Genomic DNA, 457,262 nt, shown 5'->3' with positions numbered 1-457,262 from the left:
CAGGCCAAGGGCGAGCAGGTCGATGCCCGCTCCGACCTGTACTCGACGGGCTGTCTGCTCTATGAGCTGCTGACCGTGCGGCCGCCGTTCGTCGGGGACTCCCCGGTCGCGGTGGCCTACCAGCACGTGCGGGAGGAGCCGCAGCCGCCGAGCACCTTCGATCCGGAGATCTCCCCGGAGATGGACGCGATCGTCCTGAAGGCGCTGGTCAAGGACCCGGACTACCGCTATCAGTCGGCGGACGAGATGCGGGCCGACATCGAGGCGGCGCTGGACGGCCAGCCGGTCGCGGCGACCACCGCGCTGGGTGCGGTGGGTTACGGCGAGCAGGACCAGCCGACGACGCTGCTGCGGGCACAGGACCCGGGCGGCCCGAAGACGTCGATGCTGCCGCCGATGAGCCCGGACGACGGGGGCTTCGGCTACGAGGAGCGCGGCGACCGGCGGCGGGGCGGCGGCAAGAAGAGCAACGTCTCCACGATCCTGCTGGCGCTGGCCGCGGTCCTGGTCCTGGTCGGTGCGATCTTCATCGGCAAGGCGATGTTCAGCGGGAACAAGAGCAACTCCATCACGGTGCCCAACCTTGAGGGCAAGTCGCTGGCGGAGGCGAAGTCCTACGGCGAGAACAGCTCCTTCAAGGTCGTCAAGGACGGCAGCAAGGAGTGCGACAACGCCCAGAAGGGCCAGATCACCTCGCAGGACCCGGCAGCCGACACCAAGATCGACAAGGGCGCCACGGTCCACGTGACGATGTGCTCGGGTGCGGTGAAGGTGGCCGTGCCGGACGTGCAGGGCATGCCGTTCGAGGACGCGCAGAAGGAGCTCAACAAGAAGGGCTTCAAGAACGTCACCAAGGCGGAGAAGGAGTCCGACCGGACGCAGGGCGTTGTCATGGACCAGGACCCCAAGGCGCAGTCCCAGGTGACCAAGGACACCCAGATCACGCTGACCGTGGCCAAGGCGGCGCCGAAGGCGACCGTGCCGGACGTCAAGGGCCAGGACTACGCCGCGGCGCAGAAGCAACTCCAGGACCAGGGTTTCATCGTCAGGCGGGGACCCGACCAGAACGTGACCGACCCGGCGCAGAACGGCAAGGTCGTCGGTGAGAGTCCGGACGGGAACCAGCAGGTGGCCCAGGGCTCGACGGTCACGCTGACGGTGGGCAAGGCCGCGCAGGCGCAGATGCCCATGGTGACGGGCAAGAAGGTGAAGGACGCCAAGCAGATGCTGCAGCAGGCGGGCTACACCAGCATCCAGTTCGCCAACAACAGTCCGCAGGACGACAACGCCGTGGTCACGGGCCAGGACCCGCAGCCGGGGACGCAGGGTGACCCCGCGTCGACCACCGTGAACCTGACCACCATGGGCGGCGACAACGGGAACAACAACGACGGCGGCATCTTCGGCGGACCGTTCGGCTGGGGGAAGAAGCACTAGCCCCCGCACGGCCCCGTACGACGGAGCCCCGGCTGCCCTTGGAGGGCGGCCGGGGCTCCGTCGTGTGCGGGGTGGTCGGTCAGCGGAGTTCCTCGGGGGGTGTGCGGTCCGCGTCGACCTTTTCGGTGCGTTCCAGTTCGCCCCAGACGATGTAGCGGTAGTCCGAGGTGTAGACCGGGGTGCAGGTGGTGAGGGTGATGTAGCGGCCGGCCTTGTGCTTGCCGGATTCGGCCGGGATCTTGTCGAGGACGTTCACGTTGTACTTGGAGGTCTGCGGGAGCGTCGCGTAGACCTTGTAGACGTACCAGGTGTCCTTGGTCTCGAAGACGATCGGGTCGCCGACCTTGAGCTTGTCGATGTTGTGGAACTTCGCGCCGTGGCCGTCGCGGTGCGCGGCGAGGGTGAAGTTGCCCTGCTTGTCCTGCGGCAGGGCGGACGTGACGGGCTTGGTGTAGTAGCCGGCGACTCCTTCGTTGAGGATGTCGTTGTCGGTGCCCTTCTTGACCAGCACCTCGCCGTTGTCCATCGCCGGTACGTGCAGGAAGCCGATGCCGTCCTTGGTGTCCAGCGCTCCCGGCCCCTTGGGGCCCGGTGGCGCGGCGGCCCAGTGCTTGCGGACCTGGTCGCTCTGCTTGTGGGATTCGCGGTCGGCGAGGACGTTGGTCCACCACAGCGAGTAGACGACGAACAGGCCCAGGATCAGCCCGGTCGTGATGAGGAGTTCACCAATGACGCTGACGACGGAGGCGAAGGTGCGCCACCCCCGGCGTGGCTCCGGTGACATCGCGGACCGGTCGCGGTCCTCGTCGATTCCGCTGGCAGTCACCGGTTAGCTCCCCTTCAGTTGTCCGCTCAGCCGGCGAGCGCTTCCGGTTTGCCCTTGCTCCGTGGCCGCTCGTCCACCATCTTGCCCCAGACGATCAACCGATAGGTACTGGTGAACTCCGGGGTGCACGTGGTCAGGGTGATGTACCGTCCCGGGCCGGTGAATCCCGAGCCGGGCGGGACCGGGCCGATCACGCTGGTGTTGCTGGGAGAGGTCTGTGGGAGGACGCTCTCCATCTCGTAGGTGTAGTAGGCGCTCTGCGTCTCGACGACGATCTTGTCGCCCTTGGTGAGGCGGTTGATGTAACGGAACGGCTCGCCATGGGTGTTGCGGTGGGCGGCGACGGCGAAGTTGCCGGCCTTGTCCCAGGGCATCGCGGTCTTGATGCCGCTGGCGGCGTCGTAGTGGCCGATCATGCCGTGGTCGAGAACGGAGTGCTTGTCGATGCCCTGGGCGATCGGGGCCTTCACGTCGAGCTTGGGGATGTACATGATGCCGAAGCGCTCGCCGTCCGCGAGGTTCTTCTTCTCGCCGCCGCCCTGCTCCCACTGGTGCTGAAGGTTGTTGGCGGCGCCGCCGGCCTCCTCGTCGGCCATCACGTTGGTCCACCACAGCTGGTAGGTGACGAACAGCAGCATCAACACGCCGAGGGTGATGAACACTTCGCCCAGTGCGCGGCTGGCGATCAGGCCGGGGCTGTCCTTGGCGGCGCGCTGTGCCCGGCGGGCCTCGACCCGGGTCATGGGGACCTTGGGCGCCTCGGCGTCCGTCGTGGCGGCCGAGGCGGAGGCGGTGCGGGCACTGCGACGGCCGTGGCGCCCACCGCGTTTGGCGGCGGCCTGGGCGGCCTTGCGGCGGGCCGCGCGGCCACCCGTCGCCAGGGCGGCGGTCGTGGTTTCACGTGAAACGGCGGTGTCGGCGTCGGTTTCACGTGAAACGGTCGCGCTGGTTTCACGTGAAACGGTGTCGTCGCCGGACTGCTCGGCCTGACGCAGCGCCATGGTCGCGTCGTCCGACTGTGAGGGAACCCCGGCCGGCGCCGGGCGCACGGGGCGGCCGGACCGGGAGGGAAGCAGTGGGGGGATCGTGGGGAGGGGCGCGGTGAGGGCCTCCGCGACGCCACGTGGATCGGGTATCGGCTCCGCGGGCGGGGCGTATCTGCCGTGGCCGAGGCCGCCGTTCACCTGACCGTAGGCGTCGGCTTCGGAGCCGTAGGTGCGCGAGGGCAGCGGGCCGGGCGTCGCGTCCTCGGGGCCGGGCTTGCGGTGCCGGGCCGGTCTGCGCGGCGGCGTCGGAGTCGGCGGCGGCTCGGGGCGGCCGGAGGCCGCGGGGTCCTGGCGGGGCCGGAACCAGGGGGAGCCCTCTGCCGCGGTGCCTCCGCCGGCGGGGGCGGTCGGTGCCTGCTGCCCGTAGGGGGCCGGGTGGGGTGCCGGGGAGCGGCCGGGCAGGGGGTCGTTCAGCGGGTCGTCGAGCCGCCCCACGGCCGTTTCGAACGCGTCGGACTGCCCGTACGGGTCGGATGGCGCGTACGGCTGCTCCTCGTACGGCTCGTAGGGCCGTCCTCCGTGCTCGGGGCGTAGCGCGGTCACGCGCCGGCCTTGCCGACCACCGGGGCAAGCCCCGCCGAACGCTCCACTGCTTCCTTGTCGCCGCACTCCACCAGCCAGTTGGCCAGCATCCGGTGTCCCCATTCCGTCAGTACCGACTCGGGGTGGAACTGCACGCCCTCCACGGGGAGTTCACGGTGCCGCAGCCCCATGATGATCCGGCCGCCGGGGGCGTCGTCGGCCTCCGTCCAGGCGGTGACGGCCAGTTCGTCGGGGACGGTGTCCGGTTCGACGGCCAGGGAGTGGTAGCGGGTGGCGGTGAAGGGCGAGGGCAGTCCGGCGAAGACGCCGGCGCCTTCGTGGAGGACGGGCGAGGTCTTGCCGTGCAGCAGTTCGGGGGCGCGGTCCACCACTCCGCCGTAGGCGACGGCCATCGACTGCAGGCCCAGGCAGACGCCGAACACCGGGACGCCGGTGTCGGCGCAGTGCCGGACCATGTCGACACAGACGCCGGCCTGCTCGGGGGTACCGGGTCCCGGGGACAGCAGCACGCCGTCGAAGCCGTCCTGGGCGTGGCGCGGGGCGACCTCGTCGTTGCGCAGTACCTCGCATTCGGCACCGAGCTGGTAGAGGTACTGGACGAGGTTGAAGACGAAGCTGTCGTAGTTGTCGACGACGAGAATCCGTGCGGTCATCGGGTGGCTGCCATCCCTTGGTCGACAGTGACGTCATTGAAGGGGAGCAGTGGCTCCGCCCACGGAAAGACCCACTGGAAGAGCACGAAGACCACCGCCAGGACGAGCACCACGGAAATCAGCGCCTTCACCCACGTGTTGCCCGGCAGATGCCGCCAGATCCAGCCGTACATGGTGTCGCTGTCCCCTTGCCGATGCCGTTGACGATGTCGATTGCGACACCAGAGTAAGGGGAGAGGCTGTGCGCACGTGGGTCAGCCGGTCAAAGCCGATGGCCTTCCTTGTGTGACGGGTTGGGTGGAATCGAGGTGTGCCCAGGCGATCAGCCGGTGGCTGTGGCCCCACTCCGGTTCGCAGGTGGTGAGGGTGAGATAGCGGCCGGGGCCGGTGAAGCCGGACTTCCGCGGCACCGGGTCGATGACGCCGATGTCGGTGGGCAGCGTCGTGTAGGGCTGGTTGTCGATGCGGTACGTGAACCAGGTGGTGCCGTCGGTGAGGACCACGGCGTCCCCGGGGCGCAGCCGGGGGAAGTCCTTGAAGGGGTCGCCGTAGGTGCGGCGGTGGCCGGCCACGGCGAAGTTGCCGGTGGCGCCGAGCCGGGCGGTGCGGTCGTAGTGGCCCAGGCCGCGTTGGAGGACGCCGGTTCCGGTGCCTTCCAGGACGGGCTTGGCCCAGTCCGGCCCGAAGCGGGGGATGTACATGACGGCGAAGGAGCGGCCGGGCTCGTAGCGGCGGGGCGGGGCGGTGGGTGTGGGGGCGGGGGCGCCGGCGGCGACCGGGCCGGTGGACCACTGGTCCTGGAGCCGGCCGATCTCGCTGTCCATCGCGCTGTCCGCCCGGACGCCGGTCCAGTAGAGGAGGTAGACGACGAAGAGGACGATCAGTGTGCCGGCGGTGAGGCAGATTTCGCTGGCCGTCCGTACGATCCAGCGCGTCGTCATCGGACCGCCCCTCCCCGCCGGCCCGCGGTCCGCGGGCTACGGCTTCACAGGCTGTGCGTAGTGGAGATCCACTGTGCCGGAGTAGCCGGGAAGAGTCACCGCCTCGTGCTGGTCGACTTTCCAGCCGAGCCCGTAGGCGTTGACGTACTGGAGGTAGTTCTGGATGGCGGGGGACGCGGTCAGCGCCTGGTTGAGAGCCTCCCGGTCGCCGACCGCGGTGATCTTGTAGGGCGGGGAGTAGACCCGGCCCTGGAGGATCAGGGTGTTGCCGACGCAGCGGACCGCGCTGGTGGAGATCAGCCGCTGGTCCATGACCTTGATGCCCTTGGCGCCGCCGTTCCACAGGGCGTTGACCACGGCCTGGAGGTCCTGTTGGTGGATGACCAGGTCGTTGGGCTGGGGTTCGGGGATGCCGGGGATCTTGGCGGTGGCGTTCGGCGGGGCGTCGGTGAGGGTGACGGTCAGGCCCTGGCCGGACAGCGGCTTGGTGCCGGCGCTCTGCTCCAGGCCCTTGAGCATGGCCTCTCCCGTGGCGGAGGGGCTGGTGTCGCGGCGGGCGAGGGCGTCGACCTCGGCGCGCAGGCCGGCGTTGCGCTCGTCCTGGGCGCCGTTCTTGTGGCTGCGTTCCTGGATGAGGTCGGACAGCCGCAGCATCGAGTCGTCCGAGCGGAGGTTGGTGCCGCGGGCGGTGTCGAAGCTCAGCCAGAACATCAGGCCGGCGAGCGCGAAGACGAGGAGGGTGAGGAGTCGGACGGGCCGCAGCCGGGGACGTGGAGGGCGCCCGGGGGAGCCGGCGGAAGTGCTCAACGTACCCTTACTCCTTACGACGCCGCGGAAGCACTACGCTAACGGACGCCTGGGAAGGAAATCCGTTCCCCTCGTGTCCGTACCCTGGCTCCCGACCCGTACCGCTCCCGTGCGGCGGGGAGACCACCCGCTCACCGTCGGGAGTGGGGGAGCAGCACATCGACAGGAGAGTTCCTCGTGCCGAAGTCACGGATCCGCAAGAAGGACGACTTCACGCCGCCGCCGGCGAAGACCACCAGCCTGAAGATGAATTCAGGTCGTGGCTGGGTCGCGCCGCTGATGTTGGCGATGTTCGTGATCGGGCTCGCCTGGATCGTGCTGTTCTACGTCTCCGAGGGCGATCTGCCGATCAAGGCGATGGGCAACTGGAACATCGTGTGCGGCTTCGGCTTCATCGCGGTGGGCTTCGGCGTCTCCACGCAGTGGAAGTAGCGCGCCCCTCCTGGAGATAGCGCAAGCCCTACCCAAGGCCATCCACACAGTTATCCACAGTCGGGGAAAACTTCAGAAGATCTGTGGATAACCCTCGGGAGGTTGACGCCGGTGTGACCGGCAGTACCCCCCGATGCCGGCCCCCGCCCCCGCCCCTTCCTGCGGAAACGCCGTTCTGCGGGGTGTCGGGGCCGGCTTCCGCACAGCATGCACAAGATCCTTCACGGACTGTGGACAACGTGACCCCGCGGGGCCTCAACCCACCAGCTGAAGGGCCCGTACCCACACCACCGCGACGATCGCGAGCAGGGCGACCACGCACGTCCCGACGTGCACCAGCGTCCGGCGGTCCCGCGGCGCGTGCACCATCCCGAACGCCACCGCGGCGCCCACGACCAGTCCGCCGACGTGCGCCTGCCAGGCGATGTTCGGCCACAGGAACGTGAAGGCCAGGTTGAGGGCGAGCAGGATCAGGACCGGCTTCATGTCGTACCGCAGCCGCCGCATCAGCACGGCGGTGGCGCCCAACAGCCCGAAGATCGCGCCGGACGCCCCCAGCGAGGGCTGGTTCTGGGCCGCCATGAGGAAGGACAGGGCGCTGCCGCCCAGGCCGGAGAGCAGGTAGAGCGCGGTGAAGCGGAGCCGGCCGAGGGCGGCCTCCAGCGGCGGGCCCAGCCACCACAGCGACAGCAGGTTGAAGGCGATGTGGGCGATCTGCTGGTGCAGGAAGACCGCGGTCAGCAGGCGGTACCACTCGCCGTGGGCGACGCCGACCAGCTGATAGCGGCTGGGGTCGATGGCCAGGCCGATCAGGTCGAGCCGGTTGACCAGGTCCGTACCGGCCTGTTGGGCCACGAGCACCGCGATGAAGACGGCGACGTTCAGGCCCAGGAGGATCTTGGTGATCAGCCGGGGGTCGGCGGTGAGGGTGCCGCCCGCTATCGTGCGCGGCGCGCTGGCCTGCGGCGCCGGGCCGCTGCCGCCGCCGGTGCGGACACACTCCGGGCACTGGAAGCCGACCGACGCGCTGATCATGCACTCGGGGCAGATCGGCCGCTCGCAGCGGGTGCAGCGGATGCCGGTCGGGCGGTCCGGGTGGCGGTGGCAGCCGGGCAGGCCGTCGTGGCCGTGCGCCTGCTGCGGCTCCTGCGGGCTGCCTGGCTGGTCCATCGGTCCCCTCAAGTCCTCGTTCTCGCCGGGACGCGGGCGCACCCCGCCCCCAGCCATCGCCCCACAACGAGCTTCGCGCCCCGCCCGCCCGTCGCCCGGCCACCGCCCCACAACGAGCTTCGCGCCCCGTCTCTATCATCTACGACCGGACGGGGCGCGATGGTTCCCCGGATCGGTCCGGGGCGCAAGACCCGGGTCAGCGGGTCTCGATCACCACCGACTCGATGACGACGTCCTGCACGGGACGGTCGGTGCGCGGGTTGGTCTGGGTCTCGGCGATGGCGTCGACGACCTTCTTGCTGGCCTCGTTGGTGACCTCGCCGAAGATGGTGTGCTTGCCGGTCAGCCAGGCCGTCGGGGCCACGGTGATGAAGAACTGCGAGCCGTTGGTGCCCGGGCCGGCGTTGGCCATGGCCAGCAGGTACGGCTTGTTGAACGCCAGGTCGGGGTGGAACTCGTCGGCGAACTTGTAGCCGGGGCCGCCGGTGCCGTTGCCCAGCGGGTCACCGCCCTGCAGCATGAAGCCGCTGATCACGCGGTGGAAGACGGTGCCGTCGTAGAGACGGGCGGTGGTCTTCTGACCGGTGTTCGGGTCGGTCCACTCCCGCTCGCCGTTGGCGAGCTCGACGAAGTTCTTGACCGTCTTGGGGGCGTGGTTCGGCAGAAGCCGGAGTTCGATGTCGCCCTGGTTCGTCTTCAGGGTGGCGTAGAGCTGCTCAGCCACGATCTACCTTCCATAAGTCTTCGCGGACGGTCACCGATCCTGTCATGAACCGTCGCCGGGCGCCGGGCCGCCACCACTTGACGGGGTTCGCACTGATTTCCCGCGCAGGACACAACGCCGCGTGGCATGGTCGTCACAAGACTCCGGAAAGTCCCCGATGACCCGGATGCCCGCTCGCACATGCCGTGCGGACAGCGAGCGGGCATGCTCGTCAATCGGGTGGACAGGCGACACAGCACAGGTGGGGGAGCAGCCCCCAGACCAGGAACCCCACCGAGGAGGAGGATCCCCGTGACCCGCAAGGACAGCGTGCGCGCCGCGACCCACACAGCCAAGGACAGCGTGCGGCACGCAGCGGAGGTGGTGGCTCCCTATGCCGGTACGGCCAAGGACGCCGCCGTCCACTACTCGCACGAGGCACGCACCCGGCTGGCTCCCAAGGTCGCCGAGGCGGCCCAGCAGGCCCGGTCCCAGTACGACGCCCACCTGCAGCCCCGGATCGAGCACGCCCGCGGCGCACTGCCGCCCAAGGTGGACGCGGTGGCGACCCGGGCCGCCGTCCGCACCCGTCAGGCGGCCCGCCAGGCCGCCGACTACACCGCCCCGCGTCTGGAGAACGCGATGGTCACCGCGCGGGCGGCGGCCGAGCCGGTGCGCGAGGAGGCGCTGGCCCGGGGTGCCGTGGCGCTGGCCGCGCTCCGCGGGGAGGTGACGGCGGCGGAGGTCGAGAAGCTGCACAGGAAGCAGTGCCGCCGGGCGGCCTGCGGCAAGGCCGCCCGGCGGCTGGCCCTGCTGGGCCTGGTGGTGGCCGGTGCGGTCGCCGCCTGGAAGTGGTGGGACAAACAGGCCAACCCGGACTGGCTGGTCGAGCCGCCGGCGCCCACCGAGGTCGGCGACCGCGGCCACCTGAGCGCCGTGGACGGCAGTCAGGGCACCTCACTCGACCCCGAGGTCCAGGCCAAGCAGGCCGAGTCCGACTCCGACGAACGGCGTGGCGGCAGCACCGCCTGACCCCCTTTCGCACCCGTCGACGGGCCGCGCACTGGTGCGGGGCGGGGCCCGTCGGCGGGTGCCGGCGCGGGCCCGGTGGGCGGCAGGTCAGGACACCTCGGCCCGGCTCCCCTGCCCGGCCAGCGGGTCGGCCCGCCGGGCCAGGTCGAGGAGGGCCCGCAGGGGCCGTTCGGCGAGGCCGAGGCGGGGGTGCCACTGGGCGATGATGCTGACCGGGCGGAGCGGCTCGACGAGCCGGAGGGTGACCAGGTCGCCCTGTTCCAGCTCCCGGGCGACCGCCAGCGCCGGCAGCAGCGAGACGCCCTGGCCGTGGGCGGTCAGCCGGAGCAGCGCGGACAGCGAGCCGGTGACCGTCGCGGTGTGCGCCCCGGCGAGCAGGTCCCGGCCCAGGTGGTCCACCAGCATCTCGCAGGTGCAGCCCCGCTCGGCGACGAGGAACGGGCAGTCCAGGAGGTGCTCCGGCGTCACCCGCTCCTGCCGGGCCAGCGGGTGGCCGGGCCCCGCCACCAGGACCGTGCGGTCATGGCCGACGACGGCGTGCGGGCCGACCGCCCGCCGCCCGTTGTCGTACTGGAACACCACGTCCACTTCGCCCGCGCCGAAGGCCCGTTGCAGCCGTTCGCGGCTGCCGACCGTCAGCTCGACCTCGGTGCTGGTGCCCGGCCCGGCCGCGCCGTACTCCAGGGCCGCCAGTACCTCCGGCATCCAGGCGTGCGCCAGCGACTCCTGGGCGCCGATGCGCAGTCGGGGGCGTTCGCCGCGGGCGGCCCGGCGCATCCGCTCGTCCAGTTCCAGCGCCTCGCGGGCGTGCGGCAGCAGGCGCCGGCCGGCGTCGGTGAGTGTGGCGCCCGTACCGGCCCGCACCAGGACCGTCGCGTCCAGCTCCGCCTCCAGGCGCTTGAGCTGGGCGCTCACGCTGGACTGGGCGTAGCCCAACTCCTGGGCGGCAGCGGAGATTCCGCCGTGCTCGACGACGGCGACGAAGGCGCGAAGGTAGCGGGAGTCCACCCCGCAAGGATGCCACCGGCCATCGAGGTTTCCGATGGGGACATCGGAAGTGCGGCGTCGCGGGCCGGGCCGGTCCGGGGCGACCGTGCTGCCATGACCACCGACACCCGCGCGCCGGCCACCGGCGCCCTCGCACCGGCACCCGCCCGATCCCGGCTCGCGTTCGCCGGCATCGCCGCCGGCAATCTGCTCGTCCTCCTCGACACCACCGTCCTCAACGTCGCCCTCCCCGACCTGCGGCGCGCGCTGCACCCGGCCGCCGCCGCGCTGCCCTGGGCGGTCGACGCCTACACCGTGGTCTTCGCCGGACTGCTGCTCGCCGCCGGGGTGTTCGCCGACCGGTGGGGCGCGCGCCGGATGTACGTCGGGGCGTTGAGCGGCTTCGCCGTGCTGTCCGTGCTCTGTGCCGCGGCGCCCGGTGCCGGCGCGCTGATCGCCGGGCGGGCGCTGCTGGGTGCGGCCGGCGCCGGGCTGGTGCCGGCCTCGCTGGCGCTGCTCATCGCGCTCTATCCCGACCCCGCGCGGCGCACCCGGGCGATCGGCGTCTGGACCGCGTTGAGCGGACTGGGCGCGGCGGCCGGCCCGGTGCTGGGCGGTGGTCTGGTCGAACTCGGCGGCTGGCGGCTGGTGTTCCTGGTGAACCCGCCGATCGCGCTGGCCGCGCTGCTGCTCGCCCGCCGGCTCCCGGCGCCGGCTCCGCGGGCCGCCGGCGCCGCGCCGCGCGCCCTGGACCGGTCCGGGCTGCTGCTGTCCACCGGCGCGCTCGGCGCGCTCACCTTCGGCCTGGTCCAGGCCGGAATCGAGGGCTGGTCCGCGCCGTCCGCCTGGGGGCCGCTCGCGGCCGCGGTGGTCGCCTTCGTCGCGCTGGCCACCGTGGAACGCCGGGTCGCGGCGCCCGTGCTGCCACCGGCGCTGCTCGCACTCCCCCGGGTCCGGACCGCCATGCTGGCCGCCGCGGTGTCCTGCTTCGCCTACTTCGGCGGGATGTACCTGCTCGCCCTGTGGCTGCAGCGGACCTACGCGCTCTCGCCGCCCGCCGCCGGGCTGGCCTGTCTGCCGCTCACCTTCCCGGTGTGCGTGATGCCGTTCTTCACCGGACGGCTGGTGGCCCGGCACGGCGCCCGTCCGGTGCTGCTGGCCGGGATGGCGGCCACCGCGCTGGCCGGCGGGCTGCTGCTGCTCGCCGGCGACCGGCCGCCGCTGCCCCTGCTGGTGGTGGCCGAGCTGGCGCTCGCCGCCGCGGGCACCCTCTCCATCCCGGGTGCCGCCGCCGCGATGGCCGTCGAGGCGCCGGCCGAGCTGGCCGCCACCGCGCAGGGCGCCCTGAACGGGATCCGGCAGGCCGGCTCGGCGTTGGGCGTGGCGGTCCTGGGCACCTTGGGCGGGCCGCGGGACGCGGGTGCGGTGCTCGTCGTCGCCGGGCTCGCGGCGGTCCTGCTGATCTTCCGCGCGGGCGCCACGGGCCGGCGGTGAGGGCCGGGCCGCCGCGACGGCCCGGCCCTCAGCGGCGCACAAAAAGACCCCTCCGGCTGCGTTCCCACAGGTCGGAGGGGTTTGGGGGTGGAGCCTAGGGGAGTCGAACCCCTGACATCTGCCATGCAAAGACAGCGCTCTACCAACTGAGCTAAGGCCCCTTCGCCGAACAGGGTACCCGGTGTCGGGGTGCTTTCCCGACCGGGTATCGCCGCGCACCGTCGCTCTCCGTAGGATGCTTCGCGAGATTCGCGGCAGCGAAGCGCGATCGGGGATACAGGGGAGACGGCATGGATGCAGCACAGCAGGAAGCCACCGCGCGGGCCCGGGAGCTCCAGCGCAGTTGGTACGGAGAACCTCTGGGCGCGCTGTTCCGCCGTCTCATCGACGACCTCGGGCTGAACCAGGCCCGGCTGGCCGCGGTGCTCGGTCTGTCCGCGCCGATGCTGTCCCAGCTGATGAGCGGGCAGCGCGCGAAGATAGGCAACCCGGCCGTGGTGCAGCGGGTCCAGGCGCTGCAGGAGTTGGCCGGTCAGGTCGCGGACGGTCGGGTCAGCGCCGCCGAGGCCACCGACCGGATGGAGGAGATCAAGAAGACGGCGGGCGGGTCGGTGCTGAACAACACCACCCAGAACACGTCGTCGACGGGCGCCACCACCGTGCGCCGGGTGGTGCGGGAGATCCAGTCGCTGCTGCGGTCGGTCTCCGACGCCGGCGAGATCATCGACGCGGCGAACAACCTCGCCGCCACCCACCCCGAACTGGCAGAGTTCCTCCGGGTCTACGGTGCCGGTCGCACCGCCGACGCGGTCGCCCACTACGAGTCGCACCAGAGCTAGGGCCAAGCGCGGTCGGCCGCAGGCGAGTTGGCCGCAGGGAGTCGGATCCAGCAGCGGACGGGGCGCAATGGGTGAGATCTTCGCCGGTCGGTACGAGCTCGTGGACCCGATCGGTCGGGGCGGGGTGGGCGCGGTCTGGCGCGCCTGGGACCACCGGCGCCGCCGTTATGTGGCGGCCAAAGTGCTGCAGCAGAGCGATGCGCACACGCTGCTGCGCTTCGTCCGCGAACAGGCGCTGCGGATCGACCATCCGCACGTACTGGCCCCGGCGAGCTGGGCGGCGGACGACGACAAGGTGCTGTTCACCATGGATCTGGTGCACGGCGGCTCGCTGGCCCATCTGATCGGTGACTACGGCCCGTTGCCGCCGCGGATGGTGTGTGCGCTGATGGACCAGCTGCTGGCCGGGCTGACCGCCGTGCACGCCGAGGGCGTGGTGCACCGGGACATCAAGCCGGCCAACATCCTGCTGGAGGCCACCGGCACCGGCCGTCCGCATCTGCGGCTGTCCGACTTCGGCATCGCGATGCGCAAGGGCGAGCCGCGACTGACCGAGACCAACTACGTGGTGGGGACGCCGGGTTACTTCGCGCCGGAGCAGATGCTGGGTTCCGAGCCGGACTTCCCCGCGGACCTGTTCGCGGCCGGGCTGGTCGCGCTGAGCCTGATCACCGGCGCCAAGCCGGACACCGAGGCGCTGGTCCGGCGGTTCATGGACCACGGCGGCATACCGAACGCGCCCGAGGACGTGCCGGAGCCGCTGTGGCAGGTGCTGGCGTCGCTGCTGCACCCGGATCCGGACGCCCGGTTCAGGACCGCGACGGGGGCCCGGAAGGCGCTGCTGGCGGCGGCCGACCTGCTGCCGGAGGTGACGCTGGAGGACGAGGTCGTCGAGGTCTTCGACCACATCGGGCCGCTGCCGTCGGGGTTCGGTCCGGACGGGCCGCTGCGCGGCGCGCCGGGCGGGGACACCACCGGGCGCACCGGCGTGGCCGCCGCCGGGGCCACGGGGACCGTCGGGACCACCGGGGGTCAGGGCACGGACGCCGTCCCGGCGCCCCTGTCGGACACCGGGAGCTTCCACCTCGCGCCGCCGGAGCCGTCCGTCCCGCCACTGCCGAGCACCCCGCCGCCCTTCGCCCCGCCGACCACCCCACCACCGACCGCCCCACCGCCGAGCACCCCGCCGCGCGGCACCGTCCCGGCCCCGCCGACCACCCCGCCCCGGACCCCGCCGCCGGCGCCGGCCGCCCCGGCCCCGATGCCGCGGTACGAGCCGACGGCCGCGGCACGCCCGGAGCCGTCCGCGACCCGCCCGTACACCGCCGGGCAGCCGCCGCTGCCGGGGCAGCATCCGCCGACCGGAGGCGTCGGGGTGCCGGCGGTGCCTCCCCCGGCCGGGCCGGTACGGAAACCGGGACCGCCCCCGAAGGTCGCGATCCCGATCCTGATCGTGGCGCTGCTGTGCATCGCGATCGGGGTGTGGTCACTGCTCGCCGGCTGACCCGCGCCCGGCCGGCTACCCGTCCCACGGGGGCACGGACCGGCGGGGCGCCGCCTGGGTGGTCTGCTGGACGGCGGACAGCACCGCACCCAGCGCTCCCGGCAGGAGGGCCGGCACGGTCAGCGCCGCCGGGACGGTGAGCGCCCGCCGTCCCGTTGGGCGTGCGCTCACCGTGCGTCGCCCGGCACCGGCTTCCGGCGGGCCCGGGCGTACGCCGTGCCCAGCCCGGCCAGCATCAGGACGCCCACCACGCCCACGGAGACCCCGGCGACCCGGAGCCCGGACCAGCCGCCGCCCGCCGCGCTGTCGGTGGTGGGGCCCGAATCGCCGTCGGGTGCCTGCCCCTTGATCGCCGCGGCACCGGCCTCAGGCCCGGCCTTGGCCCGTCCCAGGACGGCGACCCGCAGCACCACGCCGATCCGCGGGTCCTGTGCGACCTGGGCGGCCCTGGCGCCGAGCGTCACCGCGATGTAGAAGTCGCCCTTGGCGTGGACGGGGATGACGTTGGGGTGGGTCTCGTAGCGGTTGGTCCAGGAGACCGGCACCGTCCCCATGCTCAGCGAGGCCGGCCGCCCGTTGTAGGGCACCTGTGGATTGAAGACGCCGGTTCCGCTGCCGACCGGGGCCCGGAACGGCGTGTAGACCTGGGTGCTGCCGAACGAGGTGTGGGAGCTGCCCTCGGATCGTGGTTCACTGGCGAACTCCACGTCGTAGCGCAGCTGTTGGCCCCAGCTGACCGGCACCTTGTACCAGAGCGTCTGCGCCGGGAGGATCTGGTCCCGCCAGACGCCCGCGCTCAACGGGCGGGCGTCGTTGAATCCGGTGCCGCCGGTGACGTCCTTGGGCGCCGTGGTGGGCAGCTCGGCGTTCTTGCCGCCCGCACCGTACTCCGGGGACGACTGTGCGGGGGTGGTGCCCTTCGCCAGCGGATGTTCCACGTGAAACATCAGCTCCATCGGCCAGCGTGCGGCGTCTGATCCGGTGTCCGCATGGCGCTCGACGACCAGCCAGTACCGGCCCGCCTTGTCGCAGGTTCCGGTGCCGCTCTGCGTCGGGATGCGGCTGACGCCCGAGGTCAGCGGCGTGGCGCCCTCCCGCTGCCCGAACAGGGCGGTGGAGGACTCGCAACTGCCGTCCTTGTCCCGGACGATCTGGGTGCGCAGGGTGTCGAGGTAGTCGATCGCCGCGCCGGACGGTGGCACCACGGTGGCCGAGAAGTCGGCCGTCGAGGCGGCGTCCAGATCGACGGCGTAGTACCGCTTCTCGTTGGGCCCGATGCTGTCCAGGTACTGCCCGGCGGCGACGACCGGTGCGCCCGTCCGGTCGTCGGTGCCGCGGACCTGCTTGCCCTGGAACCGGTAGCCGTTCGCGGAGAGTTGGCCGGCGCGCTGGAGCTGGCGGGAGAGCGACCGGGCGTCGGGGGCGTCGTAGTACTGGCCGTTGCCGGACTTGGCGATGCACTCCAACTGGGCGCGGGCGCTGCCGGCCACCTGGAAGCCGACGACGTCGATGTGCAGATCGCCGCCGGACGTGGCGAGTTGGGAGGCGACCTGGCACGGCGACGGGGTGTGGCAGGTGTCCTCGCCGTCGGAGACCAGCACGATGGTGCGCTTGCCGACGCCACCGGCGGCCGGCTTGGGGAGGTCCTGGGCGGCCTTGGTCAGGGAGAGCCCGATGGGGGTGTCGCCCTGGGGACGCACGCCCGCCACGGCCTTTTTGAGGCCGTCCCGGTCCAACGGGGCGACGGGCTGGGCGAGCCGGGTGTCGTCACACCCCTTGGGCTTGTCCGCGCCGTAGACCCGCAGGCCGGTGGGATAGCCCTCGGGCAGGCCGTCCACGAGTGTGCCGACGGCCCGGCGGGCGGCGGCGATGCGGGTGCTGCCGGCCCCGTCGCTCCCGGCCATCGAGCCGGAGGAGTCGAGGACCATCACCAGTCCACTGCCGTCGGCGGCCGGCGCTGCCCTCGGGGCCCCCGTGGCCGGAAGCGCCGCCGCGACCGGGAGCACCGCCGCGGCCAGGGCCAGCAGCGCCCTCCCCCAGGCTCTCGCCCTGGTTCGGGCACGGGGTACCCCCACCGCCGGCGCCACCGCCCCCCTGCGTGGTGGTCGTGCCATGTCCTCGTCCCCTTCGCGTCTGCCGGCCACAGCCCGGACATCGACTTCAGGACCAGCGGCTTTGCCGCTGCAACCCATCAATGTGCGATAGCAAACTCAAAAGCCCGGTTCCCGCCCCGGTACGTACGAAACCCCGGTCGCCCATGGGCAACCGGGGTCCATACGAAATGTGCTGTGCGTGTGGTCTCACACACCCGAACCTGCGGGCACGGAGTCGGTCGCCTCCGTCCACAGATCCTGCTCGGCGCGATCCGCCTGGATCTGGCGGTACACGAGGAGCCCGCCGATGGCGGCCAGTGCGACCAGGAGAAGCTTCTTCACCGCGCGACCTCGTCTTTCGTTGACGTAGGGGACCCTATGTCGGCCGATGATACACACCGGTCGATACCGATCGGTTATCTAGCCCGCACTCGGCAACACCTCATCCGGAGGTGCTCGAAGGCCCCAACTCCCGCCCCCTCACAACGAATCACACCCGGGTCCGGTTCCCCCACCCCGAAAAGACCGCGCGGCGGGCAAAAGCATCGGCCCGGCCGGAGAAATCTCCGACCGGGCCGACTGTGCGGTGCGGCTACCAGGACTTGAACCTGGGGCCTCTTCCTTATCAGGGAAGCGCTCTAACCGTCTGAGCTATAGCCGCTCGCTCGCTGCACCAGAAGATTAGCGCACTTCAGAGGCGTTCCCAAAATCGGTTCCCGATGCCTTGGGAACGCCCGGCGCAGGCCCCCCTCCGGGAGCGCTCACTCGTCCTCCGCGAGCGTCAGCTCCACGCCGCCCACGAAGCCCGCTGACAGGTTGTAGATGAACGAGCCGAGGGTGGCCAGCGCGGTCGCCAGCACCACGTCGATCACCGCGATGATCGAGGTGAACAGCAGTACCCGCGGCAGCGAGAGGAACGACTGCAGATCGAAGCCACCGCCCTCGGCGGAGCCGGTCGCCTCGCTGATGGTCTTGCCGACCGTGGAGAAGACGCCCATCGCGTCCATCACCATCCACAGCACCGCCACCGCCACCACCGTGCAGACGCCCAGCGCGATGGACAGCAGGAAGCTCACCTTCATCACCGACCAGGGATCGGTGCGCGCGACCCGGAGGCGGGCCTTGCGCGTCCTCGGCGCCGTGCTGGCGCCCGTACGGGGCTTGCGCACGGCCTGGCCGGCTTCGCCCGGGTGGTACGCCTGGGGCGGCTGGTAGGGCTGTTGTACGCCGCCCTGCGGCTGTCCCTGGCCACCGACCCCCGCCGGTGGCTGGGGCTGGGGTTGCGGCTGTCGGGTATTCGTCACGGTTCCCCCCTCATGGGCGCCCTCGTCCCGGATGCCGTCGGACGCGACGGAGCCACGGGCGCTGCGTTCCCTTTCGGTTGCGGGTTCCGCCGCGGAGTCCGAAGTGACTCCCGCATCTCCCGTCGCAGCGCCCGTGGCTCCACTCACGACCTACTCCTCGTGTTACTCCGCCGCGGGCTGCCCGCCCTCGACTGCGGTGGCCCCGGACTCCTCGGCCGCGCCGGTCTCCTCGGGCCCGTCGGGCCCGTCGGGCCCGTCGACCTCCTCGGCCTCGCGGCCGGCCTCGGCGTTGCGCGCGATGCCGACGACGGCATCCCGCTTGCCCAGGTTGATCAGTTGGACGCCCATGGTGTCACGGCCGGTTTCCCGCACCTCGTTGACCCGCGTACGGATCACGCCACCGCCGAGCGTGATCGCGAGGATCTCGTCGGTCTGCTCGACGACCAGCGCCCCGACCAGCGAACCCCGGTCCTCGACGATCTTGGCGGCCTTGATGCCGAGGCCGCCACGGCCCTGGACGCGGTACTCGTCGACCGCGGTGCGCTTGGCGTAGCCGCCGTCGGTCGCGGTGAAGACGAAGGTGCCCTCCCGGACCACGTTCAGCGACAGCAGCTCGTCGCCCTCGCGGAAGCTCATGCCCTTCACGCCGGAGGTGGCCCGGCCCATCGGGCGCAGCGCCTCGTCGGTCGCGGTGAACCGGATCGACTGGGCCTTCTTGCTGATCAGCAGCAGGTCGTCGGTCTCCGAGACCAGCTCGGCGCCGATCAGCTCGTCATCCGTGCCGTCCTCCCGCTCACGGAGGTTGATCGCGATCACGCCGCCGGAGCGGGGCGAGTCGTAGTCCTTGAGCGGGGTCTTCTTCACCAGGCCGCCCTTGGTCGCGAGGACCAGGTACGGCGCCGCCTCGTAGTCGCGGATCGCCAGGATCTGCGCGATCTGCTCGTCCGGCTGGAAGGCCAGGAGGTTGGCCACGTGCTGGCCGCGGGCGTCCCGTCCGGCGTCCGGGAGTTCGTACGCCTTGGCGCGGTAGACCCGGCCCTTGTTGGTGAAGAACAGCAGCCAGTGGTGGGTGGTGGAGACGAAGAAGTGGTCGACGATGTCGTCTTCCTTGAGCTTGGTGCCCCGTACGCCCTTGCCGCCGCGCTTCTGCGAGCGGTAGTCGTCGGTCTTCGTCCGCTTCACATAGCCGCCACGGGTGATGGTGACGACGATGTCCTCTTCGGCGATCAGGTCCTCGATGGACATGTCGCCCTCGAAGGGCACCAGCTTGCTGCGCCGGTCGTCGCCGAACTTCTCGACGATCGCGGCCAGTTCCTCGCTGATGATCTGGCGCTGCCGCTCGGGGGAGGCCAGGATCGCGTTGTACTCGCTGATCTTGCGCTGGAGCTCGTCGTGCTCGGCGGTGATCTTCTGGCGCTCCAGGGCGGCCAGCCGGCGGAGCTGCATCTCCAGGATCGCGTTGGCCTGGATCTCGTCGATCCGCAGCAGGCCCATCAGGCCCTCGCGGGCCACCTCGACCGTCTCGCTGCGGCGGATCAGCGCGATGACCTCGTCGATGGCGTCCAGCGCCTTGAGCAGACCGCGCAGGATGTGGGCCCGCTCCTCGGCCTTGCGCAGCCGGAACTTCGTCCGGCGGACGATGACCTCGACCTGGTGGGTGACCCAGTTCCGGATGAAGGCGTCCAGGGAGAGGGTGCGCGGCACGCCGTCGACCAGCGCGAGCATGTTCGCGCCGAAGTTGGTCTGCAGATCGGTGTGCTTGTAAAGGTTGTTGAGGACGACCTTGGCGACCGCGTCCCGCTTGAGGACGATGACCAGCCGCTGGCCGGTGCGCGAGGAGGTCTCGTCGCGGACGTCCGCGATGCCGCCGATCCTGCCGTCCTTGACCAGGTCGGCGATCTTCTGCGCGAGGTTGTCCGGGTTGACCTGGTAGGGGAGTTCGGTGACCACCAGGCACTGGCGGTTCTGGATCTCCTCGACCTCGACGACCGCGCGCATCGTGATGGAGCCGCGACCGGTGCGGTACGCCTCCTCGATGCCCTTGCGGCCCACCACCAGCGCGCCGGTGGGGAAGTCGGGGCCCTTGATCCGCTCGATCAGCGCGTCCAGCAGCTCCTCGCTGGACGCCTCCGGGTGGGCCAGTGCCCACTGCGCGCCCTCCGCGACCTCGCGGAGGTTGTGCGGCGGGATGTTGGTGGCCATGCCGACCGCGATGCCGGCCGAGCCGTTGATCAACAGGTTGGGGAAGCGGGACGGCAGGACCGTCGGCTCCTGGTTGCGGCCGTCGTAGTTGTCCTGGAAGTCGACGGTCTCCTCGTCGATGTCCCGGAGCATCTCCATCGACAGCGGCGCCATCTTGCACTCGGTGTACCGCATGGCGGCGGCCGGGTCGTTGCCCGGGGAGCCGAAGTTGCCGTTGGAGTCGACCAGCGGCATCCGCATCGACCACGGCTGGGCCAGGCGGACCAGCGCGTCGTAGATGGAGGTGTCACCGTGCGGGTGGTACGTACCCATGACGTCGCCGACGACGCGGGCGCACTTGTAGAAGCCCTTCTCGGGGCGGTAGCCGCCGTCGTACATCGCGTAGAGCACGCGGCGGTGCACCGGCTTGAGGCCGTCGCGGACGTCGGGCAGCGCACGCGAGACGATGACGGACATCGCGTAGTCGAGGTAGGAGCGCTGCATCTCCGTTTCGAGCCCGACGGGCTCGACGCGCATTCCGACGCCTTCGATGGTGGCGGGCGCGCCCTCGGCGGTCACGCCGTCCGGGGTCACAGGGGGGTTCTCGTCGGCCATGGTGGTTCAAAGTCCTTTCGAGCTGCGGCTGGTGTGCGGGCCGACAGGGCTCAGATGTCGAGGAAGCGGACGTCCTTGGCGTTGCGCTGGATGAACGAGCGGCGTGCCTCGACGTCCTCGCCCATGAGGACGGAGAACAGGTCGTCCGCGCGGGCCGCGTCGTCCAGCGAGACCTGGCCGAGCACCCGGTGGTCGGCGTCCATGGTCGTCACGCGCAGCTCCTCGGCGTTCATCTCGCCGAGACCCTTGAACCGCTGGATGGAGTCCTCGCGGATCCGCTTGCCGTTCTGCTTGCCGCGCTCGATCAGCGTGTCCCGCTCCGGGTCGGAGTAGGCGTACTCGAAGTCGTCCCGGCCCCACTTGATCTTGTACAGCGGCGGGCGGGAGAGGTAGACGTGGCCGGCCTCGACCAGCGGGCGCATGAAGCGGAACAGGAAGGTCAGCAGCAGGGTGTTGATGTGCTGACCGTCGACGTCGGCGTCCGCCATCAAGATGATCTTGTGGTACCGGAGCTTCTCGATGTCGAAGTCCTCGTGCACGCCCGTGCCGAACGCCGAGATCAGCGCCTGGACCTCGTTGTTCTGCAGGATCTTGTCGACCCGGGCCTTCTCGACGTTGAGGATCTTGCCGCGGATCGGGAGGATCGCCTGGTACTCCGGGTTCCGGCCGGACTTGGCCGAACCACCGGCGGAGTCACCCTCGACGATGAAGATCTCGCACTTGGTCGGGTCGTTGGACTGGCAGTCGCTCAGCTTGCCGGGCAGCGACGCCGTCTCCAGCAGCCCCTTGCGGCGGGTCAGGTCGCGCGCCTTGCGGGCCGCGACCCGGGCGGTGGCCGCCTGGATGCCCTTGCGGATGATGTCCGCGGCCTCGTTGGGGTTGCGGTCCAGCCAGTCGTTGAGGTGCTCGTGGACGACCTTCTGGACGAAGGTCTTCACCTCGGTGTTGCCCAGCTTGGTCTTGGTCTGGCCCTCGAACTGCGGCTCGGCGAGCTTGACCGAGATGATCGCCGTCAGACCCTCGCGGATGTCCTCGCCCGTGAGGTTGTCGTCCTTCTCGCGGAGCAGCTTCTTGTCGCGCGCGTAGCGGTTGATCAGGCCGGTCAGCGCGGCGCGGAAGCCCTCTTCGTGGGTACCGCCCTCATGGGTGTGGATGATGTTCGCGAAGCTGTAGACACCCTCGCTGTACTGGGTGTTCCACTGCATCGCGAGGTCGACGGAGAGGTTCCGCTCCTTGTCCTCGGCCTCCACCGAGACCACCGTCGGGTGCACCAGCTCGCCCTTGCGGGAGTTGAGGTACTTCACGAAGTCGACGATGCCGCCCTCGTAGTGGTACCGCACCGAGAGCGGCTTGCCGTCCTCGTCGACGTGGTCGGGGCGCTCGTCCTTGAGCGAGATGGTCAGCCCCTTGTTGAGGAACGCCATCTCCTGGAAGCGCCGGGACAGCGTCTCGAAGCTGTAGGTGGTGGTCTCGAAGATCTCGGGGTCGGCCCAGAAGGTGACCGAGGTGCCGTGCCTGTCGGTGGCCTCGTGCTTGGCCAGCGGGGCGGTGGGCACGCCCTGCTTGTACTCCTGGGTCCAGCGGTAGCCGTCCGTGCAGATCTCGACCGCGACCCGGGTCGACAGGGCGTTCACCACGGAGACACCCACACCGTGCAGACCACCGGAGACCGCGTAGCCGCCGCCGCCGAACTTGCCGCCGGCGTGCAGGACCGTCAGCACGACCTCGACGGCCGGCTTGTTCTCGGACGGCACGATGCCGACGGGGATACCGCGGCCGTTGTCGTCGACCCGCACGCCACCGTCGGCGAGGATCGTCACCTCGATGGTGTCGGCGTAGCCGGCCAGCGCCTCGTCGACGGAGTTGTCGACGACCTCCTGCACGAGGTGGTGCAGGCCGCGCTCGCCCGTTGAGCCGATGTACATGCCGGGGCGCTTACGAACCGCGTCCAGGCCCTCAAGGACGGTGATCGCGCTGGCGTCGTACGACTTCTCCACCGAGGAGTCGCCCACGGCGCCGGCCGAACCCCCCTCTTCGGTAGAAGCCATGTTGATCTCGTTGAGGTCGCCGGAGTCGGCCACGAAGCGCCCTTTCTGGCACAGCACGAGCCCTTCCGCACCTGTTGCGATCTCCCCGCGAAGGACAGGTGGGAGCGGCTCGTCGTTCGACTTGTTCCGCGAGTGGGCGGGATTGCTACCAGTCTACCGGTAGCGCCGACACTCATGGGGGTTTGCAGGCACCTGAGTCGTCATGTGCCGCCCTGAACTGACGTCCGCCGACTCCCCATATGCGAGACGGGGCCTCAGGGCGCTCACACGGGCACTCAGCGCTTCGGGCTGTCAACCGCCGGCTACCGTGAGCGGAGTCTCATGCGTCACACGTGTTTACAAGGCCCGCACAAGAGTGCGTCGTTTCACGTGAAACAGCCCCTGACCAGCCGAGAAAGCGCGAGGGGGGCGGTGTTTCACGTGAAACACCGCCCCCCTCGGCACACGCGCCCGGCCATGCCGTCGCACTCAGCCATAGGTGTCGCCGGGGCCCCGACTGCCGGGTGCGCGCAGCGGTCCGTACCGGCGCGCGGGACCGCCCGGCCCCAGCACCTTGATCATCTTGACCGTGCCGTGGCCCAGGTCCTCGTTGAGGCGGGCGACCAGCGTCGGGGCCAGCAGCCGCAGCTGCGTCGCCCATGCCGTCGAGTCGCACTGGACCGTCAGCACACGGGCGTCCTCGTCGTACCGCTGCGGCTCGCAGTGCTGGGCCACCTCGGGCCCCACCAGCTGCGGCCAGCGCCCCATCACCCCGCCGACCGCCGCCGGGGTCTCCCAACCGCGCTCGGTGATCAGGCGGTTGATCGCGGCGCCCAGCGGCAGCGGGTCCCGGCCGTCCGCCCGCGCGCCCGAGCGCAGCCCACCGCGGCGGGCCTGCTTCTTCTGCTGGGCGGCGGCGCCCCGGGCGCGCGCCTGCTCCTTGGCGGCCACCAGCGCCTGGCGGGCGAGGTCCACACCGGACAGTTCCGGAGTCTTGGGCCGTTCCGGCTGCGGTTCGCTCACCGGTCGACCCTCTCCACCGTGCCGCCGGAGACCGCGTACCGCGCCCCCACCAGCACTCCCGGCACATCGTCGTCCACCGCCGCGGTCACCAGCACCTGTTCGCCCGGTGCCACCAGCTCCGCCAGCCGCTCCCGGCGCCGCGCGTCCAGCTCGGCGAAGACGTCGTCGAGCACGAGCACCGGCTCGTTGCCCTCCGCGCGCAGCAGCTCGTACGAGGCCAGCCGCAGCGCCAGCGCGTACGACCAGGACTCGCCGTGGCTGGCATAGCCCTTCGCCGGCAGCTGGCCGAGCTTCAGCAGCAGGTCGTCCCGGTGCGGCCCGACCAGCGTGACCCCGCGCTCGATCTCGCTCTTGCGGGCCTCGCCCAGCGCCGCCAACAGCGCGCCGTACAGCTCCTCGCGGTTCGTGGCGGCGGCCATCGCCTCGCCCGCGGAACCGCGGTACTCCAGCCCCAACGGTCCGCCGCCGGGCGCCAGTTGCTCGTACGCCTTGTCCGCCAGCGGCCGCAGCGTGGCGATCAGGTCGAGCCGCTGGGACAGGAGTTCGGCGCCGGCGCGGGCCAGATGCTGGTCCCAGACGTCCAGCGTCGACAGGTCCATCTGCCGCCCGCCGTGCCGACGGGCCAGCGCCGCCGTCTTCAACAGGGTGTTCCGCTGCTTCAGGACACGGTCGTAGTCCGCGCGCACGCCGGCCATCCGCGGCGCACGGGCGGTGATCAGCTCGTCGAGGAACCGCCGGCGCTCCCCGGGGTCGCCCTTGACCAGCGCCAGGTCCTCGGGCGCGAACAGCACCGTCCGTACGATCCCCAGCACGTCACGCGGCCTGACCTGCGACGATCTGTTGATCCGGGCGCGGTTGGCCTTGCCCGGGTTGAGTTCGAGCTCCACCAGCTGCTGGCGTTCGCCCTGGACGACCGCGGCCCGGATGATCGCCCGGTCCGCACCCATCCGCACCAGCGGCGCGTCCGAGGAGACCCGGTGGCTGCCGAGCGTGGCGAGATAGCCGACCGCCTCGACCAGGTTCGTCTTGCCCTGCCCGTTGGGGCCCACGAACGCCGTGACGCCCGGATCGAGCGCGACCTCGACCCGGGCGTACGAGCGGAAGTCGGCAAGCGACAGATGCGATACGTGCATGACTACGCGCCGACCTCCCCCGGCTGCTGAGCTGGTTGTGCCTACTTCTTGGTCTCGACCGCGTGGCCGCCGAACTGGTTGCGGAGCGCGGCGATCATCTTCATCTGCGGGGAGTCGTCCTGGCGGGACGAGAAACGGGCGAAGAGCGACGCCGTGATCGCCGGCAGCGGCACGGCGTTGTCGATCGCGGCCTCGACCGTCCAGCGGCCCTCGCCGGAGTCCTCGGCGTAACCGCGCAGCTTGTTCAGGTGCTCGTCCTCGTCGAGGGCGTTGACCGCGAGGTCCAGCAGCCAGGAGCGGATGACCGTGCCCTCCTGCCAGGAGCGGAAGACCTCGCGGACGTTCTCCACGGAGTCGACCTTCTCCAGCAGCTCCCAGCCCTCGGCGTACGCCTGCATCATCGCGTACTCGATGCCGTTGTGGACCATCTTCGCGAAGTGGCCCGCGCCCACCTTGCCGGCGTGCACGGAGCCGAACTCGCCCTCGGGCTTGAGGGCGTCGAAGACCGGCTGCACCTTGGCGACGTGCTCCTTGTCGCCGCCGTACATCAGGGCGTAGCCGTTCTCCAGGCCCCAGACGCCACCGGAGACGCCGCAGTCGACGAAGCCGATGCCCTTGGCGGCCAGTTCCTCGGCGTGCTTCTCGTCCTCGGTCCAGCGGGAGTTGCCGCCGTCCACGACGAGGTCACCGGGCGAGAGCAGCTCGGCCAGCTCGTCGATCGTCGACTGGGTGGCCGCACCGGCCGGAACCATGACCCAGACCACCCGCGGACCCTGGAGCCTGTCCACAAGCTCCTTCAGGCTGCCCACGTCGGCCAGGTCGGGGTTGCGGTCGTATCCGATGACGGTGTGGCCGGCGCGGCGAATGCGCTCGCGCATGTTGCCGCCCATCTTGCCGAGACCGACGAGACCGAGCTCCATCAGAGACCCTCTTTGCACATAGTGGTTGCTGTTCGTACCCGAGTCCGAGCCTACGCCCGAGACCCTGTGCACAGCTGTGGGCTCAGCCGCTCATCAGGGCCTGTCAGCCGGTCGCCGCAAGGGCCCCGGCGGAGAGCCGGGGCCCGGTCGGTACGAAAGCCGTCCGCCGCGTCAGCCCGAGAGGCGGACCGGCATGATCAGGTACTTGTAGGCGTCGTCGGCCTCGGCGTCCTTGGCCGGCCGGCCACTGAGCAGCGCGGGCTTGGTCGAGGTCGTGAACGACAGCTGGGCCACCGGGGAGTCGATCGCCGACAGGCCCTCCAGCAGGAAGCCCGGGTTGAAGGCGATCGAGATGTCGTCGCCGTCCAGGTCGGCGTCGACCCTTTCCACAGCCTGTGCGTCGTCGCTGGAGCCGGCCTCCAGGATCAGCACACCCTGCTCGAAGCTCAGCCGCACCGGGGTGTTCCGCTCGGCGACCAGCGCCACACGCTTGACGGCCTCGACGAAGGGGGCGGTCTCGATCACGGCGACGGAGTTGAACTCGGTCGGGAAGAGCGTCCGGTACTTCGGCAGGTCACCTTCGAGCAGACGGGTCGTGGTCCGCCGGCCGGCGCCCTCGAAACCGATCAGGCCCTCGCCCTGGCCGGAGCCGGACAGCGCCAGCGTCACGGTGTCGCCGCTGCTCAGCGACTTGGCGGTGTCCAGCAGCGTCTTGGCGGGCACCAGGGCGACCGCGGAGGTGTCCGGGCTCTCCGGCTTCCACAGGAACTCGCGGACCGCGAAGCGGTAGCGGTCGGTGGAGGCCAGGGTGACGGTGTCGCCCTCGATCTCGATCCGCACACCGGTGAGCACCGGCAGCGTGTCGTCGCGGCCGGCGGCGATGGCCACCTGGGCGGCGGCCGCCGCGAAGACCTCCGCGGCGACGGTGCCGGTGGCGGTGGGCATCGCCGGCAGGGACGGGTACTCCTCCACAGGCAGGGTGTGGAGGGTGAAGCGGGAGGAGCCGCACACCACGGTCACTCGTACACCGTCGGTGGAAATCTCCACCGGGCGGTTGGGGAGCGCCCGGCAGATGTCGGCGAGCAGCCGGCCGGAGACGAGGACGGTGCCCCCTTCCTCCACATCGGCTTCCACCGAGACCCGTGCGGAGACCTCGTAGTCGAAGCCGGAGAGGCTCAGTGCGCCGTCATCCGCCTTCAGCAGCAGGCCCGCGAGGACGGGCACCGGCGGACGGGCCGGGAGGCTCTTGGCCGCCCAGGCCACTGCCTCCGCGAGTACATCGCGCTCCACCCGGATCTTCACCGGAAACCGCCTCCTGCTGTTGCTGGCTCTCGCCCTGCTGGCTCTTCGTCGTCGGCTGGGTTGCCGGAGACCAGTCTGACGCACGCCGCCGACAGTCGGTGCGGCTCGGGGTCAAGTCGACTCGACCGGAGCGAAGCGCTCCCGAGCCGAGTTGTGCACAGGGCCCGATTCGAAGCGAATTCCCCGGTTGATATCCGTGGTCGTAGTAGTAGGCCCTGTGGAAACCGTGGACAACTTCCTTTGTGCAGGTCAGCGCCGACTTTTTGTCCACCGAGCCTGTGGGTGGCGGCCGTGGATAAGCGGCCTCAGCTGTGGACCACGCGAAGTTCTGCACACCCCATGCACAGGGCCGGGGCACTTCTCCCCAGTGCCATCCCCAGCTTTACCCACGTTCCCCACAGCCCAACCCACCACCTTGGTGTGACCGCTTTCACTCGGCGTGGTGAGTGGTGGTGTTGCGTTGCCGAACAGTGGACAGCGGTGTGGAGAAGCTGGGGATCACTGGGGACAACAGCCCCCAACCTGTGGGTGGCCGGTGGACAAGTCATCACCACCCCTGTGGATGAAGCCTCTGTCCACAGCCTGTGGATTACGGTTGGCCACAAATCCACACGCGGTTGACCTTGTCCGATGGTCCGTCAACACCCGGGCCTGTGGATCTCACAGGGATAACTTTCCTCTCCCCAGGCTGTGGACGGAAGATTCTTGCCCAATCTGTGGAGAGAGGCCGTGACCTCGCCGGGAATCGAACAGAACCGGCGCGCTCCACAGGTTTGAGAGGCCGGCGGACGGTGCTCAACCCTCGGCGACCGGCCGGCGAACCGCCCCGGAAACCCCGGAAGCCGGCCCACGACAGGCCCTCGCAGGCCGGCGGACGCGCCGCGGAGCGATTCCGAGAGCCCTCCCGGACCTGTACGACGAAGGGCGCCCCGGGAGCGGATCCCGGGGCGCCCTGGTGGCGGTCGCGGCCGGCGGCGGGCCGCCGTCAGCCGTTCTTGATGCGGTTGGTCAGCTCGGTGACCTGGTTGTAGATGGAGCGCCGCTCGGCCATCAGCGCGCGGATCTTGCGGTCGGCGTGCATCACGGTCGTGTGATCGCGCCCGCCGAACTGCGCGCCGATCTTCGGCAGCGAGAGGTCGGTGAGCTCCCGGCACAGGTACATCGCGATCTGGCGGGCCGTCACCAGCACCCGGCTGCGCGAGGAGCCGCACAGGTCGTCCACGGTCAGCCCGAAGTAGTCGGCGGTCGAGGCCATGATCGCGGTCGCGGTGATCTCCGGCGCGGTGTCCTCGCCGCCGGGGATCAGGTCCTTCAGCACGATCTCGGTGAGCCCCAGGTCCACCGGCTGCCGGTTGAGCGAAGCGAACGCGGTGACCCGGATGAGCGCGCCCTCCAGCTCGCGGATGTTGCGCGAGATCCGGGACGCGATGAACTCCAGCACCTCCGGCGGCGCGTTCAGCTGCTCCTGCACCGCCTTCTTGCGGAGGATCGCGATCCGGGTCTCCAGCTCAGGCGGCTGGACGTCCGTGATCAGGCCCCACTCGAAGCGGTTGCGCAGCCGGTCCTCCAGGGTGACCAGCTGCTTCGGCGGCCGGTCACTGGAGAGCACGATCTGCTTGTTGGCGTTGTGCAGGGTGTTGAAGGTGTGGAAGAACTCCTCCTGGGTCGACTCCTTGCTCGCCAGGAACTGGATGTCGTCGACGAGCAGGATGTCCATGTCCCGGTAGCGCTTGCGGAACGCGTCCGCCTTGCCGTCCCGGATGGAGTTGATGAACTCGTTGGTGAATTCCTCCGAGCTCACGTACCGCACCCGGGTGCCGGGATAGAGGCTGCGGGCGTAGTGCCCGATGGCGTGCAGCAGGTGGGTCTTGCCCAGACCCGACTCCCCGTAGATGAAGAGCGGGTTGTACGCCTTGGCCGGCGCCTCGGCGACCGCGACCGCCGCGGCGTGCGCGAAGCGGTTGGAGGCGCCGATGACGAAGGTGTCGAAGAGGTACTTCGGGTTCAGCCGCGCGGTCGGTTCGCCGGGGCCGGTCGCCGGCGCGGGCTGCGCGGCGAGCGGGCCGGGGGCGCCACTGGGCGCAGGCGGCGGGGACCCGGGACCGCCCGGCCGGCCGCCGGGACCGGGGGGCGGGAGCTCGGGGAGCTCGCGGTGCTGCTGCTCGTACGGGGAACGCGGGCCGTCCGAGGGGCGTGGCCCGCTGCGGTCGGGCCCCTGCGCCCGATAGTCGTTCTGGTGCTGCTGGAGGTGGGGCGGCGGCGAGGAGCCATAGGGCTCGCGCCACTGCTCCGTGGACGTCTCCCGGTCGGGGTAGCCGCCGAGTTGCTGTTGCTGCCAGCCGTACTCCTCGCGCGGGCCGACCAGGTCGGAGCGGGAGTGCTGCGGCCACGCCCCGGGCTCGTGCCGCGGCTGTGGGTAGTCGGGGTACGCGGGGCGAACGGTGGGCAGGTCGTCGCCCTGGTGCCCGTAGCCCTGGCGCGTGTCGTGCCGCCCGTCGTAGCCGTCGTACGCGTCGTGCTGCGCCGGCTGGTGCTGAGGGTGCTGGGGGTGTTGCGAGTGCTGTGAGTGCTGCGGGGTGTGCTGCTGGGGCGGCGCGGGCGGCTGGGGCGCGGGCTCCTCCGAGGAGTCGTCGACGGTGATCGCGATCCGGATCGGCCGTCCGCACTCGTGGCTGAGCGCCTCCCCGATCAACGGCGCCAGCCGGCCTTCGAGCACGCCCTTGGCGAACTCGTTGGGGACGGCGAGCAGTGCGGTGTCCGCAACCAGCGCCAGGGGCTGGGTCCGCTTGAGCCAGTCCTGGTCCTTGGGCTTGAGGCCGTCGGCCTCGGCCCGCAAGAGGTGATCGAGTACACGTGGCCACACTGCGGCAAGATCGGCAGGTACATCAGCCACAGGGCACGCTCTCTCACAGTCCCACGAATGTGTGATTCTCAGGACGGGCGGGAAGGAAATGGAGTTCAGCCACGGTAGTCAGGGCGGGCCTGGGGATTCAAGTTGTTGTCCACAGGCTGTGCATAGTGTGTCCTGGCGGGGGCTCTCCGCACCGTTCGGGAGCTGGTTTGACCGAATGGCGTAGCCCCGCGTACCGTGACCAGGTCGAGTTGTCGATGGCTGCTGCCGCCTGCCTCCGATGGGCAAAGATCGCGCCCTCGTGATCGTGAAGCGGTGCACTCGGGCGTGGCGAGCTACTCGTGGGCGCACGGTGACAGCCAGTCGACGCCCCACAAATCTGTCTCTCTGAGACAACAAGTTTCCTGGAGCCCCCGAGTGAGCAAGCGCACCTTCCAGCCGAACAACCGCCGCCGCGCGAAGACCCACGGTTTCCGTCTGCGCATGCGGACCCGTGCCGGCCGCGCGATCCTCGCGTCGCGCCGCAGCAAGGGTCGCGGCCGCCTGTCGGCCTGAGCAGCCTGAACCTAGGTCCATGACGTGCTGCCTACCGAACATCGGCTGAGGCGGCGCGAGGACTTCGCGACCGCGGTACGCAGGGGACGCAGGGCCGGGCGCCCGCTCCTCGTCGTGCATTGTCGTAGCGGCGCAACGGACCCGCACGCAGCTGGGGGAAGTGTTCCCCCAGCGCGTGCGGGTTTCGTCGTGAGCAAGGCCGTTGGCGGTGCTGTTGTCCGCACAAAGGTCAAGCGGAGACTCCGCCATCTCGTGCGCGACCGGCTGGACCGGCTGCCCGCCGGTAGCCTGGTTGTCGTACGGGCCCTGCCCGGCGCGGGCGCGGCGGAGTACGACCAACTGGCCCGCGACCTGGACGCCGCCTTGGAGCGGCTGCTGGGAGGGGCGCCGAAAGGCTGCAATCCCACCGGGGCGGTGACCGACGGCGGCCGCGCCGCTGGCCCCGGGAAGCCCGGACGGGACCCGGGAGGGAGTGCACAGTGAAGTACCCGCTGTTGCTTTTGATCAAGATCTACCAGTGGACCATCAGCCCGCTGTTGGGCCCGGTCTGCAAGTACTACCCGTCGTGTTCGCACTATGGCTACACAGCCATCGACCGGCACGGCGCGGTCAAGGGGACTGCGCTGACCGCCTGGCGCATTCTGCGGTGCAACCCGTGGTCGCTCGGTGGCGTCGACCACGTCCCTCCCCGGAAGCGTCCGGTTTGGCATCAGCGGCTGAGGAGCCGTCTGGGCGGGCCCACCGTCCCTGAGCCTGTCGCCCAGCCCGAGACTCAGCCCAACGCCCAAGGAGCCTGATTCGTGGACACGATCCTCAGTCCTCTTTATTACGCAGTTTCCTGGATCATCGTCCAGTTCCACTCGTTCTACAGTTTGATCTTCAATGCGAACAGTGGAGCTGCGTGGGGTCTGTCCATCGTCTCGCTGGTGGTGCTGATCCGTATCTGCCTGATCCCGCTCTTCGTGAAGCAGATCAAGTCGACGCGGAACATGCAGGCGCTCCAGCCGAAGATGAAGGCGATCCAGGAGCGCTACAAGAGCGACAAGCAGCGCCAGTCCGAAGAGATGATGAAGCTCTACAAGGAGTCGGGCACCAACCCGCTCTCGAGCTGTCTCCCGATCCTGGCGCAGTCTCCCTTCTTCATCTCCCTGTACCAGGTCCTCAGCCACATCGCGCAGAACAAGACCGTCGGCTTCATCGACCCGACGCTGCTGGCGAGCGCGCAGAAGGCGCACATCTTCGGTGCGCCGCTCGCGGCGAAGTTCATGGACACCCCCTCGAAGATCGAGGCCCTGGGTGCTTCGGTGACCGACGTCCGCGTGGTCACGGTCATCATGATCATCCTGATGTCGGCGTCGCAGTTCTACACCCAGCGCCAGCTGATGACGAAGAACGTCGACCTGACGGTGAAGACGCCGTTCATGCAGCAGCAGAAGATGCTGATGTACGTCTTCCCGGTCATGTTCGCCGTCTTCGGCATCAACTTCCCCGTCGGTGTCCTCGTCTACTGGCTGACCACCAACGTGTGGACCATGGGCCAGCAGATGTACGTCATCCGCCGCAACCCCACCCCGGGCAGCAAGGCGTTCACCGACCGCCAGGAGCGGCTGCGCGCCCAGGGCAAGCTGGTCGAGAGCCCCGCCGAGATCGCGGCGAAGAAGGCGGCCGAGGAGGCGCGCCAGAACCGCCAGCAGCCCAAGCGGCAGACCAAGGCCAAGCGTCAGACCGGCGCCACCGCACCGGCCGGTGCCGCGGGGAACCGCACGCGGGCGACCTCGTCGGCGGGTGCCGACGATGCGTCGGAGGAGAGCACCGCGCAGGACGACAAGGGGAAGGATGGTGCGTCGGCCAAGGGCGGCGCCGCCTCCGGATCCCGTAACACCAAGTCCGGGCAGCGCAAGGGCCAGCAGCGCCCCAAGCACCCGTCCAAGAAGTAAGAAGGAGTCCTTACGTGACGGACACGACCCCTGGCACCAAGGGCGCCGACACCCTGACCCGCCTGGAGCAGGAAGGCGAGATCGCGGCCGACTACCTCGAAGGTCTGCTGGACATCGCGGACCTCGACGGTGACATCGACATGGATGTCGAGGCGGACCGCGCCTCGGTGTCGATCATCGGTGAGACGAACAGCCGTGACCTGCAGAAGCTGGTCGGCCGGGACGGCGAGGTGCTGGAGGCGCTGCAGGAGCTGACGCGGCTCGCGGTGCATCGCGAGACCGGCGACCGCAGCCGACTGATGCTGGACATCGCCGGCTTCCGGGCGCAGAAGCGCGAGGAGCTCGCCAAGGTCGGCGCGAGCGCGGCGGAGGAAGCCAAGAGCACCGGTCAGCCGGTGAAGCTGGACCCCATGACGCCGTTCGAGCGCAAGGTCGTGCACGACGCGGTGGCCGCGGCCGGGCTGCGGAGCGAGTCCGAGGGCGAGGAGCCGCAGCGCCGCGTGGTGGTCCTCCCGGCCTGACGCTTCGCGTTCAGTCTTTCTTTGGCCCCGTCTGCTCGCAGGCGGGGCCAAAACTTCTCAGCCTTCTGTGTTATCCCCGGTCGTAACGCCGGGTTCTCGGCAGGAAAAGCAGTCCAGAGGAAGGGCGGTTCCCGTGACGGAGGCATCAGCGGAGCTCCCTCCCGCGCCGAAAGCGGCGCAGGAGGTATTCGGCGAGCGCTTTCCGGAGGCCGTACGGTACGGCGAGCTGCTCGCTGACGCGGGCGTGCGGCGCGGGCTGATCGGCCCGCGGGAGGTGCCCCGGCTGTGGGAGCGCCACCTGCTGAACTGTGCGGTGCTCTCCGAGGTGGTTCCGGAGGGCGTCTCGGTGTGCGACGTCGGTTCGGGAGCCGGGCTGCCCGGCATTCCGCTGGCGCTGGTGCGCCCGGATCTCAAGATCACGCTTCTTGAGCCGTTGTTGCGCCGGACGAACTTCCTTCAGGAGGTCGTCGAGCTGCTCGGGCTGGACCACGTCACGGTCGTGCGGGGCCGTGCGGAAGAAGTCATGGGCAAGCTTCCGCAGGTGCATGTGGTGACCGCGCGGGCCGTTGCGCCGCTCGACCGACTGGCCGGCTGGGGCGTGCCGCTGCTGCGTCCCTACGGCGAGATGCTGGCGCTCAAGGGCGACACCGCGGAAGAGGAGCTCAAGGCGGCCCGGGCCGCGCTGAGCAAGCTCGGAGTGGTGGATACGTCGATCGTGCACGTCGGCGAAGGCGTGGTGGATCCGCCGTCGACCGTGGTGCGCGTGGAGGTCGGCGAGAGCCCCGGTGGGGTGCGGTTCGCTGCGAAGCGGGCCAAGGCGGCGCGGACCAGCCGGGCGTCGAGGGGGCGGCGGCGCTGAGAATGCGCCGCGCGACGAATCCGGCCCGATTTCTCCGATACAGGAGAACCGTCCGCTGAAGAGCGGATAGGGCGAATTCCGCAGGCGCTACAAAAAGCCACAAGACGGAGTGTCGCGACTTAATCGGACGCGGCGCTGGCATCGTGTTTCACGTGAAACGTCGTTCTCTGCTGCAAGGGATCATCGGCCGTGGTCGTGCGGCTGCCGAGCCGCACGACCGGAAACCCACACGGGTCACGGAAGTATCCACAGAGGTGGGTTCATCCACAGGAGAACGGACCTCACTGGTTCGCGATACCGAAAGCATGGCAGGCTCTCACCATTGTGAGCCTGATGTCGAGGAGAGTGAATCCTTGCGGTCCGACGCCAACATCGCGGGACCGATGACCGATCCGGTCCCCGGTCCCCGCAACGAGTCGTTCGGGGATGACGTTTCACGTGAAACGCCGCCCCTGACGGACAACACACCGGTAGGTCGCGCAGCGCAGCTGGCGGTAGGAGCGATGGGCCGCGCAGGCGAGGGGCTGCCCCGCCCTGACGAGACCCGGGTCATCGTGGTCGCCAATCAAAAGGGCGGGGTCGGCAAGACCACCACCACCGTGAACCTTGCGGCTTCGCTGGCCCTGCACGGTGCCCGGGTGCTGGTGATCGACCTGGACCCGCAGGGAAATGCTTCGACGGCCCTGGGGATCGACCATCACGCCGAAGTGCCGTCGATCTATGACGTGCTGGTCGAGAGCAAGCCACTCTCCGACGTCGTGCAGCCGGTGGTGGAGGTGGAGGGGCTCTTCTGCGCCCCCGCGACCATCGACCTGGCCGGTGCCGAGATCGAGCTGGTCTCGCTGGTGGCACGCGAAAGCCGGCTGGACCGCGCCATCAAGGCGTACGAACAGCCGCTGGACTACATCCTCATCGACTGTCCGCCCTCCCTCGGTCTGCTGACCGTCAACGCACTGGTCGCCGGTGCCGAGGTGCTGATCCCCATCCAGTGTGAGTACTACGCGCTGGAGGGCCTGGGGCAGTTGCTGCGGAACGTGGAGCTGGTGCGAGGGCACCTCAACCCCAAGCTCCACGTCTCGACGATCCTGCTCACCATGTACGACGGACGTACCCGCCTGGCCTCGCAGGTCGCCGATGAGGTGCGTAGCCACTTCGGCAACGAGGTGCTTCGGACGAGCATCCCCCGCTCGGTCCGTATCTCGGAGGCGCCCAGCTATGGGCAGACGGTGCTCACCTATGACCCGGGATCCAGTGGTGCGCTCTCGTATCTCGAAGCGGCCCGAGAGATTGCGCTGCGGGGCGCTCCGCAGCCCGGGGAGCAGGGCCTGAGTGTGAACTACCAAGCACAGCACAGCATCTCGGAGGGGACTCAGTGAGTGAACGACGTAGAGGGCTGGGCCGCGGGCTCGGTGCGCTGATCCCCGCGGCACCGCAGAGCGCGGATTCGAACGGGCCGGCGGTGGGAAGGGGCACGACGTCGCCGTCGTCCGTACCGGTTCTGGATCCGGACCGAGGAGTGGCGGCCGCCAAGGTGGCCTCGCTGCCGACGCCCGGTGTTTCACGTGAAACGGAAGCACCGGCCGGGACGGAGAACACCGGCAATTTCGCAGAGGTGGCCGGCGCGCACTTCGCCGAGGTGCCGTTGGACGCGATCAGGCCGAACCCGCGCCAGCCTCGGGAGGTGTTCGACGAGGATGCGCTCGCCGAACTGGTCACCTCCATCAAGGAGGTGGGACTGCTCCAGCCGGTGGTGGTCCGCCAGACTGCGCCGGAGCGCTATGAGCTCATCATGGGTGAGCGGCGCTGGCGGGCCTGCCGCGAAGCCGGGCTGGAGAAGATCCCCGCGATTGTGCGGGCCACGGAAGACGAGCGGCTGCTGCTCGACGCGCTTCTGGAGAATCTGCACCGGGCACAGCTCAATCCGCTGGAAGAGGCCGCCGCCTACGACCAGTTGTTGCAGGACTTCAAGTGCACTCATGACGAGCTGGCTGATCGGATCGGGCGCTCGCGTCCGCAGGTCACCAACACGCTGAGGCTGTTGAAGCTCTCTCCGGCCGTGCAGAAGCGGCTCGCGGCGGGGGTGCTCTCCGCGGGGCACGCCCGGGCCCTGCTGTCGGTGGAGGACCCGGAGGAGCAGGACAACCTGGCGCGCCGGATCGTGGCGGAGGGGCTGTCGGTCCGTTCGGTCGAGGAGATCGTGACGCTCATGGGGGCGAATCCCAAGACCGCCGGCAAGGCGAAGAAGCCCCGGGCGGGTGCTCGGGTGTCCCCTGCGCTCACCGGTCTCGCCTCTCGGCTGTCCGACCGTTTCGAAACCCGGGTGAAGGTCGATCTTGGCCAGAAGAAGGGAAAGATCGTCGTCGAGTTCGCCTCGATGGAAGACCTGGAGCGCATCTTGGGAACGCTTGCTCCGGGGGAGGGTTCGGTACTGGGAAACACGCCGGCTGACGAGAGCGGCGAAGAAGAGTGAGCTGACGTCTGCGGCTTCTGGGCGAGCCGTGTTCCGGAACTGATACCGGAACACGGCTCGCCTTTTGCTTTCTGTCAGTACCAGCGCCCGTAAAGGGTGGATACGATGCGATCGGGTATGGCACGCATCCACATGGAGAAACCTCACATCGAGGAGAGGGCCATGCGATCAGTGAGCCGCACCGGACTGCTGGCAGTGGGCTTCGGGCTCGCAGCCCTCGGAGGGTTCGTTGGTGGTCTGCTCAGAGAGCAGGCGGCGCTGACAGCGCTGCGCGGTGTGGCAGGCGAGGGAAGCGAGGACCTGGTTCCATGGGCCGTCGGCTCGTACCGCTCACGCTGGACAACCTTCCGGATCTCCCCAAGCGCTGTCGCTCCTGTGTCTTCTGGGAGCTCGACCCCGTCAGCGGCGAAGCCGCGGTAAAAGCGGGGCGTCCAGAGCTGGAGAAGGAAGCCTGGATCTCAGCGGTCTTGCTGGAGTGGGGATCCTGCGGGCGCGTTGTCTATGTCGACGATGTGCCGGCCGGTTTCGTCATGTACGCCCCGCCGGCCTATGTCCCACGGTCGACGGCCTTTCCCACCAGCCCGGTGTCGCCGGATGCGGTGCAGCTGCTGACGGCGTGGCTGACTCCCGGTTATCAGGGCCAGGGGTTGGGCCGGGTGATGGTGCAGACGGTGGCCAAGGACCTCATCCAGCGTGGCTTCAAGGCCATCGAAGCGTTCGGCGATGCCCGCTGGACCGAGCCGGCGTGTGTGCTGCCCGCCGATCATCTTCTGGCGGTGGGCTTCAAGACCGTCCGCCAGCATCCACGGTTTCCGCGGTTGCGGCTCGAACTGCGGACCACGATCTCGTGGAAGGAAGATGTGGAACTTGCGCTGGACCGTCTGCTCGGAGCTGTTCAGAAGGAGCCCGCGCTCCGGCCGCTCTGAGCAGGACCGTCCGCGGTGTTTCACGTGAAACATCGTCGTGTGTTTCACGTGAAACATCGTCGTGTGTTTCACGTGAAACAGGCCCGCCCCTACGAAGGGAGCGGGCCTGTTTCACGTGAAACGTGAGGGCATGCCTCAGGCGAGGAAGTCCGCGAGGTCCTTCTCGATGGCAGCCTTCGGCTTGGCGCCGACGATGGTCTTCACGACCTCGCCGCCCTGGTAGACGTTCATGGTCGGGATCGACATGACGCCGTACTTGGCGGTGGTCGCCGGGTTCTCGTCGGTGTTCAGCTTGGCGATGACGATCTCGTCGTGCTCGGCGGCAATGGCCTCCAGGGACGGGGCAACCTGACGGCACGGGCCGCACCAGGTGGCCCAGAAGTCCACGAGAACGGGCTTGTCGCTCTTGAGGACGACCTCTTCGAAGTTGTCGTCCGTCACGGTCACCGTGGCGCCGGCCATGGCAATCTCCTTACTGGGTGGGTGGGGTGGGAAAGCTGGGGTGCGCGGGTCAGGCGGAAGCGGTCTTCTCCGGCTCGGCCGTGGCCTCGCCGTCCGAGAGGGCCGCGAGGAACCGCTCGGCGTCGAGGGCGGAGGAGCAGCCCGTGCCGGCAGCGGTGATCGCCTGGCGGTAGGTGTGGTCGACGACATCGCCGGCGGCGAAGACGCCCGCCAGGTTCGTCCGGGTGCTGGGCGCATCGACCTTGAGGTAACCCTCGTCGTCGAGGTTCAGCTGGCCCTTGAACAGCTCGGTCCGCGGGTCGTGGCCAATCGCGATGAAGAGGCCGGTGACCGGAAGCTCGGAGGCCTCGCCCGTCTTGACGTTGCGCAGCGTCAGACCGGAGAGCTTGTTCTCGCCGTGGACCTCGGCGACCTCGCTGTCCCACACAAACTTGATCTTCGGGTCGGCGAAGGCGCGCTCCTGCATCGCCTTGCTCGCGCGCAGGGCGTCGCGGCGGTGGACGACCGTGACGGACTTGGCGAAGCGCGAGAGGAAGGTGGCCTCCTCCATCGCGGTGTCGCCACCGCCGATGACGGCGATGTCCTGGTCCTTGAAGAAGAACCCGTCGCAGGTCGCGCACCAGGAAACGCCCCGGCCGGACAGCTCGTCCTCGCGCGGCAGACCGAGCTTGCGGTGCTGGGAGCCGGTGGCGACGATGACCGCCTTGGCACGGTGCACGTTGCCCGCGGTGTCGGTGACGGTCTTGATCTCCTCGGTGAGGTCGACCGAGACGATGTCGTCCGGCACCAGCTCGGCACCGAAGCGCTCGGCCTGGGCACGCATGTTGTCCATCAGGTCCGGACCCATGATGCCGTCGCGAAAGCCGGGGAAGTTCTCCACGTCGGTGGTGTTCATCAGAGCACCGCCAGCGGTGACGGCGCCTTCGAAGACGAGCGGCTTCAGGGACGCGCGGGCGGTGTAGAGCGCTGCGGTATAGCCCGCGGGCCCGGAGCCGATGATGATCACGTTGCGGACGTCGCTCACGGGTTTCTTCCTTGTCTCTGCCGACGGCTTGCTGGGGTCTCGGAACTCTCACCCCACCCAACGGATCCTAAGGGGCCAGCATTCCCGGAGCGCCACCGCGCACTTGCCGCGGTTCAGTCTCGCCGATACGAGTGGGTCAGCAGAACCTTCCCGGGAGCCGGCGGAGTGGCCGAGACACACGAGGCAGTGACGACGTAGGCAGAGACGCTCTTCGGGTCGGACGGGTGCGGCAGCACGACCAGGAATGCGTCCTTGCCCTCATAGGTGCTGCGACTCGACGCCAGCGGATTCTCGGTGCGGCCGATGCCCTGACGCACACACGACGGAACCGCGTCGGACTCGCTTCGGAAGGGCGTCTCGGGGGAACTGCGTGTGCCGATCTCCGGCGCCTGGTGCGCCTTTTTCGTGGCAAGCAACTTGTGGACGTCCGTCCCGAGCCTGGCGACGGTCAGGCCGGAGGGGGCTCCTCCTCCGCTCGCGGAGGAGCTGTCCTGCTTGGTGGCCTGGACGCCGCTGGTGCCGGCGCTCTGGACGAGCAGGCCTCCCACTCCGAGTACCGCCGCAGCGGCCGCGGTGCCCAGCAGTACCCGGGGCCACCGCCTAGCGCCGGACGTGCGGCGCCCCGGCGCTTGGTGGCCTGGCCCCGTAGCGCCTCGGCCGCGCCCGGCTGGCGGAGCGGACGTGGCTCCATGGGAAGGTGCCTGCACGCTGGTTTCACGTGAAACGGAGGCCGGTGCGGTCGATGTTTCACGTGAAACCGTGACAGCGCCCGACGATGTTTCACGTGAAACCGAGCTGAGAGAAGGCGATGTTTCACGTGAAACGAGGGGTACGCCCTCGGCTGTGGTGGAGTCCAACAGTGCCTCTGCGGCGAGGGCCGCATCGATGCGTTCGGCGACATCGGCCGGCATCCGCGCCGCACCCGGGAGCGTACCCAGGAGCCCGCGGATCTCCTCCAGGGATGCATAGACGTCCTCGCACAGGACGCAGCCGGCGAGATGATCCCGCAGATCCGCGGTGCGTGAGGGAGGGAGCAGCCCGTCCGTGAGATCGGAGATCTCGGATACCTCCGGGTGCTCGCCTGCGCCGGTCGTCGACGTCACGCTCGCCCACCTCCGCCCTTCACGGCACCTGTGCCCTTCGGTCCTGCCGTCGGTGGGACGGATGTCCCCTGCGCCCGGTTCCTTCCCCCGCTCGCGGGATTGCTACCCCTGTCATCGCCGCGCAGATGGGTGACCAACGGCAGGAGCCGAGCTCTGCCGCGTGAACAGCGGCTTTTCACCGTTCCGGTCGGGACGTCGAGAATCTGCGCGGCCTCCGCGACGGAGTACCCCTGCATATCGACGAGCACGAGAGCGGCACGCTGCTCCTCGGGGAGCGTGCGCAGCGCGCTGAGCAGTTCACGGTGCAGGTCCTGGCGCTCTGCCGGGAGTGCTGCGGATTCCTCGGGCTCGAGAAGCTGCTCGAGGCGTTCGGTCTCGGCGACCGGGGAAGTGCGTCGTGAGGCGGCCTTACGGGCCCGGTCCAGGCAGGCATTGACCGTGATGCGGTGCAGCCAGGTCGTCACGGCCGACTGGCCGCGGAAGGAGTGCGCAGCGCGATAGGCGGAGACCAGCGCGTCCTGCACGGCATCGGCGGCCTCTTCGCGATCACCGAGGGTCCGTAAGGCCACGGCCCACAGCCGGTCTCGGTGGCGTCGGACGAGCTCCCCGAACGCATCGGGGTCGCCTTTTACGTGCAGCGCGAGGAGATCGGCGTCGGTTGGTGTCGAAGCCTTGTCGCTGTCGGTGGACACGGGCCCCCCGGCCGTAGCTGCCTGATCTCGGTCCCATTGAAGCCCGCCGGGTGGCGAAAGTAAATGCTGGGAAAGGCACCTCGCCGGTCGGAAACGATCTCAATGGATCGAGGGGCGTGGGTACGGGCAATCGGCCTTGCGGTCGATCACTCTCGTACCCATGCCCCTCGTGGGCTGTGCGCCTGCTCAGCTGGTGAAGGAGACCTCGGTCACGCCCTGCTTGAAGCCGGCGCCGCTGTAGGTGTCCGCCGGCGAATCGGGCATCGCGGTGATCCACACGACGACATAGCGCGCCTTCGCCGGTTTCTTCAGCGTGACCTTGGCGGTGCTGCCCGAGGTCTTGGCCGTACCGAGCTCGCGCATGGAACTCAGCGGCTCGGACGGTGAGAAGGAATCGGCGGCGTAGAGCGTCAGCGTGGTGTGGTCACCGATGTAGTGCAGCCCGATGGAAGCGCTGCTTATCTGCTGCTCGGAGCCGAGGTCGTAGATAAGCCCGACGCCCTTTTTGAAGGCCGGGTTCAGATCGGGGCCTTCGCGGTAGCTCTTGCTGCGCCAGTACGTCGAGGGGTCCCCGTCGTAGGTGGCCCGCGCCTGGTCGGGGTGCTGCGGCTGGCCGTCGGGGTAGTACTCGGTGCCGTCCACGATCTTGATCGGCTTGCCGTCGGGCTTCTTGGCGCCCCCGCCGGTGGTCTGCGAGTTCCCTGGCGTGTCGTGGTCGTTCTCCCACTTCAGCAGGGTGTCCGCCAGCTGCCAGCTGCCCAGACCCAGCGCCGCGATCAGCAGTGCGGAGACGGACCACTTCAGCGCCTTGCCGGTGCGGCTCTGGAGCGGGGGCGGCGGTGTGGCGACGGGCTGCGTTGTCTGGGCCGCCTGGCCGTAGGAACCCTGTGGGAAGCCCGCGCGCTGATATGGCGGCGGGGTCGAGAACGCCGTCTCCGGAGGACGGATGCGCGGCATCGCGGCAACCGCTTTGGTCAGCTCCTCCGGCGTGGTGCACGGCGGCTCCTGGCGGGACGCGGTGGCCCCGTCGTTGACCAGGGCCCGCATCGCGAGCTCGGACAGGCCCCGGTGCACGCCGGCTCGGACCTGGTCGGGTGCGATCAGGCCGACGCCCTTGGGCAGGCCGGTGAGGCCGTAGGCGTCGTTCTCGTACGGCCAGCGCTGGGTGAGGGCGGCGTACAGCAGTGCGCCGATCGCCTCGGTGTCCGTGCGCTGCGGGTGTTCGCAGGTGATGCCGCGCAGCGCCGCCATGACCGCGAGGCCGCGGATGCGGTACTGCCCGGACTCCGTGCGCAGCACCGAGCTCGGAGTGAGCCGCAGGTGGGACAGGCCCTCGCGGTGGGCGGCGGCCATGGCCTGGGAGACCTGGTTGACGAGTTGGTAGGCGTCGTGGGGCTCGAGCGGGCCGTTGGCGAGGACCGTGGCCAGCTCGGTGGCGTCCGGCAGCCACTCATGGACGACATAGACGAGGTCGTTGTCCTCGACGGCGTCGAGGACCTGGACGAAGCGGGGATCCCCGAGAAGCGCGGAAGCCCGGGCAGCCGAGAGCACCGGACGGGCCCGCGGGTGGTCCGCGGGGAGGACGTGCACCCCTACGGCCCGGCGGAGCTTTTCGTCGACGGCGCGCCAGCTGCTGAATCCGTCCAGCCGGGTGACGCACTCTTCGAGCCGGTATCGTCTGGCGAGTTTGTGGCCGCTGTGGAGTTCCGGTGGCTTGGGATCGGTTGCCTCGGCGCCCTTTCCTTCGGTGCGCGCGGCGTCCTTTTCCTTGCCGGATACCTTCTCGGCCTGCGCACCGTCGTCCGTGGCCCGACCCGCCTTGGCGGTCAGCGACTCCTCGCCGCTGGTGTCGGCCACGTCGACGGCAGCCGTGCTCCGTTCCGCCACCGTCGTTCCTGCCTCCCCATCCGTTGCAGGCTCAATGAGCCAAGACAATTGTGCCCACAGTCCGCCACTATGCACGACACACGGTGGCAGCCGATGGTTGTGCCCGATCAGCGTCCCAGCTTGGACCTGACCATGCCCACCAGGGCGTTCAGCTCCTCGATCCGCATTTTTCGGGCGGCGAGGTAGAAGACGGCCAGAAGTGCGGTGGCCCCGCCGATGAGCGCGGCGAGCGAGCCGACGAATCCGGTGCCGAGCGCCTGCATCAGCACGTACACCAGGGCGCCGGAGACGATCGTGGCCGGGATGCTGGCGCCGGCCAGTCGTGCGTAGGTCCGCACCACGTGCGCGGTGTCCAGGTCGCCGTCCATCCGCTTGCTGAGCCGTCGCCAGGCGACGCCGACGCCGATGACGTAGGCGAGGCCGTAGGACGCCGCCATGCCCACCACGGCCCAGCGGGCGGGCAGGACCAGGAAGCAGAGGGCGGAGGCCGCGGCGTTGACGCCGGCGACGATCACCGTGTTGTAGAAGGGGGTGCGGGTGTCCTCGTACGCGTAGAAGGCGCGCAGGACGACGTACTGCACCGAGAACGGGATCAGGCCCACACCGAAGGCCATCAGCATGTAGCCCATCGGGATACCGGCGCCGGACGAGCCGTAGACCAGCGTGCACAGCGGGATGCCGAGGGAGAGGAACCCGAACGAGATCGGGACGATGGCGACGGCCGAGGTGCGCAGCCCCTGGGACATGTCGTCCCGGACCGCTCCGGTGTCGCCGTCGTGGGCGGAGCGCGCCAGCCGCGGCAGCAGCGCGGCCATCACGGAGACGGTGATGATCGCCTGCGGCATGTTCCAGATCAGCTGGGCGCTGGCGTAGGAGATGAACCCGGTGCCCGGGTGGCCCTGCCGGTCCGCGGTGTTGCCGGCCCAGGTCGAGAGCTGGGTGACGACCAGGACGCCCGCCTGGTTGGCGAGGACGAACAGCACCGTCCACTTGGCGAGCTTGGCGGCCTTGCCCAGGCCGTGGCCGCGCCAGTCGAACCGGAGCCGCAGCTTGAAGTCGGCGTCGCGCAGATACGGGATCATCGCCAGCGCCTGGACCACCAGGCCCAGCAGGGTGCCGATGCCGAGCAGCCTGATGCCGTCGTCCGGGATCGTGGTGACGCCGATGTGCGAGGTCTTCGCCGTGCCGTAGACCCAGATGAACAGGCCGAAGGTGGCGATCATGACGATGTTGTTGAGGACCGGGGTCCACATCATCGCGCCGAAGCGGCCGCGGGCGTTGAGGATCTGGCCCATGACGACGTGCAGGCCCATGAAGAAGATCGTGGGCACGCAGTAGCGGGTGAAGGCGACCGCGACTTCGTTGGCCGCCGGGTTGCGGGAGATGTCGAACGAGACCAGTTTCACCAGCAGTGGCGCTGCGAACACCGCGAGTATCGTCAGGATGCCCAGCACGACGATGACGAGGGTGAGCAGCCGGTTGGCGTATGCCTCGCCGCCGTCCTCGTCCTCCTTCATCGCGCGGACGAGCTGGGGGACGAAGACGGAGTTCAGACCGCCGCCGATGGTCAGGATGAAGATCATCGTCGGCAGCTGGTAGGCCACCTGCCAGGAGTCACCGAGCACCGCGCCGCCGAGCGCCGCGACGATCAACGCCGAGCGGACGAAGCCGGTGAGCCGGGACACCATCGTGCCGGCGGCCATCACGGCGCTGGACTTCAGCAGCCCCGAGGCGCGGCCTCCGGACTGCTTGCCGGCCGCCGCCACCGGGGCGGGCTCCGACTCGGGCTCCTCGGTGAGCTGCTGTGCCACCGGCTCCGGGCCGGGGGCCACCGCGGGCGCCTGCTGGGCCATGGGGGACGGCGCGGGGTGCGGTGGTTGGTAGGGCTGCTGCTGGTCGCGGTAGAGGTGCGCGAAGGCGTCCCGCTCGGAGCGGTCCTCGGCGCCCTGGGCCATCAGCGCCTCGCCGCCGGCGAACTGCACCGTCGCGTCAGCATCGCCGTGCGCAAGATCGTGTGCCGGTGCCGGTGCTGGTGCCTGCGGCTCCGCGGGCGCGGGCCACTGCTGTGGGCCGGGCGGCTGCTGGTAGAGGGGGTGCGCGGGCTGCCCCGGGGCAGGCGGGGGCGCGGCGTGGTCGTAGAAGGGCTCGGTGGTCTGGCCCTGGGCCGGCGGGGCCGGTTCCTGGTGAGGATCGTTGCGGTAGGCGTCCTGGACGTAGTGGTCCTGGTCCGTGGGCAACGGCGGCGTCGGAGGGACCGCCCCCGAGGGATCGCCATGGGCGCCCCGGCCGCGGCCACCGTCATACGGCGCATTCATCGCTGCCCCACCTCATCCGTCGCCGGCCCTCCGGCCCCGTCGTCTATCAACGGTCCACTTTCTCACCTGAGCCGGACGGCCCGGACTTCTCCGATCCGGTGTCCGGCGTCGGGTCACTCGGCTGCTCGGGGCCCTCACCGCCTGTGCCGCCGTTGTCGCCGTCCTGGTCTTCGGCGGGGGAACCGCCGTTGTCCTCGCCGTTTTCCTCGTCCTCGGTGTCCTCTGCCGCCGCCCGCTTGCGCTGGAGGTAGATCCGGACGCCGGCGAGCACGAGCAGCAGGACGCCGCCCGCGATGACGAGCATCACAGTCGCGGTGATCTCGGTGACGTTCACCCGGAACGTCATCGGCTCACCGTAGGGCTTGCCGTCCGAGGTGTAGAGCTGGGCGGTCACCCAGGCGAGACCGTTGGCGTTCGCCGTGGTCTCGAACTTGAACGACTGGCTGTGTCCGCCGTCCACCTTGATCTGCTGGGACTTCCCCACGTCCAGGCGGTTTGGCTGCGACGAGGTCAGCCGCAGGGTCAGGCCCTGGACGCCCTGCAGGAGGTTGTTCTGGACCGTCACCGGAATCGTGGCGCTGCGCCCGGAGAGCGTCGCCTCCGACTTCGGGATCAGGTGGACCTTCTTGGTCAGGCCGTCGAGGTAGCTGCGGACCGAGGCACGGAAGGCGGCCGCGCCCTTGGGGTCGCCCCGCCACGACGTGGACATCTCGCGCATTATGGCGCTGCCGAACGGGGTGACCACACGTTCCGGCTGGGCCAGGACCACTCGGAAGTCGTCCAGCGCGGCCTGGGTGTCCTCGATTTGTCGGAAGGCGTCGGTGGGGAGCTCCTGCTGGCGCAGCAGCGACGGGTACGCGGCCCGGCCGGGGATCTGGCGGTTGGCGTCCGGGTCGGGCTTGGCCTTGGCGGCGTCGCCGAGCTTCGTCGGCTGGGCCCAGCCGGCCGACTCCAGGTTCCGCAGCGCGCCGGCCATCGCCTGCGCCTGGCTGACCGAGGGCATCCGCTGCGGCGCGACCACGATGCTGCGCTGCTGCTCGGGGTTCTCCAGGCCGATCATCTGGGCCTCGGCGAGGAACTCCTGGATCGCCAGGCTGGCGTTCCCGGACTTCGACATGTCGCCTTCGAAGGCCCGGGACAGCTGGGTGTCGGTGACGATGGCGGTGTTGCCGCCGCCGATGGGCCGAGCCGCGGTCGGGGTGTACGACAGGCTGTTGTCCCGGAGGCTGTCGCTGCGGGTGATGACGTTGTGGGCGCCGGCCGAGGTGGCGACATCGACGATCGAGGAATCGATCGCGCCGTTGACCGGCCACGTGAAGTCGGTTCGCGGCTTCACGCTGAGGATGGTGTCCACGGTCTTCGAGGCGAGTTCGGTGGCCGGGCCGAGGTGGCTGAGCGCGCTGGGCACGCTCTTGCCGTGGTGCGCCAGCGAGGCCAGGTCCGGGTCGCCGAACGGCAGGGCGACGACCTCATGGCCCTTCACGGCGTTCTCGAGGTCGTTGAGCCACTGCTTGGCGACGGCCTGGTTCTTGCCCATCGGGCCGTCCGGGCCGTGCACGCGGTACGGCTTGGTCATCGCGTCGACGGTCGCGAGCAGGTCGGGGTCGATGACGAAGGTCACCGGGAGGTTCTTGCCGAGCTCGACCATCTTCTGGAGCCGGCCGCCGTCGGCGATCTCCGCGGCGAGGTCGTCGTTCCGGAAGACTGGCGTCTGCTGGGCGTCGGCACCGGTCTCGGCCGTGAGGTGGGTGCTGGAGATCAGTGGCCACAGGTACGTGAGCTGGGTCTTCTTCGCCGGGGCGGCGTCCTGCCAGGGCAGGAAGGTCCGGTCGATGCCGAGGACCTGGTCGTAGGACGAGCCGGAGGTGTGGCCGGACAGAGTGACCCCGAGCGGATAGACACCGTCGTCGCTGAGGCCGAGGTCCTTGACCGGGACGTTCACGGTGAAGGTCCGGCTGGTGCCCGGGTCCAGCTTGTCGATCTTCTCGGTGTGGTCGCCGATTTCCTTGCCGTCGGCTCCCGGCAGATAGCCGGTGCGCTTGGTCACAGCCTCGATGGAGCTGCGGTCGTTGAGCGCGGCGCCGCGGTGCAGTCCGACGTGGGCGTTGGTGATCGCGCTCTTGCTGTCGTTGGTCAGCGTCCCGGAGACGGTGACGGTGTCGTCCTTGCCGGGAGCGGCCGGCGACATCGCGTTGATCGTCACGTTGACCGGGTGCGAGGTGTCCGAGGCCGCGTCGGCGGCGGAGGCGTGCGGGACCTGCAGCGTTCCTACGAGCAGGGGTACACCGGTGAGCAGCGTCACGGTCCTTCGCAGCCACCGGCCACGCGGCCGTTCAGTCGCCTGGAACCCTGCCGCATCGGCCACGCGCTCGCCCGTCCCTCGTCGTCGTCAGTGGTCGTCGGAATGTGCGTCCACGAATGGTAACGAGACCCGGCGCGCCGTAGTGCCGGGGACTGCGCCACATGATCATTGCGTTGGGGGTCCGTGCACCCTTGTCCCCTTTAATAACGTGACGTCGGGGTGGTGCGCGGCCACGTACCCTTTTCTGTTGTGCCGAACGCCAACAATGACTTCCCCACCCCGCAGCCCGAGCGGACTCCGCAGCCGACGGACGCGCTGAACCACGTCCAGCGCCGTGCCGTGAGCGAGCTGCTGCGGGTGTCCCCCGTCGCTGACGACCTGGCCCGTCGCTTCCAGGAGGCCGGGTTCACGCTTGCCCTGGTCGGCGGGTCGGTCCGGGACGCGCTGCTCGGCCGGCTCGGGAACGACCTGGACTTCACCACGGATGCCCGGCCGGAGGACGTGCTGAAGATCGTCCGGCCGTGGGCGGACGCGGTCTGGGAGGTCGGGATCGCCTTCGGGACGGTCGGCTGCAAGAAGGACTCGTTCGACATCGAGATCACGACCTACCGCTCCGAGGCGTACGACCGGACCTCGCGCAAGCCCGAGGTGTCCTACGGCGAATCGATCGAGGACGATCTGATCCGCCGGGACTTCACGGTCAACGCCATGGCGGTGCTGCTGCCGCAGAAGGAGTTCGTCGACCCGCACAACGGTCTGGAGGACCTGGCGGCCCGCGTGCTGCGGACCCCGGGGACGCCCCAGGAGTCGTTCTCCGACGATCCGCTGCGGATGATGCGGGCGGCCCGCTTCGCCGCCCAGCTGGACTTCGAGGTGGCGCCCGAGGTCATCGCGGCGATGAAGGAGATGGCGGAGCGCATCGAGATCGTCTCCGCGGAGCGGGTCCGTGACGAGCTGAACAAGCTGATCCTCGCCCCGAACCCGCGCAAGGGCCTGCGGCTGCTGGTCGAATCCGGTCTCGCCGACCAGGTGCTGCCGGAGCTGCCCGCGCTGCGTCTGGAGAGCGATGAGCACCACCGCCACAAGGACGTCTACGAGCACACGCTGACGGTGTTGGAGCAGGCCATCGACCTGGAGGACGGTAGGCCCGACCTGGTGCTCCGGCTGGCGGCGCTGCTGCACGACATCGGCAAGCCCAGGACGCGGCGCTTCGAGAAGGACGGTCGGGTCTCCTTCCACCACCACGAGGTGGTCGGGGCAAAGATGACCAAGAAGCGCATGACCGCCCTGAAGTACTCCAACGACCTGATCAAGGACGTTTCGCACCTGGTGGAGCTGCATCTGCGGTTCCACGGCTACGGCACGGGCGAGTGGACGGACTCCGCGGTCCGCCGCTATGTCCGGGACGCCGGCCCGCAGCTTGAGCGCCTGCACAAGCTGACCCGCTCGGACTGCACCACCCGCAACAAGCGCAAGGCGTCTGCCCTGTCGCGGGCCTATGACGGCCTGGAGGACCGCATCGCGCTGCTCCAGGAGCAGGAGGAGCTGGACGCGATCCGTCCGGACCTGGACGGCAACGCGATCATGGGAATCCTGGGCATCGGGCCCGGCCCGCAGGTCGGCAAGGCGTACAAGCACATGCTGGAGCTGCGGCTGGAGCACGGCCCGATGGAGCATGAGTCCGCGGTGGCCGCCCTCAAGGAGTGGTGGGCCGCCCAGAGTTGAGGACGTCGAAGCTCGCGCGACCGTGAAACCGGCGATGTTTCACGTGAAACCGGGCTGAGCACGACGGGGCGGTGTTTCACGTGAAACACGGCGGCACATGACCGGCCGTTTCACGTGAAACACCGCCCCGCGGCGTTCGAGGGTCGGGACCGGGCTCTACTTCAGCGTCTCAAGGCAGAGCACGAACCGGGTGGTGGACCGGCGATGGTGCTGGCTCTCGGCGTAGGCCGTGGTGTTCTTGGGGCAGAGCTCCATGTTCGTGGTGTTGGAGTGGACGGCCGTCACCTTGTACTTGGCCTCTGCCGTACCGCAGTCCACCACCTTGAGATCGGGCTTGATCTCATTGCCCTCGTTCTTCATGCAGTTGCCGACCTCGGCGTTGTCGGCGTCGCTCCAGCTGCTGACCCAGATCACCCCGATCCCGATCAGCGCGACGACCGCGACGATGCCCTTCAGGACGGCCTTGGGCGACCGGGACGGGCGGCTGGGCTGCGGAGGCACCGGGACCCCGCCCTGCACGTAGGGCGGGGTCAGGTCCTGTGGGTAACCCGGCTGCGGCTGCTGCCCGTACGGCGGTTGGGGCTGCTGGGGGTAGGCGTACCCGCCCTGGGGCGGCGGCCCGCCCTGCGGCTGCCCGACCGGGGGCGGACCGTACGGAGCCTGGGGCGGCTGAGGAGCCTGCGGATAGGGAGCTTGGCCGTATGGCTGCTGTCCGTATGGCTGCTGCCCGTATGGGTTCTGGCCGTATGGGTTGTGCCCGTGCGGCGGTGTGGTCATGCGAGTTCCCCCGATAGCGGTGTGTCCGGAAACGATGTGTCCGAACGTCTGAATGACGCCCGTAACGTATCCGCTCCGGTGTTGTGCCGCACGGGCGAGGCGGCCGTCTACCGGGAAGCGGCGCGCAACGGGCGTCCGAAGCGGAGCAGGGCCGCGGCCACCACGGCGTAGAGGGCGGCCACCACGACGATCAGTACCGTGGACCGTCCGTCGGGCGGCAGCATCAGGGCGGCGACCGCGGCGGCGCCGACGAAGGCGACGTTGAACAGCACGTCGTAGATGGCGAAGATGCGGCCGCGGAAGGCGTCATCGACCGAGGACTGGACCACCGTGTCCGTAGTGATCTTGGTTCCCTGGGTGCCCAGGCCGAGGAGGAACGCGGCCACCAGCATCGGTGCCGGGTGGAAGAACAGCCCGAGCGCGGGAGCGAGCACCGCGCCCGCCGCCGTGCAACTGGCCATCCAGCCGAAGGCGGTGAGCCGTGCGACGGCCCAGGGAGTGACCACCGCGGCGGCGAAGAAGCCGGCTCCTGACACCGCGACGGTCATCCCGAGCAGGGCCAGGCCCTGGGACGTGCTGCTGGACCAGGCGTACCGGCACAGCATCAGCACCATGACCGTCAGCGCGCCGTAGCAGAAGCGCACCAGCGTCATCACGGCGAGCGCGCCGGCCGGGGTGGGACGCGCGGCGAGATGGCGCAACCCCTCCATCAGTCCCCGCGCGGTGCTCAACACGGCTTCTTTCACGTGGGGTTGGAGGACCGAGGTGTCCGGCCCGAGCAGCTGTGGTGCCATCCGCAGTGCGGTGAGGGCGGAGCAGAGGTACAGCAGCGCGGCCAGTATCACCACGTACGTGTCCACGTTCGCGCCGGCCAGTCGGATGCCGAAGGCGAGTCCGCCGCCGGCGGTCATGGCGATCGTCCCGGCCGTGGGGGCAAGGGAGTTGGCCATCACCAGCTGTTGTCCGCCGTCGACCACGCGCGGCAGCGCGGCGGAAAGGCCCGCCAGGACGAAGCGATTCACGGCGGTCACGAACAGTGCGGAGACGTAGAAGAGCCAATCCGGTACCTGTGCCGCGATCAGCACCGCGGTGATCACCGCGAGCAGGGTGCGCAGCAGGTTGCCGTACAGCAGGACCTGCCGCCGGCGCCAGCGGTCCAGCAGGACACCGGTGAACGGCCCGAGGAGGGAGTACGGCAGCAGCAGGATCGCCATGGCGGAGGCGATCGCCTCGGGGGACGCCTGTTTCTCGGGCGAGAAGATGACGAAGGTGGCGAGTGCTGCCTGGAACACGCCGTCGGCGGCCTGGGAGAGGAGCCGTGCGGCCAGGAGCGAGCGGAAGTCGCGTAGCCGGAGTAATACGCGGAGATCGCGCACAGCATGCATGAGGCACAGCCTCACACAGCCCGCCGGCCTCCGGGTAGGAATACCCGGAGGCCGGCGGAGGGAGGGTGCGGGGAGCGGGTCAGCGCTCGACCTCGCCGCGGATGAACTTCTCGACGTTCTCCCGCGCCTCGTCGTCGAAGTACTGGACCGGCGGGGACTTCATGAAGTACGAGGACGCCGAGAGGATCGGGCCACCGATGCCGCGGTCCTTGGCGATCTTGGCGGCGCGCAGCGCGTCGATGATGACGCCCGCGGAGTTCGGGGAGTCCCAGACCTCGAGCTTGTACTCCAGGTTCAGCGGGACGTCACCGAAGGCGCGGCCTTCGAGGCGGACGTAGGCCCACTTGCGGTCGTCCAGCCAGGCCACGTAGTCGGACGGGCCGATGTGGACGTTCTTCTCGCCCAGCTCGCGGTCGGGGATCTGGGAGGTGACCGCCTGCGTCTTGGAGATCTTCTTGGACTCCAGGCGCTCGCGCTCGAGCATGTTCTTGAAGTCCATGTTGCCGCCGACGTTCAGCTGCATCGTGCGGTCGAGGATGACGCCGCGGTCCTCGAAGAGCTTGGCCATCACACGGTGCGTGATGGTGGCGCCGACCTGCGACTTGATGTCGTCACCGACGATCGGCACGCCGGCCTCGGTGAACTTGTCCGCCCACTCCTTGGTGCCGGCGATGAAGACCGGGAGGGCGTTGACGAACGCGACCTTGGCGTCGATGGCGCACTGGGCGTAGTACTTCGCCGCGTCCTCGGAGCCGACGGGGAGGTAGCAGACCAGGACGTCGACCTGCTTGTCCTTCAGGACCTGGACGACGTCGACCGGGGCCTCCGAGGACTCCTCGATCGTTTCCCGGTAGTACTTGCCCAGCCCGTCGAGGGTGTGGCCGCGCTGGACCTGGACACCGGTGTTCGGCACGTCGCAGATCTTGATGGTGTTGTTCTCGCTGGCGCCGATGGCGTCCGCGAGGTCCAGGCCGACCTTCTTGGCGTCGACGTCGAAGGCGGCCACGAACTCCACGTCACGGACGTGGTAGTCGCCGAACTGCACGTGCATGAGGCCGGGCACGCGGTTGTCCGGGTCGGCGTCCTTGTAGTACTCGACGCCCTGTACCAGCGAGGCGGCGCAGTTGCCCACGCCGACAATGGCTACGCGAACCGAACCCATTCCGGTTGCTCCCTGTGATCTCGATGAGGGCCTGCACGGCAGGGCCTCATGTGGTGGTGTCATTCGGACGGATCCAGCCGGGAACCGCCCCGGTGCCGGGGCGGGCCGCCCGTGTCTCCTGACTGGTTGTGCTCGTCCTGCGCTGCAGCTTCCGGTGCGCGCTGATCGCGCCCGGCGCGCTCACTCTCGATGAGCTCGTTCAGCCAACGGACTTCGCGCTCCACGGACTCCATGCCGTGCCGCTGCAGTTCGAGGGTGTAGTCGTCCAGCCGCTCGCGGGTCCTGGTCAGGGAGGTGCGCATTTTTTCCAGGCGCTCCTCCAGTCGACTGCGGCGGCCTTCCAGCACGCGCATCCGCACGTCCCGCGACGTCTGGCCGAAGAACGCGAAGCGGACACCGAAGTGTTCGTCCTCCCAGGCATCGGGACCGGAGAGGCTGAGCAGCTCTTCGAAGTGCTCTTTGCCCGCCGGGGTCAGCCGGTAGACGATCTTGGCTCGGCGTCCGGTCAACGCCGTGGCGGGAACATCCTCCGGGGCGCCGCTCGTTTCCTCCACCAACCAGCCGTTGGCGACCAGCGCCTTGAGGCAGGGATAGAGGGTGCCGTAGCTGAACGCGCGGAAGACCCCGAGCGAGGTGTTGAGCCGCTTCCGCAACTCGTAACCGTGCATCGGGGATTCCCGGAGGAGACCGAGGACGGCGAATTCGAGGATCCCCGAACGCCTGCTCATCCTCCGCCTCCTAGGCTCTGTGCGGTCTTTATCTCGTGCCGATGTATCGACTCGATACATCCAGACGATAGAACGGGGCCTTGGGCGGAACAAGTAGTCGGACGGTGAACGGCGTCACATCACTTATTCGTGCGATCCAACCTGACTGATTTGGAGTGAATTTCAACACTGGGCAGGTTTTGGCCGTGCGTAGTCTGTGCGGCATGCAGACTGCCGGGAACCGTGGGCCTATACGTGACGTCCCTGACCTCGGTGTAATGCGGCCCGCGCGTCAGGAGCGGGTCGTGCATCGGGGGGACCTGAAGAGAACTGCCGCCTTCAGGCGACGAGAGAGCGCGCCTGCCCAAGGAGTATTCGTTCCATGAGCGAGCACCGTCGCAAACCACCCCAGCCGCAAGGTGGCGGGCGTGCCGCTGCCAGACGCGCCGGACAACCTTCCGGACGTCGCGCTGCCCCTTCGCCGGGTGTTGGTGCCACGCCCCCGCCGCCGCAGCCGCGGCCGGGCGGGCGTGCCGAGGCCCGTCGGGCTGCCCAGCGAGGCGGTCGCCGGCGGGCTCCCGATGCTGCGGAGATGGCTTCCGGTGGCGGCGTCGGCCATGGCGGCGGGGGCCACCGTGGCGGAGGCGGTGGTGGTGGAGAAGGCGGCCGGGGCCGCGGTCGTGGCGGTGGCAATCCGCCCAAGAAGCGCTTCATCGACTACCCGCGCTCCAACCGCACCGGCTGGCGACGGTGGATGCCGTCCTGGAAACAGGTGGCCAGCATGTGCGTCGCGGTCGCCGGTCTGGTCGTCGGCGTGGCCGGCGTCGGTCTCGCGTTGGTGCAGGTGCCCGACGTGAACAAGGCCGCCATGTCGCAGAACAACGTCTACCTCTGGGCCGACGGCAAGGTCATGGCCCGTGACGGCGAGACCAACCGCCAGGTGGTCGGTATCAGCGAAATCCCGATGTCCATGCAGGAAGCGGTGATTTCGGCAGAGAACGCGTCTTTCCGGCAGGACCACGGCGTCGACCCCATGGGTATCCTCCGGGCCCTGCTCAACATGGCCCGGGGCGGCGACACCCAGGGTGGCTCGACCATCACTCAGCAGTACGTGAAGAACGCCATGCTGAGCCAGGAACAGACCGTGTCCCGGAAGTTCAAGGAACTCTTCATCTCGATCAAGGTCGGCTGGAAGCAGACGAAGCCCGAGATCCTCGCGGGCTACCTGAACACCAGCTACTTCGGTCGTGGTGCCTACGGGATCCAGGCCGCGGCCCAGGCGTACTACGGCAAGGACGCCTCGAAGTTGAACGCGAGCGAGTCGGCCTTCCTGGCCGCCACGCTCAAGGGCGCGAACCTTTACGACCCGGCGGGCGGCATAGGGGGGAACGCCACCCCGGCCCTGAACACCTCACGTGCCAAGGACCGTTGGGCGTGGATCCTCGACCGCATGGTGGAGAACCACCACCTGTCGTCGGCGGAGGCAGCCAAGTGGAAGGCCAAGGGCTTCCCGATGCCGCAGAAGCCCAAGGCGGGGGCCAGTAAGGGCGGCCAGATCGGCTATCTGATCGACGTCGCCAAGAAGTACGTCCTCAAGCACCGTTCGGACATCAGCGAGGCGCGCTTCGACAAGGGCGGCTACACGATCCGGACGACCTTCGACGAGAAGAAGACCAAGGAACTCGCCGCCGCGGTCAAGCAGGTCAACGACCGCTACATCAACCCGAAGTTGCGTCCGGAAAAGGACAAGTACGTCCAGTTCGGCGGTGCTTCGGTGGTGCCCGGAGACGGCAAGATCGTGGCTCTGTACGGCGGTGACGGCTACGACCAGGGGCACTTCAGCAACAACGCCGACACCTACGGCGTGCCGGTCGGCTCGACCTGGAAGCCGTTCGTCCTCGCCGCGGCGATGAAGTACGGGAAGGTCGGCGACGGTCAGGCGCTCTCGCCGGACAGCAAGTACAACGGCGACGACCACCTCAAGGTGAGGAAGCCGGACGGCACCTATGTCCTCAAGAAGGACAACACGCCCTTCTACCAGGTGAACGAGAGCGACCATCCCTGGGGCTACATCACCTTGCGGAAGGCGATGGAGCAGTCGGTCAACACCCCGTTCGTCCAGCTCGGCATGGACGTCGGGATGAACAAGGTGCGGGACATGGCGCAGACCGCGGGCATCGCGCCGAGCAGCTTCGACAGGAACCTCAACCCGTCCTTCGCACTGGGCACGTCCACGCCGAGCGCGATCCGGATGGCCGACGCCTACGCCACCTTCGCCGCCTCCGGCATGCAGGCGGAGCCCTACTCGGTGACCAAGGTGATCTCCGAGGGCAAGGAACTGGACGGCTTCGACAAGCCCTCGCCGCACTCGGCGATCGACCCGAACATCGCCAACAACGTCACCGACGTGCTGGAGAACGTGATCCAGAACGGTACGGGCAAGGCGGCCAAGAAGCTGGGGAAGCCGGCCGCGGGCAAGACGGGTACCACGGACGAGAACAAGTCGGCCTGGTTCGTCGGCTACACCAAGCAGCTGTCGACGGCCATCACCATGTTCCGTGAGGACGCGCAGAACCCGCGCCAGCTGTCCATGAACGGTGTCGGTGGTTTCGACTCGATCCACGGTGGTGCACTGCCGACCGAGGTGTGGACGCAGTACATGCTGCAGGCGATGGACGGTCTTCCCGCGACGGACTTCCCCGCGGCCCAGCCGATCGGGCAGGTCATCAACGAGACCGGTATGCCGTCGCCCACGCCGACGCCCACCCCGACCTTGGCGCCGCCGACCCCGTCGAGTACGCCCAGCACCTCGGCCTCCCCGACGCAGTCCCCGACTGCGACTCCGACCGAGACCTGCTCTCCCTGGGACGTCCGCTGCAAGAACCACGGCGGGCACAATGGTGGGGGCACCGGCGGTGGCCCCGGCGGACCCGGTGGTGACACCGGAGGGACGCCGCCGACCTCGCCCGACCCGACCAGCGGTGGGAGCACTGGCGGAGGAGGCATCTTCGGCGGGCCCACGGGCGGCTGATATCCGCTGAGCGTTTCACGTGAAACGACCGCCGTTTCACGTGAAACACGGCTCCACGAAGCCCCCGACCCGGTGCGACCGGGCGGGGGCTTCGTCGCGTTCGTCCCCGTCGCGTACGGCAGGATGGGGCCATGACGAGCCTGCGACAGGACGAGCCCGTGCGGCCGACGAGACGGGATGAGGTGGCCGCGGCCGGCAGCGAGCTGATCGGCGGGCCGATCGGCCGGCGCGCGCTGCTCGGGACGTACTGGCTGACGCCGGTGCGGGTCGTCGCGCTCGTCGCCATCGGCATGTTCGCGCTCGGCATGGTGCAGAAGCTGCCCTGCTACAACGGGGGTTGGTTCTTCGGTGCCACCAGCCAGTACATCCATGCCTGCTACTCGGACATTCCCCACCTCTACGCGGGCCGGGGCTTCGCCGACGGGCTGATTCCGTACTTCGACAAGCTCCCTGGCGATATGCAGTACCTGGAGTACCCGGTGCTGACCGGGTTCTTCATGGAGATCGCCTCCTGGGTGACGCCGCACGGCGGGGCGATCCAGGACCGGGAGCAGATCTACTGGCTGGTCAACGCCGGCATGCTGATGGTCTGCGCGGCCGTCATCGCGGTGTGCGTGGCCCGTACCCACCGCCGGCGCCCCTGGGACGGGCTGCTCGTGGCCCTGGCACCGGCCTTCGCCCTGACCGCGACCATCAACTGGGACCTGCTGGCGGTCGCGCTGACGGCCGCCGGGATGCTGCTGTGGTCACGCAGCCGACCGCTGGCGGCCGGCGTCCTGATCGGGCTGGCGACCGCGGCAAAGCTGTACCCGGTGCTGTTGCTGGGCCCGCTGCTGGTGCTGTGCTGGCGTGCGGGCACGTGGCGCGCGTACGGGCGGGCCGTCCTCGGTGCGGTGGTGTCCTGGCTGGTGGTGAACCTGCCGGTGATGCTCGTCCACGACGGGTCCGGGTTCCACATCCGGGAGGGCTGGGCGAAGTTCTACACCTTCAGCCAGGAGCGGCCCATCGACTTCGGTTCGATCTGGTTGCTGATCTCGCAACGCACCGGCAACCCGCTGGAGAATGCCAACCTCTACGCGTCGCTGCTGATGATCCTGGGCTGTGGCGGTCTCGCGCTGCTGACTCTCTACGCACCGCGCCGGCCCCGCTTCGCGCAACTCGCCTTCCTCGTCGTGGCGCTGTTCATCCTCACCAACAAGGTCTACTCGCCGCAGTACGTCCTCTGGCTGGTCCCGCTGGCGGCGTTGGCCCGCCCGCGCTGGCGGGACTTCTTGATCTGGCAGGGGTGCGAGGTCATGTACTTCCTGGGGATCTGGATGTACCTGGCCTACACCGGCAACGGCGACAAGCATCAGGGGCTGCCGCCCGAGGGCTATCAACTGGCCATCGCGCTGCACCTGCTCGGCACGCTCTACCTGTGCGCCGTGGTCGTCCGGGACATCCTGCTGCCGGAGCGCGATGTGGTCCGCAGGGACGGCGACGACGACCCGTCGGGGGGCGTCTTGGACCGGAGGCCCGACGCGTTCGTGCTCGGGCAGACGCACCGCGCGCCGCAGCACGCGGTGCACTTCGAAGGGGCGCCACGGGTGAGCTGGGGCGCCGTACGGGACTGAGCGGGACGCCAAAAAGCGCCGGGGCCCGGTGCAGCGGATCGTTCCGCTGCACCGGGCCCCGGACGTTGGTGGGCGCCGGCCGGTCGGCTCAGCGTTCCACGACGCGGTCGTACTGCGTGGTGGTGTGCCGCAGGTGGGCCACCAACTCCTCGCCCACCTTGGGCTCGGGGGCGTCCCCCGGGACGAACAGGATCGACACCTGCATGTGCGGGGGCTCGGCGAACCAGCGCTGCTTGCCGGCCCAGACGTACGGTGCGAGGTTGCGGTTGACGGTCGCCAGGCCGGCACGAGCCACGCCCTTGGCGCGCGGCATCACACCGTGCAGCGCCTTGGGCGACTCCAGGCCGACGCCGTGCGAGGTGCCACCGGCCACCACGACGAGGTAGCCGTCGGCGGTCGCCTTCTGCTGGCGGTAGCCGAACCGCTCGCCCTTGGCGACGCGGGTGACGTCGAGCACCGAGCCGCGGTACTCGGTGGCCTCGTGGTCGCCGAGCCACAGCCGCGTGCCGATCCGCGCGCGGAAGCGGGTCTGCGGGAACTGCTGCTGGAGGCGGGCGAACTCGTCGGGCTTGAGGTGGCTGACGAACATGGTGTGGAGCGGCAGGCGGTTGGCGCGCAGCGCGTCCATCCACCCGATGACCTCGTCGACCGAGTCGGAGCCGTCGGTGCGGTCCAGCGGGAGGTGGATCGCGAACCCCTCCAGCCGGACGTCCTCGATGGCCGCGGCGAGCTTCGGCAGGTCCTCCGGCTTGACGCCGTGCCGCTTCATGCTGCTCATGACCTCGATGACGACCCGGGCGCCGACCAGCCCGCCCACGCCTTCGACCGAGGAGACCGAGCGGATCGCCCGGTCGGGCAGCGGCACCGGCTCCTCGCCGTGCCGGAACGGGGTCAGGACCAGCAGATCGCCGCTGAAGAAGTCCTTGATCTGGGCTGCTTCGTAGGTCGTGCCGACCGCGAGGATGTCGGAGCCGAGCCGGGTGGCCTCCTCGGCGAGGCGCTCGTGGCCGAAGCCGTAGCCGTTGCCTTTGCAGACCGGGACCAGCCCGGGGAACTGCTGGAGAACGCTCTGTTGATGCGCCCGCCAGCGTGCGGTGTCGACGTAGAGGGTGAGCGCCATGGCCGGCCCGGAACCTTTCTCGTGGCTGGGGTGTGTCAGGAGTGCGGACGGTGCGGTGAAGCGGTCAGCGACGCGACATGTAGATGTCGAGCGCCTTGTGCAGGAGCTTGTTGAGTGGGAAGTCCCACTCACCGAGGTACTCCGCCGCCTGCCCGCCGGTGCCGACCTTGAACTGGATCAGACCGAAGAGGTGGTCGTTCTCGTCCAGCGAGTCGCTGATGCCGCGGAGGTCGTAGACGGAGGCGCCGGCCGCGTAGGAGTCCTGCAGCATGCGCCACTGCATCGCGTTGGAGGGCCGGACCTCGCGGCCGATGTTGTCCGAGGCGCCGTACGAGTACCAGACGTGCCCGCCGACGATGAGCATGGTCGCGGCGGAGAGGTTCACCCCGTTGTGGCGGGCGAAGTAGAGCCGCATGCGGTCGGGGTCCTCGGTGTTGAGGGCGGACCACATGCGCTGGAAGTAGCTGAGCGGACGCGGCCGGAACTGGTCGCGCTTCGCGGTGATCTCGTAGAGCCGCTGCCATTCGGCCAGGTCCTCGTAGCCGCCCTGGACGACCTCGACGCCGGCCTTCTCGGCCTTCTTGATGTTGCGGCGCCACAGCTGGTTGAAGCCCTTGTGGATCTCCTCCAGCGGGCGGTCGGCCAGCGGCACCTGGAAGACGTAGCGGGGCTGCACATCGCCGAAGCCGGCGCCGCCGTCCTCGCCCTGCTGCCAGCCCATGCGGCGCAGGCGGTCGGCGACCTCGAAGGCGCGCGGTTCGATGTGGCTGGCCTCGACGTCCCGCAGCCGCTTGACGTCGGGGTTCTGGATGCCGGCCTTGATCGCGGTGGAGTCCCAGCGGCGGATGATGACCGGCGGGCCCATCTTCACGGAGAAGGCGCCCTGCTGCTTGAGGTGGGCGAGCATCGGCCGCAGCCATTCCTCGAGATTCGGCGCGAACCAGTTGATGACCGGGCCCTCGGGGAGATAGGCCAGGTATCGCTTGATCTTGGGCAGCTGGCGGTACAGGACCAGCCCGGCGCCGACCAGCTCGCCGGACGCGTCGAACCAGCCCAGGCTCTCGGACCGCCACTCGGCCTTCACGTCCGCCCAGGCCGGGACCTGCATGTGGCTCGCCGCGGGCAGGCTCTGGATGTATGCCAGATGCTGCTCTCGACTGATGGTCCTCAGGGTCAGGCTCATGCGGGGCGCTCCTCGGCTGGTGTGTCCCCTTGGTCGGGGCTCCGGCTCTCGCGCCGAAGCCTACTGTGACCGGGGAGCGCCCCGTCTGGGCCGTACGGGACCGGGCCCCGTATGCCGTGGCGTGCGGGTTAGCCGAGGACGCCGCCGAAGAGCCCGCCGTGCGCCAGGCCGATGTAGAAGCCGACGCCCGATGCGCCGAGCCCGATGATCAACAGGAAGCGTTCCGCCGTCGTCGAGGAGATGTACTGGCCCCACAGGCCCGTGCCGATGCCGATCAGGCCCACCCATGAGCTGACCAGGTGCAGGCCGGGAGAGAGCGCGGTGAGGGCGGCAATCGCGCCGAACACCAAGGTCACGACCGCGAGGGTGTTCTCTACGGGATGGGGTTGGCCGTCGCTGTTGAGAATCGCGAGCAGATTCCGTTGGGTCCGTGCTGCCTGTGCCATGCGGCACCTCCACTGACAGGGCGGCGCACTGTAACGCCGCTCACACCCGTTGTGTTCCAGATTGGGGGGTCTGGTGGGCGGATTTCAACCGGAAGCGCGGAGGCAGGTAGTCTGTACGGTCTGCGCCCATGTCTGCCCGGACGCTCCGGCGGGCCGGGCGCGGAACGCATCACGACCCTCCTGCCACGGAACGACCGTGGCCGCTGAGTCCAAAGGAGGTGGGTTCACCATGCGTCACTACGAGGTGATGGTCATCCTCGACCCCGATCTGGAGGAGCGCGCTGTCGCCCCCCTGATCGAGAACTTCCTCTCCGTCGTCCGTGAGGGCAACGGAAAGGTGGAGAAGGTCGACACCTGGGGCCGTCGTCGTCTCTCGTACGAGATCAACAAGAAGCCCGAGGGCATCTACTCCGTCATCGACCTGCAGGCCGAGCCTGCGGTCGTCAAGGAGCTCGACCGTCAGATGAACCTGAACGAGTCGGTTCTTCGGACCAAGGTCCTCCGTCCCGAGACCCACTGAGCGCGTACGCGTCCAGCGGTAACCGGGTTCGAGTAGCAGCAACACCAGGCAGCCAGCAGCACACCCGCCGAGAGGTTCCCCTAATGGCAGGCGAGACCGTCATCACGGTCGTCGGCAATCTTGTCGACGACCCCGAGCTGCGCTTCACCCCGTCCGGTGCGGCGGTCGCGAAGTTCCGCGTCGCGTCCACTCCCCGCACCTTCGACCGCCAGACCAATGAGTGGAAGGACGGCGAGAGCCTGTTCCTGACCTGCTCGGTGTGGCGTCAGGCGGCGGAGAACGTCGCCGAGTCCCTTACGCGGGGCACCCGCGTGATCGTCCAGGGCCGCCTCAAGCAGCGGTCCTACGAGGATCGCGAGGGCGTGAAGCGCACGGTGTACGAGCTCGACGTCGAGGAAGTGGGCGCGAGCCTGCGGAACGCCACGGCGAAGGTCACCAAGACCGGCGGTCGTGGTGGCCAGGGCGGTGGCGGCTTCGGCGGCGGTCAGGGCGGCGGCCAGCAGGGCGGCGGCTGGGGCGGTGGCCCCGGCGGCGGTCAGCAGGGCGGCGGCGCTCCGGCCGACGACCCGTGGGCGACCGGCGGTCCTTCCGGCGGTGGCCAGGGTGGCGGCGGTGGCTGGGGCGGCGGCTCCGGCGGCTCCGGCGGCGGCTACTCGGACGAGCCGCCCTTCTAGGTCCGGGCGACGGGTTCTTCCACCGAGGTTTCACGTGAAACGGCACGTTTCACGTGAAACGAGGTCGGGGAGCCGCCTGGGGCCTGAGGGCGTCAGCACATACTTCTTGAACTCACTGGAGAGAGACAATGGCGAAGCCGCCTGCTCGCAAGCCTAAGAAGAAGGTTTGCGTGTTCTGCAAGGAGAAGATCTCCTACGTCGACTACAAGGACACGAACCTGCTGCGGAAGTTCATCTCCGACCGCGGCAAGATCCGTGCCCGTCGTGTCACCGGCAACTGCACTCAGCACCAGCGTGACGTCGCCACGGCCGTGAAGAACAGCCGTGAGATGGCGCTGCTGCCCTACACGTCCACCGCGCGATAAGGGAAGGGTGACCGACCAATGAAGATCATCCTCACCCACGAGGTCTCCGGCCTCGGCACCGCCGGCGACGTCGTTGACGTCAAGGACGGGTACGCCCGCAACTACCTGGTTCCGCGCGGTTTCGCGATCCGCTGGACCAAGGGTGGCGAGAAGGACGTCGCGCAGATCCGCCGCGGTCGCAAGATCCGCGAGATCGCCACGATCGAGCAGGCCAACGAGGTCAAGGCTCAGCTCGAGGGCGTCAACGTGAAGCTGGCCGTTCGTGCCGGCGACGCGGGCCGTCTGTTCGGCTCCGTCACCCCGGCCGACGTCGCCTCGGCGATCAAGGCCGCCGGTGGTCCGGACGTCGACAAGCGTCGCGTTGAGCTCGGCACGCCGATCAAGACCCTGGGCGCGCACCAGGTCTCGGTGCGTCTGCACGCCGAGGTCGTTGCGAAGCTCGGCGTCGAGGTCATCGCCGCCTGAGCGTAGCTCGCAGCCGAACGCCGAAGGGCCGTACTCCCTCGTGGGGTACGGCCCTTCGCGTTGGGCGGGTGGCCAGGGGCGGGGGTCAGTCCTCGTCCTGGGCGCGCTTGTAGAGATTGGCGATGTCCTCGTCGAAGTAGGCGGCATAGGAGACGTCGTCCTCGTCGCCGCCGCCCTCGTGGCCGCCGAGGACGCCGATGACCGTGCCGGTGTGGCTCTTGGGGTCGTAGTCGGCCAGCCAGGGGCTGCCGCTGGTGCCGCCCTCGAAGTCGGTGCACTGGATGCGCATCTGGGTGTCGCTGAACTTCGTACTGCGGTTCTGGCAGGAGATCGGGGTGTCCCGGCTGGTGGGATAGCCGGTGATCTTGACTTCGTTGTCGAAGCCGCGGTCGATGCCTAGGGTGTTGCCGCCGAGGATGTCCTGGATCTCCTTGCCGTCCTTGGAGTCGAGGCTGAGGAAGGCGACGTCGAGGTCCTCGTCCTGAGACTTGGCCCAGCGGTCGTCGACCACGACCTTGTTGACCTTCCACAGGCCGGTGGGTTCGTCGCCGTTGCGGTAGTCGGGGGCGAAGACCAAGTCGTCCACCGGCTTGCCGGTGTCCGGGTCGAAGGCGCAGTGGGCCGCGGTGATCAGCATGTTCCGGCTCGGGCTCTGCACCACACTGGCGGTGCAGAAGTGGGCGCCGTGGTCGTCCTTCTCGAAGACGGTGCCGATCCGGGCGTTCTCCTCGGTCCTGCGCGGGGTGTAGGCGTTGCCGTCCTGAGGCACGGCGGTGGCCGAGGGCTCCTGGTCCTGGGGGGCGTGGCCGGACTCGCCGGACTTGCCGTAGCCGGTGTGGCCGCCGGTGGTTCTGCTCGGGTGAGTTTCCTCCGCTGCGTAGCCCACCACTGCGGCTGCCCCCACGATGACGAGCGTCAGGGGCAGGATCGATTTCCTGGCAAGCGAGCGCACAAGGTCATTATCTGCACGGGGGCCGGGTTCGGTAGGTGCTTCAGCGGGAGGCTCCGGTCACAATCCACCGTCCGGAGCGAGCGCGCAGCCAAAGCGTCAGCATCCGCACGGTCATCATCAGGGCCATGGCCCACCACAGCGCGACCAGACCGCCGCCCAGCGCCGGTACGGCGAGGGCCGCGGGGGCGAACACGGCCAGGGTCACCACCATGGCCCCGGCGAGGTACGGCCCGTCCCCCGCGCCCATGAGGACCCCGTCGAGGATGAAGACGATGCCGGCGACCGGCTGGGTGACCGCGACGACCAGAAGTGTGAGGAGCAGCGGGTGCCGGACATCGGGATCGGTGGTGAAGAGGGGGATGAACAGTGGCCGGGCGAGCACCACCAGCGCGCCGAGGACGATGCCGGAGACGATGCCCCACTGGACCATCCGGCGACAGGCTGCGCGGGCGCCGCCCCGGTCCCCGGCGCCGAGGTAGCGCCCGATGATGGCCTGGCCGGCGATGGCGATGGCGTCCAGGGCGAAGGACAGGAGCTGCCACAGGGACAGGACGATCTGGTGGGCGGCGACCTCGGCGTCGCCGAGCCGGGCGGCGACCGCGGTGGCGATCATCAGCACCGCACGCAGCGAGAGCGTACGGATCAGCAGGGGGACGCCGGCCTGGGCGCAGGCGCAGATCCCGGCGGCGTCCGGGCGGAGCGAGGCGCCGTGGCGACGGGCGCCGCGGATCACCACGGTGAGGTAGACGGCAGCCATGCCGCACTGGGCGATGACGGTGCCCCAGGCGGAGCCGGCGATGCCGAGTCCGGCGAGGTAGACCAGTCCGGCGTTGAGGGCGGCGTTGGCGGTGAAGCCGCCGATCGCGACGTACAGCGGGGTTCTGGTGTCCTGGAGGCCGCGGAGCACTCCGGTGGCGGCGAGGACGACCAGCATCGCGGGGATGCCGAGCGCGCTGATCCGCAGGTAGGTCGCGGCGTACGGGGCGGCGGCCGGGGAGGCGCCGAAGACGTCGACGAGCCAGGGGGCGGTGGGCAGGACGACGACGATGACGGCTGCGCCGAGCAGCAGGGCGAGCCAGATGCCGTCCATGCCCTGGCGTATCGCCGCGGGGAGGTCACCGGCGCCGACCCGGCGGGCGACCGCCGCGGTGGTGGCGTAGGCGAGGAAGACGAAGACGGAGACGGCGGTTGTGAGGAGGGCGGCGGCGACGCCGAGACCGGCGAGCTGGCGGGTGCCGAGGTGGCCGATGACGGCGCTGTCGACCATGACGAAGAGCGGCTCCGCGACGAGGGAGCCGAAGGCGGGCAGAGCCAGCGCGACGATCTCGCGGTCATGGCGGCGGAGAGCGCGCCGTGGTGTCGCGGGGGCCTGTGTCATGAGGGGCAATCTAATCGTCCACAGGTAATAGATGCAACTGTGTTGTGATCCTTACTTTGCGCTGCGTGGGGGTGTCTTCCGTGTGGCGTTCGCGGCGATCATGAACAGGTTGCCGAAGTTTTTCTCCCCCACAGCCTATGGATGAGAAAAGTGCAGGTCAGAGGGGTGTGGATGGCGTGATTGTGTGCTTGTCCACAGAGGTTTCCCCCAGGCCGTGCACAGGATCCGGGGACTTCTCCACAGCTATGGGCCAGTCATCCACATGGCCTGTGGATAACCAGATTGGCGGACGGTGCGCGCGGGCCTACCGTGGACCGGCGCCCGCCGCCCCGTTCCGGCCATGAGACCTGTCCGAACTCGACGCGCCGTAACCGGAGTCGGGCGTCTCGAATGTCAGGGCTGTGCCGTAGAAAGAACCGCACAGCAAGGTCCGCGTCGCGGACGGGAGGAGGAGCCGGGGTGAGTATTCCCGAGCCCATGGACGACCCCTGGGCGGACTCCGGTCCCAGCGACCTGCTGCCGGCCGCCCGCTCCCGTCGGGGCGATGGAAAGGGCCGGAGCCGGGGGGGCGACCGCCCGGACCGCGACGACGACGGCGGTGGTTCCTGGGCCGGTGGCTTCGAGCGGGTCCCGCCGCAGGATCTCGACGCCGAGCAGTCCGTGCTCGGCGGCATGCTGCTGTCCAAGGACGCCATCGCGGACGTCGTCGAGGTCCTCAAGGGCGAGGACTTCTACCGTCCCGCCCACGAGCTGGTCTTCCAGGCGATCCTCGACCTCTACGCCAAGGGCGAGCCGGCCGACCCGATCACCATCGCGGCCGAGCTCACCAAGCGCGGTGAGATCGCCCGGGTCGGCGGCGCCTCGTATCTGCACACCCTTGTTCAGTCCGTACCGACGGCCGCCAACGCCGAGTACTACGCCGAGATCGTCCACGAGCGGGCCGTGCTCCGCCGCCTCGTCGAGGCCGGCACCCGGATCACGCAGATGGGATACGCCGCCGACGGCGACGTCGACGAGATCGTCAACAAGGCCCAGGCGGAGATCTACGCCGTCACCGAGCAGCGGACCAGCGAGGACTATCTGCCGCTCGGCGACATCATGGAGGGCGCGCTCGACGAGATCGAGGCGATCGGCTCGCGGCAGGGCCAGATGACGGGCGTGCCGACCGGGTTCACCGATCTCGACGCGCTGACCAATGGTCTGCATCCGGGCCAGATGATCGTGATCGCGGCCCGTCCGGCCATGGGTAAGTCGACGCTCGCGCTGGACTTCGCGCGGGCCTGCTCGATCAAGAACAACCTGCCGAGCGTGATCTTCTCGCTCGAAATGGGGCGCAACGAGATCGCGATGCGTCTGCTGTCCGCGGAGGCGCGGGTGGCGCTGCACCACATGCGTTCCGGCAGCATGACCGACGACGACTGGACGCGGCTGGCGCGCCGCATGCCGGACGTCTCGGCGGCCCCGCTCTACATCGACGATTCGCCGAACCTCTCGATGATGGAGATCCGCGCCAAGTGCCGGCGGCTGAAGCAGCGGAACGAGCTGAAGCTGGTCGTCATCGACTACCTCCAGCTGATGCAGTCCGGCGGCTCCAAGCGCGCCGAGAGCCGTCAGCAGGAGGTCTCGGACATGTCCCGTAACCTCAAGCTGCTCGCCAAGGAGCTGGAGCTTCCGGTGATCGCGCTCTCGCAGCTGAACCGTGGTCCCGAGCAGCGTACGGACAAGAAGCCGATGGTCTCCGACCTGCGTGAATCCGGTTCCATCGAGCAGGACGCCGACATGGTCATCCTGTTGCACCGCGAGGACGCCTACGAGAAGGAGTCGCCGCGGGCCGGTGAGGCCGACCTGATCGTGGCGAAGCACCGTAACGGCCCCACGGCGACGATCACCGTGGCGTTCCAGGGCCACTACTCGCGCTTCGTGGACATGGCGCAGACCTGAGCCGAGCGGGGAGCTCCTCGTGGGGAGTACGGGCCTGATCTATTTTTGACCTCGGGGTCAAGAATGGTGCTACTGTGCTGCACATGGGAAGGCCGAAGCAGTTCGATCCGGACGCCGCCGTCGAGCAGGCCATGCAGGTGTTCTGGCGCAAGGGGTACGCCGCCACGACGCCGCAGGACCTCGTCGACGCGCTCGGTATCGGCAAGGGCAGTCTCTACAACGCGTTCGGCAGCAAACACGCGCTGTTCGAGCGGGCGTTGGTGCGCTACCGGGACGGCCAGGCGCAGGCCCTGATCGACCTGCTGGAGCGGTCCGGGCCGGTGAAGGACCGGCTGCGCGACGCGTTGCGCCTTCTCGTGGAGCTGGACCTCGGTGATCCGGACCGACGTGGCTGTCTGGCCGTCAACACCGCGGCGGAGCGCGCGATGACCGACGAGGCCGCGACCGAGCTGGTCCGCCGGATGTTCGACCGGACCGAGGGTGCGTTCCGTGCGCTGATCGAGGAGGGGCAACGGGCGGGTGAGGTCGCGTCCGACCGCGACGCCCGGGCGATCGGGAGCCAGTTGTTGGCGACCGCCGTCGGCCTCCGGCTGCTGGCCCGGGTCGCCGAGGGGCCGGACCGGCTCTCCAGGGTGATCGAAGCGACCATCGACTCCCTCTGACCCGTTGGGACCTCCGGGTTTCCGCGGGTCCCGCGCTGCCCAAATTTTGTACCTACAGTTCAAGAATTGATGTCAGGATCGGAGTGTCATGCAGCTCAACCTCACCGACAAGACCGCCGTCGTCACCGGTGCCAGCCGCGGCATCGGACTGGCCACCGTCCGGGCGCTGATCGACGAGGGGGTGCGGGTCGTCGGAGCGGCCCGCACCCTCACCCCGGAGCTCAAGGAGAGCGGCGCCTTCGCGGTCTCCGCCGACCTGAGCACCGCCGACGGCGTCGCGACCCTGATGGACAGCGCCTTCGCGGAGCTGGGCGGGATCGACCTGCTGGTGAACAACGTCGGCGCCGGGGACGCCGTGGAGCCCGTCGGATTCATGGACACCGACGACGCCCAGTGGGGTGCCGTCTTCGACCTCAATCTGCTGAGCGCGGTCCGCGCCGCCCGCGCCGCGCTGCCCAGCCTGATCGAGCGCCGTGGTGCGATCGTCAACGTCTCCTCCATCAACTCCCGGCTGCCCGCCGCCGGTCCGGTCGCCTACAGCGCGGCCAAGGCGGCCCTGGCCGCGGTCGGGAAGTCGCTGGCCGAGGAGTTCGGGCCGCAGGGCGTGCGCGTCAACACCGTCTCGCCGGGCGTCGTGCGGACGGCCATCTGGGAGGACCCGGAGAGCTTCGGCGGCAAGGTGGCGGCGAACGTCGGCGCGGAACACGCGGCGTTCCTCCGGCAGCTCCCGGAGGCGTTCGGGATCACCAGCGGGCGGATCACCGAACCGCGGGAGGTGGCGGCGCTGATCACCTTCCTGCTCTCCGACGTGGCCGGGAACATCACGGGCGCGGACTACGTCATCGACGGTGGCACGATCAAGACGCTCTGACGCGGAGGCGAGAGGGACGGACCAGGCGGCGCTCGACCGGCTGCTGGCGCGGCCGGGGCGGGCCAGGACGGCGCGCCGGGACGCGGCCGGCCGCAGACCGCGGCCGGTTTGACCTTCAGGTTGGTCGAAGCCCCAGAATCGCCGCCATGGACGACGACGGGGAACTCCTGGGCATCGGCGCGTTCGCCCGGCGGGTGGGGCTGACGCCGAGCGCGCTGCGCTTCTACGACGACTGCGGGGTGCTGCGGCCGGACCGGGTGGACGCCGCCACGGGGTACCGGCGCTATGCGGCCCGGCAGATGGCGCGGGCGGCACGGCTGCGGCAACTGCGGGCGGCGGGGCTGCCGTTGGTGGACGTCGAGACCGTGCTCGACGGTCCCGAGGACGCGGCCCGGAACGTGCTGCGGGCCCACCTGGAGCGGACCCGCCGGGCGGCAGACGAGGCGCGGGCCGTGGTGGAGGGCTTTCTGAGCGGGACGCCCGGGGAGCCGGCGTCTCGCGGCGGCGCGGCGCGGGCTCGGGTGGACGGGCCGGAACTCGCCAGCGCGGTGCGGCAGGTGGCGCCCGCGGCGGCGGTCGGCACGGCGGCGGAGGAGTTCCCGGTGTTGGGGTCCGTTCTGCTCGAACTCGCCGAGGGAGAGGTGCGGTTGGTGGCCACCGACCGCTATCGGCTGGCGGTGCGCGGGCTGCGGCCGGAGGTCTTCGAGGGCGGACCGTGGCGGGTGCTGATCGCGGTGGATGCCGCGCGCCGGATGGCGGAGTGGGCGGTGCGGCAGCGGGCGGTCGAGGTGGAGTGCCCGGCCGTGGTGGACGCTTCCGGTATCGCGCGGGTGCGGCTGTGGAGCGGGGCGGAGCCCTGGGAGCCGGGGGCCCCGGGCACGGGGGCCGCCGGAGTGGGCGAGCCGGGGGAGTTCCCGGACTACCGGCTGATGTTGACGGGGCTGGCCGATGCGCGGCACCGGGTGATCGTGGACCGGGCAGGACTGCGGGACGCGGTGGCGGACCGGGGTGGGGCGGTGGTGTCGCTGGCGTTCGGGGCGGTCATGGTGCCGGATGCGGAGGGCGCCACGCACGGGGCGCTGGAGGTGTCGGGTGGGGAGTCCGACGCGGTCCGGCTGCCCGCGGTCCGTACCGGGTCCGGGCTGCGGATCTCCTTCGACCCGGCGGTCCTGGTGCCGGTGCTGGAGGCCGGGGTGGGGCCCGATGTGTTGCTGGAGATCGCGTCGGAGGACCAACCCGTCGTCGTCCGGTCCGCGGACCAGGGGAGTTTCACAGCGATGGTGATGCCGGTGCGGGGCCGTTGAGGGAGGGCGGCCGAGGGGCGGCGGTCGGAGCGGGACGGTGCGGAAACGGAGACGGTACGGGCCCGGGACGGCGGGTGCGACCCGGGGTCGAGGGAGGAAGTGGGCGGATGGATCCGGAACTGCCGGTGGTGCGGCTGTGTGTGGCGGGCATGCAGGCCGAGGCGGAGGGGCGGGCGGAGGTGGCGCGGGCTCTCTTCCAACAGGCGTGGGACGGTGCCCGCGACGACTACGAGGCATGCATCGCCGCGCACTATCTCGCGCGGCATCAGGGCTCGCCCGCGGAGACGCTGCGCTGGAACCAGGAGTGCCTGGACCGTGCCGACCGGGTCGGCGACGCGCGGGTACGGGACTTCTATCCGTCGCTGTACGTGAACATGGGGAACGCGCATCGGGAACTCGGTCGACTCGCCGTGGCCCACTGGTACTTCGTGCGGGCGGCGGAGCGGGCGGCCGATGCGCCCGAGGGGCAGTACGGCGACTGGAACCGCTTCGCGATCGCGGAGGGACTGCGGGACACCGCGGACGCGGTGGCTGCCGAAGGGGACGAGGAGGCCGGTGCGCGAGGGGGCGTCGCGGAGGGCGTCGAGCGGCCGGTCCGGGAGCTGTTCTTGCGGTGGTGCGAGCGAGGCGACCTGAAGGCGCTGGGGCTGACGCTCCCGGCGTATCTGGGATATCTGGGGACGGACGAGGACCGGGTACGTCTGCGGAGTGCGCTGCACATGGTGCACGCGGCGCGCTGGCTTCCCGCGGACGAACAGAGCCTGCTGGAGGAGGCGATGGGGGCCTTCGCCGTGCGATGACGCGTGGAGGTTTCACGTGAAACGGCGGGGCCGCGGCGTGCCGATGTTTCACGTGAAACGGCGGCCCGGTGACGCGTGGCTGTTTCACGTGAAACGGAGAGGTGCCGGGGGCGGCGGTCAGGGCAGGATGGCGGCGCGGTGGGTAGTAGCTCGCCGCCGGCGCGGGCCCGCTGAGCCGGTCCTGCTGGGTGAGAAGTCTTGTTGAGGAGCGTCATGACGGTGGTGGAATCCGCGCAGTCGCAGGAGCCCGAGTCGCGTGAGGGAGAGGCGCGTGAGGTGGTCCCGCGCGGCGGTGCCATCGTCGATTCGGCCGAGGCGTATGCGGAGTTGATGCCGCAGACGCGGCGGGCGTTGCTGCGACGGCTGGCGATCGCGCAGGCCGAGGGGCGGGCGCCGTCGATGATGGGTGCGGTGGTCCGTGGCGGCCAGGTGGTCTGGACGGGTGCCCGGAGTGCGGTGGACGGTGAGGTGCCGCACGGCGATGTGCAGTACCGGATCGGCTCGCTGACCAAGAACTTCGTGGCTGTGCTCGTGCTCCGGCTGGGGGACGAGGGACTGTTGCGGCTGGACGACACCATCGGGACCCATCTGAAGGACGTCCCGGTGCCCGAGGCAACGATCGCCCAACTCCTGTCGCACAGCGCGGGATTGGCGGCCGAATCCCGTGGTCCGTGGTGGGAGCGGACCGCCGGAGAACTGCGGCCCGAGCCCGCCGATCTGTTCGGCGAGCGGCCGCGGCTGCATCCGGCGGGGCGGCGGCACCACTACTCCAACCCCGGCTACGCCGTGCTCGGGGCGCTGGTCGAGCGGCTGCGGGACGGGACGCCGTGGGGCGAGGTGCTGCGCCGTGAGGTGCTGGAGCCGCTGGGGATGGCCCGTACGACGCTCCGGCCGGAGATGCCGCATGCGGGCGGCTGGGCGGTCCACCCCTGGGCCGATGTGATGCTGCCGGAGCCGGCGCACGACACCGGGCTGATGGGCCCGGCCGGGCAGTTGTGGTCGACGGCCGAGGACCTGTGCCGGTGGGCGGCGTTCCTGTTGCGGGGCGACGAGCGGGTGCTGAGCGCGGCGAGCCTGGCCGAGATGCGGACCCCCGCGGTGCCGCCGGAGGGCGACGACTGGGACGCGGGCTACGGCCTGGGTACCCAGCTCGTCCGGCGGAGCGGGCGCCGGTTGGCCGGGCACACCGGGTCGATGCCGGGGTTCCTGGCGGTGCTGTGGGTCGATCCGGAAGAGGACACCGCGGCGCTCGCGCTGGCGAACTGCACCTCGGGCATCCCGATCGGCACGGTGGCGGCCGACCTCCTGAAGATCGTCGCGCACCACGAACCGCGGATCCCGGAGCCGTGGCGCCCGCTGCCGGGCGCGGTGGACGAGGACCTGCTGGCCCTGACCGGGCCCTGGTACTGGGGCGCGAACCCGTTCGCGCTGCGGCTGACGGGTTCCCACGGACTGGAGTTGGTCACGCTCTCCGGTGTGGGGCGCACCTCGCGCTTCCGCGCCGAGGCCGACGGCGCCTGGACCGGACTGGACGGCTACTACGCGGGCGAGACGCTGCGGGCGGTGCGGGCACCGGACGGTACGGTCACCCACCTCGACCTGGGGACCTTCGTCTTCACGCGTGGACCCTACGAGCCCGCCGGGCCGGTGCCGGGTGGCGTGGACCCCGAAGGCTGGCGGGGCGTCTGACCCGGCGAGGAGTGCGGAGCGGGTGCGGGGCCGGGCGGCCGGTTCCGCGCCGCGGGTGAGCCGAGGGTCCCGGGCTGCGGCCCGGGCCCGTACGGCGGGCACTCTCCGGGCGGACGTACAGTCGAGCGAGATGTCAGGAGCCGCCGCAGTGCGCGGCTCGCTACCGCTGGAAGGCCACTGTGACTGCCGTGACTGCGAATGTCGACGCCCCGGTCCTGCTCGATCTGCCTCCGCTCGACGCCGCCCGTTTCGCGCGGATCGAGGACAAGGTCGCGGCGCTGATGCGCACCCGCTGCGATGTCGTCGCGACACAGGGCGAGGCGCTGCTGCCCCTGGAGGCGTGCATCCGCTCGGCCGTGCGGCCCGGCAGCACCGCCCTCAACATCATCACCGGCCCCTACGGCGAGACCTTCGGCGGCTGGCTGCGCTCCTGTGGCGCCGAGGTGGTCACCCTCAGCGCGCCCTTCACCGGCGCGGTCACCGCCGAGCAGGTGGCGGACGCCCTGCGGGAGCGCCCCGAGATCGACTTCGTGAGCCTGGTGCACGCCGAGGCGGCGACCGGCAACACCAACCCCGTCGCCGAGATCGGTGCGGTGGTGCGTGAGCACGGGGCCCTGCTGATGCTCGACGCGGTCGCCTCGGTGGGTGCCGAGCCGCTGCTCACCGACGAGTGGGGAGTGGATCTGTGTGTGATCGGTGGTCAGAAGGCGCTGGCCGGGCCGGCCGGGGTCTCCGCGGTGTCGGTCAGCGCCCGCGCCTGGGAGCGCATCGCGGCCAATGAGCAGGCGCCGCGCCGTTCGTACCTCTCGCTGCTGGACTGGAAGGAGCGCTGGATCGACGCCGGGCGCACCGCCCTTCCGCACGCCCCGGCGCAGCTGGAGATGCTGGCGCTGGAGCAGGCCGTGGACCGGATCGAGGCGGAAGGGCTGGACCGTGTCATCGCCCGTCACCGGGCCGCTGCCGCGGCCGTCCGGGCGGGTGTCGCGGTGCTCGGCGGGCCGGTGCCCTATGTGATCCGGGACGAGCACGCGGCGCCGGCCGCCACCACGCTCCGCACGCCGGCAGGGGTGGACGCCCGTGAGGTGGTCGCCGCCGCGGTCGCCGCCGACGGCGCGGTTCCGGTGCAGGCCGCCGCCGGTGCCCTGGCGGCGGAGATGATCCGGGTGAACCACTACGGGCAGGCCGCGGACCGCGCGGTGGTGCTTGCCTCGTTGGCGGCGCTGGCGGCCGGCCTGCGGGCGCTGGGGCTGGAGGTCGACGAGGACGCGGCGGCCGGCGCGGCCGGCGTGGCATGGGACGAGGTCATCGCCGCGGCCTGAGCCGTACTGACTGCTGACTGCTGACTCGTCGGGCGTCTTCTCGGCCGTCGGACGCGCCCTCGACAGGAGGGCCCCGGGTGTGGTCTGTTTCACGTGAAACAGACCACACCCTTTTTGCTGCCCGTGCCCGTGCCCGTGCCCACCGCTCGTGCTCCGCGCCCCGTGCTCCGCGCCCAGCTCCAGGCCCCCAGCCCAGCTCTCGGCCACCAGCTCGTCGTCTCCGGTCTCGTCGTCTCCGTCTCGTCATCCCGCGCCGCTGCCTCCGCTGCCTCCGCCGACTCCGCAGCCTTCACCTCGTCTCCGCGTCGCGGCAGCTGCCTCCTCTTCCCTCGCCCCAAGCCCGGTCCCGGCCCGGTCGTCCTTCCTCCGCGTGCCGATCCGCACGCATGTTTTAACGCCCTCGTAGAATCGGAACGCTCAGCCCGGTTGTCCCTCCGGGTGTGGAATGCGGAGGAGCAGGGTGGTTTCAGGAGGCGTGCGGAGTGCGGACGGCCGACCGGTGGTCGCTCGCGCGGATGCGCGGCGGAATCGTGCGCTGGTGCTCCAGGCGGCCCGATCCGCCTTCGAGGAACGGGGGTTGGCGGTCCCGCTCGACGAGATCGCCCGACGTGCCGGGGTCGGTGCGGGGACCGTCTACCGCCACTTCCCCTCCAAGGAAGCCCTGTTCAGGGAAGCGGTCAGGGACCGGATGTGGCTGTTCGCCGATGCCGCGGGGGACTTGGTCGACGCGGACGACCCCGGCGGGGTGTTCTTCCGCTTCCTGGCGTCGGTGGTGCGGCTGGCCGCCCCGAACCGGGCGCTGTGCGAGGTGCTGGAGGCGGCCGGAGAGGGCGGCCCGGCACCGGCGGACGAGGGGCCGGCGGGTCCGGATCTGGAGTTCCTGGTGGCCCTCGGCGTGCTGCTGTCCAGGGCCCAACAGGCGGGCGCGGTACGTGCGGACGTCGATCTGGACGACGTCCGCACGCTGCTGGCCGGGTGTCTGGCGATGGAGCGCCGGCGGTCGGTCGGGCGGGGCCCGGCGGGGCGGGACCCAGCGCCCGGCGCGGCGCCGATGGGCCGGATGACGGCGCTGATGCTCGACGGGCTGCGCGCCGACCGGTCCGTAACGGAACTGCCGGTCGCCGCGCCGATTCGTCACGAAACCCGGTGTCCGGTGTGTGGTGCGCCGCTCGTGGCGGCGCGCACCGGGCGGCCCGCGCGGTACTGCGGCGGGGCCTGTCGGCAGAAGGCCCACCGGGCGCGGGCGCGTCGTACCGCTCCCCCGGACCGCGGCTGACCGCCTTCCGGCCGGTCAGAGCTGGCGCTTGAAGCCCAGGTGGGACGCCTCGAAGCCGAGGCGCTCGTAGAAGCGGTGCGCGTCGAGGCGGGTGGCGTCGGAGGTGAGCTGGACGAGCTGGCAGCCGAGGCGGCGGGACTCCGCGACCGCCCACTCGACGAGCTCGGTGCCCAGGCCGGAGCCGCGCTCGTCGGCGTGGATCCGTACCGCTTCGATGATCGTGCGGGTGGCGCCGCGCCGGGAGAGGCCGGGGATCACGGTGAGCTGGAGCGTGCCGATCACGCGACCGTCCCGCTCGGCGACGACCAGGTGCTGTTTCGGGTCGGCGTCCAGCGTGGCGAACGCGGTGCGGTAGGGCGCGAGGTCGTCGGGGGACTCGCGGCTGGCGCCCAGGGGGTCGTCGGCGAGCATCGCGACGATGGCCGGCAGGTCGGCTTCGGTGGCGCGTCGTATCTCAAGATCGCTCATGAACGTGACCCTATGCCGCGGCTCCGGGCCGGCCCAGGGTGTCGGCGGGTGCTGCCCGACATCCTGGCGGGTTTGGAGTGTTCTGCCCCGTTACGCGGAGGCGCCCAGCGTCTCGACCGCCGTCACCAGAGGCGCCAGCTCGGGGCGCTGCGCGGCGTCCTGGAGGGACTCGCGCAGGGCGGTGTCGTGGGTGGGGCGGGCCTCTTCGAGGAGGCGCAGCCCGTCGGGCGTGACGTTGGTGTAGATGCCGCGCCGGTCGTCGGGGCACAGGTAGCGGGAGAGCAGCCCGCGCTCCTCCAGCCGGGTGACCAGTCGGGTGGTGGCGCTCTGGCTGAGCACGACCGAGTCGGCGACCTGGTGCATCCGCAGGTGGCCGCCCGGTCCGTCGTGCTGCTCGCTGAGGACGTTGAGGACCGAGAACTCCCGGACGCTGAGGCCGTGCCGGGCCTGGAGGGCCCGCTCGATGTGCGACTCGATGCGGCCGTGCAGGGCGGAGAGCGCGCACCAGCCCTGGGCGAGGCCCCCGGAGGCCGTGCCCTGCGTCGTCGTGGCCGTCTCCCGTGTCCGCTGCGCCATCGCAGACCTCCTCATCCGTCGTGGGACCAGGATATGGCACATCTGAAATATCAGGCGCTTGCAAGTAAAGTCGTCTGCAATTATTGTGAACGCTGGTTTGAGATGGGTGCAATCAATTGGAAGGATCCGTCATGCCTCTCGCTCTCCTGGCGCTCGCCATCGGCGCCTTCGGGATCGGCACGACCGAGTTCGCGGTCATGGGCCTGCTGCCCGACATGGCGGCCGACTTCGGCGTCTCCATCCCGCTCGCCGGCTACGCGACCACCGTCTACGCCCTCGGGGTGGTGGTCGGCGCGCCCCTGATGACCGTGCTCGGCACCCGCTTCACCCGGAAGCAGATGCTGATGCTGCTGATGGGCCTGTTCGTCGTGGGCAACCTGCTCACCGGTCTCGCGCCCACCTTCGGGCTGGTGCTCGCCGGCCGGGTCGTCGCGGCGTTCACGCACGGCGCGTTCTTCGGCATCGGCTCGCTGGTGGCCGCCGACCTCGTCGCCCCCGAGAAGCGGGCCGCCGCGATCTCGCTGATGTTCAGCGGCCTGACCGTGGCCAACGTCGTGGGCGTGCCCGCCGGCACCCTGCTCAGCCAGCAGTTCGGCTGGCGCACCACCTTCTACGCGATCGCCGCGTTCGGGGTGCTGGGGCTGCTGGGCATCGTCAAGCTGGTCCCGGCGCAGGGGGTCAGGGCGGCCGCCCGGATCGGCAGCGAGCTGGCGGTCTTCCGCAACCCGCAGGTCGGCCTGGCGATGCTGATGACCGTGCTCGGTTTCGGCGGGGTCTTCGCGGCCATCACCTACCTCGCCTCGATGATGACCGAGGTCACCGGCTTCGCACCGTCCTCCGTGATCTGGCTGATCGCGGTCTTCGGCCTCGGGATGGTCGGGGGCAACCTCGTCTCCGGCCGGTTCACCGACCGCGCCATGATGCCGATGCTGTACGCGTCCCTGACCGGGCTGGCGGTGGTGCTGGCCGGGTTCACCTACACCGCGCACTACAAGATCGCTGCGCTCGTCACCGTCGGGCTGATCGGTTTCTTCGGCTTCGCGACCGTGCCGCCGCTCCAGAAGCGGGTGCTCGACCACGCGGCCGCCGCCCCCACCCTGGCCTCGGCCGGCAACATCGCGGCCTTCAACTTCGGCAACGCGCTGGCCGCGTGGCTCGGTGGCCTGGTGATCTCGGCCGGGCTGGGCCTGACCGCGACCAACTGGGTGGGCGCGCTGATGGCCGTCGCGGCGCTGGGCGTGGCGGTGCTGGCCTCCTCCCTGGAGCGCCGGCAGCGGGGCGGTGGACGGGTGGTGGCCGGGGGCGGCCCGGCCGTGACCGTCGACGAGACCGTTCCGGCGGCGCGGAGCTGAGGGTTCCGGTCGCCCGACCCGGTGGGCCGCACCGCAGCGGCCCGCCACCAGGGCCGCTCAGGACGGGGCGCCCGCCCGCTCCCGGTTCCCGGCCGACCGTGCCCCGCGCGGTCGGCCGCCGCGTCGGGTGCGTCCCCACGGCTTGAGGACGGAGACCGCGGTGAGGAAGAGGTAGAGCGCGGAGGCGACCGCCGGTGCGACCAGGACGCCGGGATCGGGCGCCGGACGGCCGGTGGCGGCCGCCGCGGCGAGGCCGGCGATGCCGGGACGGAGCGCGAGCAGCGTCAGCCCGACGGCCAGCAGCGTCGACCAGAACTTGGTGAGGACCCAGCGGTACCGGGCCAGTCCCCAGTGGGTACCGAGGGAGAGCGCGACACCGCTGGCCAGTGAGGCCGCCGCCACCGGGAGCACCAGGAAGTCCGTGAGGACCCCCATCGCCCGGTAGGCGGCCACGGCGGTCTCCGCGGAGCCGGCCGTGAAGCCGGCGAGGCCGAGGGTGAGGAGTCCGGTGGTGAGCCCCAGCCAGCTGACGGACACGGCGACGTGGACGACGAGGAGGGCCCGGCGGACGGGCCGGCTGAGCTGCATGCCTCCACAGTGGCGGGCGGCGCCCGGCCGGGCATCTGACGACGGGAGTATCCGCGCGTACGCGGCGGCGAGTACGGGCCGCGGAGAACCGCCGCCCACTTGTTTCCCGCCCGCCCCACCGGGCCCAGGGGACAGGCCCTAGGCTCCGCTCATGAGCAAGCTGCATCTGTTCGACATGGACGGAACCCTGCTCCATGGCTCCGCGGCCGCCGTCGAGATCTCCCGGCAGCTGGGGCTGGACCGGGAGATCGCCGAGTTGGAACGGGCCTTCGCGGCCGGAGAGCTGACCCCGGCCGGCTTCGCGCAGCGGGCCTGCGTGCTCTGGGCCGCCGCCGACCTGACCGACGATCAGGTGCAGGCGGCCTTCGAGGGCGCGCCGTGGATGGACGGCATCCGGGACGTGTGGGTCGACATCCGGGCGCGCGGCGAGAGATGTGCCGTGATTTCTCTCTCGCCGGGATTCTTCGTCGAACGGCTGCTGGCGTGGGGTGTCGACACCGCGCACGGCTCCCGATGGCCCGCGGTGCCGCTCCGCAAACCGCTGGAACCGTCCGGCATCCTCTCGTCGTCGGCGAAGGTGCGGATCACGGACGACCTCTGTGCGCGGTACGGGCTGACCCGGGGCGACTGCGTGGCGTACGGCGACTCCATGTCGGACGCCGAACTCTTCGCGGTGGTAACGGAGTCGGTGGCGGTGAATGCGGATCACCATGTCAGTGACCTGGCCACATATGCGTACACGGGACGTGATCTGCGTGAGGCTTACGAACTGGTGCGTACCGGCGAGTAATTCGGTGGACCACGTGCTTTCCCCGGTGGATTCGTCCGCTGTGGGCACGGAAATTGCGGTCTGTGGGGAGGATCACCGCTATTGGCGGGGCCGCGCCGAGTGTTCCCAGATCGAGGCTTGTGGTTTCAACTACTGCCGGTATGGTCGAGTCCGGCTTGGCGGGGGTGAGGATCTCCGTGGGCTCGTGGACAGCCGGGCAAAGCGCGTCAGCCTAGCGGGGAAGCGGCCCGTGGTACCCGGACTTCCCGCTGTTCGTCCGGTGTCGTGGGGCTGGGTGGCATGCTGACGGGATGGCATCTGCACCACTTGTCGCAAGGAAGTGAGACGTGTCCGCTTTAAGGGATGTTGCCGGAATCGCTTGAGTCGATTAAGAATTCCGGGCAGGACGGGGGAATTGCGGGCAGTTCCGGTCAGTGGAACGGCAAAGACAACCGAAAGACGTTCGAGGCGAGGCAGACCATGGACGCTCCGACCACCACGTCGGCCGATAGCGGCTCTTCTGGCGGCAGCAGTGGCGATTGGGGTTGGTTCACTCCGCCGGCGAAAAAATCTTCCGGAGATCAACAGGCCCGGAACGACAACCAGGACGGGCGGCAAGCGTCACGGGGCGACCATGACGAGCCGGGCGAACGCGCCGAAAGGGAACGGATACCCAGCCGTCCAGTCAACCCGATACGGCCGGTGGGCACCGCCGCCGAGCGGGAGACCGAGCCGGAGCCGCAGTGGGTGCCGCGACAGGGTCCGCAGCCGGGGTGGGATACGGGACAGCAGCCCGGCCCCGCCGCCACCGCCGCTCCCGTCGAGCGGCCCGAGCCCGCCGCCCCGCGCCCCGCGGCCGAGCCGGAACCGGTGCACGAGCCCGCCGCGCGGACCCCGTTCGACGCCTTCGGCTTCGTCGACCCGCGCACCTCGGCGGCCGGCTCCGCTGCTCCTGCTCCGGTGGCCCCTCCGGCCTACGCGGCTCCTGCGGCCCCTCTGGCCCACGCGGCTCCGGTGGCCCCTCCGGCCCCGTCTGCCCCCGCTGCTCCTTCCGGGCCCCCTGCTCCCCCCGCGCCCTCGGTCCCTGAGGGCTCTGCGGCCCCCGCCGCTTCGTCCGCCCCCGCGGCCTCCCCCGCGCCGTCCGCACCTCCGGCACCCCCCGCCGCGGAACCCTCCCTGGCCACGTTGCAGGCCACCGGCTCGTCCGACGCGGGGGCCTCTCCCGACGCGGTCCTCATCCGCCGCACCATGGCCGAGATCGAGCCCGTGGCCGACAAGGTCACCTCGTACTTCTACGCGCTGTTGTTCGTCCAGCACCCCGATCTGCGGGCGCTGTTCCCCGCCTCGATGGACGCCCAGCGCGACCGGCTCTTCAAGGCGCTGCTCACCGCCGCCCAGCACGTCGACAACGCCGAGGTGCTCACCCAGTACCTCTCGCAACTCGGCCGCGGGCACCGCAAGTACGGCACCCAGCCCGACCACTACCCGGCGGTCGGCGAGTGCCTGTTGAGCGCGCTGTCCCGTTATGCCACGGCCAGCTGGAGCCGGGAGACCGAGGACGCGTGGGTGCGCGCGTACACCGCGATCTCCCAGATCATGATCGACGCGGCGGCCGAGAACGAGGCCGTCGCCCCGGCCTGGTGGCAGGCCGAGGTCGTCGCGCACGAGCTGCGCACCCCCGACACCGCGGTGGTGACGGTCCGCCCGGACCAGCCGTACCCGTTCCGCGCCGGGCAGTACACCAGCCTGGAGACCCCCTGGTGGCCGCGGGTCTGGCGGCACTACTCCTTCGCCTCGGCGCCGCGCTCCGACGGCCTGCTCTCGTTCCATGTGAAGGCGGTGCCGGCCGGCTGGGTCTCCAACGCGCTGGTGCACCGCGCCCGGCCCGGCGACGTCCTGCGGCTCGGCGGGCCGGCCGGCTCGATGACCGTGGACCACTCCACCGGCAACGGCCTGCTGTGCGTCGGCGGTGGCACCGGCATCGCACCCATCAAGGCACTGATCGAGGACATCGCGGGCCACGGTTCCCGGCGCACGGTGGACGTCTTCTACGGGGCGCGCAGCGACCACGAGCTCTACGACATCGACACCATGCTGCGGCTGGAGCAGACCCACCCCTGGCTGACCGTCCGCCCGGTCGTCGCCATCGGGCCGGGCACCCGGGGCGGCCCCGCCACGGTCACCGGCCAACTCCCCGACGCGGTCCGGAAGTACGGCCCGTACCGGGAATACGACGCGTACCTTTCGGGTCCGCCGGGACTGATCCGCAGCGGTGTGGAGGCACTGGTGGGGGTCGGCGTCCGGGCCGAGCGGATACGGCACGACTCCATCGAAGAGCTGGTATCGACGGGAGACTGAGATCTTGGCAGTTGACGGGGAACACGGCCGGGCGAAGGAGGGACGGGGTCTTCGCCTGCCGGTGGAGCGGCCCGGGAGCGATGGTGAGCACCTGGTGCAGCAGAGACTCGGGACGACCGCGCGTGCCGACCGCTTCTACGCGGACCAGGTCCTGGACCACCTCAACGTGCGGATGCGGGAGTTCATCGCCCGCCAGGAGATGTTCTTCCTGGCCACGGCGGATCGGCACGGCGAGTGCGACTCCACCTTCCGCGCCGGGCCGCCCGGGTTCGTGCAGGTGCTGGACGACCGGCTGCTGGCGTACCCGGAGTACCGCGGCAACGGCGTGATGGCCTCCATCGGCAACATCTCGGAGAACCCGAGACTGGCCATCCTCATGATCGACTTCACCCGCGACCGGATCGGGCTGCACGTCAACGGCCGGGCCCGGGTCGTGCTCGACGAGGAGATGCGGGCCTGCTACCCGGGCCTGCCGGTGGACCCGGTCCCCGGGCGGCGGGCGCAGCTGTGGGTGACGGTCGAGGTCGAGGAGGCGTACATCCACTGCGCCAAGCACATTCCGCATCTGCAGAAGGTCCCGGCGAAGGAGCGCGGCGCCCGGGCCTGGGGCACCGACGACGTCAGGCGCAAGGGTGGCGACTTCTTCGGGGCCGCCGCCGAGGCGGAGCGGCGGCCGCTGTTCCGGCGTCCGCAGCGCGTCAACGAGCATCTGCGCGGCGGGCTGCACGAGGACGCACCGGAGCACGGGTACGGGGCCGAACCGGCGGCCCTGCCCGGCCCGCGGAGCCCCCTGCGGGACGGCCTGGCCGCGGAGCTGAACGGGGAGTTCCTCGACCGGGTCGAGCAGGTGCTGGCGCGCGCCCAGCCGCGCCGCCCCGCCGAGGACGCCCCGGAGTTCCGCGGCTGGTTCGACCGGCGCGACGGCTGACCCATCGGACAGGCCCTAGCCCAGATCGGGGGCGTGCATCGCGCGCACGCCCTCGATGTTGCCGTCCAGGTAGTGCCGCAGGGACAGCGGGACGACCTCGACCGAGGCGATCCCGACCCGGGTGAAGGGCACCCGCACGATCTCGTACTCGCCACACGGCTCCTCGACCTCGGGGCCGTGCCGGCGGGACGGATCCATCGAGTCCAGCCGGCAGACGAAGAAGTGCTGCACCTTGACGCCGTCCACGCCGCCGTCGGTGATGTGCTCGACGGTGTCGACGAAGACCGGCACCACATCGGTGACCTTGGCGCCCAGCTCCTCGTCCAGTTCGCGGTGGAGGGCCTCGATGACCGTGGCGTCCCCGGGCTCCACGCCGCCGCCCGGAGTGATCCAGTACGGGGCTCGACCCGGCTTGGTGCGCTTGATCAGTACGAGATCCGCTCCGTCGAGCAGAATCGCGCGGGCGGTGCGTTTGACGACTGGCCGTACGGTCATAGGGGACAGATGCCGCAGTCGCAGCCTGGTGAAACCCCTGTCCCAGCGCTTACGTCACCAGTCCGCCGCGGTGCGCAGCAGCCACTCGTGCGCCCGCGCGATGTGCGGTAGCCCCAGCGTCCCGGTCCGTACGGCCAGGAAGTAGGTGCGCAGCGGGGGCACCGGCGGGTCGAGGAGGGCGACCACCGCGCCGCTGGCCAGCGCCTCGGTGCACAGATAGCGGGGCAGGACGGCCAGTCCCGCGCCCGCCGTGACGCAGGACAGCACCGCCCGCAGGTCGCCGGCGACGACCGCGGCAGAGGCGGTGGGCTTGGCGTCGAAGACGGCGGCCCAGTAGCGGGCGATCAGCGGCAGACTCTCGTGGACCTCGACCAGCGGGACCGGGTCCAGTGCACGGACGCCGCGGGTCTCCAGGACGCCAGGGTCGCCCAGCCGGGCCGCCCAGTGGGGCGCGGCGACCAGCACGTGTTCCTCGTCGCACAGCGGGGTGGCGGTGAGCAGCCCGCCGCGCGGCCGGGTGGTGGTGACCGTCAGGTCGTGGTGGCCGGCGGCCAGGCCGTTCAGCAGCTCGTCGGCGTCGCCGAAGGCTGTGCGTATGGACAGGCCCTGGGTGATGAGCGGGCTCAGGGCGGGTAACGCGCGCTCGGCAGTGAACTCCGGTGGTCCGCCGAGGTGGAGCGTGCGGGTGGGGGAGTCCTGGTCCAGCCCGGCCTCGGTGATCTCGGTGAGGGCGTCGAGGTGCGGCGCGGCCTTGTGGGCGAGTTCGTCGCCGAAGGTGGTGGCGGTGACGCCACGGGCGCAGCGGACGAAGAGCGGGCGGCCCAACCGGCGTTCCAGCGTACGTATTTGGCTGGTCACCGCGGGCTGGGAGAGTCCGAGCAGCGCGGCGGCCCGGGTGAACGAGCCGGCCCGGTGGACCGTCACGAAGGTACGCAGCAGTGCCAGATCCATCGCGTACCTCCTGCGCCCCTCGGAAGCCTGGTCGCGGGCCAACTATAAATTTGTCGATAGGGCTGTGTCGCTAGCGTGATTGGACACTGACGCTCAGTCAACTAGCCTTGTTGAAGCGGTTCGTTTCACGTGAAACATCGGTCTGTGAGACGTCCGGACCGGGCTCACGGAACCGCCGGCCGGCAGGGTGACGAGGGGGGATACCCTGCCGGCCGTTCTAAGTGGGGTGCTGACCTGCACTTTCGTCTTCTCCAGTGACTTCCAGATCAGCGCTGGGGAGTCTGTGGGGAGTATCAGCACGCGGGGAGCGCCCGGCTTTGTCGCGCCGAGCAGGGCGTCGATGGCGGCCACGCCCTTGCTGCCAGCATCGGGGATGAAGTGGGCGTAGTACTCCAGCGTGATCGTTGAGGTCTCGTGGCCGAGCCAAACGGAGAGGGTGACGATCGACTCGCCGGCGTGGAGCACCTTGGAGGCGTAGGTGTGCCGCAAAGCGTGGAAGCCGTACTTGCGGGTGTGGGGGAACTGCCGCCGCTTGGTGCCGGGCGGCGGCGTGGAGATCACTCCCGCGGCCACGAGCGCGGGCTTCCAGACGTAGCTGTTCCAGTCCTTGTAGTTGATCGCCTTGCCCGCGGTGGTGGTCATCAGGAGCCGATGCTTCTGTGTCTCCGTGGCGTCCTCGGCGCCCCAGGGCAGCTCCACTTCGGCCGGGGCGAACTCCCGTATGTACGACCGAACTTCTTGGGCTACTGACCGCGGCAACTTCGCGGCGCGGGTCTTCTCGCCCTTCGGCAGCTTGAAGTAGCGTTTCGCCCCGTTGTCGATGCGCACCTGTCGGCGCACGTGGACGACCATGTTGTCGAAGTCGAAGTCTTCGATGGACAGACCGAAGACCTCCCCCTGGCGCAAGCCGCACCCGACGCCGATGATCACGGCAATCCTGTGCCGGCGGTCGATGCACTCGCGCACTCGGTGGACGACAGCGTCCGACCACGCTTCCCGCTTCTCCTTGGTCTTCTTCGAAGGGAAGACCACCGAGCTGGAGCGGGCAGGATTGGACGGGATGCGCTTGTCCTCGACCGCGACGTCGAGGATGTTGGCCAGGAGCGAGCAGATGCTGTGCGCGTAGCTGCCGGCGAGAGCAGCCTGCTTGGTGTCCGTCAGGTACGCGATGAACTTGCGGATACCAGCGGAAGCGATCAGGTTGAGCGGTACCGCGCCGAAGGCGGCACGTATGTAGTTGAGCCGAGCGTCGGTGAACTTGCTGCTGCCGGCTGTCCCGGCACGGCCTGGCAGCCAGTACTCGTCGACGTACTCGTCCATCGTGATGGAGCCGTCGCGGGGGTCGGTGAAGGTTCCCCGGCTGGTGTCCGTCTGAGAGTTGGCGAGCCAGGTCTTGGCGTCTTCGTGGACGTCGAAGGAGTGGTCACGAACGCCGGGTATGCCGCCGACTCTGTAGCGCTTGCCCTTGCCGTAGCGGGCGGTTCTCTTGCGCTTGCCGGTCTTGGGGTCCTTCCTTTTGGTCAGCCAGCGATCCTCGATGTATCCAGGCATTCCAGTTCTCTTTGGCGTATGCGAAGCCGGACGCGGAGCATGTGCTCGGTGACGTTCAGTTCCTGGGCGGCTTCCTCATGTGAGGCGGCCCAAGGAAGTACAGCTTCGAGTTCAACAGCGGGGATGAGTCTGCGGGCCGCGGCCTCGTCGGCGTAGATCTCCTGACGTCGCGCCCACAGGCGCCCCAGGGGTGTCCTGTCGCTGCATTCGTCGTCGTTGCGCCGGGCGTGCTCGACCTCATGGGCGAGCCCGCAGCGCTCTTGAACCGCTGTCAGCTGGTCGGCGATGACGATCAGGCGGCGTGAGGGAACCCACCAGGCCCAGGAGTGGCGCAGCGGCGCGTACCGGATGTGCAGGCCCATTGCCTCGGCTTCGTCCCATGGGGAGTAGGGGGCGGCAAGGGCGTCGATGGGACGACGTTGGGCAGGCACGGTCTCGCGGCGCGATGTGGCGCGCGCGTCGTCGAAGGCATGGGAAGGCATGCGTCCCCGTTCCAACTGTTGCAAGACGGATGTTGATCTTGTCGGGATTCATCCATTGTGCGCAAGTCGAAACTTTGGGTCACAGTTTGCTACTTCTTGGCCTGCTCCTCATCAAATGAGCGGACGACTTCGTCGACGATGGCGCGGTCTGATTCGGGGCCGCCCTCGCCACCAGGGGAGTGGGCGACAGCTGCGAAGTGTTCCTGGGTCAGGCGATCCTTCGCCTTCCGCGCGGAAACGGTGGCTGCCAGCAGTGCTTCCGCGGCGGCTTCGAATTCGACCACTACTTCCGGAGGAGCGCCCAACTCCTCGCATACGCGGCTGAATTCCATGGCGCCTGCCAGTGCTCGCAGCGCTTGGCCGGCCTGCATGGCGTCCCCCGTGGTCCGAACGCGCGGTAGCTCTGGGGCGGGTGTGATGACTTCCCCTCTCAGGAAGTCGTCCACCGTGCCCGGCTGCCATCCGAGGGCCGATTCGATGTGGGTGAGGGTGTAAGGCTTCCGCCGCTTCGGCGCGGTCCCGGATTCGGCGTTCTTCACGCTCCCTACGGATACGCCTGCCCGCTCCGCCAATTCCGCCTGGCTCAGGCCCTGACGTTCCCTCTCTCGCCGGATGGCGACCGCCAGTCGCTTCCAGCCTGATGGCTCGTTCAAGATCCTTGCCCATTCGTTGGCCTGCCTGATTGGGCAACGCTAATTCCTTTCCTGTTACGTCTGCAACGCGTGGAAACGCACTGAAACGCAGCCTGCCATGGATGGCCAACGAATGTCCATCGTTTGCTTGCTTCGTTGTCTTTCGTTGGCTAACTTCGTGCGTGTTCAAGATCGCCATCTATTCGGTGACCAGGAGCTACGCATGTCTCTCGCTGTCCTCTCGACTTCGCAGCCGCAGGGCGGTGTCCCGGAAGCCGCAGTCATGACCACCAAGCAGGCCGCCGCTTACCTCGGCGTCGCCATACCGACGATGCGCAGTTGGCGCCACCGCCGGCGGGGCCCGAAGTCCTTCCGTATGGAGGGGCACGTCGTGTACCGCCGTGCCGCGCTCGATGCCTTCCTCGACGCCTGCGAAGCGGCCGACTCCCGGTCCAACCCGGAGCTGGACCCGCTCAATCAGGCCCGGCAGGCGATTGCCGGGGCAATCCGATGACGCCGCCTCCGATCTCGGCCGCCCGGCTGTTGGGAGCCTTCGAGCCGGGAAGTCCGGAGTGGGAGGAGGCGCGATCGGGTGCCGTGGTGACGGCCACCGACGTGGCCGCGATCGTCGGGCTGTCTCCCTGGATGTCGCCGTTCTCCCTGTGGCACCACAAGGCCGGGACGGTTCGGGCCGACTCGGCGCCGAACGCGGCGATGTCCTGGGGAAGCCGGCTGGAGCCGGTGATCGCGGACGCCTTCGCCGAGGCACACCCCGACCTCGTTGTCCACGCGACTGGGACTTGGGAGAACGGAGCGCGGCCGTGGCAGCGGGCGACGCCCGACCGCATCCTCGCTCCGGCGGCTGGCGGCCTGCCCTCCGTGCTGGAGATCAAGACGTCGCGCTACGGCGAAGGCTTCGGTGAGCCGGGAACCGGCGCGGTGCCCGTTTACTACCGGTGCCAGGTGCTGTGGCAGCTGGACACGCTCGGCCTGGAGACCGCGCACGTCGCGGTGCTGATCGCCGGGCAGGACTATCGCGAGTACGTCGTCCGGTACGACGAGGACGAGGCCGCGTTCCTGCGGGAGCAGGCCGCCGCCTTCCTGGCCGGCGTCGCGTCCGGTACCCCGCCGCCCTTGGACGGCCATGCGGCCACCTACCGCACGGCGCAGCGGCTGCCGGGCGGCGTTGAGGAAGTCGTCGCCGACATCTCCCCGGCGATCGCCGAGGCGTACCGCGCTGCGCTGCTGGACCACCGCCGCGCCGAGGAGGCCAAGCGCGCGGCGTCCGCGGCCGTTCTGGCAGCCATGGGGCCGGCGAAGAAGTGCCAGGCCGGCGGGCTCCTGGTCGCCACTCGCACCGTCCGCGAGGACGGCACCACCCGCTCTCTCATCCCCCACCCCAGCTACGTGAAGGCGGCTGCCGCATGACTTCCCCGATACGGGCCGCCGTGGCCCGCCGCGCCGGCGACCCGGCCGCGCTCATCAGCCAGTACACCGCGGACTTCGCGGCCGTTCTGCCTTCCCACATCAAGCCCGCCACCTTCGTGCGGCTCGCCCAGGGCATCCTGCGCCGGGACGAGAAGCTGGCCCAGGCCGCCGCGAACGACCCCGGTCAGTTCATGTCCGTGCTGCTGGACGCCGCCCGCCTCGGCCTCGAACCCGGCACCGAGGCGTACTACCTGGTGCCGTTCAAGGGCAGGGTGCAGGGCATCGTCGGCTGGCAGGGCGAGATCGAGCTGATGTACCGGGCTGGTGCCATCTCGTCCGTGATCGTCGAGACGGTCCGCGAGGACGACGTGTTCGTCTGGACCCCGGGCCTGGTGGACCGCGAGACTCCGCCGCGGTGGGAGGGGCCGATGTCCTACCCGTTCCACGAGGTGGAGTGGGCCGGCGACCGAGGGCCGCTCCGGCTCGTGTACGCCTACGCCGTCATGAAGGGCGGGGCGACCAGCAAGGTCGTGGTCCTGAACGCGCAGGACATCGAGCGTGCGAAGAAGACAAGCCAGGGCGCCGACAGCCCCTCCTCACCGTGGCGGCAGCACGAGGCGGCCATGTGGTCCAAGACCGCGGTGCACCGGCTGGCCAAGTACGTACCGACCAGCGCCGAGTACATCACCGCGCAGGTTCGTGCCGTGCGCCAGGCCGATGCACTTTCCGCGCCGCCCGTCGAGGAAGTCGTCGACGTCGAGCTGGTCGGTGACGGCCAGGAGCAGGAGGCACGTCGATGAGTGCCGCAGTACGCGCGGAAGCCCGCGCCGAGCAGAAGGCCAACGCCCTACTGGAGCGCATCCGGAAGGCCGCTGATGCCGAACAGCTCGGGCTCGTCCAGGGCATCGTGCTCGATCACGCCCTCGGCGGTGTCGAGTTTTCCGCCAACGACTTCCGCGACCGTCTTCCCGATGGCGTCCGGCACGGGCTCCTGGGCGCGGCGATCCGCGGCCTGGCCGCCTCCCGCACCATCACCAACACCGGACGCACGGTCCCGAGTACCGCCCCGGCCACCCACGGCCACCGCATCGCCGTCTACCGGCTCACTGCGCCTGATCACGGGGAGGCTGCAGCCTGATGCCGGAGACGACGTACACCGTGGAACTTCCGGCCGGCATGGAGCTGTTGAACTCCAACCGTCGTGAGCACCACTACCGTCGCGCCCGGATCGTCAAGGCGCTGCGGGCCGCGGCCAAGGAAGCCGCCGCCGACCTGCCCGCCCTCGACGACCTCGGCCCGGTACGGATCATCGCCGTCGTGCACCCGCGCGACCGCCGACGCCGCGACCCGGCGAACTGGTACCCCTCGGTCAAGGCCGCGGTCGACGGCCTGGTCGACGCCGGTGTGCTCAAGGACGACGACCACACCCGCGTGATCGGTCCCGACATGCGCCTGGGTGAGGTCGTGCACGGCAGCCAACTCGCTCTGCATCTCTACCTGTTGGCGCATGACAGCTGATCTGCAACAGCCCGATAGGCCACACCTCGCCCTGGAAGGAGCCAGCACGCTATGTGGGCGAAGCTCGACGACGGCTTCCACTCGCACCCCAAGGTCCGCAAGGCGGGGAACGCGGCCGTAGGGCTGTTCGCGCGCCTCCTGTCCTACGCGGGGCAGCACATGACCAACGGCGTCGTCGTCGGCGCCGTGGCGCGCGACTACGGCACCGCGCCGCAGCTGCGCAAGCTGACCGCCGTCGGCCTCCTCCACGAACACGGTCACGTCTGCGGGACCTGCGCCCAGCCGGACCCGGGCGACTACGTCGTGCACGACTTCCTGGACTCCAACCCCAGCCGTGCCCAGGTCCGGCAGGCCCGCGACAGGGACGCACGGCGTAAGCGCAGCGAACGCAAACGGGATCCCATCCGTCCCCGAAACGCTGGCGAATCGATGGCCAATGGCGACCGAAACGCACGCCATCCGGACGGCGATCCGCACCCCGATTTCGGAACGGAACCCCAGGTCAGCGAGGGGCGTCACGCTGGACGCCTCGCGGGCGCGCGCGTAGACCCGTCCCGACCCGACCCGGGTTCTCTCCCTGACGGGAGAGAACCATCCCCCCAACACCCCCCTCGCGCCACGTCTGCGGCCGGCGTTCCCGACTTCGCCCGCGGGCTCGCCGACCAGCTCGCCAGCGCCGGCGTCCACGTGGCCTGGGGGACCGACAGCCAAGATCGCCAGGACCTGCGCCAGCTCCTCGACCGCGTGCCAGTCGAGCACCTGGTCCAGCACGCCGTGCGCGCCTGGAACCCGAACAACCCGCCCCGCACGATCCGCTACCTGATCAAAGTCTGGGCTGGCCTGCCCGCGGTGCCCGCCGACGCACCGCTGCACCCGACAGCCGGCGGCACAGCAGGGCCGCCGGTGCTGTCCACGGGCGAACAGCGCGCCGCCCAGGGCCTCGCCCTCGCCGCCCGACTCCGCGCCCAAGAGACCACCACCACCCTGCCCCTGGAGGCCCTGCCATGACCCAGGCCGAACTCGCCGAAGTCCTCGGCTTCGCCGCCTTCTACGACAACCGCACCCTCGGAGAAGGCGATGTCCGCGCCTGGCATCTGATCGTCGGCCACCTGGACGCCGCCGATGCCAAGCAGGCCGTCGTCACCCACTACGGCACTACGCGTGACCGCATGATGCCCGCCGACATGCTCCGCCTGGCCACGGGCACCCGAGAGGACCAGGCCGCCCACATCCAGGGCCCCGGTCTCCCGCCGGAGATTCCCGACGCCGACCCCGACGACATCCCCGGCTACCTGGCCGCGGTGCGCGAACAACGCCACCGCGCCGCCGTGCCCGGCACCCGCCGCCCTGTCCGGGAACTACTGGCTGGTGTCGGCCGCGCAATCCCCCGTCCCACGCGCGGGTCCGGCCCGCGCAGCGTGCCCTGCGCCACCTGCGGCGCCGAGGTCGGCCGCGCGTGCACCCGCCCCAGCGGAGCGCGCCGAGCCACCTACCACTCCGCCCGCATCGATGCCGCTCCACCCCGCGCCCACCTTCAGGAGGTCTCGTAATGGCCCTGCCCACCATCACCGCCACCGGCAACCTGGCCGCCGACCCCGAACTCCGCTCGACCGCGAATGGCACCGCCGTCGCCACCTTCACCGTCGCGTGCAACGACAACCGCAAGAACGACCGGGGCGAATGGGAGCAGGTCGGCACCACCTGGCTGCGCTGCACTGCCTGGCAGCAGCGCGCCGAACTCGTCGCCGAACAGCTGACCAAGGGCGACACCGTCACCATCACCGGGCGCCTCAAGCAAGACGACTACGAGAAGGACGGCGCCAAGCACACCGCCTACCAGGTCGACGTGATCGAAGTCGCCCGCCCCATCCGCCCCGGAGGCAGCCGCCGAAGCGGCGCGGCCGGCCGAACCGGCTTGAGCACGAGTAGCGAGCCATGGGGTGGGCCGAGCGCCCCGCATACGCAGCAGCCCCCGTTCTGACGCCATCCGATACCGCTTGTCGCAGGAGACCGCCGTGCACCCCCTGGCCATCAAGCCGCCGCCCTTCGTCCCGCGTACCGAGGAGACGCCCCTGCCCTGTACTACCTGCCCTGACGTGTACTTCGCCCCGGACAACCGCGAATCGCACAAGGAGAGGCTCGACCGCATCGCCGCCGCCCAGCTCCTGTGCGCCGGCTGCGACGAGGACCGGCGCGCCGCCTGCGCCGACTGGGCACGTACCAACCGGGAATGGGGCGTCTGGGGCGGCCGAACCGAACGGCAGAACGGCTACAAACCCCGTAACCACAGCGCCGGCCCGGGGACCGGCCACGGCACGGCCAAGTGCGGCACCGAAGCCGGGGCCCGCGCCCACTATCGCCGCGGCGAACGTCCCTGCGCTGCCTGTGGCGCGGCGGCACGCCGGAGAGCCGCGGAACGCAAGCACACGTCCCCCTGACCGGTCCACCTTCCGCACCCCGAGGTAGCCACCGCCGTGACCGAATCCAACTGCCGCGCCTGTGCCGCATGCCACCGCGTTCTCTGGGCGGACGAGCAGCACCGGCTCGCCTGCCGCCCCTGCGAGCGACGCACCGCCGACGTCCTCTCCGGACTCCCGGAAATGGTTCATGAGCTGCACGGCCACCTCGCCCCCGGCACCCGGCCTGCCGGCCCGCGCGTCACCACGAGCGCAGAACTCCCGGCGCCGATCAACCTTCACGTCCTGGACCAGATCGCCCACACCATCGCCACCCTCGACAGCTGGTTGGCCGACTGGCACAACCACCTCGGATGGGCTCCGCCGTCGTACCGGACCGACCCGCTTACGGAGGCCGCCACCGCCCTGCGCACCAACCTCTCGTGGGCCGTGGAGCACCACCCCGCTATCGGCGATTTCGGGAACGAGATCAACGAGCTGCACCGATCGGTCACCGGCCTCCTTGATCCGGCTGCGCGCCCTCGCCGCATCGGCACCTGTCCTACGTCGCTCGACGGCGGCAGCGCATGCGGTGCCGCCCTGCGCTACGTCCCGGGGGCAGCGACCGTTGGCTGCCGCTGGTGCGGGACCGAATGGGACCCCCTCGATCTGGCTGCCCTGGTCCAAGCCATGTGAGCCGGAATGACACTTCCTGGCGTCCGGCCGATCGTGTGCAACACTCAACAACAGCACCACCCGTGTACCCACGCACTGGTGCACCCCATCCCGATGGCCCCGCCCACTCCCCCCCCCGGCGGGGCCATCGTCATACGAGGGCGGAGGAGCAAACAGGTGCCCCAGATCATTACCGACACCGCAGCCGCCGCCCTCCACTTCGACGTTGCTCCTGCCACAGTCCGATCGTGGCTGCGGCGGGGGCACGTCGAACATCACGGACACGACCGGCAAGGGCGCGCTCTCGTCGATCTCCACGAGATCCGTGACTACCTGCGCAACCCGAAGGCTGCGCAGCGGCAACCCGAAAGGACTGGATGACCTCCCCGAGCTGGCAGCTTCACCGCGGCGACGCGCTTACCGTTCTCCACACCCTGGCCACCGGATCAGCCGATGCGGTGATCACGGACCCGCCCTACTGCTCCGGCGGCCTCACCACCGCCCAGCGCACAGGTCAGTCCACCCGCGGTAAGTACGTCAGCAGCACTGCCCAGCACCAGCTCGCGGACTTCGACGGCGACACCCGAGACCAACGCGGTTACTTCGCATGGATGAGCCTCGTACTCGGCCAGTGCTACCGCATCAGCCGGACCAGCGCGCCGCTACTTCTCTTCACCGACTGGCGCCAACTCCCTGTCAACTCAGATGCGTTGCAGGCGGCTGGCTGGACTTGGCGCGGGATCGTTCCCTGGCACAAGCCCATCGCCCGCCCCAGCAAGGGCGGATTCAAGAGGGCCTGCGAGTACGTCCTTTGGGCCACCAAGGGCCCCGTCGACGCGGCCCGCAATCCGGTCTACCTGCCCGGCCTCTACAGCGCGTCCCAGCCGCGCGGTTCCAAGCGCTTCCACATCACGCAGAAGCCCGACGAGCTGATGCGCGAGCTGGTCAAGGTCTGCGTGCCGGACGGGACCGTCCTGGATCCGTTCGCCGGCTCCGGATCCACTGGGGTGGCTGCACTGACCGCAGGCCGCTCATTCGTCGGCGTGGAGCTGTCGGAGCGATACGCGGAGACCGCACGGGAGCGATTGGCTCTCGCTGCCTAGGTTGAAATGATCAAGGACTTGCGGCCCTGGTTTCCCGTGCGGCCCTCGCTTACCGTGCTTCCCGCCGAGTCGTCGACCACAGCAGGGAAGCAAGATGCGCCGCGCCACCGCCGTCTTACTCACCACCATCACCGCCGCTTTCGCGCTCACTGCGTGCGGCAACAGTTCCGGGACGGAAGGCAAACCCGCAGCTCCGGTGGAGTCGTCGGCCCAGCGGGTCCACGAAGCCCTCGTTGCTGCTGACTGCCGGGTCTACGGTCCCCCGGACCAACCGTACGATGCAGTGCTGTTGACGGACTCGGACGACCGCCTGCGCGAAGGTGTGCAGAAGGCGATACGGGAGCAGGGTGCCTTCGCCAAAGCCGAGTTGGAAGTTCGCAAGATCATTGGGGAAAGGAAAGCTGATCCCGCGAGCATGGAATCCCTCGCGGTCAACTACCTCACCCGCGCTAAGGACAACGCCAAACAGGACCAGGACATGTTCCAGGCGAAGCTCGACGGCAATGACGAACTGGCCAACCTCAAGCTCATGATGCGCGCCACGGGCAAGAGCCCGAAGCTGAATGACTTCCGAGAGCAGTACGAGAAGGTTGCTGCCCAACGTGGGTACACCTACAGCCTGGACGGCTGCAAGAAGCCCTGAAGCGGGTAACCGGGGCCCGGCGTGCGCAGCTCCGCCCAGGGGCCCGACCTGGGTGGGGAAAGAGCCGGACACTGTTGTCCCGCCCACTTGCCCCTAGCGGGCCCGTGGGAGCGCACAGATGAATGTGAATGTTTAGCTGAACTCAAGAGCGTGGACTGCGCCAAGATTCTCCAGTGAAATGTTTCTTGGCGCATAAGCGTCGGGGCGCACGGTCAGAGCCCTTATACGCATGCTGTCGGGGTCGATATACAGCGCAGCCCACGATCCTATACGTCCCGGTGCTTCCGCCGGGACCGGCAATTCGAAATTCCCTTCCAGGGTTACGAAATAGCACGGTTCGTCATCTGCGCCTACGCCCGGTTGAAGCAACTCGGTGGCTTCTCTGAGGGTCGTGTATACGGCTCGAACGTTCTTGGGCTGGCTTTCCCCGCACTGGCTCGCCCAGACCTTTACGGCCCCCCGCAGGGAGCCCATGTCGCCTGGCGTTATATCCCTACTCTCCATGGGGTGAGTCTAGCCAGGTGTTGACGGGGAGGTAAGTGATGAGCTAGGTCGGAATCCGGCCCGGGGCGGCGTTAACTAGCCAACTTTCACTGTCTCGACTGCACTGCGCGGCAGAGGTGCAGGTGCAGGTGCACCGGCCGCCGCTCAACACATTGAGAGAACGACGGCCGGCGATGCATCAAGGTCCGACGCGGCTACCGCGTCGCGGCGTGCATTTCCTGATGTCTAGCAGTGTCCTACAGCACCCACTTCGAGGATTGCGGGATGCTGGAATGCCTCGGGGATTTTGGTAACCCACGCCTGGTCCACGGGAGGAACACACAAGGGCGTGTCCGACCTGTCGATTTCCCTGTGAAGCCACACGCGCCGATTGCAGTCGGTTGCAATCGAGGCTATGGGCCAGTTAGGGAAGTTCCAGTCGTGCCCCACGCAAGGGTAGTTGCCGATGTTTTCCTGAGTTCGATTGTAAATCGAAATCCCGTTGTCGTCGGCTACGCCGAGCTTTCCTTGCGGGTGGGTCGTGTGCCCGGCAGCTGCCTGTGAGGGCGTGGCGAGCGCTACCGAGGCGGCGGCTAACGCGAGCGAGATACGGAATATCCTCTTCAGTCTTGCCATGGGATCCCCCCTGAGCGTTCAACAGAAGAAGCACAAGTGGGTTCGTGCAGCAGAAGCAGCACTGGCCCCCTGTGACACAAGAAAGTAATCAATCACCAAGCGAGTATTCGTAGAACACACTTTTGAGCCATCTGGCACCCTAGGGCTTGGTGTTGTCGCATTGAACGGTGATCTTCTGGTTGATCGTCTTGAGAGGGGGGCTGTCCGTGGTGCACCGAGACCAAAGCGAGGTCGGGCTACACGATGCCCCGCAGGGCCATGACGATCTGCCCCACGCCCGGCTGTCCCGCCCCCACTTCCGGTGGCCGTTGTCCATCCTGCCGGCGGGCCGCCGAGCAGCGGCGCGGCAGTGCCCGCCAACGCGGGTACGGACGGGAGCACGAGACACGGTTCCGCCGGCCGGTCCTCGCCCGCGATCCGATCTGCGTGCTGTGTAGCACCAGGCCGTCCGTCCACGCCGACCATTGGCCGCTGTCACGACGTGAGTTGCTGGCGCAAGGCCGCGACCCGAACGACCCGAGCAACGGCCGTGGGCTGTGCGCCTCGTGCCACGCCAAGCACACAGCAGCAGCGCAGCCAGGCGGCTGGAACGCCACGAACAACTGAGCTGCCGCGCAACACGTGGCACGCGACCGCGGCCCTTGGCCGTTCCTCGTGCCTTTCCCGCGGCGGCTGGCAGCTGTCACGCTCCGTGATTGAAACCCCCGGGGGATGACCCCTTGGGCCCCAGGCTGAGGGACCGCCGGGGAGGGCGCGCGCAAGTCCGTCAGGTTCAAAACGTTGGGCCGTCACCGAGGGTCACGAGCGCCGGGAGGTGGCATGGCGAGCGGAGGTGCGCGTGCGCGCTCCGGACCGGCGCCGGACCCGGCGGCGCTGCGGCGGGACCGGGACGGAGACCAGTGGGCGGTGCTGCCTGCGGCCGGCCGACCCGGACCGGCACCCGCTTGGCCGCTGACCGAGCCGAACGGACGCGAATTGCAGCTGTGGGACGTGCTCTGGAAGCGCCCGCAGGCGGTGATGTGGGAGCGGCTGGGCCTGGAGCTGGAGGTGGCGATGTACGCGCGCCGGTTCGCCGAGGCCGAGCAGCCCGAATCCCGGGTGAACTTGTCCACTCTGGTAAGGCAGTTGGCCGACTCGCTCGGCCTGACCGTTCCCGGGATGCGCGCCAACCGCTGGCGTGTCGAAGCCACGGCCGACGAGGGACCTGCCGCGCCGCGGCCGGCGGCGCGCTCCTCGGCGCGGTCCCGGTTGAAGGTCGTCGCGGATGGCGATGACGGATGAGTACGTCGTCGACTTCCCGACGCTGTGGGTCGTACCGGAGTGGATCGAGCAGCACTGTGTCGTCCCGGACGGCTTCCGCAAGGGTGAGCCGTTCACGCTCTACGACTGGCAGCTGTGGTGCACGGTCAATCACTACCGGATTCGACCGGGCGCCCAGGTCGGGCAGTTGGCGACGGCGTTCCACCATCGGCGCTCCCAGGTGGTGGCGCCCCAGAAGACCGGCAAGGGCCCGTGGACGGCGGGTCTGGCCGCGGCCGAGGGCGTCGGCCCGGTGGTGTTCGCCGGGTGGGCCCGCGGCGGTGAGGTCTACGACTGCCGCGACTGGGAGTGCGGCTGTGGCTGGGTCTACGAGTACGAGCGGGGCGAGCCGATGGGCCGGCCCTGGCCGACGCCGCTGATCCAGATCACGGCGTTCTCCGAGGACCAGACGGACAACATCTTCCGTCCGCTCCAGTCGATGATCCGCAACGGCCCGTTGGGCGAGCTGATGCGGGTGGGCGAGCAGTTCATCCGGCTTCCGGGGGAGGGCCGCATCGACGTCGTCACGTCCTCGGCACAGTCGCGCCTCGGAAACCCCGTGACGTGCTGCTTCCAGGACGAGGTCGGCCTGTGGACGGCGGAGAACAAGATGACGCGCGTCGCCGACACCCAGCGCCGCGGCCTGGCCGGCATGGGCGGCCGGGCCATCGAGACGACGAACGCCTGGGACCCGTCGGAGAACTCTGTAGCCCAACGGACGGCGGAGTCGAAGGCCAAGGATATCTTCCGCTTCCATCGCAAGGCCCCGGGCTCCTGGTCGTATGCCAACAAGGCGGACCGGCGGAAGATCCACCGCCACGTGTACGCCGGCTCCTCGCACGTGGACCTGGACGCCATCGAGGCGGAGGCCGCGGAGCTACTGGAAACCGACCCGGCGCAGGCGGAACGGTTCTTCGGCAACCGCGTGGTGGCCGGCACCGGGGCCTGGCTCAACCGGGACACCTGGGACGCCCGCTGTGAACGCAGAGTCGTCCCGGCCGGCGCCGCCGTCGTCCTCGGCTTCGACGGCAGCGACGTGGACGACTGGACCGCCATTCGGGCCGAGACCCTGTACGGCTACCAGTTCACCCCCACCTACGGGCCGGACGATCAACCCACCGTCTGGAACCCGGACGACCACGGCGGGCAGGTGCCGCGCCTGGAGGTCGATGCGGCAGTCGACCACCTCATGAGCCGGTACCGCGTGGTGCGGATGTACTGCGACCCGCCCTACTGGGAGTCCGAGGTAGACGCGTGGGCGGACCGGTACGGCGACAAGGTCGTCGTCCGCTGGTACACCCAGCGCGTGGCGCAGATGCACGCCGCGGCGGAGCGGCTGGTGACCGACGTGACCAAGAAGGACAGCCCTTTCCGCCACGACGGCTGCGCGATCACCGGCGTGCACGTCGCCAACGCACGCAAGGCCGCACGGCCCAGTGACCGGTACGTGCTGAGGAAGGCCGCGCCGGCACAGAAGATCGACGCCGCTGTCACCTCGATCCTCGCCCACGAAGCGGCTGGCGACGCGATCGCGGCCGGTGCCGCCCGCGAGAACGATCACTACGTCTGGACCGACTGAAGGGGAGGCCGCGGGCATGGAGTTGTGGCAGGCGCAGGCCCTGGCCGACCGGCTGATCGACGAGCTGAACGCGCGGGCCCCGGAGGTCCAGAAGCACGTCGACTACTACCGCGGCAAACACCCGCTGAGGTTCGCCTCGGCGGAGTTCCGCAAGTACTTCGAGCAGCAGTACAGCGACTTCGCTGACAACTGGGTTCAGCCGGTGGCCGACTCCCCGGTGGAGCGGCTGACCGTGACCGGGGTCAAGCCCGCCGGTGAGACCTCGGCGGACGCCGACCTGTGGTCGGTGTGGCAGCGCAACGGCCTGGATGCCGACTCCCAGCTCGGCTTCGTCGGCGCCGCCTACGGGGCGCGCACCTTTGTCCTGGTGTGGGGCAACCCAGCCGACCCGGACCTGCCGCAGGTGACCTTCGAGGATGCCCGCCAGGCGATCGTCGCCTACGAACCCGGATCCCGCCGCAGGCGCCGGGCCGCGCTGAAGACCTGGCAGGACGGTTCCCGCGAGTACGCGACGCTCTACCTGCCGGACGAGGTCTGGAAGCTGGAGCGGCCGAAGGTCAGTGCACAAACGCGCAAGACTCTCGCACTACGCGAGGTCGACGACCTGCTGCACGTCTGGTTGCCCCGGGAGGTGTCCGGGGAGCCGAACCCCCAGCCCAACCCCATGGGCACGGTGCCGATGATCGAGCTGCCCAACCGGCCGCTGCTGGCCGACGACCCGATCTCGGACGTGTCCGGTGTGGTCGCGATGCAGGACGCGATCAACTTGCTGTGGTCCCAACTGTTCACCGCCTCGGACTTCTCCAGCTTCCCGGCCCGGGTCGTGCTCGGCAACGACGTGCCCAAGACTCCGATCCTGGACAAGAACGGTCAGAAGGTCGGCGAACGGCCGGTGCCGCTGGAGAAGTTCGCCACCAACCGCGTGCTGTGGCTCTCCAATCCGGACGCCAAGATCGATTCCTGGCCGCCGGCGAACCTGACGGCGTACACCGAGGTCATCGAGGTTGCCGTCGGTCACATCGCCGCGCAGACCCGCACCCCGCAGCACTACCTGATCGGCCGCATGGCCAACCTCTCGGGGGACGCCCTGATCGCCGCGGAGACCGGCCTGGTCAAGAAGGTCAAGGAGAAACAGCTCTGGTACGGCCAGGCTCTGCGTGAGGTCTTCCAGCTGATTGCCCTGGCCCGGGGCGAGTCGGGCCGGGCGGACGCAGTGGCGGGCGGGCACCTGCTGTGGGCCGACGCCGAGTCCCGGAATCAGGCACAACTCTCCGACTCACTACTGAAGTTGAAGCAGATCGGATTCCCCTTCGAGTGGCTGGCTCTGCGTTACGGGCTCTCCCCGACCGAGGTCGTCGACCTGTTGGCGATGCGTGAACGGGAGGCCGCCGCCGACCCGGTGGCCGCGCTGATGCTGCCCAAGGACGGACCCGCCCACGATGAGCCGACGGAGGCCGCAGCGTGACCCGGTCCCCGATGGGGATCGAGGCGCGGGAGCGCGCCCAGGTGGAGACGCTGGCCGCGGCCTACTACCGGCGGCAGACCCACCTGGCAGCCACCGCGGCCCGTCTCGCGGCCCGATGGTGGCGGGCGATGCCTCGGGCGGACGTGGACTTCTACTGGCGTCTGAACGCCGCGGCCCTGATCGCCGTGTTCGCGCAGATGCAGGAGAAGGCCGCAGCGGATGCGGACGCCTACGTGTCAGCGTGTCTCCTCGCCCAGGAGATCGACCCCGCACCGGCCGGACGCCTGGATCCCACCGCGTTCGCCGGGCGCGCGGCTGACGGCCGGCCGCTGGAGTCCCTGCTGTACCGCCCCGTGATCACCACGAAGGCTCTGATCGGCCGGGGAGCGGCGGAATCGACCGCGTTCGAGCGCGGGCTGGCTGAGCTGCTGGCGATCACGAACAGCGAGATCGCGGACGCCGGACGCTCGGCGACCGGTGCCCGGATCGCCTCCGATCGGGCCTGCGCCGGATACGTGCGGATGGCCTCGGCGAAGGCGTGCGCACGGTGCGCGGTCCTGGCCGGACGCGTCTACGCCTTCAACCGCGGATTCAAGCGGCACCGGCGCTGCCACTGCTACCACGTCCCCATGGGCCGCAAGGACCGCTGGAAGCAGCGCGCCCAGACCTACGTCGAGGATCCGCGCGAGCACTTCAACCGTCTGAACAGGGCCGAACAGGACCGGCTGTACACCGCGGCCGGCGCCAGGGCGATCCGGGATGGCGCGGACGTCACCCAGGTCGTCAACGCGCGCCGTGGCCTGTACACCGCCGACGCCTTCGGTCGCCGAATGCAGGCCACCCGTGAGGGGACCCGGCGCCGCTCGTCACCGTTCGTCCGTCACGAGCTGGCCCGCGCCGTCGAACGCGGACAGCTGCCGCGCGGCCACACCGGCCGCGGCTGGCGCCCGCAGACACCGCGGCTCATGCCGGAGGCCATCTACAAGATTGCCGACAGCCGCGACGAGGTGATCCGGATGCTCAAGCACCACGGCTACCTCTTCTGATCTCTCCGACCGTCCACCTGGGCCTGCGCAACGCGGGCCCCTTCGCCATGGAAGGGCCGCAATGGACATCCCCGCCCCGACGCCGGACAGCAACGACGACCAGCCACTGGTCGACCCTGCGCCGGACACAGCCCAGCATGACCAGGACGACCGCGGCGACGTGGCCGACCCTGCCGGTGCCGACCAGCTCGGCGACGCCGGGAAGCGCGCGCTCGACGCGATGAAGGCGCGCTTCAAGGCGGAACGGGAGGCCCGGTGCAAGGCCGAGGTCGCCTTGGAGGCCGCGCGGCGAACTGACGATGCGTCCGACCGGCAGCGCGAGCTGGAACAGGCCGCGGCGGAAAAGGCGAACGCCCGCATCCTGCGGGCCGAGATCCGGGCCGCAGCAAAGGGCCAGCTCACCGACCCCGCCGACGCCCTGACCTTCCTGGACCTGGACCGGTTCGAGGTCGGACCGGACGGCACGGTCGACGCCGACGAGATCGCCGAGGCCATCGGCGAACTCCTGAAGACCAAGCCCTACCTCGGCACCGGGGCGAGCCGGGCGCCGCGGTTCGAGGGGACGGGCGACGGCGGCGCCCGCGCCGGCCAGAGCCCCAAGCCCCAGCTGACCCGCGAAGAACTGGCGAAGCTCTCGCCGGCCGAGCGGCTGACGGCCTTCAACGAGGGCCGCTGCAAGAACCTGACCGGCTGAGCGGCCGGCGCCCCTGAACCGAGAAAGGCCAAACCCCCATGGCGATAACCAAGTTCGTACCCGAACTGTGGTCCGCAGCCGTCCAGATGCCCTTCGAGCGGGCCCTCGTCTATGCCCAGCCCAGCGTCGTGAACCGCAAGTACGAGGGCATGATCCGGCAGATGGGCGACACCGTGCACGTGGGCACCATCGCGGACCCCACCGTGCGCAAGTACGACAAGGACACCGACCTCCAGGTCGAGGACCTGACCGACGACCAGCTCGACCTGAAGATCGACCAGGGCGACTACTTCAACTTCCGCGTCAACGACGTTGACAAGGTCCAGGCCGCGGGCGACTTCCAGGGGCCGGCCACCCAGCGGGCCGCATTCAAGATGAAGGACCAGCTGGACCGGTACATCGCCGGTCTTTACACCCAGGCCCTGTCCGCCAACCAGCTCGGCGCGCTGGAGATCGCCAAGGACAAGCCGGGCCAGGCATACGACACCCTCGTCGAGCTGTCCGTCGCCCTGGACAGCGCGGACTGCCCCACCGACGGCCGCTACGTGATCGTGCCGCCGGAGTTCCACGGGGTCCTGCTGCGCGACGAGAGGTTCGTGCGCGTGGACGCCGCCGGCACCGACCAGGGGCTGCGCAACGGCATCGTCGGCCGCGCCGCCGGATTCGACGTCCTGAAGTCCAACAACTCTCCCGCCCCGAAGGCCGGCGAGCGCGTCGTTCAGGCCGGCATCCCGGACGCCATCAGCGTTGCCCAGCAGATCATCGAGACTGAGGCCCTGCGCTCCCAGAACCGCTTCGCCGACCTGGTGCGCGGCCTGAACGTCTACGGCGCCAAGGTCTTCCACCCCGAGGGTCTCGCCACCGCCACCGTGAAGGTCGTCGACACCACCCCGGCACCGGCTACCAAGACCGCGAAGTAGTTGTCGAGCGCGATCGTCTTGTGGACATTACTAACCGGTCCACGCGTGTAGGAATCGGGCCGCGGGGTGCTGGCCTCAATCTGGAGACGGACCTGAAGGGGTATCGCTTTGATCAGGTGACCGAAGTTGTTCGGGAGGAGCGACGGTGTCCCGCTCAAAGAGCTGCATCAACTCGAGCCGTCGTTCCGGGTCGGGGATCAGCCCGAGGGTGTAGTTGATCAGCTTCTGGCGGTCTCTGCTGGGCTTACCAGCCAGCCAAGTCGTCACCCGATCAACCAAAGGAAGGGCGAGGAGGACCAAGCCCAAGGCGCTGGCAGTACAGACGATCCACGTGGGTGCGCCAGTGAGAAGGGCAGCGATGCCGGGGGCCGTCGCGGTCGCGGCATTAGACAGTATGCGCATGACCTTGAGACCGGGGTAAGCGCGGTCCATTACGCGGGTTTTCGACGCTGCCTCTTCTTAACACCTGATTCAGGACATGCGGCTGTGCGTTTGAGGACCTCTTGATAGTAGGTCGTACCAGGGAAATCGCACGCTGACGCCGAGGGACGCAAGGGCCAAGTGGGCAGCAGGTGCAAGCGGATCTGGCTCAAAGCAGCCCACGGTTTCGGTCTGCCGTCATGTGTGCCGTGGGGTCTTGCCTCCCCGGTGGCCGCACTGACGCTGGGTGGTTCAGGCTCAAGCTTCAGATGGCGGAAACGTAGTCCCGTTGGTCGTAAGGAGGCTGCTGTGCCTGACCCCGCCCTGGCGACGCCGGCCGACGCCGCGCGATACGGCTACGACCTGCCCGAGCAGGACGCGCACGCCCTGCTGGAGCGTGCCTCGGTGCGGATCCGGCGGGCCGCCGGACAGACGATCACTGTGGCTGAGGTAGCGGTGCGGCTTCCCGTTGACCACGGGGCCGTGCAGCTGCCCGCGCTGCCGGTCCGCGTGGTGCACGCGGTCCGGGGCGTCGCCGCGGACGGCAGTTCCCGCAGCGTCGAGGGTTGGGGATGGGACGGCGTGCGGCTGACCGGGTTGGGCAGCGCGCTCCTGGTCGAGGTCACCTACAGCCGCGGCTACGACCCCGTGCCGGCCGGCATCGTCGAGCTGACCTGTCAGGTCGCCCACCGTCTCGCCAACACCTCGGCCGGCATGGAGTGGGGAATCCGGCAGCAGTCCATCGACAACTACTCCGTCACCTACGCCGTCGAGCAACTGGACGCCGCTGGGGATCTTCTTCCCGGCGAACTACGCGCCCTGGCAAGCGTCTTGGGTGTCAGAGACGTCTGGATGGTGGAAACACGGTGACCAGTGCACTGGACAGGCTCCTCGCGCAGGGGCAGATGGCAGCGCGGCAGCTGATGACCGACCGGTGCAGGATCGAGCACAGTGCCGGGACGGACACGACCGACGACGGCCAGGACATCGAACAGATCACGACGATGTACGAGGGCCGGTGCCGCGTGCGTCCCGCCGCGCAGGCCGCGACCACCGACAGGTCCGGAACCGTGATCGTCGAGACCTGGTCGTACACCGTCTCCGTACCGCTGTCCGTCGCAGGCGTCCGTACCGGCGACGCCGTTCAGATCCTGGCATCCGACGACCCGGCCCTCGTCGGCCGCCGCCTGCGCGTGAAGTCCATCGACCGCGGCACACAGATCACCGCCCGCCGCCTGGCCTGCGAGGAGGTTGCCCGATGAACATCACTGTCATCGGCGCCCGGGAAACCGCGGCCTCGTTTATCGCCTCGGCCCTGGCCCTGCAATACAAGTCCCGGCAGGCAGTGGAGATCACGGCCCGCAAGGTGAAGGACTCCGCCAAGCAGCGTGCATCCGGCTTCAAGCACCTGCCGCACTACCCGCGGTCCATCGGCTACGACCTCCACGGCGGTCCGGGCGCGGTGTGGGCGGAGATCGGGCCGGACAACCGTGCGGCCCAGTGGGGCCTCGGCCGCTTCATCGAGTTCGGTACTCCTACCAGCGGCCCACACCCGCACATGGGGCCAGCCCTAGTGGAGAACGAGGCCGACTTCACGCGTGGCATGCTGATCGCCGTCACCGAGGCCATCCGGTGAGGCTCACGTGAACGTCACCGATCGCCTCGTCGCCGCGCTGCGCGCCGCCGGGATGCCCACTGGAGACGCCGAGGCCCGGCAGGACGGCCACGAACTGACCGGCCGCTACGCCGTCGTGTGGCCCGTGGCCGAGTACGCCCCGGCCGGCACGGCCTGGGACCCCAACCAGGACCGCACGCTGGACGTACAGATCACCAGCTGCGGCCCCACTCGCCGCGCCGCCGATCAGGTCGCCGAACAGGCCCGCCGCATCGCCCTGGGCGCCTTCGCACCGCCCGACGGCTACGGCTGGCTCGCCCCGGCCACCTATGTCACCGGCAACCCGACCACACGGGAGAACCCGACCGACCCCGCGCGCCCGGAACTACGCACCTACTACCGCGCGGACGTCTACCGCTACACCATCACCCCCACCCCATAAGGAAGTTGCACCGTGGCTCGCAGGAGCTTTACCGGCCTGGGCCGGATCTACTGGGTACCCACCCTCGCCGACCCGGCCGCGCCCACCGTCGCCGAGATCAAGGCCGGCACTGAGATCACCACCAGCGTGAAGCGCGACGGCCTGGACATCCCGCGCAGCGTGGAGACGATCGACATCTCCGACGCTTCCTCGCGCGTCAACAAGACCGGCCCGGGCACCATGGGCGGTGACGCTGTGACGATCAACGCCTGGCGCGACTCCGACCGGACCTTCGACACCGCCTGGAACACCTTGATCGAGGACGAGGTCGGCTACCTGGTCGTCAACCGCTGGGGCAATGCCCAGGACACCCGTACTGGTCTGGGTGCCGGCGCCGACAAGCCCGCCGACCCGGCCAAGGGCGACCGCGTCGAGGTCTACCAGTGCACGGTCATGTCCCGCGCCATGGACACCATCGGCGCCGACGCCAACGCGTGCACCATCACACTGACCCAGGGCGGCATCCCCCAGCTCGACGCCGTCGTCACCGACACCACGCCCACCCGGACGAAGGAGAACGCGTGACGAACGCCGCCCCGCGCACCCTGGCCCAGGTCCGTAAGGCCGTGCGCCGGCCGACCCAGAGCGTGGAACTTCTCCTCGACGGCGAACTGGCTGAACGCGTCGAGCGCCTGGAGCGCGAACTGGAACGGGCCAGGCGCACGGACGAGCTGTCCAACGCCCCCGACCGTGCCCCGACCCTCCAGGCCGAGATCGACGAGCTGTACGAGCAGGCCGAGGGCGCCCGGCAGACCTTCACCTTCCAGGCCCTCCCGCACCGCGTCTACCAGCGGCTGCGCACCGAGCATCCGCCCACCCCCGAGCAACTGGCCCAGGTACGCGAGAAGGACGGCGACGAGCCGGCCTTCGACCCGGACACCTTCGCCCCGGCCCTGGTGGCCGCCATGTGCACCGACCCGGCCGGCACCGCCGACGAGTGGGCCGAACTGTGGGACACCCTCTCTGACGGGCACGTGACCACGCTGTTCACCACCGCACTCGCGGCCCAGTTCCAGGTCCCCGACCTGGCCCCAAAAGCCACGACCGGCTGACCCGCTCGCCCGAGCTGCGGGCACAGATGGCGTACTGCGCGCCCCGCGGCATCCCGTATTCGGTGTTCATGGGGCGCGACGTCGCACCGGGTGAGCCGGCGTGGACCGAAGAAGACACCGCCTTGGCCATCGAGTGGCAACGCATCCAGGACACCACATGCGCCGGATGCGGCCAGCCGCTGGCCGAGTGCCTGACCGACGACGGCGGCTACGAAACCGCCGTGGTGCGCTGCCACGGCTGCAAGGCCAAAGAGAAACGCGCGGAAGAACTCGGCAAGTTGAGCGACACGGCCGGAGTCAAGGTCGTCGTTCACCGCCTTCCCGAGGGCGCGTAAGGGAAGGAAGAACGCCCCATGGCGGAGCGCTCCATAACCGTCCTCGTCCGCGCCAACACCGCCGACTACGCGGCAGGTATGGCCCAGGCCGCGGCCCGCACCCGGGCTCTGGCCGACGCCGCCCGCTTCGCCGGCGCGGGTGTGCGGGGCATGGAGGGTCATGCCCGCCGGGCCCGCGGCGGCCTGAACCAGGTCGCGCAGGGGGCGGCGACTTCCGAGCGCTCCCTCAGTGCCCTCGGCACTACCGGCACCGGCGCGCTGGGCTCCCTGCGCGGCGGCATCACCAGCGCAATGGCGCCGATGGCCGGCTTCGCTGCGCTCATGGGCACCGGCCTCGGCTTGGCCACAGTCATCGAGCAGGGGAACCAGTTCAACACCACGGTGGAGAGCTGGGGCGTGATCACGGGGGCCACCCGCGACGAGTTGCAGCAGATGCGCACGACCGCCAAGGCTCTGGGCAACGACATGGACCTGCCCAAGTCGACCGCGGCGGACGCCGCCCAGGCGATGCTGGAGCTGTCGAAGTCCGGCTTCACAGCAAGGGATTCGATGGCCTCGGCCCGGGACACCATCGTCCTGGCGACCGCGGCCGAGGTCGAGATCGGCGACGCCGCGATGATGGCCTCGGACATGATGCAGCAGTTCGGGCTGTCGGCGAAGGAGACGGCGCGCGTTACCGACACGCTCACCAACGCGGCCAACGCCTCCTCGATCTCCCTGGTCGACGTCTACAACTCGATGAAGTACGCGGGCCCGCCGGCCAAGGCCCTGAAGATCTCGCTGGAGGACGTGGCGACCGCGATCGCCGGTATGGGCAACGCGGGCGTCAAGGGGGAGATGGCCGGTACCCAGCTGCGCGGCTCCCTGTCCCGGCTGGCCAAGCCCACCCGGCAGATGCACCAGGCGATGAAGAAGCTGAGCCTGGTCGCCTTCGACCAGGAGGGCCGCTTCAAGGGCCTCCGGCACGTCACCGAAACGCTCACCAAGGCGAAGAAGAACCTCTCGGACAAGGAGTTCATCGCCGCCACCCAGGCCACCTTCGGCATGGAGGCCTACACGGGCTGGGTGGCCATTGCCGAGCAGGGCCTGGGTGTCTGGGACAAGAACGCCGCCAAGATCCGCGAACAGGGCTCTGCGCTGGAGCTGGCCCGGGCCAAGACCAAGGGGCTGGGCGGCGCGATGGCCGGCCTACAGTCCCAGCTCACCGCTGCCGGAACCGCGATCTACGAGAGCATCGCCCCGCCGCTGGAGAAGGGCACGCGGGCCGTAGGGAACCTGGTCAACAAGGCCATCCCGCTCATCCCCGCTGCCTTCAACAAGGCCAAGGAGGCTGTGACCGGTTTCGCCGGCCTGGTCGGCGACGCGTTCCACACCGTCGAGCCGGCGCTGATGCCGGTCGTGTCGACCGTCGGCAGCGCTGCGTCCGCCTTCGCCTCCCTGCCCGGCCCGATCATGGCCTCCGTAGCCGCATCCGCCGGCATCGTGCTCATGCGCAACCGCATCCAGTCCATGGGCAGCTCGATCGCGGCCATCCCGGGACAGTTCCGGGACGCCGCCCGAGCCTCACAGACCATGACCACCTCCACCGCCGCGGGGACGATCCAGCTGGGCCGATTCGGGCAGGCCGTCGGCGCGATCGGACAACGCGTTCCGATCATCGCCCAGATGCAGTCCGCGTTCATCAACTCCGCTGTGGGAGCGAACCGGTTCGGGCGCACCGCAGGGACGGCCGCCGCCGCGACCGTGGGTCTGCGCGCCGCCGGCGCCGGACTCGTTGGGCTCCTCGGCGGCCCGATGGGCGTCGCACTCACCGGGGCCACCCTGGCCGCCGGACTGTGGGCGGACGCCAACGCCAAGGCGAAGGAGAAGGCCGCCGAGCACGCCGAGAGCGTGGCCCGCTTCAAGGACGCGCTCCTGGAGTCCAACGGCGCCATCTCCAGCAACGTCAAGTCCTTGGTCATCCAGGAGATGCAGCAGACCAAGGTCGGCGACACCGGCAAGAACATGCTGCGGGTCGCCGATGACCTCGGCATCGCGCACCGCCGTCTGTACGACGCGGTGATGACCAACGGCCCCGCCTACAACGACCTCAAGGTCCGCCTCCAGGACGTGGTGAAGGAAGGCACCAGCTATAACACCACGCAGTACAACACCCAGGTCGTCCAGACCGCGGCGGCGAAGTCCGCACAGCGGCTCCTCGACGAACTCGGGGTGCTGCGCGGCAAGTTCACCGAGGGACGCGACGGCGCCGAGGAGTACCGCAAGGCCCTGTCCGAGGCCACCCCGTACACCTCCACCCTGACCGACGCGCTCAAGAAGCTCGGCGACTCCTCGGCCAGCGCCGCGGACAAGACCAGCGCGCTCAAGCAGGCTCTGGACATCCTTCAGGGCAAGCAGCAGGACGCCCAGCAGGCCACCGACTCTCACCGCCGGGCCGTGCGCGAACACCAGGAGGCCGTCAAGCAGGCCGCCAAGGACACGGCCGTATGGGGCAACGCCCTGCTGGACAGCAAGGGCGCCCTCGATGTCTCGCACAAGGCGGCCGACGGCCTGAAGACCAGCCTGGACCGGCTGAAGGAGGCCGCGCTCGCCCAGGCGCAGGCGGCCTACGAATCGGGCGAGTACAACGGCACGAAGTACACCTCCGGACTCAAGGCCGCCGAGGCCGCGATGAAGGACAACCGCGACGCCGCCCTCCAGATGGCCCGTGACTACGGCATCAGCAGGAACAAGGCCGAACAGCTGGTCAACCAGCTCGGCCTCATCCCCGCCGATGTGAAGTCCGTCCTCACCCTGGCCGGCGCCGGCACGGTCACCCGCGAACTCGCCGGGATCAAGCAGCTGCTCGACCAGCAGAAGGACCGCAAGGTCATCACGGTCCAGGCCCTCACCAAGGACGCCGAGGGCCTGCTCACCCAGCTCGGCTTCAAGGTGGAACGGCTGCCCGACGGCACGGTCAAGATCACGGCCCAGACCGCGGAAGCCTGGGAAGCGCTCCGGAAACTCAACGGCGCCGAACTGGCCGACAAGGTCCAGAAGCTCAAGGGGGACGCGTCCGATGCGAAGGCCAAGCACGCGGAAGTCAACGGCCTGACCCTCGGCGACAAGATCCAGAAGTTCAACGGCGATGCCTCGGGCGCCCTGCGCAAGCAGGCCGATGCCATCCGCAAGGGCCAGGAACTCGAAGCCCAGAACCCGACGCAACACCTACGCGGAGACGGCAGCGGCGCCTCCTCGGCACGCCAGTCCGCCTACCGCGGCGGCGCCCAGCTGAACAACGCGGTCTTCACCCAGCACCTGTCCGGCGACGAGTCCGGCGCCCGCCAAGCGCGTCTGACCGCCCAGGCCGGCGGCAACCAGCTGGAACGCGACCGCAAGACCCAGCACATCGACGGCGACAACTCCGCCGCCTGGTCGGCCATCCGCGCGATCACCAGCTTCGTCATGCCGACCAAGACGATCAGCATCGTCGCGGACGTGGTCGGCAAGGCCAAGGAACTCCTGGGGTTCTCCGCGGGCGGCATCGTCGAGGCGTACGCCGACGGCGGCATCCGGGGCGTGCGCGCCCCGCGCCGAGCGGAAGCCCACAGCGCACAGATCGCGCACGCCGGCGCCTACCGGGTCTGGAGTGAACCGGAAACCGGCGGCGAGGCGTACATACCGCTCGGCCCGGCCAAGCGGGCCCGCTCGAAGAAGATCACCGAGGACGTGGTCGCCCGTTTCGGCGGGCAGGTGGCGTGGACGCCCACCGTGCGCCAGGCCGCCCCGGCGCCGGCGTTGCCCGCCCGGGTGCTGGACCAGATGGTGACGGCCATCGCCGGGGCGATCACCGCCGCGCCGGCCGGCCCGCAGGGGCCGGCGCTGCACGTCGAGCACTACTACCAGGCCGGGAGCGCTTCCGCCTCCCAGGTGGCCGCCGAACTCGACTGGAAGCTGCGCACCCGATTGGGGAGGTGAGGTGACACCGTGCCCAAGCCCCTCATCACCTTCCGCGGCCTGGTCCTCGATCACTCCCGGTTCGGCTGGCAGACCCTCACTGGCTGGGAAGACCTCCCAGCCCTGGACGCCGCCGACACCCTCCAGCCGGACGCCCACGGAGCCTGGCCCGGCCGTCTGCTGGCCCAGCCCCGCACCATCACCGTCGAGGGGATATCGATCCGGGCCCGCGGCGAGATCGGCGCGGCCGTGGCGGAGCTGAACGCGGCCACGGCCGTGCGGGACACCGAGGCCGAACTCGTCGTCGATCTCGACGAGCGCGGCCCCCTGGTGGCTTTCGCCCGGTGCATCCGGCGAAACCTTCCCGTGGACCGCTTCTACGCCGCCAGTGGCATCACCCAGGCCACCGCCGCCCTGCAATTCGAGGCGACCGATCCGCGGCGCTACGGCATCACTGCCCACAGCCTGTGGACGCTCGTACCCCAACGCGAGCCGGGGCTGGCCTGGGAACGCCCGATGTTCGGCAAGATCGGCGAACTGGACTGGGGGAGCGGAGCGGACACCGGCCTGGAGTGGGGGCAGCCAGGATCCACCGGACGCATCACCGCCGTGAACGCGGGCACCGCCCCGGTCCACCCCCACATCACCTTCACCGGCCCGCTCGATCGCCCGGTCCTCACGCACCAGCAGACCGGCCGCTCCCTCGCCTACGACCTGACGCTCGCCGCCGGCGAGCCCCTGACCGTGGACTCCGTCGCCGGCACGGTCCAGCTCGGCCCGGGCGCCTCCCGCCTCCACACGGCCACGGCCGACAGCAGCCCCGAACGCACCTTCGTCCTGGCCCCGGGCGAGAACACCCTCGCCCTCCGCGACCAGTCCCTCGCCAACACCACCGGCACCGTGAACGTGACCTGGCGCGACGCCTACTGGTAACCACCCACCCCGAGGAGAGAACACGATGGCGGTACGCGCCGCATGGCTCACCACCCGAGGCGACAGCGCCGGAGGGCAGACTCGCGAGGACACCCGCCGCGTGCCGCTCGGGACGATGACGCCCGTCGGCGAGTGGCAGACCGACCCCGGAGTCCTCCCCGGCGCCGGCGGCGACGAGGCCGTGATCGGCGGGCTGCGCCTGTACCGCACCGGCCCTATGACCTGCCGCATCCTCGGCGGGCGGGCCGTCGTACAAGGAACCCTTGAACAGGGCGCCTACCCGGTGCTCGTCGACAGCCCGGTCCACCTGACCGTCGAGAACGGCGACGCCACCAACCCCCGCGTCGACCTGGTCGCCCTGCGCGTCTACGACGACCCCTACGACTCCAGCGGCCGGACCGAAGCCACGGTCGAAATCCTCCAGGGCATCCCCGACCCCCGCCCCAAGCCTCCCGAAGTCCCGCCGTGCGCGATCCCGTTGTACGAGATCGCGGTTCCGGCCGGGGCGTCGGCGGGCAGCGGGGGCATCGACTGGGGCAGCGCCCTACGCGATCGACGTCTCCCCACCGTGGCCGTCGGCGGCATCGTCCCCGCGGGCACGGCGGCCGGCCGCTACGCCGGGCAGTACCGGGACAACGGCCGAGCCCTGGAACGCTTCAACGGCCAGAGCTGGGGCAGTCCCCTGGAGGACACTGGCTGGCAGCCCTTGTCATTCGGCGGAGCCGTCCAGAACGTCAGCTACGCCCCTTGCCACATCCGCCGCATCGGGGGCGTCGTCTATCTGAGGGGCCGGGCAGAGAAGCGGCCCGGCTTGGCTGAATGGATCTGGCCCGACCAGCTGATCGCCCGCATACCCGAGGGGCTGCGCCCTTACGGGGGCGGCATCTTCACCTTCGCCGCGGCCCGGAACCGCATCGCGCAGTACGAGACCTGCCGCCTGGAGATCAAGGCCAACGGAGAGCTGTACTGCATGTCCGGCAATCCCAATACGCCGGCCACCGACGAGTTGCCCAAGTGGGTCTCCTTCGACGGCGTCTCCTACCCGGCCACCTGATCACCAGCCCCACCAGTGACGGGAGGTCGGCCGGTGACCGTCGCGTACCGCCTCATCTTCACCGACCTGGTGACCGACCAGCTCCTGGACGTGCTCCCCGCCACCCAGCTCGAACTCGACGACTGGATCGGCAAGACCGGCCAGCTCTCGGCCCAGATCGCGCTCCCCGACCCCCACGCCGCCGCCCGCGCCCGATCGGCCACCATCCCCGCACGCACCGCCGTGTGGGTTGAGCGTGACCGTGAAATCTGGTGGGGCGGCATCGTCTGGCAACGCATCCCGACGTCGGCCTCCCGCAACGAGCCCATGACCCTGGCCCTCCAGGCCGCGACCTTCGACTCCTACTTGGCGCGCCGGGAACTCGACTCCCCGATCCCGCCGTTCGTGCAGACCGATCAACTCGCCATCGCCCGTGCCCTCCTGGACAGAGTGCAGGAAGGGCCCGGCGCCGACATCGGCCTGGTGGCCATCGGTGACGCCGTCAGTGGCGTACTCCGCGACCGCACCTACGAATGGCACGACCTCCCGCGCTACCTCGACCTCCTCGACCAGCTCTCCCGCGTCGAGAACGGCTTCGAGTGGCGCGCCCGCGGCCGACGCGACGAGACGGGGCGCCGCGTCCGCGAACTGCTCCTCGGCTACCCACGCATCCGCTCCGCCTACACCGAGATCGTCCTGGACCACCCCGGCCCCGTGCTCCAGCACAAGCTGCCCGAGGACGCCACCGGTAAGGCCACCCACTGGACCAGCCGCGGCGCCACCCCCACCCCCAAGGGCGACGAGACGACCTACCCCCTGATCTCCCAGCCCCCGCCCCTGCTCACGGCCATCGAGGACGGTTGGCCGCGGCTGGACGGATCCAGCGATCACCTGACCGTCGAGCAGACCGCCACCCTCGACGAACACGCCCGCCACGACCTCGCCGACGCCTGGAACACCGACCCCATCCCGGAGATCACCGTCCAACTCGACGCCACGCCGATCACCCCCGCGATGCTCGGCGCCACCATCCGGCTGCGGATCCACGACGCCTGGCATCCCGACGGCGCCTCCATGCGCTACCGGCTCGTCGGCATGGCCGTCACACCACCGGACCGCACCACCCCGGAAACCGCCCGCCTCTATCTCAACCCTGCCTAGACACACGGGAGTTGCCATGGCTCGCCTCCCCGCAGACCTCCTCGACCGCCTGGCCGCCATCGAACGCCGCCTACGCATCGTCGAGGGCCGCTCCCAATTCCGGCCCACCACCCCGGATCCCCAAGTCCCCGCACTCTCAAGCCGAGTGAGCCGCATCGACGGCCGTCTCGCCACCCTCGAATACAGCCTGCGCTACCAGCCACCCGACGCGGACTGACCACCGCACGACCTACACGCACCCGGCCCCGAGGAGTACCTCGGGGCCATCTTCACGCCTGCCGTCCTGACGCCAGGAATCCGGCTGGCACGGAAGAGACATGGAGGACAGCACCCATGGGCACGACCTGGATACCCGGCGTCGAACGCCTGGGCAGCGGCTCCATCGGCGGAGCCATGGACTCGCCCGGACGCCCCGGACGCGTGGTGTGGCACACCACCGAGAGCAGTGCCGGCGACCAGGCATTCGATAGCGTCGCCCAGTACTTGACCCAGATCGCCGCCCAGCCGCACATCCTCTACGACCCGACCACCGACCGCCTCGGCCAGTTCGGACCGCTGGACGAGTCGGCCCGTGCCCTGCGCAACGACGGGTCCAGCCGCACCAACCGCACCGGCCGCGTGTGCATTCAGATCGAGGTCCTGGCCCGCGCCTCCCGACCGTTCACCGACTACTGGCGCCCCGGCCCGAACTTCCGGTCGCTGATGTCCGCCATCCGCTCCTGGGGCGTCCCCGACACCTTCCCCATGGGCGGCCCGGCACGTACCGCGTATGCCGCAACCAACCGGGACCGCACCGTCTGGCACGCCGAGGGTGGCCACTACGGCCACTGCCACGTTCCCGGCAACGACCACTGGGACCCCGGCGCCATCGACCCGGCCAGCCTCTTCCAGGCCGCACCGGGAACCGGCGGCAACCACGCCCGGCCCTCCGGCCCCACCTGGACGGTGAAGGCCGGGCAGACCCTGGGGGCTATCGCCGCAGCCGCGGGGGTCTCGCTCGGAGCGCTCCTCACCGCCAACCCCCAGATCCGGAACCCGAACGTCATTCACCCCGGCGACCGGATCACCGTCCCCGACCGCAACGATCACGAGAGTGCGAAGCCGGCCAACCCGGCCAAGCCCCGCCCACCGACCAAGCCTCACCGCCCACAGAACAGCCAGATCGGCGGCAAGACCTACGGCCCCGGCGGACATGGGAGCCACATCACGACCGTCGGCCAGGCCCTCGTCGCCCACGGCTTCGGCGGCTACTACCGCATAGGCCCCGGCCCCACCTGGACCGACGCGGACACCCGCGCCTACGCCGCCTGGCAGCGCTCCCTCGGCTTCCGCGGCCCGGACGCCGACGGCATCCCCGGCCCCACGTCCCTCCGCCGCCTCCTCGGCGGAGGCATCCACGCCAAGCCGCAGACCACACCGCCGTTCCCCGGCCGCGCGGCCGTCCGCTACGGCGCCCGCGGCCCGGCCGTCCTGAAGGTCGACCATGCCCTCATCCGACACAGCTACGGCCGCTACCTCACCTACGGCGCGTCTGCCTACTACGGCCACACCACCCGCGCCGGTGTGAAGGCGTTCCAGCGCGACCAGGGCTGGCGCGGCACCGACGCCGACGGCAACGTCGGGCCGATCACCTGGCGGAGGCTGATGCGATGAGCAACCGCGACCCCCTCGGCGTGACGATCGGCGCCCGCGAGATCTACGACGAGGTCGTCGGCCTCCGCGAAGACGTGCGCTCCGTCGTCCAGAACTCCGAAAGCGTCCGCGGCACCCTCACCGACCACGAAGACCGCCTCCGAGCGCTGGAGCGCTGGAAGTACGCCCTGCCCCTGGCCCTACTCACCGCCCTCGGCACAGCAGCGGCCGAACTCCTCCGCGCCCTTCCCTAACCACACCCATGGAGCCCACGTGCGCGAGACCCTCCGCAACAACCCAGTGATGGTCCGCTCGATCATCGTCGCCCTGCTGTCCCTCCTCGGGACCGCCGTGCCGGCTCTGGCCGACATCGCGGTCAACGAAGCCGTGATCGGTGCCGGCGTCGCCCTTGCTTCCGTCTGGCTGGGCCTTGGTGCCCACCAACGTGTCACACCCACGCACAAGATCCAGCTCCGTGACGACATTCAAAGGTGATCGAATCAAGCCATCGGTGAATGACCCCCTACCGGCTTCCGGCCGGTGGGGGGCCGCAGTCGTGTCCGGGGTTAGCCCCTCGGGCAGCGCTTCTCTGTGGCTGGATTGCGCTCCCACCAGGGCTGTTGTCAGTGCTGTATGCGATCGTCGCCACCTGGAGCCGGGAGTAGCGCACCGGCTCGCGACGGTTACGAGGCGAGGGCCAAGGGGGAGGCAAGGCATGGCTGGCGACGGCTTTGACATAGACACTGACCAACTCAAGTCCGCCGCTCCGACGTTCCACCGGGAGTCTGTTGCCCTGGAGAGGGCGGCGGCCAAGCTCCGGCATGCGCTCGGCGGGCTGGGGGAACCGTGGGGCAGTGACGAGCAGGGCAAGAAGTTCGAGCACGTCTACGCCCCACATCGGTCGGAGATCGAGAAAGCGACCACGGCCCTGGTCAAGGGCCTGTCCAGCATCACCAAGGCCATGAACGACATGGCGGCCAACCATGAGGAGGCGGACCGGTCGGCCAAGTCCGGCTTTAAGGGCGGTGCGTGATGAGCGCTGCCGACAAAGCCAAGGAGATCGTCCAAGACCTCACGGGCATGTGGTGGCCGGAGGGCGACGAGGACGAACTCCGGGAAGCCGCCCGCGCCTGGCGCGCCTTCGCCGACGATGTAGAGGACTGCACGGCCGCCTGCCACAAAAAGGCCCAGGACGTCATCGACAACAACAAGGGCGCCGGCATCGAGGCGTTCGGCGCGTTCTGGAAGAAGTACCACGGCGGTGGCAAGGGCTACCTTGACGACGTCGCCACCGCCGCGCGGGACATGGCCAAGGCGCTGGACAAGTTCGCCGACCAGATCGCCGAGGCGAAGAAGAAGATCGAGCACGAGCTGGAGATCGCCGGGGCGGTGCTGGTGGCCGGCACGGCGCTGGCCATCTTCACCGGCGGTATCAGTGAGGTGGCCGCCGCGGGTGCCACCGAGGCGATCGTCGCCGCTGCCAGTACGGCAGGCGTGGCCGTCTCGGCAACCGTCGCCGAGATCGCCGGCACGGTGCTGGCGACGGCTGCCATCGGCAGCATCGGGTCGATCACGGTGGACGTGGTCGTCGCCCAGGGCGGTCGGAACCTGCTCGGGGACCAACACGGGATCAACGTCGCCGAGATCAAGGACGCCGGTGTGTCCGGCATGCTCATGGGCGGCGCCGCAGGCGGAGCCGCCCGCGGAGTCAAGGCGGTGGTGGACGCTGGCGGCGTCAAGAACCTCCTGGGCAACATGAAGCTGGACGGCTTGGGGCACCTCAACGTCTCACTGCCCAACCTTCAGATACAGCTGCCCAACTTGGGCGGCCCGCGCCTGGCGATGGCCGGTGAAGGGCCTGTCGGTCCGACCGGCCAGCCCCTGATGCGCAGCGTCGAGCGCGGCGGCGGAGGGGGAGGCCGGGCACCTCAAAAGCCAATCCCCCCGTACTGCAAGCCACTGGACAGCATGGGTCGGGCCACCGGCGTCGAAACGAAGATCACGCAAGACATGCTCGACACCGGTACCAAAGCTTCCCGCCGGGTGAAGCCACCGGGCTGGGAAGGGGAAGCTGCGGACCACACGCGCGGCCACCTGCTAGCGCGGTCCCTGGGTGGCGACGGCAGGTCGGAAGCAAACATTGCGATCATGTACGACAAGGCCAACAACGAGGCCATGAAGGACATAGAGCTGCAAATCTATGACACCGTGAAGAACAAGGGGCCTGTGGATTACTTTGCTACCCCTGTCTACGCACATCCGGGTGATCTCATCCCTGCCGGTATCCACATCGAGGCGACGGGCTCCGGGCTGAACATCAACCAGACGATCATCAACAAGTAGTAGGTGGGGCATGTCTGATCTGGATCTCTTGGCGTCATTTCCCGCGTATGGCGATGGAGGCCCGGTCCTGAACGATTGGGACGACGCGGAGAAGAGCCTCGGTGTGGTTTTCCCTGAGCACTTCAAGCGTTTCGTGGGCATCTTCGGTGGCGCTAAGTTCGACGACTTCTTGCGTGTCTACCGCGCTGGAGCAGAGAATCAGAACGTGGACCTGGTCCACCGGACACTGGCCGCACGCGACACAATGGAAAAGACGCGTCCGGAGATCCGGGATCTGCTGATGGAGCGAGGCTCCAGTCCGTCCGAGCTTGTTCGTTGGGGAGGCACGGACAACGCGGATCTGTGCTTCTTGATCCCGAATGAGGATCCGGACCGGTGGGCCGTCCTCACAGTGATCGGCCGGGGCGACGAATACGACCTGTACGAAGGCCCTGTGGAGAGCTACCTTCTGCGTGTCCTGCAGGGCGACATCGTGAGCGAGGTATTCCCCGAAGACTTCCCCGACGAGGAACCCAGCTACGAGCGCAACCCGTGGATCTAGCGGGTGCAGCGGCGCGCCTCCGATCCGGCCATGTGCCGGATCGGAGGCGCCTTTTCGCATTGTGGCCAGCCCGCTCTGACCTTAGGAGGACGTGCGAGCTCCGACGGCAGCGGATACGGCAGAAGGCCCAGGAAAGTCCTCCGGCAGCGCATCCATGATCAGCTCGTCGGCGCGCTGCCCGAGCCAGAACCCCGACCGCCGGAGTCGTCCGGCCGGTCGGAACCCGGCCTTCTCGTAGGCCGTGATGCCAGCCTGATTGGGTTCAAGGACCTTGAGCCACACCATGTCCAGCGAGCTGATGTGGAACGCCCAGTCGAGCGTCAGGAGGGTCGCTTCGGCTGCATAGCCCTTCCCCCGCGCCTCGGGGGCGATGAGCATGATGTATTCCGCATTGCGGACGGCCTGGTCGACGTACAGGACCGTCATCCCGACCGGTTCGTTGTCCTCAAGTCGGATGACCTCGAACGCGGGGCGTTGCCCGTTGCGGGCCTGCCCGTCCCAACCGGCGGCGCGGGCTTCCCAGCTCTGCGGCATCTGGTTGCCGTAGCCGAGGATCGTCCGAGGGTTGTTCTCCCACCGGTGGTACGTGGGCAGCATGTCCTGGCGCGGCAGGCCGAGGGCGAGCCGGTCACCGGGGAGAACGATGTGGGGGTCACTCACGGTGTGCCTCCTTCGCGGCCCTGGGGGATCCGGGGCCGTCGGGCGTGTAGATCGGGGTGTAGAGGGACGTCTCGGCCGGCTCCTCAACCGGTCGTCCTTCCTGGTCAGCTATCCATGCGTGAAGCCGTACCGGGTCCGCGGCGAATCCGTGCCGCCACTCTGCCCGGCGTCCGGCACTCGCCAGCAGCAGCGCGACGGCGGCCGACTGCTCCAGACAGGCCCACCGCGCAGGGACGAGGCGCGATGCCCTGCGGACGGCACGAACGGCATGCACGGCTTGCACCTTCGTAGCGGGCGGAAGGCCACTACCGCAGCATCCAAGCCGAACCAGGCGGCGGAATCGCCCCTGTTTGGGGCCGATCACCCGAACGGCTACGGTCGCGATCAGTACCGGCATGGCGGCGAGCCACCACCGCGTGGGCACGGGCCCAGGCGTGGGAAGCACCGCCGGGACTTCCACGGTCCCCCATGATGGGGCAGCTGCACCGTGCCGCACTACCACGCCGGCTTCCCCTACATGTGCCGTCAGACGTCGTAACTCAGTACGCCCAGTTCGGTAGTTGACGATCACACACGAGTGATCGGTGAGCACCATCACGGTATCGCTATCGGCCACTGGAGCCGCGCCTCCTCTCGTGCCACCCGGCTACGGGTGCCCGGTCGATGGCAGCGAGCCACATCTCCGCATTCAGCGTGGGCAGCAGCGCTGGCCAAGCCGTCTCGGCGCCGAGAGCGGCAGCATGCACAGCCGCTCGCAACGGCCCAGGAGTGACAAGACCGAGCCCGGCCAGCCGCCCCTCGGCGAGATCAAGTACACGACGTAAGTTCATCCGCATGCCGCGGTGAAACTCGCCGACGAAGACCCCCTTGGTCCGGCGGTGTCGAACGGCTTGGGGCAGGAGCGGGCCGACAGCATCGGCGAGCAGCGGTTTGTACCGGCTGACGGAACAACGCTCCCGCGGCGGCGCCGACATGACGGCATCGACGACCCGGCCATCGAGGTAGGGGTTGTGCAGCTCGACCCCGAGCGAGTCGGCGAGTTGTTGCTCGGTATGAGCTGACCGTGCCACGTAGCGCACTTCGGCAAGCAGCGCCGAATTGGACGTGCTCTCCACGGCGGGCAAGGTTCGCCGATCCGGTGCCGCCGCGGTGACCCACGCCGGCCGTTGGCCCCCGCCTCCGACCAGCGCGAACGTGTTGCGACGCACCGCTGCTCTCACCAGGCCCCATGGGCTCACCCGACGAAGCAAGGCCCACGCCTGCGCATCGGCAACGAGGCGGCCCCATTGCCCGGCGCGGGCCAGCTCGGACAGGTGCGTCGGCGGCGGCTGAAACAGCGTGTCCCCGCCATCTCCGGTCAGGTGGCAGGCGGCGCCGGCCTGACTGATCGCCCGCAGCTGCGCCGAACACCGCGCCCAGGTGATCGACGATGGCGCGGGCTCGTCCGTTGCTGGCAACTCCGCCTCCGCCTCACTCAGGGGAAGGTGCCGCTCGTCCAGCGGGAACAACACATGCCGCATCGCCGACAGCTCCTGGGCGAGAGCCCGGGCGTAGGCGACATCGCCGCCTTCCGCGGCTCCAGCCGGGTGCACGGTCATCCCCATCACCGGGCCTTCGAGCGCAGCCAGGACGGCAAGCGTGCTGGAGTCGAGCCCCGCGACATCCGACGAGACCGGCGCCCCGGCGGCGCGAGCCCGTACTCCTTCGACCAGGGCATCGCGTAGTGACGCTACGGCCTCACCGTAGGGCCGTCGCTTCCTCGTCCACCACGGTGAAACCCTCGCGACTTCCCCACTGTGCATGATGAGTTGGTGGCCAGCCGGGACGAGATCAACGCCGGCCCACGCGCTGTGCCCCCGCATTTCCCCCTGAACGTCGCATAGGTATGCAGCCAGCCAATCGGTATCCACCCGCCCGCCGGCCAACCCGGCCAGTGCCCGCGAACTGGACCCCCACACCACGCCGCCGGGCACGCGCGCCATGTACACCGGGGAGCCCCCAGCAGCATCGCTGACCACTTCGAGCACACCGTCGCTGCCGGCACGGACGATGGTGTGCGCTCCCGCCCAGCCGCCCCCGAATACGGCGGCCAGGTCCGGACTCGCCAGAGCGCGGGCGAGATCGCCTTCGGTCGCCGAGCACGGCCCGAACACAGCAAGCCGGCCGCCGCTGTCGGCGAGCGTGCGCACGAAACGGCGAGACCCGGCCCCCACGGTCCACAGGGGCGGATCGTCCCAGATGAACCGCACGCCAGCAGGAACAAGGGACCGCCCGCCGGGCGCGCATCCTCCGAACCAGTTCATTCCCCACCTTCCGTTCGCTGATTGCTGCAACGGAGCGGCGGCCCTCCCCTCAGGGAAGGCCGCCGCCGGGTTCATCAGCCGTACTGGTACCGCTTGTCCTCAGTGCTGGTGCCCTGGCCGCCCTGCGTCAGGGTGGCCGCGTTGTCGAGGACGATCACGGCGGGTGCGTCGTCGTCCACGCGCACCTGGTCGGGTGTCCGCTCGACCTGTGTCATCTGGTTCCTCCTCTCGGTGATCTCCGTGGAGCAACAGCCCCAGTGGTGGTACCGGCCCAGGGGCGGGGGCGTTCATCCCCTGGGCCCGCTCTGGAACCCGCTTCGGTACCGGTACGGTTCACCGCGAACGTCGGGGGTCTTCGCCCGCGGCCTGATGATCACCGGTACCGAAGCGGGGGTTCAGTGGGTTCGGGTCCCGAGCCCGTGGTCGGCTGCCGGTGGCTCAGCATCCGAAGCCACCGCCGAGGCCGGCGCCGGCCGGGCCAGATCGGACCCGATGGCGGTGCCGAGCGTCAGAACGGTCAAGACCTGGAGGACGTGCCATACCGCCTCTACGGGATCGATGGCCGGCATGTGTAACCGGCGCCGCCTCCTCGCCGATGCCGGCAGTGCCAGCCGGCCGTACCGTCGCCTGCGGCGGGTCATCGAGCCGCCCCCCTGCCGTATCGGCTGGGACGTGGCCGGCACCGGCGGCACCGGCACGGCGGGAAGGCCGCGCTCATGGGCGGCGGCTTCGCCCGGGCCAAGGGCGCCAGCACGACGACGGATCCGACCTTCGTGCGGGCCATCGTCTCGGGCGCCACCCGGTACACGTTGAGGGTCATCCCCGGCACGAGTCGCCGCCCAGCTCGAAATACGTCTTGAACACGTGCGCGGTCCAGCGGCACGGGTCGCCGTGCCGGGCGTAGAAGGCACGGGCCTCCGGCGTCACCGGACCCGTTACGGCCAAATTCGCGCGGAATCCGGCCTCCATCAGTGTGCAGCTACGCACGCTGTTCGCGGTCACACGCCGCGGGTTCTGTGCAGTGGACACGACGACGGTCCTCTCCATCAGGCGGATGTGGGGGCTGTTCCCGCCGGGAACGGGCAACTGGACGGGAACAGCCCCGCTGTCCCACCGCGGCCAATCCAGCTCTCCGCCAGGAGACCGGGAGTCAGGCCCGCCGCGGTGGTAGGCCCAGTGAACGCCCCGTGGCAGGGGCGTCGTAATCCCGTGCTGGGGCCCCCATGAGGGGTACACACCGTGGGGGGTGGGAGTACGCTCCGTGCGGGAAACGGGCCGTGACGAAACGTCATCATCTCGGGGGTGGGATGGAGTACCCGCTGTCACCGGCAGCATTGCCGCGTGCTCTGCTGGCCGATCCACGGTTAGGCCAGGCTCTTCAACGCCGCGATTTCGGGGCGGTGTTTGCTCTCGCCCACGAGGCGGCAGACATCAGTTACAACAAGATTTCCGAAGCGTGTGGGCTCAAGGCGGAACGGGTTGGAAAGCTCGCCCGGGGAGAGGGAGCGGTCACCACGCTCGCCGCAATCGAACGGATTGCAGACGGACTTCGCATTCCCGGGCGACACTTGGGCTTAGCTGCGCGACCCTGGGAGAGCCGCAACAGTGCCTCCCCTGCCCGCATGGAGCACGACGATGGAGACGATCGGATGAAGCGCCGCAACCTTCTGCGCGGCGCCCTCGCCGCCGGTCTTACCGGCGCCGGCGCCGCCGCGCTCACCGCTGCCCGTCAGGATCTCGATTCAGCTCTGACCGACCAACCCACCGCGGACCTGTCGTATTGGGAGTCCACAGCCGAACGGTACGGCTACGGCTACAACGGCAAGGCTCCTAGCAAGGTTCTGGCCGACCTGGTTCTCGACTTCGACGACATGAAACCGCTGTTCACGTCCTCCCAGACCATCAAGTCGCGGACGCGCATGTGCCATGTGACGGCGCAGATGGCGGGCATGACGGCCATCGTCCTGCATGATCTCGGCGACCACCGCGAGGCACACGCCTGGTTCCACACGGCTCGGCGCGCCGCCGGCGAGTCTGGCGATACCGGCCTCCACGCCTGGGCTTTGGCCCGTGAGGCCATGGTCCCGCTCAACTTCGGCGCCCCCGCTGCCGCAGCTGACCTTGCCGATAAGTCCCGCCATCTGGCGGGCGGCCATCCGTCAGCCGCGGCTGCACTCGCGTGCGCTGTCGCAGCCCGCGCCTATGCCGCCCGTGGCAACCGTGTCGCCGCGCTGACGGCCGTGTCCGAGGCCGAACACCTGATGGACCACCTCACCCCGCAGCAAGCCGCCGACACCTGGTTCGGCTACCCCGAGCAGAAACACCACGTCCATCTCAGCCAGGCGTTGACCATCCTCGGCGAGACGAAGCGCGCCTACGCCACGCAGGCCCGCGCGCTGGAGTTGTCCCGCAGTCCGAGCCTGATGACCCGCGCACTGATCTCCATCGACCGAGCCTCGTGCTTGGCCCACGACGGGGAGCCCGAGGAGGCCGCACGCGTCGCCGCACAAGCATTCGGGGAACTGCCAGCGGCCTACCGGACGGGCCTGACCCGTACCCGCGCACTCGCGCTGTACAGGGCCATCCGCACGTCACCGGGCGCGGGACAGCTGAAGGACGTCTTGGACGCGTCGGCGGTCTGAACCAGCCACGATCGCTTCACGCCGGCGCTCCTGCCCGCATGGCTGCGCGGGCCGCAGCAAACAGCGTGTGCCCTGCTCCGACGGTCACGGGCCTATCACCGGCCGTGGCCGTCTCGGCCTGCTGGCTGCGGCACGCCGTACACAGCCTCTCGTCGTTCACCGGCCGGAACAGCAGCGGCTGGAGATGCTCGCCGGCGCACTCCCGCATTGCGGCCACGCGTGGCGCTGCGGGCGCTGCCATCGCCCGCTGTTCGGCGAACGACGGCGCATCCGGCATCTTCCGCACCAGCCGATCGCGTGCCAGCGCCACCGGGCAGTGCACCGTCTCCGGCAGCCCGGACGTCAATGCCTCCCGGATATCCCGAATCGTGGCCCCGCGTTGCAGCCATTCACCCGCCAACGGCGCAAGCTGCCGAACCTCGCGCCCACCGAGCCGTAACCGGCGCTCATCGTGGGACACAGCAGCGAGGGCTTGAGCAGCGCGTTCCACCAACTCCTGCGGCATCGTTGGCGCGACGTCGGGCTCTGGCGCCGGGGTCTTCTCGTCGTTCGGGGACTGCCCGCCCTCCCGCCCGTCGTCCTTGGCCGCGTGGCCAAGGACGGGGGCCTGACCGTCGATCTGCTCGTCGGGGGAGGGTGGGTTGGGGATGTTCTCGACAGTGTTCTCAAGGGAACGGCCGACCGCCCGGCCCATCGGCTCACCGACGGCCGGAATCCCGTCCGCCGGTCGACCGTCGCGCACCCCGGCGGCCTCGGCTGCACCGAGCGGCACGTTGGAGACGAGCTGGACGGTGGACCAGCGGCCTGCCGGACCCTGGCGACGCCACTCGTGCAGATAGCCCTCGGCGGACAGTTCCCGCTTCGCGCGGATGAACGCCGTCTTCTTGATCCCGGCCCGCTTCGCCGTCGTGGACAGCGGCTCGTCGACGCCGTCCGGCAGCGACAGCTGCCAGGTCAGCAGGCGTACGGCGTCCGACGACAGGCGGGGGTGGCGAATGATGTCGTTGGGCACCTGCGAGAAGAAACGCGCAGGCGCGATAGCATGCCGAAGCATCCCAGGGAGGTCCTATCTCCTTGGCGGTGTAGGCCCTCGGATTGGTGTTCCAGCACCGCCGGGGGCCGCTTCGTTTCCGGCACGAAGCAACCGAATCCCGGACACCGTACCTCAAGATCAAAATGTTCCGGACGTCATTGCGAGGACGGACTCTCACCCGCTCAATTCCTCGCGCCAGCCGCACGGTTGGCGCGGCGCAGCCTTCGTTCGCCATCATCCCTGTGACCTTCACGAGGTGCTGAACTTGATTGGGTGATGTCGGGCGTGTTCGCTGACGAAGTTCGGTCGGTCCGGCAGCCCTGTGGGGCGTGAACAGGCATGCGCATACCGGGGATTGGATAGGGACCAAGGTTGACGCGGGCTCGTCAGTGCCTGCGTCAACTGGATGGAGGGGGAATTTCTGTGACGGATCCTTTCGGCATGGGCGTGTTCGCCTTAAGTGGGGAACTACGGAGCCTCGGCCCGTACCGGCTGCTCGGACAACTGGCCACCGGCGGCATGGGCGTGGTCTATCTAGGACGGGATCCGGGCTCAGGCCGGATCGCTGCCGTCAAGACGCTGCTGGCTCCGGGCGGCGTCAGTGAGGAGGCCCGGAAACGTTTCAACCGCGAGGTCAAGCTCGCCCACCGTGTCACGAGCTCGTACACCGCACGGGTCCTGGACTCCGACGTCGACGCGGGTCGGCCGTGGATGGCCATGGAATACGTCCCGGCACCGTCGTTGGAGGCGCTGGTGGTGCAGAAAGGGCCCCTGACCGACCAACGTGCGGTGCGCTGGATCGCCTCCGGCGTGGTCCGGGCCCTGGCCGAGCTGCATGACAAGGGGATCGTGCACCGGGACGTCAAGCCCCTGAACATCCTGCTGTGCTCGGATGGTCCCAAGGTCATCGACTTTGGCATCTCCCATGCCAGCGACCTCACCAGCACCAAACTCACCCTCGGCACCATCGCCTTCGCCGCACCCGAGCAGGCCCAGGGGCACCCCAGCACACCAGCCTCGGACATCTACGCACTCGGCGTCACCCTGTACTACGTGGCCTGTGGAAAGCTGCCGTATCCGGAGACCAGTGAGCCGCTCCAGCAGCTCAACTATGTGCGGCAGGCCGCCATCGATTTGGACGGGCTTCCCGCGGGTTTGGACGAGGTGGTCGGCGACTGCCTCGCGGCGCGGCCCGACGACCGGCTGACGGCCGAGCAGCTTATCCGGCGTTTCGAGAGCGGCACCAGCCGGACCCTGTCGGCCGGTTGGACGTCGCTGGTCGCCCAGTACGCGGAGGAGGGCCGACGGCTCCAGCGGGCCGCCGACCAGGCGGAGGCCGAGACGGTCACCCGCAGCTGGACCGTCGGCCCGGGCGGGACCCGTCACCTCACCGAGGAGGACCGCCAGGACGGGGTGCGGAAGTCCGGACGGCCGGATCCGGACGGTCCGGGCCTGAAGCCGGAGACAGGCCCGGAGAGCGCGACAGCCAACGGGCAGGGGTCCGGCCGGCAGAGCCCGGACTCCAAGCCGAAGCCACCGGACACGGCTCCCGGCGGCAGTACGCCGCCGAGCATCGGACCGGGTGAGACGACGCCCCGCCGGGTCGGCTGGAAGAACGAGTACCTCTACGCACTGCTGGGTGTCGCAGCTCTTGTCGTCAGCTTGGTCATCAACTTCCACGGCAACCACTCAAACAACTCGCCCGACCCCTCGCGCACCCACACCAGCAGCCCTGACGACTCCGGCGGAGTGGAGGATAGTCCCACTCCCTCCGGCCCCGAGCCCACTCCCCCCAGCCCACAGGACGAGGCATTCGCCGGCATCAGCATCGACGACTGTCTGGACAACTACAACAACCCCGACGGGGCGTGGTCGCCCAAAACTCCGCATGCGGCTAGCTGCACCGGTACGGGTTCCTACTACCGTGTGATGTCGATCGTGCACGACTCCGCAAGCTGCTCCGACACGTACGACTACCGCTGGTCCCACGACAACGACAACGGCACCAAGATCGCCTTCTGCTTGAACCGCAACTTTCGTGTCGGCCAGTGCGAGTTCGCCGACAAGAAGGAGGCCCTCCAGCGCAACCAGATCACTCCCTGCGATGGTCACATCCCCGACAAGTACAAGTACATCGTCAGGATCACGGGCGTGTACTCCAATAAGGACGACTGCGGAGACCAGGATTTCTGGCAGATCGACGATCACGGCATTGCCCTGTGCGGCAAGGAGATCCGACAAGCAAGCTAGATTTCGGACGGTGAACAGCGACCGTTTCAACGCGGTCCCCGGGGAGTTTCTGGGGAGTTTGGGGAGTCTCTGGGGAGTGCGGTCCCCATAAACCCCGCGACACGGGCAACGCCCTGAAACGGCCTCCGCCGCAGGTCAGGGACCTGATCGGCGATCTTTCCCCTGCTCCGCCGGGGCCGGCGGAGTATTGAGGGGGGATACCCTGCCGGCCGTTTCAGCGCCGTAGTGCCGCGGTGTTACGCCTTCGCCGCGTCCAGCGCCCGCAGCACATCGGCGACCAGATCCTCCGGGTCCTCGACGCCGACGGAGAAGCGGATGAAGCCCTCCGGCACGTCGTCGCCGCCCCAGCGGGCGCGCCGCTCGGCGGTGGAGCGCACGCCGCCGAAGCTGGTCGCGTCGTCCACCAGCGTCAGCGCGGTCAGAAAGCGCTCCGCATGTGCCCGGTCCGGGAGGACGAAGGACACCACGCAGCCGAAGCGGCCGGGGCGCATCTGCCGGACGGCGAGCGCATGGGACGGGTCCGACGGCAGGCCGGGATGGCGCACCCCGGTGACCTCGGGGCGGTCCACCAGTGCGGTGGCCAACGCCATTGCTCCCTCGGCCTGTTGGCGGATGCGCAGCGCCAGGGTGGCGAGCGAGCGGTGCGCGAGCCAGCTCTCCATCGGGCCGGGGATCGCGCCGACCGTCTTGCGCCACAGCCGGACGCCGTCGGCCAGCTCCGGATCCCGGGTGCTGACGTAGCCCATCAGGACATCGCCGTGGCCGGTCAGCGCCTTGGTGCCGCTGGCGACCGAGAAGTCCGCGCCCAGGTCCAGCGGGCGCTGGCCGAGCGGGGTGGCGAGGGTGTTGTCCACGGCGACCAGCGCACCGCGGGCGTGCGCCGCGTCGGCCAGTCGCCGGATGTCGTGGACGTCGAGGCCCGGGTTGGAGGGCGTCTCGATCCACAGCAGCCGCGCGCCGTCGAGGACGTCCGGTGGGGCGTCGTGGGCGCGAGCGACAGGGGTGTACGGCGCGCTCGTCGAGGCGCGATCGTCGGTCGACGGGCGGGCGGTGCGGACCTCGATGCCGTAGCTCTCCAGGCGGGTGCGGACGGCGGGCAGCAGCTGATAGCCGTCGCCGGGGAGCACCACCGCGTCGCCGGCGCGCAGTTGGGAGAAGAGCACCGCGGTGATCGCCGCCATCCCGGAGGCGAAGGCGACGGTGTGCGCGGGCTCGTCCGGCGACTCCAGTTCGCCGATGGCGGCTTCCAGCCGGGTCCAGGTGGGGTTGTTGTCGCGGCCGTAGGTGTACGGGCCGGCGGCCTCGCCGGGCAGGTGGAAGTGGGCGGCGAACACCGGGCCGGGGAGGGCCGGTTCGTAGGCCGCCGCCTCCGGGAGCCCGGCCCGCACGACGCGGGTGCCGTCGCCGATCATGCGCTCTCCTTGCGGTGGGGGTGGTGCAGGCCCGGCCGGGGCTCGGCCGGGCCCGGAGCGCCGGAGGTGACCTCGGCGCGGACCGCCTCCAGGAGGCCGTCGCAGGCCGTCTCGATCATCTCCAGGCACTCTTCGAAGCCGGCGAAGCCGCCGTAGTACGGGTCCGGCACATCGAGGTCCGCGGGGTCCGAGGCCGGGCCGGTGCGGCAGCTGTAGGAGCGCAGCAGGCGGACCTTGGCGGCGTCCTCGGGGGTCGGGGCCAGCCGACGCAGCTCGCGCAGATGGCCCGCGTCGAGTGCGACGACCAGGTCACGCCGGGCGAACCAGGAGGCGCGGAACTGCCGGGCGGTGTGCGTGCTCGGATAGCCGCCGGCGTGCAGCACGGCGATGGTGCGGGGGTCGGCTCCGTCGCCCTCGTGCCAGCCGCCGGTGCCGGCGCTGTCGATCTCGACGAGCCCGTCGAGTCCGTCCTCGGCGATCCGGGCACGGAAGACGGACTCGGCGATCGGCGAACGGCATATGTTGCCGGTGCAGACGAAGCAGACACGGTAGCGGGTGGTCAAACGTCAGTCCTTGTCGGGAAGGATCACGTGCATTGCCCAGGAGACGATGGAGACGATCACGCCGCCGAGCAGTGCCGTCCAGAAGCCGTCCACGTGGAAGGCGAGGTCGGCCTTGCCGGCGAGCCAGGAGGTCAACAGCAGCATCAGCGCGTTCACGACCAGCGTGATCAGGCCGAGCGTGAGGATGAACAGGGGGAACGAGAGCACCTTCACCACGGGCTTGACCAGGAAGTTCACCAACCCGAAGATCAGCGCCACCAGGACCAGCGTGAACACCTTGCGGCCGGTGTTCTCTCCGGTGAGCGTGATGCCTTTGAGGAGCCAGATGGCCACGGCCAGGGCCGCGGCATTGGCGAGCGTCTTGACCACGAAATGCTTCATGGTGAGATCGTCGCAGACGACTGCTTAATGGTGAGAGGTGCGAACGGGATGAAGGCTTTCCGACTGGATGAACTGGAAGCGGAACGGCTCGCGAACAACGGCGCGTATCTGCAGTTCCTCCGGGAGCGCACCATGTCGGTCGGGCTGTACGGGCTGGACGCCGGCACCGTCGATCCGCAGCAGCCGCACGCCCAGGACGAGGTGTATCTGGTGGTGAGCGGTCGCGGGGCGATCACGGTGGGGACCGAGACGGAGTCGGTGGCCCGTGGCAGCGTGGTCTATGTGCCCGCCGGGGTGCCCCACAAGTTCCACCACATCAGCGAGGACCTCCGGGTCGTGGTGGTGTTCTCTCCGCCCGAAAGCTGAGGGACGGACCCCGGAACCCGTAGGGGTCGGCTCAGGGGAGAGCCGGGGCTGTCGGGCCCCCATGGCGTCCTCCGGCGCCCTAGCATCGTTGGTGTACAGGGGGAACCGGAGACGCGGAGACCGCGGACGGTGCCACCGGAGCGGCAGAGACCGACAACAGCGCGACAGACAGAAAGCAGGGCAGAGCAGTGGCCGGTAAGGGGATACTCGCAGGACTTCCGTGGTGGGTCACCTGGGTCGTGGTGCCCGTCATCCTGATCGCCGTCTTCGGCGGGCTGATCGCCACCGCGGTCGGCTTCCTGGTCAGCCTGCTCTTCAAGGTGCTGATCGCGGCGGCCCTGATCGCCGGTGTCATCTATCTCGTGCGCAGGTTCACCGGTTCCTCGTCCTCGTCCTCGTCGAAGAGCGACTGGTAGGCCGAGCCCCTGACCGACCGGTCCTGTCCGACCCGCACCGTCCGACGCCCTGCCCCCGCCCGGGAGCGGGGCGTCCGGCGTTCGGCGTCCCCCACCGACACACCCATCGCCGCGTCGAACGTGGGTCGGAAAGCGGCTCGTTCACTGTTTCCGCGCGCCGGACGCCCGAGGCGTTCCCCCTGCTCACCAACAGTGTGGACGTTGCTCCGTAGAGCCATTACGCCCAGGGGGACGTGGACGGCCGGGTTAACTCCCGGGCTTTCGGCTCCTGTTCCGGATCGCCCGGGTTACAGTGCGGGCGTAGGCGTCTTCCGGAGGTTGGCGTTCCGGAATGTACCGAGCGATCGGCCGGGCGTCGGGCGGGACGTCCTGGGAGACGCGCGGTCGCGGGAGCGGGTCCCGTGGCCGGGGCCGCGGGACCATGGCGCTCGGACCTGGGGGTTGCGTTGGCGATCGGCAACGACCAATCCGGCTCGCATCCCACCCTGATCGGGTCGGTGCAGCGGGCCCTGCGGCTCCTGGAGGCGGTGGCCGCGCACGCGGACGGGGCGCCCGCCAAGCAACTGGCCAGGGAGGCCCAGCTTCCGCTCCCCACGACCTACCACCTGCTGCGGACGCTGACCCACGAGGGCTATCTGCGCCGGGAGAGCGGCGTCTTCGTCATCGGCGAGGGTGCCGAGTCCATCGGTCGGGCCGGGGCCCGGCGGCGGCAGCGCCGGCAACTGGCCGACGTGCTGGCCGTGGTCGGCCGCGAGCTCGGCGCCGCCGTCTACTTCGCCGTCTACCGCGAGGGTGAGGTGGAGGTGGTGGCGATAACCGACGATCCGGCGCGGCCGCCCGTCGAGGAATGGGTCGACTTCCGGTCCAGCGCCCATACCCACGCGATCGGGCAATGCCTCCTGGCGCAGCTCGACGAGGCGTCCCGGAAAGAACATCTCGCCCGCTATCCCGTGCAGTCGGTAACGCCTTTTTCGGTGCGCTCCGAGAACGATCTCCTCAGCCGGTTGGCTACGGTGCGTCGCGGCCAGGTCGCCTACGACCGCCAGGAATATGCCTTGGGCACGGTGTGCTCGGCGATCCCCATCCGGGTCGGTTCGGCCGCCGCGACGCTGGCGGTTTCCCTTCCGGCGAAGGAGGTGCACCGATTGCAGCCAGTTACGGATCGACTACGGAAAATGGCGGAGGGGGTACTAACGACACTCGCCTTCTCTATCAGTATCTGAAAACTCACTCCTTGTGATCTGCCTGCATGTGACCGACGATGGCGTCAATAGGGCTTCCGGGGATGATTCCCGGCCATCTCCGATCAAGTGCGGGGCAGTGGTTGATGAACGACACGGTTCAGGCAGAAGTGATCATGAGCTTCCTCGTCTCGGAGGAACTCGCCTTCCGGATTCCGGTGGAGCTGGACTTCGACAGCGCCGACCCCTACGCCGTCCGGCTCACCTTCGATCTCCCCGGCGATGCGCCCGTGACCTGGGTGTTCGGCCGTGAGCTGCTGCTGGACGGGCTGAGCCGGCCGGCCGGAGAGGGGGACGTCCGGGTCGAGCCGACCTCCCCAGAGCACCTCAGCGACGTCTGCATCAGCCTGCAAGTCGGCGCCGAGCGCGCCCTGTTCCGGGCCAGTGCGCCGCCGCTGATCGCCTTCCTGGACCGCACGGACCGGATCGTTCCGCTCGGCAAGGAGGAGGTCTGCGACACCCTGGAGGCCGCGCTGGACCGGATCCTGACGGAGGCGCCGGCCGGCTGATCCGCCGTCCGCCGGCCCGCTCATCCCACGACGCCCCCACCTCACCGCCGACCGGTCGGCCGTCGGCGCCCCCTGCCCCGCTGCCCGCCCACCGCGTTCACCCGCCCCGACCCGCTCCCTCCGTGCTGCCTGCCGTGCGCTCAGCGCTTACGGCGCCGTCCGTGTGCCGCGCGCCGCCCTCCGCGCCCTCCGGAGGCCGGCGCCCGCCCCGCCCCGCCCGGCACGGGGCGGTCCGCCGCGACCACCAGAGCCGCCAGCAACGTGGTCACCGGTACCGAGGCGACCAGCCCGATGCTGCCCACGAGCGTGCGGACGATCTCCTCCGCGACCACCTCGCTGGTGGCGACCGTGCCGACGCTGCTCTGCGCGATGGAGAACAGCAGGAGCAGCGGCAGCGAGGCGCCCGCGTAGGCCATGACGAGGGTGTTCACCACCGAAGCGATGTGGTCCCGTCCGATCCGCATCGCCGCGCCGTACAGCTTCCGCCAACCCGCCGTCGGATCGGCCTCCTTCAGCTCCCAGACCGCGGCCGTCTGCGTCACCGTCACATCGTCGAGCACCCCCAGCGAGCCGATGATGATGCCCGCCAGCAGCAGACCGTGGATCTCGATGTTCGGGTACAGCCCGTGCACCAGACCGGTGGTGTCGTCCGTATTGCCGGTCAGCAGCGCCCAGTTGATGAACACCGTGCCCAGCAGCCCGATGAGCAGCAGCGAGGCGAGGGTGCCGAGCACCGCCACGGACGTGCGGGCGGTCAACCCGTGGCACATGTAGAGCGCGATCAGCATGATCGCGCTGCCGCCGATCACCGCCACCACCAACGGATCGGAGCCCTGGAGGATCGCCGGGAGGATGAACAGCGTCAGCACGCCGAAGCTGGCGGCCAGCGCCACCAGCGCCAGCACCCCGCGCAGTCGACCGACGATCACCACGGCACAGGCGAAGATCGCGGCCAGCATCCACATCGGCACGGTGCGGTCGACGTCCGTCACCGCGTACTGCAGATCCTTCGGCGCCTTGGGGGAGTAGGAGACGACGACGTCCTGGCCCGTCGTGTAGTGCCGCAGGGCGTCCGGCGTCACCACCGTCTGGAAGGTCCGGCCGGCGTTCTCGCCGGTGGTGACCTTGACCGTCACCTGCTCACAGGGTTTGCCCGGGGCCGCTCCCCCGGCCGGCGGCTGGCCTCCGGGTGCGGTGGGCTGCGGCTGCTGCGCGGCGTGCACCGCCGCGCAGTCCACCTCCTCGACCTTGATGATCCGCGCCTGCTCCGTGGGCTGGTCGAAGCCCACACCGGACGGCTTGTGCGGGGGCGCACCGCCCGGCCACAGGACGATCAGGCCGACCGCCACCGCTGCCGCGAACGGGATCAGCACGGCGGCGATGACCTTGCGCAGATGCCGGGAGACGGGGGCGGCCGGCCCATGGCCGTGCGCGTGCGCGTGGCCGGCGGCGGGATGCGGGGCGTCGGGAGGGCTCACCGCCCGATCATCGCAAGAAGCGGTGGGCCCCCTGTTCACATCGCCGCATCGGCCGCTACCGTGGTGCCACCTTTGCAATCGCGGGAGCTCGGAGCACCGGGCTGAGAGGGCGCTGACCTCCGTCCCAGCGGTGTTTCACGTGAAACACCGGACGACGGAAGCCGCTGCGTCGACCGCCGAACCTGTTACCGGGTAATGCCGGCGTAGGGAGTTGGGTCTATATGACTCTGCAGGATGCACGCACGCCTGAAAACGGCCCGACCGACGGCGAAAAGTCGCACATCGGCTGGCACAAGGGCTATGTCTCCGGAACGCGTTCCGACCTCCGGGTCCCGGTCCGACGGGTGCACCTCACCAACGGCAAGCACGTGACGCTCTACGACACGTCAGGGCCGTACACCGACCCTCAGATCGAAACCGACGTCCGCCGCGGCCTGGCCCCGCTGCGGGAGAACTGGATCATCGCCCGGGGCGACACCGAGGAGTACGCGGGCCGTCCGATGCGTCCCGAGGACGACGGGGTCAAGCACACCTCACCGCGCGGTGGCCTCCGGAACCTCGACGCGGTCTTTCCGGGCCGTCCGCGTCAGCCGCGCCGTGGTCGGGACGGCGCCGCGGTCACCCAGCTCGCATACGCCCGGCGCGGCGAGATCACCGCGGAGATGGAGTACGTCGCCCTCCGCGAGAACGTCTCCCCCGAGTTCGTGCGGGACGAGATCGCGGCCGGCCGCGCGGTGCTGCCGGCCAACATCAACCACCCGGAGATCGAGCCGATGATCATCGGCAAGAACTTCCTGGTGAAGGTCAACGCCAACATCGGCAATTCCGCGGTCACTTCCTCGATCGAGGAGGAGGTGGAGAAGATGACCTGGGCGACCCGCTGGGGTGCCGACACCGTCATGGACCTCTCCACCGGCCGCAACATCCACACCACCCGCGAGTGGGTGCTGCGCAACTCCCCCGTCCCGATCGGCACCGTCCCCCTCTACCAGGCGCTGGAGAAGGTCGACGGCAAGGCCGAGGAGCTGACCTGGGAGATCTACAAGGACACCGTCATCGAGCAGGCCGAACAGGGCGTCGACTACATGACGGTGCACGCCGGTGTGCTGCTCCGGTACGTCCCGCTCACCGCCAACCGGAAGACCGGCATCGTCTCCCGCGGTGGTTCGATCATGGCGGCCTGGTGCCTGGCGCACCACCAGGAGTCGTTCCTCTACACGCACTTCGAGGAGCTCTGCGAGATCCTCGCCGCCTACGACGTCACCTACTCCCTCGGTGACGGTCTGCGGCCCGGCTCCATCGCGGACGCCAACGACGAGGCGCAGTTCGCCGAGTTGAGGACTCTCGGCGAGCTGAACACCATCGCCAAGCGGCACGGCGTGCAGACCATGATCGAGGGCCCGGGCCACGTCCCGATGCACAAGATCAAGGAGAACATCGACCTCCAGCAGGAGATCTGCGAGGAGGCCCCGTTCTACACGCTCGGCCCGCTCACCACCGACATCGCGCCCGCCTACGACCACATCACCTCCGGCATCGGCGCCGCGATGATCGCCTGGTGGGGCACCGCGATGCTCTGCTACGTCACGCCCAAGGAGCACCTGGGCCTGCCGGACCGCGACGACGTCAAGACCGGCGTGATCACCTACAAGATCGCGGCCCATGCGGCGGACCTCGCCAAGGGCCACCCGGGCGCCCAGGAATGGGACGACGCGCTCTCCGACGCGCGCTTCGAGTTCCGCTGGGAGGACCAGTTCAACCTGGCCCTCGACCCGGACACCGCCCGCGCCTTCCACGACGCGACACTGCCCGCGGAGCCGGCCAAGACGGCCCACTTCTGCTCGATGTGCGGGCCGAAGTTCTGCTCGATGAAGATCAGCCGAAGCATCACGGAGCAGTTCGGCGGCGGCGAGGGCGCGACCCCCGAGGAGGTCAAGGCCGGGATGCTGGAGAAGTCCAGGGAGTTCGCGGCGGCCGGCAACCGGGTGTACCTGCCGATGGCCGACTGAGGAACGTGAGGGGCAGGCCGTGAAGTGGCCGGGCCTGCCCCGCTTTTCCTCCCTGCCCTCAGGGTTCCCGCCGCTCCGCTACTCGGGCCGGTGGTCCGGACCGCCGTAGTCCGGGCTGGTGAAGTCCGGGCTGGAGTAGCGCGGACGGGACCAGGAGGTGCCGGCGTCGGGGCTGCTGAACCGCGGGCGGGTGTAGCCGAGCGTGGGGGTGCGCCGCTCGGGAGCCGACACGGGGCGGGGGACGTACTGGACCGGGTCGTCCGCGGGGTCGGCCGAGGGATCGGCCAGCGCCTCACGGAGGAAGGGCAGCAGTCCGCGGTCCAGCAGGGCCTGCCGCCAGGTCTCACGGGCGCTGTCCAGCGCGGCGGCCCGCGCCTCGGCCGCCGTGTCCCGGGAGACGCCGTTGCGCAGCGCGGTGACGACCACGCATCCCATGGCGACCAGCGCACCGGCGGCGGCCAGCGCGGCGAAGATCCACCCGACGCTGACCAGCGGCCGGGAGACGGCCGGGTCCGGGTCGACGGCGCGCAGCCCATAGCCGATGACGAGGAAGAGGACGGCTGCGATCCCGGCGAGCACCGGAACGAGGACGATGGCCATCGCGGCAAGCCCGAAGCCGGTCGTCTCGGCGGCCGGGTCGTCGTCCGCGGTGGCCGGTCCGGTCTGCTCGTCAGAGGTCTGGTCCGCTGACGGAGTGCCCGCACCGGAGGCGGGCGCCGGTGTGCGCAGCTCGGCACGCAGCTGTATGTAGCGTTGGTATTCGGCCGTCGCGCAGGCGGCGATCGCGCTGGTCGCGCTGAGCGCCATCGTGCGCAACTGCTCGGTGCTGAGCCGGTTTCCGGTGGTGGCGGCGAGGCCGTCCGGGCGGTGTGCGGCGGTACGCAGCGCGTCATCGAGGATCCGCGCGAATTCCGCGCGGTCCTCGTTCAGCAGGTGCGGAGCGCTGTTCATGTGGATCCCCCGATGCTCCGTAGGGCCGTACGGGCCGGCCAGGGCCGGGCGCCGGGCGGAAACGGAGGAGAGCCTGCTACGGATAGACCGATGGTAGAGGGCCTCCGGCGCGGGGTGACAGAGAGTTTGCGGAATTTGCGGGATGGTGTGACCGGAACCCGCCGCGGCATGTCACCCGACGGAGCGGTATCCGCGCCTCCGGCGAACTGTCACCCGACCAGGGGGAGTTGGCAGACCAGCAGCTTTCCGGCCATCGTGATGCCGCCGTCCATCGCGATGGCCAGACCGTCGGCGTAGACGTGCGGACCGTTCACCGCGATGCCGTCGCCCTCGCCGTCCTCGGCACCGACCTCGCCCAGAAGGTACGGGATCGGGCTGTGGCCGTGCACGACGCGGTGGCCGCCGTACGCGTCGAGGAGTTCGCGGACGGCCTGCCCGCCGGCGGCCTCGTCCCGGAAGGCGAACCGCTTGGTGAACTTGCGGAAGAGGTCCCAGACTTCGTCGGCGTCGCTGCGGGTCAGCACCTCGTGGACGGTGTCGTTGACCGCCTCGATCGAGTCGCCGTATTCGAGGTAGGCGGTGGTGTCGGAGTGCACCAGCAGGTGCCCGTCCTCCTCCATCACGGCGTCCAGGCGGGCCATCCACTGGAGGTGGTGGTCCTCCAGCCGGTCCATGTCGGTCTTCTGACCGCCGTTGAGGAGCCACGCGGCCTGGAAGGAGGCGGTGCCGGCGCCGGACTGGACGGGGGTGTCCCCGAACCGCTTGGCGCCCAGCAGCAGCAGCTCGTGGTTGCCCATCAGTGCCTTGCAGTAGCCGCCGGCCGCGGCGGCCTCGGCGGAGAGCTGCATGACCAGGTCGATGACGCCGATGCCGTCCGGGCCGCGGTCGGTGAAGTCGCCGAGGAACCAGAGCCGGGCGTTGCCGGCCGCCCAGGTGCCGTCGGCGTCGATCAGCCCTTCGGCCTCCAGCGCGGCACGCAGCTCCTCGTAGTAGCCGTGCACGTCGCCGACGACGTACAGCGGGCCCGGGCCGTCGGGAGTGGGCGCCGGCTCCTGGGCCGGCACCACGGACGGGTGGTCGACGAGGGTGTCCGTGCGACTGATGACCGGCAGGTCGCGGGCGGTCGGGGTGTACGCCTCGGGCAGCTGCACCGGGGGTGCCGGGGGTCCCCCCTGCTCGACCGACGTCGAGAGCTCGGGGGAGGGCGGTGCGAGCGGCTGCCCGGCCGGTGGTCCCGCGGGGGCTCCGGGCGGCGGAACGGACGCCGGAGGTTGTGCCCCCATGGTCCACACCATGGGTCCCTGACTGGCCCCCTGAGTCATCGACCCCTCCACCGTTGCGCCGCCGTGCACCTCTCGGACCTTGCCTGGTCGACGGCGGTCCGCGGTGTCGTGCGCCCATCATAGGAACGCCGCTCGCGGGTTGTGACGCACCCGGGGGTGATCAATCCCGCGAAGCCCGGTGTTCGCGATGGATTTCTCCCGAGATCGCCCTGTTTTTTCCTCGGTCGAGCGGGCGCCCGGAGAGCGCCCGTACGCCCGGTCCGTCGTGCCGGTGGCACGCTCAGTCGCCGGCCGGGCCGCGTGGCGGGCTGACCGTCGTCCGCGGGGAGCGGCGCTGGGAGGAGGTTCGCACGATCAGGTCGGTCGGTATCACCTGCTCGACGGGGCAGCTGCCGTCGAGCCCCTCGATGGCGTCGATCAGGATCTGGACCACGGCGGTGCCGATGCGCCGCGGCTTGAGGGAGAGCGTGGTGATCGGCGGATCGGTGGTGGCGTAGACGGTGGACTCGCTGCAGCAGACCAGCAGCAGGTCGTCCGGCACGCGTAAGCCGTAGCGGCGGGCCGCGGCGAGCAGGTCGGTGCCGTTGGGGTCGAAGAGCCCGTAGACCGCGTCCGGCCGGTCGGGGCGGGCCAGCAACCGGTCCGCGGCCACCGCGCCCGCACGCGGGTCGTAGGCGGGATAGGACTCGTAGACCGGGTCCTGGCCGACCCGCTCGCACCAGCTGAGGTACGCGGTGGTCGACAGCCGGGTGTAGGTGTCGGTGGTGGTGCCCGTGAGCAGCCCGATGCGGCGGGCGCCGGCCTCGGCGAGGTGGTCGAGCAGACTGAGGACGGCCGCCTCGTGATCGTTGTCGACCCAGCCGGTGACCGGGAGGGAGCCGCCGGGGCGGCCGTCGGAGACGACGGGGATGCCGTGCCGGACGAGCTCGGTGACCACGGGGTCGCCGTCGGCCGGGTCGATCACGACGGTGCCGTCGAGGGCGACGTTGGACCAGACGTCGTGGCGGGAGGTCGCGGGCAGGATGACCAGGGCGTATCCGCGGGCCAGCGCGGCGGAGGTGGCGGCTCGGGCCATCTCGGCGAAGTACGCGAACTCGGTGAAGGTGAAAGGTTCATCCCCGTAGGTGGTCACGGTCAGACCGATGAGGCCCGACTTGCCGGTACGGAGGGTGCGGGCGGCGGCGGAGGGGCGGTAGCCCAGCCGGTCGGCCACCTCGCGGACGTGGCTACGGGTGGCATCCGGAAGCCGGCCCTTGCCGTTGAGCGCGTCGGAGACGGTCGTGATCGATACACCGGCTGCGGCGGCCACGTCCCGGATACCCGCGCGTCCCAGTCGGCGACCGGTCGACCGGCCCACCTGATGCTTCCCTGCTGCTGTCATGGCGAGCCGATAGTAGGGCTCGGTACGGCCATTCGCGGTGGACCCACGACGGCGTTGAGAAGGTACGTTTCTGCATGGCAGCTGACCCTCAATTACCTTCAAATGTAAGGGTGTTGTCGCACCTTTGGGTTGTTCAAGGGGAGGGGTGGCCGCTCCGCCTGGCGATCCGCCCAGGTCTCGAACAGGTCTCAAGTCACCTTGACGAGGGATGCGCGCCACGGAGCGAGCCACCGGCGCGCGGCGTCCCGGATAGCGCTCCCCTCGGAGTGCGCGCCCGGCGCCCACTACGGCGGGTGCCCGCGGAAGGGCTGTCCGTCGCGGGCCTGACGCCGGACGGGGCAATCCTCATAAGGTGTGCAGTATTGGAGTCGATTGGATGGTTGAGGAGGACCTGCGGTGAGCGAGAAGACCCCGAGGCTGCGTGCTGCGCTGGACGGCATCCCCACCTACAAGCCGGGGCGACCGGCGGCGGTCGACGGCCCGGTCGCCTACAAGCTGTCCTCCAACGAGAACCCCTATCCGCCGCTGCCGGGCGTCCTGGAGAGTGCGGTGGCGGCTGCCGGATCGTTCAACCGCTACCCCGACATGGCATGTACGGGACTGATGGCGGAGCTGGCCGACCGGTTCTCGGTGCCGGTGGAGCACCTGGCGACCGGCACCGGGTCGGTCGGGGTGGCCCAGCAGCTGGTCCAGTCGACGGCCGGCCCCGGCGACGAAGTGATCTACGCCTGGCGGTCGTTCGAGGCGTACCCGATCGTCACCCAGGTCTCCGGCGCGACGTCCGTGCAGGTGCCGCTGACCTCCGATGAGGTGCACGACCTGGAGGCGATGCTGGCGGCGATCACCGACCGGACCCGGCTGATCTTCGTCTGCAACCCCAACAACCCCACCGGCACCGTCGTGCGCCGTGCGGAGCTGGAGTCCTTCCTGGACCGGGTGCCGAGCGACGTGTTGGTGGTGCTGGACGAGGCGTACCGCGAGTTCATCCGCGACGAGGACGTGCCGGACGGGATCGAGCTCTACCGCGACCGCCCCAACGTGTGCGTGCTGCGCACCTTCTCCAAGGCGTACGGCCTGGCGGGGCTGCGGGTCGGCTTCGCGGTGGCGCACCCGGAGGTGGCCGCGGCGTTGCGCAAGACCGCGGTGCCGTTCGGCGTGAGCCAGCTCGCGCAGGAGGCCGCGGTGGCGTCGCTGCGGAGCGAGGCGGCGCTGCTGGAGCGGGTCGACGCGCTGGTCGCCGAGCGGGTCCGGGTGTGCGACGCGCTGGTGGCGCAGGGGTGGAACGTCCCGACGTCGGAGGCGAACTTCGTCTGGCTGCGGCTGGGGGACCGGACGACCGCGTTCGCCGAGGCGTGCGAGCGGGCCGGCGTGGTCGTGCGGCCGTTCGCGGGCGAGGGCGTGCGGGTGACGATCGGGGAGAAGCCGGCGATGGACCTGTTCCTGCAGGCGGCGGAGGAGTTCCGCAAGGCGCGGTAGCCGGTTTCCGGTCCGCGGGAAGGAGTCGTGCCTTCGCGCGGTGGTGTGTTCTGAGGCCGTGGGTCCGCCGGACCCGCGGCCTCGGTCGTCCGTGGCGTCAGACCTTCTGGACGTGGATCGCGTCGCCGCTGCGGACGGTGGCCAGTGCGCGCGGGTCGCCGTCGATGCGGCCCAACACGTTGCAGGGGGAGGCGAGTCGGGGCTCGTCGCCGCGGGATATCGGGGTGGTGCCGTAGGGGAGCGCGAGGGCGTTGCCCTCCGTCCAGAAGGCGACCGTGCCGGGTTCGACGACCTGGCGGGCGTCGGTCTCCAGCGCGGGGGCGAGCCCGGTGTCGAAGTAGACCTCCTCGCCCCAGGTGTGGGCGGTGGCCTGAAGCGGCAGGGCGGCGAGCAGCACGGTGGCGGTCGGGGTGTCGTCGAGCGTGGCGGTCACATGCCCGGTGGGCCAGGAGATGCGGATCTTCATGGCGACGCATTCAACAATATGTTGAAGCTGTGGGGAAGGGTGTTCACATAACCTCGGCATAAGCATTCGCGGGCCATGGATTCGAGCGTGACCGCAGTCACGTACCCCCCTTCCTCAAGGCGTAGCACCCATGGGAGATAATGCTTGTGAATGTGAACGCGTTCACAAGCTCGCGTCCTGGTATGTGCCGCTTTATGTGGCACAAAAGGGACATAGCCGTTCCGAAACGGTGACGCAAGGACGTAAGGAGGCCGCGACATGGAACTGGCGTTGGCGCCAGAGACTATGGCGCGATGGCAATTCGGCATCACGACCGTCTACCACTTCCTGTTCGTTCCCTTGACGATCTCCCTCGCCGCTCTGGTGGCCGGGCTTGAGACCGCATGGGTGCGAACCGGTAAGCAGAAGTACCTCAAGGCCACCAAGTTCTGGGGCAAACTCTTTCTGATCAATATCGCGATGGGTGTCGTCACCGGCATCGTCCAGGAATTCCAGTTCGGCATGAACTGGTCGGACTACTCGCGATTCGTCGGGGACATCTTCGGTGCGCCGCTCGCCTTCGAAGCCTTGATCGCGTTCTTCTTCGAATCCACCTTCATCGGATTGTGGATCTTCGGCTGGGACAAGCTGCCCAAGAAGCTCCACTGCTTCTGCATGTGGATGGTCTCGATCGGCACCGTGCTCTCCGCGTACTTCATCCTGGCGGCCAACTCCTGGATGCAGCACCCGGTGGGCTACAAGTACAACCGTGCCACCGGGCGGGCCGAGCTGACCGACTTCTGGAAGGTGCTGACCCAGGACACCACCCTGGTCGTCGTCTTCCACACCCTGACCGCCGCCTTCCTGACCGGTGCCGCGTTCATGGTCGGCGTCTCCGCGTACCACCTGATGCGCAAGAAGCACATCAAGGTCATGCGGACGTCGCTGCGGCTCGGGCTGGTCACCCTGGTCGTCGCCGGACTGCTCACCGCGGTCAGCGGCGACAGCCTCGGCAAGGTGATGTTCAAGCAGCAGCCGATGAAGATGGCCTCGGCCGAGGCGTTGTGGGACAAGGCGGCGCCCGCGCCGTTCTCGGTCTTCTCGTACGGCGATGTCGCCAAGGGGCACAACAAGGTCGCCATCGAGATACCCGGCCTGCTCTCCTTCCTCGCGCACAACGACTTCTCCTCGCCGGTCCCCGGCATCAACGACGTCAACAAGTCCGAGCAGCAGAAGTTCGGGCCCGGCGACTACCGGCCCAACATCCCGGTCACCTACTGGGGCTTCCGCTGGATGATCGGCTTCGGGATGACGTCCTTCGCCATCGGTCTGGCCGGGTTGTGGCTCACCCGCAAGAAGTTCTGGCTGGCGCCCGGGCTGCGGACCGGTGACGAGGAACCACCGCACCTCGCGCTCACCAAGAACAGGACGCTGGGCGCCCGACTGACCAAGTGGTACTGGCGACTGGCCTTCGTCACCCTCGGCTTCCCGCTGATCGCCAACTCGTGGGGCTGGATCTTCACCGAGATGGGCCGTCAGCCCTGGGTCGTCTACGGCGTGCTGCGCACCCGGGACGCGGTCTCGCCGGGCGTCACACAGGGCGAGGTGATCACGTCGCTGGTCGTCTTCACCACGCTCTACGCGATCCTCGCCGTGGTCGAGGTCAAGCTGCTGGCGAAGTACATCAAGGCTGGACCCCAGGAACTCTCCGAGTCCGACCTCAACCCGCCCACCAAGATCGGTGGCGACCCCACCGACGCCGACCGGCCGATGGCCTTCTCGTACTAGGGGGCGACCATGCAACTCCATGACATCTGGTTCGTCATCATCGCCTTCCTGTGGACCGGATACTTCTTCCTCGAAGGCTTCGACTTCGGGATCGGCGTGCTCACCAAGCTGCTCGCCCGGAACCGCAGCGAGAAGCGGGTGCTGATCAACACCATCGGGCCGGTCTGGGACGGCAACGAGGTCTGGCTGCTCAGCGCGGGCGGGGCGACCTTCGCCGCCTTCCCGGAGTGGTACGCCACCCTCTTCTCCGGTTTCTACCTGCCGCTGCTGCTGATCCTGGTCTGCCTGATCGTGCGCGGTGTCGCGTTCGAGTACCGCGCCAAGCGGCCCGAGGAGCGCTGGCAGCGCAACTGGGAGCACGCGATCTTCTGGACCTCGCTGCTGCCCGCGGTGCTGTGGGGTGTGGCCTTCGGCAACATCGTCCACGGCGTGAAGATCGACGCCCACAAGGAGTACGTCGGTGGCGTGCTCGACCTGCTCAACCCGTACGCGATCCTCGGCGGCCTGGTCACGCTGGCGCTGTTCACCTTCCACGGTGCGGTGTTCGCGTCGCTGAAGACCGTGGGTGACATCCGGGAGCGGGCGCGCCGGATGGCGGGCGTCCTCGGGCTGATCACCGCCGTGCTCGCGGTCGCGTTCCTGGGGTGGACCCAGGCCGACAAGGGCGACGCCGGCAGCCTGGTCGCGATGATCGTCGCGGTGGTGGCGCTGGTCGCCGCGCTCGGGGCCAACAGGCTCGGGCGCGAGGGCTGGGCGTTCGCGTTCTCCGGGATCACCATCGCGGCGGCGGTCGCCATGTTGTTCCTGACACTCTTCCCGAACGTCATGCCGTCCACGCTGAACGAGAGCTGGAGCCTCACGGTCACCAACGCCTCGTCCAGCCCCTACACCCTGAAGATCATGACGTGGTGCGCCGCCATCGCCGCGCCGATCGTGATGCTCTACCAAGGGTGGACCTATTGGGTGTTCCGCAAGCGGATCGGCACCCAGCACATCGCCGAAGCCCACTAGCTGAGTCCCGCCCCGCCAGGGCGGGGCTCGGGAGAACGGAAGGTTTCACGTGAAACCGGTCGACCCGCGCCTGCTCCGATACGCCCGTGCCACCCGCGGATTCCTCGTCGCGGTGGTGGTGCTCGGGCTTGCCGGAGCGGGCCTGGTCGTCGGCCAGGCCATGCTGATCGCGGAGATCGTGGTCGGAGCCTTCCAACAGGAGCGCACCCTCGGGGCGTTGGCCACCCCCGTGGCGCTGCTCGCCGCGGTCTCGGTCGGCCGGGGGCTGGTCTCCTGGCTCACCGAACTGGCCGCGCACCGGGCCAGCGCGGCGGTCAAGTCCGAACTGCGGATGCGACTGGTCGAGCGGGCGGCGGCGCTGGGACCCGGGGCGGAGATCCGTCGCGCGGAGGGTGCCGGCACCCTGGAGCTGCGGACCGGGGAGCTGGCCACGCTGGCCACCCGCGGCATCGACGCCCTGGACGACTACTTCGCCCGCTACCTGCCGCAGTTGGGGCTGGCGGTCGTCGTGCCGGTCGCGGTGCTGGCCCGGATCGTCACCGGTGACTGGATCTCCGCGCTGACGATCGTGATCACCCTGCCGCTGATCCCGCTCTTCATGGTGCTGATCGGCTGGGCCACCCAGTCGCGGATGGACCGTCAATGGCGGCTGCTCTCCCGGCTGTCCGGGCACTTCCTCGATGTCGTCGAGGGGCTGCCGACGCTGAAGGTCTTCGGCCGGGCCAAGGCCCAGGCCGCCTCCATCCGCGCGATCACCAGCTCCTACCGCCGGGCCACCCTGCGCACGCTGCGGATCGCCTTCCTCTCGTCCTTCGCGCTCGAACTCCTCGCCACCATCTCCGTCGCGCTGGTCGCGGTCGGCATCGGGATGCGCCTGGTCCACGGTGAACTCGACCTCTCCACGGGGCTGATGGTGCTGGTGCTGGCACCCGAGGCGTATCTGCCGCTGCGGCAGGTCGGTGCGCAGTACCACGCCGCGGCCGAGGGGCTCTCGGCGGCGGACGAGATCTTCGCCGTACTGGAGACCCGGCCGCGGACGCCCGGTACCGCGCCCGCGCCGGACGGTACCGGACTGACCGTCGAGGGGCTGGTGGTCCGCCACCCCGGGCGCACCGCCGCCTCGCTGCCGGCCACCTCGTTCGAGGTCCGACCCGGGGAGACGGTCGCGCTGGTCGGCCCCTCGGGCGCCGGCAAGTCCACTCTGCTGAGCGCCGTGCTCGGCTTCACCGCGCCGTCCGAGGGCCGGGTCCTCGTCGCCGGCCGTGACATCGCCGACCTCTCCCCCGACAGCTGGCACGGCCGGATCGCCTGGGTACCGCAGCATCCGCACCTCTTCGCCGGATCCATCGCCGAGAACGTCCGGCTGGTGCGGCCGGACGCCGATGACGCGGCGGTCCGCGCCGCCCTGGGCGAGGCCGGGGCGCTGGACTTCGTCGACGCGCTGCCGGACGGCACGGCCACCCGGCTCGGGGAATCCGGCGCCGGTCTCTCCGCCGGTCAGCGGCAGCGCATCGCGCTCGCCCGCGCCTTCCTCGCCGACCGTCCGATCGTGCTGCTGGACGAGCCCACCGCCAATCTGGACGGCGAGACCGAGCAGACCCTGGTCGAGGCCGTGGGTCGGCTCGCGGCCGGACGCACGGTCCTGATGGTCGTCCACCGGCCGGCGCTGCTGGCGGTGGCCGACCGGACGGTGCGGTTGGCGGGGCCGGAGTCGGGCGCCGGGCCGGTGGAGTCGGCGGACGCGGCGACCGCCGGGCCGGGCGCGGGGGCCGCCGCGGTCTCCCCCGCCGGGCCGGGCCGGACGCCGGACGTCGCTCCGTTGCCGGACGGGGAGGCCGTTCCCGGTGCCGCCGCGGGCAACGCGCTGCGGCGGCTGCGCGGGCTGGCCCGTGCGCGGCGGTCGCGCCTGGGGCTGGCGCTGCTGCTCGGCAGCCTCGCGTTGGGCTGCGCGGTGGGCCTGATGGCGACGTCCGGCTGGCTGATCTCGCGGGCCTCGCAGGAGCCGCCGGTGCTGTATCTGATGGTGGCGGTGACCGCGACCAGGGCGTTCGGCATCGGGCGGGCGGTGTTCCGGTACGCCGAGCGGCTGGTGGCGCACGACGCGGTGTTCCGGATGCTCGCCGACGTCCGGGTGGCCGTCTTCCGGCGGTTGGAGCGGCTGGCCCCGGCCGGGCTGAAGGAACGCCGCCGTGGCGATCTGCTGTCGCGACTGGTGGCGGACGTCGACGCGGTGCAGGACTACTTCCTGCGCTGGCTGCTGCCCGTCGGGGCGGCACTGCTGGTCGGCGCCGGCACCGTCGCCTTCACCGGCTGGCTGCTGCCGGAGGCCGGGGTGATCCTCGCGGTCGGGCTGCTGCTCGCCGGGGCCGGGGTGCCGGCGCTGTCGAGTGCGTTGGCGTGGCGTGCGGAGCGCCGGCTGGCACCGGCCCGCGGGGTGCTCTCCACCCGCGTCGTCGATCTCCTCACAGGAACCGCCGAGTTGACGGTCGCCGGTGCCGTGCGGGCGCGCACGGAAGAGGTGCGCCGGGCGGATCGGGACCTGACCCGGATCGCGTCCCGCTCGGCCGCCGCGGCCGGTGCCGGGGCCGGCCTCTCGGCATTGTTGTGCGGGCTGACGGTGGCCGCCGCCGCGGTGGTCGGCATCCAGGCGGTGCACACGGGCCGGCTGGCGGGGGTGGCACTGGCCGTCGTCGTGCTCACTCCGCTCGCCGCGTTCGAGGCGGTGGCCGGGCTGCCGCTGGCCGCGCAGTACCGGCGCCGCACCCGGCACGCTGCCGAGCGGGTCTTCGAGGTGCTGGACGCCCCGGCGCCGGTCAGCGAACCGGAGGTCCCCGCGACCGCGCCCGAGGAGCCGTTCCCGCTGACCGTGCGCGAGTTGAGCGCGCGGCACCCCGGTCAGGACCGCCCGGCCCTGGACGGCGTCGGCTTCACCTTGACCGCGGGCCGCCGGCTCGCCGTCGTCGGTCCGTCCGGATCCGGCAAGACCACGCTCGCGCAGGTGCTGCTGCGCTTCCTGGACCGGGAAGCGGGGGCGTACGCCCTGGCCGGCACGGACGCCCAGGAGATGGCCGGCGACGCGGTCCGGCGGCTGGTCGGGCTGTGTGCGCAGGACGCGCACCTCTTCGACAGCTCGCTGCGGGAGAACCTCCGGCTCGCCCGGCGGGATCGGAGCGGCGGCCCGGACGGCACCGACGACCAGGACCTCTGGGACGCACTCGGCAGGGCGCGGCTGGCGGACTGGGTGCGCGGGCTGCCCGACGGCCTGGACACCATGGTCGGGGAGCACGGCGCGCGGCTGTCCGGCGGCCAGCGGCAGCGGCTGGCTCTGGCGCGTGCGCTGCTCGCGGACTTCCCGGTGCTGGTGCTGGACGAGCCCGCCGAGCACCTCGACCTGGCCACCGCCGACGCGCTCACCGCCGATCTGCTGGCCGCCACCGAGGGGCGTACGACGGTGTTGATCACGCACCGGCTCGCCGGGCTGGACGCGGTCGACGAGGTGCTGGTCCTGGACCGGGGCCGGGTGGTGCAGCGCGGTGGTTATGCGGAGCTGGCCACGGCCGACGGTCCGTTCCGGCGGATGCTGGAGCGCGAACGGGCGGTGGATGCCGCGTACCCGCGGACGGTGGCCGCCGGGGGCGCGGCGGCGGACGCCGGTCGGGCGCCCGCCGGGGTGTCGGCGCTGACCGCGTGACGTACCGGAGGCCCTTCGGCGGGGCGCCCGCCCGGCCGTCCCCGCCCGGCCGTCTCCCTGTGGCCGGGCCTCGCCGGATAGCTGCACTTTCCCCGGAAATGGGCCCTTATTAGGCTCGGGGCATGGCAGTCACGGCAGGATCGCGCCCGGACCCCCCGGACATTGGGAGAGGTAGCGGACGCCCGGATCCCATGGACGCCGCCACCGAGGCCACCCGTAGTCTCCGCGGGCTGTCGTCCGAGCTGACCGCGCGGGTGCCACAGCTGCTGGAGGCGATGCGCACGGTCGGCGCCGGGCTGGACCTGCACATCACGCTGGACCGGATCGTGGAGACCGCCGCCGAGCTCGCCAATGCGCGCTACGCCGCGATCGGGATCATCGACGACGCCCGGGAGGGGCTGTCGGACTTCGTGACCTACGGCGTGACCGGGGAGCAGCACGAGCGCATCGGCGCCCTGCCCGACGGCCACAAGGGCCTGCTCGGCGCGCTGATCCACGACCCGAAGCCGGTGCGGCTGGCCGACCTCGCCAAGGATCCGCGCTCGGCCGGCTTCCCGCCGGGCCACCCGCCGATGCGGTCGTTCCTCGGGGTACCGATCCGGGTCCAGGGCGAGATCTTCGGGAATCTCTATCTGACCGAGAAACGCGGCGGCGAGTTCAGCGAAGAGGACCTGCACATGGTGCGGGTGCTGGCCACCGAGGCCGGTATCGCGATCGGCAACGCCCGGCTGTACGCGGCGACCCGGCAGCGGGAGCGCTGGATCGACGGGTCGGTGGCGGTGACCACCGAGCTGCTCGCCGGCAGCGATGTCGACGATGCGCTCGCGGTGGTCGCGGAGCAGGCGAAGAAGCTGGCGGATTCGGCGGCCGGCATCGTGCTGCTGCCGGACGAGGACGGCGGGCTGGAGATCGTCGCGGTGTCGGCCGACGACCCGACCGGGATCATGGGGACCCAGATCCCTCGGGAGAGCCCGGTGACCGAGCAACTCCTCGCCGGTGAGCCGGTATTCGTGGACGACTCGGCCAGTGATCCGCGCATGGTCACCCACCTCGCGCCGCGCTTCGGCCCGAGCATGATGCTGCCGCTCAAGAGCGGCGGCCGGGTGCTCGGCACGCTCGCCACACCGCGGGGCCGTGGGGCCCGCCCGTTCTCCGCCGCCGAGCGGACCCTGGCCACCCAGTTCGCCGCGCAGGCCGCGCTGGCGCTGGTGCTGGCCGACGCACAGCGCGACCGGGAGCGGCTGGCGGTCTACGAGGACCGCGACCGGATCGCCCGCGACCTGCACGATCTGGTGATCCAGCGGCTGTTCGCGGCGGGGATGATCCTGGAGAGCGCTCAGCGCAAGACCGTGGTGCCGGAGGTGGCCCGGCGGGTCGGCAAGGCCATCGACGAACTCGACATCACCATCCAGGAGATCAGGACCGCGATCTTCGCCCTGCAGCAGAGCCCGGCCGAGGCACCGTCGGGGCTCCGGACCCGGGTGCTGCGGGAGGTCGGCACCGCCGCCGTGCCGCTCGGTTTCCAGCCGTCGGCGCGGTTCGTCGGCCCGGTCGACTCCCGGGTCGGGGAACTGGCGGGCAAGAATCTCATCGCCGCGCTGCGCGAGGCGCTGTCGAACGCCTTCCGGCACGCCGAGGCGTCCCGGATCGAGGTCGTGGTGGACGCCACGGTCGACTTGCCGGACGGCACCCCCGGCGTCCGGCTGACCGTCGCCGACGACGGGGTGGGCATCGCGCAAGGCGGCCGGCGCAGCGGCCTCAAGAACCTCGCCAAGCGCGCGGAGTCCCTGGGCGGCTCCAGCACCTACGGCCCCGGACTGGGCGCGGGTGACAAGGGGACGATGGTGACGTGGGAGGCGCCGTTGTGAGGGGAGCGGGGGCGACGATCGCTCGGGCTTCCGCGCCAGAAGGGTGGCGATCGTCCTGGTCGCCCCTTCAGCGGGTTCCTGTGTCAGGCGCGCCGTGACCCTGCCGGGACCGCACCCCATGTCCACGGCCGATCGCGGGAGTTGAGCGTTTCACGTGAAACATGCGCGGACCGGGGCGGGGCGTGGTTTCACGTGAAACGGTCCGGGACGGCGCGCAGTTGGGGTTTCACGTGAAACCCCGGACCCGTCACGGGCCACTCTCCTGCCGTCGTCACAGCAGGCTCAACGCTCCTGGAGGATCCGCTCGATCACGACCGCCACGCCGTCGTCGTTGTTGGATTCCGTGCGGTGCGTGGTGGCCGCCAGTACGTCCGGGTGGGCGTTGGCCATGGCGTACGAGGTGCCGGCCCAGGTGAGCATCTCGATGTCGTTCGGCATGTCGCCGAAGGCGACGACCTCCTCCGGTGAGATCCCGCGTTCCGCGCAGCAGCGGGCGAGGGTGCCGGCCTTGCTGACGCCCAGGCCGCTGATCTCCAGGAGCGCGGTGGGGCTGGACCGGGTGAAGGACGCCAGGTGGCCCGCGGTGGTCCGGGCCAGCGCGAGGAAGGCGTCGGGGTCCAGGTCGGGGTGGTGCGCGAGCAGCTTGAGCACGGGCTGGTCGGAGGTGCCGTCGTCGCTGTGCGCGCGGGTGGCGCCCGCGGTGCCCGGTCCGGGCACATCGGAGTCGGTCGAATACGGGCCGTCGGTGCCGGGGCCGTCCGCCGGATCGGGGGCCGGGGACGCGGCGAACCCCTCGGCGAGGAGCTTCTCGGCCGGTGCGATCACCGCGGCCGGGTCGACGAGGAAGGGCGGGTACTGCGGCTCGTAGTGGATGCCACCGGTGCGTTCGACGGCGAAGGTGGTGCCGGGGGCCGCGTCGCGCAGGGCGTGGACGACGTCGAGCGCCGCTCCCGGGTCCAGGGGGCTGACCTCGACGAAGCGCGAACCCCGGTGCAGATCGACGACGGCCGCGCCGTTCGCGCAGATCGCCAGGCCATGGCCGTGCACATGATCGCTGACCACGTCCATCCAGCGGGCCGGGCGCCCGGTGACGAAGAACACCTCGATGCCTGCTGCCTCCGCGGCGGCGAGCGCGGCGATCGTCCGGTCGGAGACCGTCTTGTCGTCGTGCAGCAGCGTGCCGTCGAGGTCGGTGGCGATAAGCCGGATGGGCCGGGGCGGCGCGGCGGGGGCATCAGTCACGGGGCCATCTTCGCGTACCGGCACGTACAGGCGTGCGGTGGGTGTCACACATGAGCCGGGCGAGGACGCGGCCGGGCGGGCTTTCTCCGGAGTCACCGTACGCTCGGGGACATGCGACTGAGCACAGTGATCCTGCCCGTCCGACGCTGGTCCGATGGCGGGAAGGAGGTATGGCGGCGCGCCGAGGAGCTGGGGTTCCACGCTGCGTACACGTACGACCACCTGTCCTGGCGGAGCTTCCGCGACCAGGCATGGTTCGGCGCCCTCCCGACGCTGACCGCGGCTGCCGCCGCGACCTCGCGGATACGTCTGGGCACCCTCGTCACCTCGCCGAACTTCCGGCACCCGGTCACCCTCGCCAAGGAGCTGATCTCGCTCGACGACATCAGCGAGGGGCGCGTCACGCTGGGCATCGGCGCCGGCGGCAACGGCTTCGACGCCACCGCGCTCGGCCAGGATCCCTGGTCGCCGCGCGAACGGGCGGACCGCTTCGCGGAGTTCACGGCGCTGCTGCACCAGTTGCTGACCCAGGACGCCGTCTCCTACGAAGGCACCCACTACTCCGCGGACGAGGTGCGGAACATCCCCGGCTGTGTGCAGCGGCCGCGGCTGCCGTTCGCGGTGGCGGCCACCGGCCCGCGCGGGCTGAAGCTGGCGGCCCGCTACGGGCAGGCGTGGGTGACCACCGGTGACCCCAAGGTGTCGAACGCGGGCGGCACCCCGGCCGAGTCGCGGGAGGCCATTCGCAGGCAGGTCGAGGGGCTGGCCAAGGCGTGCGCCGACCAGGGCCGGGACTTCGCCGAGCTCCACAAGATCATGCTGACCGGCTTCACCCCGGACCAGCCGCTGGACTCCGTGGACGCCTTCGTGGACTTCGCCGGGCGCCACGCCGAGCTGGGCATCGAGGAACTGGTCATCCACTGGCCGATCGCGGATTCGGTCTTCGCGGCCGACCCGGCGGTCTTCGAGCGGATCGCCACCGAGGGGCTGGCGCAGCTCGGCGCATAGCCACCCCTCCTCGACTTCAGGCCGTACCTCCCGATTCACTCCGGTATCCCGGCCGGGGCTTTACCCGGTATATAGCCGGCAAGAGGGAGAATTAGGACAGCGGTGCAGTGTGCGGGACCCGGCGCGCGGAGACGACTGCGTGACCGGGCCGGCGCACTGTGCGAAATGCGGTGCGTTGTGGAGGAGCCATGGCACAGACCCGATTCGCCCCGGACCGCGGGCTGACCTCGCGCATGGTCATGACGATGTTCTTCATCGGGCTGCTGTACGTCGTGGTGGTCAGCGCGCTGGTGGTACTGCTCAAGGGCGCCTGGGTGGTGGTGCTGCTGATCGCGGGGGGCATGTTCGTCGCACAGTTCTGGTTCAGCGACCGGATCGCGGCCTACAGCATGGGGGCGCACGAGGTCACGCCGGAACAGGCGCCCGAGTTGCACGGTGCCGTGGACCGGCTCTGTGCCCTGGCCGATATGCCCAAGCCGAGGGTCGCGATCGCCGAATCCGACGTACCGAACGCCTTCGCCACCGGCCGTAACCAGCAGAACTCCATGGTCTGCGCGACGACCGGGTTGCTCAGGCGGCTGGAGCCGGAGGAGCTGGAGGGCGTGCTGGCCCACGAGCTGTCGCACGTCGCCCATCGCGATGTCGCGGTGATGACCATCGCGTCGTTCCTCGGGGTCCTGGCCGGCATCATCACCCGCGCCGCCCTGTGGAGCGGTGTCGGGCGCAACAACCGCGATCAGAACGCCGCCATCGCCGTCCTGATCGTCACCGCCGTCAGCGTCGTCGTCTATGCCATCAGCTTCCTGCTGACCAGACTGCTCTCCCGCTACCGCGAGCTGTCCGCGGACCGGGCCGCCGCCCTCCTGACCGGCCGCCCCTCGGCGCTGGCCTCCGCTCTGACCAAGGTCACCGGCCAGATCGCGCGGATCCCGACGGAGGACCTCCGCAAGGCCCAGCCGTTCAACGCGTTCTACTTCGCCCCGGCGTTCAACAAGGAGAGCTTCAACCAGCTGCTGTCCTCGCACCCGACGCTGGAGCAGCGGCTCGACCAGCTGGGACGGATAGCAGCGCAGTTGGGGCGGCCCTGAGCGGCGGCGTCGGAGGGACGGCAGTGAGCGGCGCGTGGCGATGTTTCCCGTGAAACACGCCGTCGCGTCACCGGAGCAAGGGATCAAGGAGCAAGCCGCGCATGGGATTTCTGGACGCCATCCTCGGCCGTAGCAAGCCGGTACGGCCCGACCTGGACCAGCTCTTCGCGCTGCCGTCCGCCGCGGTCACTCTGGAGGCCGCAGCCGGATTCACCCCGACCGGCCTGGGATCGGTGTGCTTCGCGAGCGTCGAGGGCGGGGCGTTCGCACGGATCCAGGAGGAGGCGCGTGCGCTCCTGGACGGCGCGGTGGAGTTCACCCAGGACGCGTACGGCTATACATGGCTGCTGGTGCGGCACGCCTCGGAGGACGTGGCGGGTCTGGTCAACGATCTGCACGCGGTCAACACCTCCCTGGAGGAGGCGGGGTTCGGCCCGCAGCTGCTGTGCTCGCTGCTGGGATTCCGCGATGCGCGACAGCGGTCACTGGCGCTCGTCTACCTCTACAAACGCGGCACGTTCTACCCCTTCGCGCCGCACACCGGCGACGCAGAGAAGCGCGACAACCCGCTCGAACTCCAGGTGCGGGCGATGCTCGGGGACGATCTGACGATCGAGAAGGATCTTTCCCGGTGGTTCCCGGTGTGGGGAGCACCAGGACTCTGACCTGCGGGCTTTCTGAGGCGTTGCGCAAGGTGAGGGGTCAGCCGGGGAAACGGAGGAACTCCGGCGGCACATGACCGGTCAGCCAGACGCCGTTGGCGCTGACGCGGAAGACATGGCCGGCCCGGTGCATCGCCCCCGCGTCCACGGTCAGCACCACCGGCTTGCCGCGCCGGGCGCCGACCCGGGACGCGGTCTCGCGGTCCGACGAGAGGTGCACGGCCAGCCGCGACATCGGCCGCAGCCCCTCCTCCCGTATGGCGGCGACGCTGCGGGCCACCGTGCCGTGGAAGAGGAAGCCGGGTGGCACCGCCGGCGGCAGACCGAGGTCGACGCGCACGGAATGGCCCTGATTGGCGCGGATGCGGCCGTTCTCCAGGGTGTAGCGCTGCTTGTCGTTGTCGGCGACCACGGCCTCCAACTCCGCTCGGGAGAAGGGGAATCCGTGCCGCGCGGCAGCGTCGAGCAGCGCGGCCACCGGGACCCAGCCCTGAGCGTCGAGGGTGATGCCGATCCGCTCCGGTTCGTGGCGCAGGTGTTTGGCGAGGTACTTCGAAATGCGCACGGAGCGCTGGTGGTTCATGCCTTCAGGATGCCGCGGAGCGGTCGCCGCGGCACCTGCTATTCGGAGGCGGAGGCGCGGGGTCGGCGCGGGCGTCAGTCGCCGCCGGGCCGCTCCCCCACCGGCTGCTCGTCCTGCTCCGGCCGCTCCCTGCCGCGCTGTGCGCGGGCCAGTTCGCCGGCCTTCCGGGCCTTCGCGCCGGTCACCTCGTCGGCGGCCCAGCGGGCCCACTCCTCCATCGTCGCGGACATCCGCAGACCGTATTCCAGGGCGATGCGCCCGTAGACGGAGATCATCTCGTCGTCCCACTCCGCGGTCCGGTCGATCTGCTCGTACGCGGTGTGGGCGCGGGCGGCGGTCTCGGCCTGCGTGAGCAGGTACGACTGCGCCTCCAGCGGCGTGAGGATGCCGAGGAAGAACACCCGCAACAGGCCGTCGTGGCGCTGCGGGCCGGTGGGGGCGACCTCGGTGAGCCAGTGGCGCAGCTCGGCCAGGCCGTCGTCGGTGATCGCGTATTCCTTGCGGCCGCGCGGGCCGTGGGCGGCGACCTCGACCAGACCGGCCGTCGTGAGCTTGTTGAGTTCGCCGTACACCTGGCTCTGGGTGGCCGGCCAGACGCTGGTGAGCGAGGCGTTGAACAGCTTCATCAGGTCGTAGCCGCTCGCCGGGGATTCGGAGAGCAGGCCCAGTACCGCGTGTCTCAGGCTCATGACTCGCACTTTACCTTCCACAAGTGACATGTCAAAGCTGGACTTTCCATCTTCGACATGTCACAGTTGGAATGTCGCTGGGGCGGGGAGAGCCCGAAGCCAGCACGCGTTGTGGCCGTGTTCGTCGGCCTGGCGCACCGTCGAGCTGCCGTCCGTGGTGATCGGGCGCAACCGAAATGGGGGGATCATGAACTACCTGCGGAGCTTCGTTCCCTGGCTGGTCTTCGCGGGGGTGTCCACCGCCGGCTGGCAGTGGGGGGCGCTCGCCGGACTGGTGGCCTCGGCGGGGCTGCTGATAGCGGACCGCGCGGCGGGACTCTCGCTGGAGGACCGGCTGCTGGAGTACGGCAGCATCGTCTACTTCCTCGGTCTCTCCGTGCTGGCCTTCACGCGCCCCGACAGCGACCTCCAGCTCTACAGCGGTGCGATGTCGGTGGGTTGGCTGGCGCTCATCTCCTGGGTGTCGATCGCCGTCCGGCGCCCGTTCACCCTGGCGATCGCCCGGCGGATGGCCCCGCCCGAGGTCTGGGACACCCCGCTGTTCCGGCGCATCAACGTCGTGATCACCGCGGCCTGGGCGCTTTCCTTCACCCTGTCCGCGCTCGCCCAGGTCGCCATATCCGCCTACGGCCTCGGCATCGTCTTCTCGATCGTCGTCCAGGTCGCCGGATTCGTTCTTCCTGTCCGGTTCACCGCCACGTATCCCGACCGGGCCCGCGCCCGCTTCCTGCAGCACTCCGGCGCCCGGTTCGACGCCCAGGGAGGTATGGCCTCATGACCGTCACCCCATCCACCGCGGTATCCGAATCCTCCGCACCGCCACCGCATCTGGCCGGCAACTTCGCCCCGGTCACCGACGAACTGACCGCCTACGACCTCCCGGCCACCGGCACCATCCCGCCGGAGCTCACCGGCTGGTATCTGCGCAACGGCCCCAACCCGCAGGACGCCGCCAGCCGGCATTGGTTCTTCGGCGACGGCATGGTCCACGGCGTGCGCCTGGAGGGCGGCCGGGCCGTCTCGTACCGCAATCGCTGGGTCCGGACCTCGACCTTCACCGACGGCATCCGCCTCGGTGACGGGCCGGGCCGCCGCAATCTGGCCGCCGGTGTCGCCAACACCCATGTCGTCCGGCACGCCGGTCGCACGCTGGCGCTGGTCGAGTCGTCCTTCCCCTACGAGATCGACTGTCGGCCCGGACATGAGCTGGATACCGTCGGCCCCCATGACTTCGGCGGCCGGCTCGCCACTGCCATGACCGCCCACCCCAAGACCTGTCCCACCACCGGCGAGCTGCACTTTTTCGGGTACGGCCGTTCCAGTGCGCCCTATCTGACGTATCACCGGGCCGATGCGGCCGGTGAGTTGGTGGTCAGCCGTCCGGTCGACGTGCCCGGCGCCACGATGATGCACGACTTCCATCTGACGGCACGCCATGTGATCTTCATGGATCTGCCGATGGTTTACGACCGCGACCACGCCGGCATGCCCTACCGCTGGGATCCGGGGTACGGGGCCCGCCTGGGCGTGCTGCGCCGCGACGACCCCCATGGCGAGGTCCGCTGGCTGGACATCGACCCCTGCTACGTCTTCCACTCGCTGAACGCCCATGACGACGGCGACCAGCGGATCGTCCTCTATGTCTCCCGCTACGCCACGTTGGCCGGTCATGCGCCGCCCTGCCTGTGGCGCTGGACGATCGACCTCGCCGCGGGCACGGTGGCGGAGGAGCAAATCGACGACCAGATGGGCGAGTTCCCCCGGATAGACGACCGCCTGGCCGGGCTGCCCGCCCGGTTCGGCCATGTCACGGCCGCGGAGGCACCGGGCACCGGTGCGATACCCGGCGCCCTGCTCCGCTACGACCTGCGGACCGGCGGGGTGGCCCGCTATGGCTTCGGCCCGGGGCGTACCCCGGGCGAGGCGGCGTTCGCCCCCGCCGACGACCGTCCGGGCGGCCCCGGCTGGCTCATCACCTACGTCTACGACGCCACCACCGACACCAGCGACCTCGTGATCCTCGACGCCGAGGACATCACCGCCGGCCCGGTCGCGACGGTTTCCCTGCCACGCCGGGTGCCGTACGGCTTCCACGGCAACTGGCTGCCGGATCCGACGGGTTGAGGCAGCCCGTCGGGGTGGCCGGGCGGGCGGGCCGCCCGGCGTGATCCTTGACAACTGGAGAGGGAAGCAGGCGAGGCGGGCCCCGAGGCGGCCGGCCGTGGGGGGGAGCCGCCCGGGGGAGGAGGGTCTCCGGGCGGGTCAGTGTCCGGGGGCGTCCTCAGCGGTGGTCCGGGTGCCCCGGGCCGCCGCGGCCAGGGCGTCCATGGCGCGGGCATGCGCCTCGCGCTGTGCGGCGGCGGCGATGAAAGCGGCCGTGTTCTCCGGGCCCACCAGGTCGCGTACGGCCTGAACGGCCGCGATGGGGAGCAGCACGGCCTCCGAGCCGGTCGCGGGACGGGGGGCCGCGGTAGGCCCGGGGGGCACCGCTGCCCCGGGGTGGAGCTCTGGCTCCGGCACGGGTCCGGTGGGCTCCTGCAGGCCGGACGGCACCGATGGCCCCGATGCGCCCGCCGTTCCCGACGACAGGGCCTCGGCGAGGTGGTGATGGATGTACCGGGTGGCCAGTGTCCGCATGGCGCGGGCGAGTTCGGCGTCGATGGTCTGCTGGGCCAGGGGACGGAGACGACGCACCAGGGCCGTGGCCTCCGCCGTCTCCGCCTCGGTGGGCGGATGGTTCAGGAACGACTGGAAGACGTGCTCGGCGGTGAAGTCCAGGAAACGGGAGGCGATGTGTTCGACCTGGCCGCGCAACTCTCGCAGGTGGCCGGAGATCGCCAGCAGCGGCACACCCGCCGCATGGAGTTCGGAGGCGACCGCGAGCTCCTGTGGACTGGGGACCAGGAACTCGTCGTCCCGCGCCGGCACGCGCACCAGGACGCCGAGCTCGACGGCCTCGGTCACCGCCTGCTCGTTGGGGGTACCGCCGAAGGCGGCGTCCAGGTCGTCGCGGGTGATCCGGGTCGGCTTCTCGTCGGTCCACGGCCCGTCGATCTCGGCGACCAGACCCAGGACCCCGCCCAGGTCACGGCCGGCGTCCCAGGCTTCGAGGAGTTCCTTGATGCTGGCGAGGGTGTAACCGCGGTCGAGCAGGTCGGCGATCTGGCGCAGCCGGGCCAGGTGGGCGTCGCCGTACACATTGGCACGGCCGCGACGCTCGGGGCGGGGCAGCAGCCCCCGGTCCTGGTAGGCCCGGATGGTGCGGACCGTGGCGCCACTGAGGTGGGCCAGGTCCTCGATGCGGTACTCGGCCGTCGGCGGCTGCTCGGGCGTCACTGTGGTGCTCCTTACGTGACGGCCGCCTCATTCAGGAGGCCGCGTTACCGGTCAGCCATCACGGGGTGGCTGCTGCGAGGCGGTGGCCCAGGGAGGCCGAGGAGGCCGTGCCGGGGCCGGGCGCGCCACCGGCCGTGGCCGGCCACCGTTCGTACCGCCACGGGCCGGGGGCGGCGGTGCCACGATACGGCCGCCTGATCGGCGTCGGGGTGGGGTGGTCGCCCGCACGGGACGGTCGGTGCGACCGGGCTCGGACCACGGGACGGCTCGGCACGCCGACCGGGGACGCGGGCGGGCCCCGTACGTCAGCCGGGGGCGAGTGGTCGGGCGGGTGTCGGGCGGAGGCGGTCCGTGGCGGCGGACGCGGCCGGCTGATGCCGCCCGACACGGACGGCCGTTACGGGAGTGCCGCGCGGCCTATCGCGCCGGCTGCGGCTCGGGCGGCCGGGGAGGAGGCGAGATAGGCGACGGCGGCACGCAGCGAGCCTTCCTGGGAGGGGTGGTAGGAGCGTCGGACATAGCGGGGGATCGCCGCGCCCAGTTGCCGCCAGCTGGGTAACAGCCCCTTGCGGACGGCGCGGTTGTGCGCGCGCAGCGAATAGCGGGAGGGGGCGGACAACCGAGGGTCGTGGCGCAGGAGATAGGTCGCGCCCCAGCACCAGAGGTAGAGCAGGACGGGGGCGGTCACGGCCATGGCCAGGACGCGGCGGGCGTAGCGGGCGGGTTCTTCGCCGCCGGTGTGCTGGTACATGTCGAAGGCGACCGCGCGGTGCTCGACCTCTTCGGCGCCGTGCCAGCGGAGCAGATCGAGCATCACCGGATCGGGGCCGGCGTGGTCCAGGCCGTCTGCGCCCAGGACCCAGCTGCCGAGCACGGCGGTGAACTGCTCGATGGCGGCGATCAGGGCGAGCCGGAAGCGCAGCCACTCCTGCTCGGGGATCGGGACGCCGAAGGGGGGCCGCTCCCCGAGGAGGTGCTCGAAGAGGAAGTCGACGTGCCGGGTGTACGGGGTGGTGTCGAGGCCCTGATGGGCCAGGTGGTCCAGGACGTGGGCGTGCTGGACGCTGTGCGTGGCCTCCTGGCCCATGAAGCCCTTCACGTCCTTGAGGAGGTGCTCGTCCCGGATCAGGGGGAGGGCTTCCTTGAAGACCTTGACGAACCACCGCTCGCCGGCAGGGAGCAGCAGGTGCAGCACATTGATCACATGGGTGGCGGTGGGCTCGTCCGGTATCCAGTGCAGCGGGGTCTCGCGCCAGTCGAAGGCGACCCGACGGGGCGCGATGGGGTGGTGCTCCTGGGGGCGTGGTGTGCTCATCAGCGGCTCCTGACGTGTGCGGTTCTCCTGACCTGGGTGGGGCGGGCGGCCGGGCCGGGGTGTGCGGCCCGGCCGCACACCGGATGCGGACCGTGGTGCGGGCGTGCGGGATGGGGACGCGGGCCGGTCACACGGGCGGCTTGAGCCGGGCGAGGGCGCGCAGCGCCCGTGGGGCGAAGCGGGACAGCAGGTGGGCGCCGCGCGCCTCGGGGGTGACCGGGACCACCGCCTGGTTGCGGACCACCGCGCGCAGGATGGCGTCGGCGACCTTCTCCGGCGGGTAGTTGCGCATCCCGTACATCCGCGCGGCCTTGGCCTGGCGGCGCTTCTCCTCCTCCTCGGAGACGCCGGTGAAGCGGGCCGTGCCGGTGATACCGGTGTTGACGAGCCCGGGGCAGATGGCGGTGACGCCGATGCCCGCTCCGGCGAGCTCGGCGCGCAGGCACTCGCTGAGCATGAGGACGGCTGCCTTGGAGGTGCTGTAGGCCGGCAGGATCCGGGACGGTTGGTAGGCGGCGGCCGAGGCGGTGTTGACGATGTGGCCGCCCTGGCCGCGGTCCGCCATCCGCCGGCCGAAGGCCCGGCAGCCGTGGATGACGCCCCACAGGTTGACGTCCAGGACCTTCTTCCAGTCCTCGGAGGTGGTGTCCAGGAAGGAGCCGGACAGTCCGATGCCGGCGTTGTTGACCAGCACGTCCACCGTGCCGTACTCGGCATCGACCTTGTCGGCGAGCTTCTCCATCGCCGCCTCGTCGGAGACGTCGACGGTCTCGCCCCATGCCTCCGGGGCGCCGATCAGCCGGGCCATGTCGGCGGTGCGGGTCGCGCCCTCGGCGTCCCGGTCGACGGCGATGATCCGCGCGCCGGCCTCCGCGAACGCGAACGCGGTCGCCCGGCCGATGCCGCTGGCCGCGCCGGTCACCAGTACCAGCTGGCCGCCGAAGCGGTCGGCGTACGGACCGGAGGCCGCGACGTCCTTCGTCGGGTCGCCCTCCTCCTTGGCGGTGACGAACTCACCGATCCAGGCGGCGAGTTGGTCGGGGCGGGTGCGCGGCACCCAGTGCTTGGCCGGGAGGGTGCGGCGCACCAGTTGGGGCGCCCACCGGTCGAGGTCGTCGTAGAGCCGCTGGGAGAGGAACGCGTCGCCGGTCGGGACGATGAGCTGGACCGGGCAGTGCGCGTAGGCGTCGGCGCGCGGGTGGCGGAGCCGGGCGCGGACGTTGTCGCGGTAGAGCCAGGCGCCGTGGGCCGCGTCGGTGGGCAGTGACGCGGTGGGGTAGTCACCGCCGGGCACCTTCTCCACCCGCTGGAGGATTCCCGGCCACCGCTTGCCGAGCGGGCCCTTCCAGGCCAGTTCGGGCAGGGCGGGGGTGTGCAGCAGGTAGACGTACCAGGACTTGGCGCCCTGGTTGAGCAGCTGGGCGGCCCGCCCGGGGGTGGGGCGCCCGAGCCGCTTCTTGATCCAGTGGCCGAAGTGGTCCAGGGACGGCCCGGACATGGAGGTGAAGGAGGCGATCCGGCCCTCCGTGCGCCGCACGGTCGCGAACTCCCATGCCTGGACGGAGCCCCAGTCGTGGCCCACGAGGTGGACCGGCCGGTCGGGGCTGACCGCGTCCGCGACGGCCAGGAAGTCGTCGGTCAGCTTCTCCAGGGTGAAGCCGCCGCGCAGCGGCCGCGGCGCGGTGGAGCGACCGCAGCCCCGGACGTCGTAGAGCACCACGTGGAAGCGGTCGGCCAGGCCGCGGGCGACCTCGGACCAGACCTCCTTGCTGTCCGGATAGCCGTGCACCAGCATCACCGTGGGTCGGTCCGGATCGCCGAACTCGGCGACGCACAGTTCGATGCCGCCGGTGCGCACCCAGCGCTCCCGGGCCTCGGGGAGCCCGGTCCCGGTCGGCGCCGGCCTTCCGGTGCCCCGGCGCTGCCGCCCGTCCCGTCCAGGTCCTGTCTTCACGCGGCCCTCTCCTCCTGCCAGCGCCGCACATGCGGCAGATCGTCGTCCAGCCAAAAGGCGCTTTCCTGCGGGTCCCTGGAGTCCGTGACGGCCAGGATCTCCTCGAACTTCGCCCCTGTGCCCCGGAAGCCGAGGTGGGGTTCCACCGCCCACAGCCCGGGCTGCGGCGGGTGATCGGAGAAGGTGTACGGGCTCCACAGCGGGGACCAGCCCTCCCGGTGGCCGTGCAGCGCGTCCGAGGCGAGGCCCCTGAGGGACTGGGTGCCGAACCCGAAGACGGTGGGGGACCAGCGGCGCTGCCGCACCCGGTCGACCTTGTGCGCGATGACGCCGAAGGGATAGGCGCGGTGCCGGTTGGCGTACCCCTGCCGCACCATGAGCCGGTCGACGTCCTCGTAGATCTCGCGCAGCGGACGGCGTTCGCGCACCTCGCTCAGGATCAGGTCGCGGTGGGCTTCGAGATCGGCGAGGAGCCGGTCGTGCACGGGGTTGAGCCCCAGACAGCCGGAGTAGCCGATGTCGGCGGTGCAGCCGTTGTGGACCGGAGCCATGTCGAGGATGAACGGCATGCCCGGTTCCAGTTCGCGGTTGGTGGGGAAGAACTGCAGCGGCACACGGAAGTTCACGAACGCGGTGCGGTCCCCGAACCATGCGAACGGCAGATGGAACCAGTCCCGTACGCCGCGCTCGCGCAGCCACTCGCGCTGCATCCGCGCCGCCGCGCGCTCGGTGACCCCGGGCTTGAGCTGGGCGGCCACGGCTTCCGCACAGGCGTAGGCGAGTCGTTGTACCTCCCGGAATCCCTTGAGCTCGGCGGTGAGTTCTCCCGTCGTTGCTGCGGTCGCTGAGGTGACTGAGGCCATCGCCAACCGTCCGTCCGTAAGCGGTTCATCGCGGTACGTGCCCGTAACTTGCCAGTGATGAATGTGACAATGGTTGGCGGCTGCGTCAAGAGGTGTGCGGCGGACGAGGCCAACGACACGGCCCGACCCCGACTTCTGTGCCGCTGAAGCAGGAGAACCCCTACGGGCATCTCGTACCGGAGGGCTACGCGAAGACCACCGCTGGGGTTGACGACGGGGGTGCCCGGCGCCACTACCTTCGAACACGTGACTGTGATCGTGACCGAAAGTCTGACCAAGCGGTACCCGAGGGTGACCGCCCTGGACCGGCTCTCCGTTGACATCGCCCCCGGCGTAACGGGCCTGGTGGGTGCCAACGGCGCCGGAAAGTCGACCCTGATCAAGATCCTGCTCGGCCTGGCTCCGGCCACCGAGGGGACCGCCCACGTCCTCGGACTGGACGTGACCAAGGACGGCAGCACCATTCGTGAGCGGGTCGGCTATATGCCCGAGCACGACTGCCTGCCGCCCGACGTCTCCGCCACCGAGTTCGTGGTGCACATGGCGCGGATGGCCGGCCTGCCGCCGACCGCCGCCCGGGAGCGCACCGCCGACACCCTGCGCCACGTCGGGCTCTACGAGGAGCGGTACCGCCCCATCGGCGGCTACTCCACCGGCATGAAGCAGCGGGTGAAGCTGGCCCAGGCGTTGGTGCACGATCCCCAGCTGGTGTTCCTGGACGAGCCCACCAACGGCCTGGACCCGGTCGGCCGGGACGAGATGCTCGGCCTGATCCGGCGCGTCCACACCGACTTCGGGATCTCGGTCCTGGTCACCTCCCACCTCCTGGGGGAGCTGGAGCGCACCTGCGACCACGTCGTCGTGGTCAACGGCGGCAAGCTGCTGCGCTCGTCCTCCACCACGGAGTTCACCAAGGTCACCACCTCGCTGGCGGTGGAGGTCACCGACACCGACGCCCATCCGGACGGCACCGGAGCGCTGCGCGCCGCGCTGGCCGCGGCCGGCGCAGCGGTGACCACCGGCGCACCCGGCGCCGAGGGGCTGGCCTCCCCCGGGCACGTCCTCTTCGTCGAGGCGACCGGGGACGCGACGTACGACCTGGTGCGCGACACCGTCGCCGGGCTCGGGCTCGGCCTGGTGCGGATGGAGCAGCGGCGGCATCAGATCGCCGAAGTGTTCCGCGACGCCGACGCACAGGCGGCGGTCGGTGCACCGGCGCAGACCGGCGGCGCACCGGCGGAGAGGGCCGCGACGACCGGGCAGAACACCGATCGCCCCACCACCGTGGGCGGAGGGAACGCAGGATGAGTACGGAAACGACGCCGGGTGGCGCTTACATCCACAACATCGGCTACCGCCACTACGACGGCCCTCGGTTGGGCCGCGCCTACGCCCGGCGGTCGCTGTTCTCGCAGAGCCTGCGCGGCGCGTACGGCCTCGGGCGGTCGGCGAAGAGCAAGGTGCTGCCGATGCTGCTCTTCGCGGTGATGTGCATGCCCGCCGGGATCATGGTCGCGGTGACGATGTTCACCAAGGCCAGCAGCCTCCCGATCGGCTACACCCGGTACGCCATCTACCTCCAGGCCGTCATCGGCCTGTACCTGGCGTCCCAGGCCCCGCAGTCCGTCTCCCGCGACCTGCGTTTCAAGACCATCCCGCTGTATTTCTCCCGGCCGATCGAGCGGGTCGACTACGTCGTGGCGAAGTTCGCGGCGATGGCGAGCGCGCTGTTCATCCTGACCGCCGCCCCGCTGGTGATCCTCTATGTGGGGGCGCTGCTGGGGAAGTTGGACTTCGTCGACCAGACCAAGGGGTTCGGGCAGGGACTGGTCTGTGTCGCGCTGCTCTCGGTGCTGTTCGCCGGGATAGGACTGGTCGTCTCGGCGCTCACCCCGCGTCGCGGCTTCGGGGTCGCCGCCGTGATCGCCGTGCTGACCATTCCGTACGGCGCGGTCAGTGCCATCCAGGGCATCGCCAGCCTCCAGGGCAGCGAATCGGCCGTCGGTTGGCTGGGGCTGTTCTCGCCCATCACCCTCGTCGACGGGGTGCAGGCCACGTTCCTGGGCGGCACCAGTTCCTTCCCCAACGGGCTGGCGCCCACCACCGGCGCCGGATTCGTCTACCTCCTCGTCTCGCTGCTCGTCATCGCCGGCTGCTACGGCCTGCTGATGCGCCGCTACCGGAAGGCCGGGCTGTGACCGCCCGCCCGGCACGAAGCGCCGCGCGCCGCCCCTTCCCGTCGCCGTCTCCCGCCACCCACCACCCCTCAAGGAATGGGCTGCGCCCATGAGCACTCTTCGCATCGACCATGTCTCGCGCTGGTTCGGGAACGTCGTCGCCGTCAACGACATCACCATGACCATCGCCCCCGGCGTCACCGGCCTGCTCGGTCCCAACGGCGCCGGCAAGTCCACCCTCATCAACATGATGGGCGGCTTCCTCGCGCCCTCCAACGGCACCGTCACCCTCGACGGCACGACGATCTGGCGCAACGCGGCGAGCTACCGCCACATCGGCCTCGTCCCGGAGCGCGAGGCGATGTACGACTTCCTCACCGGCCGTGAATTCGTGCTCGCCAACGCCGAGTTGCACGGTCTCGGCCGGGCCGCGGCGGCCCGGGCGCTGGCCACGGTCGAGATGGAGTACGCCCAGGACCGCAAGATCTCGACGTACAGCAAGGGCATGCGGCAGCGGGTGAAGATGGCCTCGGCGCTGGTCCACGACCCGTCGGTGCTGCTGCTCGACGAGCCGTTCAACGGCATGGACCCGCGGCAGCGGATGCAGCTGATGGAACTGCTGCGGCGGATGGGGGACGAGGGGCGCACGGTGCTGTTCTCCTCGCACATCCTCGAAGAGGTCGAGCAACTGGCCTCGCACATCGAGGTGGTGGTGGCCGGCCGGCATGCCGCCTCCGGCGACTTCCGCAAGATCCGTCGGTTGATGACCGACCGCCCGCACCGCTATCTCGTCCGGTCCGACGACGACCGGGCGCTGGCCGGGGCGCTGATAACCGACCCGTCGACGGCCGGCATCGAGGTGGACGTCGTCGAGGGCGCTCTGCGCATCCAGGCCGTCGACTTCGGCCGGTTCACCGAACTGCTGCCGCGGGTCGCCCGCGACCACGGCATCCGCCTGCTGACGGTCTCGCCCTCCGACGAGTCGTTGGAATCCGTCTTCTCGTACCTCGTAGCGGCCTGAGGCCAGAAAGGAGCCCTGAGGCAGCATGTCCACGACCTCTCCCGTGGCCCCGCCGGCGCCCGCCGCCGCGCCCAAGGCCACGCTCTTCCACCCGACCGTCGCCCGGCTCACCTACCGGGCGCTGCTCGGCCGGCGCCGGGCGCTGATCCTCTTCGCGCTGCCCGCCCTCCTGGTGGCGATCGCGGTGATCGTCCGGACGCTGACCGGCGCCGACGACGCCACGGCCGGCGGCATCCTGGGCGGGTTCGCGCTGGGCACGATGGTCCCGCTGATCGGCGTGATCGCGGGGACGGGCGCGATCGGCCCGGAGATCGACGACGGCTCGGTGATCTACCTCCTGGCCAAGCCGGTCCGCCGCTCGACGATCATCTTCACCAAGCTGCTGGTCTCGATCGGCGTGACCGCGGCGTTCTCGGCGATACCGGTCCTGGTGGCCGGGTTCATCCTCAACGGCAACAGCCAGCAGATAGCCGTGGCGTACGCGGTGGCGGCCGCCGTCGCCTCGGTCGCCTACAGCGCCCTGTTCCTGCTGTTCGGCACGGTCACCCGGCACGCCGTGGTCTTCGGCCTGGTCTACGCCCTGGTCTGGGAGGCGTTCGTGGGGAACATCGTCCCCGGGGCGCGGACCCTCAGCGTTCAGCAGTGGGCGCTCGCGGTGGGGCAGAAGGTGGGCGCCGAGGGGGCGCTGAACTCCGCGGTCCAACTGCCGCTCGCGCTCTGCCTGCTGGTGGCCGTCACCGCACTGGCGACCTGGTACGCCGGGCGCCGGCTGAAGGCGCTGACGCTGGCCGGGGAGGAGTAGGCGGCTCCGGCCACCGGGGGGGGGGACGGCCGTCCCCCCCCCGGTGGCCGGGAGAAGCAGTCGGCCGGGGGCGCGGTGGGGCGGGGCGGGGCGGGGGCTATCCGCCGGTGGCGGCACTGTTGGCGGAGCCACCGGCGGCGGAGCCACCCGAAGCGGACGCACCCGAAGTCGGGCCACCCGAAGTGGAGCCACTCGGAGCGGGGCCGCTGGAAGGGGAGGCGCCGGCCGCGGAGTTCTTCTGCGCCTCGTTGAACTCCCGCACGTTCCGCTGGTGCTCCTGGTAGTCGGCGGTGAAGCGGGTGTCGCCCGGTTTGACGGTGACGAAGTAGAGCCAGTCACCCGCGGGCGGTGCGGCCGCCGCCTTCAGGGCGTCGGCGCCCGGGTTGTCGATCGGGGTCGGCGGCAGGCCCTCGAACTTGTAGGTGTTGTAGGGGCTGTTGGTACGGATGTCGGCGTGGCTGGTGCGGAGCGTGCTGCGGCCGAGCGCGTAGTTGATCGTCGAGTCCATCTGCAGCGGCATGTTCTTGGCGAGCCGGTTGTCGATGACCCGGGCGACCTTGCCCATGTCGGCCGGCCGGTCCGCCTCGGCCTGCACGATGCTGGCGATCACCACGGTGCGGTAGGAGGTGATGCGGTCGGCGGTGAGCCGCTGGTCGGCGGTCTTGACCATGTACGAGAGCAGCGACGCCGGGGTGGTGTCCTCGCGGAGGGGATAGGTCGCCGGGAAGAGGTAGCCCTCGGGGTTGCCCTTCGCCGCGGCGGGCAGGCCGAGGTGCGTGGTCCTGGCGGCCTGTGCGGTGGTCCCCTCGGGCACCTTCAGGGCCTGGTCGACGGCAGCGTAGATCTGGGAGGCCCGCTGCCCCTCCGGGACCGTGAGCTGCCCGTACTGCCGCTCGCGCAGCAGCCGTGGCACGAACAGCACGGCGAGGATGACCACGACACACAGGACGGCGACAAGGATGAGCCAGCCGACGCGGGAGAACCGCGGTCCGGGCCGGCGACCGGCGTGCTGAACATCGCTCATGGGGGCACGGTAGGGCAGCCGGATGCGATGTGGGGCCATCCCGTCGCACCGGATCACGGTGGATCATGGCTGGTGGCGGGGCCGGAGTGGGCGGCGCCCGCCCACCCGACCGGTCCCGGCGCTCGCGCGCGGGTCGGCAGGGCGTGCGGCGTGTTGCGGGTGTGCGGCTAGCCCGTTGGTGGGGCGGCCGGGGCGTGCGGCGGTGGCGGCCCCGACTACCTGGCCCCGACCGCCGGGTCCGACTGTCGAGGTCCGACCGCGGGGCCCGTCGCCCGCCCCGTCGCCCGCCCCGTCAGCAGTCGCCGTCAGCCGGCCAGGGTCTCCCCGATGCGGCGGTCGCGGCCGGCGCCCAGGCCCAGGAGGGCGAGGCCGGCGCAGACGGCGAGGAGCAGGACGAGCGGCACGGTCCAGCCGGCGGTGGCCTGGTGGACGGCGCCCAGGGCCAGCGGGCCGACGGCGGCGAGGAGGTAGCCGCCGGTCTGGGACATGCCGGAGAGCCGGGCCGCGGTGTGCGCGTCGCCGGACCGCAGCACCATCATCGTCAGGGCCAGGCCGAGGGCGCCGCCCTGGCCGACGCCGAGGATCGCCGCCCACAGCCAGGCACCGGCCACCGGCGCGATCAGCAACCCCGTGACACCGCAGGCCATCAGGGCGGAGACCGCCACGCCCAGCAGCCGCTGACGGCGCATCCGACCGGCGAGCATCGGCACCACGAACGAACCGACCATCTGCACCAGCGTGCTGAAGGCGAAGACCAGCCCCGCCTCGCTCTTGCCCATGCCGTGGTCGGTGAAGATCGTCGGCATCCAGGCGATGATCACGTACGCGATCAGCGACTGCGAGCCCATGAACAGCGTCACCTGCCAGGCGAGCGGGGAGCGGGTCAGCGTCGGGCCGCGCCCGGTGGTGTGGGCGGGCGTCGCCGCGGCCTCGCCGTGGTGCGTCCCCCGGCGGGCGATCACGACCTGCGGGAGCCAGACGAGGGCGGCGACGGCGGCCAGCAGCGACCAGGAGACCAGGGAGCCCTGCCAACTGCCGAGCGCGTTCTCCAAGGGGACGGCGGAGGCGGCCGAGACGGTCGCGCCCAGGATCATCGCGGTCGAGTAGAGCGCCGTCATGCTGGCCGCCCGCTCCGGGAAGTCCCGCTTGATCAGGCCCGGCATCAGCACGTTGAGCAGGGCTATCGACGCGCCCACCACCGCGCAGCCGGCGAACAGCGCGGCGACCGGCGGTGCGATCCGCAGCACGATGCCGCCGCACAGCGCGATCAACGCACCGCACAGCGCCGCCTCGGTGCCCCAACGGCGCGCCACCCGCGGCGCGATGATCGACCCCAGGCCCATGAAGACGAGCGGGATGGTGGTCACCAGGCTGCTGGCGGTGGCGGCCAGATGGAAGTGCTGCGCCATCTCGCTGAGCAGCGGCGAGACCCCGGCGAGCGCCGCGCGCATGTTCACCGCGGCGAGCACGATGCCGGCGAGGAGGAGGGCGGGATGGGTCCGCAGCCGGCGCCGGGCGGTGGCCACCTGCGGGGCCGGGATGAGGTCTTCCTCGGCGTCGATGAGGTCGACCGGGGTGGTCGAGTCGGTCCCTGACATGCGTGCGTACCTGGCCAATCGTGCACTTCGTACGGGGGAGGGGAAGGAAACGGAAAGGGAGAGGGAGAGGGAGAGGGAGAGGGAGAGCGGGGTGAGAGGGCCGGAACAGGCGGGAGAGGGCCGGAGAAGGCGGAGAAAGGCCGGGCTCGGGTGTCAGTCGCCGGCGAGGAGGGCCTCGACGGCCCGTTTGGGCTTCTCCAGGAGGGCGCGGGTGGCGCGTTCGGCGGCGTCCGGGTCGCCGTGGGCGATCGCGTCCAGGACGGCGCGGTGGTCGCCGTGCACGACCTTCGGCATCGCCTGGTCGTCGAGGGCGGTGACCAGCGCCTCCCGTACGGAGCTGCTGAACCAGCCGTAGGTCGCCGTCAGCGCGGTGTTGTGCGCGGCCTCGACGACGGCCTTGTGGAAGGCGATGTCGTGGTCGGCGTAGAGCTCCAGGCTTCCGGAGTGCGGCCGGCCCTCGGCGTCCTCCAGCTCGACCTGCGCGTCCAGGGCCGCCCGCATGCGTTCCAGGTCGGCGGGCTCGTGGCGGAGTGCGGCCAGCCGGGCGGCCTCCGCCTCCAGGGCGATGCGCAGTTCCAGGACGTCCCGGATGCCGGCCCGTTGGATGCCGCGCATGATCTCGGCCGGGTCCGCGGTGGAGACGACGAAGGTGCCCTCGCCCTGGCGCGAGCGCAGCATCCCGGCGTGGACGAGGACGCGTACCGCTTCGCGGATGGTGTTGCGGCCGACCTGGAGCTGTTCGGCGAGGGCGTGCTCGGTGGGGATGCGGGTGCCGACCTGCCACTCACCGGCGGCCAGCTGGGAGCGGAGGGCCTCGACGACCGTGTCGACGAGGGATTGCCGTCCTGCTGCCTTGAGCGTCATCGCCGTGGTCCCGTGCCCGTTCCTGTTGGTTCCGCCCGCGCGTGTTTGCCCGGTTGCCCAGTCATCCTACAACCGATTGTTTCACGGTGCAGCTAAAAGGGCCGGCGTAGGGTCCCACACCGGACCGTGCGGGGCCCTACGGCGAGACGCGAAGGCGTCGGAAGAGAAGATGTCGGAAGAGAAGGCGTCGGAAGAGAAGGCGTCGGAAGAGGAGGCGTCGGGCCAGCGGCAGGAACGGGCAGCCGCCCACTCACGGGCAGCCCCACCCGCAGGCAGCCCCACCCGCAGGCAGCCGCCCCACCCCGGAGGCCCGCGACCTCGGCCCCAGGGCAGAGGCCGGGGCAGAGGCCGAGGCCGGGACCCGAGCCCGAACCGGCCCCGCACCGAACCGGCCCCAGCCCCAGCCCCTGCCCCGAACCGGCCGGCCCCCGCCCCCTCAGCCCCTCACAGGCCGATGTCGCGTTCCTGGATGTCGGCCAGGGATTCCCGGCGGACCAGGAGCCGGGCGTGGCCCGATGTGACCGCGACGACCGGCGGGCGGCCGACGAGGTTGTAGCCGGAGGCCATCGACAGGTGGTACGCGCCGGCCACCGGGACGGCGACGAGGTCGCCGGGGCGGATGTCGCCGGGCAGTTGGACGTCGGAGGCGAGGATGTCGCCGGCCTCGCAGTGCCGGCCGACGACGGTCACCGGCTCGGTCGCGACGGTCGAGTGGCGCCCGACCAGCCGGGGCGCGTAGCGCACCCCGTACAGCGCCGGCCGCGGGTTGTCGCTCATCCCGCCGTCCACCGCCACGAAGGTGTGGACGCCGGTGCGCTTGACGGAGAGCACCCGGTAGAGGACGACGCCGGACGGGCCGGCGATGGCGCGGCCCGGCTCGACGGCCAGCCGCGGCACCGGGAGGCCGGCCGCCGCACAGCCGCCGGCCAGTTCGGCGCGGATCTTGGCGGCGAGTCCGGTGATGTCGAGGGCGGGCTCGCCCGGCCGGTAGGCGACGCCGTGGCCGCCGCCCAGGTCCAGTTCGGGGAGGGTGATCCCGTGCTGTTCGTGGACGCGGGCCAGCAGGCCGACCAGTCGCCGCACCGCCGAGAGGTAGGGCTTGACGGCGGTGATCTGGGAGCCCAAGTGGCAGTGCAGGCCGACGAGTTCGAGGCGCTGCTGGCCCAGTACGCGGGTGATGGCGTGCTGCGCGGAACCGTCGGCGAGGGACAGCCCGAACTTCTGGTCGTCGGTACCGGTGCGGATCTTGGCGTGCCCGCCGGCGGCGATCCCCGGGACGACCCGGATCAGCACCTTCTGCCGGCTGCCGGCCGGGACCGCGGCGGCCAGCCGGGCGATCTCGGAGGTGCTGTCGATGACGATCCGGCCGACGCCGAGCCGGAGCGCGGCCTGCAGGTCGGCCGGGCTCTTGGCGTTGCCGTGCAGCACGATCCGCTCGGGCGGGAAGCCGGTGGTGACGGCGAGTTCCAGTTCGCCGGCGGAGCAGACGTCGAGGCCCAGGCCCTCCTCCGCGACCCAGTGCGCCATGGCGCGGCACAGGAACGCCTTGGCCGCGTAGTAGACGTCGGCGTCGGGAAAGGCGCGGAGGTAGGTGCGGCAGCGGCGGCGCACCTCGTCCTCGTCCAGGACGTAGGCGGGGGTGCCGAAGCGCTCGGCGAGTTCGGTCAGCGGGACGCCGCCGACGGCGAGGTCCTCGCCGGGGAGCGGCACGGTGGACGCGGGCCAGATGTCGAGCGGGTCCGGGCCCTGGTCGGGGGTCGCCGCCGACGGCGCGGGGGACGGTCGGGTCCCGGTCGTCCGTGGTGCGGGCGGCGTCGTGGTCCGGGTGGTCCGGGGCAGCGTGGTGTGGGTCATGGTGGGGTGCCCCTTCCTCAGACGGCCGGGCGGAGGTGGCTGCTGCGGGAGGCGCGGGGAACTCCCGGGGCGAGCCGTGGTTCGCGGCGGACGTCGGGGGTGAAAAGCGGCTCACGGGGAGCGTCGCGGCCGATCAGCGGGTCACGGGTGGTGCGCACGACGCCGGGCGCGAACCGCGGGTCACGGGCGGCGTCGGGGGTGCGGCGGGGCTCGCGGGGAGCCTCGGGGGCGAAGCGCGGATCGACAGTCACGGTGGTCGCGCCGACCGGCTCGGCCAGCGCGCGCAGCGCGGACTCGGAGAGCCGCACCCAGGGCTGGCCGCCGCCGAGAACCTCGGCCAGCCGCTGCGGTGAGGTGAAGCCGACGGCCGTGCGGCCGCCGAGCGGGGTGCGGAACAGGCGGGCGGTGCAGCCCGCGGGGCCCGGCCGGACGGGGACGAAGAGAGGCCCGGCCGGGACACGATCAGCAGGCTCGGGGTCTTCCGCGTGGAGATGGTGGGACACGGCGTTGCTCCTCGACGGGACGGCGGCCCCGGACCGATGGACTAGGCGTGCGCCGGGGCTCGGCACAGACGCTATGCCCGGCTCCGGGGGCTTCCCTCCGCTCCATGACGCTTCGTTGACGTTTTGCGGACCGGACTTGACGCGATGATGCCGCCGCTGGCCGGAGCGCGTCGTCGAGTGGCGCATTCCGGTCGCGGAGCGGTCCCGGGCGGGCAACGGACCGTGACCGCGTCCGCTACGTCCCCCGTGGGGTTGCGGCCGTCCTTGACCTTGACACTGTGGAAACCACTCCACTGGAAGGCGTCATGTTCACCATCGGAGACTTCGCCCGGTACGGCCGTGTCTCGGCCCGCATGCTGCGTCACTACGACGCGTTCGGACTGCTGCGGCCCGCCCGTACCGACCCCGTCACCGGCTACCGCTTCTACGCGGCGGCCCAACTCGCCCGGCTCAACCGCGTCATCGCGCTCAAGGACCTCGGATTCAGCCTCCACCAGGTGGCGGCCATCCTGGACGAGCAGGTGGACGTGGCGGAGCTGCGCGGCATGCTGCGCCTGCGGCAGGCGGAGCTGGCCGCCGCGCGGGCCGCCACCGAGGCGCGGCTGGCCCAGGTCGAGGCGAGGCTCCGGACGATCGAGAGTGAGGGAAGCATGTCCGCCGACGACGTGGTGCTCAAGAGCACGGAGCCGGTCCTGCTCGCGGAGCTGAGCGGGATCGCCGCCGGCTACGGTCCCGAGGACATCGGACCGGTCATCACACCGCTCTACGAGGAGCTGGTCCGCCGGCTGGCGGAGGCGGGGGTGACCCCGGCCGGGCCGGGCCGATGGGGTCTCCCCTGCTCCTTAAGAGCTTGGGGAAGTACTACGAGGCCGCGCCGGAGGCCGCCGGCGCCGAGGGGGCGGGCGCCGGGGACGCGGTCGTGGTGCACGCCGGCATCGTGATCGCGCCGGAGGAGCTGACAAGGGCCCTGCGGCGGAAGGGAGTCGAGCCCGCGGCCCCCGCCGCCCCTGCTTCCGTCTCCGCCGCGGCGCCGGCCACCGGGCTCGGCTTCGACGCCGTCACGCTGCCGGGGCTCGACCTCGCCGCGACCGTCGTCCACCACGGCCCGATGAGCCGGATCGTGCCGACCGCGCAGCACCTCGCGCACTGGATGGACACCAACGGTTACCGCTCGGCCGGGTATGCCCGCGAGCTGTATCTGGAGTGCCCGGACGACAAGGAGAAGTGGGTCACCGAGATTCAGGAACCGGTCGTCCGGGCCTGAGGACGAGGCCCGGGGAGGGTGCTGCCGAGCGCCGCGGCCGGGTTCCGGCGCCCGGTCGCGGCGGCCGAAGTCCCGCCCACCAGATGCCGGTTCACCGTCTCGGCGAACTCCACGGCCGCGGGGCTGAGCGCGGCCCACTGCCGCACCGCCCAGCCGGTCGTCAGCGGCGGCAGCGCCGGGACCGGCACCAGCCGCAGGCCGGGGTGGTCGGCGGTGGCCCGGTGGCCGGGGAGGCGGGGGACGACGGCGGGGCCGACGCCGAGTTCGGCGAGGAGCAGCGCGGTGTCCCAGTCGGCGACGCTGGTGGCGCTGGGGCCGGGCACCGCGGGATCCGGTGCCGGGGCGCCGTCCCGATGGCCGAGGTGTCCGTCGAGGCGCATACGGGACGTGGAGTTCTCCGGCAGCCGGATGAGGCGGAGGCCGGCCAGTTCGTCCGGTTCGATGCGGTCGCGGGCGGCGAGCGGATCGCCCGCCCGGACCGCGAGCACCCACGGCAGGCCGATCACCGGGTGTTGTTCGATGCCCCGCACGGGCGGGCCGATGGTGATCCAGGCCAGTTCGGAGTCGCCGTCCGCGACCGCCTCGAAGCAGCGGCGGCTGGAACTCTCGGTGTGGAACTCCAGGTTGACGTGCGGGTGACGGTCCCGGAAGGCGACCACCGCGTCGGACATGAAGTGCCGGACGGTGGTGGCGCCGGTGGTGACCCGGACCGTCCCGCCGTCGCCCCGCCGCAGGTCGGCCAGCCGGCGCAGGGCCAGGTCCAGTCCGCCCAGGCCGTCGGCGGCGGCGCGGTGCAGGATCCGGCCGGCGGCGGTCGGTGCCACGCCGCGCGGCCGGCGCTCCAACAGGTCGACGCCCGCCTCTCGTTCGAGGCGTTTGACGCGTTGGCTGACGGCGGACTGGGTGCAGCCGAGGTCGCGGGCGACGGCGCTGAGGCTGCCCGCCTCGCAGACCGCCACGAAGGCGCGCAGATCGTCGAGAGTCACCCCGTCACGCTACGGTGCCGTCGCCCGCCAACCCAAGTTGTGGCTAAGGAGTTTGCAAGGAAACCCGAGGATTGACTTGGGTGTGCCGCCCCGGGACGATCGTTCCAGGGCCCAAGGGCGGCAACCCGGAACCGTGGACGGCCGTGCGGTTCCGGGTGCCGACCCGCCCTCTCGCGATGCTGCCCGCACGGCCCCGTCCGCGGGGGCCGCGGGTACCGCCGGCGTCAGGCCCCCGCCGGCGCCTGGGCCCGCGGCCGGGCGTCGGCGGGCCCGGCGTCCGCGCCGTCCGCCGCTCCCGGCCGTCCGCCGTCCGACCCCGGCGCGCGCCGGACCACCGCGAGCACCAGCAGACCGGTGGCCAGCGCCACCAGACCGGAGATCAGGGTGATCTCCCGCAGCCCGGAGAGGTAGCCGGCGGCGAGCGCGTCCCGGCCGCCGGCGCGCGCCCCGGAGTCCCGCAGCGCGGTGCCGAACACCGTCCCCAGGACCGCGATCCCGAACGCGAACCCCAGCTGCCGGAAGGTGTTCACCGCCCCGCTCGCCATTCCGGCCCGCTGCGGCGGGGCCGCGCCGAGCGCCGCCGACACCAGCACCGGCATCGCCGCGCCGACGCCGAGTCCGCTCACCGCCAGGCCCGGCACCAGCGCGGGCCAGCTCGCGCCGGAGCCGAGCAGTACGACGTGCAGCAGGCTGCCCGCGCCGATCAGCAACAGGCCGATGCCGAGCGGGAGTTGCGGCGCCATCCGCTGCAGCGCCCGGCCGCCCAGCACACCGACCAGCAGGGACATCAGCGCCAACGGGGTCACCGCCAGGCCCGCCCCGATCGGGCTCAGACCGAGGATGTCCTGCGCCCACAGGCCCACGAACGTCAGGTAGGGGAAGGCCGCCGCCTGCATCAGCAGCGCCGCCGCCATCAGCACCGCGAACGACGGGCGGCGCAGCAGCCGCAGGTCCAGCAGCGGGTGCGCGGCGCGCCGCTCGGCGACCGCGAACACCAGCAGGGCGAGGACGGCGACCGCCAGCGCGGCCAGCGTCCCGGTCTCGGTCCAGCCGTGTTCGCCGCCGCGCATCAGCCCGTACGTCAGCGTGCCCGCGCACACCGTGAAGGACGCCGCGCCCGGCCAGTCGATCCGCGCACCGAGGTCGCCGTAGGACTCGCCCACGTACCGCAGGGTCAGCCAGACCGCGACGGCGGTCAGCGGCAGGTTGACCAGGAAGATCGCCCGCCAGTCGGTCCACTCGGTGAGCATTCCGCCCAGGACCGGGCCGACGGCCGCCGCCGCGCCGCTGGTGCCGCCCCAGACGCCGAACGCCACCCCGCGGTCCCGGCCCTGGTAGGCGGCCATCAGCAGCGGGGTGTTGGTGGCGAACATCGCCGCGGCGCCGATGCCCTGGACGACCCGGGCGGCGACCAGCAGCTCCGCGCCGGGGGCCAGCCCGCAGGCCAGCGAGGCGAGCGCGAAGACCGCCAGCCCGGCGACGTAGAGGCGGCGCCGGCCATAGAGGTCGGCCGCCGAGCCCGCCACCATCAGGAGCGCGGCCAGCGCCAGCGCATAGCCGTCCATCACCCACTGGAGCGAGGTGAAGGAGGCGCCGAGGCCGTCGGCTATCCGGGGCAGCGCGGTGTTCACGATCGTCACGTCGACGAGCAGCATGAAGTTGCCGAGTGTGATGGCGACCAGGGGCCACCACTTGCCGCGCCCGGTGCCTGTGGCACTACGGCCGCCGCCCCCGCCGGGAGCGTTGCCCGGTGCGTACCGCATGATCAAGTCCTCCGTTGGGTGGTGCTCCGGTGTGGGGTCCGGGCAGGGCGCCCGGCCGACGGCCCACTCTGCGTCGCACCCCGCCCGTTCCCCCAGTCACGGCGCTCCCGGCGGCGGATTCCGACACGGGTTAGCCTCCAACGGTGAAAACCGACGGAACCACGGGCCGGCCCGCGCTCTTCGACGAATTCGACCGGCGGCTGATCCACGCCCTGCAGACCGACGGCCGGGCCCCCTTCAGCCGGATCGCCGCGGTCCTCGGCGTCTCCGACCAGACGGTGGCCCGCCGCTACACCCGGCACCGCGGCTCCGGCGCGTTCCGGGTGCTGGGACTGGCCGAGCCGCGGGCGCTGGGCGAGGTGGAGTGGCTGGTGCGGGTGCAGTGCGCGCCGGACGCCGCGCTGCCGGTCGCCGAGGCGCTGGCCCGCCGCCCGGACACCTCCTGGGTCAGCCTGATGTCCGGCGGCACCGAGATCGCCGCGGTCTGCCGCTCGGGGAGCAGCGAGCACAGCGACGCGCTGCTGCTCCAGAAGCTGCCGCGCACCCCGAGCGTGGTCGGGGTGGCCGCGCACTGCCTGCTGCACGAGTTCTACGGCGGCCCGCAGAGCATGGTCAGCAAGTCCGGCGCGCTGACCGCCGAGGAGACCGCCCGGCTGAGCCCGCCTCCGCCCCGGCGGCCGTCCCCCAAGCCCTCAACTCCTCCCCCAAGCTCTCAGCTGCGTTCGAGCAGGGGGGACCCCCATTCGCAGGGGGCACCCCCACTCCCGGTGGTGCTCTCCGACGCCGACCGGCGGCTGTTCGAGGCGCTAGGCCGGGACGGCCGGGCCCCGCTCGACGAACTCGCCGCGGTCACCGGCTGGTCGCCCACCACCGTCCGCCGCCGGCTGGCGGCGCTGCGCGCGGACGGCGTGCTGTATTACGACGTCGACTACGATCTGCGGCTGTTCGGGTACGGGGTGATGGTGGCGCTGTGGCTGTCCGTCGAGCCGGCCGAACTCGCCGCCACCGGCGAGGCGTTGGCCACGCACCCGGAGGTCGCCTTCGCCGGCGCCACCACCGGGCCGAACAACCTCTTCGCGTCCGTCCTGTGCCGGGACACCAGCGCGCTCTACACCTATCTGACGACCCGGGTCGCGGCGCTGCCGGGCGTGCGGACGATGGAGAGCTCGCCCCGTATCCGGCACCTCAAGGGGCCGGGCCCGTATCTCGCGTTCTCCCCCGCCGCTCCGAGGAGCCGCCGATGAAACCACCGTCGCCCCGGGCCCTGGCCGGCCGGGCGAGGACCTGGGTGTGGGACTGGGTCCGGTCCACGCCCGGCACCCACATCTGGCTGCTGATCATCGGCATCACCAGCCTGGTGATCGCCTCGGCCTCCGAGGGGCTGGAGCAGTTCCTGCTGCACCGCAACAGCAGCAACATCCACGAGCTGAACGAGCATCCGCTGACCTCGCTGCTGATCAGCGGTTTCTGGATCGAGAAGCCGGGGTCGTTCCTGCTCTACGCGGCGATGTTCGAGCTGGTGCACGCCAACGTCGAGCGGTGGATGGGGAGTTGGCGCTGGTTGCTGACGGTCGGCGCGGCGCACGTCGCGGCCACCCTGGCCAGCCAGGAACTGGTGCTGCTCGCCATCGAGGGCCACCGGCTGCCGCGCTCGATGACCCACGTCGTGGACATCGGCGTCTCCTACGGACTGGCCGCCGCGGCCGGGGTGCTGACCTACCGGCTGCCGCCGCCGTGGCGCTACGGCTACCTCGTCGGCGTGCTGGTCTTCTTCGGGGTGCCGCTGGTGACCGGCGCGACCTTCACGGACTTCGGGCACGCCATAGCGCTGTCGATGGGGTTCGCGTGCTGGCCGCTGACCCCGGCGGCGCGCGTCGAGGGGTGGGAGCAGGACGCCGGTCCCCGCACCGACGGCGCCGCGGGCGGAGTCGAGAGCCCGGGGGAGGGCGGCGGTGCCGACTATCCGGGGCCGCCGCCCGGGGGGCCTCAGGAGTAGAGCCGCTCCAGCACCACCGCGACGCCGTCGTCCTCGTTGGAGGCGGTGATCTCGTCGGCGACGGCCTTGAGCTCGTCGTGGGCGCCCGCCATCGCCACGCCGTGCGCGGCCCAGGCGAACATCGGGACGTCGTTGGGCATGTCGCCGAACGCCAGGGTCTCCTTGGCGGTGATGCCCAGCCGGCGGGCGGCCAGCGACAGCCCGGTGGCCTTGGTCAGGCCCAGCGGCAGCAGTTCGACGACGCGGGGCCCGGCGACCATGACGCCGACCAGGTCCCCGGCGACCTGGCGGGCGGCCCGCGCCAGCGCGTCGTCGTCCAGCGTCGGGTGCTGTATGTAGACCTTGTTGAGCGGGGCGGACCACAGCTCGCCCGGGTCGTCGATCGGGACGTTGGGCAGCGGGCCCTCCTGGACCTGGTAGCCCGGGCCGACCAGCACCTCGCCGGCCAGGCCGTCCCGGCTCGCCGCCAGGTGGAGCGGCCCGACCTCGGCCTCGATCTTGGACAGCGCGAGGCCGGCCAGCTGGCGGTCGAGCGTCACCGACGTCAACAGCCGCCGCTCGCCGGCGTGGTAGACCTGCGCGCCCTGCCCGCACACCGCCAGGCCCTGGTAGTCGAGGGCGTCGAGGATGTGCCGGGTCCAGGGCACCGCCCGGCCGGTGACGACGATGTGCGCCGCGCCCGCCGCGGTGGCCACGGCGAGCGCCCGGCGGGTGCGCTCGGAGACGGACTCGTCGTGACGCAGCAGCGTCCCGTCGAGGTCCGTCGCGATGAGCTTGTACGGCAGCGGCGAACCCGCCGGGGTGGGGGAACTCACTTGGCGACGGGCTCCAGCACCTCACGGCCGCCCAGGTACGGGCGGAGCGCCTGGGGGACGTGGACCGAGCCGTCCGGCCGCTGGTGGTTCTCGAAGATCGCCACGATGGTGCGCGGGACGGCGCAGAGCGTGCCGTTCAGCGTCGCCAGCGGCTTGACCTTCGGCTTGCCGTCGACGGTCTCGCGCATCCGGACCGAGAGCCGGCGCGCCTGGAACTCGTTGCAGTTGGACGCCGAGGTCAGCTCGCGGTACTTGCCCTGGGTCGGGATCCACGCCTCGCAGTCGAACTTGCGGGAGGCGGAGGCGCCCAGGTCACCGGTGGCGACGTCGATCACCTGGAACGGCAGCTCCAGGCTGGTCAGCCACTGCTTCTCCCAGTCCAGCAGCCGCCGGTGCTCCGCCTCGGCGTCCTCCGGCGCGACGTAGGAGAACATCTCCACCTTGTCGAACTGGTGAACCCGGAAGATGCCCCGGGTGTCCTTGCCGTAGGTGCCGGCCTCGCGGCGGAAGCACGGCGAGAACCCGGCGTAGCGCAGCGGCAGTTGCTCGGCGTCGACGATCTCGTCCATGTGGTACGCGGCGAGCGGGACCTCGGAGGTGCCGACCAGATAGAAGTCGTCGCGCTCCAGGTGGTAGACGTTCTCGGCGGCCTGGCCGAGGAAGCCGGTGCCCTCCATGGCGCGCGGGCGCACCAGGGCGGGGGTCAGCATCGGCGTGAAGCCGGCCTCGGTGGCCTGCGCGATCGCGGCGTTGACCAGCGCGAGCTCCAGCAGGGCGCCGACGCCGGTGAGGTAGTAGAAGCGCGAGCCGGAGACCTTGGCGCCGCGCTCGACGTCGATGGCGCCGAGCAGCTCGCCGATCTCCAGGTGGTCCTTGGGCGCGAAGCCCTCGGCGGCGAAGTCGCGGACGGTGCCGTGCGTCTCCAGGACCGTGAAGTCCTCCTCGCCGCCCACGGGGACGTCGGGGTGGACGAGGTTGCCGAGCTTGAGCAGCAGTGCCTGGGTCTCGTCGTTGGCCTCGTCCTGCGCGGCGTCGGCGGCCTTGACGGCGGCGGCCAGCTCGCCGGCCTTCTTCAGCAGCTCGGCCTTCTCGTCGCCGCTGGCCTTGGGGATGAGCTTGCCGAGCGCCTTCTGCTCGGAGCGCAGCTCGTCGAAGCGGACGCCGGACGACCTGCGCCGCTCGTCGGCGGAGAGGAGTGCGTCGACGAGCGCGACGTCCTCTCCACGGGCGCGCTGGGAGGCGCGCACACGGTCGGGGTCCTCACGAAGCAGGCGAAGGTCAATCACCCCACCAGGCTACCGGGGACGGCAGCCGGCACTCGACGTGATATTCACGGGCGCACCCATTTGCCCGTTTTGGGGTTATTTATTCCATTGCGGGGAATCGCGTTTTCCGACCCGTCGGAACTCTTTCCAGGCGGCCGTCGTGACGCATAGTGAGGCCCTGCGGATTTCCTCGCCCAAGGTGTGAAAGGGGGCATTCGTGGCGATGGATTCCCGGCGGCCGGGGGTGCGCCCACGGGGTCATACCCAGGTTGTCCCCCGGGTTGTCCACAGGGGGAGGGGGTTGGGGATTCTTATCCACAGGCTGTGCGTGAGATCTGTGGAAGCCGGAATTGATCATTCTGTGCCCGAAATGGTCACCTATGGATTCTCGGCCCAAACCTTGTTCACGCACTCTTTCGTGTGGGATTACCTCGCCCTAAAGGATTGATTGCTGGAATTGTGCTGACGAGGTCCGGGGCGATCCCCTGTGTGGGACTGTGGACGGGTGTGGGGTCACTAGAGGGATATGTCGACTCTGTCCGACTCGCATGTCGACTTACCCACAGGTCGAGAAGCGAGCCTGTGGATAACTTTGTGGACAACCGGAGCGGCCGTCGGACGGCGCCGCGGACCGGTCCTTCCGGCCCCGCTGAAGGCGCAGGTCACAGCCTGTAACCCGCAGGGAGCGGGCGGTGGTGTGCTCAGCCCCGCCCGTCCAGGCAGCGGGCCAGCCAGTCCGAGGCGTCGGTGAACGCCGCGTCGGTCACCTGCGGCCGCACGTTCGCGCTCACCTCGTCCGCCCGCGGATACGAGCCGAGGAACCGCACATCGCGGCAGACCCGCTTGAGGCCCATCAGCACCTCGCCCACCCGGCGATCGGTGACATGGCCCTCGCAGTCCACCGAGAAGCAGTAGCGGCCGATGCCCTCGCCCGTCGGCCGGGACTCGATCCGCATCATGTTGACCCCGCGGACCGCGTACTCCTGGAGCAGCTCCAGCAGCGCACCGGGGTGGTCGGCGGCCAGCCACAGCACCACCGAGGTCTTGTCCGCGCCGGTGGGCGCGGCGGGCCGGGCCGGGCGGCCGACCAGGACGAAGCGGGTGGCGGCGTTCTGCGCGTCGTGGATGTCGGTGACCAGCGGGGCGAGGCCGTATGTCGTCGCCGCGAACTCACCGGCGAAGGCGCCGTCGTAGCGGCCCTCCTGGACCAGCCGGGCACCGTCGGCGTTGGAGGCCGCCGACTCCCAGACCGCGTCCGGGAGTTGGGTGGCCAGCCACTTGCGGACCTGGGGCTGGGCGACCGGGTGCCCGGTCACCGTCTTCACGTCGGTCAGCTCCGTGCCAGGGCGCACCAGGAGCGCGAAGGCGATCGGCAGCAGCACCTCGCGGTAGATCATCAGCGGTTCGCCGGAGGCCAGTTCGTCGAGGGTGGTGGTCACCCCGCCCTCGACGGAGTTCTCGATCGGCACCAGCGCCGCCGCGGCCTCGCCGGCCCGCACCGCGTCCAGCGCGGCCGGCACCGACACCATCGGCACCAGCTCCCGGGTCGCCGCCTCGGGGAGGGTGCGCAGCGCGGCCTCGGTGAAGGTGCCCGCGGGACCGAGATAGGTGTAGCGACTGGCCGACATGCTGTGGACTCCCTCGCGCGCCTGCGGGAGTGCCCCGCCGTCTTCCGCCCTGCCCCTGCCACGATACCGAGCGGCCCGGGGGCGGGCGGACGCGTTCCGAAGAGTGGTCCCCCGCCCGGGCCGGGTCAGCCCTCCAACAGCGGCTGGGCCACGTAGTCGCCGGACGACGGGGCCGGTGGCACCGCGTACAGGCCGCTGGCCTCGTGCCGCAGGAACGGCGAGAGCGCGTCGCCGCGGTCCAGCTTCCGCTGGATCTGGGTGAACGCGCGCAGCGGGTCGGCCTGCCAGCAGACGAAGAGCAGCCCGGCGTCCGGGGCGCCGTCCTCGCGGAAGCCGTCGTGGTAGGAGAACGGGCGGCGCAGCATCGCCGCGCCCTGGTTGGCCTCGGGGGCGGCGATCCGGGCGTGCGCGTTGGCGGGGATCACCGGGAGCCCGTCGGGGCCGGTGGCGTCGAGGTTCATCGGGGTGGTCTCGGTGCCGCCGGTCAGCGGGGCGCCGTTGTCCTTGCGCCGTCCTATCACCCGCTCCTGCTGGGTGCGGGAACGCTTCTCCCAGTCGTCCAGCAGCATCCGGATCCGGCGCACCACCGCGTACGAGCCGCCGCGCATCCACTCCTGCGCGGTGTCCGCGCCGACGAAGATCCGCCGGTCGAAGTCCGGGTCGGACGGCTTGGGGTTGTTGGTGCCGTCGACCTGGCCCATCAGGTTGCGGGCGGTCATCGGGTGCGCGGTGGCGCCCGGGGTGCGGTTGAAGCCGTTCATCTGCCAGCGCAGCCGGGCGGCCCCCGCCGTCTCCTTCTGGAGCGTGCGCAGCGCGTGGAAGGCGACCAGCGCGTCGTCGGCGCCGATCTGGACCCACAGGTCGCCTTCGCCGCGGTGGGGGTCGAGGGCGTCGGCGGAGAAGGTGGGCAGCGGGTCGAGCTGGACCGGGCGGCGCGCGGTCAGGCCGGTCCGGTCGAAGAAGCTGCGGCCCAGGCCGAAGGTGACGGTCAGCGAGGACGGGCCGGCGTCCAGTGCCACGCCGGTGTCGGCGTCCGGGGCGCGCCCGGCCATCAGCTTCTCGGCCGTCCGCGACCAGCGGCGCAGCAGCGCGGCGGCCTCCTTGCGGCCGGCGCCGGGCACCAGATCGAAGGCGACGAGGTGGCCGCTGGCCTGCAACGGCGTGGTGATGCCCGCCTGGTGCTTGGCGCCCGCCGCCCGGAACGGGACCTCGGTCGTCCCGATCGCGCTCAGCGCCTGAGGGGCGTCGGCCTGCGCGGCCGAGGCGCCGAGCGCGCCGCCGGCCCCGCCGACGACCAGCCCGGCCGCGCCGGCCGCGCCGACGGTCCCCAGGAGGCGGCGGCGGGAGAGTTCCAGGGTGGCGCCGCCCTCGGCGGGGGGCCCGTCCGTCGCCGCGTCCGTGATGTCCTGCTGCTTGCTCATCAGTTGATTGTCACGTTCCTGGTCTCGGTCACCTGGTCGATGTCGGAGGTCCGCACGAGCAGTGAGAGCTGCCACTGCCCCGGGACGGGGAGCTGGACGCCGCTCGCGGCCCAGTGGCCGGTCCCGCTGTGGTGCAGCGCGACCGGGAGCGGCCCCAGCTTCTTGGCGTCGAGTGTGAAGGAGACCTTCACCTCGGGGACGTCCCGGGTCTTCCCCGAGGGGTCGGAGATCCGCAGTCGCAGCTCGTTGCCGCCGCCGCTGTGTCCGGGGTCGAGGTCGATCCGGGCGCTGCCCTTGCCGCCCGGGCCGCCGGTGTCGAACGGGACGGTCAGCACCCGCGGCTGGTTGGCGTCGGGGGACTGACCGGCCGTGGCGACCTTCACGGCCTCCTCGGTGCGGGCCGGTTCGGTGGTGGTCAGGGCGGTGGTGACCACGAGCAGCACCACCGCGATCGCGGCCTCGGTCAGCACGGACTGCCGCAAGCTCCGTCGCACCGGGTCGGCGTCCCGGGCCCGCTTCTTGCGGGCGGTGGCCAACGCGGCCTGCTGGCGGGCGAGTTGGGCGGCCCGGTCCGGGTCGGCGGGGGCGGTCGGGGCGCCGGGGCGGGCCGAGTCGGCCTCGGCCTCGGCGTCCGCTCCGGCGGCGGGGACGGCGGCGGGGACGGCCACGGCGGCGGCGGTGTCGGTGGTGGCGGTGGCCGCCAGCCGGTTCGTCCACCGCCGTGACAGCCCCGCGACGGCCACCATGACCACGACCAGGCCCACCTTGACCAGCAGCAGCTGCCCGTAGGAGGTGTCGGTCAGCGCGCGCCAGGAGCCGACCTGGCGCCAGGACTGGTAGGTGCCGGTGGCGACCAGCACCAGGACGGAGCCGAAGGCGATCCGGGAGAAGCGGCGGACGGCGGTCCGCTCGATCGGCGGGCCCCCGTAGAGGGACACCAGCAGGGCCGCCAGCCCGCCGAGCCAGGCGGCGACCGCGAGCAGGTGCAGGACGTCGACGGGCATGGCGACGGCGGGCTGCAACCCGGTCGAGGCGTGCTCGGCGATCGCCCAGGTGGTGGCGAGCCCGGCGGCGAGGGCCACCCCGCCGACGGCGAGGCCGAGCGTGAGGTCCCTGCGCTGCTTGCCCGCGCCCGTCGTGTCGTCGCCGTCCGGCCCGTCGCCGTCCGGCCCGTCGTCCTCCGGCCGGTGGGCCCGGGCGTACGCCCCGAAGAGCACCGCCACGAACAGCGCCGCGGCGGCGAGCAGCAGCAGACGGGCGAGCAGCGCGGCCCCCGGCTTGGACAGCACCACCTGCTGGAGCCCGCCGAGGTCGAAGACGTCGGCGAGCTTCCCGGAGCCGGTGTACGGGGTGCGCAGCAGCAGCATCGCCAGCGTGGCGCCGGTCAGCAGCGCCCAGCCGTGGACCACCAGCCGCTGCACCGACCGCACCCGGGCGCCGTCCGGCCGGCACGCCAGCACGAACGCCGCGCCGCCGGCCAACAGCACGAACCCGGCGTAGGCGAGGTAGCGGGCGATCTCGTAGAGGGCGCCCACCAGGCCGCCGCCGACCTGCTGCTGCGGGACGGCGGCGGCGGTCTTGGACGGCGCCCCGATGGAGAACGTGAAGGCACCGGACACCGGGTGGCTGTCCGCCGAGACGGCCTGCCAGGCGACGGTGTACGTCCCGTCGGCGAGCCCCGGCGGCAGCCCCGCCCCGTATTTGACGACGCTGCCGCTGCACAGGTCGCGCAGCTTGCCGCGGTCCACCCGCCTGCCCTGCGGGTCCAGGACGCGCAGCGAGTCGTCGCCCATCGCCACGCCCTCGGAGAAGGTGAGCGCGACCTGCTCGGGGGCGTGTGCCACCACCGAGCCCGGCGCGGGATCGCTGCCGGTCAGTGCGGCGTGGGCGGCGGCCGGTGCGATGCCCGCGGCCAACACGCCGCACAGCACCGCCAGGACGACCAGCAGCCGCCGTGGCCGGAAGCCGGTGAGGGCCATGATGCTCGCTCCCCTTCCCGTTGCCATGAGGTGTCCGTTCCTTCACCGGGCCCGCTCGGGGGCCCGTCGCGTCATGTCGTCGGTGCTGCCGCGGCCGTCACTTCCCCGGCCGGTAGTCGGCGGGCTTCACCGGGACCTCGACCTTGACCGGGTCGGCGGTGGCGAAGTGCAGTTCGACGGTGACCTTCTGGCCCGCGGTGGGCTTGTGGGTCAGGCCCATGAACATCACGTGGTTGCCGCCGGCGCTGAGCGTGAGCTCCCCGTTGGCGGGCACCGGCAGGGAGTCGACCTGCTCCATCTTGTTGCCGGTGGTCTTGTGGATGGTGATGTCCTTGGACAGGTCGCTGGTGACCGAGGTCAGCTTGTCGGCCGTGGAGCCGGTGTTCTTGACCACGAAGTAGGCGCCGGCCATCTGCGCCGTGATCGGCTGCGGCATGTAGGCGCCGCTGACCGAGAGCTGGGGCTTGCCGTCCGCGCCGCCGCAGCCCGTGAGGGCGAGGCCGGCGGTGAGGGCGAGCGCGGCGCCGACGGCTATTCGGCGGCTGACGGGGGCGAGGGGGGTGGTGCGGCGGTTCACGGGTTCTGTCCCTTGATGATCTTCGGAAGTGCGGCGGTGTAGTTGTCGGAGGTGGCCTCCTGCATCCCCATCCAGTGGATCTTGTCGTCCTTGGGGGAGCTCAGCAGGACCTGGGCGCCGTGGGTGGAGACCACGTCGCCGTTCTTCTTCTTGACCGGGGCCTCGATGCCGATGTTCACGCCCCGGGCGGCCTGCTGGATCTTGTTGAACGGGCCGGTGAGCCCGATGAAGTCCTTGTTGATGCCGCCGAGCCACTTCTTGAGCTGGGCCGGCGTGTCGCGCTCGGGGTCGGAGGTCACGAAGACCACCCGCAGGTCGTCGCGTTCGGCCTGCGGCAACTGCTTCACGGCCACCGCGATGTTGGCCATCGTCGTCGGGCAGACGTCCGGGCAGTTGGTGTAGCCGAAGTAGATCAGGGTCGGGTGGCCCTTGGTCTTCTCCAGCAGGTCGTAGGACTTGCCGTCGGTGTCGGTCAGGGTGAGGTCCGGCTTCTCCGACGGGCTGTCGAGGGTGACGATCGGCTTGGCCGCCGTCCCGCCGGAGACCTCGGCGACGGCCTTGTCGCCGTCGCCGCTGCCGCAGGCGGTCAGGGTGAGGCCGAGGGCGGTCGCCGCCCCCAGGGCGGACAGCAGCAGTTTTCTTCTACGCATGACGGATGTGTACCGGTCTTTCCATGGCTCGGGGCCGGTGGGGTCGGGGTGTTCTGGCGGCCCGACGCCCGTGGGCGGCGTGCGTCGGGAGGGTCGTGCCGAAGGGTGCCGGACCGGTGCGTGGGGTGCGCCGGTCCGGCCGCGCCCGGCGGCGGGGGCGGATCAGGCGTTGCGGCGCCGGCCGGCGAGCACGCCGACGGCGACGCCGACGATGCCGACGACGATCCCGCCGACGGCCAGCACCCGCGCGGTGGTGTCGCTGGTGGCCGCCGCGGTGTCCGTGCTGCCGTCCTTGGCGCCGTTCTTGCCGTTCTTGCCGTCGGCCGGGCCCTGGCCGGTGCCCTGGGCGTCGGCCGAGACGAGCTTGAGCACCGGGGCCGGGCTCTCCGGCTCCGGGCCGCCCTCCTTGGCCGGCTCGATCCAGCGCACGACTTCCTTGTCGTCGTACGTCTGGAGGGCCTTGAAGACCAGCTGGTCGGTGTCGCTGGGCAGCTGGCCCACGGAGAGCGGGAACTGCTGGAACTGGCCGGGCTCGATGCCCTTGCCGTCCGCGGTCCAGGTGATCTTCGAGGGCGCCTCGTTGATCTTCTCGCCCTCCATCTCCAGGGGCTTGGCGAGCTTGGACTTGGTGACGTCCACCTTCCAACCGGGCACCGGCTGCGGCATGACGGACGCCAGCGGGTGGTCGGTCGGCAGGGAGACCTCGACCTTCACGGTCGAGGCGTTGTCGCGCTCGTTGGGCACCTTGATGTTGACGGTGGCGTAGCCGCCCTTGGGGGCGGTGCCCGGCTGCACGGTGACGTGCGCGAAGGCCGGGCCGGCCAGCAGCAGCACGCTGCCGGCGGCGATCCCGCCGACGACGGGGAGCCGGCGGACCAGCCGACGGGCCGCGCCCGACGACGGCGCGACGGACACGGCGGAGGATGACGCTCCGCCCGAAATCTCTGACATACCGGACTTATTGGTCATGGGGAAACGCTCCACTGGGAGAGGAGGGGGACGACTGCGGGTGACGGTGTGGCCCGGCCCGACCCCGGCGCACGCTGCCGCCGCGCGCCGCCGTCCGTCCCCCGTTCGACTCCGGGAGCGTGCTGCGCGTGGCGTCAGACCGCGATGGCCAGGCGGCCGAGACGGCCGGCCACCGGCGGGCCGCGCCGTATGACGCTGTGCCGGAGCGCCGGACCCTGCGGACCGGGCCCGTCCTCCTGCGCCGAGCGGGCGCGCCGCCCCTCCTCCTGCGCCGCGCCGAGGGCCGCGAGCAGCACCCGGACCAGCGCGAGCGACCGGCGCACCGCGCCGACCAGCGCCCGCGCCGCGACCTCGTGCGCCGCCGGCGCGGACAGCCGCACCAGCCGCCACAGGGCGGCCTCGCCGCGCCGCAGCAGCCAGCCCAGGCCCAGCGCGGCCAGCAGGTGCCCGAGCAGCATGGGCACCGACGGTGCCAGGCAGTGCGACATCATCGGGACGCCGGCATCGCTCATCGCGTGCCCGCCGGCCCCTCCGGTCAGCCCGGCGTTGCCGGCCAGGTCCATCCCGCCGGGGCCGATCAGCCGCCGCGCCGTGCCGCCGTCGAGCCGGACGCCGTCCAGCCCGCACGTCAGGTGCCGGGCCAGCGCCACCGCCGCCTCGTCGGAGAGACCGGACGTCCGCCCGGACAGCACCGGCATCGGGTGCTGACCCATGGCGAAGAGCGCGTGCAGCGCGAGTTGGCCGACCGCCAGTCCGGCCGCGATACCGGGCAGCGAGCGCTCCCGGCCGGCCAGTGGGGCCGCCACCGCGAACACCGCGACCGCGGCGAGCCCGAGCGTCCACAGCGGCACCGTCGCCCACGACGCGGCCATGTGTCCGGCCGCGGACAGCGTGACGCAGACCGCGGTGAACACCGCGGCCCGGAGCAGCCGCAGATCGGCGGCTGCTCGCGCTGTGGGGACGGAGGGGGCAGTCATGGCGGGCGCCATCATCCCACTGCCCCTGTTCGCCGCGTACGGCAGGGTTTCACCCGGCTACGGCGCGACGGGCTCACGGGGGCGCCCGCCAGGGGCGTTCGGAGTCCCGGACCGGGCGCGCGGAGGCGCATACCCGGTACCACGCCTACACCTGTGCGCTCACTTTTCGCATCCGCCGAATGAGCGGCATCACGTCCCGGAGATGCTTACCGACCTTGCGGCCCGGCAATAGGTATCGGTATGTCGAGCCGCGGCCAGGAGGCAGGAGCGATGAGCATCTGGTGGTCCCTCCATCTGCGGCGTGAGGCCGCGAGTGTGCCGCTCGCCCGGCGCCTGCTGCTGGGGGCGATGGAGACCGCCGGCGTCGACCCGGACATCTGCTACGACCTCTCGGTCGCCCTCTCCGAAGCCTGTGCCAACGCCGTCGAGCACGGCGGCGACGCCACCGACGACTACCGCGTCACCGCCTACATCGACGGCGACACCTGTCGCATCGAGGTCACCGACTCCGGCCCCGGCTTCCGCCGCCCCGCCCCGCCGCATACCGCCGCGGACCGCGCGCTGCCGCCGGTCTCCGTCCCCGCCCCCGCGCAGGCCCCCGGCGACGCCGAGGACGGCCGGGGGCTTTTTCTGATCGAGGCGCTCACCGACCACGTCCAGTACCGCAACCGCACCGGCCGGGCCGGCGCGGTGGTCAGCTTCGACAAGATCCTCAAGTGGCGCGAGGGGGCGGCGCTGCCGCTGGCGTCGTAGGCCGGGAGTTCCCGTCTGCCTCCCGAGGGCGGCCGTGCCGGCCGCGCTCCCTTCGGGGCACGGCCGGCGGGTCGGACGGGGCGTCCCGTCAGTGGTGGTGCCTGCCCAGGACGAGGGCGAGCGTCGCCACCACCGCCACGATGAGGATGAAGAAGGCGATCTTCCAGGGGCTGTAGGGGCGGTCGCCGGTCACCTCGCCGGTCTCGGCGTTGACCATGACCTGCCACTGCTTGCCGTTGTAGACGTACGAGGCGAACCACACCGGGAGCAGCAGGAGCTTGTACGTCACCGACCCGTAGTTGGTGTCGACCGAGTGCACCCGCTGGCGGTCGCCGCCGATGTCCCGCTTGCAGTCCTCCTCGATCACCTTGGACATCTTGTCCTGGGCGGTCTGGAAGCCCGACTCCGGCTCGATGTCGTACCGCAGGGTCCGGAAGCCGGCCAGGTACTCCTCCTGGTACGCCACCGCCTGCTTCAGCGGCCAGGGCTCCAGGGCGGTGAGCTTGTCGGACGGGAGGTGTCCGACACCGGGGACGAGGATGTCGTCGAAGAACCGCTGGACCGTGCCGTTGACGCGGTACCAGCGGACCTTGGTCTCCTTGTCGTCCCCGCTCCCGACCGTGTACTCCTCGCCGCGTTCGCCGTGGTAGGCGGACGCGGTCGCGGCGTCGTACGTCCAGTGCGGCACATACGTCCCGTGCAGGGTCTCCGCCGAGCTCACCGTCTTGAGGTTGTTCGGCGCGAACCAGCGCGAGCGGGCCCACTTGCGCAGGTTGTCGTGCACGTCCCGCTTGTTCACCCGGAACGGCACCAGGCCCTCGGGGACGATCCGGTCGGTGGCGGCCGAGGCGACCAGGGGCGTGGCGCAGAACTGGCAGCGGCCGGAGAGCGCGGTGGTCTCGTTGGTCGCGCCGCAGCCGGGGCACTTCAGGACGTGCCCGCCGGCCGCCATCGGCTTGGGAGCCAGCGTCGCCAGCTCCTCCCAGGCGTGCTCCCGCACCTCGCGGTTGACGGGGGCGATGGGCTGCTCGAAGCCGCAGTTCGGGCAGCGCAGCGCGTTCTTGCCGGGGGCGTACTCGGCGGTGGAACCACAGCTCGGGCAGGCGTAGGACTGCGGCTGCTGCTGCTCGGACTGCTGCGGGGGCTGTTGCTGCGCCGGCGGCTGTGGGGGCTGCGACTGCTGTGGCTGCGGCGGCTGTTGGTACTGCTGGGGCTGCTGCGGCGGGTACTGCTGCGCCGGCTGCTGGTACGGCTGTTGCGGCTGCTGCGGATAGGGCTGCTGCGGCGCCTGCTGCGGGTACGGCTGCTGCTGGTAGGGCGGTTGCGGTGCCTGCTGGGGGTAGGGCTGTTGCGGGTAGGGCTGCTGAGGTGGGTAGGGCTGCTGCGGCTGGTACGGCTGGTAGCTCATGGGGTCACGGCCTCCTGGCGGTGGGTCACGCCTGCGGCGGCAGCGGCGGCGGGGTGGCGCGGAAGTGCTGGGCGAGCTCCGGCACGTTCTCCACCGGCTGCCATGCCCCCATGCCCTCCCGCCAGGCGAGCATGCCGGGCCGGATCGCACCCGAACCGATGTGCCCGGTGAACGTCGCGTGGTCGTAGGGGCCCTGCTGCTGCCCGTCCACGGCCACGTACCACTGGTACTGCTGCTGGCCGGGCAGCGGCGGCGGAACGGCCGCGCCGCCGGGGGCCGGCGCGGCGGGCGCCTGCTGCTGGTTCTGCTGGGGCGTGAACGCCTGCGCCATCTGCTGGCCGACGGCCATGCCGAGCCCCAGACCCATGCCCTCGCCGGCGCCGCCGGGGTTGTTCGCCGCGTCCCGGATCGCGTCCGCCGCCTGGAGGCGGGCGTAGTTGTCGACGTTGCCGAGGATGCCCATGCGGCTGCGGGCGTCGATGGCCTGCTCGACCTCGGGCGGCAGCGAGATGTTCTCGATGATGAACTTCGGGATCGCGATGCCGTGCGACGCCGCCAGCTCGTCGGTCAGCCCCTTGGCCAGCCGGTCGCCGAGCTCGGCCTGGCGCGCGGCGAGGTCGAGCATGGGGATGCCCGAGCTGGCCAGCAGCGTGCCGAGCCGTCCCACGATCAGCTGCCGCAGGTACTCCTCGACCTCTTCGGTGCGGAACTGCGGGTCGGTGCCGGCGAGTTCGGTGATCAGCCTGGCGGGGTCGGACACCCGCGCCGCGTAGCCGCCGAACGCCCGCAGCCGCACCATGCCGAACTCCGGGTCCCGCACCGTGACCGGGTTCTGCGTGCCCCACTTCAGGTCCGTGAACTGCCGGGTGGTGACGAAGTAGACCTCCGCCTTGAACGGCGAGTGGAAGCCGTACTTCCAGCCCTGGAGCGTGGACAGGATCGGCAGGTTCCCCGTCTGCAGCTCGTGCATGCCCGGCGCGAAGACGTCCGCGATCCGGCCCTGGTTGACGAAGACGGCGACCTGCGACTCGCGCACGATGAGCTTGGCGCCCATCTTGATCTCGTTCTCGTAGCGCGGGAAGCGCCAGACGATCGTGTCCCGACTGTCGTCGGTCCACTCGATGATGTCGATGAATTCGCCGCGTACGCGGTCCATGAAGCCCACGACAGGTCCCCCTGTTCGCTCCGGACGCCCGGCCGGGCCGCTGCCGGCGGTGGCGATGACGGAGTACGTCCACTCAGATGTCCACGTCATAGTAGAAGCCGGTCCCCGAGGTGTCCCGCAGCGGTGCGGACGAGGCGCACCGGGGCGGCCGGCCGGCGATCGGCCTCCGGCGGTCCTTGTTGCGGCACCGGCGCATCGGATACGTTCCTGTATCGGTTGTTACGGGCATGGACGCGACAAGGCTGTCGGGTGTCGACGGCCGCCGCGGGACCGTAGAGGAGCTCCCCATGAGCGAGCGCAACGAGGTGGCCGTATGAGCGACGACGCCGACGTCATCGTCGTAGGAGCCGGGCTGGCCGGGCTGGTCGCCACCTACGAACTCACCCGTGCGGGGCGCCGGGTGCTCGTCGTCGACCAGGAGAGCGAGGCCAACCTCGGCGGCCAGGCGTTCTGGTCGCTGGGCGGGCTGTTCCTGGTCGACAGCCCCGAGCAGCGGCGGGCCGGCATCAAGGACTCGCCCGAACTCGCGCTGTCCGACTGGCTGGATTCGGCCGGCTTCGACCGGGACCGCGAGGACCACTGGCCCCGGCAGTGGGCGCAGGCGTACGTGCACTTCGCCGCCGGCGAGAAGCGTCGCTACCTGTACGACCTCGGGCTGCGGCTGACCCCCACCGTCGGCTGGGCCGAGCGCGGCGCCGGCCTGGCGACCGGGCACGGCAACTCCGTCCCCCGCTTCCACCTCACCTGGGGCACCGGCCCGGAGGTCGTCCGGGTCTTCGCCGAGCCGGTGCGGGCCGCGGCCGAGCGCGGGCTGGTGGTCTTCCGGCACCGGCACCGGGTCGACGAACTGATCGTGGAGGACGGCGCGGCGGTCGGGGTGCGCGGCACCACGCTGGTGCCCTCGGACCTTCCGCGCGGGGTGGCCTCGGCGCGCGAGGCGGCGGGCGAGTTCGCGTTCCGGGCGCAGGCGGTGGTGGTGACCTCCGGCGGCATCGGCGGCAATCAGGAACTGGTCCGCGGGAACTGGCCGGTGGACCGGCTCGGCCCGGCCCCCAAGTCGATGATCACCGGCGTGCCCGCCTACGTGGACGGGCGGATGCTCCAGATCACCGAACGGGCCGGCGGCTCGCTGGTCAACCGCGACCGGATGTGGCACTACACCGAGGGCATCAAGAACTGGGACCCGATCTGGCCCGACCACGCGATCCGGATCATCCCCGGCCCGTCGTCGCTGTGGCTGGACGCCACCGGCCGGCGGCTGCCCGCGCCGCTCTTCCCCGGCCACGACACCCTGGCCACCCTGCGCCACATCGTGCACACCGGACACGACCACACCTGGTTCCTCCTGACCCGTTCCATCGTGGAGAAGGAGTTCGCGCTCTCCGGCTCGGAGCAGAACCCGGACATCACCGGCAAGGACCTCAAGCTCGCGCTGGCACGGGTGAAGAAGGGCGCGCCCGGCCCGGTCCAGGCGTTCCTGGACCGCGGGGAGGACTTCGTCGTCCGGCGCACGCTGCGCGAACTGGTCGCCGGAATGAACGCGCTGGAGCCGTCGACCCCCCTCGACTACGCGACGGTCGAACGGGAAGTGGTGGCCCGCGACCGGGCGGTGGCCCACCCCTACTCCAAGGACCTCCAGCTGATGGCGGTGCGCAACGCCCGCGCGTACTGGCCGGACAAGCTGACCCGGGTCGCCAAGCCGCACCGGCTGCTCGACCCGGCGCACGGCCCGCTGATCGCGGTCCGGCTGCACCTGCTGACCCGTAAGACGCTGGGCGGCCTGGAGACCACCTTGGACTCGCAGGTGGTCCGGCCGGACGGCACGCCCTTCGACGGGCTGTACGCGGCCGGGGAGGTCGCCGGCTTCGGCGGTGGCGGGGTGCACGGCTACAACGCCCTGGAGGGCACCTTCCTGGGCGGCTGCATCTTCTCCGGCCGCGCGGCCGGGCGGGCGCTGGCCCGGAGCCTGGCGTGACCGGCCCGGCGACCGGCGGCGGCAGCGGGCGCGGGCGCACCGCGCTGGTGACCGGCGCCTCCTCCGGCATCGGCGCCGCGGTGGCCGCGGCGCTCGTCGCCCGCGGCCACCGCGTCCTGGGGACCAGCCGTGACCCCTCGGCGGTCGCCGCGCCGCTGCCCGGCGTCGAGTACCTCCCGCTCGACCTGGCGGACGACGCGGGCATCGAGGCGTGCGCCGCCGCCGCGGGCCCGGTCGACGTGCTGGTCAACAACGCCGGCGAGAGCCAGAACGGCCCCTTCGAAGAGCTCCCGATGGCCGCGGTCCGCCGGCTCTTCCAGTTGAACGTCTTCGGCGCCGTGCGGCTCACCCAGCTCGTCCTGCCCGGGATGCGGGAGCGCGGCCACGGCCGGGTGGTGATGATCGGCTCCATGCTGGCCAGCTTCCCGCTCGCCTACCGCTCCTCCTATGTGGCCTCCAAGGCCGCGCTCAAGGGCTTCGCGGACGCCGCCCGGCGGGAGTTCGCGCCCCACGGCGTGGCGCTCAGCACCGTCGAGCCGGGCTCGATCGCCACCGGCATCAGCGCCCGGCGCACCCACTACGTGGCCGACGGCTCGCCGTTCGCGGACGAGTACCGGACGATGCTGGCCGCCCTCGACGCCAACGAGGCGCGCGGCATCCCGCCGGAGAAGGTCGCCGCCACCGTCCTGAAGGCGGTCGAGGCGGCCCGGCCCCGGCCGCACTACGCGGTCGGCAGCAACGCCCCCGCGGTCTTCCTGCTGCGGCGGCTGCTGCCCGACGCGGCGGTGGAGCGGATGGTGGCCCGCAGGCACGGGCTGCGCTGAGCGGGTCCGGCCGTCGTTCCGGCCCGCGGGCGGACGGGGCGACGCCGGGGCGTGAGCGGAGCTGTACCGAGCGCAGCCGACGGGATGACGGACCGGGCCGGATCGGGCAAGTCGGGAGAGCGGGAAAGGCCGCAAAAATGGCCGGAATTCGGCCTTGAAAAGGTGGGCTGCGCGGTCTCGCGGTGGGAGGACCTCCCCCGCGGCGTCCCCTCTTCCAGCGAGACCAGCGCGGCACCACGATTAACGCGAAGTAGCTCGCGTTAATCTGTCCTGGACAATACTTGGCCAGAACCCGCACTGCAATCCGCGCTGCGATCCGCACCTCGACCCCCGCAACGGAGCCGCTGTGACGACCGCGCACCAGGCCCCGGGCGAGACCCGCCCCGGAGGACGTACGGCACGCACCCGCCGAGCCGTACTGGACGCCGTCTTCGAGGAGTTGGGCGAGGACGGCTTCGCCACGCTGACCATGGAGCGGGTCGCCCAGCGCTCCGGGGTGCACCTCGCGACGCTCTACCGCCGCTGGCGCAGCGTCGACAAGATCGTCTGCGAGCTGCTGACCGACATGAGCAGTGGGGTGCCGCTGCCGGACACCGGCACCCTCCCCGGCGACCTGCGGGCGCTGGCCCACGGCATAGCGCGGTTCTACGGGGCCGCCCGGGCCCGCGGCCTGATCGAGGCGGTGGTCGCCGCCGCGGCCCGCGACCCCCAGGCCGCGACCGCGCTGCGGGACTTCTTCGACGAGCGGCTGGTCCTCGCCGGGGCGATGGTGGTGCGCGCCGTCGAGCGCGGCGAACTGCCCGAGGACACCGACCCCAAGGCCGTGATGGCGGCGCTCGGCGCGCCCTTCTACTACCAGATCCTGATCGCCCGTCGCCCCGTGGAGCCCGCGCTCGCCGAGTCGGCCGCCCTCGCCGTCTGGGCCGCGGCCCGCGCCGGTGCGTACGGCACCGGGGGTGGCGGGCGGAGCGGCGGCGCGGAAGACGCCGGCGCGCTGGGGCGGGCGGACTGAGCCACCCGCCCCGGCGCGCCGGTCACGCGTCGGGGCCTACTTGCCGAGCAGCCCCGCCATCCATGCCTCGACCTCGTCCGACCGGCGCGGCAGCGCCGCCGACAGATTGCGGTTGCCGCTCTCCGTCACCAGGATGTCGTCCTCGATCCGGACACCGATGCCGCGGTACTCCTCGGGCACCGTCAGGTCGTCCGCCTGGAAGTACAGGCCGGGCTCGACGGTCAGCACCATGCCGGGCTCCAGGGTGCCGTTGACGTAGCTGTCGGTGCGCGCCGCGGCGCAGTCGTGGACGTCCAGGCCGAGCATGTGGCCGGTGCCGTGCAGGGTCCAGCGGCGCTGCAGCCCCAGCTCCAGGACGCGCTCCACCGGTCCCTCGACCAGGCCCCACTCCACCAGCTTCGCGGCGAGCACCCGCTGGGCGGCGTCGTGGAAGTCACGGAACGCGGCGCCCGGCTTCACCGCCGCGATGCCGGCCTCCTGGGCCTCGTACACCGCGTCGTAGATCTTGCGCTGGAAGTCGGTGTAGCGGCCGTTGATCGGCAGGGTGCGGGTGACGTCGGCGGTGTAGAGCGTGGTGGTCTCCACGCCCGCGTCCAGCAGCAGCAGGTCGCCGGAGCGGACCGCGCCGTCGTTGCGGACCCAGTGCAGGGTGGTGGCGTGCGGGCCGGCGGCGCAGATGGAGCCGTAGCCGACGTCGTTGCCCTCGACCCGGGCGCGCAGGAAGAAGGTGCCCTCGATGTAGCGCTCGCTGGTCGCCTCGGCCTTGTCCAGGACCTTGACCACGTCCTCGAAGCCGCGCGCCGTCGAGTCGACGGCCTTCTGCAGCTCGGCGACCTCGAAGTCGTCCTTCACCAGGCGGGCCTCGGAGAGGTACACCCGCAGCTCTTCGTCCCGCTCCGCGGTGACCTTGTCGTGCAGCGCCTGCTCGATGGTCGCGTCGTGGCCGCGGACGACCCGGACCGGGCCGGTGGCCTCCTTGAGCAGCTCGGACAGCTCGCGGACGTCCTTGCAGGGGACGCCGAGCAGCGCCGCGGACTCGTCGAGGCTGTTGCGGCGGCCGACCCACAGCTCGCCCATCCCGTTCAGCCAGAACTCGCCGTTCTCGCGGTTGGAGCGGGGCAGGCGGTAGAGCGTGGCGTCGTGGCCGTCGGCCGGGGTGTCGCGGGGCTCCAGGACGAGCACGCTGCCGTCGGTCTGGTCACCGGTGAGGTAGACGTACTCGGTCGCGGCCCGGAAGGAGTACTCGGTGTCGTTGGAGCGGGTCTTCAGCAGGCCCGCGGGGACCACCAGGCGCTCGCCGGGGAAGCGCGCGGAGAGCGCGGCGCGGCGACGGGCGGCGTGCGGCGCCTGCTCGATCGGCTCCAGGTCGTGCAGCTCGGTGTCGGCCCAGCCGCTCTTCATGTTCTCGGCGAGCTCATCCGAAACGCCCGGGTACAGGCCGTTCTTGCGCTGCTTGATCGGCTGCTCTTCCTCGTCCGGGGTCTCCGGAGTCAGCTCGTCGGTCACCATGCCTCCTTTTAAGGCTTTTCAGACTGAACCGCATTCCATCGTAAGTGCGAGCGGGAATCGGTCCAGGGGTCGGTGGCCACGAGCTGTCCGGGAGCACGGGGAAAGGGGGTGGGTGCCGCCGCACCCACCCCCTGTGACCTGCGGTTACGCCGTTACAGGCGCTACTCCGCTATGCCGCTGTTCGTCGAAGTGCTATGCCGCTACTCCTCGAAGTACGCCGCGAGCAGGACCACGTCCTCCTCGGAGGCGGGGTCGTCCAGGCCCTGCGGCAGCATGGCCCGCACGATGTGGTCCACCACCGCCTCCGGGTCGTGCCGACTGGCCCGGGGGACGCCGGCCGCCGCGGAGTGCAGACGGGCGAAGGCCCGGTCCATCGGCTCGCCGGTGCGGTGCAGCAGCCCGTCGCTGTAGAGGAGCACGGTCTCGCCGCAGGCCGGTTCGATCTCCACGCTGGGCGCCTCCCAGCAGGCCAGCATGCCCAGCGGCGCGGAGAGCGAGGTCTCCACGAACTCCGCCCGCAGATCGCCGAGGACCAGCGGCGGACAGTGGCCGGCGCCGGCCAGCATCATCTTGCGCGGCGCCGGCCCCCCGATCCCGGCCGGCATCGGGGCCCCGCCGGCCCCGCCGGGCCCGCCGGACTCGCCCGACGGCCGCTCGGTGAAGGCGAACAGCGCGGTGGCGCTGCGGGCCGGCTCGGTCAGCCGCATCAGCAGTTCGAGGTCGGAGAGGACCGCGACCGGGTCCTCGCCCTCCATGACGGCGTACGCGCGCAGCGAGGCCCGCAGCCGTCCCATGGCGGCCACCGCGCTCGGCCCGGCCCCGGTGACCGAGCCCACGGCCAGGCCCAGCGCGCCGTCCGGCAGTGGCAGCGCGTCGTACCAGTCGCCGCCGCCGCGCGGCCCGGCGGCGTGCCGCACCGCGAGCCGGACGCCGGGGATCCGCGGCAGCCGGCTGGGCAGCAGTTCTTCGCGGAGGGTGCGGGCGGCCTGCCGGCTGCGGTGGAGTTCGAGGAGTCGTGCGAGGTGCTCGGCGGCGTGCGCACGGTAGAGGCCGACGAGGTGGCGCCGGCGGTCGCCGGGCTCGGCCGGTTCGTCGTAGAGCCAGACCGCGGCGCCGAGCCGGCCGACCGGGCCGGCGGTGAGCGGTACGGCGTAACTGGCGGCGTAGCCGAGGCGGGCGGCGACCTCGCGCAGGCGGGGGTCGAGGTCCTTCTCCCCGGGGATGTCCGGCTCGGCGATCTCGGTACGGGCCTCGGCGTCGTCGCCCGCGCCGGGCTCGGGGAGGCCGTCCAGTATCCGTGCGTACGACAGGGCGCGGCGCGGCACGGTCTCGATGTGGCCGATCTCGGCGTGGCCCAGGCCCAGGCCGACGGTGGTCTCCGGGCCGAGTCCGTCCTGGGGCGCCAGGACGACCAGCCCGCGGCGGGCGCCGACGAGGAAGGCGCCGGCCCGCAGCAGTTCGCGGAGCGCGTCCTCCAAGGTGCGGGTGCGGGCGAGCTGTTCGGTGAGGTCGTGCAGGGTGCTGAGGTCGGAGATCCAGCCGGCCAGCCGGTCCTGGACGGCGGCGATCCGGTCCACGGTGGAGAGGTCGGCGGCGCCGGACGGGTCGTCAGCGGTGGTTTCGGAGGCGGATTCGGCGGAAGCGGGTGTCGCGCGCGGGTCGGTAGTGTGCGCGGGAGCGGGAAGCGCTGGTTCGATTCCAGCCACTTTCGGGAGGTGCGGGGCGCTCATGGCCGACAACCCACGTCGCGCCCGGCAAATCCCCAGGTCAGGCCGCGATGTGGCAGGGAGTGCGGCGTTTTGTTGAGTGATGTTGTGCGGTACGGCTGTCCGCTCAATTTCCTCAATAGCATCGCAAACCCCCATGTCATGCTGCTCCGCTATCAATGCCTCCACATGTACACGCACCAGTGATGTGATGTCCAGCACTGTCCCCTTGGGGTTTGTGGTGTCAGCGAGGTCTGTAGATTGGCCTGAAAACAGCCCCCCGGGCGTCAATTTGAGGTCTGCTGGCGGCGATCAGCAGCGCGTCATATCCACCGTGGCGGGTACGTACTCGGATAGGTGCGGGGGTAGTTGGGGCCGCACCGGAACTCTCCGGCCGGCACCGGCGTCCTATACGGCGACCACCGCGACGCACTCCCCAGTGGCGGGATGGCACCACCGGAAGCGCAAGCGCCATGCGCGCGCCACCCTCCGCCACGTTCCACGCCCGGTGTACGGCGTGATGCGCTGCCTCGTACACGCGGTGACCAGAGCGCCGTGTGTGGTGATCGAGCGCGAAGGACCTCCGGGTCGCACCACCAGGCCGGCCACGACTGCACGACCGGACCGCAGCACCACCCCGCACCAGCCCGGAGCAGTACAACCGCAGTTGCGAACGGCATGCACCAACGATGTCCCAGCGCATCGGCATGCAGTGCGAAGGACGTGACGGACCAGCCCTCGGTGTAACGGAAAGGAACGAGCGCTCATGCGCGAGATCCTCGGAAGGCGACGCAAGCCCCTGTTCCGGCGCAGCGGGAGGTCGGCGCTGCTCGGTGCGGCGCTCCATTGCGCCACCGAGTGGCAGTGGCCCGTCCTCCCGGGCGTCGGACTGCGGCCAGCCGGCCGACAGCCGGCCGGCGGTCGGCTCGGCCTCGGCGAGCGGGCGCCCCGCCGCTGCAACTGCCCCGACGCCGACTGCGTGGTGCCGGGTGCCCACCCCTTCGACCCCGGACTGCTGGCGGCGACCACCGACGCCCGTATGGTCCGCTGGTGGTGGACCAACCGTCCGGACGCGCCGATCGTCCTGGCGACCGGTGGCCGGGCGCCGTGCGCGGTGAGCCTGCCGGCCGTCGCGGGCGCCCGCGCGCTGGCCGCGCTGGACCACTTCGGCGTCCGCACCGGCCCCGTGGTGGCCACCCCGACCCGCTGGTCGCTGCTCGTATCGCCGTACGGGCTGCCGGAGTTGGGCGAGCTGCTCAGCTCCCAGGACTGGGTGCCCAGCTCGCTGCGGTTCCACGGCGAGGGCGGCTACCTCGTCCTGCCGCCGTCCCCGACCGGCGCCGGCAAGGTCCGTTGGGAGCGCCCGCCGGCGACCAGTCGGGCCGCGCCCTGGCTGCCGAAGGTGGCCACGATCGTCGACGCGCTGGTGACGGCGAGCACCAGCACCCCCGACGGCGGCAGCCGGCTCGCCTACTGAGCCGCTGCTCGCGGACGACGACGGGTGGCCGGAAAGCGCGCATATCCGGTTCACCCGTAAGGGTATGAGCTGTCCCGATATCTACAGGAATCGCGTGCGCGGGCACCCGGTGTCACCCCCGGCGCCCGATAGGTTCGGCACACCGTCCGCCAGGCCGCGAACGGTGCTTCCCCGGCATTTCTCCCCCCTCCCGCATTCCTCGTAACTCTCGCAAGTGGGTCCCATGCAGCGTGCGCGGATTCTCCGCCTGACCGGGCTCGCCGGCACCGCCGTGCTCGCCCTCGCCGTTCCTCTGGCCGCCGCGACGGCCGGCCCGGCGGACTCCCTCCTCCCGCCGGGGGCGCCGGACGCCCCCGATGCCCCGAGGGCACCCGCCGGCACGGTCACCGACCCGCTCACCGGCCTCGCCCTCCCGCTCCTCCCCGGTGCCGGGCGCACCGCCTCCGCCGCCCCCGCGCCCCGCGCCACCCACTGCGGCCCCGAACTCACCTCCCAGGAAGGGATCACGGCCCAGACCTGTGTGCTCACCGAGGGCGGCCGCACCTGGGCGCGCACCTTCTTCCGGAACTCCACGGGTGACCCGCTGCGCGCCGCGTTGACGTTGCTGCGCCCGGACGGCCGGAGCGTCCAGACGGAGTGCGCGGTGCCGGCGGACGGGGCGCCGGGCGAGTGCGAGACGCCGGACGGCCCGACGGTGGGCGGGGCACGGCTGCCGTACGGCGCGGTGGCGGAGTTCACCGACGCGGCGGGGGAGCGGCTGCTGCTGCGCTCCAGCGGCAACTGGACGCCGGGCGGCGGGAGTTCGGGGAGATGAGGGCCCGGCTGCGACGGGGCGGCGGGGCGACGTCGGACGGACCGCGTCCGGACATGGAAGCGCCCGGTCGCTGGCGACGGGGGATGCACCAGCGACCGGGCTCTTAGAACCGTAACAAGAGATCGGCGGTTCGCAAATTCGATCGTGGAATTCCGGACGCGTATTTATCGGCACGTACCCGGAGTTGCCGCGGATCTTGTGACGGGCGTCACGTCTGCGGGCGATTCGGGCGGGCGGTCAGCTCAGGGTGATCTGACGGTTGGTGAGCCCGCCGCGGGCCCGGCGCTCCTCGGCGGTCAGCGGGGTGTCCGTGGCGAGCGCCTTGGCCAGCCGCTCCTGGAAGGCGGCGGCCGGCTCGGCGATCTCGTCGGCGCCCATCGAGGACGGCAGGTCCCACACCGGGACGATCAGGCCGTGCGCCCGGAACGAGCCCACCAGCCGGGTGCCTTCGACCAACGAGGAGGTGCCGGCGGCGTGCAGCCGGGCGAGCGCGTCGAGCAGCTGCTCCTCGGGGTGCGCGGTGACCCAGCGCAGGTGGTTCTTCTCCGGGGCCTCGCACCAGTACGCGCCCTCCAGGCCGGGAATCCGGGCGGTCGGGATGGCCGCGGCGTTGGCCCGCTCCAGGGAGGCGGCGACCTCGCCGGTGGCGTTCTCGGCGTTCTCCACCCAGAACTCGAAGCCGGTGTGGACGGTCGGCTCAAAAGGTGCGTTCAGGTCCAGCAGATCCTGTAGGCGCGGCCCGTCGACGGGGGCCCGCCCGGCGACGACCGGGTGGCCGGGCTCGGTCACCAGCGCCCGCTGGAGGGTGTCGGCGAGGTCCCGGCTGATGTCGCCGGACGCGGTGTCGTTCTGCAGCCCGAGCAGCACCGCGCCGTTGTCCCGGCGCAGCGCGGGCCAGGCCATCGGGAGCACGGTCGCCAGCGTCACCGACGGGACGCCCTCGGGCAGGCCGCCCTTGAGCGTCAACGGCGCGGTGGCGGCGGGCACCAGCTCGCGCAGCGCCACCCAGTCGCACTCGCCGGGCAGCCCCTCGAACGGGCGCCGCACCAGTTCGGTGGCGGCGTGTGCGGCCTGCCGGCCGTGGCACGCCTTGTAGCGGCGGCCGGAACCACACGGACAGGGCTCGCGGGCGCCGACCACCGGCACCTCGCCGTCCTTGATCTGTACTGCTGCGGCGCGGGGCTGGGGACGGCGCTTCTTGGCCATGGCGACGGTGTCTCCTGGTGGTTCCTGGTCGTACGGACGCGTTCCGGCGCGAGCCTAAAGGAGACCGGTGCCCGGGGCGCCACCAACAGCGCCGTAAGCGTCGCGAGTACGTCAGGGCGAGTGTGCGGGGGCGGGGGGCCGCTCCCTCCGCTACGGCAACTCGTCGAGTTCCGCGAAGGCCAGGCCCGGCGTGCCCCGGGCCGGGCCGCGGCCGGTCCGGGCCGGGCGGACGGTGCCGGTGCGCGGGCCCTTCCGCAGCGAGAGCGGACGGCCGGCGGCCAGCTCGGGCGTCCGGTCGGTCGCCAACTCGGCCGTCAGGTCGGCCGTCAGATCCACGCGCGTAGCGAACGCGCCTTGAAGGGAGAGTGCGGCCCAGACCGTCACCTCGCCGGGCACGGTGTCGCGGACGCCCCAGTCCTTGGCGAGCGAGCGGATGATGGCCAGCCCGCGGCCGCCGCGGGCGGTGACGGACGGCGTGGCCGGAATCGGGCGGGTCGGGCCGCCGCCGTCGGTGACCGCGATGATCAGTCGGCCCTGACCGTCGATGCGCCAGGAGGCGCGCACGGCGGCGAAGGGGCCGCCGGAGACGGACTGCCGCGCCCCGCCTGACGCACCATCGGACGCGCGGCCCGCCGCGGGATCCGACGACAGGGAGCCCGACGACACGGAATCCGGCGAGCGGTCCTCGTATATCGGACGCGCATGGCGACACGCATTGCTCAGTAGTTCCGACAGGACCAGGATCGCGTCATCGACGACGCTGTCCTGAACTCCCCTTGCCGACAGCTCTTCTCGCATGCGCCGCCTGGCCATGCCGACACCCGCTGGACCATGGGGTACGGCCATGATCGACGACGTCGGCACCTCTTGTGCCACCACCAACGCCACCCCCGAGACCTCCTTTGCCCCACGCCACGGGATGGATGCCCCAATGGACTGGACCGGAAACCGGCCAACCGGCACGCAGTGACGCACTCGACACCGTCACATACGGGCCGAATGCGCCGGTGCACACCCTGTGATGAGCCTTACCTAAGGCCGAGTTGGTTTCGTACCTGCTTGGGGCGGTTCGTGATGATTGCGTCGACGCCGAGGTCGCGGCACATCTCCACGTCGGCCTCTTCGTTGACCGTCCAGACATGGACCTGGTGGCCCGCCCGGTGTGCCCTGGCGACGTACTCCGGGTGCGCGCGGAGGATCCGTACGCCGGGGCCGGCGATGCGGACACCGGGCGGCAGCCGGCCGTCACGGTGACGGGGGGTGAGGAACTGCATCAGATAGACGCCGGGGATGTCCGGTGCGGCGGCCCGTACGCGGTGCAGGGAGCGCGCGGAGAAGCTCATGACGCGGACCGGCGGCGTCCAGTTGGGGGTGGCCGGTTTCGTATGGCCGAAGCGGGCGAGCAGCTCGACCAACCGCTCCTCCACCTGCCCGGCCCAGCGGGTCGGATGCTTCGTCTCGATGGCCAGCTCGACCCGCCGGTTCGCGTCCGCGACCAGCTCCAGCAGCCGCTCCAGGGTCAGTACGGACGTCCGCTCGGCGTTCTCCTGCTGCCAGTCCGGTTCCTCGCCCGCGTCCACCGGCCGGCCGTCGACCCGCGCCACGTCCTCCAGTACGCCCCTTCCCTCCAGGACGTCCTTCCAGGAGCCGAAGTCCAGCGCGGCGAGGTCGGACAGCTCCAGCGCCGAGACCGCCCCGCGCCCGTTGGACGTGCGGTTCACCCGCCGGTCGTGGACACAGACCAGATGTCCGTCCGCGGTCAGGCGGACATCGCACTCCAGGGCGTCCGCACCGTCCTCGATCGCCTTCCGGTAGGCGGCCAGGGTGTGCTCCGGCGCGTCCTCGGACGCGCCGCGGTGGGCGACGACGGCGATGGCGGGCCGACCTGCTCGGGCGTCCTCGGCGGGGCGTGGGTGGGTCACCGCGTCATCGTCCCATCCGCCGTCCCCGGCCCGCCCGCGAGAAGATCCACGGCTTGGCGCGGCCGTCTGTCACGTCGGCGCTATGTCACCCAATCGCCGCATATGGTGCATTTAATGCCGTCTGCCCTGCAACGTGGGGAATAAGTCACAGGTTCGGCTTACGGTGCCCTGACGGGCCGTGCGGAAGGCTTGGGAATGCTGGGCGGGGACGATGGGCCCGGGCGGCGAGCCGCGCGGCCGGCCCCGAGCGGGCCGCCGGACCACCGCGGGACCACCACCGGGACGGCCGGGACTCGCCCGGAGCGGCGGGATCGCGGATGCTGGAGTACCGCGGGATCCCGGATGCTGGAATACCGGGGTCCGGTCTCCCGGGCCGGCACCCGCCGTGAAGCACGCGACTGAGGAGAGAGCTGTGAGCACCGAGAACGAGGGAGCCGGCGTCCCGTCGGAGGTCAAGTCGCCGACCGGACCGCAGCCGGACAGCGCTCCCGCGCCCGCCTCCGGCGAACGGTCTCAGGACGCCCCGACCGCGCCGGCCGCGCCTCCCACGGCGCCCCCGCCGCCGGACTACGCCCCGCAGGCCGCCGACGCCGCCCCCGGCCCGGCCGACCACGACCGGACGCAGCCGCTCCCCCCGACCCCGGCCGCGCACCCGGCTCCGCCCGCCACCCCCTCCGCCCCGTATGCCGCGTCCGGGCACGGTCCGGCCGGTGGCTGGGGCGCGCCCCCGCCCGGCGGCGGTGACCCGTGGGCGGTGCCCGGGCACCAGCCGGTCCCGCAGAAGCGCAACGGCGGCCTGATCGCCGCGGTGCTGGTCGCCGCGCTGGTCGCGGGCGGCGTCGGCGGCGGCATCGGCTACTGGGCCGCGGGCCGCAACGACGGCTCCTCGACGACGGTCTCCGCCTCCGGCGACCCCGAGGCGCTCAACCGCAAGCCCACCTCCGTCTCCGGGATAGCGCAGCGGGCGCTGCCCAGCGTCGTGACCATCGAGGCGCAGGGCGCCAGCGGCGACGGCGGCACCGGCACCGGCTTCGTCTACGACAAGCAGGGCCACATCCTCACCAACAACCACGTGGTCGCCAGCGCGGCCGACGGCGGCCGGCTCACCGCGACGTTCTCCAACGGCAAGAAGTACGACGCCGAGGTCATCGGGCACGCCCAGGGCTACGACGTCGCCGTGATCAAGCTCAAGAACGCCGCCGGCGCCACGCTCAACCCGCTGCCGCTGGGCAAGTCCGCCAACGTCCAGGTCGGCGACGCCACGATCGCCATCGGCGCGCCCTTCGGCCTGTCCGGCACGGTCACCACCGGCATCATCAGCGCCAAGGACCGCCCGGTGGCCTCCAGCGACGGCGGCGGCAGCAGCGCCTCGTACATGAGCGCCCTGCAGACCGACGCGTCGATAAACCCCGGCAACTCCGGCGGTCCGCTGCTGGACGCCGGCGGCAACGTCATCGGCATCAACTCCGCGATCCAGTCGGCCGGCAACGGCGGTGGGATGGGTGGCGACTCCGGCCAGGCCGGCAGCATCGGCCTGGGCTTCGCGATCCCCATCGACCAGGCGAACCGGGTGGCGCAGGACCTGATCAAGACGGGTCAGCCGGTCTATCCGCAGATAGGCGTCCAGGTCGGCATGCGGGAGAGCGGCGACGGCGCGACGATCGCCCAGACCGGCAACAACGGCAGCGAGGCGGTGACCGCGGGCGGCCCCGCCGACAAGGCGGGCCTGAAGCCCGGCGACACCATCACCAAGCTCGACGACACCATCATCGACAGCGGCCCGACCCTCATCAGCGAGATCTGGCAGCACAAGCCCGGTGACCGCGTCACCCTCACCTTCAAGCGGGGCGGCAAGGAGCACACCACCCAGGTCACCCTGGGACAGCGCACGGGCGACAAGTGACGCGCTAGTCTGATCCCCGCGACACCGCACTCCGGTGCCGCGGGGAGGCTTGCCCGAGCGGCCTAAGGGAACAGTCTTGAAAACTGTCGTGGCGGCGACGTCACCGTGGGTTCAAATCCCACAGCCTCCGCGCAGGTGAACGAACATGTGGATGGGCGGGGGTCCCGGAACGATCCGGGGCCCCCGCCCATCCGTTTTCCTGGCGCGCTTCGCGCAGGTCCGTCGCACCGCTGACCGGCCTGTGCCGACGAGGCGTGGACGGGGATCAGGCCCCGTCGGCACGCGACGTGAGCCTGGAGCATCGGTACGTGTGGCCCGGCCCTTTGCCGATGCCGCCTCGGGGCACTTCATCTCGGCGTAGTCCTCGGCGTGATCGAACCACGTCAACTGTGGCTGGGGGGCGGTGAGTTCGGGCTTGGGGGTGAGCCTGCGGCCTGGCCCCGAATTCCAGCGGGCCCGGTGGGGCTTCGGGGGTGGCGCGGGCACATGGTCCCGAATCGGACAACAGTGACAAGTGACACATCAGTGAGAAGTCGCACAGGGGGAAATGCTTGCTCTGCGCGCGGCCTCGGGGTGGGATCGCCACAACTGTTGAGTGGGGGTATCGCCTTGCAAGGGGAATAACCATGCGCAGAATTCGTGCGCGGCGCCGCATCGTGGCCGCAGCGGCCGGGGCCACCACCCTCGCCAATGTCGCACTCATATCCCCGGTTCTGTCCGGTTCCGCGGTCGCCGCACCTGTGCACGCGGGGCGGGGAGTCACGGTCGTGCCAGCGACGGCCGGGGCGCAATCGGAGAACGCGGCCCAAAGCCTGCTGACCACCGAGCAGTGCCGGGCGAAGTGGCAGATCTCCTGCTACACCCCGAACCAGTACCGGCAGGCGTACCACCTGGACCCGCTGTACCAGGCGGGAGTCACCGGCAAGGGGCGCACGATCGTGATCGTGGATTCCTTCGGCTCGCCGACCATCCAGCATGATCTGGATGTCTACAGCGCCCGCTTCGGCATGAAGAGCACCCATGTCGACGTGGTCAAGTGGGGCAACGTCCCGTCCTTCGACCCCAACAACTCCGCCCAGGTCAGCTGGGCCGGGGAGAGCACCCTCGACGTGGAGATGGCGCATGCCGTCGCCCCGGACGCGCACATCGTGCTGGTGGAGTCCGGCGCCGACCAGAACGGGGACGGCGCCACCGGTCTGCGAGAGATGATGGACGCCGAGAAGTCGCTCGTCGACCGCGGTGTGGGCGATGTGATCAGCCAGAGTTTCGGTGCGACGGAGAACACCTTCCCCGGCTTCCGCAAGGGTGACTTCTCCAGCATCGAGAACCTGCGGTACGCCTTCAAGGACGCGGCCGAGCACAAGGTGACCGTCCTCGCCGCCTCCGGCGACGGCGGAGCCACCAACACCACCGCGGACGGCAACGCCGACTACCCGTACAAGGTCAACGCCTGGCCGTCCTCCGACCCGCTGGCCGTCTCGGTCGGCGGCACCCAGCTGCACCTGGACGCCAAGGGTGACCGCATCGCGCCGGACAGTGTCTACAACGACGAGGGCGCGAGCGGCGGCGGCCCGTCCCATGTCTTCGCCCGCCCCTCGTACCAGAACGGGGTCGGGCAGATGGTCGGCGCCCACCGCGGCACCCCCGACGTCTCGATGTCCGCCGCGCTGAACGGCGGCGCGTGGGTGTACTCCAGCTACAACCCGAAGCGGGTCGGCTGGGACGTCTACACCGGCACCAGCGAGGCCAGTCCGCTCTTCGCGGGCATCGTGGCCCTGGCCGACCAGGTCGCCGGCCACCGGCTGGGCGACATCCACCAGGCGCTGTACTCGCTGTCCGCGAAGTCCTCGCGGAACCCGTCCACCGGGATCGTGGATGTGAAGGACGGCACGAACAACAGCCACGCGGGAGTCGCCGGCTACACCGCGGTGAAGGGCTACGACATGGCGACCGGCGTCGGCACGATCGACGCGGCCCGCTTCGTCCCGGCCCTCGCCAAGGAGGGCTGAGAGGAGGGCCAGCGGCCGTCCCGCGGTGCCTTGCCGTGAACGGGAAGGGGCGTCCGGCCAGAGGCCGGGCGCCCCTTCCGTGTGGGGTGGTCGGTGGGGCTATTCGCCGAGGGCCTGGTGTTCCTCCGCGGCCTCTTCCTGCTCGTGGAGGTGTTTGAGGGCGGAGCGGGCGGCGGGGGCGTCGTCGCAGGCGGACCAGAAGTCGTGGGTGACGACGCGTTCGGCGAGGTCGAGGGTGCGGGCGCGCAAGTCGGCCACCTGGGCCTTTTCCTCGTCGGTCCAGCCCGGGGACTCGGCGCGTTCGGTCTCGTGGAAGTGACCGTTCTCCTTGGTGTGCGTCCAGCCGGGGAGGGGGGCGACCGACCACGGAAGGCGCTTGTAGAGGTCCGCGAGGGCGGACTGGACCTGGTGCAGCTCCAGCTGTGCTTCCCGCAGGTCCTGGGGGAAGTCGTAGGTCTTCTGCTTGTCAGCCACAGCGAAAGGATACCGCTCACTCGTTCGATTCTGGCGGGGTGGCGCGGGTGGTGTCGGGGGCTTCACCCGGTTGGTGGGCGGGGGCTGTGGTGGCGGCGGTGGGGGAGAAAAGGCTGGCGAGGAGGGTCGGGGGCGGTGAGGGTGGGGGCATGGAGCGTTCTTTTGAGGAGCTGGTGGCGGAGGCCGAGGCGGTGTCGGTGGCGGGCTGGGACTTCTCCTGGCTGGACGGGCGGGCCACCGAGCAGCGGCCTTCGTGGGGCTATCAGCGGTTGATGGGGGAGCGGCTGGCGCGGGCGTCGGCGGCGCTGGACATCCAGACCGGCGGTGGCGAGGTGCTCGCCGGGGCGGGGGCGCTTCCGCCGCTCATGGTGGCGACGGAGTCCTGGCCGCCGAACGTCGCCAGGGCGACCGCGCTGCTGCATCCGTTGGGCGCGGTGGTGGTGGCGGACGAGGACGAGCCGCCGTTGCCGTTCGGGGACGCCGCGTTCGACCTGGTGACCAGTCGGCATCCGGTGACGGTGTGGTGGGCGGAGATCGCCCGGGTGCTGCGGCCGGGGGGTGTCTATCTCTCCCAACAGGTCGGGCCGTCCAGCGTGTTCGAGCTGGTGGAGTACTTCCTGGGGCCGCAGCCGGAGGAGGTCCGGCGGGCCCGGCACCCCGAGGACGCGCGGCGGGACGCGGAGGCGGCGGGGCTGGAGGTCGTCGATCTGCGGCACGAGACGCTGCGGACGGAGTTCTTCGACATCGGGGCCGTCGTCTACTTCCTGCGGAAGGTGGTGTGGATGGTGCCGGGCTTCACCGTCGAGCAATACCGGGAGCGGCTGAGGGAGTTGGACCGGCGGATCCGGCGGGAGGGCGCCTTTGTGGCGCACACGACGCGGTTCCTGATCGAGGCGCGCAAGCCGGTGGTCTAGAGGCCCCTCCTCGGGGTCCGGGCAGTGGGTCGGCCCGGGGTCAGTGGCGGGATGCCGAGGCGAGGGTGGCGCGGGCCTCGGACTCCGAGAGGCCGGTGTGGCGGGCCGCGGCGACCAGGCGTTCGGCGAGCTCCGGCCCGAGCCCGGCCTCGTACGCGCGGCAAGCGGCCCAGAAGAGGCGGGTGTTGCGCTGTCCGCTCGGGGAGGCGCGGACGAAGCGGAGGAGGGCGTCGGCGGGCGGCTGACGGTGGCCGCGCGGGGTGGCGTACGGAGGCGGGGGCGGGGTGCCGAGCGGGGGGAGCAGGAGCGCCAGCAGGGCGGGCGGGGCCGGGGCGGGGCGGCGGGGTGCGTCCGGCGCGAGGACGTACCGGCCGTGGGTGGTGAGGGAGCCGGGGCCGACCAGATAGCCGCCCGCGCCGCGGACGTCGATGCCCGGGGCGAGCCGGCCGGCGGAGTTGGGGACCGGCGGCGCGGGCGGGCCGGTGAACCAGAGGTGACGGCCGCCGCTGGGGGTCAGGACGGTGACCGTCGGGGGGAGCGGGAAGCCGTGGGCCGCGGCGATCAGGCGCAGGGCGGTGTGGCCGTCCGCGCCGTGCTTGGTGTCGAGGTCGATGCCGACGAGGTGGTGCGGGGCCCGGCCGCAGGCGATGCCGTAGCCGGTGGCCCAGGGGGCGGCGGCGAACATCCGGCGGATGGCGAGCGGGTCGGTGGTGGCGTCGTGGACGCCGTGGCCGAGGCGTCCGCAGGAGCCGTGGCAGGGCGGGGCCACCGGTTCGTCGTGGGTGCTGCGGGTGTGGTGGGTGCCGTGGGCGCGGTGGTCGTGGTGCGGGGAGCGCAGCGCGGGGAGTTTGGTGCGGGTCAGGGGGATGACCGGGTAGCCGTGCTCGGCGGCGCGCAGGGCGTGGGCGAGGGCGGCGTGGTGGGCGTCGGCCGGGGCGAGGAGCCGGGCCGGGGGCGGGTCCGGCCGGGGGGTGGGCCTGAGGTCGGCCGGGGGGTCAGGCGGGAACGCGGGCGTCGCCGGGTGTGCGGTGGTCAATGCGGTATGGCGGTGGGGCGTGGCCATGGCTTCATTTTCGTACGGATGTTCGAGAAAGGGAAGGGGGGGAGCGTGGGCGCGCGACGAAGATCACAAGTGCGCCGGGTCCGCCGGGCGGACGAGGGGCGCACTTTCCCTTGGGGGAGCGGGTCGCGGTGCATCGTCCGAGGTCCGCGGGGGCGTGCGGGTGGTGCGAGTGGAGGCGTCGGGGTTTACCCGGGGCCTCTCATGCTTGCGGGGGAACCGACCTTTCCTCGTGGGTTCGCCGGGGACCGGGTGGGCAATCCTGTGGTCGCGACGTCGAGGCAGGAACCGGGGTGGTCGGCCAACTACCCGGTGAGCAGCTGGAGTTAGCACTTTACGGACCGGTCGGGGCCGGCGATCCGGAGCGGGGCCCGGGAATGCGGGTCCGGTCCGGGAGCGGTCCGGCGACCGGGTCCACTTACCGGATCCATGCAGGTCACAACCCAGAGGTTGCGTTCCGTAGGAGGAAGACATGGCAAGCACCCGTACCGCCCGCGTCATGGCTGTCGCGCTCGCGTTGCCCTTCGCCGCGGCGCTCTGTGCCGGTGTGGCGCAGGCCGACAACGGTGGCTTCGCGAACAACGGGTCGAGCGCGGCCTCCACCAGCCAGGTGGGCGGCGTCGGCGGCATCAACAACGGCAACTCCACCACCGGCCAGCAGGTCGCCAACGGTCCCGGGGCGTCCAACCGGAACAACACCGCGAGTGTGAACGGCAGCGGCGTCACGGTGATCGACCAGAGCAACCCCGACGTCGACTTCGACCAGATCTGGTGAGTCGGTCCGCCGCGCACGGGTGCGGCGGTTGACCGGAGGGTGAGACGAGGTGCCGCGCGGCGGACAAGTGGGCCGCTCTGGGGTTCACCGCGCGGACCTTGACAGCGAGCGGGTTTCTGACGGACAGTCAGAAACCCGCTCGCTCGTTCGTACGGCCGTCACCCGAAGGAAGGCCCGCCGACGTGCATCTCGCCCCCACTCCGCGCCAGCGGCGCCTGCGCGCCGAACTCCGTGCGTACTTCCGCGACGTGCTGCCGGACGGGCCGGTCGCGGACCCGGTCGCGCAGCGCGCGGTGCTGCGCCGGATCGGCGCCGACGGCCTGTTGGGCCTGGGCTGGCCGACCGCCTACGGAGGGCAGGGGCGCGGCCCCGACGAGCAGTTCGTCTTCTTCGACGAGGCGTACCGCGCGGGCGCCCCGGTCTCGATGGTCACGCTGAACACCGTCGGCCCGACGCTGATGAAGTACGGGACGCAGGCCCAGAAGGACTTCTTCCTGCCGCGCATCCTCACGGGCGAGCTGGTCTTCGCGATCGGCTACACGGAGCCGGAGGCCGGCACCGATCTGGCGTCGCTACGGACGCGAGCGGTGAAAGCGGAGGGCCCGGCGGGCGGTTCGGAGGGCCCCGACTGGCTGATCAGCGGCAGCAAGAGCTTCACCAGCAACGCCCACCAGGCCGACTGGATCTGGCTCGCCTGCCGCACCGACCCCGACGCCCCCAAGCACCGCGGCATCTCGATCATCCTCGTGCCGACCGATGCGCCCGGCTTCTCCTGGACCCCCATCGAGACGGTCGGCGGACTGATGACCACCGCGACCTACTACGACGGGGTGCGCGTCCCGTACGGGAACCTCGTGGGGGAGGAGAACGGCGGCTGGGGGCTGATCACCAACCAACTCAACCACGAGCGGGTCGCGTTGGCCGCCCTCGGGATGCAGGCCGAGGACGCCTACGAGGCCGCGCTGGCCCACGCCCGTACGCCGGACCCGGAGACCGGGGAGCGGCCCGCCGACCGGCCCTGGGTGCGGGCCCGGCTCGCCGAGGCGCACGCCCGGCTGGCCGCCACCCGGTTGCTCAACTGGCGGCTGGTCGGGGACGTGGGCGCCGGGACGCTGAGCCCCGGGGACGCCAGCGGGGTCAAGTTCGCCGGGACGGAGAGCACGGTCGAGGTCTACCGGATGTGCCAGGAGGTGGTCGGCGACACCGCGCTCGTCCGGGCGGGCTCGCCGGGCGCCCACGGGGACGGCGCGTTGGAGCGGATGAACCGCGCCGCCCAGATCAACACGTTCGGGGGCGGGGTCGGCGAGGTGCAGAGGGAGATCGTGGCCACGATGCGACTGGGGATGCGGAGGGGGCGGCAGCGGTGAGTGGGGATGCAGGGACCTCGGGGCGGGACGCCGGACGGGACGCCGGGACCTCGGGCGCCGGAGCGCCCGGTGGCGCCTCGTACGAGCGGGCACTCAAGGCGTTCGAGGGCCGCCCGGCGTCGACCGCGGGCGTGGGAAAGGACCCGGTCAACGAGACGATGATCCGGCACTGGTGCGAGGCGATGGGCGACGCCCACCCCGCCTACCGGGGGCCGGACGCCGTCGCCCCGCCGACCATGCTCCAGGCGTGGACGATGGGCGGGCTCTCCGGACACCGGGGCCGCGGCGGCGCGTACGACGAGCTGTCCGCCCTTCTCGACGACGCCGGTTACACCTCGATCGTGGCCACCGACTGCGAGCAGGAGTACCTCCGCCCGCTGCGCCCCGGGGACGTGATCACCTTCGACGCGGTGATCGAGTCGGTGTCGGCGCGCAAGACCACCAAGCTGGGCACCGGCCACTTCGTCACGACCCGGATGGACGTCCGGGCGAACGGGGAGCCGGCCGGGACGCACCGCTTCCGGGTCCTGAAGTACGCGCCGGCGGCCCGGCACAGCCCCGGGGGCCGGGGGCCGGGCCGCGGCGGTCCGTCCCGGCCCCGCCCGAAGCGGCCCCGTCCGGTGGTCAACCGCGACAACGCCGGATTCTGGGCCGGCGTGGCCGACCGCAGACTGCTCGTCCAGCGCTGCGGCGGTTGCGGGACGCTGCGTTTCCCCTGGCTGCCCGGGTGCAACGGCTGCGGCTCGGCGGACTGGGACACCGTCGAGGCGAGCGGCGCCGGGACGGTCTATTCGTACGTGGTGATGCACCACCCGCCGTTCCCGGCCTTCAGCGAGCCCGCAGTCGAAGCCGACGCCGGTGCCGCACCCGGAGCCGGTGCCGCCGAAGGCGCGGCCGGGCCGTACGCGGTCGGGCTGATCGAACTGGCCGAGGGGGTCCGGATGGTCAGCAACGTGATCGGCGTGCCGCCCGACCGGGTCCGGATCGGGATGCCGGTGCGGCTGGAATTCCTCCAGGCGGACGAGGAGTTGCTGCTGCCGGTCTTCCGGGCCGCGCCGGACGCGGGCGGCGGCGCACCGGACGCGGACGGGGAGCGCTGACATGGACTTCACCCCCACCGAGGAGCAGCGGGCCGCGAGCCTCCTGGCGGCGGAGATCTTCGGCGACCTGTCCACGCCGGAGCGGCTGGCCGCCCTCGGCACGTCCGCCGACGCCGACCTGTGGAAGGCCCTGTGCGCGGCCGGGCTGCCGGGCGCGGTGGCGGAGACCGGGCTGTTGGGCCTGGTCCTGATGCTGGAGGAGCAGGGTCGGACGACCGCACAGGTGCCGTTCGCGGCCAGCTGCGTGTACGGGCTGCTGGCCCTCGGCGCGTACGGGAGCGCGGAGCAGCGGGCGCGGCTGCTGCCCGGCCTGCGGGACGGGACGGAGGTGGCCGCGGGCGCGTTCGCGCGGACGGCGGGGGCCGGCGTGCCCCGGCCCGTTCCCTCCGGGCCGCCCACGACCGGCGCCCCGGGCCGGCTCACCGGCACCGTGCCCGTCGTCCCCTGGCTGTGCGAGGCCACGCTGGTGCTGGTGCCGGACGCGCGGCGGGGGCTGTGGCTCGTACGGGTCGGCGATCCCGGGGTCGGTGTCGAGCCGGTGGCGACCACCGCGCCCTGGTCGGCGGGCCGGCTGACGCTGCGCGACGCCCCCGCCGAGCCCCTCGACGGCCCCGCCCCGCACCCCGCCGACGGCCCCGCCCCGCACGACCCGTACGCCGAGGTGCTGGCCACCGCCCGGATCGCCTTCGCCGGCCTCCAGGCGGGGGTGTGCGCGGGCGCGCTGGCCCGGGCGGTGGCACACACCACCACCCGGGAGCAGTTCGGCCGGCCGCTCGCCGCCAACCAGGGCGTCCAACTGCGGGCCGCCGAGGCGTACATGGACATCGAGGCGATCCGGGTCACCGCCTACGAGGCGGCCTGGCGCCGGGACGCCGGCATGGACGCCGCCCCGCACGCGCTGACCGCCGCCTGGTGGGCGTCCGAGGCTGGCACGCGGGTGGTGCACACCGGCCAGCATCTGCACGGCGGCATCGGCGCCGACCTCGACCACCCCGTGCACCGGCACTTCCTGTGGGGCCGGCAGCTCGACGCCCACCTGGGCGCCGGCGCCGAACTCCTCGAAGAACTGGGCGCGTTGCTGACGAAGGAGCCCCACGCATGACCACCGAAGCCGACGCCGACGCCGCCGGGACCCGCGCCGCCCGGGACGCGGACCCGGCCGCCGCGCCCCGCCCGGGCCTGGAGCTCCCGCCCCTCACCCTCCCGATCACCCGCACCCTGATCGTCTCCGGGGCCATCGCCTCGCGCGACTACCAGGACGTCCACCACGACGCCGAGGCGGCCGGGGAGAAGGGCTCCCCGGACATCTTCATGAACATCCTCACCACCAATGGCCTGGTCGGCCGCTACCTCACCGACCACTTCGGCCCGCACTCCGTCCTGCGCAAGGTCGCCATCCGCCTCGGCGCGCCCAACTACCCGGGAGACACCATGGTGTTGCGCGGCACGATCACCGACGTGGACACCGGCGGCGGCACCGACGGCGACGGCGTCACGGTCCAGGTGCGGGTGGTCGGGGCGAACGGCCTCGGCAACCACGTCACCGGCACCGTCACCGTCGAGCTGGCGGCGGTCGCCCGATGACCCGCCACCGCCCCGACGCCCTCGGCGGCCGGGCCGCGATCGTCGGCATCGGCGCCACCGATTTCTCCAAGGACTCCGGCCGCAGCGAACTCAAGCTCGCCGTCGAGGCCGTGCACGCCGCCCTGGCCGACGCCGGGCTGGCCCCGGACGACGTGGACGGCCTGGTCACGTTCACCATGGACACCAACCCGGAGATCACCGTCGCCCAGGCGGCCGGCATCGGCGAGCTGACCTACTTCTCCCGCGTCCACTACGGCGGCGGCGCGGCCTGCGCCACCGTCCAGCAGGCGGCCCTCGCGGTCGCCACCGGCCTCGCCGACGTCGTGGTCTGCTACCGCGCCTTCAACGAGCGCTCCGGCCGCCGCTTCGGCGCCGGCGTCCAGCAGCGCGAACCCTCCGCCGAGGGCACCGCGCTCGGCTGGAACCTCCCCTTCGGCCTGCTCACCCCCGCCTCCTGGGTCGCCATGGCCGCCCAGCGCTACCTGCACGCCTACGGCCTGACCCCGGACGCCTTCGGCCATGTCGCGGTCACCGACCGCCGGCACGCCGCCCGCAACCCGGCCGCGTACTTCCACGGCAAGCCGATCACCCTCGCCGACCACGCCGCGTCCCGCTGGATCGTCGAACCGCTGCGGCTGCTGGACTGCTGCCAGGAGACCGACGGCGCCCAGGCGATCGTGGTGACCTCCGCCGAACGGGCCCGCGACCTCCCCCACCCACCCGCGGTGATCACCGCCGCGGCCCAGGGCGCCGGCCGCGCCCAGGAGCAGATGACCAGCTTCTACCGCGACGACCTCACCGGCCTCCCCGAGATGAACGTGGTCGCCCGCCAGCTCTGGCGCACCTCCGGCCTCACCCCCGCCGACATCGACGTCGCCATCCTCTACGACCACTTCACGCCCTTCGTCCTCATGCAACTGGAGGAGTTCGGCTTCTGCGACCGCGGCGCGGCCGCCGACTTCGTCGCCGCCGACACGCTCCCCCTCAACACCCACGGCGGCCAGCTCGGCGAGGCGTACCTGCACGGTATGAACGGCATCGCCGAGGCCGTCCGCCAGCTCCGCGGCACCAGCGTCAACCAGGCCGGCACCCCCGCCCACACCCTGGTCACGGCGGGCACCGGGGTGCCCACGTCGGGGTTGGTGCTGGGGCGGGAGGGATAGGGGAGCGGCCGGGCCGGCGACCGGTACGCCCCTAGGGGAGCATCCCGCGCGCTCCCCCCTAAGGAGGTGCAGGGGGCGCCATCCGTACAACTTCAGGGGGACCCCGCTTCGGCACCCTGGGCCGACGCCCGCGCCCCACCCCCGCTCCTAGCGTGGAACACATGACCACGACTGCGTGCACAACCGCCTCGACGGCCGCGACGTTCCCGTCGTTCGCGTCCTACGTACGGGCCCGGGGGCCGGTTCTGCTGCGTGCCGCGCGGTCCCTGTCCTCGAACCCCAACGACGCCGAGGACCTCCTCCAGACCGCGCTCACCAAGACGTACGTGGCCTGGGAGCGCATCGAGGACCACCGCGCGCTGGACGGCTACGTCCGCCGCGCGCTGATCAACACCCGCACCTCCCAGTGGCGCAAGCGCAAGGTCGAGGAGTTCGCCTGCGACGAGCTGCCCGAGCCGGACCCGACGCCCGCGCCCGACCCGGCCGAGCTCCAGGGCCTGCGCGACGCGATGTGGCGCGCGATCATGCGGCTGCCGGCCCGGCAGCGCGCGATGGTCGTCCTCAGGTATTACGAGGACCTCAGCGAGGCCCAGACCGCCGAGGTCATGGAGGTCTCGATCGGCACGGTCAAGAGCGCCGTCTCACGCGCCCTGGCCAAACTCCGGGACGACCCGGAACTGGCGGTCCTGGGCCTGAGCCGCGTAGCCGCCTAACGGCGGGTGAACGCGACGAAGTCGGCCCAGGCGGCCGGGGGGACGTGCAGGTGGGGGCCGTTGGCGTTCTTGGAGTCGCGGATGTGGATGGTGTCAGGGGTGGATGCGACCTCGACGCACTCGTTGCCGTTGCCCTGGCCGCTGTAGCTGCTCTTGGTCCAGGCGACCTCTACGCAGTCGTGGTCTTCGTTGCTGTTGCTGTAGCTGCTCTTGACCCACGCCAGTTCGGTGGAGTTTCCGATGGAGGGCTTGAGGCTCATGTCTCTCCCAGCAGTTTCTCGACGAAGGCCAGAGACTCCCTGGGCGTGAGAGCCTGGGCCCGGATGATCCCATAGCGCAGCTCAAGGACTTGGATCAGCTTCGGGTCCTCGACCGGACGGCTGCCGTATTGGCTCATCGAGTGCCCCACAATCGAGCCGTCCCCGAACTTCAGCAGTTGGATCCGGCCGTCCATGCTTGCGTGGTCATCACGGTTCGTCGGCATTACCTGGATCTCGACGTTCCGCAACTGGCCCACCTCCAACAACCGTTCGAGCTGCCGCTGGTGCACCATTCTCCCCCCGATGGGGCGGCGCAGTGTCACCTCTTCCTGGACGAAGGTGAGCGCGGGCGCCGGGGTGCGATCGAAGATCGAGCGGCGGGTCATGCGGGCGGACACCCGGAGATCGACTTCCTCCGACGTGTAGGCGGGCCGCCTCATCTCGTACAGCGCCCGCATGTGTTCCTCGGTTTGCAGCAGTCCATGGAGGTTGTGGTTTTCGTAGGAGCCGAGCTCGACCGCTTCGTCCTCCCACCGCTTCAGGTCCCTGACCTTCTTCGGATACCGGGCGCTCTCCATGTCCTCCGCCATCGCGGCGATCTTGCCGCCCGCGTTCAGGACTCTGTCCGCCTTGTCCAGGTAGTCCGGGCGCGGGATACGCGCGCCACGCTCAATCTTGTAGACCAGGTCAGCGCTGTACCCCATGGACTTGGCAAAGTCGGGGACGCGCAGGCCAGCAGCTGTCCGCCACAGCTTGAGCTGGCGTCCTACCAACACGACCGACGGCTGGTCGTCGTCACCTGGAGCAAGCGGCCAACTTGAGTCGTCCGATGAGTCGCTTTGCATGACCTCCACCTCCTGGACAGCCAAGACATCCTGTCCAGTCCCTGGACATCACTGAATGTATTGGCGTCACTACTTTTCAGGGTAGGTGTGCGCGACCACGCTGAGTCACGTGAATCAGCAAATTGCCGAACCCAAGCTGCTCTTCCGGATCCAGCTGTCCGCCACGCGCCGGGGCGCACGCCTGGCGCGCCTCCTCGGCACCGAACAACTCCGTTCCTGGGGGCTCCCGTTCGAGGAGCCAGGCCAGGTGATCGCCGAGCTGGCCGCGAACGCCGTCTCGCACGGACACGTTCCCGGTCGGGATTTCCGCCTCGCGTTGGCGGCTGACGCGGACACGCTCTGTATCGGCGTCACGGACGCGCGCGGCGAACGGCTCCCGGCTCAACGGGCTCCGGCGGAGGGTGAGTCGGGCCACGGGCTGCTCATCGTCGGCGCGCTCGCGCACCGCTGGGGCACGGTCCGGGGGCCGTTCCCGTGCAAGACCGTGTGGGCGGAATTCGATCTGCCGATGTGGGACCGACCGGGAGCCGGGGAACCGGGCTCCGGTGAGGCGGGCTGCTCCAACAACTCATAACTGCAGGGGAATAACCCACCAACCGAACCGAACCGCCCGGGTTCGCACACCCGTGTCACCCGGTGGGGTGATCCAGTGGCTCTGGGCTGGATTTCCGGCGGCGTCGCGGTGCAGGCTCGGCGACGAGCAACCCCGAACAAGCAATGGGCCCCCGGCGGGACTGGCATCCCGGTCGAGGGCCTAACCACCTAGGAAGCCAAACCTTCCCGATGGCTATGAAGCAGTTTAATGCGCACCAGTGCCCTTCGTACACGGATCGCCGATCCCCCGTAGGTGTGCAAAAAGTCGTGGAGTTCCAGCGTCCCGGCTACACGATCATCGGCGATCACCTCGCCCAGCACCGTGAGTTGTCCATGACGGCGATCGGTCTCGGCGTGCACATCCTCTCCCTGCCCGAGGGCTCGCGGGTCGACATCCGTACGTTGGCGAACAGGTTCCCGGAGGGACGGCAGCGGATCGCCGCCGGCCTGCGGGAACTGGAGAAGCACGGGTACCTCAAGCGCGTCGCCAAGCGCCTGGAGGACGGGCGGATGGTGACCGTGACGATCAGCTACAACAACCCGGCGGCGACGAAGGAACGGCTGGCCGGGGAGGCGAAGCCGGTCGAGCGGGCGGCGCGCCCGAAGCCCGCACCGGAACGGAAACCGGCCTCACCGCCGCCCCCGCCGCCCCCGCCGCCGCCCCCGCCCTCGCCGCCGCCCTCGCCCCCGACCCCACCTCGGGCCGAGGCCCCACGGCGCCCACCGGCGGCCCGGCCGCCTCTGCCCCGCTCCCGCTCCGCCCAGCACCTCACCACCGCCACCGCGCTCCTCGCCAACCTGCGACGGGACGACGCCCGCCTTCTCCTCCCCGTACGGGACATCGACCGCCTCGCTCCGGGCGTCGCCGCCTGGCTGGAACGCGGGGTGGCCCCGGAGGCCGTCCGAAGAGCGCTGAGCACGGATCTCCCGGACCCCGTCCGGAATTCAGCGGGCCTGATCGCGCACCGCCTCACGGCCCTGCTGCCGCCGCCCCTCCCCGAGACGCCACCGCCTCCGGAGCCCACGGCCCCCGGCCTTGCCCCATTCCAGACCTGCGACGGCTGCGAACGGGCCTTCAGAGCCAGAGAAGCGGGACTCTGTCGGGACTGTCGCCAGGATGGGCAACGGCTGGGCCCGCCTCCCGAGCGGGGTGTGACCTGATGAGTGGAGTGAGGTGCCGTGGGTATCGAGCTCTGCGGGCGTTAGTCGAGAGCTCGCAGAAATGCATCCCGGGCAAGCTGGAGATCACGAGGGAAGGCATCGTCCACGACGTGCCGACGCCGTTGGGGCGGCACGAATTGACGGTTGCCCGGATCAGGCGGCTGTTGGAGAAGCTGACGCCGGAACGCCTGGCGGTCCACTCGGGTACGCCGGACGTCGAGGACGAGGAGATCGGCGTTCTGCGGTGTCCGGAGATCATGGTGATCGCCGAGTCGGACATGGAGTGTGACGGCTCCATCGACCCCCGCACCCTCGTCGCCGCCATCGAAGTCGTCTCCCGCTCCAACCCCGACAACGACTGGGTGGGCAAGGTCCGCGACTACCCCCTGATGGGCATCCCGGTCTACGCGATCTTCGATCCCCGTACCGGCAGCGGCGCCGTCTTCACGGATATCCACTCGACCCCGGACGGCCCGCGGTACGCCGTCCGCAAGGACTTCGTCTACGGGGAGGACGTGACCATCGCCGAGTGGACGATCTCGACGCGGGACCTGCCCCGGTACGCGTAGTCGGGGCAGGCGCACAGGCGCACAGGTGCACGCGCCCTACGCCTCCCGTCCCGCCATCAGACGTTCCACCGACTGTTCCAGGGCGGCGATCCGGTCGGCGAGGCCGGTGGATTCGAGGTCGCGGGCGTCGCGGAGCAGGAGTTCGATCTGGGCGAGTCGGCTGGCGATGTCGGAGAGGGTGGCGTCGTCGTCGGTGGGTGATGACGGTTGCGGTGCCGAAGGGGGAGCGTCCTCGGACGCGTGCGGGGCGGAGCCACGGGGTTCGGTGGGTGCCGTCGGGGCCTCCGTGGAGCTGGGGCCGGTCAGCAGGCGCTTCAACTGGTCGGCTTGGGAGGCGAGTTGGTGGTTCTTGCGGTAGAGGTCGAGGAAGACGTTGACCTTGGTGCGCAGGAGCCAGGGGTCGAAGGGCTTGATGAGGAAGTCGGCGGCGCCGACGGTGTAGCCGCGGTAGGCGTAGTTGGGATCCACGGAGGCGCCGGTGAGCAGGATGATCGGCACGTCCTTCGTCTGGTCCAGCCCCTTGATGTTGGCGGCGGTCTCGAAGCCGTTCATGCCGGGCATCAGGACGTCGATGAGGACGACCGCGAACTCCTCGCGGAGCATGGCCTTGAGGGCCTCCTCGCCGGAGCGGGCGCGGACGACCTTGGAGGTGAGGGAGCTGAGGACCGCTTCGAGGGCGACGAGGTTCTCCTCCATGTCGTCGACGATGAGGATCGGCGCGGTGTCGGGTGCGGTCGGTGTCATGACTGCGGCCCTTCCCTTCCCTCGTCGGAGGTGGGGTGCGGAGGGTCGGCGGCCGGTTCGGCGGTCGGGTCCGGGGCCGGTGCGTCGGCCGGGAGCGGGGTCCCGGGGAGGTCGGCTTCGGCCGGTGGCCTGATCTTCGGGTCGAGCAGGCCGCAGATGACCGACAACAGGCGGTCCACGTCGACCGGTTTGGGGATGTAGTCGTCGGCGCCGCTGTCGATGGCCTTCTCCCGGTCGCCGGGCATGGCCTTGGCGGTGAGGGCGACGATCGGGAGGGCGGCGAAGCGGGGGGTGCTGCGGATGGCCCGGATCATCTCGTAGCCGTCCATCCCCGGCATCATGATGTCCATCAGGACGAGGGAGACATCGGGGGTCCGGTCGAGGACCTCTAGGCCCTCGCGGCCGTCCTCGGCGTACTTGACCTTGATGCCGACCCGGCCGAGGACGTGGGTGAGCGCGAAGACGTTGCGGATGTCGTCGTCCACGATCAGGATCCGCCGGTTGGCGAGCACGCGTCCGGGGCGTCCGCCGAGCCAGTCCTTCAGGCGGGTGGCCTCGGGCCAGGTGACGTCGCCGCCGTCGCCGGGGCGGAGGGCGGAACGCGGGGCGAGGCCCTCCTGGCTCGGGAAGGTGTCGGAGGGGGGCGGAGCGGCGACGGGTGCCGGGTGGGTGCCGTCGGGGACGGTGGGGAGGGCGGGGGCGGCGGGGCCGCTGCCGTCGCTCAGGAGGGCCTCCGCGGTCTCGTCGGGGCGGGCCGACAGGCCGGTGGCCGGTGCGGTGGACGGTCCGGTGTAGCGGGCGGGGACGTAGAGGGTGAAGGTGGAGCCGACGTCCACCTGGCTCTCGGCCTTGATGCGTCCGCCGAGCAGGGCGGCCATGTCGCGGCTGATGGACAGGCCGAGGCCGGTGCCGCCGTATTTGCGGCTGGTGGTGCCGTCGGACTGCTGGAACGCCTCGAAGATCCCGTCGAGTTTCTGCGGGGGGATGCCGATGCCGGTGTCCTTGACGGAGAGGGCGAGGACGGTGTCGGCGGTGCGCAGGGTCTCCTCCTGGAACCGGTCGCACTGGTCGCCGGGGACGCGTTCGACGATGAGCTCCACGCCGCCGGTGGAGGTGAACTTCACCGCGTTGGACAGCAGGTTGCGCAGGATCTGCTGGAGGCGCTGTTCGTCGGAGAAGAGCTCCTCGGGGACGTCGTCGCCGACCCGGACGTCGAAGCTGAGGCCGCGGTCGACGGTGAGCGGGCGGAAGGTGGCGCGGACGTAGTCGAGGAGTTTCTTCAGCGGCAGGGACTTGGGGTGGACGTCCATCCGCCCGGCCTCGATCTTCGACAGGTCGAGGATGTCGTTGATGAGTTGGAGCAGGTCGGAGCCGGCGCGGTGGATGGTGACGGCGAATTCCACCTCCTGCGGGCTGAGGTGGCTCTCGGGGTTGTCCGCGAGCAGGCGGGAGAGGACGAGCAGGGAGTTGAGGGGGGTCCGCAGCTCGTGCGACATGTTGGCCAGGAACTCGGACTTGTACTGCGAGGAGGTGGCGAGGAGTGCGGCCTTCTCCTCCAGCTCGGCGTTGGTGAGTTGGAGCTCGTCGGAGCGCTGGCGGAGTTCGGCGGTCAGCCGCTGGGACTCCGAGAGCAGCGATTCGGTGCGGGAGTTGGCGATGATGGTGTTGACGGAGACGCCGATGGTGTTGACGAACTGGTCGATGAAGGCGAGGTGGACATCGCTGAAGCGGCTGAAGGAGGCCAGTTCGATCACGCCGAGCACCTGGTCCTCGAAGAGGATCGGCAGGATGACGACGCTGGCGGGGGCGGCGGCGCCGAGTCCGGAGCTGATGGTGAGGTAGTCGGCGGGGACGTTCTCGACGAGGATCCGCTTCTTCTCCGTCGCGGCCTGGGTGATCAGGCCCCAGCCGGGGGTGCCCATCCGCATCCGGGGCAGTGACCTGCGGCCCTCGGGGTGGCCGGTGCCGTAGCCGGCGATCAGCTCCAGGCCCTCGCCCGGCAGGGCGCCCGCCTCGGCCAGGAAGAACGCGCCGAACTGCGCGTTCACCAGCGGGGTCAGCTCGCGCAGGATCAGGTCGGCGACTTCGACCAGGTCGCGGTGGCCCTGCATCAGGCCGGCGATGCGGGTCAGGTTGGACTCCAGCCAGTCCTTGGCGCGGGTGGTCTCGCGGAGGTTGGCGACCATGAGGTTGATGTTGTTCTTCAGGGCGGCGACCTCGCCCCGGGCGTCGACGGTGATCGAGCCGGACATGTCGCCCTGGGTGACCGCGTCGGTCACCTCGGCGATCGCCCGCACCTGGGTGGTGAGGTTGAGCGCCAGCTCGTTGACGCTGGTGGTGAGCTGCTTCCAGGTGCCGTAGACGCCCTCGACCCGGGCCTGGCCGCCGAGCTGGCCCTCGCTGCCGACCTCGCGGGCCACCCGGGTCACCTCGGAGGCGAACGAGGACAGGGTGTCGACCATGGTGTTGATGGTGGTCTTGAGTTCCAGGATCTCGCCGCGGGCGTCCACGTCGATCTTCTTGGAGAGGTCGCCGCGGGCCACCGACGTCGCCACCTCGGCGATGTTGCGGACCTGGGAGGTGAGGTTGTCCGCCATGGAGTTGACGTTGTCGGTGAGGTTCTTCCAGACGCCGGAGACGCCGTGGACCTGGGCGCGTCCGCCGAGCCGGCCCTCGGTGCCGACCTCGCGGGCGACCCGGGTGACCTCGTCGGCGAACGCCCGCAGCTGCTTCACCATGGTGTTCACGGTGTCCTTCAGCTCCAGGATCTCGCCGCGGGCGTCCACGTCGATCTTCTTGGTCAGGTCGCCGTTGGCGACGGCGGTGGTCACCTGGGCGATGTTGCGGACCTGCGAAGTGAGGTTCAGCGCCATGAAGTTGACGTTGTCGGTGAGCTCCTTCCAGACCCCGGAGGCGCCCCGGACCTGCGCCTGACCGCCGAGGTTGCCCTCGGTGCCGACCTCGCGGGCGACCCGGGTGACCTCGTCGGCGAAGGCGGAGAGCTGGTCGACCATGGTGTTGATCGTCGACTTGAGTTCCAGGATCTCGCCCTTCGCCTCGACGGTGATCTTCCTGCCGAGGTCGCCCTCGGCGACGGCGGTGGCGACCAGGGCGATGTTGCGGACCTGGGTGGTGAGGTTGTCCGCCATGAAGTTGACGCTCTCGGTGAGGTCCTTCCAGACGCCGGAGACGCCGCGGACCTGGGCGCGTCCGCCGAGCTGGCCCTCGGTGCCGACCTCGCGGGCGACCCGGGTGACCTCGTCGGCGAAGGCGGAGAGCTGGTCGACCATGGTGTTGATCGTCGACTTGAGTTCCAGGATCTCGCCGCGGGCGTCCACGGTGATCTTCTGGCTGAGGTCGCCGTTGGCGACGGCGGTGGTGACCTGGGCGATGTTGCGGACCTGCCAGGTCAGGTTGGACGCCATGGAGTTGACGTTGTCGGTGAGGTCCTTCCAGACGCCGGAGACGCCGCGGACCTGGGCGCGTCCGCCGAGCCGGCCTTCCGTGCCGACCTCGCGGGCGACCCGGGTGACCTCGTCGGCGAACGCCCGCAGCTGGTCGACCATGGTGTTCACGGTGAGCTTGAGTTCCAGCAGCTCGCCGGTGGCCTCGACGGTCACCTGCTGGGTGAGGTCGCCGCGGGCCACCGCGGTGGTCACCACGGCGATGTCCCGGACCTGGGCGGTCAGCCGGGACGCCATGGTGTTGACCGCCTCGGTCACGTGCAGCCAGTCGCCGGAGAGGTCCTGGACCTTGGCGCGTCCGCCGAGCCGGCCCTCGGTGCCGACCTCGCGGGCGACCCGGGTGACCTCGCCGGTGAACAGCGAGAGCTGGTCGACCACGCGGTTGACGCAGCTGCCCAGGCGGCGCAGGTCGCCGCGGAGCTGGCGGCTGCCGTCGTGCAGATCGACATGGCGGGTCAGGTCGCCGTCGGCGATCGAGTCCAGCACCCGGGTGGCCTTGGCGACCGGGGTGACCAGCGCTTCCAGGACGGCGTTGGCGGCCTCGACGTTGGTGGACCAGCCGCCCTGGCCGGGGCTGGCGCTGATCCGCTCGTCCAGCCGGCCCTGGCGGATGACCTCGTGGCGCAGCCGCTGGAGTTCGGTGGCGAGGTGGGCGTTGCGGGCGACGATCTGGGCGAAGACGTCGGTCATGTCGGCCAGCACGCCGTCGGCCGGGGGATCGCCCGGGGCGTGTCCGGTCCGGGCTGCGAAGTCGCCGTCCCGTAGGGCGTTCATGGCGGCCAGCAGGGGGCGCAGCTCACTGGTGCGCACCCACGGGCCGTCGGGGCGGGGGTCCGGCGGGGACGCCGCGGACTCGGGCCGGGGCGGGTCGGGCGTCATGGCACACCATCCCCCCAGTGATCGAGACCGAACTCGTAGCGAACGGATGGCGAGCCGGCCGGCCGGTGCAGGGCCGTCCGGCTCGTCCGGGGGGCGCTCCGGAGCCGGATCCGCTGGCGCCCCGACGGGTTCCGGAGGAGGTCCGGAACTGATCGTATTGGTCAGATATGTCATAGTATAAAGCGCCCGTAATGAGACGCTTTGCCCAGGTTCTTCAGGGGGCGCAGTGACCACGCTGTCCCCGCGGACGACGACGCCGCACGAGACCGAAACGGTCTCCCGCACCGGATTGCCGGCGAACCAGCTGGCCGCCTCCGGCGCCCGTCGCTTCGTGCGCACGCTGCTGACCGAGCGGGCCGCCGCCCCCGACGCCGCCCCCGGCGCCGCGGCGATCAGCCAGGAACTCATCGACCAGGCCGTCCTCCTCGTCAGCGAACTGGTCACCAACGCCGTGATGTACGCGGGCACCGACATCGACGTGACCTGCCGGCTGGAGTACGGGCGCAAGCCGGCCGGCGCCGCCCGCGGCGAGGCCCGCGGGGGCGGCTCCGCGCCGCCGGGCCCGGCCACCGTCGCCGTCGTCCTGGAGGTCTCCGACCGGCACCCCTCGCGGGTGGTGCGCGGCGGGGTGGACGCCCGCAGCGGCGAGCCCGGCTACGGCCTCCAACTGGTCAGCGCGCTTGCCGAGTCCTGGGGTGTGACGTACCGCAAGGCGACCAAGACGGTCTGGTTCCGCCTGGAGGCCACCGAGGGCGAGACGGCCGCGCCGCGCGGGCCCGCCCGGCACCCGCACGGGGCCGCGACCCCGGTCCGGGTGCCGGGCGGGCACGACGGCCCGCCGCACGGCGACGCCGCCGAGTGGGCCGACCGCGGCGGCCCGTCGTTCCTCGCCGAGACCAGCGAGCTGCTGGCCGGCCAGCTGGACCAGGACATGGTCACCGCGCTCGCCGCCCAGCTGCTGGTGCCCCGCCTCGCCGACTGGTGCGCGATCTGGCTGAGCGTCGAGGGCGGCGGGATGGAGCTCTCCCGGGTCTGGCACGTCGACGAGCGGCGGATCGGGCCGCTCCGCACCGACCTGGTGCGCGATCCGCCCACCGACATCGTCCGCCCCGGCGGCACCGCCTGGCCCTGGCCGGAATGCGCCGGCGCGTCCTCGGCGGGCGGGTCGTCACTGGCTTTCCCCCTGGTGGCGCGCGGTGAACTCCAGGGAGTCCTGCTGCTGGGCCGGGCGGGCCGGCTGAAGATGACCGACACCGTCGTCCGCATGGTGGAGGACGTCGCCCGGCGGGTCGCCCAGGCCGTGCACACCGCCCGCCAGTACACCCGCCAGACCACCATCAGCCTGGCGCTCCAGCGCCGTCAGCTGCCCGCTTCGCTGGCCAGCATCCCCGGCGTGGACACCGCGATCGTCTACGAACCGCACGGCGAGGGGCAGACCGTCGGCGGCGACTTCTACGACATCTTCCCGATGGGCGAGTGCCGCTGGTGCTTCCTGCTGGGGGACGTCCAGGGCAAGGACCCCGAGGCGATGTCGGTGACCGGACTGGCCCGCCACCTGGTGCGCCTGCTGGCCCGTGAGGGCCACGGCGTCGAATCGGTCCTCGGGCGGTTGAACCTGGCCATGGCCGAGGAGAGCGCGGAGGCGGTGGAGCTCGGCGGTGAACAGGCCAGCTCCCGCTTTCTGAGCCTGCTGTACGGGGAGCTGGCCGTCGATCCGGGCGTCCCCGGGACCCGTTGCACCGTCGCCAGCGCCGGGCACCCGCCGCCGCTCCACATGTTCACCGACGGCGCGGTGGAGCCGGCCGCCGACCCGCAGATGCTGCTGGGCATCGACGAGGGCACCGAGTACCACGCCAGCACCTTCACCCTCGCCCCCGGCGAGACGCTGCTGTGCGTCACCGACGGGGTCACCGAACGCCGCTGCGGCAACTGGCAGTTGGACGACAACGACGGGCTGATCGAGGTCCTGCGGGACGGCCTCGGGCTGGGCGCCAAGGCGCTCGCGGAACACATCCGGCGGGCCGCGCACGACTTCGGCACCGGTCCGGTCGAGGACGACCTCTCGGTCCTCGTCCTCCAGACGGTGGCCCCGAAGCCGGCGCCGGTGGTGTAGCCGCCGCGCCCGCACGGGTGACGCGGGGGGCGCGGGGGCGCGGGGGGTGCGGGGGGTGCGCGGCGCCGCGCGCTGGGCGTGTTCCCGGCCGTTTCCGCCGCTGAGAGGAAAAGAACACGCCATGGAGGCGTGACATACCGCCTGGTACGCATCGGCAATCGCAGCACCACTACCCGCCCGTAACAAAGCGGAGGCAACCCGGTGCTCAGCACGATGCAGGACGTACCGCTCACGGTCTCGCGAATCCTCACCCATGGATCCACGGTCCATGGAAAGTCGCAGGTCATCACCTGGACCGGCGAGGCCGAGCCGCACCGCCGCACCTTCGCCGAGATCGGCCGCCGGGCCGCCCAGCTCGCGCACGCGCTCCGCGACACCCTCGGGGTGGCCGCCGAGGAGCGGGTCGGAACCCTCATGTGCAGCAGTGGGGGTAAAACACTCGGCCTGTGACCTGGGAAAACGCGACAAGGCGCCCCCGACGGAGTTCCCTCCGTCGGGGGCATTGACTCACGTCAGTGCATCTAAAGGGGCACCACCGCCGGGCGTGATCTGCGCCCAGAAATACGGCGCCCCCGCCGGGAGAGATCCCGACGGGGGCGCCGCTGCCGTACGTGGCGGTCAGCGGCGAGCCCCCCCGCCAGCCTTGATGCGGTCATGCGAAAGCCCCGCCGCTCCGACGACATGGAGTGGCGGGGCTCGGCCGACTGATTGGAACCATCAGTCTTGGGACTTGGCGAAGGCAACCAACCCGGCGAAGGCATCGGCGGTCAGAGTCAGGTGCGGGCCGTCCGGGTTCTTGCTGTCCCGGACCCACACTTCACCCGTGGCCGCCGCGTGCTTTGGGGCCCATTCGATGCAGGATCCACCGTTGCTACCGCTGTAGGAGGACTTGATCCAGTTGAGGGGTTCGGTCGTCACGGGGTGCCCTTTCGTGCCTGCTCAATCATGGCAACGGAATCCGCTTGAGAGAGCGCTTCGGTCTGTAGCTGATGGTAGGCCCTCACCAGGGGCAACACAGTGGCGAGTTCGCGGTCTAGGTGTCCTTGAGTTTGCGACTCGACGTAGGAAACCGCAGACCGGTCCGCCAGCGTGAGCAGGTGCACCAGCCGGCGGAACGGCTGTCGCTCCCCCATGGTGAACGGGGCTACCTGTAGCGACGTGTTTGGCTGCTCGGCGAACTCGATCAGATGGGCCAACTGGCTCCCCATGACTGCGGGGCCTCCGACCGGCCTTCGGATGCAGCTCTCATCCAGGACCACAATCACCAACGGGGCCTGGGGGCGGACAAGCGCTGATTGCCGCTTTATCAAGAAGTCCACCCGTTCGGCAGCCTGCTCAGCAGTGAGGTCCCCTCTCTGTACGTTGACCGCCTCCAGAGCTTCCGCGTACTCCCGAGTCTGAAGCGGGCCGGGGATCACACCCATTTCAAAGAGCCGGATCTCTGCGGCCTGGCCCTCGTGCCTGACGTACTCCGGGAACCCTTCCAACAGGCTGCCGTGCCTGATCTCGCGCCACTCACGCTCGAACAGGTCACCGGTCCCAAGGGCCTTGTCGGCTCCAATCGCGAACTGTTGAGTTGGTGGCCTCCGACCAGTTTCTACGGCCGAAACATGCGCCCCCGTGCACCCGATACGCTCCCCCAACTCATCCTGCGTCCAGCCGTGTTCGTCCCGTAACCTGCGCAAACGATCCCCGAAACGGGCACCGGGTGACGCTTCGGGGTCCAGCTCCTTGCGGTTCACCGTGATCGACCTCAACTCAGCAATCAGGTTTCCCTAGTTGATGGGTGTGCCGACTGTAGTCCACTCTGAACCTCCCCGGTAGCGCCCCCGCTACGGAGAGGAGCCGATCCATGCTCGGAGGCTCTCCCCTGGTCCCCAGGGAAGGCGACGACAGGCACGTCTGGTTCAACAAGTGGGCCATCTTGCCCCCTGGCGTCCCACGTGGACCCTATAGGCCCCCAACATGCTCCATCCCGCGGGTTGTTGAGGCGGATCTTCGCAAGTTGGTGGACCATGTCTGAAACCTCCGAGTGCAGCGAAGCACCGATCCGGTCGGCGCTTAACTTCCCCCCTTGCCGCTGCGGCGGCGCGTCGTGTCCTGACTCGGCGCCGGCCGACGAGAAGCAGCACCAGGACCACGACTCGCCCACGCTGCGCTCGCTACGGGCCCGTGTGCGTGAGGGAAATGCCCGAAGGAGGTACGGACGGTGAGAGTCTTGACCGGCCACGGCACGCACCGAGCCCCCCGTATGACCTGCACCCAAGGATCCGTAGATGCGTCACTGACGCGACTACGCGAGGCACTTGCGGCCGTGCGGTTGCACCTGCCCGAACTGACCGTGACCGCCGACCATGACCGCGTTGTATTGGGGACGGTTGACCCCGATACCACTCAACGCATCGCCAAAGCGCTGGAAAAGAGTCAAAAGCGTTGGCGCTGGTGGTTCTCCATCGACGGGTGGGTTGTCGGCGCGGGGTTTGCGTTCATCGTGTCTGGCGTCATTCTGTTCGTAATCGGGTCCATTGGGTGGTAGCTGCCCCGGCCCTCATCTCGTGTGCCGGGGGTGCGGGGGCGCAACGTGGACGAGGGAATTCGTCCTACTGCTCACGCCTCAGCACACCGGGATAAATGGTGTGGGGCATCACGGGTGCTGGTCATGCAGCCGCAGAGGGTTTTTCTGCCAGGCATCCCCGTCGTGTAAAGGGGGCCATGACTGGGACACCCCCCTTATCCCTAGTAAACATCTTCCCCCGGTCTGAGAGGCTCGCGGTGTATCAGGAGATTGAGCCGGTAGATGCGTCGTTCTTTCGCGATGAAAAACGCGAAGAGGCAGTAGCCGCAGGACTGGATCTGGTCAACGCGTTTCGCCGCCTGGGTGTGGATCTTTCGGATATCCAGATCCGAAACGAGTGCATCACATGCGATGAGTCGTATTCGATGGACCTCGGACGCGTCAGGGTCGAAGAAGCCCGGGAAATGGTGCAGACCATTAACCATAAAATCGACGTCTTGTTGGCAATCCAGCGACATTGGACGGCCAGAAACGCGCAGGCCGCCGAGATAGACGACCAGTAGGGCGCCTCATGAGTAATCCGGCCATCACCACCTCGGTCTACGTCACTCCTGCCGGCAAGAGTTACCACACCGTCAACGATTGCGCTGAAATGGGTAAACACACCACGCAGCGCGTAGAAGTCTGGTCGCTGAAAAAGGCGCTGGCCTACCACAGACGGCCGTGCCGCTTGTGTCCCACAGTAGACCCCCGGTAGCACTACCGGGTGCGCTCCTCACGGTGGGCCCTAAAACCCCCTCGGCCCCGGTCCTGCGCATCAGTGGACACAGGGGGGAGCGCAAAACGCCGCCTCGGGGCTGGGTGCTCCCGAGGCGGCGCTAAACTCCCGCCCCGCGATTCCAGACATGTTCGGTTTCCCGGGGCGGGGTACCAACTAGGAAAGGATGGCTGCGTCCGCAGCCATCAATGAATGTCCGCGTGCCATCAAGAATTGCCCTCACTGCAACTTGTGCACAAGAGACCAGCCGAAGCGCCCATACAAAGACTCGAAGGTGAATGAGGCCGGCCATAGTGGGGTAACGCGCGCAGGTTGATGCGTCGTAGATGGCGAATAACACCCTTTAGGCTCCGTCCCCTGTTAACGACAATCGACATTCCCCCGAGTCGCGAGTCTCGGCGGGGGGCGGGTAAGACCCCGGTTGGCTATTTCCACGGACAGCGACAGTCGGCCGGGTCAGCAAGTGCACGACAGTTCGAGGAAACCGCCTCGTACTGGTCATCTTTGAGGAGGCACAGCACGTGACGCTCAAGGAAGCACTACAGCGGACGGTCATCGTCAGGGGCGACGAGGAGAACTCGCAGGGTGAAGCTGGCGATGGCTCAGACGGTCAGGAGGGGAACCCTAGCCAGGGGTGCGGCGACAACTAGGCGCCGTAGCACGGTGATCGACTAGTACGAGCGGCCCCGCGCTGGAAGACTGGCGCGGGGCCGTTCGCGTTCGGAACTATGAGGGAGAACCGTGGCAAGAAGGATGATGTCGGGCACCGGTCGTGTGACGATCTTCCCCCTGCTTCATTTCTGGCCGGACGTGGTCGGGGCTGTCGCATACACGACCACCGGCCAGTTCGGCATTGATGCCGTGGTGGGGTACCTCGCTGTCCCGGAGGTGCCGGACGTGCACCTCATGGACGTGGCGGCGCGCCACAGCCCACACCCAACTGAGTGGGTGCTGTGCACCGGATGGAGTAGCCGCGTGGTCCTGAAACCGGGATCGGTGGAACTCCGGGACGCGGAATGGGAACTGGAGGTGGACGGGAGTAGCCAGCCCGCCAAAATGATCTATGGCCATGAGGGACTGCACGTTGGCCGGCTGACAATCAAGGATCCCGAGAAGTCGGACAGCGCAGCAGCAGGGCAGGACTACACATTGGCGCTGGCCCGGCAGGTCCTCAGCCATCGAGGCATTGCACCAGCCGACGCCTAGCACGTAGGGCTAGCCGCCAGTGGCGACCGGCAACAACCGTCGCGGTGCTACCAGGCGGCAGGCGCCACGGTTAGAGCTGGATACGGCAAAAGCGGCCCGCCCTGATGCATCGGGGCGGGCCGCTAATTGCTGAGGAGACGCGAGTTCACCGGGTGGCGGTGGCTTGCCAGACGGTCATGAACAAGCCGACGACGCCGACCAGCGCGGCGATGCTGGGTAGGGGCCAGCGGCGGCGTTCGACGGCGTCGAGGCGGGTGTCGAGGTCGGCGAGGCGCCGGTCGGTCTGGTCGGAGCGTTGGACGACGAGGGCGAGGGCACCGTCGACGCGGGCGAACCCTGCCTCGACGGCTCCCCGAAGTCGTTCGAGTTCGAGGGCGACGTCGCCGGGGTCATGGTCGGTCACGCGCCGCCCCCGGTGCCGTCGGTGCGGCCGGGCGGTGCGCTGCGGAGCCAGCCGGGGAGTAGGGCCTGCACGCCTGGCAGTGCCATCACGCGGGCCAGGCCGCCGGCGACGGCGAGGGAGCCGGCGACCCACGGCAGGGATGCGGGGATGCCGGAGGCGTCGACGATGGCCGGGAGCAGGACGGCGAGGGCGACGGTGGTCTGCACGACGGTGGTGACGCGCGGGAGTGCGCGGCGCCGCGCGCTGGGCGTGTTCCCGGCCGTTTCCGCCGCTGAGAGGAAAAGAACACGCCATGGAGGCGTGACATACCGCCTGGTACGCATCGACAATCGCAGCACCACTACCCGCCCGTAACAAAGCGGAGGCAACCCGGTGCTCAGCACGATGCAGGACGTACCGCTCACGGTCTCGCGAATCCTCACCCATGGATCCACGGTCCATGGAAAGTCGCAGGTCATCACCTGGACCGGCGAGGCCGAGCCGCACCGCCGCACCTTCGCCGAGATCGGCCGCCGGGCCGCCCAGCTCGCGCACGCGCTCCGCGACACCCTCGGGGTGGCCGCCGAGGAGCGGGTCGGAACCCTCATGTGGAACAACAGCGAACACATGGAGGCGTACCTGGGCATCCCGTCCATGGGGGCGGTGCTGCACACCCTCAACCTGCGCCTCCCGGCCGAACAGCTCGCCTGGATCGTCAACCACGCCGAGGACCGGGTGGTGCTCGTCAACGGCACCCTGATCCCGCTGCTGGCGCCCCTGCTGCCGCAACTGCCCACGGTGGCGCACGTGGTCGTCGTCGGCCCCGGCGACCGCACCCCGCTGGCCGACGCCCACGCCCAGGTCCACGACTACGAGGAACTGCTCGCCGGGCGCGCGGAACGCTACGACTGGCCGGAGATCGACGAGCGGGAGGCCGCAGCGCTCTGCTACACCTCCGGCACGACCGGCGAGCCCAAGGGCGTGCTCTACAGCCACCGTTCGCTCTACCTCCACTCGCTCCAGGTCAACACCGCGGAGGCGTTCGCCCTCGGCTCCCGCGACATCGCGCTGCCGGTGGTGCCGATGTTCCACGTCAACGCCTGGGGACTGCCGCACGCGGCGTTCATGGCCGGCGCGTCGCTGCTGATGCCGGACCGCTTCCTGCAGCCGGCGCCGCTCGCCGAGATGATCGAGACGATCCGGCCGACCATAGGAGCCGCGGTACCGACCATCTGGCAGGGCCTGCTGGCCGAACTCGACGCCCACAAGCGGGACGTGGCCTGCCTGCACACCGTCGTCATCGGCGGCTCGGCCTGCCCGCCGGCCCTGATGCGGGGCTTCCAGGAGCGGCACGGGATCCGCGTGGTGCACGCCTGGGGGATGACCGAGACCTCGCCGCTGGGCTGCGTCTCCCACCCGCCGGCCGGGGTGGACGACGAGGAGGAGTGGGCCTACCGCGCCACCCAGGGCCGCTTCCCGGCCTCCGTCGAGGCCCGGCTGATCGGCCCGGACGGTGAGGAACTGCCCTGGGACGGCACCGCGGCGGGCGAGCTGGAGGTGCGCGGCCCGTGGATCGCGGGCGCCTACTACGGCGGCGCTCAGGGCGCGGTGCTGCGCCCGGAGGACAAGTTCAGCCCCGACGGCTGGCTGCGCACCGGCGACGTGGGCACGATCACGCCGGACGGCTATCTGACCCTGACCGACCGGGCCAAGGACGTCATCAAGTCGGGCGGCGAGTGGATCTCGTCGGTCGAGCTGGAGAACCACCTGATGGCCCACCCGGGCGTCGCCGAGGCCGCGGTGGTGGCCGTGCCGGACGAGAAGTGGGGCGAACGGCCGCTGGCCACCGTGGTGTTGACCGACGGATCGGCGATCACCTACGAGGAGCTGCGGGCGTTCCTCGGCGAGCGGATCGCGCGCTGGCAGCTGCCGGAGCGGTGGGCGGTGATCCCGTCGGTGCCGAAGACGAGTGTCGGCAAGTTCGACAAGAAGGTGCTGCGGCGCCAGTACGCGGACGGCGAGCTGGACGTGACGCTGCTGAGCTGACCCCGAGGGGTGGGCCCGCCCTCGGGCCCACCCTCAGTTCGTCCCGATCTTCGCCAGCAGGTCCACGATCCGGCCCTGCACCTCGGCGCTGGTGGAGCGCTCCGCCAGGAAGAGCACGCTCTCCCCGGAGGCGAGCCCCGGCAGCTGGGTCGGATCCAGGTCGGCGGCGGTGTAGACGACCAGCGGGGTGCGGTCCAGCAGCCCGTTGGCGCGCAGCCAGTCCACGATGCCGGCCCGGCGGCGCCGCACCTGCATCAGGTCCATCACGACGAGGTTGGGCCGCAGCTGCGTCGCGAGGGCGACCGCGTCGGTGTCCGCCCCGGCCCGGCCCACCTGCATGCCGCGCCGCTCCAGCGAAGCGGTCAGCGCGCCCGCGACGGCGTCGTTCTGCTCGATGAGCAGCACCCGCGGCGGCTGGTCCTCGCCGTCCCGCGGCGCGAGCGCCTTGAGCAGCACGGCCGGATCGGCGCCGTACGCGGCCTCCCGTGTCGCCTGCCCCAGCCCGGCGGTGACCAGCACGGGCACCTCGGCGGCGCCGGCGGCCTGGCGCAGCGACTGGAGCGCGGTGCGGGTGATCGGGCCGGTCAGCGGGTCCACGAAGAGCGCCGCCGGATACGCGGCGATCTGCGCGTCCACCTCCTCGCGGGAGTTGACGATCACCGGGCGGTAGCCGCGGTCGCTGAGCGCCTGCTGGGTGGCGACGTCGGGCGCCGGCCAGACCAGCAGCCGGCGCGGGTTGTCCAGCGGCTCCGGCGGCAACTCGTCGTCCATCGGCGGCCGCTGACGCTCCATCACCTCGATCGCGCCGTTCGGCCCGTCCAGCGGCTCGGGCCCCTCGCTGCCCTCGTCGGGCGCGGAGACGGCGAACGTCCGGCCCTCGCCGGCGTCCATGAGGTGCGGCTGCGGGCCCGGCTGTTTGGTCCGGGCGGGCGGCTGCGGCCCGGCGGCCTGCGGCGGCAGGGCACCGGACGCCGCGGCCTCGGCGGCGGTGCCGCGCTCGCCCTCCGGCGGGGGCGCGGCGAGCTTGCGGCGGCGGCCCGAGCCCGTGGCGGTGCCGCCCGGCGGCGTGGCGGTGCCGCCCTGGGCGGGGATGCCCGGCTGCGGCGCCGGACGCTTCGGGTCGGCCAACTGCTGGGCGAACGGCACCCCCTGGCCGAGCGTGCGCACGCTGAACGCCCGCCCGGCGGTGTGCCCGTCGTCCTCGGCGGGCGGCAGCGGCTGCCGGGTCTGCGGGGGCACGGCGACGCCCTGCGGCGGCACCGGCCCGCCCTGCGCGGGGCCGGCGGCCGGGCCGGCCGCGGTCTCCTCGGTGGCGCTGGGCCGGCCCCGGCGGCGGCCGGTGGGCGTGGCCGGGGCGGCGGCGCCGGCGATCCCGGGCGCGCTGCCGGTGGCCGTGCCGGTCGCCGCGGCCGGCACGTCCTGATCCGTCGGCCCGGCCGGCTGGGCGACCAGGCCCTCGGGGCCCGCGACGAACGTGCCGGACGCCTCGGCATCGGCCATCGCCGCGGCCGCGCGCTCCTCGGCGGCGGCCCGCCGGGCGCGCCGCCGACCGGTCGGCTCGCCGCCCCAAGTGCCTTGCGCCTCGGGGGAGTCGGGCGTCTCGGCCGGCTGTCCGGCCGGGGGCTCGGGGGTCGGCTCGGGGCCGGTGGCCACCGGACGGCGCGCCCGGCGCCGCCCCGTACCGGCCGCGTCCTGCGATCCGCCCTCCGGCGCGACGGGCATCCCGCCGGCGATCGCGGGCAGCGCCGGCTGCGCGGTCGGCGGCTGCGGCGCCCGGTCCGCCGCGGCGGGCGGCAGCGCGAACGCCGAGCGCGGAGCGGCCGGCGGCTGGGCGGCGGCACCGGCCCCGTCCGGCTCGGCGGCCCGCTCGGGCGCCTCGGCCAGCGCCCGCCGGGCCCGCCGGCCACCGGCCGGCACCGGACCTTGCGCACGCGCCGCGAGCTGCTGTCCCTGCGGCGGCCCCGCCTGCTGTCCCTGGGGCTGGCCCTGGGCCTGGCCCTGTGGCGGCACCGGCCCGAGCGCCGGGCTCACCGCGGGCGTCAGACCGTGCGCCGGAGTGCCGGCCGGAGCCCCGTCACCGGCTCCGGACGGCAGCGCGGGCAGCGCCGAGCCCTCCGGCGCCGGCCGCGCCCGGCGACGGCCGCTCGGCGGCGCCGCCTCGGCGTCCGCCGGCAGCCCCGCGCCCTGGGTGCCGTCCGCCGCGACGGCCGGCGCCGCGCCCGAGTGCCGGGCCCGCCGTCGGCCGGTCGGCTGCGCGCCGGCCGTACCGCTCTTCGCCTCCGCACCCGAGGCGGTCTCCGCCGCGCCGGGCCGCCCGCCGCCGTCCGTCCCCGGACCGCCCGCGGCGGCGCCGTCCCCGTCGGACTTCGCCTCGCCGTCCGGGGTCTTGTCCTCCTCGGCCGCCGGCTCCTCGGGCGCCGGCTCCGGTTCGTCGATTAGCACCGGGAGTTCCAGCACGTACGCGCTGCCGGTCGCGCCGGAACCGCCCGGCACCGCATGCGTCTGGATCAACCCGTCGTGCATCCGCACGATCCCGCGGACGATCGGCCCGTGCACCGGATCGCCGCCGCCGAACGGCCCGCGCACCTCGATGCGCACCACCTCGCCGCGCTTGGCCGCGGCCACCACGATCGTCGAGTCGCCGGGCACCGGACGCCCGCCCGGCCCGGCGGTGCCGTCACCGGCGACCTGCCGGCCGGTGGAGTCCACCCCGGCGACGTCCGCGATCAGGTGCGACAGCGCCTGCGCCAGCCGCTCCGCGTCGACCAGGGCCGCTATCGGCGGCGCGTGCACCGCGAACTGCGCCCGGCCCGGCCCGATCAGCTCGACCGCGCCCTCCACACCGGCCGCCACCACCTTGTCCAGCGACACCTTGGTGCGGTTGAGCTTCTCCTTGCCGGAGTCCAGCCGCTGGTAGCTGAGCACGTTGTCGACCAGCGTCGTCATCCGGGCGTGGCCGGCCGCGAGGTGGTGCAGGATCTGGTTCGCCTCGGGCCACAACTGGCCCGCCGGGTCGGAGGCCAGGGCGCCCAGTTCGCCGCTCAGCTCCGTGAGCGGCCCGCGCAGCGACTGCCCCAGGACGGCCAGCAGCTGGGTGTGCCGGGCCTCCAGCGCGTCGTACGGCCGCCGGTCGGTGAACGTCATCACCGCGCCCACCAACTGGTCGCCGTCCCGCACCGGCGCCGTGGTCAGATCGACGGCGACCGAGCGGCCGTCCTTGGACCACAGCACCTGCCCGCGCACCCGGTGCTTGCGGCCGGACTTGAGGGTGTCGGCGAGCGGGGTGTCCTCCCAGGGCAGCGCCGAGCCGTCCGGCCGCGAGTGGTGGATCAGCGGGTGCAGCTCCTTGCCGCCCAACTCGCTCGCCCGGTACCCGAGGATCTGCGCCGCGGACGGGTTGACGAGGACCACCCGGCCCTCGGAGTCGACGCCGACCACGCCCTCCGCCGCGGCCCGCAGGATCATCTCCGTCTGCCGCTGCTGGCGCGCCAGCTCGGTCTCGGTGTCCACCGTCCCGGTCAGATCGCGCACCACGAGCATCAGCAGCTCGTCGCCGGTGTAGCCGCGGTGGTCGGCGTAGGCGGCCTCGAAGGCGGACTCGTACGGGGTGCGGCCGTCCTCCAGATTGGCGCTGGTCACCTCGACCAGCAGCTCGTTGCCGTCGGTGCGCCGCGCGATCATCCGCGTCGGCTTCGTCCGGCCCTCGACCTCCTCGTCGCGGCGCCGCATGGAACCGGGGATCCGCTTGGAGTCGAAGGTCGGCAACAGGTCGAGCAGACCCCGGCCGACCAGGGCCGTGCCCGGGGCCTGGAACATCTCCAGGGCGATGGCGTTGGCGTTGACGACGGTGCCGTTGCAGTTGACGAGCAACAACGCGTCGGGGAGGGCGTCCAGTATGGCTGCGAGGCGAGCAGCGCCTCGGGATGGCCTGCTGCTCACGAGACGCTTCCTCCCTGTTACCGCACCTTGCCGACCCACCATGGCGGACCGCTGGGATGGAGTCTACGGGCACATGCCGGGGACGCGGAGGCGGATGACGCCCCGGCAATGCCGCGGCCCGACGCGACTCACCGCACGCCCGACATGTGCCCACTCGTCCTGACCTGGCGCGCTACTCCGGCACGAACCGGGTCAGGAAACGGTCTTGGGGAGCATGGGTTCGAAGCGGCCCCAGCGTTCGATCTCACACCCGTTGGTGCGCCGGAAGTCCGCGTTGACCTGGCGCCCGGACCAGGTCCCGGTGACGTGTGCCTGCGCCGGACCGCCGTACATCATCGTGCACTGCGCGCCCTGCGGCACGGGGGCGAACAGGTCCTTGCCCCACCGCGTCATCCGGTCCAGCCGGTCGCAGGCGTGCCGGGCGTCGAAGTGGCTCCCGCCGCGCGGGTGGCAGTACAGCTCGAACCTGCCGTCCGTCCGGCCCGCACCGGAGTGGCGGACGGTGATCGTGAGGTGGTCCCCGCGCCGCCCGGCCGGCCGGTGCGCGGCGGCATCGGGCGCCAGGTGGCCCAGGTACGGCAGGACGTCGTGGTGGTACGGCAGCGGGAGCGGGGCGGCCGAGGCGGACGGCGCCGCGACGAGCGCGGGGACCGCGCACAGGGCGGCCGCGGCGGCGGCGAACAGCGACAGCGACCGGGACGGGATCCGGCGACGGGACATCACGGACTCCTGGGGGCGAGTGCGGGCGGTGGGGCCCGGACGGGACGGACGGCGGTACGCGATCCGTACACACCGGGGGCGCACCACACATGAGCATCGGTGCCGCCCGCCTCTTTAACGCGTCGCCGCGCCCGACGTTGCGCCGCAGGAACGTCTTTGCCGGGTAGGCCGCGGGCCTAGTACCGTAGGGGGCGATTGGTGACAGGCCCTGGAGCTGTGTCATCATCTGTCCACGCCACATCGCGTTCGCGCGTGTGAGGTGTGTGGAGGCGTCGCCTAGTCCGGTCTATGGCGCCGCACTGCTAATGCGGTTTGGGTTTTAACGCCCATCGAGGGTTCAAATCCCTCCGCCTCCGCTCATGCGTAACACCCGGGCCCGGTCATCACGACCGGGCCCGATCTGTTTCCCGGCGGCCACGGCGGCCACGACCGCCACGGCCCACCCCGGCCGGCCCTGGCCGCCTCGCTCCCTCCCCGTGGCCCGGCCTCTCCTCCTCTCCTCTCCCCCTCCGCCGTCCTACGCTGATCGCCATGCCCCTGCCGAGGTCGACGCCGCCGCCCCGGTCCGCGTCCGAGAGGCGCGGCCCCGCTCCCCGCCGCATCGTGATGCTGGCCTTCGAGGGCGCCCGACTGCTCGACGTCACCGGCCCGTTGGAGGTCTTCAGCGCCGCCGCCCGCCTCGGTGGCCGCTACGAGATCCACATCTGTTCGCCCGACGGCCGGTCCGTCACCACCGCCTCGGGCACCCGCCTGGCGGTCGACGCGGCGGTGCCGGACACCGCCGGCCCCGTGGACACCGTCCTCGTCCCCGGGGCCGAGGAACTCACCCAGGGCCGATTCCCGCCCGGCCTGCTGGACTCCGTCCGCGCCCTCGCCGGCCGCTCCCGCCGGGTCGCGTCCGTCTGCTCCGGGACGTTCGCCCTGGCCGCGGCCGGGCTGCTGGACGGGCGGCGGGCCACCACCCACTGGCGCCACACCGCCACCCTCGCGGCCCGCCACCCCACCCTCACCGTCGACCCGGACGCCCTCTACGTCCGGGACGGCGACCTCTTCACCTCCGCCGGGGTCTCCGCCGGCATCGACCTCGCGCTGGCCCTCGTGGAGGCCGACGAGGGCCCCGACCTGGCCCGTGAGGTCGCCCGCGACCTGGTGGTCTTCATGCAGCGGCCGGGCGGCCAGTCACAGTTCTCGGTGCCCGCCCGCACACCGCGGCCCCGCCACGACGCGCTGCGCGCCCTCCTGGACGCGATCGCCACCGACCCGGCCGCCGACCACTCCAACACCGCGCTGGCCGCCCGCGCCGGCCTCAGCCCCCGCCATCTGACCCGGCTCTTCCGCGAGCACCTGGGCACCACCCCGGCCGGCCATGTCGAGGCGGTGCGCCTGGAGGCCGCCCAGACCTTCCTCGCGAACGGCGAGACGGTCACCGTCACCGCCCGCCGGACCGGCGTCGGCAGCGACGAGTCCCTCCGCCGTCTCTTCCTCCGCCACCTGGGCGTGACCCCCTCCGCCTACCGCTCCCGCTTCCACACCACCGCCCGCTGACACGGCCGGCGGGCCCGCCCGCATGTCCCTATCCGTGGGCTCCCTGGCCCGTACGCACCGGGCGCCGGCCACCCCCACCGGGCGACGCTTCCCCCATGAACACCAACACCACCGCCTCCGCCCCCACTGCCCCGTCTGCCTCCTCCACCCCCTCCACCCCCTCCACCATGTCGTCCCGTGCCCGCGCTCTCGCCCTTGCCGGGATCCCGGTCCCGGACAGCCGGCTGGCCCGCGAGGCCACCGAACTGGTCCGCGACCTCACCGACGACCTGATCTACCACCACTCCCACCGGGTCTACCTCTTCGGCGCCCACCACGGCCTCCGCCACAACCTGGCCTTCGACCCCGAGCTGCTCTACGTGGGCGCCCTCTTCCACGACCTGGGCCTCACCGAGAAGTTCCGCACCTCCCAGCAGCGCTTCGAACTCGACGGCGCCGACGAGGCCCGCGCCTTCCTGATCGCGCGCGGCATCCCCGAGGACCGCGCCCGCCTCGTCTGGGAGGGCATCGCCCTGCACACCACCCCGGAGATCCCGCACCACATGGCCCCCGAGGTGGCCCTCGTCACGGCCGGCGTCGAACTCGACGTCCTCGGCATCGGCTACGACACCCTGCCCCCGGAAACCCGCGAGGCGGTCGTCGCCGCCCACCCGCGCCCCGACTTCAAGCGCCACATCCTCCGCGCCTTCCACACCGGGCTGGCCCACCGCCCCCAGACCACCTTCGGCAACGTCAAGGCGGACGTCCTGGACCGCTTCGAAGCGGACTACACCCGCCCGAACTTCGTCCAGATCATCGAAGACTCCCCCTGGCCGGCCTGATCCTCCACATCCGGGCGAAAGGGCGTTTTCGCAGGTCAGAGCGGGTGCAGCAATCGGATTTCGCCTAACGGCGCAGGTCATGTAATGTTGTTCCCGCAACGCCGACCGGCAAGAAAAACCGCCGGAAAGCCAAGCGCTCGTAGCTTAACGGATAGAGCATCTGACTACGGATCAGAAGGTTGCAGGTTCGAATCCTGCCGAGCGCACAGCAGACAAAAGCCCCCGCCGGGTTCTCCGGGTGGGGGCTTTGTCGTGGGGTACAGCAGTGAAGTACAGCAACGGGGTCAGCCGGCGCCGCCCACTATTCCAGGGTGCTACGTCGAGGCCGCGCGGTCAGAGACCGTACTCAGTCGGGGACTGACTACGGATCACACTCCACCGGCCCCTCACACGGGCCGGCGCGGGCACGGGGGCTCGGGCGCCGCTCGTGCCTCCGGCCCGCTCCGCCCGGCCCCCGGCCCCCCGCCACGCAGTGCCCGCAGGGTGACCCGCCAGACGCTTTGTCCCGCCCAAAGCAGCACCGGAACGAGCGCAACACCCCACCAACCCAGCGCGGACAGACGTCGTCAGGCCCGGAAAACCGCAGGTCAGATCCATGATCGCCCAACCTCGCCGCTAAAGCGGGGGGTTGTCGTCCGGGGCGGTGCCGAGCATCGGCCACGGACGGCCGCAGCCAACGGGATGCAGATAGGCGCATACTGGGGGCAATGACAAAGCCCGATGCACCGAAGCGTCATTTGCCTACCAGCCCCTTCAAGGCCCCGGTCACGCTTGCGCCCAAGCACTTCGCCAAGGGCGACCAGGTCACACACGACGTCTACGGCCTCGGTCGGGTGATCCACATCGAGGATGGAATCGCGGCGCTCGTGGATTTCGGCTCGGCGCAAATGCGGATCTTGAGCCCGTACGCCAAGATGACCAAGCTGTAGGACCGCTGTGCCCGGTCACGGCACGCCAGGCTCCTTCAGGGACCTGTAACGCAAGGGAGGTCTCCCATCGATCTGACGTCGCTGTTCTCCGCCCTGGAAGGGCAACCCCGCTGTTCCACTGCAGCATCGCCGCCTCCGACGACAAACCCTTTCCAGGCCCCGGACTTCGGGGACGACGAGACCTTCCTGCTCGAGGAGGCAAAGGGGCCCGCCTCGTAATGCCTGGGGCAGCCTGCTGCGCTGTACAGCAGCGAAGTACAGCAACCGCAGCAACCACCAAAGCCCCCGCCGGGTTTCCCGGGCGGGGGCTCTGTCGTGGCGTACGGCAGTGCGGCGCGGCGACCGGGTCGGCCGGTCGCCGTCATTCTTCCTCCCAGGTCGTCCGCTCCCAGTGCTCCGAGTACTCCTACGTTTCCCGGTACTCGTGGACGGTGCCTGTCACCTCGTCGTGGCTGTCGTAGCCGTCGCAGCCAGAGGGCGTGATCCATCGGTAGAGCGCGACCGCGCTGATGGGGGAAAGCGGAGGCGGGGCCAGCCGCTGGCCTGTGATGATGCCGGACGTGACGGTTGAGGGTTCCTCCGTTGCGTTCCCCACGGCGGGACCGTAGGGCACAGCGGTGGTGCGCAACAGCGTTTATTCGGAGGGGAGTTGCCCCTGTTGTGGGCCGGTGTCGTTGTGCCTTCTGTTGCGGGCGGAGGGAGAGAGTCCCCGTCGATAGCGCTGGTCGGCTTGGTGGCCTCGGTGGGCTGCTCGGTTCACGGGGCGCGGTGGTGGCGTTGCGGGAGTACTGGGAGGGGTGCTCTCGGCTGGTGGTAGGGGTGTTGTCGGTGGGCGGTCGTACGCTGACGGTGTGTGGCGATGTACGGGACCGCGGTGGTCGGGCGGTGAGCCGGGGGCCTTCGGGCAGCGGCTCGGTTGGTACTGCGCGGAGCGGGGCGCCGAGCGGGTGAGTCCGTTGCCGCCGGGGCGGGCGCTGGCGTTCGGGGCGGTCGGAGAGCGGCGGTGTCTGGGGGTGCGGCGGGCCGGGCGGTGGATCGTCTGCCCGTATGGCGCGGTGCTGGAGGGCGAGGGGGTGAAGGACCAGTGCCCGCGGTGTGCGCAACTGGACCGGTCGCGGTCGGTGGCGGCGGACACCATGGCCGATGATCCGCGTCCGTACGGCGTCTATCTGGCGTACTTCGGGCCCGGGCTGGTGAAGGTGGGGATCACGGCGGCGGAGCGCGGGGCGGCGCGGCTGGTGGAGCAGGGGGCGGTGGCGTACGCCTGGCTGGGGCGCGGGCCGCTGATGGCGGCGCGGCGGGCGGAGGCGCTGTTGGGGAGCGCGCTGGGGGTGCCGGACCGGTTCGCGAAGGAGGCGAAGCGGGCGGCGCGCGGGGCGCTGCCGCCGGTGCCGGAGCGGGTCGCCGAGGTGGGCGAACTGCACCGGGTGGCACGAGGGTTGGCGGGGTGGCCGGAGACGTTGGAGCCGGTGGCGTTCGCGTGTGTGGACCATACGGAGCTGTTCGGGCTGGCGCGGATTCCGGCGGTGGGCGAGGTCGCCGAGCTGGGCGGGCTGACGGCCGGGGCGGAGATCGTGGGGGAGGTCGTGGCCGGGGTGGGGGCGGATGTCTATCTGTGGCTGCGGGGCGGGGGTGGTGGGGGCGGGTCCGGCGGTGCGCGGGATGCCTCGGCCGAGGGCGGCGCGGGCGCGGTGGTCGCCGTCCTGGATGCGCGGTTGCTGTCGGGCTGGGTGCTGGGGGCGGCCCGGGGGCGGGTGACGACGGCGCCGGTGCGGTGGCCCGCGGCGGGTGGCGACGAGCGGGGAGGGAAGCAGGAGGGGCTGTTCTGAGGCGGGGGTTCGTCTGCGGCGGGGGTTGTTCCGCGGGCGGCGTGGGGGTTGTGTGGTGCATGGGCCGGGAGGTGTTCTCGGGGCGTCCGTGCGGCAGTCGGTGAGCGAGGGCCGGCGGGGGCGGATCGGTGCGGGAGTCCGTGCGGGTGGTGGCGGGCGAGCGGAAGTGCGGGAGGGTGCGTGAGCGGGCTCGTGGCGGTGGACGGGGATGGGGACGGGGACGGGCGGGTCGGGGAGTTCTGGCGGGGGCTGGGGCTGCCGGGGCTGATCGATGTGCACACGCACTTCATGCCCGAGCGGGTGATGGCGAAGGTGTGGGCGTATTTCGACGCCGCCGGGCCGTTGGTGGGGCGGCACTGGCCGATCGCCTACCGCCTTGAGGAGGACGAGCGGCTGGCGGTGCTGCGGGGCTTCGGGGTGCGGGCGTTCACCTCGATGATCTATCCGCACAAGCCCGGTATGGCGCGCTGGCTGAACGGGTGGGCGGCGGACTTCGCGGCCCGTATTCCGGACTGCCTGCGGACCGCGACGTTCTTCCCGGAGGACGGTGTCGCCGCGTACGTGGCGGAGGAACTCGCCGGTGGCGCACGGGTCTTCAAGGCGCATGTGCAGGTGGGCGGGTACGACCCGACGGACCCGGTGTTGGACCCGGTGTGGGGCGTACTGGCGGAGGCCGGGGTTCCGGTCGTCGTCCACTGCGGTTCGGGGCCGGTGCCGGGCAAGTACACCGGGCCGGAGCCGATCGCCCGGGTGCTGGCCCGGCACCCCCGGTTGCGGCTGGTCGTCGCGCACATGGGGATGCCGGAGTACGTCGACTTCCTGGAGTTGGCCGCGCGGTATCCGCGGGTCTGCCTGGACACCACGATGGCCTTCACGGACTTCGTCGAGCAGGCCGCGCCGTTCCCGAGGGCGGAGCGGGGGCGCCTGCTGGACGTGGGCGACCGGGTGCTGTTCGGGAGCGATTTCCCCAACATCCCGTACGGGTACGCGCATGCGCTGGAGGTGCTGGCGCGGCTGGAGTTGGGGGAGGAGTGGCTGCGGGCCGTCTGTTACGGGAACGGGGCGCGGCTGTTCGGGGTGGGGTAGTCGAGGCCGGGAAGGGAGGGGAGGCGGGAGGACGGCGGGTGGTGCGCGGGGTGGGGCGAGCCGGTGGGGGCCGTTCCGTTCCGGCTATGCGGTGGGGGTGGTGGCCGCGGCGGCCAGGTGGGCCATGGCCGTGCGGAGGTCGGCGAGGGTGGGCTCGTCGGTGACGCGTTCGGTGCCGGGGTCGATCTTCGGGCCGATGGCGGGGATCTCGCGGCAGGCGTCCGCGATGACGTTGCCGGTCATCATGCGCAGGGTTTCGCGGAGTTGGGCGTTGGCGTGGTCGCCGCCGGTGGGGAACGGGGAGGCGGTGATCACGGAGATCGGCTTGTCGACGCATTCGCCGCTGCTGACCAGCCAGTCGAGGGCGTTCTTGAGGACGCCGGGGACGCCGTGCGCGTACTCCGGGCTGACGAGGAGCACCGCGTCGGCCGCGGCGACGGCGGCGCGCAGGGCGGCGACGGGGGCGGGCGGGGTGGCGTCCTCGCCGTCCAGGTCGGGGTTGAAGTGCGGCAGCGCGCCGATGTCCGCGGTGGCGGTGGGGCCGTCGAAGAGTTCCAGGGCGGAGCGCAGGACGGCGCCGTTGGAGGAGCGGGCGCGGAGGCTGCCGGAGAGGGCCAGAAGTCGGGTCATGGGGATGACGTTACGGATGACGTTACGGGTGACGTCACGGGGCGGGGTGGTGGGGCGGGAGTGCGTTCAGGGGAGGGCCGGGAGAGGGCCGAGGAAGGGCTGAAGGAGGGCCGGGGGAGGGGCCGTCGGTGCCGTCGAGTTCGGTGAAAGTGCAGGTCGGAGGGATTGTCAGTGGGGGGTGCCATGCTGAGGACATGGTGATCGGTCTGGGCCGCGCGGGGGGCGGTCCAGACCGGTCGTGAGGGGTGTGGTGTCCGCCCTTGGGTCCGGTGTCGAGCGGATGGCGGCCGGTGGGGCCCGTGGGGCGGTTGAGGTCTTGACCGAAGGGAGGGGAGATTCTCAGGAGATTCACAGAAACCGGCAAGGGAGCTTTCAGAGGGCCAGGTCAGGCTGCCTGCCATGACCGTGACTTCGTCGACGTCCTCAGCTTCGAACCGTGCGCCGGCCTCGGGCCCGTCCTCCAGGGGGGCCATCGGTAGGGCGTCCGGCAGGGCACCCGGCCAGGGGCCGGGCAAACAGCCGGAGTTGTCGCGGGCCGACGGCAGCCCCGTGCGGGTGCTGGTCGTCGATGACGAGTCCGCGCTCGCGGACCTGCTGTCGCTGGCGTTGCGTTACGAGGGGTGGGACATCCGGGCGGAGGGCGACGGCGCGGGTGCGCTGCGCTGCGCCAGGAGCTGGCGGCCGGACGCGGTGGTGCTCGATGTGATGCTGCCGGACATGGACGGGCTGACCGTCCTGGGCCGGCTGCGGAACGAACTGCCGGACGTGCCGGTGCTGTTCCTGACCGCCAAGGACGCGGTCGAGGACCGGATCGCCGGGCTGACGGCGGGGGGCGACGACTATGTCACCAAGCCGTTCAGCCTGGAGGAGGTGGTGGCCCGGCTGCGCGGGCTGCTGCGGCGGGCGGGCGCGGCCGCGGTGCGCAGCGAGTCGCTGCTGACCGTGGGCGATCTGGTGCTGGACGAGGACAGCCACGAGGTGTGGCGGGACGGCCAGGACATCCATCTGACCGCCACGGAGTTCGAGCTGCTGCGGTATCTGATGCGGAATCCGCGGCGGGTGCTGAGCAAGACGCAGATTCTGGACCGGGTGTGGAGCTATGACTTCGGGGGGCAGGCCAATGTCGTCGAACTGTATATCTCGTACCTGAGGCGGAAGATCGATGTCGGGCGGCAGCCGATGATCCACACCCGGCGGGGTGCGGGCTATCTGATCAAGCCGGCCGGGTAGCGGGTCGTGGGGTCTTCCGTGCCCGTGCCCGTGCCCGCGTCCGTGGCGGGTGCCGGCGGGTCGGTGACGGGTGCCGGCGGCGACCGTGCGGCCACCGAGGGGGGCGCGGAGGCCGCCGGGGGCAGGGCCGAGACTGTGGCCGGTTCCGGTTCCGGTTCCGGTTCCGGTTCCGGTGTCGGCGGGCGGGCGCGGCGGCGCTGGACGCTGCGCACCCGGCTCGTGGTGTCGGCGGTGGCGTTGATCGCCGTCGTGGCAGCGGTGATCAGCACGGTCACCGCGATCGCGCTGCATTCGTATCTCCAGGGGCAGTTGGACCATCGGCTGGTCGACGGCATCGGGCGGGCGGTGGGTCCGTGGCCGCACGACCCGATGCGGGACAACGGGCTGGAGTTCGTCGCCATGCCCGGCCAGCCTCCCGGGACGGTGGGGGCGCGGATCGCTCCGGACGGCAGGCTCGATTCCGGTGCGCGGCTGAACCGTCTGAAGAGCCGGGTGCCGTCCGAGCGGCTGACCTCGTTGACCGCGGATCAGCTCGCGGCGCTGGCCGCGGTGCCCCGGGACGGCGATGCGTACAGCGCGGACCTGCCCGGGCTCGGCTCGTACCGGGTGCGGTACGCCAAGGACGGCGCGCTGGTGCTGGGGATGCCGCAGAACGAGGTGGACGACACGGTCGGCCGGCTGGTGCTCATCGAGTGCTGTGTGACGGTGGCCGGGCTGGTGGCGGCCGGGATCGCGGGCTCGGCCATGGTCGAGATCGCGCTGCGCCCGCTGCGGCGGGTGGCCGCGACCGCGACCCGGGTCTCCGAACTCCCCCTCCACCAGGGCGAGGTGGCGCTGCACGTGCGCGTCCCGGCGGCCGAGGCCGACGCCCGTACGGAGGTGGGGCAGGTCGGGGCGGCGCTCAACCGGATGCTGGGGCACGTCGGCTCGGCGCTCTCGGCGCGGCAGGAGAGCGAGACGCGGGTGCGGCGCTTCGTCGCCGACGCCAGTCACGAGCTGCGCACCCCGTTGGCGTCGATACGGGGCTATGCCGAGCTGACCCGGCGCGGGACGGAGCGGCCCGGTCCGGAGACCCGGCACGCGCTGGGGCGGATCGAGTCCGAGGCGGAGCGGATGACCGGTCTGGTGGAGGACCTGTTGCTGCTCGCCCGGCTCGACTCCGGGCGCCCGCTCTCCTACGGGACGGTCGACCTCTCGCCGCTGGTGGTGGACGCGGTGAGCGACGCGCGGGCGGCCGGGCCCGCGCACCGCTGGCGCCTGGAACTGCCGGACGCGGACGCGCCCGCGCTGGTCCGCGGGGACGCCGACCGGCTGCACCAGGTCCTGGTCAACCTGCTGGCCAACGCGCGGACGCACACACCGGAGGGGACGACGGTGACGGCCCGGGTCCGGGCGGTGCGACGGGCGCGCGGTGGCGGCCCGGGGGCCGTGCCCGGTGGCGGCCCGGGCGACGCGGTCCAGCTGGAGGTCCAGGACGACGGGCCGGGCATCCCGGCCGCGCTGCTGCCGCACGTCTTCGAACGGTTCGCGCGGGGCGACGCGTCCCGTTCACGGGCCGCGGGGAGCGGGGGCAGTACGGGGCTGGGGCTGGCCATCGTGGAGGCGGTGGTGGCCGCGCACGGTGGGACGGTCGCGGTGGCGAGCGGGCCGGGACGGACGGTGTTCACGGTGACGCTGCCGGAGGCGGGGCGCCGGTAGCCGGGGGCGGGCACGGGGGCGGCCGGACCCGTCCGCCCGTACCGACTCACAGGTGGCCCACAGCTTCACCACACGGCCGTGACAGGCCGGTTGGCGACCGTCGTGGGCATGACGACGCCTCCGCCGACCCCGACGCCGCTGGGTTCCCTGCCACCACGTGAGCATCTGCGCCTCGGCCAGACCGAGATCGTCCTCGATGTCGTGATCCCCGTCTACAACGAGGAGAAGGACCTGGAGTCCTGTGTGCGTCGGCTGCACGACCACCTGACCCGCACCTTCCCCTACGGGTTCCGGATCACCATCGCGGACAACGCGAGCACCGACGACACGCCCCGGATCGCCGCCCGGCTGGACGACGGGATGGACCATGTCACCGCCGTGCGGCTGGAGCAGAAGGGGCGCGGGCGGGCGCTGCGCACGGTGTGGTCGCTGTCCGAGGCGCCGGTGCTGGCCTATATGGACGTCGATCTGTCCACCGACCTCAATGCGCTGCTGCCGCTGGTGGCGCCCCTGATCTCCGGGCATTCGGACCTGGCGATCGGGTCCCGGCTCAGCCGGAGCGCCCGGGTGGTCCGCGGGCCCAAGCGCGAGTTCATCTCCCGCAGTTACAACCTCATCCTGCGGGGCTCGCTCGCCGCGCGCTTCTCCGACGCGCAGTGCGGCTTCAAGGCGATCCGCGGCGATGTCGCGAGCCGGTTGCTGCCGCTGGTCGAGGACACCGGCTGGTTCTTCGACACCGAGATGCTGGTGCTGGCCGAGCGCGCCGGGCTGCGCATCCACGAGGTGCCGGTGGACTGGGTGGACGACCCCGACAGCACCGTGCACCTGGTGCGGACCGCGACCGACGACCTCAAGGGCGTCTGGCGGGTGGGGCGGGCGCTGGCGACCGGCGCGCTGCCGCTGGACCGGCTCGCCCGCCCGTTCGGCGACGATCCCCGGGACCGGCAGCTCTCCGGGGTGCCGGGCGGGCTGGCCCGGCAGGTCGTCGGGTTCGCCGCCGTCGGGGCGTTCAGCACGCTGCTCTACCTCGGCCTCTACTCGCTCTGCCGGCTGGGCGTCGGCCCCCAGGTGTCCAACGCCGCGGCCCTGTTGGTGTCGGCCCTCGCCAATACGGCCGCGAACCGGCGGCTGACCTTCGGGGTGCGGGGGCGGGAGCGGGCGGTCCGCCATCAGGCGCAGGGCCTGGTGGTCTTCGCCATCGGACTGGCGCTGACCAGCGGTTCGCTGGCGGCCCTCGACGCCGCCACCGTCAGCCCCTCGCACACCAGCGAGCTGACGGTGCTGGTGGCCGCCAACCTCGCGGCCACGGTGCTGCGCTTCCTGCTCTTCCGCGCCTGGGTGTTCCCGGAGCGCGAGCGGCGGGCGGCGGAGGGCACCGAGGCGACCGAGGCGACCGAGGCGCGCGGCGCGGAAGACCCGCAGGCCCGGCAGGCCCCGCACGACCGGAACGACTTCAGCAGGAGCGCTCGATGAGCCCCCGTCCCTCCCCTCCGCCCCCTCCGTCCCGCCCGTCCCGCCCGTCCCGCCCAGGCTCTGCGCAACAGGGCGACACCCCCGGGGCCCCCACAGATCAGGAGCAGTCGATGGCCCCGGAGACGGCAGCGCACCACGCGCCGGACGGCGGTCCGCAGGCCGACACGTCGACCGGCCCGCAGACCGCGCCCGGAGAGTCCCCGGCGCGGTCCGGTCTCGTCCGGCGGATCGTGCGGGGGCGCCCGGCGGACCCGCGCTGGGCCCGGCCGGCGCTGCTGGCGCTGCTGGCGGTCACGGCGGCGCTCTACGTGTGGGACCTGTCGGCGTCCAAGTACGCCAACCAGTTCTACTCGGCCGCCGTCCAGGCCGGCAGCGTCAGTTGGAAGGCGTTCTTCTTCGGCTCCTCGGACGCGGCCAACGCCATCACCGTGGACAAGCCGCCGGCCTCGCTCTGGCCGATGGAGCTCTCCGTACGGCTCTTCGGGCTGAGCTCGTGGGCGATCCTGGTGCCCGAGGCGCTGATGGGCGTCACCACGGTCGGCGTGCTGTACGCAACCGTGCGGCGCCGGTTCGGGGCGGCGGCGGGCTTGTTGTCGGCCGGGGCGCTGGCGATCACGCCGGTCGCCGTGCTGATGTTCCGCTTCAACAACCCCGACGCGATGCTGTGCCTGCTGATGGTCTGCGCGGTCGCCTGTGTGCTGCGCGCGCTGGAGGCGGGCCGGACGAAGTGGCTGGTGCTGGCCGGCGTCTGCTTCGGGCTGGGCTTCCTCACCAAGACCCTCCAGGCGTGGCTGATCCTGCCGGCGCTGGCGGTGGTCTACGCGTGCTGTGCGCCGGTCGCGGTGCGCAAGCGGCTGGGGCAGCTGCTGCTGGCCGGGGCGGCGCTCGTGGTCAGCGGCGGTTGGTGGGTGGCGATCGTCGAACTGCTGCCGGCGTCGGCGCGCCCCTATGTGGGCGGTTCGCAGACCAACAGCTTCCTGGAGCTGACCTTCGGCTACAACGGCCTGGGGCGGATCGACGGCAACGAGCGGGGCAGTGTCGGCGGTGGCCACGGCGGGGCCGGCGGCCGGGGCGGTGGCTGGGGCCAGACCGGCATCACCCGGCTGTTCTCCTCCGACATGGGCGGCCAGATCTCCTGGCTGCTGCCCGCCGCACTGATCCTGCTGGTGGTGGCGGTGTGCGTGTTGTGGCGGGCGCGGCGCGCGGTCGCCGCCGAACAGGCGGCCCAGCGGGCGGAGTTCCTGGTCTGGGGCGGCGCGCTGCTGATGACCTTCACGATCTTCAGCTTCATGTCCGGGATCTTCCACCAGTACTACAACATCGCGCTGTCCCCGTACATCGCGGCGCTGGTCGGCATGGGTTCGGTGCTGGTGTGGCGGCGCGGCGGGTGGTTGGCGCGGGGCGTGCTGGCCGGGGTCGCCGCGGTGACGGCGGTCTGGTCGTACGTCCTGCTGGACCGGTCGCCGCAGTGGCTGCCGTGGCTGCGCTGGACGGTGCTGGTGCTCGGACTGCTGGCGGCGCTGGGACTTCTGCTGTCGGCGGGGGCGGACGCGCGGGTGCGGCGGCGCGCCGGGGTCGTGGCCGGCGTCGCGGCCGGGCTCGGGGTGGCGACGGCGCTGGCCGGGCCCCTCGCGTACACCCTGGACACCATCAACACCCCCAAGGGCGGCTCGATCATCACCGCCGGCCCGGCGGTCCAGGGCGGCCGGGGCTTCGGCGGCGGCCCGGGGCGGATGTTCGGGCGGGGCGGCGGCAAGGGCGCCGTGCCGGGCGGTACCACCGGCGGGCGGGGCTCCGCGGGCCGGGGCTTCCCGGGCGGGGGCTTCCCCGGGGGGCAGGGCTTCCCCGGCGCCGGGCGGACGGGCGGCTGGCCCGGCCAGCCAGGTGGTGCCGGCGCCGAGCGCGCCGGCCGGATGCGCGGCGCCGGCGGTATGGGCGGCCTGCTGGAGGGCGCCACGGTGAGCGACCGGGCCAAGCGCCTGGTGGAGCGGAACGCCGACCACTACACCTGGGCCGCCGCGGCGATCGGTTCGCAGAACGCCGCGAGCTACCAACTGGCCACCCAGAAGCCGGTGATGGCGATCGGCGGCTTCAACGGGAGCGACCCGTCGCCGACCCTCGCCCAGTTCCAGCGCTATGTGGCGGAGGGGAAGATCCACTACTTCATCGCCGGCGGGCGGGACGGCTTCCCCGCCGGCCGCACCACCCGGGGCGGCGCCGGCGGCAAGCAGACCGGTGGTCAGCAGGCCGGCGGCAAACAGGCCGGCGGTTTCGGCGGCGGTCCGGGGGAGCGGGGCACCTCGTCCCAGATCAGCGCCTGGATCGAGAAGACCTTCACGAAGGTCACCGTCGGCGATGCCACCTTCTACGACCTGACCCGGCGGAAGGCGTCCTGACCCGACGCGGGCCATAGCCCCGAAAAAGGAAATGTACGGCGTATAAGAACCCCTGTACGGTGTAAGCCTCCGCTCGCACCGTACAGGGAGCTCGTATGTCCGCCGTGGCCCCCGACGCCGCCACCACCACCCTCCAGCCGCCGGGTCGGCACGCCACCCGCTGGCTGATCCTGGCCGTCATCTGCATCGCCCAGCTCACCGTCGTCCTCGACAACACCGTGCTCAACGTCGCCGTCCCGTCCCTCACCGAGGAACTGGGCGCGACCACCGCCGACGTCCAGTGGATGATCAACGCCTATTCGCTGGTCCAGTCCGGCCTGCTGCTGATCGCGGGCAACTCCGCCGACCGCTACGGCCGCAAGAAGATGCTGGCCATCGGCCTGGCGCTGTTCGGCATCGCCTCGCTCGTGGCCGCCCTCGCCCATTCGCCCGGCCAACTGATCGGCGCCCGCGCCGGCATGGGCATCGGCGGCGCGCTGCTGATGACCACCACCCTCGCCGTCGTGATGCAGATCTTCGACGACGCGGAGCGCCCCAAGGCCATCGGCATCTGGAGCTCGGTGAACTCCCTGGGCTTCGCCGCCGGGCCGCTGATCGGCGGCACGCTGCTCGACCACTTCTGGTGGGGTTCGCTGTTCCTGGTCAACATCCCGGTCGCGGTGATAGCGCTGGTGGCCGTCCTCGCCCTCGTGCCCGAGTCCAAGAGCCGCGGCGGCGAGCGACCGGACGTGCTCGGCGCCCTGCTGTCGATGGTCGGCATGGTCGGAGTGGTCTTCGCGATCATCTCCGGCCCGGTGACCGGCTGGCTGTCGGGTCAGGTGCTGATCTCGGCCGTCGTCGGCATCGCCGGCCTGGCGCTCTTCGCCTTCTGGGAGCTGCGCATCCCGCACCCCATGCTGGACATGCACTTCTTCCGCAACCGCCGGTTCATCGGCGCGGTCTCCGGCGGCATCCTCGTGGCCTTCGGGATGGGCGGCTCGATGTTCCTGCTCACCCAGCACATCCAACTGGTGCTCGGCTACGGCCCGTTGGACGCCGGTCTGCGGATGGCGCCGCTCGCGCTCACCGTCGTGCTGATCAACTTCACCGGCCTCAGTGCCCGGCTGCTGCCGCGCTTCGGCACTCCCGGCATGATCGTCTCCGGGATGACCCTGCTGGCGGGCGGCCTGACGGCGATATCGCTGCTCGGCGGCGAAAGCTACGGCGGCATGCTGTTCGGCCTGATCGTGATGGGCGTCGGCGTGGCGATCGCGATGCCCACGATGGCCAACGCCATCATGTCCGCGATCCCGCCCGCCAAGGCCGGCGTCGGCGCCGGCGTCAACGGCACCCTGATGGAGTTCGGCCAGGGCCTGGGCGTCGCGGTGCTCGGCGCGGTCCTCAACTCCCGCTTCGCCGCGCTGCTTCCGCTGGCCGCCGCGGGCGCCGGCTCGCTCTCCGCGGCCCTCGCCCGTACGCACACCGCGGCGGAGCGCGCCGCCGTCCACGACGCCTTCGCGTCCGGCATCGGCACCAGCCAGCTGGTCGGCGCGACGGCGGTCTTCCTCGGCGGGCTGCTCGCCGCGGTCCTGCTGCGCCGGGCGGAACGCACCGGGAGCGCGGCCGACGGCACCGCGGCGGCGCCCACCGGTCACGATCCGGCCACCGGCGCGGCGGAATAGCATCGGTTCCGGACGGGACGCCATCGCCCGTCCCGTCCGGACCGGCCTCCGGACCGACCGCCGTCCCGGCGGATCGGACCGGCGGTCCCGCGGAACCGCACTCCCGCAAGACCCAAGGAAGGGCGCCATGGCACCAACGACGAACGGGCGCGCCGAGCCGCAACTACCGCACAGCGTCTGGCTGACCGATCGCCCTCCGCTGCGGAGGAAGGCGGAACAGCCGGCCGGCCTCGGTCTCGACAAGATCGTCGCCAGCACCGTCCGGCTGCTCGACACCGAGGGCCTGGCCAAGTTCTCCATGCGCCGCCTCGCCGCCGATCTCGGCGTCACCGCGATGTCCCTCTACTGGTACGTCGACACCAAGGGCGACCTCCTCGAACTCGCCGTGGACGCGGTGGCCGGCGAGATGGCGCTGCCCGACGAGTCCGACCCCGACGCCGACTGGCGCGACCAGCTGCGCGGCCTGGCCACCACCTACCGCGACGGCCTGCTGCGGCACCCCTGGGCGCCCCGCCTGCTGGGCGAGGTCGTCAACATCGGCCCGCACGCCACGGCCTTCTCCAACGCCACCCTGCGTGTGATGGCCCGCAGCGGCCTGGACCCGGACCACACCTCCGGCGCCCTGGCCTCCGTCTTCAACTTCGTCTACGGCTTCTCCACCATCCGCAGCCTCCACGAGGCCCGCTGCCGCGCCGCCGGCATCAGCATCGACGACTACTTCACCCAGGTCATCGCCGCGATCTCGGACCGCCCCGACTTCGCCGAGACGATGGAACTCTCCACCCGCGCCGGCTACGCCAAGAGCGACGCCAGCGCCCTCGACATGCTCAACCGCGACTTCGACTTCGCGCTCGACCTGCAGATCGCGGGCATCGACGCGATGCGGGCGCGGCTGGCGCGGGAAGCGGCGGACTGAGCGGCGCCGCCGGCAACGCCGTGGACCCGGACCGTTGGGAAACGGTCCGGGTCCACGGGTTGAGGGTCGCAGTCCGGTTCGTCGGGCGGGCGCCGGACTGCGACGGTCGGTGGGGCCTACGCGGCGGTGGTCACTTGGTGAAGGCCGCGGTGCCGTTCGGGGTGCCGAGGCCGGTCGGGCCGTCGTAGCCGTTGCCCGCCGTGCAGAGGTACGACGGGGAGCAGGAGCCGTTGGCACCGCTGGTGACGTCGTTCAGCGCGGAGGTGTGGGTGTACGGGTAGGAGGCGGGGGTGTCGCTCGCGCCCGGGGCGCCCGCGAGGGCGTAGACGCCGGCGATGAACGGGGCCGAGGCGCTGGTGCCGCCGTAGACGTTCCAGCCGCTGGCCTGGTAGCTGTCGTAGACCGCGAGGCCGGTGGCCGGGTCGGCGACCGAGGCGACGTCCGCCACGGTGCGCTTGGCGCAGCCGGTGTCCTTCTGCCAGGACGGCTTGGCGTCGTACTGGGAGCAGCCGGAACCGGCGCCCTCGCCGCCCGCCTTGGTGCCCCAGACCGACTCGCTCCAGCCGCGCGCGCTGCTGTCCTTCTTGAGCGAGGTGCCGCCGACCGCGGTGACGTACTGCGAGGCCGCCGGGTACTCGACGCCGTAGCCGCTGTCACCGGAGCTGACGGTGATCGCGACGCCCGGGTGCTTGAAGTACTTCTCGTCCGAGGTGGCGTCGGTGGAGTCCTCGCCGCCGCCGTAGCTGTTGGAGACGAACTTGGCGCCCATGGTGACCGCGCGGTTCACGGCCGCGCCCAGGTCGTCCATGCTGGCGCTGTTCGCCTCGACCAGCAGGATGTGGCACTGCGGGCAGGCGGCGCTGACCATGTCGACGTCGAGGGATATCTCACCGGCCCAACCCGAGTCCGGCGCCGGGTACTTGGTGCCGCCGTTCTGGTCCACCTTCTTGAAGCAGCCGTTGGCGGTGGTGCAGTCCGGCAGGCCGTACTGCTTGCGGTAAGTGGCCAGGTCCTTCTCGGCGTTGGGGTCGTCGTTGGCGTCGATGATGGCGACGGTCTGGCCGGAGCCGCCGGTCTTCGGCAGCTTGTAGGCGCCCTGCAGGTCGGCGGGGCCGAAGCCGGACGGCGTGATGTGGCGGCCCAGGGCCAGGCTCTGCTTGACGTCCGTACGGGCCACCGCGTTGCAGGCCATGTAGCCGGGCTTGGCCGGCTCCGCGCACAGGCGGTGGGTGGGGACGGCGGTGGAGCCGGACGCGGCGGGGGCGGCGTGCGGGGCGGCCGGGGCCGGGGCGGCGCCCGCCGGGACGGCGGCGATCAGACCGCCGATGACGAGGGTGGCCGCCGAGAGCAGGGCCGGGACGCCGCGGCGCGCCAGCCCTCCGGTGCGGTCCGCCCGTCCACTGTCCGCGGTGTTCTTTCGCAGGGAAGGCAAGGGAGGTACCTCCGTGGGGGAGAGGGGGAGGGGGCCGGTGGCCGGCGTTCCGCCGGCGCCGGGTGGGGGGTTGTGGGGGTGGTGCGGTGGTGCCGGGAGGTGCGGTCCTGCGGGGCGGTGCCGGGAGGTGGAGCCGTTCGGTCGCGTGGTCCGGGCGGCGGCGCCGGGTGCGCCTCGCTCCCTGCATGTCGCGAACATGACAGGTCGCTCAGCGCGGGGCGCGCGTGCCTCCGTGGGGGAGTACGCGCGACATGGGCAGGACGCCCGGCCCCCCGTGGGCTCCGTACGACTCCGGTGGTGCGTTGCGCACGTGCACTCGGTTGGTGCCACCCCGGTCAGTGGTGGCTCACAAGGAAAGTAGTGAACAGAACGTCAAAGGGACACCGGGTTAGGGCAAAGCCTTCTTCTGGTCCGCTTCCGGTCCGCTTGTGGTGGCCTTCCGGACACCGGCGCGTTCGTCGCCCGGGCCCGATACCTTCTTGCCTCATGGAGTTGGAAGAAGACGCGGTCGGCAATCTCGTCGCGCTGGGACTGGCCCGCTACGAGGCGCGGGTCTACCTCGCCCTGATCAGACGGGAGTCGTACACCGCCGCCGAGGTCGCCCGCGAGGCGGACGTGCCACGCCAGCGCGTGTACGACGTGCTGGACGCGCTCGTCCGGCGCCGGCTCGCCAACGCGCGCCCCGGGCGGGTGGCCACCTACTCGGCCGTCGCCCCCGAACTGGCCGTCGCCCGCCTGGTGGCGCTGCAACGCGAGTCCCTGGAGCGGCTGGAACGCGCCTCCGACACCCTGGCAGCGTCGCTCCAGCCGCTGTGGGCGGACGGGCGCCGGCACAACGACCCGCTCGACTACGTGGAGATCCTGCGCGATCCGACCGTCATCGCAGAGCGGTTCGCCGACATCCAACGGCAGGCCCGCCGCGAGCTGCTGAGCTTCTGCAAGCCGCCGTTCGTCGCCCCGGCGGAGAACGCCGAGGGCATCGAGGCCGCCCGCCGGCTGCACGGGGCCGGCGGCACGGTCCGCGCCATCTACTCCTCCGGTGCCCTGGAGGACGCCGGCATGCTCGCCAACGTCCGCAGTTTCGCGGCGGCCGGCGAGGAGGCCCGCTTCACCGCGGACCTGCCGCTCAAACTCGTCATCGCGGACGCCTCGTTGGTCCTGTGCGACATGCCCGATCCGGTCGCCGGCGCGGACTCCACCACCGCCCTGGTCATCGAGCACCCGGCCCTCGCGGCGTGTCTGCGGCTGGCCTTCCTGACGGTGTGGGAGACCGCCGCGACCGCACCCGAGCCGCGCGAGGCGCTCCGGTCGTAGTGGGGGGCGCGGGTCCGGGGCGACGGGAGCCCGAAGGCGGCCCCGGCGGCAGCGGAAAAAAAGGGAGCGGGCCCGGCGCACGACGGCGCCGGGCCCGCCCCCACACGCGCACACGGACTCGCGTCGGGCCGCCGGTCGGAGGACCGCTCAGGCCATGGGCAGGCTCTCGCCCTGGACGGCCTGGATGTCCAGTTCGACCTTCAGGGTGGTGCCGATGGCCGCGATGCCGGCCGCCACGACCTGGTTGTAGTTCATCTTGAAGTCCTCGCGGCGCAGTTCGGCGGTGGCGCGGAACGCGGCGCGGACGCCGCCCCACGGGTCCGGGCCGGTGCCGAGGTAGCTGAGGTCGAGGTCCACCGGGCGGACCACGCCGTGCAGCGAGAGGTCGCCGTGCACCGTCCAGCGGTCCGGGCCGGCCGGCGCCAGGCCGGTGCTGCGGTAGGTGATCTGCGGGTAGACCTCGACGTTGAGGAAGTCCTCGTTGCGCAGATGGCCGTCGCGCATGCCGTTGCCGGTGTCGATCGACGCGGCCTTGATGACCGCCTCCACGCGGGACTTCTCGACGTCCTCGGCGATGTCGATCCGGCCGCTGAACTCGGTGAACCGGCCGTGCACGCTGGAGATGCCCAGGTGCTGGGCGACCGCGCCCACCGTGGAGTGCATGGGGTCGATGGTCCAGGGGCCGGGCGGCGGGAGTTCCACGCCGCCCTGGCGGGCCAGCACGACGGTCCCGACGTCCATCCGGCCGCTGGTGGTGACGATCGCGCTGGAGGCGACCGGTGCGTAGCCGACGGCGGTCACGATGACCGTGTAGGGGCCGGCGGGCAGCGGCTCCGCGCTGCGGACCGCGCCGTCCTCGTCGGCGTTGGCGCGCAGCACCTGCGCGCCCGTCATGTCGGTGACGGTCAGCACGGCGTGCTGTACCGCCCAGCCGTCCCGCGTGCGGACCTGCGCCCGTACGCCCGCAGCTCCCGCGCCCGTCGAAGTCATGTACGTGCCTCTCCCGTTCAGTGCCGGCACGCGCCCCGCGGTGCGGGTGCGTGCCGTGCCTGTCCGTGCGTGTGTCCGTGTGAGCGGGTGGTCCGTCGGGCCGCGTGGGCCCGGTGAGCCCGGTCCGGCACCGGTGGGTACCGTTCCCCGGCCGGCCGGTGGAGGTGTCGGGCCCCGGCGGCGGCGCTGCAGGCCGTCCCCTGCCTGTGCGCAGCGCCGCTGCCGGAGCCCCGGGTCCGGCCCGGGGCGCGTCTCCGCTCGATGCGCGCCCCGGTCCGGGGTGTGTCGCCCGGGCCGCCGCGGTCGCGGGGCCCGGGTCCGGGGTCAGTCCCCGGGGTGGGCGAGCTGGACGTCGTAGCCGTCCACACCGCCGGCCTCGATGGCCAGGCCGGAGGCGACCGGCGGGTAGCCGCTCGCGATGACCGTGTAGTCGCCGGCGTCCAGGTCGGTGAAGGCGTACGCGCCGTCCGCACCGGTGGTGGAGGTGGCCACGACGTTGCCCGCCGCGTCGACCAGGGTGACCCGGGCGTCGGCCAGCGGCGCGCGCTGCGCCCCGGCCCGGACCACACCCTGCACCCGAGCGCCGGACAGCAGCTCGATCTCGGTCCGGGTGGTGCCCTGGCCGCCGATCTCGACGGGCTGGGCGGTGGGCCGGTAGTCGGCCGCGTTGACCGCCAGGGTGTAGGTGCCGGGGGCCAGTTCGCCGAAGGAGAAGGACCCCTCGGCGGTGGTCCGGCCGGTGGCCAGCACCTCGCCGCGGACATCGGTGACGACGACCATCGCGCCGCCCACCGGCGCGCCGGTGACCGCGCTGCGGACCTGGCCGGTCAGGCCGCTGGTGCCGCTGAGCAGGATGTCGTAGCCGTAGGGCTGGTCGCCGACGACGACCGTGGACGCCTGCGGCTGGTGGCCGTCGGCCGCCGCGATCAGGACGTAGGAGCCGGCACCCGGGGCGCCGAGCACGTACGAGCCGTTGGCCTGGGCGACCGAGCGGCCCAACTGCCGGCCGCTGAGCGAGATCAGCGTGACGGCGGAGCGGGGCACCGGGTTGCCCTCGGCGTTGCGGACGAAGCCGTGGATCGAGGGCCCGGCCGGGAGGGCGTCGCCGCCGGCCGACGCGTACGCCGCCAGGGGCTGGGCCGCCGGGGCCGGCTTGGCCCAGGAGGGGGTGTGCAGGTCGTCGTCGGACAGGGAGTCGGATATGGAGGGGGCGGCGCCGACCAGGGCGGGCTCGCGCTCCTCGGCCGCGGCGGCGGACGCCGGGGCCGGGGCGGACGCGGCGAGCGGGGCCGGTGCCGCGGCGGCCGCGGGGGCCTGGGACGCGTCGCCGTCGCCGTCTCCGGCGAGGGCGCGCTCCGAACCGGACTTGCTGCGCAAGGCGACCTCCTTGATGAACAGGGTGATGATCAGGGCGAGTAGGGCGAACGGAGCCGCGTAGAGGAAGACATCGCCGACGCCGTGCCCGTACGCGTCCTCCATGATCGACCGGATCGGGGCCGGCAGCGCCGACAGGTCGGGGATGCCGTCGCTGCTGCCGCCGCCGTGGCTCGCCGCCGCGGCGGCCTTGGGACCGAGGGCGGTCAGCCCGTCGGTCACGTAGTGCGTGACGCGGTTGGCGAGTGCTGCGCCGAGCGCCGAGACGCCCACCGCACCACCGAGGGTACGGAAGAAGGTGACCAGCGAGCTGGCGGATCCGATGTCCTGGGGCGCCACCTGGTTCTGGGTCGCCAGGACCAGGTTCTGCATCATCATGCCGACGCCGAGGCCCATCAGCGCCATATAGATCGCGGCGTGCCAGTACGGGGTGTCCGTGCGCAGCGTGCCCAGCAGGCCGAGGCCCGCGGTGAGCAGCACACCGCCGCTGACGAGGAAGATTTTCCAGCGCCCGGTGCGGGTGATGATCTGGCCGGAGATCATCGAGGAGAGGAACAGGCCCATGACCATCGGGATGGTCATGACGCCGGACATCGTCGGGCTCTTGCCCTCGGCCAGCTGGAAGTACTGCGAGAAGAAGACCGTGCCGCTGTACATCGAGATGCCGACGAACATCGAGGCGACGGTGGCCAGGGTGATCGTCTTGTTGCGGAACAGCCGCAGCGGGATCAGGGGTTCCGCGGCCTTGTTCTCGATGATCACGAAGATGACCGCGAGCACCAGCGCGCCGCCGACCATGGCGAAGGTCTGCCAGGAGATCCAGTCGTAGTTCTTGCCGGCCAGGGTGACCCACACCAGCAGCAGGGTGACCGCGCCGGCGATGAAGAACGAGCCGGCCCAGTCGACCTTGACGCCCGCGCGCTTGACGACCGGGAGCTTGAGGGTCTTCTGGAGCACGATCAGCGCGATGACGGCGAACGGCACGCCGACGTAGAAGCACCAGCGCCAGCCGAGCCAGCTGGTGTCGGTGATGACGCCGCCGAGCAGCGGGCCGCCGACGGTCGCGACCGCGAAGGTCGCGCCCAGGTAGCCGCTGTAACGCCCGCGCTCGCGCGGGGAGATCATCGCGGCCATGACGATCTGGGCCAGGGCGGACAGACCGCCCACGCCTATGCCCTGCACCACACGGCAGGCGATCAGCATGCCGGTGTTCTGCGACAGACCGGCGACGACCGAGCCGCCGACGTAGATGACCAGCGCGATCTGGACGAGCGCCTTCTTGCTGAACAGATCGGAGAGCTTGCCCCACAGCGGTGTGGTCGCGGTCATCGACAGCAGTGCCGCGGTGACGACCCAGGTGTACGCGCTCTGGCCGCCGCCCAGGTCATGGATGATGTGCGGCAGCGCGTTGGAGACGATCGTCGACGACAGGATGGCGACGAACATGCCGAGCAGCAGCCCGGACAGCGCCTCCATGATCTGACGGTGTGTCATGGGGCCGTCATGGGAAGCGCCGTGGCCGCCCCCATGCTTGGCATGCCCGCCCCGCACACCTGCTGGTGAGGTCGTAGCCATGTGGTTCCTTTACTTCCTTTTCATCCTGCTGCGGGGGTACGGGTGGTGGCGGGGGAGTCGTGATGTGCCCGGATGCGGCAGTCGCCGAAGCTCGTGCGGAGCCTGGCGAGCAGCTCGACGAGGTGTCCGACGTCGGTGTCGGTCCAGTCGTCCAAGTACCGGGCGAGCGTCTGGGTGTAGCGCTCGGCGAGCTCCGCCAGGAGCTCCCTGCCACTCGGGGTCAGCCGCAGCAGCCGCGACCGCTTGTCCACCGGATCGGGCTTGCGCTCGATCCAGCCGCGCTCGGCGACATGGGCGACGTGCCGGCTGGTCACCGACATGTCGATCGCGAGCAGCTCGGCCAGCTGGCTCATCCGCATCTCGCCGTGCCGGTCGAGGAGCGTGAGCACCCCGGCCGACGCCGGCGGGCAGTCCTGGGGCAGCATCCGCCCCATCTCCCGCTTGACGGCCCCGATGGCGCTGAGTTGCCGGGCCAGCTCTTCGTATTGACTTCGAGCGGCCACCGGCTCCTCCACGCCTCTTCACCTGCGCAACCTTCGCGGTGTTTTGTTGCTTGGGGCAACCATAGGCAAAGTTGGTTGCTGAAGGCAAACGATTTGCTCGGCGGGAGTGGTATGGGACTGGCAAAGTCTGGGTCACGGGTAACCCAAGGGAGCCGTTTTGGCGTGTAAAGGTGCTGGTCAGTGCGGTAAATGAGCGATCCGGCGATGGGTGCGCGACCTTTGTGCCGCCCTGCCCCTCATGCCCGTCCCGCATCTCACGCCATGTACGCGTCACGCGGCCCCGCGTAGACCCCACGCCTGCACTCCGTGACCGGCGGGTATGCGCTCGGTAGGCGCGCCGGCCCGACCGTCCGTGCCCGCGCCCGCGCCCGCTCGCGGAGGATACGCGACCCCGGGGTGCCCCCGGGCCCGGGGTTCGCTAGGGTCCTCCATCATGGCGACCAACCCGCAGAACCAGGCCGGGGGCAACTACGACCCGGCGGGCAACACGCAGATGTTCCAAGCCTTCGTCGACGAGGGCGGCACCCCGCAGGGCGCCCGCCGCGCCCCCGCGCCCCAACAGGCGTCGAGCGGCCCGCGCGTCGGCCTGATCGTCGGCGTGATCGTCGCCCTCGTGGTGATCGCCGGCGCCGCCTGGCTGGCCCTGAGCTGACGACACGACGGCGCGGGGCCGAACGCCCCGCTCCCGCCGACGAACTCCGGCCGTACGGCGGCGAACTGACGACATGACGGTGCGGCGCCGGCCGCGCGCGGGGCCCGGGAGGCCGCGGCGGGCGCGGCGACCCGGGCCCCGCGCGTCGGTGCCCCCGTCGTCAGCCCGTCGCGCCGTCGGCGGCCGCCCGCAGGGCCGCGAGGTCCAGCTTCTTCATGCCCAGCATGGCCCGCATCGCGCGGGTCGCGCGGGCCGGGTCGGCGTCCTGGAGGAGGCCGGCCATCGCCTCCGGGACGATCTGCCAGGACAGTCCGTACTTGTCCTTGAGCCAGCCGCAGGGGCCCTCCTGGCCGCCCTCGGAGAGCCGGGTCCAGTAGTGGTCGACCTCCTCCTGGTCGGCGCAGGTGACGGCCAGTGAGATCGCCTCGTCGAAGGTGAACTCCGGACCGCCGTTGATCGCGAGGTACTCCTGGCCGTCGAGCTCGAACTCGACGGTCAGCACGGTGCCGGCCGGACGCGGGCCGGCCTCGGTGTAGTGCGTGATGTTGGTGATCCGTGAGTTCGGGAAGACCGAGCAGTAGAACTCGGCGGCCTCCACGCTCTGGGTGTCGAACCAGAGGTTGGGCGTGATCTTCGGCATGGCGCGCTCCTGGTGTTCGGGCCGGACGGCCGGGCGGTCGTGGTCGGCGATGACGGCCGGGGGCCGCTCTTGTGCATCGACTCTCTGTATCGACCGCCGTGCGGTGCCGGACTCATCGCCATTCGGGTGGGGAATTCCGCGGCCGCCGGACCGCCCGCCGCGGCCCCCTCTCCCGAGCCGACCGGGCGGCCGTCCCACGGTCGCCGTCATTGACCGAAAATCGCCGTTAACTACCGTGCTGTCATTTCCACTTGAAGGTCACGTCCCGGGTGTCCAGGTGCATCCCCAACGGGACCCGCCAGGCGTCCACGCACACCCGCCAGCGGCCGGTCGCCGGCGTGCCGGGGGCGAGCGGGAGCGGGAGGGGGCGGGTGGACTCCAGCGTCGCCCAGTCGATCCCGAGGGCGCCGATGACATGGCTGCCGAAGGTGACCGTGCCGGCGGTGACCGGGCGGTCGCCGGTGTCGAGGAAGGCGATGGTGATCTGCTGGCACCAGCGGACGTCCGTGTCGGCGAGCACCGGCTTGCCCACCACCAGGCCGGACGGGGCGCCGGGACCGGCCGGGAGTGTGGGGGAGGGCGGCCGCGGCGCGGGGGAACCGCCGGGCGCGGACGGGGGGTTGGAGCCGGGGGTGCCGTCGTCGCCGTGGCCGGCCGGGGTGCCCGCCGAGGAGCCGGGCGGGGTGGTCGGGGGCGACGCGGTGGGGGCGCCGGAGGGGCTGCTGCCCGTCGGGGCCGGAGAGGGGCCCGGGTCGGCCGGGCCGGGGGACTCGGGCGGGCCGGAGCGGTCGGAGGGCCCGGAGCCGTCACCGCCGCCGTCCAGGGGCGTCAGCTCGACGCCGCCCGGTGGGGGTGCGGGCTTCGTCGCCGCGGTGTCGTCCGAGGGGCCTGCCGCGCCCACCGCGGCATAGCCGGAACCGGCCGCGTCGGCGCAGCCGGTGAGGAGGACGCCCAGGCAGAGCACGGCCGCCGAGGCGGAGGCAACAGTCGTCGTCCGTCGCATCGGGACAGTGTTGCTGACGGAGCATCAGGTGTGAAGAGAGGTGCGCGGAGCGCGGGCCGGCACGCGGCCGGTGGGGCGGAGCCGGTCGGTCCGCGGACGTGCGGCGCCGTCCTTCTTGCTGTCCGCCGAGCGACCGGGGAACGGCTGTCCCTCGGCGGACCGTTCCTCAGTCCGAGATCAGCCCTTCCCGGAGCTGCGCCAGCGTGCGGGTGAGCAGCCGGGAGACGTGCATCTGGGAGATGCCGACCTCCTCGCCGATCTGCGACTGCGTCATGTTGGCGAAGAAGCGCAACATGATGATCTGGCGCTCCCGGGGCGGGAGTTTGGCCAGCAGCGGCTTGAGGGACTCGCGGTACTCCACGCCCTCCAGCGCGGTGTCCTCGTAGCCGAGGCGGTCCGCGAGGGAGCCCTCGCCGCCGTCGTCCTCGGGGGAGGGGGAGTCGAGCGAGGAGGCGGTGTAGGCGTTGCCCACCGCCAGGCCGTCGACGACGTCCTCCTCCGACACCCCCAGGCACAGGGCGAGTTCGGGCACCGTCGGCGAGCGGTCCAGCTTCTGGGAGAGCTCGTCGCTGGCCTTGGTGAGGGCCAGGCGGAGCTCCTGGAGGCGGCGCGGGACGCGCACGGACCAGGAGGTGTCGCGGAAGAACCGCTTGATCTCGCCGACCACCGTCGGCATCGCGAACGTCGGGAATTCCACCCCGCGTTCGCAGTCGAAACGGTCGATGGCCTTGATCAGGCCGATGGTGCCGACCTGGACGATGTCCTCCATCGGCTCGTTGCGGCTGCGGAAGCGCGCGGCGGCGTACCGCACGAGCGGGAGGTTCAGTTCGATGAGCGTGTCGCGCACGTACGCGCGCTCGGCGGAGTCCTTGTCGAGCGTGGCGAGCCGCAGGAACAGGGACCGGGAGAGCGAGCGGGTGTTGATGGCGTCGACGTCGTCATGCACGTGTGGTGCCGGCGCGGGAATCGCGGGAAGCACCTTCGAGCTGCCCAGTTCTACGGACATGCCACCCCCTTGAGGTCGCGGACGGGTCGCTGCGGCGTCCCCGGCCCAGGGCGGACCGAGGAGGTATACCTCCACCTGAATACCGGAGGCAGCACCACGGCAAACGCGGTTCCTGCAGAATGTCACATGTCGGCAACGCGCTGTAGCGTCTTGTCGACATATCTGTGCAGGAACGGGTCGCCCGTGCCGGTTAGGCGTCGATCCTGTTTGCGGATCGCAGGCGGGCGAAGCTCCGCGACAGTAGCCGGGAGACGTGCATCTGCGAAACCCCGAGCTCCGCACTGATCTGGGACTGCGTCAGATTGCTGTAGTAACGGAGCAGAAGGATGCGTTGCTCGCGCTCGGGGAGCTGGACGAGGAGGTGCCGTACGAGGTCCCGGTGCTCGACGCCGGCCAGCTCGGGGTCCTCGTAGCCGAGGCGGTCCAGCAGGCCGGGCAGGCCGTCGCCCTCCTGAGCGGCCTCCAGGGATGTGGCGTGATACGAACGCCCCGCCTCCAGGCAGGCCAGCACCTCGTCCTCGCCGATCTTCAGCCGCTCGGCGATCTCCGCGGTGGTCGGGGAGCGGCCGTGCAGCACGGTGAGGTCCTCGGTGGCGCCGTTGACCTGGACCCACAGCTCGTGGAGGCGGCGCGGGACGTGGACGGTGCGGACGTTGTCCCGGAAGTAGCGCTTGATCTCGCCGACGACGGTGGGCATGGCGAAGGTCGGGAACTGGACGCCGCGCTCCGGGTCGAACCGGTCGATGGCGTTGATCAGGCCGATGGTGCCGACCTGGATCACGTCCTCCATCGGCTCGTTGCGGCTGCGGAAGCGGGCCGCGGCGTAGCGGACCAGCGGGAGGTTGGCCTCGATCAGGGCGGCGCGGACGCGGGAGTGCTCGGGGGTGCCGGGTTCCAGGCCCGCCAGCTCGGCGAAGAGCACCTGCGTCAGCGCCCGGGTGTCCGCACTACGGCTCTCGCGGGCAGGAGCCTTGGGTGCAGTACGGGCCGTCACGGTCACGCCACCCTTCACAGTGCATTTTTCGCAGCATGTTTCGCGCATCGCATGTATCCGGCAAAAGCGGTCATAGCATCACAAGACATGTCCACTGTGTGCAAGCACCTCATAACGCCGTGTTGAAGAGAGAGTTGGCGGATACCGGGGGCGCGCGAGGGGTGCGACGGGCCGTCCGGCCGCACGGCGAAGCCCCCCGCGGGGCGAGGGGCTCTGGGTGGGTGCGGCGGCGCGGGTGGCGCCGGGGCGTTTCAGATCGCGTAGTCGGCGATCACCCAGGTGGCGAATTCGCGCCACTGGGCGGCAGCCGCCTGGTGGGCAGGATGCTCCAGGTAGCGCTTGAGGGCGTCGGTGTCGGCGACGGCCGAGTTGATCGCGAAGTCGTAGGCGATCGGGCGGTCGGTGATGTTCCAGGCGCACTCCCAGAACGTCAGCTCCGGGATCTCCTTCTCCAGCGCGGCGAAGGCCCGGACGCCGGCCTGCACCCGCTCCTCGTCGCGCGAGACGCCCTCGTTGAGCTTGAACAGGACCAGGTGGCGGATCACAGCGACCTCCGTACGGCGGGACGATGCGCAGCCGGTCCGGTGGGCCGACTGGGACCTAGCTGACCAGCTGGGTCATGAACTCGCCGACGCTCTGCGCGGCCGACGAGATGCCCTCGAAGCCTATCTGGACGAGGCCGGCGGCCCGTTTGGGGGTGGCGATGATCGTCCAGAGCACGAAGATGACGACCAGGTACAACGCGACCTTTTTCGCTGTCGCCATCAGTTCCGTCTCCCCTGCGGCAGGTCCCTGCGCCCTACGGCGTTCCCCCGCGACCCCCCTGGCCCCGGTGGCCGCCCCGGTTGCCGGTGCGGTCGGGCGAGTGTAACCACACGTGTTCGACCGGGCGAGGCGGCGCACCCCGTCCGGCCCTGTCCTTCACACGGGTCTTATGGACCAAAGGCCCTCCAAGGAGGGCCCTTCGCCCGGCTGTTGGGGCGGACCGCGGGAGGCAGGATGGGTCATGAGGCCACCGCGGGTCTGGCAGGAATCCGCGGGGCCCCGGGACCAGCGCCCCACTGCGGGGTCCGTGCCGCGTGCTCCCTGACAGCGCGGCGTGGACTCGGGGCCCGGTCCTCATCGGGGGAGGCGGCTCCAACCCCCTGGCCCGCCTCCCCCGGCCATACCCCCGCGCGCCGGGCGCGCGCACCGGTCCGGGCCGTTCTCCGGCAACCTCAGGACCGTTCTTCTCGTCCCTCTCCCCGTAAGGCATCCCCGTAGGTCGCGGATCACCTCATGTACGCGACAATCGGCCGGCACGGAGCGCGGGCCGGCCCGCGGCGGCCGACCGCCGTGGCACCGGCCCGCGCGGAACGACGAGAGGAAAACCGGGGGCTCCCGCGATGAGCATCGACTGGAACCGACGTACCTGCGCGCGGCGCGGGCACATCACCTACCGTCCGCACGAGGCGCACCTGGAGGCGAAACTGCACGCCAGTACCGCCCTGGGCGCGGCCTGGCGCTGTCTGCGCTGCGGCGACTTCGTGCTCGGCGAGCCGCACGGCTCCGGGCCGGCCGCCGGCGCCCCGCTGGTCCCGCGCGGCAAGGTGCTGCGGGACCTGTTCCTCCTGCGGTTCCTGGCCGTGGAGCGGGCGCTGCGCGGGGTGTTCGTGGTGCTGGCGGCGCTCGCCGTGTGGCAGTTCAGCAACAGCCAGGACGCCGTCCGCCAGTTCTTCGACAAGAACCTGGACGTGGTCCGCCCGATCGCCGTCCACTTCCACTACGACCTGGACCACTCCCCGATCGTCGACACCATCCGGAAGACCTTCGGCTACAAGCACTCCACCCTGATGGTGGTGGCCGCGCTCCTGCTCGCGTACGCGCTGGTGGAGATCGTCGAGGGCGTCGGACTGTGGATGTCCAAGCGCTGGGCGGAGTACCTGGCGGTGGTGGCGACCGCCGCGTTCCTGCCGCTGGAGATCTACGAGCTGACCGAGAAGGTCAGCTGGCTCAAGATCGCCACCCTGGCCATCAACATCCTCGCGGTGCTCTACATCGCCATCGGCAAGCGGCTGTTCGGGCTGCGGGGCGGCCGCGCGGCCTTCGACGAGGAGCGCCGGAGCGCCTCCCTGCTGGAGGTCGAGACGTCCGCCGGAATGCCCACACCCGCCCATAATGGCTGAACGCACCGTACGAGGGGGAAAGCGAATCCCATGCGACTCACGCTCATGAACTCCGCACACCGGCAGTCCGGTTCGCCGCACGCACCCGGCCGTCGGGCCGTGGCCCGCCGCCGCCCGATGGTCGTGCTGGCGCTGCTGTTCGGCATGTTGGCCGCGGCCGCCGGTCCGGCCGCCGCCGCCGGACTGGCCGAGGCCGCCGCGGCCCGCCCCGCCGCCGTGACCGCCGCGCAGGCCGCGCCGGGCGCCCGGACGGCCGCCACCGACGCCGCGCGCGTCGAGGCGGCCCCCGCGACCGCCCTGAAGTGGCGGCACACCACGCACAGCAGCAGCTACCACCACGTCACGCAGCAGGCGTCGTTCAAGTCCCACGACAAGCCGAAGAAGAAGATGGGCTTCTTCAAGAAGCTCGGCATCTTCCTGATCGTGATCATCGTGGTGATCATCGTCATCGTGATCCTGCTGATCTGGATGATCGTGCACTTCATCCGGAAGGCTTTCCGCCGTCGGGGCTGACGGATCAGGTCGGTTTTCCGCACCTTGCGCGCACCGCGGGGGCGGCCGGAGTCCACACCGGGCTCCGGCCGCCCCCGTTTTCCGTCGTCGGCCCGGCAACTGCCGCCTGCCGCCGCCCCTTGGCGCCGCCGCCCGCCCAACGGGCCGACGCGGGACCGGCCGTACGCCCGCTACCGCGGCACGGTCGCCCATGCCCTGTCGCCAATGCCCTTGGTATTCCCTCCGCTTGCCACGACGGGCGCGCGGCCGACGGGCGCGCGCCGCCGCCGCGGCCAGGTCCGCCCCACCGACGCCCGCCCCGGAGCCTGACGTCCCCTCAGAGCGGTCTTCCGCGGTGCGGGGCGGCGGCAACGCAAAAACCGCCTCCGACCTGCTCGCGCAGATCGGAGGCGGTTCTGAAAGCGGTAGCGGAGGGATTTGAACCCTCGGTGACTTGCGCCACACTCGCTTTCGAGGCGAGCTCCTTCGGCCGCTCGGACACGCTACCGAGAGAGAGCTTAGCCCAAAGGGCCCCGTGCGCCGAAATCGGATGGCGGGACGGGCGTCGCGCGGCGGTCAGCGGTCGCGGAAGAACGCGGTGAGGAGGGCGGCGCAGTCGGGCTCCAGGACGCCGGTGATGACCTCGGGGCGGTGGTTGAGGCGGCGGTCGCGGACCACGTCCCACAGCGAGCCGACGGCGCCGGCCTTGGCGTCGCGGGCGCCGTAGACGACCCGGTCGACGCGGGAGAGGACGATCGCGCCGGCGCACATCGTGCAGGGTTCGAGGGTGACGACGAGGGTGCAGCCGGTCAGGCGCCATTCTCCGGCCCGTCGCCCACCACCCTGGCCGGAACCTCCCCCGGACTCCGCCCGGAGGGACCCCGCTCGCGAGGCTTCCTTCCGTAGGGTCTCGGCGGCGGCGCGCAGGGCGAGGACCTCGGCGTGCGCGGTGGGGTCGCCGGTGGCCTCGCGTTCGTTGTGGCCGGTGCCCAGGACCGTGCCGTCCGCGGACAGCACGACGGCGCCCACCGGGACGTCACCGGTCCCGGGGGCGCGGGCGGCCTCCACCAGGGCCCGACGCATCGGCGCGATCCAGGGGGCGCGCAGCGGGTCGGGTGCGGCGGAGGGGAGGGGGGCTGATGGGGGGACGGTCATGTCCCCAGTGTCGGGGACGTGGCCGGGGGCCGGGCCCAGGGGCGGAACGTGGGCCCGGCGGGGCTCAGCGCACGGCTTCCAGCAGGTCCGTGCAGCCGAGGGCGTCGGCGATCGCGCCGAGCGCGTCGCCGTCGAGGGTGAGCAGTTCCTTCTCCGTGACGCCGAGGTCGCCGAGCAGCCCGGCGTCGCCGAGCGGGCCGCTCACCATGGCCGTCTCGGCGTCGTCGTCGAGGTCGTGGTCCGCTTCGGGTTCGCCGTCCTCGGTGCCGTCCAGGTCGAGGCTGTCGAGTTCGTCGCCAGCGCTGTCGTCGCGGCCGAGGAGTTCGTCGGTCAACATCGTGCCGTACGAGCTCCTGGCGGCCACCGCGGCGTTGGAGACGAAGACCCTGGGGTCCTCCTCGCCGTCGACCCGGATGATGCCGAACCAGGCGTCCTCCTGCTCGATGAGGACCACCACCGTGTCGTCTTCGACCGCTGCCTCTCGGGCCAGGTCGGCCAGATCGGTCAGCGTTTCCACATCGTCGAGCTCTGTATCGCTCGCTTCCCACCCGTCTTCGGTGCGCGCGAGCAGTGCGGCGAAGTACACCGTGACTCTCCCACTGGTCAGGGGCGTGCCGGGCCGGGCGGGGCGGCGCTGCACGCCGCTGCTTCCCGCCCCTTCGGAATCGTGGCAGAAACATCGCGTCCGCGCGCCGTCTTCGACGCTGCGTCGTGCGGACGTTGTGAGAGATGTCGCTCACGTGCCGGAGCGTGGGCGGTGCGCGACGGGCGCCGGGGCCCCGCGGCTCGGTTACTGTCGACGTCATGCGGATCCATGTCGTCGACCACCCGCTGGTGGCGCACAAACTCACCACTCTGCGCGACAAGCGCACCGACTCCCCGACTTTCCGGCGGCTCGCCGACGAGCTGGTCACCCTGCTCGCCTACGAGGCCACCCGTGATGTGCGCACCGAGCAGGTCGACATCGAGACGCCGGTGACGGCGACCACCGGCGTGCGGCTGTCCCACCCCCGACCCATGGTCGTGCCGATCCTGCGGGCCGGTCTGGGGATGCTCGACGGCATGGTCCGGCTGCTGCCCACCGCCGAGGTCGGCTTCATGGGCATGGTCCGCAACGAGGAGACCTACGAGGCGCACACGTACGCCACGCGGATGCCCGACGACCTGTCGGGTCGACAGGTGTACGTCGTCGACCCGATGCTGGCCACCGGCGGCACGCTGGTCGCGGCGATCAGGGAACTCATCAAGCGTGGGGCGGACGACGTCACCGCGATCTGTCTGCTGGCCGCGCCCGAGGGCGTCGAGGTCATGGAGCGCGAGCTGGCCGGTACGCCGGTCACGGTGGTCACCGCCGCCGTCGATGAGCACCTCAACGCGGACCGCTACATCGTCCCGGGCCTGGGCGACGCGGGCGACCGGATGTACGGCACCGCCGGCTGAAGCACCCCTTCCCGGCGTGCCACGGGGCCCCGCACCACGAACCCGGTGCGGGGCCCCGTGGCGTGCTCAGCACGTGGCGGTGGCCGGGGGCTGAGCCGGGCGGGTCAGCAGGGACAGGGCCGCGGTGGCCTCCTGCGGGGTGGCGAGGGCCTTGAAGCCGCCGCCGAGGATCAGGTCGAGGTCGGCGGTCTGCCGGCCGTCGGTCTTCAGCTGGGCCCCGGCCAGCTGGGTGGCCAGCACCTTCAGCGGGCCGGCGGTGGCGGCCGTGGGGCCGATCAGTATGCCGGTGCCGTTGACCTTCTTGTCGTAGGCGGCCGGGGCGTTGCCCACCTTGCCGATCTTGAAGCCGCGCTTTTGGAGTTCGTCTGCGGTGCGCTTGGCGAGTCCGGCGCGCTCGGTGGCGTTGTAGACGTTGACGGTCAGGGACGCCGGGGCGGGCGGCTTGGCGGCGGGCGGGGCGGCGCTCGCGCGGCCGGCGGTGCCGGACGGGCAATGTCTCTTGTCCTGCGCGGCCTGGGCCGTACTGCCCTTGCCGCCGAAGACGTCGATGAGCTGCAGGGTTCCCCAGCCGACCAGCCCCAGGGCGCAGGCGCCGGCCACGATGCCGAGGACGATGCGACGACGGTGACGGGGACGGCGCATCCGCGGGTACCTGTCGCCTTTGATGCGGTATTTACCGCCCATGCCGGGAGGCGTCAGCATGCTCATGGCCGCAGCGTAGTGCCGGGCGTGTGCCGTGCCTACTAGATGATCAGTGCGTTGTGTGCGGGAAACCCGAGTGGGCCAATTCAGCTGGCGTCCACGCCGGTGGTCGGGGTGGACGCGGGCGGCGGGGAAGCCGTCAGCCGAGTTCGAGGACGCGGGCGTGCAGCACCTGGCGCTGCTGGAGCGCAGCGCGGACCGCCCGGTGCAGGCCGTCCTCCAGATACAGGTCACCCTCCCACTTCACGACGTGCGCGAAGAGGTCGCCGTAGAACGTGGAGTCCTCGGCGAGCAGCGTTTCGAGGTCGAGCTGCTGCTTGGTGGTCACCAACTGGTCGAGGCGTACCGGGCGCGGGGCGACGTCCGCCCACTGGCGGGTGCTCTCCCGACCGTGGTCCGGGTACGGCCGCCCATTTCCGATGCGCTTGAAGATCACACGGAAAGCCTACCGGGCTGGGGGCACCGGGCGCAGCCAGGAGGCGGTGGAGCAAACGAGATCAATCACGGCAATTTCGGATCATTGGTGGGTGATGAGCTGGCTGATACGGCACGAACGGGCTATCGCTCGCTCGTCCGGTCGCGGTGGTCGCGCGGCGCCGCGAGCCCGGTCGGCTCACCACCGCCCGGCGTCCGCCAGACTCGGCTGCCAGTACGTGACCGCGGCGGTGTCCGGATCCACCCGGACCGGGCCGTGGTCGTCGACGCCGACCTGCGCGGGGGTGGTGCGCTCGGCCAGTGCGACCCCGAACTGGGACGCCTTTTCGGCCGTGCTGCGCGGGGCGCTCCGGCCGCCCGGCCCGCCGGGTTGGGCGTCGGTGAGCACCACGGCGTAGGCGGTGCCGTCGGGCGGCAGCGCGACGGGGGCGTGCGGCCGGCTGTACGGGAGGGGCGGGACGGGGCCCGGGCGGTGGTCGCCGAAATGCAGCAGGGGGTAGGGCTGGGCGGCGAAGGTGCAGGTGCGGTCCGAGATGTTGGTGACGGTCAGCAGCATGTGGCGGGCGCGGTGCGGCTCGGCGCCGGCGTGGAAGCGCAGCATCTCGGGGGTACAGGCGTCCCGGGCGCGGGGGGCGGGGCCGGAGGGCGGGGACGGGGCGGGGGAGACGGCGCGCGGGAGGGCGGCGCGGTAGCCGCCGCCGTCCTGGCAGGCGGTGAGCGGCAGGGCGGTGGCGGCCAGGAGGGCGGCGGCGAGGGTGCGGGCGCGGCGGGCGGCGTCGGTGCGGCGGGGCGGGGCCGGGGACGCGGGGGCGGGCCGGAAGGGCATGGGCACGATTCTCGGGCACGGGGGGACGGTGCGGGCAAGGGTCGGTCAGCGAACGCTGGGAGTCGCCTTCCCGGTCGGCGGGGCGGACGCGGACGGCGTCGGGGTGGTGGCGCGGCCCGCCCGGCCGGTCGGGTGCGTGCGGGGCACGGGGGGCGCGGTGCGGTGCGGCGGGCGGCCGGAGGGGGTGCCCGGGCCGGTGCGGGTGGCGCCGGGGGCGGTGTCCGGGGACGCGTCGGGGACGGACGGGGACGGGGCCGGGGTGCCGGTGCCCGGGGAGGGCGTGGCGGGGCTCGGCGGGGACGCGGGCAGCGGACGGGCCGGCGGGCGCTCGGGGGTGGTGGCGAGGTGCGCGGCCAGGGCGAGGGCGGCGGCGCCCGCCGCGGCGGCCAGCGGCAGGACGAGGCGGCGCGGCCGGAACCGGCTGAGGAAGGCGGGCCGGGGGAGGCGGGCGCGGCGCAGGTGGGGGCCGGGCGGCGCCGCCGGGCGGAGGTCGTGGGCGTCGACGGCGTCGGCGCGGGCCGCGAGGGCGCGGCGCAGTCGGTCCTCGACGGGCCGTTGCGGGGCGGTGTCCCAGGGGGCGGGGTCGCGGGTGCTCAAGACCGTTCCTCCAGGATCTTCTCCAGCGCGTCCAGGGCGCGGCTGGCCAGGGACTTCACCGCGCCGCGGCTGATGCCCAGGGTCGCGGCGATCTGCGCTTCGGTGAGGTCGCCCCAGTAGCGCAGGACCAGGACCTCGCGGCGGCGCGCGGTGAGCCCGCCGAGCGCGGCGAAGACCTCGCGGTGTTCCTCGTCGAGGACCACCCGCTCCTCGGCGGACGGCGCGGCGGCCTCGTGCGGCGGGGTGTAGTCGCGGGCGGTGCGGCGGCGGCGCAGCACCGAGCGGGCGGCGTTGACCACCGCGGTGCGCAGGTAGGCGAGGGCGTTGTCGACCTCGCCGAGCTGTTCGCCGTGGCGTTTGTAGAGGGCGGTGAACGCGTCCTGGACGACGTCCTCGGCGGTGGCCCGGTCGTCGACGAGGAGGACGGCCAGCCGGACCATGTTCAGCCGGTGGGCGTGGTACAGCTCGGTGAGGGTGGGGCGGTGCGGTTCCGGGGGCGGCGCGCCGTCCCGTTCGCGGGTCGACTGCCGTGCGGGCGGCGGGAGTTGGTGGACGGCCGCGGGGTGGCGGGGCGGCGACTCGCGGCGGACGGCGCGCAGCAGCCGGCGCCAGGCGGCAGGCCGGAGCCCCGGCAGGGCGAACCGTGCCGGGGTCGGGTGCGGGGCGTAGTGGGCCATCGTTCCTCGGGCGGACCGGGGCGGGGTCAGGCGCGGTTCCGGCGGACCGCGTAGAGCGCGCCGCCGCCCGCGAGCATCAGGGCGGCCGCGCCGCCGCCCAGGGCGAGGGTGGTCGCCGAGGAGGCGCCGGTCTTGGCGAGCTGCTTGCGGTCGCCGCCGTCGGGGGCCGGCGCGGGGTGGCTGCCGGGGTGGCTGGGGACGGGGCTCGGCCGGTCGCCGGGCGAGGACGGGGTGGGGGTCGGCCGGTGGCCGCCGGGGTGGGTCGGGGCCGGCGAGGGGGTGGCGCTGTGGCCGGACGGCAGGGTGGGGGAGGGGACGGGGGAGGCGCTGTGGCCCGGGGGGTTGGTCGGGGCCGGCGACGGCGTGGCGCTGGCGGCCGGGCCCGAGGAGGCGGTGGCGGCCTGGGCGGTACCGGCCGTCGCGACGGTGGTGAGCGCTATCGCGGCGAGCAGACCGGCACCGGCCGAACGGCTCAGACGGTGGCGGACGGTGCGGGAGGTGCGCGCGGTACGGGACGGGTTCACGGTCGGCTGCTCCAGTTCGTCAACGGGTGGCGCCCGAGGGCGCCCTCACCCGAGACGACGTGCGGCCTGGGGCGGGGTTGCCGCCCGGCGCGAAAAACTTTCGGCGGGCCGCCGGCGCTCCCGTGACCGTATCCGGTGGCCGGGTGGGGCCCGGCGCTCCGTGCCCCGGCCGGGGCTGCCGCCGCAGGTCAGCCGGCCGCCGCGGGCCGGGGCACGGCGGCGGGCACCTCCGCCGTCCCGGGGGCGGACGCGCAGACGTCGTCCGGGCCGTGCACCGCCCAGGCCGGGAACGGGTCCTCGGCCGCGGTGGGCGCCGGCTCGCCGGGGTCGAGCAGGCAGGCGGCGAGGGCGGAGCGCAGCGGCTCCGGGCGCAGGCCGGTGCCGATGAAGACGAGTTCCTGGCCGGACGGGCCGAGCGGCTCGGCGGGGGCGCCGGCGGTCCCGTCGGAGGCGTCGTCGGCGTCCGTCCCGGACGGCTCGAAGCGGGCTACCGCGCCCGCCTGGGACCACAGTCCGGTGATGCCGGGCCGGGTGGCGAGGCGGAAGAAGCCCTTGGAGCGGAGCACGTCGCCGTAGTCGCCGCTGTCCATCCGCTCGGTGACGAACCGCCAGAGGCGGCCCGGGTGGAAGGGGCGGTCGGCCCGGAAGACGGTGCTGGAGATGCCGTACTCCTCGGTCTCCGGGACGTGGTCGCCGTTGAGCTCCCGCACCCAGCCGGGCGCCTGCTGGGCGCGTTCGAGGTCGAAGCGGCCGGTGCCCAGGACCTCGGCGAGCGGCACCCGGCCGCGCCGGGCGGGGACGACCCGGGCGGCCGGGTTGAGGCGGGCGAGGGTGGCGCGGAGGCGTTCGGCGGTGGCCGGGTCGACCAGGTCGGTCTTGTTGAGGACGAGGACGTCGGCGAACTCGATCTGGTCCATGAGGAGGTCGCTGACCGTGCGCTCGTCGTCCTCGTACTGGTCCAGGCCGCGCTCGACCAGGGCGTCGCCGCCGGCCAGTTCGGGCAGGAAGTTGGCCGCGTCGACGACCGTGACCATGGTGTCCAGGCGGGCCAGGTCGCCCAGGGTGGCGCCGTCGTCGCGCGGGAAGGCGAAGGTGGCGGCGACCGGCATCGGCTCGGAGATCCCGCTGGACTCGATCAGCAGGTAGTCGAAGCGGCCGGCCCGGGCGAGGCGGTCGACCTCTTCCAGCAGGTCGTCGCGGAGGGTGCAGCAGATGCACCCGTTGGTCATCTCGACCAGCCGTTCCTCGGTGCGGGAGAGCGCCGCGTCGCCGCCGCGGACCAGCGCGGCGTCGATGTTGACCTCGCTCATGTCGTTGACGATCACCGCGACCCGCAGGCCCTCCCGGTTGCCCAGGATGTGGTTGAGCAGGGTGGTCTTGCCCGCGCCCAGGAAGCCGGAGAGCACGGTGACGGGCAGCCGGGGGTGGGTCATGGCCCGGTCAGCCCTTCGGGTCGAGCAGGCCGAGCCGGTACGCCTTCACCAGGTGCTGCGGCACCTGGTACACGACGCCGTCCAGGGTGAGCGGCACCAGTCGCGGGGCGCTGGCCTTCCACTGGGCGCGGCGGTGGCGGGTGTTGCTGCGGGAGAGCTTGCGCTTGGGTACGGCCATGGTGGCGGGCCTCCGGGAATCGGGTGGGTGCCGGTCGGGACGGAGGCTATATGGAAATGGCTACCATTTCCAAGTAGAGTGTTGGTGCGGTGCCTGGGGTCACGGCACGCGAAACGCCCGGGGCGGCCAGTGGGGGCGGCCCCGGGCGCTCGTCCCGCGCACGGTGCGTCGGGTCGTCGGCAGGACGGGTCGGCGCGCCGGTGCGCGGCGCGACGGCTCAGATCGTCGAGGCGTCGATGACGAAGCGGTAGCGGACGTCGCTCGCCAGCACCCGCTCGTACGCCTCGTTGATCCGGTCCGCGCCGATCACCTCGATGTCCGCGGTCAGGCCGTGCTCGGCGCAGAAGTCGAGCATCTCCTGGGTCTCCGCGATGCCGCCGATCAGCGACCCGGCGAACGACCGCCGGCCGCCGATCAGCGCGAACGGGGCGATGGGAAGCGGGTTCTCGGGGGCGCCGAGCTGGACCAGGGTGCCGTCGGTGCGCAGCAGCCCGAGGTAGGCGTTGAGGTCCAGGTCGGCCGAGACGGTGTTGACGATCAGGTCGAAGGTGCCGGCCAGCGCCTCGAAGGTGGCCGGGTCGCTGGTCGCGTAGTAGTGGTCGGCGCCGAGCCGCAGGCCGTCGTCCTTCTTGCGGAGCGACTGGCTCAGGACGGTGACCTCGGCGCCCATGGCGTGCGCGATCTTGACGCCCATGTGGCCCAGGCCGCCCAGGCCGACCACGGCGACCTTCTTGCCGGGGCCCGCCTGCCAGTGGGCGAGCGGGGAGTAGAGGGTGATGCCGGCGCACAGCAGCGGGGCCGCGGCGTCCAGCGGGAGCGCGTCGGGGATGCGCAGCGCGTAGTTCTCGTCGACGACCAGGTGGCTGGCGTAGCCGCCGTGGGTGATCTCACCGTGCCGGTCGGTGTCGTTGTACGTGTTGACGGTGCCGAGCTCGCCGGTGCAGTACTGCTCCAGGCCGGCCCGGCAGTTCTCGCAGTCGCGGCAGGAGTCGACGAAGCAGCCGACGCCGACCCGGTCGCCCACCCGGTAGCGGGTGACCTCGGAGCCGGTCGCGGCGACCACGCCCGCTATCTCGTGGCCGGGCACGATCGGGAAGTTCCCGCCGTCGCCCCACTCGGCGCGCACGGTGTGGATGTCGGAGTGGCAGATGCCGGAGAACTTGATGTCGATCAGGATGTCGTGGGCACCCAGCTCGCGGCGCGGGATCGTGATCCGCTCCAGCGGTGCCTTCGGTGCGGGCGCGGCGTACGCGGCGACAGAGGTGTGGGTCATGCCACCGAGGATGTGTCGTTCCGCCCCGCCCAACCAGTGCACCCTTGAACGTATGCATGGCGTGCCTACTACTGACGGAACCCCCTTGGGGGGCGGGAAGCCCGCGGGGCCCGGCGACCGGGCGGGGCGGCCGGCGCCGGTGGTCGTCGACCGGCGCACCGAGCTGAGCGACTTCCTGCGCTCGCGGCGGGCCCGGCTGCGGCCCGGGGACGTCGGGCTGCCCGAGCGCGGCGCGCGGCGCCGGGTGCCGGGGCTGCGCCGCGAGGAGCTGGCGCAGCTGGCCGGGGTGAGCGTGGCGTACTACACGCGGCTGGAGCAGGGCCACGGCCAGAACGTCTCGGACGCCGTGCTGGCGGCGCTCGGCACCGCGCTGCGGCTGACCCCGGCCGAGCGCGACCACCTCCGGCACCTGGTCCGCCCGGTCCCCCGCCGGGCCCGGCCGGTCGCCGGCCCGCAGCGGGTGGGGCCCGCGTGCCGGCAACTGCTGGACGCGTTGGAGCTGGTCCCCGCGTTCGTGGTGGGCCGACGGCTGGACATCATCGGCTGGAACGGGCTGGGCCGCGCCGTGTTCGGCGACTTCCCGGCGCTGCCGCCCGAGCGGCGCAACCTGGCCTGGCAGGTCTTCCTGGACCCGGCCACCCGTGCGCTGTACGTGAACTGGGAGGACAAGGCGGAGGTGACGGTCTCGCTGCTCCGGCAGGAGCTGGCGCGGATCCCGGACGACCCCGCGCTGACCGCGCGGATCACCGAACTGACCGTGTCCAGCGAGGAGTTCCGACGGTTCTGGGCCCGGCACGACATCAGGGACAAGGGCTTCGGCGTGAAGCAGCTGGACCACCCGGTGGTGGGCCCGCTGACCCTCACCTACGAGACGCTGCTCGTGGCGGCCGAACCGGGGCAGACGCTGGTGACCCACCACGCCGCGCCGGGCTCGCCGTCCGAGGCGGCGCTGCGGACGCTGACGGCCGGCCTGCCGGCGTAGGGCCGCCGAGCCGTAGGGGCGTCGAGACGTGGGCGGGCCCGTCCGAGGGGCGTGGCGGCTGTACGCCCCTCGGACGGGCCCGGGTCGGGGAGGGCTGGGGCTCAGGAGAAGCGCACCGAACGGAGCTTGAGCCGCTCCGAGCCGTGGCCGCCCTCCGGGCGCAGGGTGAAGTGGGCGCCGGTGCAGTAGGGGCCGGCGAAGACCGTGGCGGTGGACGCGGTGTGGTTGCGCGGCGAGTGCGCGGGCGGCAGGTACTCCTGGATCGCCTCGGGGAGCGTGACGCACTTCCCGCTCGGAGGGGCGACGAGGAAGCCGGGTCGCGCCCCGCCGCCCGGGGCCTCGTAGACGTAGCTGAAGTAGCCGGTGGCGGCGTGGGCCGAGGCGGTGGGCAGGGCCAGCGCGAGGGCCGCCGAGCCGGCCGCGGCGGCCAGCGTGCGACGGAGGCGGCGCATCATAACGTCCTTTCGGGCCAAGGAAGTTGGCGTGGTACGGCTGGTTCGCTGCCCGCTCGGACGTCCGGTGATGCCTGCCGTCCCTCGAAGGGAGGGCGCCGAATCGATCCCTCGGCCGGGAGGGGTTTCGGCGGCCCGCCCCGGGTCCCGCGGCCAGGGCGGGAACCGGGAAGCGGGGCGCCGGTGGGCCGGTCGGTGGGTCGGCCCGGCGGTGGGTCAGTCGGTCACCGTGATCGCGGCGGCCGGGCAGATGGCCGCCGCCTCGCGGACCGCGTCGTGGAGCGCGGCCGGCGGCGCGGGGTCGAGGACGACCACGATGCCGTCCTCCTCCCGCTGGTCGAAGACGTCCGGCGCGGCGAGGACGCAGCTGCCGGCGCCGCAGCACTTCTCCTGGTCGGCGTGGATGCGCATGATGCTCCCAAGTGGTGCGTGGTGAACGGTGGTCGAGGGGCGGGACGCCGGGACTACCAGGCGATCGGCAGCGAGTGGACCCCGTAGATCGCCATGTCGTCGCGGAACGGGATCTCCTCGTAGGGCACGGCCAGCCGCAGGTCCGGCAGCCGGCGGAGCAGGGTCTCCACGGCGATCTGGAGCTCCACCCTGGCCAGCGGCTGCCCCAGGCACTGGTGGACGCCGAAGCCGAAGGCCACGTGGCGGCGGGCGTCCCGGGCCACGTCGAGGGCATCGGCGTCGGGGAAGACGCCGGCGTCCCGGTTGGCGGAGTTGATCATGCACAGGACGCCTTCGCCGGCGCGGATGGTGCGCCCGCCGACGACGACGTCCTCGGTGGCGATCCGGGGGACGCCGTTGTGCACGATCGTCAGATAGCGCAGCAGCTCCTCGACGGCGCCCTTGACGAGGGCGGGCTCGGCGCGCAGCCGGGCGAGTTGGTCGGGGTTGCGGAGCAGCGCGAGGGTGGACAGGGCGGTCATGTTGGCGGTCGTCTCGTGGCCGGCGACCAGCAGCAGGCGCCCCATGGTGGCGATGTCCCCGTCGGCGAGTTCGCCGCGGGCGACCAGGCGGCTGACGATGCCGTCGTCCGGCTTCTCCCGCTTGGCCTGGGCCAGTCGGGTCAGGTACTCCACCAACTCGTCCTGGGAGGCCCGGACCTCTTCGGGCGTCGACCGCAGGGAGAGCAGGATCCGGCTCCGCTCCTGGAAGAACTCGTGGTCCTCGTAGGGGACGCCGAGCAGCAGGCAGATCACCAGGGACGGCAGCGGCAGCGCGAAGTCGGTGACCAGGTCGGCTGAGGTGCGCCCGGCGGTCATCCGGTCGAGCAGGTCGTCGGCGAGCTGCTGCACCTCCGGGCGCATCGCCTCGACCTTCTTGACCATGAAGTCGGCGGTGAGCATCCGGCGCAGCCGGGCGTGGTCCGGGTCGTCCATGCGGATGAACGTCCGGCCGGAGCCGACGATTTCGCGGGCGCCGGCGGTGAGGAAGGGGAAACCGGGGCGGTGGGCGTCGGCGCTGAAGCGCGGGTCGCCGAGCACCGTCCGGACGTCCTGATGGTTCGTCACCAACCAGCATGCGGAGCCGTCCCAGAGCGTCGCCCGGGTGATCGGTTCGGTGCGGGCCGCGTCGGTGATGCCCGGGGCGGGGTCGAAGGGGCAGCCCGGGGCGCGGCTGGCCGGGACGGAGAGGGCGTCGGGGGGAGCGGTGCGTTCTGCGGTCGTCATGCGGCCGGTCCTTCCGCGTGAGTTAATTACCTAACTTAGGTAACTAAGTTGTTCGTCACGCTAACCCAGGTCGGGTGGAGGAGGGAAGGATGGAACGCGACCGGTCCGATGTTGGCTCAAACCGCATGGTGCAGGGGCCGAAGACGGGCGACGGCGCACCGCCGTCGGCCGGTCCTCGGGGCAGGGGCCCGGGGGGTACGGATCCTGGTATGAGAAGCGGCCGGTCCGAGGATCGGGCCCGCTACAGTTCCCCCATGCCGGACCCCGCGCTCCACCAGGACTCCACCATCGCCCTGCAAAAAGTGCTGGCCACGCTGTCCTATCTGCTCACCCGCTCGCAGGCGCACGAGCGGCAGGCGAGCCGGGCGGGGGTCACGGCCGGCCGCTCCGACCTGTATCTGCTGATGGCGCTGGAGGACAGCGGAGGCGTCAGCCGGGTCGGCGACCTCGCGGTGCAGATGATGGTCGAACCGCCGCATGTCACCCGGCAGATCAGCCAGTTGGAGGCGCAGAACCTCGTCGAGCGCACCCTGGACGAGCTGGACCGGCGGGTCCGCCGGATCGCGATCACACCGCACGGCAGGGCTGTCCTGGAGAGCTTCCGGCAGGCCAGGCTGGACGGATTGCGCCAGGCGCTCAGCGACTTCGACGACGCCGACCTGGACACCACCAGGGCGGTGCTGGACCGCCTCGTGGTCTATGTCCGCGAGTCGCACATGGAGGAGCCGCGGGGCCGCGGGGCGTAGCGTCCCGCGGTCCCGCGGCGAGCGGCGTGGGACCGGCCGCGAGGCGACCGCCCCGGGTGCCGGTCGGCCGGCGCCGGAGTTACTCGATCTCGACGCGGCCGCTGTGCGCGGTGCCGGTCCCGTTGCCGGAGCCGGTCCCGCCGCCCGCGGTGTCGGACGAGGCCGGGGTGCCGAGGTTGCGGCGGACCGAGTCCAGGATGGTCAGGCCCTGGCCGACCAGGCCGGCGGCGATCTCGCCCAGGCCGTCGGTGCCGTTGAGGACGTTGACGTTGGCGTTGGCCAGGCCCGCGGACGCCTCCTTGACGATCTGCGGGAGCTGGTCGATCAGCATCCGGTCCAGGGCCACCCGGTCGTGCGAGGCGGCGGCCTCGGCCTGGATCTTCATCCGCTCGGCCTCGGCCGTGGCCAGCAGCTTGATGCGCTCGGCCTCCGCCTCGGCGGGCTTGACGACCTCGGCGACCAGTTCCTGCTGGCGCAGCCGGGCGCGGCGTTCGGCCAGCTCGGTCTGGGCGGCCAACACCTCCTGCTGGGCGTGGGCCTGGGCGAGCGGGCCGGCCTGCGCGGCGCGGGCCTGCGCGCGGTCCACCTCGGCGGAGTACTCGGCCTGGACCACCGCGGTCTGGCGGGAGTACTCGGCCTGATTGCGCGCCGCCTCCTGCTGCGCCTCGACGGACGCCTGGGTGGCCTGGGCCTGGGCGATCTGCGCCTGGCGCTGGATGGCCGCCTTGTGCGGGGCGGACATCGCCTCAATGTAGCCGGTGTCGCCGTCGTCGATCGACTGGATCTGCAACGAGTCCACGATCAGGCCGATCTTGGCCATTTCGGTCTTGGACGTCTCCAGGACCTCGGTGGCCAGCTTCTGCCGTTCGGTGACGATCTCCTCGACCGTCATCGAGCCGATGATGGAGCGCAGATGACCGGCGAAGATCCGGCCGGTCAGGATCGACATCTGGTCCTGGTCGGACAGGAAGCGCTGGCCGGCGTTGACGATGCTCTCGGTGTCGTTGCCGACCTTGAAAGCGATCACGGCACGCACCGTGAGCGCGATGCCCTGCCGGGTCACGCACTTCTCGGCGACCTCGGACTCGCACAGCGCCAGCGTCAGGAAGCGGACCTTGCGGAAGACCGGCAGCACGAACTTGCCGTGGCCGGTCACCACCCGAAATGGCGCACCGCCCTGCCCCCGCCTGCCACCGGAGATCAGCATGGCTTGATCAGGGGCAGGAACGCGGTAACCGAACATCACTCGTCTCCTCAACCGGCGTCGCCGGGGTCGCCGGCCGACGCGTCCAACGGATCGACCCACTCCATGACGTTGACCTGGCGATGGCCACGGGACTCGATCACGAGCACGGTCGCCCCGACGGGAAGGGGCTCGGCGGACCAGGCGAGGAACGTCTCGGAGCCGCCTCGGATCCGCACCAGAACCTCACCGGGGCCGGCAGCTCCACGCGTGCCGATCAGCAGCACTCCGGTACAGCCGATCACGGCTTCATCCCGGGCCATCGATCGCTGCCCTCCCCCGTTACGTTCTATTCGATCTGACGATAGCGCTCCGGTGCACGGCGGCCTATGGCGGGACGGCGGCGAGTTGGTGCGCCGTTGCGGTGGTGCGCCCGGTCAGGCCCTGGGGCGGGCCGCCGGGTCTGGGAGGAACGGCAGCAGCAGCGAGACCAGCCCGGCGAGGGCGGCGTTGGCGGTCAGGGCCCACATCATGGCGTGGCCGTAGGCGGCGGTGTCCTGGTGGGCGGCGGGGCCGAGAGCACCGTAGAAGACGACGCCGAGGACGGCCACGCCGACCGCGCCGCCGACCTGCTGGCCGGTGGAGAGCAGGCCGGAGGCCATCCCGGTCTCCTCGGGGCGGACGCCGGCGAGGACCGCGCTCAGCAGCGGGGTGACCAGCAGGCCGTTGCCGGCGCCGACCAGGGCCAGGGTCGGGACCAGCTGCCAGGCGGTCAGTTCCGAGCCGGCGGTGGCGGCCGCCACGACGGTGCTGCCGAAGCCGAGGAAGGTGATCAGGGCGCCGACCTGCAGCACCCGCCGCCCGAAGCGGGCGAGCCGCCCGGCCAGCAGGCTGGTGGCGAGGAAGACCACCGCGAACGGCAGGTAGAACAGCCCGGCGCCGAGGGCGTCCTGCCCCAGTCCGTCCTGGAGGGTGAGCGAGAAGACCAGGAAGAAGGAGTTGATGCCGGCGTAGGCGAGGAGCACCAGGCTCATGCCGACCGCGAAGGGCCGCTCCCGGAACAGCCGCAGCCGCACCAGCGGCGCCCCACCGGACGCGTCCACCCGCCGCTCCACCAGGGCGAACACCACGAACGCCAGCACACTGGCGGCCAGGCTGAACCACGTCCACCGGGGCCAGCCGGCGGCCCGCCCCTCGACCAGCGGCACGACCAGCAGCGCCAGCGCCAGGGTCAGTACCCCGGCCCCGGGCAGGTCCAGGCGGTGCGCCCGCGGGGCGCGCGTCTCGGGCACGTACCGCGCGGTGAGCGCCAGCGCCACCAGGCCGACGGGCACGTTGACCCAGAAGACCGGGCGCCAGGAGGAGCCGAACAGGTCGGCGGAGACCAGGACGCCGCCCAGCAACTGCCCCACCGCACCGGCGATGCCGATCACCGCCCCCAGCGCCCCGAACGCCCGGGACCGCCGCTCGGCCGGCACCAGCACCTGGAGCATCGCGAAGACCTGCGGGAACATCGCGGCCGCGGAGAGCCCCTGGACGAGCCGGGCGGCGATCAGCACGCCCGCGTCGGGCGCCAGCGCGCAGCCCACGGAGGAGACGGTGAACAGCGCCATCCCCCACTGGAACAGCCGCTTGCGGCCGAAGCGGTCGCCGAGCCGGGCGCCGGTGATCAGCGCGATGGCGTAGGTGAGTTGGTAGCCGGCCAGGATCAGCTGGACGTCGGCGTCGGAGGCGTGCAGGTCCGCCTGGATGGCCGGGGCCGCCACCAGCACGATGAAGGTGTCCAGGACGGCCACGAAGGCGCCGGTGAGGATGAGCGCGAGGGCGCCCCGGGAAGCCGCAGCGGGCGGCGTGGGAAGAGGGGCCGGGGCGCTGTGCACGGCCCCGGCCGGACGTGATGTCTGAGCCATGCCGCAACGCTCGCGCAGCCCCGAACGGCCGTACAGAGACCGATTATGCTGGTGTTTTCGCTACCACCGACCGCGCGCGCACCACGGGCCGGACACCTGTCACCGGCCGGGCGCCGCCGCCCTGGGGGAGGGCCATGGCCGACGAGGACCGGCGGCGCGCCCTGGCGGAGTTCCTGCGCGCGCGCCGGGAGCGGATCACCCCGCGGGAGGCGGGCATCCTGGCCGGGCCCCGGCGGCGGACCCCCGGGCTGCGGCGCGAAGAGGTCGCCCAGCTGTCCGGCGTCAGCGTCACCTGGTACACCTGGCTGGAACAGGCCCGGGACATCGGCGTCAGCCGGCAGGTCCTGGCCAGCCTGGCGCGGGCCCTGATGCTCGGCCCGGTCGAGCAGCGCCATCTGTACGCACTGGCCGGCGAGCTGCCCCCGGAGCAGCCGGGCCGCTCCGGCCCCGGGCCGGCCCTCCAGCGGCTGGTGGACGCACTGGACCCGCACCCGGCCTACCTGCTCGACGCCAACTGGGACCTGGTGGCCTGGAACCGCGCCGAGGCCGGGCTGATCGGCGATCCCGGCCGGTTGGCGCCCGACGAGCGGAACCTGCTCCGGGTGGTGTTCACCGACCCGGCGATGCGGACGCTCCTGGTCGACTGGGAGGGGCAGGCGCGGGACCTCGTCGCCCAGTTCCGGGCGGACGCCGGCGAGCGGTTCGGCGATCCGCGGGCCGAACGGCTGATCCGGGAACTCTCCGCGTGCAGCCAGGAGTTCACCCGGTGGTGGCAGGCGCACCACCTCGCGGACTTCGGAAGCACCCGGCGGGAGTTCCGCCATCCGCGGGTCGGGGAGCTGACCTTCGACTATGTGAAGCTGGCGGCGTTGGAGGCGCCCGGGGTCAAGCTGTTCGTGTGCATGCCGCACGACGAGCCGACGCGGGAGAAGCTGCCCGCGCTGCGGGAGTGCTGACCCGACCGACCCCGACCGTCCCCGTCCGCCGGGCCGTCGGCGGGCCGCACGGCCACGGCCTTGAAGAACGTGTAGTGGAAGCTGCCACCGGGCTCCGCGGAGCGCCGTAGGTCGGTGATGCCGCGGTCCCAGTCGGCGGGCGCGGCCAGCCCGGCGGCGAGAGCCTCGTCCCGGACGGATTCGATCATGGCGATGAAGGTGCGGCGGGTGAAGCCGGAGACGAGGCCGGGCCGGCTCGCGTCCGCGTAGACGGTACGGGGCCGGACGGCGACGTCCGAGAAACCGGCACCGGTGAGGAGGGGGTGCAACTGCCGCCCGACCAGGGCGTTTCCGCCGGCCTCCGCCTGCAGGCGGACCTGGTGGTCGATCACCCGACGGGCGGCCGGGCTGTCCGGGTGGAAGAGCACCGAGCCGTGGTCGCCCTCGATGACGGTGAGGGTGCCGCCGGGGCGCAGTACGCGGCGCAGCCCGGTCAGCGCGCGGACGGGGTCGGGGAGGTGCTCCAGGACGAAGCAGAGGAAGACGTGGTCGAAGGAGGCGTCGGAGAAGGGGAGTCGATGCAGGTCGGCGCGGTGCCAGGTGACGTTGGCCGCCGCGTGCGGGGCCTGCGCGGCAAGTTGGGCGCGGGCCTGGTCGAGGGAGGCCGCGGAGCGGTCGAGGGCGGCGATGCGGGCACCCGGACTGCCGTTGACCAGGTGCAGGGTCTGCGCGCCGACCCCGCAGCCGACCTCCAGGACGGTGCTCCCGGCCGGGTAGGAGGTCCCGGCGTGGAGCAACTGCGCCAGGGTGTCGGCCTGGTCGCCGAGGCGACGCGCCTCCCGGTCCGAGTAGCCGTGGACGTAGGCGGGGGAGAGGAGTCGGGACGGGCGCGGGGACGGGGAGGGGGACGGGTGCAGGGACGAGGACGGGGACGGTGACGAGTGCGAGTACGGGGGCGGTGGCGTGCCCGGGGCCGAGGTGGCAGGGAAGTCCGTTGATCCGTCGGGGCGTTGGGGCTGGTCCGGCGCGTTCATGGAGCAACCGTCGCCGGATAATGGTCCGGTGGACAGGTCCAAAGAGCGTCTGATCGAAGGGTCCATAACGTCGGGGTCCGCCACCGGTTCCGATTTCCTCCAGCTGAGGATCGCGGCAGCGCCGGCGGGCGGCCGGGCGGACTGGCTGGCCGGTGAGCTGCGGCGGGCGATCGCGGACGGCCGGCTGCCGGTCGGGAGCAGGCTGCCCGCGACCCGGGTGCTCGCCGCCGACCTGCGGGTCTCCCGCGGCCTGGTCACCGAGGCGTACCAACGGCTGCGCGAGGACGGCCAGGTGGCCGGGCGGGGCCGCGGCGGCACGGTGGTGGTCGCGGCACCCGTGGCGGCCGGCGCGGGGCCGTCGTCGGGCGCGGGCGCGGGGGCGATGCCGGACCGGGACGCGCCGGGGCCGGGCCCCGCCGCCTTCGACGCCCCACCCCGCAGCGACGTCTTCGACGCCCTGCGCGCGGCCCCCGCACGGATCGACCTCACGCCCGGCCTGCCGGACCTGGCCTCGTTCCCCCGCGCCGCCTGGCTGCGCGCCGAACGCGCGGTGCTCGCCGGGCTCCCGTCGGCTGCCCTCGGCTACGGCGACCCCCGGGGCACCCCCGAACTGCGCCGGGCGGTCGTCCACTGGCTGGCCCGCAACCGCGGCATCCGGGCCGACCCCGCCGACGTCCTGATCGTCTCCGGTACGGCACAGGCACTCGGCCTGATCACCCAGGTGCTGCTCCGCGACGGCATCGACGCCATCGCCGTGGAGGACCCCGGTTCGCTCGGCGCCCGCCAGCACCTCCAGTACTGGGGCGCGGCGACCCCGCCGGTCCCGGTGGACGAGGACGGCGTCCGGGTCGATGCGCTGCGGGCGACCGGCGCGCGGGCCGCCCTGCTGACCCCGGCCCACCAGTTCCCGACCGGCGTGGTGCTGGGCGGGGCCCGCCGCCGCGACCTGCTCCGCTGGGCGAGCGACACCGGCGGCCTGATCGTCGAGGACGACTACGACGCCGAACACCGCTACGACCGCCCGCCGGCCCCCGCCCTGCGCTCCCTCCTCGCCGACCACGTCTGCTACGCGGGCAGCGTCTCCAAACTGCTGGCTCCCGCCCTGCGGGTCGGCTGGCTGCTGGCCCCGCCCCGCTACCAGGAGGCGCTGGTGGACGCCAAGCGGTTCGCCGACCTCGGCAACGCCGCGCTGCCGCAGCTGGTACTGGCCCGGTTGATGGAGTCCGGTGAACTGGAGCGTCTGATCCGGCAGTTGCGACGCCGCCACCGGGCGCGTCGGGACGCCGTGATCGCCGCCGTCCGCCGCCACCTCCCGGCCGCGGCCGTACACGGCGCCGCGGCCGGCCTGCACCTGACGATCACCTTCCCGCCCGACGCCCCGCCCGACACCGAACTGGCAGCCGCCGCCCTCGCCCGAGGCGTCAAGGTCCATCCGCTGTCCTGGCACAGCCAGCGCCCCTACGGCCGGCCGGGCCTGGTCCTCGGCTACGCGGCGCGCACACCGGGGGAGTTGGCGGAGGGCGTCGCCGTCCTGGGGGAGGTGACCCGGGCCGTCGGCGGCCGGGGCGGAGGGGGTGGCAACAGCGGCCGGGACGGCCGGGACGAGAGCGGCGGCCGGGGCGGGCCATGAAGCCCTCAGCGGAACGGAATCGGCAGCCCGCGTTCCGCCTCCGGCCGCGACCCGAAGATCCGCCGCTCCGCCTTCTCGATCCGGACGTCGTGGATCCCGGCCTCCCGCCGCCCCATCAGCCCCGACGCGTCGAACTCCCACAGCTCATTGCCGTGACTCCGCCACCACTGGCCGCCGGCGTCCCGGCTCTCGTACTGGAACCGCACCGCGATCCGGTTCCCCGCATACGACCAGAGCTCCTTGCGGAGCGCGTAGTCCCGCTCCCGCTCCCACTTCCGGCGAAGGAACGCGACGATCTCGGTGCGCCCGGCGAGGAAGGCGTCCCGGTTCCGCCACACCGAGTCCTCGGTGTACGCGAGGGCCACCCGCTCGGGATCACGGGTGTTCCAGGCGTCCTCGGCGGCCTGGACCTTCTGCCGCGCACTCTCCTCGTCGAACGGGGGGAAGGGGGGCCGGGGTGCGGTCATGGCGTGACTCCTGTCTGTGCGGATACGAGCGCGGGCGCCAACGCGGGCGCCAACGCGGGCGCCAACGCGGTGCGAGCGCGAGTGTGAGCGCGAGCGGCGACCAGGTGGAGAACGCTCGTTCTCCACCCGCTCGGCTAGTCTAGAGAACGATCGTTCTCCACGGAAGGCGGCCCCTGTGACGGCCCATGGCAGCGCCCCCGAAGGCGTCCACGACGAGGTACGGACGCGGATCCTCGACGCCGCGGAGAGGCTCTTCTACGAGCGCGGCATCCAGGCCGTCGGCATGGACGAGCTCCGCACCGCCGCCGGCGTGTCCCTCAAGCGCCTCTACGGCACCTTTCCCGCCAAGCACGACCTCGTCGAGGCGTACCTCCGCCGCCGCGACGCGCGCTGGCGGGCCGACCTGGCCGCCTACGTGGACGCGGCGGCGGGTGGCGCCGCCGTGGCTCCGGCGGACCGCCTCCTCGCCGTCTTCGACTGGCTCGGCGGCTGGTTCGCCGCCCAGGACTTCCGCGGCTGCGCGTTCATCAACGCCTACGGCGAGCTCGGTGCCACCTCGGAGGGCGTCGCCCGCGTCACCCGCGACCACAAACAGGCCCTGCGCGCCTACCTCGCGGACCTCGCCCGTCCCTTGGGCCACCCCGACCCGGCCACCCTCGCTGCACAGTTGGCGCTCCTGATCGACGGCGCGATCACCGCAGCCGCCATATCCGGCGAACCGGCCTCAGCCCACACCGCCCACACCGCCCGCACGGCGGCGGCGGCGCTCATCGACGCGACCACGACCACCCCCAATATTTGAAAATAAAAAGAACTCCCGGCCGGTTTATTCGGAGATCGCTCGGCGGCGTTGTCAGTGCCGTATGCCAAAGTTGACCCAGCAGATGAGTTGACGAGTTGAACCGCAACGGGGGAGGGGCTCGCCATGCCGTTGGCGGAAGAGGTAGCGGCGTTCCATGAAGGGCGGCCGAATCCGGCCGCGCTGATCGGTGAATTCCGGCGCGCGGCCGTGATGCTTCCGGTCGTCAACGACAGCTTTATCTCCGCCGAGTTGGACGGTATCCGCTGGCTCTACGCATTCAGCGACGAGGATGCCCTGTCCCGTTTTGCGGCGACCCGCGAGAGCGAACTGGGGGCGGACCGGCAGTACGTCACCGTGGTCGGCGCCAGGGTCCTCGACGTGGTGATTCCCGCCATCGAGGGGCCGGTGGGTGTGGCCCTGGATGCCGGCAGCGTGCAGGGCATGCTTTTCCCACCGGTATCCGGAATCGTGCCGGATCGCGTCGCCGTGGACGCGAGCGAAGACATATCCACGGCCTCATCAGCCGGCACGTCGGGCACCACGAACGTCTAGGGGGAGAACGTCCATGGGGCTTATCGAAGGAAGCGGTTACAGCGCCGACCCCGAGGCTTTCGAACAGCTCACCAAGGGCATAAAAGCCGCGACGAGCGAACTGAAGGAGCTGGGTTTCGATATCGAGGCCCAACTCGGCCGCGGTTTCGACAAGTTGTCTCTCGACGCCATGGAGTGCGGCGACGACGGCCTGGCGTCGGTCTTCTCCTCGTTCTGCGACCGCTGGGGCTGGGGCGTCCACCACCTGATGCAGGACGCCAACAGCTTCTCCAAGAAACTGGGTATCACCGCCGGTCTCTATTACGAGCAGGAGCAATACGCCTCCGACATCCTCAAGCAGGGCGCGAACGCCGCGTTCGGCGACCCGACCAAGACGGCGGAGCAACTGCACCACACGTCCTGGAGCAAGCTCAAGGACGACGCCATCGACGCGAACACGGACTTCGACTGGAACCCGGATTCGGCGGCCTCGCAGAAGTCGTTCCAGCGGACGAGCGACGCCGCGCAGCAGTTCGGACACGACGTCACCTCGATTCCCGACCGCCTGATGAACGGCGGCAAGGACCCATCGGAGACCACGTCAAAGCTGGAGGAACCGGGGCGGAACCACGGGGGTAGCGACAAGTGAACTGGCTGGGGGACGGCGTCAACAAGGTCGCCGAGGGGGTGGGCGAGCTCACGGACGCCGTGGAGCGCGGCGCCGGTGAGGTCGTCGAGTTCGGTGCCGACAAGCTGGGCGACGGCCTGGAGGCGATCGGCGCGGACGGGGCCGCGGCGAAGGTCCGCTCGGGCGGGGACGAGCTCGCCGGCGCGCTGGGCGCCCACGTCGACGAGCGACAGCTGGGCGAGACCGAGGACCCCAAGCAACTCGTCCACGGGGACGTCGAGAAGCTCAACGAGACCGTCTCCCATCTGAAGGACTTCGCGGCGGCGTTCAACCGCGTCGCCGACGGCATGCGCAAGCTGGGGTCCGGCCGAGGCTGGAGCGGGCAGGCCGCGGACGCCTTCCGCGAGGCGTTCGAGATGCACCCCAAGCAGTGGATGCACGCCGCCGACGCCTGCGAGGACGCATACCAGGCGCTGAAGGCGTACGCGGAGACGATCTCCTGGGCACAGGGCAAGGCGTCCGAGGCGATCGAGAAGTACCGCCGGGCACAGCAGGACCGCGAAAACGCCCTGCACGCCTGGAAGTCGAAGGTCGACACGTATGTGGCGCAGGGAAACAGCTACAACGCCGCCGTCCAGCGCGGCGAGGACCCCGGCCCGCAGCCGACCCCGCCCGGCGACTTCGTGGACCCGGGCACCGAGGGCCGGGATGCCGCGCAGGACATGGTCAAGAACGCCCGCAGCCAGCGCGACGAGGCCGCCGAGCGGGCCCGCAGCGCCATCCGGAGCGCCCTGGCGCACGCCCCCGACAAGCCGCAGTTCACCGACCTGGCGAGCGCGGGCCTGAAGGACGGGGCCAAGGCGTTCGCCATCGAGCACATGCACCTGGCCGGCGGCATCGCGAAGGCCGGCATCGAGACCCTGAACCTCGCGCGCACGGTCAATCCCCTCGACCCCTACAACGTCGCCCACCCCTTCCAGTACGCCTCGAACGTCTCCACCACCCTCCTCGGCCTGGGCCAGGCGGCCACGCACCCCGTCGAGATGGCCAAGGGCATGCTCGGCTCCGGCTGGGGCAGCGACCCGGTGGAGGCGTACGGGACGCTGCTCGGCAACATGGTCGGCGGCAAGGGGGCCGGGGGGTTGGCCAAGGGGGCGGTGAAGGCGGGCGCGAAGGACGCCCTAGAGGGCGCCGCCCGGAACGCCGCCAAGGAGGGCGGCAAGCGAACGATCCGCGACCGCCTGCGTACGGGCTGGTGCAAGACGTTCGGCAGCGACCCCATCGACATGGCCACCGGCCGCATGATCCTGCCGCAGACGGACATCAGCCTGCCCGGTAGCCTCCCCCTCTCCTTCACCCGCACCTTCGAGTCGTCCTACCGCACCGGCCGCTGGTTCGGCCGGACGTGGATGAGCACCCTCGACCAGCGCCTGGAGATCGACGCCGAGGGCATCATCCTCATCGGCGAGGAGGGCAACTTCCTCCTCTACCCGCACCCGGCCGTGGGCGTTCCGACCCTCCCCCTCGAAGGCGACGGCGCGCCCCTGTCCCGTACCCCGGACGGCGACTACTTCCTCGTCGACCCGGCCACCGGCATCCGCCGCTACTTCACCGCCCACACCGAGAACCTCGCCCTCCTCGACGAGATCTCCGACCGCCACGGCAACCACCAGACCTTCGACTACACCGAGGACGGCACCCCCACCGCGATCACCCACAGCGCCGGCTACCGCCTGCTGCTGACCACCGAGGAGATCGCCCACGGGACCGCCGACGGGACCACCGAGGGCGCCCGCATCACCGCCCTCCACCTCGCCGGCGCCGCCCCCGACGGCAGCGACCAACTCCTGGCCACCTACGGCTACGACGCCTTCGGCCACCTCACCACCGTCACCAAGCCCGCCTCCGACCGCCCCCTCCGCTTCACCTACGACGACGCCGGCCGCATCACCTCCTGGACCGACACCAACGGCAGCAGCTACACCTACGCCTACGACGAGGCGGACCGCTGCACCTCACAGGGCGGTATCGCCGGCCACCTCCGTGCCCGCTACATCTGGGGCGACCCGGCACCGGACACCGGCCTGCGCACCAACCGCTTCTTCAACTCCCAGGACCAGCTGACCACTTACCAGGTCAACGACCACCACCAGATCGTCGCGACCACCGACCCGACCGGCGCCACCACCCGCACCACCCGCGACACCAAGCACCGCATCCTCACCACCACCGACGCCCTCGGCCGCACCACCCGCTTCACCTATGACGACGAGGGCCGCCCGGTGGCGGTCACCCTCCCCGACGGCACCACGTCGACCACCGAGTACGACTCCCACGGCAACCCCCGCACCGTCACCGGCCCGGACGGCACCACCTGGACCCACACCTACGACGCCCGTGGCCACCGCGTCGCCACCACCGACCCCGCCGGTGCCACCACCACCTACACCCACGACGCCCGCGGCAACCTCGCCTCCGTCACCGACGCCCTCGGCCACACCACCCGCATCACCTGCGACGCAGCCGGCCTCCCCCTCGCCGTCACCGACCCCCTCGGCCACACCACCCACTACCACCGCGACGCCTTCGGCCGCACCACGTCCGTAACGGACCCCCTCGGCGCAACCACCCACCTCCAGTGGACCGTCGAAGGCAAACTCGCCGCCCGCACCGACCCCACCGGCGCACGGGAGGAGTGGACCTACGACGGCGAAGGCAACCGCCTCACCCACACCGACGCCGCCGGCCAGACGACCCACTTCTCCTACACCCACTTCGACCTGCTCGCCGCCCGCACCGACCCGGACGGCGTCCGCTACGAGTTCGCCCACGACACCGAACTCCGCCTCACCCAGGTCACCAACCCCCAGGGCCTCACCTGGAACTACACCTACGACGGCGCCGGCCGCCTGATATCCGAATCCGACTTCGACGACCGCGTCCTGTCCTACGTCCACGACGCGGCGGGCCAACTGGCCTCGCGGACCAATGGGTTGGGCGAGGTGACCACCTACGCCCGCGACGCCCTCGGCCGGATCACTGAGAAGAACGCCGCAGGGTTGGTCACGACCTACTCCCACGACCCCGCCGGCCACCTCCACCAGGCGACCAACCCCGACGCCACCGTCACCTACACCCGCGACGCCCTGGGCCGCGTACTGACCGAAACGGTCAACGGCCGCACCATGACGTTCACCTACGACATCCTGGGCCGCCGCACCTCCCGCACCACCCCCACCGGCCACCACACCACCTACACCTACGACGCCGCCGGCAACCGCACCGGCATGGACATCGCCGGCCACCCGCTCTCCTTCGAGTACGACGCCGCCGGCCAGGAACTCACCCGTACCATCGGCGGCACCCTCCACCTCACCCACACCTGGGACCCCACCGGCCGCCTGACCGGCCAGTCGTTGTCAGCCGCCGCCACCGACCCCACCGGCACCGCCCAGACCGAGCTCCACCAGGTCCTCCAACGCGCCTACACCTACCGCGCCGACGGCCACCTCACCGCCATCGACGACTCCCACACGGGCCGCCGCACCTTCGACCTCGACCGTGCGGGCCGTGTCACGGCAGTCCACGCCACGGACTGGACGGAGACGTACGCGTACGACGCGGCGGGCAACCAAACCAACGCCACATGGCCGGACCGCCACCCCAACCCTTCAGCCCGAGGCACCCGCACATACGAGGGCACCCGCATTACACGGGCGGGGCGTATTCGTTACGAACATGATGTCCTGGGACGAGTAACTCTTCGGCAGAAGAGCCGCGTATCCCGCAAGCCAGATACTTGGCGCTACGCCTGGAATTCAGAAGACCGCTTGACGTCGGTCACTACGCCCGACGGCACTACTTGGCGGTACCTCTACGATCCTTTGGCTCGCCGCGTAGCTAAACAACGCCTCACCTGCGATAGCGTAACCATTGCTGAACAGATCGACTTCGCCTGGGACGGCACCACTGTCGCCGAAGAGACCACAACGTCCCCTCGTTCGCCCTACCCGATCACCCTCACCTGGGATCACGACGGCCTGCGACCCATTGCGCAGACTGAGCGGAAGTCGCTGGCCCAAGCTCCTCAGCAAGATATCGATCAGCGTTTCTTCGCCATTGTCACGGACCTTGTGGGCACGCCTACCGACCTCGTGGACGAAGTCGGGACCTCAGCTTGGCGGACCCAAAACACCGTTTGGGGTGCCACCGCTTGGACTCGTAGCAGCATTGCCTATACGCCACTCCGTTTCCCAGGTCAATACTTCGATCCCGAAAGTGGTCTTCACTATAACTGTCACCGTTACTATGCCCCCGAAAGCGGGCGATATGCTTCTGTAGATCCCCTGGGTCTCGCTCCCGCGTCCAATCCTGTTTCATATGTCCATAATCCCCACACTTGGTTTGATCAGCTGGGATTGGCGCCCGAGGGTTGCGGAAGACCTTTCCCTGTCTATCGAACGCCCAAAGCTGCGGATGCCGCATATGAGCGACTCCATGGCCCCAATCCCGCCAATCATCAACCCGGAGTTGATCTAGGCGGAGGCTATCTGTCCGAAGGGACTATATATTTTGGAGAACGAAGCGTGGCCGCTGAATACATCAACCCAGCCGGCAGGCATTATGCGAACGGAATGGTGCGCTACGATATGCATCGTGAAGACTTCCTGAAGGAATTTGGGGGCCATGCGGAAAGGTATGACCGGAAGGGGCCGAACGGGTCGCCGAGGATTGAGTTTGTGATTCCGGTAGATAAGCTGGGTAGGTTCAATGAGCTAACTATCGAAAGGACTTGGGTTCCGTTCGGGGAGGAAGGGTGAGGTAATGCTGAGTGATAATTGCGAGTTTGACGCCGTGGTGACGGCCGCGACCGTAGTCGGGGTGGTTGTGGATATCGACGGTATTCAAGGTTTCATCGACCAGACCAAACATCCATCCTGGTGGTGTGATGCCGAGCCGCCTGAAGTTGGCGAATGCATTCACGTGGTGGTGCTGGATGGCTCCAGAAACCCTCCTCGGTTGAGTGCTTTGGAAAGTGACATTGAAATCGCGAGGCGCCTTCGGTCCGAAGGTTCTCAATAGTATTGGATGTTAGCTAAAAGTTGTGGCCGTGAGCCGCATCGTTTCCTTCGCTCAAGGTCGTAACGCGCGCTTGAGTGGACGTGGATCAGGTCACGCTAATAACTCTCTTGAGGGGTGGCAAGGGTGCTGGAAAGGGCCCGAAAGGTGTTTTCCCTTCTGGGCTGTTGCTGAGCGATCTCGCATTTTTCCTGATTTGAGATGCTCGATCAGCGTCTGTCGGGAAGTCAGCTAGGCGCAGCATTTTCAACCAGGAGTGAGGGCTAGGAGGTTTCTTGTCTACGCATGTGCCGCCCCCGAGCGGCCCTCAGCCCTATGGGCAGCCCGGCGCTGGGCCCTATGGCCCACCCCAACCCCATCAAGGCCCGTACGGTCAGCCCGGCCAAGGGGCTTATGGAGCGCCGGCGCAGGCTCCCTACGGGGCTCCGTACCAGCCGACGCCGCAGGCGTACGGGCAGGTGCAGGCTCAGCAGGGGGGTATGGCAACGCCGGGTGTGTTGCCGCCGGGCAGTCGTCCTACTAACACCAAAAGGGCGCGCATAATTGCTCTCCTTGTGTTCGTCGTTCTCGCAGTTGCCTTCTGGTTTCTGAGCAGTGGGAGCCATTCGCCTAGCACCAAGTTTGCCGATTCGGCGCGTGTTGGTGACTGTGTGGAGAAGTCAGGGTCGGGCGATGATGTGGTGCTCAAGGTCGTCGAATGCTCCAGCAGTGAGGCGGAGTACAAGGTTGCGATCCGGAGGCCCGCTGGCGACAGGTGTCCCGAGGGCTTCAGTGAATATGAGAAGACCCGAGGGAGCCTGGTGACGCTGCGACTGTGTCTGGTCCCTGCTGGGAATTAGCTGTCGCCTGGCGCTGCCTGGGGTGCTTGGGTGTTCTGAGTATGGCTACTCATGCGCGCGGGTGGGGGTGTGGGTTGGCTGGTGGGTATGGAGGAGATGTTGTTGCCGCTGGGGGAAGAGCGGGACTCGCGGGCGTGGGTGGGGCCGTTGGTTTCGAGTGTGGTCACGGTGGTGGCGGGGTTCTTTGCGCTGGCTGTGCTGGGGTTCTCGGCGATGGCTTGCGATTCGTGCAGTGGCGAGAAGGCGCATGGGTTTGATGCGAGTATCTCGACTGCCTTGATGGTGTTGAAGGTTGGGTTTTTGGGGCCGGCGGGGTTGCTTGTGGCGGCTTGGGGGTTGCCGTGGGAGCGGCGGAAGGCTGGGCAGCGGGCGTTGCTTGCGCTGACGGCTCCGTTGGCGGTTGTGGTGTTGTTTGTTGCCTGCATGGCGATGGTGCGGTGGCCGTGAGGCGGGAGTGAGGCGAAGGGTGAGCCGGCGGCGCCGTGATGCGTTGAGGGTGATCTCCGCGATGTTGGCGCCGCTCGCCTTGTTCAGTGAGATGTAGGGAGGGCTGGGCCCTCGTCGTCCGGGTCGTGGCCTGAGGCCGCGGGCAGGCGGCCGAGGCGGCTGTCGGCGATGCGGAGGGTGTTGCCGAGGGCGGCGGTGGTGCGCATGAGCATGAGGCGGAGGAGGAGGGGGCCGGCGGCGGCGTTGTGGAGGGTTGTTTCGGCGTCGGTGTAGGCGACGGCGGCGTTGCGCATTTGTTGGTCCTCCATGCGGTCCGCTTTGCGGGTGAGGTAGCCGTTGCCGGAGCCGGAGGCGGCCAGGTAGCAGGGCCTCCCGTCCCATGTTTCCCATGGCAGTAGGCGGAGGGGTGAGCCGGGTTGCTGGGCGTTGTCGGGGTCGTAGGGCATGGTCGGATTTGCCTCCGTCGTGGGGTCCTTCGTGCGTACAGCCACGAGTGTCAGTGACGGCAAGTAGCCTCGGAAGTACGGAGGGTGTGTCTTCGGCTTCGTCACGAGGGGTGGTGCGTGCACATGGGCAATACGTACGGAGACTGGCTCAAGCAGCAACGGGAGTTGGCGGGCCTTACGCAGCAGCAGTTGGCGGACGTGGCGATCATGACGCGTTCGCATATCGCGCACATTGAGGCAGGGCGGCGCATCCCGTCCAAGGAGGACGCGCGGCGACTGGACGGGGCGCTCAACACGGGGAACATGCTCAGCAGTTTCCGGCCAGGGGGCGAGCCGGCGGTCGCTGACCGGTTTGCGGACGCCCTGGCGCTCGAACAACAGGCGACCATGATCTGGGACTTCGCGACAACGCTGATGCCCGGACTCCTTCAGACCGACGGATACGCGCGTGCGGTGATGGGCGCCACGGTCCCCCCGTGGAGTGCGGAGGAGTGCGACAAACTCGTTCGCACACGGCTGGAGCGAGCGAAGATCCTCGACAACCCCGTGATGCCGGTAGCGTGCGCATTGCTGAGCGAGGGGGTGTTGCGCCATCAGATTGGCAGCTCGGCGGTCATGGCGGAGCAGATCAGGCACGTGATCCGCTTGTCCGAGAGCGGGCGAGTGCGGGTGCATGTGTTGCCGAACAGCGCGGGTCCGCAACCGCTCATGCAGGGGCTGTTGAAGCTGATGTGGTTCGAGGACCAACCACCGGCGGGATATACCGAGGGCGTGTCCAGTAGCCACCTTCACGATTCCCCAGCCGTGGTTCAGCGGCTCCAGAGCGCCTACGCTCTCGTGCTGGGCGATGCACTGCCGCGACAGCAGTCCCTGGCCCTGATGAGGGCAACAGCAAAGGAGTACGGGCACCATGACTGAGCGCGTCATCGCGAATGCTGCCGCACTGAGCGGCTGGCGCAAGTCGTCGTACAGCGACGGCGAAGGGGCCGAATGCATGGAGGTCGTGGACGGCTACCCCCACGGCATACCCGTCCGGGACTCCAAGGCCCCGCGCGGGCCGGTGATCGTGGTCCCGGCGGGGGCTTGGAGTGCGTTTGTGGATGCCGTCAAGGGTGGGGCGCTCGACGAGGGTTAGGTCAGTACGCGTCCCAATGCCGCCAGGGCCATGGTCAGTTCGCGCTCGGTGATGGTCAGGGGCGGGGCCAGGCGGATGGTGGAGCCGTGGGTGTCCTTGACCAACACGCCCTCGGACATGAGGCGTTCGCTGATGGTGCGGCCGGTGCCCAGGGCGGGGTCGATGTCGACGCCGGCCCACAGACCGCGGGAGCGGAACGCGGTGACGCCCTTGCCGAGGAGGTCGGTGAGGGCGGAGTGCAGGACCTTGCCCAGGTCGGCGGCGTGGGATTGGAACTCGCCGGTGGTGAGGAGGTCGACGACGGCCGTGCCGACGGCGGCGGCGAGCGGGTTGCCGCCGAAGGTGGAGCCGTGTTGGCCCGGGCCGAGGACGGACATGACCTCGCGGCGGGCGACGACGGCGGAGACGGGGACGATGCCGCCGCCCAGGGCCTTGCCGAGGAGGATGACGTCGGGGACGACGTGCTCGTGTTCGACGGCGAGGGTGGTGCCGGTGCGGCCGAGGCCGGACTGGATTTCGTCGGCGATGAAGAGGCAGTTCGCGCGGCTGGTCGCGGCGCGGACGCCGGCGAGGTAGCCGTCGTCGGGGATGATGACGCCGGCCTCACCCTGGATGGGCTCGATCAGCACGGCGGCGGTGGTGTCGTCGATGGCGGCTTCGAGGGCGGCCAGGTCGTTGTAGGGGACGGTGCGGAAGCCCGGGGTGTAGGGGCCGAAGTTGGCGCGGGCCTCCTCGTCGTCGGAGAAGCTGATGATGGTCGTGGTGCGGCCGTGGAAGTTGCCGCCGGCGACGACGATGGTGGCCTGGTCGGCGGGGACGCCCTTGACCTCGTAGGCCCATTTGCGGGCGAGCTTGATGCCGCTCTCGACGGCCTCGGCGCCGGTGTTCATGGGGAGGACCATGTCCAGGCCGGTGAGCTCGGCCAGCGCGCCGGCGAACTGCCCGAGGCGGTCGTGGTGGAAGGCGCGGGAGGTGAGGGTGAGGGCGTCCAGCTGGCGGTGGGCGGCCTCGATGAGGGCCGGGTGGCGGTGGCCGAAATTGAGCGCCGAGTAGCCGGCCAGCATGTCGAGGTAGCGGCGGCCCTCGACGTCTTCGACCCAGACGCCCTCGGCGCGGGAGATGACCACGGGGAGGGGGTGGTAGTTGTGGGCCAGGACCGGGGCCTCGGCCTCGATGAGGGAGGCGGAGGAGCGGCGGGTGTCGGTGGGCGCAGTCGTCATGGGCGAAGCTCCTGGGTGCAGCACTTGATGCCGCCGCCGGCCTTGTGGAACTCGGAGAGGTCGACGGGGACGGGGACATATCCGCGGGCGGTGAGTTGGTCGATGAGGTGCGTGGCCCGGGGGGCGACGAAGACGTGGCGGCCGTCGGAGACCGAGTTGAGGCCGAAGGCCAGGGCGTCGTCGCGGGTGGCCAGGACGGCGTCCGGGAAGAGCTGGCGGAGCACTTCGCGGCTGCCGGGGGAGAAGGCTTCGGGGTAGTAGGCGACGGCTGCCCCGCCGGCGCCGCCGGCCCCGTTGCCGCCGGCGCCGCTTCCGTCGGTGCCGCTTCCGTCGGCGATGAGGCCGTCGGCGGTGAGGCCGTCGTCGAGGACGAAGAGGGCGGTGTCCAGGTGGTAGAAGTACGGGTCGGTCAGCTGGAGGCTGATCACCGGGCGGCCGAAGAACTCCTGGACCTCGGCGTGTGCGTCGCGGGTGGTGCGGAAGCCGGTGCCGGCGAGGAGGTAGCGGCCGACGGGGACGAGGTCGCCCTCGCCCTCGCAGGGCGACTCGGGCCGGTGGAGGTCGTAGCCGGCGCCCTTGAACCAGAGCTCGTACTCATGGGACTCGGGCCGGCGCTGCGGGGCGTGGAAGAGCGAGCCGAAGGCGCGACCGCCCACGACGACGGCGGAGTTGGCGGCGAAGACCATGTCGGGCAGGCCGGGGGCCGGTCGGACGGTCTCGACGGTGTGGCCGTGGTCGCGGTAGGCGCGGACCAGGTTCTCCCACTGCCGCAGGGCGAGTGCGGTATCGACGTCGGCGTCCTCGCGCATCCAGGGGTTGATGGCGTACTCGACGGCGAAGTGGGTGGGTCGGCAGAGCAGATAGCGCCGGGCGCGCGGGGTCCGGGGCGCCCGGGTGAGCGCGCCGCCGGGGTGGGTCATGGGCACAGAAAGGGCCTCCGCTTCCTGGGGTCCGTATCCACTGCCCGCCGGAAGGCACGACGGTCCGCACGCTCCGTGGGTCCGCACGGTCCGTTATGGGTCGTCACCGGGGGCAATACACGGTACGAAGCGGCGGATTCCGGCCACAAGAAATGAATGCTGCGCAGTTACGCAGGAATGCTGCTTGTGGCGGCTGGCTACCGTTGGTTTGCTGCGCGTCGGAGCGGCTGAGGATGGACCCGAGCGCCGTCGCCGACCCGGCCGGCGGCCTGGTGGGCCGCCCGGTCGTCGGGGCGGGCGGCGGAACGGTCGTCGGAAGGGCGGCGGGCGCCGGCCTCGGGGCTGTCCGGGAGGAGGTGCGAGAGCACCATGTAGCTGATCGTCTTCCGGATGAACGGCTCGGTACGGATCCGTTCGAGGACCTCCTCGAAGTGCTCGACGTCGGTGGCGCGGACGTGCAGCAGGGCGTCGGCGCCGCCGGTGACGGTCATCGCGGCGGCGATCTCCGGGTGGTTGCGGACGACCTCGGCCAGCCGCCGGGGCGGGGCGGCGCCGTCGCAGTAGACCTCCACGTACGCCTCGGTGAGCCACCCCAGGGCGGCGGGGCGGACGGTGGCGGAGAAGCCGGTGATGACGTTGGTCTCGCGGAGGCGGTCCACGCGGCGTTTGACGGCGGTGGGGGACAGGCCGATGGCCGAGCCGATCTCGGCGAAGCTGGCGCGGCCGTTCTCGATCAGCGCGGCGACGATCTTGCGGTCCAGCTCGTCGAACGGCGCGGACTTGGTGCTCATGGGGCGGCCCTTTCTTCCTCTCCTCCTCGCGACCCCGGGCCGGGGCGTTACCCGTCCCCGGGGCGTGGGAGTGCAGTCACGGTAACCGGGACCGGCGGGTGGTGGCGCAGCGCCCGGGCGCCCCGATGAATCCCCAGGTCAGGCATCCGTGCAGGTCAATGATGGTGGCGTAACTCCGCCGTAACGGGGCTTGCTTAGCGTCGGGGGCCCGGCGTTCGCTCGTCGGGGCGCAACGGAGGCGGCGCGGCGGGGCGTGAGGAGGGCGGGCATGGACGCGGACGACGGCGGGGACGGCCACCGCGGTGGCGCGGTCGGCGACGGGCCGACGCGGGCGGACCGGGCGCGGCGGGTGGCGCATGTGCTGCGCGGGCAGGTGGTGCGGGGCGCGTTCCCCGGGGGCGTGCTGCCCGACGAGCGGTCGCTGGTCGCGGAGTTCGGGACCTCGCGCAACACGGTCCGGGAGGCGCTGGGGCTGCTGCGCGACGAGGGGCTGGTGGAGCGGCGGCGCGGGGTGGGGACGGTGGTCGTCGGCCGGACCTACGAGCATCCGCTGGGGGAGCTGTCCGGGCTGGCCGAGGTGTTGCAGCGGCACGGGACGGTGGTGAACGAGGTCCGGGCGGCGCGGATCGTGCGGGCACCGGGGTCGGTGGCGCGCCGACTGGAGCTGCCGGAGGGGAGCCGGGCGGTCTATCTGGAGCGGCTGCGGCGGGTGGACGGGATGCCGCTGTCCCTCGACTGCACGTACCTCATCCCCGAAGTGGGCGAGCCACTGCTGGCGTTGGGGACGGAGCGGCTGGAGAACCGGGACGTCTTCGAGCTGATCGAGCGCGCGGCCGGGCGGCCGCTGGGCTCGGCGGAGGTGGCCGTGCGGGCGGTGGTCGCGGACCCGGCGACCTGCGCGGTGCTGGGGATGACGGCGGGCGGCGCGGTGCTGGCCGTGGACCGGCTGACGCGGCTGGCGGACGGGCGGCCGGCCGACCTGGAGTTCATCCATCTGCGCGGGGACCGGCTGACGCTGCGGGCGCGGCTGGACCGGGTCCGGGAGGGGTGAGCCGGTGCGGTCGGGTCGGGTGCCCGCGCGGGCACCGGTGACGTGCGCGATGTGCCTGTGCGTGACGCTGGTCGTCGGCATGGTCTCGGCGGTCAATCTGGCCATCCCGGATCTGTCCGCCGGGCCGTTGCACCCGTCCGCGGCGGCGGTGGTGTGGGTGGTGGACGGCTATGTGGTGGTGTTCGCCTGTCTGCTGGTGCCGGCCGGGGCGCTGGCCGACCGGCGCGGGCGCAAGGGCACGCTGCTGTGCGGGATGGCGGTGTTCGTCCTCGGCTCGGCGGTGTGCGCGGTGGCGCCGCACGTCGGGGTGCTGATCGCGGGGCGGATGATCAGCGGGGTGGGGGCCGCGGCGGTGCTGCCGAACACCCTCGCGCTGCTGGTGGACGGACTGCCGGACGGGCCGCGCCGCCGGGCGATCGCGGTCTGGGCGGCCATGACGGGGCTCGCCGCGGTACTGGGCAATGTGGGCGGGGGCGCGGCGATCCAGTACGGGAGCTGGCGGGCGCTGTTCGTGTGCGTGGTGCCGGTGGCGGTGGGCGCGTCGGTGCTGGTGGCGGTGGTCGCGCCGGTGGCGGCGCGGCATCCGGGACCGGTCGCGCCGCTGGCCGCGGTCCTGTTCACCGGTGGGTTCCTGGCGCTGCTCAACGGGATCGTGAGCGGGCCGGGGGAGGGGTGGCTCGGCCCGTGGGTGCTCGGGTCGTTCGGGGTGGCCGGGCTGCTGCTGACGGGCTGGGTCCGGTGCGAACTGCGCTCCGCACGGCCCCTGTTGGACCCCAGGGTGTTCGCCCGCCCCGCCGTCCGGGCCGGGGCGGTCGGGATGGCGGTGCTGTTTCTGGGCATGTTCGGGCTGTTCTACCTCAACGGCCAGTACCTCCAGTACGCGAAGGGGTACGGGCCGTTCGGCGCGGGTGTGCGGCTGTTGCCGATGGCGGCGGCGCTGCTGGCGGGGCCCCGGTGCGGACTGGTGCTGGAGCGCCGGTGCGGGCGGCGCGGCACGGTCGCCGCCGGGATGCTCGTGCTGGCCGGCGGGCTGGCCACGGTGTCGGCCGCCGATGCCGGTACGCCGTACGCGCTCTACGCCGCCGGGGCCGGGCTGACCGCGCTGGGCTGCGGCATCGCGACCCCGCTGCTCTCGCACGCGATGATGTCCGCGCTGCCGCCGGAGGCCGCCGGGGTCGGCTCCGGACTGCAGAGCCTGACCCGGGAGTTGGGGAGCGCGCTGGGGATCGCGGTGACCGGGACGCTGACCACGGCGGTGTTCACCGCCCGGCTGCCGGCGCCGCTGGCGGGGCCCGGGGCGCCGACGACGGTCGCGGCGGCACAGGCCGCGCTCGGGGACCTGCCGGGCCGGGGTGAGGGGCTGCGTCCGGCGGTGGTCGGTGCGTTCACGGACGGGTTGCAGGTGGCGACGTTGGTGTTGGCGGTGGGGGTGGGGGCGGTGGGTGTGGTGATCTTCCGCTGGATGCGGGGGGCCGTTCGGCCGGTGGGCGACGGGGGGTGTGGGGGTTAGGGCGGGGGCGCCGTTTCGCCTGTTGCTTGTGGTGGGTTTCGGGGGCCTGTGGGGCGGGCCTACGGGGGTGGTTGTCGGACTGCTGCGCTTACGTCCGACAACCACCCCCTCCGGCCCGCCCCGCAGGCCCCCTCCCGTATGCCGGCGGCCCCCGCCCGGTGGGGGGCGGCGAATGCAGGGCCGTCGTGGTGGCCCCGAAGCCAGAAGTGCGGGTTGAGGGTGAGCACCCCTGACCTCCTCTTTCCCCGCAAGGGGCGGGGGCCGCCGCGGACGACGACGGCGGGGAGGGTGCGGGGCCGGAGGGGTGGGTGGTTCGGACGTGAAGCGAAGCAGTCCGAACCACCCACCCCGGAGGCCCCGCACCCGGCACCCACCACGGGTACCAGCAGCATCGGCGGCCCCGCCCCAACAACCCCTCCGCCAAGGGCGGAAACCCAACACGGCGGGACAGCCGACAACGTGGGGACACCGGCCCGAAGGGGCCTACGGCCCCACCCGCTGGATCCTGGCCCGCGCGACCACCTCCGGCCCCACCGTCGCGGCGCGGGCGATCAGCGCGCGGGCGTCCCAGTCGGGCGGCCAGCCCTCCCAGATGCGGAGCCGGCCGCCGACCACCACGGCGCGGATCTGGTCGCGGCCGGCCAGCCGGACGAGTTCCCAGCGCAGGTCGTAGGAGGGGGTGAGTTCGGGGACGGCGAGGTCCACGAGGAGGTAGTCGGCGGCCTGGCCGGCGGCGATCCGGCCCGTGACGCGGCCCAGCCCGAGGGCGTCGGCGCCGCCCGCGGTGGCGTGCGCCAGCCACAGGTGCCCGGCGCCGCACACCGAGTCGCCCGAGGCCAGCCCGTAGGCCAGCCGCTGGGCCGTCTCGGCCGCGTCGACCAGCCGGAAGCCGTCGCCGCGGGTGCCGTCCGTACCGATGCCGAAGCGGATGCCCAGCGCGGCCAGCATGGTGGCGTGCGCGACGGCGTTGCCCTTCCAGGCGCTGGCCACCGGGTTGTAGCTGATCGCCGCGCCGGTGTCGGCCAGCTGCCGCATCTCCGTGGGCGTCAGGAGGGTGGCGTGCGCGCCCAGGGTGTGCGGGCCGAGGGCGCCGAGGTGGTGCAGATAGTCCACCGGGCGGCGGCCGACGCTCTTCAACGAGCGCTCCACGGAGGCCAGGTGCTCGTTGACGTGGATCTGGAGCACCGCCCCGGCCTCGGCGCAGAGGTCGGCGGTCCGTTTGATGACCGGGCCGGTGGCGTCCTCGGGGACGGCGATGGCCAGGGAGGGGTGGACCAGCGGATGGCCGTGCCAGCGCGCCAGGTGGGCCGGGCCGCCGGTCCCGGCGGAGACGATCTTTCCCAGGACGCACCGGATGCCGGCCTCCTCGGTGCCCTTGGCGATCGCGGCCACGTCGACCGGCGCCCGGGTTCCGGCGTCGGCGACGGTGGTGAAGCCGCCGCGCAGCGCCTCCAGCGCGGCCAGCTTCGCCGACAGATAGGCGCTCTCCTCGTCCAGGGCGTGTTCCAGCGGCTCCCAGACGGTCTTGAAGATCTCCGACGGCTGGCCGAACGACTGGGCCTTGCCGAAGCTCTGGGTCAGGTGGTGGTGGGCGTCGACGAAGCCGGGCATCAGGAGGTGGCCGGGCAGGCGGATCGGGGCGGGGCCGGTGTGGTGCGCGGCGAGGAGCCGGGCCGCCGGGCCGACCTCGCGGAAGGTGCCGTGCTCGACGAGGACGGCGTGGTCGCGCACCGGGCCGTCCGGCAGCAGCACCACATCCGGGACGAGGAGTTGTCGGGGACCGGCGAAGTGGTCGGGGCGGAGGGCGGGGTGGGCGTCCCGGGACTGCGCGGAGGCGGTGCCGGCGCCCGGTCCGCCGAGCAGACCGCCGGCGCCGACGCCGGTCAGCCCGGCCACCCCGGCGAGGAAGCCGCGCCGACCGAGGCCGCCGCGGGGGACGGACCCTTCGGGCGCCGCGTCGGATGCCGCGCCGGATATCGCGCCGGACTCCCCGTCGTGGGCCGCTGCGCTCCGTATCCCGTCCGGCCGTTCGCCGTCAGGCCGTTGGCCATCCGGCCGTTCCGCGTGCGGCCGCCGGGGCGCCGGCCGTTCCGCGTCCGGACACCCGCCGGGAGCCCCGGCCTCCTGGGGCTCCCGGCCCCGCTGCTCGTTCGCCAACCCGCTCGCCTGCTTCCGTCGCCGCGTACGTAGGCGCGGCCGGGCCCGTGATCGGGTCGGCCGCGATGGGTGGCCCGACCCCAGGGTCGGGCCATAAAGCGGAACAAGGCTTTCGACATACGGGATTCGGCGAGGTCGGGGAGGAGTGGCGCAACCCCGCGAGGGGCGTGGCGCGTCCCAGCTCACGGCGTGTGCCGAGGTCCCGTCCGGTGGCGTAACGTCGCCGAAATGCGACCTCCGGGGCGGCGGCCGGGCCATGGCCGAACGCCTGATCGCCACATGGGATCCTGGTGCGTCATGTTTCCGCCGGGCGGACGGTGTGCGTACGGCGACACGGGGAGGACGTCCGCTGCTGTGGTGGGCGGGTTGGCGATACGGGTGGACGTGCGGCGATACAAGGGTGCATCGATGAGACTCTGCTTCCTGGTGGAGGAGCAGTACCGCCACGACGGCATGCCGCAGGACGTGATCGGTCAACTCCGTGCGTGGGGACACCGGGTGGATGTGCTCTGGCCGGGCCGTTCGCTGATCCGGATGTCCGAGTTGTCCGGCGCGGTGGCGGAGGGCGACCATGACGCCTGGGTCCTCAAGACCGTCTCCGGCGGGCCCGGTCTGACGCTTCTGGAGGCCGCCGCGACCACCGGACTGACCACCGTGAACGACGTACGCGCCATACGGGGCGTACGGGACAAGGCGCTCGCCGCGGTGATCGCGCGGACCAGCGGGCTGCCGGTGCCGATGACGTACGCGGCGGTCCGGGCCGAGGAGTTCGCCGAGGTGCCCGAGGCGGAGTTCCCGCTGGTGGTGAAGCCCGCGGACGGCAGTTCGGGGCGCGCGGTGCGGCTGGTGGAACGGCCCGAGGAGCTGGCCGCCGGGGCCGTGGCGGCGGCCGGCGGCACCGGCGACGGCATGCTGATCGCCCAGCCCTACGTCCCCAACTCCGGTACCGACCTGAAGGTCTACTGCGTCGCCGGCGACCTCTACGCGACCGAGCGCTGCTCCCCGCTGCACCCGGGGCGGGCCGTGACGGAACGGCAGGTGCCGCTGCCGGCCGAGGTCGCCCGGATCGCCGCAGAGATCGGCGAGGTCTTCGGCCTCGATCTGTACGGGGTCGACGTGCTGCTGGGGCCGGACGGGCCGGTGGTGGTCGACATCAACGACTTCCCGAGCTTCCGGCAGGTGCCGGACGCGGTCGCCCGGGTCTCCGCGGCGGTGCTGCGGCTGGCCCGGCGCGGCACCGACCGCGATCCGGTGCCGGCGCTGCCGTTCATCGGCCACCAGCGGACCCCGCGGCCGGCGGCGGAGGCCGCCGGGGCGGTCGGAGGCGCACGATGAGGGTCGGCGTGATCAGCGCCGATCCCGGGCACCCGCTGCTGGCGGCGACGGCGGCGGTGCTGCGCGGGGACGGCCACCACGTCGCCTTCGTCGGCCCGGACGGCGTGCCCCTCGCCGGGGGAGCGGAGCCGGGCGGGGGCGCCGCGCCCGGGGCGCTCGCCGACGTCTATCTGCTCAAGGCGCGGACGCCGCAAGCCCTCGCGCTCGCCGGCCGGCTGGAGGGCCGGGGCGCGCCGGTCGTCAACTCCGTCGCGGCGACGGCCCGTTGCCAGGACCGGGTGGAGATGGCCGCGGTGGCCCGGGCGGCCGGACTGCCGTTCGCGGAGACGCTGCGGACGGCGACGGTCGGCGAGCTGGCGGCGGCCGGGCCGGACCTCGGCTTCCCGCTCGTCCTCAAGAGCCGCCGCAGCCGCCGGGGCGACCTCGTGGCGCGCGTCGACACCCCCGCCGACCTGGCGGAGCTGGCCGCGGCCCGGCCCGACGAGCCCGTGATCGTCCAGGAGTTCACCGCCAACAGCGGCTGGGACCACAAGCTGTGGGTCGTCGACGGGCAGCTCTTCGCCGCCCGCCGCCGCTCCGAACTGTCCCCGGGCGGGCGCGGCCCGAACCAGCCGCTGCCGCCCGCCGCCCTCCCCTTCGCCTGGATCGAGGCCGCGCTGCACATCGGTGCGGTCTTCGGCCTGGAGGTCTACGGCGTGGACGTGCTGCACGCCGGGGCCGGCGCCGCGGTGATCGTGGACGTCAACGCCTTCCCGGGCGTCCGCGGCCAGGTGGGCGCCCCGGAGGCGCTGGCGGCGCTGGCGCTCCGCCGGGCCGAGAGCGGTCCTGTATAGCCCACGCGACCCACCCGTCACACCCCTTCATCGCCAACTCAACCCGAAAGAGTGCCAGTTCAGCGTGGGTGTGACGCGATGAGCCTACGGAGGCGGACCCCGGGGTAGAGCTGCGCCGTCAATGGGGGTGCCTCGGCGCGCCCTCCTTCCGTACGCACCGTCCGTGCGGAGGGGCATCGGTATCGGGAGAGGCCACCAGCGGTGACGCAGTCACAGTCGCAGCCCACGTCGTCCACGTCGCAGCCGTTCACCTTGCCGCACTTCTACCTGCCGCATCCGGCCCGGCTGAACCCGCACCTGGAGGCCGCGCGGGCACACTCCAGGAAGTGGGCCCGGGAGATGAACATGCTGGAAGGTTCCGGCATCTGGGACGAGCGGGATCTCGACGCCCACGACTACGCGTTGCTGTGCGCCTACACCCACCCGGAGTGCTCCCAGGAGGCGCTCGACCTCGTCACCGACTGGTACGTCTGGGTCTTCTTCTTCGACGACCACTTCCTGGAGAAGTTCAAGCGCACCCTGGACCGGGAGGGCGGGAAGGCGTACCTCGACCGGCTGCCGGCGTTCATGCCGATGGATCTGGACGCGCCCGTGCCGGAGCCGACCAACCCGGTCGAGGCGGGGCTGGCGGACCTGTGGCGGCGCACCGTGCCCGCGATGTCGCCGGACTGGCGCCGCCGGTTCGCCGAGAGCACCGAGCACCTGCTGAACGAGTCCCTCTGGGAACTCTCCAACATCAACATCAACCGGATCCCCAACCCCGTCGAGTACATCGAGATGCGCCGCAAGGTGGGCGGCGCCCCCTGGTCGGCGGGGCTGGTGGAGTACGCGACCGGTGCCGAGGTCCCGGCGGCGGTCGCCGGCTCCCGCCCCCTCCGGGTCCTCAAGGACACCTTCGCCGACGCCGTCCACCTGCGGAACGACCTCTTCTCGTACCAGCGCGAGACCGAGGAGGAGGGGGAGTTGAGCAACGGCGTCCTGGTGCTGGAGACGTTCCTGGACTGCACCACCCAGGAGGCCGCGGACGCGGTCAACGAGATGATCACCTCGCGGTTGCAGCAGTTCGAGGACACCGTCTTCACCGAACTGCCGACGCTCTTCGCCGAAAAGGGCCTGGACCCGGCCGGCCGCGCCGCCGTCCTCGCGTACGCCAAGGGACTCCAGGACTGGCAGTCCGGCGGCCACGAGTGGCACATGCGCTCCAGCCGCTACATGAACGGCGGCGGGGCGGGCGCGCCCGGCAGCGCCGCGGCCCCCTGGTCGCCGCTGGTCTTCGGCGGGCTGGGCACCGAGGGGCTGGGCGCGCCGGCCGCCGGGGCGTCGGGCCCGGGCGCCTCGGCCGCCGACCTGGCGACGGCCCTGGCCGCGGCCGGCGCCCAGCGGCTCCGCCGCCGCTCCCACGCCCCGTACGAGAAGGTCGGCCCGGCGCAACTCCCCGACTTCTGCATGCCGTTCACCACCGCCCGCAGCCCCCACCTGGAGGCGGCCCGGCGCAACGTCGTCGCCTGGGCGCACCGGATGGGAATGCTCCAGCCGCAGCCCGGCGTGCCGCTGTCCGACGTCTGGGACGAGGACGCCCTGGTCCGCTTCGACTTCGCGCTGTGCGCGGCCGGTCTGCACCCCGACGCCACCCTCGACGAGCTCGACCTCGGCACCCAGTGGCTGACCTGGGGCACCTACGCCGACGACTACTACCCCGCGGTCTTCGGCCGGACCGGCGACGTCGCCGGCGCCATGGCCACCACCCGGCGGCTGTCCGCCCTGATGCCGGTCGACGCCGCCGACCGGGCCCCGGAACCGACCAACGCCCTCGAACGCGGCCTCGCCGACCTCTGGGCCCGCACGGCCGGGCCGATGGCCCCGGACGCGCGCCGCGACTTCAAGGCCACCGTCGACGCGATGACCGCCAGCTGGCTCTGGGAGCTGGACAACATGGTGCTGCACCGCATCCCGGACCCGGTCGACTACATCGAGATGCGCCGCGCCACCTTCGGCTCCGACCTCACCATGAGCCTGAGCCGGCTCGGCCACGGCCGCCGGGTGCCGCCGGAGATCCACCGCAGCGGCCCGATGCGGTCGCTGGAGAACGCCGCCGCCGACTACGCCTGCCTGCTCAACGACGTCTTCTCGTACCAGAAGGAGATCGAGTACGAGGGCGAGGTCCACAACGGCATCCTCGTCGTGCAGAACTTCTTCGACTGCGACCACCCCACCGCGCTGGCCATCGTCCACGACCTGATGACCTCCCGCATGCGCGAGTTCCAGCACGTCGCGCAGAACCAACTCCCCATCCTCTACGACGACTTCGACCTCTCCGCCGAGGCCCGCGCCACCCTCGACGGCTATGTCGGGGAACTGGAGAACTGGCTCGCCGGCATCCTCACCTGGCACCGCGAGTGCGGCCGCTACCGCCCCGAACACCTCCGCCACCGGCCCGGTACCCCCGGCTGGACGCCGGGGCCGACGGGCCTGGGGACGTCGTCGGCGCGCCTGACGGAGGTGCTGGGGGCGGCCCGCTAGGAGAAGGGGGTCGGGGCGGGGCCCGGCGGTCAGGTGGCGCGCCGGGTCCCTCCGCGTCCGTGACGCCGTCGAGGTGGACGTGCGGGCGGGCGGGGTGGTGACGGAGCGCGGGCGGGGGGCCGCGCAGGGTGACTGATCCCGGGGAGGGCCGACCCGCGGCGAATGATCCCATATGTCGCATTGCTTCTAAAATGGGCATGATGCGGGCGCCTTCGACACCGCCGAGGACGCCGGTGGACCGCGGCGGCAGCCACGCCGCGGCGGCGGCAGCGCCCGGGACGGAACCGGCTGCGACGGACTGGCGATGCGATGACCTCGGAGAATGACCGGCCGGACAGGTCGGGCGGCGGGGTGGGCGAGGGGCCGGGCCGGGCCTGTGACATCGCCACCGCGGCCGCGGCCGAGCTGGACGGCCGCGGCGTGGTGGTCTCCTGGACGCGGGCGGCGGAACGGCTGCTGGGTTACCCGGCGACGGAGGTCCTGGGGCGCAGTGCGGTGACGCTGCTGGCCGTACCGGGGGACGCGGCGCGGGTCGCCGCGGTGGCCCACTGGGCGGGGGACGGGTGGAGCGGGTCGGTGGCGGCCCGGCACCGGGACGGGCACGCGATCCAGCTCGCGGTGGAGGTGTCGCCGGTGATCACCGCGGCGACCGGCGGGACGGCCGCGCCCGAGCGGTGGTCGGTGATCGCGCTGGAGGAGTGGCGGGTGCCCGGCGGCGGGGTGAACCAGCTGATGCTGGAACCGTTTCTGGCCCACGCCCCGGTCGGCATGGCCGTCCTGGACACCGACCTGCGCTACGTCTGGGTGAACGCGGTGCTGGAGCGCCTGGTCCCGCTGGAGCAGCGGCTGGGGCGCACGGTCGCCCAGGTGCTGCCGCGGGACGAGGCCGACGCCTTCGAGGAGCGGATGGGGCAGGTGCTGAAGACCGGGAAGCCGGTCATGGACTACGAGTTCCGCACCCGCAACTACGCCGACCCCAACCAGGAGCGGGCCTACTCGGCGTCGTTCTTCCGGCTCGCCGGCCCCAAGGGGCGGGGCGTGGGCATCTGGTACATGGTCATCGACGTCACCGAGCGCTGGCGGGCCCAGGAAGGGCTGGCGCTGCTGAACGACGCCAGCGCCCGGATCGGCAGCACCCTCGACGTGACGCGGACCGCGCAGGAGCTGGCCGACGTGGCGGTGCCGCCGCTGGCCGACTTCGTGGCGGTCGATCTGCTGGACTCCGTGCTGCGCGGCGAGGAGCCGGAGCCCGGACCGGTGGACAGCACCCCGACGATGCGGCGGACCGGGCAGCGGTCGGTCCGCGAGGGGTGCCCGGAGGCCGCGCTGGCGGTCGGCGAGGCGGTCCGGCGGCAGCCGTGGTCGGCGATTGCGCGGTGCCTGCTCACCGGGGAGTCGGTGGTGGAGTCGTTGCCGAACGCCGACAGCACCTGGGTGGCCGAGGACCCGCGGCGGGCCGACGTGGTGCGGGAATACGGGTTCCGGTCGGTGATGGTGGCGCCGGTCCGGGCCCGCGGCATCACGCTCGGCGCGGCGACCTTCGTCCGCTCCCGCCGGCAGGGGCTCTTCGACGCGGACGACGTGCGGCTGGCCGAGGAGTTGGTCGCCCGCGCCGCGGTCTGCCTCGACAACGCGCGGCGCTTCACCCGCGAGCGCACCGCGGCCCGGTTGATGCAGCGCAATCTGCTGCCGCACGCGCTGGCCGGCGGGGTGGCTCTGGACGTGGCGTCCTGGTACTTCCCGGCGGACGTCCCGAGCGGGGTGGGCGGCGACTGGTTCGACGTGATCCCGCTGTCGGGGGCGCGGGTGGCGCTGGTGGTCGGGGACGTCGTCGGGCACGGCATCGACGCCGCGGCCACCATGGGCCGGCTGCGGACCGCGGTCCGGACCCTGGCCAACCTGGACCTGCCGCCGGACGAACTCCTCGCCCGCCTCGACGACTTGGTGATCGGCCTGATGGAGAACCGCCGGGACGACGGCGCGGCCGCCGACGACGGCACGGCCGCCACCGCGCTGGGATTCATGGGTGCCACCTGTCTGTACGCGGTGTACGACCCGGTCAGCCGGTCCTGCACGATGGCCCGCGCCAGCCATCTGCCGCCCGCGGTCCTCGCCCCCGACGGCGCCGTGGAGTTCCCCGACCTGCCCGCCGGACCGCCGCTCGGCCTGGGCGCGCTGCCCTTCGAATCGGTCGAACTGGAGCTGGCCGAGGGCAGCTTGCTGGCGCTCTACACCAACGGACTGCTGCAGACCTACGACCGGGACATCGGGGTGGGCATGACTCGGCTCGGTCGCGCCCTCGCGGAGCCCGGCACGACGCTCGACGAGATCGGCGGGAACGTCGTGTCGGCACTGCTGACCGGCCCGCCGTCCGACGACGCCGCGCTGCTGCTGGCCCGCACGCACGCCCTGGACGCCAGCCAGGTCGCCTCCTGGGACCTGTCCGCCGACCCGGCGGTGGTCGCCGGCGCCCGCAATCTCGCCGGGCGGCAGCTGGCGGCGTGGGGGCTGGAGCCGCTGCGCTTCACCACCGAACTGGTCGTCAGCGAACTGGTCACCAACGCCATCCGGCACGGCAGCGGCCCGATCACCCTGCGCCTGATCCGCCAGGACGCCGCGCTGATCTGCGAGGTCTTCGACACCGGCAGCACCGCCCCGCACCTGCGGCACGCCCGGACCACGGACGAGGGCGGCCGCGGGCTGCTGATCGTCGCCCAGCTCACCCGCCGCTGGGGCACCCGCTACACGACCAACGGAAAGATCATCTGGGCGGAGCAGGGGCAGGGGGAACCGCGGCGGGAGTCCTCGGGGGAGGCGCCGGGGGAGACGCCGGGGGAGCCGGCGCCGCCCGTCCCCGCCCCGCACGGCGCGAGGTGACGTATCGTCAGCAGCCGTGCGGCAGCCGCCGCTCTCGCCGCCGCCACTGCCCAGGCGCCGTCAACATCCCGCCGCCGTCGCGCAGTTCACGCCCCCCTCCGGGCGAACGAACGGGCGGTGGCGCCGCACGACGTACCGCGACGTACCGCGACACACCTCGGCGCACCTCGAAGTACCTCGGGGGTGCAGCTCGATGTACCCCCGATCCGGGGGCGCTCCCCCTCGTCCCCGGCCCGCGCGCCGGGCATCGTGGAGACGGGTCGAGCGCACAGGGTCACCGTCGCTGACGCGGCGTCCGCGACGCGCCCGCGCGCCTCGTGCCCCTCGGATCAATCGCGCCCGGAAGGACACCGTCACCGATGAACGCCCTGAAAGCCGCGCTCTGGTGCGTACTGGCCCTCGCCGCCGTCGTCAACGCCTTCACCGGCCTCGCCTTCGACGGCGCTCAGCAGGTCGTGCTGAGCGTCGGCACCGGCACGGTCGTCATCGCCTCGGCCGTGGTCCTGTTCCTGATGCGCGAAAGGCGGCGCCCCTGACGCGGTTTCGGCCCATCAGGTAGACCGTGAGCGACCGCCCTCCCACCCACAGTGACTTGTGTTGTATGTCTGAATTTTCACATAAAACCCTTGTTGGTGATGGGTGACCGACGTAGTGTCGGAGGTGTCGCGGACAGAACGTTCCTCCGGAACGCACCGCACGGGACGCCCCGGCGGGAACGCGCCGAATCGCCGTACAGAGCACGGTCCGGCTGAAGGCCGCGGCGAAAGTCCTCATTCTCAGGAGGCGAAGATGACCTTCTCGGCATTCTTCCCCCGCAATCGGATCAACGGCGGCGGCGGAGGCGGCGGACACGGAGGCTGGGGCCGCGGATATGGACGCGGCGGCTTCTACGGACGCGGCTTCTACGGACGCGGCTTCTATGGGCGCGGCGGCTACGGCTACGGATTCCGCGGCGGACGCGGCGGACGTGGCTTCGGCTTCTTCCGGTGAGATCCGACCCGTTGCCGTGCCGGTGACGCGGAACACGACAACGGACGATCACTGACATGTGATTCGGGCCAACGGACCCGACGCACAGCCCGAGGCGGGCTCGCACGTGCGACGCGAGCCGGCCTCGTGGGCTGCCGGACCCCGTGATCGACGGCCCGCACCACACGTGGCGACCATGCATCCCCGTAAGGCAGAACTGCCCTACCCCGTACCGGAGTCCACCGGCCCGGAGCCGGCACCGGACCCGTCGCGGCAGCGTGAACCGGCACCGGCCCAGGACCGCTCGCCGACACCGCAGCGGCCACCGTCACCGGCGCAGGGACAGGAGCGGCCGCAGGCCCCCGCTCCCGCCGGCATCCGCGGTCAACTCCCCACCGAAGCGCCCATCCTGACCCGCCATGTCGGCGCCGTCGAGGCGTTCCACCGCTTCTGGCCGCTGACCAAGGGCGACCGCCGCTGGATGCTGCTGGTGGGAGTGTGCGCCATCGTCGCCGCGCTCGCCGAGACCGTCACGATCCTCCTCTTCGCGCAACTCACCGACCAGGCCCTCGCGCAGGGCTCGGTCAGCGCCTTCTGGGAACCCGCCGGCACCTGGCTCACGGTCGCGCTCCTCGGCGCGGTGGTGGGCTACCTCGGCAGCTCCCTCGCCGCCTGGACCGCGGAACGCTTCCTGCTGCGCCTACGGGCCCGGGTCTTCACCCACCTCCAGACGCTGCCGCCGCACTTCTTCCAACGCAACCGCCGCGGCGACCTGGTGGAACGACTGACCGGTGACGTCGACGCCATCGAACACCTCGTGGTCAGCGGCCTGGTGAGCGCCTGCACGGCCGTCTTCAGCACGCTCTTCTACGGCGCCGCCGCGCTCTGGCTGCGCTGGGAACTGGCGCTGGCCACCTTCGTCGCCGCGCCGATCTTCCTCGCCGCCACCCGCCGCTTCACCAGCCGACTGCGCGAGGTCTCCCGCCGCCTGCGGGCGGCCGACGGCGCCCTCACCTCCGTCGTCGAGGAGACGCTGGTCAACGTCGTCCTCACCCAGGCGTACAACCGGCAGCGCGACGAGGAGACCCGGCTGAGCCGGGAGGCCCTGCGCTGGCTCCGCGCCTCGGTCGCCAGCGCCCGCCTCAACGCCCTCTACGAGCAGCTCATCGAGGTCCTGGAGACCCTCTGCGTGCTGGCCATCATCGGCCTCGGCGCCTGGGAGATCTCGGCCGGCCGGATGACCCTCGGCCAACTCCTCGCCTTCGCCGCCTTCATCGGCTACCTCTACCCGCCGATCCGCTCCCTGGGCCAACTCGGCCTGACCGCCACCGCCGCCACCGCGGCCGCCGACCGGCTGCTGGAGATCCTCGACGCCCGCCCGGCCGTCACCGACCCGCCACCCGAGCGCACCACGCCCTTCCCGCACCGTGCCCGCGGCGAACTCGCCGTCCGGGACGTCACCTTCCGCTACCCGAACGCCGCCCCCGGTCACCACGCCCTCGCCGCGCTCTCCTTCACCGCGCGGCCGGGCGCGTTCCTGGTCGTCACCGGCCCCAGCGGCGCCGGGAAGTCCACCCTCGCCGCGCTCCTGCTGCGCTTCTACGACCCGGACGAGGGCACCATCCGGCTCGACGGCATCGAGGTCGACCGGCTCTCCCTGGCCGACCTCCGCCGCAACATCACCCTGCTCCCCCAGGAGACCCTCGTCCTGCACGACACCATCGAGCGCAACATCGCCTGCGGCCGGGACCACCCCGTCCCGACCCACGAGGAAGTCGTCCAGGCCGCCCGGGCCGCCGACGCCCACGCCTTCATCACCGCCCTCCCGCACGGCTACGACACGGTCATCGCGCCCGCCACCGCCGCCCTCTCCGGCGGCCAGCTGCAACGCATCGCCATCGCCCGCGCCATGCTCCGCGACGCCCCGGTCCTCATCCTCGACGAGCCCACCACCGGCCTGGACACCCTCGCCGCCCAGCGCATCCTCGGCCCCCTCCACCGCCTCGCCGCCGGCCGCACCACCCTCGTCATCAGCCACGACCTCGACCTCGCCACCGGCGCCGACCTCGTTCTCGTCTTCGACGAGGGCCACCTCACCGAATCCGGCACCCACCCCGACCTCCTCGCCCGCGGCGGCCTGTACACGGAACTCTTCGAAAGCGGCCGCGGCTGAACGGGGCGGCGCCCCGTGCCCCGTCGCGCTACTCCCCGCCGACCGTGAGGCCGACGTTCTGGGCGAGTCGGGTGGCGGCGCGTGCGAAGAAGGCGTCGCGGGCCTCGATGACGCGGTTGAACTGGCCGAAGACCTCGAAGCTCACCAGGCCGAAGAGTTCGGCCCAGGCGGCGGCGATCTCCGCCAGGACGGGGGCGGGCAGGCGTACGCCGAGGGTCCTGCGCAGCTCCTCGGCGTCGTCCAGCACCTCTTGCGGAAGCGACGGGGCGGCCGGCGCGGGGGAGACGTCGGCCGGGTACGCGTCCTCGACCACGCCGATCAGGGCGAGGCCGACGCGGGCGGCGGACGCGGTGGTGGCCTGGGGCGCGGCGTAGCCGGGGACGGGTGAGCCGTAGATGAGCGCGTACTCGTGCGGGTGCTCCAACGCCCAGGCACGGACGGCGCGGCAGACCGCGGTCCACCGGGCGACGGGTGCGGCGCCGGTCTCGGCGAGGGCGTGCTCGGCCGCCTCGCCCACCGCGTCGTAGGCGTCGATGATCAGCGCCGTGAGCAGGTCGTCGCGGCTGGGGAAGTACCGGTACAGCGCGGAGGAGACCATCCCGAGCTCGCGGGCGACGGCGCGGAGCGACAGCTTGGCGGCGCCCTCGGTGGCGAGCTGCCGGCGGGCCGCGTCCTTGATGGCGGCGGTGACTTCCCTGCGTGCGCGTTCCCGCGCTCCCTGGATGACGCTCATGGGGCCAGTCTGCCATCGGGGCGAGCAGCGACCAATATCGAGAGCACTGCTCTTGCTTTGCGGAGCCATGCCGTGCACACTGCTCTACAGAGAGAGCACCGCTCACACTTTTACTTCTCCGGGAGGATCCCCATGAGCGCAGGCGTCGAGCAGCACGTCATCAAGCCGGGCTGGTTCACCCGCAACGTGTTCAACCGGCTCGTCGCCGCGCTCACCCGGCGCGGCATCAGCGTGCTCGGCTCCCAGGAGCTCGCGGTGCGCGGCCGCAAGAGCGGGGAGTGGCGGTGCACCCCGGTGAACCCGCTCACCGTGGACGGTCGGCAGTACCTCGTCGCGCCGCGCGGCCATGTGCAGTGGACCCACAACATGCGCGCCGCAGGCGGCGGCGAACTCCGCATCGGGAAGACGGCGCGGCCGTTCACCGCCACCGAGGTCCCGGACGCCGAGAAGCCCGAGCTGCTGCGCGCCTACCTCAAGCGCTGGAAGGCCGAGGTCGGCGTCTTCTTCGGCGGCGTCGGCCCGGACTCCTCCGACGAGGTGCTGCTGGGCATCGCGCCCAAGCACCCCGTCTTCCGCATCACGCCCGGCTCCTGACCGGCCGGGCATGCCCCTGGTCTCTTCGCGCCCCGCGTGGCACCCTGCCCGGCGCACCGTCGGCGCCTTTGACACGGCTCCGCGCCGCGGTGCGCCCGAGCCCGAGTGGGCCCAACGGACAAGGAGGCGGCCATGAGTGCATCCGATGGTGAGAAGTCGCAACTCGCGTCGCTCGATGCGGAGGCGCCGTCCCGCGGCGGGGTGACGACCTCCGAGGAAGCCTTGCGGGACCTGAGGAGGCGGCACCTCGCCAGGGGGCGGAGTGCGATCGACCGCGCGAGGGCCCTGTGCCGTTTCGCCGGCATCGGGGAGCGGGACGCACGCCCGGTGCCGACGGATCCCGCCTCGAAGGCGGCCACGGCCGTCCGGCTGTCGGCCCAGGCGCTCGCGCGGGTCGCCGAGGCGCCCCTCGACCCGGCGGCCGACGCCCGTTGCGCGCGGAACGCGGCCGCGGCCGCGACGGTCGTCGCCACGGCCGCCCGGGCCCGCGCGGCGGCCGGCGAGCTCCCGGACGCCGCGCACGCCGCCGCCGTGCGGGCTTCCCTGGCCAGCGGGCAGGCGGCGGGCCAGGGGGGCCTGGGCCGGGACGAGGCGCTGAACCGTGCGGCGGACGAGGCGGAGGCGGCGGCGGTGGCCGCGGCCAAGGCGGCGGGGTGGTGGGTCTAGGGCGCTTCTGATGGATCTCCGTGGAAGAAGGAGCGGCGCCTGGTGCGTGCGATCGCAAGGCGCCGGGATGTCTTCATAGCGGAGCTATGGGGGCATTTCGGCAACGCCGCGAGCGTGCGTGGCAGGCGCCGCGACGCCGCGGAGATCCATCAGAAGCGCCCTAGGGGCTGCCCTGGGAGAGGGGGGCCGGGGCGGGCGGAGCCCCCACCCGCCGCCGTCGCGGGCGGAGTTGCCCCGCCCTGGCCGCCGTCACAGGAACAGCCCCCAGGCGGCGTCCAGTGACCAGCTCTGCCAGCACAGTGCGCAGAAGCCGACGGCGGAGATCAGCGCCATCATGAGGTTCTGGCCCTGCTCCGCCCAGTCGTGGATCATCAGCACGAGGTAGATCAGGTTGAGCAGCAGCCCCGCGACCAGGGCGATCGGCGTCAGCAGCCCGACGATCAGCCCGAGCCCGAGCGCGAGTTCCGCGTAGGCGACGACGTAGGCCATCAGTCGCGGGCGGGGCCGCACAATGCGGTCGAAACCGGTGCGGACCACGGGCCAGCGGTGTTTGGCGGCGATGCCCGCCGCCCAGGTGATGCCGCCGCCGGTGAACCAGGTCTTCTTGTCCTTGTGGCGCCAGCTCTCCAGCCACCACAGGCCGAGGCCGATGCGTAGCACCGCGAACCACTCGGCACCGGTGAGCCAGGTCGTCTGCATGCGAACCGCTCCTCTCGACCCCGCACGGGATCTGATGGGGCGTCAGTTCAGCGGACGGTGCGCGAACGCGCAAGGGGTCGAGTTTCCGGCCCTCCCTTGTGGTTGCAAGGGGGAACTCCTAACCTCCGAACTGATGGGTCGTCAGATTTCGGGCCGGCGTGACTCACCGGCACGGCAGTTGGGGGTAGAGCGTGACCAGCGGCAACGGCGACAACGGCGGCACGGCGGAGCTTCCGAAGGTCATCAGCGTGGACGACCACGTGATCGAGCCGGCGCACCTCTTCGAGACGTGGCTCCCGCGGAAGTACCGGGACCGCGGCCCGAAACCCCTCACCGCCGGCATCGGTGAGCTGGCGTACGTCGGCGGCAAGTACCGCTTCACCACGGACCCGGAGGGCCAGATCACCGACTGGTGGGAGTACGAGGGGCAGCTGTTCCCGTACAAGCGCATCATCGCGGCCGTGGGCTTCTCCCGCGACGAGATGACGCTCGACGGCATCACGCGCGACCAGATGCGGCGCGGCTGCTGGGACCCCAAGGCCCGGCTGGCGGACATGGACGTCAACCACGTCGAGGCGTCGCTCTGCTTCCCGACCTTCCCGCGGTTCTGCGGCCAGACCTTCGCCGAGGCGGAGGACAAGGAGGTCGGGCTGGCCTGCGTCCGCGCCTACAACGACTGGATGGTGGAGGAGTGGTGCGGCGACAGCGGCGGCCGGCTGATCCCGCTGTGCCTGATCCCCCTGTGGGACATCGACCTCGCCGTCGCCGAGATCAAGCGCAACGCCGCGCGCGGCGTCCGGGCGGTCACCTTCAGCGAGATCCCCACCTACCTGGGTCTGCCGTCCATCCACTCCGGCTACTGGGACCCGTTCTTCGCGGCCTGCGAGGAGACCGGGACGGTGGTGAACATGCACATCGGGTCGTCGTCGCAGATGCCGGCGGCCTCCCCGGACGCGCCGCCGGCCGTGCAGGCGTCGCTGAGCTTCAACAACGCGATGGCCTCGATGATGGACTTCCTGTTCAGCGGTGTGCTGGTGAAGTTCCCCCGGCTGAAACTCGCCTACAGCGAGGGCCAGATGGGCTGGATCCCGTACGCCCTGGAACGGGCCGACGACGTCTGGGAGGAGCACCGGGCGTGGGGCGGGGTGAAGGACCTGATCCCGGAGCCGCCCTCGGTGTACTACTACCGGCAGGTCTTCTGCTGCTTCTTCCGTGACAAGCACGGCATCGAGGCGATCGAAACGGTCGGGGTCGACAACGCGACCTTCGAGACCGACTACCCGCACGTCGACTCCACCTGGCCGCACACCAGGGACGTCGCCGCCGACCACGTGGGCCACCTCCCGAAGGACGTGGCCTACAAGCTGCTCCGCGGCAACGCGATCCGCATGCTGGACCTGCCGTTCGACCGCGAGCGGGCGGCCGCCCGACCGTGAGCGGCCGACCGGGGCCGACCGGGCCGTGCGCGCCGGTCGGCCGCCGCCGGTCAGTCGCCGGCCGGGTACCGCCACGGGAAACGGGCCAGTTCACGGGCCCGGGCCGCCACGACGGCCATCCGGGCCGCCCGCTCGGCCGCCTCGACGTGCGACGCCTGACTGGTCACCTGCCCGGGCCACTTCCGGTAGAGGAGCCCCACCTCCGAGGAGAACCAGCCGCGACTGGTGGCGTTCAGCGCCAGCAGCAGCCCGGTGTCCTCGGAGGCCGGGAGGGCCATCCAACCGCCCAGGGCGAGCAGCAGATCGCGGCGGACACACAGGGACGCCGGGTGGACCTGCGCGCGGAAATCATGCGCCGTCCAGAAGTCGAGGACGGCGCCGCGCTCGATCGGCCCGGCCTCCGGATCCCCCTCGAAACCGACGGTGGAGCCGTCCGGCAACAGATCCAGGACGCGCGAGGTCGCCCAGCCGAGGTCGCGGTCGCCCTCCAGGGCGGCCAGGTCACGGGCGAGCGTGCCGGGCGTCAACTGGTCGTCGGCGTCCAGGACTTTGACGTAGTCGCCGTCCGCCCGGGAGAGGGCGATGGTGCGCGCCACCCCCGGCCCCCCGGGCCGCCCCTGCCGGAACGTCACCCGCGGATCGTCCGGCACGTGCGGAGCGACCGCATCGCTCTTGCCGTCCTCCTGGACGACCCAGCGCCACTCCCACCCCCGGGGCAACTCCTGCCGGCACAGCGAGGCGTAGGCGTCCGGCAGGAACCGCGCGGACGGGGCATGGACGGCCGTGACGACGATGATGCGCCGGGGCACGGCTCACCACCTTTCCAGGGAAGTAGTGAACAGCAGTTCCGTGCGATCGCCGGGCAGCACGAGATCGGCGACGTCCACGACGCGGCCGAGCACGTCGTACGAGACCTTCCGGAGCACCAGCACGGACGTGCCGGGCGGCACCTCCAGCTCCGCGGCCTCCTCGGGCGTCGGCGGACGGGCGGTGACCCGCTCCTCGACGCGGTCCAGCTCGATCCCGACGGAGTACAGCTGGCTCTGCGACCCTCCGGGCCACGGCTCCTTGGACGCGTCCAGCAGATCGGGATTGCCCGCGATCATGTCGCGGACGAGGTAGGACGTCGTCAGGCCGAAGGGGGCGCTCTCGGCGGCGCACCGGGTCCGATAGCGGCGTTCGAGCAGGGTCGTGCCCTCGGGGACGCCGAAGGCCCCGGCGACATCCGCGTCCGCCGCGACCTCGCGGTACCGGGCACGGATCACCAGCTCGTCGACCTCCAGGCCGGTGTCGTGCTCGGTCGCCCCGGTCCGCGCCCGCTGCTCCGGGGAGGCGCGCACCCGGTCCTTCTCCCACTGGTGCCGGAGGTTGGAGCGCCGGGCGGGGGTGCGCCGGCACCGGACGAAGGTGCCGATGCCGTGCCGCTTCTCGATCAGGCCCTCGTCGCGCAGCGCGCGGAGCGCCTCCCGGACGGTGGGCACGCTGCGGCCGAACCGCTCCGCGAGCTTCGTCTCGGCCGGCAGCCGGTCACCGGGACGCAGGTGCCCGGCGCGGATGGCGGTGCGGAGGTCGTCCGCGATCCGCTCGTACGCCGCTGCCATCGGCACCCACCGTTCCGTCGCTCGGCGCCCGGCCCCGGGGCCCTACGGCCCGGCGGGGCGACCGGCGGTCGATCCCGTGATCAACCGGCCAGTTCCAGCGTACGACTCCTCAAGAGGTGTTGAGGTCCCGCCCGCGGCCCGCCCGCGGACCGCCCGCACCGGAGCCGGAACATGCACGAAGGGCCCCACCGCGAACGGTGGGGCCCTTCGACATCGTGCCCGGTGAAGGCACTGGCGGAGGATACGAGATTCGAACTCGTGAGGGGTTGCCCCCAACACGCTTTCCAAGCGTGCGCCCTAGGCCACTAGGCGAATCCTCCGCCGCAAACAATACAAGACGTTGGGCAGTGCTCGCGAACATGATCCGGGGGAGGGGGCGGCGAGAGGGTTCGGTGGGGGTGCGGGTCGTTTGTTGGGCGGGGGATCCGCTAGTGTGGAGCGCAGCCCCTCACGTGGCGCTATCTGACTGAACTCCCCCAGGGCCGGAAGGCAGCAAGGGTAGGTCGGCTCTGGCGGGTGCGTGAGGGGCGCTTGCGTGTGCGGACGGGGCCTCCCCTGCCCGAGCGGAGCCGGGAGCTCGGGGACCGCCGATTGTCAGTGGGGCCCGATATCGTCGTATGCGTGTCGTCCCTTGCGCTGTACCGCCGCTACCGCCCCGAGACCTTCGCCGAGGTCATCGGGCAAGAGCACGTGACCGACCCGCTGCAGCAGGCGTTGCGGAACAACCGGGTCAACCATGCGTATCTGTTCAGTGGACCGCGCGGCTGCGGCAAGACGACGAGCGCGCGGATCCTGGCGCGCTGTTTGAACTGTGAGGAAGGTCCCACCCCCACGCCCTGCGGGACGTGCCAGTCGTGCGTGGACCTCGCGCGCAACGGCCGGGGCTCGATCGATGTGATCGAGATCGACGCGGCCTCGCACGGTGGCGTCGACGACGCCCGTGAGCTGCGGGAGAAGGCGTTCTTCGGGCCGGCCAGCAGCCGGTACAAGATCTACATCATCGACGAGGCGCACATGGTGACCTCGGCGGGCTTCAACGCCCTGCTGAAGGTCGTCGAGGAGCCGCCGGAGCACCTGAAGTTCATCTTCGCCACGACCGAGCCGGAAAAGGTCATCGGGACGATCCGGTCGCGGACGCACCACTACCCGTTCCGGCTGGTGCCGCCCGGGACCCTGCGGGAGTACCTCGGGGAGGTCTGCGGACGGGAGGACATCCCGGTCGAGGACGGCGTGCTGCCGCTGGTGGTGCGGGCCGGCGCCGGTTCGGTGCGTGACTCGATGTCGGTGATGGACCAGCTGCTCGCCGGCGCCGGCGCGGACGGTGTGACATATGCCATGGCGACGTCGCTGCTCGGCTACACCGACGGGTCGTTGCTGGATTCCGTCGTCGAGGCGTTCGCGGCCGGCGACGGGGCGGCGGCCTTCGAGGTCGTCGACCGGGTCATCGAGGGCGGGAACGACCCGCGGCGGTTCGTGGCCGACCTGCTGGAGCGGCTGCGGGACCTGGTGATCCTGGCGGCGGTGCCGGACGCCGGGGAGAAGGGGCTGATCGACGCCCCGGCCGACGTCGTGGAGCGGATGACGGCCCAGGCGTCGGTGTTCGGCGCGGCCGAGCTGAGCCGCGCCGCCGACCTGGTCAACGCGGGGCTGACGGAGATGCGCGGCGCGACCTCCCCGCGGCTCCAGCTGGAGCTGATCTGCGCCCGGGTGCTGCTCCCGGCGGCGTACGACGACGAGCGGTCGGTACAGGCGCGGCTGGACCGCCTGGAGCGCGGAGCGGGCGCCGGGACGGCGGCCATGGCGCTGGGCGCCGGGCCGGGCCCGGCAGGCGGCGTCGGCGGCATCGTTCCCGGTGGGGCCGTGCTGGAGTCCGGTGGGCCCGCGATCGGGTACGCACCGGGCGCCGAGGCGCATCCGCCGATGCCGGCCGGGCCGTCCGGACCGGCGGCGGCGCGGGCCGCGGTGCGCGGGGCGACGGGCTCCCCGGCGACCACGGGCGCGGCTCCGGCGCCGGCCCCGGCACCCGACCCGGGCCCGATGGCGGACGCGGCCGGTGCCCCCGCGGCTCCGGTGGCGCCCACCGGTCCCGGTGACGCGGCCGTCGGCCCCGGTGCGTACGGCGGCACCCCGGCCGGACAGGCGGAGGCCCCTCAGGGCGGGGCGGCGCGCCCCGGTGCGTGGCCCGGTGGCACCCGTGGTGCCGGTGCGACGGGCGCCGGCCAGGGTGCCGCGGGCCAGGCGGCCGGGGGCCAGGGCGCTGCCGCGCGGCAGCCCGGCAGCTGGCCGTCGGCCGTGGCACCGGGGCAGGGCGGTCAGCCGGCGGCCGGTGGGACCGATGCGCCCGCGCCCGGTGCGCCCCCGGCCGGTCCGGAGGCACCGGCCGCGCCCGCCGGCGGTGTGCCCGCCGCGCCCGCTCAGCCGGTGTCCGGCGGGGCGGCGCAGGGTGCCGCGCAGGTGCGGCAGCTCTGGCCGCAGATCCTGGACGCGGTCAAGGGCCGGCGGCGCTTCACCTGGATCCTGCTGAGTCAGAACGCCCAGGTCTCCGGCTTCGACGGCACCACGCTGCAGATCGGGTTCCCCAACGCGGGGGCCCGGGACAGCTTCGCCAACGGCGGCAGCGAGGACGTCCTCAAGGAGGTGCTCGCCGAGCACTTCCAGCTCCAGTGGCGGGTCGAGGCGATCGTCGATCCGTCCGGTGGCGCCAATGCGCCGGCCGGTGGCGCCCGCGGCGGCGGGGGCGGCTTCGGTGGCGGGGCGAACGGCGGCTTCGGCGCCGCCGCCCCCCAACAGCCGGCGCCGCAGGCCCCGGCCGCCCGGCAGAGCGCCCCGGCCGCCCCCGAGCAGCACGGTTCGGGCGGCGCCGGCAGCGGTGGCGGCCAGGGCGCCCGGATGGCGCGCGAGGCGGTGGCCGCCAAGCCGTCCACCGGCGGCGGCCAGGGCGGCCCCGCGGCGGAGCCCGCGCACACCGCGCCGGACTCCTCGATGTCGATCGAGTACGACATGCCGGCGGAGGACGACCCGGATCTCGTCGACTCCGCGCTCAGCGGGCACGAACTGATCGTGCGGGAGCTGGGGGCGACGGTCCTGGAGGAGTTCGACAACGAGTGAGCCACGCCCCGTCCCAGGGGCGTACGGCGCACATAAGTGCTCCTCCCTGCGGTGTAGGGCGCCGGGCGCGGGAAACACGTAGGCTCGGGCTACCGCACCAATCGTTGTCGTACGGCAGGAGTCATGTCGTGATCCCCGGTGGTCAGCCCAATATGCAGCAGCTGCTCCAGCAGGCCCAGAAGATGCAACAGGATCTCGCGGCCGCCCAGCAGGAGCTGGCGGAGACGCCCGTGGAGGGTTCCGCGGGGGGTGGCCTGGTCAAGGCCACGGTGACCGGCTCCGGTGAGCTCAAGGGCCTGGTGATCGACCCCAAGGCGGTCGACACCGACTCGGCGGAGGAGACCGCCGAGACCCTCGCCGATCTCGTCCTCGCGGCGGTCCGCGACGCCAACGCGACCGCGCAGAAGCTCCAGCAGCAGAAGCTCGGCCCGCTCGCCCAGGCGCTGGGCGGCGGAGGCGGCGGCATCCCCGGCCTCCCCTTCTGAGGAGTAGCCAACTAGCGTACGCAGCACGGCAGAAGAGAGAGAAGACGTTCCGTGTATGAAGGCGTGGTCCAGGACCTGATCGACGAGTTGGGCAGGCTGCCCGGCGTCGGTCCCAAGAGCGCGCAGCGGATCGCCTTCCACATCCTTCAGGCCGAGCCGACCGATGTCCGCCGGCTCGCGAACGCGCTGATGGAGGTCAAGGCGAAGGTCCGGTTCTGCAGCGTGTGCGGCAATGTCGCGCAGGAGGAGCAGTGCCGGGTCTGCCTCGACCCGCGGCGCGATCCGGCGGTCATCTGCGTCGTGGAGGAGCCCAAGGACGTCGTGGCGATCGAGCGGACGAGGGAGTTCCGCGGCCGCTACCACGTCCTCGGCGGGGCGATCAGTCCGATCGAGGGCGTCGGCCCCGACGACCTGCGGATACGGGAACTCCTGGCCAGACTCGCGGACGGCACGGTCACCGAGCTGATCCTGGCCACCGACCCGAATCTGGAGGGCGAGGCCACGGCCACGTACCTGGCCCGGATGATCAAGCCGATGGGCCTCAAAGTGACGCGACTGGCCAGTGGGCTGCCGGTCGGAGGCGATCTGGAGTACGCGGACGAGGTCACGCTCGGGCGGGCCTTCGAAGGGAGGAGACTTCTCGATGTCTGACGCCACGCTGCACGACACGACACAGAACCCGGACGACTTCGCCGTTTCGATCTCCGACTCGATCGAGAGTTTCATCGTCGCGGTAACCGAGGTCGCCAAGGGCGACGAGCCGGACAGCGCGGTGCCTTTCCTGCTCCTGGAGATCTCCCAGCTGCTGCTCACCGGCGGCCGGCTGGGCGCCCACGAGGACATCGTTCCCGACGAGCGGTACGAACCGGACACCGGCCCGGAGCCGGACGTGGACGAGCTGCGCGAGCGGTTCGCGCGCCTGCTGGACCCGGTGGACGTGTACTCCGAGGTCTTCGACCCGTACGTGCCGCGCAGCGAGCCGGTGGCCTCCCGGATCTCCGACGACCTCGCCGACATCATCACCGACCTGCGGCACGGGCTGGCGCACTACCGGGAGGGCCGGGTCACCGAGGCCCTGTGGTGGTGGCAGTTCTCCTACCTCGCCAACTGGGGGCCGACCGCCTCGGCCGCCCTGCGGGCCCTGCAGTCGCTGGTCGCCCACGTACGCCTCGACCAGCCGCTGGACGCGCTGGACGGCCTGGACACCGACAGCGACGCCGCCGGGGACGAGGACCGGCTCGCCGAGGAGGCGGGCAAGGTCATGGCGGCCGAGATCGCCGGCCCGCTGGGGCTGCACGGGGTGTGAGCGACGGCCGCACCGCCGTACGCTGAAGCCGGGCGCGGGTGTGACCTGGGTTACGTTCCCGTGTGCCCGGAGGTGAAGCGGGCAGGTGCAGGCCGAGCCGGTGCGACGGAGCGCCGCGCTGGACCGGCGAGGGACACCGTGTTCACGGACCGCGTTCGGCACGCTCATGGGGCACCTTCCGCAGGAGGGAGCCCGGGTGGGCGAGTTGATCAGAACGTTGGGTTCGGTGTCTCACGATGTGGTGGTAGCGGGGCGGATTCCGCCCGCTCGTTAGACTGAGCCGACCGCAGTACCCCCATTTCCGGGGGTCCGGGAGGGACTCCCTCCCGCAGAGACAGTTGCGAGGAGCGCACGTGGGCCTTGTCGTGCAGAAGTACGGCGGCTCATCCGTTGCGGATGCCGAGGGCATCAAGCGCGTTGCCAAGCGAATCGTCGAGGCCAAGAAGAACGGCAACCAGGTTGTCGTGGTGGTCTCGGCGATGGGCGACACGACGGACGAGCTGATCGATCTCGCGCAGGAAGTGTCCCCGATCCCGTCGGGGCGCGAGTTCGACATGCTGCTGACCGCCGGAGAGCGGATCTCCATGGCCCTGCTGGCGATGGCGATCAAAAACCTCGGCCATGAGGCGCAGTCCTTCACCGGCAGCCAGGCCGGTGTGATCACCGACTCCGTGCACAACAAGGCACGGATCATCGATGTCACGCCCGGCCGCATCAAGGCGTCGATCGACGAGGGCAACATCGCCATCGTCGCCGGATTCCAGGGCGTGTCCCAGGACAAGAAGGACATCACGACGCTGGGGCGCGGCGGTTCGGACACCACCGCGGTGGCGCTGGCCGCCGCCCTGGACGCCGATGTCTGTGAGATCTACACCGACGTGGACGGTGTCTTCACCGCCGACCCGCGGGTCGTGAAGAAGGCCCGGAAGATCGACTGGATCTCCTTCGAGGACATGCTGGAGCTGGCCAGCTCCGGCTCCAAGGTGCTGCTGCACCGCTGCGTCGAGTACGCACGCCGTTACAACATCCCGATCCACGTCCGCTCGTCCTTCTCGGGGCTGAAGGGCACGTGGGTCAGCAACGAACCGCAAGGGGACAGGCCGATGGAGCAGGCAATCATCTCGGGCGTCGCGCACGACACCTCCGAGGCGAAGGTCACGGTCGTCGGGGTCCCGGACAAGCCGGGCGAGGCCGCGCGGATCTTCCGTGCCATCGCCGACTCCGAGGTCAACATCGACATGGTCGTCCAGAACGTGTCGGCGGCCTCCACCGGGCTGACGGACATCTCCTTCACGCTGCCGAAGGCGGAGGGCCGCAAGGCCGTCGCGGCGCTGGAGAAGACCCGCGCCGCGGTCGGCTTCGACTCGCTCCGCTACGACGACCAGATCGCCAAGATCTCGCTGGTCGGCGCCGGCATGAAGACCAACCCCGGCGTGACCGCGGCGTTCTTCGAGGCGCTGTCGAACGCGGGCGTGAACATCGAGCTCATCTCGACCTCCGAGATCCGCATCTCGGTCGTCACCCGTGCCGATGACGTCAACGAGGCCGTCCAGGCGGTGCACAGCGCCTTCGGCCTCGACAGCGAGAGCGACGAGGCGATCGTCTACGGCGGCACGGGACGATGATCCCGGCCGAGGCGGGCCGCCCGTCCCTCGCCGACACGGCTGGGGCGGGGGCCCGCCCGGCCGCCAAGCCGCACCTCGCGGTCGTCGGCGCCACCGGTGCCGTCGGCCGCGTCCTGCTCGGGATCCTCTCCGAGCGGGCCGACGTCTGGGGCGAGATCCGGCTGATCGCCTCCGCCCGTTCGGCCGGCCGCAAGCTGACCGTGCGCGGCGAGGAGGTCGAGGTCGTCGCGCTGAGCGAGGACGCCTTCGACGGCATCGACGTCGCGATGTTCGACCTGCCGGACGAGGTCGCCGCGCAGTGGGTGCCGGTCGCGGTGTCCAAGGGCGCGGTCGTGGTGGACAATTCGGGCGCGTTCCGGGGAGATCCGGACGTGCCGCTGGTCGTCCCCGAGGTCAACGGGTGCGCGGCGCGGATGCGCCCCCGCGGGATCATCGCCAACCCGAACTGCACCACCCTGTCGATGATCGTCGCGCTCGGCGCGCTGCACGCCGAGTACGGGCTGAGCGAACTGGTCGTCTCCTCGTACCAGGCCGCGTCCGGGGTCGGGCAGGCCGGCGCCGAGACGCTGCGGGCGCAACTCTCGGCCGTGTCCGGTACGGAACTGGGCGCCGCGCCCGGCGACGTCCGGCGGGCGATCGGCGACACCCTGGGGCCGTTCCCCGCCCCGCTCGCCCTCAACGTCGTGCCGTGGGCCGGGTCGCTCCAGGCGGACGGCTGGTCCTCGGAGGAACTGAAGATCCGCGACGAGTCCCGGAAGGTCCTGGGGCTGCCCGAACTCCCGGTCACCGCGACCTGCGTACGGGTGCCGGTGCTCACCACGCACTCGATGGCCGTGCACGCCCGCTTCGAGAACGAGGTCACGGTCGCCGGCGCGCACGAGATCCTGGCGGCCGCGCCCGGAGTCGTCCTGTTCGACGACCCGGCGGCGGGCGAGTACCCGACCCCGTCGGACGTGGTCGGGACGGACCCCACGTGGGTGGGGCGGGTGCGGCGCTCGCTGGACGATCCGCGGGCGCTGGAGCTGTTCGTGTGCGGGGACAACTTGCGCAAGGGCGCGGCCCTGAACGCGGCGCAGATCGGGGAGTTGGTGGTGGGGGAGTTGCGGGGGTAGGGCGGGCCGGGGTTGCCGGGTGGTGGTCGTCTGCCGGGTGATGGTCTGCCGGGTGGCGTTCTGCGGTTGTTTTCGTGGATTTGTCCGCTGCTGTCCCTATTGCTTTCTCTGTTCCTGCTCCTGTTCCTGTTTCTGTTTCTTCTCCTGCTCCTGTTCCGTTGTGCGTGCGCTCGGCGCTCCCGGGGGCTTCGGGCGCTGATCTTCGTGCGGGGGTGCGGTAGTTGGCGGGAGTGGCTGCGGTGGGGTGGCCGCCTGCGACATAATTTGTGGGACGTGTGAAGATTTCGTGTATGAGGTGCTGGTCCGAGCCACTTGATCTGGGCTGATGTTCTGTTCGATCATTCGCTTCCCGCGAGGCTGCAACCGCCGGCCGGTGGGTGGCGTCTTTCCGGGTCACCTCTCGGGGTGGTCCGCGGTCTTCGTGGGCCGCTTCCGGGGCCCTGGGGTGGCGGGGCGACTGTGCCGACACAGTCGCATCAGGGCAATTGGGGCATTTGGGAAGAGCTGGTGCGCATGAGGGCATTCGACGCATCGCCACAAGCGGTGCCTTGCGCGTACAACCCTTTTGGGGGGAAGCGTGTCCAACAAGCGTGGCAGAGGTACTCGGATTCACCATCGCCCCGGCGGGAGCGGCAGGCGCGGCAGTGCGCCCGCAGCACCCACGGGTATCCGGGGGCATGCCGGTGATCGCCCCCTGGTCCGCCGCGCGCCCCGCGCAGCTCTCGACGCAGCGTGGGGACACTGACGACGCGATGGCAGCCGGCACCACACTGGCCTACCTGCGGCAGACGGTCGTCAACCTCTCGCGCTCCGCGCTGCGTCGGCGCATCCTCGGGCTGAAGCTGCTCTCCAAGCCCATGCCCGACATGGCGAGCGCCGAGGAGGGCGCGTACGACCTGCTGGAGCGGGATCAGCTCATCAAGGCCATGCGCGGGCTGCAACGGCGTCAGCGCGAGGTGCTGGTGCTCCGCTACTTCGCCGATATGACGGAGGCTCAGGTCGCCGAGACGCTGGGCATATCGCTCGGCTCGGTCAAGGCGTACGGCTCGCGGGGGATAGCGGCGCTCCGCGTTGCCATGGAGGCTCCGGCGTGAGTGCGGCAGGACCCGACCGGGAGAACACCGGGCACGACGGGCACGACGGGTACGACTGGGACTGGCGCGAGGGCGACGGCCGGGACGGCGGGGACGGCTGGGACAGCCGGGGGAAGAAGACCGGTCGGCGGGCCGGCGGCCGGTCCGACGGCGACGGCTTCGCGGGTGACGACTTCGCCGGTGGCCGTTTCGGCGGCGATGGCTTCGGCGGCGACCGGTTGATCGTCGACGACGCTTTCGGGCGCGGTGGTGAAGGCTTCGGCGGTGAGGACGAGTTGCGGCGGCTGTTGCAGTCCCGCGTCGTCGACCTGGAGCCCGCGCCGGACGCCCTGGAGCGGTTGCGGCAGGCGGTCCCGGCCCGTCGTCAGCGGCGGCGCCATGCCGTGGTGGGCGCGGCCGCCGCGCTGCTGCTCGGCGGTACGGCGATCCCGGCGATGGTCCACGTGGCGAGCCTCAGCGACGGCCCCGGCGACCGTCCGGCCAACGCCGCCAGCAGCCGGGACGCCGAGCACGACACCAGCGGCACGCGCGGCGAAGGCACCGAGAAGGCCAGCACCCGGCCGACCGGCGGGGGCGGTGGGAAGCCCACCGCTGACCGGCCGGCGGACAAGGCGGGCAAGGACGCCGAGAAGCCCGGTGCGGGCCTGCCCGGCGCCGGCGCCGGCACACCCGCACCGGACACGACGATGGACGTCACCTCACCGGTCTGTGGGCGCGATCAGCTCGGCAAGGGCACCGGAACGGTCCGCCCGGCCGACGCGTCGGGCCGGGTCTACGGCGCGTTCCGGGTGGTGAACACGTCCGATTCCGCTTGCTCCGTGGAGGGCGGCGGGACCGTCGACCTCACCCCGCAGGGCTCCACCAAGGCGGACAAGATCCATGTCGTCGACCACACCTCGGGTGACGACGCCACCGGGCTGCCGGACCCGGCGACCACCCCGGACCAACTGGTGCTGAAGCCGGGGCAGGCGTACGAGGTCAAGTTCGCCTGGATCCCGGCGGCCGGCGGTGGCACGACCGGATGCGTCAGCCCCGGACCGTCGCCGACGCCCGACCCGTCCAAGGCGCCGGGGGACTCGCCGGCCGCCGCGGCGGCGACGACGAGCGGCAGCGGCACCGGCGGCCAGGCCGGCGGCGGTGACGGCTCCGGTGACGGCGGGGCGGCGGCCGGCGGCGTGCTCCTGACCCATACGCCGGAGGCGGGTCCGCCCACCGCGGCCGACACCAAGATCCCCGACGCCTGTGCGGGCACGGTGTACCGCACGGCACCGCTGGCCGCACCGTAGGCCGAGCGGTGCCCCTGCCCGAGGACGGGGCCCTGCGGCGCGCTCCCCGGAGAACGGGCGGTGCCGCGCCCGAAGACGTGATGGCGCCATGGCCGTCCGGAGACCTGATGGCGCCTCGGCCGCATGGCAGACCTGACGGGGCTTCGGCGACCCGGCAGACCTGGTGATGCCGTGGTCGTGCGGCTGGCCTGATGATGCCATGGTCGTGCGGCTGGCCTGATGACGGATCGTTCGCCAGGAGCACCTGACGGAGCCTCGGCTGCCGGGGAGTAACTCCGTCCGGGGAGCAACCCGGAGAGCTGCCTGGGGCGAAGGGGCACCTGAGGGGTCGGAGGCTTCACCTGGGGAACCAGAAGGGGCCCTTGTCCGTTCGGTACGGGCGCGGGGTGGTGCGGTGCGGCATGCGCGGAGGGCGGTCGGTATGGACGAGGGACGGCTGTCGGGCACCGGGCCCGGAACGGCAACCGCCCAGGTCCCGGGGCCGGAACCGCGGCGGGGAGGGGGCGGTGCGGCCGCGCGGCGCGGGCCCCGTACCGTTGGTGGGGTGTACCGGTTCCTGCTGACCCCGCGGTGGTGGGGAATCAACGTCTTCGCCGTGCTGGCGATCCCCTTCTGCATCTTCATGGGCAGCTGGCAGCTGAGCCGCTTCGACGCCCGGGTCGCCTCACACCACCAGCAGGAGAACCGAACCGCCGACGCCAAGGCCGCGGCTCCCCGGCCGTTGCAGAGCCTGCTGCCGGTCGACCAGGTCACCTCCGGCCGCCAGGCCAGCGCCCGTGGCCGCTTCGACGCCACGCACCAACTACTGGTCCCGGGCCGCACCCTCCAGGGCAAGAACGGCGACCAGCAGGGCTTCTACGTCCTGACCCTGCTGCGTACGGACGGGGGCAAGGCCCTCCCGGTCGTCCGCGGCTGGCTGCCCGGCGACGCGAACGCCACGGCCGACACCGCGAAGGTGCCCGCGCCGCCCACCGGGGAGGTCACCGTGGTCGGCGCGCTGCAGGCGTCCGAGAACGAGGGCACGGCCGGGGTCCGGGCGGGCGGCGGTCTGCCGAAGGGGCAGCTCGGCATGATCAGCGCGGCGTCGCTGGTCAACATCGTGCCGTACGGCGTCTACGACGCCTGGATCACGCTCACCGAACCGCCCGCCCCGCTGCGCGCCGTCCCGCCGGCCGCCGTGGAGGGCACCGGCCTGGACATGAAGGCGTTCCAGAACCTCGGGTACACCGGCGAATGGTTCGTCTTCGCGGGTTTTGTCGTCTTCATGTGGTTCCGTCTGGTCCGTCGCGAGGCCGAGGCCGCCAAGGACGCCGCCCTGGGCATCCTCCCTGAGGAGCTTGAGGGGTCCGTGGGGCCTGAGGGGTCCGTGGGGGCGGCGGCCGAGGAGGGCGCGAGCGGCGAGGGCGCGACCGGAACCGAAGTCACGGCCAGCAGGTAGGGGGCTCCCCCGGGGGGCTTCCCCTCCCCCCCCGCCCCACCCGCCCCCACCTCCCCCGCAGCGTCGCTACTCGACCTTCTCGCTCGACTCGGACTCCGTGGCCCCCGCGCTCGTCAGGTGGCGGTGGGCGAAGTCCAGCTCCAGGCGGACCTGCTTGATGCGCTCCTCCACGACGAGCGAGCCGTGGCCGGCGTCGTAGCGGTAGACCTCGTGGGGGTGGCCGCGCTTCTCCAGGCGCTGGACGTAGTTCTCCACCTGCTGGATCGGGCAGCGCGGGTCGTTGACGCCGGCGGAGATGTAGACGGGGGCCCGCACCGCGTCGACATACGTCAGCGGGGAGGACGCCTCGAAGCGCTCGGGGACCTCCTCCGGCGTCCCGCCCAGGAGGGTGCGGTCCATGGCCTTCAGGGCTTCCATCTCGTCGTGGTACGCCGTGACGTAGTCCGCCACCGGGACCGCGGCCAGCCCGAGCGCCCAGGCGTCCGGCTGGGTGCCCAGGCCCAGCAGGGTCAGATAGCCGCCCCACGAGCCGCCGGCGAGCACCAGTCGCTGCGGATCCGCGAGACCGGAGGCGATCGCCCACTCCCGCACCGCGGCGATGTCCTCCAGCTCGATCAGGCCGACGCGGTGCTTGAGCGCGTCCGTCCAGGCGCGGCCGTAGCCGGTCGAGCCCCGGTAGTTGACGCGGACGACCGCGAAGCCGTGATCGACCCAGGCCGCCGGCGACGAGGCGAAGGCGTCGCTGTCGTGCCAGGTCGGGCCGCCGTGGATTTCGAAGACGGTGGGGAAGGGCCCCGCGCCGGGCGGCTGCTGCACCAGGGCGTGGATGCGGCCGCCGGGGCCGTCCACCCAGGCGTCCGTCACGGGGACTGATCCGGGGGCCTTCATACCGGGCGGGTCCAGGACCACCGTGCCGGCCGTCGAGCGCACCTCCGGCGGCTGGGCGGCGGACGACCACAGGAACTCCACCGTCCCGTCGGGGCGGGCGGTGGCGCCCGAGACCGTGCCCGCGGGGGTCTCGACCCGGGTGAGGGGAGCGCCCTGGGCGTCCGCGCCGGCCGGTGGCGTGGCCAGCTCATAGCGCCACAGTTCGCTGCGGGCCTGGTACTCGTGCTCCACCAGCAGGGCCGAGCCGTCCGGGTACCAGTCGGCGCCCACGTCGCCGGGCAGGTCGATCTCCAGTGCGGTCTCCCCGCCCGTCAGCGGGTCCCAGATCATCGGCTCCCAGCGGCCCCGCCGCTGATGCCCCACCAGGAGTCGGCTGTCGCCGTCCACCGGCGCGAAACCCATCACCGACAGGCCCAGTTCCTCGGTGCCGCCGTTGGTGTCGTCCAACTCGGCGACCGTCGTGCCGTCCGGCCGCACGACGCGGATGGCGGAGTGCATCGCGTCGCCGTGCTCGGTGTGCTCGATGGCGATCAGCGATCCGTCGTGGGAGAGGTCGCCGACGCCGGCCGACTCGCGGTGCCGGTAGATCTCCACCGGCGGCTGGCCGGGCCGTGCGACGTGGACCGTCGAGCCGTCCTCGTCGGTGGAGCAGCCGACCACCACGGTGCCGTCCCGGCTGATGGCCAGCCCGCCCGGGTAGGAGGGGGCGAGCCCCGGTACGGCCGGTTCGTCCGGGCCGCCGGCGAAGGGCTGCCGCATCCAGACGCCGAACTCGTCCCCGTCGGTGTCCGAGAACCACCAGACCCACTCGCCGTCCGGCGACAGCGTCCCGTCCGTGGTGCCGTGCGGGCGGTCCGTGGCCTGCCGCTGGGTGCCGGTCGCGCGGTCCCAGGTGTAGAGCTCGAAGGTGCCGGTGGCGTTCGAGACGAACAGGGAGCGGTCCGGGGCGTACTCGGCCCATTCCGGCAGCCCGATCCGCGGGGCGCGGAAGCGCTTCTCCCAGTCCGGCATGGTGGCGGTCGGGTCCGCCGTTCCCTTCGTGGCGTCGGTGGAATGGGGGAGGGCGGGGGACGGATCGGCGGGGGTGCGGCCGGGGCCTGTGGTCTCGTCAGTCATGGGGCCATTCTGCGCCCGGCGGGGAAATTTCCGTTGGCGAGGCCGAAGGGCTGTGGATAACTTCGGGCTATGCGAGAACAGACGGGTCCCGACGGCTGGCGTGAGGCGAATCGCGCGAGGTGGGACGAGCGCGTCGCCCTCCACACCGCGAGCGATTATTACGACCAGGACGAATTCCGGCGGACCCGGGATGTGATCCGCGACTTCGAGGCGGCGGAGGTCGGCGACGTCACCGGCCGGAGCCTGCTCCATCTTCAGTGTCACTTCGGCCAGGACACGCTGTCGTGGGCGTACCGCGGCGCCGCCCGGGTCGTCGGACTCGACTTCTCCGAACCGGCGATCGAGACGGCCCGCGATCTGGCCGCCGAATTCGGCTACGGCCCGGATCGTGCGGCCTTCGTCGCCGCCGACGTCTACGACGCCGCCGAAGCGGTGCCCGACGCCGCGTACGACATCGTCTACACCGGCATAGGGGCGGTGAACTGGCTCCCGGACCTGGTCGGTTGGGCCGAGACGGTCGCGTCGCTGGTGGCGCCCGGCGGATTCCTCTATCTCGCCGAATTCCACCCGCTGGGCGATGTGTTGGACGACAGGACCGGCTCGCAGGTCGCCCACGACTATTTCCGCACCGAGGCGTGGGACGAGGAAGCCCCCGGCAGCTATACGGACTTCGAGGCGCGGACGGTCCACAACAGGAGCGTCGAATGGCAGCATTCCCTGGGGGATGTGGTCAGTGCGGTGGTCGGGGCCGGGTTGCGCCTTGAGTTCCTGCACGAGCACGACATGACGCTTTTCCAGCGTTTCGGTGTGCTGCGGCGGGGCGCGGACGGTTACTACCGTTTCCCGGACGACCGGCCCCGCATCCCGCTCATGTATTCCCTGAAGGCGAGCAAGCCGGTTTGAGGAGGGGCGGGTCCGTCCGTCGGGCCCGCCGTGGGGGCGTCGCGTCCGGCCCGTTAATGTGGCGGACTGCCCGGCCGGTTCGGGCCGGGCATTGTCGACAACGGGGGTTTTCCGTGCGGGTACGCACACGGATGGCCGGTGCCGCGGGTGCGGGCGTGCTCATGCTGCTGGCCGTGGGATGCGGGGGAGCGCCGAGCAGAACGCCGCAGGCGGAGGCGTCCGCCGGCGTGCTGCCCGCCGCGCCGCAGCCGATGGAGTCCGCGTCCCGCGCCGGCACCTGGACCGGTTCCGACCACAAGGCGCATCCGCTGCGGCTCAAGCCCACCCGCCTGGCCCTCGGCCACCCCGCGGACCTCGCGCACATCCGGTTGGACGACAATCTCAAGGGGCTCGCTCCGTACTACCTCACCGTCTCCTACACCAACACCGGCAAGGGGCCGCTGAGCGGGCTGTATCCGGAGCGGAACTTCTCCGTCAACGGGGTGGACGGCCGGGCCGGCGAGCAGGTCTCGCTGTTCCGCACCAACCCGCTGGCCACCGGCAACGGTCTGCCGCCCGAGTGTCAGGAGTCCGGCAAGGACACGTTGGCGGCCGGCGAGACCACGTCGTTCTGCCAGATCTTCATGCTCCCCAAGGGGCTGAAGCCGGGGAACGTCTCCTACAAGGACGACGGCGGCGACACCCTGATCTGGCAGATCGGCGGTGCCCGGCAGGGCGCGCCCGGGGTGCTGCCCCCGCACCAGCCCACCGACGCGGTCACCACGGACAGCGACCGTCACACGGCGACCGTCCTGGCCACGCCCAAGAGCGTCCGCACCGGTTCCCTGGACGATCTGAGCCGCTTCGACCTGAAGGCGGACCAGAAGAAGCTCGTCCCGTATTACGTGACGGTGGAGTACCGGAACACCGGTCAGTACGAGCTCTACCCGGGCCTCAACGACAACCTGACGCTGACCGGCGTCAGTGGCCAGCAGGCACGGAAGATGATCCTGCTGGACATCGGCGGCCCCGGTGTTCCCCAGTGCCCCGAAGCGGTCCCCCACAAGATGGTCAAGCCGGGTGCCTCGGTGGCCGAGTGCACCATCCACATGCTGCCGAAGGGCGACCCGCCGGCCTCGCTGACCTTCCAGGGCGACGGTGACGGCGCGCGCCCGGTCACCTGGCGGGCGGTGGCGGACGACGGGGAGTAGGAGCGGCGCCCGGGCGCCGGGGCCGGGCCGGGGCCGCCGGCGCCCGGTCGGCTACTCCGCGGGCCCGGCCCCTCGCCGCGCCAGCAGCGGCCCGAAGTCCGGGTCGCGTCCCAGCACCGCGCGGAACGCCGCCATGGGGTCGACGCTGTTGCCCCGGCTGAGGAGTTCCCGGCGGAAGATCTCGCCGCTCTCGCGGACCGTCCGGCCGTTCTCGCGGAACCAGCGCACGGTGTCCGCGTCCAGTACTTCCGCCCAGCGGTACCCGTAGTACCCGGCCGCGTAGCCGCCGCCGAAGACATGGGCGAAGTAGCCGGTCCGGTAGCGGGGCGGGATCGCCGGGTGGGCCAGTCCGTGGCGTGCCAGCGCGGCCGCCTCGAACGCCTCGACGCCGTCCGGGGTGGGCAGTTCGTCGGCGGGCACCGTGTGCCAGGTCCAGTCCAGGACGGCGGCGGCCAGGTGCTCGACGCTGTCGAAACCCTCGCCGAATCGTTCCGCCTCCCGCAGCCTGGCCGGCAGTTCGGGCGGCATCGGCTCCCCGGTGCGGTGGTGCCGGGCGTAACGGGCCAGGACCTCGGGCCACTCCGCCCACATCTCGTTCACCTGCGAGGGGAACTCGACGAAGTCGCGCGGCACTTCGGTGCCGGCCAGCAGCGGATAGCGGACGTCGGAGAACAGCCCGTGCAGCGCGTGCCCGAACTCGTGGAAGAGCGTGGTGACCTCGCTCCAGTTCAGGAGCACCGGTTCGCCCGCCGCCGGCTTGGCGATGTTCAGGTTGTTGACCACCACGGGCCGCTGCCCCAACAGGTGCGACTGCGTGACCAGTTCGTTCATCCAGGCACCGCCGCGCTTGGATTCCCGGGCGTGGAAGTCGCCGACATACAGGCCGAGGGGGCTGCCGTCGGCGTTGTGCACCTCGAAGACCCGGGCGTCCGGGTGGTAGGCGACCAGATCGGGGCGCTCGGCGAAGGTGATCCCGTACACCAGGGTCGCGGCGTGGAAGACGCCGTCCCGCAGGACGGCCTCCAGCTCCAGGTAGGGGCGCAGCGCCGCCGCGTCGAGGTCGAACCGCTGCCGGCGCACCCGCTCGGCGTAGAACTGCCAGTCGGCCGCGCCGACCTCCGCGACGCCGGCGGCCTCCGCCAGCGCCGCGCCCTCCCGCTCGGCGTGGACCAGGGCCGGGCCGATCAGCTTCCCGAACATCTCCGCCACGGCGTCGGTCGTCCCCGCGGTCTGGTCGGCGACCTGCCAGGACGCGTGGCTGGAGTGCCCGAGGAGGGCGGCGCGCTCGGCCCGCAACCGGGCCACGGCGATCGCGACGGACCCGTTGGCGGCCCTGCCCCGCCCCATGGAGGCGGTCAGCAGCCGCTCCCGCAGGGCGGGGTCCTCCAGCGCGGCGAGCTGCGGCTGGTTGGTGAAGTTCAGCAGGCTCAGTGCGAAGCGGCCGTCGTGCCCCAGCGCCCGGGCGTTCTCGGCGGCCGTGGCGATCTCGTCGTCGGGCAGTCCGGCCAGTTCCTCGGCGCGGTCCACCACCAGCGCGGCCGCCGCGTTGTCGGCCCGCAGATTCCGCCGGAAGTCGGTGCACAGGGTGGCGATCTCGGCGTTCAACTCCCGCAGCCGGCGCTGCTGCTCGGGGGCCAGCCGCGCCCCGGCCCGCACCCGCGCCGCGTGGTGGCGCTCCAGCAGCCGCAACTGCTCACCGTCCAGCCCGAGTCCGGCCCGCGCCTCGTGCAGCGTCTCCAGACGGGCGAACAGGGCGGGATCGAGCAGCACGGCGTCCTCGTGGGCGGCCAGCCGCGGCACGATCTCCGCCTCCAGCTCCTGCGTGGCCTCGTCGGTGTCCGCGTTGGCCTTGTTGAAGAACACCGCGGACACCCGCCGCAGCACCGCGCCGCTGCGCTCCAGCGCCGCCACGGTGTTCTCGAACGTCGGCGGATCGGAGTCGGCCCCGACGGCGGCCACTTCGGCCAGCTGCTCGGCGATGCCCCGTTCGAAGGCGGGCCGGAAGTGCTCGTGCCGGATACGGGCGAAGGGCGGTAGCCCGTAGGGAAGTTCACTGGCCGAGAAGAACGGGTTCGACGTCGCGGGCCGCCGGTCCGTGTCCGGGGCCGTCGCGGACCCCGTACCCGTCACCGGCTCCGAAGCCGTCGCTGCACTCGGACGCGTCTCGGAACTCTTCGCAGAAGTCACGGGGACCGACCCTACGCGGGCCACCGGCCGGCGGTCCGGTGCTTTGTCAGGACCATGCGCGGCCTTCGCGCGCGGCCGGCGCGCGGCCATTTTCGTGCCCGCATGAGAGAACAGAACGCCCGATCGCTGGCGACGGGGGATGCACCAGCGATCGGGCTGTGCCCCAGCCTAGCAAGGCTGTCCCCGCGGCGGGAGTCAACTGCCGAATTCAAGTGCGGAGTTGTGACCGGTCTCACCCGGCGTCACCGCCGCGGGGGCCCCGGCGCCGGCCGGCGGCGCCCCGCCTGGCACTTCGCGCCGGCGCCGATCGTCGGGCCCCTCGCCCTCGTCACTCGCTGCACGGCGGCGCGTAGGAGAGCTGGGGCAGGTACTCATGCCACTTCTCCGGCGTCAGCACGCCCCGCGTGGTCGAACAGATACGACGCACGGCGGTGTCGGTGTCCAGGTTCCACAGCCGGACGGTACCGGCGCCGCTCGCCACGCCGAGCATGCGGCTCTGAGGGCTGAACGCCAGGAAGCTGCCCGCCTTGGCGCGCGGGCTCGTCGACTGCCCGATGGCGCTGGCCCGGGACGGGTCCGCGACGTTCCAGAACCGGACCGTGTTGTCGCTGCCGCCGCTGGCCAGCGTCCGGCCGCTCTCGTTGAACGTCAGCGACACCACCGCCTCGGTGTGGCCCGTGAGGGGGGACCCCAACCGGGTCACCCGGCTGGGGTCGGCGAGGTTCCAGAGCCGGACGGTGTCGTCGTCGCTGCCGCTGGCCAACGTGCGGCCGTCCGGGCTGAAGGCGAGCACCCCGACCGGGCCCAGGTGCCCCGTCAGGGGCTTGCCGAGCGGCGTGGCGTGCCGCGGGTCGGCGGTGTTCCACAGCCGCATGGTGGCGTCCGCGCTGCCGCTGACGAGCGTGCGGCCGTCGGGGGCGAAGGCGAGGGCGTTGACGTAGCCCTGGTGGCCGGTGAGCGGCGTGCCGAGCGGGACGACACGGGAGGGGTCGGTGACGTTCCACAGCTGGATGGTGCGGTCGTCCATGGCGGTCGCCAGCGTGCGGCCGTTCGGGCTGAACGCCATGGCCTGGGAGCCCGCGTAGCGCGTCCGCAGCATGATGGGCGGACCGTAGGAGACCGGCCGGGTCGGGTCGGTGACGTTCCACAGGTACACCTTCCGGTGCGCCGTGTGCATGGCGAGGACGCGGCCGTCGGGGGAGAACTTCAGGGCGCGGTCGGCGCCGTCCCGCGGCATGAAGGGTGCGCTGAGCGGCACCGGGCGGTCGGGGTTCGCCACGTTCCACAGCCGGACCCGGCCGTCCCGGGCGGACGTGGCGAGCACCCGTCCGTCCGGACGGAACGCGCCGAACCGGCCGACCATGTCCGTCGTCGGGATCGACCACAGCCGCGCCTTGCCGTCGCCGCTCCCCGTCGCGAGGGTGCGCCCGTCGGGGCTGAAGCCCACGGCGTACATCTCACCGCTGCCGCCGGCGAGGGACTCGCCGACCTGTGAGGGGTACTCCGGGTCGCTGACGTTCCACAGCGTCGCCGTGCTGTCCGCGCTGCCCGCGGCGAGCATGTTGCCGTCGGGGCTGAACGCCACGGACCACAGGGGCCCGGTGTGGCCGGTGAGCGGCTCGCCGATCGGCTTCGCCTGCCGCGGGTCGGCCACGTCCCACAGCCGGATGGTGTTGTCCGCGCTGCCGCTGGCGAGGGTGTGGCCGTCGGGGCTGAACGCCACCGAGTGCACCGTGGCGGAGTGGCCGGTCAGCACCGTGTCGATCGGCTCCGGGTGTTGGCGATCGGCCATGTCCCACAGCCGGATCGTGGCGTCGTCGCCACCGGCCGCCAGCGTCCGCCCGTCGGGGCTGAACGCCACCGAGCGCACCGCGGCCGAGTGGCCGGTCAGGGCGCCCAGCGGCCTCGGCCGGCCCGGGGCGGCCATGTCCCACAGGCGCACGGTGTGGTCCTCGGTGGCGGACGCCAGCGTCTTCCCGTCCGGGCTGAAGGCGAGCAGGTAGATCGTGCCGTCATGGCCGGTCGACGGGGTGCCCAGCGCGCGCGGGTGGGCGGGGTCCCGCACGTCCCACAGCCGGAACGTGCCGTCGTCCGACGCGCTGGCCAGGGTGTGCCCGTCCGGGCTGAAGACGGCGGTGCTCACCCAGCTCGTGTGGCCGGTGAGGGGCTCGCCCAGGGGACGGGGGCGCGCCCGGTCCGACACGTCCCACAGCCGGACGGTCCGGTCGTAGCTGGCGGTGGCCAGGACCCGCCCGTTCGGGCTGAACGAGGTGAGGTAGACGGCGCCGGTGTGGCCCAGCAGGGGCGTGGCCAGCGGGGCGTTCACGATCGAGATGAGCCGGTTGGTCGTGCCCTTGTCGCCGGGCCGCAGACGGTGCGCCACCAGATCGAGCTGGGCCGACAGGGACGGATCGGCGTCCTGGGCGCGATCGGCCTCGGCGAGCACCTGCTGGAAGACGGTGTCGTCCCGCTGCTGCCACGCCACCACCGCGGAACCGACGGCCAGCATCGCCATGACCACCAGCGCCGCCACCGCGCCGCGGCTGAGCCAGACGATGCGCTTGCGCAGCCGGACCGAGGCGGCCAGGAACTCCACCGCGCTGCGGGTCAGCGAGGTGTCGCCGGCGGACCGCGCCCAGGTACGGGCCTGCTCCAGACGGGAGCCCCGGTACAGCAGCGACGGGTCGCGGTCCGAGCCCTCCCAGGCCCGACCGTCCTCCTCCAGCCGCTGGCGCAGCAGATTGCCGTTGCGGTCCTCGTCGATCCAGTCGCGCAGCCGCGGCCAGGCGTGCAGCAGCGCCTCGTGGGTGATCTCCACGGCGTCCGCGTCGAGCGTCACCAGGCGGGCGTGCACCAGCGCCTCCAGCGACTCCTCCGTCTTGCCGGGGTCGGTCGACTCCTCCGACAGCTGGCGCCGGGTCCCGCGCCGGCGGGTGGCCTGGGTGTCCTCGCCCAGCCGCACCAGCCGCAGGAGCAGCAGCCGCGCGGCGGTGCGCCCCGTCGGGTCGAGGCCGCTCCAGGCCCGCTCGGCGGTCGCCGCCACCGCGCCCTGGATCCCGCCCGCCGCGCGGTAGCCGGCCAGCGTCAGCCGTCCCGCCTTCCGCCGCTGCCAGGTGGCGAGCAGGGCGTGCGAGAGCAGCGGCAGCACGCCCGCGTCGTGCGCCCCGCCGGGGCCGTCGGCGCTGACCTCCCGGACGATCAGCTCGGCCAGGCCCGGTTCGAGCTCCAGCCCCACCGCCTTGGCCGGGCCGGTCACCGCCTCGCGCAGCTCCGTCGTGGTCAGCGGCCCGAGCACCATGTGCCGGTGCTGCAGCGCGTCGGCCAGTTCGGTGTGGCCCAGGCACTGTTCGTAGAAGTCGGCGCGTATGCCGATGATGACGAGGACGGGGGCCGGGGCGTCCGCGTCGGCGGACGGGGGTCCTCCCTGTTCGAGCGAAGCGGAGAACGTGGGGGAGGGCGTACACGCCGCGTGCAGGAGCTGGATGAAGGTGCGTCTGGCCGTCTCGTCGGAGCAGAGGGTGAACGCCTCCTCGAACTGGTCCACGATCACGACCGGACGCGCGGCGGCGGAGGTCCCCTCGCGGCGGGCCCACGCCGCGACGGCCTCTTGTACCGCGCGCGCGAACCGCGGGGTACCGGGCCGGCGCTCGGCCGATCCGTCCTCGGCGGCGAGGACGGCGGCGAGCTCGGGGATCTTGCCGGTCAGCTCCCCGAGCGGATCGCCGCCCGGTACGAGCTGCAGCACGACCCGCTCCCGGCCGTCCCCGTCGCCCGGTGCGCCGCCGCGCAGCGCGGGCACCAGGCCGGCGCTCAACAAGGAGGACTTCCCCGCCCCCGAGGCGCCCACGAGCATGATCAGGCCGCCGGTGTCCTCCGCCGCGCGGAGCTGGGCGACGAGCGCCTCGGTGCTCCGCTCCCGGCCGAAGAACCACCGGGCGTCCTGCTGGCGATACGGGGCGAGCCCCCGGTACGGGCACACACCGGTGACGGTCGGGGCGTCGGCCGCGGGCCGCTCCTCCGCCTGCGCGGCGGGCGCGGCGCGGTCGCCGACCGGGTCCGCGACCGCGCGCTCCCAGAGGCGCTGCCACTGCGCCAGGTCGTACAGACCGGCGGACACCGGTGTCGACCGCAGGCGCCGGGCCTGGGGGATGAGGATGTGCAGCACGGCCGCGAGGGCGGCGAACTGCGCCGGCACGTTCTTGGCCCGTCGCCAGTCGCTGATCCGCTGGACGGAGACCCGCACGGGCCGCCCTCGCTCGTCGACCCGCTGGAGTCGGACAACCCCCTCGGCCACCTTCTTGAGGGGCGGGTTGCCGGCCTCCTTGTACAGCAAGGCGAGACGTTCGGCGAAGGCTGTGCGTGCCCCTGAGTCGGAACTCAAGGTTCTACCCCTTACTTCCCCCGCACCTGGACATCCGGACCGGAAAACCAACCTTAACTGGCTGACCTGCGGTTAAGCCCTCGGCTCGATACCGGAACCTCCTCGGGGGAAGCCACAGCTGGCAGGATCACGACGCAACGGCACACCAACCGGTACTACCCGGACGCGGGACGGGCCACCGGATCCGCGGGCGAGCAATCGCATCCCTCCGCATTCTCCCGGCCATCGGCCGCCGGAGCCGCGGGCCGGTGGTGACGGGCCCGGCGCACGAGCGCCGGTCACCCGAGAAGCCGAGGTCCTCGCCGGACCACCACGTCGACCACGGGTCCGGCTGTTCCCGGATCCGCGCCGGTACGGGGGGCGCGGATCGACGCCGCCCGCGCCATGCGGCACCGGTCCCCACGAGGGGAGGGACCGGCGCCGCATGGCGCGGGCGGCCGGACACGCTCAGCCGGAGCGCGCGGAGCGGACGTGCCGCGCCAGCCCGTTCAGGTTTCGGTGTCGGCCCGCTCATCGTTGAGGAACCCCCGAACGAAACCGGCTTTAGCGGCAATTGCCGCACTGTTGGCGATGGGGGGCAGCGGCCCGACCAGCGGAACCCCGCCGTCCAGCAGTCATCCCCCCCGCAGTGGTCGACCACCTGAACCGCCTCCGCTCCCGCTCGGCAGGACCGGGCGAGCCGCACCCGGTGACAGGGAAGGCGCGCGGGTGCTCACGGGTCAGGATGCCAGGCTCTTGCGGCGCGCTCGGAACGTGTAGGTCGTTCCGTCCTCTCCGGTCGCACTTCCCCGGCCACCGCTGCCCGCGATGCCCCGGCCGCGCTGCTCTCGCATCTGGTCTGCGAAACGTGCGCATGTCCTGGACGGCGCATCCGCGAGCTATGACAGAAACTGGCCATGCGAACTATGACTGTCTGCTGCTGGCAGTGCAGTTTTTCCTCGGCTGTGGCAAAGGGATCAACGGTACCCGCAATGGCCGAGCGTCGCGTGCCAGGCTGGCTCCGCTGCCCTGGGTCGGCCTGTGGGCAGTGTTTTCCGTCCCGCTGCCCGCTCGGGTTGCCCTCGGACTGCGCAGCCGCGGTTTCTCCGGCACCCGTCCTCCGAGATGAGACGGTTGCTTGCGTGCGCTCATGACTCCGGAGATGCCCAGCGGGCCGAGCGGGAAAGACGTCATGCCCTGGCCCCGCGATCTCACCCGGCACGCCTGGCGTGCCGCGCCGCGAACCGTCCCCGACGGTTGTGCGGTGCGGTTCGGCCAGGCGTGGTTGGTACCCGGCTCGTGCCTGCGGAGCCCGGGTGGTGGCCGAGGAGGTCGACGTATTTCCGCTCGAATACGGGCGAGCGCCGATCCTGAATATCTCATGCCGCAGCTACAGAAATGGCCACTGGCGCGGTAGGGGTTTTTTACGCTCTCGAAAACTTCGGGATCATCTGCCGCGCATGGCCACCAGTACCGTGCTACCTTCGATCTCAGTTGCAGTTGTGGTTCCCAAGACTTCAAGCGTGCTCGCCGTCGTACACGGCGGAACGCTTTCGTATTGCCGGTGTTTATCCCCGGACGGGCAATCAACGCAGCGATACGGAGCTCGCACGGTGCGGGTTCCGGGCACTGCCCCGAAGGAGATATGACATGGCTACTGGCACCGTGAAGTGGTTCAACGCGGAAAAGGGTTTCGGCTTCATCGAGCAGGAGGGCGGCGGCGCCGACGTCTTCGCCCACTACTCGAACATCGCCGCCCAGGGCTTCCGCGAGCTGCAGGAAGGCCAGAAGGTGAGCTTCGACGTCACGCAGGGCCAGAAGGGCCCGCAGGCCGAGAACATCGTTCCCGCCTGACGCTGACGCTGACGCGTAACGCTGTAGCTGGGGCCCGCACCTTGGGTGCGGGCCCCAGCTCGTTGCTTTTCGGTGTTTCCCGCGTGTCCCACAACGGCCGCACACGTGGCGTGCGGGCAGCCAGTTGCTCTTCTTTGCGGCGTTGCCGGTCCCGTTTCGGCGTGCAGGGTCGACATATTTCCGCCCCGCTTCATTCCCTCTCATTTCATCGGTTCGTTCTTGCGATTCTCTGTGTGCGGCTCATCGCCGCCGGGACTTCCTCGACGCACCGCATCGAGGAAGGTTCTCCATGAACCGCACAGCTCGCACGAATGACCGCTACTCCCGCTCCGCCCGCTCGTCCGGCTCAGGCCGCGGCGGCTACCGCTCCGGTCGGCCGAACCGCTCGGGCACGGGTGGTTCCGGGGGCCCCGGACGGCGTCCCGCGACACCGCAGGGAGAGTTCGCCCTGCCCGTCACCCATACTCCCGCCCTGCCCCCGGCCGAGGCTTTCGCCGAGCTGGACATGCCGTCGCAGCTGCTGGCGGCCCTCAGCGCGGAAGGTGTGTCCGCCCCGTTCCCCATCCAGGCCGCCACGCTGCCGAACTCGCTGGCCGGGCGCGATGTTCTCGGCCGCGGTCGCACCGGATCGGGCAAGACGCTGGCCTTCGGTCTGGCCCTGCTGGCCCGTACCGCCGGGCAGCGCGCGGAGCCCCGCCAGCCGCTGGCACTGGTCCTGGTCCCGACCCGGGAACTGGCCCAGCAGGTCACCGACGCCCTCGCCCCCTATGGCCGGTCGCTCAAGCTGCGGCTGGCCACCGTCGTCGGCGGAATGTCGATCGGCCGCCAGTCCAGCGCACTGCGCGGCGGGGTCGAGGTGGTCGTCGCCACGCCGGGACGGCTCAAGGACCTCATCGAGCGCGGTGACTGCAGGCTGAACCAGGTCGCTGTCACCGTGCTGGACGAGGCGGACCAGATGGCCGACATGGGCTTCATGCCCCAGGTCACCGCGCTGCTCGACCAGGTTCGGCCCGAGGGGCAGCGGATGCTCTTCTCGGCCACCCTGGACCGCAACGTCGACCTCCTGGTCCGGCGCTACCTGACGGACCCGGTGGTCCACTCCGTCGATCCTTCGGCGGGCGCGGTCACGACGATGGAGCACCACGTGCTGCACGTCCACGGCGCCGACAAGCACGCCACCACCACCGAGATCGCCGCCCGCGAAGGTCGGTCGATCATGTTCCTGGATACCAAGCACGCCGTGGACAACCTCACCGAACACCTGCTGAACAGCGGTGTCCGCGCCGCGGCCCTGCACGGTGGCAAGTCCCAGTCCCAGCGCACCCGCACCCTGGCCCAGTTCAAGACCGGCCATGTCACCGTCCTGGTGGCCACCAACGTCGCCGCCCGCGGCATCCACGTCGACAACCTCGATCTCGTCGTCAACGTCGACCCGCCCAGCGACCACAAGGACTACCTGCACCGCGGTGGCCGTACCGCGCGCGCCGGCGAGTCCGGCAGCGTCGTCACCCTCGTCCTGCCCAACCAGCGCCGCACCATGAACCGCCTGATGGCGGACGCGGGCATCACCCCGCAGACCACCCAGGTCCGCTCCGGCGAGGCCGAACTGAGCCGCATCACCGGTGCCCGGGCACCCTCCGGCACCCCGGTCACCATCGCCGCACCAGTTGTCGAACGTGCCAAGCGCAGCGGCTCCTCCACGCGAGGCCGCCGCAGCCGCCCCGCCCAGGCCCGTCGTGCCGCCGGATCAGCCCGTACCGGGACACCGGCTGCGCGGCAGACCACCTAGGCCGGTCAGGACGATCACGTTCGGCTTGTCGGATCACCATCGTCACGGAGGCTTTCGTTGATGCTCCAGAGCTACCCCCAGGGGGACTTCCCCGGCAAGGCAGCCGGCGACGTCATGTCGTCGCCGGGACCACAGGTCGGCGACGACATGATCGTCGACGTGGCCCTGTCCGTCCTCATCGGGGCCGGTGCCGACCATCTCCTCGTCCGTGACGAGGACGGGCGGTGTACGGGCCTGATCACCCGTTCCCAGATGACAGACCATCACCAAGGCTCCTGGTACACCGAGGAGACCCGGTTGCGGGACCTCGTCTACGACCGTGGGCCCTTCACTTCGCCCGTGATGTCTGCACACGACGCGGAACGCGCCATGCGTCAACGCGCGCTGTGGGCCTCACCCGTGATCGGTGAGGACGGGCACGCCCTGGGCGTCGTCGTCCTCACCCGTTGATCCCTCTCCGTTCGGGCCGGCGATCCGTTTCCGGCTTCTCTTCGACCTTGTGGAGGCACGATGCGCGTCGTCATCGCCCGCTTTCCTTTCGAGCTGCTCAAGACCGAGGTGCAGGATGCGATGAAGGGCGTCGAAGCCGAACCCGTCACGGGTGAGTCCGTGCTCATCGGTCGCCGCCATTACCCCGTCAAGCAGGTCGGGGAGATCATCACCCGGCAGGATCGCCGTGACTTCTCCGCCTGCGAAGTGACCCGAGCCCTGAGCCGCCTCGGCTTCGTGTGCCGCCCGGCTGCCGCGCTCGTGCCACCGACCGGTCTCACACCACTGGAGACGGCGTCCGCCTTGCTGGGGCACCCGGCCCGAGCCTGACCGGACCGCTGTGGGCGAAGAACCCGCCCCGCAGCTGCCAACTCAGCGGTCGGAAGAGCCCAAGGCTCCTCCTTCCAGGCGCCGGCATGCCCTGTGGCGAAGCGTCACATACCGCCCGTCTCGGGAAGACCGGGACTTCCCTGCGGGGGCCGCGTGGCATGGGAATGCAGATACGTAGGGGGCTCGTTCCGGTTCGGCAAGTGAGGTGCCTCGTCGGCCGGTGAGAAGAGAGCGGAAAGCGGACGAAGCCGTTCCGACTCCATCCTGCCGGCGATGTTGTGACAGTCCATGCCCGACAATGCGGGCCCGGCGGTACGAGGCCGACCTGCTCCCCTATCGGGAGCTTTGGTGGCAGTCCGTGGCGCCGCGCCACTCGATCAGGAGGAGAGTCGCATCGTCCGTGGTGATTCCGCCCCGTTCCCGCATGAGGGTGTGGGAGAGGGAGCGGACTGCCGTCCGCACTTCCGTCCCGGTGCGCGCGATGCGGTCCACCCAGTCGATGAGCTGTTCTTCGCCGAACTCCTCCCCGCCGGTTTCGTGCTCCTCGATCAACCCGTCCGTGAAGCACAGGACGCGGTCGCTCGGCTCCAGGGCCAGCTCGCTGATCAGGGGTTCCTGGCCACCGAAACCGACCGGCAGGGTGGTCGGGCTGTGGAGCCGCCGGATGACGTGCTCGCCGCGGATGAGCATGGGCGCGGGATGTCCCGCGTTGACCCACTGGAGGTGTCCGGTCACGGTGTTGAGCCGCATCATCTGAGCGGTCACGAAGTGGTCGGGTCCGAACTGGCCGGCGATCGCCCGGTCCATGAACGCGTAGATCTCGGAGATTCCGATGCTGATGCGCCGGGCGTGCCGGTAGGCGCCGATGGCCACCGTGGCCATCGTGGCGGCATCGAGACCGTGGCCCATCGCGTCGACGACGGCCACGTGCAGGACGTCGCCGTTGAGGGCGTAGTCGAAGCTGTCGCCCGCGACGTCGTACGCGGGCTCCAGCATCCCGGCCACCGAGACCCGGGGCACGGACATCGCCAGCGGCGGCAGGACCGACCACTGGATCTCCGCGGCGACGCTCATCGGTTCCCTGCGCCGGACCCGGAAGAACAGATCGGTGTAGCCGTGCTTGGTCACCAGCATGTCGGCCGCCAGGGCGGTGATCCTGCGCAGCAGCCGCCGGTCGTCGTCGTCGACGCTGTCCAGGGTGACGGCCATGACGCCGACGTGGTCCCCGCCGTCCAGCAGCGGCAGGTAGACCCGCACGCCGTCGGCCTGCTCCACCTCGACGCGACGCCCGTCCAGGAAGGCCCGGCCGGCGTCGGAATCGTCGATCGGCTGCGGCTCACCGGTCACCAGCCCCTCGCCGGGCACCGGCACCAGCACCAGCTGTCCGTAGTCCTGCAGCAGGATGCCGATCTCGCGGCCACCGAGCCTGCCCACCACTTCCGCGACCAGCGGACCGAGCAGATGCGGCGGGGACTCGTGCCCCCGGTCCAACAAGGTCCCCAGAAGTTGTTCCGCGAACGCTTCCGACCGGCCCGGGCCCCCTGTCCGGGGCCGGCGTTCACCTCCGGCCATCGCCGGCCCTTTGCCGGCAGCCTGCAGGGGCGGTGCCCGCGGTGGGGCGGGCCATACGCGGGCGGACGTTCTCAGGAATCCTCTTGAAGGATGTGCGCACATGAACTCCCGGCATGGCAGTGATCGATGAGAGCAGCGTGCAGCGGTTGTCGGATTTGCCTGGCCCATTGCTCCGCAGGCGGCATGTCACGCGAGAAATCCGCGAGCGATCTATCGTGAAGGTATGAGCGTGTTCATCAAGCTGGTGGAGAACCGGCCCCCCAAGGAATACGCGGAGCTGGTGGCTGCAGATATCTCCTACGACGACATCACCGAGGACGAGTCGCCCGCGACGTACGAGTACGACCTGCTTCCGGGCGGCGCATTGCGGATCCTCAAGGTGACCAAAGGCGAAGCCGCTGTCGTCGATTCGATCTACGCTCCGGGACTCTGGTTCCGCGTCCGTGGGCAGTGGCACGGTAACGCGGAGTAGTGCGGAACATTGCCGGTGGCCGGGGCCTCCGGCTGCCGAGCCCGGTCGCCGGTGCTTCAGGTCCGAGCGCAATGTGCGCCCCACTTCGCGTCAGCCTGCGGAACTCGTCGGCTTCTGTCACGATCCGTTGGAATTCGGCCCTCGCCAGCAGATCACTCGCTGTGTGGCTGCGCGGCGGGCCGGTAGCCGCGGCCATCAGCCAGGCGGCGATGGCCGGATCCGTCTGCGGCGGAATCACCAGCAGGTCCCAGCGGCCGACGGTGTAGGAGAGCAGCAACAGCTTGTGGGGGTCTTGCTCGGCCTTGAACCAGCCGACGCTCACCACGTGTCCCTCAACGGGCACCTTCCGTGGGATGACCGGCCACAGGGTCGGGTTCACCGTGACATGCGTGATGCGCCCCCAAAGGGGATCCGGTACCGCTGTCAACGCAGGAAGTTCCGCCGCCAGGTCGCGGGAGCGGGGCCACCAGGCACCGTCCAGAAGAGCACCAGGGGTGTCCGCTGAGGCGAGCGCGAGGCGCAGCGGCAGCAAAAAGGTCCGCTCCTCCACCACCGACGGCGTATACAGAATGGTCGCGGTCATGACGCTGACCTGTCCCCGGGCCGGTGCACACCGGCCCGGTGTTGTGAATCGCCGAGAACGACAGGAGCTCAGAGGCTCTTATGCGAAATGCCCTCGGTAATTTCCGGGTGCTCCCGAATACGGCCCCGTCGGACGGTTTCGGGGTGACGGATATCAGGGCGTTTTGGCGTTGCCCCGCGGCTCATCGACATATGGTCTGCCGCTGGCCGCCGCTACAGGAATGCGGGCGTTGCGGAAAGCGTTGCGAATCAGGACATCGGGTTTCGGTCGCGGGTGTAGTAAAACTTGTTCGGCGGACTCGGCGGGAAGGAGTCCGAAGGTCGTCTCCGCCACGAGGGGCGTTGGACGGGTCGATCAGCCGCTGGACTTCGCTGTGGCGTTCGCATTCAACAGGCGTCACCGTGTGACGCCGGCTTGTGACACGATCGGGGACTTTCCCGACCGGAGCCTGGGGCCGGGGGTGGTGGCGATGTTGTCGGTGGGGCGGCGGATCATGTGCCATCCGAAGCCGCCGGTGCTGCCGTTGAGTCAGGGGTGCGTTCGCGCGGGGGCGCCGGGTTGAGGTCGCTGAAGGCGACGTTCGCCGCATCGGCGGTTGCGCCGAGTTCGAGGGTATGGTGGCCGCCTCCGTGGCGCAGGACGTTGGTGAGCGGGTGACGCCGCGGGAGCGTGCTCACGCCCCGCTTGGGTCGGTTGTGCCGCCGGGCTCAGCTTGTGCCGCCGGGCCGGCCTTCAATCCTGATGGCAAACTTCCGGGTGCGCATGAAGCAGAAGGCCACTCACTGGATGTTGAGAAAATCTGTCACGTCGAGAGTAGACATGGGTGTGTGCGGGGGTTAGTGTTTCCTCGTACCCAAGAAGTCGAAGAGGGCACGGCAGAGATGAACTGCCGTGCGAGCAGGTCAGGCAGGATGCGGAACGGCAGTGGAGTGGCGGGGCCGGAAACGGTGGGTTCCTTCACTGGCTGCCGGGCCGAGCGGCCCCAGGGGCCGCATGCAGTACCCGCGATACCCAGCAGTACAACGAGCAACCGAACAAGGTAAGGAGCAGACGCCATCAGGATCGCCCGGGCGAGGAAGAACACCGCTCGGGTACCGCAGGCCCCGGATTGGAAGGTGGTCCCCGGTCACGCATCCGCGATCCCCGCACCTCCGCCCTCCCAGGCGGACCAGCGGAACAAGAGAGCCGGCGCAGTCAGCCGGTAGATGGTGTTGAAAGCTCGGGGCCCGGGTGCCAGTACGGCACTCGGGCCCCTCGACGCATCCCCGAAAGAAGAGGTCTATGCCCCCTCGCAGTTCCCGCCCCGCCGACAAGTTCGACGACGACGATTACCCCGCCTACACCATGGGCCGGGCCGCCGAGATGCTCGGTGCCACCCCCGCCTTCCTCCGCGCCCTTGGTGAGCACCGCCTGATCACCCCGCTGCGCTCCGAAGGCGGCCACCGCCGCTACTCCCGCTACCAGCTGCGCATCGCCGCCCGCGCCCGCGAACTCGTCGACTCCGGCACCCCCATCGAAGCCGCCTGCCGCATCGTCATTCTCGAAGACCAGCTCGAAGAAGCCCAGCGCATCAACGAAGAACTGCGCACCCGCGGCGCTACGTCGTAACGGCGTTTCGAGACCGATCCGCCCGAGCTGAGTTCCGCTGCGGCCGCGACCTGACCCGCGACGGCAGACGTTGTCCCGGCGGCCGGGCCAGCACCGTGAACCAGGCCCGTCCACCGCACCGAGGTTCAGGAGAGCCTTGCGTCGCCTGGCCAACTCGCCACGCCCTCACGCATGGCCGCCCGCCGGCAGTCCTGGGGACCGGGCAGGCTCCGGTGCTGCCGCCCAGGTGGCGTGGTGCGAGGCGAAGGGTGTTTTCGACGGGGTGAATGAGAGCCACCCCGATCGGGTGACTTCTGGTTGTGGCCGTGATGGCTCGGGAGTGTCCGCGGCATCAGCGGGAGTGGGGCCGGATGGGCTGATGTTCCCGGGTCTCCTCGGGCCGCGTCCCTGCCGGGCACGGCGCGTGAGGACCCGGCTCCGTGTGGCCGCGGTCGAGCGCGTGGCAGCCGACCGGGCTGCGGGGCTGTGCCTGTCGGCTCCGTCAGCGATGGTGCGGGTGTCGGTTCACTCCATGGTGGCGAAGTGGTCGGCGGCGCCACCGTGCCACTCGATCATGAAGAGTGTGGCGTCGTCGCTGGTGCGCCCGCCTCGTTCCCTCTTCAGCGTGTGGGAGAGCCGGCGCAGGTCCGCCCGCAGCCCCTCTGACGGCTCTTCCCCCAGGCGGTTGACGCAGCCGATGAGGCGTTCCTCGCCGAACGGCTCCCCGCCGGCGACATGCTCCTCGATGATGCCGTCGGTGTAGCACAGCACCCGGTCGCCCTGCTGAAGCGTGTGCTCTCTGACCTGGGGCGCCTCACCTCCGAAGCCGACGGGCAGCGTCGTCGCGCTCTCCAGCTGCCGCAGGACCCGGCCCCCGCGGATCAGCAGCGGCGCGGGGTGGCCCGCGTTGACCAGCTCCATCTCCCCGGTGGAGATGTTCATGTGCATCAGCTGCGCCGTGACGAAGTGGTCGGGCCCGAACTGCTGGGAGATGGCATCGTCCATGAACGCGTACTTCTCGGCCAGGCTGACGAACACGCGCCGGGCATGGCGGTAGGCGCCGATGACGACGGTCGCCATCGCGGCGGCGTCCAGGCCGTGGCCCATCGCGTCGATGACGGCCGTGTGCAGGATGTTGTCGTTGAGGGCGTAGTCGAAGCTGTCACCGGCGACGCGGTAGGCGGGCTCTAAGATGCCGGCCACCTCGACCTGCGGCACGGACATCGTCAGCGGCGGCAGCAGGCCCCACTGGATCTCCGCAGACACGCTCATCGGCTCCCGACGCCGGACCAGGAAGAACTGGTCGGTGTAGGCGTTCTTGGTGACCAGCAGGTCGGCAACCAGGCCGGCGAGCCGGCCCAGCAAGCGCCGGTCATCGTCGTCGACGGCGTCCAGCGTCAGGGCCATGACGCCCACTTGGTCGCTTCCGTCCAGCAGGGGCAGATACATCCGGACGCTGCCGCCGGCCTGTGGTACCTCGACGGCAGCCGCGCGCAGGAAGGCCCGGCCGGCGGGGGAGCCGGTCACCGGCTCGGGCTGGCCCACGTGCAGTTTCCTGCCGGGCAGCGGCACCAGCAGCTCCTGCGCGTAGTCCTGGAGCAGGATGGAGACGTCACGGCCGCCGATCCCGGCCACCTCTTCCGCGATCAGGGGGGCGATCTGCTGCGGCGGCAACAGCCGCGCCCTGTCCAGCAGCAGGCCGAGCAGCCGCTCGCCAAAACCCTCCGACCGGTCCACCACGCCCTTGTCCGGCTGCCGTTCACCTTCCGCCATAGCCATGTCCTTCCATCCCGCTGGCCTCATTTCGCATGACACAGGGGCGATTCACCGGGCGGTGTGGTGTTCGGCTTCTGTGGCCTGGAGCCGGTAGGACTCGGTGCCGGTCTGGCTGAAGGTGCAGCGGAAGGTGATCCGGTCAGCGATGGCCGCGCAGAGCCGCGGCTCGTTGAAGATCTGGAACAGCAGCTTGGCGCCCTTCGTGTCCAGGTCGAGATAGCCGAGAGGGGGCTTCCGCACCGGTGGCGCCGGATGGTGGAGGGTCTTGACGACCGTCTTGCACGAGACTCTGTACCGCTGGGCCGGCGTCCGCTGCGACACCATCGGATCCAGTCGGCGGTCCCGGCGGATCCGCTCGAAGATCCACTCACGCGATCGGTACACGAAAAGGTCTCCTGACACGACGACCTTGACCAACGCGCACAGCATGAACGGCCAAACGGCCCAAGACCTCCAATGCGCCGAAAGCGGCATGTCGCACACGATCAGATCGGGTGGTCCCCATTCTCGTTGCCCAGAGGGCGGTCCCCGATCTCACCGCCCGAGTGGCCCCCCACGCCCTGTCGAAAACACGTAGGAGGTGGTCTCCGCGCGACGCAGACTGCATCAGCTCCGTGACGACGACGAGCTGTGCGCTGCGTCCAGTTTCCTTTGTGGGGACAGTTCCAGCGTGTTGCCTCAGCCTGCCTTGTGGAGCCTGGCAGCGGCCTCGACGCGGTGTGTCGTCGACCGAGGAGGATCCCGCAGTGGCCGCGCGCCATGCTCAAGCCCGCGCAATGAGACGCAGACGAAATGGGCAAGGCTTGTGGTCCGACTGGGTGCATACCGCTGTGCATCGGTCAGTCGGGGGTGGCTGGGGGCGTGGCGGAGTTCGTGAGGGTGTCGAGTTGGGCGGCGAGGTCGGGGTGGGTGGTGGTCAGGTGGGGGCGGGTGGCGTTCAGAGGGTGAACGAGGGCGGCGGGGTCGTCGTGACCGAGGGCCGCGTGGAGTTGGCTGAGCGGGAGACGGGCCGCTGTGGGGAGGTCGGTGAGGGCGGTGATCTGGCCGGCGATGCGGCGCAGGTCGGCGGCGTTGCGGCGGGCCCAGGTGACGGCGGTGCGTTCGGCGGCGCGGCGTTCGCGGGTGGCCTGGACGCGCTGTTCGCCGGTGGTTCCGGCGGGGCCGGGCCGGTTGCGCAGGTAGCGGCGTTCGGCGGCCTGGCGGCTGGCGACGCCGAGGGGGTGGGCGAGGTCGGCCCAGCTGGCGCCTGCGTGGCGGGCCGTTTCGATCAGACCGGTTTCCCATCCGGCGAGTTGCTCGCGGACCTGCCGCAGCAGGAGGAGGGAGGCCAGGGCCTGCTCCGGGCCGGGGTCGGTGTGGGGGGCATCGGGGGCCTTGTGCTGGGCGGCGCGCAGGGCATCGTCCGCGGCTTCCAGGGCCGCCGCGGCGGCGAGAAACGAAGCCGGGCTCCGGGCGTCGGCGCCGGAAGAGGCCGGCTGGTCAGCTGCTGTCATGGGCACCACCCTCGGGCTGTCATCCTGTGGACGACGCCATGTTTGTCATCCATTGGATGACATGTTACAACGGTTTCAGTGAGGCGCATTGGCAGTAACTGCCCGAACCTGCTGGAGGTGTTTCGCGATGTTGATGCGCACTGACCCTTTCCGTGAGCTCGACCGGCTGGCTCAGCAGCTGATGGGCCAGGGAACCTGGTCGCGGCCTGCCGCGATGGCGATGGATGCCTACCGTGAGGGCGACGAGTACGTCGTGGCCTTCGACCTCCCCGGCGTCAGCTCGGACGCGATCGATATCGATGTCGAGCGGAACATGCTGACCGTCAAGGCCGAGCGGCGGCCCGTGGCGAAGGCCGCCGACGTGCAGATGGAGCTGTCGGAGCGGCCGCTGGGCGTTTTCTCCCGCCAGATCGTGCTGGCCGACACGCTGGACACCGAGCACATCAAGGCCGACTACGACGCCGGGGTGCTCACCCTGCGCATCCCGATCGCCGAACGGGCCAAGCCCCGCAAGATCGCCGTCGGCGGGGAGTCCTCCCGCAAGGAGATCTCCGGCTGAGCCGGAGACCCGGGCCGATCAGCGGCGGAGGACGGGCATCTGATCTCCCCTTCGCCCGTCCTCCGCACCCACTGGATTACAGAAGGGGGGCGGCCGACGTGCCCCTGCGATGGGAAGCGTTCCTCGACCGTGTCAAGGAACGCGGCGAGTACGACAGCCGGCAGGAAGCAGACCGCGCGGCCCGCGTGGTGCTCGCACTGCTGGGCGCGCACCTGGTCGGTGAGGTGCGCGCCCAGCTGGCGGCGCGCCTACCGGAAGGCTTCGCCCTGATCCTCCTCAACCCGCTGCAAAGCGCCGAACCGCTGTCACCGGAGCGGTTCGTGCGGGCGACGGCGGCCTGGATCGAGGGAGCCACCGAACAGACCGCGGCCTGGGACGTCAGCGCCGTCCTCAGCATGGTCGCCGACGCGGCCGGCGAGGACCTGCTCAGCCAGGTCCTGCTCCAGCTCCCCGCGGGCTACGACCTCCTCTTCGGCCACCCCCAGCCCACCTGACCACCCACACGGCCGGTGCCCCACACCGGCACCACAAGACCTCATCGACAGAAAGGCGAACACCGCAGTGATGTCCGACCGGCGTGCACCGCTCCAGCACCCGCCCGTGATGACGTACCCGCAGCTGCTGGAGAAGGTCCGCTACGAAGGCGCCTATCCCACCCGGGAACGGGCCGAGGAAGCCGTCCGCCTGGTCCTCGCAGGACTCGGACGCCAGCTGACGGGCGACGAACGCGTCGAACTGGCCGCACGCCTGCCCCTCGAAGCCGCACGCATCCTCACCGCACAGATCCCCGACACCCAGCCCCTCACCGGCTGGGCCTTCGTCAAGGACCTCGCCACCCGCAGCGGTGCCACCCCGGCCACCACCCGCTGGGACACCGGCTCCGTCCTCGCCGCCGTCGCGGCCCTGGCCGGCCCCGGCCTCCTCACCCGCATCCTGCGCCAACTCCCCTCCGGCTACGCGCTGCTGTTCGGCCGCGCCGAACTCACCCGAGCCGCATAGCCGGCCCGTGTCCTCCCGGCGCCGAAGCGCGTTGATGACCGGCCTTGGTGGGGACGGGCGGTTCATTCGGCTCCTACCAGCCGCACCGGCCGAAGGCCGGTGGCGGGGCTGACCGTTCCCATGGGAGGAGGCGCTGGAACTGCTCATACCCTGTGTGTCTGCACCAGCGTGATCAGCGCCGCCGCCGTTGTGATGGCTGCGACGATCGAACTGCCGCAGCTGTGTGGGCCGCTCTGCTCGTGGAGCGCGATCATCGGCTCCTCGTCGCCGTCCGAGTGGTTTCGCACCAGAGCGATGATGTGGTCGGCGGCCAGGGCGGCGGCGGTGGCGTAGGCGGTGACGGACCCGCTCCGTTCCGCGACGTCGCCCGGCATCGGCCCGAGCCCGTGAAACTCGTGGGGAATTCGGCATCCGCTTCCCGCGTACGAAAGACCTGCGGAGCCCGTTCCCGGCCGAGCTGAGTGCGTTGCTCGGACTTGACCGCGGCCCGGGCGGCTAGCTCGGGTACGGCAAGGAGGCCGATCTCGCCGCGGTGGATCCTGACCTTCGCGGGGGCGCTTCAGGGTGTCGTTGCACCGGCTGGAATCGTCGCCTTGGGGCGGGCCACCTTCGACGAGTCCTTCGGCCGTTCGGTCCGCTGCTTCTTTGCAGCGACAGCGCGGCACGGGTCGGAGCAGTACTTCTGACTGCGTGGCCGTCAGTGCTCCATCGCCGTGCCGCAGATCGCGCAGGGGTGATCCGACGGTTCTGCAGCGTCGGCATCATCAGGTGTTAAGTGTTGGTCCACCAGCAGTCCTCGGGGGCGAGTTGGCGGCCGGGCCTGCGAACGTGCAGGCGTGGGCCGCCGCGTGAGACGCGCACCACACCTTCCCCGCGATCGGATGCCGGGGGAGCCCGACCAAGATCGTCTCCCGGATTTCTCCCAAACAATCTCCAGGAACGAATCAGGGGCCTGATCCGATTTCTCGGATCAGGCCCCTGACCTGGTGTTCCTTCAGTCGGGGTGGCGGGATTTGAACCCACGACCTCTTCGTCCCGAACGAAGCGCGCTGCCAAGCTGCGCTACACCCCGAAGCAACGAGCTCTACTTTAGCGGACTGATCCCCGTAGGTGAAATCCGGTTTCGGTCGGTGGTGGAAACCGGGCTGACCTGCGGTTTTGTCGGGGCGGGTCGGAGGGGGCGAGGGGTGAGGGAGGGGAGGAGCGAGGGGTGAAAGGGGGTGAAGTGACCGAGGTCACGCTGAAATGGCGCGGTCCCCGGCTCCTGGAGGGGAGTCGGGGACCGGGGCCGGGCGGACGGCGGGGCGTCAGCCGCGCGGCGTCAGCGTCAGCAGGGTGGCCTCCGGGGGGCAGGCGAAGCGGACCGGGGTGTAGCGGTTGGTGCCGCAGCCGGCGGAGACGTGGAGGTAGGAGGTGTGGCCGTCGGCGGTGTGGGTGGAGAGGCCCTTGACGCGCTGGGTGTCGATGTCGCAGTTGGTGACGAGGGCGCCGTAGAAGGGGACGCACAGCTGGCCGCCGTGGGTGTGACCGGCGAGGATCAGCGGATAGCGGTCGGCGGTGAAGGCGTCCAGGGAGCGCAGGTACGGGGCGTGGACGACGGCCAGCGAGAGGTCGGCGTCGGACTCCGGGCCGCCGGCGACCTCGGCGTAGCGGTCGCGCTTGATGTGCGGGTCGTCGAGGCCGGTCAGCGCGATCTCGGCGCCTTCCAGCTTCAGACGGCCGCGGGTGTTGGAGAGGTTGACCCAGCCCGCCGCGTCGAAGGCGTCGCGGAGGTCCTCCCACGGGTTGTGGACGGCGCCGACGACGGGGGCGTTGCCGTTCAGACCGTGCCGGCCCTGGACCTTCTCGACGAGATAGCGGGCGGGGTTGCGCAGCCGGGGGCCGTAGTAGTCGTTGGAGCCGAAGACGTAGGCGCCGGGGAACTCCATCAGGGGGCCCAGGGCGTCCAGGGTCTCCGGGACGCCGTCGGGGTCGGAGAGGTTGTCGCCGGTGTTGACGACGAAGTCGGGGCGGAGCCCTGCGAGCGACTGGAGCCAGCGCTGTTTCTTGCGCTGCCCGCCGACCATGTGGATGTCGGAGACCTGCAGGACGCGCAACGGCCGCATGCCGTGGGGCAGTACGGGCACGGTGACGCGTCGCAGGCGGAAGGAGCGGACTTCGAAGCCGGCGGCGTAGGCCAGGCCGGCCGCGCCGACCGCGGCAAGGGACAGGGGAACTCCGTATCGCGCGCGCATGGGTCCATCGTCGCAGAGAGGACGGGGGACGGGGAGACGTGATCTTGGCGGGGGCGGTGGGACGGGTGGGTCGTGCGGAGGCGGGCGGGTGTCGTGGGGCGCGCGGCGGGAAAAGGCGCGGCGGTTGTCGGTGGGGCGGGGCATACTCGACGGCATGACCACGCTCAAGGACAAGCTCAGGGACGACCTCACCGCCGCGATCAAGGCGCGCGACGAGCTGCGTTCCTCCACCCTCCGTCTGACGCTGACCGCGATCAACAAGGAGGAGGTGGCGGGCAGCCAGGCGCGCGAGCTGTCCGACGGCGAGGTCGAGAAGGTCATCGCACGGGAGGCCAAGAAGCGCCGCGAGGCCGCGGAGGCGTTCGACAAGGGCGGCCGGGCCGAGCAGGCCGAGCGCGAGCGGGCCGAGGGCGAGGTGCTCGCCGGGTACCTGCCCAAGCCGCTGACGGACGAGGAGCTGGAGTCGCTGGTCGCCGCGGCCGTGGCGGAGGCCGCCGGGGCCGGGGCCGAGGGGCCGCGGGCCATGGGCGCCGTGATGAAGATCGTCAACCCGCAGGTGGCGGGTCGGGCCGACGGCGGCCGGATCGCCGCGATGGTGAAGAAGCTGCTGGCCGGCTGAGGCCGGAGGCGACGGCCGGCCCGCGCGGCCGGTCGTCGTGGCATGGAGAAGGGGCGCCCTCGTCGTGGGGGCGCCCCTTCCTCGTGTTCGCCGTGCCGGTCAGGCCGCGCTCACCAACCGCCGTTCCCGCCGCCGAGGATGTCCGGGAAGCCGGGGATGTGCCAGCCGCCGCCGGGCTTGTTGTCGCCACCGCCGGGCTGGGGCTTCGGCTTCTGCTGGGGCTTGTCCTTGCCCTTGTCGCCGTCGTCGCCGTTGCCCTTGGGGTCGTCGAGCGGGACGGTCGGCAGGGCCGGGGCCGGGCGGCCGTCCAGCGCACCGGCCATCATGTCGCGCCAGATGGGGCCGGGGGTGTCGGCGCCGTAGACCTTGTCGTGCGCGACACCGCCGATGGTGATGTCGTACATCTGGCGCTGGTGCCGCGGGTCGCCGACCCAGACCGCGCCGGCCGCGTTCGGGGTGTACCCGACGAACCAGGCGGCGTAGCGGCTGTCCGTGGTGCCGGTCTTGCCCGCGCTGTCGCGGCCCTTGAGGCCGGCCTGCTTGCCGGTGCCGTCCTCGACGACGCCCTTGAGGAGGGCGTTGACGGTGTCCGCGGTCTTCTTGGACATCGCGCTGTGGCAGCTGGTCCTGGGGACGTTCAGCGCCTTGCCCTGCGCGTCGGTGATCGACTCGATGGCGACGGGGGAGCAGTAGGTGCCCTCGTTGGCGAACGTGGCGTAGGCCGTGGCCATCGTCAGCGGGGACATCTCCTGGATGCCGAGAGCCATGGACGGCACCTGCTTCAGCGGTTTGCCGTCGGCCGGTTGGATGCCCATCTTCTTGGCCATGGTGACCGCGGGGCAGACGCCCATGTCGCTGATCAGCTGCACGTAGTAGGTGTTGACCGACTTCGCGGTCGCCTCCTTCATGGCGTACGGGCCGACCTCCTTGGGGTCCTCGTTCTGGACGGTGTCGGTGCCGTTCCACTCGCCGGTGCAGGTCTGGACCGGCCGCGGGTAGGCCATCTTGAACGGCGAGGAGTACTGCTGGTACGGGCTGATGCCCTGCTCCAGCGCGGCCGCCGCGATGATCGGCTTGAAGGTCGAACCGGGCTGGTAGCCGGCCCCGCCGCCCATCTTGCGGTTGACCGAGAGGTTGATCTGGGTCTGGTTGGTGCCGAAGCCGTACGGCCGGGACTGGCCCATGCCGAGGATCTTGCCGGTGCCCGGCTGGACGACGGCGCCGGCCGCGGCGACCGGGTCGTCCTCGTAGACGTGCTTGCTCAGCGACGCCTGGATCGCCTTCTGGGACTGCCGGTCCAGGGTGGTGCGGATGGTCAGACCGCCCTGCATCCAGCGCTGCGAACGGATCTCACGGGTCGCGCCGAACGTCTTGTCGTTCAGCAGCACCTCGCGGACGTAGTCGCAGAAGAAGCCGGCGCCGTCGGTGGCGGTGATGCAACCGTTCTGCGGGCGGCTGATCTTGAGCTTGATCGGCAGGGCGGCGGCCGCGTCGGCCTCGGCCCGGGTGATGTTCTTCAGGTCGGCCATCCGCCGCAGGACGGTGTTGCGCCGCGCGGTCGCCGCCTGCGGGTGGTTGACCGGGTCGTACCGCGTCGGGGACTGGACGATGCCGGCGAGCAGCGCCGACTCCTCCAGGGTCAGGTCCTTGGCGTGCTTGCTGAAGTAGCGCTGGGCGGCGGACTCGACGCCGTACGCCTGCTCGCCGAAGAAGGTGATGTTGAGGTAGTTCTGGAGGATCTTGCGCTTGCCGAGCTTGTCCTCCAACTTGATCGCGTACTTCAGCTCCTTGACCTTGCGGCCGAGCGTCTGCTGGGTGGCCTGCGCGACCTTGTCCGGGTCGTCGCCGGCCTCCTCGATGAAGACGTTCTTCACGTACTGCTGGGTCAGGGTGGACGCGCCCTGGGAGACGCCGCCGGACTGGGCGTTCTTGTTGACCGCGCGCAGGATGCCCTTCACGTCGATCGCGCCGTGCGAGTAGAAGCGGGCGTCCTCGATGGCGACGATCGCCTGCTGGACGTACCGCGACATGTCCTTGAGGGGGACGACGGTGCGGTCGCGGGAGTAGACCGAGGCGATCTCGCCGCCGTCGGAGTCGAGGATGGTGGTGCGCTGACTGAGCGGCGGGGTCCGGAGGTTGGCCGGGATGTCGTCGAATCCCTCGACGGACGTCTTGGCCGCGAGGCCGAGCGCACCGGCCGCCGGGAGCGCGATCCCGGCGAGGACCGCTCCGGCGAGGACGCTGACACCGAGGAACTTGGCGGCCTGCTGGGTCCTGGACCGACCCCCGCCCGCGCGCTTCTTAGCCATGAGGGCACCCTACGTTCTCATTCGCCGGACAGGGGCGCACCTGTTCGTTTAGCCTGTTCCCACCTGCAGCAGCGGAACGGTTTCGCCTCAGTTCGTCAACCCCTACTCCCCGGTTGGGCACTGTCCCACATGTCCGCTGTGCGCCAGAAATCCCTTGCCACCGCAGCGAAGTGTCCCGCTTGGGAGGGAAGTGACGTATGTCGCACGGTCACTCCGTTGGGTGATCTGCCGCGTACGCATAGTCCGTTCGGGCCATTCAAGATTGGGCCCGAAGGGGGTGTTGCGCCCTGCCTGCCTTCCGTAACGTCCTCAACTGGCAACGGTGAATATGCCGTTTGCCGCCGTGGGGGAGCCTCGATTTGGGGAGAGGACGGCGCCAGCATGGGCTGGGTAACCGACTGGAGTGCACAGGCAGCCTGCCGCACTACCGATCCGGACGAACTATTCGTGCAAGGGGCGGCGCAGAACCGCGCCAAGGCGGTGTGCACCGGGTGTCCGGTGCGCACGGAGTGCCTGGCCGACGCCCTGGACAACCGGGTGGAGTTCGGCGTGTGGGGCGGCATGACGGAACGCGAGCGGAGGGCGCTGCTGCGCCGCCGTCCGACGGTCACGTCATGGCGTCGCCTGTTGGAAACCGCGCGTACGGAATACGAGCGCAGCACGGGCATGTTGCCGGTGGACTGCTCGGACGACGCCTTCGACGACGCGTACGCGGCGGTCGGATAGGCCCGTCGGCCGGGGAGGATCCGTCCGTCGCCGACCGGTCGTCGGCAGGCCGCGGGGCGGCCGTCGGTCAGTCGTCGGTCGCGGCCGGGCGCAGCGTGAGGCGGTCGCCGATCGCACGCAGGCCCGCGAGGTCGTGGACGTCGCCGGGCAACGCGGCGACCTCCGCCACCGGCACCTCGGGGTGCAGTGCGGTGAAGCGGTCGCGGGTGCGTCGTTCGCGCGCCAGGACCTGCATGCGTTCCGCGTGCAGCCGCAGGAGACCGGCGGCGAGTTGCGCTGCCGGGGTCGATGGGGATGCCGCATGCTCCGCGGCGGCGGGGGAGGGGCCGCCGGGGATACGTGATCCAGTCTTCCCGTCGGCGAGATCCACAATGCCGTCCGAACCAAGATTTTCCGCGAGCGGTGAACCGGCCTCGCCGTAGGGCGAGTTGGGGTCGTCGTTCGGCCCCTGCGGAGCCTCCTCCGCGTCCTGCGGCGCGTGGTCGGCGAGGTCCTCCGTCAGCACCTCCGCGGCGGCCAGCGCGCGCTCCGCGCTGAGTTGGGCCGCGCCGCTGCCGTGGACGCGGTTGAGCACCAGTCCGGCCAGCGGCATCTGCTCGGCCGCCAGCCGCTCGACGAAGTACGCCGCCTCGCGCAGCGCGTCCCGCTCCGGCGCGGCGACCACCAGGAACGCCGTGCCGGGCGCCTGGAGCAGGCGGTACGTGGCGTCCGCGCGGGTGCGGAAGCCGCCGAACATGGTGTCCATCGCGGCCACGAACGTCTGCACGTCGCGCAGGAGTTGACCGCCCATCAGCTTGCTGAGGGTGCCGGTCATCATCGACATGCCGACATTGAGGAACTTCATGCCGGCCCGACCGCCGACCTTCGCCGGCGCCATCAGGACGCGGATGAACTTGCCGTCCAGGAAGGACCCCAGGCGCTTGGGTGCGTCCAGGAAGTCCAGCGCGGAGCGGCTCGGCGGGGTGTCCACGACGATCAGGTCCCACGCGTCGCCGGCGCGGAGCTGGCCGAGCTTCTCCATCGCCATGTACTCCTGCGTGCCGGCGAAACCGGCCGACAGGGACTGGTAGAACGGGTTCTCCAGGATGGCGCGGGCCCGCTCGGCGTCCGCATGGCCCTCGACGATCTCGTCGAAGGTGCGCTTCATGTCCAGCATCATCGCGTGGAGTTCGCCGCCGGCACTCTCGTCGACGCCCTTCACCCGGCGGGGGACGTTGTCGAGCTCGGAGATGCCCATCGACTGCGCCAGGCGGCGGGCCGGGTCGATCGTCAGCACCACGACCTTGCGGCCGCGCTCGGCGGCGCGCACGCCCAGTGCCGCGGCGGTAGTGGTCTTGCCGACGCCGCCCGAGCCGCAGCACACCACGATGCGGGTGCGCGGGTCGTCGATCAGGGCGTCGACCTCCAGCCACGGGGCCGAGGCGTCCAGCGTCGTGTCGTCGGAGGTCATATGGGCCCCTGTTTCCGCAGGTCTCTGGCCAGGCCGTAGAGCCCGGCGAGGTCCACTCCCTCGGGGAGCAGCCCCAGCTCGTAGGTGGGCAGGCCCAGGGCGGTGAGGGCGGCGTGCTGGGCGCGCTCCAGCTCGACCCGCTCGGCGTGCTCGCGCGCCTGCTCCAGCAGGGGGTCGATCAGGCGCTCGGCGAGGCCGCCGCGGCGGGCGCCGCCCAGGCCGGCCTGGGAGAGCGCCTTGGCGATGCCGGCCCGGGCGCCGCGGGCGGCGACCTCCAGATCGCCGTTGTCCAACAGCGCGGGGCGGGTCATGTTGATCACGACGCCGCCCACCGGGATGCCGGCCCCGCGCAGCTCGGCGATGCCGTCGGCGGTCTCCTGGACGGGCATCTCCTCCAGGAGCGTCACCAGGTGCACCGCGGTCTCGGGGGACTTCAGGACCCGCATCACGGCCTGGGCTTGATTGTGGATCGGGCCGATCTTGGCCAGGCCGGCGACCTCGTCGTTGACGTTCAGGAAGCGGGTGACGCGGCCGGTGGGCGGGGCGTCCATCACGACCGCGTCATAGACGAACGCGCCGCTCTTGTCCTTGCGGCGGACGGCCTCGCACGCCTTGCCGGTCAGCAGGACGTCCCGCAGGCCGGGGGCGATGGTGGTGGCGAAGTCGATGGCGCCGAGCTTCTTCAGGGCCCGGCCGGCGCTGCCGAGCTTGTAGAACATCTGGAGGTAGTCCAGCAGGGCGCGCTCGGCGTCGATGGCCAGGGCGTGCACCTCACCGCCCCCGGGGGCCACCGCGATCTTGCGCTCCTCGTAGGGAAGCGCTTCGGTCTCGAACAGCTGGGCAATGCCCTGCCGGCCCTCGACCTCGACCAGGAGGGTACGGCGCCCCTCGGTGGCCAGGGCGAGGGCGAGGGCAGCGGCGACCGTGGTCTTGCCGGTGCCGCCCTTGCCGCTGACGACATGGAGCCTGCTCACGGCAAGGAGCCTAACCAGTCCGCGTCCGGCTCACGCACGGGATACGCCTGGGAACCCCCGGAGATCCGCCCGCGCGCGGTCGGGGGCGGCGTCCGGGACGTGCCCCGGGGGCTGCGGGCCCGGAGCCCCCGGGACAGGCATTACGCTCGGCCCATGACCAAGTGGGAATACGCAACCGTGCCGCTCCTCGTGCACGCGACGAAGCAGATTCTGGACACCTGGGGCGAGGACGGCTGGGAGCTGGTCCAGGTCGTGCCGGGCCCGAACAACCCCGAGCAGCTGGTGGCCTACCTGAAGCGGGAGAAGGCGTGAGCGCCGTAGAGGAGAAGATCGCGTCGCTCGGTCTGAAGCTGCCGGAGGTCGTGCCGCCGCTGGCCTCCTACCAGCCCGCGGTGCGCTCCGGCTCGTACGTCCACACCTCCGGCCAACTGCCCATGGTGGACGGCGCGCTGCCGGTCACCGGCAAGGTGGGTGCCGAGGTCAGCCCCGAGCAGGCCAAGGAGCTCGCCGCGGTCTGCGCGCTGAACGCGCTGGCCGCCGTGAAGTCCGTCACCGGCGACCTCGACAAGATCGTCCGGGTCGTGAAGGTCGTCGGTTTCGTGGCCTCCGCGCCGGAGTTCACCGGCCAGCCGGGCGTCGTCAACGGCGCCAGCGAGCTGCTCGGCGAGATCCTGGGCGAGAAGGGCGTGCACGCCCGCTCCGCGGTGGGCGTGGCGGTGCTGCCCATCGACGCCCCGGTCGAGGTCGAGATCCAGGTCGAGATCGCCGACTGACGCGGCACGAGCGGTGCGCTCGCGTCCGGATCGGGCCCTCTCCCCGGAGGGCCCCTCGAACATCCGCACGCGAGCGCATAGCATCCGGCCATGGCGTCGACGACGAACGGTCAGTGGTACCCGCCGGACTGGCCGGCCCGCATCCGGGCCCTGACGAACGGCGAACTGACGCCGCCCGCGCCGCGGCGGGCCGCGACGGTCCTGCTGCTGCGGGACACCGATCACGGCGGCCCCGCCGTCCACATGCTGCGCAGACGCGCCTCCATGGCCTTCGCCGGAGGCGCGTACGCCTATCCGGGCGGTTCCGTGGATCCCCGCGACGAGCGCCCCGTGGGGTGGGCGGGCCCCTCGCGCGCCGCATGGGCGGTGCGACTGGGCGTCGACCCGTCCACCGCGCAGGCCATCATCTGCGCCGCGGTGCGCGAGACCTTCGAGGAGGCCGGGGTGCTGCTCGCCGGCGACTCGGCCAGCACGGTCGTCGCGGACACCACCGGCGAGGACTGGGAGGCCGACCGCGCGGCGCTGGTCGGCCACGAGCTGTCCTTCGCCGACTTCCTGGCCCGCCGCGGCCTGGTGCTGCGCTCCGACCTGCTGGCCGCCTGGGCGCGCTGGATCACCCCGGAGTTCGAACCGCGCCGCTACGACACGTTCTTCTTCGTCGCCGCGCTCCCGGAGGGCCAGCGCGCCCTCAACGTCTCCACGGAGGCGGACCGCACGGTGTGGATCCGCCCGGAGGAGGCCGCGGCCGGCTACGACCGCGGCGAGCTGCTGATGATGCCGCCGACGATCTCCACGCTGCGCTCCCTCCAGCCGTACGCCGGCGTCACCGAGGCGCTGGCCGGGGCCGAGGGGCAGGACCTGACGCCGGTGCTGGCCCGCGCCCGCCTGGTGGCCGGCGAGATCGTGCTCAGCTGGCCCGGCCACGACGAGTTCACCAAGCACATCGCGACGACGGACGACGGCCCTGCCGACGCCCCGGGAGGTCCTTCCGCATGACCGAAGCAGCCGCCCTCCCCGGCCAGCCCCGCGGCGGTGTCATCTCGGGGCGGGCCACCGCGCGCGCCCACTGCGTGCTGGCCCCGAACCCGTCCCCGATGACGCTGGACGGCACCAATACCTGGATCGTCGCCGAGCCGGACTCCGACCTGGCCGTCGTCATCGACCCCGGACCGCTGGACGACGCCCACCTCCGGGCCGTCGTCGAGACCGCGGAGCGGGCCGGGCACCGGGTCGCGCTGACCCTGCTCACCCACGGGCACCCGGACCACGCCGACGGGGCGGCCCGGTTCGCCGAGCTGACCGGCACCTCCGTACGGGCGCTGGACCCGGCGCTGCGCCTGGGGGACGAGGGGCTCGGCGCGGGCGACGTCATCACCACCGGGGGCCTGGAGCTGCGGGTGGTGCCCACCCCGGGGCACACCGCGGACTCGCTCTCCTTCCATCTGCCCGCCGACGGGGCGGTCCTGACGGGCGACACGATCCTGGGGCGCGGCACCACCGTGGTCGCGCACCCCGACGGCCGGCTGGGCGACTACCTGGACTCGCTGCGCCGGCTGCGCTCCCTCACCGTGGACGACGGGGTCTCGACGGTCCTCCCGGGCCACGGGCCGGTGCTGAACGACGCCCAGGGGGCGGTCGAGTTCTACCTGGCGCACCGGGCGCACCGGCTCGCCCAGGTGGAGACCGCGGTGGAGGCCGGCCACCGTACCCCCGCCGAGGTCGTGGCGAGCGTGTACGCGGACGTCGACCGCTCGCTGTGGCCGGCCGCCGAACTGTCGGTGCGGGCGCAGCTGGACTACCTGGGCGAGCACGGGCTGATCTAGGGCTGTCCACGGCCTTCGGGCGGGCCCGGGGCCCTGCCGGAGGGTCAGGGCCCCTGCGGGGGGAGCGCCTTCGCCCCGTGGACGGCCAGGTATTCGTCGGCCAGCCAGGGGGCGAGCCCGCTCAACAGCTCGTCGAGCAGCTCGGGATGCGCGGCGGGGCTCCGGGCGGCGCGCGCTGCGGCGTGCATCTGCTCGGCGTGCGCCGGGTAGTAGCGCCCGAACACCTCGGCGGACTCGACGAGATCACTGGTCCAGCCGCCCCAGCGGGGCATGACCAGCGTGAATCCGGTGCGGACGAGATTGCGCGCGACCCCTCTGGTCAGCCGGGCGCGCTCCTCGGCGGTGGTGGCCGCGGCGGCCCGCTCGCGCAGGCCGGGCAGCCGGCGGTGGAGGTCGCCGTTGGTCTCCCGGGCGAGGAGCGAGGTGGGCCGGTAACGGGGCAGCGACGCGGTCACGTCGGGCCCGCTGAGCGGCGTGCACAGACAGGCCACGAACCACGCCCCGTCGTACCGCTCCTCCGCGCCGAGCAGCCGGTCCACGGCCATCAGCAGGATCCCGGCGCCGTCGATCTGCGGGAAGGCGGCGTCCAGCTCGGCCTCGATCGCCCGGGTGGCGGCCCGATCGGCGTCGGTGGGGGCGGTCCGCAGGACGAGCAGCGCGTCGAGGTCGGACACCCCGGGGACGGCGGTGCCGCGCGGGATGCTGCCGTAGAGGTACGCGCTGAGCAGCCTGTCGGGCGCGAAGCGGTCGGCCAGGCGGGCGCTCAGCCCCGCCACGACGGGCGCGAACGGCGCGGGCACCCGCTCCAGGGAACCTCCCGTACGAAGCAGCCGTCCTCGTCGAGGCCCTTGCCGCGGCCCCCGGATCCACCGTCGGTCGTCATGGCGCTCACTATGGAGCGGCGGAACGGCGGGTGGCGAGCCGATTACGGGCGGCTGCCCGGCGCGCCCCGGGTACGGCGAAGGCCCCGCCGGAGCGGGGCCTTCGGCGCGGTCGCGTGGCCGCGGGCGTCAGCGCGAGCGCTTGGCCAGCCGCTCGACGTCCAGCAGGATCACCGCGCGCGCCTCCAGGCGCAGCCAGCCGCGTCCCGCGAAGTCCGCGAGTGCCTTGTTGACGGTCTCCCGGGAGGCGCCGACCAGCTGGGCCAGCTCCTCCTGCGTGAGGTCGTGCACGACGTGGATGCCTTCCTCGGACTGCACGCCGAAGCGGCGCGACAGGTCCAGGAGGGCGCGCGCCACACGGCCCGGCACGTCCGAGAAGACCAGGTCGGACATCTGGTCGTTGGTCTTGCGCAGCCGGCGGGCGACCGCACGCAGCAGGGCGGTGGCCACCTCGGGGCGGGCGTTCAGCCAGGGCTGGAGGTCGCCGTGGCCCAGGCCGAGCAGCTTGACCTCGGTGAGCGCGGTGGCCGTGGCCGTGCGCGGTCCGGGGTCGAAGAGGGACAGTTCGCCGATGAGCTCGCCGGGACCGAGGACGGCCAGCATGTTTTCGCGGCCGTCGGGGGAGGTGCGGTGGAGCTTCACCTTGCCTTCGGTGACCACGTACAGGCGGTCGCCCGGGTCCCCTTCGTGGAACAGGGCGTCGCCGCGGGCGAGCGTGACCTCTCCCATCGAGGCGCGAAGCTCGGCCGCCTGCTCGTCGTCGAGCGCCGCGAAGAGCGGGGCGCGCCGCAGAACGTCGTCCACGAGTTCTCTCCTTGTCGACATGCTCCGGAGGACTGTGGTCCCCATCATGCCGGAATGCAAAACAGTGCGATCAATCACAAGTTTGCCGGACCCGCGGTCCGAGCCATACGGCAGGGGGCCGATTGGGGTCACGAATCTCGGTGATCGGGTCGGATGTCAGTGGGGGGCCTTAGTCTGGCCGAGTGTCCAATACGCCGGTGAGAGCAGAGGACTGGGGGCCGACAGAGTGAGCGCACGGCGCGATTCCGCTGTGGGCGAACAGCTGCCCACAGGCGCCTCGAATACCGACAAAAGTAACAAATCGTCCCCCGGGGTGACGACCGGGCGGAGGCCGACGGCGCCCGCCACCGGCGCGTCGCACCCGAGGCGAAGGAGGCGGCCGTGACGGAGACCCCCGCGAAGCCGACGGCGAAGAAGGCCGCGACCAAGACCGCGACCAAGACCGCGACCAAGACGACCACCGCGACCAAGACGACCACCGCGGCCAGGAAGACCACCGCCGAGAAGGCACCCGCCAAGAAGACCGCGGCCGCGAAGCCGGCGGCGGCGAAGAAGACGACCGCCAAGAAGGCCCCCGCGAAGGCCACCGCCAAGAAGGCCGCCCCCGCCCGCAAGCCCGAGTCCCGGGTCGCGATGGTGCGCCGGGCCCGGCGGATCAACCGCGAGCTGGCCGAGCTGTATCCCTACGCCCACCCCGAGCTGGACTTCGGCAACCCCTTCGAGCTGCTGGTCGCCACGGTCCTGTCCGCCCAGACCACCGACCTGCGGGTCAACCAGACCACCCCTCGGCTCTTCGCCGTCTGCCCCACGCCCGAGGACATGGCCGCGATCCCCCCGGAGCAGCTGGAGGAGCTGATCCGCCCCACCGGCTTCTTCCGGGCCAAGGCGAAGTCGCTGATCGGCCTCTCCACGGCGCTGCGCGACCGCTTCGGCGGCGAGGTGCCGGGCCGTCTGGAGGACCTCGTCACGCTCCCCGGCGTCGGCCGCAAGACCGCCAATGTCGTGTTGGGCAACGCCTTCGGCGTCCCCGGCATCACCGTGGACACGCACTTCGGCCGGCTGGCGCGCCGCTTCGGCTGGACGACCGCGCAGGACGCCGAGAAGGTCGAGGCCGACGTCGCCGAGATCTTCCCCAAGAGCGAGTGGACGATGCTCTCGCACCGCGTGGTCTTCCACGGCCGCCGCGTCTGCCACTCCCGCAAGCCCGCCTGCGGGGCCTGCCCCGTCGCTCCGCTGTGCCCCTCGTACGGTGAGGGCGAGACCGACCCGGAGAAGGCGAAGAAGCTGCTCAAGTACGAGCTGGGCGGCCAGCCCGGGCAGCGGCTGAAGCCGCCGGCCGACTATCCAGGACAGCCCGCGCTCCCGCTGGCGGCCTCCTAGGGCGGCGACGGCGAGCACGACTCCACTGGCGGACCGACCATCGACGTGAGCCTCAAGGGGGCGCGGATGACGAGTGCACGGGAGCAGTACGGCGAGACGACGGGTGCCCGTCCGGCGGCGGCCGGGCGGGAGGTTGCGGTGACGACCGAGGGGCTGCCCGAGTGGCTGGACCCGGTGGCCCGCGCGGCCGCCACGGTGGAGCCGCGCCAGCTCAGCCGCTTCCTGCCGCCGGAGCGCGGCGGCCGGCAGTCCGCCGTGCTGATCCTCTTCGGGCACGGCGCCCGCGGGCCCGAGCTGCTCCTGATGGAGCGCGCCGGCACCCTGCGCTCGCACGCCGGGCAGCCCTCCTTCCCCGGCGGGTCGCTCGATCCGCAGGACGGTGATCCGGACGGGCCGGGTCCGGTCCGCGCGGCGCTGCGCGAGGCCCAGGAGGAGACCGGGCTGGACCCGGCCGGCGTCCAGGTCTTCGGGGTGCTGCCGCGGCTCTACATCCCCGTCAGCGGTTTCGTCGTGACGCCCGTGCTGGGGTGGTGGCGGCGGCCGAGCCCGGTGGGCGTGGTGGACCGCGGCGAGACCGCCCGGGTCTTCACGGTTCCCGTGGCGGATCTCACGGACCCGGGACACCGGGTCACCACCCGTCACCCCAGCGGCCACGTCGGCCCCGCCTTCCTCGTGGAGGACGCGCTGGTCTGGGGTTTCACCGCCGGGGTGATCGACCGGATCCTGCACTACGCGGGCTGGGAGATCCCATGGGACCGCGAGAAGCAGGTCCCGCTCGACTGGCGCTCGTGAGACGGTGTCCGGCGTGAACGTCCTGGACATCCTGCTGTTGGTCGCGGCCGTGTGGTTCGCGATCGTCGGTTACCGGCAAGGCTTCCTCGTCGGCATCCTGTCCGTGATCGGCTTCCTCGGGGGAGGACTGATCGCGGTCTATGTGCTGCCGGTGATCTGGAACGGGGTCACCGACGATGCCAAACCGGGCACCTTCGCGGTGATCGCGGCGGTCGCCATCGTGATCGTCTGCGCCTCGGTGGGCCAGGCGCTCACCACCCACCTCGGCAACAAGCTCCGCCGCCACATCACCTGGACACCGGCGCGCGCGCTGGACGCGACCGGCGGGGCGCTGGTCAACGTCATGGCGATGCTGCTGGTGGCCTGGCTGATCGGCTCCGCGCTGGCGGGCACGTCCCTGCCGACGCTCAGCAAGGAGGTCCGCAACTCCAAGGTGCTGCTCGGGGTCTCCCAGGTCATGCCGCCGCAGGCCAGCACCTGGTTCGCCGACTTCTCCTCGGCGCTGGCGCAGAACGGCTTCCCGCAGGTCTTCACGCCGTTCTCCAACGAGCCGATCCGGCCGGTGCGCCCGCCGGACCCGGCGCTGGCCAACAGCCCCGTGGCGGCCGACGCCCGGCACAGCATCGTCAAGATCGTCGGACGGGCGCCCAGCTGCGGCAAGATCCTCGAAGGCACCGGCTTCGTCTTCGCGCCGCACCGGGTGATGACCAACGCGCACGTCGTCGGCGGCGTCAGCGACCCCACCGTCCAGGTGGGCGGCGAGGGCCTCCCGGTGAACGCCAAGGTCGTGCTCTACGACTGGGAGCGCGACATCGCCGTCCTGGACGTCCCGCAGCTCCGTGCCCCGGCGCTGAAGTTCGCCGCCAAGGACGCCGGCAGCGGCAAGAGCGCCATCGTCGCCGGCTTCCCGGAGAACGGCGGCTACGACGTCCGCCCGGCCCGGATCCGCGGCCGCATCCAGGCCGACGGCGCGGACATCTACCACCGCGGCACCGTCGGTCGCGACGTCTACTCGCTCTACGCCACCGTCCGGGAGGGCAACTCCGGCGGCCCGCTGCTCACCCCTCAGGGCGAGGTCTACGGAGTGGTCTTCGCCAAGTCGCGGGACGACGCCCGGACCGGCTATGCGCTGACCGCCGACGAGGTCCGGCAGGACGCCGTCCGGGGCCGGGTCGCGAGCCGGCAGGTCGACACCCAGGGGTGCGCGATCTGAGGCCGGGCGCTGGGCCGTGCACCGCTCGCTTGCGGACGGGACACGGCCCGGCGGTCGCGCCGGGCAGGCGCGCCGGGGTCAGCTTCGGGAATGGCGCAGGCGTGCGCTCATCCAGCGCGCTCTGCGGCGCAGGATGCGGGGGATGCCCATGGGGTGCGCCGGATCCGGGGACCCGTCGGATCGGAGATCCGGGGTACCCCTGTCCTGCGTGCCCACTGCAGCGGCACTGCTGCGGCGGTTGCGTGCCACGTCACGGTAGTCGTGCGTCCAGCCCATACCCTCGACTCTGCCCGGGGCCCAAGGTCCGTAACCGCTCGGGAGACGGCCAATTGGCCTATGCGTCAGGCAATTGGCCGTTCGTCAGACGAACGTTCGTGTGACGCGGCGGGATGGACCGGTCCCGAGGTGGGCAGTGGGTGCCGGACGCGCATGCGCGGGCCGTCAGCGGTCCGGTTCGGAGTCCTTCAGCCAGTTACTGTGCCGCTCCGGGGGACGACCCCCGGACCCCCGGCCAGCCGGGGTGCACCGCCGTCAGCGGTCCGGTTCGGGGTCCTTCAGCCAGTTACTGTGCCGCCCCGGGGGACGACCCCCGGACCCCCGGCCAGCCGGGGTGCACCGCCGTCAGCGGTCCGGTTCGGGGTCCTTCAGCCAGTTACTGTGCCGCCCCGGGGGACGACCCCCGGACCCCCGGCCAGCCGGGGTGCACCCGCCGTCAGCGGTCCGGTTCGGGGTCCTTCAGCCAGTTGATGAGTTCGGTGGAGAAGGCGGCTGGGTCCTCCTCGTGCGGCCAGTGCCCCAGGCCGTCGAAGAGCCGCCAGCGGTAGGGGGCCTCGACGTACTCGCCGGAGCCGGCGGCGCTGCGGGTGCGCATCACCGGGTCCAGGGAGCCGTGCAGATGCAGGGTGGGGACCCGGACGGGCAGCTTCATCCGGCGGTTGAACAGGATGCCGTCGGGGCGGGCCATCGAGCGCACCATCCAGCGGTACGGCTCGATCGAGCAGTGCGCCGTGGACGGGATGCCCATTGCCCGCTGGTAGACCTCGACGGTCTCGTCCTCGGGGAGCCCGGGCCCGGACCAGTCGCGGAGCATCCGGCCCACCAGCGCCGCGTCGTCCGCGGTCAGCCGGCGCTCGGGCAGCCAGGGCCGCTGGAAGCTCCAGATGTGGGAGCTGCGGCGGACGTCGGCGAGCATCGCGGCCCGCCAGCGCCGCGGGTGCGGCATCGAGGACACCGCGAGCCGGCGGACCAGCTTGGGCCGCATCACCGCGGCCGTCCAGGCGAGGTAGCCGCCCAGATCGTGCCCGACCAGCGCGGCGTCCGGTTCGCCCAGGGAGCGGATGACGCCGGTGATGTCGAGGGCGAGGTTCGCCGGGTCGTAGCCGCGCGGGGTGCGGTCGCTGCCGCCGACGCCCCGCAGGTCCATGGCGACCGCGCGGAAGCCCGCGTCGGCCAGCGCGGGCAGCTGGTGCCGCCAGGTCCACCAGAACTGCGGGAAGCCGTGCAGCAGCAGCACGAGGGGGCCGTCACCCAGCTCGGCGATGTGGAAGCGTGCACCGTTGGCCGCGACGTCCCGGTGCGTCACCTCTTGCCCGCCCGGGAGGGCGAGCCGCACGATCGAGGCGGTGCTGTCAGGGGCTGTCATACCGACGAGCGTGTCACAGACTCCAGGACCGGGTGGTCCGCTTCCGACGCCCGCGGGTGCGGCCTGGCCTTCTGCAGCACGGCCGCGGTCTCCTTGGCGGAGGCGATCGACTTCTCCGGCTTGCTGATCTTCTTGATCTTGGCCATCGCGATCAGGATCAGCAGCGCGGCGATCACCAGGAAGGCGCCGCCGACGATCAGGAAGGACCAGGCGAGCCCGAGGCCGAGGTTGTGGATGCCGTAGGCCGCCGCGAAACTCAGCACCGGCAGCGCGAACAGAGCCAGGACGCCCGCCACGATGAACGCGGCACCGCCGATGCCCGCCCGCTTGGCGTCCTCCCGCAGTTCTGCCTTGGCCAGTGCGATCTCGTCGTGCACCAGCGCGGACATCTCGGCGGTCGCCGTGGCCACCAGCTGCCCGAGGCTGCGGTCCGCACCGTCGTCGGCTGCGCTCATCGCCGTCTCCCTCTTCTCTTCACCTGGATGCAAAGCCTCTCAGATCATGCCGGACCATGGTCCCCGGAGCGGGCGTGGGCGGCCATTTCGGCAAGCTTGCGATGCTCCGCGGCCTTCGCCTCGTGGATCGCGGCCATCCGGAGGTGGTACTCCGGCTGGTCCCGTTCGTAGACGTCGGGGATGCCGTCCTGGTCGTCGTCGCGCTCCTCCTCGTCGCACAGGACGCGGTACTTGTTGTTGCGGATCTTGAGGAGGATGCCGGCGAAGACGGCCGCGAGCAGCGAGCCGATCAGCACCGACGCCTTGATCTCGTCCGTCAGGGTGGTGTCGCCGGCGAAGGCCAGTTCGCCGATGAGCAGGGAGACGGTGAAGCCGATGCCGGCCAGGGCGGCGACGCCGAAGACGTCCGGCCACTTCAGATCGGGGTTGAGCTCGGCCCTGGTGAAGCGGGCGGTGCACCAGGTGCCGCCGAATATGCCCACCGCCTTGCCCACTATCAGGCCGAGGACCACGCCGAGGGTCTCCGGCCGGGTGAAGACGTCGTGGACGGCGCCGCCGGATATGGACACCCCCGCGGAGAGCAGCGCGAACAGCGGCACCGCCAGTCCGGCCGACAGCGGGCGGACCAGGTGCTCGATGTGCTCGCCGGGGGACTGCCGCTCGCCGTCCCGGCGGTGGCAGCGCAGCATCAGGCCCATGGCCACGCCGGCGATGGTGGCGTGCACGCCGCTGTTCTCCATCAGCGCCCAGATCGTCACGCCGAGCGGCACGTACACGTACCAGCCGCGGACGCCCTTGCGCAGCAGCAGGTAGAAGAGCACCAGGCCGGCGACGGCCAGGCCGAGGGCGAGGAAGTCGATCTTCGAGGTGAAGAAGATCGCGATGATCAGGATCGCGAAGAGGTCGTCGACGACGGCGAGGGTGAGCAGGAAGGCGCGCAGCGCGGACGGCAGGGAGGTGCCGATGACCGCGAGGACGGCGAGCGCGAAGGCGATGTCGGTGGCCGTGGGGACCGCCCAGCCCTGGAGGGAGCCGCTGCCGGTGGCGTTGACGACGAAGTAGACGATGGCCGGGGTCGCCATGCCGCAGATCGCGGCGATCACCGGGAGGGCGGCGGCCTTGGGGTCGCGGAGTTCGCCGGCGACCAGTTCGCGCTTGAGCTCGATGCCGGCGACGAAGAAGAAGATCGCGAGCAGGCCGTTGGCGGCCCAGTGCTGGAGCGAGAGGTCCAGGCCGAGCGATTCCGGGCCGATGTGCAGGCCGCGGACCGCCTCGTAGCTGCCGCCCAGGGTGTTGGCCCAGATCAGGGCGGCGATGGCGGCGGCGAGGAGAAGGACCCCGCCGACGGTTTCGGTGCGCAGTGCTTCGGCGATGAAATTCCGCTCCGGCAAGGGCATCCGGCCCAGGAATATGGAGCGACGGTTGCTGGGCGCAGTCACGCGACGACCTCCGGCAGCTGAGAACGGCAGTAGCAGTTGCCGACCAGACTTCCCGGCGCACCCAGAGTTTCTTAGCGCCACATTGACGCTGCCCTAACCCTAACGGGTGGGTGCAAGGGGTTAATGCGTGGGGATAACTTTACGGGCAATTCGGGCGCCGGGCTGCCGGGGGAGACGGGCCGGCCGCGGGAACGGCGGAGGGGGCACCGGGCCGTCGCGGCCGGTGCCCCCTCCCTGAGTGCGGGGGCGCGGGGGCGCGGCCCGCCGCCGTCGCGGCGGGGCCTCGCCCGGTGCGTCAGTCCTCGCTCTGCGCGCTCGGCAGCTTCGACTGGATGAGGTCCATGACGGAGGAGTCGGTGAGCGTGGTGACATCGCCGAGGGTGCGGTTCTCCGCGACGTCGCGCAGCAGTCGCCGCATGATCTTGCCGGAGCGGGTCTTGGGCAGCTCCGCGACCGGCAGGATCCGCTTGGGCTTGGCGATCGGGCCGAGCTGCTGGGCCACGTGGGCGCGCAGCTCGTCGACCAGTCCCTCGTCCTCGGCAGTGGCGCCGCCGCGCAGGATGACGAAGGCGCAGATGGCCTGGGTCGTCTGCGGGTCGGTGGCGCCCACCACGGCGGCCTCGGCCACCTTCGGGTGCGAGACCAGCGCGGACTCCACCTCGGTGGTGGAGATGTTGTGGCCGGAGACCAGCATCACGTCGTCCACCCGGCCCAGCAGCCAGATGTCGCCGTCCTCGTCCTTCTTGGCGCCGTCACCGGCGAAGTACTTGCCCTCGAAGCGGGACCAGTAGGTGTCCAGGTAGCGCTGGTCGTCGCCCCAGATGGTGCGCAGCATCGACGGCCAGGGCTCGGTCAGGACGAGGTAGCCGCCGGCGCCGTCGGGCACCTCGTTGGCGTCGTCGTCGACCACCGTGGCGGCGATGCCGGGCAGCGGCAGCTGTGCCGAGCCGGGCTTGGTCGTCGTGACGCCGGGCAGCGGGCTGAGCATCATCGCGCCGGTCTCGGTCTGCCACCAGGTGTCGACGATCGGTGCCCGGTCCGCCCCGATGTGCTTGCGGTACCAGATCCACGCCTCGGGGTTGATCGGCTCGCCGACCGATCCCAGGACGCGCAGCGACGACAGGTCGAACTTCGCCGGGATGTCGTCGCCCCACTTCATGCAGGCGCGGATCGCGGTCGGCGCGGTGTACAGGATCGTCACGCCGTATTTCTGGACGATCTCCCACCAGCGGCCCTGGTGGGGGGTGTCCGGGGTGCCCTCGTAGAGCACCTCGGTGGCACCGTTGGAGAGCGGGCCGTAGGTGATGTAGGAGTGGCCCGTCACCCAGCCGACGTCGGCGGTGCACCAGTAGACGTCGGTCTCCGGCTTCAGGTCGAAGACCGCGTGGTGGGTGTACGAGACCTGGGTGAGGTAGCCGCCGGTGGTGTGCAGGATGCCCTTGGGCTTACCCGTCGTCCCGGAGGTGTAGAGGATGAACAGCGGGTGCTCGGCGTCGAACGCCTCGGGGGTGTGCTGCTCGCTCTGCCGCTCGACGAGGTCGTGCCACCACACATCCCGGCCCTCGGTCCAGCCGACGTCCTGGCCGGTGCGACGGACGACCAGCACGCTGCGGACGTCCTCCGTGCCGGACTTGGTCAGCGCCTCGTCGACGGCCGGCTTGAGGGCGGAGGGCTTGCCGCGGCGGTAGCCGCCGTCGGCGGTGATCACCACCCGGGCGTCGGCGTCGTTGATCCGCGTCGCCAGCGCGTCCGCGGAGAAGCCGCCGAAGACCACGGAGTGCGGCGCGCCGAGCCGGGCGCAGGCCAGCATGGCGATCACCGCCTCCGGGATCATCGGCAGGTAGATGGCGACCCGGTCACCGGCCCGAACACCCAGCTCCGTCAGGGCGTTGGCGGCCCTGCAGACCTCGCGCTGGAGCTCGGCGTAGGTGATCGCGCGGCTGTCGCCGGGCTCGCCCTCGAAGTGGATCGCGACCCGGTCGCCGAGGCCGTTCTCCACATGGCGGTCCACGCAGTTGTAGGCGACGTTGAGTCTGCCGTCGGCGAACCACTTCGCGAACGGCGGGTTGGACCAGTCGAGGGTCTCAATCGGCTCGGTCTCCCAGGTCAGGCGTTTGGCCTGCTCGGCCCAGAAGCCCAGCCGGTCCGCCGCGGCCTGTTCGTACGCGGCGGCCGTGACGTTGGCGTCCGTGGCCAGCTCGGCGGGCGGTGCGAACCGCCGCTCCTCCTTCAAGAGGTTGGCCAGGCTCTCGTTGCTCACGACATCTCCCAATCCCAGGGCGTGCGATGTGTCCCGGGTCATAGCTCATCAGCCCGCGGCCGACCCTGACAAGGTCTGTGGACAACTATTGGTGTAGACCTGTCCGAATCTGGTCCCTCGGAGGGCCGTTCGGGTGTCCCTGCGCAGGTCAGACGCCGATCGCCGGGACGTCGGCGCGCACCGCGCGGAACCGTCCGCTGCGCTCGTCCAACAGGTACGCCTGGGCCTCGGCGACGTGGAAGTACATGCCGTGCAGGGTGAGGGTTCCCTCGGCCATCCGGCGGGCGACGCACGGGTGCGCCCGTAGGTGGTCCAGCTGCTGCCGCACGTTGACCAGCGCCAGTCGCTCCTGGTCGTCGGCCACCGGCCGCTCGGCGAGGGCGACTTCGCCCCGGCCCAACCGCCCGATCCGCGCCATCCGGGCCAGGCTCGGGCGGCCGTGCCGCAGCCAACGGGCGAGCGGGGTGGCGTCGTTTGACGGCGGCGGGGAGCCGGCCGCGTCGAGGAGTGCCGCCATGGCGCCACAGCCGGAGTGCCCGCAGACGGTGATCGAGTCGACCCGCAGCACCTCGACCGCGTACTCGACCGCGGCGCCCACGGAGTCGCAGGAGGCGTCCGCGCCGGGCGGCGGCATCAGATTGCCGACGTTGCGCACGGTGAACAGATCGCCCGGCCCGCTCGACGTGATCATGCTCGTCACCAGCCGGGAATCGGCGCAGGTCAGGAAGAGCTGGGTGGGGCGCTGGCCCTCCCGCGCCAGCCGGGCCAGCTCCTCGCGCACCAGCGGGGCGGTGTGCCGCTGGAACGCGCTGACCCCGCCCAGCAGTTGGCTGCCGCTGTGCCGCGCCGCCGTGCGGTCAGGGGCGGGGCGGGTGCAGTGGTGGTTGCGCCAGGGTGTCCACGGCCGGCAGGAGTGCGTGCTGGCCGGCTCGGCGAGCGGGCGGCCGGAGCGGCCCCCGAGGGTCACTGATCCCCCGGTCGCCCGATGGGCGATCGCCCAGGACTGCAGCGCCTCGTAGGCGGCGTGGTCCATGAACGACCCGCACAGCTCGACGACGGCGTCGGCGCCCGGCGGCACCTGCGCCAGGCCCCGGGTCAGCCGCGGCACCGCCAGGAAGGTCAACTGGCCGCTGACGCACACCCGGTGGCGGCCGGCCTCCTCCGTCACCCGGACCCGGGTGTGGGTCAGCCGCCGCAGCGCCAGGAAGATCCCGACCGCGATGCCCGTCACGACCCCGGGCAGCACGCCGAAGAGCGCCACGGCGCCCAGCGTGGCTGCGTACACCGGGAATTCGCGGTGCCGCTGCACGTGCTTGAGGTGCGCGAAGCTGACCATCCGCACCCCGACGACCATCACCAGTGCGGCCAGGGCGGCCAGCGGGATCAGCTCCAGCACCCCGGCCAGCAGCCCCGCGCAGAGCAGCACCCAGACGCCGTGCAGCACGGTCGCCCGGCGGGTGGCCGCACCGGCCCGCACATTGGCCGAGCCGCGGATCGCGCCGCCGGAGACCGGAAGGCCCCCCAGAAGGCCGGAAACGACGTTCGCCAGGCCCTGAGCGGCCAGCTCGCGGTTGAGTCGGGGCCGTCCCGGAGGCGTCCCCGGTCGTTCGGCGGCCAGCCGATCCACCGCCACCGCGGACAGCAGCGACTCCATGCTGGCGACGAGGGTGACCGTCAGCACGGCCGTGACCAGGGCGGCGAGCGAGGCGTCGGGCAACACGGGCGGCTCGGGCAGCCGCCAGGACGGCAGCTCGACGCGCGGCACCGTCGCCCCCATGCCGACCGCGGTCGCGGCGAGCACCGCGGCCAGCGGCGCCGGCAGCAGCCGCGCCCAGCGCCCGGCGCGGCCCGGCAGCCGCGGCCAGCCGGCCAGCACGGCGACCGTGACGGCCCCGATCAGCAGCGCGGTGGCGTGCGGATGCGCCAGCTGGTCGGGCAGCGCGGCGGCGTTGTCGACGGCCGAGCTGTCGGGGCTGCCGCCGAGCACCACGTGGAGCTGCCCGATGGCGATGGTGACGCCGATGCCGGCGAGCATGCCGTGCACGATCGCCGGGCTGACGGCGAGCGCCGCGCGGGCCACCCGCAGCGCCCCGAGGGCGAGTTGCGCCAGCCCGGCCAGGATCGTGACCAGGCAGGTGGCCCGCCAGCCGAAGCGCTGGACGAGGTCGGCGGTGACCACCAGAAGGCCAGTGGCGGCGCCGGTCACCTGGAGCGGCGCGCCGCCCAGGAGCCCGGCGACGATCCCGCCGACGGCCGCGGCGACCAGCCCGGCCTGGAGCGGGGCTCCGGTGGCCAGGGCAACGCCCAGCGACAGCGGGACGGCCAGCAGGAAGACCACGGCCGAGGCGGAGAGGTCCCGCCGCCAGGCCGCGGCTGCCGGCCTTCGGCGAGGTGCGGCCGTGGAGCGGGTGTGGGGCTCCGGCGGGAGCTCGGTCGGCGGTTGCGGTGACTTCTGGATCTGCGACATTCCCGTCTCCTCCGGGGCGGCGCGGTCGGCCTCGGGCGCGATCGCGGGGCGGCGGTGTGCTGCGGCGGGAGCGAGCCGGCCGGCGGGCGCCGCGGTGGGTGACGGGCCGGTGACTCTCAAGCATCGGTAAATGAATCGTAATGATGCGTAAAGACCCCGAGAAGGCTTTTGGGGCAAATGGCGCAGTCATTCCATCTATCGAGTGAATAAGCCGACTTTCGTCGTGCTCTTTTGTTCACCTGTTAATGGATATAGGAGTTTCTTCAGGTTCGTCCTGATTTATCCCATGGTGCCGTGTGCACCAGGAATGAGGTGGCCGATGCCAGTCATATCGAAGACGACAGTGCGCATCGCGGCGGCGGTGGCACTGGCGGCGATAGCCGGCTGCTCCGCGGCGACCCAGGACGGGCCGTGGCAGAGCACCACCAAAGGGCGCGCGGAACCCGCCGGAGGTCCGGCCGCCCACCCGCTCCGCCTCATAGGCGACGGCTCCACCGCGTACACCGGGGCGCAGCCCCACCAACCCCGGCCCATGCGCCTCGATCCGGGCAGCCGACCACCGCAGTTCGTGGTGTTCTCCTGGGACGGCGCCGGCGAGGACGGCCAGAAGCTGTTCTCCCACTTCCGCGCCGTCGGCAAGAAATACAGCGCGACGATGACGTACTTCCTCAGCGGCGTCTATCTGCTCCCCAGCGCGAAGGCGGAGCTCTACGAACCGCCCGGCCACCCCGTCGGCTCCTCGGCGATCGGCTTCAACGACCTCCGGGGGATCAAGGACACCCTGGCCCAGATGCGCGGTGCCTGGGAGGACGGCAACGAGATAGGCACCCACTTCAACGGCCACTTCTGCGGCCGCAACGGGGTCGGCAGGTGGACGCCGGAGGACTGGCACAGCGAGATCGAACAGGCCGTGTCGTTCGTCCGGAACTGGAAGACCAACTCCGGCCTCAGGGACGAGCCGCCGCTCCCGTTCGACTACGCCAAGGAGCTGGTCGGCGGGCGCGCCCCCTGTCTGGAGGGGCAGCGCAATCTGATACCCGCGGCCAAGGAGATGGGCTTCCGCTACGACGCCAGCTCGTCGGGCGGTCTGCAGATCTGGCCACGGAAGATCGACGGCCTGTGGAACTTCCCGCTCCAGCAGATACCGTTCCCCGGCCGGGGCTACGAGGCGCTCTCGATGGACTACAACTTCCTGGCCAACCAGTCCGGCTCCACCCATGGCAACCGCGCGATGCACGCCATCTGGGGCCGGCAGATGCGCGACGGCATCCTGGACGCCTTCGAGCGGGCCTTCCAGGGCAATCGCGCCCCGCTGTTCGTCGGCGACCACTTCGAGTCGTGGAACGGCGGCACCTACATGAAGGCCGTCGAAGAGGCGATCAAGGAGATCTGCCCCCGTGAAGGCGTGCGCTGTGTCAGCTTCAAGCAGTTGAGCGACTGGCTGGACGTCCAGGACCCGCAGGTGCTGGCCAAGCTCCAGGACCTGCCGGTGGGCCGGGCGCCGGAGGACGGCTGGGCGGTGTACCTCTCCGATACCCCGGAGGCATCCGGTCCGGCGCCGGCCGCCCGGATCACGCCGGTTGTGGGGTAGCCGCCCCCTCGAAGAGCACGAAGGCGGGGTCGACCTGGGCCGCCAGGTCGGCCCCGGTCTTGGCGTTGCCCCAGCTCTCCGCGTTCTTCAGGTGGAAGTGCACCATCTGGCGTGTGTAGCGCTCCCAGTCGCGGCGCTCGTAGGAGGCATCGGCGGTGTCGTGCAGGCCCTCCAGGGCACGGCGGTTGGCCTCCTCCAGGAGGGCGAAGGGGGCCGGACGCCCCTTCTCCACGGCCCGCACCCAGTCCGAGTGACCGACGCACACCAGCAGGTCCTCGCCCACCTCGGCACGCAGGAACGCCAGATCGTCCGCCCCCTGGACCTTGTTTCCGACGACCTTCAACGGGACGCCGAAGTCCCGCGCGTACTCCTTGTACTGGCGGTAGACCGCGATGCCCTTACGGGTCGGCTCGGCGACCAGGAAGGTCATGTCGAAACGGGTGAACATCCCGGAGGCGAAGGAGTCCGATCCGGCGGTCATGTCGACGACGACGTACTCCCTGCGGCCGTCGACGAGGTGGTTCAGGTACAGCTCGACCGCGCCGACCTTGGAGTGGTAGCAGGCCACGCCCAGATCGGACTCGGTGAACGGGCCGGTGGCCAGCAGCCGCACCGCCCCGTCGTCGAGGGCCAGCGCCCGCGCGCAGGCGTCGTAGACCGGGTTGTCCTCGCAGACCCGCAGCAGCCGCGACCCCTCACCGGGAGGAGTGGTCTTGATCATCGTCTCGGTGGACGGGATGCGGGGGTTGTCGCCACGCAAGTAGTCCTTGATCAACGGGAGCTGAGCGCCCATCGCGGGCAGTGCGGCGGCCTCCGCCTCGTCCATGCCGAGCGCGACGCCCAGGTGCTGGTTGATGTCGGCGTCCACCGCGATGACGGGGATCCGGGCCGCGGCGAGGTGCCGGATGAACAGGGAGGACAGCGTGGTCTTGCCACTGCCGCCCTTGCCTACGAAAGCGATCTTCATGTTCGGCAGGCTAGGTGTGGCAAACCTCTCGGCGGGTGGTTTACGTGAAGAAGACCACTCCTTCGAGGGGTCCGGCCTGGTGGTGCGTAGGGTCGTCCTCATGGCTGGAATCTCCGGGGGGACGCCCCCCGAACCCCCGCAGGCGAGCAACGACCCGCTCGCGCCCCTGGCGTCGCTCCCGGGGGTCGCCGACTCCGTGGACTCCGTCCGCAAGGCCGTCGACCGGGTCTACGGGCACCGGGTCATGCGACGCCGCAGCACCGAGATCACCGCCGAGGCGGCGCTGCGCGGGGCCCGGGCCTCCGCGGCGCTCTCCGGGGCGGACTGGGCGCTGGAAGAGGTCCGGCGGCGCACCGACTTCGGTGCCGGGGGCGAGCCGCGCACGGTCGGCGCGGCGCTGCGGCTGACCGCCGAGGCGGGCCAACTGCTGAGCGTCTGGCGGCAGTCGCCGCTGCGGGTGCTGGCCCGGCTCCATCTGGTCGCGGCCGGCGGCGGTGTGGACGACGAGACGGTAGGGCGGCCCCGGCAGGGTGCCGAGCCGGTGGACGAGCCGCTGGTCGAGCTGCCGTTGCCGGACGCCGACGAGGTCGCAGGGCGGTTGGACGGGCTGTCCCGGCTGCTGCTGGCGGGCACCGCGGCGCCGGCCCTGGTGACGGCCGCGGTGGTGCACGGCGAACTGATGGCGCTGCGGCCCTTCGGCTCGTACAACGGGCTGGTCGCGCGGACGGCGGAGCGGATCGTGCTGGTCGGCAGCGGTCTGGACCCGAAGGCGATCTGCCCGGCCGAGGTCGGGCACGCGGAACAGGGGAGCGCGGCCTACACGGCGGCCCTCCAGGGGTACGTCTCGGGCACCCCGGAAGGCATGGCGCAGTGGATCGCCCACTGCGGGCGCGCGGTCGAGCTGGGTGTACGGGAGAGCACGGCGGTCTGCGAGGCGCTGCAGCGCGGTGCGGCGTAACGACGCGGCGCACGGCCCCGACACGGGTTGCGGCGGTACCAACCCTGAGGTACCGCCGCTGGCACGTCTGTCGAGTTACCAAGCGTGCACGGATTTTTGCCCATCAGGTCGGATTCGTTGTCCGCTTACCTGGTGCGGCTGGCCCGTAATCGACGGGTCGGCGTCGCGTGGGTGCTCGGCATTCATGCGTCGGTCCGTGGGCCTCGATGCGTTAAAGGCGTTCCTCTCGGATGTCCTTGGTCTCGCGGGCCGTTAAGTCCTTTGTACTACTCATGGGGGAGGAGCGGAACCCCAGCCCGCAGATCTTTACGTTTGCCCGCAAATACGGGCAATACGGCAAGCCGTTTCTTTCCCGTATTGCGGCGGCTCGCGTACCAGACCAGGGTTGCGGTGGCGGCCGCCGCGCCGACCGCGGCGACGGCGGTGATCACCGGGCGGGAGGGCATCGCCAGGGTGGGCAGCCGCTTCTTGAGCGGCACCGGTCGGCTGAAGGTGACCACCGGCCAGCCGCGGGCGGTCGCCTCGCGGCGCAGCGCCCGGTCCGGATTGACCGCGCAGGGGTTGCCGACCGTTTCCAGCATCGGCACATCGGTGATCGAGTCGCTGTACGCGTAGCAGCGCTGGAGGTCGTATCCCTCGGACGCGGCGAGTTCCCGGACGGCCTCCGCCTTGGTGGGCCCGTAGGCGTAATACTCCACTTCTCCGGTGAAGCGGCCGTCGTCGCCGACCACCATTCTGGTGGCCACCACCCGGTCCGCGCCCAGGAGTTCACCGATCGGCTCGACGACCTCGGCGCCGGAGGTGGAGACGATCACGACGTCCCGTCCGGCCGCGTGGTGTTCCTCGATGAGCGAGGCGGCTTCGTCGTAAATGATCGGGTCGATGAGATCGTGCAGGGTTTCGGCGACGATCTCCCGGACCTGGGCCACGTCCCAGCCGCGGCACAGCGACGAGAGATATTCGCGCATCCGCTCCATCTGGTCGTGATCGGCGCCGCCCGCGAGGAACACGAACTGGGCGTACGCGGTGCGCAGTACGGCCCGCCGATTGATCAGGCCGCCTTGGTAGAAGGACTTGCTGAAGGTCAGCGTGCTCGACTTTGCAATGACGGTCTTGTCCAAGTCGAAGAACGCGGCAGTACGGGGAGTCGAGTGAGGCACGGAGTGGTTTTCCACGGGGCGAGCATAGGCGCCCACCATTCGGCGTAAGGTGTGGCGCGTGGGTTTGCCTGAGAAGGCTCTCGGGTACACCATGGAAGTCACGGATCGTTCGCGACCGTGCTAACCCGGTCCGGCTCCTCCCCCCCCGAGTCGGCCGTGGGGACGACCCCCGCTCTCCCCCCCGGCGGGGGTCGTCGCATGTCCGGACGCTTTTTCTGCCGTGGGCCCCTGATGCAGCCGTTCTTCGCACGTTGTCGGCGTGCGCTTCTGTCATGCATATGCCATCACGCAGGGTAGTTGTTGGGCTGCTCTGCGGAGGCTTCCCATGCGCCTCAGAAGTGGCCCTCCGTCGCTGGAATAGGTGACGGGGATATTCACAGCCGCGGAGTTGTCCACAGATTTGGGTCAAGATCCACAGAGATTTCCCGATCGCTGCACCGTAAAAGTCCGCGAAGTTCGCGGAAGCGCGAGTTGCGTAGCGATAGGGGGACAGAACGTGTCCGGATCATCTACTTCCGACCAGCTGGTGCGAAGCGGTGAAGAGCGGGACGGTCCGCTGCTGATCACCGAGGACGAAGAGCTCCTCGACGACCTTCTGCGGCTGTGCGCGGCGGCCGGCGCGCTGCCCCATGTGGCGCACCGGCCGCCGCCGCGGAAAGAGGAGTGGGAATCGGCACCGCTGGTGGTCGTCGGGGCGGACGCCGCCGGTCGGTTGTCCGCCACCGGCCGCCGGGCGGGCGTCATCATCGCCGGCCGCGACGCCGACGACGTCGCCGTGCTGCGCCAGGCGGTGGCGATCGGGGCCGAGCGGGTACTGGCCCTCCCCGACGGCGAGCGCTGGCTGGTGGACCGGATCGCCGACGCGGTCGAGGGGGCCGGGCCGCCGGCACTGACGGTCGGGGTCATCGGCGGGCGCGGCGGCGCCGGGGCGAGCACCCTGGCGGCCGCGCTGGCCGTCACCGCCGCCCGCACGGGGGAGCGCACCCTGCTCGTGGACGGCGACCCCCTGGGCGGTGGGCTCGACGTCCTGCTGGGCGGCGAGCAGGAGAAGGGGCTGCGCTGGCCCGCCTTCGCCGAGTCGCGCGGCCGGGTGGCGGGTGGCGCGCTCGCCGAGTCGCTGCCCCGGCTGCACTCCTTACGGGTCCTGAGCTGGGACCGGGGCGCGGAGGTGGCGATCCCGCCGCCGGCCATGCGGGCGGTACTGGCCGCGGCCCGGCGGCGCGGCGGGGTGGTGGTCGTCGACCTGCCGCGCAGGGTCGACGGGACGGTGGCCGAGGCGCTGGCGCAGGTGGACGTCGGGCTGCTGCTCGTTCCCGCGGAGCTGCGCGCGGTGGCGGCGGCCCGCCGGGTGGCCGACGGGGTGCGGGCGGTGCTCCGCGACGTCCGGGTGGTGGCCTGCGGGCATCCCGGACCGGGGTGCGGTGGCGGGCCGACGGCCGAGGAGATCGCGCGCCTGGTGGGGCTGCCGTTGGCGGGTGAACTGCCGTGGGAGACGGGGCTGTTGGAGGACCTGGCGCGGGGGCGGGTGCCCGGTGCACGGGCGCGGGGGCCGCTGGCGCGGTTCTGCGCGGGGTTCTGGGGACGGGCCAGGGGCGGCGGAGGGGGAAGAGGAGGAGAGCCCGGCGCGGTGACCGCCGTGGACGCGGGGCGCGGGGCTGAGCCGGGGCCGGGGGGTGCGCCGGAATGAGGTGGCGGAAGACGGGAGTGGTGCGGCCCCGGAGCCGGGCGGCCGGTGGGCGGCGCGGTCCGCGGTTCGGGGACTGGTGGTGGGACGGACTGCTGTGCGGGGCGGGGTGGTGGTCCCGTAGGAGCGGGGGTGCCGTCGGGCCCTTCGGGGCCGCGTGGTCGGCGGCGGCCGGGGGCGGTGGCGCGGGATGAGCCGGGAACTACTGGATGTGGTGCGCCGACGGCTCGCCGAGGCCGGGGCGGAACCGACGCCGGCCCGGGTCGCGGTGGCGCTGCGCGAGGAGGGGCGCCTCCTCGGGGACTCCGAAGTGCTCGGCGTGGTAGGCGCGTTGCGCTCGGAAATGGTGGGCAGCGGCCCGCTGGAGCCGCTGTTGGCCGCGCCCGACGTGACGGACGTGCTGGTGACCGCCCCGGACGCGGTGTGGGTGGACCGGGGCGGCGGACTGGAGCGCACCGACATCCGCTTCCGGGACGCGGCCGAGGTCCGCAGACTGGCCCAGCGGCTGGCGGCGGTCGCCGGGCGGCGGCTGGACGACGCCCGGCCGTGGGTGGACGCCCGGCTCCCGGACGGCACGCGGCTGCACGCCGTGCTGCCCCCGGTGGCGGTCGCCGGGACGTGCCTGTCCTTACGGGTGCTGCGGCCCCGTGCCTTCGCCCTTCCGGAGCTGGTGGCGGCAGGGACGGTTCCGCCGGGTGGTGACCGACTGCTCCGGGCGCTGCTGGACGCGCGACTGTCGTTCCTGGTCAGCGGGGGTACGGGCTCTGGCAAGACCACGTTGCTCAGCGCGCTGCTCGGGCTGGTCGGCCCGGCCGAGCGGATCGTGCTGGCCGAGGACTCGGCGGAGCTGCGGCCGGACCACCCCCATGTGGTGCGGCTGGAGACCCGGCCCGCCAATCAGGAGGGCGTCGGCCGGGTGACCCTGCGGGACCTGGTGCGGCAGGCGCTGCGGATGCGGCCGGACCGGTTGGTGGTCGGTGAGGTGCGCGGCACCGAGGTCACCGATCTGCTGGCGGCCCTCAACACGGGCCATGAGGGCGGCTGTTGCACGGTCCATGCCAATGCCGCGTGCGATGTGCCGGCCCGTCTGGAGGCGCTGGGGTGCACCGCGGGGCTGGATCGCGCGGCCCTGCACAGCCAGTTGGCGGCCGGGTTGTCCGTCGTGCTGCACCTCGTGCGCGACCGGGCCGGGCGGCGTCGGATCGCCGAGATCCACGTCCTGGAGCGGGACCGGGACGGCTTCGTGGTGACCGTCCCGGCGGCGATCTGGAGCCCGGAGGGGTTCCAGGAGGCCCGTGGCTGGGGGCGGTTGGCGCGGCTGTGCGAGAGGGGTGGCGAGGGGTGCTGAGGGACGCGGTGGGGCCGGTGGCGGTGCCGGCCGCGGTGGGATGTGCGGCGGTGCTGGCGCGGCGGCTGCGGCGTGGTCGCGCCCTGCGGCGGCGGATGGCGGCGCTCCTGGGGGACGCCGGCGCGGTGTCCGTCGCGGCGGGACGGCCGGAGCGGGGGCGCGGTGCGGCGCTGCGGAAGTGGTGTGCCGGGCGCGCGGTCGACGGCGAAGGTGGCCGGCGGTGGCGGCTGGGGCACCGGCGTGAGGTCGGCGCGGAGGTCTGGTGCGTGCCGGTCGGGGTCGCGCTGGGGGTGCTGGGGCGGTCGATGGTGCCGGTGCTGGGTTCCGTGGTGGCGCTGGTCGTCGTACAGCGGTGGCTGGCGGCGCGGGCGCGGCAGCGTACGGCGGACCGGCGGGCGGCGGCGGTGATCGGGTTCTGCGGGGCGGTGGCGGCGGAACTGCGGGCCGGCCGGCAGCCGGATCGGGCCCTGGTCGTGGCCGGGGCGTCGGGGCTGGGGGAGACGGGGCCTGCGGTGCTGGCGGCGGCGCGGTACGGCGGGGACGTCCCCGGGGCGCTGCGGGCGGCGGCGCGGCAGCCCGGCGCCGAGGGGCTCGCCGGGGCGGCGGCGTGCTGGCAGGTGGCCCTGGAGGGCGGTGCGGGGCTGGCCCGCGGGCTGGAGCGGATCGCGTCCGGGCTCGCCGCGCAGCGCGACCAACGGGAGGAGCTACAAGCCCAGTTGGCCGGGCCGCGGGCCACCGCCCTGATGCTCGCCCTGCTGCCGGCGGGCGGGCTCCTGATGGGCGGTGCGCTCGGTGCCGATCCCCTCGGGGTGCTGCTGCACACCCCGGCCGGCTGGGGGTGCCTGGCCGCCGGCGGACTACTGGAGTGGGGCGGGGTGGCCTGGACGGCCCGGATCGTCGCCGAGGCGTCGGCGGAGCGGAAGTGAGGGGGAGGTGGGGGTGGTGAGCCCGGAAGTTGTCCACAGGGTGGGGATGGCGGTGCTGGCCGCGGCGGCCGTGCTGTGTGCGGCGGCGCTGGGGCGGCTGCTGCATGGCGAGAGTGCCGTGCGGCGGCGGATGCCGATGGTCCTGGAAGGTGCCGCCAGCGGGCTGTACGGCGGCGAGGAGGGCCCGCGGGCACGGGGGCGGTGGGTCGTCCGAGGCCGGTGGCGGAGGCGGGCAGCGGCCCGAGGAGGCGGCCCATGGAGCGGCTCACGGGGCGAACGGCTGAAGAAGTGGGTCGGGCCCCTGGGAGTCGCCGGATGCCTGGTCGTCCTTCTGGGCGGCGTCACCGGGCTGCTGGTGGGGCCCGCCGCCGGTTGGGGCGCGTACCACTGGCTGCGGCGGCAACGGGCCGCGGCGGCCGACCGCGGCACGGCGGCGCGGGTGGCCGCCGAACTGGCCCCGGCCGGCGATCTCCTGGCGGCCTGTCTGGCGGCGGGGGCCGGTCCACGGGAGGCGGCCGAAGCGGTGGGTCGGTCGCTGGACGGGACGGTCGCCGAGCGCTTGCGCCACGTCGCGGCGGAGCTGCGGCTGGGCGGTGAACCGACCGCGGTATGGCCGCGGTTGGCGGAACTCCCGGGAGCCGGGGCGCTGGCGCGCTGCATGGAGCGCGCCGGGATATCGGGGGCCCCGGCCGTGGAGCCGGCCTCCCGGATCGCGGCCGAGCTACGTGCCGAGTGGGGCCGGGCCGCGACCGCGCGGGCCCGGCGGGCGGGGGTGCTGGTCACCCTCCCGCTGTCCGGGTGCTTCCTGCCGGCCTTCCTGGTGCTCGGGGTGGCACCGGTGCTGCTCGGGCTGGCGGGCGGACTGCTGGGAGGTGATGGCTGAGCCGACACGGCGACAAGGTGAGACAGCGATGCGGCGACACAGCGATGTGGCGGCCCGGCGGTCCGGCGGCCCGGCGGTCCGGTGGCGCGGCGGTCGTGCGGTCCGGCGTACGGAAGCGGGAGCAGACGCGTCGGCCGAGGCCGAGGCCGAGGCCCGACCGCGGAAGGGACTTCACCGGGCCCATGGGCCCCGCGGCTTCACCGCCGCACGGATCGATGGATCGATGGATCCACGGAATGACGGGTTCACATGCACGGAATCGCGGACTCCCCGGGAGTTCGGGATCCGGGAGATGCCAAGGAGGCAGCAGATGTTCGGTCGATGGTGGGCGCGGGTGCGCGCGGCCGGGGCGGACCGCGGGATGAGCACCGCGGAGTACGCCGTGGGGACGCTGGCGGCGTGCGCGTTCGCGGCGGTGCTCTACAAGCTCGTGACGAGCGGACCGGTGGCCGCCGCGCTGCGGTCCGTGCTCCAGAGGGCGCTCGATGTGCCGTTCTGAGGGCAGCGGGCGGGTCCGGGCCACGCGTGCCGGTGCGGGCCCGCCCGGCGGGCGCGGCGCACCGGACGCCGGGTTCGTGACGGCGGAGGCGGCGGTGGTGCTGCCGGTGCTGGTGGCGGTCGCGGCGGCGCTGATCTGGGGGCTGCTGGCCGCCTGCGCCCGGATCGCCTGCGTGGACGCCGCACGGGCCGCCGCCCGTGCGGCGGCGCGTCAGGAGCCGGCGGCGCAGGTGCTCGCCGCGGCCCGTGGGGCGGCTCCCCGGGGCGCGCGGATCACGGTGGCGCGCGAGGGCGACCTGGTGCGCGTACGGGTCGAGGCCGCGTTGCCCGGAGGGGCCCGGCTGCCGGTGCGGGTCGGTGGAGAGGCGGTGGCTCTTGCGGAGGAAACGGTGCGGTGACGAGGGCTCCGCCACGGTGTGGACGGTCTTCGCGGCGGCGGCCCTGTGCGCGGTCTTCGCCGCGCTGGTGGCCGTCGGGCAGGCGGTCACCGCCCGGCACCGGGCGGGCGGCGCGGCGGACCTGGCGGCGCTGGCAGCCGCGGACCAGGCGCTCCGCGGCCCGGTGGCGGCGTGCGCCACGGCACGTCGGGTGGTCGCCGCGCAACACACCCGTCTGGTGCGCTGCGCCGTGGACGCGCTGATCGCCGATGTCACGGCCGAGGCCGGCGGCGGCCCGTTCACGGCGCGGGTACGGTCCCGGGCCGGCCCCGCCGCTGCCGCACCGGACGCCGAGACGGAAGCGGGGTCCGGCACGGTCCGGGAAACCGGCCCGCGCGCGGACGCCGGGCCCGTACCGGCGGCGTGGGCCGGGCCGCCGCCCCGGACACGTCCGCTGCCCGGCGGGGGCGGACCCGCCCGGGTGCCGGGCCGTCCCGGCTCAGTCGCCGGGCACCCCGCGCAACAGTTCCCCGAGCAGTCGGATGGCGCCCCGTTTGTGGAGCGGGTCGTTCCCGTTGCCGCACTTGGGGGACTGGATGCAGGACGGGCAACCGGCCTCGCACTCGCAGGCGGCGATGGCGCCGCGGGTGGCGGCGAGCCAGTCGGCGGCCGTGTGGAAGGCGCGTTCGGCGAAGCCCGCGCCACCGGGGTGACCGTCGTAGACGAAGACCGTCGGGAGCAGGGTGTCCGGGTGCAGGGGGACGGAGACGCCGCCGATGTCCCAGCGGTCGCAGGTGGCGAAGAGGGGCAGCATGCCGATGGAGGCGTGCTCGGCGGCGTGCAGGGCACCGCCCAGCTGCTCGGGGTTGACCCGGGCGGCGTCGAGCTGGTCCTCGGTGACCGTCCACCACACCGCGCGGGTGCGCAGCGTACGGGGCGGCAGGTCGAGCTTGGTCTCGCCCAGGACCTCCCCGGTGATCAGTTTGCGGCGCAGGAAGGAGACGACCTGATTGGTGACCTCCACGGAGCCGAAGCACAGTCGGGCGTCGCCCCAGGGGACCTCGGTTTCGGTCTCCAGGATCGAGATCGCGGTGGTGTCGCGGGCGGTGGTGGAGTACGGCGGATCGGCCTCCTCCACGAGGGCGACGTTGTCCTCCAGGTCCAGGTGCCGGACGAGATAGCTGCGGCCCTGGTGGAGGTGGACCGCCCCGTCGTGGACGGTGGTGTGCGCCGCCGCGGCGTCGACGGTGCCCAGCAGCCGCCCGGTGCCGCCCTCCACGACCTGCACCGGCGAGCCGCCCTGGCCGCGGATGTCGGTGAGGTCGGCGGCCCGCTCGCGGCGCGTCCAGTACCAGGCGGTGGCGCGCCGGCGCAGCAGGTTCGCGGCCTCCAGCTGGGGCATCAGCCCGGGGGCGGCCGGGCCGAAGAGCGGGAAGTCGGCCTCGGTGAGCGGCAGTTCGGAGGCGGCCGCGCAGAGGTGCGGGGCGAGGACGTAGGGGTTGTCCGGGTCGAGCACGGTCGACTCGACGGGCTGGTCGAAGAGCGCCTCGGGGTGGTGGACGAGATAGGTGTCCAGCGGGTCGTCACGGGCCACCAGGACGGCCAGCGCGCCCTGTCCGGCCCGACCCGCCCGGCCGGCCTGCTGCCACAGGGAGGCGCGCGTGCCGGGATAGCCCGCGATGACCACGGCGTCCAGGCCGGAGACGTCCACGCCCAGTTCCAGCGCGGTGGTGGCGGCCAGCCCGAGGAGTTCACCGCTGTGCAGGGCGCGTTCGAGGGCCCGGCGCTCCTCGGGCAGATAGCCGCCCCGGTACGCGGCGATCCGTGCGGGCAGCGAGCGGTCCACCTCCGCGAGCCGCTCTTGTGCGATCAAGGCGATCAGTTCGGCGCCGCGCCGGGAGCGGACGAAGGCGACCGTCCGCACGCCCTGGACGGCGAGGTCGGTGAGCAGGTCCGCGGACTCGGCGGTCGCGGTGCGGCGGACCGGGGCGCCCTGCTCGCCGTGGAGTTCCGTCAGCGGCGGCTCCCACAGCGCGAAGACCAACTCGCCGCGCGGCGAGGTGTCCTGAGTGATCTCGGCCACGGGCAGCCCGGTGAGCCGGGACGCGGCCTGCGCCGGCTCCGCGGCGGTCGCGGAGGCCAGCAGGAAGACCGGCTCGGCGCCGTAGCGGGCGCAGACCCGGCGCAGCCGGCGGACGACCTGTGCGACATGGGAGCCGAAGACGCCGCGGTAGGTGTGGCATTCGTCGATGACGACGTACCGCAGTGCGCGCAGGAAGGAGGACCAGCGGGGGTGGGCCGGGAGGATGCCACGGTGCAGCATGTCCGGGTTGGTCAGCACGTAGTTGGCGTACTGGCGGACCCACTCGCGCTCCTCGACCGGGGTGTCACCGTCGTAGACGGCGGGCCGGACGGCCGTGCCGAGCGGGGCGGCCAGCTCGCGCACGGCCCGCCGCTGGTCGGCCGCCAGGGCCTTGGTGGGCGCCAGGTACAGGGCCGTGGCCCCCCGGCCGTTGGGCGCCTCGGAGCCGTCCAGGAGGGTGGAGAGCACGGGCGCCAGATAGGACAGCGACTTGCCGGAGGCGGTGCCGGTGGCGACCACGACCGATTCGCCGCGCAGTGCGTGTTCGGACGCGCGTGCCTGGTGGGCCCAGGGGCGATCGATTCCGGCCGAACGGATGGCGTCGATCACTTCCGGTCGGATCTGTGCCGGCCAGTCGGCATGGGTGCCGATGCGCGGGGGCAAGTGCTCCGTATGAGTGATGCGCGCAGCGCGGGTCGCGCCCCGGGCGAGACGGTCGAGAATCATGCCTGGGGAAGTGCGCGCGCCAGGATCCGGCGGGAGTCGATTGGAGGCCATCGGCACCGAGTGTGTCACCGGTGTGACGGACAATGCTCACAAGGCGTCGTGCACGCCTGCTGGTAAGTGATTGAATGCCATGGCGGCTGCCGATCCGCCCCTACCTCGGTGGGGAGGCCCCAGGGGGGCGACCGCTCGATAGCAAGGTGCTGGAGGATCCGTGGACCTGTCCCTGTCGACCCGGACCGTTGGCGACCGTACGGTCGTCGAGGTCGGTGGCGAGATTGATGTATACACCGCGCCCAAGCTGCGGGAGCAGCTGGTCGAGCTTGTGAACGACGGAAGCTACCACCTCGTGGTGGACATGGAGCGTGTCGACTTCCTGGACTCCACAGGGCTCGGCGTCCTGGTGGGCGGACTGAAGCGGGTGCGTGCCCATGAGGGCTCGCTGCGCCTGGTCTGCAATCAGGAGCGCATTCTCAAGATCTTCCGAATCACCGGTCTGACCAAGGTGTTCCCGATCCACACCTCGGTCGACGAAGCCGTCGCAGCCACTGACTGACGGTTTGCCGGTCCCCCGCGCCCCGGGCGCGGGGGTGGAAGAGTGGGGGGTACCGGGCGCACCCGTCCGGCCCCCCGCGTTGCACGCCCGCATCACGAGGGGGATGGCATGGCCACCGTCGAACTTCGCTTCAGCGCCCTTCCCGAGCACGTCCGGACCGCGCGTCTGGTCGCGGCTGCCGTGGCACGGCGTGCGGGGGTGGACGAGGCCGTGCTGGACGAGGTGCGGCTCGCCGTGGGCGAGGCGTGCAGCCGGGCCGTGGGGCTGCACGAGATCCACGGCATCACGGCGCCGGTGCGGGTGGTGCTGGTCGAGGACGAGAAGCAGTTCTCGATCGAGGTCGGCGACGAGGTTCCCGGCCCCGGCGGTGCCGCCGCGGGCGGTGCCGATGCCGAGGGCGTCGGGGAGAACGACGCCGAGGGTGAGGACGAGATGGGCCTCGCGGTCATCAGTGGGCTCGTCGACGACGTCGAGGTGACCTCCGGCGAGGCCGGCGGGCGGATCCGGATGAGCTGGCCCGCACACCCGGCTCCGGTCCTGCCGTAGGGCCGTCGAGCGGAGGGCTCGGCGCCGGCCGGTCGGTCGGTGCTGTTCCGTAGCGGGTGGGGCACCTGTCGTGATGCGTACGGGTGCGGGCGTGGGCGTTTGCCGTGCTGCCCTGTGTTCACCGTGTCGCGTGCCTGTTTTTGAGTGTTCGCGCGCCCGGCTTCCTGTGTGGCGGCAGGCCGGTGCGGCGCCGCAGCAGGCCGGTGTGGTCCGGTCGCGTGGGGAATTCCGTACGGTGCCGGCTCGGCGGGCCGGGCGTGTGGGGGTGTGCCGGGGGCTGTCGGCCGTGGTGGGTGTCCCGTGGGCGGGCCGTGATCCTGGGGTTCCGATGCTCGTGTCCTCGGCCCCGCCATCCCTTCCACCCCGTCCACCCCGACCCCGCGGTGGCGTCCTCAGGGGCGCCGCGCCCTGGTGCGGGCGATGCGATCCGGCCGGGATCTGATGGTCCGTCATCGGGACGGCGGCGGGCGCGGGAGGCCGGCGAAGGGGTCTTGCGGTGGTCCGGGGAGGGCGTCGGGCGGCTCAATTCCCTCCCGTTTCACGGCGGTCACAGGCGGAACGGGGTGCGGCACGAGGTCGTTGAGCAGCGGCGATCGCAAGTAGATCAATAGTACGGATAGATCATCCGTCCAGGGTCAGTGAATTACGGGGTTTCCTTCGTCCGGACGAATTCGGCGGACCATCGGCCTTTCGATCTTCGCCGGGAACAGGCGAATTCCCTTTGAGGCGCCCTGTTTTGATCAACCGTCGCTCCCTACAATCCGTCCACATCTTGCTCAGGACGCCTGAGCGTGCTTCCGCGCGCCCATGTGCCATAACGTCAAGGAGGACGAATGGCGGGGCCTTACACCCCTCAGTCGATGGACACCCCCACTTTTCTGGCCGTCCCGTCACTCACCGCGGACAACCGCGGCATCGTGCTGGTGATCGCCGTCGTCGCCCTGGCCGCGCTGGCGGTCGCGGCGGTGCTGGTCCGCCAAGTGCTCGCGGCCGGTGAGGGAACCGACAGTATGAAGAAGATCGCGGCGGCGGTGCAGGAGGGCGCGAATGCCTACCTGGCACGGCAGTTGCGGACCCTCGGCGTATTCGCCGTCGTCGTGTTCTTCCTGCTCATGTTGCTGCCCGCGGACAATTGGACGCAGCGGGCCGGACGCAGTGCGTTCTTCTTGATCGGCGCGGCATTCTCGGCGGCCACCGGCTATATCGGCATGTGGCTGGCGGTGCGCAGCAATGTGCGAGTGGCGGCGGCCGCCCGGGAGGCCACTCCGGATGACGGCGCGGCAGAGCAAAAGGATCTTACGGCGGTCGCCCACAAAGCGATGAAGATCGCTTTCCGTACCGGAGGCGTCGTCGGCATGTTCACCGTGGGCCTCGGCCTGCTCGGTGCGTCCTGCGTGGTGCTCGTGTACGCGGTCGACGCGCCCAAGGTGCTGGAGGGCTTCGGACTCGGCGCCGCGCTGATCGCGATGTTCATGCGGGTCGGCGGCGGCATCTTCACCAAGGCCGCGGACGTCGGCGCCGACCTCGTCGGCAAGGTCGAGCAGGGCATCCCGGAGGACGACCCGCGCAACGCCGCCACCATCGCGGACAACGTCGGCGACAACGTGGGCGACTGCGCCGGTATGGCGGCCGACCTCTTCGAGTCGTACGCGGTGACGCTGGTCGCCGCGCTCATCCTGGGCACCGCGGCCTTCGGGGACGCCGGACTGGCCTTCCCGCTTCTGGTGCCGGCGATCGGCGTGCTCACCGCGATGGTCGGCATCTTCGTCGTGTCGCCCCGGCGCCGGGACCGCAGCGGGATGACCGCCATCAACCGCGGCTTCTTCGTCTCCGCCGGCATCTCGCTGGTCCTGGTGGCCGCCGCGGTCTTCGTCTACCTGCCGTCGAGCTACAAGGACCTCAGCGGCGTCAGCGACCCGGAGATCCTGGGCCGCAGCGGCGACCCGCGGGTGCTGGCGCTGGTCGCGGTCGCCATCGGCATCGTGCTGGCCGCCCTGATCCAGCAGCTGACCGGCTACTTCACCGAGACCAGCCGGCGGCCCGTCCGGGACATCGGCAAGACCTCCCTGACCGGCCCGGCCACCGTCGTGCTCGCCGGCATCTCGGTCGGCCTGGAGTCGGCGGTCTACTCGGCGGTGCTGATCGGGTTGGCGGTCTACGGGGCGTTCCTGCTGGGCGGCGCCTCGATCACGCTGGCGCTGTTCGCGGTGGCGCTGGCCGGGACCGGCCTGCTGACCACCGTCGGGGTGATCGTGGCGATGGACACCTTCGGGCCGGTCTCCGACAACGCGCAGGGCATCGCCGAGATGTCCGGCGACGTCACCGGGGACGGCGCGCAGGTGCTGACCGACCTGGACGCGGTGGGCAACACCACCAAGGCCATCACGAAGGGGATCGCCATCGCGACCGCGGTGCTCGCGGCCTCCGCGCTGTTCGGCTCGTACCGGGACGCGATCGCCAACGCCGTACGGGAGATCGGCCACGCGGCCGGCGGGCTGAGCCTGAGCCTGGACATCTCGCAGCCGAACAACCTGGTGGGGCTGATCCTCGGGGCCTCGGTCGTCTTCCTGTTCTCGGGGCTGGCGATCAACGCGGTCTCGCGGTCGGCCGGAGCGGTGGTCTTCGAGGTGCGCCGGCAGTTCCGCGAGCGCCCGGGGATCATGGACTACACCGAGAAGCCCGAGTACGGGCGGGTGGTCGACATCTGCACCAAGGACGCGCTGCGCGAACTGGCCACGCCGGGGCTGCTGGCGGTGCTCACGCCCATCCTGGTCGGCTTCGCGCTCGGCGTCGGGGCGCTCGGCTCGTTCCTGGCCGGCGCGATCGGCACCGGCACCCTGATGGCGGTCTTCCTCGCCAACTCCGGTGGCGCATGGGACAACGCCAAGAAGCTGGTCGAGGACGGCCACCACGGGGGCAAGGGCAGCGAGGCGCATGCCGCGACGGTCATCGGCGACACCGTCGGCGACCCGTTCAAGGACACCGCCGGTCCGGCGATCAACCCGCTGCTGAAGGTGATGAACCTGGTCGCGCTGCTGATCGCGCCGGCCGTGGTGAAGTTCTCGTACGGCCACGACAAGAGCCTCGGCGTGCGCGCCGGGGTCGCGCTGTTGGCGCTCGTCATCATCGTCGGCGCGGTCTACGTCTCCAAGCGGCGGGGGATCGCCGTGGGTGATGAAGACAACAACTCCGAGGATCCCGAAGGCGTCGCCAAGTCGACCAGGACCGCCGTGGTGTCCTGACCGGACGGGCCGTCAGATCGGCCTGCTGACCGCTCAACGGGCGGGTGTACGGCGCTTATTGCGCGCGCCGGACACCCGCCCGCGGCGTGCCCGGCGGGGGTCGCGGTCCTTGGTGCAAATGGCTGCAATGCGGGCCGGGGTCGTTGCCCGACCCATGGGCGAAGCCGTTCGGACGTGTATGTTCCGGGGCCGAGAGCCATGGAAGGGACCAATCCGGTGAACAAGAAGCTTGTGGCTGCCCTGTCCGGCGGTGCCGCACTCCTGCTCGCGCTGACCGGTTGCAGCAGCGACAACACTCAGAAGCTCGACAACTGGGCGAAGACGTTCTGCGACCCCGCGCAGGGTCCGTTCAAGCAGATCCAGGACGCCAACGCGGCCATGCAGACGGCCGACAGCGGCAACACGGACTCCAAGAAGGTCCAGCAGACGGACTCGGCGGCCTTCCAGAAGATCTCCGACGCGTACGGTCAGCTGGCCAAGTCCCTGGACAAGGCGGGCGCGCCGCCCACCGAGGGCGGCGCGGACGCCCAGAAGAACGCAGTCAAGGAGCTCAACTCCCTCTCCGCGGGATACCAGGACCTCAAGAAGCAGGTGGACGGCCTGAACACCGGCGACAAGCTGAAGTTCGCGGACGGGCTGCGCAACCTCTCCAACGGGATCAACAAGCTCAACGCCAAGAGCGAGCAGGCCTTCAAGAAGCTGGAGGCCGGCGACGTGGGCAAGGCGATGGCCCGGCAGAAGGGCTGTCAGAACCAGGGCGGGTCGAGCGGGCCGTCCGCGGCGCCGTCCAAGAGCGCGTAGCGCCTCCCCCGCGTGGGCCGACGGCCCGGCGACGCGCCCGAGGACGGGCGGGGTGCCGGGCCGTCGCCGATTGTCGGTGGCAGGGCCGACAATGGAGGGGTGACAACGCACCTCCCCACCGCAGATGCCCAGGACCCCGAGAGCAACGCCCGCACGAGCCGGCTGCGCGACGCGCTGCTGGCCGCCGCCTTCACCGCCGACGGGCTGCTGGACCTGCTCGGCGCGCCCGCGTACGCCGCGCTGGCCCGCAGCGAGACCGTCCCCGCGCTGCGCGCCACCCGGGGCGACGGGCCCCTGGAGACCCTGGTGCGGCTGTTCTTGCTGCAGTGCCCGGTGCCCGAGGCGCGGGTGGCCGCGGCGCTGCCGGTGGCGGACTGCCTCGCCGACGGCTGGCTGGTGCGGGACGACGACGCACTGCGCGCCACGGTGGACGTGCGGCCCTACGGCGGCCCCGAGGGGCAGGACTGGTGGATCGTCTCCGACCTCGGCTGCGCGGTCGGCGGCGCCGGCGGCATCCGGGGCGCCGCCGAGGCGGACCGCGCCGAGCTGGTGCTCGGCGTCGGCGGGGCGTCCACGACCCTCGCCGGGATCACCGCGCGCCGCCCGGTGGCCAGGGCGCTCGACCTCGGCACGGGCTCCGGCATCCAGGCGCTGCACGCCGCGCAGCACGCCACCCGGGTCACCGCCACCGACCTCAACCCCCGAGCGCTGCGGATCACCGCGCTGACCCTGGCGCTCTCCGGGGCCGGCCCGGCCGATCTGCGCGAGGGCTCGCTCTTCGCGCCGGTGGGGGAGGAGACCTACGACCTGATCGTCTCCAACCCGCCGTTCGTGATCTCGCCGGGGGCCCGGCTCACCTACCGGGACGGCGGGATGGGCGGCGACGACCTGTGCCGCACCCTCGTCCAGCAGGCCGCCGCGCACCTCAACGACGGCGGGTACTGCCAGCTGCTGGCCAACTGGCAGCACGTGGCCGGCGAGGAGTGGCAGGACCGGGTGCGCTCGTGGGTGCCGCGCGGCTGCGACGCCTGGATCGTCCAGCGCGAGGTGCAGGACATCACCCAGTACGCCGAGCTGTGGCTGCGCGACGGCGGCGACCACCGCGCCGGCCAGGAGGAGTACGCCGCGCGGTACGACGCCTGGCTCGACGAGTTCGAGGCGCGCAGGACCAAGGCCGTCGGCTTCGGCTGGATCACGCTGCGCAAGTCCGGCGCCGAGGACCCGTCCGTCACGGTCGAGGAATGGCCGCACCCGGTCGAACAGCCCCTGGGCGAGGCGGTGCTGCGCCACTTCGACCGGCAGGACTACCTGCGGGCCACCGATGACGCGGCGCTGCTGGCCGGCCGCTTCCGGTTGGCCGACGAGGTGGTGCAGGAGCAGGTCGGACTGCCCGGCGCGGAGGACCCGGAGCACGTGGTGCTCCGTCAGAACCGCGGTATGCGGCGGGCCACGAAGGTGGACACGGTCGGCGCCGGTTTCGCGGGCGTCTGCGACGGGTCGCTGCCCGCCGGGCGGATCCTGGACGCCATCGCCCAGCTCGTCGGCGAGGACCCGGTGCTGCTGCGGGACCGTACGCCAGCCTCGATCCGGATGCTGGTCGAGCAGGGCTTCCTGGAGCCGGTCGGCTGAGCCGGGGGCGCGGGGGCGCGGGGGCGCGGCGGCGGGCGGCGGTCGGTCGGTGCGGGGACACCGGCCGCCGGGTGTGTTCCCAGGGGGCAACGGCCCTTCCCGGGGCGGACGTTCAGTTCCGGCCAGTTTCGGCGAGTTGGGCGGATTGTGCGGTGGAGGGGGAACCTCCGTGTGCCGATGCCCGTATTCCTGAGGGAAGGTCACCAACCAACCCATTGGCCCATCAGTGAGGAATCCGACATGAACCGTGCACTGCGTTACGCCACCGTCGGGATGGTAGCCGCCGCCCTGCTCGCCGGCGGTTCGGCCGCCGCCTTCGCCGCGCCGCAGCAGGTCCACACGCCCGCCGCGGTCGTGGCCACCGCGCCCGCGAAGGCGACGCTGACCGCCAAGGCCAGCGCGACGACGGTCCGCGCCTGGCAGGAGTTCCGGATCACCGGCGCCGGCAAGGGCCTCACGTCGGGCGCCAAGGTCACGGTCCAGCAAAAGCAGGGCACGAAGTGGGTGTCGCTGCCGGCGCAGGCGCCGGTCCACGCCAACGGCAGCTACGCGATACGCGTCAAGCTCGGCATCAAGGGCGTCAACCAGCTGCGGATCGCGTCGGGGAGCACCCTCTCCCCGGTCGTGAAGGTCACCGTCCGCTGACGCCCGGGGGCCCGGCCGTCAGCCGATGAGGTGGACGAGGTTGCGGCCGACCATCCAGACCGCGGCGATGCCGAGGACCACGGCATTGCCGCGGGCCGTCAGCTTCAGCGAGCGGCGCCGCCCGCGCACCCCCGCGAGCAGCCAGCGCACCAGGACGTAGGCGAGGGCGGGGACGCCGAGCGCCAGGAGGACGGCGTTGTCCTGGAAGGCCGTCGGGACGTCGCCGTGCATCAGGTCGTACGCCATCCGCGTCCCGCCGCAGAACGGGCAGAGCAGTCCGGTCAGCATGCGGAAGGGGCAGGGGATCAGCAGCTGACCGGGCTGGTGCGGATCGGTGTGCCAGAGGTAGCCGGCGCCCAGCGCGCCGGTGCCGAGCGCGAGGGCCGCCTGGCGGAGGGTGCGCCTGCGCACGGTCGCCGCGTCGGCGGCCTCCCGGGGCTCGTCGGTGCTCACACGCTCAGCGACCTGGCGTAGTTGACCTGGTTCAGGACGAACATGACCTGCTCGCGCGACTGCACCGGGACCATCGTGGAGTGGTGCCGGCCCCCGCTGTTCACCGCGACCTGCACGAAGCCGGTCGTGATGCGCTCCTTCATCAGGAGGAAGAGCAGCCCGAGGAGGCAGAAGAAGAAAAAGACGATGGCGAGCACGACCGCGTGCGTGGGCATCCGCTCCTCCGTGCGCGACATGTCCGTGGCCGTCCAGACCGCGCCCTTGAGGGGCATCGGACCGGCCGGCGTGACGATCGTGTCGCCGTTGACCGCGATGTCGCCGAGGGCCAGCGCCAGGCCCATGGCCTGCGGCGGCTGGATCGGCAGGCCGACGGGCGGGGGCGGCGGGGTGCCGGGCGTGAAGACGGGCGGGGGCGGGGCGGCCTGCGGGTAGCCGTACCCGGGCTCGCCGGGGAGGCCGCCCTGCGGGTAGCCGTAGCCGGCCTCGGCGGGCCGGCCGCCGTCCGGGGCCGCGTACGGGTTCTGGCCGGGCCCGCCGGGCGGCTGCTCCGGTGGCGGTCCGGGGTACTGGTGCGCCATGGGTGTCGTTTCCCCCCGAGTGCGTGACGTCGACGGCTCCCGGCCCACCCGGTGAGCCGTGCCGCATCCATCCTGCCAGCCGGCTCACCCGCCGTAGCAAGGTGATGACGGCATTCGCGGCCGCCCTGTGACAGTCGCCGCACGGCGTGTGTCCGACCGGTGGACGGGGCCGGGGAGCGGATGGTTACTCTGCGAGATCGGTGGCAGGCCGGAGGCGGTGGCCGGCCGGCGTCGGACGGCGGGGCGGAGCGGGGCCGGGGTGCTCCACGAGGGGGTGTCGCAGGGCCGTCGGGGAGCGCCCGGAGCGGTCGGGGCGGCGCGAAGGCATGTAGTCGGGTTACCGTTCGAGTGGCGTTGCGGGGTTTTTCCGTTTGACACGGGGGCGGGAGGTACCGTCACACTCCGCAGCGTCAAGCGTCACCGCAGTGCGCCCCGGGCGTCCGGCCCAGGAGCATCCCCAGCGTCGACCGGAGAGAAGAGCGAAGTTGTCCCCGACCAGCGAGACCGCAGAGGGCGGCGGCCGCCGACTCGTCATCGTCGAGTCGCCTGCCAAGGCGAAGACGATCAAGGGCTACCTCGGCCCCGGCTATGTGGTCGAGGCCAGCGTCGGGCACATCCGCGACCTCCCGAACGGCGCGGCCGAGGTCCCGGCGAAGTACAAGGGCGAGTCCTGGGCCCGCCTCGGCGTGAACGTCGACGCCGACTTCCAGCCGATCTACGTGGTCAACACGGATAAGAAGGACCAGGTCAAGAAGCTCAAGGCGCTGCTGGCCGAGTCCGACGAACTCTTCCTCGCCACCGATGAGGACCGCGAGGGCGAGGCCATCGCGTGGCACCTCCAGGAGATCCTCAAGCCGAAGGTCCCGGTCCACCGGATGGTCTTCCACGAGATCACCAAGGACGCCATCCGCGAGGCCGTCGCCAACCCCCGCGACCTCAACCAGAAGCTGGTCGACGCCCAGGAGACCCGCCGGATCCTCGACCGCCTCTACGGCTACGAGGTCTCCCCGGTGCTGTGGAAGAAGGTCATGCCCCGGTTGTCCGCCGGCCGGGTGCAGTCGGTGGCGACCCGGCTCGTCGTCGAGCGGGAGCGCGAGCGCATCGCCTTCCGCTCCGCCGAGTACTGGGACCTGACCGGCACCTTCTCCACCGGGCGGGCCGGTGACGCGAGCGACCCGTCGTCGCTGACCGCGCGGCTGACGACGGTCGACGGCCGCCGGGTCGCGCAGGGGCGGGACTTCGGCTCCACCGGGCAGCTCAAGAACGCCGACGTGCTCCACCTGGACGAGGCGAACGCCCGGGCGCTCGCCGCCGCCCTGGCGGACACGCGGTTCTCGGTGCGTTCGGTCGAGTCCAAGCCCTACCGCCGCTCGCCGTACGCGCCGTTCCGGACGACCACCCTCCAGCAGGAGGCCAGCCGCAAGCTCGGCTTCGGCGCCAAGGCCACCATGCAGGTCGCGCAGAAGCTGTACGAGAACGGCTTCATCACCTATATGCGTACGGACTCCACCACGCTCTCGGACACCGCGGTCGCCGCGGCCCGGGCGCAGGTGACGCAGCTGTACGGCGCCGGGTACCTCCCCGACAAGCCGCGGACGTACGCCGGCAAGGTCAAGAACGCGCAGGAGGCGCACGAGGCGATCCGCCCCTCCGGCGACCGCTTCCGCACGCCCGCCGAGACCGGGCTGACCGGCGACCAGTTCCGGCTCTACGAGCTGATCTGGAAGCGGACCGTCGCCTCCCAGATGAAGGACGCGACCGGCAACTCCGTCACCGTCAAGATCGGCGGGCAGGCCGCGGACGGCCGGAACGCCGAGTTCAGCGCGTCCGGCAAGACCATCACCTTCCACGGCTTCCTCAAGGCCTACGTGGAGGGCGCCGACGACCCGAACGCCGAGCTGGACGACCGCGAGCGGCGGCTGCCGCAGGTCGCCGAGGGCGACGCGCTGGCGGCCGAGGAGATCACCGCCGACGGCCACGCCACCAAGCCGCCCGCCCGCTACACCGAGGCCACCCTGGTCAAGGAGCTGGAGGAGCGGGAGATCGGCCGCCCGTCGACGTACGCGTCGATCATCGGCACGATCCTGGACCGCGGCTACGTCTTCAAGAAGGGCACCGCGCTCGTCCCGTCGTTCCTCTCCTTCGCCGTGGTCAACCTCCTGGAGAAGCACTTCGGCCGGCTCGTCGACTACGACTTCACCGCCAAGATGGAGGACGACCTCGACCGCATCGCCCGCGGCGAGGCGCAGGCCGTGCCGTGGCTGCGGCGCTTCTACTTCGGCGAGGGCGCCGGTGCCGGCGAGAGCGGTGCGGCGGACGCCGGCAACGGCGACGGCGACCACCTCGGCGGCCTGAAGGAACTGGTCACCGACCTCGGCGCGATCGACGCCCGGGAGATCTCGTCGTTCCCGGTGGGCAACGGCGTCACGCTGCGGGTCGGCCGCTACGGCCCGTACGTCGAGCGCGGCGAGAAGGACGAGGAGGGCCACCAGCGGGCCGACGTCCCCGACGACCTGGCGCCCGACGAGCTGACCGTGGAGTACGCCGAGGAACTGCTGGCGAAGCCGAGCGGCGACTACGAGCTGGGCATGGACCCCGAGTCCGGGCACCAGATCGTGGCGAAGGACGGCCGCTACGGCCCGTACGTCACCGAGGTGCTGCCCGAGGGCACCCCGAAGACCGGCAAGAACGCGGTCAAGCCGCGCACCGCCTCGCTCTTCAAGTCGATGTCCCTGGACACCGTGACGCTGGCGGACGCGCTCAAGCTGATGTCGCTGCCGCGCGTGGTCGGCACCGACGCCGAGGGCGTGGAGATCACCGCGCAGAACGGCCGCTACGGCCCGTACCTCAAGAAGGGCACCGACTCGCGTTCCCTGGAGCGCGAGGAGCAGCTCTTCACGATCACCCTCGACGAGGCGCTGGCGATCTACGCCCAGCCCAAGCAGCGCGGCCGGGCCGCCGCCAAGCCGCCGCTGAAGGAGTTGGGCACGGACCCGGTGAGCGGCAAGCCGGTGGTGGTCAAGGACGGCCGGTTCGGCGCGTACGTCACCGACGGCGAGACCAACGCGACGCTGCGGCGGGACGACGACGTCGAGACGATCACCCCCGAGCGCGGTTACGAGCTGCTGGCGGAGAAGCGCGCCAAGGGCCCGGCGAAGAAGACCGCCAAGAAGACCGCGGCGAAGAAGACGACGGCCAAGAAGACCACCGCCAAGAAGGCCGCCACGAAGACGGCGGCCAAGACGGCGGCGAAGAAGACCGCCGCCCCGGCCGAGGACTGAGCCCCGCCCGGGGCCGCGCCTGCCCGGCGTGGTCCGGCGCGGGACAAGGGCGGGCCGGCGGACACCCTCCGCCGGCCCGCCCTTTCGCGCTCCCGCTCAGCCGCCCGTTTGTTCGGGCAGGCGCCCAGTGGAGTGTTCCGTCCCGATAGGCTGGCGAGATGACGCGTGCCGAGCAGCCAACGGTCGTGACCCCCACCGCAGACGCCCTCGCAGCCGATTCCCGCGAGCGCGCCGTACGAGCCCTGCTCCGCTTCCCCCCACTGAAGCGGCTGTGGAGCGCCCAGTTCGTCGGGGGTATCGGCGATGCCCTGTCCTTGCTTGTCCTGGTACTCCTCGCCCTTCAGGCGGCGCTGTACGTACCGCTGGGCGGCCAGGCCGTGTTCGGCGGCGGCTACCGCGGCGCCGCCCTCGCGGTCACCGCCGTCTTCGGCGTACGGATGCTGGCGACGTTGCTCTTCGGGGCCGTCCTGCTGGGGCCGCTGTCCGCGCTCACCTCCCCCGCTGCCAAACGCGCGGGGGGACCCCCGTCCGACGGGCCGCTGGACCGCCGCTGGACGATGATCGTCGCGGACGGGCTGCGGCTCGCGCTGCTGATCATCGCCCCCCTGTGGATCGACTGGACGCCCACCAGCGCCCTGGCCTGGCTGCTGGTGACGGTCTTCGTCAGCGGCGTCGCCGAGCGCTTCTGGACGGTCGCCCGGGAGAGCGCCGCGCCGGCCCTGCTGCCCGCGCCGCCCCTGGAGGGCGCCGCCGTCCGGCCGCTGCCCGACAACATGGACGCACTGCGCCGGCTGTCGCTGCGCACCAGCTTCGTCGCCATGCCGATCGCGGCCGCCGCCCTGGTGGTCTGCGCGCTGGTCGGGAGGCTGCTGGGGACCGGCGTGGAGTGGTTCCACCTGCACCAGGCGGCGCTCGGCTCGTACCTCGCGGCCGGACTGTTCGCCGCGTCCGTGTCGATCCTCTACTTCATCGAGCTGCCCGACGGGCAGACGCCGCGGCCGCGCTCCCCGCTGGAGGGGCTGCGCCGTCCGAAGGGCACCTCGGCCGCGGCCAGCACCGGCTCCGGCTCGGAGCGGGGCCGTACCGGCGCCATCCCACTGCTGGTGCTGGCCTGCGCCGCGGTGGCCGCCGCGATCGCCGCGGCCGCCGTGCTCGCCGTCCTGCACGCCGCCGACCTGGGCGCCGGGCCGGCCGGCTACGCGCTGCTGGTGCTCGCGCTGACCGGCGGTACGGCCCTCGGTATCCGCGGCGCCCGCAAGGTGCTGCCCGGGTTCTCCCGGCGCCGGCTGCTCGCCCTGGCGATCGCCGCCACCGGTCTGCTGCTGTTGGCCATGGGGCTGGTCCCGGACACCACGACGGTGCTGCTGCTCGCGCTGCTGGCCGGGCTCGGCGCCGGCGTCGCCGCCAATACGGGCCACGCCCTGCTGGACCAGGAGACCGAGGCGTTCCGCACCGCCCGGACGACCGAGCACCTGCAGGCCGTCGTCCGGCTCGCCATCGGGCTGGCCGCGATCGTCGCGCCCCTGCTGGCCGGGCTCATCGGCCGGCACCAGATCGGCAGCGGAGCCTTCGTCTTCGCGCACGGCGGCGCCGCGTACACGCTGATGCTGGTCGGCGCGCTGCTGCTGCCGGTCGCCGCCTGGGTGCTGGGCAAGACCGACGACCGGCAGGGCGTTCCGCTCCGGCACGACCTGCGGGAGGCGGTGCGCGGCGGCGACCCGGCGCAGACCACCGCGGCCACCGGCTTCTTCATCGCCCTGGAGGGCGGCGACGGGGCCGGGAAGTCCACCCAGGTCGAGGCGCTGGCGGAGTGGATCCGCGGCAAGGGCCACGAGGTCGTGGTGACCCGGGAGCCGGGCGCCACCGCCATCGGCAAGCGGCTGCGCGCGATCATCCTGGACGTGTCCACGTCCGGTCTCTCCGACCGCGCCGAGGCGCTGATGTTCGCCGCCGACCGGGCCGAGCACGTCGACAGCGTCGTCCGGCCCGCGCTGGAGCGCGGCGCGGTGGTGATCACCGACCGCTACATCGACTCCTCGGTGGCCTACCAGGGCGCTGGCCGCAACCTCGCGCCCACGGAGATCGCCCGGATCAACCGCTGGGCGACCGGCGGCCTGGTCCCGCACCTGACCGTCCTGCTGGACATCGCCCCGGACGCGGCCCGCGAGCGCTTCACCGAGGCGCCGGACCGCATGGAGTCGGAGCCGGCCGAGTTCCACGAGCGGGTGCGCAGCGGCTTCCTCACCCTGGCCGCCGCCGACCCCGCGCGCTATCTGGTCGTCGACGCCGCCCAGGAGCCGGAGGCCATCACCACCGTCCTCCGGCACCGGCTCGACCAGGTCCTCCCGCTGTCCGAGGCCGAGATCGAGGCCCGGGAAGAGGCCCGTAAGGCGGCCGAGGAGGAGGCCCGCCGCAAGGCCGAGGAGGAGGCCGCGCGCAAGGCCGAGGAGGAGCGCCGGGAGCGGGAGCGCCAGGAGCAGCTCGCCAAGCTGCGCGCCGAAGAGGAGGAGCGCAAGCGGCGGGAGGCCGAGGAGGCCAAGGCCCGGGAGGCCGCCCGCCAGGCCGAGGAGGCCCGCAAGCGCGCCGAGGAGGCCCGCCAGGCGGCGGAGGAGGAGCGCAAGCGGCGCGAGGCCGAGGAGAAGGCCCGCCAGGCCGAGCAAGAGCGGCTGCGCAAGGAGCACGAGGAGCAGGTGCGGCTGCGCCAGGAGGCCGAGGAGCGCCGCCTGGAGAAGCAGCGCAAGGCCGAGGAGGCGCTGCTGCGCGCCGAGCAGGCCCGGATCGCGGCGGCGGAGGCGGCGGCCGCCGCCGAGGCGAAGGCCAAGGCGGAGGCCCGCCAGGCGGCCGAGGCGCCGACCGCGGAGACGGACGTGACGCAGCTGCGGAAGCGGATCGCGGCGGAGGGCGACCCGGGGACGAGTGCCGGACGCGGTGGGTCTTCCTCCGGGGCCTCCGGTTCTGCGGGTTCCGACGGTTCTGCCGGTTCGTCGGGTGCTTCCGGGGCCGTGGCCGAGAGCCGCTCCGATGCGGGCACCGGCTCCGGCGCCGCCCCGGACGGCGAGCGGACGGCGGCGCTGCCGCGGCCCGAGCCGCGGGAGGCGCACGGCCAGGCGGACGAGACCGCGGTCCTGCCGCCCGTACGGGACGACGCCCGGCGCGCGCACCAGGGAGGCGGCGCGGACTCCGAGGAGACCGCCGTGCTGCCGCCGGTCCGGGAGGACGACCCGGCGGACCGGGTGCCGCCGTGGATGTTCGCCCAGGAGAACGGCGCGGGCCGGGACGCCGGCGCGGCCGAGCGGGGTGCCGAGCGGACCCGGGAGCTGCCGCAGGTCGATCCGGAGACCGGCCGTCCCGCGGAGTCCCCGCGGCGCGGACGCCCCCGCCCCGAGTGGGCGGAGGAGACGCCGCTGGACGACCTGCCGACCCTCGCCGACGAGCTCCTCGGCCCGCGCGCGGACGACGACGCCGACCACGGCACGGGCGGCAACGGCCGCCGGGGCCGGCGCGGCTGACCGGACGGGGGCCGGCAGCCCCGGGATGACGCAGGAACGGCCGTGGCCGCAGCATTCGCGCTGCGGCCACGGCCGTTCCTCGTGCCGGGCGCGGGGCCGGACCGGCGGGGGACCGGTTGTCAGTGGGGTGCACCACAATGGGTAGGGAACGGGTCGTGACGGACGGGTCCGGGCGGGCCCGGCGCGGCGACGGGCCCGCGGCGGCGCTCGCGCGACCTTCCCGCGGCACGGTCGGGTCGGTGCGGCCGTGCGGCGACCCCAGCAGCACACACGCGGAACGGACAGGACGGCAGCAGCGATGGCGGTATGGGACGACGTGGTCGGCCAGGACCGGGTGACGGCGCAGCTCGACGCCGCCGCACGCGATGCGGACGCCCTCGTGACCGCCGAGAGCGCGGCGCGGCAGGCCGCGGCCGGCGCGCCGGCGACGGCCGCGCCGGAGCGGACCGGCGCCTCCCAGATGACGCACGCCTGGCTGTTCACGGGCCCGCCCGGTGCCGGCCGGGCCACCGCCGCCCGCGCCTTCGCGGCGGCCCTCCAGTGCGTCAGCCCGGACCGCGCCCTCGGGGGCGGCCCCGGCTGCGGCTTCTGCGACGGCTGCCACACCAGCCTGGTCGGCACCCACGCCGACGTCGAGATCGTCCGTACCGACCTGCTCTCCATCGGCGTCAAAGAGACCCGCGACCTGGTCCGCCGGGCCTCGCTCTCCCCGGCCGGCGGTCGCTGGCAGGTGATCGTCCTGGAGGACGCCGACCGCCTCACCGAGGGCGCGGGCAACGTCCTCCTGAAGGCCGTCGAGGAGCCCGCGCCCCGTACGGTCTGGCTGCTGTGCGCGCCCTCCATCGAGGACGTCCTCCCCACGATCCGCTCGCGCTGCCGCCACCTCTCTCTCCGCACGCCGTCGGTCGGCGCGGTCGCCGAGCTCCTGGTGCGGCGCGACGGCATCGACCCGGAGACCGCCGCCCGCGCCGCCCGCGCCACCCAGGGACACATCGACCGGGCCCGCCGGCTCGCCACCGACGAGCGGGCCCGGACCCGCCGGGCGGCCGTCCTGAAGCTTCCGCTCCGCATCGACGACATCGGCGGCTGCCTCAAGGCCGCCCAGGAGCTGATCGACGCCGCCGGCGAGGACGCCAAGCAGGTCGCCGAGGAGATCGACGCCAAGGAGACCGAGGAGATGCGCGCCGCCCTCGGCGCCGCGGCCGGCACCGGCGGTCGGCTGCCCCGGGGCACCGCGGGCGCCATGAAGGAGCTCCAGGACAAGCAGAAGCGCCGCTCGACCCGTACCCAGCGCGACAGCCTCGACCTCGCCCTGGTCGACCTCACCGCCTTCTACCGCGATGTCCTCGCCGTCCAGATGGGGGCATCCGTCCCGCTCTCCAACGACGAGGTCGGCGACAGCGTCCGACGCATCGCCACCACCTCCACCGCCGAGCGCACCCTGCGCCGTATAGAAGCGGTGATCGCCTGCCGGGAGGCCCTGGAGCGCAACGTCGCCCCGCTGCTCGCCGTCGAAGCCATGACGGTCGCGCTGCGGGCGGGCTGAGTCGCCCGTCGGTCCACCGGTCGCACGATCGCCGCGCACACATCGTTCATGTATGGATACGCTCCGTTGGTGACCTGAAGCCGCGAACCGACGACGGGGAGCCGGGGCCGCGCATCCACAACTACGCATCCACAACCGGAGAACCGGGACCGGGAGACCGGGGCCGACGAACCGGTCCCGGGGAACCGGGACGGGTGCCGAGCGCCGGACCGCCACCGTCGAGGAGCCACCACCGCCACCAGGAACGCCACACAGGCCACCACCGGGAACCCCGCCACCTGGGACCGACACCAAGGGACCGCCATGCCGCCCAGCCGCCTGTTCCGCTCCACCGCCACCACCGCGGCCGCTGCCGCCGCGGCCCTCGCCCTGCTGCTCTCCGGCTGTTCGTCGGGGACGTCGTCGTCCCCCGGTTCCGCCGGATCCCCGGACCGTTCGACGGAGGCCGGCGCCGACCGCCCGGGGTCCGCCGCCTCCCCGCTCCAACCGCTCCCCACGGCCATCCCGGACAACCTCCGCCCGTACTACGACCAGAAGCTGAGCTGGCACGACTGCGGAGTGGCGGGCTTCCAGTGCGCGACGATGAAGGCGCCCCTGGACTACGCCAAGCCCAGCACGGCCACCGACCTGAAGCTGGCGGTGGCTCGCAAGCAGGCCACCGGCCCCGGTGACCGGCTCGGCTCCCTCATGATCAATCCGGGCGGCCCCGGCGGCTCGGCGATCGACTACCTCCAGAAGTACGCGCCCCAGCCGGCCGCGGTCCGGGCGCGCTACGACCTGGTCGCCATGGACCCGCGCGGCGTCGCCCGCAGCGAGCCGGTCGAATGCCTCACCGACCCGCAGATGGACCGCTTCACCCAGACCGACACCACTCCCGACACCCCCGCCGAGGTCTCCCAGCTCGTCACCGCCGACCGCAACTTCGCCAAGGGCTGCGAGGCCCGGTCCGGCAAGCTGCTGCCGCACGTCTCCACCGTCGAGGCGGCCCGCGACATGGACGTCCTGCGCGCCGTCCTGGGCGACAGGAAACTGACCTACATGGGCGCCTCCTACGGCACCTTCCTCGGCGCGACCTACGCTGGCCTCTACCCGACCCGCGCCGGCCGCCTGGTCCTCGACGGCGCGATGAACCCGTCGCTGGACTCCCGCACCATCAACCTCGACCAGACCGCCGGCTTCAACACCGCCTTCACCGCGTTCGCCGCCGAGTGCGTCAAGAAGAAGGACTGCCCGCTCGGCACCAAGAGCGCCGAGGACGCCGGCCGACAGCTCTCCGCCCTCTTCAAGAAGCTGGACGCCCACCCGGCCGAGACCGGCCAGGACCGCAAGCTCACCGAGTCCCTCGCCACCACGGGCGTGATCGCCGCGATGTACGACCAGGGGACCTGGCCGCTGCTGCGCGCGTCCCTCGCCCAGGCCAAGGCCGGCGACGGCCGCGGGCTGCTGGCCCTCTCCGACAGCTACTACGAGCGCAACGCCTCGGGCCACTACGCCAACCAGATGTACGCCAACCCGGCCGTCAACTGCCTCGACCTCCCGCCGGCCTTCACCGGCGCCGACCAGGTCCACGCCGCCCTGCCCGCCTTCCGCAAGGCATCCCCGGTCTTCGGCGACAACTTCGCCTGGTCCGCCCTGAGCTGCGCGTACTGGCCGGTCAAGTCCAGCGGCCAGACCCACCGCATCGAGGCCAAGGGCGCCGACCCGATCGTCGTCGTCGGCACCACCCGCGACCCGGCCACCCCGTACACCTGGGCCAAGGGCCTGTCCGCCCAGCTCTCCAGCGCCACCCTCCTCACCTACGTCGGCGACGGCCACACCGCCTACGGCCGCGGCAGCGACTGCGTCGACACCGCCGTCAACACCTACCTCCTCGAAGGCACCCCGCCCGCCAAGAACAAACGCTGCACGTGACCCGCCCCACACCAGCCTGACCCTCGCCCGAACCGAGTACAGAGCACCCCTCGCTCCTGTGTAGACTGGGCCGCGCACCACGCCGCCTTAGCTCAGTTGGCCAGAGCAACGCACTCGTAATGCGTAGGTCTCGGGTTCGAATCCCGAAGGCGGCTCAGGGAAACCCCAGGTCACATACCCTGTGACCTGGGGTTTGTGCTTTTCGGGAGGGATCGCTGTGTGGCGATGGGTCCCCACTTCTGGGGCGCCTTCTGGGGCGTCGTGATCGCCGCCGGCGGGCGGCCGGTGAACAGGTGTGCAGCGAAGCGTGCGGCGGACGTGCGGCGAGCGTCCAGGGCGGTGGGCGGGCGGGTGATTGCCGTTGGGTGGCGAGTGGGCGGTCCCGGAGTGCGTCCACGGGGCATCAAAGGCGTGTGGTTGAAGCGCTCTTAGGGGGGCCCGTGGAACGGGGGGCGCTGGTTTCCGGTTCATGGAGTCGTCACTCGGCATGGAGCGCGTCAGGTCGGACGAACTCCGTTGTCGGGCCGGTGAGTTGGCCCCGGCGCTTACCGGTGTGGCCCCTGGGGGGCGACGGCGACGAACTCGTCGTCGTGGTCGGGGCGGCCGCGACGGCCCCGGGCGCTCGCGGGGCGAACGAGACCTTGCTAGCATCAAAAGAACTGGCTCGATGCAGCCCAGGAATGTATGACCTGGGCGAATACTTCGTGTGCGGGGAGAGACCGCGCGGGCCTCGGATGGGGAGAGCGGGGATTTTTGCCAGATCGCGACGAATTCCCCTCGCGTTTGTGATGCCCAGTCAGCGCAGCCATCCGCGGGCCATCGTCACGAGGGCGTCGCACCCCAGGAATCGCCTCACTGAACACAGCAGCCGGTAGGACGACCATGACTGAGTTGGACACCATCACACATGCATCCGATCCCGCGGTGCAGCGGATCATCGATGTCACCAAGTCCTCGCGATCCAACATAAAGACAACGTTGATCGAGGACACCGAGACCCTCATGCAGTCCATCTCGGCCGGAGTGCAGTTCATCGAGGTCTACGGTAGCGACAGCACTCCTTTTTCAGCCGAGTTGCTGGCTCTGTGCAGGCGGCAGAACATCGCGGTCCGCCTCATCGACTCGTCGATCGTCAATCAGTTGTTCAAGGGGGACCGGAAGCCCAAGACGTTCGGCATCGCCCGCGTTCCTCGCCCGGCCAAGTTCAGTGATATCGCAGACCTCAGCGGGGACGTCGTCGTTCTCGACGGGGTGAAGATCGTCGGGAACATCGGCGCGATAGTGCGCACGTCGCTCGCGCTCGGAGCGTCGGGGATCATCCTGGTCGACAGCGATATCACCAGCATCGCGGACCGGCGTCTGCAAAGGGCCAGTCGAGGTTACGTCTTCTCGCTTCCCGTCGTCCTCTCCGGTCGCGAGGAGGCCATCGCCTTCATTCGGGACAGCGGTATGCGGCTGACGACGCTCACCGCAAGCGGCAAGCTTTCCGTGAAGGACCTCGGGGACATTCCCGATCGGCTGGCCTTGTTGTTCGGCAGCGAGAAGGAAGGGCCTTCCGAGCTGTTCGAGAAAGCAGCTTCCGCCTCGGTTTCGATTCCCATGATCAGCGCGACCGAGTCCCTCAATGTCTCCGTCTCGCTCGGTATCGCGCTGCACGAGAGGATCGACAGGAATCTCGCGGCCCACCGATGAGCGCCTAGGTTCTCTGGGACATTCGGTTCCTCGACCTCGATTCGTCGGTGGTGACCACCTCGTAGAGCAGTGATCACCACCGACGTATCGAGGTCGACGGGTTTTTCCGCCAGGTCGAAGCCGACGGTGTCAGGAACGGTTACGCCGATTCACCGACAGGGTCCGTGGTGGACGCCTCCTCGAAGGCGCGGCCGATGCCCGCGAACGACTCGATCACGCTGTCGCCTTCCGCGATCGCCTCGACCGCGAAGACGCTCGTGGACGTCGGCGGGTAGCCGATGATGTCGATCGCCCGGCTGACCGACAGCGGGTTCTGCATGTTGACGCCGTCCCAGAGGTACACCGCCCCCCAGTAGCCCCTCTCGGCGTCCGCGAACCAGGTCTTCATCCGCATCCCCTTGAGCGTGGAGAACGCGTCCACCGCGTAGTCACGCAGGTACTCGCGAAGGTCCTCGACCGTGGCTTTCGAGTTCTTCAGGTTCCAGAGGACGATGCTGACGTACATGCTCATACCTCCCAGGACGGCGAAGCCCAGCGCCGCAGACGGTACGGCGCCCACCAGACGCCGGCGCCGATCCGGATGGCCAGGTGATGCTTCTCGAACGCCGACATCGCCGCGGCCGGCACGGAGTCCGCTCCGCGGTCGGCCGCCAGCGACTCGACCGCGGAGACATAGGCGGCGTCCGAGACCGTGAGCCGGCGCAGACCGGCGTGGCGCCGGTCCCGGATCTGCAGGAACCCGGGACCGCGACGGAAGAAGCACCTGCCCACGTGGTACCTCGCCCGCCATATCTTCAGTGCCTCGGCGCCGCGCGGCCCCTCCAGGTCCGACGGGGGGAAGAGGTGGCTGAACACCCACCACTCGGGACCGTCCGGCACCGTCAGCTGTGCCCGCCAGTCCACTTCCACGCCGTAGCTGGTGAGATCGCGGATGAAGGAGAGCGCGGGGATGACGTGCTCCGTCCCGACTCGTCCACCGAGATCGACGACGGGCTCGATCGACACGAACCGCGCGCCGGACTCGTGGACCCGGCGCGCCTCGTCCGCGACGTCCCCGCCCAGCACGCGGTCGCCGAGGTGCATGTGCGGCAACGCGCGTACCGTCGGCTCACCGTGGCGCCACATGCTGAACCGGACGTCGAACCCGTTGTCGGGAACGGTCGCGGCATCGTTCATCGTCGGCATGGCAGTCTTGCCTCTCACACTGCTACGGACTCGGGGGACGGGCGGTCGGCCTCCGACCGCGCCGCCAGTCCCTGGCCCACCCGGATCTGCATGAACCTCTGGTTGCGGTCCTTGGTGACGACGTGGATCAGGCGGCCGTCGTCCGTGAAGAGCAGACCCAGCTCCATCCACCGGTCGATCACGGCGCCGACGTCCGTCTGCCCGAACCGCTTCGCGCACTCGCGCTCCAGGTACGGGAGCGACCTCGGCTGGTCGAGCAGTCGGAAGAGCGCGATCTCGACGTCGGTGGTGAGCTGGACGACGTCCCAGTCGAAGCCCGGCCGGGTGTTGGTGAGCGTGATGCTCTCCTCGGTCTCGAAGTACGACAGTTGGCTGTGCCAGTGCGCGTCGCGCCATGTGTCCATGGCGGCGCGCAGTTTCCACGCCATGTCGTTCCCGATGCCTTGGTGCGTCGCTTTGAAGATGTACGCGATGTCGAACAGTTCCTTCTCGGGAAGGTCGTAGGTGAGTCCGTACTGAGGGGCCGCCCACCGCTCGTGGAAGCCGAGCGAGGGGTTCTCGAAGTACGGAGCGAAGCGCTGGACCGCGAGCCGGTCGTCGCCGCCGGCCGGCTCCAGGTGGTGCAGCGCGGGGAACTGCTCGATGACCTTGGCGTAGTCCTCGTCGGTCTCCCCGGGGAAGCCGTAGAGGTAGGCCCATGCGACGGTCAGGCCCAGCGACTCGGCGTCCCGGAGCACGCGCACGTTCAGGCAGCCGGAGACGCCCTTGTCCATGAGCTTGAGCACCTTGCTGTTCAGGCTCTCGATCCCGGGCTGGACGCAGACCACGCCGGCCTTCGAGATGACCTCGAGTTGCTCGTAGCGCAGATTGGCCTTGATCTCGTACATCAGCCGCAGGTCGATCTCGGCCTCGGCGAGCGCGGGAAGCATCGAGTCCAGGTAGGCCATGTCCAGGATGTTGTCCACGAGCATCACGTCGAGGATCCGGTGGCGCCTGGCGAGCGTCACGAGGTCGTCGATGAACTGGTCGGGCCGCTTGCTGCGGAACATCATGCTGGCGCCATTCAGGCCGCAGAAGGTGCAGTGGTGCTTCTCGCCCCACCAGCAGCCGCGGGAACTCTCGAGGATCAGCCTGGGCTCCAGCCAGAACCGGGCGTGTGACTTCGTGAACTGCTCGACGTATTCGTCGTAGTGAGGCAGCACCATCGCGGCGGGTGGCAGTGGCTTGGTGCTCACCGCGTTGTGCACCGAGGATCCGCTCTCGTCCCGCCAGCACAGCCCCGGTACGGTCTCGAAGGCCGCCTCGTCCGCGGTCAGCGAGCGCAGCAGCCCCGGCCAGGCCAGCTCGCCCTCGCCGCGGACCACGTAGTCGACGAAGTCGAAGTTGCGGTGCAGCGCCTCGCCCATCGACCCTTCGCAGTTGGCGCCGCCGAACACGGTCACCGTACGGGGCGAGAGTTCCTTGACCCGCCGGGCGACCGCCATCGATGCGGTGAGGGTCTGGAACGTGGTCGTGAAGCCGACGATATCGGGTTCGCCGGCGACGATCCGGCGGGCGAGTTCGTCGGTGAACTCCTCGACGTGTTCGTGCAGCCAGAGCGTGGTCTGCATCTGGTTTTCCTCGGTCGTGCCGTGCGCCAGCTCCTGTCCGTGCACGGTCTCCGACCGCGGGCCGAACTGCTCCAGGAACTCCGGCACCTTCCACTTCGGATCGTGATAGAGGGCCGAGGAGAACACCCAGTCCCCGGTCCCGATGTAGCAGCTTTCGAGGTCGTAGTAGCGGTAGTCCTCGTAATTGAAGTCGGGGCGGCGAGAGGTGATCCAGTCGACGAAGTCGAGGTTGCCGTACACCACGTCGACCTGGGCGTCGGGAAACTCCTTGAGGGTGAGGCTCTTGAGCAGGCCGAGAGCCACCGACGGAAACCCGATCGGACTCCACGGAACATTGACGAGCGTAATGCGCATGATTCTCCCCCCGCTAATTCCTAGATCTGCTTGACAATTTCTTCACCGGATTCATGGTGCGCCTGATCCCGGCGGCCCGTGGTGACAGGCTGCCGATTCGCGATCTCCCGGGCGACGGCGTCGAGTCCCTGCGCCAACTCCTCGGTGGTCCTTCCCGAAACTTCCTCGTTGGCGCGCGCGAGGAGATAGCAGAACAGGAACCGTTCGGCCAGGCTGAACCCCATCGTGTGGAGGCAGCTGTACAGCAGGCTCGCCTGAATTCGGTACGCCAGGAAATCCGGGCTCCGATGCAGCAGATCCGACATTTCCGCAGACAGCTTCTTCGCGTGGAAGCTGCTGGGCGGCAGGTGATCGTCGGGGTGCTCGTGGAAGTCGTCGAGGGTGCGGCCGAAATGGGCGATGCGGCCGGCGCGGCACTCCTCGCGCAATGCTCCGAAGTGTTGCCGTACGACATCCACCCAGGCGCGTGCCGGCTCGTCATCGAGGGCGGGCACCGGTGACGCCGCCCAGCTACGGATGGATTCCCGGACATGTGTGCCGAGTTTGTCGTAGTACGCCGCGCAGCGACGCTCGAAGGAATCGGGGTCCTTGGCCAGCGCGTTCTTGGCGCCCTCGTAGTGCGAGCGATAGCTGAGCATGCGCAGACTGAGCAGCTCGTCGAAGCCGCGGGAGGACAGCCGTCGCTGTTCGGACTCCAGCACGGTGGCGCCCGCGTTCGCGACCATCAGGTTCAGCGCCAGCAGGTACGCCTTCGTGGTGTCGTCGCCGATCGCCGACACGCTCCGGGAGAGGAGGGGCGCCACGGCGCGGTAGAGGCTCTTGGCCGCGGCGTCGAACCCGTCCCCGCCGATCCCGGAGTTCCACAACGGTGAGGGGATCTCCTCGAAGGGGAGCTCCGCCACGGTCGGCCGCAAGTCGTGGGCGTCCGCCGCGCGTTGGAGCCGGTCACGCGCCTCGTCGGCCGTGGCCGTGTCCGACTGGAGGCTGACCTGGAGGCAGTCGCGCCCACTCGCCCGGTCCCAGGTGCGCACGAAGTAGTAGTCACCGGGCCAGGCCGGCTGCTCCGGCCCGAACAGGTCGGTGAGGAAACCGCGGATGCTCCGCGTCACCGTCGCGCCACCCTCGTCGAGGGGGATCGTCACAAAGACGTGCACACGAACCTCCACAGTCACGATGCGCCTTGCCGAGGAGAATCAAAGGCCCCCGGTGCGTCGCTGCCGGCGGGCGCGCACTGGTCCGACAGTGCCCGGCGGCAGCGACCTTCCCAGCCGCCGGTCAGGACGACGAGGACGTCGAGCTGCACGAGCCGGCGCAGCCCACGCACGACGCCGCCATGACCTGCGACAGCTCCTCTTCGCTGTGGCCCAGATCGTCAATCAGATCCGAGATCTCCAGCGCGTTCAGGTCGAGCTCCTGCATGGAATCCACGGAATTACCCCCCTTCCTGTACCCGGAAAGGTCGCCGCCGTCGGGCGCGCACTCGTCGAATGGCGCCCGACGGCAGCGGCATTTCTAGCTGCCGGTCAGGACGACGAAGACGAACACGAACTGGTCGTGCAGCCGGTGGTCGTGGTCGACGCTGCCATAGCCTGCGACAGCGTCTCATCACTGTAGTTCGAATCCTCAATCAGATCCGAGATCTCCAGCGCGTTGAGGTCCAGCTCCTGCGTGGAATCCATTCGAAATCACCTCCTTTCCTTTATTCGGAAAGGCGACTGCCGGCGGGCGCGTATTTCAGTGCCCGGTGGCAGCGACCCGTCTAGGTGCCAGGTCAGGACGACGAAGACGAACACGAACTGGTCGTGCAGCCGGTGGTCGTGGTCGACGCTGCCATGGCCTGCGACAGCGTCTCATCACTGTAGTTCGAATCCTCAATCAGATCCGAGATCTCCAGCGCGTTCAGGTCGAGCTCCTGCGTGGAATCCACTTGGAATCACCCCCCTCCGCGACTAGATTTTCACCGTACCAGAATAGGACGGTCGTATGGGAAGACCCTTTCAGGAAAAAGATTGCTTTCATTCGGCCCGACGGCAAACGAAAGCCCATGCTGCGTCACGCCGCCTCCATTTCCGCCAGGGAACGACGGATGACATAGGCCAGAAACGCCTCGGCAACCGGAAGGATCCCGAGGCGGTTGTTGGTGGTGTGAATGTAGTTGGCCAGGCAGTGGGCATACGGCGTTTCTTCGAGGACGAGTTCCGCGAGGTCATCGCCCGCCGAGGTGACCTGTGCAGCCTGGGTGGACTTCAAAGCTCTGGCATAGGTCTCGTGGAAAACGTCGGTGACCCCGTCCCGCCAGACCGCACTGCACAGGCTCGTCACCCTGCTTCGCGTCTTCTCGTACATCCCGGCCCACTTCTCGTCATAGCCGGGCGGCACCCATCTTCGCCAGTCCTCCTCGTAACGGCTGAGGAAGTCCTGGCTCTGCTCCGGGTCCAGCCCGGAGCCCCTGAGGGACATGGCCATGACGCGCATGGCCGGCCCGGCCGGCGAGGCCGCGAGTTGGCGATCCGTCAGGCCGGCGAGGAGGTCGAGGACCGCGGTCGACGTCGAGCGGAAGAGCTCTTCGGCGATGCGGAGTCCCGTGATGCCGCCGTACTTCGCGTACTCGGGTGCGTAGACGGCTGCTTCGACGGTGCCCGCTGCCCTGACCGCCACGGGCTCCGCCCCTTCGAGTGCGGCCAGGCCGGGTTGGTGGGAGGACTGCTGTGCGTACTCGGCGGTCTGCTCGGCGTCGAGGGCCGGCATCGCCGCGACCAGCCTGCCGCGTACCGACTCGACGGTCTCCTCCGAAGCCTCGTGGAGCCGCACTCTGATGTGCGGACCGCCCTGCCAGTACCGCAGGTACCAGAAGCGGTTCCGGATCCCGGCCTCGCGCACGACGGGGTGGAGCACATCCCGCAGGAAGCCGGGCTGCAGCGACATCGGCAGATGGATGTGGAGCGGCGACCACTCACCGGTCCGCTCAGTCTCGGTAGAGCTCAACGAAAAACTCCTCTGCTGCCGCCGGCCCGGAACCGCCGTACTCGTCGGGGGCCGGTACGCACTCTCGAATGGACGCGTAGACGTCGTCCCGCGTCAGCGCGGACTTCGCGAAGCTCCGCACCAGGTACGGGTTGCGGAAGTCGACGTACATGGGCTTGTGGACACTGGCCCGCGTCAGATGTCTGAAATCGGACCAGTCCCTCGGGATCTCCTCCACCTGCCCGGACAGCAGGTTGTACTCGTCCAGACGCTGCGTCAGTACGAACGCGTGCTGGGGCAGACCCCGTTCGCGGCGCCACTGGTCGAATCGGAGCAGTGCCGGGTAGGAGTCCTTGCTCAGCTCGACCAGTTCGGGGATGTCGCGTGCGGGCACCGTCCAGGTGCGCCGGCTGGCGACGACCTCACCGACCACCAGCCGCGGCGAGGATCCGGGGTACCCGCGATGCCCCATCGCCCGGCCGATGTCGTCCATCGGCGCGTAGTTGTACCGGATCGTCGGACTCAGGACTTCCAACAGGTTGTAGAGGACCGGAACCACGATGGGGAGCATGAAGTTCATGGGGGCCAGGTGAACCTGCTCGTCGAGCTCGGGGTCCCAGAGGAGCACACCGCGGTTGGCGTGATCGATCCGGATCGCGAGCCTGTCGAGGCTGTAGGCCCTCATCTCCGGTGAGGTGGGCCAGGTGCCGGGGTAGTTCAGCACCCGGTCGGTGAGCGGCGGGTGCAGGTTGAAGTTGAGGCCGGCGACCATGTTCAGGTCCACCTGCCCCGGGAATGCCTTCCGGAGGTGTTCCCGGACGGCGGTCCGAAGCGTCCAGTCGTCGGCGGCGGATCCCTGTACGAACGAGCTGAAGCGTGAGAAGTAGACGCCGTATCCGGTCAGGACGCCGTTCACCACGACGTCCGGCGACGGTGTGCCGCCCGCGAACTGGACGCGGAAGGTGATCGAGTCCGGGTCGACGCAGTCCTCCACTCCCGCGCACGCGGCCTTGAGTGCCTCGGGCGTCATCCGGACGACGCCGTCCTCGGGCACGAGCTGTTCGCCGATGTCGCGCAGGGCCTGGGCGCGCTGTGCGACGAAGACCTCGGCCGCGGCGGATTCATGTCCCCAGAACACCGCGTCCTGCTCGCTCTCGGACAGCGATACGAGCCTGTCGAAGAACGTCAGGAACGGCACGGTCTCGCGGTCGCCGTACGTGGTGGCCGCGAAGTGGTACATCCCCAACCGCTTCGTGTGGCCGTAGTCGAGCAGCGACGACAGCCGCCACAGGCTCTCCAGCGCGGGGACGCTCGCGGCCACGGCGTCCTGGCTCCAGGTCGCGGGCCGATCGGGCGTCCAGAGGTCCTCGTAGACCGGTGCCCGGGAGATCTCCGCGGGGGGCGGGTCCATCTTGCAGACCTCGGCGATGTCGGTGAGCGCATGCTCCGCGGCCTTCAGCAGCAGCCCGCGCTTCTCCGCAGGCGCGTCGGAGAGCTCCGTCTCCACTTCGCGGAGGGTGTCGAGATGACCGCTCAGGACGGATACGGGCCGGGTCGTGCCGGTGCGCAGGACGCCGGCGACCTTCTCGGAATACTCGGGGTCCTGCTCGTCGAAGCCGGGGCTGACGTACAGCAACTCGATCCGCATCATGGCCCGCAGGGCCTTCCTGCTGGTCGCGTCGCTGCCGGTCAACACGGTCAGCGCACGGAGCACCTCCGGCACCGACGCCGTGCCGGAGGCCAGGACGGTCAGGAGGCAGTCGACGACCTTGTCGCGCTTGAGCCGGACGACCGACTCCGAGAGGCCGTACTCGGAGGAGTCGGGTACGAGGCCGATGAACTCGATCTTCTTGTCGTCCACGCGCAGGGACGAGTTCAGCAGCACCTTGCAGAGGTCGATGCCACCGTCGGCCCGTCGCAATCCGGCGGCCAGCCAGTTCACCAGCACCCGGTTCAGCGTCGACGTCGAGTACGCGCGGGACTCCGGCACGGCGGTGCCGACCTCGGGCAGGTCCGGTGGGAAGGCTCCGACCTCGGTGAACCGGCCGAAGGGAGACGGCTTCAGCGCGGCGCGGTAGGCGAAGTTCACCAGCGAGGACTCCAGAACCCGGGATCGGCTCGGCTTGACCGAACCCATTTCGCCCGAGGTGTACCGGCGCAGGCTCTCGTAGAGCTGCTCGCCCGAGAGCTGGATGCTCCTCGCCATCGAGTCGTGTTCGAGGATGCGGGCGAAACCGGCGCGCGCCGATCGCATCCTGTCCTCGAACAGCGTCCGCGCCTCGTCCTCGCACCGTCGTGTCCGCTGCACGAGGTCGGACCACTCCCGCACCCCGGCGAGCGTGTCCGCGTCGAGGTGCGGTTCCACGACGCCGAGCCGCCGAGCCGCCGGCTCGGCACGCTGGTTGTAGATGTCACGGCGCAGCCGGACGAGCTCGGATCGCACCGACGCATCCACGTGCGGTACGCATCCGGCCAGCCGGTCGGACACGTCGCCCGCCCGCCGTGCACAGTCCTCCCGGAGGCGGCGGCTCTCCTCGATCCGGGCCCATGGCTCGTCGAACCGGAGGTCCTCCAGTCCGGCCACAGGCAGTCGACTACGCCGGAACAGGACGTAGGGGCTGACCCTCGCCGTGGGCCCGGCCGGGGACTGTGAAGGCTCATCCGATCGCACGAAAGATACTCCTCGTCTTACCAGCGGGCTAGGCAAAGGGGTGGGGCGGAACGTCCGCCGGGGTCATGTCGTCGGGCAACTGGGAGGCATGGGGGAGCGATCCACCGTGGAGTCGCGGCAGCCCCTCAAGACGGCGAGTGGCCTGCCCGAACGTCATCGGCACGCATCCGGGGACGAAGCTGCGCGTACAGACCAGTCCGCGCCAGCGCAGCTCCGGCGTGGTGACATCGGCCGCGTACGCGTGCGTGCCGGTGGCCTCGATCTGTGCCCGCACGTGGTCGAGATCCTTGTCGAGGGAGTCGAACTCCGGGGCCGCCGCGGCCGCCGCGGTGAGTGGGATTTCGGGCCTGTCCGGTGTCGTCAGGAACGCGAACCACTCCCGGGACGAAGGCAGGGCGCCGAGCAGACTGTGGTCGTCCATGTCGACCAGCGAGTCGAAGTCCTCCGCAAGCCGCTGCCTGTGCACCGGGTCGTCGTCGAACGCATGGCGCAAGGACGCCACGCGCGCGGACACCTCGAAGATGGCCGACTCGGCCGCCGCCCGCGGGTACAGGCTGGCCGCGGTCGACACGAGAGTGCAGGGACCGGAGTCCGCGTCGCGCTGGGCGAGCGCCAGCACGACCGGGATGTCGATGTCCAGCGTCGCCCAGAAAAGGCGGACGCGAAACCCCGTCACCACCTCGACGCGGTCCATCAGCTCCCTGATGTCGCCGTCGGCCGGCCCCAACGTGAGTTCGGGCAGGAGCAGTTTGCGGTACCAGGTGAGCAGGAACGCGTCCCGTTCCACGATCTCGAACAGTCCGTGCAGAGTCGCTTCCTCGTGACTCTGGCCCAGCGCGAAACCGTTCGACGTGTCGTAGAAGAACGGCTTCCGGGCTCCGGCGCGGCGCACCCACGAGAGCGCCACTTCCGGCAGGTACCGGGCAGGGCCGTCGCCGAGCGGTGTGACCGGGACCCATTCCACCGATTCGGCCGCGCCCAAGGGCGACCAGAGAAAGCCGTCGCGCGCGTACTGGTCGGCGGAGTGACATCCGAGGGTGCGGGGATCGATGCCCTGTGTCCCCAGCTCCGCGAGCGAGGCCCGCACGATGCCGTCGGCCGGCTGGTGACAGAAGCCGGTGTGCCGCTCCAGGCCCTCCAGCACCGCGGTCGTCCTGCTCTTGGCGAAGCTGCGGGTGCGCCCGACCCCGGGCTCCAGCATGCCGTTGCCCAGTGGCAGGCCCACCTGCGCCTGGGGCAGGGGGCCGTCCAGGTCGACGAGTGGCTCCCGGAACAGCGCGTGCGGTCCCAGGTAGTCGGCCGTGAGCGTCGGCGGCAGCGGACGTCGGGCCCGGAGCGCCCCGTCGGACTTCTCCAGCAGCTCGGGCGCGGAGCCGAAGGCGATCGTGGTCGTGGCCGTCGCGGGCCGACGCGCCGGGCAGCCTGTTCTCGGAGGTACGTGTCCTTGTCGCACGGTGCCGCCGGCCCGGTCGACCGTGGCGAGCGTGCCGCCGGCGGAGGGCGCTCGGAGGAGCTGGGCCGCGAGCCGGGTGACGGTCGCGCGCGATGCCGGACCGAGCTGCTGCCAGAGCGCGTGGCTGCGCGCGGCTCCCGCGGAATCGCTCCCGGACACCTCCCCGAACGACAGCTCGGCGGCTTCCACGTTCCTGCTGAGGAACCATGCCAGGCACCGGGGGCAGCCGCCGTCGCGCTCGTGTGCCAGGTCGTAGACCAGGACGTGGACGCTGCCGCACCAGAACAACACCGCCAGGCCGCGCCCCGACCCGCTTCCGTCGGCGTGTATCCGGGTGGGGTCGGTCAGCGGCCCCAGGAGCACCTCCGCCGGCTCCGGTGCGCCGGCATCGGCCGACAGGGCGGAGACCAGGTCGGCAGCCGGTGCGGCAGCCTGCTGCTGGGCACTCATATGACCTCCACCAGTCGGACCCTGCCGCGAGCGAACGGAACCGCTCGCGTGGTGACCTCGGCACACTCCGGTCGGGCGATGTGCCGCCACACCTCCGGCCAGGTGAGGAAGTGCGGGTTGAGCGGAACCAGGGCGCCGTCGTCGTTGACCAGCCCGAGCAGCGCCATGCAGACCGCTTCCGCGTAACAGGCGCCCGCGCCCTGCACGACCGGCTGGCCGGCGGTACGACCGGTGACCCGGTGGATGCCGTTCGGCAGCCGGGTACCGGTCCACTCCCATGGCTCCCCACCACGGCTGCGGACGACCGTCCGCTGGACGTACCGGCTGAATCCGGCGCACTCGCCGTGCCCCAGGTCGTCATCGGATAGGCGCACCCAGGCGGCAGGGTCCGGAGGCTGTGCCAACGACCACTTCAGCAGGGCGCGGTAGACCGCCTCGTCCAGCGACCATCCGGCGCCCACCGCGGGCTGCCCGAACAATTCGAGTGCGTTGAGCGCCGCCTGATAGATCGCCTCCCGGGGCGACAAGGTGGCGGTGGTGAGCTCATGGACCCGGCACTCGCCGGCCAGCCCGACGAGTGCCGTGGCCCTGGCCTGTCCGAAGGGGACCTGCGACAGATCGCCGCCGTCCAAGTAACGGAAGGGGCCGGCGAATTCGTCGGTCCAGCCGCGCAGGGTGTCGACGATCCGCTCGTGGACGTCGTCCAGTCGGCCGTCGTCCTCGGGGCCGACGATGTTTCTGCGGACCAGCGTCTCGGCCGCGTCGTCGCGCGCACCACCGGTGACCGAGGGCGCCACCGCCCGGTGGCACCGGCACCCCGCCGCCGACCACGCCGGATGTTCCTTCACCGTCGGCGGGTTCGTGTCGAGGGGCATGGACACCGCCGCTGCCGCGTGCCCGCCGAGTCCGGCGCCGCGCAGGTGGATCGCGTGGATCAGCGCCGCCGTGGTGGCGTCGTCCGACGCCGTGGACGCCGTGGACGCCGTGGACGCGGTGTCGACCGGAGCGGCCGACGGTGCCGTGCGCCCGTATCGGCACAGGCACTCCCAGCAGCCGGTCGCCGTGTCGTCGGACCAGAGGATCCAGCGGCGCCCGCGGACCTCGCCCACGACGCCGTGCGGAACACCGCGTTCGAGCAGTGCGTCCTGGAGCCGCACGGTGCGCTCGTACGAAAGGCCGTCCGCGTCGACGACGACCAGTCCGGCGTTCTCCCACCGCGCCACCGGTTCCTCGGCCGAGACCGCGTGAAACGCGGTCCGCAGGCCGAACAGGGGTGCCGCGTCGAGCAGTTGGCGCAACCGGTCGAGCCACTCGGGGCGACCGTAGAGGTGGAGGGTGGTGGCGAGGAGGCGGTCCAGTGCGCGCTCCGGTGCGTCCGTCAGCTGCGACAGGTACGGGATCAGCCACTCCGACGCCGGCCCTTTGGCCGCGGCCTGCTGCGACATCGGGGCGTCCAGGACGGTCACGCACCGACGCGCCACCAACGCGTCGAGCACGCGCGACACCGCCGGGCGCGACCCGGCCGGGAACTCGTCCACCACTTCACGCCCGGTACGACTGCCGTCCGACCGGCTCAGCAACGTCGAGACGACCTGGAAGGCGGACGCGCCCCGCACGGTGAACGAAGAGGCACCGACTCCGATCCAGGCACCCTGCTTCGTCCGCAGCGTCGAGACATCGGGCCGGGCGAGAAGGACGCCGGTGGCCGATGCAGGACCCCCAGAGGACATCGAATCACTCACTTTCGTGGCGCAGCGATCAAGACACCGGGTGGGCATAGGTGGCGGCAAGCAGCGGGTGCCTTGTCACACCGTCGCTCTGGATCAGGTTCCGGACGGCCGCGCCGATGAAGCCACCGAAAACGGTGCCGGCGAGCCGGTGGGACTGGCAGCGAAGATGGAAGTCGTAGAGCGCCATGGAGGCGCGTACCGCGCACAGGCGGAATCCGTGCGCTCCCGCCCACGAGTCCGCGGCGTCGAGATTCCCGCAGACGGTGACGATCCCGGCCGCGTCGGCGAACTCCCGCTGGATGCCGAGCAGTTCGGGATCGCCGATGGCCGAGGCCGGGGCGAGGAACGACGCCTCCCGCGCGGTGACCCGGTACACCCCGGCCGGCTCGCCCTCGCTGCGCAGCGCGAAGACGAACGCCTCCAGCGGGCCCATGTCGTCGTCGAGCGCCCAGTCGCCGGCATCGCGTGACAACGCCTCGCGCACCAACCCCAGGATCAGGTCCGTGCGCACGGGCGCGTCCCCGTACCGCAGGGACGACCGGCGCGCCTGCAGTGTGTCGTGCAGATCGAAGGGGTCGCCGGAACCGGTCGCCCGCTCGTCGATGTCGACGGGCACGGCATCCGCGAACGGCATCGGCGACCGGTCCGCCGCGAGGCCGTCGCTCGTGGGGGTCCGCTCGGCGAAGGCTTCGAGCAGCGGCTCCATCATGGAGGAGTCGGTTCGCATGGTTCAGCCCACCTCCATGACGGCCGTGATGGGTTCTTCGGCGGGGGAGAGGCCCAGGTACGCGCTCAGGGCGCGGTCGTCCCAGTCCGTGGCCAGTGAGTAGGCCAGGTTCAGCCGGTCGGCGACCTTCCGGGCGGCGGACAGGGCGACGCCGCCGTCGCAGAAGGAGATCCGAAGCCCGAACGTGCCGTACTTGGCACCCATCTTCTTGAGGTTGGCGGTGACGACCAGCAGCAGCGGCCGCTCGCCCGGTAGTGCCTTGCCGGTGAGCCGGGCGAGGTCGTGGTCCCGTTCGCGGTACGCGTACCCGCCCACGGGCAGCACGGACGCGTCGCGACTCACCACGTAGGCGGTCGCGGAGCCGATGTTGCCGCCGGCCGCGGTCCACCGCTGCACCCAGCCGTCGTCCCGCGTGCGGATGCCGAAGGCGACCGCGAGCATGAGGGCGACCTCGGGCCGGCCGACGGCGGCGCGGTCGGCCGTGGGCGACGGTGCTCCTGCCAGCCTCGACACGTCCGCTCCGGGCAGCGCCACCCGCGGGCAACTGGGCCAGTCGCGGAACTGCCACTGGAGGTTCATGTTCTTCGAATGGAAGTGGGCCAGATGCCCGTTGGTGTCCAGGAACTTGCGTACCGGCAGGGCGATCGAGGCTTCGTAGACCGCGCTGGGCGGCGGTGCGGACGCCGTGGTGCCCTTGCTGAACGAGCAGGTGGGACACCCGGGGCGGGTGGCACTCGGCCGGTAGCGCGTCGACAGGGTGGTCAGGTCGATGACGCCGGCGTCGAGCGGCAGGTAGGTCCGGATCGAACGGGAGGAGAGCGCGAGGAGGTGGTGGGCGACGATGCCCGCGACGAGGTCGTGCGCCTGCTGCGGCGGATCGTCCGGCAGATCGTCCCCCTCGCCCGCGACGCCGCATTCGAGGCACGGTGTGAACGCGGGGTCCACGTACGGGCCCAGGGTCATCGAGGCGCCGTCGGCACGCACGCGCAACAGGGACCGTCGCTCCAGCCAACATCGGTTCCGCAGCTCGGCGAGCTCCGGCCGGGACCGCCGGGTCTCGAAGAAGACGACGAGGGCGTCGTCGGTGATCGGCAGTTCGTCGAGGTCGCCGACCACCTCGCACACGCCGTCCAGACAGCGTGCCGTGGCGTCCGCCAGGACGCTGTCCCCCGCCAGGTGAACGGTGGCGCGATCGAGCCGCGCCGCGGCGTCGGTCCAGGACGGGTTCACCCCGGTGGAGTTGCCGAGTCGGGACAGCAGGCAGGCGAGCTCGGGCGCCACCGTCGGGGTGTCGCCGGGCCGGGCACCCTCCTCCAAGGCACCCGACGCCCAGAGCAGGGCCAGGGACTTGAGGACGATCGCCTCGTCGAGATGCACCGCGGCGGCGATGCCGGCATGCGTGGTGCTGCCGTCACAGGCGGCGACCAGGCGGCCGAGGTCCTCGCGCGCGAACCTCCCGGTGAACACCTGCCGCTTGTCCGCGCCGTCGAGCATCAAGGCGTCGTCGACCTGACGGAGCCGAACGCCCCTGCGGAGAACGGGGCGTTCCGGGACGGCGATCTGCTTGTCCCGACCGGCGGCCCGCCCAAGGGTCTCGGCCTTCAGCTCCACACCCATCGATTGCGCTCCTTCCCCCATGACGAAGAGGTCGTGACCACTCAGACAAGACCCGCCAGCGCGTCGAGCCCCGTGCGCCGATCGGCCCATCGGGCGCTGCACCGCGGGCAGCGGTCCACGGCGACCGTCGACGCCGTCGACGTCACGCCCGTGACCAGGTCGAACTTCCGTACCGTGCCGCCGAGTCCGTCCGGTCCGCCGCGCAGCTCGGCCCTGGCCAGCGTCAGCAGACCGTGAGCGATCGCGAGGTGCATCCGGCCGAAGCCCTCGGGCAGGTCCCGGGTCGCCTCGGCCACGCGATCGGTCCGCGCGGGATCCTGGTGCTGCTCGGCGCGTCGCAGGTGGCAGGAGTAGCAGGCGGTGGCCCCGGGGATCACGGCCGGTCCGCACACGATCCGGGTGGGATGCAGTTCGACCCCGACCGTCGGGACGCCCCGCTCGAACCCGAACCGGTCGAGCGCGTCCCGCAGTTCCTCGTCCCGCCCGGAGTGCACGGCCACGACCATCGCGGCGCTCGACAGCCGGGCGTCGTCGGGAAGTTCACTGCCGGTCACCCGGCTCCATGCCGCCGGCCGGTACGCGTCGGCGTACTGCTCCCCGAAGGCGTCCCTCACCAGGTACAGGCAATCCACCAACTGTTCGGACAACACGTGCTGTGTCTCCTGTCCACCGGCTACGCGGCCGGCTGCGGTTCCGGATTCAGCGACAGTTCGCCGTGGCTCTCGTGGCCCATCGCCGTCGGTGCGGTGTAGAGCCGGGGCGTGCCGAGGTAGCGCTCGCTGTGGACGAACGACAGCGGCATGGCCTCGGGCACCAGCACCTTGACGGCGTGCATGCCCACCTGCCGCGCCTCGTCCGTGGTGATGTCGACGACGAGCGTTTCGGCACCCCGCGCGGCCAGTTGGGACACCGCGGTCGCCAGCGGGTCGGCCTCGGCGGACAGGTCGGGGAGCTCTTCGAGACGTCGTACGTCCCGCTCCCCTTCCAGCAGGTGCCGAAAGACGTGCCGCCGCTCGGCCGAGGCGTTGTACGCGGCCGAGCCGACCACGCTGACGGTCCCGTCCTCGGGGCGTCGCGCCGACCGGAGATCCATGCTGCCGCGCAGCGCCACACGTATGGAGGCGAGTTCGCGGTAGATCTTGCCCACGGCGCGCTGTGGATCGACGTCGCACGTCGCGCAGACGATCTGCGCCAGCTGCTCCTCGTGGGGGGAAAGCTGCACGGCGTACACCACGGGGATACCGAAGTCGGTCGTCGCGTCGAAGAGCCGGACCTCAAGGTGACGTCCGGTCCCGGTCGCATGGTGGGCGCGCACGGACGGCTCCAGGAGCTCCGGATCGACCGACAGTTGCGGCAACCGCAGGCGGTGCAACCACGCGAGCGAGAGCGCATCCCGCTCCACGACCTCGAGCAGCCCGCCGAGAACCGCGCTGCGGAGGTCGGAATGAACGGCCGCTCCCGTGGTGATGCCCCGGGTGAAGCGTTCCGACGGTGACTGCGGTGCCATGTGCAGGTACACCGCGATGGCCGGCACGAGGACGGGGCACCGTCGGGTCAGCGACCAGGCCCGAACCCACCTGATCGGGACGGCCGGGTCGTACGGGACCAGACCGCAGTCGTCACGAGCGAACTCACGCGCAGAACACCGGGGCCACCGCGTGGGCGAAACGAAGTCCTCGGTGAGTTCGTCCTCGGCGGCGACAGTGATCTCGTCGTCGTGCCAGGAGCAGATCGAGTACCGCTCCAGAGCCTCGGCGATCGAGATCAGCCTGGCCCGCTCGCCGGCCAGCGCGCTGCCGGCACCGTTGAGGTTCCCCGTGTCACCGTCGTTGCTCCAGCCCCGCATGCTGTGCAGGACCTTCGAGATGTCTCCGATGCTGGAAACACGGACGGCGAAGTCCGGATCGCCGTCGGCCACCGGAAGGGCCGTGGTGCGGGATACGAGGCCGTACGGAGAGACCAGAGAAGTTATTTGCTGTAACTCAGGCTTACTGACGTCCACAGGCTCTCCCCCGTTGAGAATCCCAGACACCGACAGCTGACCGCCGTGGGCTGATCGTTACCGAAAGGGCCCGGGGCTGTCAAGAAGTCCGCTAACGATCGATCATCTCAGTTACGTACTGTCATTCTTGCTGGTTATAAGGCTTTTTCTCGGTGTGGCGAGCTGGTGTGCCGGCACCTGTCGGAAGCTCGTGACCTGCGGGTGCGGTGGTGCCTTTGCGCTGGTCGTGCAAGACGAGGTGCGGCCCGATATCCGGTTCGCGTAACGGGAACCCGCGGCCGATGCGCCACAGGTGAGAAGGCGGTCGAAAGGGCCCGCGTGGCGGAGCCTTCGAAGAGAAGGAAGTGCGAACCTAGCCGATCACGACACTTTCTGGCACAGTCTGCTGGCACGAACCGAATCTGGCTGGTTCGCATGCCCTTCATGCTGCGTACCGGTGCGCGGAGCCCACTGCTGCGGATAGGTTCCAGCCCGAGTGGGCGTGGGGCGGATTGACAGGGGGAACGACGTGACCGACGTGACCGTAGAGAACGAGCGGCTCCGCACACTGTGGAAGCAATACGCGCCCCGCTATGACCGTGACATGGTGCGTCTCGAACGCATGCTGCTCGATGACGGGCGTGCCTGGGTTTGCGGCCAGGTCAAAGGGGAAGTCCTCGAAGTCGCCATCGGCAGCGGCCGGAATCTGGAATTCTATCCGGCCGGGATATCGGTGACCGGGCTCGACTTGAGTCCGGAAATGCTGGACCTGGCTCGGAAGCATGCCGCTGCATTGGGCCGGGAGGTCGAGTTGCGGGAAGGAGAGGCCCACGCGATGCCGCTTCCGGACGGCTCGTTCGACACGGTTGTCTGCACGCTCGGGCTGTGCAGCGTGCCCGATCACCGGGCGGTGATCGCCGACATGTATCGGGTGCTCCGTCCCGGGGGACGGTTGCTGTTGCTCGACCATGTGGGCAGTCACCATCGGTTGATCCTTTTCTGGCAACGCCTGCTGGAGAAGTCCATGCTGCGACAGTGTGGGGACCATCAGACCCGTAGGCCGTTTCCGCTGGTCAAGCAGGCCGGATTCATCATCGAGCACCAGGAGCGGCGCAAGTTGGGGGTCGTCGAGCGGGTCGCCGCACGCAAGCCCGAGGCGTAGCGGCCTCGCAGCGCCGCGCGTGGCTGACGGACAGCGGGATCTCCCCGCGCCGCATGCCGCTTTCCGGCCTTCGCTCCGCTCGACTGCCGACCTGACGGGCAGCCGACCATCCGCCTGGACATGCCATCCCGGTGGCCGTGTTCGGGAAATTCACCGGCAACTTCCCTCCGGGAACCGAGTTTTCCCCGGAACTTTGCAGCGGCGAGGACGTGCTCGCGCGCGATCGGCTCCACCAGGAAATGATCAAACACGGCCAACTGCGGGACGGTATCCCGCACCTGGTGCACATGATGAACGCGTCGATGCTCGGCTTCTTCGTCCTCGACCGGTTTGACCCGGCGGGCGCCGAGTCGACCAGCGGACGGACGGCCGATTCCTCGGTGCGTCTCGTCAAGCAATCCTTTGAACCCACGACGAAGCCCTCCGGCAGCGCCCCGCGGATGGCTTCGCAGGAGATCAGCGCGATATTCGCGGATTTACTTCCGAGCTTCCGCGAGCGGATCCATACCCACGATCTAGCAAAGGACGGCGAAACATGACTTCCGTGGCCGACACCTGGGGAATTCACGAGGCGCAGTTCTGGCTACGCGGCCAGGCGCCGGAAGCCCCGGTGCGCTACGACGCGCAGGCCGGGATCTGGTGCGTCTACGGCTATCGGGAGGTCCAGCATGTCCTGGCCAACCCCGCGACGTTCTCCTCGAACACCCAGCGCGTCGTACCCCGGGACATGTTGGACGGCATGGACGAGTTCAGCGAGGGCAACCTCATTCAGATGGATGCGCTGGAGCACAAGAAGCTCCGCGGGCTGATCAGCCATGCCTTCACCCCGAAGGTGGTGGCCGATATGGAGCCACGCATCGCCGAGCTGACCCACGAGCTACTCGACGCCGTGGCCGACGGCGACCGGATGGAATTGGTCGACGACCTGGCCTATCCGCTTCCGGTCATCGTCATCGCCGAACTGCTCGGAGTGCCGGCTTCCGACCGGGACAAGTTCCGGGAATGGGGGACCGCGCTGATGGAGAGCACCCAGGAGTTCTCCTTCGTCGAGCGGACCGAAACACAGCGGAAGCGGCTTCAGGACGCGATGCAGCAGGTTGCGAAACTCGGCGACTACCTGCGCGAACACGTGGTGGACCGCAGGAGGAACCCCCGCGAGGACCTGATCTCCAAGCTGGTCCAGGCCGAAGTGGGCGGTGAACGCCTCAGCGACAACGAAGTGGTGAACTTCTCCAACGTTCTGCTGATCGCCGGGCACATCACCACCACGATGCTGCTGGGCAATTCGATCCTGTGCCTGGACACCCATCCGGAGTGGCTCTCCAGAGTTCGCGCGGACCGGAGCCTGATCCCCGCGGCCATCGAGGAAGCACTGCGGTACTACAGCCCGTTCGCGGGGACGGCGCGGGCCACCACGACCGAGGTCGAACTCGGCGGCGAGCGCATCCCCGCCGACTCCTTGGTGGTGACTTTCCTCGGTGTGGCGAACCGGGATCCGAAGCAGTTCACCGATCCGGACACCTTCGACCCGACGCGGGACCCGAACCCGCACCTGGCGTTCGGCCGTGGGGCGCACTTCTGCATCGGAGCGCCGCTGGCAAGGCTGGAAGGCAGGGTGGCGCTGAACATCCTGCTGGACCGCTTCCCGAACCTGCGGAGCGATCCGGACAGGCCGCCGCGGTTCCTTCCCAGCCTGAGCATGACCGGGGTCCGGGAACTGCCGCTGCTGTTCTGAGCACGGCGCCGCACAGCGGAAACCCCGGCTCGGATCCTTTCCGGGCCGGGGTTTTGTGGTTGGTGGGTCTCAGGTGGCCAGTTGGGGGAGGACCTCGGCGCCGGGGAGTTGGGTCAGGAAGCGGCCAGACAGGATGATCTTGCCGCGGCGGCGGCCGCTGCCGATGAGGACGTGGGGGATGGCGGCGACCGCCTCGTCGATCAGGACGGGCCAGTCCGCCGGCAGGCCGAGCGGGGAGATGCCGCCGTATTCCATGCCGGTTTCCGCGACGGCGGTCTCCATGGGGGCGAAGCTGGCCTTGCGGGCGCCGAGGTGCTTGCGGACGGTCCTGTTGACGTCGACCCGGGTGGTCGCCAGCGCGACGCAGGCGGCGAAGGTGACGTTCTCGCCGCGCTTGGCGCTGACGATCACGCAGTTCGCGGAGAGCTCCAGCGGTACGTCGTAGCTGTCGCAGAAGACGGAGGTGTCGGCCTTCTCCGGATCGGTGTCGACGACCAGCACCGACTCCACCGGCTCGGCTCCGGCCCACGTGCGCAGGGCCGCGGCGGTGGGGTCCGCCACCAGTTCCGGACGGTCGACGGCTCGCCAGGCTGCTTCGAATCGGCCGAACGGCGTGGTCGGAGAGTTGATCACCGTCCCATGGTAGGGGAACGGCCCTCGCCCGAGGGGGCGTTGGGCGGGTGCCTGCGGGCGGTCCGCGGCCCGGTCGGGCGGTCCGCCGTGCTGCCCGGGGAGTGGGTGTGACCTGCGGATTCCTGGGTCTGGGCAGTGCGGTGCCGGGGTGCCTGCGGGCGGTGGCCAATCCGCTGGTGCGGGACGCGGAGCTGTGGCGGGGCCGCGCCCGGCGGGCCCGCACGGATGGAGGCCTCCGGGCGCGGCCGCCGCGGGACGTCGCTGACCTGCGAAAAGAGCGGAGGAGGGGAGCCACGGGGGAGCGCCGGCGGGAGCCCTCGCGTGGCGGCGGTGCCGGGATGGGGGCAAGGTCGGTAGGCAGGGCGGATCCGGAGCCCTAGGGGGCGTACCTGACGCAGATGGCACATTCTGCGCGAGTGACCTGGAGGCTCCGCATGCTTCGGAGAACGGTGCGGATCCGGCAGCCGTTGCGGGGCGCGTCCGGTGCCCTCGCGTTCGTCATCACGGCGACCATGGCGTCGTCCGCGCTGGCCTCCGGCCCGGACGAGCGGCAGCAGCTGGCCACCCGGGGCGGGACGCTGGTGAGCCTCCGGGTGGGGCAGCGCGAACCGTTCGTGATCGCGCACCGGGGCGCGTCCCGGTACGCACCGGAGAACACCCTCGCGGCGATCGACGCGGCGCACAGCCGGGGGCTGGTGTGGGTCGAGAACGACGTGCAGCGGACCAAGGACGGCCGGCTGATCGTGATGCACGACGACACGCTCAACCGGACCACCGACGCCGCGCGGGTGTTCCCGCACCGGGCGCCGTGGCGGGTGCGGGACTTCACCGCGGCGGAGATCGCGCGGCTGGACGCCGGGAGCTGGTTCGGGAAACGGTTCGCCGGTGAGCGGGTGCCCACGCTCGCCGACTATCTGCACAGGCTGGACCGCAATCAGCAGGGCCTGCTGCTGGAGCTGAAGCAGCCCGAGCTGTATCCGGGAATCGAGGCGCAGGCCCTCCGTGAACTGCGGGAGCTGGGCTGGCTGAACCGTGCGCACATCCGTAATCGGCTGGTGATCCAAAGCTTCTGCGTGCGCTGTGTGAAGCGGGTACACAAGCTGATGCCGCAGGTGCGGACGGGGATTCTGGGGCGGCCCCCGATCAGCAAACTGCGGCGTTATGCGCGCTTCGCCGACCAGATCAATCCACGGATGTCCGAGGTCGGTTCGCGGTGGACCCGGGCCGTGCACCGGCTGAGCGGGCCGCACGGCCGGCCGCTGGAGATCTACGCGTGGGGCGTCGGCCCGGAGGCGAGCGTGCGGGCCGTACGGGCACAGGGCGTAGAAGGCGTTATCGACTGATCACCCGTTCCGTGGGGGATGCGCGGCGGGCCCGGCGCGGACCCGTGGCATGCGGAAGAGGCCGCGGGGCGTTCCCGAACGTGCGGAGTTGTTCTGGAGCGGGTGGGTTTTTCGTGTCTGCCGGAGTTGCGACCGCTCGTCCGCCCGCTACGGGTGTAGTCTCCCGCCCACGTTTTGCGGCGATTCGCCCGACTGTGGTGAGGGTGTGAACCCGGTGGGCGGTGCCGCCCGAGCGGGATTTACGGGATTCCGTCGGCGCGGCTAAGGTGCCAGGGATGTTCGCCGCCACACTCCCCGTAAACCGACTAAGACGCTGGATTCGGCCTGTGGGTTCCGTTGTGGAGCCGGTTGATTCGGTGCGTCCGGATCCTCCCGCAGGCGCTTTCCGGGAGGGCCGTTGACGAACGAGTTTCCGGCGTACGGCCGGCGGCGGGTGCCGCTGCCCGCGCCGCGGCAGATGCCGCAGGACCCGCTGCACACGGCGGGTGCGGCCGAGCGGGTGGACGGGGCACGTGTGTCGACGGCCACGATCCCCCCGGTCCCGCCCCCCGGGCCGGTGGCGGGCGAGGGCGGAGGAGGGAGCAGACGGCACGCCAAGGGGCGCGCCGGCCGGGCGCACGCCGGCACCGGCCGGGCGGCGCGCGGCGGTGCGCGGAGCACGACCCGTGACGCGTTCTTCGACAACGCCAAGTACCTGGCGATCGTGCTGGTGGCGATGGGCCACTCCTGGGAGCCGCTGCGCTCCGGCAGCCGGTCGGCGGCGGCGCTCTACCTCGCCGTCTACGCCTTCCACATGCCGGCCTTCATCATCATCTCCGGCTATTTCTCGCGCAGTTTCGACATGCGCAAGGACCGGTTGCGGCGGTTGATCACCGGGGTCGCCGTCCCCTACGTCCTCTTCGAGGTCGCCTACACCTTCTTCAAGCGCTGGGCGGACGACGACCCGGGCTACCCGATCACCCTCCTGCAACCCTGGTACCTGACGTGGTTCCTGGTCGCCCTCTTCATCTGGCGGCTGACCACCCCGCTGTGGAAGATCGTGCGCTGGCCGCTGCCGCTCGCGCTGACGATCGCGGTCCTGGCCTCCTTCTCACCGGAGATCGGCGACGACCTCAACCTCCAACGCGTGCTCCAGTTCCTGCCGTTCTTCGTGCTGGGGCTCACCCTGCGGCCCGAGCACTTCCAGCTCCTGCGCGGCCGGTCGGTGCGGCTCGCCGCGCTGCCGGTCGTCGCCGGCGCGCTGGTCTTCGCCTACTGGGCCGCGCCGCGGATGAACGCCGCGTGGTTCTACCACCGCGACAGCGCCCAGGAGCTGGGCGCCCCCTGGTGGAGCGGGGCGGTGATGACACTGGCGATGTTCGGCTGCTCGCTGGTGCTGGTGGCCTGCTTCTTCGCCTGGGTGCCGGGCCGCCGGACGTGGTTCACGGTGCTGGGCGCGGGCACCCTCTACGGCTATCTGCTGCACGGCTTCCTCGCCAAGGGGTCGCGCTTCTGGCACTGGTACGACAACGCCTGGCTGCACACGCCGTGGGGTCAGGTGCTGCTGACCCTGCTCGCGGGCGCCCTCGTCACCCTGCTGTGCACGCCGCCGGTGCAGCGGATCTTCCGGTTCGCCGTGGAGCCCAGGATGGCCTGGGCGTTCAAGCCCGACCCGGTGGGGACGGCGCGCGGGCGGAGGTGAACGGTGCCGGCCCACCGGTGAGCCCGCGGGAGGAGGGCCATCCGTCGCGGGTCCTAGGTCGTGTCCGCGGCGCGACGTCGTACCGTTGGCCGATTCGTCGCGGTGCCGCTGTCTCATAGGCTCCGTTGCGGCTTCCCCGGGAGGGGGACGCCACGACGAAGGGGGAGACACCATGACCGGATCCACCTGGGGCGGCGACCAGCTCGACCTGGACGCCTACCTGACGCGCATCGGCTACGAGGGCGACCGCCGGCCGACCCTGGAGACCCTGCGCGGACTGCACGCCGCGCACAGCGACTCCCTCGGCTTCGAGAACATCGAGATCGTGCTGGGCCGCCCGATCCTGCTGGACCTGGAGGCGCTCCAGGCCAAGATGGTCCGGCAGCGGCGCGGCGGCTACTGCTACGAGCAGAACCTCCTCTACGCCGCCGCCCTGGAGCGCCTCGGCTTCCGCGTCCGCGGGCTCGGCGCCCGGATCCGGATGGGCGAGGACAAGGTCCGCCCGGTCACCCACGCCCTGTTGAAGGTGGAGCTGGACGGCACGGACTGGATCACCGACGTCGGCTTCGGCGGCGAGGCGCTGCTCGCCCCGATCCCGCTGCGGGACGGCGTCGAGGAACGGCAGGGCGCCTGGACCTTCGGCGTGGTCCACGAGAAGGAGACCGAGGCGTGGGTGCTGCGCTCGCGCCATGCGGACGGGTGGTTCGACCTCTACGCCTTCGGTGCCGAGCAGCGCTTCCCGGTCGACTACACCGTCTCCAACCACTACATATCGACCCACCCGCGGTCGCCGTTCACGGGCCGGATCGTGGTGCAGAAGCCCGGGCCCGAACTGCGCAGCACGCTGGTCGGCCGGGAGCTGACCCGCACCCGGCCGGACTGGTCGCGCGAGGTGCGCGAGGTCGCCCCGGAGGAGATCCCGGGCCTGCTGGACACCGAGTTCGGGATCACGCTGTCCGCGGCGGACGCCGAGGCGCTGGTGGCGACGTACGGGCGGTGAGTGGCCGGGCGGGCTACCGCACCACCGCGATGCCCTCGATCTCGACCAGGGCCGCCTCGTCCCACAGGCGGTCGGCGCCGATCACGGCCATGGCCGGGAAGTCGCTGCCGACCAGCCGCTTCCACGCCCGGCCGAGCTCCTTGGCGTGACGGCGGTAGTCGGCGACGTCGACCGCGAAGACGGTCAGCTTGGCCAGGTCGGAAGGGGCCGCCCCGGCGGCGGCCGCCGCCTGGAGGAGGTTGCCCAGCGCCCGCTCGAACTGCTCGACGATGCCGTCCCCGACGATCCGGCCCGCGCCGTCGAGTGCGGTCTGCCCGGCGAGGAAGACCAGGGTGCCGGGGGCGGTGACGCGCACGGCGTGGCTGAAGCCGGTCGGCGGCGCGAGGTGGGGCGGGTTGATGCGCTCCAGGCCGTCGCCGCTGTCGTCGTTGCTGCCGCTCATCCCCGCCGGCTCCTCTCCGTCGCCAACTCGTAACGCACTCCCAGGGATTGAAGCGCCTCCTGCTCCTCCTGGGGAAGGTGCTCATCGGAGATGACGAGATCGAAGTCGGCCAGCGGCGCCAGCTCGTACAGCGCCTGACGGCCGAACTTGGAGTGGTCCACCAGCAGCACCTTGCGCCGGGCGGCGGCCATCAGCGCGCGCTTGACCAGGACGTTCTCCTGCGCCTGGTGGTAGCAGTGGCCGTTGTCGACCGCGGAGGTGGACAGGAAGGCGATGTCCGCGCGGAAGCTGCGGGCGATGTCCGCGGTGGACATGCCGAGGAAGGCGTTGAACGCCGCGTGGTACTCGCCGCCCAGCGCGATCACCCGGATATCGGGCTCCTCCGCCAGCTCGTTGATGACCTGGAGGGAGTTGGTGATCACGGTGAACGCACCGCGCGAGGCGAGCGAACGGGCCAGCGGCAGCGCCGTACTGGAGTCGTCGATGATCACGGCCTGGCCCGGCTCGGCCAGGGCCAGCGCCGCCTCGCAGATGGCCTCCTTCGCGGCCACCTGCTCGTTGCCCCGCCAGCGCGCCGTGGACTCGAACAGCGCGCTGGGGGCGGCCGTGGCGCCGCCGCGCACCTTGCGCAGCCAGCCCTGGTGCTCAAGGGTGTCCAGGTCGCGATGGACCGTCATCTGGCTGACGCCGAGCTCCTGGACCAGCTCCTCGATGGTCACCTGCCCCTCGGCCAGCACCCGGTCGCTGATCCGCTCGTGGCGGTCCTTGGGGCTCAGCTTGGTGACCGGCGCCTGGCTGGCGTCCGGGGCGTCGGCTGCCCCTTCGGTGTCGGTCAACGCTGATCCCTTCGCGGCTCGGATGACTCGAACGGCTCGGCTGGTCCGAACGGCTCGGACGGCCGGCGTTCGCCTGCCGGCGGTCCCCTACCCGGCGAGTTTAGGACGTGGCGGGGGCGCGGCCGGCGCCCGTCGGGCGCGCCGAGGCCCGACGCGCCCTGGCGTCAGGGGCGGACCGCCCCTAGAACGTCCCGTGCAGCGCCGCCCGCAGGTGGCCTTTCCAGTGGGCCGTCGTCTCCCGTGCGAGCCGGGTGCCGGGGGCGCTGGACTCGAAGCCGTGCCAGGCACCGGGCACCTGGTGGACCGTCACACCCACGCCCGCGTCCATCAGGCGCCGGGCATACGCCAGGGCCGGTTCGCGCAGCGCGTCGAGGCCGCAGACCAGGATGTACGCCGGCGGCAGGCCCGACAGGTCGGTGGCGCGGCCCGGTGAGGCGTACGCGTCCGGCGCGGACCGTCGCTCCGCCGCGAACGCGCCCTCCGGGAGGTAGTGCCGCCACGCCAGCCGGACCATGCGCAGGATGTGCAGGCGCAGCTGTGGCCCGGCGTCCCCACCCGGCCCGTCGGCGTCTGCCGGGATCGGTTCGTCGGCGATCCGGTCGTCCACGTCCGGGACGCACATCGACTGGTAGGCGATCGCCGGGCCGCCGCGGTCCCGGGCGATCAGCGCGACCGCCGCGGTGAGCCCGCCGCCCGCCGACGTGCCGTGGACGGCGATCCGCTGGGGATCGATGCCCAGGTCGGCGGCGTGCGCGGCCGTCCACTCCAGGGCGCGGTAGCAGTCCTCCACACCGGCCGGATAGCGGTGCTCGGGCGCCAGCCGGTACTCGACGGCGATCGCGACGGTGCGCAGTTCGCGGCAGAGCGTGAGCGCGGTCCGGTCCTGCCCGGGGAGCGAGCGGCCGACGGCGAAGCCGCCGCCGTGGAGGTTCAGCACGGCGGGCAGCGGCCCGGTGGGCGCGGGGCCCGCCGCGGGCTTCGGGTGGTAGACCTCGACGGCCAGCGCGCTGCCGTCCGGCCGCGGGATGTCGTGGCGCTCGCTGCGCACGCCCGAGCGGTCGGCGGGGTGCGCGGCCAGCATCGCGTCGAACTGCGCGCGGGTGGCCACGATGTCCTCGTACGGGTCGGAGAACGGCCCCAACGGGCCGACATACGGCAGGAGTTCGGGGTGGACCGCCAAGCCGGGCGGGACGGGCATCGGCTGCCTCTTCTCTGCGCGTGCGGCGGGACGCCGCGGGACCTCACGGGCGATCAACGATGGAACGGCGGACCCTCGGCGCGCCAGGGGAGTTCCGGCACATCGCGGTGCGCGGTGCCGTCACTTCGCGTCCCCGTAGCACTCCACCACCGCCGTGGTGAACGGGAACCGCACCGGGGTGGGGCCGAAGGCGATCCGGCCCGCGGTGGCCGCCGCCGCCGTGATGGCCTCGGCGACCGTCGCGGCCTCGTCCGCCGGGCAGTGCACGATCACCTCGTCGTGCTGGAAGAAGACCAGCTCGGCGCGGAGCCCGCCGCGGGTCAGCGCATGGCGCAGAGCGGCCAGCACCAGCAGGGCCCAGTCGGCGGCGCTGCCCTGCACCACGAAGTTGCGGGTGAAGCGGCCGCGGGCGCGGGCCGCCGAACTGCTGCCGTAGCCGCCGGACCGCTCCTCCTCCTGGGGCAGGCCCGCCTCGTCGGGCGCCACCATCGAGGCGGGCGGGCAGGTGCGGCCCATCCAGGTGCGCACCAGGCGGCCCTCCTCACCCGCCCGGGCCGCGTCGTCGACGTACGCCACCGCGGCCGGATAGCGCCGGCGCAGGTCGGCCATGTGCTTGAGGGCGTCGCCCGACGTCTGCCCGTAGATGGCGCCCAGCAGGGCGAGTTTGGCCTGGGCGCGGTCGCCGCCGAAGGCGCGGGCGGCCAGATCCGCGTAGAGGTCCTCGCCGGTGCCGGCCACCTCCATCAGGCCCCGGTCGCGGGAGACCGCGGCCAGCACCCGCGGCTCCATCTGGTCGACGTCGGCGACCACCAGCCGCCACCCCGGATCAGCGCGCACCGCCTGCCGGATCACCTTGGGGATCTGCAGGGCGCCGCCGCCGTTGGTCGTCCACCGGCCGGAGACCGTGCCGCCGGGCAGGTACTCGGGGTGGAACCGGCCGTCGTGCACCCACTGCTGGAGCCAGGACCAGCCGTGGGCGGTGTGCAGGCGGTACAGCGACTTGTACGCCAGCAGCGGCGCCACCGCGGGGTGGTCGATCTGCTGGAGCTCCCACTTGCGGGTCGAGGAGAGGGCGATGCCGGCGCGGGCGAAGGCCCTGATGATGTCGTTGGGCAGGTCGGGGCGGACCCGCGCGCCCTCCCCGAAGGCCCGCGACACCTCGTCGGCCAGCTCCGCCATCCGCCGTGGCTCCAGCCCGCCCGGAAAGCGCTCGCCCAGCAGGCCGTCCAGCACCTCGCGGTGCACGTCCGCGCGCCAGGGGATCCCCGTCCGCGACATCTCCGCGGCGACCAGCATGCCCGCCGACTCCGACGCCAACAGCAGTCGCATCCGGTCCGGATGCTCGGCCCGCGCGGCTCGGGCCGCCTGGTGGGCGTAGACCTCCAGCAGCGCGGTGAGCTCGTCGGTGCCGGGCGGCAGCGGCACCGGGCCCGGCTCGAACAGGGAGGGCTGGGTCTCGGCGGCGCGCACCGGCGCGTCCGTCGGCACCGGCAGGCCGTGCAGCCGCGCCCAGGCGGCGGCCAGCGAGCGCGGCTGGCCGGACTGGCCCTCCTCGTGGCCGATCAGCAGCGCCTCCGCGGCCTCGACGTCGTAGCAGCGCTCGACCCGCATACCGGCGTCCAGCAGTCGCCGGTAGATCTCCGCCGTGGACCGCCACACCCACCGCTCGACCTCGGGGCGCGACCGCACTGCCTCGACGAGCGAGGGCTCCGACACCACTGGTCCGGCGGGCCGGCCGTCCGGAGCGAGCGGGCAGAGACGAGCACCCCCGTCGCCCGTCTCCGCCACCGCCCATCTCATGGCCCCGAGTCTCGCACCAGGGTCTGACAACGGCCCCGACCGGCGCTCCCGGCACCCCCACACCCCGGCCACCCGCCTCGCGTGGATCACTGCCGCGCGCCCGTCGAGGCGCGACGACGACGGGGCCCGTGCCGGAACGACGCGGCGCCGCAGGGCCGCCGACCCACGCCACTATTGGGGAGCCTATGGTGCAACTCCCGCCTATCATCACCCATTTGGCTCCACTACTTTTCCCGGCTTTGTTGCGTTGAACTTCTTGTCGCTCCAGGCGGCGCGCACAGAAATCCTGAATGCTGCTCAGTGAAGAGGTACGCCGTGAAGTTTGTCTCCAAGGCCGTCGTCCTGTCCGCCGCCGCGGGCATCGCCGTGGTGGGCGGGGCCGGAATCGCCAGTGCTTCCGGGCACGGTGGTGGTGCCCACGCCAAGGGGAGTGCGGTGGGTTCGCCCGGTGTGCTCTCCGGAAACCTTATCCAGATGCCGATCCACGTCCCGATCAACGTGTGCGGCAACACCGTCGACTTTATCGGGATCCTCAACCCGGCGTTCGGTAACCTCTGCGTCAACGAGTGATCTTCGTAAGGTGATCGAGGCCCGTCCCGCTCGGGGCGGGCCTTTCATATGCGTAATTACCCTGCTGGGCTGGGGAGTTGCGCAGCATCGTGCCGCCCTGCCGCGAAGGGCCGACGCGTCGGCGGACGGGCGCGGTGATATGTGTCTATGGTTCCGCGGCATCCGAGTGAATCCGCGAAACCGCATTCTGGGAAGCGAGTTGACCAGTGCGCTCCGGATACGGGCACTCCGCTCCCAGAAGGGTAAACAGTGATCAAAAAGGTCCTGGCCACGACGGCGGTAGCCGCTTCCCTGGTCGGCGTCTCGGCGACGGTGGCCCCCCAGGCGATGGCGGGCGGCAAGCACCGCGGCACCGCCACGGTCAACGGCAATCGCGCCGTTTCCGCGTTCGGCAACTCCACCACGCACGGCAGGATGAGCCCGCAGCTGGAACTCGTCCAGGGCTCGCTGAACAAGCCCTGCGTCGGCCTGCCGCTCAAGGGGAACTTCGGCTCGCTGTTCGGGCTCTTCCCGGTCACGGTGCAGGACATCAACGTCCTGTCGTCGCCGCAGAACCAGCAGTGCACCGAGAACTCGACCCAGGCCAAGGGCGACGAGGCGCTGTCGCACATCCTGGACGACATCCCGATCGTCTCCGGCAACGGCGTCCGGAACCGCATCCGCTGAGTCGGCCGTCGGCCGCGGGCCCGGAGTTCCTGATTCCCCGGTCGGCGGGAATTCGTATTCGGCGGGCGCACCGTCCGCTCGAATGACGGTGTTTTTTTGCGGTTTTTATGTACGGGCACATCCGGAATTGCCTGTGCCATTCGGGCGATTCCTCCGAAAACTTCCCCATGGGAGTTTCGTCGACCCGGACAAATCGTTACCAATATCGACAGCGGAGTTACGGGCGGCCAGATCCGCGCCCGTGCGGCACGATGGTCGTGTGCGCTACGGATCCCGCTGCGGGAAGGGCTGAAAGTGAAGTACGCAAAGGTTGCAGCCGTCACTGCCGGCACGCTGATGGCAGTGGGCGCTGCTGCGCCGGCTTTCGCCGACGCGCACGCCGGTGGTGTCGCCAAGCGCTCCCCGGGTGTTCTCTCCGGAAATGTCATCCAGGTGCCGATCCACGTGCCGATCAACGTGTGCGGCAACACCATCGACATCATCGGGATCCTCAACCCGGCGTTCGGCAACCGCTGCATCAACCGCTGACTGCAGAAATCCGAGCCGTGTCGTGGTAACCGGCCCCGGCCCGCCATCGCCGCGTGTCGGGGTCGGTGGTTTTCAACCGCATTGCGGCGGCGTGCCGGGCGGCCCGGAATCTTTCGGGTGGCATACCTGAAGAATCGGCACTGCACGGTTTCTCCGGGCGATGGCACTCGTTAGGCACGGGGAAAGCGGTGATCCGAGCAGCGAAGCGATTGCTCGCGCGGCAGCGATGTCGCGATTCCATCGAGCACCGCACCAGAAGGGACAGTGGGAAGTGAAGTACGCGAAGTCTGCCGCGGCTGTCGCCGGCTCCGTCATGGCGCTGGGCGCGGCGGTGCCCGCTTTCGCTGCCGAATCCGGTGCGCCGAATCCGACCTCGCCCTCCATGAGCCTCAACGGCGGGCTGATGGATCTGCTGAACGGCAGTGGCCAATTGGACAGTCGCCAGATCAAGCCGCTGGTCGACACGGTCCGGGGTGTGGAAAAGACGGCCAAGCATCCCAGGCAGCTTCTCGGTGGTGCCACGGGGGCCACCAAGGACGTTCCGCTGCTGGGCGGGTTGCCGCTCGCCAAGTGACGGGCCGGCGAACCGGATTTCACTGTTCCGCGGGATCGCCCGGGGAATCGGCAGTGGCCGTGTGAAGCCTCAGCCGCCGGATCAGGCAGATAGGCGCCGATCGACTTCGACGGTCGGCGGGCTGATTCGGATGGTGGAGCACGGTCGCGGAATTCCGGCTGGGGTACCCGATCGGCAGGACGGATCGGCGTATCCAGCTCATTGCGCGCTAATGAGCACAACCGAATGCGCCCTTGCGAGTGGGCCGGATCGCTCGGCTCAAGGGCATCCCGAAACACGAAGGATCAACAATGATCAAAAAGACGCTGGCAACCGCAGCCGCGGCTGCGTCCATTGTCGGGGTGGCCGCGGCCGCCGCTCCCCACGCGATGGCCGCGGGCAACCGGCACGGGACGTCGACCGTCAACGGCAACGGCGCGAAGCAGGTCTTCGGCAACTCGACGACGTACGGCTACATGAGCCCGCAGATCGGCCTGATCCAGGGCTCGCTCAACAAGCCCTGCGTCGGTCTGCCGGCCAAGCTGAACCTCGGCTCGCTGGTCGGCGGCATCCCGGTCACCGTGCAGGACATCAACGTCCTGTCGTCGCCGCAGAACCAGCAGTGCACCGAGAACTCGACCCAGGCCAAGGGTGACGAGCCGCTGTCGCACATCCTGGACGACATCCCGATCCTCTCCGGGAACGGCAAGCACAACCGCCGCTGATCGGCCGAGGAACAACCGGGCCGCCCAGATTTTTCGAGTCTGGGCGGCCCGGATTTTTCATTTTTATCGCCCGACCGGCCGGTAATTGTTATTCGCTCGTGACCTTATGCGGTTCCGTCGACTCGTTAGGAATGGCGTGTGGAGGGATGCATGCCAATGCCCTCGCGAGATGATGGGGCTGCCTGGGCATTGGCATGCCGGTGAAAATGCTGCGTAGTACCCGAGAAATATCCTCGTGGTTTTGTGGGCCCGATGGTCTGCAGTAGGTCTTTTCGGGAGAATGATTGCCATCTATTTGGGTGATGGCGCGGAACTCGGGCGCCCGTGATCGGTTGTTTGAAACAGGGCTCCCGTGCCGGGAGTTCCTTCTCCTGAAGGGTTAGCGCGATGAAGAAAATGATGGCGGCCGCGACGATCGCGGCATCGCTCGTCGGAATTTCGGCCGCGGCGGCTCCAGCGGCTCTGGCGGACGGCAACCGCCACGGCACCAGCACCGTCAACGGCAACGGCGCCAAGGCGGTGTACGGCAACTCCCGGACGCACGGGAAGCTCAGCACCCAGCTCGGACTGTTCCAGGGCAGCCTGAACGACCTGTGCGTCGGTCTGCCGGCCAAGGGGAACTTCGGCTCGCTGTTCGGGTTCGTCCCGGTCACGGTGCAGGACATCAACGTGCTGTCGTCGCCGCAGAACCAGCAGTGCACCGAGAACTCGACCCAGGCCAAGGGCGACGAGGCGCTGTCGCACCTCGTGGACGACATCCCGATCTTCTCGGGCAACGGCGTGGGCAACGGAGCCAAGCACTACGGCAAGCACCACGGCAAGCATCACGGCAAGCGTCGCTGACGTCCTCGGCTTCGGCCGGGCCACCGTTTGCGACACCGGGCGGTCGGCGGGCGTGTACGCCGCCGGCCGCCCGGTCGTGTGTGCACCACGGGGGTGCGGGCGGGCGCCCGTACGTGAGCTGCGGAGTGAGGAGAGGGGATATGCGACAGGGCCTGAGGACGTGCCTGCTCGTTGCGGCGGCGTCGGGGGTGCTGGGGGCGGGTGTCGGGCCGGTGTTCGCGGATGCCGGTGCGCCGGGCGGCGCCGCGGACGCGCCGGGCGTGCTGTCCGGGAACGCGGTCCGGATGGAGGTGAACGCGCCGGCCGATGTGTGCGGCAACTCGGTGCTCGTGGTGGGGCTGTTGAGCCCGGACACGGGGAACCGGTGCGGGACCGGCACGGTGCCCGGGCCGGTGCTGCGGCAGGCGCCGGCGGGCGGGCCGCGGCCGGAGGGGCACCGGGGCCGACCGGTGCGGCGGTCGGTGCCGCGCGGCGATCACGACCGTCGGGTGGGCGCGGTGGCGCGGGCCGGGAAGTCGGCCGGGGAGGCACTGCTGGCGTCCACCGGGACGGAGCGGCTGGGGCTGGCGGCCGGAGCCGGTGGCGGGCTGCTGGCCACCGGGGCGGTGCTGCTGCGCCGGGCCCGTAGGCGCCGGGGCTGAGCCGGGCGGCGTCCGTGGGGCTCGGCGGCCGGCCGAGCGGGTGCGGCGGGCCGCTCGGCCGGGGCCGCCCGGTCGAGGCGGCGCCCGGGGCGCCGGACGTCCCGACCGCGGCCGTCGTACCGCTGGTGTCGGGCGGCGCTGCGGCTGGAAGTCGCCCGGGGTACGACGGATCGTGCGGATCAACGCGCGATGGCGATGCCCGGCACGGGAAGGATCGTTCTTTCGCTCGTTGGTGGGATGCGTCTTAACCGGATGTTTGGGGAAGAATCGGGTGAAGAGTAATAAAAGGTATTAATGGTGGTTGATCGAGGGGGAATGGGGCATGCTTGTCGCGCTGGCGCAGACGGACTGCGTGCTGGGGGACGTGCCGGAGAACCTGCGGGTCGCACGGGTGCAGATCGAGCAGGCGGCGGCCCAGGGGGCGGATCTCGTCGTCTTTCCCGAACTCAGCCTGCACGGCTACCACTTGGGGGCGCTCGAGCGGGACGAGTCCGTCGAGGCGGCCGATCCGCGGCTGCGGGAGCTGAGCACCCTGGGGCCCGCCGTGCTGGTCGGGTTCCACGAGCACACCAGTCTGCGGGCGTACAACACGTCCGCGTATTACGTGGACGGTGCGCTGGCGCACGCGCACCGCAAGCTCTACCTGCCGAACTATCTGGCCTGGGAGGAGCGCAAGCACGTCAGTCCGGGGCAGTCGCTGCGCGCTTACGAGCTGGCGAAGTCCGAGAACGGGGGGCGGGCGGCGACGTTGGTGTGCAACGACGCCTGGCAGCCCGTGCTGCCGTGGCTGGCGGTGCAGGACGGGGCGGAGGTGCTGTTCGTGCCGACCAACAGCGCGGCGAGCCTGGACCCGGAGGCGATGGACACCGGGCTGTACTGGGACACGCTGCTGTCCTACACGGCGCGAATGCTCCAGTGCTGGGTGGTCTTCGTCAACCGGGTCGGCAACGAGCACGGGGCGTCGTTCTGGGGCGGCTCGCGGGTGGTGGACCCGCGGGGGGCGGTGGTGGCCCAGGCACCCAAGTGGGAGCCCTCGCTGGTCACGGTGGAGATCGATCCGTCCGAGGCGCGGCGGCAGCGGCGGGCGGTGCCGCTGGTCGCGGAGGCCCGGCTGGGGCTGATCGACCGCGAGGTGCGGCGGTTGATCGACGAGGGCGGCGACCACTGACCGCGCCGGGCCGGGTCAGTGGCCGGCGGGCTGCTCCGCGCCGGTGGACTCGGTGGCGCGCTCGTCCTTGAGGGCCTTGGCCTCCGACTTCAGGATCCGCATGGAGCGGCCCAGGCCGCGCGCCATGTCGGGGAGCTTCTTGGAACCGAAGACCAGCACGAGGACGGCCACGATCAGGATCAGGTGCCAGGGCTCCAGGGCGTTGCGCAGCATGGGGTCTCGATTTCGTCGGGGTGCCTGCGGAGGTCCGTCCAGTATGACCCGAACGGCCCGGCCGCCCGGTCCAGGGGGCGTGCCCGGGACGGGCGGCCGGGGCGGGGGTCACCAGCTGGACTTGGTGACCCCCGGCAGGTGGCCCTTGTGCGCCTGCTCGCGGAGGTTGATCCGGGAGAGGCCGAAGGCGCCGAGGTAGCCGCGCGGGCGGCCGTCGATGCTGTCGCGGTTGCGGACGCGGGTGGCGCTGGCGTCCCGTGGCTGGCGGGAGAGCTCCCGGCGGGCCGCGCCGCGCTCCTCGTCGGAGGTGTGCGGGTCGCGGATCACGGCCTTCAGGAGGGCTCGGCGGGCGGCGTAGCGGGCCACCGTGGCGCGCCGCCGCTCGTTCTTGGCGATCTTGCTCTTCTTGGCCATCAGACCTTCCCCCCTCGGGCGCGGATGCGGACGACGGCGGCCTCGATGCCGATCGTGTCGACGGTCTTGATCCCCTTGGCGCTCAGGGGCAGCCGGACGTGCCTCCCCTCGCTCTCCAGCCAGTAGCGCTTGCGCTGGATGTTCGGGTCGAAGCGCCGGGAGGTGCGGCGGTGCGAGTGGGAGACGGTCTTGCCGAAGCCCGGCGCGCGGCCGGTCAGCTGGCAGTGGGCGGACATGGTGCGGTCCCTCCGGTGGTCGGGCCCTCCAAGGGCTTATTGAAAATGGAAACCATTTGCGTATACTACCCGTATGGCTCGCAACGAACTCCGCCCGGTCATCAAGCTCCGGTCCACCGCCGGCACCGGGTTCACCTACGTCACCCGCAAGAACCGCCGTAACGACCCCGACCGCCTGGAACTGCGCAAGTACGACCCGGTCGCCGGTCGGCACGTCACCTTCCGAGAGGAGCGCTGAGCCCGATGAAGCCCGGAATCCACCCCGCCTACGGGCCGGTCGTCTTCCGCGACCGGGCCGGCGACTTCGCCTTCCTCACCCGCTCGACCATGACCAGCGACAAGACGGTGGAATGGGAGGACGGGAACACCTATCCCGTCGTCGACGTCGAGATCTCCTCGGCGAGCCACCCCTTCTACACGGGCACCGCCCGGGTGCTGGACACCGCCGGCCGGGTCGAGCGGTTCGAGCGCCGCTACGGCAGGCGCGGGGCCCGCTGATGCAGCGGCTGAGCGTCGTGCTGGTGGGCGGGCTGCACGCGGACGCCCGGCGGGCCGCCGTCGAGCGGTTGCTGGAGACCGTCCCCGGCAGCGTCGCCCTCCACCACGACCTGGCCTCCGCGGTCGACGGCACGGTGCGGCGCACCGTCCGCGACGCCGGCGGCACGCTGGACACCGGCGAGGCGCCGCTGGTCAACGACTGCGCCTGCTGCGCACTGCGCGAGGACCTGGTGCCCGAGCTGGCGCGGCTGGCCGCGGGACGGACCTGCCGGCTGGCGATCGTCGAGCTGTGGGACTCGGTCGAGCCGAAGGCGATGGCCGAGGTGATCACCTCGCACGGGGGCGACGACCTGGAGCTGACCGGTGTGATCACCGCGGTCGATCCGGCGCTGCTGCTGCCCTGCCTCGCCAACGGCGACGACCTGGCCGAGGTCGGGCTGGCGGCCGCCGCCTCCGACCAGCGGACGGTCGCCGACACCTGGGCGCGGCAGCTGGAGTACGCGCCGGTGCTGGCGCTGGCCACGGGGGAGGAGCCCGCCGACGACGCCGACCGCGCGCTGCTGGCGCAGCTGCACCCGATGGCGCGCCAAGTGGCCGTGGACTCGGTGGAGTTGGCCGCCGCCGCGCTGGCCGGCTTCGACGTGGCGGCCGCCGCGGGCCGGCAGCACCCGGCGTGCGCGCTGCTGCCGCAGGAGGCCGAGGCGGCCGGCGTGGCCACGCTCGTCTGGCGCGGCGCCCGGCCCTTCCACCCCGAGCGGCTGTACGCGGCACTGGAGGACCTCTCGTGCGCGGCGGCGCGCAGCCGGGGCCGGTTCTGGCTGGCCGACCGGCCGGACACGCTGCTGTCCTGGGACGCCGCGGGCGGCGCGCTGTGCGTGGAGAACGCCGGGCCGTGGCTGGCCGCGCTGCCGGACGCCGCCTGGGAGATGGTGCCGCCGATGCGCCGGGCCGCCGCCGCGCTGGACTGGCACCCCGAACACGGCGACCGGGGCCAGCACCTGGTCTTCACCTCGCCCGGCCTGGACCGCGACGGGCTGCGCGCCCTGTTGGAGTCCTGTCTGCTCACCGACGCCGAGTACGCGGGCGGTCCGACGGCCTGGAAGGGCCTGCCGCCGGCCTTCGACGAACTGCTCGACCCGGTGTCGTGACGCCGCGCCGCACGCCGGTGCCGTGATCCGCGGTCCGTACCGCTCACCGCCGTGAACCGGCCGTTTCTCCGCCCGGAACCGGACCCTCCGCCCTCAGTAAGGAACCTCCGCCATGCCCCGACGGAACGACGTGCGGCGTAAGGCCGCCCCCCGCCCCAACCCGCTCGACGCGGCGGGCATCACGTACATCGACTACAAGGACACCGATCTGCTGCGGAAGTTCATCTCGGACCGCGGCAAGATCCGCAGCCGCCGGGTCACCCGGGTCACCGCCCAGCAGCAGCGGCAGCTGGCCCGCGCGATCAAGAACGCCCGGGAGATGGCGCTGCTGCCGTACGCCGCGCGGTGACGACACCGCGCGAGCGGGCCCCGGTCGCGACCGCATCCGCGATCAGTAGGAGATTCCCTACGTTTGACGAGTAGGGAATCTCCTACGTATTTTGGGGGTGTGAACGCCACTCCTGTACCGCCGCGCACCGCCCTGTCCGCACCGGACCAGGACCGGGTCTTCGCGGCGCTCGCCAACGCCACCCGGCGCGAGGTGCTCCGCCTGCTGCGGGACGACGGGCCGCAGCCCGTCCAGCGGCTGGCCGACCACTTCGCGATGAGTCGGCCGAGCCTGTCCGAGCATCTGAAGGTGCTGCGCCAGGCCGGGCTGGTGAGCGAGCAGCGGGCCGGCCGGCAGCGGATCTACCGCCTGGAGGCGGCCCCGCTCAGTGAGGTGCAGGACTGGCTCGGACCCTACGAGCGGTTCTGGCGCGCGAAGCTCGCGAGCCTGGGCGAACTGCTCGACCGCATCCCCCACGAAGAGGCGCAATGAACACCGATGACTTCCCGGCCCTCGACGACGACCCGGCGGACGCGACGACGATCCGCCTCGACCACTTCCTGCCGCACTCGCCGGCCAGGGTCTGGCGGGCGCTGACCGAGCCGGAACTGATCGCCCAGTGGATGATGCCGGGCGACTTCCGACTGGAGGTCGGCCACTGCTACGAGATGCGGACGCTGCCCCGGCCGAACAGCAACTTCTCCGGCACGGTCGTCGCCGAGGTCGTCGACTTCGAGGCGGAGCGGATGCTGCGGCTGCGCTGGCAGGATGCCGACGAGGGCCAGGGCAACCGCGCCGACTGGACCATCACCTGGATCTTGGAACCCGAAGGACGTGGCACACGTCTCTTCCTCGTCCACGAGGGCTTCGACCCGGACGACCCGTACCAGGTGCAGGCGCACCGCATCATGGGCGGCGGCTGGCGGTCGATTGTGACGGAAGCTTTGGGGAAGGTGCTCAACAAAATGTGACCGGCCCGGCACCCCCTGTCGTGCACGTGCATCTGCGCATGCATCCGCATGTGAACGCAGCTATGATCCCGGGCAGTTGACACCATTTATCACCGCGTTCACCACCGGGAGAGCCCTGTGCCCCACGCATACAACGGCATGGCCGCAACGGATCTCCGTGACGTGACATGGCAGAAGAGCCGGCACAGCAATTCCCAGGGGTCCTGCGTGGAGTTCGCGAAGCTGCCCGGCGGTGACATCGCGGTCCGCAACTCCCGTTTCCCGGACGGCCCGGCGCTGGTCTACACGCCGGCCGAGGTCGAGGCGATGCTGCTGGGCGTCAAGGACGGGGAGTTCGACCACCTGGTGCGGGACTGAGCGCACCGCGGCCCCGGGCTCCGGCCCTGTGGGCCCGCATACGAAAAAACGGGCGCCCGCGAAGAGCGGGCGCCCGGCGTATGGGGCGGGTGGCCACGACGGGCCGGCCGTCACGGCAGCCGGAAGAGGGCCCACACGATCTTGCCGTGCCGGCCACCGGGCAGCCGGTGCCAGCCCCAGCTGTCGCTGAAGGACTCCACCAGATAGAGCCCGCGGCCCGATTCGGCGACGGAGTCCGCCTCGCCGGCCTCCGGTGAGGCGTCGCTGGGGTCCCGTACCGCACAGACCAGGCGGGAGGACCAGCGCATCAGATGGAGTCGGGCGGGCAGACAGCCGTCCATGAAGTCCGCGCCGAATTCCGGGTGTTCCGGGGCGGCCAGGACCGCGTGCCGCAGGGCGTTGGTGACGAGTTCGGAGACCACCAGGCCGACGCCGTCGAAGAGTTCCTCCAGGCCCCAACCGGTGAGCGTTTCGCGGGTGAACTTCCGGGCGCCGCCGACCGATTCGTAGCGCGGCGGGAGCGGGCAGGACACGGATCCGGAGACGGCCAAGGGGTCGACGGGAGGAAAGTCCTGCCATAACGGCTCGAAGTCGAGCATGGTCGAAACCTTGGTCCCCATGCGAGGCACTCCTGGCGTTCGCGGACGTCATGACCCAGGCAGGTCAGCCGGATCTGGCGGATCTTTCACGAGCGTGCATGCGTGCGATGCCTATGGTTCCCAATGCGTAGGGCAGATGCAAGGGCAGATGCACGTGCAGCTGACGTGATTGCGTGGGGGTGGGCGCATAAGCACCGTATTCTTCCTGTGATTTCTTGTGGAGGGCTTGCGGGGGCCGCACATATCAGTAACCAGATGAGCACTGAACGAAGCCTGAACATGGCAGACTGCGCTTCCACTGTTGGACGGGGTGGGGTCACAGGAGGGTCAGAGAGGTGTCCGCAAGTGAGTCGGGCGGGTCGGTGGTGCGGCGGATCCTGCTCGGATCCCAGCTCCGTCGGCTGCGTGAATCGCGCGGGATAACCCGTGAAGCGGCCGGCTACTCGATCCGTGCGTCCGAATCGAAGATCAGCCGCATGGAGTTGGGCAGGGTGAGCTTCAAGGCACGCGATGTCGCAGATCTGCTCACGCTCTACGGCGTGAGCGACGAGCAGGAACGCGAGGCGTTGCTCGGGCTGGCCAAGGAGGCGAACGTCGCGGGCTGGTGGCACAGTTACAGCGATGTGCTCCCCGGTTGGTTCCAGACGTATGTGGGTCTGGAGGGGGCCGCCTCCCTCCTGCGGGTCTACGAAGTCCAGTTCGTCCACGGTCTGTTGCAGACGGAGGAGTACGCACACGCCGTCGTCTCCCGCGGCATGCCGGGTGCGCCGGCCGCCGAGATCCAGCGACGGGTCGCGCTGCGCCAGGAGCGGCAGAAGCTGCTGATATCGGAACGGGCACCGCAGCTGCACTGCGTCCTGGACGAGGCCGCGCTGCGCCGCCCCTATGGTGGACGGTCCGTGATGCGCGGGCAGTTGAAGCATCTGATCGACATCTCGGAGCGGCCCAATGTGCGGCTCCAGGTGATGCCGTTCAACTTCGGCGGGCACGCGGGGGAGAGCGGTGCGTTCACCATGCTGCGCTTCCCGGAGTCCGATCTCTCCGACGTCGTCTATCTGGAGCAGCTCACCAGCGCCCTCTACGTGGACAAGCCGGAGGAGGTCGCGCAGTACGAGCGGGCGATGGAGCGGCTCCAGGAGGACAGTCCGGACCCTGCCGAAACCCGGGATCTCTTGCGTGGTCTGCTCCAACTCACGTGACCCAGCAGTAGGATGACGCTGGATCAGCCCCCCCGCAGAGCAGTGCCGCACAGAGTAGGGATGCCATGTCCATCTTCGCAGACCTGGCCTGCCAGTTCATCGACGGTGAGTGGCGGGCCGGCAGTGGCTCGTGGGACATCATCGATTTCAACCCCTACGACCAGGAGAAGCTGGCGTCGATCACGGTCGCCGGCGTGGACCAGGTCGATGCGGCCTACCGCGCCGCCGAGCGGGCGCAGCGGGACTGGGCGCTGCGCAACCCCTACGACCGGCGGCAGGTCACCGAGCGGCTGCTGCGGCTGATCGAGGAGCGCGAGGAGGAGATCGTCGAGGCGCTCGTCCTCGAACTGGGCGGCACCCGGATCAAGGCCGCGTACGAGGTCCGGCTCGCCAAGGAGTTCGTCCGCGAGGCGATCCAGCTGGCGTTGCGTCCGCAGGGGCGGATACTGCCGTCGCCGGTGGACGGCAAGGAGAACCGCGTCTACACCCAGCCGGCCGGGGTCATCGGGGTGATCAGCCCGTTCAACTTCCCGTTCCTGATCTCGATGAAGTCCGTGGCGCCGGCGCTGGCGCTGGGCAACGCGGTGGTCATCAAGCCCAACCAGAACGCCCCCATCACCGGCGGCGGCCTGATCGCCAAGCTGTTCCAGGACGCGGGGCTGCCGGCCGGGCTGCTCAACGTGCTGATCACCGACATCGCGGAGATCGGGGACGCGCTGATCGAGCACCCGGTGCCGCGGGTGATCTCGTTCGCCGGGTCGGACAAGGTCGGCCGGCACGTCGCGGCGGTCAGCGCCGGGCACTTCAAGCGGGTGATCCTCGAACTCAGCGGCAACAGCGCGCTGATCGTGATGGACGACGCCGACGTGGACTACGCGGTGGAGGCCGCGGTCTTCAGCCGGTTCGTCTATCAGGGGCAGGTCTGCATGGCGGCCAACAGGGTGCTGCTGGACCGCGCGGTGGAGGCCGAGTTCACCGAGAAGTTCGTGGCCAAGGTGGCGGCGCTGCGGACCGGTGACCCGCGCGATCCGCGCACCCAGATCGGGCCGCTGATCAACACCTTCCAGGCGGAGGCGCTGACCTCGGTGGTCGACCGGGCGATAGCCGAGGGGGCCACGCCGCTGCTC

At 71.3% G+C, this 457,262-nt stretch carries 419 protein-coding genes, 9 tRNA genes, 1 other RNA gene and 4 pseudogenes (2 of these 433 only partly in view); 238 read left to right on the top strand and 195 right to left on the bottom strand.

What is annotated here, in order from left to right; all coding sequences use genetic code 11:
- A protein-coding gene (pknB, locus tag SNOUR_RS20450; protein ID WP_067349268.1) for a Stk1 family PASTA domain-containing Ser/Thr kinase crosses the window boundary here: on the top strand, positions 1-1,437 show its 3' portion. 558 nt of this gene lie to the left of the window's left edge; the window shows 1,437 of its 1,995 coding nt (coding positions 559-1,995); its start codon lies off the left edge, out of view; its stop codon occupies positions 1,435-1,437.
- Between the two features lie 79 nt (positions 1,438-1,516).
- Here the strand turns inward: pknB and SNOUR_RS20445 are convergent, their stop codons facing one another.
- From SNOUR_RS20445 to SNOUR_RS20425, 6 genes are all read right to left on the bottom strand, one after another.
- Complete coding sequence (locus SNOUR_RS20445; RefSeq protein ID WP_067349265.1) at positions 1,517-2,263, bottom strand: class E sortase; 747 nt, start codon at positions 2,261-2,263, stop codon at positions 1,517-1,519.
- A gap of 26 nt (positions 2,264-2,289) precedes the next feature.
- Entirely contained in the window at positions 2,290-3,852 is a 1,563-nt protein-coding gene (locus tag SNOUR_RS20440; RefSeq protein ID WP_067349263.1) for a class E sortase, read from the bottom strand.
- Complete coding sequence (locus SNOUR_RS20435; protein WP_039634771.1) at positions 3,849-4,505, bottom strand: aminodeoxychorismate/anthranilate synthase component II; 657 nt, start codon at positions 4,503-4,505, stop codon at positions 3,849-3,851. Before SNOUR_RS20435 ends, SNOUR_RS20440 begins: the two co-directional genes overlap by 4 nt.
- Positions 4,502-4,678, bottom strand: a complete 177-nt coding sequence (locus SNOUR_RS47205; RefSeq protein WP_039634769.1) for a hypothetical protein — start codon at positions 4,676-4,678, stop codon at positions 4,502-4,504. Before SNOUR_RS47205 ends, SNOUR_RS20435 begins: the two co-directional genes overlap by 4 nt.
- Positions 4,679-4,759: 81 nt before the next feature.
- Positions 4,760-5,446: a class E sortase gene (locus SNOUR_RS20430; RefSeq protein ID WP_067349260.1), complete on the bottom strand. Its 687-nt coding sequence runs from the start codon at positions 5,444-5,446 to the stop codon at positions 4,760-4,762.
- A gap of 36 nt (positions 5,447-5,482) precedes the next feature.
- A complete protein-coding gene (locus SNOUR_RS20425) occupies positions 5,483-6,253 on the bottom strand; it encodes a DUF881 domain-containing protein (RefSeq protein WP_067349257.1) in 771 nt (256 codons plus the stop codon).
- 177 nt (positions 6,254-6,430) lie between these two features.
- Between SNOUR_RS20425 and crgA the strand changes: the two genes are divergently transcribed.
- Entirely contained in the window at positions 6,431-6,685 is a 255-nt protein-coding gene (gene crgA / locus SNOUR_RS20420; RefSeq protein ID WP_039634763.1) for a cell division protein CrgA, read from the top strand.
- A gap of 255 nt (positions 6,686-6,940) precedes the next feature.
- Here crgA and SNOUR_RS20415 read toward each other — a convergent pair whose 3' ends face one another.
- Entirely contained in the window at positions 6,941-7,855 is a 915-nt protein-coding gene (locus SNOUR_RS20415; protein ID WP_067349253.1) for a rhomboid family intramembrane serine protease, read from the bottom strand.
- A gap of 196 nt (positions 7,856-8,051) precedes the next feature.
- Positions 8,052-8,579: a peptidylprolyl isomerase gene (locus tag SNOUR_RS20410; protein WP_067349251.1), complete on the bottom strand. Its 528-nt coding sequence runs from the start codon at positions 8,577-8,579 to the stop codon at positions 8,052-8,054.
- Positions 8,580-8,870: 291 nt separating this feature from the next.
- Between SNOUR_RS20410 and SNOUR_RS20405 the strand changes: the two genes are divergently transcribed.
- Positions 8,871-9,590: a DUF5324 family protein gene (locus SNOUR_RS20405; protein WP_067349249.1), complete on the top strand. Its 720-nt coding sequence runs from the start codon at positions 8,871-8,873 to the stop codon at positions 9,588-9,590.
- 87 nt (positions 9,591-9,677) lie between these two features.
- Here the strand turns inward: SNOUR_RS20405 and SNOUR_RS20400 are convergent, their stop codons facing one another.
- Positions 9,678-10,598 carry a LysR family transcriptional regulator gene (locus SNOUR_RS20400; RefSeq protein ID WP_067349247.1) on the bottom strand — a complete coding sequence of 307 codons (921 nt, stop codon included), beginning with the start codon at positions 10,596-10,598 and terminating at the stop codon, positions 9,678-9,680.
- A gap of 93 nt (positions 10,599-10,691) precedes the next feature.
- Here SNOUR_RS20400 and SNOUR_RS20395 point away from each other — a divergent pair, with 93 nt between their 5' ends.
- Complete coding sequence (locus tag SNOUR_RS20395; RefSeq protein WP_067358553.1) at positions 10,692-12,071, top strand: MFS transporter; 1,380 nt, start codon at positions 10,692-10,694, stop codon at positions 12,069-12,071.
- An 88-nt stretch (positions 12,072-12,159) separates the two neighbouring features.
- Here SNOUR_RS20395 and SNOUR_RS20390 read toward each other — a convergent pair.
- Positions 12,160-12,232, bottom strand: a tRNA-Ala gene (locus tag SNOUR_RS20390).
- A 129-nt stretch (positions 12,233-12,361) separates the two neighbouring features.
- Here SNOUR_RS20390 and SNOUR_RS20385 point away from each other — a divergent pair.
- A complete protein-coding gene (locus tag SNOUR_RS20385) occupies positions 12,362-12,910 on the top strand; it encodes a helix-turn-helix domain-containing protein (protein WP_067349245.1) in 549 nt (182 codons plus the stop codon).
- Positions 12,911-12,977: 67 nt separating this feature from the next.
- On the top strand, positions 12,978-14,414 hold the full coding sequence (locus tag SNOUR_RS20380; RefSeq protein ID WP_067349243.1) for a serine/threonine-protein kinase: 1,437 nt from the start codon (positions 12,978-12,980) through the stop codon (positions 14,412-14,414).
- Positions 14,415-14,429: 15 nt separating this feature from the next.
- Here SNOUR_RS20380 and SNOUR_RS46255 read toward each other — a convergent pair whose 3' ends face one another.
- The 12 genes from SNOUR_RS46255 to dnaA all read right to left on the bottom strand — a co-directional run bounded on the left by SNOUR_RS46255 (position 14,430) and on the right by dnaA (position 29,905).
- The gene (locus SNOUR_RS46255; protein WP_159425886.1) at positions 14,430-14,585 is read right to left on the bottom strand and encodes a hypothetical protein; all 156 of its coding nucleotides are present in this window, start codon (positions 14,583-14,585) and stop codon (positions 14,430-14,432) included.
- Positions 14,582-16,528 carry a vWA domain-containing protein gene (locus SNOUR_RS20375; protein ID WP_079142801.1) on the bottom strand — a complete coding sequence of 649 codons (1,947 nt, stop codon included), beginning with the start codon at positions 16,526-16,528 and terminating at the stop codon, positions 14,582-14,584. Before SNOUR_RS20375 ends, SNOUR_RS46255 begins: the two co-directional genes overlap by 4 nt.
- A gap of 186 nt (positions 16,529-16,714) precedes the next feature.
- A complete protein-coding gene (locus SNOUR_RS43170; RefSeq protein WP_003958712.1) occupies positions 16,715-16,849 on the bottom strand; it encodes a DLW-39 family protein in 135 nt (44 codons plus the stop codon).
- A gap of 245 nt (positions 16,850-17,094) precedes the next feature.
- Positions 17,095-17,168 (bottom strand) — tRNA-Ile (locus tag SNOUR_RS20370).
- Between the two features lie 100 nt (positions 17,169-17,268).
- The gene (locus SNOUR_RS20365; RefSeq protein WP_079142800.1) at positions 17,269-17,958 is read right to left on the bottom strand and encodes a DUF3566 domain-containing protein; all 690 of its coding nucleotides are present in this window, start codon (positions 17,956-17,958) and stop codon (positions 17,269-17,271) included.
- 15 nt (positions 17,959-17,973) lie between these two features.
- Entirely contained in the window at positions 17,974-20,607 is a 2,634-nt protein-coding gene (gyrA, locus tag SNOUR_RS20360; protein ID WP_067349238.1) for a DNA gyrase subunit A, read from the bottom strand.
- Positions 20,608-20,657: 50 nt separating this feature from the next.
- The gene (gene gyrB, locus SNOUR_RS20355) at positions 20,658-22,712 is read right to left on the bottom strand and encodes a DNA topoisomerase (ATP-hydrolyzing) subunit B (RefSeq protein ID WP_067349235.1); all 2,055 of its coding nucleotides are present in this window, start codon (positions 22,710-22,712) and stop codon (positions 20,658-20,660) included.
- A gap of 411 nt (positions 22,713-23,123) precedes the next feature.
- On the bottom strand, positions 23,124-23,657 hold the full coding sequence (locus tag SNOUR_RS20350) for a DciA family protein (RefSeq protein ID WP_067349232.1): 534 nt from the start codon (positions 23,655-23,657) through the stop codon (positions 23,124-23,126).
- Positions 23,654-24,790: a DNA replication/repair protein RecF gene (gene recF, locus SNOUR_RS20345; RefSeq protein WP_067349229.1), complete on the bottom strand. Its 1,137-nt coding sequence runs from the start codon at positions 24,788-24,790 to the stop codon at positions 23,654-23,656. Before recF ends, SNOUR_RS20350 begins: the two co-directional genes overlap by 4 nt.
- A gap of 41 nt (positions 24,791-24,831) precedes the next feature.
- Positions 24,832-25,710, bottom strand: coding sequence for a phosphogluconate dehydrogenase (NAD(+)-dependent, decarboxylating) (gene gnd, locus SNOUR_RS20340; RefSeq protein ID WP_067349227.1), 879 nt, complete (start codon positions 25,708-25,710; stop codon positions 24,832-24,834).
- Positions 25,711-25,881: 171 nt separating this feature from the next.
- Entirely contained in the window at positions 25,882-27,012 is a 1,131-nt protein-coding gene (dnaN, locus tag SNOUR_RS20335) for a DNA polymerase III subunit beta (protein ID WP_067349225.1), read from the bottom strand.
- Positions 27,013-27,997: 985 nt separating this feature from the next.
- Positions 27,998-29,905 (bottom strand): chromosomal replication initiator protein DnaA, encoded by a 1,908-nt coding sequence (gene dnaA, locus SNOUR_RS20330; RefSeq protein ID WP_079142799.1) that lies wholly within the window; start codon positions 29,903-29,905, stop codon positions 27,998-28,000.
- A 375-nt stretch (positions 29,906-30,280) separates the two neighbouring features.
- On the opposite strand from dnaA, the gene rpmH reads away from it, so the two are divergent.
- The 9 genes and pseudogenes from rpmH (at position 30,281) to SNOUR_RS20285 (ending at position 37,131) form a co-directional block, all read left to right on the top strand.
- The gene (gene rpmH / locus SNOUR_RS20325) at positions 30,281-30,418 is read left to right on the top strand and encodes a 50S ribosomal protein L34 (RefSeq protein ID WP_009716483.1); all 138 of its coding nucleotides are present in this window, start codon (positions 30,281-30,283) and stop codon (positions 30,416-30,418) included.
- A 24-nt stretch (positions 30,419-30,442) separates the two neighbouring features.
- Positions 30,443-30,811: pseudogene (rnpA, locus tag SNOUR_RS20320) on the top strand (ribonuclease P protein component); the annotation flags it as partial.
- Positions 30,812-30,897: 86 nt separating this feature from the next.
- Positions 30,898-31,215 (top strand): membrane protein insertion efficiency factor YidD, encoded by a 318-nt coding sequence (gene yidD, locus SNOUR_RS20315; protein WP_006604423.1) that lies wholly within the window; start codon positions 30,898-30,900, stop codon positions 31,213-31,215.
- Between the two features lie 3 nt (positions 31,216-31,218).
- Entirely contained in the window at positions 31,219-32,355 is a 1,137-nt protein-coding gene (gene yidC, locus SNOUR_RS20310) for a membrane protein insertase YidC (RefSeq protein WP_067349219.1), read from the top strand.
- Positions 32,356-32,369: 14 nt separating this feature from the next.
- On the top strand, positions 32,370-32,876 hold the full coding sequence (locus SNOUR_RS20305) for a Jag family protein (RefSeq protein ID WP_039634723.1): 507 nt from the start codon (positions 32,370-32,372) through the stop codon (positions 32,874-32,876).
- Between the two features lie 133 nt (positions 32,877-33,009).
- Positions 33,010-33,735 (top strand): 16S rRNA (guanine(527)-N(7))-methyltransferase RsmG, encoded by a 726-nt coding sequence (rsmG, locus tag SNOUR_RS20300; protein ID WP_067349216.1) that lies wholly within the window; start codon positions 33,010-33,012, stop codon positions 33,733-33,735.
- A gap of 305 nt (positions 33,736-34,040) precedes the next feature.
- Positions 34,041-35,111 (top strand): ParA family protein, encoded by a 1,071-nt coding sequence (locus SNOUR_RS20295; RefSeq protein WP_079142798.1) that lies wholly within the window; start codon positions 34,041-34,043, stop codon positions 35,109-35,111.
- A complete protein-coding gene (locus SNOUR_RS20290) occupies positions 35,108-36,205 on the top strand; it encodes a ParB/RepB/Spo0J family partition protein (RefSeq protein ID WP_079142797.1) in 1,098 nt (365 codons plus the stop codon). The genes SNOUR_RS20295 and SNOUR_RS20290 overlap by 4 nt, the downstream gene beginning before the upstream one ends.
- Positions 36,206-36,513: 308 nt before the next feature.
- Positions 36,514-37,131, top strand: coding sequence for a GNAT family N-acetyltransferase (locus tag SNOUR_RS20285; RefSeq protein ID WP_039634717.1), 618 nt, complete (start codon positions 36,514-36,516; stop codon positions 37,129-37,131).
- Positions 37,132-37,266: 135 nt separating this feature from the next.
- Here the strand turns inward: SNOUR_RS20285 and trxA are convergent, their stop codons facing one another.
- The 7 genes from trxA to SNOUR_RS20250 all read right to left on the bottom strand — a co-directional run bounded on the left by trxA (position 37,267) and on the right by SNOUR_RS20250 (position 46,916).
- Positions 37,267-37,593 (bottom strand): thioredoxin, encoded by a 327-nt coding sequence (gene trxA, locus SNOUR_RS20280; protein ID WP_067349208.1) that lies wholly within the window; start codon positions 37,591-37,593, stop codon positions 37,267-37,269.
- 49 nt (positions 37,594-37,642) lie between these two features.
- Positions 37,643-38,617, bottom strand: coding sequence for a thioredoxin-disulfide reductase (gene trxB, locus SNOUR_RS20275; protein ID WP_067349205.1), 975 nt, complete (start codon positions 38,615-38,617; stop codon positions 37,643-37,645).
- Between the two features lie 113 nt (positions 38,618-38,730).
- Complete coding sequence (locus SNOUR_RS48405; RefSeq protein WP_312632904.1) at positions 38,731-39,165, bottom strand: RsmA family anti-sigma factor; 435 nt, start codon at positions 39,163-39,165, stop codon at positions 38,731-38,733.
- A 551-nt stretch (positions 39,166-39,716) separates the two neighbouring features.
- The gene (gene sigM / locus SNOUR_RS20265) at positions 39,717-40,412 is read right to left on the bottom strand and encodes an RNA polymerase sigma factor SigM (protein WP_067349200.1); all 696 of its coding nucleotides are present in this window, start codon (positions 40,410-40,412) and stop codon (positions 39,717-39,719) included.
- 186 nt (positions 40,413-40,598) lie between these two features.
- The gene (locus tag SNOUR_RS20260; RefSeq protein WP_067349197.1) at positions 40,599-42,299 is read right to left on the bottom strand and encodes a protein kinase family protein; all 1,701 of its coding nucleotides are present in this window, start codon (positions 42,297-42,299) and stop codon (positions 40,599-40,601) included.
- 107 nt (positions 42,300-42,406) lie between these two features.
- The gene (gene murJ, locus SNOUR_RS20255) at positions 42,407-44,614 is read right to left on the bottom strand and encodes a murein biosynthesis integral membrane protein MurJ (RefSeq protein WP_067349194.1); all 2,208 of its coding nucleotides are present in this window, start codon (positions 44,612-44,614) and stop codon (positions 42,407-42,409) included.
- A gap of 46 nt (positions 44,615-44,660) precedes the next feature.
- A complete protein-coding gene (locus SNOUR_RS20250) occupies positions 44,661-46,916 on the bottom strand; it encodes a DUF6049 family protein (RefSeq protein WP_067349191.1) in 2,256 nt (751 codons plus the stop codon).
- 249 nt (positions 46,917-47,165) lie between these two features.
- Between SNOUR_RS20250 and SNOUR_RS20245 the strand changes: the two genes are divergently transcribed.
- A complete protein-coding gene (locus SNOUR_RS20245) occupies positions 47,166-48,641 on the top strand; it encodes a CCA tRNA nucleotidyltransferase (RefSeq protein ID WP_067349189.1) in 1,476 nt (491 codons plus the stop codon).
- A gap of 156 nt (positions 48,642-48,797) precedes the next feature.
- Here SNOUR_RS20245 and SNOUR_RS46250 read toward each other — a convergent pair whose 3' ends face one another.
- The 4 genes from SNOUR_RS46250 to SNOUR_RS20225 all read right to left on the bottom strand — a co-directional run bounded on the left by SNOUR_RS46250 (position 48,798) and on the right by SNOUR_RS20225 (position 52,693).
- Positions 48,798-49,418 carry an LppU/SCO3897 family protein gene (locus SNOUR_RS46250; protein ID WP_159425885.1) on the bottom strand — a complete coding sequence of 207 codons (621 nt, stop codon included), beginning with the start codon at positions 49,416-49,418 and terminating at the stop codon, positions 48,798-48,800.
- Between the two features lie 107 nt (positions 49,419-49,525).
- Positions 49,526-50,803, bottom strand: coding sequence for an MFS transporter (locus tag SNOUR_RS20235; protein WP_067349186.1), 1,278 nt, complete (start codon positions 50,801-50,803; stop codon positions 49,526-49,528).
- 79 nt (positions 50,804-50,882) lie between these two features.
- Positions 50,883-51,965 (bottom strand): inositol-3-phosphate synthase, encoded by a 1,083-nt coding sequence (locus SNOUR_RS20230; protein ID WP_067349184.1) that lies wholly within the window; start codon positions 51,963-51,965, stop codon positions 50,883-50,885.
- Positions 51,966-52,024: 59 nt separating this feature from the next.
- Entirely contained in the window at positions 52,025-52,693 is a 669-nt protein-coding gene (locus tag SNOUR_RS20225; protein WP_067349181.1) for a PadR family transcriptional regulator, read from the bottom strand.
- 361 nt (positions 52,694-53,054) lie between these two features.
- Between SNOUR_RS20225 and SNOUR_RS20220 the strand changes: the two genes are divergently transcribed.
- The gene (locus SNOUR_RS20220) at positions 53,055-55,703 is read left to right on the top strand and encodes a transglycosylase domain-containing protein (RefSeq protein WP_079142795.1); all 2,649 of its coding nucleotides are present in this window, start codon (positions 53,055-53,057) and stop codon (positions 55,701-55,703) included.
- A 131-nt stretch (positions 55,704-55,834) separates the two neighbouring features.
- Positions 55,835-57,316 (top strand): glycosyltransferase family 87 protein, encoded by a 1,482-nt coding sequence (locus tag SNOUR_RS20215; protein ID WP_067349176.1) that lies wholly within the window; start codon positions 55,835-55,837, stop codon positions 57,314-57,316.
- An 88-nt stretch (positions 57,317-57,404) separates the two neighbouring features.
- Here SNOUR_RS20215 and SNOUR_RS20210 read toward each other — a convergent pair whose 3' ends face one another.
- The 3 genes from SNOUR_RS20210 to SNOUR_RS20200 form a co-directional block, all read right to left on the bottom strand.
- Positions 57,405-58,436, bottom strand: coding sequence for an alanine racemase (locus SNOUR_RS20210; RefSeq protein ID WP_067349173.1), 1,032 nt, complete (start codon positions 58,434-58,436; stop codon positions 57,405-57,407).
- Positions 58,437-58,500: 64 nt separating this feature from the next.
- A complete protein-coding gene (locus SNOUR_RS20205) occupies positions 58,501-59,619 on the bottom strand; it encodes a lipid II:glycine glycyltransferase FemX (RefSeq protein WP_039634685.1) in 1,119 nt (372 codons plus the stop codon).
- Positions 59,620-59,747: 128 nt separating this feature from the next.
- Complete coding sequence (locus tag SNOUR_RS20200; RefSeq protein ID WP_067349171.1) at positions 59,748-60,065, bottom strand: hypothetical protein; 318 nt, start codon at positions 60,063-60,065, stop codon at positions 59,748-59,750.
- 229 nt (positions 60,066-60,294) lie between these two features.
- Here SNOUR_RS20200 and rpsF point away from each other — a divergent pair, with 229 nt between their 5' ends.
- The 4 genes from rpsF (at position 60,295) to rplI (ending at position 62,089) form a co-directional block, all read left to right on the top strand.
- Positions 60,295-60,585 (top strand): 30S ribosomal protein S6, encoded by a 291-nt coding sequence (rpsF, locus tag SNOUR_RS20195; RefSeq protein WP_018542659.1) that lies wholly within the window; start codon positions 60,295-60,297, stop codon positions 60,583-60,585.
- Positions 60,586-60,668: 83 nt separating this feature from the next.
- Positions 60,669-61,259 carry a single-stranded DNA-binding protein gene (locus SNOUR_RS20190; RefSeq protein WP_067349168.1) on the top strand — a complete coding sequence of 197 codons (591 nt, stop codon included), beginning with the start codon at positions 60,669-60,671 and terminating at the stop codon, positions 61,257-61,259.
- Positions 61,260-61,387: 128 nt separating this feature from the next.
- On the top strand, positions 61,388-61,624 hold the full coding sequence (gene rpsR / locus SNOUR_RS20185) for a 30S ribosomal protein S18 (protein WP_003978893.1): 237 nt from the start codon (positions 61,388-61,390) through the stop codon (positions 61,622-61,624).
- Between the two features lie 18 nt (positions 61,625-61,642).
- Positions 61,643-62,089, top strand: coding sequence for a 50S ribosomal protein L9 (gene rplI / locus SNOUR_RS20180; protein ID WP_067349165.1), 447 nt, complete (start codon positions 61,643-61,645; stop codon positions 62,087-62,089).
- Between the two features lie 85 nt (positions 62,090-62,174).
- On the opposite strand, the gene SNOUR_RS20175 is transcribed toward rplI, so the two are convergent.
- Both SNOUR_RS20175 and SNOUR_RS20170 read right to left on the bottom strand, forming a co-directional pair.
- Entirely contained in the window at positions 62,175-62,993 is an 819-nt protein-coding gene (locus tag SNOUR_RS20175) for a trypsin-like serine peptidase (RefSeq protein WP_312632889.1), read from the bottom strand.
- A gap of 88 nt (positions 62,994-63,081) precedes the next feature.
- Positions 63,082-64,419 (bottom strand): MATE family efflux transporter, encoded by a 1,338-nt coding sequence (locus tag SNOUR_RS20170; RefSeq protein ID WP_067349159.1) that lies wholly within the window; start codon positions 64,417-64,419, stop codon positions 63,082-63,084.
- A 459-nt stretch (positions 64,420-64,878) separates the two neighbouring features.
- Here SNOUR_RS20170 and dnaB point away from each other — a divergent pair, with 459 nt between their 5' ends.
- The 8 genes from dnaB (at position 64,879) to SNOUR_RS20130 (ending at position 74,281) form a co-directional block, all read left to right on the top strand.
- Positions 64,879-66,360 (top strand): replicative DNA helicase, encoded by a 1,482-nt coding sequence (gene dnaB / locus SNOUR_RS20165; protein WP_079142794.1) that lies wholly within the window; start codon positions 64,879-64,881, stop codon positions 66,358-66,360.
- An 83-nt stretch (positions 66,361-66,443) separates the two neighbouring features.
- Complete coding sequence (locus SNOUR_RS20160; protein WP_067358549.1) at positions 66,444-67,022, top strand: TetR/AcrR family transcriptional regulator; 579 nt, start codon at positions 66,444-66,446, stop codon at positions 67,020-67,022.
- An 88-nt stretch (positions 67,023-67,110) separates the two neighbouring features.
- Positions 67,111-67,893, top strand: coding sequence for an oxidoreductase (locus SNOUR_RS20155; protein WP_067349154.1), 783 nt, complete (start codon positions 67,111-67,113; stop codon positions 67,891-67,893).
- Between the two features lie 146 nt (positions 67,894-68,039).
- Positions 68,040-69,197 (top strand): MerR family transcriptional regulator, encoded by a 1,158-nt coding sequence (locus SNOUR_RS20150; RefSeq protein WP_067349151.1) that lies wholly within the window; start codon positions 68,040-68,042, stop codon positions 69,195-69,197.
- A 107-nt stretch (positions 69,198-69,304) separates the two neighbouring features.
- A complete protein-coding gene (locus tag SNOUR_RS20145; RefSeq protein WP_067349149.1) occupies positions 69,305-69,997 on the top strand; it encodes a hypothetical protein in 693 nt (230 codons plus the stop codon).
- A gap of 330 nt (positions 69,998-70,327) precedes the next feature.
- Entirely contained in the window at positions 70,328-71,686 is a 1,359-nt protein-coding gene (locus SNOUR_RS20140; RefSeq protein ID WP_067358547.1) for a serine hydrolase domain-containing protein, read from the top strand.
- 179 nt (positions 71,687-71,865) lie between these two features.
- Positions 71,866-73,005, top strand: a complete 1,140-nt coding sequence (locus SNOUR_RS20135) for a pyridoxal-phosphate-dependent aminotransferase family protein (protein ID WP_067349147.1) — start codon at positions 71,866-71,868, stop codon at positions 73,003-73,005.
- 475 nt (positions 73,006-73,480) lie between these two features.
- Entirely contained in the window at positions 73,481-74,281 is an 801-nt protein-coding gene (locus SNOUR_RS20130; RefSeq protein ID WP_312632882.1) for a TetR/AcrR family transcriptional regulator, read from the top strand.
- 15 nt (positions 74,282-74,296) lie between these two features.
- Here SNOUR_RS20130 and SNOUR_RS20125 read toward each other — a convergent pair whose 3' ends face one another.
- A complete protein-coding gene (locus tag SNOUR_RS20125; protein ID WP_067349142.1) occupies positions 74,297-74,749 on the bottom strand; it encodes a GNAT family N-acetyltransferase in 453 nt (150 codons plus the stop codon).
- A gap of 90 nt (positions 74,750-74,839) precedes the next feature.
- The gene (locus tag SNOUR_RS20120) at positions 74,840-75,325 is read right to left on the bottom strand and encodes a MarR family winged helix-turn-helix transcriptional regulator (protein WP_067349139.1); all 486 of its coding nucleotides are present in this window, start codon (positions 75,323-75,325) and stop codon (positions 74,840-74,842) included.
- A gap of 131 nt (positions 75,326-75,456) precedes the next feature.
- Here SNOUR_RS20120 and SNOUR_RS20115 point away from each other — a divergent pair, with 131 nt between their 5' ends.
- Positions 75,457-76,677: an MFS transporter gene (locus tag SNOUR_RS20115; protein WP_067349136.1), complete on the top strand. Its 1,221-nt coding sequence runs from the start codon at positions 75,457-75,459 to the stop codon at positions 76,675-76,677.
- Between the two features lie 57 nt (positions 76,678-76,734).
- Here the strand turns inward: SNOUR_RS20115 and SNOUR_RS20110 are convergent, their stop codons facing one another.
- Positions 76,735-77,265, bottom strand: coding sequence for a DUF2269 domain-containing protein (locus tag SNOUR_RS20110; protein ID WP_067349133.1), 531 nt, complete (start codon positions 77,263-77,265; stop codon positions 76,735-76,737).
- Between the two features lie 151 nt (positions 77,266-77,416).
- Here SNOUR_RS20110 and SNOUR_RS20105 point away from each other — a divergent pair, with 151 nt between their 5' ends.
- From SNOUR_RS20105 to SNOUR_RS20095, 3 genes are all read left to right on the top strand, one after another.
- The gene (locus SNOUR_RS20105; protein WP_067349130.1) at positions 77,417-78,055 is read left to right on the top strand and encodes an HAD family hydrolase; all 639 of its coding nucleotides are present in this window, start codon (positions 77,417-77,419) and stop codon (positions 78,053-78,055) included.
- Between the two features lie 459 nt (positions 78,056-78,514).
- Positions 78,515-80,392, top strand: coding sequence for a globin domain-containing protein (locus tag SNOUR_RS20100; RefSeq protein WP_067349127.1), 1,878 nt, complete (start codon positions 78,515-78,517; stop codon positions 80,390-80,392).
- A 94-nt stretch (positions 80,393-80,486) separates the two neighbouring features.
- On the top strand, positions 80,487-81,320 hold the full coding sequence (locus tag SNOUR_RS20095) for a pyridoxamine 5'-phosphate oxidase family protein (protein ID WP_174717882.1): 834 nt from the start codon (positions 80,487-80,489) through the stop codon (positions 81,318-81,320).
- A gap of 15 nt (positions 81,321-81,335) precedes the next feature.
- On the opposite strand, the gene SNOUR_RS20090 is transcribed toward SNOUR_RS20095, so the two are convergent.
- From SNOUR_RS20090 to SNOUR_RS20070, 5 genes are all read right to left on the bottom strand, one after another.
- Positions 81,336-81,815, bottom strand: coding sequence for an NUDIX domain-containing protein (locus SNOUR_RS20090; protein ID WP_067349125.1), 480 nt, complete (start codon positions 81,813-81,815; stop codon positions 81,336-81,338).
- 54 nt (positions 81,816-81,869) lie between these two features.
- Positions 81,870-82,766 carry a LysR family transcriptional regulator gene (locus SNOUR_RS20085; RefSeq protein WP_067349123.1) on the bottom strand — a complete coding sequence of 299 codons (897 nt, stop codon included), beginning with the start codon at positions 82,764-82,766 and terminating at the stop codon, positions 81,870-81,872.
- A 93-nt stretch (positions 82,767-82,859) separates the two neighbouring features.
- Positions 82,860-84,317: a tyrosine-type recombinase/integrase gene (locus tag SNOUR_RS20080; RefSeq protein WP_067349120.1), complete on the bottom strand. Its 1,458-nt coding sequence runs from the start codon at positions 84,315-84,317 to the stop codon at positions 82,860-82,862.
- The gene (locus tag SNOUR_RS20075) at positions 84,287-84,799 is read right to left on the bottom strand and encodes an ImmA/IrrE family metallo-endopeptidase (RefSeq protein WP_079142792.1); all 513 of its coding nucleotides are present in this window, start codon (positions 84,797-84,799) and stop codon (positions 84,287-84,289) included. Before SNOUR_RS20075 ends, SNOUR_RS20080 begins: the two co-directional genes overlap by 31 nt.
- An 89-nt stretch (positions 84,800-84,888) precedes the next feature.
- Positions 84,889-85,452, bottom strand: coding sequence for a helix-turn-helix domain-containing protein (locus tag SNOUR_RS20070; protein ID WP_159425884.1), 564 nt, complete (start codon positions 85,450-85,452; stop codon positions 84,889-84,891).
- A gap of 262 nt (positions 85,453-85,714) precedes the next feature.
- Between SNOUR_RS20070 and SNOUR_RS20065 the strand changes: the two genes are divergently transcribed.
- From SNOUR_RS20065 to SNOUR_RS19890, 36 genes are all read left to right on the top strand, one after another.
- Positions 85,715-85,945, top strand: coding sequence for a helix-turn-helix domain-containing protein (locus SNOUR_RS20065; protein ID WP_079143488.1), 231 nt, complete (start codon positions 85,715-85,717; stop codon positions 85,943-85,945).
- Positions 85,942-86,859, top strand: a complete 918-nt coding sequence (locus tag SNOUR_RS20060) for a YqaJ viral recombinase family nuclease (protein WP_067349110.1) — start codon at positions 85,942-85,944, stop codon at positions 86,857-86,859. The genes SNOUR_RS20065 and SNOUR_RS20060 overlap by 4 nt, the downstream gene beginning before the upstream one ends.
- Positions 86,856-87,659, top strand: a complete 804-nt coding sequence (locus SNOUR_RS20055; RefSeq protein ID WP_067349107.1) for a recombinase RecT — start codon at positions 86,856-86,858, stop codon at positions 87,657-87,659. Before SNOUR_RS20060 ends, SNOUR_RS20055 begins: the two co-directional genes overlap by 4 nt.
- Positions 87,656-87,997, top strand: a complete 342-nt coding sequence (locus tag SNOUR_RS20050) for a hypothetical protein (protein WP_067349106.1) — start codon at positions 87,656-87,658, stop codon at positions 87,995-87,997. The genes SNOUR_RS20055 and SNOUR_RS20050 overlap by 4 nt, the downstream gene beginning before the upstream one ends.
- On the top strand, positions 87,997-88,377 hold the full coding sequence (locus SNOUR_RS20045) for a hypothetical protein (RefSeq protein ID WP_067349103.1): 381 nt from the start codon (positions 87,997-87,999) through the stop codon (positions 88,375-88,377). The genes SNOUR_RS20050 and SNOUR_RS20045 overlap by 1 nt, the downstream gene beginning before the upstream one ends.
- A gap of 51 nt (positions 88,378-88,428) precedes the next feature.
- Positions 88,429-89,385: a hypothetical protein gene (locus SNOUR_RS20040; RefSeq protein WP_067349101.1), complete on the top strand. Its 957-nt coding sequence runs from the start codon at positions 88,429-88,431 to the stop codon at positions 89,383-89,385.
- Positions 89,382-89,927, top strand: a complete 546-nt coding sequence (locus tag SNOUR_RS20035) for a zinc finger domain-containing protein (protein ID WP_067349098.1) — start codon at positions 89,382-89,384, stop codon at positions 89,925-89,927. Before SNOUR_RS20040 ends, SNOUR_RS20035 begins: the two co-directional genes overlap by 4 nt.
- On the top strand, positions 89,927-90,358 hold the full coding sequence (locus SNOUR_RS20030; protein WP_067349096.1) for a single-stranded DNA-binding protein: 432 nt from the start codon (positions 89,927-89,929) through the stop codon (positions 90,356-90,358). Before SNOUR_RS20035 ends, SNOUR_RS20030 begins: the two co-directional genes overlap by 1 nt.
- A gap of 34 nt (positions 90,359-90,392) precedes the next feature.
- Complete coding sequence (locus SNOUR_RS20025) at positions 90,393-90,815, top strand: WhiB family transcriptional regulator (protein ID WP_159425883.1); 423 nt, start codon at positions 90,393-90,395, stop codon at positions 90,813-90,815.
- A 36-nt stretch (positions 90,816-90,851) separates the two neighbouring features.
- Complete coding sequence (locus tag SNOUR_RS20020) at positions 90,852-91,469, top strand: hypothetical protein (protein WP_067349090.1); 618 nt, start codon at positions 90,852-90,854, stop codon at positions 91,467-91,469.
- A gap of 356 nt (positions 91,470-91,825) precedes the next feature.
- A complete protein-coding gene (locus tag SNOUR_RS20015) occupies positions 91,826-92,551 on the top strand; it encodes a DNA-methyltransferase (RefSeq protein WP_067349087.1) in 726 nt (241 codons plus the stop codon).
- Positions 92,552-92,645: 94 nt separating this feature from the next.
- Positions 92,646-93,194: a hypothetical protein gene (locus SNOUR_RS20010; protein WP_067349085.1), complete on the top strand. Its 549-nt coding sequence runs from the start codon at positions 92,646-92,648 to the stop codon at positions 93,192-93,194.
- Between the two features lie 1,938 nt (positions 93,195-95,132).
- A complete protein-coding gene (locus SNOUR_RS20005) occupies positions 95,133-95,594 on the top strand; it encodes a hypothetical protein (RefSeq protein WP_067349083.1) in 462 nt (153 codons plus the stop codon).
- Positions 95,578-97,191, top strand: a complete 1,614-nt coding sequence (locus tag SNOUR_RS20000; RefSeq protein WP_067349080.1) for a terminase large subunit domain-containing protein — start codon at positions 95,578-95,580, stop codon at positions 97,189-97,191. The genes SNOUR_RS20005 and SNOUR_RS20000 overlap by 17 nt, the downstream gene beginning before the upstream one ends.
- A gap of 16 nt (positions 97,192-97,207) precedes the next feature.
- Positions 97,208-98,656: a phage portal protein gene (locus SNOUR_RS19995; RefSeq protein ID WP_067349077.1), complete on the top strand. Its 1,449-nt coding sequence runs from the start codon at positions 97,208-97,210 to the stop codon at positions 98,654-98,656.
- The gene (locus SNOUR_RS19990) at positions 98,653-99,702 is read left to right on the top strand and encodes a VG15 protein (protein ID WP_099055711.1); all 1,050 of its coding nucleotides are present in this window, start codon (positions 98,653-98,655) and stop codon (positions 99,700-99,702) included. Before SNOUR_RS19995 ends, SNOUR_RS19990 begins: the two co-directional genes overlap by 4 nt.
- Positions 99,703-99,763: 61 nt before the next feature.
- A complete protein-coding gene (locus SNOUR_RS19985) occupies positions 99,764-100,396 on the top strand; it encodes an SPFH domain-containing protein (protein WP_067349074.1) in 633 nt (210 codons plus the stop codon).
- 38 nt (positions 100,397-100,434) lie between these two features.
- Entirely contained in the window at positions 100,435-101,316 is an 882-nt protein-coding gene (locus tag SNOUR_RS19980; RefSeq protein WP_067349072.1) for a phage major capsid protein, read from the top strand.
- A 729-nt stretch (positions 101,317-102,045) separates the two neighbouring features.
- Entirely contained in the window at positions 102,046-102,606 is a 561-nt protein-coding gene (locus SNOUR_RS19975; RefSeq protein WP_067349069.1) for a hypothetical protein, read from the top strand.
- Complete coding sequence (locus SNOUR_RS19970) at positions 102,603-102,998, top strand: DUF6093 family protein (RefSeq protein WP_067349067.1); 396 nt, start codon at positions 102,603-102,605, stop codon at positions 102,996-102,998. Before SNOUR_RS19975 ends, SNOUR_RS19970 begins: the two co-directional genes overlap by 4 nt.
- Positions 102,995-103,372: an HK97-gp10 family putative phage morphogenesis protein gene (locus SNOUR_RS19965; protein WP_067349064.1), complete on the top strand. Its 378-nt coding sequence runs from the start codon at positions 102,995-102,997 to the stop codon at positions 103,370-103,372. Before SNOUR_RS19970 ends, SNOUR_RS19965 begins: the two co-directional genes overlap by 4 nt.
- Positions 103,373-103,379: 7 nt before the next feature.
- Positions 103,380-103,793 (top strand): hypothetical protein, encoded by a 414-nt coding sequence (locus SNOUR_RS19960; RefSeq protein ID WP_067349061.1) that lies wholly within the window; start codon positions 103,380-103,382, stop codon positions 103,791-103,793.
- A 12-nt stretch (positions 103,794-103,805) separates the two neighbouring features.
- Positions 103,806-104,357, top strand: coding sequence for a phage tail tube protein (locus SNOUR_RS19955; RefSeq protein ID WP_067349058.1), 552 nt, complete (start codon positions 103,806-103,808; stop codon positions 104,355-104,357).
- Positions 104,354-104,884: a hypothetical protein gene (locus SNOUR_RS19950; protein WP_067349056.1), complete on the top strand. Its 531-nt coding sequence runs from the start codon at positions 104,354-104,356 to the stop codon at positions 104,882-104,884. The genes SNOUR_RS19955 and SNOUR_RS19950 overlap by 4 nt, the downstream gene beginning before the upstream one ends.
- Before the next feature lie 68 nt (positions 104,885-104,952).
- Positions 104,953-105,219, top strand: a complete 267-nt coding sequence (locus SNOUR_RS19945; RefSeq protein WP_159425882.1) for a hypothetical protein — start codon at positions 104,953-104,955, stop codon at positions 105,217-105,219.
- A gap of 18 nt (positions 105,220-105,237) precedes the next feature.
- Positions 105,238-109,176, top strand: a complete 3,939-nt coding sequence (locus SNOUR_RS19940) for a phage tail tape measure protein (protein WP_067349051.1) — start codon at positions 105,238-105,240, stop codon at positions 109,174-109,176.
- 9 nt (positions 109,177-109,185) lie between these two features.
- Positions 109,186-110,088 carry a phage distal tail protein gene (locus tag SNOUR_RS19935; protein ID WP_067349048.1) on the top strand — a complete coding sequence of 301 codons (903 nt, stop codon included), beginning with the start codon at positions 109,186-109,188 and terminating at the stop codon, positions 110,086-110,088.
- Between the two features lie 25 nt (positions 110,089-110,113).
- The gene (locus SNOUR_RS19930; RefSeq protein WP_067349046.1) at positions 110,114-111,142 is read left to right on the top strand and encodes a hypothetical protein; all 1,029 of its coding nucleotides are present in this window, start codon (positions 110,114-110,116) and stop codon (positions 111,140-111,142) included.
- 33 nt (positions 111,143-111,175) lie between these two features.
- The gene (locus SNOUR_RS19925) at positions 111,176-112,282 is read left to right on the top strand and encodes a hypothetical protein (protein WP_079142788.1); all 1,107 of its coding nucleotides are present in this window, start codon (positions 111,176-111,178) and stop codon (positions 112,280-112,282) included.
- 16 nt (positions 112,283-112,298) lie between these two features.
- Positions 112,299-112,499, top strand: a complete 201-nt coding sequence (locus SNOUR_RS19920) for a hypothetical protein (protein WP_067349040.1) — start codon at positions 112,299-112,301, stop codon at positions 112,497-112,499.
- Between the two features lie 116 nt (positions 112,500-112,615).
- On the top strand, positions 112,616-113,935 hold the full coding sequence (locus SNOUR_RS19915; protein ID WP_067349038.1) for a peptidoglycan-binding protein: 1,320 nt from the start codon (positions 112,616-112,618) through the stop codon (positions 113,933-113,935).
- On the top strand, positions 113,932-114,168 hold the full coding sequence (locus tag SNOUR_RS19910; protein WP_067349035.1) for a hypothetical protein: 237 nt from the start codon (positions 113,932-113,934) through the stop codon (positions 114,166-114,168). The genes SNOUR_RS19915 and SNOUR_RS19910 overlap by 4 nt, the downstream gene beginning before the upstream one ends.
- 19 nt (positions 114,169-114,187) lie before the next feature.
- Positions 114,188-114,409 carry a hypothetical protein gene (locus SNOUR_RS19905; protein ID WP_067349032.1) on the top strand — a complete coding sequence of 74 codons (222 nt, stop codon included), beginning with the start codon at positions 114,188-114,190 and terminating at the stop codon, positions 114,407-114,409.
- 220 nt (positions 114,410-114,629) lie between these two features.
- Positions 114,630-114,947: a WXG100 family type VII secretion target gene (locus SNOUR_RS19900; RefSeq protein ID WP_067349030.1), complete on the top strand. Its 318-nt coding sequence runs from the start codon at positions 114,630-114,632 to the stop codon at positions 114,945-114,947.
- A complete protein-coding gene (locus SNOUR_RS19895) occupies positions 114,947-116,257 on the top strand; it encodes a WXG100-like domain-containing protein (RefSeq protein WP_067349027.1) in 1,311 nt (436 codons plus the stop codon). The genes SNOUR_RS19900 and SNOUR_RS19895 overlap by 1 nt, the downstream gene beginning before the upstream one ends.
- Before the next feature lie 10 nt (positions 116,258-116,267).
- Entirely contained in the window at positions 116,268-116,798 is a 531-nt protein-coding gene (locus SNOUR_RS19890; RefSeq protein ID WP_067349025.1) for a hypothetical protein, read from the top strand.
- 81 nt (positions 116,799-116,879) lie between these two features.
- Here the strand turns inward: SNOUR_RS19890 and SNOUR_RS19885 are convergent, their stop codons facing one another.
- The 5 genes from SNOUR_RS19885 to SNOUR_RS46245 all read right to left on the bottom strand — a co-directional run bounded on the left by SNOUR_RS19885 (position 116,880) and on the right by SNOUR_RS46245 (position 120,790).
- Entirely contained in the window at positions 116,880-117,458 is a 579-nt protein-coding gene (locus tag SNOUR_RS19885) for a GNAT family N-acetyltransferase (RefSeq protein ID WP_067349023.1), read from the bottom strand.
- Entirely contained in the window at positions 117,451-118,053 is a 603-nt protein-coding gene (locus tag SNOUR_RS43150; RefSeq protein ID WP_079143484.1) for a lasso peptide biosynthesis B2 protein, read from the bottom strand. The genes SNOUR_RS19885 and SNOUR_RS43150 overlap by 8 nt, the downstream gene beginning before the upstream one ends.
- Before the next feature lie 10 nt (positions 118,054-118,063).
- Positions 118,064-119,761 carry an albusnodin/ikarugamycin family macrolactam cyclase gene (locus tag SNOUR_RS19880; RefSeq protein ID WP_099055710.1) on the bottom strand — a complete coding sequence of 566 codons (1,698 nt, stop codon included), beginning with the start codon at positions 119,759-119,761 and terminating at the stop codon, positions 118,064-118,066.
- 74 nt (positions 119,762-119,835) lie between these two features.
- Entirely contained in the window at positions 119,836-119,976 is a 141-nt protein-coding gene (locus SNOUR_RS47200; protein WP_167739059.1) for a hypothetical protein, read from the bottom strand.
- Between the two features lie 601 nt (positions 119,977-120,577).
- Positions 120,578-120,790 (bottom strand): hypothetical protein, encoded by a 213-nt coding sequence (locus SNOUR_RS46245; RefSeq protein ID WP_159425881.1) that lies wholly within the window; start codon positions 120,788-120,790, stop codon positions 120,578-120,580.
- A gap of 278 nt (positions 120,791-121,068) precedes the next feature.
- Here SNOUR_RS46245 and SNOUR_RS19875 point away from each other — a divergent pair, with 278 nt between their 5' ends.
- Positions 121,069-122,403 carry an NsdA family TPR-like regulatory protein gene (locus SNOUR_RS19875; protein ID WP_067349018.1) on the top strand — a complete coding sequence of 445 codons (1,335 nt, stop codon included), beginning with the start codon at positions 121,069-121,071 and terminating at the stop codon, positions 122,401-122,403.
- 16 nt (positions 122,404-122,419) lie between these two features.
- Here the strand turns inward: SNOUR_RS19875 and SNOUR_RS19870 are convergent, their stop codons facing one another.
- Positions 122,420-123,415 carry a hypothetical protein gene (locus SNOUR_RS19870; protein ID WP_159425880.1) on the bottom strand — a complete coding sequence of 332 codons (996 nt, stop codon included), beginning with the start codon at positions 123,413-123,415 and terminating at the stop codon, positions 122,420-122,422.
- A gap of 444 nt (positions 123,416-123,859) precedes the next feature.
- Between SNOUR_RS19870 and SNOUR_RS19865 the strand changes: the two genes are divergently transcribed.
- Complete coding sequence (locus SNOUR_RS19865) at positions 123,860-125,686, top strand: serine/threonine-protein kinase (RefSeq protein ID WP_159425879.1); 1,827 nt, start codon at positions 123,860-123,862, stop codon at positions 125,684-125,686.
- Between the two features lie 236 nt (positions 125,687-125,922).
- Here SNOUR_RS19865 and SNOUR_RS19860 read toward each other — a convergent pair whose 3' ends face one another.
- Genes SNOUR_RS19860 through SNOUR_RS19850 form a run of 3 tightly spaced genes read right to left on the bottom strand, consistent with a single transcriptional unit; the run spans position 125,923 to position 128,042 of the window.
- Positions 125,923-127,098: a cystathionine gamma-lyase gene (locus SNOUR_RS19860; RefSeq protein WP_067349010.1), complete on the bottom strand. Its 1,176-nt coding sequence runs from the start codon at positions 127,096-127,098 to the stop codon at positions 125,923-125,925.
- A complete protein-coding gene (locus SNOUR_RS19855) occupies positions 127,095-127,661 on the bottom strand; it encodes a low molecular weight protein-tyrosine-phosphatase (RefSeq protein WP_067349008.1) in 567 nt (188 codons plus the stop codon). The genes SNOUR_RS19860 and SNOUR_RS19855 overlap by 4 nt, the downstream gene beginning before the upstream one ends.
- A gap of 3 nt (positions 127,662-127,664) precedes the next feature.
- Positions 127,665-128,042, bottom strand: a complete 378-nt coding sequence (locus SNOUR_RS19850; RefSeq protein ID WP_067349005.1) for a phage holin family protein — start codon at positions 128,040-128,042, stop codon at positions 127,665-127,667.
- Between the two features lie 48 nt (positions 128,043-128,090).
- Here SNOUR_RS19850 and SNOUR_RS19845 point away from each other — a divergent pair, with 48 nt between their 5' ends.
- From SNOUR_RS19845 to SNOUR_RS19830, 4 genes are all read left to right on the top strand, one after another.
- Positions 128,091-128,408 (top strand): cupin domain-containing protein, encoded by a 318-nt coding sequence (locus tag SNOUR_RS19845; protein WP_039634631.1) that lies wholly within the window; start codon positions 128,091-128,093, stop codon positions 128,406-128,408.
- A 188-nt stretch (positions 128,409-128,596) separates the two neighbouring features.
- On the top strand, positions 128,597-128,824 hold the full coding sequence (locus SNOUR_RS46240) for a DUF5326 family protein (protein WP_039634630.1): 228 nt from the start codon (positions 128,597-128,599) through the stop codon (positions 128,822-128,824).
- Between the two features lie 446 nt (positions 128,825-129,270).
- Positions 129,271-130,047 (top strand): IclR family transcriptional regulator, encoded by a 777-nt coding sequence (locus SNOUR_RS19835; RefSeq protein WP_067358541.1) that lies wholly within the window; start codon positions 129,271-129,273, stop codon positions 130,045-130,047.
- A 104-nt stretch (positions 130,048-130,151) separates the two neighbouring features.
- Positions 130,152-130,574 (top strand): SsgA family sporulation/cell division regulator, encoded by a 423-nt coding sequence (locus SNOUR_RS19830; RefSeq protein WP_167739058.1) that lies wholly within the window; start codon positions 130,152-130,154, stop codon positions 130,572-130,574.
- 140 nt (positions 130,575-130,714) lie between these two features.
- Here the strand turns inward: SNOUR_RS19830 and SNOUR_RS19825 are convergent, their stop codons facing one another.
- Positions 130,715-132,052 (bottom strand): YibE/F family protein, encoded by a 1,338-nt coding sequence (locus SNOUR_RS19825; protein ID WP_067348999.1) that lies wholly within the window; start codon positions 132,050-132,052, stop codon positions 130,715-130,717.
- A 221-nt stretch (positions 132,053-132,273) separates the two neighbouring features.
- Between SNOUR_RS19825 and thiC the strand changes: the two genes are divergently transcribed.
- On the top strand, positions 132,274-134,061 hold the full coding sequence (thiC, locus tag SNOUR_RS19820) for a phosphomethylpyrimidine synthase ThiC (protein ID WP_067348997.1): 1,788 nt from the start codon (positions 132,274-132,276) through the stop codon (positions 134,059-134,061).
- Between the two features lie 78 nt (positions 134,062-134,139).
- On the opposite strand, the gene SNOUR_RS19815 is transcribed toward thiC, so the two are convergent.
- From SNOUR_RS19815 to SNOUR_RS19805, 3 genes are all read right to left on the bottom strand, one after another.
- Entirely contained in the window at positions 134,140-135,012 is an 873-nt protein-coding gene (locus SNOUR_RS19815) for a hypothetical protein (RefSeq protein WP_079142786.1), read from the bottom strand.
- A 209-nt stretch (positions 135,013-135,221) separates the two neighbouring features.
- Complete coding sequence (locus tag SNOUR_RS19810; protein WP_312632849.1) at positions 135,222-136,295, bottom strand: metallophosphoesterase; 1,074 nt, start codon at positions 136,293-136,295, stop codon at positions 135,222-135,224.
- A gap of 280 nt (positions 136,296-136,575) precedes the next feature.
- Complete coding sequence (locus SNOUR_RS19805; protein WP_067348989.1) at positions 136,576-137,676, bottom strand: LacI family DNA-binding transcriptional regulator; 1,101 nt, start codon at positions 137,674-137,676, stop codon at positions 136,576-136,578.
- Positions 137,677-138,072: 396 nt separating this feature from the next.
- Between SNOUR_RS19805 and hisC the strand changes: the two genes are divergently transcribed.
- Complete coding sequence (hisC, locus tag SNOUR_RS19800) at positions 138,073-139,152, top strand: histidinol-phosphate transaminase (protein WP_067348987.1); 1,080 nt, start codon at positions 138,073-138,075, stop codon at positions 139,150-139,152.
- A 97-nt stretch (positions 139,153-139,249) separates the two neighbouring features.
- On the opposite strand, the gene SNOUR_RS19795 is transcribed toward hisC, so the two are convergent.
- The gene (locus SNOUR_RS19795; protein WP_067348985.1) at positions 139,250-139,618 is read right to left on the bottom strand and encodes a cyclophilin-like fold protein; all 369 of its coding nucleotides are present in this window, start codon (positions 139,616-139,618) and stop codon (positions 139,250-139,252) included.
- Between the two features lie 258 nt (positions 139,619-139,876).
- Between SNOUR_RS19795 and SNOUR_RS19790 the strand changes: the two genes are divergently transcribed.
- The 4 genes from SNOUR_RS19790 to SNOUR_RS19775 all read left to right on the top strand — a co-directional run bounded on the left by SNOUR_RS19790 (position 139,877) and on the right by SNOUR_RS19775 (position 147,955).
- The gene (locus SNOUR_RS19790; protein WP_067348982.1) at positions 139,877-141,385 is read left to right on the top strand and encodes a cytochrome ubiquinol oxidase subunit I; all 1,509 of its coding nucleotides are present in this window, start codon (positions 139,877-139,879) and stop codon (positions 141,383-141,385) included.
- Between the two features lie 9 nt (positions 141,386-141,394).
- Positions 141,395-142,396 carry a cytochrome d ubiquinol oxidase subunit II gene (gene cydB / locus SNOUR_RS19785; protein ID WP_067348980.1) on the top strand — a complete coding sequence of 334 codons (1,002 nt, stop codon included), beginning with the start codon at positions 141,395-141,397 and terminating at the stop codon, positions 142,394-142,396.
- Positions 142,397-142,445: 49 nt separating this feature from the next.
- A complete protein-coding gene (cydD, locus tag SNOUR_RS19780) occupies positions 142,446-146,087 on the top strand; it encodes a thiol reductant ABC exporter subunit CydD (RefSeq protein WP_067348978.1) in 3,642 nt (1,213 codons plus the stop codon).
- A 191-nt stretch (positions 146,088-146,278) separates the two neighbouring features.
- Entirely contained in the window at positions 146,279-147,955 is a 1,677-nt protein-coding gene (locus SNOUR_RS19775; RefSeq protein ID WP_067348976.1) for a sensor histidine kinase, read from the top strand.
- A gap of 282 nt (positions 147,956-148,237) precedes the next feature.
- On the opposite strand, the gene SNOUR_RS19770 is transcribed toward SNOUR_RS19775, so the two are convergent.
- Complete coding sequence (locus SNOUR_RS19770) at positions 148,238-149,197, bottom strand: HAD-IIB family hydrolase (RefSeq protein ID WP_067348973.1); 960 nt, start codon at positions 149,195-149,197, stop codon at positions 148,238-148,240.
- 111 nt (positions 149,198-149,308) lie between these two features.
- Between SNOUR_RS19770 and SNOUR_RS19765 the strand changes: the two genes are divergently transcribed.
- From SNOUR_RS19765 to pspAB, 3 genes are all read left to right on the top strand, one after another.
- A complete protein-coding gene (locus tag SNOUR_RS19765; protein ID WP_067348971.1) occupies positions 149,309-150,205 on the top strand; it encodes an LLM class flavin-dependent oxidoreductase in 897 nt (298 codons plus the stop codon).
- Positions 150,206-150,393: 188 nt separating this feature from the next.
- The gene (htpX, locus tag SNOUR_RS19760; protein WP_039634601.1) at positions 150,394-151,293 is read left to right on the top strand and encodes a zinc metalloprotease HtpX; all 900 of its coding nucleotides are present in this window, start codon (positions 150,394-150,396) and stop codon (positions 151,291-151,293) included.
- A gap of 101 nt (positions 151,294-151,394) precedes the next feature.
- Positions 151,395-151,958, top strand: coding sequence for a PspA-associated protein PspAB (gene pspAB, locus SNOUR_RS19755; RefSeq protein ID WP_067348968.1), 564 nt, complete (start codon positions 151,395-151,397; stop codon positions 151,956-151,958).
- Between the two features lie 37 nt (positions 151,959-151,995).
- On the opposite strand, the gene SNOUR_RS19750 is transcribed toward pspAB, so the two are convergent.
- Together SNOUR_RS19750 and SNOUR_RS19745 are read right to left on the bottom strand one after the other, a co-directional pair.
- Positions 151,996-152,538: an RNA 2'-phosphotransferase gene (locus SNOUR_RS19750; RefSeq protein ID WP_067348965.1), complete on the bottom strand. Its 543-nt coding sequence runs from the start codon at positions 152,536-152,538 to the stop codon at positions 151,996-151,998.
- Positions 152,539-152,612: 74 nt separating this feature from the next.
- Complete coding sequence (locus SNOUR_RS19745) at positions 152,613-153,227, bottom strand: PadR family transcriptional regulator (protein ID WP_067348963.1); 615 nt, start codon at positions 153,225-153,227, stop codon at positions 152,613-152,615.
- A 187-nt stretch (positions 153,228-153,414) separates the two neighbouring features.
- On the opposite strand from SNOUR_RS19745, the gene SNOUR_RS19740 reads away from it, so the two are divergent.
- Together SNOUR_RS19740 and SNOUR_RS19735 are read left to right on the top strand one after the other, a co-directional pair.
- On the top strand, positions 153,415-154,005 hold the full coding sequence (locus SNOUR_RS19740) for a DUF3159 domain-containing protein (RefSeq protein ID WP_079142785.1): 591 nt from the start codon (positions 153,415-153,417) through the stop codon (positions 154,003-154,005).
- A complete protein-coding gene (locus tag SNOUR_RS19735) occupies positions 154,002-155,351 on the top strand; it encodes a carotenoid oxygenase family protein (RefSeq protein WP_067348961.1) in 1,350 nt (449 codons plus the stop codon). The genes SNOUR_RS19740 and SNOUR_RS19735 overlap by 4 nt, the downstream gene beginning before the upstream one ends.
- Before the next feature lie 138 nt (positions 155,352-155,489).
- Here SNOUR_RS19735 and SNOUR_RS19730 read toward each other — a convergent pair whose 3' ends face one another.
- The 4 genes from SNOUR_RS19730 to SNOUR_RS19715 all read right to left on the bottom strand — a co-directional run bounded on the left by SNOUR_RS19730 (position 155,490) and on the right by SNOUR_RS19715 (position 160,695).
- On the bottom strand, positions 155,490-156,563 hold the full coding sequence (locus SNOUR_RS19730; protein ID WP_067348959.1) for a MerR family transcriptional regulator: 1,074 nt from the start codon (positions 156,561-156,563) through the stop codon (positions 155,490-155,492).
- A gap of 397 nt (positions 156,564-156,960) precedes the next feature.
- On the bottom strand, positions 156,961-157,878 hold the full coding sequence (locus tag SNOUR_RS19725) for a metal-dependent hydrolase (RefSeq protein ID WP_067348957.1): 918 nt from the start codon (positions 157,876-157,878) through the stop codon (positions 156,961-156,963).
- Positions 157,879-158,005: 127 nt separating this feature from the next.
- Positions 158,006-159,736, bottom strand: coding sequence for an SDR family oxidoreductase (locus tag SNOUR_RS19720; protein WP_067348954.1), 1,731 nt, complete (start codon positions 159,734-159,736; stop codon positions 158,006-158,008).
- Between the two features lie 92 nt (positions 159,737-159,828).
- Complete coding sequence (locus SNOUR_RS19715) at positions 159,829-160,695, bottom strand: M24 family metallopeptidase (protein ID WP_067348951.1); 867 nt, start codon at positions 160,693-160,695, stop codon at positions 159,829-159,831.
- Between the two features lie 246 nt (positions 160,696-160,941).
- On the opposite strand from SNOUR_RS19715, the gene SNOUR_RS19710 reads away from it, so the two are divergent.
- The 4 genes from SNOUR_RS19710 (at position 160,942) to SNOUR_RS19695 (ending at position 164,695) form a co-directional block, all read left to right on the top strand.
- Positions 160,942-162,003, top strand: a complete 1,062-nt coding sequence (locus tag SNOUR_RS19710; RefSeq protein WP_167739057.1) for an ABC transporter ATP-binding protein — start codon at positions 160,942-160,944, stop codon at positions 162,001-162,003.
- On the top strand, positions 162,000-162,893 hold the full coding sequence (locus SNOUR_RS19705; protein ID WP_067348947.1) for an ABC transporter permease: 894 nt from the start codon (positions 162,000-162,002) through the stop codon (positions 162,891-162,893). The genes SNOUR_RS19710 and SNOUR_RS19705 overlap by 4 nt, the downstream gene beginning before the upstream one ends.
- An 88-nt stretch (positions 162,894-162,981) precedes the next feature.
- On the top strand, positions 162,982-163,893 hold the full coding sequence (locus tag SNOUR_RS19700) for an ABC transporter ATP-binding protein (protein WP_067348944.1): 912 nt from the start codon (positions 162,982-162,984) through the stop codon (positions 163,891-163,893).
- A gap of 25 nt (positions 163,894-163,918) precedes the next feature.
- Positions 163,919-164,695 (top strand): ABC transporter permease subunit, encoded by a 777-nt coding sequence (locus tag SNOUR_RS19695; RefSeq protein ID WP_067348941.1) that lies wholly within the window; start codon positions 163,919-163,921, stop codon positions 164,693-164,695.
- 97 nt (positions 164,696-164,792) lie between these two features.
- Here SNOUR_RS19695 and mltG read toward each other — a convergent pair whose 3' ends face one another.
- The 5 genes from mltG to SNOUR_RS19670 all read right to left on the bottom strand — a co-directional run bounded on the left by mltG (position 164,793) and on the right by SNOUR_RS19670 (position 170,538).
- Complete coding sequence (mltG, locus tag SNOUR_RS19690; protein WP_079143482.1) at positions 164,793-165,719, bottom strand: endolytic transglycosylase MltG; 927 nt, start codon at positions 165,717-165,719, stop codon at positions 164,793-164,795.
- A 305-nt stretch (positions 165,720-166,024) separates the two neighbouring features.
- Entirely contained in the window at positions 166,025-167,317 is a 1,293-nt protein-coding gene (locus SNOUR_RS19685) for a CynX/NimT family MFS transporter (protein WP_067348938.1), read from the bottom strand.
- Positions 167,318-167,470: 153 nt separating this feature from the next.
- Positions 167,471-168,181: a FadR/GntR family transcriptional regulator gene (locus SNOUR_RS19680; protein ID WP_067348937.1), complete on the bottom strand. Its 711-nt coding sequence runs from the start codon at positions 168,179-168,181 to the stop codon at positions 167,471-167,473.
- Between the two features lie 444 nt (positions 168,182-168,625).
- Positions 168,626-170,035 carry a diaminopimelate decarboxylase gene (gene lysA / locus SNOUR_RS19675; RefSeq protein WP_312632824.1) on the bottom strand — a complete coding sequence of 470 codons (1,410 nt, stop codon included), beginning with the start codon at positions 170,033-170,035 and terminating at the stop codon, positions 168,626-168,628.
- A 17-nt stretch (positions 170,036-170,052) separates the two neighbouring features.
- Positions 170,053-170,538 (bottom strand): SAV_915 family protein, encoded by a 486-nt coding sequence (locus SNOUR_RS19670; RefSeq protein WP_067348934.1) that lies wholly within the window; start codon positions 170,536-170,538, stop codon positions 170,053-170,055.
- A gap of 305 nt (positions 170,539-170,843) precedes the next feature.
- Here SNOUR_RS19670 and SNOUR_RS19665 point away from each other — a divergent pair.
- Positions 170,844-171,802, top strand: a pseudogene (locus SNOUR_RS19665) (MerR family transcriptional regulator).
- Here SNOUR_RS19665 and SNOUR_RS19660 read toward each other — a convergent pair.
- Both SNOUR_RS19660 and SNOUR_RS19655 read right to left on the bottom strand, forming a co-directional pair.
- Entirely contained in the window at positions 171,778-172,788 is a 1,011-nt protein-coding gene (locus SNOUR_RS19660; protein ID WP_067348931.1) for a LysR family transcriptional regulator, read from the bottom strand. The pseudogene SNOUR_RS19665 and the gene SNOUR_RS19660 overlap by 25 nt on opposite strands.
- Before the next feature lie 224 nt (positions 172,789-173,012).
- The gene (locus SNOUR_RS19655) at positions 173,013-174,551 is read right to left on the bottom strand and encodes an MFS transporter (RefSeq protein WP_067348929.1); all 1,539 of its coding nucleotides are present in this window, start codon (positions 174,549-174,551) and stop codon (positions 173,013-173,015) included.
- A gap of 143 nt (positions 174,552-174,694) precedes the next feature.
- Here SNOUR_RS19655 and SNOUR_RS19650 point away from each other — a divergent pair, with 143 nt between their 5' ends.
- The gene (locus SNOUR_RS19650; protein ID WP_067348926.1) at positions 174,695-175,795 is read left to right on the top strand and encodes an Lrp/AsnC family transcriptional regulator; all 1,101 of its coding nucleotides are present in this window, start codon (positions 174,695-174,697) and stop codon (positions 175,793-175,795) included.
- Complete coding sequence (locus SNOUR_RS19645) at positions 175,792-176,547, top strand: rhomboid-like protein (protein ID WP_067348923.1); 756 nt, start codon at positions 175,792-175,794, stop codon at positions 176,545-176,547. Before SNOUR_RS19650 ends, SNOUR_RS19645 begins: the two co-directional genes overlap by 4 nt.
- On the opposite strand, the gene SNOUR_RS19640 is transcribed toward SNOUR_RS19645, so the two are convergent.
- The 9 genes from SNOUR_RS19640 to SNOUR_RS19600 all read right to left on the bottom strand — a co-directional run bounded on the left by SNOUR_RS19640 (position 176,538) and on the right by SNOUR_RS19600 (position 186,828).
- Positions 176,538-177,362, bottom strand: coding sequence for an HAD family hydrolase (locus SNOUR_RS19640; RefSeq protein ID WP_067348921.1), 825 nt, complete (start codon positions 177,360-177,362; stop codon positions 176,538-176,540). The genes SNOUR_RS19645 and SNOUR_RS19640 overlap by 10 nt on opposite strands.
- Entirely contained in the window at positions 177,359-178,648 is a 1,290-nt protein-coding gene (gene serS, locus SNOUR_RS19635; protein ID WP_039634559.1) for a serine--tRNA ligase, read from the bottom strand. Before serS ends, SNOUR_RS19640 begins: the two co-directional genes overlap by 4 nt.
- Positions 178,649-179,328: 680 nt before the next feature.
- Complete coding sequence (pheA, locus tag SNOUR_RS19630; protein WP_067348919.1) at positions 179,329-180,255, bottom strand: prephenate dehydratase; 927 nt, start codon at positions 180,253-180,255, stop codon at positions 179,329-179,331.
- Positions 180,256-180,380: 125 nt separating this feature from the next.
- On the bottom strand, positions 180,381-181,676 hold the full coding sequence (gene efeB / locus SNOUR_RS19625) for an iron uptake transporter deferrochelatase/peroxidase subunit (RefSeq protein ID WP_312632816.1): 1,296 nt from the start codon (positions 181,674-181,676) through the stop codon (positions 180,381-180,383).
- Positions 181,676-183,655, bottom strand: a complete 1,980-nt coding sequence (locus SNOUR_RS19620; protein WP_067348916.1) for a copper resistance CopC/CopD family protein — start codon at positions 183,653-183,655, stop codon at positions 181,676-181,678. The genes efeB and SNOUR_RS19620 overlap by 1 nt, the downstream gene beginning before the upstream one ends.
- Positions 183,656-183,752: 97 nt before the next feature.
- Positions 183,753-184,232 (bottom strand): copper chaperone PCu(A)C, encoded by a 480-nt coding sequence (locus SNOUR_RS19615; protein ID WP_067348914.1) that lies wholly within the window; start codon positions 184,230-184,232, stop codon positions 183,753-183,755.
- On the bottom strand, positions 184,229-184,882 hold the full coding sequence (locus tag SNOUR_RS19610) for an SCO family protein (RefSeq protein ID WP_067348911.1): 654 nt from the start codon (positions 184,880-184,882) through the stop codon (positions 184,229-184,231). The genes SNOUR_RS19615 and SNOUR_RS19610 overlap by 4 nt, the downstream gene beginning before the upstream one ends.
- 162 nt (positions 184,883-185,044) lie before the next feature.
- The gene (locus SNOUR_RS19605; RefSeq protein WP_174717881.1) at positions 185,045-185,851 is read right to left on the bottom strand and encodes a YcnI family copper-binding membrane protein; all 807 of its coding nucleotides are present in this window, start codon (positions 185,849-185,851) and stop codon (positions 185,045-185,047) included.
- A 134-nt stretch (positions 185,852-185,985) separates the two neighbouring features.
- The gene (locus tag SNOUR_RS19600) at positions 185,986-186,828 is read right to left on the bottom strand and encodes a hypothetical protein (RefSeq protein WP_067348910.1); all 843 of its coding nucleotides are present in this window, start codon (positions 186,826-186,828) and stop codon (positions 185,986-185,988) included.
- 270 nt (positions 186,829-187,098) lie between these two features.
- Here SNOUR_RS19600 and SNOUR_RS19595 point away from each other — a divergent pair, with 270 nt between their 5' ends.
- Positions 187,099-187,581, top strand: coding sequence for an ATP-binding protein (locus SNOUR_RS19595; protein WP_067348907.1), 483 nt, complete (start codon positions 187,099-187,101; stop codon positions 187,579-187,581).
- 88 nt (positions 187,582-187,669) lie between these two features.
- Here the strand turns inward: SNOUR_RS19595 and SNOUR_RS19590 are convergent, their stop codons facing one another.
- Both SNOUR_RS19590 and SNOUR_RS19585 read right to left on the bottom strand, forming a co-directional pair.
- A complete protein-coding gene (locus SNOUR_RS19590; protein WP_312632813.1) occupies positions 187,670-188,989 on the bottom strand; it encodes a TFIIB-type zinc ribbon-containing protein in 1,320 nt (439 codons plus the stop codon).
- Between the two features lie 25 nt (positions 188,990-189,014).
- The gene (locus tag SNOUR_RS19585) at positions 189,015-190,244 is read right to left on the bottom strand and encodes an SPFH domain-containing protein (protein WP_376738532.1); all 1,230 of its coding nucleotides are present in this window, start codon (positions 190,242-190,244) and stop codon (positions 189,015-189,017) included.
- A gap of 223 nt (positions 190,245-190,467) precedes the next feature.
- On the opposite strand from SNOUR_RS19585, the gene SNOUR_RS19580 reads away from it, so the two are divergent.
- From SNOUR_RS19580 to SNOUR_RS19570, 3 genes are all read left to right on the top strand, one after another.
- A complete protein-coding gene (locus tag SNOUR_RS19580) occupies positions 190,468-192,129 on the top strand; it encodes an FAD-binding dehydrogenase (protein ID WP_067348901.1) in 1,662 nt (553 codons plus the stop codon).
- On the top strand, positions 192,126-192,953 hold the full coding sequence (locus SNOUR_RS19575) for an SDR family oxidoreductase (protein ID WP_067348899.1): 828 nt from the start codon (positions 192,126-192,128) through the stop codon (positions 192,951-192,953). The genes SNOUR_RS19580 and SNOUR_RS19575 overlap by 4 nt, the downstream gene beginning before the upstream one ends.
- Before the next feature lie 346 nt (positions 192,954-193,299).
- Positions 193,300-193,965: a TetR/AcrR family transcriptional regulator gene (locus tag SNOUR_RS19570; protein WP_067348896.1), complete on the top strand. Its 666-nt coding sequence runs from the start codon at positions 193,300-193,302 to the stop codon at positions 193,963-193,965.
- 36 nt (positions 193,966-194,001) lie between these two features.
- Here the strand turns inward: SNOUR_RS19570 and SNOUR_RS19565 are convergent, their stop codons facing one another.
- Both SNOUR_RS19565 and SNOUR_RS19560 read right to left on the bottom strand, forming a co-directional pair.
- Complete coding sequence (locus tag SNOUR_RS19565; protein ID WP_067358533.1) at positions 194,002-195,471, bottom strand: aminopeptidase P family protein; 1,470 nt, start codon at positions 195,469-195,471, stop codon at positions 194,002-194,004.
- Positions 195,472-195,674: 203 nt separating this feature from the next.
- Entirely contained in the window at positions 195,675-197,204 is a 1,530-nt protein-coding gene (locus tag SNOUR_RS19560) for a PP2C family protein-serine/threonine phosphatase (RefSeq protein WP_079142781.1), read from the bottom strand.
- 742 nt (positions 197,205-197,946) lie between these two features.
- Between SNOUR_RS19560 and SNOUR_RS19555 the strand changes: the two genes are divergently transcribed.
- Together SNOUR_RS19555 and SNOUR_RS19550 are read left to right on the top strand one after the other, a co-directional pair.
- A complete protein-coding gene (locus tag SNOUR_RS19555) occupies positions 197,947-198,657 on the top strand; it encodes a bifunctional DNA primase/polymerase (RefSeq protein ID WP_067348892.1) in 711 nt (236 codons plus the stop codon).
- 223 nt (positions 198,658-198,880) lie between these two features.
- Positions 198,881-199,471 (top strand): hypothetical protein, encoded by a 591-nt coding sequence (locus SNOUR_RS19550; protein ID WP_067348890.1) that lies wholly within the window; start codon positions 198,881-198,883, stop codon positions 199,469-199,471.
- A 237-nt stretch (positions 199,472-199,708) separates the two neighbouring features.
- Here the strand turns inward: SNOUR_RS19550 and SNOUR_RS19545 are convergent, their stop codons facing one another.
- The gene (locus SNOUR_RS19545) at positions 199,709-200,677 is read right to left on the bottom strand and encodes a DUF5926 family protein (RefSeq protein ID WP_067348888.1); all 969 of its coding nucleotides are present in this window, start codon (positions 200,675-200,677) and stop codon (positions 199,709-199,711) included.
- A gap of 150 nt (positions 200,678-200,827) precedes the next feature.
- A complete protein-coding gene (locus SNOUR_RS19540) occupies positions 200,828-201,565 on the bottom strand; it encodes an ATP-binding protein (RefSeq protein ID WP_312632807.1) in 738 nt (245 codons plus the stop codon).
- Here SNOUR_RS19540 and SNOUR_RS48400 point away from each other — a divergent pair.
- Complete coding sequence (locus SNOUR_RS48400) at positions 201,522-201,647, top strand: hypothetical protein (RefSeq protein ID WP_312636285.1); 126 nt, start codon at positions 201,522-201,524, stop codon at positions 201,645-201,647. The genes SNOUR_RS19540 and SNOUR_RS48400 overlap by 44 nt on opposite strands.
- 58 nt (positions 201,648-201,705) lie before the next feature.
- Here SNOUR_RS48400 and SNOUR_RS19530 read toward each other — a convergent pair whose 3' ends face one another.
- Positions 201,706-202,599, bottom strand: a complete 894-nt coding sequence (locus tag SNOUR_RS19530) for a glycerophosphodiester phosphodiesterase (protein ID WP_067348885.1) — start codon at positions 202,597-202,599, stop codon at positions 201,706-201,708.
- A gap of 412 nt (positions 202,600-203,011) precedes the next feature.
- Here SNOUR_RS19530 and SNOUR_RS19525 point away from each other — a divergent pair, with 412 nt between their 5' ends.
- The 3 genes from SNOUR_RS19525 (at position 203,012) to SNOUR_RS19515 (ending at position 206,511) form a co-directional block, all read left to right on the top strand.
- Positions 203,012-204,502 carry a S1C family serine protease gene (locus SNOUR_RS19525; RefSeq protein ID WP_067348883.1) on the top strand — a complete coding sequence of 497 codons (1,491 nt, stop codon included), beginning with the start codon at positions 203,012-203,014 and terminating at the stop codon, positions 204,500-204,502.
- 43 nt (positions 204,503-204,545) lie between these two features.
- A tRNA-Ser gene (locus tag SNOUR_RS19520) sits at positions 204,546-204,632 on the top strand.
- A gap of 496 nt (positions 204,633-205,128) precedes the next feature.
- Positions 205,129-206,511 (top strand): S53 family peptidase, encoded by a 1,383-nt coding sequence (locus tag SNOUR_RS19515; protein WP_067348881.1) that lies wholly within the window; start codon positions 205,129-205,131, stop codon positions 206,509-206,511.
- A gap of 99 nt (positions 206,512-206,610) precedes the next feature.
- Here the strand turns inward: SNOUR_RS19515 and SNOUR_RS19510 are convergent, their stop codons facing one another.
- Positions 206,611-206,985: a DUF8825 domain-containing protein gene (locus SNOUR_RS19510; RefSeq protein ID WP_067348879.1), complete on the bottom strand. Its 375-nt coding sequence runs from the start codon at positions 206,983-206,985 to the stop codon at positions 206,611-206,613.
- A gap of 149 nt (positions 206,986-207,134) precedes the next feature.
- Between SNOUR_RS19510 and SNOUR_RS19505 the strand changes: the two genes are divergently transcribed.
- Positions 207,135-207,899, top strand: coding sequence for a class I SAM-dependent methyltransferase (locus SNOUR_RS19505; RefSeq protein ID WP_067348877.1), 765 nt, complete (start codon positions 207,135-207,137; stop codon positions 207,897-207,899).
- Between the two features lie 40 nt (positions 207,900-207,939).
- Here SNOUR_RS19505 and SNOUR_RS19500 read toward each other — a convergent pair whose 3' ends face one another.
- Positions 207,940-208,962, bottom strand: coding sequence for a bifunctional DNA primase/polymerase (locus tag SNOUR_RS19500; protein WP_079142780.1), 1,023 nt, complete (start codon positions 208,960-208,962; stop codon positions 207,940-207,942).
- Positions 208,963-209,431: 469 nt separating this feature from the next.
- On the opposite strand from SNOUR_RS19500, the gene SNOUR_RS19495 reads away from it, so the two are divergent.
- The 7 genes from SNOUR_RS19495 to SNOUR_RS19465 all read left to right on the top strand — a co-directional run bounded on the left by SNOUR_RS19495 (position 209,432) and on the right by SNOUR_RS19465 (position 215,661).
- Entirely contained in the window at positions 209,432-209,734 is a 303-nt protein-coding gene (locus SNOUR_RS19495; RefSeq protein WP_067348874.1) for a hypothetical protein, read from the top strand.
- A gap of 182 nt (positions 209,735-209,916) precedes the next feature.
- Positions 209,917-211,101 carry an acyl-CoA dehydrogenase family protein gene (locus tag SNOUR_RS19490; RefSeq protein ID WP_067348872.1) on the top strand — a complete coding sequence of 395 codons (1,185 nt, stop codon included), beginning with the start codon at positions 209,917-209,919 and terminating at the stop codon, positions 211,099-211,101.
- Positions 211,098-212,201, top strand: a complete 1,104-nt coding sequence (locus SNOUR_RS19485) for a bifunctional MaoC family dehydratase N-terminal/OB-fold nucleic acid binding domain-containing protein (protein WP_079142779.1) — start codon at positions 211,098-211,100, stop codon at positions 212,199-212,201. Before SNOUR_RS19490 ends, SNOUR_RS19485 begins: the two co-directional genes overlap by 4 nt.
- 1 nt (position 212,202) lies before the next feature.
- On the top strand, positions 212,203-213,303 hold the full coding sequence (locus SNOUR_RS19480; RefSeq protein WP_067348870.1) for an acyl-CoA dehydrogenase family protein: 1,101 nt from the start codon (positions 212,203-212,205) through the stop codon (positions 213,301-213,303).
- A complete protein-coding gene (locus SNOUR_RS19475) occupies positions 213,300-213,785 on the top strand; it encodes a hotdog family protein (RefSeq protein ID WP_107407304.1) in 486 nt (161 codons plus the stop codon). The genes SNOUR_RS19480 and SNOUR_RS19475 overlap by 4 nt, the downstream gene beginning before the upstream one ends.
- Complete coding sequence (locus SNOUR_RS19470; protein WP_067348867.1) at positions 213,782-214,948, top strand: lipid-transfer protein; 1,167 nt, start codon at positions 213,782-213,784, stop codon at positions 214,946-214,948. Before SNOUR_RS19475 ends, SNOUR_RS19470 begins: the two co-directional genes overlap by 4 nt.
- A gap of 161 nt (positions 214,949-215,109) precedes the next feature.
- Positions 215,110-215,661, top strand: a complete 552-nt coding sequence (locus tag SNOUR_RS19465) for a SigE family RNA polymerase sigma factor (protein WP_067348865.1) — start codon at positions 215,110-215,112, stop codon at positions 215,659-215,661.
- Here the strand turns inward: SNOUR_RS19465 and SNOUR_RS19460 are convergent.
- Both SNOUR_RS19460 and SNOUR_RS19455 read right to left on the bottom strand, forming a co-directional pair.
- Complete coding sequence (locus SNOUR_RS19460) at positions 215,658-215,921, bottom strand: DUF397 domain-containing protein (RefSeq protein WP_067348862.1); 264 nt, start codon at positions 215,919-215,921, stop codon at positions 215,658-215,660. The two genes, SNOUR_RS19465 and SNOUR_RS19460, sit on opposite strands and share 4 nt — an antisense overlap.
- Positions 215,918-216,790 (bottom strand): helix-turn-helix domain-containing protein, encoded by an 873-nt coding sequence (locus tag SNOUR_RS19455; protein WP_376738531.1) that lies wholly within the window; start codon positions 216,788-216,790, stop codon positions 215,918-215,920. Before SNOUR_RS19455 ends, SNOUR_RS19460 begins: the two co-directional genes overlap by 4 nt.
- A gap of 85 nt (positions 216,791-216,875) precedes the next feature.
- On the opposite strand from SNOUR_RS19455, the gene SNOUR_RS19450 reads away from it, so the two are divergent.
- The 3 genes from SNOUR_RS19450 (at position 216,876) to SNOUR_RS19440 (ending at position 219,090) form a co-directional block, all read left to right on the top strand.
- Positions 216,876-217,340 (top strand): ATP-binding protein, encoded by a 465-nt coding sequence (locus SNOUR_RS19450; RefSeq protein ID WP_067348859.1) that lies wholly within the window; start codon positions 216,876-216,878, stop codon positions 217,338-217,340.
- Positions 217,341-217,627: 287 nt separating this feature from the next.
- Positions 217,628-218,521, top strand: coding sequence for a helix-turn-helix domain-containing protein (locus tag SNOUR_RS46235; protein ID WP_067348856.1), 894 nt, complete (start codon positions 217,628-217,630; stop codon positions 218,519-218,521).
- The gene (locus tag SNOUR_RS19440) at positions 218,521-219,090 is read left to right on the top strand and encodes a Uma2 family endonuclease (RefSeq protein WP_067348855.1); all 570 of its coding nucleotides are present in this window, start codon (positions 218,521-218,523) and stop codon (positions 219,088-219,090) included. Before SNOUR_RS46235 ends, SNOUR_RS19440 begins: the two co-directional genes overlap by 1 nt.
- Before the next feature lie 36 nt (positions 219,091-219,126).
- On the opposite strand, the gene SNOUR_RS19435 is transcribed toward SNOUR_RS19440, so the two are convergent.
- Both SNOUR_RS19435 and SNOUR_RS19430 read right to left on the bottom strand, forming a co-directional pair.
- Positions 219,127-219,834: a response regulator gene (locus SNOUR_RS19435; RefSeq protein ID WP_067348852.1), complete on the bottom strand. Its 708-nt coding sequence runs from the start codon at positions 219,832-219,834 to the stop codon at positions 219,127-219,129.
- Positions 219,831-224,177, bottom strand: a complete 4,347-nt coding sequence (locus tag SNOUR_RS19430) for a HAMP domain-containing protein (protein WP_067348849.1) — start codon at positions 224,175-224,177, stop codon at positions 219,831-219,833. The genes SNOUR_RS19435 and SNOUR_RS19430 overlap by 4 nt, the downstream gene beginning before the upstream one ends.
- A 226-nt stretch (positions 224,178-224,403) precedes the next feature.
- Here SNOUR_RS19430 and SNOUR_RS19425 point away from each other — a divergent pair, with 226 nt between their 5' ends.
- Both SNOUR_RS19425 and SNOUR_RS19420 read left to right on the top strand, forming a co-directional pair.
- Positions 224,404-226,290 carry a SpoIIE family protein phosphatase gene (locus SNOUR_RS19425; RefSeq protein WP_067348846.1) on the top strand — a complete coding sequence of 629 codons (1,887 nt, stop codon included), beginning with the start codon at positions 224,404-224,406 and terminating at the stop codon, positions 226,288-226,290.
- A gap of 201 nt (positions 226,291-226,491) precedes the next feature.
- Positions 226,492-226,707: pseudogene (locus SNOUR_RS19420) on the top strand (fatty acid--CoA ligase); the annotation flags it as partial.
- A 300-nt stretch (positions 226,708-227,007) separates the two neighbouring features.
- Here the strand turns inward: SNOUR_RS19420 and SNOUR_RS19415 are convergent.
- Positions 227,008-227,208 (bottom strand): DUF397 domain-containing protein, encoded by a 201-nt coding sequence (locus SNOUR_RS19415; protein ID WP_067348842.1) that lies wholly within the window; start codon positions 227,206-227,208, stop codon positions 227,008-227,010.
- Positions 227,205-228,032 carry a helix-turn-helix domain-containing protein gene (locus SNOUR_RS19410; RefSeq protein WP_067358521.1) on the bottom strand — a complete coding sequence of 276 codons (828 nt, stop codon included), beginning with the start codon at positions 228,030-228,032 and terminating at the stop codon, positions 227,205-227,207. The genes SNOUR_RS19415 and SNOUR_RS19410 overlap by 4 nt, the downstream gene beginning before the upstream one ends.
- Positions 228,033-228,604: 572 nt before the next feature.
- Here SNOUR_RS19410 and SNOUR_RS19405 point away from each other — a divergent pair.
- The 3 genes from SNOUR_RS19405 (at position 228,605) to SNOUR_RS19395 (ending at position 230,789) form a co-directional block, all read left to right on the top strand.
- Positions 228,605-228,826 (top strand): hypothetical protein, encoded by a 222-nt coding sequence (locus tag SNOUR_RS19405; protein ID WP_067348841.1) that lies wholly within the window; start codon positions 228,605-228,607, stop codon positions 228,824-228,826.
- 236 nt (positions 228,827-229,062) lie between these two features.
- The gene (locus SNOUR_RS46230) at positions 229,063-229,368 is read left to right on the top strand and encodes a hypothetical protein (protein ID WP_159425878.1); all 306 of its coding nucleotides are present in this window, start codon (positions 229,063-229,065) and stop codon (positions 229,366-229,368) included.
- A gap of 968 nt (positions 229,369-230,336) precedes the next feature.
- The gene (locus SNOUR_RS19395; RefSeq protein ID WP_159425877.1) at positions 230,337-230,789 is read left to right on the top strand and encodes a hypothetical protein; all 453 of its coding nucleotides are present in this window, start codon (positions 230,337-230,339) and stop codon (positions 230,787-230,789) included.
- 145 nt (positions 230,790-230,934) lie between these two features.
- On the opposite strand, the gene SNOUR_RS19390 is transcribed toward SNOUR_RS19395, so the two are convergent.
- The gene (locus tag SNOUR_RS19390; protein WP_067348833.1) at positions 230,935-231,192 is read right to left on the bottom strand and encodes a hypothetical protein; all 258 of its coding nucleotides are present in this window, start codon (positions 231,190-231,192) and stop codon (positions 230,935-230,937) included.
- Positions 231,189-231,398, bottom strand: coding sequence for a hypothetical protein (locus SNOUR_RS19385; protein WP_067348831.1), 210 nt, complete (start codon positions 231,396-231,398; stop codon positions 231,189-231,191). The genes SNOUR_RS19390 and SNOUR_RS19385 overlap by 4 nt, the downstream gene beginning before the upstream one ends.
- Positions 231,399-231,564: 166 nt before the next feature.
- Here SNOUR_RS19385 and SNOUR_RS19380 point away from each other — a divergent pair, with 166 nt between their 5' ends.
- Positions 231,565-233,217, top strand: coding sequence for a long-chain fatty acid--CoA ligase (locus tag SNOUR_RS19380; protein ID WP_067348829.1), 1,653 nt, complete (start codon positions 231,565-231,567; stop codon positions 233,215-233,217).
- Between the two features lie 33 nt (positions 233,218-233,250).
- Here the strand turns inward: SNOUR_RS19380 and SNOUR_RS19375 are convergent, their stop codons facing one another.
- Both SNOUR_RS19375 and SNOUR_RS19370 read right to left on the bottom strand, forming a co-directional pair.
- Entirely contained in the window at positions 233,251-237,156 is a 3,906-nt protein-coding gene (locus SNOUR_RS19375; protein WP_067348826.1) for a PAS domain-containing protein, read from the bottom strand.
- 192 nt (positions 237,157-237,348) lie between these two features.
- Positions 237,349-237,876, bottom strand: coding sequence for an SSI family serine proteinase inhibitor (locus SNOUR_RS19370; protein ID WP_067348824.1), 528 nt, complete (start codon positions 237,874-237,876; stop codon positions 237,349-237,351).
- Between the two features lie 265 nt (positions 237,877-238,141).
- Between SNOUR_RS19370 and SNOUR_RS19365 the strand changes: the two genes are divergently transcribed.
- The 5 genes from SNOUR_RS19365 to SNOUR_RS19345 all read left to right on the top strand — a co-directional run bounded on the left by SNOUR_RS19365 (position 238,142) and on the right by SNOUR_RS19345 (position 241,171).
- Positions 238,142-238,232 (top strand) — tRNA-Ser (locus SNOUR_RS19365).
- A gap of 175 nt (positions 238,233-238,407) precedes the next feature.
- The gene (locus tag SNOUR_RS19360) at positions 238,408-239,421 is read left to right on the top strand and encodes a GlxA family transcriptional regulator (protein WP_079142776.1); all 1,014 of its coding nucleotides are present in this window, start codon (positions 238,408-238,410) and stop codon (positions 239,419-239,421) included.
- A 167-nt stretch (positions 239,422-239,588) separates the two neighbouring features.
- Positions 239,589-240,242 carry an HD domain-containing protein gene (locus SNOUR_RS19355; protein ID WP_067358519.1) on the top strand — a complete coding sequence of 218 codons (654 nt, stop codon included), beginning with the start codon at positions 239,589-239,591 and terminating at the stop codon, positions 240,240-240,242.
- A gap of 133 nt (positions 240,243-240,375) precedes the next feature.
- Positions 240,376-240,448: transfer RNA gene (locus SNOUR_RS19350), tRNA-Arg, on the top strand.
- A 501-nt stretch (positions 240,449-240,949) separates the two neighbouring features.
- The gene (locus SNOUR_RS19345) at positions 240,950-241,171 is read left to right on the top strand and encodes a hypothetical protein (protein WP_067348820.1); all 222 of its coding nucleotides are present in this window, start codon (positions 240,950-240,952) and stop codon (positions 241,169-241,171) included.
- A gap of 406 nt (positions 241,172-241,577) precedes the next feature.
- Here SNOUR_RS19345 and SNOUR_RS19340 read toward each other — a convergent pair whose 3' ends face one another.
- Positions 241,578-241,766, bottom strand: a complete 189-nt coding sequence (locus SNOUR_RS19340; protein ID WP_159425876.1) for a hypothetical protein — start codon at positions 241,764-241,766, stop codon at positions 241,578-241,580.
- 256 nt (positions 241,767-242,022) lie between these two features.
- Here SNOUR_RS19340 and SNOUR_RS19335 point away from each other — a divergent pair, with 256 nt between their 5' ends.
- Together SNOUR_RS19335 and SNOUR_RS19330 are read left to right on the top strand one after the other, a co-directional pair.
- The gene (locus SNOUR_RS19335; RefSeq protein WP_167739056.1) at positions 242,023-243,000 is read left to right on the top strand and encodes a DUF2797 domain-containing protein; all 978 of its coding nucleotides are present in this window, start codon (positions 242,023-242,025) and stop codon (positions 242,998-243,000) included.
- Positions 243,001-243,180: 180 nt separating this feature from the next.
- Positions 243,181-244,086, top strand: coding sequence for an amidohydrolase family protein (locus SNOUR_RS19330; protein ID WP_312632792.1), 906 nt, complete (start codon positions 243,181-243,183; stop codon positions 244,084-244,086).
- 84 nt (positions 244,087-244,170) lie between these two features.
- Here SNOUR_RS19330 and SNOUR_RS19325 read toward each other — a convergent pair whose 3' ends face one another.
- Entirely contained in the window at positions 244,171-244,716 is a 546-nt protein-coding gene (locus SNOUR_RS19325) for an NADPH-dependent FMN reductase (RefSeq protein ID WP_067348813.1), read from the bottom strand.
- A gap of 399 nt (positions 244,717-245,115) precedes the next feature.
- Here SNOUR_RS19325 and SNOUR_RS19320 point away from each other — a divergent pair, with 399 nt between their 5' ends.
- The 6 genes from SNOUR_RS19320 (at position 245,116) to SNOUR_RS19295 (ending at position 254,090) form a co-directional block, all read left to right on the top strand.
- Positions 245,116-245,946, top strand: coding sequence for a response regulator transcription factor (locus tag SNOUR_RS19320; RefSeq protein WP_376738530.1), 831 nt, complete (start codon positions 245,116-245,118; stop codon positions 245,944-245,946).
- Positions 245,947-246,165: 219 nt separating this feature from the next.
- On the top strand, positions 246,166-247,644 hold the full coding sequence (locus tag SNOUR_RS19315) for a sensor histidine kinase (protein ID WP_079143478.1): 1,479 nt from the start codon (positions 246,166-246,168) through the stop codon (positions 247,642-247,644).
- Between the two features lie 108 nt (positions 247,645-247,752).
- Entirely contained in the window at positions 247,753-249,117 is a 1,365-nt protein-coding gene (locus SNOUR_RS19310) for a bifunctional glycosyltransferase family 2/GtrA family protein (RefSeq protein WP_079143476.1), read from the top strand.
- A gap of 110 nt (positions 249,118-249,227) precedes the next feature.
- Entirely contained in the window at positions 249,228-251,513 is a 2,286-nt protein-coding gene (locus tag SNOUR_RS19305) for a glycosyltransferase family 39 protein (RefSeq protein ID WP_079142775.1), read from the top strand.
- 95 nt (positions 251,514-251,608) lie between these two features.
- Positions 251,609-253,174, top strand: a complete 1,566-nt coding sequence (locus SNOUR_RS19300) for an MFS transporter (protein WP_067348811.1) — start codon at positions 251,609-251,611, stop codon at positions 253,172-253,174.
- A gap of 127 nt (positions 253,175-253,301) precedes the next feature.
- A complete protein-coding gene (locus SNOUR_RS19295; RefSeq protein ID WP_067348809.1) occupies positions 253,302-254,090 on the top strand; it encodes a TetR/AcrR family transcriptional regulator in 789 nt (262 codons plus the stop codon).
- 130 nt (positions 254,091-254,220) lie between these two features.
- On the opposite strand, the gene SNOUR_RS19290 is transcribed toward SNOUR_RS19295, so the two are convergent.
- Positions 254,221-255,465, bottom strand: a complete 1,245-nt coding sequence (locus SNOUR_RS19290; RefSeq protein ID WP_067358505.1) for a S53 family peptidase — start codon at positions 255,463-255,465, stop codon at positions 254,221-254,223.
- A gap of 543 nt (positions 255,466-256,008) precedes the next feature.
- On the opposite strand from SNOUR_RS19290, the gene SNOUR_RS19285 reads away from it, so the two are divergent.
- On the top strand, positions 256,009-256,836 hold the full coding sequence (locus SNOUR_RS19285; RefSeq protein ID WP_067348807.1) for a TrmB family transcriptional regulator: 828 nt from the start codon (positions 256,009-256,011) through the stop codon (positions 256,834-256,836).
- Positions 256,837-256,983: 147 nt separating this feature from the next.
- On the opposite strand, the gene SNOUR_RS19280 is transcribed toward SNOUR_RS19285, so the two are convergent.
- The 3 genes from SNOUR_RS19280 to SNOUR_RS19270 all read right to left on the bottom strand — a co-directional run bounded on the left by SNOUR_RS19280 (position 256,984) and on the right by SNOUR_RS19270 (position 261,290).
- Positions 256,984-257,826, bottom strand: a complete 843-nt coding sequence (locus tag SNOUR_RS19280; RefSeq protein WP_067348805.1) for a YceI family protein — start codon at positions 257,824-257,826, stop codon at positions 256,984-256,986.
- A 324-nt stretch (positions 257,827-258,150) separates the two neighbouring features.
- The gene (locus tag SNOUR_RS19275) at positions 258,151-260,694 is read right to left on the bottom strand and encodes an MFS transporter (protein ID WP_466869205.1); all 2,544 of its coding nucleotides are present in this window, start codon (positions 260,692-260,694) and stop codon (positions 258,151-258,153) included.
- Between the two features lie 101 nt (positions 260,695-260,795).
- Positions 260,796-261,290, bottom strand: coding sequence for a MarR family winged helix-turn-helix transcriptional regulator (locus tag SNOUR_RS19270; RefSeq protein WP_079142774.1), 495 nt, complete (start codon positions 261,288-261,290; stop codon positions 260,796-260,798).
- A 421-nt stretch (positions 261,291-261,711) separates the two neighbouring features.
- On the opposite strand from SNOUR_RS19270, the gene SNOUR_RS19265 reads away from it, so the two are divergent.
- Positions 261,712-261,930: a hypothetical protein gene (locus SNOUR_RS19265; RefSeq protein ID WP_067348800.1), complete on the top strand. Its 219-nt coding sequence runs from the start codon at positions 261,712-261,714 to the stop codon at positions 261,928-261,930.
- 160 nt (positions 261,931-262,090) lie between these two features.
- On the opposite strand, the gene SNOUR_RS19260 is transcribed toward SNOUR_RS19265, so the two are convergent.
- The 6 genes from SNOUR_RS19260 to SNOUR_RS47185 form a co-directional block, all read right to left on the bottom strand.
- The gene (locus SNOUR_RS19260) at positions 262,091-262,570 is read right to left on the bottom strand and encodes a VOC family protein (protein ID WP_067348797.1); all 480 of its coding nucleotides are present in this window, start codon (positions 262,568-262,570) and stop codon (positions 262,091-262,093) included.
- Positions 262,571-262,811: 241 nt separating this feature from the next.
- Positions 262,812-263,573 carry a hypothetical protein gene (locus SNOUR_RS19255; RefSeq protein WP_067348795.1) on the bottom strand — a complete coding sequence of 254 codons (762 nt, stop codon included), beginning with the start codon at positions 263,571-263,573 and terminating at the stop codon, positions 262,812-262,814.
- 166 nt (positions 263,574-263,739) lie between these two features.
- Positions 263,740-264,579, bottom strand: a complete 840-nt coding sequence (locus SNOUR_RS19250) for an RNA polymerase sigma factor SigF (RefSeq protein ID WP_039634447.1) — start codon at positions 264,577-264,579, stop codon at positions 263,740-263,742.
- Between the two features lie 190 nt (positions 264,580-264,769).
- Positions 264,770-265,579 carry an RNA polymerase sigma factor SigF gene (locus tag SNOUR_RS19245; RefSeq protein ID WP_067348793.1) on the bottom strand — a complete coding sequence of 270 codons (810 nt, stop codon included), beginning with the start codon at positions 265,577-265,579 and terminating at the stop codon, positions 264,770-264,772.
- Positions 265,580-265,824: 245 nt separating this feature from the next.
- On the bottom strand, positions 265,825-266,118 hold the full coding sequence (locus SNOUR_RS19240) for a Dabb family protein (protein WP_067348790.1): 294 nt from the start codon (positions 266,116-266,118) through the stop codon (positions 265,825-265,827).
- A 55-nt stretch (positions 266,119-266,173) separates the two neighbouring features.
- Positions 266,174-266,338: a hypothetical protein gene (locus SNOUR_RS47185; protein WP_167390733.1), complete on the bottom strand. Its 165-nt coding sequence runs from the start codon at positions 266,336-266,338 to the stop codon at positions 266,174-266,176.
- A 620-nt stretch (positions 266,339-266,958) separates the two neighbouring features.
- Between SNOUR_RS47185 and SNOUR_RS19235 the strand changes: the two genes are divergently transcribed.
- Entirely contained in the window at positions 266,959-267,738 is a 780-nt protein-coding gene (locus tag SNOUR_RS19235; protein WP_067348789.1) for a DUF2127 domain-containing protein, read from the top strand.
- A gap of 30 nt (positions 267,739-267,768) precedes the next feature.
- Positions 267,769-268,251, top strand: a complete 483-nt coding sequence (locus SNOUR_RS19230) for a hypothetical protein (RefSeq protein WP_067348786.1) — start codon at positions 267,769-267,771, stop codon at positions 268,249-268,251.
- Between the two features lie 402 nt (positions 268,252-268,653).
- Here SNOUR_RS19230 and SNOUR_RS19225 read toward each other — a convergent pair.
- The 3 genes from SNOUR_RS19225 to SNOUR_RS19215 form a co-directional block, all read right to left on the bottom strand.
- A tRNA-Ser gene (locus SNOUR_RS19225) sits at positions 268,654-268,738 on the bottom strand.
- 68 nt (positions 268,739-268,806) lie between these two features.
- Positions 268,807-269,385, bottom strand: coding sequence for a nucleoside deaminase (locus tag SNOUR_RS19220; protein ID WP_079142773.1), 579 nt, complete (start codon positions 269,383-269,385; stop codon positions 268,807-268,809).
- 64 nt (positions 269,386-269,449) lie between these two features.
- Positions 269,450-269,971 carry a tRNA adenosine deaminase-associated protein gene (locus SNOUR_RS19215; RefSeq protein WP_067348781.1) on the bottom strand — a complete coding sequence of 174 codons (522 nt, stop codon included), beginning with the start codon at positions 269,969-269,971 and terminating at the stop codon, positions 269,450-269,452.
- A 218-nt stretch (positions 269,972-270,189) separates the two neighbouring features.
- Between SNOUR_RS19215 and upp the strand changes: the two genes are divergently transcribed.
- Positions 270,190-270,825 carry a uracil phosphoribosyltransferase gene (gene upp, locus SNOUR_RS19210; RefSeq protein ID WP_039634434.1) on the top strand — a complete coding sequence of 212 codons (636 nt, stop codon included), beginning with the start codon at positions 270,190-270,192 and terminating at the stop codon, positions 270,823-270,825.
- Between the two features lie 66 nt (positions 270,826-270,891).
- Here upp and SNOUR_RS19205 read toward each other — a convergent pair whose 3' ends face one another.
- The 9 genes from SNOUR_RS19205 to SNOUR_RS19165 all read right to left on the bottom strand — a co-directional run bounded on the left by SNOUR_RS19205 (position 270,892) and on the right by SNOUR_RS19165 (position 277,470).
- The gene (locus SNOUR_RS19205) at positions 270,892-271,533 is read right to left on the bottom strand and encodes a LytR C-terminal domain-containing protein (protein ID WP_079142772.1); all 642 of its coding nucleotides are present in this window, start codon (positions 271,531-271,533) and stop codon (positions 270,892-270,894) included.
- 133 nt (positions 271,534-271,666) lie between these two features.
- Positions 271,667-271,963: a type II toxin-antitoxin system VapB family antitoxin gene (locus SNOUR_RS19200; protein ID WP_030084955.1), complete on the bottom strand. Its 297-nt coding sequence runs from the start codon at positions 271,961-271,963 to the stop codon at positions 271,667-271,669.
- 177 nt (positions 271,964-272,140) lie between these two features.
- On the bottom strand, positions 272,141-272,788 hold the full coding sequence (locus SNOUR_RS19195) for a DUF4232 domain-containing protein (protein WP_067348776.1): 648 nt from the start codon (positions 272,786-272,788) through the stop codon (positions 272,141-272,143).
- A 45-nt stretch (positions 272,789-272,833) separates the two neighbouring features.
- Positions 272,834-273,385: a hypothetical protein gene (locus SNOUR_RS19190; protein WP_067348773.1), complete on the bottom strand. Its 552-nt coding sequence runs from the start codon at positions 273,383-273,385 to the stop codon at positions 272,834-272,836.
- On the bottom strand, positions 273,382-274,062 hold the full coding sequence (locus SNOUR_RS19185; protein WP_067348771.1) for an RNA polymerase sigma factor: 681 nt from the start codon (positions 274,060-274,062) through the stop codon (positions 273,382-273,384). The genes SNOUR_RS19190 and SNOUR_RS19185 overlap by 4 nt, the downstream gene beginning before the upstream one ends.
- Positions 274,063-274,088: 26 nt before the next feature.
- On the bottom strand, positions 274,089-274,586 hold the full coding sequence (locus SNOUR_RS19180) for an LAETG motif-containing sortase-dependent surface protein (RefSeq protein ID WP_067348768.1): 498 nt from the start codon (positions 274,584-274,586) through the stop codon (positions 274,089-274,091).
- A 188-nt stretch (positions 274,587-274,774) separates the two neighbouring features.
- Positions 274,775-276,019: a GTP-binding protein gene (locus SNOUR_RS19175; RefSeq protein WP_067348765.1), complete on the bottom strand. Its 1,245-nt coding sequence runs from the start codon at positions 276,017-276,019 to the stop codon at positions 274,775-274,777.
- A gap of 7 nt (positions 276,020-276,026) precedes the next feature.
- The gene (gene rpmF, locus SNOUR_RS19170) at positions 276,027-276,197 is read right to left on the bottom strand and encodes a 50S ribosomal protein L32 (protein WP_039634423.1); all 171 of its coding nucleotides are present in this window, start codon (positions 276,195-276,197) and stop codon (positions 276,027-276,029) included.
- A gap of 217 nt (positions 276,198-276,414) precedes the next feature.
- On the bottom strand, positions 276,415-277,470 hold the full coding sequence (locus SNOUR_RS19165) for an NAD(P)-dependent alcohol dehydrogenase (protein WP_067348762.1): 1,056 nt from the start codon (positions 277,468-277,470) through the stop codon (positions 276,415-276,417).
- Positions 277,471-277,555: 85 nt separating this feature from the next.
- On the opposite strand from SNOUR_RS19165, the gene SNOUR_RS19160 reads away from it, so the two are divergent.
- A complete protein-coding gene (locus SNOUR_RS19160; RefSeq protein ID WP_376738529.1) occupies positions 277,556-278,452 on the top strand; it encodes an MmyB family transcriptional regulator in 897 nt (298 codons plus the stop codon).
- Positions 278,453-278,553: 101 nt separating this feature from the next.
- On the opposite strand, the gene SNOUR_RS19155 is transcribed toward SNOUR_RS19160, so the two are convergent.
- The 3 genes from SNOUR_RS19155 to SNOUR_RS19145 all read right to left on the bottom strand — a co-directional run bounded on the left by SNOUR_RS19155 (position 278,554) and on the right by SNOUR_RS19145 (position 280,580).
- Positions 278,554-278,904 (bottom strand): hypothetical protein, encoded by a 351-nt coding sequence (locus SNOUR_RS19155; RefSeq protein WP_067358500.1) that lies wholly within the window; start codon positions 278,902-278,904, stop codon positions 278,554-278,556.
- A gap of 216 nt (positions 278,905-279,120) precedes the next feature.
- Positions 279,121-279,315: a ferredoxin gene (locus SNOUR_RS19150; RefSeq protein WP_039634416.1), complete on the bottom strand. Its 195-nt coding sequence runs from the start codon at positions 279,313-279,315 to the stop codon at positions 279,121-279,123.
- Between the two features lie 53 nt (positions 279,316-279,368).
- Positions 279,369-280,580: a cytochrome P450 gene (locus tag SNOUR_RS19145; RefSeq protein ID WP_067348759.1), complete on the bottom strand. Its 1,212-nt coding sequence runs from the start codon at positions 280,578-280,580 to the stop codon at positions 279,369-279,371.
- A gap of 254 nt (positions 280,581-280,834) precedes the next feature.
- Between SNOUR_RS19145 and SNOUR_RS19140 the strand changes: the two genes are divergently transcribed.
- Positions 280,835-281,326, top strand: a complete 492-nt coding sequence (locus SNOUR_RS19140) for a MarR family winged helix-turn-helix transcriptional regulator (RefSeq protein WP_067348756.1) — start codon at positions 280,835-280,837, stop codon at positions 281,324-281,326.
- A gap of 79 nt (positions 281,327-281,405) precedes the next feature.
- On the opposite strand, the gene SNOUR_RS19135 is transcribed toward SNOUR_RS19140, so the two are convergent.
- The 3 genes from SNOUR_RS19135 to SNOUR_RS19125 all read right to left on the bottom strand — a co-directional run bounded on the left by SNOUR_RS19135 (position 281,406) and on the right by SNOUR_RS19125 (position 284,419).
- On the bottom strand, positions 281,406-282,569 hold the full coding sequence (locus SNOUR_RS19135; RefSeq protein ID WP_067348753.1) for an SPFH domain-containing protein: 1,164 nt from the start codon (positions 282,567-282,569) through the stop codon (positions 281,406-281,408).
- An 11-nt stretch (positions 282,570-282,580) separates the two neighbouring features.
- Positions 282,581-282,832, bottom strand: a complete 252-nt coding sequence (locus SNOUR_RS19130; RefSeq protein WP_067348751.1) for an NfeD C-terminal domain-containing protein — start codon at positions 282,830-282,832, stop codon at positions 282,581-282,583.
- A gap of 114 nt (positions 282,833-282,946) precedes the next feature.
- Positions 282,947-284,419 (bottom strand): MFS transporter, encoded by a 1,473-nt coding sequence (locus tag SNOUR_RS19125; protein WP_312632765.1) that lies wholly within the window; start codon positions 284,417-284,419, stop codon positions 282,947-282,949.
- A gap of 134 nt (positions 284,420-284,553) precedes the next feature.
- Between SNOUR_RS19125 and SNOUR_RS19120 the strand changes: the two genes are divergently transcribed.
- Positions 284,554-285,375, top strand: coding sequence for a helix-turn-helix transcriptional regulator (locus SNOUR_RS19120; RefSeq protein WP_067348749.1), 822 nt, complete (start codon positions 284,554-284,556; stop codon positions 285,373-285,375).
- On the opposite strand, the gene SNOUR_RS19115 is transcribed toward SNOUR_RS19120, so the two are convergent.
- On the bottom strand, positions 285,270-286,388 hold the full coding sequence (locus SNOUR_RS19115) for a methyltransferase domain-containing protein (protein ID WP_067348746.1): 1,119 nt from the start codon (positions 286,386-286,388) through the stop codon (positions 285,270-285,272). The genes SNOUR_RS19120 and SNOUR_RS19115 overlap by 106 nt on opposite strands.
- On the opposite strand from SNOUR_RS19115, the gene pdxR reads away from it, so the two are divergent.
- Complete coding sequence (gene pdxR, locus SNOUR_RS19110; protein ID WP_079142770.1) at positions 286,387-288,018, top strand: MocR-like pyridoxine biosynthesis transcription factor PdxR; 1,632 nt, start codon at positions 286,387-286,389, stop codon at positions 288,016-288,018. The genes SNOUR_RS19115 and pdxR overlap by 2 nt on opposite strands.
- Positions 288,019-288,023: 5 nt before the next feature.
- On the opposite strand, the gene SNOUR_RS19105 is transcribed toward pdxR, so the two are convergent.
- The gene (locus tag SNOUR_RS19105) at positions 288,024-288,485 is read right to left on the bottom strand and encodes a nuclear transport factor 2 family protein (RefSeq protein WP_067348741.1); all 462 of its coding nucleotides are present in this window, start codon (positions 288,483-288,485) and stop codon (positions 288,024-288,026) included.
- A 175-nt stretch (positions 288,486-288,660) separates the two neighbouring features.
- On the opposite strand from SNOUR_RS19105, the gene SNOUR_RS19100 reads away from it, so the two are divergent.
- From SNOUR_RS19100 to SNOUR_RS19080, 7 genes are all read left to right on the top strand, one after another.
- A complete protein-coding gene (locus SNOUR_RS19100) occupies positions 288,661-289,287 on the top strand; it encodes a TetR/AcrR family transcriptional regulator (protein WP_067348740.1) in 627 nt (208 codons plus the stop codon).
- A 123-nt stretch (positions 289,288-289,410) separates the two neighbouring features.
- Positions 289,411-289,839 (top strand): SseB family protein, encoded by a 429-nt coding sequence (locus SNOUR_RS19095; protein WP_067348737.1) that lies wholly within the window; start codon positions 289,411-289,413, stop codon positions 289,837-289,839.
- A gap of 13 nt (positions 289,840-289,852) precedes the next feature.
- A complete protein-coding gene (locus tag SNOUR_RS19090; RefSeq protein WP_067348736.1) occupies positions 289,853-290,467 on the top strand; it encodes a hypothetical protein in 615 nt (204 codons plus the stop codon).
- Positions 290,464-295,266 carry a putative T7SS-secreted protein gene (locus SNOUR_RS19085; RefSeq protein WP_312632760.1) on the top strand — a complete coding sequence of 1,601 codons (4,803 nt, stop codon included), beginning with the start codon at positions 290,464-290,466 and terminating at the stop codon, positions 295,264-295,266. The genes SNOUR_RS19090 and SNOUR_RS19085 overlap by 4 nt, the downstream gene beginning before the upstream one ends.
- Before the next feature lie 4 nt (positions 295,267-295,270).
- Positions 295,271-295,528 carry a hypothetical protein gene (locus tag SNOUR_RS43130; RefSeq protein WP_079142769.1) on the top strand — a complete coding sequence of 86 codons (258 nt, stop codon included), beginning with the start codon at positions 295,271-295,273 and terminating at the stop codon, positions 295,526-295,528.
- 476 nt (positions 295,529-296,004) lie between these two features.
- On the top strand, positions 296,005-296,364 hold the full coding sequence (locus SNOUR_RS49575) for an LppU/SCO3897 family protein (protein ID WP_446677948.1): 360 nt from the start codon (positions 296,005-296,007) through the stop codon (positions 296,362-296,364).
- An 87-nt stretch (positions 296,365-296,451) separates the two neighbouring features.
- A complete protein-coding gene (locus SNOUR_RS19080; RefSeq protein WP_312632758.1) occupies positions 296,452-296,811 on the top strand; it encodes a hypothetical protein in 360 nt (119 codons plus the stop codon).
- Positions 296,812-296,894: 83 nt separating this feature from the next.
- On the opposite strand, the gene SNOUR_RS19075 is transcribed toward SNOUR_RS19080, so the two are convergent.
- Entirely contained in the window at positions 296,895-297,302 is a 408-nt protein-coding gene (locus tag SNOUR_RS19075) for a hypothetical protein (protein ID WP_312632757.1), read from the bottom strand.
- 78 nt (positions 297,303-297,380) lie between these two features.
- On the opposite strand from SNOUR_RS19075, the gene SNOUR_RS19070 reads away from it, so the two are divergent.
- Together SNOUR_RS19070 and SNOUR_RS19065 are read left to right on the top strand one after the other, a co-directional pair.
- Positions 297,381-298,175: a helix-turn-helix domain-containing protein gene (locus tag SNOUR_RS19070; RefSeq protein WP_067358496.1), complete on the top strand. Its 795-nt coding sequence runs from the start codon at positions 297,381-297,383 to the stop codon at positions 298,173-298,175.
- A complete protein-coding gene (locus SNOUR_RS19065) occupies positions 298,168-298,392 on the top strand; it encodes a DUF397 domain-containing protein (protein WP_067348730.1) in 225 nt (74 codons plus the stop codon). The genes SNOUR_RS19070 and SNOUR_RS19065 overlap by 8 nt, the downstream gene beginning before the upstream one ends.
- On the opposite strand, the gene rocD is transcribed toward SNOUR_RS19065, so the two are convergent.
- The 3 genes from rocD to SNOUR_RS19050 all read right to left on the bottom strand — a co-directional run bounded on the left by rocD (position 298,389) and on the right by SNOUR_RS19050 (position 301,323).
- Positions 298,389-299,612: an ornithine--oxo-acid transaminase gene (rocD, locus tag SNOUR_RS19060; RefSeq protein WP_067348728.1), complete on the bottom strand. Its 1,224-nt coding sequence runs from the start codon at positions 299,610-299,612 to the stop codon at positions 298,389-298,391. The genes SNOUR_RS19065 and rocD overlap by 4 nt on opposite strands.
- The gene (gene ddaH, locus SNOUR_RS19055) at positions 299,609-300,532 is read right to left on the bottom strand and encodes a dimethylargininase (RefSeq protein ID WP_067348725.1); all 924 of its coding nucleotides are present in this window, start codon (positions 300,530-300,532) and stop codon (positions 299,609-299,611) included. The genes rocD and ddaH overlap by 4 nt, the downstream gene beginning before the upstream one ends.
- A 197-nt stretch (positions 300,533-300,729) precedes the next feature.
- Positions 300,730-301,323: an Lrp/AsnC family transcriptional regulator gene (locus SNOUR_RS19050; protein ID WP_067348722.1), complete on the bottom strand. Its 594-nt coding sequence runs from the start codon at positions 301,321-301,323 to the stop codon at positions 300,730-300,732.
- 268 nt (positions 301,324-301,591) lie between these two features.
- Here SNOUR_RS19050 and SNOUR_RS19045 point away from each other — a divergent pair, with 268 nt between their 5' ends.
- Together SNOUR_RS19045 and SNOUR_RS19040 are read left to right on the top strand one after the other, a co-directional pair.
- Complete coding sequence (locus tag SNOUR_RS19045; protein WP_067348719.1) at positions 301,592-302,374, top strand: GntR family transcriptional regulator; 783 nt, start codon at positions 301,592-301,594, stop codon at positions 302,372-302,374.
- Positions 302,375-302,435: 61 nt separating this feature from the next.
- Positions 302,436-303,884 carry an MFS transporter gene (locus SNOUR_RS19040; protein WP_312632755.1) on the top strand — a complete coding sequence of 483 codons (1,449 nt, stop codon included), beginning with the start codon at positions 302,436-302,438 and terminating at the stop codon, positions 303,882-303,884.
- Between the two features lie 483 nt (positions 303,885-304,367).
- On the opposite strand, the gene SNOUR_RS19035 is transcribed toward SNOUR_RS19040, so the two are convergent.
- On the bottom strand, positions 304,368-306,041 hold the full coding sequence (locus SNOUR_RS19035) for an amidohydrolase family protein (RefSeq protein ID WP_376738528.1): 1,674 nt from the start codon (positions 306,039-306,041) through the stop codon (positions 304,368-304,370).
- A 408-nt stretch (positions 306,042-306,449) separates the two neighbouring features.
- On the opposite strand from SNOUR_RS19035, the gene SNOUR_RS19030 reads away from it, so the two are divergent.
- The 7 genes from SNOUR_RS19030 (at position 306,450) to SNOUR_RS19005 (ending at position 316,748) form a co-directional block, all read left to right on the top strand.
- Positions 306,450-307,376: an ATP-grasp domain-containing protein gene (locus tag SNOUR_RS19030; protein WP_067348715.1), complete on the top strand. Its 927-nt coding sequence runs from the start codon at positions 306,450-306,452 to the stop codon at positions 307,374-307,376.
- Positions 307,373-308,209, top strand: a complete 837-nt coding sequence (locus SNOUR_RS19025) for an ATP-grasp domain-containing protein (RefSeq protein WP_067348713.1) — start codon at positions 307,373-307,375, stop codon at positions 308,207-308,209. Before SNOUR_RS19030 ends, SNOUR_RS19025 begins: the two co-directional genes overlap by 4 nt.
- A 201-nt stretch (positions 308,210-308,410) precedes the next feature.
- The gene (locus SNOUR_RS19020; protein ID WP_067348711.1) at positions 308,411-310,729 is read left to right on the top strand and encodes a terpene synthase family protein; all 2,319 of its coding nucleotides are present in this window, start codon (positions 308,411-308,413) and stop codon (positions 310,727-310,729) included.
- A gap of 309 nt (positions 310,730-311,038) precedes the next feature.
- Positions 311,039-313,606: a SpoIIE family protein phosphatase gene (locus SNOUR_RS19015; protein WP_067348708.1), complete on the top strand. Its 2,568-nt coding sequence runs from the start codon at positions 311,039-311,041 to the stop codon at positions 313,604-313,606.
- A 359-nt stretch (positions 313,607-313,965) separates the two neighbouring features.
- Positions 313,966-314,142, top strand: a complete 177-nt coding sequence (locus SNOUR_RS47175) for a hypothetical protein (RefSeq protein WP_167739055.1) — start codon at positions 313,966-313,968, stop codon at positions 314,140-314,142.
- 253 nt (positions 314,143-314,395) lie between these two features.
- Complete coding sequence (locus SNOUR_RS47485) at positions 314,396-314,596, top strand: hypothetical protein (RefSeq protein WP_067348706.1); 201 nt, start codon at positions 314,396-314,398, stop codon at positions 314,594-314,596.
- A gap of 175 nt (positions 314,597-314,771) precedes the next feature.
- The gene (locus SNOUR_RS19005) at positions 314,772-316,748 is read left to right on the top strand and encodes an ABC transporter ATP-binding protein (protein ID WP_376738527.1); all 1,977 of its coding nucleotides are present in this window, start codon (positions 314,772-314,774) and stop codon (positions 316,746-316,748) included.
- A gap of 28 nt (positions 316,749-316,776) precedes the next feature.
- On the opposite strand, the gene SNOUR_RS19000 is transcribed toward SNOUR_RS19005, so the two are convergent.
- Positions 316,777-317,481 (bottom strand): TetR/AcrR family transcriptional regulator, encoded by a 705-nt coding sequence (locus SNOUR_RS19000; protein WP_067348703.1) that lies wholly within the window; start codon positions 317,479-317,481, stop codon positions 316,777-316,779.
- A gap of 132 nt (positions 317,482-317,613) precedes the next feature.
- On the opposite strand from SNOUR_RS19000, the gene SNOUR_RS18995 reads away from it, so the two are divergent.
- A complete protein-coding gene (locus tag SNOUR_RS18995) occupies positions 317,614-318,075 on the top strand; it encodes a nitroreductase family deazaflavin-dependent oxidoreductase (protein WP_067348701.1) in 462 nt (153 codons plus the stop codon).
- Positions 318,076-318,207: 132 nt separating this feature from the next.
- Complete coding sequence (locus SNOUR_RS18990; RefSeq protein WP_067348698.1) at positions 318,208-318,741, top strand: hypothetical protein; 534 nt, start codon at positions 318,208-318,210, stop codon at positions 318,739-318,741.
- A 249-nt stretch (positions 318,742-318,990) separates the two neighbouring features.
- Here SNOUR_RS18990 and SNOUR_RS18985 read toward each other — a convergent pair whose 3' ends face one another.
- Positions 318,991-319,440, bottom strand: coding sequence for a DoxX family membrane protein (locus SNOUR_RS18985; protein WP_067348696.1), 450 nt, complete (start codon positions 319,438-319,440; stop codon positions 318,991-318,993).
- A gap of 191 nt (positions 319,441-319,631) precedes the next feature.
- Between SNOUR_RS18985 and SNOUR_RS18980 the strand changes: the two genes are divergently transcribed.
- A complete protein-coding gene (locus tag SNOUR_RS18980) occupies positions 319,632-320,876 on the top strand; it encodes an amidohydrolase family protein (protein ID WP_067348693.1) in 1,245 nt (414 codons plus the stop codon).
- A 50-nt stretch (positions 320,877-320,926) separates the two neighbouring features.
- Here SNOUR_RS18980 and SNOUR_RS18975 read toward each other — a convergent pair whose 3' ends face one another.
- The 3 genes from SNOUR_RS18975 to SNOUR_RS18965 all read right to left on the bottom strand — a co-directional run bounded on the left by SNOUR_RS18975 (position 320,927) and on the right by SNOUR_RS18965 (position 322,797).
- Positions 320,927-321,685, bottom strand: coding sequence for a glycosyltransferase family 2 protein (locus tag SNOUR_RS18975; RefSeq protein WP_067348690.1), 759 nt, complete (start codon positions 321,683-321,685; stop codon positions 320,927-320,929).
- A gap of 3 nt (positions 321,686-321,688) precedes the next feature.
- On the bottom strand, positions 321,689-322,477 hold the full coding sequence (locus SNOUR_RS18970) for a GntR family transcriptional regulator (protein ID WP_067348688.1): 789 nt from the start codon (positions 322,475-322,477) through the stop codon (positions 321,689-321,691).
- Positions 322,478-322,709: 232 nt separating this feature from the next.
- Positions 322,710-322,797: transfer RNA gene (locus SNOUR_RS18965), tRNA-Ser, on the bottom strand.
- Between the two features lie 119 nt (positions 322,798-322,916).
- Here SNOUR_RS18965 and ffs point away from each other — a divergent pair.
- From ffs to SNOUR_RS18915, 10 genes are all read left to right on the top strand, one after another.
- Positions 322,917-323,015, top strand: an RNA gene (gene ffs / locus SNOUR_RS18960) — signal recognition particle sRNA small type.
- 83 nt (positions 323,016-323,098) lie between these two features.
- The gene (locus SNOUR_RS18955) at positions 323,099-325,585 is read left to right on the top strand and encodes a DNA polymerase III subunit gamma and tau (RefSeq protein ID WP_067348686.1); all 2,487 of its coding nucleotides are present in this window, start codon (positions 323,099-323,101) and stop codon (positions 325,583-325,585) included.
- A 128-nt stretch (positions 325,586-325,713) separates the two neighbouring features.
- Positions 325,714-326,070, top strand: coding sequence for a YbaB/EbfC family nucleoid-associated protein (locus SNOUR_RS18950; protein ID WP_079142766.1), 357 nt, complete (start codon positions 325,714-325,716; stop codon positions 326,068-326,070).
- Between the two features lie 51 nt (positions 326,071-326,121).
- The gene (gene recR, locus SNOUR_RS18945; protein ID WP_067348681.1) at positions 326,122-326,721 is read left to right on the top strand and encodes a recombination mediator RecR; all 600 of its coding nucleotides are present in this window, start codon (positions 326,122-326,124) and stop codon (positions 326,719-326,721) included.
- Positions 326,714-327,376, top strand: a complete 663-nt coding sequence (locus SNOUR_RS18940) for a DUF5063 domain-containing protein (RefSeq protein ID WP_039634322.1) — start codon at positions 326,714-326,716, stop codon at positions 327,374-327,376. Before recR ends, SNOUR_RS18940 begins: the two co-directional genes overlap by 8 nt.
- A gap of 353 nt (positions 327,377-327,729) precedes the next feature.
- The gene (locus SNOUR_RS18935) at positions 327,730-329,001 is read left to right on the top strand and encodes an aspartate kinase (protein WP_067348678.1); all 1,272 of its coding nucleotides are present in this window, start codon (positions 327,730-327,732) and stop codon (positions 328,999-329,001) included.
- Positions 328,998-330,113: an aspartate-semialdehyde dehydrogenase gene (locus SNOUR_RS18930; protein ID WP_067348676.1), complete on the top strand. Its 1,116-nt coding sequence runs from the start codon at positions 328,998-329,000 to the stop codon at positions 330,111-330,113. The genes SNOUR_RS18935 and SNOUR_RS18930 overlap by 4 nt, the downstream gene beginning before the upstream one ends.
- A 590-nt stretch (positions 330,114-330,703) precedes the next feature.
- The gene (locus tag SNOUR_RS18925; RefSeq protein ID WP_376738526.1) at positions 330,704-331,207 is read left to right on the top strand and encodes a SigE family RNA polymerase sigma factor; all 504 of its coding nucleotides are present in this window, start codon (positions 330,704-330,706) and stop codon (positions 331,205-331,207) included.
- Entirely contained in the window at positions 331,204-332,493 is a 1,290-nt protein-coding gene (locus SNOUR_RS18920) for a DUF4232 domain-containing protein (protein WP_312632754.1), read from the top strand. Before SNOUR_RS18925 ends, SNOUR_RS18920 begins: the two co-directional genes overlap by 4 nt.
- A 544-nt stretch (positions 332,494-333,037) precedes the next feature.
- A complete protein-coding gene (locus SNOUR_RS18915) occupies positions 333,038-333,931 on the top strand; it encodes an SURF1 family protein (RefSeq protein ID WP_067348671.1) in 894 nt (297 codons plus the stop codon).
- 66 nt (positions 333,932-333,997) lie between these two features.
- On the opposite strand, the gene SNOUR_RS18910 is transcribed toward SNOUR_RS18915, so the two are convergent.
- Positions 333,998-335,830 carry a S9 family peptidase gene (locus SNOUR_RS18910; protein WP_067358489.1) on the bottom strand — a complete coding sequence of 611 codons (1,833 nt, stop codon included), beginning with the start codon at positions 335,828-335,830 and terminating at the stop codon, positions 333,998-334,000.
- 174 nt (positions 335,831-336,004) lie between these two features.
- On the opposite strand from SNOUR_RS18910, the gene SNOUR_RS18905 reads away from it, so the two are divergent.
- Positions 336,005-336,838: a class I SAM-dependent methyltransferase gene (locus tag SNOUR_RS18905; protein ID WP_067348668.1), complete on the top strand. Its 834-nt coding sequence runs from the start codon at positions 336,005-336,007 to the stop codon at positions 336,836-336,838.
- A gap of 113 nt (positions 336,839-336,951) precedes the next feature.
- Complete coding sequence (locus SNOUR_RS18900; protein WP_312632753.1) at positions 336,952-338,028, top strand: hypothetical protein; 1,077 nt, start codon at positions 336,952-336,954, stop codon at positions 338,026-338,028.
- Positions 338,029-338,079: 51 nt separating this feature from the next.
- Here SNOUR_RS18900 and SNOUR_RS18895 read toward each other — a convergent pair whose 3' ends face one another.
- Positions 338,080-340,158, bottom strand: a complete 2,079-nt coding sequence (locus SNOUR_RS18895) for a M3 family metallopeptidase (RefSeq protein ID WP_079142765.1) — start codon at positions 340,156-340,158, stop codon at positions 338,080-338,082.
- 385 nt (positions 340,159-340,543) lie between these two features.
- Positions 340,544-344,596 (bottom strand): nSTAND1 domain-containing NTPase, encoded by a 4,053-nt coding sequence (locus SNOUR_RS18890; RefSeq protein ID WP_067348662.1) that lies wholly within the window; start codon positions 344,594-344,596, stop codon positions 340,544-340,546.
- Positions 344,597-346,225: 1,629 nt separating this feature from the next.
- Here SNOUR_RS18890 and SNOUR_RS18885 point away from each other — a divergent pair.
- From SNOUR_RS18885 to SNOUR_RS18870, 4 genes are all read left to right on the top strand, one after another.
- Entirely contained in the window at positions 346,226-346,429 is a 204-nt protein-coding gene (locus tag SNOUR_RS18885; RefSeq protein WP_030809828.1) for a cold-shock protein, read from the top strand.
- A 289-nt stretch (positions 346,430-346,718) separates the two neighbouring features.
- Entirely contained in the window at positions 346,719-348,218 is a 1,500-nt protein-coding gene (locus SNOUR_RS18880; RefSeq protein ID WP_067348659.1) for a DEAD/DEAH box helicase, read from the top strand.
- Between the two features lie 60 nt (positions 348,219-348,278).
- Positions 348,279-348,668, top strand: a complete 390-nt coding sequence (locus SNOUR_RS18875; RefSeq protein WP_067348656.1) for a CBS domain-containing protein — start codon at positions 348,279-348,281, stop codon at positions 348,666-348,668.
- 60 nt (positions 348,669-348,728) lie between these two features.
- The gene (locus tag SNOUR_RS18870; RefSeq protein ID WP_067348654.1) at positions 348,729-349,037 is read left to right on the top strand and encodes an SCO5918 family protein; all 309 of its coding nucleotides are present in this window, start codon (positions 348,729-348,731) and stop codon (positions 349,035-349,037) included.
- Between the two features lie 333 nt (positions 349,038-349,370).
- On the opposite strand, the gene SNOUR_RS18865 is transcribed toward SNOUR_RS18870, so the two are convergent.
- Entirely contained in the window at positions 349,371-350,609 is a 1,239-nt protein-coding gene (locus tag SNOUR_RS18865; protein ID WP_067348651.1) for a PP2C family protein-serine/threonine phosphatase, read from the bottom strand.
- A gap of 223 nt (positions 350,610-350,832) precedes the next feature.
- Here SNOUR_RS18865 and SNOUR_RS18860 point away from each other — a divergent pair, with 223 nt between their 5' ends.
- The gene (locus SNOUR_RS18860; protein ID WP_067348648.1) at positions 350,833-351,081 is read left to right on the top strand and encodes a hypothetical protein; all 249 of its coding nucleotides are present in this window, start codon (positions 350,833-350,835) and stop codon (positions 351,079-351,081) included.
- Here the strand turns inward: SNOUR_RS18860 and SNOUR_RS48395 are convergent.
- On the bottom strand, positions 350,984-351,664 hold the full coding sequence (locus SNOUR_RS48395; RefSeq protein ID WP_376738525.1) for a DUF5994 family protein: 681 nt from the start codon (positions 351,662-351,664) through the stop codon (positions 350,984-350,986). The genes SNOUR_RS18860 and SNOUR_RS48395 overlap by 98 nt on opposite strands.
- A 1,281-nt stretch (positions 351,665-352,945) precedes the next feature.
- Between SNOUR_RS48395 and SNOUR_RS18855 the strand changes: the two genes are divergently transcribed.
- Positions 352,946-353,272 (top strand): MerR family transcriptional regulator, encoded by a 327-nt coding sequence (locus SNOUR_RS18855; protein WP_067348646.1) that lies wholly within the window; start codon positions 352,946-352,948, stop codon positions 353,270-353,272.
- A 504-nt stretch (positions 353,273-353,776) separates the two neighbouring features.
- Here the strand turns inward: SNOUR_RS18855 and SNOUR_RS18850 are convergent.
- From SNOUR_RS18850 to SNOUR_RS18840, 3 genes are all read right to left on the bottom strand, one after another.
- Positions 353,777-355,024: a PP2C family protein-serine/threonine phosphatase gene (locus tag SNOUR_RS18850; protein WP_067348643.1), complete on the bottom strand. Its 1,248-nt coding sequence runs from the start codon at positions 355,022-355,024 to the stop codon at positions 353,777-353,779.
- Positions 355,025-355,075: 51 nt separating this feature from the next.
- The gene (locus tag SNOUR_RS49270; protein WP_067348639.1) at positions 355,076-355,411 is read right to left on the bottom strand and encodes an ATP-binding protein; all 336 of its coding nucleotides are present in this window, start codon (positions 355,409-355,411) and stop codon (positions 355,076-355,078) included.
- Between the two features lie 455 nt (positions 355,412-355,866).
- Positions 355,867-356,520 (bottom strand): type III effector protein, encoded by a 654-nt coding sequence (locus tag SNOUR_RS18840; protein WP_067348636.1) that lies wholly within the window; start codon positions 356,518-356,520, stop codon positions 355,867-355,869.
- A gap of 127 nt (positions 356,521-356,647) precedes the next feature.
- On the opposite strand from SNOUR_RS18840, the gene SNOUR_RS18835 reads away from it, so the two are divergent.
- From SNOUR_RS18835 to SNOUR_RS18825, 3 genes are all read left to right on the top strand, one after another.
- Positions 356,648-357,079: an Hsp20/alpha crystallin family protein gene (locus SNOUR_RS18835; RefSeq protein ID WP_067348633.1), complete on the top strand. Its 432-nt coding sequence runs from the start codon at positions 356,648-356,650 to the stop codon at positions 357,077-357,079.
- 98 nt (positions 357,080-357,177) lie between these two features.
- Positions 357,178-357,573 carry a DUF2267 domain-containing protein gene (locus tag SNOUR_RS18830; protein ID WP_067348630.1) on the top strand — a complete coding sequence of 132 codons (396 nt, stop codon included), beginning with the start codon at positions 357,178-357,180 and terminating at the stop codon, positions 357,571-357,573.
- Between the two features lie 70 nt (positions 357,574-357,643).
- Complete coding sequence (locus SNOUR_RS18825) at positions 357,644-358,078, top strand: DUF2267 domain-containing protein (protein WP_174717880.1); 435 nt, start codon at positions 357,644-357,646, stop codon at positions 358,076-358,078.
- Positions 358,079-358,221: 143 nt separating this feature from the next.
- Here the strand turns inward: SNOUR_RS18825 and SNOUR_RS18820 are convergent, their stop codons facing one another.
- The 3 genes from SNOUR_RS18820 to SNOUR_RS18805 all read right to left on the bottom strand — a co-directional run bounded on the left by SNOUR_RS18820 (position 358,222) and on the right by SNOUR_RS18805 (position 360,312).
- Positions 358,222-358,452 (bottom strand): hypothetical protein, encoded by a 231-nt coding sequence (locus SNOUR_RS18820; RefSeq protein ID WP_067348625.1) that lies wholly within the window; start codon positions 358,450-358,452, stop codon positions 358,222-358,224.
- A gap of 624 nt (positions 358,453-359,076) precedes the next feature.
- Positions 359,077-359,150, bottom strand: a tRNA-Pro gene (locus tag SNOUR_RS18810).
- A gap of 235 nt (positions 359,151-359,385) precedes the next feature.
- Complete coding sequence (locus SNOUR_RS18805; RefSeq protein WP_067348621.1) at positions 359,386-360,312, bottom strand: metallophosphoesterase; 927 nt, start codon at positions 360,310-360,312, stop codon at positions 359,386-359,388.
- A 154-nt stretch (positions 360,313-360,466) separates the two neighbouring features.
- On the opposite strand from SNOUR_RS18805, the gene SNOUR_RS18800 reads away from it, so the two are divergent.
- Positions 360,467-360,931, top strand: coding sequence for a GatB/YqeY domain-containing protein (locus SNOUR_RS18800; RefSeq protein WP_039641149.1), 465 nt, complete (start codon positions 360,467-360,469; stop codon positions 360,929-360,931).
- A 110-nt stretch (positions 360,932-361,041) separates the two neighbouring features.
- On the opposite strand, the gene SNOUR_RS18795 is transcribed toward SNOUR_RS18800, so the two are convergent.
- Positions 361,042-363,240, bottom strand: a complete 2,199-nt coding sequence (locus SNOUR_RS18795) for a transglycosylase domain-containing protein (protein ID WP_067348618.1) — start codon at positions 363,238-363,240, stop codon at positions 361,042-361,044.
- Between the two features lie 381 nt (positions 363,241-363,621).
- Here SNOUR_RS18795 and SNOUR_RS18790 point away from each other — a divergent pair, with 381 nt between their 5' ends.
- Positions 363,622-363,966 (top strand): WhiB family transcriptional regulator, encoded by a 345-nt coding sequence (locus SNOUR_RS18790; protein WP_039634300.1) that lies wholly within the window; start codon positions 363,622-363,624, stop codon positions 363,964-363,966.
- 67 nt (positions 363,967-364,033) lie between these two features.
- Here SNOUR_RS18790 and bagB read toward each other — a convergent pair whose 3' ends face one another.
- Together bagB and bagA are read right to left on the bottom strand one after the other, a co-directional pair.
- The gene (gene bagB / locus SNOUR_RS18785; RefSeq protein WP_067348615.1) at positions 364,034-365,416 is read right to left on the bottom strand and encodes an ATPase BagB; all 1,383 of its coding nucleotides are present in this window, start codon (positions 365,414-365,416) and stop codon (positions 364,034-364,036) included.
- Complete coding sequence (bagA, locus tag SNOUR_RS18780) at positions 365,413-366,390, bottom strand: ATPase BagA (protein WP_067348612.1); 978 nt, start codon at positions 366,388-366,390, stop codon at positions 365,413-365,415. The genes bagB and bagA overlap by 4 nt, the downstream gene beginning before the upstream one ends.
- A 153-nt stretch (positions 366,391-366,543) precedes the next feature.
- On the opposite strand from bagA, the gene sp36 reads away from it, so the two are divergent.
- The 4 genes from sp36 to SNOUR_RS18765 all read left to right on the top strand — a co-directional run bounded on the left by sp36 (position 366,544) and on the right by SNOUR_RS18765 (position 368,986).
- Entirely contained in the window at positions 366,544-366,702 is a 159-nt protein-coding gene (gene sp36 / locus SNOUR_RS44690; protein WP_003967454.1) for a Sp36 family protein, read from the top strand.
- Complete coding sequence (locus SNOUR_RS18775) at positions 366,699-367,163, top strand: RidA family protein (RefSeq protein ID WP_067348610.1); 465 nt, start codon at positions 366,699-366,701, stop codon at positions 367,161-367,163. Before sp36 ends, SNOUR_RS18775 begins: the two co-directional genes overlap by 4 nt.
- A gap of 90 nt (positions 367,164-367,253) precedes the next feature.
- Positions 367,254-368,159, top strand: a complete 906-nt coding sequence (locus tag SNOUR_RS18770; protein ID WP_067348608.1) for an NUDIX hydrolase — start codon at positions 367,254-367,256, stop codon at positions 368,157-368,159.
- Entirely contained in the window at positions 368,156-368,986 is an 831-nt protein-coding gene (locus SNOUR_RS18765; protein WP_067348606.1) for an MBL fold metallo-hydrolase, read from the top strand. Before SNOUR_RS18770 ends, SNOUR_RS18765 begins: the two co-directional genes overlap by 4 nt.
- 44 nt (positions 368,987-369,030) lie before the next feature.
- On the opposite strand, the gene SNOUR_RS18760 is transcribed toward SNOUR_RS18765, so the two are convergent.
- Together SNOUR_RS18760 and SNOUR_RS18755 are read right to left on the bottom strand one after the other, a co-directional pair.
- The gene (locus SNOUR_RS18760; RefSeq protein ID WP_312632747.1) at positions 369,031-369,786 is read right to left on the bottom strand and encodes a nucleotidyltransferase domain-containing protein; all 756 of its coding nucleotides are present in this window, start codon (positions 369,784-369,786) and stop codon (positions 369,031-369,033) included.
- A gap of 210 nt (positions 369,787-369,996) precedes the next feature.
- Entirely contained in the window at positions 369,997-370,671 is a 675-nt protein-coding gene (locus SNOUR_RS18755) for a Crp/Fnr family transcriptional regulator (RefSeq protein WP_003981529.1), read from the bottom strand.
- A gap of 381 nt (positions 370,672-371,052) precedes the next feature.
- On the opposite strand from SNOUR_RS18755, the gene nth reads away from it, so the two are divergent.
- The 3 genes from nth (at position 371,053) to SNOUR_RS18740 (ending at position 374,056) form a co-directional block, all read left to right on the top strand.
- Complete coding sequence (gene nth, locus SNOUR_RS18750) at positions 371,053-372,051, top strand: endonuclease III (protein ID WP_067348601.1); 999 nt, start codon at positions 371,053-371,055, stop codon at positions 372,049-372,051.
- 66 nt (positions 372,052-372,117) lie between these two features.
- Positions 372,118-372,843, top strand: a complete 726-nt coding sequence (locus SNOUR_RS18745; RefSeq protein WP_067348599.1) for an NUDIX hydrolase — start codon at positions 372,118-372,120, stop codon at positions 372,841-372,843.
- A gap of 13 nt (positions 372,844-372,856) precedes the next feature.
- The gene (locus tag SNOUR_RS18740) at positions 372,857-374,056 is read left to right on the top strand and encodes a MarP family serine protease (RefSeq protein ID WP_067348596.1); all 1,200 of its coding nucleotides are present in this window, start codon (positions 372,857-372,859) and stop codon (positions 374,054-374,056) included.
- Between the two features lie 78 nt (positions 374,057-374,134).
- On the opposite strand, the gene SNOUR_RS48385 is transcribed toward SNOUR_RS18740, so the two are convergent.
- From SNOUR_RS48385 to SNOUR_RS18715, 6 genes are all read right to left on the bottom strand, one after another.
- Positions 374,135-374,332, bottom strand: coding sequence for a hypothetical protein (locus SNOUR_RS48385; RefSeq protein ID WP_079142762.1), 198 nt, complete (start codon positions 374,330-374,332; stop codon positions 374,135-374,137).
- 436 nt (positions 374,333-374,768) lie between these two features.
- A complete protein-coding gene (locus SNOUR_RS18735; protein WP_067348594.1) occupies positions 374,769-375,698 on the bottom strand; it encodes an alpha/beta fold hydrolase in 930 nt (309 codons plus the stop codon).
- On the bottom strand, positions 375,695-376,153 hold the full coding sequence (locus tag SNOUR_RS18730) for a phage holin family protein (RefSeq protein WP_067348591.1): 459 nt from the start codon (positions 376,151-376,153) through the stop codon (positions 375,695-375,697). Before SNOUR_RS18730 ends, SNOUR_RS18735 begins: the two co-directional genes overlap by 4 nt.
- 44 nt (positions 376,154-376,197) lie before the next feature.
- Complete coding sequence (gene nhaA, locus SNOUR_RS18725) at positions 376,198-377,592, bottom strand: Na+/H+ antiporter NhaA (protein WP_067348588.1); 1,395 nt, start codon at positions 377,590-377,592, stop codon at positions 376,198-376,200.
- Between the two features lie 295 nt (positions 377,593-377,887).
- Complete coding sequence (gene acs, locus SNOUR_RS18720; RefSeq protein ID WP_067358487.1) at positions 377,888-379,852, bottom strand: acetate--CoA ligase; 1,965 nt, start codon at positions 379,850-379,852, stop codon at positions 377,888-377,890.
- A 148-nt stretch (positions 379,853-380,000) separates the two neighbouring features.
- Positions 380,001-382,319 (bottom strand): SulP family inorganic anion transporter, encoded by a 2,319-nt coding sequence (locus tag SNOUR_RS18715; RefSeq protein WP_067348585.1) that lies wholly within the window; start codon positions 382,317-382,319, stop codon positions 380,001-380,003.
- Between the two features lie 319 nt (positions 382,320-382,638).
- Here SNOUR_RS18715 and SNOUR_RS18710 point away from each other — a divergent pair, with 319 nt between their 5' ends.
- Positions 382,639-383,910 (top strand): polysaccharide deacetylase family protein, encoded by a 1,272-nt coding sequence (locus tag SNOUR_RS18710; RefSeq protein WP_067348584.1) that lies wholly within the window; start codon positions 382,639-382,641, stop codon positions 383,908-383,910.
- Here SNOUR_RS18710 and SNOUR_RS18705 read toward each other — a convergent pair.
- Entirely contained in the window at positions 383,891-384,877 is a 987-nt protein-coding gene (locus SNOUR_RS18705; RefSeq protein ID WP_067348581.1) for an ATP-binding protein, read from the bottom strand. The genes SNOUR_RS18710 and SNOUR_RS18705 overlap by 20 nt on opposite strands.
- Positions 384,878-384,977: 100 nt before the next feature.
- Between SNOUR_RS18705 and SNOUR_RS18700 the strand changes: the two genes are divergently transcribed.
- On the top strand, positions 384,978-385,835 hold the full coding sequence (locus SNOUR_RS18700; protein WP_067348580.1) for a Fic family protein: 858 nt from the start codon (positions 384,978-384,980) through the stop codon (positions 385,833-385,835).
- A gap of 266 nt (positions 385,836-386,101) precedes the next feature.
- Here the strand turns inward: SNOUR_RS18700 and SNOUR_RS18695 are convergent, their stop codons facing one another.
- Entirely contained in the window at positions 386,102-387,034 is a 933-nt protein-coding gene (locus tag SNOUR_RS18695; RefSeq protein WP_039634271.1) for an HAD family hydrolase, read from the bottom strand.
- A gap of 457 nt (positions 387,035-387,491) precedes the next feature.
- Between SNOUR_RS18695 and ssd the strand changes: the two genes are divergently transcribed.
- The 7 genes and pseudogenes from ssd to SNOUR_RS48380 all read left to right on the top strand — a co-directional run.
- A complete protein-coding gene (gene ssd / locus SNOUR_RS18690; RefSeq protein ID WP_312632743.1) occupies positions 387,492-388,682 on the top strand; it encodes a septum site-determining protein Ssd in 1,191 nt (396 codons plus the stop codon).
- A 187-nt stretch (positions 388,683-388,869) separates the two neighbouring features.
- Positions 388,870-390,027 (top strand): TadA family conjugal transfer-associated ATPase, encoded by a 1,158-nt coding sequence (locus SNOUR_RS18685; RefSeq protein ID WP_067348577.1) that lies wholly within the window; start codon positions 388,870-388,872, stop codon positions 390,025-390,027.
- Positions 390,021-390,953, top strand: coding sequence for a type II secretion system F family protein (locus SNOUR_RS18680; RefSeq protein WP_312632741.1), 933 nt, complete (start codon positions 390,021-390,023; stop codon positions 390,951-390,953). Before SNOUR_RS18685 ends, SNOUR_RS18680 begins: the two co-directional genes overlap by 7 nt.
- Positions 390,954-390,969: 16 nt before the next feature.
- Positions 390,970-391,836, top strand: a complete 867-nt coding sequence (locus SNOUR_RS43095) for a type II secretion system F family protein (protein ID WP_167739054.1) — start codon at positions 390,970-390,972, stop codon at positions 391,834-391,836.
- 310 nt (positions 391,837-392,146) lie between these two features.
- On the top strand, positions 392,147-392,335 hold the full coding sequence (locus SNOUR_RS18670; RefSeq protein ID WP_099055706.1) for a DUF4244 domain-containing protein: 189 nt from the start codon (positions 392,147-392,149) through the stop codon (positions 392,333-392,335).
- A complete protein-coding gene (locus SNOUR_RS18665; RefSeq protein ID WP_312632739.1) occupies positions 392,322-392,732 on the top strand; it encodes a TadE family type IV pilus minor pilin in 411 nt (136 codons plus the stop codon). Before SNOUR_RS18670 ends, SNOUR_RS18665 begins: the two co-directional genes overlap by 14 nt.
- Positions 392,692-392,982 (top strand): annotated as a pseudogene (locus tag SNOUR_RS48380) (Rv3654c family TadE-like protein); the annotation flags it as partial. The gene SNOUR_RS18665 and the pseudogene SNOUR_RS48380, both read left to right, overlap by 41 nt.
- Positions 392,983-393,210: 228 nt before the next feature.
- Here the strand turns inward: SNOUR_RS48380 and SNOUR_RS18660 are convergent.
- Positions 393,211-395,571 carry a DNA 3'-5' helicase SftH gene (locus SNOUR_RS18660; protein ID WP_167739053.1) on the bottom strand — a complete coding sequence of 787 codons (2,361 nt, stop codon included), beginning with the start codon at positions 395,569-395,571 and terminating at the stop codon, positions 393,211-393,213.
- A gap of 160 nt (positions 395,572-395,731) precedes the next feature.
- Between SNOUR_RS18660 and bldG the strand changes: the two genes are divergently transcribed.
- From bldG to SNOUR_RS18630, 6 genes are all read left to right on the top strand, one after another.
- A complete protein-coding gene (bldG, locus tag SNOUR_RS18655; protein ID WP_004571875.1) occupies positions 395,732-396,073 on the top strand; it encodes an anti-sigma factor antagonist BldG in 342 nt (113 codons plus the stop codon).
- 108 nt (positions 396,074-396,181) lie between these two features.
- Positions 396,182-396,619, top strand: coding sequence for an ATP-binding protein (locus tag SNOUR_RS18650; RefSeq protein ID WP_067348569.1), 438 nt, complete (start codon positions 396,182-396,184; stop codon positions 396,617-396,619).
- Positions 396,620-397,452: 833 nt separating this feature from the next.
- Positions 397,453-399,861: a sodium-translocating pyrophosphatase gene (locus SNOUR_RS18645; protein ID WP_067348566.1), complete on the top strand. Its 2,409-nt coding sequence runs from the start codon at positions 397,453-397,455 to the stop codon at positions 399,859-399,861.
- Positions 399,862-400,077: 216 nt separating this feature from the next.
- Positions 400,078-400,662, top strand: coding sequence for a small secreted protein (locus SNOUR_RS18640; RefSeq protein ID WP_067348563.1), 585 nt, complete (start codon positions 400,078-400,080; stop codon positions 400,660-400,662).
- A gap of 99 nt (positions 400,663-400,761) precedes the next feature.
- Entirely contained in the window at positions 400,762-402,291 is a 1,530-nt protein-coding gene (locus tag SNOUR_RS18635) for a DUF7059 domain-containing protein (protein WP_067348561.1), read from the top strand.
- 240 nt (positions 402,292-402,531) lie between these two features.
- Positions 402,532-402,936 (top strand): hypothetical protein, encoded by a 405-nt coding sequence (locus SNOUR_RS18630; protein WP_067348559.1) that lies wholly within the window; start codon positions 402,532-402,534, stop codon positions 402,934-402,936.
- An 18-nt stretch (positions 402,937-402,954) separates the two neighbouring features.
- Here SNOUR_RS18630 and SNOUR_RS18625 read toward each other — a convergent pair whose 3' ends face one another.
- Positions 402,955-403,389 (bottom strand): DUF2752 domain-containing protein, encoded by a 435-nt coding sequence (locus SNOUR_RS18625; RefSeq protein WP_067348556.1) that lies wholly within the window; start codon positions 403,387-403,389, stop codon positions 402,955-402,957.
- Positions 403,386-403,967 (bottom strand): hypothetical protein, encoded by a 582-nt coding sequence (locus tag SNOUR_RS18620; RefSeq protein WP_067348554.1) that lies wholly within the window; start codon positions 403,965-403,967, stop codon positions 403,386-403,388. Before SNOUR_RS18620 ends, SNOUR_RS18625 begins: the two co-directional genes overlap by 4 nt.
- A gap of 485 nt (positions 403,968-404,452) precedes the next feature.
- Here SNOUR_RS18620 and topA point away from each other — a divergent pair, with 485 nt between their 5' ends.
- The 6 genes from topA (at position 404,453) to nshR (ending at position 415,906) form a co-directional block, all read left to right on the top strand.
- Positions 404,453-407,248: a type I DNA topoisomerase gene (topA, locus tag SNOUR_RS18615; protein ID WP_067348553.1), complete on the top strand. Its 2,796-nt coding sequence runs from the start codon at positions 404,453-404,455 to the stop codon at positions 407,246-407,248.
- A gap of 158 nt (positions 407,249-407,406) precedes the next feature.
- A complete protein-coding gene (gene tmk, locus SNOUR_RS18610; RefSeq protein ID WP_067348551.1) occupies positions 407,407-410,757 on the top strand; it encodes a dTMP kinase in 3,351 nt (1,116 codons plus the stop codon).
- A 298-nt stretch (positions 410,758-411,055) separates the two neighbouring features.
- Positions 411,056-412,303: a DNA polymerase III subunit delta' gene (locus SNOUR_RS18605; protein WP_067348549.1), complete on the top strand. Its 1,248-nt coding sequence runs from the start codon at positions 411,056-411,058 to the stop codon at positions 412,301-412,303.
- 303 nt (positions 412,304-412,606) lie between these two features.
- Complete coding sequence (locus SNOUR_RS18600) at positions 412,607-414,214, top strand: alpha/beta hydrolase (RefSeq protein ID WP_067348547.1); 1,608 nt, start codon at positions 412,607-412,609, stop codon at positions 414,212-414,214.
- 81 nt (positions 414,215-414,295) lie between these two features.
- Positions 414,296-414,369, top strand: a tRNA-Thr gene (locus SNOUR_RS18595).
- A 727-nt stretch (positions 414,370-415,096) separates the two neighbouring features.
- On the top strand, positions 415,097-415,906 hold the full coding sequence (gene nshR, locus SNOUR_RS18590) for an NshR/TsnR family 23S rRNA methyltransferase (protein ID WP_067348545.1): 810 nt from the start codon (positions 415,097-415,099) through the stop codon (positions 415,904-415,906).
- 139 nt (positions 415,907-416,045) lie between these two features.
- Here the strand turns inward: nshR and SNOUR_RS18585 are convergent, their stop codons facing one another.
- From SNOUR_RS18585 to SNOUR_RS18530, 15 genes are all read right to left on the bottom strand, one after another.
- Positions 416,046-416,411: a hypothetical protein gene (locus tag SNOUR_RS18585; RefSeq protein ID WP_067348544.1), complete on the bottom strand. Its 366-nt coding sequence runs from the start codon at positions 416,409-416,411 to the stop codon at positions 416,046-416,048.
- Between the two features lie 2 nt (positions 416,412-416,413).
- A complete protein-coding gene (locus SNOUR_RS18580; RefSeq protein WP_079143462.1) occupies positions 416,414-417,082 on the bottom strand; it encodes a DUF5825 family protein in 669 nt (222 codons plus the stop codon).
- 23 nt (positions 417,083-417,105) lie between these two features.
- Positions 417,106-419,055, bottom strand: coding sequence for a RiPP maturation radical SAM C-methyltransferase (locus SNOUR_RS18575; RefSeq protein ID WP_067348542.1), 1,950 nt, complete (start codon positions 419,053-419,055; stop codon positions 417,106-417,108).
- 20 nt (positions 419,056-419,075) lie between these two features.
- Positions 419,076-420,209: a hypothetical protein gene (locus SNOUR_RS18570; RefSeq protein ID WP_067348540.1), complete on the bottom strand. Its 1,134-nt coding sequence runs from the start codon at positions 420,207-420,209 to the stop codon at positions 419,076-419,078.
- Between the two features lie 121 nt (positions 420,210-420,330).
- Positions 420,331-420,474 carry a thiocillin/thiostrepton family thiazolyl peptide gene (locus SNOUR_RS44685; protein WP_099055836.1) on the bottom strand — a complete coding sequence of 48 codons (144 nt, stop codon included), beginning with the start codon at positions 420,472-420,474 and terminating at the stop codon, positions 420,331-420,333.
- Positions 420,475-420,578: 104 nt separating this feature from the next.
- Entirely contained in the window at positions 420,579-420,734 is a 156-nt protein-coding gene (locus SNOUR_RS43085; RefSeq protein ID WP_073444393.1) for a thiocillin/thiostrepton family thiazolyl peptide, read from the bottom strand.
- 92 nt (positions 420,735-420,826) lie between these two features.
- Positions 420,827-420,982: a thiocillin/thiostrepton family thiazolyl peptide gene (locus SNOUR_RS43080; protein WP_073444393.1), complete on the bottom strand. Its 156-nt coding sequence runs from the start codon at positions 420,980-420,982 to the stop codon at positions 420,827-420,829.
- 125 nt (positions 420,983-421,107) lie between these two features.
- Positions 421,108-422,040: a thiopeptide-type bacteriocin biosynthesis protein gene (locus tag SNOUR_RS18565; protein WP_079142760.1), complete on the bottom strand. Its 933-nt coding sequence runs from the start codon at positions 422,038-422,040 to the stop codon at positions 421,108-421,110.
- Positions 422,021-424,690 (bottom strand): lantibiotic dehydratase, encoded by a 2,670-nt coding sequence (locus tag SNOUR_RS18560; RefSeq protein ID WP_067348539.1) that lies wholly within the window; start codon positions 424,688-424,690, stop codon positions 422,021-422,023. Before SNOUR_RS18560 ends, SNOUR_RS18565 begins: the two co-directional genes overlap by 20 nt.
- Positions 424,691-424,718: 28 nt before the next feature.
- Entirely contained in the window at positions 424,719-426,593 is a 1,875-nt protein-coding gene (locus tag SNOUR_RS18555; RefSeq protein WP_067348537.1) for a SagD/YcaO family ATP-dependent cyclodehydratase, read from the bottom strand.
- Positions 426,590-428,323, bottom strand: a complete 1,734-nt coding sequence (locus SNOUR_RS18550; protein ID WP_159425875.1) for a hypothetical protein — start codon at positions 428,321-428,323, stop codon at positions 426,590-426,592. The genes SNOUR_RS18555 and SNOUR_RS18550 overlap by 4 nt, the downstream gene beginning before the upstream one ends.
- 28 nt (positions 428,324-428,351) lie before the next feature.
- A complete protein-coding gene (locus tag SNOUR_RS18545; RefSeq protein ID WP_067348534.1) occupies positions 428,352-429,050 on the bottom strand; it encodes a tpaF in 699 nt (232 codons plus the stop codon).
- Between the two features lie 3 nt (positions 429,051-429,053).
- A complete protein-coding gene (locus SNOUR_RS18540) occupies positions 429,054-430,667 on the bottom strand; it encodes a tpaE (RefSeq protein WP_067348532.1) in 1,614 nt (537 codons plus the stop codon).
- Between the two features lie 41 nt (positions 430,668-430,708).
- Positions 430,709-431,317, bottom strand: coding sequence for a cyclodehydratase (locus SNOUR_RS18535; RefSeq protein ID WP_067348531.1), 609 nt, complete (start codon positions 431,315-431,317; stop codon positions 430,709-430,711).
- 23 nt (positions 431,318-431,340) lie between these two features.
- The gene (locus SNOUR_RS18530; RefSeq protein WP_312632724.1) at positions 431,341-432,585 is read right to left on the bottom strand and encodes a YcaO-like family protein; all 1,245 of its coding nucleotides are present in this window, start codon (positions 432,583-432,585) and stop codon (positions 431,341-431,343) included.
- 592 nt (positions 432,586-433,177) lie between these two features.
- Between SNOUR_RS18530 and SNOUR_RS18525 the strand changes: the two genes are divergently transcribed.
- The 3 genes from SNOUR_RS18525 to SNOUR_RS18515 all read left to right on the top strand — a co-directional run bounded on the left by SNOUR_RS18525 (position 433,178) and on the right by SNOUR_RS18515 (position 435,545).
- A complete protein-coding gene (locus SNOUR_RS18525; RefSeq protein WP_099055835.1) occupies positions 433,178-433,810 on the top strand; it encodes a class I SAM-dependent methyltransferase in 633 nt (210 codons plus the stop codon).
- A 131-nt stretch (positions 433,811-433,941) separates the two neighbouring features.
- Entirely contained in the window at positions 433,942-434,349 is a 408-nt protein-coding gene (locus SNOUR_RS18520) for a hypothetical protein (RefSeq protein WP_067348527.1), read from the top strand.
- Positions 434,346-435,545 (top strand): cytochrome P450, encoded by a 1,200-nt coding sequence (locus SNOUR_RS18515; protein WP_067348525.1) that lies wholly within the window; start codon positions 434,346-434,348, stop codon positions 435,543-435,545. Before SNOUR_RS18520 ends, SNOUR_RS18515 begins: the two co-directional genes overlap by 4 nt.
- A gap of 69 nt (positions 435,546-435,614) precedes the next feature.
- Here SNOUR_RS18515 and SNOUR_RS18510 read toward each other — a convergent pair whose 3' ends face one another.
- Entirely contained in the window at positions 435,615-436,178 is a 564-nt protein-coding gene (locus tag SNOUR_RS18510) for a YbaK/EbsC family protein (RefSeq protein WP_067348524.1), read from the bottom strand.
- Between the two features lie 434 nt (positions 436,179-436,612).
- On the opposite strand from SNOUR_RS18510, the gene SNOUR_RS18505 reads away from it, so the two are divergent.
- The 3 genes from SNOUR_RS18505 to SNOUR_RS18495 all read left to right on the top strand — a co-directional run bounded on the left by SNOUR_RS18505 (position 436,613) and on the right by SNOUR_RS18495 (position 440,202).
- Positions 436,613-437,521 carry a glycerophosphodiester phosphodiesterase gene (locus SNOUR_RS18505; RefSeq protein ID WP_079142759.1) on the top strand — a complete coding sequence of 303 codons (909 nt, stop codon included), beginning with the start codon at positions 436,613-436,615 and terminating at the stop codon, positions 437,519-437,521.
- A 397-nt stretch (positions 437,522-437,918) separates the two neighbouring features.
- The gene (locus SNOUR_RS18500) at positions 437,919-439,202 is read left to right on the top strand and encodes an acyltransferase family protein (protein WP_067348522.1); all 1,284 of its coding nucleotides are present in this window, start codon (positions 437,919-437,921) and stop codon (positions 439,200-439,202) included.
- A gap of 172 nt (positions 439,203-439,374) precedes the next feature.
- A complete protein-coding gene (locus tag SNOUR_RS18495; protein WP_067348521.1) occupies positions 439,375-440,202 on the top strand; it encodes an arylamine N-acetyltransferase family protein in 828 nt (275 codons plus the stop codon).
- Between the two features lie 13 nt (positions 440,203-440,215).
- Here the strand turns inward: SNOUR_RS18495 and SNOUR_RS18490 are convergent, their stop codons facing one another.
- From SNOUR_RS18490 to SNOUR_RS18475, 4 genes are all read right to left on the bottom strand, one after another.
- Entirely contained in the window at positions 440,216-440,644 is a 429-nt protein-coding gene (locus SNOUR_RS18490) for a RidA family protein (protein ID WP_067348519.1), read from the bottom strand.
- Positions 440,641-441,480, bottom strand: coding sequence for a DeoR/GlpR family DNA-binding transcription regulator (locus tag SNOUR_RS18485; protein WP_067348518.1), 840 nt, complete (start codon positions 441,478-441,480; stop codon positions 440,641-440,643). The genes SNOUR_RS18490 and SNOUR_RS18485 overlap by 4 nt, the downstream gene beginning before the upstream one ends.
- A gap of 181 nt (positions 441,481-441,661) precedes the next feature.
- On the bottom strand, positions 441,662-442,678 hold the full coding sequence (locus SNOUR_RS18480) for an alpha/beta hydrolase (RefSeq protein WP_067348516.1): 1,017 nt from the start codon (positions 442,676-442,678) through the stop codon (positions 441,662-441,664).
- Positions 442,679-442,798: 120 nt separating this feature from the next.
- On the bottom strand, positions 442,799-444,478 hold the full coding sequence (locus SNOUR_RS18475) for a bifunctional 3'-5' exonuclease/DNA polymerase (protein ID WP_067348515.1): 1,680 nt from the start codon (positions 444,476-444,478) through the stop codon (positions 442,799-442,801).
- A 315-nt stretch (positions 444,479-444,793) separates the two neighbouring features.
- On the opposite strand from SNOUR_RS18475, the gene SNOUR_RS18470 reads away from it, so the two are divergent.
- From SNOUR_RS18470 to SNOUR_RS18435, 8 genes are all read left to right on the top strand, one after another.
- Positions 444,794-445,048, top strand: coding sequence for a chaplin (locus SNOUR_RS18470; RefSeq protein ID WP_067358475.1), 255 nt, complete (start codon positions 444,794-444,796; stop codon positions 445,046-445,048).
- A gap of 249 nt (positions 445,049-445,297) precedes the next feature.
- Entirely contained in the window at positions 445,298-445,714 is a 417-nt protein-coding gene (locus SNOUR_RS18465; protein WP_067348513.1) for a rodlin, read from the top strand.
- Positions 445,715-446,008: 294 nt separating this feature from the next.
- Positions 446,009-446,242: a chaplin gene (locus SNOUR_RS18460; RefSeq protein WP_039634229.1), complete on the top strand. Its 234-nt coding sequence runs from the start codon at positions 446,009-446,011 to the stop codon at positions 446,240-446,242.
- A gap of 271 nt (positions 446,243-446,513) precedes the next feature.
- A complete protein-coding gene (locus SNOUR_RS18455) occupies positions 446,514-446,816 on the top strand; it encodes a hypothetical protein (protein WP_067348511.1) in 303 nt (100 codons plus the stop codon).
- Positions 446,817-447,106: 290 nt separating this feature from the next.
- Positions 447,107-447,520, top strand: coding sequence for a rodlin (locus SNOUR_RS18450; RefSeq protein WP_067348510.1), 414 nt, complete (start codon positions 447,107-447,109; stop codon positions 447,518-447,520).
- A 387-nt stretch (positions 447,521-447,907) separates the two neighbouring features.
- Positions 447,908-448,363 carry a rodlin gene (locus tag SNOUR_RS18445; protein WP_067348507.1) on the top strand — a complete coding sequence of 152 codons (456 nt, stop codon included), beginning with the start codon at positions 447,908-447,910 and terminating at the stop codon, positions 448,361-448,363.
- A 140-nt stretch (positions 448,364-448,503) separates the two neighbouring features.
- Entirely contained in the window at positions 448,504-449,004 is a 501-nt protein-coding gene (locus tag SNOUR_RS18440) for a chaplin (RefSeq protein WP_079142758.1), read from the top strand.
- A gap of 322 nt (positions 449,005-449,326) precedes the next feature.
- Entirely contained in the window at positions 449,327-450,172 is an 846-nt protein-coding gene (locus SNOUR_RS18435) for a nitrilase-related carbon-nitrogen hydrolase (RefSeq protein WP_067348503.1), read from the top strand.
- Positions 450,173-450,187: 15 nt separating this feature from the next.
- Here the strand turns inward: SNOUR_RS18435 and tatA are convergent, their stop codons facing one another.
- From tatA to rpmB, 3 genes are all read right to left on the bottom strand, one after another.
- Complete coding sequence (gene tatA, locus SNOUR_RS18430; protein WP_067348501.1) at positions 450,188-450,385, bottom strand: Sec-independent protein translocase subunit TatA; 198 nt, start codon at positions 450,383-450,385, stop codon at positions 450,188-450,190.
- Between the two features lie 108 nt (positions 450,386-450,493).
- Positions 450,494-450,799: a 30S ribosomal protein S14 gene (gene rpsN, locus SNOUR_RS18425; protein ID WP_067348498.1), complete on the bottom strand. Its 306-nt coding sequence runs from the start codon at positions 450,797-450,799 to the stop codon at positions 450,494-450,496.
- A complete protein-coding gene (gene rpmB, locus SNOUR_RS18420) occupies positions 450,799-451,035 on the bottom strand; it encodes a 50S ribosomal protein L28 (RefSeq protein ID WP_067348495.1) in 237 nt (78 codons plus the stop codon). Before rpmB ends, rpsN begins: the two co-directional genes overlap by 1 nt.
- Before the next feature lie 73 nt (positions 451,036-451,108).
- Here rpmB and rpmG point away from each other — a divergent pair, with 73 nt between their 5' ends.
- The 7 genes from rpmG to SNOUR_RS18385 all read left to right on the top strand — a co-directional run bounded on the left by rpmG (position 451,109) and on the right by SNOUR_RS18385 (position 454,337).
- Positions 451,109-451,273: a 50S ribosomal protein L33 gene (gene rpmG / locus SNOUR_RS18415; protein WP_039634212.1), complete on the top strand. Its 165-nt coding sequence runs from the start codon at positions 451,109-451,111 to the stop codon at positions 451,271-451,273.
- Positions 451,274-451,278: 5 nt separating this feature from the next.
- Positions 451,279-451,533 (top strand): type B 50S ribosomal protein L31, encoded by a 255-nt coding sequence (locus SNOUR_RS18410; protein WP_039634210.1) that lies wholly within the window; start codon positions 451,279-451,281, stop codon positions 451,531-451,533.
- Positions 451,533-452,681, top strand: coding sequence for a CobW family GTP-binding protein (locus tag SNOUR_RS18405; protein WP_067348493.1), 1,149 nt, complete (start codon positions 451,533-451,535; stop codon positions 452,679-452,681). The genes SNOUR_RS18410 and SNOUR_RS18405 overlap by 1 nt, the downstream gene beginning before the upstream one ends.
- Before the next feature lie 112 nt (positions 452,682-452,793).
- Entirely contained in the window at positions 452,794-453,030 is a 237-nt protein-coding gene (gene rpsR, locus SNOUR_RS18400; protein WP_067348491.1) for a 30S ribosomal protein S18, read from the top strand.
- Positions 453,031-453,129: 99 nt separating this feature from the next.
- Positions 453,130-453,501, top strand: a complete 372-nt coding sequence (locus SNOUR_RS18395) for a metalloregulator ArsR/SmtB family transcription factor (protein ID WP_312632707.1) — start codon at positions 453,130-453,132, stop codon at positions 453,499-453,501.
- Complete coding sequence (locus SNOUR_RS18390) at positions 453,498-453,980, top strand: SRPBCC family protein (RefSeq protein ID WP_067348488.1); 483 nt, start codon at positions 453,498-453,500, stop codon at positions 453,978-453,980. Before SNOUR_RS18395 ends, SNOUR_RS18390 begins: the two co-directional genes overlap by 4 nt.
- A gap of 117 nt (positions 453,981-454,097) precedes the next feature.
- Positions 454,098-454,337 carry a DUF397 domain-containing protein gene (locus SNOUR_RS18385; RefSeq protein ID WP_039634203.1) on the top strand — a complete coding sequence of 80 codons (240 nt, stop codon included), beginning with the start codon at positions 454,098-454,100 and terminating at the stop codon, positions 454,335-454,337.
- A 110-nt stretch (positions 454,338-454,447) separates the two neighbouring features.
- Here SNOUR_RS18385 and SNOUR_RS18380 read toward each other — a convergent pair whose 3' ends face one another.
- Positions 454,448-454,957, bottom strand: a complete 510-nt coding sequence (locus SNOUR_RS18380; protein ID WP_067348485.1) for an ATP-binding protein — start codon at positions 454,955-454,957, stop codon at positions 454,448-454,450.
- Between the two features lie 314 nt (positions 454,958-455,271).
- Here SNOUR_RS18380 and SNOUR_RS18375 point away from each other — a divergent pair, with 314 nt between their 5' ends.
- Both SNOUR_RS18375 and SNOUR_RS18370 read left to right on the top strand, forming a co-directional pair.
- The gene (locus tag SNOUR_RS18375) at positions 455,272-456,135 is read left to right on the top strand and encodes a Sco1979 family transcriptional regulator (RefSeq protein ID WP_039634200.1); all 864 of its coding nucleotides are present in this window, start codon (positions 455,272-455,274) and stop codon (positions 456,133-456,135) included.
- A 65-nt stretch (positions 456,136-456,200) separates the two neighbouring features.
- Positions 456,201-457,262: the 5' portion of an aldehyde dehydrogenase family protein gene (locus SNOUR_RS18370; protein ID WP_067348482.1), read on the top strand. 396 nt of this gene lie beyond the right edge of the window; 1,062 of the gene's 1,458 nt are visible here — the first part of the coding sequence; its start codon is at positions 456,201-456,203; the stop codon falls past the right edge of the window.

Origin of the sequence: Streptomyces noursei ATCC 11455 (assembly GCF_001704275.1) — a bacterium.
Lineage (GTDB): Bacteria > Actinomycetota > Actinomycetes > Streptomycetales > Streptomycetaceae > Streptomyces > Streptomyces noursei.
This window is presented reverse-complemented; position numbering and strand designations above follow the sequence as displayed.

Bases quoted from the DNA above. Each gene is read 5' to 3' on its own strand.
- SNOUR_RS20435 (WP_039634771.1), bottom strand. From the start codon at position 4,505: ATGACCGCACGGATTCTCGTCGTCGACAACTACGACAGCTTCGTCTTC.
- SNOUR_RS47205 (WP_039634769.1), bottom strand. From the start codon at position 4,678: ATGTACGGCTGGATCTGGCGGCATCTGCCGGGCAACACGTGGGTGAAG.
- SNOUR_RS20430 (WP_067349260.1), bottom strand. From the start codon at position 5,446: ATGACGACGCGCTGGATCGTACGGACGGCCAGCGAAATCTGCCTCACC.
- SNOUR_RS20415 (WP_067349253.1), bottom strand. From the start codon at position 7,855: ATGGACCAGCCAGGCAGCCCGCAGGAGCCGCAGCAGGCGCACGGCCAC.
- SNOUR_RS20395 (WP_067358553.1), top strand. From the start codon at position 10,692: ATGACCACCGACACCCGCGCGCCGGCCACCGGCGCCCTCGCACCGGCA.
- SNOUR_RS20385 (WP_067349245.1), top strand. From the start codon at position 12,362: ATGGATGCAGCACAGCAGGAAGCCACCGCGCGGGCCCGGGAGCTCCAG.
- SNOUR_RS20380 (WP_067349243.1), top strand. From the start codon at position 12,978: ATGGGTGAGATCTTCGCCGGTCGGTACGAGCTCGTGGACCCGATCGGT.
- SNOUR_RS20375 (WP_079142801.1), bottom strand. From the start codon at position 16,528: ATGGCACGACCACCACGCAGGGGGGCGGTGGCGCCGGCGGTGGGGGTA.
- gyrA (WP_067349238.1), bottom strand. From the start codon at position 20,607: ATGGCCGACGAGAACCCCCCTGTGACCCCGGACGGCGTGACCGCCGAG.
- recF (WP_067349229.1), bottom strand. From the start codon at position 24,790: ATGCACGTATCGCATCTGTCGCTTGCCGACTTCCGCTCGTACGCCCGG.
- gnd (WP_067349227.1), bottom strand. From the start codon at position 25,710: ATGGAGCTCGGTCTCGTCGGTCTCGGCAAGATGGGCGGCAACATGCGC.
- SNOUR_RS20295 (WP_079142798.1), top strand. From the start codon at position 34,041: ATGGCAGGCTCTCACCATTGTGAGCCTGATGTCGAGGAGAGTGAATCC.
- SNOUR_RS20285 (WP_039634717.1), top strand. From the start codon at position 36,514: ATGGGCCGTCGGCTCGTACCGCTCACGCTGGACAACCTTCCGGATCTC.
- trxA (WP_067349208.1), bottom strand. From the start codon at position 37,593: ATGGCCGGCGCCACGGTGACCGTGACGGACGACAACTTCGAAGAGGTC.
- murJ (WP_067349194.1), bottom strand. From the start codon at position 44,614: ATGAATGCGCCGTATGACGGTGGCCGCGGCCGGGGCGCCCATGGCGAT.
- SNOUR_RS46250 (WP_159425885.1), bottom strand. From the start codon at position 49,418: ATGACCACACCGCCGCACGGGCACAACCCATACGGCCAGAACCCATAC.
- SNOUR_RS20235 (WP_067349186.1), bottom strand. From the start codon at position 50,803: ATGCATGCTGTGCGCGATCTCCGCGTATTACTCCGGCTACGCGACTTC.
- SNOUR_RS20230 (WP_067349184.1), bottom strand. From the start codon at position 51,965: ATGGGTTCGGTTCGCGTAGCCATTGTCGGCGTGGGCAACTGCGCCGCC.
- SNOUR_RS20225 (WP_067349181.1), bottom strand. From the start codon at position 52,693: ATGAGCAGGCGTTCGGGGATCCTCGAATTCGCCGTCCTCGGTCTCCTC.
- SNOUR_RS20220 (WP_079142795.1), top strand. From the start codon at position 53,055: ATGAGCGAGCACCGTCGCAAACCACCCCAGCCGCAAGGTGGCGGGCGT.
- SNOUR_RS20215 (WP_067349176.1), top strand. From the start codon at position 55,835: ATGACGAGCCTGCGACAGGACGAGCCCGTGCGGCCGACGAGACGGGAT.
- SNOUR_RS20210 (WP_067349173.1), bottom strand. From the start codon at position 58,436: ATGGCGCTCACCCTCTACGTCGACACCGCACGCTGGCGGGCGCATCAA.
- SNOUR_RS20205 (WP_039634685.1), bottom strand. From the start codon at position 59,619: ATGAGCCTGACCCTGAGGACCATCAGTCGAGAGCAGCATCTGGCATAC.
- SNOUR_RS20200 (WP_067349171.1), bottom strand. From the start codon at position 60,065: ATGGCACAGGCAGCACGGACCCAACGGAATCTGCTCGCGATTCTCAAC.
- rpsF (WP_018542659.1), top strand. From the start codon at position 60,295: ATGCGTCACTACGAGGTGATGGTCATCCTCGACCCCGATCTGGAGGAG.
- SNOUR_RS20190 (WP_067349168.1), top strand. From the start codon at position 60,669: ATGGCAGGCGAGACCGTCATCACGGTCGTCGGCAATCTTGTCGACGAC.
- rpsR (WP_003978893.1), top strand. From the start codon at position 61,388: ATGGCGAAGCCGCCTGCTCGCAAGCCTAAGAAGAAGGTTTGCGTGTTC.
- rplI (WP_067349165.1), top strand. From the start codon at position 61,643: ATGAAGATCATCCTCACCCACGAGGTCTCCGGCCTCGGCACCGCCGGC.
- SNOUR_RS20170 (WP_067349159.1), bottom strand. From the start codon at position 64,419: ATGACACAGGCCCCCGCGACACCACGGCGCGCTCTCCGCCGCCATGAC.
- SNOUR_RS20160 (WP_067358549.1), top strand. From the start codon at position 66,444: ATGGGAAGGCCGAAGCAGTTCGATCCGGACGCCGCCGTCGAGCAGGCC.
- SNOUR_RS20155 (WP_067349154.1), top strand. From the start codon at position 67,111: ATGCAGCTCAACCTCACCGACAAGACCGCCGTCGTCACCGGTGCCAGC.
- SNOUR_RS20150 (WP_067349151.1), top strand. From the start codon at position 68,040: ATGGACGACGACGGGGAACTCCTGGGCATCGGCGCGTTCGCCCGGCGG.
- SNOUR_RS20145 (WP_067349149.1), top strand. From the start codon at position 69,305: ATGGATCCGGAACTGCCGGTGGTGCGGCTGTGTGTGGCGGGCATGCAG.
- SNOUR_RS20140 (WP_067358547.1), top strand. From the start codon at position 70,328: ATGCCGCAGACGCGGCGGGCGTTGCTGCGACGGCTGGCGATCGCGCAG.
- SNOUR_RS20125 (WP_067349142.1), bottom strand. From the start codon at position 74,749: ATGAGCGATCTTGAGATACGACGCGCCACCGAAGCCGACCTGCCGGCC.
- SNOUR_RS20120 (WP_067349139.1), bottom strand. From the start codon at position 75,325: ATGGCGCAGCGGACACGGGAGACGGCCACGACGACGCAGGGCACGGCC.
- SNOUR_RS20115 (WP_067349136.1), top strand. From the start codon at position 75,457: ATGCCTCTCGCTCTCCTGGCGCTCGCCATCGGCGCCTTCGGGATCGGC.
- SNOUR_RS20110 (WP_067349133.1), bottom strand. From the start codon at position 77,265: ATGCAGCTCAGCCGGCCCGTCCGCCGGGCCCTCCTCGTCGTCCACGTC.
- SNOUR_RS20105 (WP_067349130.1), top strand. From the start codon at position 77,417: ATGAGCAAGCTGCATCTGTTCGACATGGACGGAACCCTGCTCCATGGC.
- SNOUR_RS20100 (WP_067349127.1), top strand. From the start codon at position 78,515: ATGGACGCTCCGACCACCACGTCGGCCGATAGCGGCTCTTCTGGCGGC.
- SNOUR_RS20090 (WP_067349125.1), bottom strand. From the start codon at position 81,815: ATGACCGTACGGCCAGTCGTCAAACGCACCGCCCGCGCGATTCTGCTC.
- SNOUR_RS20085 (WP_067349123.1), bottom strand. From the start codon at position 82,766: ATGGATCTGGCACTGCTGCGTACCTTCGTGACGGTCCACCGGGCCGGC.
- SNOUR_RS20080 (WP_067349120.1), bottom strand. From the start codon at position 84,317: ATGCCTGGATACATCGAGGATCGCTGGCTGACCAAAAGGAAGGACCCC.
- SNOUR_RS20075 (WP_079142792.1), bottom strand. From the start codon at position 84,799: ATGCCTTCCCATGCCTTCGACGACGCGCGCGCCACATCGCGCCGCGAG.
- SNOUR_RS20065 (WP_079143488.1), top strand. From the start codon at position 85,715: ATGACCACCAAGCAGGCCGCCGCTTACCTCGGCGTCGCCATACCGACG.
- SNOUR_RS20060 (WP_067349110.1), top strand. From the start codon at position 85,942: ATGACGCCGCCTCCGATCTCGGCCGCCCGGCTGTTGGGAGCCTTCGAG.
- SNOUR_RS20055 (WP_067349107.1), top strand. From the start codon at position 86,856: ATGACTTCCCCGATACGGGCCGCCGTGGCCCGCCGCGCCGGCGACCCG.
- SNOUR_RS20050 (WP_067349106.1), top strand. From the start codon at position 87,656: ATGAGTGCCGCAGTACGCGCGGAAGCCCGCGCCGAGCAGAAGGCCAAC.
- SNOUR_RS20045 (WP_067349103.1), top strand. From the start codon at position 87,997: ATGCCGGAGACGACGTACACCGTGGAACTTCCGGCCGGCATGGAGCTG.
- SNOUR_RS20040 (WP_067349101.1), top strand. From the start codon at position 88,429: ATGTGGGCGAAGCTCGACGACGGCTTCCACTCGCACCCCAAGGTCCGC.
- SNOUR_RS20035 (WP_067349098.1), top strand. From the start codon at position 89,382: ATGACCCAGGCCGAACTCGCCGAAGTCCTCGGCTTCGCCGCCTTCTAC.
- SNOUR_RS20030 (WP_067349096.1), top strand. From the start codon at position 89,927: ATGGCCCTGCCCACCATCACCGCCACCGGCAACCTGGCCGCCGACCCC.
- SNOUR_RS20015 (WP_067349087.1), top strand. From the start codon at position 91,826: ATGACCTCCCCGAGCTGGCAGCTTCACCGCGGCGACGCGCTTACCGTT.
- SNOUR_RS20010 (WP_067349085.1), top strand. From the start codon at position 92,646: ATGCGCCGCGCCACCGCCGTCTTACTCACCACCATCACCGCCGCTTTC.
- SNOUR_RS20005 (WP_067349083.1), top strand. From the start codon at position 95,133: ATGGCGAGCGGAGGTGCGCGTGCGCGCTCCGGACCGGCGCCGGACCCG.
- SNOUR_RS20000 (WP_067349080.1), top strand. From the start codon at position 95,578: ATGGCGATGACGGATGAGTACGTCGTCGACTTCCCGACGCTGTGGGTC.
- SNOUR_RS19995 (WP_067349077.1), top strand. From the start codon at position 97,208: ATGGAGTTGTGGCAGGCGCAGGCCCTGGCCGACCGGCTGATCGACGAG.
- SNOUR_RS19985 (WP_067349074.1), top strand. From the start codon at position 99,764: ATGGACATCCCCGCCCCGACGCCGGACAGCAACGACGACCAGCCACTG.
- SNOUR_RS19980 (WP_067349072.1), top strand. From the start codon at position 100,435: ATGGCGATAACCAAGTTCGTACCCGAACTGTGGTCCGCAGCCGTCCAG.
- SNOUR_RS19965 (WP_067349064.1), top strand. From the start codon at position 102,995: ATGAACATCACTGTCATCGGCGCCCGGGAAACCGCGGCCTCGTTTATC.
- SNOUR_RS19945 (WP_159425882.1), top strand. From the start codon at position 104,953: ATGGGGCGCGACGTCGCACCGGGTGAGCCGGCGTGGACCGAAGAAGAC.
- SNOUR_RS19940 (WP_067349051.1), top strand. From the start codon at position 105,238: ATGGCGGAGCGCTCCATAACCGTCCTCGTCCGCGCCAACACCGCCGAC.
- SNOUR_RS19930 (WP_067349046.1), top strand. From the start codon at position 110,114: ATGGCGGTACGCGCCGCATGGCTCACCACCCGAGGCGACAGCGCCGGA.
- SNOUR_RS19920 (WP_067349040.1), top strand. From the start codon at position 112,299: ATGGCTCGCCTCCCCGCAGACCTCCTCGACCGCCTGGCCGCCATCGAA.
- SNOUR_RS19915 (WP_067349038.1), top strand. From the start codon at position 112,616: ATGGGCACGACCTGGATACCCGGCGTCGAACGCCTGGGCAGCGGCTCC.
- SNOUR_RS19910 (WP_067349035.1), top strand. From the start codon at position 113,932: ATGAGCAACCGCGACCCCCTCGGCGTGACGATCGGCGCCCGCGAGATC.
- SNOUR_RS19900 (WP_067349030.1), top strand. From the start codon at position 114,630: ATGGCTGGCGACGGCTTTGACATAGACACTGACCAACTCAAGTCCGCC.
- SNOUR_RS19895 (WP_067349027.1), top strand. From the start codon at position 114,947: ATGAGCGCTGCCGACAAAGCCAAGGAGATCGTCCAAGACCTCACGGGC.
- SNOUR_RS19890 (WP_067349025.1), top strand. From the start codon at position 116,268: ATGTCTGATCTGGATCTCTTGGCGTCATTTCCCGCGTATGGCGATGGA.
- SNOUR_RS43150 (WP_079143484.1), bottom strand. From the start codon at position 118,053: ATGGTGCTCACCGATCACTCGTGTGTGATCGTCAACTACCGAACTGGG.
- SNOUR_RS19880 (WP_099055710.1), bottom strand. From the start codon at position 119,761: ATGAACTGGTTCGGAGGATGCGCGCCCGGCGGGCGGTCCCTTGTTCCT.
- SNOUR_RS47200 (WP_167739059.1), bottom strand. From the start codon at position 119,976: ATGACACAGGTCGAGCGGACACCCGACCAGGTGCGCGTGGACGACGAC.
- SNOUR_RS19875 (WP_067349018.1), top strand. From the start codon at position 121,069: ATGGAGTACCCGCTGTCACCGGCAGCATTGCCGCGTGCTCTGCTGGCC.
- SNOUR_RS19860 (WP_067349010.1), bottom strand. From the start codon at position 127,098: ATGATCGGCGACGGCACCCGCGTCGTGCGGGCCGGGCTCCCGGAGGCG.
- SNOUR_RS19850 (WP_067349005.1), bottom strand. From the start codon at position 128,042: ATGAAGCATTTCGTGGTCAAGACGCTCGCCAATGCCGCGGCCCTGGCC.
- SNOUR_RS19845 (WP_039634631.1), top strand. From the start codon at position 128,091: ATGAAGGCTTTCCGACTGGATGAACTGGAAGCGGAACGGCTCGCGAAC.
- SNOUR_RS19830 (WP_167739058.1), top strand. From the start codon at position 130,152: ATGAACGACACGGTTCAGGCAGAAGTGATCATGAGCTTCCTCGTCTCG.
- thiC (WP_067348997.1), top strand. From the start codon at position 132,274: ATGACTCTGCAGGATGCACGCACGCCTGAAAACGGCCCGACCGACGGC.
- SNOUR_RS19815 (WP_079142786.1), bottom strand. From the start codon at position 135,012: ATGAACAGCGCTCCGCACCTGCTGAACGAGGACCGCGCGGAATTCGCG.
- SNOUR_RS19810 (WP_312632849.1), bottom strand. From the start codon at position 136,295: ATGGGGGCACAACCTCCGGCGTCCGTTCCGCCGCCCGGAGCCCCCGCG.
- SNOUR_RS19805 (WP_067348989.1), bottom strand. From the start codon at position 137,676: ATGACAGCAGCAGGGAAGCATCAGGTGGGCCGGTCGACCGGTCGCCGA.
- SNOUR_RS19795 (WP_067348985.1), bottom strand. From the start codon at position 139,618: ATGAAGATCCGCATCTCCTGGCCCACCGGGCATGTGACCGCCACGCTC.
- SNOUR_RS19790 (WP_067348982.1), top strand. From the start codon at position 139,877: ATGGAACTGGCGTTGGCGCCAGAGACTATGGCGCGATGGCAATTCGGC.
- cydB (WP_067348980.1), top strand. From the start codon at position 141,395: ATGCAACTCCATGACATCTGGTTCGTCATCATCGCCTTCCTGTGGACC.
- SNOUR_RS19775 (WP_067348976.1), top strand. From the start codon at position 146,279: ATGGACGCCGCCACCGAGGCCACCCGTAGTCTCCGCGGGCTGTCGTCC.
- SNOUR_RS19765 (WP_067348971.1), top strand. From the start codon at position 149,309: ATGCGACTGAGCACAGTGATCCTGCCCGTCCGACGCTGGTCCGATGGC.
- htpX (WP_039634601.1), top strand. From the start codon at position 150,394: ATGGCACAGACCCGATTCGCCCCGGACCGCGGGCTGACCTCGCGCATG.
- pspAB (WP_067348968.1), top strand. From the start codon at position 151,395: ATGGGATTTCTGGACGCCATCCTCGGCCGTAGCAAGCCGGTACGGCCC.
- SNOUR_RS19750 (WP_067348965.1), bottom strand. From the start codon at position 152,538: ATGAACCACCAGCGCTCCGTGCGCATTTCGAAGTACCTCGCCAAACAC.
- SNOUR_RS19745 (WP_067348963.1), bottom strand. From the start codon at position 153,227: ATGAGCCTGAGACACGCGGTACTGGGCCTGCTCTCCGAATCCCCGGCG.
- SNOUR_RS19740 (WP_079142785.1), top strand. From the start codon at position 153,415: ATGAACTACCTGCGGAGCTTCGTTCCCTGGCTGGTCTTCGCGGGGGTG.
- SNOUR_RS19735 (WP_067348961.1), top strand. From the start codon at position 154,002: ATGACCGTCACCCCATCCACCGCGGTATCCGAATCCTCCGCACCGCCA.
- SNOUR_RS19725 (WP_067348957.1), bottom strand. From the start codon at position 157,878: ATGAGCACACCACGCCCCCAGGAGCACCACCCCATCGCGCCCCGTCGG.
- SNOUR_RS19715 (WP_067348951.1), bottom strand. From the start codon at position 160,695: ATGGCCTCAGTCACCTCAGCGACCGCAGCAACGACGGGAGAACTCACC.
- SNOUR_RS19705 (WP_067348947.1), top strand. From the start codon at position 162,000: ATGAGTACGGAAACGACGCCGGGTGGCGCTTACATCCACAACATCGGC.
- SNOUR_RS19700 (WP_067348944.1), top strand. From the start codon at position 162,982: ATGAGCACTCTTCGCATCGACCATGTCTCGCGCTGGTTCGGGAACGTC.
- SNOUR_RS19695 (WP_067348941.1), top strand. From the start codon at position 163,919: ATGTCCACGACCTCTCCCGTGGCCCCGCCGGCGCCCGCCGCCGCGCCC.
- mltG (WP_079143482.1), bottom strand. From the start codon at position 165,719: ATGAGCGATGTTCAGCACGCCGGTCGCCGGCCCGGACCGCGGTTCTCC.
- SNOUR_RS19685 (WP_067348938.1), bottom strand. From the start codon at position 167,317: ATGTCAGGGACCGACTCGACCACCCCGGTCGACCTCATCGACGCCGAG.
- SNOUR_RS19680 (WP_067348937.1), bottom strand. From the start codon at position 168,181: ATGACGCTCAAGGCAGCAGGACGGCAATCCCTCGTCGACACGGTCGTC.
- lysA (WP_312632824.1), bottom strand. From the start codon at position 170,035: ATGACCCACACCACGCTGCCCCGGACCACCCGGACCACGACGCCGCCC.
- SNOUR_RS19655 (WP_067348929.1), bottom strand. From the start codon at position 174,551: ATGCGGTACGCACCGGGCAACGCTCCCGGCGGGGGCGGCGGCCGTAGT.
- SNOUR_RS19645 (WP_067348923.1), top strand. From the start codon at position 175,792: ATGAAACCACCGTCGCCCCGGGCCCTGGCCGGCCGGGCGAGGACCTGG.
- pheA (WP_067348919.1), bottom strand. From the start codon at position 180,255: ATGTCGGCCAGTCGCTACACCTATCTCGGTCCCGCGGGCACCTTCACC.
- efeB (WP_312632816.1), bottom strand. From the start codon at position 181,676: ATGAGCAAGCAGCAGGACATCACGGACGCGGCGACGGACGGGCCCCCC.
- SNOUR_RS19620 (WP_067348916.1), bottom strand. From the start codon at position 183,655: ATGGCCCTCACCGGCTTCCGGCCACGGCGGCTGCTGGTCGTCCTGGCG.
- SNOUR_RS19610 (WP_067348911.1), bottom strand. From the start codon at position 184,882: ATGCGTAGAAGAAAACTGCTGCTGTCCGCCCTGGGGGCGGCGACCGCC.
- SNOUR_RS19605 (WP_174717881.1), bottom strand. From the start codon at position 185,851: ATGACCAATAAGTCCGGTATGTCAGAGATTTCGGGCGGAGCGTCATCC.
- SNOUR_RS19600 (WP_067348910.1), bottom strand. From the start codon at position 186,828: ATGACTGCCCCCTCCGTCCCCACAGCGCGAGCAGCCGCCGATCTGCGG.
- SNOUR_RS19595 (WP_067348907.1), top strand. From the start codon at position 187,099: ATGAGCATCTGGTGGTCCCTCCATCTGCGGCGTGAGGCCGCGAGTGTG.
- SNOUR_RS19590 (WP_312632813.1), bottom strand. From the start codon at position 188,989: ATGAGCTACCAGCCGTACCAGCCGCAGCAGCCCTACCCACCTCAGCAG.
- SNOUR_RS19585 (WP_376738532.1), bottom strand. From the start codon at position 190,244: ATGACGTGGACATCTGAGTGGACGTACTCCGTCATCGCCACCGCCGGC.
- SNOUR_RS19580 (WP_067348901.1), top strand. From the start codon at position 190,468: ATGAGCGACGACGCCGACGTCATCGTCGTAGGAGCCGGGCTGGCCGGG.
- SNOUR_RS19560 (WP_079142781.1), bottom strand. From the start codon at position 197,204: ATGAGCGCCCCGCACCTCCCGAAAGTGGCTGGAATCGAACCAGCGCTT.
- SNOUR_RS19555 (WP_067348892.1), top strand. From the start codon at position 197,947: ATGCGCGAGATCCTCGGAAGGCGACGCAAGCCCCTGTTCCGGCGCAGC.
- SNOUR_RS19550 (WP_067348890.1), top strand. From the start codon at position 198,881: ATGCAGCGTGCGCGGATTCTCCGCCTGACCGGGCTCGCCGGCACCGCC.
- SNOUR_RS19545 (WP_067348888.1), bottom strand. From the start codon at position 200,677: ATGGCCAAGAAGCGCCGTCCCCAGCCCCGCGCCGCAGCAGTACAGATC.
- SNOUR_RS48400 (WP_312636285.1), top strand. From the start codon at position 201,522: ATGATCGACGACGTCGGCACCTCTTGTGCCACCACCAACGCCACCCCC.
- SNOUR_RS19515 (WP_067348881.1), top strand. From the start codon at position 205,129: ATGCGCAGAATTCGTGCGCGGCGCCGCATCGTGGCCGCAGCGGCCGGG.
- SNOUR_RS19505 (WP_067348877.1), top strand. From the start codon at position 207,135: ATGGAGCGTTCTTTTGAGGAGCTGGTGGCGGAGGCCGAGGCGGTGTCG.
- SNOUR_RS19500 (WP_079142780.1), bottom strand. From the start codon at position 208,962: ATGGCCACGCCCCACCGCCATACCGCATTGACCACCGCACACCCGGCG.
- SNOUR_RS19495 (WP_067348874.1), top strand. From the start codon at position 209,432: ATGGCAAGCACCCGTACCGCCCGCGTCATGGCTGTCGCGCTCGCGTTG.
- SNOUR_RS19480 (WP_067348870.1), top strand. From the start codon at position 212,203: ATGGACTTCACCCCCACCGAGGAGCAGCGGGCCGCGAGCCTCCTGGCG.
- SNOUR_RS19475 (WP_107407304.1), top strand. From the start codon at position 213,300: ATGACCACCGAAGCCGACGCCGACGCCGCCGGGACCCGCGCCGCCCGG.
- SNOUR_RS19470 (WP_067348867.1), top strand. From the start codon at position 213,782: ATGACCCGCCACCGCCCCGACGCCCTCGGCGGCCGGGCCGCGATCGTC.
- SNOUR_RS19465 (WP_067348865.1), top strand. From the start codon at position 215,110: ATGACCACGACTGCGTGCACAACCGCCTCGACGGCCGCGACGTTCCCG.
- SNOUR_RS19460 (WP_067348862.1), bottom strand. From the start codon at position 215,921: ATGAGCCTCAAGCCCTCCATCGGAAACTCCACCGAACTGGCGTGGGTC.
- SNOUR_RS19440 (WP_067348855.1), top strand. From the start codon at position 218,521: ATGAGTGGAGTGAGGTGCCGTGGGTATCGAGCTCTGCGGGCGTTAGTC.
- SNOUR_RS19435 (WP_067348852.1), bottom strand. From the start codon at position 219,834: ATGACACCGACCGCACCCGACACCGCGCCGATCCTCATCGTCGACGAC.
- SNOUR_RS19430 (WP_067348849.1), bottom strand. From the start codon at position 224,177: ATGACGCCCGACCCGCCCCGGCCCGAGTCCGCGGCGTCCCCGCCGGAC.
- SNOUR_RS19395 (WP_159425877.1), top strand. From the start codon at position 230,337: ATGATGTCGGGCACCGGTCGTGTGACGATCTTCCCCCTGCTTCATTTC.
- SNOUR_RS19370 (WP_067348824.1), bottom strand. From the start codon at position 237,876: ATGTCCCGTCGCCGGATCCCGTCCCGGTCGCTGTCGCTGTTCGCCGCC.
- SNOUR_RS19360 (WP_079142776.1), top strand. From the start codon at position 238,408: ATGCCCCTGCCGAGGTCGACGCCGCCGCCCCGGTCCGCGTCCGAGAGG.
- SNOUR_RS19355 (WP_067358519.1), top strand. From the start codon at position 239,589: ATGTCGTCCCGTGCCCGCGCTCTCGCCCTTGCCGGGATCCCGGTCCCG.
- SNOUR_RS19345 (WP_067348820.1), top strand. From the start codon at position 240,950: ATGACAAAGCCCGATGCACCGAAGCGTCATTTGCCTACCAGCCCCTTC.
- SNOUR_RS19325 (WP_067348813.1), bottom strand. From the start codon at position 244,716: ATGACCCGACTTCTGGCCCTCTCCGGCAGCCTCCGCGCCCGCTCCTCC.
- SNOUR_RS19320 (WP_376738530.1), top strand. From the start codon at position 245,116: ATGACCGTGACTTCGTCGACGTCCTCAGCTTCGAACCGTGCGCCGGCC.
- SNOUR_RS19310 (WP_079143476.1), top strand. From the start codon at position 247,753: ATGACGACGCCTCCGCCGACCCCGACGCCGCTGGGTTCCCTGCCACCA.
- SNOUR_RS19305 (WP_079142775.1), top strand. From the start codon at position 249,228: ATGGCCCCGGAGACGGCAGCGCACCACGCGCCGGACGGCGGTCCGCAG.
- SNOUR_RS19300 (WP_067348811.1), top strand. From the start codon at position 251,609: ATGTCCGCCGTGGCCCCCGACGCCGCCACCACCACCCTCCAGCCGCCG.
- SNOUR_RS19295 (WP_067348809.1), top strand. From the start codon at position 253,302: ATGGCACCAACGACGAACGGGCGCGCCGAGCCGCAACTACCGCACAGC.
- SNOUR_RS19285 (WP_067348807.1), top strand. From the start codon at position 256,009: ATGGAGTTGGAAGAAGACGCGGTCGGCAATCTCGTCGCGCTGGGACTG.
- SNOUR_RS19280 (WP_067348805.1), bottom strand. From the start codon at position 257,826: ATGACTTCGACGGGCGCGGGAGCTGCGGGCGTACGGGCGCAGGTCCGC.
- SNOUR_RS19275 (WP_466869205.1), bottom strand. From the start codon at position 260,694: ATGACACACCGTCAGATCATGGAGGCGCTGTCCGGGCTGCTGCTCGGC.
- SNOUR_RS19265 (WP_067348800.1), top strand. From the start codon at position 261,712: ATGGCGACCAACCCGCAGAACCAGGCCGGGGGCAACTACGACCCGGCG.
- SNOUR_RS19260 (WP_067348797.1), bottom strand. From the start codon at position 262,570: ATGCCGAAGATCACGCCCAACCTCTGGTTCGACACCCAGAGCGTGGAG.
- SNOUR_RS19255 (WP_067348795.1), bottom strand. From the start codon at position 263,573: ATGCGACGGACGACGACTGTTGCCTCCGCCTCGGCGGCCGTGCTCTGC.
- SNOUR_RS19250 (WP_039634447.1), bottom strand. From the start codon at position 264,579: ATGTCCGTAGAACTGGGCAGCTCGAAGGTGCTTCCCGCGATTCCCGCG.
- SNOUR_RS47185 (WP_167390733.1), bottom strand. From the start codon at position 266,338: ATGGCGACAGCGAAAAAGGTCGCGTTGTACCTGGTCGTCATCTTCGTG.
- SNOUR_RS19235 (WP_067348789.1), top strand. From the start codon at position 266,959: ATGAGCATCGACTGGAACCGACGTACCTGCGCGCGGCGCGGGCACATC.
- SNOUR_RS19230 (WP_067348786.1), top strand. From the start codon at position 267,769: ATGCGACTCACGCTCATGAACTCCGCACACCGGCAGTCCGGTTCGCCG.
- SNOUR_RS19220 (WP_079142773.1), bottom strand. From the start codon at position 269,385: ATGACCGTCCCCCCATCAGCCCCCCTCCCCTCCGCCGCACCCGACCCG.
- upp (WP_039634434.1), top strand. From the start codon at position 270,190: ATGCGGATCCATGTCGTCGACCACCCGCTGGTGGCGCACAAACTCACC.
- SNOUR_RS19205 (WP_079142772.1), bottom strand. From the start codon at position 271,533: ATGAGCATGCTGACGCCTCCCGGCATGGGCGGTAAATACCGCATCAAA.
- SNOUR_RS19195 (WP_067348776.1), bottom strand. From the start codon at position 272,788: ATGCCCTTCCGGCCCGCCCCCGCGTCCCCGGCCCCGCCCCGCCGCACC.
- SNOUR_RS19185 (WP_067348771.1), bottom strand. From the start codon at position 274,062: ATGGCCCACTACGCCCCGCACCCGACCCCGGCACGGTTCGCCCTGCCG.
- SNOUR_RS19175 (WP_067348765.1), bottom strand. From the start codon at position 276,019: ATGACCCACCCCCGGCTGCCCGTCACCGTGCTCTCCGGCTTCCTGGGC.
- rpmF (WP_039634423.1), bottom strand. From the start codon at position 276,197: ATGGCCGTACCCAAGCGCAAGCTCTCCCGCAGCAACACCCGCCACCGC.
- SNOUR_RS19165 (WP_067348762.1), bottom strand. From the start codon at position 277,470: ATGACCCACACCTCTGTCGCCGCGTACGCCGCGCCCGCACCGAAGGCA.
- SNOUR_RS19155 (WP_067358500.1), bottom strand. From the start codon at position 278,904: ATGCGCCGCCTCCGTCGCACGCTGGCCGCCGCGGCCGGCTCGGCGGCC.
- SNOUR_RS19150 (WP_039634416.1), bottom strand. From the start codon at position 279,315: ATGCGCATCCACGCCGACCAGGAGAAGTGCTGCGGCGCCGGCAGCTGC.
- SNOUR_RS19145 (WP_067348759.1), bottom strand. From the start codon at position 280,580: ATGACGACCGCAGAACGCACCGCTCCCCCCGACGCCCTCTCCGTCCCG.
- SNOUR_RS19140 (WP_067348756.1), top strand. From the start codon at position 280,835: ATGCCGGACCCCGCGCTCCACCAGGACTCCACCATCGCCCTGCAAAAA.
- SNOUR_RS19135 (WP_067348753.1), bottom strand. From the start codon at position 282,569: ATGTTCGGTTACCGCGTTCCTGCCCCTGATCAAGCCATGCTGATCTCC.
- SNOUR_RS19130 (WP_067348751.1), bottom strand. From the start codon at position 282,832: ATGGCCCGGGATGAAGCCGTGATCGGCTGTACCGGAGTGCTGCTGATC.
- SNOUR_RS19125 (WP_312632765.1), bottom strand. From the start codon at position 284,419: ATGGCTCAGACATCACGTCCGGCCGGGGCCGTGCACAGCGCCCCGGCC.
- SNOUR_RS19120 (WP_067348749.1), top strand. From the start codon at position 284,554: ATGGCCGACGAGGACCGGCGGCGCGCCCTGGCGGAGTTCCTGCGCGCG.
- pdxR (WP_079142770.1), top strand. From the start codon at position 286,387: ATGGAGCAACCGTCGCCGGATAATGGTCCGGTGGACAGGTCCAAAGAG.
- SNOUR_RS19115 (WP_067348746.1), bottom strand. From the start codon at position 286,388: ATGAACGCGCCGGACCAGCCCCAACGCCCCGACGGATCAACGGACTTC.
- SNOUR_RS19105 (WP_067348741.1), bottom strand. From the start codon at position 288,485: ATGACCGCACCCCGGCCCCCCTTCCCCCCGTTCGACGAGGAGAGTGCG.
- SNOUR_RS19095 (WP_067348737.1), top strand. From the start codon at position 289,411: ATGCCGTTGGCGGAAGAGGTAGCGGCGTTCCATGAAGGGCGGCCGAAT.
- SNOUR_RS19090 (WP_067348736.1), top strand. From the start codon at position 289,853: ATGGGGCTTATCGAAGGAAGCGGTTACAGCGCCGACCCCGAGGCTTTC.
- SNOUR_RS43130 (WP_079142769.1), top strand. From the start codon at position 295,271: ATGCTGAGTGATAATTGCGAGTTTGACGCCGTGGTGACGGCCGCGACC.
- SNOUR_RS49575 (WP_446677948.1), top strand. From the start codon at position 296,005: ATGGCAACGCCGGGTGTGTTGCCGCCGGGCAGTCGTCCTACTAACACC.
- SNOUR_RS19080 (WP_312632758.1), top strand. From the start codon at position 296,452: ATGGAGGAGATGTTGTTGCCGCTGGGGGAAGAGCGGGACTCGCGGGCG.
- SNOUR_RS19070 (WP_067358496.1), top strand. From the start codon at position 297,381: ATGGGCAATACGTACGGAGACTGGCTCAAGCAGCAACGGGAGTTGGCG.
- SNOUR_RS19065 (WP_067348730.1), top strand. From the start codon at position 298,168: ATGACTGAGCGCGTCATCGCGAATGCTGCCGCACTGAGCGGCTGGCGC.
- rocD (WP_067348728.1), bottom strand. From the start codon at position 299,612: ATGACGACTGCGCCCACCGACACCCGCCGCTCCTCCGCCTCCCTCATC.
- ddaH (WP_067348725.1), bottom strand. From the start codon at position 300,532: ATGACCCACCCCGGCGGCGCGCTCACCCGGGCGCCCCGGACCCCGCGC.
- SNOUR_RS19050 (WP_067348722.1), bottom strand. From the start codon at position 301,323: ATGAGCACCAAGTCCGCGCCGTTCGACGAGCTGGACCGCAAGATCGTC.
- SNOUR_RS19045 (WP_067348719.1), top strand. From the start codon at position 301,592: ATGGACGCGGACGACGGCGGGGACGGCCACCGCGGTGGCGCGGTCGGC.
- SNOUR_RS19030 (WP_067348715.1), top strand. From the start codon at position 306,450: ATGAGACTCTGCTTCCTGGTGGAGGAGCAGTACCGCCACGACGGCATG.
- SNOUR_RS19025 (WP_067348713.1), top strand. From the start codon at position 307,373: ATGAGGGTCGGCGTGATCAGCGCCGATCCCGGGCACCCGCTGCTGGCG.
- SNOUR_RS19015 (WP_067348708.1), top strand. From the start codon at position 311,039: ATGACCTCGGAGAATGACCGGCCGGACAGGTCGGGCGGCGGGGTGGGC.
- SNOUR_RS47175 (WP_167739055.1), top strand. From the start codon at position 313,966: ATGAACGCCCTGAAAGCCGCGCTCTGGTGCGTACTGGCCCTCGCCGCC.
- SNOUR_RS47485 (WP_067348706.1), top strand. From the start codon at position 314,396: ATGACCTTCTCGGCATTCTTCCCCCGCAATCGGATCAACGGCGGCGGC.
- SNOUR_RS19005 (WP_376738527.1), top strand. From the start codon at position 314,772: ATGCATCCCCGTAAGGCAGAACTGCCCTACCCCGTACCGGAGTCCACC.
- SNOUR_RS19000 (WP_067348703.1), bottom strand. From the start codon at position 317,481: ATGAGCGTCATCCAGGGAGCGCGGGAACGCGCACGCAGGGAAGTCACC.
- SNOUR_RS18995 (WP_067348701.1), top strand. From the start codon at position 317,614: ATGAGCGCAGGCGTCGAGCAGCACGTCATCAAGCCGGGCTGGTTCACC.
- SNOUR_RS18990 (WP_067348698.1), top strand. From the start codon at position 318,208: ATGAGTGCATCCGATGGTGAGAAGTCGCAACTCGCGTCGCTCGATGCG.
- SNOUR_RS18985 (WP_067348696.1), bottom strand. From the start codon at position 319,440: ATGCAGACGACCTGGCTCACCGGTGCCGAGTGGTTCGCGGTGCTACGC.
- SNOUR_RS18970 (WP_067348688.1), bottom strand. From the start codon at position 322,477: ATGGCAGCGGCGTACGAGCGGATCGCGGACGACCTCCGCACCGCCATC.
- SNOUR_RS18940 (WP_039634322.1), top strand. From the start codon at position 326,714: ATGTCTGACGCCACGCTGCACGACACGACACAGAACCCGGACGACTTC.
- SNOUR_RS18930 (WP_067348676.1), top strand. From the start codon at position 328,998: ATGATCCCGGCCGAGGCGGGCCGCCCGTCCCTCGCCGACACGGCTGGG.
- SNOUR_RS18910 (WP_067358489.1), bottom strand. From the start codon at position 335,830: ATGCCGGACTGGGAGAAGCGCTTCCGCGCCCCGCGGATCGGGCTGCCG.
- SNOUR_RS18905 (WP_067348668.1), top strand. From the start codon at position 336,005: ATGCGAGAACAGACGGGTCCCGACGGCTGGCGTGAGGCGAATCGCGCG.
- SNOUR_RS18885 (WP_030809828.1), top strand. From the start codon at position 346,226: ATGGCTACTGGCACCGTGAAGTGGTTCAACGCGGAAAAGGGTTTCGGC.
- SNOUR_RS18880 (WP_067348659.1), top strand. From the start codon at position 346,719: ATGAACCGCACAGCTCGCACGAATGACCGCTACTCCCGCTCCGCCCGC.
- SNOUR_RS18875 (WP_067348656.1), top strand. From the start codon at position 348,279: ATGCTCCAGAGCTACCCCCAGGGGGACTTCCCCGGCAAGGCAGCCGGC.
- SNOUR_RS18870 (WP_067348654.1), top strand. From the start codon at position 348,729: ATGCGCGTCGTCATCGCCCGCTTTCCTTTCGAGCTGCTCAAGACCGAG.
- SNOUR_RS18865 (WP_067348651.1), bottom strand. From the start codon at position 350,609: ATGGCCGGAGGTGAACGCCGGCCCCGGACAGGGGGCCCGGGCCGGTCG.
- SNOUR_RS18860 (WP_067348648.1), top strand. From the start codon at position 350,833: ATGAGCGTGTTCATCAAGCTGGTGGAGAACCGGCCCCCCAAGGAATAC.
- SNOUR_RS48395 (WP_376738525.1), bottom strand. From the start codon at position 351,664: ATGACCGCGACCATTCTGTATACGCCGTCGGTGGTGGAGGAGCGGACC.
- SNOUR_RS18855 (WP_067348646.1), top strand. From the start codon at position 352,946: ATGCCCCCTCGCAGTTCCCGCCCCGCCGACAAGTTCGACGACGACGAT.
- SNOUR_RS18850 (WP_067348643.1), bottom strand. From the start codon at position 355,024: ATGGCGGAAGGTGAACGGCAGCCGGACAAGGGCGTGGTGGACCGGTCG.
- SNOUR_RS18840 (WP_067348636.1), bottom strand. From the start codon at position 356,520: ATGACAGCAGCTGACCAGCCGGCCTCTTCCGGCGCCGACGCCCGGAGC.
- SNOUR_RS18835 (WP_067348633.1), top strand. From the start codon at position 356,648: ATGTTGATGCGCACTGACCCTTTCCGTGAGCTCGACCGGCTGGCTCAG.
- SNOUR_RS18825 (WP_174717880.1), top strand. From the start codon at position 357,644: ATGTCCGACCGGCGTGCACCGCTCCAGCACCCGCCCGTGATGACGTAC.
- SNOUR_RS18820 (WP_067348625.1), bottom strand. From the start codon at position 358,452: ATGCCGGGCGACGTCGCGGAACGGAGCGGGTCCGTCACCGCCTACGCC.
- SNOUR_RS18805 (WP_067348621.1), bottom strand. From the start codon at position 360,312: ATGCGCGCGCGATACGGAGTTCCCCTGTCCCTTGCCGCGGTCGGCGCG.
- SNOUR_RS18800 (WP_039641149.1), top strand. From the start codon at position 360,467: ATGACCACGCTCAAGGACAAGCTCAGGGACGACCTCACCGCCGCGATC.
- SNOUR_RS18795 (WP_067348618.1), bottom strand. From the start codon at position 363,240: ATGGCTAAGAAGCGCGCGGGCGGGGGTCGGTCCAGGACCCAGCAGGCC.
- SNOUR_RS18790 (WP_039634300.1), top strand. From the start codon at position 363,622: ATGGGCTGGGTAACCGACTGGAGTGCACAGGCAGCCTGCCGCACTACC.
- bagB (WP_067348615.1), bottom strand. From the start codon at position 365,416: ATGACCTCCGACGACACGACGCTGGACGCCTCGGCCCCGTGGCTGGAG.
- sp36 (WP_003967454.1), top strand. From the start codon at position 366,544: ATGACCAAGTGGGAATACGCAACCGTGCCGCTCCTCGTGCACGCGACG.
- SNOUR_RS18770 (WP_067348608.1), top strand. From the start codon at position 367,254: ATGGCGTCGACGACGAACGGTCAGTGGTACCCGCCGGACTGGCCGGCC.
- SNOUR_RS18765 (WP_067348606.1), top strand. From the start codon at position 368,156: ATGACCGAAGCAGCCGCCCTCCCCGGCCAGCCCCGCGGCGGTGTCATC.
- SNOUR_RS18745 (WP_067348599.1), top strand. From the start codon at position 372,118: ATGACGAGTGCACGGGAGCAGTACGGCGAGACGACGGGTGCCCGTCCG.
- SNOUR_RS48385 (WP_079142762.1), bottom strand. From the start codon at position 374,332: ATGGGCTGGACGCACGACTACCGTGACGTGGCACGCAACCGCCGCAGC.
- SNOUR_RS18735 (WP_067348594.1), bottom strand. From the start codon at position 375,698: ATGACAGCCCCTGACAGCACCGCCTCGATCGTGCGGCTCGCCCTCCCG.
- SNOUR_RS18730 (WP_067348591.1), bottom strand. From the start codon at position 376,153: ATGAGCGCAGCCGACGACGGTGCGGACCGCAGCCTCGGGCAGCTGGTG.
- SNOUR_RS18715 (WP_067348585.1), bottom strand. From the start codon at position 382,319: ATGTCGCAGATCCAGAAGTCACCGCAACCGCCGACCGAGCTCCCGCCG.
- SNOUR_RS18710 (WP_067348584.1), top strand. From the start codon at position 382,639: ATGCCAGTCATATCGAAGACGACAGTGCGCATCGCGGCGGCGGTGGCA.
- SNOUR_RS18705 (WP_067348581.1), bottom strand. From the start codon at position 384,877: ATGAAGATCGCTTTCGTAGGCAAGGGCGGCAGTGGCAAGACCACGCTG.
- SNOUR_RS18700 (WP_067348580.1), top strand. From the start codon at position 384,978: ATGGCTGGAATCTCCGGGGGGACGCCCCCCGAACCCCCGCAGGCGAGC.
- SNOUR_RS18695 (WP_039634271.1), bottom strand. From the start codon at position 387,034: ATGGTGGGCGCCTATGCTCGCCCCGTGGAAAACCACTCCGTGCCTCAC.
- SNOUR_RS18685 (WP_067348577.1), top strand. From the start codon at position 388,870: ATGAGCCGGGAACTACTGGATGTGGTGCGCCGACGGCTCGCCGAGGCC.
- SNOUR_RS18670 (WP_099055706.1), top strand. From the start codon at position 392,147: ATGTTCGGTCGATGGTGGGCGCGGGTGCGCGCGGCCGGGGCGGACCGC.
- SNOUR_RS18665 (WP_312632739.1), top strand. From the start codon at position 392,322: ATGTGCCGTTCTGAGGGCAGCGGGCGGGTCCGGGCCACGCGTGCCGGT.
- SNOUR_RS18660 (WP_167739053.1), bottom strand. From the start codon at position 395,571: ATGGCCTCCAATCGACTCCCGCCGGATCCTGGCGCGCGCACTTCCCCA.
- SNOUR_RS18650 (WP_067348569.1), top strand. From the start codon at position 396,182: ATGGCCACCGTCGAACTTCGCTTCAGCGCCCTTCCCGAGCACGTCCGG.
- SNOUR_RS18645 (WP_067348566.1), top strand. From the start codon at position 397,453: ATGGCGGGGCCTTACACCCCTCAGTCGATGGACACCCCCACTTTTCTG.
- SNOUR_RS18630 (WP_067348559.1), top strand. From the start codon at position 402,532: ATGAACCGTGCACTGCGTTACGCCACCGTCGGGATGGTAGCCGCCGCC.
- SNOUR_RS18620 (WP_067348554.1), bottom strand. From the start codon at position 403,967: ATGGCGCACCAGTACCCCGGACCGCCACCGGAGCAGCCGCCCGGCGGG.
- tmk (WP_067348551.1), top strand. From the start codon at position 407,407: ATGACGCGTGCCGAGCAGCCAACGGTCGTGACCCCCACCGCAGACGCC.
- SNOUR_RS18605 (WP_067348549.1), top strand. From the start codon at position 411,056: ATGGCGGTATGGGACGACGTGGTCGGCCAGGACCGGGTGACGGCGCAG.
- SNOUR_RS18600 (WP_067348547.1), top strand. From the start codon at position 412,607: ATGCCGCCCAGCCGCCTGTTCCGCTCCACCGCCACCACCGCGGCCGCT.
- nshR (WP_067348545.1), top strand. From the start codon at position 415,097: ATGACTGAGTTGGACACCATCACACATGCATCCGATCCCGCGGTGCAG.
- SNOUR_RS18585 (WP_067348544.1), bottom strand. From the start codon at position 416,411: ATGTACGTCAGCATCGTCCTCTGGAACCTGAAGAACTCGAAAGCCACG.
- SNOUR_RS18580 (WP_079143462.1), bottom strand. From the start codon at position 417,082: ATGAACGATGCCGCGACCGTTCCCGACAACGGGTTCGACGTCCGGTTC.
- SNOUR_RS18575 (WP_067348542.1), bottom strand. From the start codon at position 419,055: ATGCGCATTACGCTCGTCAATGTTCCGTGGAGTCCGATCGGGTTTCCG.
- SNOUR_RS44685 (WP_099055836.1), bottom strand. From the start codon at position 420,474: ATGCAGGAGCTCGACCTGAACGCGCTGGAGATCTCGGATCTGATTGAC.
- SNOUR_RS43085 (WP_073444393.1), bottom strand. From the start codon at position 420,734: ATGGATTCCACGCAGGAGCTGGACCTCAACGCGCTGGAGATCTCGGAT.
- SNOUR_RS18555 (WP_067348537.1), bottom strand. From the start codon at position 426,593: ATGAGTGCCCAGCAGCAGGCTGCCGCACCGGCTGCCGACCTGGTCTCC.
- SNOUR_RS18550 (WP_159425875.1), bottom strand. From the start codon at position 428,323: ATGTCCTCTGGGGGTCCTGCATCGGCCACCGGCGTCCTTCTCGCCCGG.
- SNOUR_RS18545 (WP_067348534.1), bottom strand. From the start codon at position 429,050: ATGCGAACCGACTCCTCCATGATGGAGCCGCTGCTCGAAGCCTTCGCC.
- SNOUR_RS18540 (WP_067348532.1), bottom strand. From the start codon at position 430,667: ATGGGTGTGGAGCTGAAGGCCGAGACCCTTGGGCGGGCCGCCGGTCGG.
- SNOUR_RS18515 (WP_067348525.1), top strand. From the start codon at position 434,346: ATGACTTCCGTGGCCGACACCTGGGGAATTCACGAGGCGCAGTTCTGG.
- SNOUR_RS18505 (WP_079142759.1), top strand. From the start codon at position 436,613: ATGCTTCGGAGAACGGTGCGGATCCGGCAGCCGTTGCGGGGCGCGTCC.
- SNOUR_RS18495 (WP_067348521.1), top strand. From the start codon at position 439,375: ATGACCGGATCCACCTGGGGCGGCGACCAGCTCGACCTGGACGCCTAC.
- SNOUR_RS18490 (WP_067348519.1), bottom strand. From the start codon at position 440,644: ATGAGCGGCAGCAACGACGACAGCGGCGACGGCCTGGAGCGCATCAAC.
- SNOUR_RS18480 (WP_067348516.1), bottom strand. From the start codon at position 442,678: ATGCCCGTCCCGCCCGGCTTGGCGGTCCACCCCGAACTCCTGCCGTAT.
- SNOUR_RS18475 (WP_067348515.1), bottom strand. From the start codon at position 444,478: ATGAGATGGGCGGTGGCGGAGACGGGCGACGGGGGTGCTCGTCTCTGC.
- SNOUR_RS18450 (WP_067348510.1), top strand. From the start codon at position 447,107: ATGATCAAAAAGACGCTGGCAACCGCAGCCGCGGCTGCGTCCATTGTC.
- SNOUR_RS18445 (WP_067348507.1), top strand. From the start codon at position 447,908: ATGAAGAAAATGATGGCGGCCGCGACGATCGCGGCATCGCTCGTCGGA.
- SNOUR_RS18440 (WP_079142758.1), top strand. From the start codon at position 448,504: ATGCGACAGGGCCTGAGGACGTGCCTGCTCGTTGCGGCGGCGTCGGGG.
- SNOUR_RS18435 (WP_067348503.1), top strand. From the start codon at position 449,327: ATGCTTGTCGCGCTGGCGCAGACGGACTGCGTGCTGGGGGACGTGCCG.
- tatA (WP_067348501.1), bottom strand. From the start codon at position 450,385: ATGCTGCGCAACGCCCTGGAGCCCTGGCACCTGATCCTGATCGTGGCC.
- rpsN (WP_067348498.1), bottom strand. From the start codon at position 450,799: ATGGCCAAGAAGAGCAAGATCGCCAAGAACGAGCGGCGGCGCGCCACG.
- rpmB (WP_067348495.1), bottom strand. From the start codon at position 451,035: ATGTCCGCCCACTGCCAGCTGACCGGCCGCGCGCCGGGCTTCGGCAAG.
- rpmG (WP_039634212.1), top strand. From the start codon at position 451,109: ATGGCTCGCAACGAACTCCGCCCGGTCATCAAGCTCCGGTCCACCGCC.
- SNOUR_RS18410 (WP_039634210.1), top strand. From the start codon at position 451,279: ATGAAGCCCGGAATCCACCCCGCCTACGGGCCGGTCGTCTTCCGCGAC.
- SNOUR_RS18405 (WP_067348493.1), top strand. From the start codon at position 451,533: ATGCAGCGGCTGAGCGTCGTGCTGGTGGGCGGGCTGCACGCGGACGCC.
- rpsR (WP_067348491.1), top strand. From the start codon at position 452,794: ATGCCCCGACGGAACGACGTGCGGCGTAAGGCCGCCCCCCGCCCCAAC.
- SNOUR_RS18390 (WP_067348488.1), top strand. From the start codon at position 453,498: ATGAACACCGATGACTTCCCGGCCCTCGACGACGACCCGGCGGACGCG.
- SNOUR_RS18380 (WP_067348485.1), bottom strand. From the start codon at position 454,957: ATGGGGACCAAGGTTTCGACCATGCTCGACTTCGAGCCGTTATGGCAG.